Genomic DNA, 461,373 nt, shown 5'->3' on the forward strand with positions numbered 1-461,373 from the left:
AATAAAGAAGACTATAAAAAGATAAAAAGGTAGTCATAAATAACATATAGGAAGATGGACATAAAGAGAGGTTAGTATTATGGACTACAAATTAGCATATGAAAACTGGATAAATTGTTCTTACTTTGATGAAGAAACAAAAAATGAGTTAAGAGCAATAGAAAATGATGAAAAAGAAATAAAAGAAAGATTTTATAAAAATTTGGAATTTGGAACTGGTGGACTAAGAGGTATAATAGGTGCTGGTACAAATAGAATAAACATATATACAATAAGAAGAGCTACTCTAGGAGTTGCTAACTATATACTTAAAAATATGGGAGAAGAAGGCGCTAAAAAAGGAGTAGTAATAGCTCATGATAGTAGATTTATGTCTAGAGAATTTACACTAGAGGCAGCTAAAACTTTAGCAGCCTGTAATATAAAAACATATATATTTGATGAGTTAAGACCGACTCCAGAACTTTCTTTTGCAGTAAGGTATTTAAACTGTTCAATGGGAATAGTATTAACAGCTAGCCACAATCCTAAAGAATACAACGGTTATAAGGTGTATGGTCCAGATGGTGGACAAGTTTGTATAGACATGGCAAATGATATAATAGCTGAAGTTAACAAAATAGAAGACTATAGTACTATAAAAACTATGGATTTTGATAAAGCTGTAAATGAAAAATTAATAGTAGAACTAAATGGTGATGTAGATACTGCTTTTATAGATGCGGTTAAAAAGCAAGTTTTAAGACAAGACATAATAAATGAATATGGAAAAGATTTAAAAGTAATATTTACACCATTACACGGTACAGGAAACAAACCAGTAAGAAGAGCTTTAAAAGAAGTCGGTTTTGAAAATGTTAAAGTAGTAAAGGAACAAGAAAATCCAGATTCTAATTTCTCTACAGTAACATACCCAAATCCAGAAGAAAAATCAGTATTTAATATAGCAATAGAAATGGCTAAAAAAGATGGTGCTGATTTAATACTTGGAACAGACCCAGACTGCGATAGAGTTGGGGTAGTAGTTAAAGATGCTAATGGAGAGTATTTTGTATTAAATGGTAACCAAACAGGTTCATTATTAGTTAGGTATATAATTGAAAGTTTAGTTGACAAAAGCAAATTACCATCTAATCCAACAATAATAAAAACAATAGTAACATCAGAACTTGGAGCAAAAATAGCTAAGCATTACAATGTTGATTGTTTAAATACATTAACAGGATTCAAATTCATAGGAGAAAAAATGAGTGAATTTGAACAAACTAATGAAAAGACATTCATAATAGGATATGAAGAAAGTTATGGATATTTAATAGGAACTCATGCAAGAGATAAAGATGCGGTTGTAGCATCTCTTATGATATGTGAAATGGCAGCTTATTATAAGTCAAAGGAAATGAGTTTATATGAAGCTTTAATAGATACATATGAAAAGTTTGGATACTATAAAGAAGCTTTAAAATCCCTAACTTTAAAAGGCATAGAAGGTATAGAGAAAATAAAAGAGATAATGAACTATTTCAGAACTAGCAATATAAAAGAAATAGCTAATATAAAAATAGACAGAATTTTAGATTACAAAGAAGGCATAGATGATTTACCAAAAGCTGATGTACTTAAGTTTATATTAGAAGATAAAACATGGATAGCAGTAAGACCATCAGGAACAGAGCCTAAAATTAAGTTTTATATTGGGGTAAATTCAGATAGCCATAAAAAATCAGATAAGAAAATTGAAGACATAATAAGTGCTATAAGCACATTAGTGGAATCGATATAATTTAATAAAATAAAAACTTAAAATGTTAGGGATTAATCTCTAACATTTTAAGTGTATAAAAGGAGTGATAGAATTGATACCAAAGAAAATCCATTATGTTTGGATAGGTGGACCTAAAGGAAACATAGAGAATATATGTATAAATTCTTGGAGAGAAAAAATGCCAGACTATGAAATAGTAGAATGGAATGAGCATAATGTTGATATAGAAAAAGCCATAAAAGGGAAAAAATTCTTAGAAATATGTTATGAAAAGAAATTATGGGCTTTTATATCAGATTATTTAAGAATAAAGGCTCTTTATGAACAAGGAGGTCTTTATATGGATACTGATATGCAAGTATTAAAAGATATAACGCCTTTACTTGAAAAGAGTGATATATTACTTGGGTATGAGTGCGAAAAATATATAAATGGAGCAATAATAGGTTCTACAAAAGGACACAAGTTCTTAAAAGAATTGCTTGATTTCTATGAAGAAGATATTATGAATGTAGATTTTTATACAATTCCTAGAATAATAACTTACATATTAGAGAATAAATATGAAAAAATAGATAGAAATAAATTTAGTGATAATATAGCAGTATACAATGAAGAATTTTTCTATCCATTTAGTTATAAAGAAGATTTTTATTATGACTGTATAACAGAAAATACTTATAGTATACATTGGTGGGGAAAAAGTTGGGCTAAGAAAAGAAGTTACTTCTTAGAGAGTAAACACTTAAAAGGAGTAGACAAACTTGTTAAGTGTGCAAAAATATTTGCAAGTAATACTTTACTAAGTATTAAAAGGAGAAGATAATTATGCTTGAAAGATTAGAGAAATTTCATATAAAGGAGATATTATTTACTTTAGCTTTAATAGCTATAATATCTAGAAAATATATAATGACATTTGCAAATAGAGTAGTAAATACAGGTCCATTAGGTTCACTTTTATTTTATGGTTCTATGGCTATACTAGGGCTTATGTTTTTTATGGATTTTAAGAAAAATATAACAGAAATAATCTTAGTGCTAATATCATCAGTAATATATGTATTTAATGGAGAAGGAGCTATATTGGTGCTAGTGCTTCTAGCAATAGCTGGAAAGAAAATATGTGATAAATATATAGCTAAGAATTATTTAATTATATCGACTATATTATTGATAATTACTCTTATTGTATTTAATGCATTTCCATGGCTACAAACTAATAGTGAAGTTCACTATAAATATATAAAGTTTTTAAATATATTCATACCTAGATTAGATTTTGGTCTTGGAAATCCTAACTTCTTATACTTATTTATGGTTCCAATATACGTGGCATATATATTTTTAAGATTTAAAAATTATAATAATATTGATAGAATAATTATGTTTGGTTCTATACTTTTTATATACTCTATAACTTATAGTAGAACAGGATGCTACTCATTATTAGGAGGGCTAATATTTGTTGAGATAATGAAAAGAATTGATATACAAAACAATAAGATATTATCAAATCTTTTTAAGGTTACTCCAATTTTATTAACTATTATAAGTGTAGCAATAGGTACTATACTTACAGACAATGTTTTATTAAATAAATTATTATCAAGTAGACCAAAACTTTGGAATGTATATTTACATCAACAAGGTAATTTCTTAAGTTTATTTGGTAATAAATATAGCAAAACTACCATAGCATTAAATGCTCTAGATAGTTCATATGTGTATATATTATGTACACTTGGAGTTATAGGATGTGCATTTTTAATGTTTTTATTATATCATGGTATAGACAGTTTTATAAAAAAATCTAAAAAAGAGTACTTAGTAGTAGTATTTATATTCTTAATGTATGGATTTACAGAAAATATGCTTGTAAACTCAGCATTTAGTTTTGGGATAGTGCTTTTAGTAAAGGAACTTATATTAGAAGACAAATTTAGATTTATATTTGACAAAATAAGGAGATAGGAGAATTTAATATGTTAGTATCATTAATAATGCCAACTTTAAATAGATATGATGAAATATATTTATTAATGGATAGTTTAAAAAGACAAACTTATAAAAATTTTGAATTGATAGTAATAGACCAAAATAAAAATGATAAAGTTAAAGAAATAATAGATAACTATGTTAATGACATGGATATAAAATACGTAAAAAGTGATAAGCCAGGATTAAGCTTAAATAGAAATATAGGTATTGATATGGCTAAGGGTCAAGTAATAGGATTTCCAGATGATGACTGTGCCTATGAAGATGACACTTTAGAAACAGTAGTAAACTTTTTCAAAGAAAACGAAGACTATAGATTATTTAGTTGCAAAACTATGGACTTTAATAAAGTTGATTATTTTAAAAAGATGTATGATGGTGAGTGTGAAATAACAACTACTAATATAATGGATACATTAACATCTATAACATTTTTCATAAACTTTAAAAATGATAAGTATACTAAATTTGATGAAAAGCTAGGTGTAGGTGGGATATTTGGTTCAGGAGAAGAAATAGACTATGTACTAGATCTAATGAACAAAGGATATAAAGGAAGATATTTTGGTGAGAAGATAATATTCCACCCAGCAAAAAAGCATTCTAAATCTAAGGAAAAATACCAAAGAGACTTTAACTATGGTAGAGGATTTGGAGCACTTTGTAAAAAGGAAATAGTTTATAGAAAAAACTATAAATTTATAAAAGTAATGGGATATAAAATAATAAGAAATATTGGTGGTATCATATTAAATAAAGATAGAGACTATCATGATGCTACTATAAAGGGCAGAATAGAAGGATTTAGACAATACAAATTGTAAAAATACGATGAGGTAAATTTATGAACAAAATAAAGATACTAATGAACATGGTTGTGGCTGCAGCAATATACCCATTTAAAAAATCTAATTTCAAAGGAAAAAATATTTGGTTAATTGGTGGACATGCAGGTGATATATATGATGATAACTCAAAGTTTTTATATGAATATATACTAAAAAATCATAAAGAAATAGATATTTATTGGGTGATAGATGAAAGTAGTAAGGTAAAGAATAAAATACCAGGCAAAAAGCTTATAAAAGGAAGCGTAGAAAATTATTTATATTATTACAATGCACAAGCAATAATATTCTCGCATGCACCATCAGCAGATATAGCACCATATAATTTTGCAGTACCTGTGTTAAATAGATTCCACAAAAAAACATTTAAAGTGTTTTTAAATCATGGAGCTATAAGTTTTAAAAAGAGAAAACCTATGAATGCAAAGCTTAAAAAATTAATAGATGAATTAATGAAAAGCTACAATATGGCAACAGCAATATCTGATTTTGAAAGAAACATAATGGTAAATGAGTGGATGATGGATGATGAAGCTGTTTGTGTTTTAGGTAGCGCAAGACAGGACAACCTTCCACTAAATAAAGAAGCTAAAAGTAAAGACATATTGTATATGCCAACTTGGAGAGATTGGATAAAATTTGGTGAAGGTAAATTTACTGACACAGAATATTTTAAAAATATAATGATGTTTTTAAATGATGAAAGATTAAACAATGTGCTTGATGAAAAAAATGTAAATATTAAGTTTTATATGCACCATTTAATGCACGAATTTATAGATGATGTAAAATCCAATATAACAGGTAAAAGAATAGTATTTTTAGATAAAGATGTAACAGTAGCAGATGAAATAACATCTTCAATAGCTAATATAACAGATTATTCTGGAGTGGCGATGGACTTTTTATATATGAATAGACCGATACTTTTCTACCAATTTGATGTAGATAAGTATAAAAAAGAAGTAGATTCATATATAGACTTAGACAATGAAATGTTTGGATACCTAGCATACAATAAGAATCAAGCAGTTGATGAATTAATAAAATTAATAGAAAGTAATTTTGAAGTTAAAAAAGACCAAGAAGATGCTAGAAATAAATTCTTTGCATATAATGATAACCAAAATTGTGAAAGAATTTATAACTGTATAATAAAGAAATTAAACAAATAATATAAAAGTATGAGGAAGACGATATGAAAAAAAGTTTAGTATCTATAATTACTCCCATGTACAATTCAGGAAAGTTTATAAAATATACAATAGAATCTGTTTTAAATCAAACTTATGATTATTGGGAAATGCTAATAATAGATGATTGTTCGACTGACAATGGTCCAGAAATTGTAAAACAATATATGGAAAAAGACTCAAGAATAAAATATATAAGAGTAGAAACTAACCAAGGAGTTTCTAATGCAAGAAATATAGGATTAAGTCAAATGCAAGGACAATTTATAGCATTTTTAGATAGTGATGACATATGGGAAAAAAATAAATTAGAAAAGCAAATATCATTTATGAAGAAAAATAATTGTGTAATATCTTTTACATCTTACGAACTTATAAATGAAGAAAATCAAAAACTAGATAAGGTTGTTAGAGTACCGAAAAGTGTAGATTACAAAACCCTACTAAAAGGAAATATACTAGGTTGTTTGACAGTTGTAATAGACAGATCAAAATTAGATTTTAAGGTAAAAATGAGTGGTGCTAAACATGAAGATTATGTACTATGGTTATCTATACTTAAAAAAGGATATTTAGCTTACGGAATAGATGAAGTTTTAGCACAATACAGAAAATCAGCAACATCTCTTAGTGGAAATAAAGTAAAATCAGCAATGTGGACTTGGAACATATACAGAAATATAGAAAAAATACCACTACATAAATCTATATACTACTTTATAAACTACGGAATAAATGGGATAAAAAAAAGTTAGGAAGGACATAAGATAAATGTATAAATATAAATTTACTATTTTTACACCAACTTATAATAGAGGGTATATATTAGCTAACCTTTATGAAGACTTAAAAAAGCAAACATATAAAGACTTCGAATGGCTAATAGTAGATGATGGTAGTACAGACAACACTAAAGAATTAATTGAAGAATTTAAAAATGAAGGAATATTAAATATAAGATATATAAAGAAAGAAAACGGTGGAAAGCATACAGCTATAAATACAGGGGTAAGAGAAGCTAACGGAGAGTTTTTCTTTATAGTAGATAGTGATGATGGATTAATGCCTGATTCTATGGAATTAGTAGAAAAAGAATGGGAAAAGTTAGATAACAAGGAAGAGTTTTGTGGTGTAGTAGGTCTTTGCGCTAGAAAAGAAGACGGACAAACTCTAGGTACTGAGATTCCAAAAGAGCATAAAATAAGTCATTTTGCTCAGTTATATTATAAATTTGGAGTAAAGGGAGATAAAACTATAGTATTTGTAACTGATATATTAAAGAAGTATCCATTTCCTGAAAGAGAAGGAATTAAATTCCTGCCAGAAAGTGTTGTATGGTATGAAATTTCTAAATATTATAAGGTAACATGTATAAACAAACACATGATAATAAGAGAATATTTAGAAGATGGATTAACTAAAAATATCCTTAAAAAAAGCGCCTTAAAAGGAAGAGCTTTAGAGTATTTATATTTAACAAATCAAAATACTTATCCAATAAAAGATTTTCCATACATGTGGATTAAGAATTATATAAACTTAGCTAGATATTCATTATTATCAGATAGCAAGTATTTTAAAGAAATAAATAAAATAGGGGATAAAATAATGTATATACTATGCTTCCCTTTAGGTTATTACAAATATTTAAAGCAAAGAAAATTTGTAAAGGAGTAACTTATTAATAGCAAATAAGATTGCTACTAGATAAGGAGAGTATAAAATATGAACGAACCATTAGTATCGATAATAACTCCTGTATATAATGCAGAAAGATTTCTAGGTGATACAATAAAATCGATACAAAACCAAACATATAAGAATTGGGAACTTGTATTAGTTGATGATTGTTCAAAAGATAAATCTTCTGATATGATAAAAGAATTTCAAGCTAATGATGACAGAATAAGATATATAAAGCTTGAGAAAAACTCAGGAGCATCTGTATCTAGAAATACAGGAATAAAAAATGCAAAAGGAAGATTTATTGCATTTGTAGATAGTGATGATATATGGCAACCAGAAAAATTAAAAATACAAATAGAATATATGCTAGAAAATAAATTAGGGTTTACATTTACATCATATAGATATATGAAAGAAGACGGGAGATTAACAAAGAAGGTTGCAAAGGCACCTAAAAAAATAAACTACAAAGGACTATTAAAAAATACAATAATAGGATGTTCAACTGTAGTTATAGATAAAGAAATAGTTGGTGAGTTTAGTATGCCATTAGTAAGAAGAGGTCAAGATACGGCAACTTGGTTACAAATACTTAAAACACAAGATTATGCTTATGGTATAGAAAAAGATTTAGTAAACTATAGACTAGTGGGAGATTCTTTATCAAGTAATAAAATAAAAGCACTTAAAAGAACATGGAATACTTATAGAAATGTAGAAAAATTAAGTGTACTTAAAAGTTCTTATGTATTTTGTTTTTATGTAATTAATGCAATTAGGAAAAGATTATAAAATATACACAAATTATATTTATAAAGAAATTTGAAATTTTCCTCCCTTAAGCAAACTTAAGTGAAGGAAATTTTATATACATTTTGGAGGAGAAAGTCATGAAAATTGCAATAGCTGGAACAGGATATGTTGGTTTAGTGACAGGAGTATGTCTAGCTGAAGTAGGACATGAAAATGTAGTATGTGTTGATGTTGATGAAAAAAAGGTAAATCTTATGAAGTCAGGTATAGCACCAATATATGAAAAAGACTTAGAAGATTTAATGAAGAAAAATTATAAAGAAGGAAAAATAGATTATACTACTAACTACAAAGATGCATATAAAGATGCTGATGTAATAATGATAGCAGTTGGAACTCCAGAAAGAAGAGATGGCTCTGCAAACTTAGACTATATAAAAAAGGTATCTAAACAAATTGCAAACTCAATAAAAAAAGACACTTTAGTAGTTATAAAATCTACAGTTCCAATAGGGACTAATGAAAAAATAGAAAAGTTTATAAAAAATAACTTAAAAAACAATGTAAAGGTAGAAGTAGCATCAAATCCTGAGTTTTTAGCGCAAGGAACTGCTGTAAGAGATACTTTACATGCATCTAGAATAGTAATAGGTGTAGAAAGTGACTGGGCTAAAGACATATTAGAAAGTGTATATAGTCCATTTAACCAACCAATAGTAGTCACTAATAGAAATAGTGCAGAAATGATAAAATATGCATCTAATGACTTTTTAGCACTTAAAATATCTTTTATGAACGATATAGCAAACCTTTGTGAAATAGTAGGAGCAAATATAGAAGATGTAGCTAAAGGAATGAGCCTAGATGAAAGAATAGGAGATAAATTCTTAAAAGCTGGTATAGGATATGGTGGTTCTTGTTTTCCTAAAGATACAAAAGCACTTCACTGGCTGTCTACTCATAATGGATATGAGCTAAAAACTGTTAAAGCTGCAATAGAAGTAAATGAAGCTCAAAAACTTAGATTAGTAAAAAAATCAGCAGAGTTAATTGATAACTTTGAAAATTTAAAAGTAGCTGTATTAGGTCTTACATTTAAGCCAGGAACAGATGATTTAAGAGAAGCACCATCTATAGTAAATATTGAATATTTATTAGAAAGAGGTGCCAAAATAACAGCTTATGACCCTGTTGGTATAAATAATGCTAAGAAGATATTTAAAGATAATATATCTTATTCTACAAGTATAGATGAAGCAATAGAAGAAGCAGATGTTTGTTTTATAATGACTGAATGGAAAGATATTCTAAATTATGATATATGTAAATACAAAGAAAAAATGAATAAACCTTTAATACTTGATGGAAGAAATTGCTACAAAATGGAAGATATGAAAAGCTTAGGCATAGAATACTACTCTATAGGTCGTTAAGTAGAGATATTCAAATATTAGTATAAATCAAGAAAGGTAAATAATATGAAAACTATATGTTACTTAGCAGATGGGTCAAATCCACACACTATTAAATGGTGTGATTACTTTAAAACAAGAGGATATAATATACATGTTATATCCTTAAATGGTGGAAAAATAGATGGGGTTAAGGTGCATGACTTTAGCGCTAATGTAGAAGAATTAAGAAATGAAAGCATATTAAAAAAATCAGGCTATATAAAGTATATAGGTGAAATTAAAAAGCTTGTACATGAGATAAAGCCAGATATACTACATGCACAATATGCAAGTAGTTATGGATTTATAGGAAGCTTTTTAGGATATCATCCATACATAATCTCTGTATGGGGAACAGATATATATGATTTCCCTAACAATGGAATAATACAAAAGCAAATTATAAAGCATAATTTTAGAAAATGCGATTATATATTCTCAAATAGTAGAGATATGGCAAAGGAAGCAAATAAATATACAAACAAACATGTAGATGTAACTTTCTTTGGTGTAGACATGGATAGATTTAAGCCTATAGATGTTAAAAAAGATGACACATTTACAATAGGAATAATAAAAAGTCTTGAGAAAAAGTATGGAATAGAATATCTTATAAAAGCATTTAAAGAATTAAAAGATGAATATCCAAATAAAAAGATGGCTTTAAAAATAGGTGGTTCCGGAAAAAATAAAGAAAACCTAGTAAGCTTAACTAAAGAACTAAATTTAGAAAATGACGTAGAGTTTTTAGGAAGAATAGCACCTGATAATATTGCTAAGACTTTCTCATCTTTTGATGTTACAGTATTTCCATCATTAAGAGAAGGGTTTGGCGTTGCAGCTATAGAATCTCAAGCTTGTGAAGTTCCTGTAATAGTTACTAATGTGGGGGGACACCCTGAATCATTAGACAACAATAAAACAGGATTTATAGTTGAGCCTAAAAACCCTACACAAATAAAAGAAGCTATAATAAAGTTTATGAATGATGAAGATTTAAGAATAAAAATGGGAAAAGAAGGCCGTGAGTTTGTAAAAAACAACTATGAAATAAATTTAAACTTTGGAGATATAGCTAAGATATATGAGAATATATTAAATAAATCTAAATAAATTATACATTTTTTATTATTAATGATATAATAAGCATAGTTAGTGGCTTAGTCTTAAATAAACGCTGTTTATAGGGGGCTAAGCCTTATTTTGTAATTTCTTTGCAAAATTTGTAATATGGAGGGGATTTATTTGAGCAGTATGAATTTATCAAAAGATAATATGTCAAGAGTCTTAGTTATCGGTGGAGGACGTGCTGGTGAGATGGTAATACATGAGCTAGAAAGAAATCCACAATTAAACAAAAAGGCTATAGCAATAATAGATGATGATTTATCTAAAATAGGCAAAAAGATTAATAATATAGAAATAGTTGGAACAAGGGATGATATAGATAAAGTTATAGAAGAATACAATATAGAAGAAATTATATTTTCAATAGCAAATATATCAAAAAAAGAGAAAAAAGAAATAATAAACATCTGTAAAAATACAGAATGTAAAATAAAAACAATACCGGGGATTTATGAGATAATAGATGGAAAAGTTGATATAAAGCAAGTTAGAGATGTAGATATAACGGATTTACTAGGAAGAACACCTATAGAAGTCGATTTTAAGATAATGGGTCAATATATACAAGATAGTACTGTATTAGTTACAGGAGGGGGAGGTTCAATAGGTTCAGAGCTTTGTAGACAAATATCTCGTTTAAGACCTAAAGAACTTATAATAGTAGATATATACGAAAATAATCTATATAATATCCAACAAGAGCTATTAAGAGCTTATGGAGATACCTTAAAAGTAAAAGCAATAGTAGCATCTGTAAGAGAAGAAAAAAGAATGGAAAAAATATTTGAAAAGTACAGACCAAATGTAGTATTTCATGCAGCAGCACATAAGCATGTTCCTTTAATGGAATTTAGCAAAGGAGAAGCTATAAAAAATAATATATTTGGTACTTTAAATGTAGCTATGCTTGCTAGTAAATATAATGTTAAGAGATTCTTACTAATATCTACAGATAAAGCAGTAAACCCAACTAATATTATGGGTGCTACAAAAAGAGCTGCCGAGATGATAATACAAACTCTAGATGAAAAAAGTGATACAGAGTTTGTTGCAGTTAGATTTGGAAATGTGTTAGGAAGTAATGGAAGTGTTATACCATTATTCAAAAAACAAATAGAAGAAGGTGGACCAGTTACTGTAACTCATCCAGAAATAATAAGATATTTTATGACAATAGAAGAAGCAGTAGGACTTGTTATACAAGCAGGTGGTATGGCAAAAGGAGGAGAAATATTTGTACTTGATATGGGAGAACAAGTTAAAATATTAGACCTTGCTAAAAACTTAATAAAGCTTAGTGGACTAGAACCAGATGTAGATATTGAAATAAAGTTTACAGGATTAAGACCGGGTGAAAAGTTATATGAAGAACTTTTATTAGAAGAAGAAGGATTAAGTGATACAAGACATAAAAAAATATTTATAGGAAGTAGAATAGAATTTGATACAAGACAGCTATTTGAAGGATTAGATAAGCTTTATAATTTAGTTAAAGAAGAAGATGAAGATGGGTTAGAAGAGGCTATGAAAGAGCTAGTATCAACATATAAAAACCCAGAAGAAGTAAATGTATTATAAAAAAGTAACAAAATTGTTACCATATATTTGAAAAAAATGTAAAATAGTGATACAATTAATTTATAAAAAATAATGAGGGGTGAATTATGGGGATAAGAAAAGAGAAGAGAAATCTAATAACAAAAGCTACAAGTATGATGATACTTTCAGGTAGCTTACTTATAACTGCTAATAATCAAGAAGCTTATGCTGATACAGCATCAAGCCAATCATATATAAAAAGTACTATACAAAAAGGAACAGTATACAACTGTGGTTCATTAAATGTAAGAAAAGGACCAGGAACATCAAATTCTATTATAACAAAGGTATACTCAGGAAACACTGTTGAGATACAAGAGAAAAATAGCAATGGATGGTATAAAATAAAGACTCCAAATGGTCAAATAGGTTGGGTTAGTGGTGCTTATATAAGATTAGCATCAAATAATAACCAAGGTAGTAGTGTAGCTAGTAGCCAACCTACTCAAGCTATAAATAAAAATGGAGTAGTATATAACTGTGGTTCATTAAATGTAAGAACAGGACCAGGAGCATCAAATTCTATTATAACAAAGGTATACTCAGGAAATAGTGTTTATATACAAGAAAAACACAGCAATGGTTGGTACAAAGTAAAAACTTCAAACGGCCAAGTAGGTTGGGTAAGTGGATCTTATGTAAAAATACAAGAATCAAATAGCAACCAAAACAACCAAAATAATAATCAAAATAATCAAGTAACAAATAGCAATAAATCTAAGCAAATAGTAGATTTAGCGCATAAGCAATTAGGAAAGCCATATGTATGGGGTGCAGAAGGCCCAAGTAGCTTTGACTGTTCAGGATTAACATCATATGTATACAAAAATGCAGCAGGTGTAAAATTACCTAGAACATCTAAATCTCAAGGTACTGTTGGAAGATATGTTAGCAAAGCTAACTTAAAGCCAGGTGATTTAGTATTCTTTGCATCAAATGGAAAGACTATAAATCATGTTGGTATATATATAGGAAATTCGAAAATGATACATTCTCCTAAGCCAGGTCAGAATGTTAGAATAGATAGTATAAGTTCTGGATATTATGCGAAAAACTACTTTACAGCAAGAGCTGTATTATAGAGTATAATAAGCTTATATTAACTAAAGATAATATCAAAAAGTATTAGGGTATTTTATTAGAGCTAAAGCTCTGATAGAATACTCTTTTTTAGTAAAAATAAGCTATTAAAATAAATATAGTAAATAAATTTTAAAACAATAGAAATTTTTGAGATATAGTATATAAATTGACTGAGTAAATATGTTTCTATATACTATAAATTAAGTTTTAAAATTTGGATTTTATATAATAGGGGGAAAAAATGAAGAAACTAAAAGCATTTATAGTATCTTTTTTAATGATACTATCAGCATCAACTGTCAATGCATCAGCAAGTGATAAAGAGATGAGAGCAGCTTGGATATCAACAGTTTACAACATGGACTGGCCTAGTAGTAAAAACAACGAAACTGCTCAAAAAAGAGAGTACATAGAATTATTAGATAAGTTAAAATCTGTGGGAATAAACACAGTAGTAGTTCAAGTTAGACCAAAGGCAGATGCTATTTATAAATCAAGCATAAATCCTTGGTCAGAATACTTAACAGGTACTCAAGGAAAAGACCCAGGTTATGACCCATTACCATTTTTAATAGATGAGGCACATAAAAGAGGTATGGAGTTTCATGCATGGTTTAATCCATATAGAGTCACAACTACTGGAACAGACTTAAGTAAACTAGCAAGTAACAATCCAGCAAGGTTACATCCAGATTGGGTACTTAAGTGTAAAAATGGAAGCAATGAAGCGCTTATATACAATCCAGGGCTTCCTGAAGTTAGAAAGCATGTAGTGGATTCTGTTAATGAGGTTGTAAGAAATTACAATATAGATGGAGTTCACTTTGATGACTACTTCTATAGAAGTGGTATAGATGATAGTGACACTTATAATAAATATAAAAAGCCAGGACAAAGTATAGAGGACTGGAGAAGAGAAAATGTAAATACTTTATTAAAAGAAGTTAAAACTTCCATAAAAGAAATAAAGCCAAATGTAGAGTTTGGAGTAAGCCCAAAAGGTATATGGAGAAATAAAGATAGTGATCCAACAGGTTCAGATACAAGAGGAGCAGAGAGTTATTCAGATGACTTTGCAGATACTAGAACTTGGATAAGACAAGGCCTAGTAGATTATGTAGTTCCTCAGCTTTATTGGCCAATAGGATACTCTGCAGCTGATTATTCAAAATTAGTTAGCTGGTGGGCAAATGAAGTAAGAGGATACGATGTAGATTTATATATAGGACAAGGTGTATACAAAAATGGTACAGGAGATTACCCAGGTCAAGATGTAGCAGGAGAAATTAAAGAACAAATAAACTTAAATAGACAATACAGTGATATAAAAGGAAGTATGTATTTCTCAGCACGTGATATAGTAAAAAATTCTAAACTTCAAAGTGACATGAAAGACCTTTATGTAAATAATATAAAAATAACAGAGCTTAAAGGAGAAGATAGATACGAAACAGCGTGTAAAATAAGCAAAGAAGGATGGAAAGAAGGAGCAAAAACTGTAATACTTACAAATGGTAATTCAGTAGTAGATGGAGTAACAGCTACACCACTTGCATCAGTAAATGATGCTCCAATATTACTAGTTCAAAAAGACGGTATACCAGCTTCTACAAAAGATGAAATCAAAAGATTAAATCCAAGTAATATAATAGTTATAGGTGGAGAAGGTTCTGTAAATAATAAAATAATGGATGAATTAAAATCTATATTACCAAGTGTGTCATTAACTAGAATAGGTGGTATAGATAGATATGAAACATCTCTTCAAATAGCTAAAAAAATATCAGAAAAAGTTGATATAAATAAGGTATATTTAGCAGGTGGATATGGTGAAGTAGATGCACTATCTATAGCATCACAAGCTGGTATAGATAAACAACCTATAATATTATCTGGAAAAGATAGTTTAAGCGAAAATATATATAATTGGCTAAAGTCACAAGGTATACAAGAGGCTTATTTTGTAGGAGGAAAAACTGTATTATCTGATGAAGTTATAAAACAAGTAAATAAAATAACTTTAAATAATGTATTAAATAATAGAATATCTGGTGATGATAGACAAGAAACTAATGCAAAGATAATAGGAAAGTTTTATCCTCAAAATAAATACAACACATTACTAGTAACAAAAAGTAACCCACTAGTAGATGCACTAACAGCAGGACCATTAGCTGCAAAACTTAATTCTCCTATTATTATATTAGGAGATACTATTAGTGAAACTCAAAAGACTGTATTAGGTGTAAAAAATACACAAAGCATACACAAAATAGGTGGGGGAATAAATGATACTGCCTTTAATAATGTAGTAAATTTAGTTAAATAATAGTAAATTGTTAATAAAAAAGAGTTATTCTATTTAACTAGAATAACTCTTTTATTTATATAATTATAATAAAAACACCCTATAAAAGTTTATAGGGTGTTTTTAATTAAAAATCTATTTCATATTAGGATTATCTTTAGGCATTATATCCTTGAAGATAAAGTCATGTAGTATATCTAAACTATCTGGAGTAAATTCAAGTACCCATCCAGTTTGATGACTTATAATATGACCTGTACTGTGAACACCATCATCTATAGGGAATTCCATTTGCTTTAACTCTAAATTACCCATACTTAAAACTTTAGTACCTAATCCTATTATTTCAGTAGGACTCATGTTAGTTCTAACATAAGGAAGTATAGTATTTAATAACTCAGGGTATTTAGTTACAGGTAAATTCTTAACTCCGTTTATTAGACCTTGTATAACATTTCTTTGTCTTCTATCTCTTTCAAAAGCAGAGTCATTCTTTCTTATACGAGAGTAAGAAAGTAATTGGTATCCATTAAGTTTTTGGTTACCAGCATGTTCTATATACTTAATTTCACCTTTATTAGGGTCATTATCCCACTTATAAGTTTCTGGTATAAACTTATTCATTTCTTTTATTTCATTTTCTTTAACATCTACTTCAACGCCACCTAATGCATCAACTATATCCATAAATGAATAGAAGTTAACAGTAGCATAATCTTGAATATCCACTTCGAAGTTTTTCTCGATAGTTTCTATAAGTAAGCTTTCTTTTCCATATGCATAAGCATGTGTAAGTTTTTGTTTTCCATGTCCAGGAATATCAACATATGCGTCACGAGCTAGTGATGTAAGTTTTAAACTCTTATTCTTGTTATCAATAGTAAGTATCATCATCGTATCAGATCTTGATGTTTTTTCACCAGGTCTTTCATCAGTACCTATTAATAGTATATTAGTAATTCCTTTTTCATTTTTATATTGATTGTTGTTCAATATATCTGAGTTTACACTAGAATCATGAATACTATTTAGTTTAAAGTATAGATATCCAAAGGCTGCTAAAGGAAAAGCAACAACTAGTACAGCCAAGAATATAACGAACTTTGCCAAAGGTGAAAGCCTTTTTTTATTCTTCTTTCTCGACAAAATAATCCCTTCTTTCTTTATCATTTTCCAACAATATACTTATTATATTAAAGTATAGCAATATATTCAATAGTATATATGTAACAAAAAATATACAAATATAACTTTATATATAATATATATCAAAATAAAGAACCTATTCATATAAAGTAATAAAGGTAAAAATAAAGAGGTGGAAGTAAATGTTATATGTTGATAAAAACCAAATCAACGAAGTGCATAAAGGAATATCTTATAACTTGAACTATCCAATTATACAAACTGAAGGTATAAACCATAATAAAGTAAATAAACTTAACAAAGATATGTATGAAGATGTAGAAACATTTAAAGAAGTTATAGAATTACAAAATGAATTTGACTATATAAACATAAATAAAAACATAATGTCAGAGTATAGTGTACATTTAAATACTGAAGATATGATAAGTATAGTTATAGAGTTTTCTCAAATAGCTGGACTATATGGAATAAGTTATATAAATTCATATAACTATGATTTAAAAGAAGGTAAATATATAACATTAGATGATTTATTTAAAAAAGACAGCTACTATATAAAAAGGATAAATGAAAAGATAATAGATAATATAGACTCTATACTAGAGAGGTATTGTTATGATGAAGAAGATATTGAAGGTTTTTTAGGAATAACAAAAGACCAATCTTTTTATATAGAAGAAAATGCAGTGGTCATATGTTTTTCTAGTTATGAGTTTGATAAATTAATATCTACACCGATAGAATTTAAGATTAGTTTTTATGAATTTGAAGATTATTTAAGTGATTATGCAAAGAAAAAAATATGCAGAAAATAATTTTTAGGGGGATAATATGCTAAAAGAATATGATAGAGAAAAAGCAGTAGCTTATGCTAGAAAATGGGCACTAGATTATAATCCTACTTATGCAAACTATGAACTTTATGGAGGTGACTGCACAAATTATATATCGCAGTGCCTAAGGGCTGGGAATATTCCTTTTGATAATATTGGAGAACATGTACTTAAAAAATGGTATTGGTATAGTGAATATTCAAGAACTCCAACTTGGACAGCAGCAGAGCCTTTTTATAAATATGTAGTAGGTAATAATAGCATCTCAACTGAAAACTATGGAGTATATGCAAGAGATGCAGTATATAATGAATTAGAGCTAGGAGATATAGTGCAACTTGTATATGATAATGTAGCATATCATGCAATGATAGTTACAGACATAATATTAGAAGGTGAATATTTATTAGATTACCTTATATGTCAACATACTTATGATTTACTAGATTATCCCCTTAGTTTAAAAGAGGGAGAGAGAAGATATATAAAAATATTAGGATATTACCAATAATATGAAATATATTGTTGAAATAAAAGTGTTCTCTAGCTATAATATTACAGAGAACATTTTTATTTTAAAATATTAATTTATAAAAAGATTAAAATATATAAAAAGGGAATATAAATGATTAGAGAAAAAATAAGAAGTTTTACAGAAGATGTTTGTGATCATAATGGATACACAAACGAAGTAAAAGAGGAAATTGAGTATACATTAAGTATATTTTTATTTGAAATAACAAAAATATTTATTGTTATATTATTATTTTCTTTATTAGGTCTTTTTAAAGAGATATCTTTAGTAATGATTGTCATGGGACTTACAAAACCATTTACAGGTGGATATCATGAAAGTACACAAATTAAATGCCTAGTAGCAACAATTATTCTATCAGGGATTATTATTATTTTATCTATAAATAATAATTTAAATTTTATTAGTATTATACTATTAAATTTAATAAATATATTTAGTGTATATCATCAAGCACCAATAATTAATGAAGATATGCCACTTACTAGGGAAGATTTAATAAGAAAAAATAGAATTATTGCAACAATAAGTTGTATTATATTCTTTATAATAGCTTTAATATTAAGCTCAAAAGGAATTTATAGTAGTATTATAACATGGACATTAGTTATAGACTCATGTCTTATGTTTAATAAAAAATATAAAATCAAAATTAAGGGGGACTAGCAAAATGAAAAAAATAATAGGTGGGTTAATGTGTTTATTATCAATAGTTGTTATGAATACAGGAGCAGCTTCTATGTTATTAGTAGGAACTGAAAAAATGCCTGAATCAATGAAAAACAAGAGGTAGTATGTTAACTATAGCAGACATAACAAATTCTATAATACAGTCTATACTAACAAGTTTTTTTCCGTACTACTTTTTAAAAAAAGAAGGACTAATTAAAAATAAAGATGGGATTATTAAATTTATACTTACATCTATAGTTATATTTGCAAATGTAACTATAGTAACTAAATTAATTGGAGGAACATCTTTATCTATAATTATAATGAATATACTTAACATGATTATAATAGCATGTTCTTATTTTGATCATTATAATAAAGCAATAGTTTCATACTTTATAATGTATATTATAATGCAAATATCTGTGATAATAGTTGGGAATATACATTGGTCATACATACAAGAATTGTTAAATAATATTGAATTATCTACAGTATTAACTATGTATTTACCAATGTATGCAATAGAGTTGCTTATATTTATATTTAAAGATAAAATATACTCAATATACAAACTTTTAAATAGATATAAATATTGCTTTGAAGTTGGAGTATTTTTCGTACTTTCTTTTGACTATATACTTTCTTTATCATTAATCATACATGGAAATGATAGTGTTGTTTTTAAGAATTTAATAATAATTAGTTGTATTGTATTTTTAATATCACTATTTATGTATGTTTTAAGTATAAACAAAAAAATTAATGAAATAGAAAAGTTAAATATAGCATTAAGTAATAAAAATAATGAACTTAAAAAAATAAAGCATGACTATGGTTCACAAATCTCTTACATAAATGGACTATATATAATGGAACAATATGAAAGATTAGGTGATCTTCTAAAACATATAATAAATGGAAATAATCAAGTATCAGGTAATATAAAAATTATATCAAATGAAAATTCTATAATTACATGTATAGTTAATTCTTTCGATTTTAAAGATATAAACATAATAGTAGAAGAGGAAAGCGACATCCAAAACTTAAATATATCAGAGTATGATCTGCAAAAAATACTATCAAATATAATAAGTAATTCTATAACAGCATTAGGCAATAATGGTTTAATCATTATAAAAACATATAAAATATTTAATAATATATACATAAGTATTAAAAATAATGGACCTAAAATAGAAGATAAAATAATTGATAAAATTTTTGATGAAGGTTTTACAACGAAAACAGATATGAATAAAAAAGAAAATGGATTTGGATTAGCAATAGTAAAAGAATTAGTGGAAAAGAACAAAGGAAAGATTTATGTAGATAGCAATGTTGATTATACAGAATTTAAAATATTATTTTCAGTATAAAATATAGTTGTCATAAATTTTTACAGACGGTATTTTATCATCAGGGGTACTATAGCAAAACATAAAGGGAATATTTTAAATATATAAATAAATATTTAAGATAGTATAAAAGCTATGAACTGTATAGATTAAACTATACATTTCATAGCTTTTTTAATAATGTTTATTTTAAAGTATATTTCTATAGAGATTATAAGTATTTATACTTTGTAGATTATGTATATAAAGAATTTTATCAATATTATTTTCACTTAAGTACTTATCTATATCTACCTTATAATATCTAGGGTCAATAACATGTATCTTAGCATAATCATAAGCTAAAAATGGGATAAAGTTATGAGCATAAGAATCTTTAAATATTAAAATTTCACCATATCCACTACCATCTATAAGACATATACCAGGATCTCCATGAAGAAAGTATTGATATTTATTTTTTCCACTTAGCTTATCCTTATCATACAAAGTATTGTATTTTTTATTAAAATCAATAGCTATATTAAAATTGTTATATTTATCATAAGAGTATATATCATCACCATTTATCATAGGTAGCATTGCCTTTGAATAATAGGTACCATAAAAATTATTAGATACTTTATTATAATCTTTTAAAATATTATCTATATTAAGTGTATTATTCATATCATCATAAGCTATTTTTGCCCCAAGCTGAGTCCAATGGTGGTCTGTATTAAAGTATATTGGTAATTGTTTATATTTATTTAAAATATTATAAGGAGTATAAAAATTAATAAAACTATTACCATTAGATAGCTCTATGTCTTTAGAAATAGATTTTATATTATTATTTATATAATTTAGAGCATCATATTGATTATCAGTTATAGCCCAAGAAGGAAGCTCATCTTTATAAAAGGCTATAGAATTAGGTACTATCATTAAGGTAGAAGATATATTATATTTATCGTAAACATATTTTGACATATTTATGACCTGGGAAATATTTTTATCTATTATATCCTTATTAAATACAAACTTTTCCATAAGTCTATGTTTTTTTCCTAGATATATTTCTCTAAATTCTCTTTGCCCTACTAAATAGCTAAAAGAATTTTTTATTTCTAAAAAATTAGCTCTAAGCGGAAATTGATCAGAAGTATATTTATCAAAATCCTTAAAGAATCTTTTACTATAGATATCTTCTAGAGAAATTTGTGGAAACTGATTAAGTATTTTATTTTCTATTTCACTAATTTTTTTATCTTCAGTAAACAATGTACTTAAAGGTACTATAAATATAAAAGCAAAGAAAAAAATTAAAGTCATAAGTTTTAAAATATTATATTTCTTTTTCAAAGCTTACCTCCTAAAACCTAAAATATAGAAATGGATTAAAAGAGGAGTCTACTAAAAATGAAGTCGCCACTATAAATCCAACAATTAAAGTTATAAATCTTAAAATTTCATATTTATCTAGAATTATTTTTATAATAGGAGTAGATGCTATTATAGAAAAAACTATTAAAATTATATTAGGTATAAAATAATAATAAAAAGCACTATCTACAAAGGTATTATTAAAGTTAAACATAGAGCCTAGATAGATTAAAATACTATTAATATCTGTTATCTCAAATATAACAAATCCTATAATAACTAAAAACATAACATATATATGACTTAAAAACTTAGGTAGTTTTTTTAGAATTTCTAATAAGAATAATTTTTCAATTATTAGAATAATACCAAAGTAAAGTCCCCACAATATAAAGTTAAAGCTAGCCCCATGCCAAAGACCAGTTAAAAACCAAACTATAAAAATATTAAAAATCCATCTACTCTTACTACATCTATTACCACCAAGAGGAATATATAAATAATCTCTAAACCATATACCAAGGCTTATATGCCATCTTCTCCAAAATTCAGTTATAGATTTTGAAATGTAAGGAAAATTAAAATTCTCTAAAAGGTCAAAACCAAATATTTTACCAAGACCTATTGCCATATCAGAATAACCTGAAAAATCAAAGTATATCTGAAGAGTAAAGCAGATTATTCCAAGCCAAGCTGTTAAATTAGATAAACCATTAAAAGGTGTAGATTTAATGCTAAACCATATAGCCCCTAGATTATTTGCAATTATTACCTTCTTTAATATACCTATTATAAACCTATAAACGCCCTCATAAATTTTATCAAAACTAATACATCTATTAATAAGTTGATGTGATATATCGTGATATCTAACTATAGGTCCTGCAACTAGCTGTGGAAATAGTGTTATAAAAGTACCTAAGTTTATTATATTTTTTTGAACAGGAGAATCATTTCTATAAACATCTATACTATAAGACATAGTTTGAAATGTATAAAAACTAATACCAATAGGAAGACTAAGATTTAATAAAGGTATATTTAAATTGATTAAACTATTTAGTAGAGATATAAAAAAATCACTATACTTAAAAAAAACAAGTAAGCTTAAATTAATAATAATAGAAGAAATTAAAGCTAACTTAGATTTAAAAGTTCCTCTGTATTTATCAATTATTAGAGCATGTACATAGTCAACTATACAAGAAAACAACATTATAAAAATATATACAGGTTCTCCCCATGCATAAAATATCAAACTAAAAACCAAAAGTACTAAATTTTTTATTTTGTTAGGAGATATAAAATAAAAAAATAAAACTAATGGTAAAAAATAAAATAAAAATGTTATACTGCTAAAAACCAAATTAATAAACCTCCTAAAATTTATATAAAAATTCGCTTCACTCATATCGCCAACGACTTCGTCCGTTGCTTAAAGTGTCTTTTTACGCTTGCCAAACTTATTAGTATTATTAACTACAATAGTTATCAACATTTTTTGAATTATCATAACTTCCTTAAGCGTAAAAAGAGCTGTCACAATTTATTTTGAGACAGCTTTTATATTTTTATTTTTCTATTACTTTTAATATTTTAGATTCTACATCTGCTGCATTATTAGTAGCTATAAAGTAAACATAATTCCCTTTATTTTTTAATATTGAATTAGCTGCAGCAGTTATATTATTTTCCCCACCATAACCATCTGCAAACATTTTAAATGAATCACCATTTTTATATTCATCAATAGCACTTTTAATCTTTTCAACATTGTCAGTCTTAACCACAAAAACATCTTGAAGATTGACATTCATCATAGACTGTAATACAAAGCCTTCTTGTATATTATCTTTTACAGATTCAAATATATAGAAGTCTTTTGCATCCACATCAGCTACTGGTTGAACAGGTAAAGTGGCTTCATTATTTATAGCATCTTTTATATCATTTACAGGAACATCTTTAACTTCAGTTTTAGCTGAACATCCAACTAAGCCTAAAGAAAAAATAAGTGTAAATAGTGCTAAAAATTTTTTCATGCAAACCTCCCAAATATATCCATGTTAATATTAAATATAGTCTACTATATGTAATAGTTAAAATCAATTAATTTAATATTGAAATTATTGTTAAATATTATCATTTAAAAATAAAAAGATAAATAAAAAAATTTGGAAAATAATGAATATTAAATTTAATATATAAGGAGTAATTTTTGTTAAAATTGTAAATAATTCCAATAGAGAGGTGAAGCATATGAGAATACCAAAACATGTTGGGATAATACCGGATGGTAATAGAAGATGGGCACAAAATAAAGGAATGGGAAAAGATAAAGGATATGAAAATGGATTAGATCCTGGTATTGAAAGTTATAGACAGTTAAGAGATTTAGGTGTTGAAGAAGTAACTTTTTATGGATTTACTACAGATAATACAAGAAGACCTAGTTATCAGACAGAATCATTTACTAAAGCGTGTGTTGAGGCTGCTAATAGGCTTTTAGATGAAGGAGCATCTTTATTAGTAATAGGAAATTCCGACTCTAAAATGTTTCCCAAAGAACTTTTACCATATACTACAAGAACTAAAGAAAAGCCAGGTCAGATAAGAGCTAATTTATTAGTTAATTATGGTTGGTATTGGGATTTAAATACACTAGCTAATGCAAAAGGAGTAAATAAAAATAATATACATAACAATATACAATCTAATGATGTATCTAGGTTAGATTTAATTATTAGATGGGGTGGTAGAAGACGTTTAAGTGGATTTTTGCCAGTACAATCTATATATGCAGATTTTTATGTAGTAGATGATTATTGGCCTGACTTTAACAAAAATCATATAAATGAAGCATTAGCTTGGTATGATCAACAAGATATAACCCTTGGAGGATAAAATCATCAATTAAATAAGGACATTAAGTTGCAATTTAACCTTCTTAAATGTTAAAATACATTAGAGAAATTCAAAATGATTTCAGGAAGGGATAGCAATGTCAAAAAGAAGGAATATAAGAAAGCAAAGTGTGAGAAAAACTAAAACAAGAAGAATCAACAAGAAAAAGCTAATCTTTGTAATTTGTATATTCATAGCACTAATATTTGGGATAAGTAAAGTTGCTGCATCTACTTCTAAACTTATAGGGAATATAAAAGAAGCTAAATCACAAGAAATACAAAAACAAAAGGAAATAGAGGAAAATAAGCAATTTGATTTAGAGTCAGAATCTAGTACACCTCTAGAAGCAAAACATACTGTGGTAATAGACCCAGGTCACGGTGGAGATGACACAGGAAATGTTGGAATTAAGTCACCAGGAGACAATGAAGCAGTATATGAAAAAGATCTAGCTCTAGACATATCAAAGAAGGTAGCTGCTGTTTTATCAAATCAAAATGATATACAAGTAATACTAACAAGAACTGATGATAAAACTTTAAATACTTCAGATAGAGCAATACTTGCAAATTCTCAAAATGCAGATGCATTTATATCTATACAAATGAATGCAGAAACAGGTGGTAATACTGCAAATGGGGTAGAAACTTATTATAGACAAGATGCAGACCCTAGCGATAAATCTAAGCAATTAGCAGAAACTATACAAAACACTATGAAAGCATATGTAACTATGAAAGATAGAGGCGTAAAGCAACAGCATATACAAGTATTACAACAAACATATATGCCATCAGTAGTAGTGGAATGTGGATTTATAAGTAATAAAGAAGAGAGAGATAAACTTTTAGATAATACTTATCAAAATAGATTATCAGAGGGAATTGCTCAAGGAATACTATCATTTTTAGATAAAAATAGTAAAAAGTAGTTAACTATTAGTTAGCTACTTTTTTATTATAAGATACTATAATTAAGTTTCATAGCTATTTAGATAGGTATATGTCGATTTAGGTTGATTTGAGTTTAAAATTAATTTACAATATTATAGTAATGAATTAAAAAAATAGGGGAAAGTAGATGAAAATAAGAGGGAATTATAAAAGGTATATTTGTAGTAATATTATATTGTTTATATTGATTGCTTTACTAATTGGATTTTCTTGGATATTGCACTCAGAAAAAGGTATAGAAAACAGTATTAAAAAAGAATTGGCAATAGAAAAATTAGATGAAGCCGTTAGAGATAATAATCATATATTCTCTTTAAAAATAAATGATGTAGATGGAAATTATATAAAATATAGTTACTTAGATAAAAGTAATATTATAAAAATAGGAATAATAAGAATAATTATTTTTTTAATAATAATTTACATAATTATAATCATAAATAAGAAAATAAAAACATTTTTAGGTAAAAAATCTTATAAGAAAATGCATGAGTTCGTAAGATATAATGAAATTTTAATTGAAGGTAAAAAATATTTATCAGATAATAAAAATGAAAATCTAATAGCTATAAATTTTGATATAGATAAATTTAAAATAATAAATGATGTATATGGATATAAAGCCGGCGATGAAGTATTAAACTCCATTGCTATTAACATAGATAAATACTTCAAAGATAGAGGAATCTACGGTCGAATTACAGGAGATATATTTATAACAATTACTAAGATAAAATCAAAAGAAGATATAAAGGATATATTAGAACTAATAAAAACTAAAATTATAAATGTAAATCTTAAAGATTTTAATATAAGTGTAAATGTCTCTATTGGGTTATGTGAAGTAGAACAAGGTGAAGATGATATAGAAAAAATTATAAGTAATGCAGATATGGCTAGAATTAAATCTAAGGAGATAAATAATATAAGTCATGTAATCTTTGATGAAAAGTTAAAACAAGAAAAGAAAAAGTTGATAGAGTTAGAAAGGGATTTATTTAAATCTATAGATAATAATCAACTTAGATTATATTATCAGCCAAAGTTTAATATACACACAAAAGATATAGTAGGGGCAGAAGCTCTAATAAGATGGGAACACCCAACAAGAGGTATGATAAGTCCGATGGTATTTATACCTTTAGCAGAAAAAACTAGATTTATAAATAAAATAGGTCGTTGGGTATTAGAAGAAGCTTGTAAAATTATAAAGAAACAAGAAAATGAAGGATTAGATGTAGTTCCAATAGCAATAAATTTATCTAGGGTAGAGTTATACCAAAAGGATTTAGTAGATTTTATTGAAGAAATGTTAAAAAAATATAAAATAAATCCAAATTTAATAGAGATAGAAGTAACAGAAACTACAGCTTTAAAGGATTTAAAGTTTATAAACAAGAAATTAAGTGATATAAAGTCTTTAGGTATAAAGATAGCTATGGATGACTTTGGTACTGGAAATTCAAACTTAAGTGGCCTTAAAGATATATGTATAGATGTTTTAAAATTAGATAAATCACTTTTAAATGATATAGAAAAAGATTTAAAAACTCAAGTTATGGTAAAGTCTATATTAAATTTATCAAAGGATTTAGAATTAATGACTATATGCGAAGGTGTAGAAAATACAAGTCAAGTAGAGATATTAAAAAATATAAATGCAGAGGTCGTGCAAGGCTATGTATATTCAAAGCCATTAGAAGAAGAAAAGTTTAATAGGTTGATTAAAGATAAATCATTATATAAAGATAAATAGGATGGTACCATCCTATTTATTTTTGCATAATTTACATTAAAGTAAATTTTAATGGGGGAAAATATGAACAAATCTACTTTTAATATGCTTACATTTGATGGTGGTGGTCTTAGGGGATCTTTAAGTATAAGACTATTTGACAAAATACAAAAAGAGTACCCAAATATATTAAAAGAAACTAATTTATTAGGGGGAACTTCAACAGGTAGCTTAATAGCTCTAGGTCTTTCTTATGGATTAAGTTGTGAAAGTATAAAAAAACTATATTCATTAGAATATGCTAAATATATATTTAAAAATCCTCAACAAGAAATATTTAGACCAAAATATAATAATGATAATTTAAAAAAAGTACTACTTAGTATATTTCCAGAGGATTTAAGATTGAAGGACTTAAAAAAACTCGTTGTAATTCCTACTTTTTATATAGGGGATGACAATAATTCTTGGAGAGCTATATATTACAACAATCTACCAAATTCAGAAACAGAAAATGCAAGAGTTGTAGATGTTGCTATGTCAAGCTGTGCAGCTTTAATTTTTTTCCCAACCTATAAAAATCATATAGATGGCGGGATAATGGCAAATAACCCAAGTTTAGCTTGTTTGATATATGCAATGTCAAAAGAGATTGATAAAAGTATAAACGATATGAGGATACTATCAATAGGTACAGGATATAAATTTGATAAAATAATAGAAGATACTAGTGAATGGGGAGCACTAGATTGGATATTAAGCAATGAACCTGATTTTCCAATAATATCTGTAGTACTAGAAAGTAGTTTAAGTACTAGCAACGAGTTTTGCAAAAAGCTATTAGAAGATAATTATTTTAGAGTAAACCCTAAGACAGATATAGATATAGGCATGGATAATTATAATGCTCTAGATTATTTAAATAAAGTTTCTAAAGATTACGATGTAAAAGATATTATTAACTGGCTAAACACAAAATGGAAGTAAATAAATTATATGTGCTACAATAAAAAGGGGGATATTAAAATTTGGAGGGGAAGATGGAAAAACACACTAAGGGGGATAATTTTGTAGTATCTAAAAACTATGAAAATAGCTTAGATACATTAAAAAAACAAGAAAAGGGAATTTACTATACACCAAGAGAAATAGTAGATTATATACTTGAAAATACATTAAAAAAACATGATATAATAGATAACCCGTGTCCAAAGGTATTAGATATATCTTGTGGATGCGGTAATTTTTTGTTAAAAGCTTATGATGTACTATATGAATTAATAGAAAATAACATAGAAAAATTAAATGAACTATATGGAGATAAATTTATATTGGAAAATATTCATAGTCATATATTAAGTAATTGTATATATGGATACGATATAGATAAAGATGCAATAGATATACTAATAGAGTCTCTAAATAAAAAGAGCGATAGCATATTGGTTAAAAATTTAAATATATACTGTACTGATAGCTTAAAGCATAACTTTAATGAAAAATTTGATTACATAATAGGAAATCCTCCATATATAGGTCATAAAAAGTTAGATAAAGAATATAAAAAATTCCTACTTAAAGAATATAAAAATACATATAGAGATAAATCTGATTTATATTTTTGTTTTTATGAAAAGTGCATAAATTTACTAGAAAAAGGTGGAGTATGTAGCTTAATAACTCCTAGGTACTTTATAGAAAGCCCGTCAGGAAAACATTTAAGAAAATATATATCAAAAAATACATACATAAAAGAAATTATAGATTTTCTAGGAGTTTCTGTATTTAAAAATATAGGAATTTGTAGTTGTATACTAACTTTAGTTAAAGATTTAAATAAAAATAGCAAAATAGATATATTAAAACCAGTAAATGAAAATATGCAAATAGAAGATTTAAGATATCTACTAAAAAATAATAAATTCGAAAAATTTTACATAGACCAAGAAAACCTAGATGAAAATTGGATTATATTAAATGAAAATGATAAAAAACTATATAATAAAATACAAAGTAATTGTAATTATACTCTAGAAGATATAGTTACAAGCTTTCAAGGGATAATCACAGGATGTGACAAAGCTTTTGTACTAGATATAAAAGATGAAAAAATAAACAAGGTAGATAAAAAATTATTAAGAAACTGGATAAAAAATAAAAATATAAATAAATACACAATTTCAAGTAGCAACTATAAACTAATATATTCAGATGATATAAAAGACGAAAATGATTATAAGTTAGAAATAGGGGAAATAATAGGAAAATATAAAGATAAACTATGCAAAAGAAGAGAATGTGTAAACAACACAAGAAAGTGGTATAAACTTCAATGGGGAAGAGATAAAAATTTATTTGAACAAATAAAAATAATGTATCCTTATAAATCTTCTCAAAATAAATTTGCAATAGATTACAATAATAGTTTTTGTAGTGCAGATGTATACTCATTTTTTATAAAAGAAGAATATAAAAAGGAGTTTTCAGAAGAGTATATAGTTGGCATATTAAACTCAAATATATATGATAGATATTATAAAATAAATGCTAAAAAGATAAGTAAAAATATTTATGATTATTATCCAAATAAAGTAATGAAAATAAAAATATTTAAAGATGATAATTATCATAAAATAGAAAATTTATCAAAATTAATAATACATAATATAAATAACAATAAGGAGATAGATAGCTTACAACTAGAAATAGATAATCTTATAAAAGACTCATTAGACATAAAATCACTAATGTAGTTTGAAATTCATATAGTGTATAAAACTTAATTTTAAGGAGGGGACTATATGATAAAAGCTAATATAGATGAGACGAGGCAAATTGTTCATATAGAAGTTAGTGGGTATATAAGTAGCCGTGAAGCTAAAGATTTTTTAAATAATTATAAACAAATGACAAGAGAATTAAGGGGAAGTAAATATAGCTTAGTTGTTGAGCCATATATATTTGAATGTGAAGAAGATGATGATATAAAAAAAATATGTATGTCGTTTTTTAAGAGTGGTTATAAGAGAATATATTTAATAGATTCAAATAATTATATAATGGATAAAGTAAGTTTATCTAAAATAGAAGAGCGAATGTTTAACAAGCATGTAAAGACAATAGGTTCAATAAGTGAAGTAAGATAAAATATTTGAAAGATATATACTTTTCTATTATTTTTATGATAAAATGTAATTACTAAAAGTATATATCTTTCTTTATAAAATAGGTGATATAATGAAGGGTTTAATTTTAGAAGGTGGAGGTACCAAAGGTGCCTACCAAATAGGAGCTTACAAAGCTTTAATAGACTTAGGTATTGAATTTAATGGTGTAGCAGGTACATCAATAGGAGCTTTAAATGGAGCCTATATACTTCAAAATGACATAGAAGTAATGGAGGAAATTTGGTTGAAATACGACTATACTCATTTTATGAATATAGACGAAGAAACATATGAAAAATATAAAAATGTAGATTTTACAACCAAAAGTTTTAATACTGTAATTGAGCTTATGAATAAAGCTAGAAAAAATGAAGGTATTGATATAAGTCCACTTAAAAAACTACTCCAAGATACCTTAAACGAAGATGCAATTAGAAACTCTAAACGTGACTTTGGATTAGTTACAGTTACTTGGGATAAAAAAATAAATCCTCATCCTATGTACTTAGAACAAATACCAAAAGGTAGATTAGTAGACTACTTAATAGCAAGTGCAAGTTTACCTATATTTAAATTAGATAAAATAGATGATAAGCTTTATTTAGATGGTATGTTTTTTGATAATATGCCAATAAGCCTTTTAGTAGATAAAGGATATGAAGATTTAGTTGTAATAAGATTATTAGATGACTTTTTGGGTAAGAAAAACTTAAACAAGCATCAAGATATAAATATAAAAACCATAATACCATCAGAGTATTTAGGAGGCTCTTTAAATAAAGATAAGGATAGTGTAAAGAGAAATATAGATTTAGGATATTTAGACACTATGAAAGCCTACAATAGATATGAAGGTATTAAATACTATTTTAATGCAGATTATAAGTATGATGAAGAATATTGTTTTTATAAATTAAAACATATAGATAAAGAAACTATAGAAAACCTTTGTACAGTACTAGGTATAAAAAGAGAGGCAAGTACTAGATGCCTATTAGAAAGTGTTATACCTAGAGTTGGGGAGCTACTTAATTTAGAAAAAGAATTCTCATATCAAGATTTATTTTATGCTATATATGAAAAGAAACTTGAAGAAAATAATATAAGCAGAGTAAAATTATATGATTTTAATAAATTAGTAGAAACTGTTAATAAAAATATAACAGATAATAATAGCCATAAATTAAATGCAGAAACATTAGCTATAATTTCTTTACAAAAAAATAAATTGGCAAAAATAATTACCAATTATTTCTTGAAAGATTTTAAAACACAAGGTTAGTTAAATTTTCTCAGGGTGGGACATAAAAAGTACCATTGGACAAAATCGTTCCATTGTTGTAAAATAATAAAGTACCATTAAAGAGAATTTTTAATAAATATACTATTAATTAAAAAACTAAAAAGTCTTTATTAAAAATTTTAGTAGGTAGGCTTTTAGGGCATATAAAATAATTATATGCATAACAAATAATTATTAAGGATTATAGCAAAAATTAGCTATAAACAATATTTAAAGAAGAAATTTATTGGAGGTTTCACAATGGAAAAATTAGTAACTATAACAAATGCAAGTGGATTACACGCTAGACCAGCAGGAATGTTTGTAAAGAAAGCTGCTGAGTTCAAATCTACAGTAGAAGTTAACGCTAAAGGAAAGACAGTTAACGCTAAGTCAATAATGGGTATAATGAGTTTAGGATTAGCTCAAGGAGACGAGTTAACAATCGTTGCTAATGGTGAAGATCAAGAAGCTGCAGTAAATGCATTAGCTGAATTAATAGAAAGTGGATTTGGGGAGTAGTTAAATAAACCTCGGGAACTTGCCGAGGTTTTCTTTGGTATAGAAAATAAATAATATATAAATTTCAAAATGCATCGTTAGGAGGATTACCTATGTATAAAGGAACAGGAGCATCTCCTGGAATCGCTCTAGGAAAAGCACTAATAGTAGAACATAGTGAATTAGTTATAGAAAAAAAGTCGATAGATAATGTAGAAGAGGAAGTACTAAAGTTACAAAAGGCTGTAGAAATTTCAAAAGAGGAATTAACTAAGGTCAAGGAAAAGGCTTTTGAGGAATTAGGGGAGCATGAAGCCCAAATATTTGAATCTCATTTATTAGTTTTAGAAGATCCAGAATTAGTAGATTCTGCAGCTAATAAAATAAGAGATGAAAAAGTAAATGCTGATTTTGCATTAAATGAAATAAAAGAAATGTTTGTAGCTATGTTTGAATCTATGGACAATGAGTACATGAGAGAAAGAGCAGCAGACATAAAAGACGTTACAAATAGAGTACTTAGACATATATTAGGTGTAAAAGTAGTTGATTTAGCAGGTCTTGAAGAAGAAGTTATATTAATAGCTCACGATTTAACACCTTCAGATACTGCCACTATGAACAAAAAAATGGTATTAGGTTTTTTAACAGATATTGGAGGAAGAACTTCTCATACTGCTATAATGGCTAGAACATTAGAAATAGCAGCAGTTGTAGGACTTAATGATGCAACACAAACTATAAAAGATGGAGATTTTGTAGTATTTAATGGAGATACTGGTGAAGTTATAGTTAATCCAGATGAAGAAACTATAGAAAAATATACTAAACTTAAAAAAGAATTTGAAGATTATAAAAGAGAGTTACAACAATTAAAAGGAAAAGCATCTATAACTTTAGATGAAAGACATGTAGAGCTTGCTGGAAATATAGGAAGCCCTAAGGATGTTGAAGGTCTTATAAATAACGATGCTGAAGGTGTTGGACTATACAGAACAGAGTTCTTATATATGGACAAGGAAGATGCTTTCCCAACTGAAGAAGAGCAATACGAAGCTTATAAAGCAGTTTTAGAAGGAATGGATAATAAGCCTATAGTTATAAGAACATTAGATATAGGTGGAGATAAAGAACTTCCATACTTTAAAATGGATGAAGAAATGAATCCATTCTTAGGATATAGAGCTATAAGAATATGTTTAGATAAAACTGAAATATTTAAGACTCAATTAAGAGCATTATATAGAGCAAGTGTACACGGAAGATTAAGAATAATGTTCCCTATGATATCTTCATTAGGAGAATTATTATCAGCTAAAGAAATTATAAAAGAAGTACTAGCTGAATTAGATAAAGAAGGTATAGCTTATTCTAAAGATGTAGAAGTAGGTATGATGATAGAAATACCATCAGCTGCTGTTATATCTGATATATTAGCTAAGCATGTAGACTTCTTCTCAATAGGAACTAATGACCTTATACAATACACTTGTGCAGTAGATAGAATGAACCAAAAGATAAGTCACTTATACAACCAATTCAACCCAGCTGTACTTAGACTTATAAAAATGGTTATAGATAATGCACACAAAGAAGGAAAATGGGTTGGAATGTGCGGAGAATCTGCAGGAGATAAAAGAATGATACCAATACTTTTAGGTATGGGACTTGATGAATTCTCGATGAGTCCAATATCAATACTTCCTGCTAGAAAATTCATAACTTCAGTTAAATATGAAGATATGAAAAAATTTGCTGATGAAGTATTATCATTATCAACAGCAGAAGAAATAAAAAATCATGTAGATAAGACTTTTAATTTCTAATTTTAATATTAAAGCTAAAATTTAAAGGATATCTCAATTTAAGAGATATCTTTTTACATGTGAAAATAAAATGGATATACAAATGGTAGCTGTTCCTATAGTTTTAATTTGCTTTGCTATAATCATAGGTATTTTAGGATTAGTATTATACGCACTTATATTACTTATAAAATTATTAAAAATATATATAAAGAAAAATTCTTAAGCAACTCATATATGAGTTGTTTTTATTTACTTTAAAATTAATTACTAGAAAGAGGAATAAGTAATAAAATAATGTAAAAACTAAACTAAGAAAAAAGACAGCTTAGGAGGCAAATAATATGATGGAAATATTAATGGGTACTGGATTACTTTTAGTAGTCCTTGCACTATTTACTCTATTTAGCTACAAAGCACCATATGGTATGAAAGCCATGGGAGCATTAGCTAGTGCTGCTTGCGCAAGTTTCTTAGTTGAAGCATTCCACTTCTCATTTTTTGGAGAAGTATTAGGATTTAAGTTTTTAGAAAGTGTAGGATCTGCAAATGGTTCTATGGGAGGAGTAGCAGCTGCAATACTTGTTCCTCTAGCTTTAGGAGTATCACCAGTATATTCTGTACTTGTAGGTTTATCTGTATCAGGATTTGGTATACTTCCAGGGTTTATAGCAGGTTACTTAACATCTTTTGTGGTTAGATTCTTTGAGAAAAAAGTACCAGCAGGACTTGATTTAATAGTAATCATAGTTATAGGAGCGCCACTTTGTAGAGCTATAGCTATGGGAATGGACCCTATAGTAAATAATACTTTACTTCAAATAGGTCAAGTTTTAATAAAGGCAGCAGATACATCACCAATAATAATGGGTATTATACTTGGTGGACTTATAACAGTTGTTGCAACAGCACCACTTAGTTCTATGGCACTTACATCTATAATAGGTCTTACAGGACTTCCAATGGCCATAGGTGCATTAGCAGTATTTGGTTCTTCATTTATGAATTTTATTTTCTTCTCAAAGATGAAATTTGGTTCTAAAAAAGATACAATATCAGTAGCAATAGAGCCACTTACACAGTCAGATATAATATCTGCAAATCCAATACCAGTATATACGACAAACTTTATAGGAGGGGCAATGTCTGGTGTTATAGTAGCTTTAATGCAACTAGTAAATAATACTCCAGGTACAGCAACACCAATAGCTGGGTTTGCTATAATGTTTGCTTACAATCCACCAATACAAGTTTTAATAGCAGCAGCAGGATGTATAGTAGTGAGTATTTTAGGTGGATATATAGGATATGCTTTATTCAAAAACTACAAGATAGTAAGAGCTGACAAAATAAGAGGAGATGTCATAAATGATAATGATTAAATTAAGTTAATAATAAATTTATTAAATAAAGTATGAAACTTTTTACAATATTATCATAGTATATAATAAGAAATAATTTAAACTTTTGTGTTTATTAGTATATAAATTAGTATAAAAATATTAATTAAAAAAATCATTAATTTACATTTTATATTAGTTTTCTAATTAAATATAAGGTTAAATAAATAATTACTATAAAAATAAAGCTATTATTAATATAATACTTAAAAATAAAAAGTAGTAAAAAAATATATATAAAAAAAAGATTTGACAGAAAATTTATAATAATATATCATTAACAATAACATAACAAAGACTATGAAAGGAAGAGTAGATATAGTACGTAGTCAAAGCGAGTTGGTGGCGGTGAGAGTCCAACACGAAGGCTATATTGAAGAACATCCTGGAGTTGCTAACCGAAACAAAAGTAGGCTTAGACGGAACCAACCCGTTATCGAATTGGAATGTACTAAGATTATTCTTGCTACATTATTAAGGTGAGCTTATTATTAAGCTAATCAGGGTGGTACCGCGGAAGATATGCCTTTCGTCCCTATATTTTATATATAGTGGATGAAGGGCTTTTTTATATGCCGAATTTCATAGATTTGTATGTAGCCAAGGCCAGGCTATGGATAAAAATAACTAAACTTAAGTATAGTTAATTAAGTTTTAAAGTAAGTATGACGTCATACTCCTTAAATAAAAAAATAAAAGGAGATAATAAAAATGAGTTTAATAATACCAACACAATATAAAACAAAACTAAGTATAATACAAACGCAAGAAGCTATAAAAGATTTAAAGGACTTTTTTGAACATAGATTAGGTGAAGAGCTAAGGTTAACTAGAGTATCATCGCCATTATTTGTATTACCTGAAACTGGTACAAATGATAACTTAAATGGAATAGAAAAGGCTGTAAGCTTTGAGGTACCTGATATAGGTAAAAAGGCAGAAATAGTTCAATCATTAGCTAAATGGAAAAGAATGGCTCTTAAAAAGTATGGATTACCTACAGGAAGAGGAATCTATACAGATATGAATGCTATTAGAAAAGATGAAGAATTAGATAACATACATTCTATATATGTAGACCAATGGGATTGGGAACTTATAATAGATAAAAAACAAAGAAGTAGAGAAACATTAGAAGAAGTGGTTAAAAAGATTTACAAAGTATTTAAAGAAACTGAAGAACATGTACAAAGTATATATCCAGAAATACAAAAAATACTTCCTGAGGAGATAACATTTATAACATCTCAAGAATTATTAGATTTATATCCAGAGTTAACTCCAAAAGAAAGAGAAGATAAAATAGTAAAAGATAAAGGGGCAGTATTTTTAATGCAAATAGGAAAAGTACTTTCAAATGGTGAAAAACATGATGGAAGAAGTCCTGATTATGATGATTGGGAATTAAACGGAGATATATTATTCTATAACCCTGTATTAGGTAGAGCATTAGAATTATCGTCTATGGGAATAAGAGTAGATGAAGAAAGTTTAGATAGACAATTAAGAGAAAGTGGATGCGATGATAGAAGAAGCTTAGATTATCATCAAGCATTACTAAAAGGAGAACTACCATATACTATAGGTGGAGGAATTGGTCAATCTAGAATATGCATGTATTTCTTAAACAAAGCTCATATAGGAGAAGTACAAGTTGGAGTTTGGCCAAAAGAAATGATAGAAGAATGTTACGAAGCTGGAATAAGTTTACTATAGTACAAATTGAGTCTAATATATTTATATAAAATATCATATAAGTTATAATAATGCTAATATATAGATAATAAATATTTTTTATAACTTAGGAGTGATAATATTATGAATATTATAGATAAAATATTAAATTTTTTAAAGGTAACATTAGTAAGATTTAGAAAAGCTAAATTTGGTTTTATGTTTTTTATAAATATATTTAAACTACCAGATTTATTAAAAGATAGTAGAGTTAGTATAATGAGTAAAGCAAAGGTAATATTTGCATTAATAGTAGGACTACTTTACTTAATATTAGGTATAGATTTTATACCAGAGATTATACTTGGGTTATTTGGTTTTATTGATGATTTATTTATTTTAATATGGAGTTTGGGAATAATAAATGAAGAAATAGAAAAATATAAAGTTATAATCAAAACAGATAAGAATTCAAATATCATAGAAGATGTCAATTTTAATATAAAAGATTAAGAAACGGCTATTATGCCGTTTCTTTTAATTTATACAAAAACTTGTGAATATAGTATTATATATATTTTTGAATACAAGTTTCGACAAAAAAATATAAATGCAGATGATATAATAAAGTATCATAAGTCGAAAAAATATAAATTAACAAAACATATAGTTAATATATATAAATTAAAATTTTGGCAAAAGTAGGTGATAATCATGAGGAAGTGTAAATACCTAAGTTTCATTTTTATTACTATTTTGATATTGGGAATATATACAAAAGATATATATTCAGAAGGAAAAAGAAATATTTTATTTATTAGTTCAGGAAATCCTAACTTCTTAAATTTTGATGAATATATGAGTGGAATTGTAAGTGGGTTAGGCCATGATATTAATGTACAAACTGAGTATATGAATTCAGATTATAACTATGACCAAAAGCATGAATTAGAATTTTATGAATTACTAAGCCATAGACTAAGAAACTATAAAAATTTTGATGGAATTATTGTAGAAAGTGATGATGCATTAGAATTTGCTATAAAATATAGAGAAGATTTATTTAAGGATATTCCTATTGTATTCTTTGCAATAGAAAATGAAGAACTTATAAAAAATGCTTTGTCTTATGATATGGTTTCAGGGGTAAAGGAAGTATCATCAATAGATAAAAATATAGAGTTAATATCTAAATTTCACAAAGGTGTAAAAAATATTTACTTTATGTCTGGATATAAAAGTGAATTAACAAAAGAAGATATATCTTATTATGAAAATAAATATAAAAAAAATAATATTAATTTATATGAGGTAGTTACTCGCAATATAGATGTTAATGATTTTAAGAAAAAGTTAAAAAAACTAAAAAGTAGTGATGCAATTATAACTTTTTATCCAGGATATTTTGAAAATATTAATTTAGGACATGAAGATACAATTGAACTTATAAAATCATTAACTAAAGATGTTCCTATATATAGTTCATTTGAACATAGTATAGGGAAAGGTACTATAGGTGGTAAGGTTGTAAGTCCATATAATCAGGCTAAAAAAGCTGGGGAAATAGTAAATTCAATTTTATCTGGTAAAAGTGATAAAAAAATTTATATAGGTGATGACAATGCAAATAAGTACATATTTGATTATGAGGTAATGAAAGAATTTGGTATAAAAAAGCATGATTTACCAGACGGATCTGTAATAGTAAATGATCCAATAGAAATTTATAAAAAACATGAAAATTATATACTAGTAGTAATTTCTATTATTTTAGTTCTAGTAGCTATGGTAATAGCCTTAATATCTTATACTAACTATAAAATGAAATATGAAAAAGAACTTTTAAGATTAATTGATGAAGGCGAGGAATTAAGCAGATTAAAGGCACACTTTACATCTAATATTAGTCATGAACTAAGAACGCCAATTACTGTTATCTCATCAGTAATGCAGCTTTCAAAATCAAAATCTAAAAACAATGAATTCATAATAAGTAATAATAATTATGAAATTATAGAAAGTAATTGTAATAGATTGCTAAGGTTGATAAATAATTTAATTGATATTCAAAAATTTAAATGTGTAGATACAAAACCATATTTACAAAATGTAAATATAGTAGAGTTAATCGAAGATATAACTTTATCTGTAATACCATATACAAAATCTAAAAATTTAGATATTATATTTGATACTACTGACGAGGAAATTATAACAGCTGTTGATATTGATAAAATGGAAAGGGCAATACTTAATTTATTGTCAAATGCAATTAAATTTTCATACAATGGTGGAACTTTAAATGTCAATGTATCAACGTTAGAAGATAATGTTGAGATTGAAATAAAAGATAAAGGAATAGGTATGAATGAGGAAGAGTTAGAGCATATATTTGATATATTTTACCAAATAGATAATACCATGACTAGAAAGAATGAAGGAAGTGGGGTAGGATTATCTATTGTTAAGCTATTTGTAGAAGCACATGGAGGAAAAATTGATATAAAATCAAAATTAAATGAAGGCACAACCTTTAAAATAAAAATACCTATAATTAAAATAAGTGAAAATAGATGTGATAAATATATAATAGAAGATGAATTAAAAGAAAAGGTAAAATTAGAGTTATCAGATATATATATGTAGATATAAAATAAAAATTATTTAAAATTATAAAGAATAAGTGAAAAGAATAAAAAAGATAGTTTCTATTTTATGAAATTATCTTTTTTTATTATAAAAAATTTAAAAGTAAATTTAAAAAAATAATATTGAAATTAACACTATATAGAAAGAAAATTAAGAAAATTTCAATTATAAAGAAAAGCGATTTAATAAAAAAAGTATAAAAAGTTAGAAATAAAATAAAATAAAGAAAAAATCAAAAAAAACAAAAAAATATCTAGGAAAACGTTGACTAGAATAGAAAAATGTTTTATTATAAGTTTGCAAGGGGAAAAAAATGACAGGGGGAGAAAGATCGTATGAAAAAAATAGGATTAGTTCCTAAACTTATTATGGGTATCATAGCCGGTATATTAATCGGACAATTCGCACCAGAAGTTATAGTTAAAACTCTGGTAACTGCAAGTAGTTTATTCTCTGCATTCTTAAAATTCGTTATACCATTTATAATAATAGGATTTGTTACAGCAGGTATAGCAGATTTAGCAACAGGTGCAGGAAAATTATTAGGGATAACAACAGGAATAGCATATGGGTCTACAATAGTAGCCGGAACATTAGCATTTGCTGTAGCATCGTTAATATTCCCATCTTTTATAGATGCAAGTGTTGCTTCACAAATAGGTGATCCTGAAGCAGGTATGTTATCACCATTCTTTAGTATACCTTTATCACCAATGGTAGATGTAACTGCTGCAATAGTATTTGCATTTACAATGGGTCTAGGTATATCTGCTCTTAGAAACAATGGTAAAGGGCAAACTTTACATAATATATTCCAAGAGTTCCAAGAAATCGTAACGAAAGTATTATCAACAATAATAATACCTTTATTACCAATATATATAGCAGGAACATTTGCTAATATAACTTTTGCTGGACAAGTTTGGTCTATATTAGGAGTATTCTGGAGAGTTTACTTAATAGTAATACCTCTACATTTAATATACTTAACAATACAATTTACAGCAGCAGGAATAGTTACAGGGAAGAATCCTTTCAAAATGTTAAAAAACCAAATACCTGGTTACTTAACAGCAGTAGGAACTCAATCTTCAGCAGCTACTATACCAGTAAATGTAGAATGTGCTAAAAACAATGGAGTAAGCAAAGAAATAAGAGAATTCTGTGTACCTTTATGTGCAACAATTCACTTATCAGGAAGTATAATATCAGTTACATCATTTGCTGTTGCAGTACTTATGATGAACAATATGGATCATAGCTTTACTACTTTATTCCCATTCATATTAATGTTAGGAATAGCAATGGTTGCAGCACCAGGAGCACCAGGTGGAGCTATAATGAGTGCATTACCTTTCTTACCAATGATAGGTATACCATCAGATGGTGGACTTGCAAGTTTAATGATAGCTTTATACTTAACTCAAGATAGTTTCGGAACAGCTGCAAACGTATCTGGAGATAACGCTATAGCAGCAGTTGTTGATCATATAAACACTAAAATGTCTAAAAAAGCAAATAAAGTTGCTTAAGCAATTAAAAAAAATAGCTACCTCTTATGAGGTAGCCTTTTTTATTTAATAAAACATTTCACTTAAAAATCATAAAATATAAACCTAACAAATTAATATTGTATGAAAAGTCATAAATATTTTTATATTTAAACTAATTATATTATAAAAATAAACCTTATAATTAAAAATTCTTTAATTTACATATTGAAAATATTAAAAATCATCAATTTAAATATTTATTTGTTTAAAACAAGCTAAACTTAGCTTTTGCAATGTTAAACTTAAATTTAAATTTGAAAAATATTAAAAAAACTAAAAAAATTATTTGTCTATATTCTTATAATTAAAAATTATGAAATGCTTAACAAAAGAGACATTTGACAGAAGAAGACTACTTTGCTAGACTAAGTCCATTATCAAGGTATAGTCATAACATATTAAATTAATAACAAAGATATGAGAGCCTTATTATAGGTTATTTTTAATAACTTGTAATAGATGAAACTAGCGGATTGTGATTATGAAAGAAGGTAAATCAATTATGAAAAGCAAAAAAGTAAGTATAGCATCGTTATTAGTAGCATTAGGTATCGTATATGGAGATATAGGTACATCACCTTTATATGTTATGAATTCAATATTATCAACTAATAAAGGACAGGTTTCTACGGATTTAGTATTAGGAGGAATATCACTTGTTATTTGGACATTAACACTTCAAACAACTATAAAATATGTAATATTAACTCTTAAAGCGGATAATAACGGAGAAGGTGGAATATTTTCATTATATACTTTAGTAAGAAAAAGAGCTAAATGGGCAATTGTACCAGCGGTTATAGGCGGAGCATCACTTTTAGCAGATGGGATAATAACACCTCCAGTAACTGTTACATCATCTGTTGAAGGGTTACAAATGATATTTCCACTAAGTCTTAATATGATATTAATTATAGTAGTATCAATATTAATATTATTATTTTCTTTTCAAAACTGTGGAACTATGAAGATAGGAAAGCTTTTTGGTCCTATTATGTTTTTATGGTTTTCTATGTTAGCTATACTTGGTATATCTCAAATAATTAATAATCCACAAATAATAAAAGCTATAAATCCTTATTATGGAATAAAATTATTAATTGAAAATCCCAAAAGTACTTATATTTTAGGAGCAGTATTTCTTTGTACAACAGGTGCAGAAGCGTTATATTCTGATCTTGGACATTGTGGAAGAAAAAATATATACTATACATGGTTTTTTGTAAAGGTATGTTTAATACTTAATTACTTAGGACAAGGAGCATGGCTTATGTTAAGAGAAGGAGATGTAGTAATAAATAATCCATTTTTCTTAATAATGCCAAAGTGGTTTATTGTACCAGGTGTCATAATAGCGACAATAGCAGCAATTATCGCAAGTCAGGCACTTATTTCTGGGGCATTTTCATTAATATCAGAAGCAATTAAATTAAATCTTTTTCCTAGATTATTAATTAAATATCCAAATGAGCAAAAAGGTCAAATATATATACCAGTAATTAATTTTACATTAGGAATAGGCTGTATATTGTTAGTTTTATACTTTAAAAAATCTGAGAATATGGAAGCTGCATATGGACTTGCTATTACAGTTACTATGCTTATGACAACCTTATTATTATCTCAGTATGAAAAATATAATAATAAAAAAACTACAAGATCTGTATTAGTTTTAATTGTTTTTGGAATAATCGAATTAAGTTTTTTATATGCAAATTTATCTAAGTTTTTTAGAGGAGGATATATAACAGTATTAATAGGATTTATTATAATGTTTGTTATGTATTCATGGATATATGGATTAAAGATAAAGGAAAGATACAACCATTTTACTAAGCTATCTAAATATACAGATAAATTTAAATCTATAATAGAAGACAAAACATTGCCCCTATATTCAACACATCTAGTGTATCTAACTCAAACTAGTACAAGGGGATATATAGAAGACAATATATTATATTCTATATTTAATAAATCACCAAAACGTGCTAAATACTATTGGTTTGTTAACGTAAGAGTAACTGACGAGCCATATACTATGAGTTATAAGGTTCATACTATAATACCTAATCAAATATTTAAGATAGAATTTGAACTAGGATTTAAAGTAAATCAAACAGTAAATATATTTTTAAGAGAAGTAATAGAAGAATTAATATCTACAGAAGAATTAAAAATTACACTAAAGGAATATATGATAGATAACAATTTAGAGAAAAATGTTGGAGATTTTAAATTTGTATTGTTAGAAGAAAATTTATCTAATGAAAGTAACCTTTCAAAATGGGATAGTTTTATAATAGGTTTTAAGATACTTATAAAAAAAATAACAGTATCTCCAGCTAAGAGGTTTGGTATAGATACTAGTATTGTTGAAGTTGAGAAAGTTCCTATTATAATAGGAAAAAGGAAAAAGGTAAAATTAACTAGAATAAAATAAAATAAAAGTTATCTCTTACTTTGAGATAACTTTTATTTTTTTATTAAAATATATTATTTAAAGAATTTATTAAAAGTCTATTATCTTTAGGTTTTAAAATACAAACTCTAAAGAAATACTCGTTAAGTCCATCAAAAGAAGCACAATCTCTTATAATTATTTTATGTGGAATAAGCTTATCTCTTAATTCACTTGCAGTTAATTTTTTTGATTTTATTTCACATAATATAAAATTACCTTGGCTATCATAAACATTTAAATCATCTATATTTCTTAAATTATCAAATAAATAATCTCTTTCTTTAGTCATAACATTAATAGTATTTTCTATGAAGTGTGTATCTTTAAACATAACCTCACCCATTAATGTAGCAAATATATTTATATTCCATAAATCAAGATGAGATGATATACTATCTTTTACACTAGTATTAGATATAAGCCCATATCCTAGTCTAATACCAGGGGTTGAGAAGAACTTAGAAGTACCTCTTATAACAAATATATTATTATAATCATCAACTAAAGATGTTGAAGAAAAAGCTTTAGTATCTGTAAATTCTATGTAAGTTTCATCAATCATAAAGAAAGTATTAGTACTTTCAAGTAAAGTTTTTATCTCAGCTTTTGAGAAAGTAAAACCAGTTGGATTATTAGGGTTACAGATAATAATCAAATTATATTTATTACTATTTATGTGATTTATTAATTTATCAATATCAATCTTAAAGTCATTTTCATGTTTTGAGTAATATTTGTCTATATTACAGTTTATCTTTTTTAATTCTTTTTCATACTCAGAATAAGCAGGTGATAAAAGTAAAGCTTTAGTAGGATTTATAGTTTTTATAAATGAAGAAATAAGCTCTGTTGCACCACTTCCTAATACTATGTTTTCTTTATTACAATGACAATAAGAAGAAATAGAATTTTTTAAATTTGTGTAATCAGGGTCTGGATATATAGAAACCTGATCTATATTTTTAATCACAACGTCTTTAGCAGCATTAGATGCACCTAAAGGATTTATATTAGAACTAAAATCTAGAAATTCTTCTTTTGAAAATCCATATTTTTTTGATAAGTCATATAAATTAGCACCATGGTTTAAACTCAAGTAAAACACCTCCGTAGTTAATAGTTACAATTTAATTATAATATAAAAATCAATTATTAGTAGCTTTTATAAAAATATTAAACAATAATACCGAATGATAAAGCTATATATAGAAAAATATGTATAGCAAGAAATTTTAAGAAAATAATAAAAATATACTTAAAAATTTAAATAATAAAAAAATATTGAACAATTACTAAAAAAATTATAAAAATGTTCTAATATTTGTGCTTATATGGTATAATGTTTTTATTATAATATACGTAAACAACAGGAGGACTGAAATGTTCAAAATTACAGAAGTATTATTAACAGAAGAACAAATAGCTAAAAAAGTAGAAGAGATAGCAAAACAAATAGAAAAAGACTTCAAAGGTGAAGAATTATTAGTAGTAGGGATACTAAAGGGTGCTAGTGTGTTTGTTTCTGACTTAATAAGAAAAATAGACTTAGATGTTAATATAGATTTTATGAGTGTATCAAGTTATGGAAAATCAACTGAAAGTTCAGGTGTTGTAAAAATACTAAAGGACTTAGATGTTAATATAGAAGGAAAAAATGTATTAGTAGTAGAAGATATAATAGATTCAGGATTAACATTAAGCAAATTAGTTGATGTACTACAAACTAGAAATCCAAAAACATTAAAATTATGTACACTATTAGATAAGCCTGAAAGAAGAAAAGCTAATATACCAGTAGACTATGTAGGGTTTACTATAGAAGACAATTTTATAGTAGGATATGGAATAGACTGGGCAGAAAAATACAGAAACTTACCTTATATAGGAATAGTTGGAGAAGAATAATATAGAAGACTTAGCAATGTTGCTAAGTCTATTTTTGTGTAAAGGGTATAAATAAATAAGAAAGTTAGGTATAATTACATAAAAGATAAGTACTTAGGAGGGGGAAATAAAATGGATATTCAATTAAGTATACTACAATTTTTTCAGTCTTTAAGATCTGGCGTATTAGATACTTTATTTTTAATACTTACTATAAGTACAGAAATACCTGTAATAGTTTTATTAACAACAATAATGTATTGGTGTATAAATAAAAAGTATGGTCAAAAGATATTATTTTCATTAGTAGGAAACGTGGCCATAAATTCAGGAATAAAAGATGTAATAAAGGCTAAAAGGCCAATAGGAATAGAAGGGATAACGTCTCAAAGAGTATCAACAGCAACAGGATATTCATTTCCAAGTGGACATACTCAAACTGCAACTTCATTTTGGACAAGTATAATAATTATATTCAAAAATACATGGATTAGTATAATAGGAGCTATTATAATTTTAGGAGTAGGCATATCTAGACTATACCTAGGAGTTCATTGGCCTATAGATGTAATATTTGGATGGGGATTTGGGATAATATTTACTGTAATATTTAGTAAATTTTTTGATTATGTAGATAATGAAAAAAAATATCTAAGTCTTATTTTAATGTTAATACCATTTGCATTAGTTGCATTTTTAGTAAATAGTTCGTCTTATATAAAATCATTTGGATTATTAACTGGATTTGTACTAGGGTATATAGTAGAAGATAGATATATACAGTTTGAAACAGTATCAAAAAATAAAAATAAAATAAACTTTAGTAACAAAAAAGATAATAAAATAGCTAAAAATATATGTAGATTTTTACTTGGAATAATAACTTTAGGATTAGTTTACTTAGGCTTAAAATATACTATGCCAAGTAACAACTTATTTGATTATATAAGATATACAATAGTAGTATTTTATGGAGTTTGTGGAGTGCCATTTCTGTTTAAGATATTTAAGCTATAGTAAGTTTTATTATTTATTGAATAAGATTAATTAAAACATGCATATGAGTATATATTAATTAGATGCAAAGTAAGTTACTTAAAGCTATTAAAAAGTTAAGCTTACTTAAAATAGAAGAGGTGTAAATTTGAAAAAAGTAGTAGTAATAGGAGCTGGAGCAGCTGGTATGATGGCAGCGGCAACTGCAGCAGATAGAGGATTAGACGTAACATTAGTAGAGAAAAATCATAGAGTAGGGCGAAAAATATTAATAACAGGAAAAGGTAGATGTAATATAACTAATAACTGTGATATAGAAGAATTAATAGAAAATGTACCTACAAATGGTAAATTTTTATATAGTGCATTTTATACATTTACAAACGAAGATGTTATAAATATGTTTGAAAGTTTAGGTGTAAAAACTAAGACAGAAAGAGGAAATAGAGTATTTCCAGAAAGTGATAAGGCACATGATATAGCTAATGCACTTCATAAACAAGTAATAGATAAAAAAGTAAAATTGTTATTAAATACTAAAGTAGAAGAAATAATAGCAAAAGATAAAAAAATAGAAAAAGTAATATTAGACAACAAAAAAGAAATACAATGCGATGTTGTAATAGTTGCTACTGGAGGAGTTAGTTATCCTCTAACGGGTTCTACTGGAGATGGATATAAATTTGCTAAAAAATATGGACATACTATAATAGATCCTAAACCTTCTTTAATAGGGCTTGAAATATGTGAAAGTTTTGTAAGTGAATTAGAAAAATTATCTCTTAGAAATATAAAAATAGAGTTATATAACGGAAAAAATAAGAAAATATACGATGACTTTGGAGAATTAGAATTTACAAAGTATGGTATAGATGGACCGGTTGTAAAGTCAGCTAGTTGTATGATGAAAGATTTATCAAAAAATACTTATAAGATAGTTCTAGATTTAAAACCAGCACTAGATGAAGAAAAATTAGATAAAAGAATACAAAGAGATTTCCAAAAGTATACTAACAAGGCCTTTAAAAACTCTTTAGATGACTTATTGCCAAAAAAATTAATACCAGTAATAATAAAGTTAAGTGGCATAGATGAAAATACTGTAGTTCATCAAATATCTAGAGAACAAAGAAAAGCATTAGTACATTTATTAAAAAATATTAATTTAACAGTAAAAAGATATAGACCAATAGAAGAGGCTATAATAACTTCAGGTGGAGTTAAAGTTGGGGAGATAAATGCAAGTACAATGGAATCAAAGCTAATAGATGGATTATTTTTTGCAGGAGAAGTAATTGATGTTGATGCTTATACTGGAGGATTTAATCTTCAAATAGCATTTTCAACAGGTTATTTAGCCGGATATTATTGTTAGCAAGAATTTAGATATTGTTACAAATATTACCTAGAATTAAAAAACTATAAATTCATATAATACTACCAAGAAACAAAATCAAAAGAAAGAAGGTAGTCAACAATGTCAAACAACAACAATAACAACAAAACAGTAGTTCCAGGAGCTAAACAAGCATTAAATCAAATGAAATTAGAAATAGCTAATGAGCTTGGAATGACAAATTACCAACAAATGGACAAAGGAAATCTTACTGCAAGAGAAAATGGTTATGTAGGTGGATACATGACTAAAAAGTTAGTTGAAATGGCAGAACAACAAATGTCAGGACAACAACAACAACAATAATATATTATTTTAATATATTAAGGAGCATCTTTTAGATGCTCCTTTAGTTTTATATAAAATTAAAAAATACATGACTTATATATTGGATAAAAAATTTTTGAATGGATAAAATAACAATAAAATACATTACATAAGGAGAAATATAAATGTCGACTGTTAATTTTGAAGAAATAAAAACTAAATTTATAAATGCAGATTTAGATGAAAAAATACGTATTTATACAACAACAGAAGGTCTTACAGTAGAACAGTTTAGAGAGCTTCTTAGATATTATCCAATACAGCATTTATCTAAGCTAGAAAAAGCATTAGGATAAATAATAAAAAGTCTTCACTTAATATTTAGGTGAAGACTTTTTATTATTTAAAAAATATCAAAATAATTTATATATGATATTAGATTAATTTACTTTCTCTGGTTTATGTACATAATTATAAATTCTTTCATTACCTAAATCTATAATACCAGTGCTTATGAATTTTATTAAATTATCAACATCACAAGCATTTAGGTATTCTATAGGAATTGACAATGTATATTCACTAGAGCTTAGCAAATTCTTTAATTTTAGTTTTTGAGAAATACTTGGTTTTTCAGGGATAGATTTATTTTTATGTTTTTTGCCTTTTGATAAATTAGCATTTTGCATACTTATTAATTTATCTATATAGTCTATATAAGATAATTTGAAGGTTTCATCTGATAAAAGATTTTCATCTAAAATGTCATTAATAGATTCATTAGATAGTATATTTTCAGCAAACTTATCAGCTGTAAGCTTACCAGTTATAATACCTTTTTGATATTTTCTGAGGACTTTTTTTGTGTGGCTATAGATTTTACTACGTGTTTCTAAATCAAGATTAGCCATTTGCATTAAAACCACTCCTTTTAAAGTGTATATTAGTCTATATATTTTATTATTGACAAGTATAAAAAATATTATAATTGTAAAAATTACAAATATATGGATGAAATATAGATTATATAAAAATAAGTAACTTGATAAGGAGAATTTATATGATAAATGGAATAATAAAGCTATTTTATTCTGAAATAGTAAAAACTAAGATGAAATCTATGCCTTCATCAGACTATACTTACAGAGAAGAGTGTAGAGAAATAAGAAATATGACATTAAAGTTAGATAGTGTATTTTTAAAGATTACAAAGCTACTATTAGCAATAATTATTTTATATATATCTTTTAATATAGAGATTTTATTTGGAATGGGGATGTTGTTAGTAGAATTGACTTATTTAATATATAAGATAAAGTTAGAAGCTCAAGTGAGAGAAAGTATTGAAAATATAAAAAATAATATAGAAATGCCTAAAATACCAACTATAGATGAGAGAGGAAAATCAGGATTAAATGTGTTAGTTACTTTGCTTATAATTGGATTATTAACAGGGTTTAATGCCATTATAATAGCAACTTTTATAATAGTTTTTATATTTACTATAAATAACATATATAGTAATATAAAGTAGACTATATAAAATTAGGGGGTAAGTAGTGATATGCAAAATTTTAATACTGATAGCCATAGAATGAAAAACTTAGTAGACATATCAGCTATGGTAACTAGTTCAACAGATTTTTATTCTATAAAAGATAAGATAGTAGACAAGATGTTAGAAGTTGTTCATCCAACTAAGGCTTGTGTTAATTTATTTTATCGAAATGACTATAAATACGCATACTTGGTGTGTTCTCAGACTTTAGAGTATATACCACAAGTATTCCCTATGGATCATGTACCACCAGTAAAATCTATGAGTAATCCAATAGGTATTAAAATAGATTTTAATGAATATCCTAAATATGTTCATGAAGCTGTAGAAGAAAAGAAAATAATATATATAGAAAATGTCTTTGAAGAGGAAAGAGCAAAAGACGAAAGGGATTTAGCTATAAAAGAAGGTTATACGGGAAGAATAGTATTTCCTTTCATAATAAACGATAAAGTAGTTGGATTTATGACTTGCTTTTTATCAAAAAATGATAGTATCTGTGAACAAGATATAGACTTTATATCATCTGTTGCATCATTGCTTAGTTTATCAATAGAAATAACTACTAAAAACAATAATATGCAATTTTTAGTACATAAATTAAGAGGTGCTATAAATTCAATAAATGCTGCAACTAAAAAGCTTTATTCAAGTAATAATATAACAGTATTCTTAGAGCAATTAAGTAAACAAGCTTGTAATATGACAAACAGCAAAGAAGCTTTGATATTAGTAGATGATAATGATTATAAAGATAGAGCATTTAACTATTACAATGTTGAAGATAAAAATAAAATAAACTTATATCCAATGTTAGAAAGTATCCAAGCGAGAAAATCAATTGGGGAATATCACAATAATGTAAATATAAAATCTGAGTCAGAAGATACTATAAAAAGTTATATATATTATAAGTTAAGATATAGAAATAAAGTTATCGGATGTATAGTATGCGCTAATAGTCAAAACTATACAAAAGATGATTTGAATATATTAAGTATATTAGCAAAACAAGTATCAGTAGGTATGCAACTGTATAAATATAATTTAGAAGAAGTAAAGCATAAAGTACTTGATAATGAATTAAACCTTTTAAATAAACAGCAAAAGTTAATAATGGATGATGCTAAATTAGAATTAAGTAACAATAAAGAGTTAGATTACTATCATAGACCAGCAAGAGTAGTTGGAGGGGACTTCTACTATGCTATGAAGGTAGATGATGATAATACAGTTTATATTTTGGCAGATGTTATGGGTCATGGTATGATTTCAAACTATATGGTTGCTATGATAAAAGGTGCCTTTAAAGTGTTAGCAAATCATTATAAAACACCTGGAGAAATACTTACAAAGTTAAATAAAATGTTATATGATGAATTTGATAAAATGGACGTATTTGCTACATGTTTAGTAAGTGTTATAAATTCAAAAGAAAATAAAATAACAATATCCAACGCAGGACATTATAGTCCTATAATAATAAAGAATAATGGAGAAATAGAAGGAAATTTAAACTGTAAAAAAGGTATACCAATAGGGATAATGGATGAAGCTGAATATGCAAACAACTCTTTTGATATATCAAACTATTCACTATTATGCATGTACACAGATGGAATTTTAGAAATAAAAAATGAGTCAAAAGAAGAATATGGGGTATCTAGATTAGAGAAATTCCTTCAAGATAATTACCAAATAGGTCATGAAGTTTTACAAGGAAAGCTAGAAGAAGAGTTAATAGACTTTGCAGGTAAAGATAACTTTGATGATGATATATTAGTAGTTATGTTAAAGGATAAATAGTATTTATTATAACTAAAAGATAAAGGGGGATAATTAATGTTTAAAGAAATATTAATAATAAATGGAAGCCCAAGAAAAAATAAAAATTGTTTTTCGATATCTAAGGAAATAAGTTCTAAACTAGAAGAAAATAATATAACTTACGAAATATTTAACATATATGATATGAATATTGAGTATTGTACTGCTTGTGGATTTTGCGAAAAAACAGGTTATTGTAAATTTAATGATGATATGACTCCTATGTATAAAATGTTTGATAAAGCCAAAGGAGTTATAGTAATAAGCCCTGTACATTTTGATTGCGTATCTGCCAAATTAAAAACAGTAGTAGATAGAACTCAGGCTATATATGCAAGTAAGTATATTCTTAATAAGCCATCAATAGATAGAGATAAGACTCGTATAGGAATGTATATAGCTGTTGGAGGTTCAACACCATATGAAACTCAATTTATGGGTGGCCAAATAGTCATGGATTTTTTCTTTAAAAGTGTAAACAATAAATTAAAATATAATATTTACTTAAATAGTACAGATAAATTAGGGTATAGTGAAAATCAACACTTTAAAAATGAACTAGATAAGGCAATAAAAAATTATATATGTGATGTAAAGAAGCTTGATTAATCAAGCTTCTTTTGATTGTAAATATATTTAGAAAATCAAATAATAAAAATATAAAATTAGAAATCTAATTATATATATACCCAAAAAAGTTAGAATAAAACATAATATAAAAAAATATTTAAATTAGAGTATTTTACTTAAATAATATTATACAATATATATAATAAATGAAGTTTAACAAGGAGAATGATATGCTAAGGTATTTAACAAGTGGAGAATCTCATGGGCAAAGCTTAATATCTATACTAGATGGAGTACCAGCTAATATAGAACTTGATTTTGAAGAAATAAACAAGGAGCTTAAAAAAAGACAAGGTGGCTACGGTCGTGGCGGCAGAATGCAAATAGAAAGAGATAAAATAAATATATTAGGTGGAGTTAGAGGTAAAAAAACCCTAGGTGGACCTATATCTATAGAAATAAAAAATAAAGATTATGAAAATTGGACAAAGTACATGAATCCAATGGAGGCAGTTGATTTAGAGACTAGAAAAGTAAGTAATGTAAGACCAGGACATGCAGACCTGGTAGGTTGCTTAAAATACGACTTTGAAGATGCTAGAAATGTACTTGAAAGGTCTAGTGCCAGAGAAACTGCAAGTAGAGTAGCCGTAGGTGCTATATGCAAGCAAATACTTAAAAATTTTAATGTAGAATTTACATCTCATGTAGTAAATATTGGTGGTGTAGAAGATAAAAATTTATATGAATTTGATTATATAAAGGAAAATGTAGATACTAGTCAAATAAGATGTGTAAATAAAAACCTAGAAGAAAAAATCATAGAAAGAATAGATAAAGCGAAATCAGAAGGTGATACATTAGGTGGAGTTGTAGAAATAAGAGTAAAAAATATTATTCCTGGGCTAGGTTCATATACTCAGTTTGATAAGAAAATAGATGGACAACTTGCTATGCATTTAATGGCTACTCAAGCCATAAAAGGAGTAGAAATAGGAATTGGATTTGATGTTAGCTCTTTAGCAGGGTCTTGTGTTATGGATGAAATAAGCTATGACAAAAATGAAGGTATAAAAAGAGCTACAAATAGACTAGGTGGAATAGAAGGTGGAATGACTACAGGAGAAGAGATTATAATAAGATGTGCAATGAAGCCAATACCTACATTATATAAACCATTAAATTCTATAAATATAAATACACTGGAAAGTTATAGTGCAAGTATTGAACGTTCAGATAATTGTGCTGTTCCTGCTTGCAGTGTAGTTTGTGAAAATGTAGTAGCTTTTGTTATATGTAATCACTTCCTAGAAAAAATAGGTGGAGACAACTTAAATGACTTAAAATCAAATTATAATTCATACATAAAAAGGTTAGGTGAAAGAGGATGGAAAAGATAGAAACTGCTATTTGTAGTGTAGTAATAGATAAAGATTATAAATCCTTTAATGAAGCTGTAAAATTAGTAAACTCAAATGATATAAATAAAGGTTTAATAAAAGCTGATATAGATTTAAATGATATATACGACAAAGTACTTATAATAAGTGATGATAATGTATATAAACATATGATGAAAGAATTTACAAGTTCTATAAAAGCTAAGTACATATATGAATATATAGTGTCACCAGGAGAACAATCTAAATCTTTAGATGTTTATGAGGAAATAATGAACTACTGTATAAGAATAAATTTATCTAGAAAATCTTTAATATTAGCCTTAGGAGGTGGAGTAGTAGGAGACCTTGCAGGGTTTATAGCATCTACTTATATGAGAGGAATTGACATTATACAAGTTCCTACAAGTTTACTTGCTCAAGTCGACTCTTCTATAGGTGGAAAAACAGGTATAAATCTAGGCAATTTTAAAAATATAATGGGAAGTTTTTATCAACCAAAACTTACTTATATAAATGTGAATTCTTTAAAAAGTTTAAGTGAAGAAGAATTTATAAGTGGTATGGCAGAGGTTATAAAGTATAGTGCAATATATGATTATGAATTTCTAGATTATCTAATAGAAAATAGTGAAGCTATATTAAATAAGGAAGAGAAATACTTATACTATATAGTAAAAAAATGCGCAGGTATAAAGGTAGAAGTAGTATCTAATGATGAAAAAGAAGGTGGACTTAGAAAAATACTAAATTTTGGACATACCTTTGGACATGGAGTAGAAAAACTATTAAAAATTAGCCATGGTAAGGCTGTAAGTATAGGTATGGCTATGGCATTTAAACTTTCATTAGATGAAAAATTAATATCCAAAGAGTATTATGATAAATTTATAAGAGTTATAAATTTATACAAACTACCTTTAAAATATGATTTAAATGAAAATATGGATAAAGATCATATTGCAAAAGAGATACTATACATAATGAAGAGTGATAAGAAAAATAGCTTTGGTAAAATAAACTTAATACTTCCAACAGAACTAGGAAAAGTAAGTTTAATGGATAATATAGATGAAGAAAAAATACTTAATATAATAAGGGAGAGTCAGAATGCTTAGAGGAAGTTTTGAACTTATAGGGGATAAATCTATATCCCATAGAGCCATAATGTTTTCATCAATATCAAAAGGACATAATAAAATAAGCAACTTTTTAATGGGCCAAGACTGCTTAAGCACAATATCTTGCTTTAAGAAAATGGGAGTAGACATAGACATAAAAGGAAATGAAGTTTTTGTAAAAGGAAATGGTCTATATGGTCTAAAGCCACCTAAAGATTTACTAGACGTAGGAAACTCTGGAACTACAATAAGACTATTAAGTGGAATACTAGCAGGAAATAACTTTGATGCAACACTTATTGGAGATGAATCAATAGGAAAAAGACCTATGAAAAGAGTTACAGATCCTTTAAGAATGATGGGATGCAAAATAGAAGGAAAAGACGATGCAAACTATACTCCTATAAAAATATATGGAGGGAACTTAAAAGGAATAGATTATAATATGCCAGTAGCATCAGCACAAGTTAAATCAGCTTTGATACTGGCAAGCTTATATGCAGATTCAAAAAGTATAATAAGAGAAAAAGTTAAAAGTAGAAACCATACAGAAGTAATGCTTAAATCATTTGGAGCTGACATAGATGTAAATGATTTAGATATAACTATAAATCCAGTTAAAGAGTTATTTAATCAAGATATATATGTACCAGGAGATATATCTTCAGCAGCATTTATAATAGTAGGAGCTTTAATAACTAAAGGCTCAGAGGTTTTAATTAAAAATGTTGGACTAAACAAAACTAGAACTGGAATAATAGATGTTGTTAAAAATATGAATGGAAATATAGAAATAATAAATCAAAGATTCGTTGGAGGAGAGCTAGTTGGAGATTTATTAGTAAAGTACAGCAAAGATTTAAATGCTACAACAATAGATAAAACTATAATACCAAGGCTTATAGATGAAATACCAGTTATAGCAGTACTTGCAACGCAAGCAGAAGGAACAACTATAATAAAAGATGCAAAAGAATTAAAAGTAAAAGAGAGTAACAGAATAAAATCTGTAGTAGATAACTTAAAATTAATGGGTGCAGATATAGAAGAACTAGAAGATGGAATGGTTATAAAAGGAAAAACTAAGCTAAATGGAGCTAGTATAACTACTTTTAAAGACCATAGAATAGCCATGGCATTTTCAATAGCTAATTTAATCTGTGATACAGATATAGTATTAGATGACAAAGAGTGTATAGATATATCTTTCCCTGGTTACTTTGACTTATTAAAAAAACTATCAATATAAAATTTTTATATAAACTAATATTTAAAGTTAATATTAATATGGTTAAAATAAATAAAAAATTATAATAAGATAAGTAAAAGTTGAAATACTAATTATGAATGAAAATAAAAGGGTTTTCTAATATTTCAGTAGAAATAATATTAAGAAAATTATCAAATTTTGAGAAAAGAATTTGATTTAATTAAAAAATTTATGTATAATTGGATGTTGTATACAAAATTTATGTAGGAGGGTTTTTTATGAAATTACCAATAGCTTTATCAAACAGACACGTTCATTTAAGTCAAGCTGATATAGAAACATTATTCGGAGCAGGACATGAGTTAACTCATTTCAAGCCATTATCTCAGCCAGGACAATATGCATGTGAAGAAAAGGTTGATTTAGTAGGACCAAAAGGAACTATAAAAGGAGTTAGAGTTTTAGGACCAGCTAGACCTAGCACTCAAGTTGAAATATCTTTAGCAGATGGATTTGCTTTAGGTGTAAAAGCTCCAATAAAAGAATCTGGAGATATAGCAGGAACTCCTGGTGTTAAATTAGTAGGACCAGCTGGAGAAGTTGAATTACAAGAAGGTGTTATAGTAGCATCTAGACATATACATATGAGCTTAGAAGATGCTAAAAACTTCGGTGTAGAAGATAAGCAAATAGTAAAAGTTAGAACTTTCGGACCAAGAGCTGTTGTATTTGAAAATGTATTAGTAAGAGCTAATGCAAACTTCGCTTTAGAAATGCACGTAGACGTTGAAGAAGGAAACGCTGCAGCAGTTAGAAACGGAGATATGGTAGAATTAATAGCTGAATAATTTTAGTTTATATTATAAATAAAAGGTAATCTCAAAATTGAGATTACCTTTTTAGTTATATAGTTTATTATTTATGTATTTATTAAAAATCTACTTAGTAGCAGATATTTTCATAGCTTTTGAATATTCCACTCCATATTCGTACATCTGCTCAAGAAGGGGAAGTAATTTTTCTCCAAGATCTGTCAAACTATACTCGACTTTAGGAGGTATAACAGGATACACCTCTCTATGAACTAGTCCATCATCTTCTAAACTTCTAAGTTGGTTTGTAAGCATTTTTTGAGTAACATCAGGAAGCTTTCTTTTTATCTCACTAAATCTAAGGGGACCACTACTTAGATACCAAAGTATTAAAATTTTCCATTTACCGGAAACTAATTTATGAAATAAAGTCATAGGGCAAGTTTCAAATTTTGCACATCTATGACTCATGTGACATTGAGTATGAATCATATATACACCTCTTTCTATATAAATAGCATAGAAAAACTTCTAAAAAATATTAAAATATAGTCATATAGACTTATCATAAAGTATTTCTATGAAATATCTAACTTAAGACTTTTTATATCAAAATAAGAAATTACATTCATTTTAAATGGGGGAGATATAATTCCTATATATGATCTCTAAAAAGTATTCCTTCAAAATTTTAAAAATGAAGACCTATTTATTATATCATAAATAAATTATTGTAAAAACCTTACAGTATATTTTTTGATACCATATATATTTTTAGGTACTGTATATATTTTTTGAAACTATATATAAATAAAGTGCCTACTTGTTAAACAAAAACTATATAGATATGATTATATATGTGAGCTGGATACAAAATACAAATTGAAATTAAAGAGCTATGAATTTTAAATTGTTCTAAGGAAAAAATAAGTTTATATGATGCTCATAATATGCTAACATAATATGGAATAATATAAATATTTGTGTAGAAAAAAGGAGAATTTGAAATGAGTAAAATAGCAAAAATGATAGACCATACAGTATTAAAAGCTGTAACTACAAAAGAAGAAGTAATAAAGGTTTGTAATGAAGCAAAAGAATATGGATTCTTTTCAGTTTGTATAAATCCAACTAACATAGAGCTTGCTAAAAAAGAATTAGAAGGAAGCGATGTAAAAGTTTGTACAGTAATAGGTTTCCCTTTAGGAGCTAACACTAAAGAAGTTAAAGCGTTTGAAACAAGAGATGCTATAGCTAAAGGTGCAGACGAAGTAGATATGGTTATAAATATAGGTGCATTAAAAGATAAAAACTACGACTTAGTATATGAAGATATAAAAGCAGTAGTAGATGCAGCTAATAAAGAAGCTTTAGTTAAAGTAATAATAGAAACTTGTTACTTAACAGATGAAGAAAAAGTTAAAGCTTGTGAACTTGCAGTTAAAGCAGGAACTGACTATGTAAAAACTTCAACAGGATTTGGAACAGGTGGATCAACTCCAGCTGACATAAAACTTATGAGAGAAACTGTTGGAGAAAATATAGGAGTTAAAGCATCAGGTGGTGTTAGAACTGCTGAAGATGCAAAAGCTGTAATAGAAGCTGGGGCATCAAGAATAGGTGCAAGTGCATCAATAGCCATAGTTACTGGGGAAAATTCTATAAAAAGCGATTATTAGAAAAAATACAAATTTCTTGTTTAATCTACAAAATCGTGGGTATAAATGAAAGAGTAAAAGAAACTTATAATTAAACATATGGATATTATTTTAATAAACATATAGATTTTTCCTTTAAGCAAAATAAAGGAATTTTACAAAACATAAAGAATATTTTGTTTATTATGTAATATTTAGAATTATGTAATAATATAGTATTGGGAGGAAACAATGTGCAATGTTGTATAACCTTGTACATTGTTTCTACAATACAAAATACTTATAAAATGTAAGTACATAAGAGTAATATACGAGGAGGATACAATTATGGCTAAATTTATGAAAACAGTTGACGGAAATACAGCTGCTGCTCATGTTGCTTATGCATTCACTGATGTTGCTGCTATATATCCAATAACTCCGTCTTCAAACATGGCTGAAGTAGTTGACGAATGGTCGGCACAAGGCAGAAAGAATATGTTCGGACAAAAAGTAAGTGTTGTAGAAATGCAATCAGAAGCAGGAGCTGCTGGAGCATTCCACGGTTCATTACAAGCTGGTGCATTAACAACAACTTTCACTGCATCTCAAGGTTTATTATTAATGATACCTAATATGTATAAAGTTGCTGGGGAATTACTTCCAGGGGTATTCCACGTAAGTGCTCGTGCATTAGCAGCTCAAGCATTATCTATATTTGGGGATCATCAAGACGTTATGTCAGCTAGACAAACTGGATGTGTAATGTTAGCATCAGGTTCTGTTCAAGAAGTTGCTGATATAGCACCAGTTGCACACTTAGCTGCAATAGAAGGAAGATTACCTTTCATACATTTCTTCGATGGATTCAGAACATCTCACGAAATACAAAAAGTTGAGTTACTAGACACTGAAGATTATGAAAAATTAATAAACAAAGAGGCAGTAGAAGAGTTCAGAAACAGAGCTTTATCTCCAAATCATCCTGTTACTCGTGGTACTGCTCAAAACCCTGATATATACTTCCAAACAAGAGAAGCTTCAAATAAATATTACAACAACATAGTTGGAATAGTTGAAAAATACATGAAGCAAATGAGCGAATTAACTGGAAGAGAACATGGACTATTTGATTACTACGGAGCACAAGATGCTAAGTATGTATTAATAGCTATGGGATCTGCTACAGAGGCTATAGAAGAAACAATAGATTACTTAAATGCTCAAGGTGGGAAATACGGTTTAGTTAAGGTTCACTTATTCAGACCATTCTCTACTAAGCATTTATTAGAAAAAATACCAGCAACTGCTGAAAGAATATGTGTAATGGATAGAACTAAAGAGCCAGGTGCTATAGGAGAGCCATTATACTTAGACGTACGTAGTGCATTCTACGGAGCCGAAAATGCTCCAATGATAATAGGTGGAAGATACGGATTAGGATCAAAAGATGTTACTCCATCAGATATAAAAACTATATTTGATAACTTAACTTCTGAAAATCCTAAGAACAACTTCACTGTAGGTATAGTAGATGACGTTACTAATACTTCATTAGAGCCATCTGAACCTATCAAAATAGCTACACCAGGAACTATAAGATGTAAGTTCTGGGGATTAGGATCTGACGGTACAGTTGGGGCTAACAAACAAGCTATAAAAATAATAGGAGACAACACTGAAAAGTATGCTCAAGCTTACTTTGCTTATGACTCTAAGAAGTCTGGTGGTATAACAATGTCTCACTTAAGATTTGGAGATGCTCCAATAAGATCTACTTACTTAATAGATGAAGCTGACTACATAGCTTGTCATAACCAATCATATGTTAACCAATATGATTTATTAAAAGGACTTAAAAAAGGTGGAACATTCGTATTAAATACAATATGGTCACCAGAAGAGTTAGAAACTCATTTACCAGCAAAAATGAAGAGATTCATAGCTGAAAATGAAATAAACTTCTACACTGTAAATGCTACTAAGATAGCTCAAGAAATAGGTCTTGGAAATAGAATAAACATGATAATGCAATCAGCATTCTTCAAGTTAGCTGAGATAATACCTCAAGAAGAAGCTAGCCAATACCTAAAAGATTCTATAAAGAAAGCTTACGGTAAAAAAGGTGAAAAAGTCGTTAACATGAACTTTGAAGCTGTTGAAGCTGGTATGAATGCATTAGTTAAAATAGAAGTTCCAGCTGCTTGGAATCAAGCTGTTGAAAGTGCAGAAACAACAAACTGCGACGAACCAGAATTCATAAAAAATATAGTAAGACCAATGAATGCTCAAGAAGGTGATAGTTTACCAATAAGTGCATTTGATGGAATAGAAGATGGTACATTCCCATGTGGTACTGCAGCTTACGAAAAACGTGGAGTAGCAGTAAATGTTCCTGAGTGGGATGTAAACAACTGTATACAATGTAACCAATGTGCTTATGTATGTCCTCATGCATGTATAAGACCAGTATTAGTAACTGAAGAAGAAATGGCTAATGCTCCAGAAAACTTCAATACTAAAAAAGCAATTGGTAAAGGATTTGAAGGATTACAATACAGAATGCAAGTAAGTCCACTTGACTGTACAGGATGTGGAAACTGTGCTGACATATGTCCAGCTAAAGGTAAAGCATTATTCATGAAACCTCTTGATACTCAAGAAGTTGAAATAGAAAACTGGGCATTCGCTGTAGATACTACAAAGGTTGCTCCTAAAGATGATGTAATGGCTCCTAACACTGTTAAAGGAAGTCAATTCAGACAACCATTAATGGAATTCTCAGGTGCTTGTGCTGGATGTGGAGAAACTCCATACATCAAGTTAGTTACTCAATTATTCGGAGATAGAATGATGATAGCAAATGCTACTGGATGTTCATCAATCTGGGGAGGATCAGCTCCATCAACTCCATACACTGTTAACCATGAAGGTAAAGGTCCATCTTGGGCAAACTCATTATTCGAAGACAATGCTGAATTCGGATACGGAATGATGTTAGCAGTTAAACAAATGAGAAACAAAATAGCTGAAAACATGGAAACATTATTAACAATGGATATATGTGATGCAGCTAGAGAAGCATTTACTGCTTGGTTAGATGCTAAAGAAGATGGAGAAGCTTCAAAAGTAGCAAGCCAAAAAGTATTAGATGTATTAGCTAATGCTCACAATATAGAAAATGCTGAAATAAAAGCTTTAGTTAATGAAATAGAAGAAAGAAAAGATTACCTAGTTAAGAGATCTCAATGGATCCTTGGAGGAGACGGATGGGCTTATGACATCGGTTACGGTGGACTTGATCACGTACTTGCTTCAGGAGAAAATGTAAACGTACTAGTATTTGATACAGAAATATATTCAAATACAGGAGGTCAAGCTTCTAAATCTACTCCAATATCTGCAATGGCTAAGTTCGCTGCAGCTGGTAAGAGATCTAAGAAGAAAGACTTAGGTATGATGGCAATGAGTTACGGAAACGTATATGTTGCACAAGTTGGTATGGGTGCAGATAAGAACCAATTAATGAAGGCTGTAATAGAAGCAGAAGCTTATGATGGACCATCATTAATAATAGCTTACTCTCCATGTATATCTCATGGTATAAAAGAAGGTATGGGTAGAGCTCAAGCTAACATAGAAAAAGCTGTTAAAGCTGGTTACTGGCACTTATACAGATTCAACCCAACATTAAAAGCTCAAGGTAAGAATCCATTCACATTAGATTCTAAAGAGCCAACTGAAAGCTTCAGAGAGTTCTTAATGGGTCAAGTAAGATACGCTGCAATAGCTAAGCAATTCCCAGACGTAGCTGATGAATTATTTACTATGGCTGAAGAAAATGCTAATGAAAGATACAACAACTATAAGAGATTAGCTGAACAATGCTAATAAATATAGTTTAATATAAAGGATGTACTTTTAGAGTACATCCTTTTTTATATAATAGTGTTTTATTATACATAACTTAAGTGAATTTTTTAGTTTAAATATATATTTATAGCTTATTAAATACAAAAAAGCATAAAAACATAAAACATTCATAAAATATTCATAAAGTTAGGCTATAGTAAATGTAAATGAACATACTCCATAAAATAGATTGAAATATATAAAAAGATAGGATAAGTTTTGTTGAGAGCTTGTCCTATCTTTTTATTAAGCTTTACTAAATTAATACGTATATTAAAATATAGATTATAAATAAGATTTGCGATATAATGTATAAGCTAATAATTCAAGAAAGTGAGAGTTTAATGAAAAAGAAAATAATTATAGGAATGCTATTAATAATAGCTATAATAATATCAATAATTATAGCAAGTAAAAAAGATGAAAAAGACGGAGTTTATTTTACAGATAAAACTTACAATAAAGAGATTAACCCAATATCAAAGGAAACTGCTGTGAATATAATAAAAGCAGAATATGGAGATCTTGTAACTGTAAATAAAGATGATATAAAAAAAGTTGGAGACAAGTACAAGGTTGAACTTTTTATAACTATAAATGATGAAGAACACAGTCATAAAAAAAGTATAGGAGTTCATGAAATAGATATTTATACAGGAGATATGAAGATAGTTAATTAAGTATTTGACTTATTATGTGATAATAATAAACTTAAATAGTGTATACTAATTATAAATGTGATACAATAAATATATAATTATTTAAGTTTGGAGGATTAGAAGTTGAGACCATTAGAAAATGAGTTAAAATATTTAAAACTACTATCAAAACAATATCCAAGCATATCAAAAGCAAGTACTGAAATAATAAACCTAGAGGCAATACTTAACTTGCCTAAAGGAACGGAACACTTTATAACAGATATACATGGAGAATATGAGCCTTTTGTTCATGTTTTAAAAAATGGCTCTGGAGTCATAAAAAGAAAGATAGAAGAACTATTTTCAAATACTATGAGAGAAAATGAGAAAAAAGCATTAGCTACTTTAGTATACTATCCAGAGCAAAAACTAGATTTGATAATAAAGAAAGAAGAAAATCTAGAAGATTTTTATAGAATAAATATATATAGATTAGTTGAACTTTGTAAATATGCATCTAGTAAATACACTAGATCAAAAGTAAGGAAATTATTACCAGAAGATTTTAAGTATATAATAGAAGAATTACTTCATGAATCTATAGATATAAAGCATAAACAATGTTATTACCAAAGTATTGTAGATACAATAATAGAAACTGATAGAGCAAAAGAATTTATAATAGCTATATCTAAAGTTATACAAAAACTAGTAGTAGATAGACTTCATATATTAGGAGATATATACGATAGAGGACCAAGACCAGACGTAGTAATAGATACTTTAATGGATTATCATTCAGTGGATATACAATGGGGAAATCATGATATACTTTGGATGGGTGCTGCAAGTGGAGAAAAAACTTGTATAGCAAATGCTCTTAGGATATCAGCTAGATATGCAAATCTAGATATAATAGAAGATATATATGGAATAAATTTACTTCCTCTTGCTACTTTTGCTATGGAAACTTATAAGGATGACCCTTGCCATTGTTTTATTCCAAAAATTAGTGATCAAAATGTATCAACAAAAGAAAAATCATTAATAGCTAAAATGCACAAGGCAATAAGTATTATACAGTTTAAGTTAGAAGGAGAAGTTATAAATAGAAGGCCTGAGTTTGAGATGCAGCATAGACTTTTACTTAATAATATAAACTATGAAGAAAATACTATTAAATTAAAGGGTAAAGTATATAAATTAAAGGATTCTAATTTCCCAACTATAAACAAAAATAACCCATATGAGTTAAGCAAAGAAGAAAATGAAGTTATAGAAAAATTAGTATCATCTTTTAAAAATAGCGAAAAACTTCAAAAACATATTTCTTTTTTATTCTCAAAAGGAAGTATATACTTAACAGCAAACTCTAACTTACTAATACATGGATGTGTACCTTTAAATGAAGACAAGAGCTTTATGTCTATGAAAATACAAGGTAAAGAATATAAGGGTAAAGATTTAATGGATAAGATGGAAGCTATATCTAGAGAAGGATATTTCTTTAAAGAAAATACAACTCAAAAGCAATATGGAATGGACATGATGTGGTATCTTTGGACAGGAAAGTGTTCATCATTATTTGGTAAAGATGACATGACTACTTTTGAAAGATATTTTATAGCGGAGAAAGAAAGTCACAAGGAAAATAAAAATCCATATTTCAAATTAAGAGAAGATGAAAAGATGTGTGAAAAGATATTTGAAGAATTTAACTTAGATTTAACAGATAGTCATATTATAAATGGTCATGTTCCTGTAGAAAGTAAAAATGGTGAAAGTCCTATAAAGGCAAATGGAAAAATATTAGTTATAGATGGTGGCTTTTCAAGGGCATACCAAAATAAAACAGGACTTGCAGGTTATACTTTAATATATAATTCTCATAGTTTACAATTAGTTTCACATCAGCCTTTTACATCAGCAGAAGATGCAATAAAAAAAGAAAGTGATATATTATCAACTACAGAAGTAGTAGAACATAAAGCAAAACGTAAAACAGTAAGAGATACTGATGCAGGAAAAATATTAGAACAAGAAGTAAAAGACTTAAAGTTACTTTTATTAGCTTATAGAAAAGGATTAATTAAAGAAAAATAAATGTTTTCCTAAAATTCTTGACAGAATTAAATACCTATTATAAAATTATAATATAAATAAAACTTGAATAAAAATATACAAATATTTACTTATCAATATTTTGGATTGTTACTGATAGAGCAGGCAATACCTAAGTTGAGACTTTATTTTAGTGTCTTAATTTAGGTATTTTGTATTTATACATATATTTTGTTAAAAAATAATTAAGGTAAAATATATATAAAAAACAACTAAAATTTAAACGAAGTTTATTTAAAAATGATTGATCTAAAGAATAGAGGTGAGTATATATGCTAATTCAAAAAATATACAATAACAATGTAGTATTGGTTGTAGATGATGAAACTAATAAAGAACTAGTACTCACTGGATGTGGAATTGGATTTAAAAAAAAGGTTGGAGAAAAAGTAGACCAAGAAAAAATTGAAAAGAAATTTGTTATGGAAGATGAAAACTTGGCTAAAAAGATAACTAGGATAGCTACTGAAGTGGATGAAGATATATTTAATGTAACTTCTAAGATAATAGAATATGCAAAACAAAATTTAAATGCAGAACTAGACGATTATATATATGTAGCACTAGCAGACCATATATCATTTGCAATTAAAAGGTATAATCAAAATATAGAAATTAAAAATGATTTACTTTATGAAATAAAAAGGATTCATAAAAAAGAATTCCAAATAGGAATGTGGGCAATAGATTATATAAACAAAGAATTTAATGTAAATTTCACAAAGGATGAAGCAGCATTTATAGCTATGCATATTATAAATGCAAATTATAAAGAAAGCACTAAAGAATCATTTTTAATGACTAAGATAGTAAAAGAAATACTAAATATTATAAGATATTATTATTCAGTAGAATTTAAAGAAGATGATTTTAACTATGATAGGCTAGTAACTCATTTAAAATTCTTTGCAAAACGACTTATAAAAAAAGAACAAGTAGAAGATAATGACAATGAACTTTTAGAAATTATAAAAATTCAATATGAGAAACCATATAATTGTTCTTGTAAGATTAAAAAATATATAGAAGATAATCATGAGTATATAGTTACAGAAGATGAGCTTTTATATCTTACACTACATATAAATAGAGTAATAGCAGCTATAAAGTAAAATATTATAAGGTTAAACCTTTAATAATATATATTAAATAGAAAGTATAAACAATAAGATTGTTACTGGTTGAGCAGGCAAGACTTAAGTTTATAAAAGTAATAATAAGTTAAATTTATGTAATAATTACAATCAATATATACATAATAATATTGATTGGATTTGCAATAATTTATCTTTAAGTTATTTTTATAGATTTAAGTCTTTTTTATTTAATCAATGAAAATTAAAACTTTCTAAAATTAAAAATATAAAGGAGAGGTATTATGAAAAAGATATTTGGTGTCTTACAAAAAGTAGGGAAAGCTTTAATGCTACCAGTTGCATTACTTCCAGCAGCAGGTATATTACTAGGTGTAAGTAATGCATTAGCTAACCCGGCATTAGTTGAAAAAATGCCGTTTTTATCAACAGGAGCTTTTCCACTTATAATAAATATAATGGAAAGATCTGGAGGAATAATATTTGATAACTTACCTTTACTATTTGCCGTTGGGGTGGCAGTTGGATTAACTGAAGGTGAAGGTGTTGCAGGACTAGCTGCAATAGTTGGTTTCTTAATAATGAATACATCTATGGGTATAATGACTGGTGTAACACCAGATATGATGGGTAACCCAATGTATACAACAACTGTTGGTATACCAACTCTTCAAACAGGAGTTTTTGGTGGTATCATAATTGGTATAATTGCAGCAGGACTTTATAAGAAGTTCTACAAAATAGAATTACCTCAATACTTAGGATTCTTTGCAGGTAAGAGATTTGTTCCAATAGTTACAGCAGCATCAGCTATATTAATAGGTATAGCCTTATCATTTATATGGCCACCTATACAAAATGCATTATTAAACTTCTCAAGAACAGTAATAGAAGCTAACATAACATTAGCAGCATTTGTATTTGGTATAATAGAAAGAGCATTAATACCTTTTGGATTACATCATGTGTTCTATAATCCTTTCTGGTATCAATTTGGTGAATACATAGATAAAGCAGGAAACTTAGTAATGGGTGATCAAAGTATATTCTTTGCTCAACTTAAAGATGGTGTAGCATTTACAGCAGGTACATTTATGACAGGTAAGTTCCCATTTATGATGTTTGGACTTCCAGCAGCTGCACTTGCAATGATTCATACAGCTAAGCCAGAAAAGAGAAAGTATGTTGCAGGTATAATGGCATCAGCAGCACTTACATCTTTCTTAACAGGTATAACTGAACCATTAGAGTTTGCATTTTTATTCGTTGCACCAGGATTATTTGCAGTACACTGCTTATTTGCTGGTTTATCATTTGCCGTAATGCAAATACTAAATGTTAAAATAGGTATGACATTCTCAGGTGGGTTATTTGACTTCTTACTATTTGGAGTATTACCAAATAGAACGCCATGGTATTTAGTAATACTAGTTGGTGCAGTATTTGCAGTAGTTTACTATTTCGGATTTAGATTCTTAATAACTAAGTTTAATTTAAAGACTCCAGGTAGAGAAGATGAGAGTGAAGACAGCACAAATACAACATTAAACAACAGTGAATTAGCAGCAGGTATACTAGAAGCATTAGGAAACAAAGAAAACTTAAAAAGTTTAGATGCTTGTATAACAAGACTTAGAGTAGCTGTTGAAGATATAAATAAAGTAGACCAAGCAAGACTTAAAGAACTTGGAGCTGCAGGTGTTATGGTAGTTGGTAACAATGTACAAGCTATATTTGGACCAAAATCAGATACATTAAAATCAGAAATAAACGAAATAATATCTGGAAAAGTAAAAGTCAATTCACCTAAAAAAGGTGAAATCAAAAAGGCTGAAGTAAAAGAAGATAAGCCTAAGGCTAAAGATGAAGTAGAATTAACTTCTACAGGTGAAGAAATAATATCTTTAGTAAATGGTGAATTAATGGATATATCACAAGTTCCAGATGAAGTATTCTCAACTAGATTAATGGGAGATGGATTTGCTATAAAATCTAATGATGGAGAGATATATTCTCCAGTAAATGGTACAGTAGGAGTTGTATTCCCAACAAAACATGCAGTGATAATAGAATCAGAAAATGGAAGAGAAGTGCTTATACATTTAGGAATAGAAACTGTTAAATTAGAAGGTAAAGGCTTTGATGTATTTGTAGAAGTTGGACAAAAAGTTAAAGCTGGAGATAAAATAGTAAAAATGGATTTAGATTATATTGAAAAAAATGCAACATCAACAATAAGTCCAGTAGTATTTACTAACTTAGAACCAGACGAAAAGATATCTATAAAAGAAGGTCCTATAAAAGCTAAAGAAAAAAATAGAGTAAGTATAGTTAAATAGTTAATAAAAAAGCTAGTTATAAAAATTTATAACTAGCTTTTTATACTAAAATGATATTCTTAAATATTTAAGCTAGATTTGACAATATTAAGTAAAAAAATAAGTAAAACGACATTTGAAATAAAATTTAATATGGTATTTTTTGCAAATGGATTGAAGTAACTAGAATTTTGACATAATAATGTAAATCAAGTATAATTAATAAGATGAATTTAACTACAAATGAAATTCTTAAACGAGGTGGAAAGTGTGGATAATATAATAATACAACCAGTATTGGTTGGTGGTGATATAAATTGCTACTCAGTAGCAAGAGCATACCACGAAGCTTATGGAGTTAAGTCTATAGCTTTTGGTAGATATGCATTAGGGGCGACAAAAGATAGTAACATAATAGATTTTAGAATAGACGAAAGAATAACAGAAGAAAAAGAGTTTATAGATGTATTACTTAAAACTGCAGATGAATTAGCTGCACCTAATAAAAAGTTAATAATAATGGGATGTACTGATGAATATGCAGAATTAATAATAGATCATAGAGATATACTTAAAGAAAAGTACATAGTTCCATATATAGGCAAGGAATTAAAAGATAAGTTAATAGAAAAAGAATTATTCTATAAGATGTGTGAAGAAAAAGGATTAGACTATCCTAAGACTTTCATATATTCAAAAGGTGATGAAATAAAAGACTTTGGATTTAAGTATCCAGTTATAATAAAACCTTCTGACAGTGTATTATATTGGCAATTCCCATTTGAAGGAATGAAAAAAGCTTATATAGCACAAAATGAAACAGAGTTCAAAGAAATAACGAACTCAATATATGCTGGTAAGTATGACAAAAACTTAATAATACAAGACTTTATACCAGGTGATGATTCACATATGAGAGTTTTAACTTGTTACTCTGATCAACATGGTAAAGTTAAAATGATGTGCTTAGGACATGTATTATTAGAAGAGCATACTCCAAAAGGAATAGGAAATCATGCTGCTATAATAACAGAATATGATAAAGACTTAATGGAAAAGTTTAAAGCATTCCTAGAAGATATAAATTATACAGGATTCTCTAACTTTGATATAAAGTTTGATAGCAGAGATAATACTTACAAAGTATTTGAAATAAACCTAAGACAAGGTAGAAGTAACTACTATGTAACTAGTTCAGGAAACAACATAGCTAGATATGTTGTAGAAGACAGAGTATATAACAAAGAATTAGATTTAAAAATACAAAAAGACCCATTCTTCTGGCATGTTATACCAAAGAATGTAGTTTATAAATACGTTAAAGATCAAGCTTTAGTAAATAAAGCTAAATCATTAGTAGCACAAGGAAAAAGTGCAACTTCATTTGGATATGACAAAGACTTAAAAGGAAACTTTAAGAGAAGTTTATATATATTATTATATAACATAAACCAAATGAGAAAGTTCAAAAAATATTGTAAATAGATTGGTGAGATTATTATGAACAAGACAGTTGGAGTTATTGGTGGATTAGGACCTATGGCCACGGTTTACTTTTTTGACATGGTAGTGAGATTAACAGATGCAAAGTCTGATCAAGATCATGTTGATATGATAATAACTAACCGAGCTACTACTCCTGATAGAACCGCATACATAATAGGAGAAAGTGAAGATTCTCCAGTAGATGTTCTTATAAAAGACAGTAAAAGGTTAGAGGCATGTGGCTCAGATTTTATAGTGATAACTTGTAATACAGCACATTATTTCTATAAAGAAATTTCAGAAAGTGTAAATATACCTGTTGTAAATATAATAGAAGAGACTGTAAAACATGCTAAAGAAAATGGACACAAAAAATTAGGTATATTAGCTACAACTGGAAATATAAAAACTAAGTTATATCAGAATATGTGTGAAAAATATGAAATAGACTATTTAACACTAGATGAAGATAGACAAAGTGATGTAATGAGTATAATCTACAATGATATAAAAAGTGGAAAGTCTGCAAATATGAATAAATTCAATGCTATTATTGACTATCTAAAGTCAAATGATTGTGATGGAGTTATACTAGGATGTACAGAGCTTTCAATACTTAAAAATGACAACAATTTAGATGGTAAATTTTATATAGATTCGCTAGAAGTTTTAGCTAGAAAGTCTATAGAAAATAGTGGTAAAAAAGTTAAGGAAGCTTAAAATAAGCTTTATATATAATTTAAAGACTAAAAACAAAGAAAGCAGAGTGGTATATACTACTCTGCTTTTATAAAGATAATAAAAATTAGTATATTAAATCATTAAAGTCTTATAAAAGGTATAAAATTATATAAAAAGTTATATGTATAACAATAATTTTTTTTATCAAAAAACTCAATATTGTGCTATACTTACATAGATAAGAAGACTTATTAGGAGGGCTAAAGATGAAATTATTAGAAGTTATGAATGGGGTAGAATTTACCTCTCAAAAGCCTTGGAATGAAATAGAAAATACAGAAATAAAAGACATAGCATACAACTCTTCCAAATGTGAAGACGGATATATATTTGTAGCGATAAAGGGTGAGACTGTAGATGGTCACAAATATGCTAAAGATGCATATAAAAGAGGAACAAGAGTATTTATACTACAAGATGATGTAGAATTAGGAGAAGATGCTATAAAGCTATTTGTAAAAGATAGTAGGATAGCACTATCAAATATGTCATCAAATTACTTTGGTAATCCATCAAGAGAATTAAAAGTAATAGGTGTGACAGGAACTAAAGGAAAGACAACTATAACTAATTATATAAGTGAAGTATTAAATCAAGCTGGAATAAATACAGGGGTTATAGGAACTAATGGAACTTTCTACAATGGTAAGAGTGAAAAAACAGTTAATACAACTCCTGAAAGTTATGAATTACACAGAATATTTAGAACTATGCTAGATGAAGGTGTTAAATGTGTATCTATGGAAGTTTCTTCTGGTGGAATAATGATGAATAGAGTTGAAGATGTAAGTTTTGATATAGGAATATTCTCGAATTTATCTCCAGACCACATAGGGCCAAAAGAACATCCAACATTTGAACATTACTTAGAGTGTAAGGCTAAATTATTTACATTATGTGACCATGGAATAATAAATATAGATGATAAGCATGCTAAGGACATAATAAAACATGCAACTTGTCATATAGAAACTTTTGGGATAGAGAAAGATGCAGATTTAAAAGCTAAAAATATAAAGTATTCTAGAGAACTAGATTCATTAGGGACAAGCTTTGATGTAGAAACTAAAGATGATATATTTAATGCATATATATGTTCGCCAGGTACTTTTAGTATATACAATGCACTAGCAGTTATATCAGTTTGTAGATATTTAAAGATAGACCAAAGATTAATGTTAGATGCCCTTAAAAATGCTAAAGTAAAAGGTAGAGTTGAAGTACTACCAGTACTTGATTATGCAACAGTAATAATAGATTATGCTCATAATGGAGTTAGTTTAGAAAATATACTTCAAACTCTTAAAAAATATGATCACAATAGATTAATATGTTTATTTGGATCAGTTGGAGGAAGAACTAAGTTAAGAAGAAAAGAACTTGGAGATGTTGCATCTAGAGAATGTGACTTATGTATATTAACAGGAGATAACCCAGATTTTGAAGATCCAATGGATGTAATAAATGATATAGCTAAGTCATTTGAAGGTTCAAAATGTGAATATATAAAAGTGCCAGATAGAGAAGAAGCCATAATAAAAGCTATAGAGATAGCTAAAGAAGGAGATATGATAGTCTTTGCAGGAAAAGGACATGAGGAATATCAACTTATAAAAGGTGAAAGAGTACCTTTTAGTGAAACAGAAATAGCTAAAAAAGCAGCAGCTAAGTTAATGGAAAGCAGAAAAATTATGGTAGAATCCTTATAATTAAAGAGACTAAAAAGGGAAGTTTAATACTTCTCTTTTTAGTGTCTATACTAATATTAAAAAAATTTGGAGAAATTTCATGAATGAAGGGAAAATATTTTTATCATTACTAGAAAAATCAAGCTTAATAATAGTTTTATTTATAATGATAACTAAGATAAAGGGGTTTAAGTACATATTTCAAAAAGAAAAATACAAAGCTAAAGATCTAATGATAATATCTATTATATTTAGTTTATTAGCAATACTTGGTACTTACAATGGAATAAGTGTACAAGGTTCTCTTGCCAATACTCGAATAATAGCTATAGTATCTGGAGGTGTATTATTTGGACCTTTAGTTGGTATAGTATCGGGTGCAATATCAGGTGCTCATAGATATATAATAGATATACATGGCATAACCTCTTTTCCATGTTTTATATCTAGTATATTTGCAGGAATTATATCGGGATATTTTTACAAAAGAATAGATGATAAATATAGATGGATATATGGTATTTTATGTGGTGTAATATCAGAAAGTTTTACTATGTTATTAATATACTTGATTTCAAAGCCACATGATGTAGCAGTAAATATTATACATAAAATATATATACCAATGATAGTAGGTCAAATTGGTATAGGTTTTTTAGTATCTATTGTACAAGCTATAAAAAAAGAAAAGGATGAAGTAGCAGCATTTCAATCAAAGTTAGCGCTAGATATAGCAAATAAGACACTACCTTACTTTAGGTCTATAAACAAAGATTCCTTAAGAATTATATGTCAAATAATAAAAGATGAAATTAACTCAGATTCAGTAGCAATAACAGATAGAGAAAAAGTATTAGCCTATGTAGGAATAGGAGAAGAAATATTTAATAGATCTACAGGTCTTAGTGATATAACCAAAGAATCTATGGAAAAAAATAAAATATTAAATATAAAAGTAGAAAATGAAGGGTATTCTGTAAGTGAGAAAGTAAATTTAAAAACAGTCATGATAATACCTTTAACTGAATCCAATAAAGTAATAGGAAGTCTAAAAATATATTATACAGAGCAATATGATATGAGTCATTCAAAAAAAGCATTGGCAATAGGATTATCTCAAATGATATCTACATTAATGGAAGTATCAAAGATTGAAAAAATGAAAGAGGCTAAAAATAAAGCAGAAATAAAAGCTTTACAAACCCAAATAAATCCTCACTTTTTATTTAATGCATTAAATACTATAACATCCTTTATAAGAATTGATCCAGATAAAGCAAGAAAGCTTATTATAAATCTTTCTACTTATATGAGATATAATCTAGAAGTTACAGACAATCTTATTGATATAAATAAAGAATTAGAACAAGTAAAAGCTTATGTAGAAATAGAAAAAGCACGATTTGGAGATAAACTAAATGTTATTTATGATATAGATGATGATATACAAGTGAAGATACCAAGCCTTATAATACAACCTCTAGTAGAAAATGCAATTATACATGGAATAAGAAAAAATGGAGGACATGGCGTAGTAGTAATAGGAGTTAAAAAGAAAAAAGAAAAAGTTAACATATGGGTAGAAAATGACGGATTAACTATAGATCAAGAGATAATTAATAGAGTTTATAATAATAATATGCCAGAAAATAAGATAGGTCTTTATAATGTTCACTTAAGACTTAAGTTAATATATGGATATGGCTTAGACATAAAGAGGTTAAACCCAGGAACTAAGATAGAATTTAAAGTATAGAAAGGGGATGCTAGATGAAAGCTATAATAGTTGAAGATGAGTTTCCAGCAAGAGAAGAACTAAAATATTTTATAAATAATTTTAGCAATATAGAAGTGATAAATGAGTTTGATAATGGAGTAGATGTACTAAAATTTATACAAGAAAATAGCGTAGATGTAATATTTTTAGATATAAATATACCTATGCTAGATGGTATGCTACTGGCAAAAACAGTAAGACAATTTAAAAAAAGCCCCAAAATAGTTTTTATAACAGCTTACAAAGAACATGCAGTAGATGCATTTGAATTAGAAGCTTTTGATTATATATTAAAGCCATACTCAGATGATAGAATTATATCTATGTTAAAAAAACTTGAAAAGAGTGATACAGTAGATGAGAGTATTAATGCTTATGAGGAAGTAACAAATGAAAATAAGAAAAACTTATCTAGTGTTAGCTTATGGAAAAATGATAAGTTAATAGTAGTTAATATAGAAGATATATATTATTGTGAAGCAAGAGAAAGAGAGACTATAGTATTTACAAAAGATAATGAATACATAGTAAAGGGATGCATAAAAGAGTTTGAAAAAAATCTAGGAAAAGAAATATTCTTTAAGACACATAGATCTTTTATTGTAAATGTATATAAGATAAAAGAAATAATACCATGGTTTAATAGTACATATAAGTTAAAATTAAAAGATATAGATACAGAGATACCTGTTAGTAGAAGTAATATAAAAGAATTTAGAAAAATTATGCATATATAATTGTATTTTATGTTATTATTTATGCATTTCATGTAAAAATATATCTTTAAAATCTAAAAAAACGTTATTATATCCTTGGAATAATTAATACAAAAACTTAAAAAATAAAAGTTTTAAAAAGGAGAAAAGGTATGATAACATTTTTAGTATGCTTAGCAATACTTATAGTTGGATACTTCACTTACGGAACTTATGTAGACAAAATGGTTAAGTTAAGTGATGATAATCAAACTCCAGCAGTAAGATTACAAGATGGAATAGATTATATTCCGATGCCTTGGTACAAGGTATTTTTAATACAATTTTTAAATATAGCAGGAACAGGTCCTATATTTGGTGCTATAATGGGGGCATTATTTGGTCCAGTAGCATTTTTATGGATAACGTTTGGTACTATATTTGCAGGAGGAGTTCATGACTTCTTCTCAGGGGTTATATCAATGAAGCATGATGGTATGTCAGTTTCTGAAATAGTTGGTATATACTTAGGTGGAAAGATGAAAACAGTAATGAGAGTATTCTCAGTAATACTTCTTATATTAGTTGGTACAGTTTTCGTTACATCACCAGCAGGTCTTTTAAAATCTATGACAGGTGTAGATCAAATAGTATGGATAGTACTAATAATAATATACTATATAGCTGCAACTGTTTTACCAGTTGATAAGGTTATAGGTAAGGTATATCCATTATTTGGAGCAGCTTTATTATTTATGGCTATAGGATTAGCAGGAGCTATGATAATAGGTAACATAAACGGAACTATGGTAATGCCAGAGTTAACTTTACAAAATATGCATCCAGATGGATTATCTTTATTCCCATTCTTATTCGTAACAATAGCTTGTGGGGCAATATCAGGATTCCATGCGACTCAGTCACCTATGATGGCTAGATGTATAAACAATGAAAGAGAAAGTAAAAAAGTATTCTATGGAGCAATGGTTGTTGAAGGTATAGTTGCATTAGTATGGTGTGCAGTTTCAATAGCATTCTTTGGAGATAGTTTATCACTACAAGCAGCATTAACTGAATTTGGTGGTCAATCAGGAGTTGTTGGATTAATATCTAAGTCATTACTAGGTCAAGTAGGTTCAATACTTGCAGTACTTGGAGTTGTTGCTTGTCCTATAACAAGTGGAGATACAGCATTTAGAAGCGCAAGACTTACAATAGCTGACTCATTTAATATAAAGCAAGATACTTTTATGAGTAGATTTAAGATAGCTATACCATTATTCATAGTATGTATATTCTTAACTACAATAGACTTTAACATAATATGGAGATATTTTGCTTGGTCTAACCAAACATTAGCTACAATATTCTTATGGACAGCTACAGTGTATTTAATAAAGAACAATGTTAATTACTGGATAACTTTAGTACCAGCAACATTTATGACATCAGTATGTATGGCATATATACTACAAGCTCCAGAAGGATTTAGATTAAATGCTACATTATCAAATGGAGTAGGAGTAGTAGTTGCATTAGTATTATTTGGATTATTCTTAGTAAATAAACAAAAATTTGCTAATATGGATATAAAGAAAAGTGCTTAATTAAATATAAAAAAGAGTTACCTTAATTGGTAGCTCTTTTTATATTTTAAATTACTTGATTTACATATTTAATATTATTATCATTTTAATTTATAGATTATAATCAATTGCTAATCAAATATATTTTCTTAGTAATTAAAAAAGTATCTATAAATATAAAATTTATAGATACTTAAAATTATTTATTATACGTTAAATCTAAATAATATAACATCTCCATCTTTAACTACATAATCTTTACCTTCAAGTCTAACTAATCCTTTTTCTTTAGCTGCAGTCATAGTACCAACTTGAGCTAGATCTTCAAATGCTATAGTTTCTGCACGTATGAATCCTCTTTCTATATCAGAGTGTATCTTTCCACCAGCTTGAGGTGCTTTAGTACCAACTTTTATAGTCCAAGCTCTAACTTCTTGAGGACCAGCAGTTAAGTAAGAAACAAGTCCAAGTAAAGCATAAGAAGATTTTATTAATTTATCTAGGCCAGATTGCTCTAAACCTAAAGTTTCTAAGAATTCTTTCTTTTCTTCATCAGTATCAAGTTCAGATATTTCTGCTTCTATTTGAGCACAAACAACAACAACTTCAGCATTTTCAGTAGCAGCAAATTCTCTAACTTGATTTACGTATGGATTGTTTGCAGCTTCATCAGCTAAATCATCTTCACTTACGTTTGTAGCGTATATTACTGGCTTTGAAGTAAGTAAGTTTAATGAGTTAACAAAAGTTTGCTCATCTTCAGTGAAATCCATAGTTCTAACACACTTACCATCTTCTAAAGTTGCTTTTATAGCATTTAAAAACTCTAATTCAGAAACTAAAGACTTATCTGCCTTAGCAGCTTTTTGAGTTTTTTGTATTCTTCTATCTAATATCTCTATATCAGAGAATATTAATTCTAAGTTTATAGTTTCTATATCTCTAAGTGGATCAACGCTTCCATCAACGTGAACAACGTTAGGATCTTCAAAACATCTAACAACGTGAACTATAGCATCAACTTCTCTTATATGAGATAAAAATTTATTTCCAAGTCCTTCACCTTTAGAAGCTCCTCTAACAAGACCTGCTATATCGCAGAATTCTATTGCAGTAGGAACTATTTTTTTAGAATCATATAACTCTTTTAATTTATCTAATCTTTCATCTGGAACAGCCACAACACCAACATTTGGCTCTATTGTACAGAAAGGGTAGTTTGCAGATTCTGCACCTGCTTGAGTTATTGCGTTAAATAGTGTACTTTTACCAACATTTGGTAAACCAACTATACCTAATTTCATATTCATCGTCCTCTCTTTTATGATAATTTAAACAACCTGCATGTTGTAAATATCAGATTATTGAATTTATTATACTATTTTAACAAAGTCATATTATGGGTTATTAAGTTAGACTTTGTTATTTTAGACATACATATTAATTATACATCATATATATAACAGATGTAAACTAGGCATGTACATCAAAAACCACTTTTGGAGTTGATAGTATGTTAATTTTGATTACCTTATTTATAACCATAGGATTAAGTTTAATACTAAAAGGCTACATGGAAAATATATTTATAATTATAAGTGCCATAATATTTTATAGACAGATAATAATATATAAAGAATATAAAAATCTACCTTATGCTTTTTTAATTTCCTTTATAGTATTAAACTCATTTATTTTTTTTATTAAAGAAAGTGTAAACATAAAAGAAGTACAACCTATAGGTGAAAAAGAAGAAACTTTAGTGTTATTAGTATCTGAGGGTGAAGATAGAAATTATAATATAAGAGAAAGAACTACTCAAATATATTATGAAAATGGGTATAAATCATTTATAACGGGTATAAGTGATTTATATAAATATAAATCTTATTACACAGACTTAGGAGATAGCGATTTTAAAAGGAAGACAAAAGAAATCGAAGAAAAGTTAAAACTTCATTTAGGAGAAGGATATGAGGTAGTAAATACGTATATGTACTCAAAACCATATTTTGAAAAAAGTATAGAAAATATAGTAGAAAGTAGGTATAAAAAAATAATAGTATGTCCTTTGTTTATGACAGAAGGAAAAGACTACAAAATATTTAAAGAAAGATATGAAAAATTAACACTAGTTTATCATGATTTATTTAATGTAGAAATATTAGAACCACTTTATAAATCGAATAATTTAGCTATGGTTTATAAAAACGAAGTAATAAGAAAAATAAATGAAATAGATGATGATGCTGGAGTACTATTAATAGGATTTGAGGATAAAAACAATTTAGAACAAGATATATTATTTAGAGAAAAAATAAAAACATACATAGAATATGAAGATAAAGATGATAGAATTCAAATAAAAATGCCTCTTTTAGAAAATAATAAAGACGATATAATAAAAGATGGGGAAGAATTGTTAGAATATGGAATAAACACATTGTATGTTGTTTTTCCTACATGCGCAATAGATAGTATATACACAAGGTATTTAGTAGATAGTATACTTAAAAATCTTGATATGGGAAATACTAAATTTTACTATATAGACCCTGAAAAAAAGATAGATTCTATAGTTGATGAACTTTTTACAAGAATATCATTAATGAATACGTAGGAGGATAAGATGGAAAAAGACGTAAAAAAAATAAGCTTAGGTCAAAATATTAATTTAACATTAATACCTGCAAGTAAGTTTAAGTCTAATTTAGTTAGTATATATATACAAAGACTATTAGACAGAGAAGAAGTAACAAAAAATGCATTATTACCTGCTATAATAACTAGTGGATGCGAGAAATATCAAAGTTCAAGAGAAATATCACATAAGTTAGATGATTTATATGGTTCATCTGTTATGGGAGATGTATCTAAAAGAGGAGAACGTCAAGTAATAAGTTTTAAAATAATAAGTACTAATCAAAAATATTTAGATGAAAAGATATTTAAAGATGTAATTGAGTTTTTTAATGAAGTATTAAATAAACCTTTAGTAATAGATAATGGATTTAAAAAAGATTACGTAGATATAGAAAAAAGAAACTTAAAAGATAGAATACAAGCAAAAATCAATGATAAAGGTAGATATGCACTTGAAAGATGTTTTGAGGAAATGTGCAAAGATGAAAGATATAGTATAAGTGAATATGGATACGAAGAAGATTTAGAAAAAATAAACGAAAAAGACTTATACGAACATTACAAGAAAATAATAAAAACATCTCCAATAGACATAGTTGTAGAAGGAGATTTTGATGAGGAAGAAGTAAAAGAAACAATAACTAAAAACTTTACTTTTGAAAGAGATGAAATAATAGATATACCAAGAGCTACTTATGAAAAGAAAGTAGAAAAAGTAAAAACTATTGAAGAAAAAATGGATATAACTCAAGGTAAATTAGTAATGGGATATAGAGCAAATATAGACTATAGTGATGAAAATAAATACTATCCACTAATAGTTGGTTCTAATGTATTAGGTGGTGGACCACATTCTAAGATGTTTGTAAATATAAGAGAGAAAGAAAGCTTATGTTACTATATATATTCATCAGTTGAAAAATACAAATCTATATTATTTGTATCTTCTGGAATAGAATCTCAAAACTATGAAAAAACAGTGGAATTAGTAGGTAAGCAATTAGATAGTGTTAAAAAAGGAGAAATATCTAAAGAAGAAATTGAAAACAGTAAAAGTGCTTTAATAAACTCTATGAAATCATTAGGAGATAGCATAGGAGGAATGTCTGATTTTTATTTTGCACAGGGAATGAGTAAAACAAATTCTACAGTAGAAGAAATAATAAACAAAGTGGCAAGCGTAGAAATTGAAGATATAGTTAAAGCATTTGAAAATATAGAACTTGATACTATATATTTCTTAAGAAATTAGTGAGGTGATAGATATGGATAAAATAGTTAATGATATACTAAATGAAGAAATGTACTATGAAAAGTTAGAAAATGGACTTGATGTTTACTTTATGCCTAAAAAAGGATTTACTAAAAAATATGCAGTATTAGCTACAAACTATGGTTCTAATGAACTAGAATTTGTACCTATTGGAGAAAATGAAAAAATAAGGGTAAATGAAGGAATAGCACATTTTTTAGAACACAAAATGTTTGAACAACCAGATGGCGGAAATGCTTTTGATAAATTTTCTAAATGGGGAGCAAGTGCAAATGCATTTACTAACTTTACTATGACAGCATATTTATTCTCATGTACTGAAAATTTCTATGAAAGCTTAGAACACTTAATAGATTATGTACAAACTCCTTATTTTACAGATGAAAATGTGGAAAAGGAAAAGGGAATAATAGAACAAGAAATAAAAATGTATAATGACGATCCAGATTGGAATGTATACTTTAACTGTCTTAAAGCATTATATGTTAATTATCCAGTAAGAGTAGACATTGCAGGTACAGTTGATAGTATATATAAAATAACAAAAGAAGAATTATACAAATGCTATAATACTTTTTATAACCCAGGAAATATGGCACTATTTGTTGTTGGTGACTTAGAGGTAGATAAGGTTATGGATGTTGTTAAAAAATCTAATAACTACGATGTAGACAAGTTATCTCATAAAATAGAAAAATTTTATCCAAATGAACCTAAAGAAGTAAATCTAAAGGAAGTAGTTGCGAAGTTCCCTATATCTATGCCAATGTTTAATATAGCATTTAAGGATGATAATGTAGGTATAAAGGGAAATGAACTACTTAAAAAAGAAATAGCTACTGAAATATTGATAGATATAATATTTAAAAAAGGTAGCAGACTATATGAAGATTTATATATGAGTGGATTAATAAATGAAAACTTTGGAGCAGGATTCTCATCTCAAATCGATTATGCCTTTACAATAATAGGTGGAGATTCGAATAATCCAAGAGAAGTAAAGAATAAAATATTAGAATATGTAGAAAAATATAAAAAAGAAGGCTTAGATGAAAAAGAGTTTGAAAGAATAAAGAAAAAGAAAATAGGAAACTTTTTAAAATACTTTGACTCTGTAAACTTTATAGCTAATAACTTTATATCTTATAAATTTAAGGATATAAATTTACTAGACTATCTAGATGTACTAAAATCAATAGAATTTAGTGAAGTAGAAAAAAGATTGCACAGTCACTTAAAAGAAGAATATTGTGTAATATCTATAGTTGAACCAAGTGGAAAATAAAAAATAGCTAACTCATGAGAGTTAGCTATTTTTTATAGTGAAAAGTCAATAGAAAAATAAAAAAAATAAAAAAATTATAAATGAATACAAGTACTGGAATTTCAATGTATTTAAATTGTATAAATTAAGAGAAAACAGAGGTCTTTTGTTGACACAAGATACAACTTTACAATATAATGAAGTTGTAGGTTATAAAAACTTTTGATTAAGTCACCTAAATAAATGAAGAATTAGGGGGAATTAATTTGAACAGCATATACAACAAAAATAAAACGAATTATGTATTTTTATTATCGTTGATACTGTCAATATCAGTAGTCTTTTCTGGTATAGCATTTCCAGATAAATTCAAAGAAATATCTAATAACATGTTTAATGTCATAATACAAAATTTCAGTTGGGTTTACATAATAACCATGTTAATATTAGTAGGTTTTGCAATATTTTTAGTTTGCAGCAAATACGGAGATATAAAACTTGGTAAAGATAATGATAAACCAGAGTTTAGTAAACTATCTTGGTTCTCTATGCTATTTGGAGCAGGAATGGGAATAGGATTAATATTTTTCGGTACAATAGAACCAATGAAACATTTTATAGCACCAATAGGGGCTACACCTGCTTCTAACGAGGCAGTAACATTTGCAATGCAACAGTCTTATATACACTGGGGACTTCATCCATGGGCAGCATATTCTATAATGGGACTAGCGCTTGCATACTTCCAATTTAGAAAAGATTCACCAGGGCTTATAAGTAGCATATTCTTACCTATACTTGGAGAAGATGGAGTAAGAGGTCCAATAGGAAAAACAATAGATATACTAGCAGTATTTACAACAGTAACAGGTATAGCAACATCTTTAGGTATGGGAACTATGCAAATAGCAGGTGGACTTGAATATGTATTTAACATAGAAAACACTTTAAAGTTACAAATAATAATAATAGCTATAGCAACTGTTTTATATATGTTAAGTTCAACTAGTGGGCTTGATAAAGGAATAAAGATATTATCTAATGTAAACTTAAGTTTAGCAGTATTTATATTAGTTGGAGCAATAATAATAGGACCTAAATTAGAGATGATAGATAATCTTCGAAATGGAACACAAGCATACTTAACAGAGTTTATATCTCAAAGTATATACATGGATCCAAGCAAAGAATGGATAGGTCAGTGGAGAGTATTTTACTGGGCGCTATGGATAGCTTGGATACCATTTGTTGGGGTATTCATAGCAAGAATATCAAAAGGTAGAACAATAAGAGAATTTATCGTAGGTGTAACTTTAGCACCAGCCCTAGTTTGTATGGTATGGTTTACAGTGTTTGGGACATTAGGTATACACTTAGGCCCAGCGTTTGTACAAGGTGCAACAAAGGTCACGGAATTAGCCTTATTTGAAGTATTTTCTCAATATCAATTTGGAGGAATGCTATCAATAGTAGCTATGGTACTTTTATGTACATTCTTTATATCATCAGCAGATTCAGCAACATATGTATTAGGAATGTTTACATCAAATGGAGATTTAAATCCTAAAGGAAGTAAAAAGATAGCATGGGGATTAATACAAGCTCTTCTTGCAATAGCACTTTTACTTTCAGGAGGATTAGATACACTACAAATGGTGTCTATAGTATCAGCATTTCCATTCACTATAATAGTTTTATTAAGCATTGTATCTATTATTAAGGCTCTTAGAGAAGAAGTTAAACAAGAAAATATATATGTAGTAAGCAAAAAACCAAGCTTATATAAAGATAGAAAGTCAGCAAAATACAATATAGAAAAAATAAACAATTAATTTATATAATAAAAGCAGATTATCACAGGACATAATCTGCTTTTATTTGTGCTTAAACATCATTTTTAGTGTCATCCTCATATAAAAATGAAGGAACTGAATGGTGGATACTGCTATCCCCAACAACTAATAATATATCATTTTCCATAAATTCTATGTAGGGTCCAGGTGAAATCATAAGTTCTCCATTCCTTTTAACACCAACTATTGTAGCGCCAGTATGCTGCCAAAACTTAGTTTCTCCAGAAGTCATACCTATAACTCTACATTCTTTAGTTATCTCAAATTCAAAAGGAACTAAAGGGTTTATATTGGCTAGCCTACTAGAGTAGTCTATTATTTTATTTATATTATCAAGTATTTCATTTTCTAACTGAGCTTTTGATGCTAAAAGTTTATTTAAATTAGATTTGTATGATGATACATTTGTAATATTTTGGTTCTTATTTAGAAAAGAAAGTGCTTTATCCGATGATAAAACTAAAATACCTTTTCCTTTAACGCTAGAAACTACGCCTAAATCTTCTAGTATTTTCATAGCTCTTCTAATTGTCTCAGGAGAAACATTATAGGTAGCAGCAAGAGAAGATCTTCCCTTTAGTAAACTACCTTCTTTAATTTCTCCAAGGTGAATTTTATTAGCTATATCTAGAGCGATTTTATGATATATAGGCATTGAATATTTTTTTTCCATATCTTCACCTCAAGTATATACTTATCTATAATATTTTACTTCCAAGTAACTAATATGTCTATATAAATAAAATTAGCTAAATATTAAATATAATACTATTAACATTGAATAATTAGCATATATAAGATATATTAATATTATTAAAATATTACAGAGAAATTCATAATTTATACAAGTTTTATATTTACAATTAAATAAAAAACAAATTCAAGAGGTGAAAAATATGGACAGAGTAGCATTTAACATATTTGGGATAGATGTTATGTGGTATGGGATACTAATGGCTACAGGAATGATTTTAGGAACTATAATAGCTTTAAGGGAAGCTAAAAGAGTTGGAATTAAAGAAGATGATGTACTAGATTTAGCCATAGTTGCTATACCAACAGGTTTATTATGTGCAAGGTTGTATTATGTAATATTTAATTGGGAATATTATTCTCAATATCCTTCTCAAATACTAAACTTTAGAGGTGGAGGAATGGCTATACATGGAGCCTTAATAGGTGGAGTATTAGCTGGGTACATATTTACAAAAATAAGAAAAATAAATTTCTTAAAAATGGCAGATACAGTTATAATAGGTATGCCTTTAGCTCAATCTATAGGTAGATGGGGCAATTTTATAAATGGAGAAGCTCATGGAGGACCAACAACGCTACCTTGGGGCATAATGGTAGATGGTGTAAAGGTTCATCCAACATTTTTATATGAATCTATTTGGGATTTAGGTATATTTTTATTCCTATGGTTATTTAGAAAGAAAAAGAAATATGAAGGGCAAATAATAGTATATTATATTATATTATATTCAACAGGAAGATTCTTTATAGAAGGTCTTAGAACGGATAGTTTAATGCTAGGGCCTATAAGAATGGCACAAGCTATTAGTTTAATAGGAATTATAGGTGGTATTATTTGTCATATATACTTATCAAAAAAATCAAAAAAAGAAAACACAGAAGAATAAAGTTAGGTTAAGGAGAATATCAAAATGGAATTTCATCACGTATCAGTACTCTTAAATGAGTGTATAGATAATTTAAATATAAAACCAGATGGAGTGTATGTAGACTGTACAATGGGTGGTGCTGGACACTCAAAGGAAATAGTAAAAAGATTATCAGATAAAGGATTATTTATAGGATTTGACCAAGATAAAAATGCTATAGCTACAGCAAAAGAAAGATTAAGTGAATATAGCGATAGAGTAAGATTTGTTCATAGTAACTTTGAAAATATAAAAGAAGAATTAGAAAAAATCGGTGTAAATAAAATAGATGGAGTTTTAGCTGATTTAGGAGTATCATCTCATCAATTAGATGAAGCTGATAGAGGATTTTCATATATGCAAGATGCACCACTTGATATGAGAATGGACGTAAGATGTGATTTTTCTGCATATGATGTTGTAAATACATATAGTGAAGATGAATTACACAAAATAATAAAAGAATACGGAGAAGAAAATTGGTCAAAGCGTATTGCTAAGTTTATAGTTGAAGAAAGAAAAGAAAAACCTATAGAAACAACAGGTGAACTTGTAGAAGTAATAAAAAAGGCAATACCTAAAAAAGCTAGAATAGATGGACCACATCCAGCTAAAAGAACTTTCCAAGCTATAAGAATAGAAGTAAATAATGAATTAGGTGTAATAACTAAAATGATAGATGATGCAGTATCTATAATGAATAAAGGTGGAAGAGTTTGTATAATAACATTCCATTCATTAGAAGATAGAATAGTAAAAAATGAATTTAGAGACTTAGCATTAGATTGTGTATGTCCATCTCATATACCAATGTGTCAATGTGACAAAGAATCACTTGTAAAGGTAATAACAAGAAAACCAATATTACCAAGTGATGAAGAAATAGAAGTTAACCCAAGAAGTAGAAGTGCAAAACTAAGAGTATGTGAAAGAATATAATATAAAAAGAGTGTGTTGTGATTATAAAATCATAAAACACTCTTTTTTATTTTCATAAAGACAAAATTTTATTAAATAGATTATGTAAATTAATGTAATAAGAAAAAATTATTTTGTTATATATAATCATTTCCTAGTTTTTTTGTTTGTTATTGTATTTATTTTACGATGAAAGTTTAAAGGAAGGTAGTGCATAAACTTGAAATATATAAATAATTTACAAATTTAAATTTAGCAATAAGCTTATATAAAATAAATCAAAAGATAGAGTGAAGGTGGATTAATGGAAAAAAATAATAAAATCAAGGATATAAACGAATATAAAAAGAGAAAAAAGAATAAACATAAAATTATAAGAGTAAAAAAAATAAAAAAAATTATTTTTATTCTCTCATTATCAGTAGGAGTTTTTATGACGGTAATAATAAATATATGTGGTTATTCAGTAATAGGGGAACTTAAATATAGCATAGGTAATCTCAAAAAAGAATTGAGAAAAGAAGAAATAAGGCTAGAGGAAGCAAAAGCTAAGGCAGATACTAAAACATCAATACATGAAATAGAAAAAAGGGCTAGAGAAGAACTTAATATGGATTATCCTACAAAGGATCAAATAAGATACATACAGATTAAGTAGTAAGGGGGAAAATAATTGAGTAAAAAAGTAAAGAGAATAAGTAAAAAGAGATTAGTGCTTGTTCTTATGTTAGCATGTATACTTTTTTTAGGACTAACATTTAGAACAGGATATCTTCAACTCATAAAAGGGGAGTGGTTAAGTACCAAGGCAATTGAACAACAAACAAGAGAGATTCCTATAGAGCCTAAAAGAGGAACTATATATGATAGAAATATGAAAGAGTTAGCCGTAAGTGTTACAAAATACACTGTATGGTGTAAGCCTGTAGAAGTCAAAGACAAAAAAAGTGCATCAACACAAGTGGCTGAAATTTTAGACAAAGAATATGAAGATATATACAAGCTAGTAAACAAAAAAAACATGGCATTAGTTAAAATAGAAAGATGGATAGATGATGAAAAAGCAACAAAAATAAGAGAGGCTAAAATACCAGGTATCTGGGTAGCAGAAGATAATCAAAGATACTATCCATATGGAAACTTTGCTTCTTATGTATTAGGACATACATCAAGTGATTCCCAAGGTATAGCAGGTATTGAGATGCAATATGATAAGTATTTAAAAGGCCAGGCAGGAAAATTAATAGTAAGTACTGATGCATCAGGAAGAGAAATACCAAGAGGAATGGAACAATACTATGAACCTGTTCAAGGTAAGGGGTTAGTACTTACAATAGATGAAGTAATACAACATTATACTGAAAAAGCTGTTCAAAAGGCATATGAGATTAATAATGCTAAAAGGGTAACAGTTGTAGCAATGGACCCTAAAACAGGAGATATATTATCTCTAGCATCTAAGCCAGATTATGATCCAAATGACCCAAGAACTCCAATATATCCATACTATCAAGAAGAATTAGATAAATACAGCGAAAAAGATAAGATACAAGGATATTATAAAATGTGGAGAAATCCAGCTATAAGTGATACTTATGAACCAGGTTCAACATTTAAACTTATAACATCATCATCAGGATTAGAAGAAAATGTAATAAAAGAAAATGATAAGTTTACATGTACAGGTGGAGTAACTATCAAAGGTCAAAGAATAAAATGTTGGAGACATTATAGACCTCATGGAGAGCAAAGTTTTAAAGAAGGAGTTCAAAATTCTTGCAACCCTGTATTTATAGAAGTTGGTAATAGATTAGGAGTATCAAAGTTATATGATTACATAGAAGGGTTTGGATTTATGGATAAAACAAATATAGATCTTCCAGGAGAAGCAAAAGGTATACTATATAATGAAAAAAATGTTGGTCCAGTAGAGTTAGCTACTATATCTTTTGGTCAATCTATATCTGTAACTCCAATACAACTAATAACAGCAATATCATCTATAGCTAATGATGGTAATAGAATGGAGCCTAGATTTGTAAAAGCTTATACAGACAATCAAGGAAATGTAATTGAGGAAATAAAACCTACGAAAGTTAAACAAGTAATATCAGAAGAAACATCAAAGAAGATGATGGACATAGTAGAATCTGTTGTAAGTCAAGGATCAGGTAAAGCTGCATATATACCAGGGTATAGAATAGGTGGAAAAACAGGTACTGCTCAAAAAGTTATAGATGGAAGGTATGCACAAGGAAAATATATATGTTCATTTATAGGTATAGCTCCAACCGATGATCCACAAATAGTAGTACTTGCAATAGTTGATGAGCCAACAGGAGTAAGTGCTTTTGGTAGTACAACAGCAGGACCTATAGTAAAAGAAATAATGAATGATGCACTACCTTATTTAGGAGTAGAGCCAAAATATAGTGAAGAAGAAAAAGAAGAATTTGAAAAAAATAAAGTTACAGTTCCAGACGTAAGGGACTTAGCTATAGAAGATGCTGTTAAGGCATTAGAAGATGTTAACTTAATACCTAACTTAGACACAGATATAGAAATTCCTAAAGGGACTAAGGTTATTGATATGTTTCCAAAACCTGGTATAAAGGTAGATGAAGAATCTAGTATAGCACTTTATTTTAAATAATTAATAGATATAAAAGAACTATAATACTTCTGGAGGAAAATGTAAAAATCTGTAATCGAAAAGCAAAAGATTATTAACATCTGTTAGAAATACCTTCAAAAAAACAACAATATATTATATAATTATAAAGTTAAGAGTAGAAGGGGGGCAATGTATAACACATACATTGCCCTTTATTCAGAAAATTAAGTTAAATTTAATAACTTAAAGGAGGTTGAAAGATGAAAAGTCTAACAGTAGCTGATATAGTTATTGCAACGAAAGGTAAATTAATACTAGGCGATGAAAATTTCTGTATTGAAGATATAGTTATAGACAGTAGAAATGCAAATGGTAAAAATGCATTTGTTGCTATAGTAGGTGAAAACTTAGATGGACATAAGTTTATGTGCTCAGCATATGAAAATGGATGCAAAACTTTTATAAAAAATGAAAGTAGTAGCATAAAATTAGATAGTTCGGACATAAATTTAATAGAAGTCAAAGATACTGAGGTAGCACTTGGTGATATAGCAAAATATTATAAAGAGCAATTTGATATACCATATATAGGAATAACAGGTAGTGTTGGCAAAACAACTACAAGGGATATGGTATACTCAGCAGTATCATCAAAGTTTAATACTTTAAAAAACGAAGGTAATTTAAATAATCAATTAGGAGTTCCATTAACATTATTTAAACTAGATGACAGTCATGAATGTGCAGTTATAGAGATGGGGATGTCAGGTTTTAATGAAATAGAATACCTAGCTAATATAGTTAATCCAAAAATAGGAGTAATATCTAATATAGGGTTATCTCATATAGAAAATTTAGGATCTCAAGAAGGTATATTAAAAGCTAAACTTGAAATAGCCACAAATTTTGATTCTTCATGCACATTAATAGTTAATGGAGATGATAAGTTTTTATCAACCTTAAAAAACAAAGAACTTAGCTATAATCTAAAAACTTTTGGATTTACAAAAGACAATGATATATATTGTGAGAGCTATGAAATGAATGAAGATAGTATAACATTTACATGTATAATAAATGGTTCTAAAGAAGAAATATTTATACCTACAGTAGGAGAACACAATATATACAATGCAATGGCAGCAGTTTTAGTTGGAATGAGTTTAAATATTTCACTAGACAAGATAAAAGAAGGATTAAAAAACTTCAAAGCTACAAAAATGAGATTAGACATAATAAAAAATGAAAACCTAACAATCATAAATGATGCATATAATGCTAGTCCAGATTCTATGAAAGCAGCTCTAAAAATATTAGGAAGATATAATCAAAGAAGAGTAGCTATACTTGGAGACATGTTTGAAATGGGTGAACATGCAGAGTATGGACATAGATTAGTAGGAGAAGAAGCAGTTAAAAATACTGACTTATTAATAACTATAGGTAATGATTCAAAGTTTATAAAAGATGAGGCAGTAAAATTAGGATTTAATAGCCAAAATGCATATCACTTTGAAACTAAAGAAGAAGCTATAAGTAAAATAGATAGTTTAGTAAATAAAGAAGATGTAGTTTTAGTTAAAGCATCTAGAGGTATGAAGTTAGAAGAAATAGTAGAACATCTTAATAAGTAATTAACAAAAGAAATAGCCAGCAAGGGAGAGGAGATATATTATGTTAGGAATAACAGAACTTACGTATACATCATTGATTTCATTTCTAATAGTAATAATATTAGGACCAATTTTTATACCAATGTTAACAAAATTTAAGTTTGGGCAGACGGTTAGAGATGATGGTCCTCAAACACATTTAGCAAAAAATGGAACACCTACTATGGGTGGAATATTAATGATGGTAGCAATACTAATAACAGGGCTTACTAGAAGTCAAATTGGAAATGATTTAATAATAGGTCTTATATCAATAATAGGATTTGGTATGGTAGGATTTTTAGATGACTTTATAATAATAAAGAAAAGAAGATCTTTAGGTTTAAAGCCTTGGCAAAAAATAGTGCTTCAATTTGCACTTGCTATATATATATCATATTATCAATATAGTGCATCGCCAAGTGCAGCGCAGCTTATAATACCATTTACAGATGCATATATAAACTTAGGACCATTATACGTACCTATAATGACATTTATAATAATAGGTATAGTAAATGCAGTAAACTTAACTGATGGATTAGATGGGTTAGCATCAGGAATAACTTTAATAGTTTCAATATTCTTTATGTTACTTGCATCATACACTACAGTTGCAAATCCTGATGTTGCAGTATTAGCAGCAGCTACAGTAGGAGCATGTTTAGGATTTTTAGGATTTAACTCATACCCAGCTAGAATATTTATGGGTGATACTGGTTCTATGGCATTAGGTGGAGCAGTTGCGGCATTTGCAGTGTTAACTAATTCAATATTATTAATACCATTAGTTGGAGGAGTATACTTTGCAGAAGCATTATCAGTAATACTTCAAGTAGGATCTTTCAAACTAAGAGGAAAAAGAATATTCAAAATGGCACCTATACATCACCACTTTGAACAATGTGGATGGCCTGAAACTAGAGTGGTATTTACATTCTGGATAGTTACTGTAGTTTTAGCATGGATAGGAATAATAGCAATATTCTAATTGTGGGGGTAATAAAATGAACCTTAATGGAAAAAAAGTTCTATTAGTAGGGCTTGCAAAAACTGGTATATCAACAATAAAGCATTTAAATAAATTAGGTGCTAATATAATAGTAAATGATATAAAAGAAAAAGAAAAACTAGAAGATATATTAAATGAATTAAAAGACTTAGACAATATAGAATATATCTTAGGATATCATCCAGAAAATATAGATGATATAGAATTAGTAGTGGTATCTCCTGGAGTTCCTCTAGATTTACCATTTATACTAAAGATAAAAGAGAAAAATATAGAACTAATTGGAGAAGTAGAATTAGCTTATAGACTATCTACTAATAATCCAGTATTTATAGGTATAACAGGAACAAATGGAAAAACTACTACAACAAGTTTAGTAGGAGAAATATTTAAAGCTAATAGCAATGATACATATATCGTTGGAAATATAGGTAATCCTGTTATAGATACAGTGGAGGTTACTACTAAGGATTCTGTATTAGTAACAGAGCTAAGTAGCTTCCAATTAGAAAGTATAGACACTTTTAAACCACGTGTTAGTGCTATATTAAACTTTACAGAAGATCATTTAAATAGACACCATACGATGAAAAACTATATACAAGCAAAATCTAGAATATTTATGAATCAAGATGAAGAAGACTTTGCTATACTAAATTACGATGATGAAAATGTAAGAGCATTAGAAGATAAAGTTAAAGCTAAGAAAATATTCTTCTCAAGAACTACAGAATTAAAAGAAGGAATATTCTTAGATAAGAATAACAATATAGTTATAAGATTAGATAAAGAAATAGTACTTTTAAACAAAGATGAGCTAAGTTTACCAGGAAATCATAACTTAGAAAACTGTATGGCAGCAGCAATGATTGCATATGTTCTAAAAGTTGACATAGAAGTTATAAGAAAAGTACTAAAAACATTTAAAGCGGTAGAACATAGACAAGAATATGTTAAAACGCTAAATGGAGTAACATTTGTAAATGACTCTAAAGCTACTAATCCAGATTCATCTATAAAGGCAGTACAGTCTTACAAGGAGCCTATAATATTAATAGCAGGTGGTATGGATAAGAAAAGTACTTTTGATGAATTTTTAGAAGTAGCTAAAGAAAATGTAAAAGCATTAGTTCTTTTAGGGGAAACAGCAAATTTAATAAAAGAATGTGCAATTAAAAAAGGATTTAAAGAAATATATCTAGTAAAAGATATGGAAGAAGCAGTTAATACATCTTATAAAATAGCAAAAGAAAATGATGTAGTACTTCTTTCTCCTGCTTGTGCAAGCTGGGATATGTATAAGAGTTATGAAGTAAGGGGTAATGACTTCAAGGATAATGTAAACAAATTAAAGTAACCTCTTAGTCTTGGGAATGGAGGTAAGTCTTTAATGACTAAGGAAGCTTTAAAAAAACAAATTGAAAAAAATGTTAAAACAGAGTTTGATAGTGTGATATTTTACACTACAATGACTTTAGTATTTATAGGAATCATCATGGTGTTTAGTGCGAGCTTTGTTCAATCCTCCTTTAAGCATCATGATGCTTATTATTTTCTAAAGAGAAATGTAATTTATGCAATACTAGGATTTATTTGTATGATTACTATTTCAAATGTAGATTATAAGGTCTGGAAAAAGAATACAAAGCCTATAGGTATAGTATCTATAATACTACTTATATTAGTACTTACTCCACTTGGAATAAAAGCAAACGGAGCTAGAAGATGGTTAGGGGTAGGTGCATTTACAATACAACCTGCTGAAATAGCTAAATTTGCAACTATAATAATTACAGCTAAATTAATAGAGAAAAAATATGAAAATATAAAGTCTTTTAGAAAAGGGCTTATACCACTAATGTTAGTACCACTTTTATTTTTTACACTTATAATGGGTCAACCAAACATGTCAACAGCAGGAACTATAATATTAGTAACATTTGTTATGATATTTGTTGCAGGGATGAGTATGAAAATAGTTGGATTTATGTTTGGTAGTGGTATTGCATTATTCTTAGCACTTGGATTAACTTCAGAGTATAGATTAAAGCGTATATTATCATTTCTAGACCCTTTCCAAGACCCATTAGGTAATGGGTATCAAGTCATTCAAGGGCTTTATGCATTAGGCTCTGGAGGACTATTTGGCATGGGACTAGGAAAGAGCCAGCAAAAGTGGTTTTACATACCAGAGCCCCAAAATGACTTTATATTTGCTATAATAGGAGAAGAGCTAGGTCTTATAGGTTGTGCAGTAGTTATAATGTTATTTGTTATACTAGTGTATAGATGCGTAAGAATAGCATTAAAATGCGACAATATATTTGCTTGTATGGTAGTTATAGGAATTGGTGCACAAATAGGAATACAGGCAGCTTTAAATATTGCTGTAGCAACATCATCAATGCCAGTTACAGGAGTTGCATTACCATTTATAAGTTATGGGGGAACTTCCCTTGTAATATTTATGAGTGCTATAGGAATAGTCCTAAATATCTCAAAACATGTCAAAATTAATTAACAGGAGAGGATAAAATGAGAGTTTTATTATCAGGCGGTGGAACTGGGGGACACGTTTATCCAGCCATAGCCATAGCAAATAAAATAAAAGAGGAGCATCCAGAAGCAGAAATACTTTTTGTAGGAACTCAAAAGGGTATAGAATCAGAAATAGTACCTAAATATGGATATAGATTAGAAACAGTAACAGTACAAGGATTTAAAAGAAAAATAGATTTGGATAATGTAAAAAGAGTATTTAAGTTATTTAAAGGATTAGAGCAATCAAGAAGAGTTGTTAAAAAATTTAAGCCAGATGTTGTAATAGGAACTGGTGGATATGTAAGTGGTCCAGTTTTATTTAACTCAGCTATAAACAAAGTTCCAACAGTAGTACATGAACAAAACTCTTTCCCAGGCGTTACTAATAAAATACTTTCTAAGATGGTTACAAAAGTATTAACAAGCTTTGAAGATTCTCATCAAAGATTCCCTGAAGATAGTAGAGAAAAATTAACACTTACAGGAAATCCAGTAAGAAAAGAAATACTAAATGCTAGAAAAAATATAGCAAGAAGAAATTTAGGGATAACTGAAGATAAGAAAATGGTACTTTGCTACGGAGGTAGTGGAGGAAGTGAAGATATAAACAATGCAATGAGATTAGTCATAGATAATATGGTAAAAGAAGACGTAGCATTTATATTTGCTACAGGAAAGTATTACTATGAAGAATTCTCTCAGACTATAAGTCACTTAAATTTAAAGCCATACCAAAAAGTAGTACCATATTTAGAAGATATGGCTAATGCATTAGCAGCAAGTGATTTAGTTATAGGAAGCGCAGGGGCTATATCTTTAGCTGAAATAACAGCACTTGGAAAACCATCAATAATTATACCAAAAGCATATACAGCTGAAAATCATCAAGAGTATAATGCTAAAAGTATAGAAAATCAAGGTGCTGGAATAGCGATACTTGAAAAAGACTTAACTCCTGAAAAATTAAATGAAACAGTGTTTAGGCTTTTAGGAGATAAAGAAAAATTAATAGATATGGCAAATGCAAGTAAAGAAATAGGAAAGCCTGAGGCTATTGAAATAATATATGATGAAATACTAAAAATTTATAATGCTAATAACAAGCAAAAATCACCATCTAAAAAAGAAAATAAAAAGATAAAAACAAATAATCAAGCAGAAGAAGTACAAAATGCTTGTAATAAAGATACAGAACAAGAACAACCAAAAGTAATTGGAATAAAGAAAAAGTAACATATATCCCCTCTAGTACATAATATTTAAATTATAGACCTTATGATTTAACATACAGCACTAGGGGGGATAATTTTGTCTAAGTATATAATTAAAGGTGGCAACAAAATAGAAGGAAAGCTTAGTATAAGAGGAGCTAAAAATGCTATATTACCAATAATGGCAGCCACCATACTTAATGAAAGTGTGAGTATTATCCATAATGTACCTGATATATCAGATGTACATTTTATGATAAAAATATTAGAAAGCATTGGATGTAAAGTAAGTTATAGCGATGGTACACTTATTGTAGATAGCTCATTTGCTGATCAAGTGGAGATAGAGGAGTGCTACGTTAGAAAAATGAGATCTTCCATAATTATAATGGGAGCAATGATTGGTAGATTTGATTATACTAAAATAAGTTACCCAGGAGGATGTGCAATTGGTTCAAGACCAATAGATTTACACCTTAAGGCTTTAAAAAAATTAGGTATAAGGATAGAAGAGGACGAAGGTTTTATAAAGTGTTATAAGGATAGTTTAGAGGGAAATATAATAAACTTTGAGTTTCCAAGTGTTGGAGCTACCGAAAATGCAATTCTAGCTGCAGTTAAAGCAACAGGAATAACAAAAATATATAATGCAGCTAGAGAACCTGAAATAGAAGATTTACAAAATTTTTTAAATAAAATGGGTGCCAAGGTAAAGGGAGCCGGAACTAATTATATAGAAATTGAAGGTGTAAAAAAGCTTCGCAGAGTAGAACATGATGTCATACCAGATAGGATAGCAATAGGAACATATATGATAGCATCGGCATTAACTAATGGTAAACTTGAAGTAGATAATGTAGTAATATCACATATGGAGCCTATAAGTGATAAGCTAAGAAGTGCAGGGTGTGAAATAGAGTATAAAAATGGTGGGTTATTACTTAAACCACCAAGTAAAATAAAATCAATAGATTTAGTTAGGACTTCACCTCATCCAGGATTTCCAACAGATATGCAAGCTCAACTTATGACATTTATGACCCTTTCGGATGGGATAAGTGTATTTCATGAGACTATTTTTGAAAATAGGTTTATGCATTGTGCTGAATTAACTAGGTTAGGAGCTAATATTAAATATATAACAGAAAATATATGTATGATAAAGGGTGTAGAAAAGTTAAGAAGTGCAAAAGTTAAATCTCCAGACCTAAGAGGAGGGGCAGCTTTAGTATTAGCGGCATTGACTATTCCACAGGAAACAGAAATAAGTAATATATATCATATTGAGAGAGGTTATGAAAATATAGAAGATATCCTAACAAGATTAGGTGCAAATATATTAAAAATAGAGGAAATAGAAAAATAAAAGGCTTTTAAGCCTTTTTTTCATGAAGATTATATTGTATAAAGGATAAATTATATTATTAGTTGTATTAATATTATATACGATTTTTAAGGAGATATATTTTATGAAAAGATTAAAAAAGGGAGCTTTAATAAATATTCTAATATTAATACTAATAATTATAGTAATTTTATACACACTACTGAATAGCAAGATTTTCAATAGTAATCAAATAAGAATTGAAGGAAATGAGAAAATTTCAAAGGACTATATAGTTAGAATTCTAGATCTAAGAGAAGATAAAAATATATTTATGTACAACTTAAAAGATATGGAAAAAGAACTTGAGGAAAATAAGTACATAGAAGATGTAAGGGTAAAAAGGGAATTTCCAAATAAGCTACATATAATAATTATAGAAAAAGAAATATCAGGAATAATTCAAGATGATGGTTTAAAATGTTATATTGATAATAAAGGTAAGTTTATAGATAAAGTTAAGAAAGATGAAGAAATAGATAATTATCTTATGATAGATATTGGATATAAGCTAGATAAGAATAATAATATAAAGTTTAAAAAAGAAAGATATAAAAATAATTTATTGGAAGTATTAAAAAATATAAAAAGTTGCACTTTATACAAAAAAATAAATAAGGTTAAAATAGAAGAAGATTCTATAAGAATGTACACTCCAAAAGGTTTAGAAATTATATTTTTAAACAATAAAGAGATAGAAAAAAATATAAAAAAAACAGAAGCAATATTAATAGATTTACAAAGTAGTAAAATAAGTAAAGGAACAGTTGATTTTAGACAGGGTAAAAATCCAATTTACATGCCATAGGTATGAGTGATTTTACCAAAAATAATATAAAAAGGCATAGTGATTTTTAATATGCAATTAAAAGTTATGAATGAGGAAAATAATATAACAAAAAATTCCTACAAAAAATATAAATAAAAAGTATTAAAAAACTTGAAAAATATAAGTGTTTCAAAGTAAAATAAAGAGGGTAAGCATTTATGATATGGATATTAATAAGATTAGCCTTATGTATAGTAGATTGATATTATATAACGTTTACTTATCCTATAGATTATTTTTTATATATCTGTAGAAATACTTATAAGTAAGGATTTTATATTTGGTGCAATAAAGTCTTGGTTTTAAGGTAAATATGTCACTAAACTAGTGTTTAGGTCGAGATTATATGACAACTTATCAGTTATTAGAAGACATATTGTTACAAATTTAAGAAATAAAAAAAGAGGAAATTGAATATTTTTGTGGAATAACTTAGTTAATTATTAACAAAAACAAGAATTAAATGATATAATTAATACATACATTTACTTATAATCATAAAATAGGGAGGTTACGCGATGCTAAACTTTGACGTTGAAACAGATGGACTTGCACAAATCAAAGTAATAGGTGCAGGTGGCGGTGGAAACAATGCTGTTAATAGAATGGTTGAAGCACAGCTTCAAGGTGTTGAGTTTATAGCTGTTAATACTGATAAACAAGCTTTACTTACATCAAAAGCAGAATATAAAATTCAAATAGGTGAAAAATTAACAAGAGGGCTTGGAGCGGGAGCAAATCCTGAAGTAGGAAAAAGAGCCGCTGAAGAAAGTAAGGATGAAATAGTAAAGGTACTTCAAGGTGCTGATATGGTATTCGTTACAGCTGGTATGGGTGGAGGAACAGGAACAGGTGCTGCTCCAGTTATAGCTCAACTTGCTAAAGAAATGGGAATACTTACAGTAGGAGTAGTTACAAAGCCGTTCTTATTTGAAGGTAAAGTAAGAATGAAAAATGCAGAAAATGGGATAGCTGAATTAAAGTCAAAAGTTGATACATTAATAACTATACCTAATGATAGACTTTTACAAATAGTACAAAAGAATACATCTATGCTAGACGCATTCTCTATAGCAGATGACGTATTAAAGCAAGGTATACAATCTATATCTGATTTAATAGCTGTACCAGGACTTATAAACTTAGACTTTGCTGACGTTACTTCTGTAATGAAAGAACAAGGACTAGCTCATATGGGTCTAGGAAGTGCTTCAGGTGAAAATAGAGCTATAGAAGCAGCTAGACTAGCTATACAATCACCACTTCTTGAAACATCAATAAGAGGTGCTAGAGGAGTCTTACTTAACATAACAGGAGGACCTAACCTAGGATTACTTGAAATAAATGAAGCATCAACTCTAGTTAATGAGTCATGTGACCCAGAAGCAAACATAATATTCGGTGCATCTATAAGAGAAGACTTAGGTGAAGAAATAATGATTACTGTTATAGCGACTGGTTTTGATGAAAATAATCATGACTTAGGTTACAAGATAGCTGAAAAACCAAAGGCTACTTCAAGACCTACTTTAAATACACAACCAACACAACCAGCACCACAAATGCAAAAAACATCAATAATAGAAGAGAAAGAAGAGATCATAGCTCCAAAAGAAGAACCTAAAAGATCTAGCTTCATGGAAGAGGATGAAATGGAGATACCAACTTTCTTAAGAAGAAGAAGATAAAGAAGTCTAAATGACTTCTTTTTTTGTATATAAAAAATTTTTATTAAGCTTAAAATATTAAAAAATATATAGATAGCATATATAAATCTAAAAAATACTTGAGAAATTAGCAAATTAAGTAGAGATATGAATAAAGTAAAATTTTTATATAAAAAATTAGTTATTATAATTTTAAGAATAAAGATAGATAACTTTGAATAAATATTAGTATAGAGAATAACAAAGTTAATTAAATAAAAACAATATAACAATACTATATAAATATTAAATAGAAAAGAAAGCAGAATGCTTTCTTTTTTTGTGAATTTTTACACTAAAATAAATGGGTTTCGACCATTAAAAATGACATAAAATTATAAACTATCTAACTTATAATATACACAAAGGTTAAAGGAGGTTAGCTTAATGTATATAGAGTACTACATTATAGAAAACCTATTAATAAATTATATTATTATAAGTTGTACATCTATACTAACAAAAAAATATAATAACAATAAAAAAAAATGGATATGTGCATCTGTAGGTACATTGTATTCAATTGCGTACATTTTTCCACAACTAGATATATTATTTACGCTACCACTAAAGATTATTATCATAGGACTAATAACATTATTTTTATTTGATTATAAAAATAAAAAAGAATACTTTAGAGTATTGTTGGTATTTTTATTAGTTAATATATTTATTTCTGGAACTACATTTTTTATAATTTATTTCACAGGTATAAGTCATTTAAAGATATCATTTTTAATCATTTGTGCATATACAAGTTGTGAACTTTTAAAATATATCTATAATGATATAAGTTTAATGAGGCAAATAAAGGAGAGTACAAAAGAAATTGAAATAACATTGCTTAATAAGACATGTAGTTGCAAGGCATTATTAGATACTGGAAATTTATTAAAAGATCCTTTAAGTAATAATGACATAGTAATAGTAAAATCCAAAGCTTTGAGAAATATAATTCCAAGCTATCTATACGATTATGAATACGATGATATAGATATAGTTGAGATTGAAAGTATAATAGATAATTTAGAAAGTGATATTGCATCTAGGGTAAGAGTTATACCTTATAAGCATGGTGGAAGTAGCAAAAATAATATAATGCTTGGTATAAAAGCTGATTATATAGAAATTGATAAAACAAAAATAGGTAATATAGTGGTTGGAATATCAGATTTTGATGATGATAAATACAATGCTATACTAAATCCTAGTATATTATCGTAAATAAAACAAACAAAAGGGGGAGATTATTATGAAGTCATTAATTGCAAAGTTATCTATCAGAATTAAGAAAATACTAATTAAATTTAAAATCTTAAAACCAAAAGGTGTGTATTACATGGGGGGCGTAAATGTATTACCACCACCATTAAATTCAGATGAAGAAAGTGAGCTATTACAAAGGTTAGAAAAAGATGAAGAAGTAAAAACAATTTTAATAGAGAGAAATTTAAGATTAGTAGTATATATATCTAGAAAATTTGAAAACACTGGAATTGATATTGAGGATTTAATATCAATTGGCACGATAGGACTTATTAAAGCTGTAAATACATTTAAGTTAAATAAAAATATAAAATTAGCTACTTACGCATCAAGATGTATCGAAAATGAAATCCTAATGTATCTTAGAAAAAATAATAAAAAGAAGGTAGAAGTATCCTTTGATGAACCTTTAAATATAGATTTAGATGGAAATGAACTACTACTTTCAGATGTATTAGGAACAGAAAATGATGAAATCTATAAAATAATAGAAGAAGAGATAGATAAAGATTTATTGGTTATGGCTTTAGATAGATTATCAGATAGAGAAAAGCAAATTATGGAATTAAGGTTTGGGCTAATAAATAGGGGAAGGGAGAAAACTCAAAAAGAAGTAGCTAATATACTTGGAATATCTCAATCTTATATATCTAGATTAGAAAAAAAAATAATATCAAGATTAAAAAAAGAAATGAAAAAATTTATATAATTATCTCTTAAAAGTATAAAAAAATATGATGTGTAAATAATTTCATATAGATAAAACTTTTAAGAGAGGACTGAAATTTATGCAAATTAATAAAGTTGAAATCTGTGGTGTAAATACATCTGAACTTCCAGTACTTAAAAATAATCAGATGACCGAACTTCTTCACAAGATAAAAGATGGGGATGAAGAAGCAAGACAGCAATTTGTAAGAGGTAATTTAAGACTAGTTTTAAGTGTAATACAAAAATTCAACAATAGAGGGGAAAATATAGACGATTTATTTCAAATTGGATGTATAGGACTTATAAAGGCTATTGATAACTTCGACTTAAGTCAAAATGTAAGATTCTCAACTTATGCAGTCCCTATGATTATAGGTGAGATAAGAAGATATTTAAGAGATAACAATCCAATAAGAGTAAGTAGGTCATTAAAAGATATTGCATATAAGGCTTTACAAGTAAGAGAAAGACTTGTTAGATCAAATTCAAAGGAACCTACAGTATCTGAGATATCTAAGGAATTAGAATTACCTATTGAAGATGTTGTAATGGCATTAGATGCAATACAGGATCCTATATCATTATTTGATCCAGTTTATCAGGATAATGGAGATGCAATATTTGTTGTGGATCAAGTTCAAGATAAAAAAGATACAGATGAAAATTGGTTACAAGAAATTGCCTTAAAAGAGGCCATAAAAAAATTAAATAGCAGAGAAAGGTTAGTTTTAGATCTTAGGTTTTATAAAGGAAGAACTCAAATAGAAGTAGCTGATGAGATAGGTATATCGCAAGCGCAAGTATCGAGAATAGAAAAAAACGCATTGAAAAATATGAGAAAATATATATAATATATAGTATAAGAAAAATCGTTGGTATATAATGCCAACGATTTTTCTTAGAACTGAGAAAACATTTTTAAAAATTGAAAAATTTTTCTTAATATGTGATAAGAATAGGAGTTAGACCATGTTAACATCATCAATAGGATATATGATCTTGCGTACATTTCCAGAAAGTCTAGTAACTATATTTTGTGGGATGTTGCTTATGGGAATAAAATTAGATAATAAAGAAATATTAAAAAAAGGATTTTTATTAGGTGTGATAGTAATAGCGATAAGATCTTTACCTATAAATTTTGGAGTACATACAATATTATCTATGATAGCTTTAGGAATAATGTTATACAAAATGTCAAATGGTGATTTATTAAGAACAGTAATATCAACATGCTTATTTTTTATAGCACTTGCCATGAGTGAAGGGATATATATTTTTATAGCAACAAGTTTATTAAATATACCAATAGAAATTTTAACTAATCAAGACGGACCAATTTCAGCTATAAGAACGTTACCGTCACTTTTAATAGCTATAGGAATTGTATTTTTACTAAAAAAAATAGTTATGGAAAATGTGAACCAATATATTAAGAGGGGATAATTATGGGGATAATAGAGGAGTTATCGTTAAAAGCGTCGAATAAGTTAGGGAAGAAGCTTGATAAAAATGATGAAGAAATAGCAGTTATAAACTATGGGCTATTTACAATATTACATACTAGTTTAGCAATAGTTGTAACGATAATAGTAGGTTTATTAACTAAAACATTAATTGAAATTATGACAATATCTATAACATCCGCTATTTTAAAAAGGTATTCTGGAGGTGTGCATGCAACTAGCCCAGAGAGATGCACTTTAATAGGAGTTATATTAGCATATATACTATCTTATATATCAATAAGTATAATGGATATTGATATGAGTATTACTATATTAATGATAATATCTATAATAGGATTTTCTTATTATATTTTATATAAAAAATGTCCAGTACCATCAAAGAATAAACCTTTGAAAAAAGAAAGTACTAGAAAAAAATTAAGAAAAAAAGCCTTTAATCTAATTAATATATATGTAGTTTTAATTATAATATTACTTAGTATATATTCAATAAACAATGTTACAATTGCAAAAAGTATAGCCTTATCAATGGTACTAGGAATAGGACTTCAAGTGTTTGTATTAACTAGCCTAGGGGGCAGACTTATCAACTTGTTAGATAATTTTTTTAATATAAATAAGTTTTTATCTAAAAATATGTCTTAAATATATTTAGGGCAAAATAAAATGTAAGGGGGAAATAAGATGGATTTCTTATTAGGTTCAGTATCTGATTTATTAACTAAAGTTGCAGAAGGAGCATCAACATATTGTATGCTTATATTCTTTGAACCAGAAGTACCAAAGTCATTAAGAGAAGAATAATAAAAAATCATGAGGATTTACTCCTCATGATTTTAATTTAATAAAGACAGTTCTAGGTGAAATCTATGCAAAATTTTGATAAAAAAAGAAATAAAAAAGTTTTTGAGATAATAGTTATACTAAAGGTTATATACGTTATATCAAGTTTATTAGCTATAGCAAGTTTTGTAACTTTTGAAGAACAAGCAAAGGATGCAATAACTATTACAATATCAATAAGTATAATATTAACAATATTAATGGGTTACTTTTTATGGATATCTATTTATACTAAAAATAGAATAGATAAGTCTCCTAAATTTTTAGATTACTTAGAAACATCTATACTGATAGGAATGTTTATAATAGTAGTATTTTTCACAGGAAAAGCAGAAAGTGGATATAAATTACTTAGTATATTTATAGTTATAATATCCTCAATACAGTTTGGGAAAAATTATGGTGTAGCATCTTCTATTATTCAAATAGTAGCAATACTAGCTATTAGTATAATGTTTACAAGTGGAAATGAAGAAATGTTAAGGTTATATTTTGAAAGAGATTTAGTTCTTAGTGCAGCCTTATTTGTTATAGCTATTATACTAGGTATGTATGTTGATACAGAAAGAGAACATAGTAAGGAATTAAGAGAATTAGCAAATAAAGATGAATTAACTGGATTATACAATCATAGGTATTTTCAAGAATATCTTAATAATACACTAATAGAAGCAGATAAAAATGATAAAGAAGTTTCTTTATTATTTATGGATATAGATTACTTTAAAAATTATAATGATGTAAATGGGCATCAAGCTGGGGATTTATTACTTGAAAAGATTGGGAAAATATTAAATGAAAATATGAGAGAAAATGATATAGTTGCAAGGTATGGTGGAGAAGAATTTGCAGCAGTACTTCCTGACACAACAGAAGAGGATGCTATAAAAATTGGTGAAAATATAAGAAATGCAATACAACAGACTGAGTTTGAAGGTCAAGAAAATCAACCAAACAAAAATATTACTATATCAATAGGTGTATCATCTTATCCAAATAGTGCTATTAATAAACATCAGCTTATAAACACAGCAGATGATGCCTTATATAGAGCAAAATCTTTTAATAAAAATAGAGTAGAGTCATACCACAGTATATTATATGACTTATGCAGAGAAATAAATATACCAGAAGAAACAATAAAATCATTAAAAACATTTATAAATATGATAAATATAAAAGATAGATATACATATGGCCATACAGAGAGAGTGGTTATTTATTGTAAGTGGTTTGCACAGTCTATTGGATTAAGTGAACACGACCAAGCACAAATACAGATAGCAGCATATTTACATGATATTGGTAAGCTAGAAATTCCTGAAGAAGTTTTAAATAAAAAAGGTAGACTTACAGACGAAGAATTTAATATGCTTAGAAATCATCCTCAAGCAGGAGTTGACCTTATACACCATATAGTGCCACTAAAGGATTTTAGATCTATAATAAGACACCATCATGAAAGGTATGATGGGAAAGGTTATCCAGATAAACTTCAAAAAGAGGAGATTCCATATTTGGCAAGAATGATTACTATTGCAGATAGTTTTGACGCAATGACATCTAATAGACCATATAACACAAGGAAGAGCCATGAAGAAGGAATACAAGAATTGAGAGCTAATGCTGGTACTCAATTTGATCCATATTTAGTTGAGAAGTTTATAGAGATGTTAGAAAAATATAAAGATAATTTTTAAAAAATAGCCTATAAAGGTTATTTTTTTTTGTACAAGTACATATTTATTTTTGTAAGGGAGGGGATTATAATGTTAAGAGTATCTGATATAATGGAAAAGGAAATCATAAACATTAAAAATGGAAAAAGAATGGGATTTATAACTGATATAAATTTAGATATAAATGAGGGAAAAATAATGTCTTTTACAGTTAGTGGAGATGGAGGAAGAAGTCTATTTTCAAGAGGTGATGAAGGACAAGTTATATTTTTTAATGATATACTAAAGATAGGTTGTGATACTATAATAGTAAATATAGGTTCAGAACTAAATATAGACGATTTTAATATATAGCCAACAAAGGAGGATATAGATATGCAATGCCCTTACTGCAACTATAAAGAATCTAAAGTAGTAGATTCAAGACATACAGACAGAAAGTCTATAAGAAGAAGAAGAGAGTGTGAATCTTGTAAAAAAAGGTTTACTACTTATGAGAAAATAGAGATGACACCTGTAATGGTAGTTAAAAAAGATAATAACAGAGAATATTTTGATAGAGAAAAGTTAAAAAATGGAATACTAAAGTCTTGTGAAAAAAGACCTGTATCAGTAGAGCAAATAGATGACATAGTATACTATATAGAAAACGAAATAAATAAGCTTTATATATCTGAAATAGAAACTGGGGAAATCGGAGAAATGGTAATGGATAGGCTAAAAGAGGTTGACGAAGTAGCTTATGTTAGATTTGCATCTGTATATAGACAATTCAAGGATATAAATACTTTTGTAGCAGAGCTAAAAAATATATTAACAGAGAAAGGTAACTAGCATGGAAAAATTAATAAGAGTAAATGAAATAGAGAAAAATTTAGACTTTGTAAATTTAGCTGTAACTCTTAAAAATGTAGATGCAAAGTCAAAAGATGATATGTTAACTGTTTGTAAAGAAGGAAACTTTAATTTTAAAAACTTAACAAGTAATGTACAAATACATTCAGATATAGTTAATGTAGTTGAAAAGTTTGATATAGGATTAAAGAAGGATGGAGATGCACTTATAACAAACTTAACAAATACTCCACTATTAATATTTACAGCAGATTGTGTTCCAATAGCTTTAATAGACAAGAAAAATAAAGCTATTGGGCTTATCCATGCTGGATGGAGAGGGACTTATTCAAAAATAGTTAAAAATACTATAGATAAAATGATAGAAAAATATAACACTAATCCAAAAGATATAGTAAGTGTTATAGGACCATCTATAGGTAGATGTTGTTATGAAGTTTCAGAAGAGCTTATAGAAAAATTTAACACAATTCTTACAAACAAAGATGAAAAATTTTATATAATAAAAGAAGGGAAGTATCATTTAGATTTATGGAATGTTAATGAACAAATATTAAAAGAATGTAATGTTAAAAAAGAAAATATAATAAACTTAAATATTTGCACAAGTTGTGAAAGTGATAGATTCCATTCTTACAGAAAACATGATAAAACAAATGAAAGAATAGGTATGATACTAGAGATAAAATAAAGAGGTGAATTAATACCATGAAAGTAAAAGTACTTGTTATAGATGATGAAATGCATATAGTAGAGCTTTTAAAGTTCAATTTAGAAATGTCAAACTATGAAGTTGACTATGCATACGACGGAATAGATGGATATATAAAGGCAAGAGAATTAAAGCCTGATTTAATATTATTAGACTGGATGTTACCTAATATAAGTGGTATTGATGTACTTAGAAAGATAAGAAGTGACAAAGAATTAGCTAATACACCAGTTATAATGCTTACTGCTAAAAATATGGAAAATGATAAAGTAGAAGGGCTTGAATTTGGTGCTGATGATTATATGACAAAGCCATTTAGTATAAAAGAACTACTTGCTAGAATAGGTACTGTACTTAGGAGGTGTAATATAAAAGTAAAGACTAAAGAATCTACATTATCTATTGGAGACTTAAAAGTTGATTTAAGTAAACATGAGGTATATAAAGGAAGCGAAAAAATAGAACTTACTCTTAAGGAATTTGAATTATTAAAACTTTTACTAGAAAATAAAGGAAAGGTTCTTTCTAGAAATTATTTATTAGATAAAATATGGGGATATGAGTATTATGGTGAGACAAGAACAGTAGATGTTCATATAAGATATCTTAGAAAAAAAATTGAAAGTGAAAATGAATCGGACAAGTATATTCAGACAATTAGAGGTGTTGGATATAAAATTGATTAAAATATAACTTAGGAGATAACAACATGGAACAGTTAAGTACACTAGGGTATTCTATTTTATTAATATCTATAATAATCTCTATATTGTCAATACGATATACTTTAAGATTAAGAAAGTATTTAGAAGAATTTATATATGTTTCTAAAAAAATAAGTAATAAAGAATTTCATTCAAGAATAAGTAGTACAGCTAAAGGTGATTTAGGTGAACTAAGCAGAAACTTTAATGAAATGATAGAAATAATGGACAAAACCATAAGTGATTTGGACTATAGCAATTTACAAAAAACTTCTATACTAAAAAGTATATCTCATGGAATTTTGGCTATAGATATAGATGGAAATATAATGCTTATAAATGAAGAAGCTAAAAGAATGTTAAAATGTGATAATGGTATATTGGTAGAAGGAAAAAATATAAAAAATGTAATAAAAGAAGAAAAGTTATTAGAAGAAATAAATACGTTTAAAGGTTGGAAGCAAAATAAAACCGATGAACTAAAAATTAATGATGATTTAGTATATAAGGTTAGCATAGACCCAATATATCTTGAAAGTATAAAGCACATAATAATAGGTTCTATAATAAATATACAAGATATAACTGAAAAAGTTAAATTAGAACATATGAGAAGTGATTTTGTAGCAAATGTTAGCCATGAATTAAAAACACCTTTAACATCAATAAGTGGTTTTGTAGAGACCTTAAGGCTAAATGAAAATATTGATGTACAAACTAGAAATCGATTTTTAAGTATAATCGAAACTGAATCAGATAGATTAAAAAGATTGATTGATGATATATTATTACTTTCATTTATCGAAAATAATGAAAAGATAGTTTACGAAGGTGTATCCTTATATAATGTCTTTTTAGAAGTATATGAAATGACTAATTATATAGCGAAATCTAAAAATATAAACTTAACTTATGAGTTTGATGATAAATCGATTGTAGTATTTGCAAATAGAGATTATATAAAACAAGTATTTTTAAATCTAATAGATAATGCAATAAAGTATACTCCAGAAAATCAAGGTAAGACAGTAAAGGTAAGTGTAGGTACAAAACAAGATAAAATCATAATAAAAGTAAAAGATGAAGGTATAGGTATACCTAAAGAAGATATAAATCGTATATTTGAGAGATTTTATAGAGTTGATAAAGCAAGAAGTAAAGAAGTAGGCGGTACAGGTTTAGGTCTTGCTATAATAAAGCATATAGTTAAGTCTTTAGGTGGAACAATAGAAGTAAAAAGTGAATTAAGACATGGTAGTGAATTCATCGTTAATATACCTGAGAAAATTTCCTTTAAATAAAGGAAATTTTTTTTTGTTTTTGCACAAACTATTATCATGATATTTTAAATTAGGAACAATAGTTGTAAAAACAAAGGAGTTGATATGATGGAAGAGAGTGTATTAAGGGAAGGTGTTTTTAGACATTCGTTTATGGTAGCATCTATTCTAGGTATATTATGCAGAGCATTAGTTCTTAGGGTTGTAGATAAACAATATCCAAGAAGGCCTCAGGATTATCTAGAACAAATAATAACATCAGCACTAGCTGCATTTTTAGGAGCAATAGCCCTTCCGGCTCTTTTAGAAAATGAATTCTCTGCATTAACATTTTTTGCAATAGCAATACAACAATTTCAAGGCCTGGCAGAGCAAGAAAGAATAACCTTAAAAAATATTGACGAAGCAGAGATAGTGCCAAAAGGATCAGCTTATGTAGAAGAGATAGCTTCGACTTATGAATCTAGATGTTATATAAGTTTACTATCATCATTAATGGCATCAGGCTTATTTATACTATTTAATAACTATTTATTATATGGATTTTTAGTATCAACGATAGCAGCAGCTATAGGTGCTGGAATTATAGGGCTTATAATAAGAAGATATTTAAGAAGAGATAGTATAGCAGATGTAGCAGAAGTTAGAGAAGCTAAGATTCATTTTGATAAATCAGTTCTTAAAGTAAATGGAGTTTATATAGGGAACATAGGTTTAGAAGATACTAGAAATAGATATTTAAATGAAGGATTGGCAATAGAAATAATTCCTAAAAGCTTAGGTGATTTTGGTATAGTAAGTGATATAGGACAAAGACAAGCTATAATACATAATATATTTATTCATATGGGTGTAGATAAAGATGTAGATGAAAAAGACATATTAACTATATCAGAAACAGATTTTGATAAACGTTCAGTAGTAATACCTTTTATTCCAATAATGAAGGATATAGAAACTATGATTGAAATAGCAAGAAGTACTCCTATTATAGAAACAGCAAAAGGCAAAAATAGTGATTACAAAAAAACTATATAAAAATAAAGAGGTGGTATTATGGATACAGCATTTGTAGTGGCCTTATCAATAGGTGTGCTATCTAGGTTAATAATGTTAAATGTAGATAAAAAACAATACCCTACACAACCAAACGTGCTTTTAACACAACTTGTGTTAGCATTTGTAGCTTCAGCATTAGGAGCATTAGTTGTTCCTGCTTTACTAGAGAAGTCATATACATCAATTACATTTTTATCATTGGCAGCAGAACAGTTTAGAAAAGTAAGAGAAAGTAGAAGAAATACACTTCAAAACTTAGAAGATATTCAATTAGTTAAAAGAGGAAGTGCGTTTATAGAAGAAATAGCAAGAACATATGAAGTAAGAAATTATATGTGTATAGTAACATCTTTTTCAACTATATCTTTGTATCATTTTATGATAAAAGAATTTAATATATCTCAAAATAGTAGCTTACTTATAAGTGGGATATTTGGACTTATATTAGCTATAATACTTAAAAAATTATTAAAAAGAAAGTCTATTGAAGACATAGCAGATGTTCGACAAGTAGAAATAAAATTTGTTGATGAATCAATCCTTCAAGTAGGAGATTTAAAGGGAATAACAAATGTAGGTCTTGAAAGTGATAGACAAAGATATTTAGAAAATGGAATAGGTATAGAAATTATCCCAAAAGACAACAATTATATAAATGCAAGTGTATTATACGATGCGGGACAAAGGCAAGCTATAGTATATAATATATATTCAAGAGTAGGACTTTTTAGAGATGATAATGAACCGGCATTTGTACCTCTTCCAAGAAGACATCCTCAGAAACAAAGTATAATGATAGCTTATGTACCAATAGAGAGAGATGTAGAAAAAGTATTAGAGGCTGTTAGGTCTTGTCCGATATTATCTAGTTCAAAAGGTAGAAATCTATCTATTAATTATAAAATAGGCGAGAAAGGAAGTGTATAATATGGGAGAAAATATAGGTTTAACAGAATATACATTAGCAGTAATAACTACAGATAAAAATATGAAATTTGGTGGAGGATGTCCTATATTTTATGCAGAAGATGATAAAGATCTTCAACATAAAGCAATGCTTATGGCAAAGAGCGTTGGAGGAATGGTTCATGATATGACAAATGGAACATTAATCGTAGTTAAACATTAAAGGTACCTTTTAGGGTACCTTTTAACTTATTGCAAATATTGACTAATTTCAGCAAACCGTGGTATTATAAAACGATGTAATCATATGGAGAAAAGTGGTGAAAGTTCATGGAAGTAAATGTAAAGAAAATGAATAATGTAGTCAGCAAAGTTTATAATAATAGTATTGCAGAGGAACTAGGAATAGAGGTAGGAGACATACTTATTTCTATAAATGGCCAACCAATACAAGATATAATAGAATATAGATTTTTATTAAGTGATGAATACTTAGAAGTTGAGATACAAAAAATAAATGGTGAAATATATGTATATGAGATAGAAAAAGAATATGATGATGATTTAGGTATAGAATTTTCTAACCCTATAATAGACAAAGCTAAAAGTTGTAGAAATAAATGTGTATTTTGCTTTATAGACCAACTTCCAAAAGGAATGAGAGAAACTCTTTATTTTAAAGATGATGACTCAAGATTATCATTTTTACAAGGTAACTTTGTAACTCTTACAAATATGAGTGAAGAAGATATAGATAAAATAATAAGATACAGAATAAGTCCAATAAATATATCAGTTCATACTACAAACCCAGAACTTAGACAGAAGATGATAAAAAATAAGTTTGCAGGTAAATTATATGATATAATGAAAAGATTAGCAGATGCACAGATACAAATGAACTGTCAAATAGTTTTATGTCCTGGATATAATGATAAAGAAGAATTAGAAAGAACAGTATCTGATTTATCTAAATTATATCCATATGTAAATAGTGCAGCAGCAGTTCCAGTAGGTATAACTAAGCATAGGGATCATTTACCTAACTTAGAGATATTTAACGAGAAAACTGCAAGAGAGACTATAGAACAAGTTGAAAAATTACATGAAAAATATCTAAAGGAATTAGGAACAAGATTTATATTCTTATCAGATGAATTTTATGTAATGGCTAATAAAAAATTATTAGACTATGATGAATATGAAGGATTTATACAATTTGAAAATGGAGTAGGAATGATTAGTAAGCTTGAAAGAGAAATACAAGATCAACTAACTACTTTATCTGAAGAAAAGATAAATATAAAAAAGAAAGTTTCTATAGCAACAGGGCATTCTGCATATGAATTTATATGTAAAATGGCAAAAGAAATAATGGATAAGTGTCCTAATATGGAGATTAACGTTTATAAGATAATAAATAATTTCTTTGGAGAGACAATAACTGTTTCTGGACTTATAACAGCAACAGATATAATGGATCAATTAAAAGGTATAGATTTAGGAGAGACTCTTTATATACCAAGAAGTATGCTAAAAGCAGATGAAGATATATTCTTAGATAATATAACTTTAGAAGAATTAAACAATAAAATGGGAATTGAAGTAATACCTTGCTTAAATGAAGGTAAAGACTTTGTTGATAAAATATTAAAGTAGAGAAGGGAGATTATTATGAGCAATAGCAATAATAGACCGATAGTTGCAGTAGTAGGAAGACCTAATGTTGGTAAATCAACATTATTTAATAAACTAGCAGGAAAAAGAATATCTATAGTAGAAGATACTCCAGGAGTAACTAGAGATAGAATATTCACTGAAGTTGAGTGGTTAGACAGATACTTCACATTAATAGATACAGGTGGTATAGAGCCAGATAATGGAGATATAATACTATCTAAAATGAGAAATCAAGCAATGCTTGCTATGGACATGGCTCACGTTATAATGTTTGTAGTTGATGGAAAGGCAGGACTTACAGCAGCAGATAAAGAAGTTGCACAAATACTTAGAAAGACTAGTAAACCAGTTATATTAGTAGTTAACAAAATAGATAATATAAATCAATTTGATAACATATATGACTTTTATGAATTAGGATTAGGAACTCCATTTGCAATATCTAGTGCTAATGGAATGGGACTTGGAGACTTACTAGATGAAGTAATAGCATTTTTCCCTAAAGGATTAAATACAGAGTATGACGAAGATATAATAAAGATAGCTATAACAGGAAAGCCTAATGCAGGAAAGAGTTCTATAGTTAACAAGATGTTAGGAGAAGAAAGAGTTATAGTAAGTCCAATAGCTGGAACTACTAGAGATGCTGTAGATACTTATCTAGAAAGAGATGGACAACAGTTCATGCTTATAGATACGGCAGGTATAAGAAAGAAAAGTAAGATATATGAAACAGTAGAAAAATATAGTGTTATAAGATCTATGGCAGCAGTAGATAGAGCAGATGTTGTAATGATAGTAATAGATGCAGCAGAAGGTATAACTGAACAAGATACAAAAGTTGCAGGTATAGCACATGATGAAGGTAAAGGATGTATATTCGTTGTTAATAAGTGGGACTTAATAGAAAAAGACAACAAGACTTTAGGAAATTATACAAAAGAAATAAGAGAAAAGTTCCCATTTATGATGTATGCACCAGTGCTATTTGTTTCTGCTAAAACTAATCAAAGAATGAATAAAATATTAGAAACTGCAGAATTTGTAGCAAACGAAAATGCTAAGAGAGTATCAACATCAGCATTAAACGATGTAATAGGTGAAGCTGTAATGTTAAATCAACCACCATCAGACAAAGGAAAGAGATTAAAAATATACTATGGTTCTCAAACAGGAGTTAAGCCACCTAAGTTTACGTTATTTATAAATGACAAGCAGTTAACTCACTTCTCATATCAAAGATATCTTGAAAATAAGATAAGAGAGAACTTTGGATTTGAAGGAACTCCTATACACTTTGAATACAGAGAAAAAAGAAGGTAATAAAATTACTTAAGGGGGATTAGTATGCTTAACTATTTAATAATTTTTATAATTGCTTATCTTTTAGGAAATATATCAACATCATATATTATTGCTAGAAGATTAGCAGGAGTGGACATAAGAACTCAGGGATCGGGAAATGCAGGTTCTACTAATGTACTTAGAACTCTTGGAAAAAAGGCAGGTCTTATGACATTTGTAGGAGACTTATTAAAAGGAATAATAGCCGTATTATTAGCAGGGATAATTGCTAAATATATTGGACTAGACCCACTTACAGCTAAGTATATAGCTGTTGTAGGAGTTGTTAGTGGTCATAACTGGCCAGCATTTTTAGGATTTAAAGGTGGAAAAGGAGTTGCTACATCTTTAGGTTCTATGATAGCAGTTAATCCTATAATGGCCTTAAGTTGCTTTTTGGTATTTTTAATAATAGTTTATATAACTAAATACGTATCACTAGGATCAGTACTTAGTATATCACTTTCTCCAGTAATAATGATATTTAGTCAAAATACAAAAGGTGTACTAGTTACATTATTTTTAACTCTATCAGTTATATATACTCATAGAGAAAATATAAAAAGACTTATAAATAAAACAGAAAGAAAAATTGGAGAAAAAAAATAAAATAGTATCTAGGTGGTGTTTTTAATGGAAAAAGTATGTATTTTAGGAGCTGGAAGTTGGGGAAGTGCATTAGGTTTAGTACTAGCTAAAAAAGGCTATGAAGTAATCATATGGACTTTAAGTCAAGAACAAGCTGATAAAATAAATAAGACAAAAGAAAATATAGATTATTTACCAGGGGTTTTATTCCCAAATAACATAACACTTACAACATCTTTAGAAGAAGCAGTACTAGACAGTAAAATTATAGTATTAGCAGTACCTTCTCAAGCTATAAGAAGTGTTTCAAGTAGCCTAAAGCCATTTGTAAAAGATGAACAAATAGTAGTAGATGTTGCAAAAGGATTAGAAAGAGGAACTGGGCTTAGACTATCAGAGGTTGTAGCTGAGGAGCTTCCAAATAATCCTTATGTAACTTTATCAGGTCCATCTCATGCAGAAGAAGTTGCAAGAGATATACCTACTACAGTAGTAGCTGCATCAGAAAATTTAGAAGTGGCTCAAATAGTTCAAGATATGTTTATGACACCTAAATTTAGAGTGTATACTAACCCTGACATAGTAGGAGTTGAACTTGGTGGAGCTCTTAAAAATATAATTGCATTTGGTGCAGGTATATGTGATGGTTTAGGATATGGAGATAATGCAAAAGCTGCACTTATGACTAGAGGTATAAGAGAAATAGGAAGATTAGGAGTTAAAATGGGTGCTAATTTATCTACTTTCTCAGGACTATCAGGTATAGGTGATTTAATAGTTACTTGTACAAGTATGCATAGTAGAAATAGAAGAGCAGGAATTCTTATAGGGCAAGGAAAAAGTTTAGAAGAAACTCTTGCTGAAGTTAAAATGGTAGTAGAAGGTATAACTGCTACAGAAGTTGCTTATGATGTTTCTAAAAAGCTAGGTATAGATATGCCAATTACAAGTGCAATATATTCTGTACTTCACGAAGGTGCAAATCCAAATGAAGTAGTAGCAGATTTAATGATGAGAAACAAAACACATGAAATAGAAGAAGTAGTGGAAGATAAGCTAGGATTTTAATCCTAGCTTTTTTATTTTAAAAATTAAAAATGACAAGCATGATTTATATATAAATTTAGAAATTATTAGTAATAATAGGGGACAAATAAAAATATACTTTATTAAGAAACTATATGCAGGAGGGGAAAATTAATGAATAACATATATGAAGACATAGCTAAGAGGACTCAAGGAGATATATATATAGGTGTAGTAGGTCCTGTTAGAACGGGTAAATCTACATTTATAAGAAAGTTTATGGAAAAGTTAGTAATACCGAATATAGAAAATGAATTTAAAAAGGAAAGAACAAAGGATGAAATACCTCAAAGTGGTTCAGGTAAGACAATAATGACAGTAGAACCAAAATTTGTTCCAGCAGATGGAGTGGAGATAAAGGTTAGAGATACTGTAAATTTAAAAGTTAGAATGGTTGATTGTGTTGGGTACATAGTAGATGGAGCTTTAGGACATGAAGAAGATGGTAAACAAAGATTAGTATCAACGCCATGGTCACAAGAAGCTATGACATTTGAGCAAGCAGCAGAGATAGGAACTAAAAAAGTTATAAGAGATCATTCAACATTAGGTATAGTAGTTATAACAGATGGTTCAGTAACAGGTATAGATAGAAAGAGTTATTTACAAGCAGAAGAAAGAGTTATAAATGAGTTAAAGTCTTTAAATAAGCCTTTTGCTATTGTATTAAATACACTTGATCCATACAGTGAAGATATAGAATTATTAAGATCTGAATTAGAAGAAAAGTATGAAGCTCCTATAGTACCATTAAATGTATTAGCTATGGATGAAGAAGATATAGAGAGCGTTATGGAAACAGTACTTTATGATTTTCCATTAAATGAAATAAGAATAAATTTACCTCAATGGATAGAAGGATTAGAGAGAAATCATTGGATAAAAAATAATATAATATTCACATTAAAGCAAAGTATAGAAGAAATTGGAAAGATAAGAGATATAGATAGTATTGTAGCAGGATTTTCAGAGTTAGAATTCTTAGAAGATACATCAGTTGATAATGTTGAACTTGGAGAAGGTGTTATAAGTATAGATTTATCTGCTAAGCAAGATTTATTCTACAATGTATTAGAAGAAAAGAGTGGATTTAAAATAGATGGAGACCATCAACTGCTTAGCTTAGTAACTAAGTTATCTAGAGTTAAAAATGAATATGACAAGATAGAATCTGCTTTAATAGATGCAAAAACAAAAGGCTATGGAGTTGTAGCGCCATCTTTAGAAGAATTAAGCTTAGAGGAACCAGAAATAATAAAACAAGGAAAACAATATGGAGTAAAATTAAGAGCAAATGCACCGTCACTTCATATAATAAAAGCTGATATATCTACAGAGATAGCACCTATAGTTGGAAGCCAAAATCAAGGCGAAGAGATGATAAAATATATGCAAGAGGAATTTGAACAAAATCCTAATGAAATATGGTCATCAAATATGTTTGGAAAATCTTTACATGATTTAGTTAAGGAACAATTACAAAGTAAGCTATATACAATGCCTGAAGAAATAAGAGTTAAGATACAAAAAACTTTACAAAAGATAATAAATGAAGGAAGTAGTAATATAATAACTATATTATTATAAAATACACTGATAAAAATTAGATGGCTAATTAAGATAATATTTAAACGTAGGAAAGGTTAAAAACCTTTCCTATTCTTATATAAGCTTATAATAAAGTTAAAATGATTATATGATAATTTTCTAAATTATCAGAAAATACTTAAAATTTAAAGAACATATATCCAAAATTAATAATATAATCTATTAAATCAAAAAATTTATAGAATATATATTAAAAAAGGGGGTATGTTATGGAGCGTATTGTTTATGCAATAAATGATATTATTTGGAGTAACTGGTTAGTATTTTTATGTTTAGGTTCAGGTATTTATTTTTCTTTTAGAACCAAATTCTCTCAAATAAGACACCTTAAAGAAATGGTAGCCTTATTATTTAAAGGAGAAAAATCAGCTCAGGGTATTTCATCATTTCAAGCTCTATGTACAGCGCTAGCAGGGCGTATAGGTACCGGTAATATAGCAGGGGTAGCGACGGCTATAGCAATGGGAGGACCAGGAGCACTATTTTGGATGTGGGCAATAGCATTTTTAGGTGCAGGATCAGCATTTGCAGAATCTACATTAGCCCAAGTTTATAAAGAAGAACATGATGGATTATATCGTGGAGGACCAGCATACTATATTGAAAAGGGACTTGGAAATACTAAGTTTTCTAAATGGTACGGCATATTATTTGCATTAGCAACAGTATTAGCAACAGGATTATTACTACCTGGTGTTCAATCTAACTCTATAACAGTAGCAGTAAATAACGCTTTTAAGATAGACCCAATGATAATAACTGTAGTCCTAGTTATATTACTAGCACTTATAATATTTGGTGGAATAAAAAGAATAAGTTCTGCAGCAGAATTAATAGTTCCATTTATGGGAGGGATTTATATATTAATGTCTCTTGTAATAATAGCTGTTAATATAGAACAATTACCAAGTATTATAGAGTTAGTATTTAAGTCTGCATTTGGAGCAGAGCAAGCATTTGCAGGAATAATAGGTTCAACAATAGCTTGGGGAGTAAAACGTGGAGTTTATTCAAATGAAGCAGGTCAAGGAACTGGGCCACAAGCAGCAGCAGCTGAAGTAAGTCATCCAGCTAAGCAAGGTTTAGTTCAAGCATTTTCAGTATATGTAGATACTTTATTTGTATGTTCAGCAACAGGATTTATGATACTTATGACAGGAAGCTATAACGTTCATGGAGTAAATGGAGCTATGATTGTTGAGAATTTACCAGGAGTTGAGATAGGACCTATATATACTCAAACAGCAGTAGACTCGTTGATACCAGGATTTGGGTCAGCCTTTGTATCTATAGCATTATTCTTCTTTGCCTTTACGACTATAATGGCATACTACTATATAGCAGAAGTTAATATTATATATATAAGTAAGAGAATATTTAAAGGAAAAACAACTAAGTTATTTATAAATATACTTAGAGTTATATTATTAGGAGCAGTTGCATTTGGTTGTGTAAAGACAGCATCTCTTGCATGGACTATGGGGGATATAGGTGTTGGAAGTATGGCTTGGTTAAATATAATAGCTATACTTTTATTATCAAATGTAGCCATGAAGTGTTTCAAAGATTATGAAGAACAAATGAAAGCAGGAATACCAAGAGAAGAAAGAACATTTGATCCAATAAAACTTGGGATAAAGAATGCTGATTTCTGGGAAGAAAAAGTTAAAAAGGAATCTAATAAATAAAAAAAGTGTAGGCTATATAAATTAATAGCCTACACTTTTTTTTATTTATTAGATTGTAAGCAAAATTAAATATACAAGCAAATATTTAAGATTTAGAATCACCACAATAAAAGGAAATATAATATTATTTGAAGAATTAATAAAGTACCTAGATTTAAAGGGGGAAAAGTATGAAAAATAAGAAAATATCTAAAATACTAATACTAGGAATAGCTATATATTTTGTATTTCAAATTAGTATATTTTTAATAGGTGAAAATACCAGGACTATGGCCGTTGAATTAGAAGATATGGAGCTAAAAATTAATACAAAAGGGCTTGTAATAAAAGATGAGAGTGTAATTGTATCAAATGCAGATGGAACGTTTAAAAATCTACATGAAGAAGGTGAAAAAGTACAAAAATCAGAAAATATAGGATATATATATAAGGATATAGATATAGAAAAAATAAATTCAGATATAGAAAACTTAGACAAAGAAATAAATAAGTTAAAGGAACAAATAGATAGTCAAGATAATAGTACATTAAAACATATCACAGCTAATCAGTTAGAAAATAGTAAAAATAAAAAAGCAATTCTAGAAAAAAAGGCAAAAAGTTCTACATCTTATGTAAAAGCTGATATATCAGGAGTAATATCTTATAAAATAGATGAAAATGAAGGAAAGTATAATACAGATAGTATAGATTATTTAACCAAAGATGATATAGAGAATACTAATAATAACTATACAGATATAAATTCAAATGATAAAAAAATTAAAGAAAATGATCCAGTATTTAAAATAGTTAATCCAAATGATGTATATATAGCAGTATGTATAGAAGAAAAATATAGGAAATATTTTGAAGTAGGTAATAAGATTGAAATATATTTTAATGAAGAAATATTAGATGGTAAGGTCAATAAGGTTAAAAAAGATAATGATGATATCATAGTAATACTAAAAATAACTAGCCAAAATATAGGAATTTATGATACAAGAGTAGAAGAATTTGATATAATATATAAGCATATAGAAGGTTTTAAGATACCAAAGAAATCTATAAAATCAGTAGACAAGAAAAAAGGGGTATATATATTAAATCAGCAAACTAACAATATGGAATTTGTTGAATTAAGTGATGTTGCCTATGAAGCTGATGATTATATATTCGTAAAAAATGATAGTAGCGATAAAGAAAAAGTGATTGCATTGCATGATGAGGTTGTATTAAACCCCAATATTATAAATAAGAAAATAAAAATAAAGTAGGTGATAAAGTGTCAAGCGTAAAAGAAAATTTAGATATGGTAAGAGAAAAAATTAAAAATAGTTGTAATGTTTCTAATAGAAAAATTGATGAAGTAACTTTATTAGCAGTAACTAAGACTGTAGATGTAGATAAGGTTTTAGAAGCTATAGAAAATGGAGTTAAAGATGTTGGAGAAAATAAGCCACAAGAACTAGCTAGAAAGTATGAAGTTATAGGCGATAAAGTAAATTGGCATTTAATAGGAAGTTTACAAACTAATAAGGTAAAGTATATAATAGATAAGGTTTATATGATACACTCTTTAGATAGAATAGTTTTATGTGAAGAAATACAAAAAAGGGCAGAAAAAATAGATAAGACTATAAATTGTTTAGTACAAATAAATATATCAAAAGAAGAAAGCAAGCATGGTATATATAAAGAAGGTGCTATAGATTTTATAAAAGAAGTAGCAAATAATTATAATAATATAAAAATTAAAGGTCTTATGACTATGGCGCCTTTTACAGAAAATAAAGATGAAGTTAGAAAAGTATTTAGAGGATTAAAGGAATTAGCTGTAGAAATTGATAAGTTAAATATAAACAATGTTTCTATGGAATATTTATCTATGGGAATGAGCAATGATTATGAAATAGCAATAGAGGAAGGGTCTAATATAGTTAGAGTTGGAACCTCTATATTTGGAGCCAGAAATTACGATAAGTAGATTATATGAATTTAAAATTTGATTAATAAATAAGGAGGAAGTCAATAATGGGAGATAACATGATAACTAAGTTTAAAAATTGGTTTATAGAGGAAGATGAAGATTATATAGAAGAAGAAGAAATAATTGAAGATGAACTAGATATGGAACCAGAAATTGGAACAGCTATAAAAAATACTAACATAGTAAAGTTACATACTAACACTCAAATGAAGGTTGTAATAGTAGAACCTAAAAAATACGATGAAGTTACAACTATAGCGGATCATTTAAAGAGTAAGAGAACTGTAATAGTTAACTTAGAAAATTTAAAAGATCCAGTTGCTAAGAAGTCTATATTTGACTTTATGAATGGAGCTGTATATGTTTTAGAGGGAAGTATACAAAAAGTATCTAAAGCTATATTTATACTTGCACCAAATAATGTAGATATAGATGCAAATTTAAAAAAGGAATTAGAAAACAGCAAGACACTTTTCCCTTGGCAAAATAATAAATAAAATATAAAAGTAAAGGGGTTAAATAATGAGTACTATAGGATTGGCTTTATATTATCTATTTGATATATTATCTTGGATAATAATTATAAAGAGTTTAATGTCTTGGTTTCCTAATGGGATGGGAAGTAAGTTATACTATATATTAAATAATATAACAGAACCAATAGAAGGTCCTATAAGGTCTATAATGTATAAGTACAATAGTGGACCGGTAGATTTTTCACCAATGATAGCAATATTAGTATTAATGTTACTAAAGAGGGTGGCACTAATCGTGTTCTATTAAGAGGAGATAATAGTGGACAGGCTAAAACTAACTAATCATATTAAGGATATAGAATTAAAAAATAAAATGTTTAAGGTTATAGATAAAGCTAATGCCACAATGAAAAATTATGATGTAAGACAAACGGAATTTTTAAATCCTTATGAAATCAAAAATGCTATTGCTATTTTGAATTCTTATAGTGATTTAAAATACTCTGTTGATGGTGGACATAAAGAGGCTGAAAGAAGTAAAATATTTATATATCCATTTTATATGGAATATGAAGATATAGATGATAACCTTAAATTTATACAAGTAGAAGGTAATTTTAAGTTTAAAAGCATATCACATAAGGACTATTTAGGGTCTCTTATGGGTCTTGGTATAAAAAGAGAGATGATAGGAGATATTATTATACACGATAGCTTTTGCCAAATAATTGTAAGTTGTGATATATGTGATTTTATAATTATGAACTTACAAAAAGTTTCGACAAATAGTGTTTCAGTGTATGAAATATCAAGAGAAGATATAATAGAAAGCTCATTAAATTATAAAGATATATCATTTACAGTATCATCAAGTAGGCTAGATTGTATTATAAGTGGATTATATAATATATCAAGACAAGAAAGTTTAAAATACATAAATGCAGAAAGAGTTTTTGTTAATTATGAAAAGATAACATCTGCATCTAAAGAAATAGAAAATAATTCACTAATATCAGTTAGAGGTAAAGGTAGGGCGGTAATATCTAAAATAGGAGATATTACTAAAAAAGGCAGAATAAAAGTTTGTGCTAAGTTAATAATATAGGAGGGAGAAAAGCATGCTTACTCCAATAGAAATAGAAAATAAGGAATTTAAAAAAGGAATAAGAGGATACAGAGAAGAAGAGGTCGATGAATTTTTAGATGCAGTTAAGGAAGATTATGAACATCTATACAGAGAAAATTCAGATCTTAAAGAAAAAGTAAGATTATATCAAGATCAAATAAACAAATATGAAAATATAGAAGAAACATTAAAAGCTACACTTATAAGAGCTGAAAGTGTTGCAGAAGATACTTGTACTGCTGCAAATAAAAAAGCTAAGATAATAGTAGAAGAAGCTGATTTAAAAGCAAGACAAATAATTGAACAAGCTAATAATCAAGTAATAGAAATAAGAAAAGAATATAATGAAATGGTAAAAGAATTTAAAGTATTTAGAAATAAATTTAAATCTTTACTAGAAGATGAAATAAGAAGTATAGATGAAATATTCTATAATGTTGATGAAAATGATATGAGAGCTTTTGAGACAACATTATTTGATATGCCAATAGAAAAAGAGGCAGCAGCTACATTAGATTAATATAAAATAAAAAGTAATTGACTATTTTGACGATTTGTTATAAAATCTCATATTATAAACAAAAATATAAATAAAAGCTATGATGGAGACAGTAAGCTTTAGATAATTTTACAGAGAGTTGGGTTGCTGAGAGCCAATAAATTTATAAAGTGGAAAATCACTCCGAAGCTGCAGGCTGAAAAAGTATTTGATTAAGCTGTGCCGGTAAAGTGCCGTTATACTATTTAAGTGCTATACATAAGTAAAGTATATTTTATATATGTATAGAATTAGGGTGGTAACGCGATTAATACTCGTCCCTTGTTTTAGGGGGACGAGTTTTTTAATACAAAAAATTAAAATGTAAATTAGTTAGGTTTAAATATTCTAACAAAATTTAGATAACAATTAATATGAAAGGGTGATACTATGTCAAAGTTTAAGTCATTAGTTGACTCTTCTGTAAAGCAAGCAGAAGCAGAAGTTTCTAAGTATTGGAATGATATAAACATACTTGAGAAAACTTTAGAAAAAGGGAAAAATGATCCAAGTTTCGTATTCTATGAAGGTCCTCCAACAGCAAATGGAAACCCAGGAATACACCATGTTATAGCTAGAACATTAAAAGACTCTGTTTGTAGATACCAAACTATGAATGGAAAGCAAGTAAAAAGAAAAGCTGGTTGGGATACACATGGTCTACCTGTTGAAATACAAGTAGAAAAGGAATTAGGTTTATCTGATAAGCAAGAAATAGAAGCTTACGGAATAGATAAATTTAATCAAAAGTGTAGAGAGTCTGTTTTCACTTATGAAAAACAGTGGAGAGATATGACTGAGAGAATGGCATACGAAATAGACTTAGATAATCCATATATAACTTTAGATAACAACTATATAGAATCTGTATGGTGGATATTAAACAAGTTCAACAAAGAAGGATATGTATACGAAGGTCATAAGATACTTCCATATTGTCCAAGATGTGGAACTGGTCTTGCATCTCATGAGGTTGCACAAGGATATAAAGAAATAAAAAATAATACAGTAATAGCTAAGTTTAAAAGAAAAGGTGCTGATGAGTATTTCTTAGCATGGACAACTACACCTTGGACATTACCATCAAACGTTGCATTAACAGTAGGTCCTGAAATAGACTACATAAAAGTTAAGCAAAATGATGAAGTTTATTATGTAGCTAAGGCTTTAGCTAACAAGGTTTTAGGTGAAGACTACGAAGTATTAGAAGAAATGAAAGGTAAAGATTTAGAATACATAGAGTATGAACAATTAATGCCTTTTGTTGAAGCTGATAAAAAAGCATTCTTCTTAACTTGCGGAGACTACGTTACAACTGAAGATGGTACAGGTATAGTACATACTGCACCAGCATTTGGTGAAGATGACTACAACTTAGGTAGAAAGTATGATTTACCAGTACTTCAACCAGTATCTGAAGCAGGTAAATTTACAACTACTCCATGGGAAGGAAAATTCGTTATGGAAGATGGAGTAGATGTTGAAATAATAAAATGGTTACACGGTGAAAATAAATTATTTAGCAAAGAAAAAGTAGCTCATAATTATCCTCACTGCTGGAGATGTCAAACTCCACTTTTATACTATGCTAAGCCAAGCTGGTATATAGAAATGACAAAATTAAAAGACCAATTAATAGCTAACAATAAGACAGTTGAATGGTATCCAAACTTCGTTGGTGAAGGTAGATTTGGAAACTGGTTAGAAAACTTAAATGACTGGGCTATATCAAGAAGTAGATATTGGGGTACTCCACTTAATATATGGAAGTGTGAATGTGGACATAGAGATTCTGTAGGTTCAAGAGAAGAATTAGCTCAAAAAGCTATAGAAGAAGTAGATCCTAAAACAGTAGAACTTCACAGACCATATGTTGATAATATACATCTAAAATGTGAGTGCTGTGGTAAGCCTATGACAAGAGTAACAGATGTTATAGACTGTTGGTTTGACAGTGGTTCAATGCCATTTGCTCAACATCATTACCCATTTGAAAACAAGGAAAACTTTGAAGAATTATTCCCAGCAGATTTCATATGTGAAGGTATAGACCAAACTAGAGGATGGTTCTATTCATTACTTGCTATATCAACATTTGTTATGGGTAAAGCTCCATATAAGAGAGTTTTAGTTAATGACCTTGTTTTAGATAAAGAAGGTAAGAAGATGAGTAAGTCTAGAGGAAATACAGTAAATCCATTTGAGTTATTTGACCAATATGGAGCAGATGCCTTAAGATGGTACTTATTATACGTATCTCCACCATGGACTCCAACAAGATTTGATGTTGATGGATTAAAAGAAGTTCAAAGTAAGTTCTTAGGAACTATGAAAAATGTATATAACTTCTTTGCATTATATGCAAATACTGATAATATAAATCCAACTGACTTCTTTGTAGAATACAAAGATAGACCAGAATTAGATAGATGGATATTATCTAAGTTTAACAACTTAAAGAAAGAAGTAGAAGAAAACTTAGAGATATTTGAATTAAACAAAACAGTTAGAACTATTCAAGAATTTATAAACGAAGATTTATCTAACTGGTATATAAGACGTTCAAGAAGAAGATTCTGGGCGACTGAATTAACTGAAGATAAAAAATCAGTTTACAATACAACTTATGAAATATTAACAGAGCTTTGTAAGCTTATAGCTCCATTTACTCCATATATATCAGAAGAAATATACAGAAACTTAACTAATGAAGTTTCAGTACATTTAAGTACGTATCCAAAAGCTAATTTAGATTTAATAAACAATGAATTAGAAGAGAAGATGGACTTAGTTAAAAACCTAGTTACATTAGGTAGAGCATCAAGAGAAGCTACAAGAATAAAGGTACGTCAACCAATACAAAAAGTATTAGTAGATGGTAAGTTTGAAGCTACTATAAGTGATGTTGTAGACTTAATAAAAGAAGAACTTAACGTTAAAGAAGTTGTATTTGCAAAAGATTTATCTGAATATATGAACTTTAGCTTAAAACCAAACTTTAAAGTTTTAGGACCAATACTTGGTGCTAACATGAAGTTCTTTGCTGGTGCATTAAATAAATTAAATCCAAATGAAGTTGTTCCTAAATTAGAAAATGGTGAAAGTTTTGCTGTTGATATAAACGGAGAAAACTTTGAATTTAACAAAGACCATGTTTTAATAAACATATCAGCTAAAGAAGGATTTAATGTAACTATGGAAAACAACTTATTTGTTATATTAGATACAACATTAACAACACAGTTAATAGAAGAAGGATATGCAAGAGAATTTATATCTAAGATACAACAAATAAGAAAATCTAATAACTTTGATGTTTTAGATAACATAGTTATAGAATTTAATTCAGATGATGAAATAGCTAAAGCTGTAGAAAATTATGATGAATATATAAAATCAGAAACATTAGCTGTAGAAATAAATAGAGTAGAAGATGAAACTTTAGAAAGTCATAACTTAAATGACCATATGACTGGAATAAAAGTTATAAAGAAATAATTTAAAAAGTACCTCTTGATGAAGTATTTCATTAAGAGGTACTTTTTTACATACAAGAAAATTATTATATTAAGCATAAACCTATTGATAATTCATGAAAATAAGATATATCAATAGGTTTAAAAATATAAAAAATAATAATCTTAGCAACGGACAAAGTCGTTGGCAGCATAAGTGAAGCAAATTTTTTATATAAAAGTTAATTAAAAGCTTTTTAGAAATTAATTAGATTAAAAATATTATTAAATTTAGAATATAAAATTATATTGAAAATTCTAATAATATAAAAGAAATTGAAAATATTTAATAATATAAATATAAAGATAAGTATTAGTTAAGAAAAATTTAAAAAATATACAAAAAAACATTAAAAATGAAATTAAGTTAGAAAAAAACACTAAAAGCTGCTTTAAAAGTTAAAGTATAAATCATTAAAAAAATTTTAAAATAAAATGAAAATAAGAGAATAGATTAATAAATTAGAAGTTTCAGAAAAATTATGAAATCGTTGTCGTGATGTGTTAGAATAAGTTAAGTAATCATGGAATATAAAATAGGGAGGGAAAGTATGGATGTAAGTGTAAAATCGCAAAAGAAACAAAAACAAGGCTTCATGGACAAAATAGAGAAGCTTGGTAACAAATTACCACACCCAGTGCTAATGTTTATATACATAGCAGCATTTGTTTTAGTTTTATCAGCAATACTAGGAAGTTTAGGGGTAGTAGCTAAAACTCCTTTAGGTGATTTCCCAATAAACAATTTATTAGGGCAAAAACCAATAGAGGTGTTAAAAGTAGGGGCAACAGGAACAGAAGTAGCAGAAAGATATTCAAATGGTCTTTCTTATGTTATAGGAACTGCAATAGCTAATTTTATGAACATGTATGCAATAGGCACTATACTTATAATAATGTTAGCAATAGGACTTATGGAACAAAGTGGATACTTAACAATGGCAATGAAAAGTATAGTTCAAGCTACGCCTATGAAATTAGTTACTCCAGTTGTAATATTCTTAGGGGTTATGTCTAATATGGCATCAGATGCAGGGTATGTTGTATTAATACCACTTGCTGCATTAATGTATTATACATTAGGAAGAAATCCTATAGCAGGTCTTGCAGCAGGATTTGCAGGGGTTTCTGGAGGATTTAGTGCAAACTTATTTGTTAGTTCAACAGATGCATTATTATTACCATTTACTCAAGCAGCAGCTGAGACTGGTGATGCTATGGCAGGTACTCAATTAGCAGGAACTTTATCAGTTACAAGTAACTGGTTCTTCATGATGGCATCTACATTCTTAATAATATTAATAGGAACTATAGTTGTAGATAAGTATATTGAGCCAAGATTAGGAAAATATAATAAAGCAGAGGCTGAAGTTGAGCCAGAACATGAAATAACTCAAGCAGAAAAAAGTGCTTATAAATTTACAAATAAAATAATGTTATTATTATTTGCTTTAATAATATTAACAGCTTTACCAATAGATAAAAATAACACTATACCTTTAGTAGGTGACTTATCAACTACAGTAGAGTTATGGGGAAAAGATGCAGAAGGGAATGCAGCTTTAGTTGCAGCAGATGGCTTCTTAAACTCTATATTCTTTAAAGGTGATATGGTTATAATGATAATGTTCGTTATATTCGCTGTAAGTGGATTAGTATACGGATTTAAATCAGGTAAGTTTAAAAAAGCAGCGGATATAGTGCCAGCAATGGTTAGAGCGATGGCAGATATGGCTCCAATAATAGTTATATTATTCTTCGTTGCTCAATTTATTAATTACTTTAACGACTCTCACTTAGGAGTGTATGTTGCATCATTAGGAGCTAATTTAGTTTCTAAAATACCAGAAGGTAGTATGTTTATGAATATTGTGTTAATGGTTGCATTTATATTCTTAACTGCATTTGTTAACTTATTTATGGGAGGAGCTTCATCTAAGTGGGGACTTCTTGCTCCAATATTTGTTCCAATGTTAATGGTTGCGGGATTCACTCCAGCAGGTGTTCAGTTAATATACCGTATAGGTGACTCTTCAACAAATGTAATATCTCCATTAATGAGCTATTTAGGGGTTATAGTAGTATTTGGTCAAAAATATAAGAAAGAATTTGGTGTAGGTAACCTAATAAGTACAATGATGCCAATAGCTATAGCATTTTTAATAGGATGGACTATATTTGCTATAATATGGGCTTTAGCAGGAGCACCTATAGGACCAGGAACAGCAATCTTTATGTAAGGGGTTTAAAATTAACTACATATAATATTTTATATAAAGGGGTAAAATTAGGTTATGCTTAAATTTACCCCTTTCTTATATTTACTTAAAGTTTTTAGGTTGATTAATTATAAAAAATTATAAAATACTAAATATATAAATTAAAAATTGAATTAAAATAAATATTTTAATCGAATATAAAAGATAAAAACAATGTAAAAATATATAAAAAAAACTAAATAATAATAAAAAGATGTATAAAACTAAATTTTCTGAAAAATAATATTGTGTTTACGTTAAAAAAAATAGAATATATAATTAAACTGTAAGATAAGTTAAAAGAGGTACAGAAGTACCTATTCTATTATAAGGATACAAAACATTAGATATAAAAAATTAAATAACTGATAAAAATAAAGCCATGAAGGTTTAAATTACAAAGATTTATTTGATATATCTTTGTAAAAACTCATGGCTTTTTGTAATGTAATTAGTAAATTTATGTTAAATTAAACAATAGTGTTTATATAAAAAATATACTTAGGGGGAAAATAAAAATGATAAAAAGCAAAAGTTTAAAAAGATTTTTAGCAGTATTAATGGTAGCAGGAATAAGTTTAAGTGTAGTAGGATGTTCGTCAGATAAAAAAGAAACTAGTCAAACGCCAGAAACACAAGTAGCAGAAAGTAATTTCACACCAGTAGAATTTACATACTCAGATGGAGCGAAAGATTATAATGTCAAAGTAGAAAAACCAAGGCAAAAGGCAGTTACATTATCTCAATTTATGACAGAGATGTTACTTGCACTAGATTTAGGAGATAAAATGGTAGGAACAGCACTTTTAGATAACCCAATACTTCCAGAGTTTGAAGAAGCTTATAATAAAATACCAGAACTTAAAGTTGGAGAAGGACACTCTATATCTAAAGAAGGGTTTATAGCAACAGGTGCAGACTTTGTTAGTGGATGGGATTCATCTATAAATGAACAAACAACAGGATCACCAGATGAGTTAATAAAAAAAGATATAACTCCATTTATGGCAAAATCATATAATCCAGATGCAACAGTAGAAACTGTATATGAAGACTTTGAATTATTAGGAAAAATATTTGGAGTAGAAAATAAAGCAAATGAAGTAGTAAATAAAATGAAAAGTGATATAAAAGCTGTAACTGATAAAGTTGGAGATATAAAAGAAGAAGATAAAGTAAAAATGATGGTATATGATTCTGGTGAAAAGGATGCTATGGTAGTAGGAAGTGGTCTTGCAAATAACTTAATAGAATTAGCTGGTGGAAATAACATATTTGGAAAAGATGCAGATAAACCATACATAAATGTTTCTTGGGAAAGTATAGTGGCTAAAAACCCAGAAGTTATATTAGTAACTGATTTCTTAGCTGGTCAACCAGTTAAGGAAAAAATAGATTTCTTAAAGAATCATCCAGCACTTAAAGATGTACCTGCAATAAAGAATGATAAAATATATGTAGTAGGATTAGCTGACTTATCTCCAGGTGTTAGAAATCCTAAGCTTATAGAAGAAATGTATGGATATTTCTTTGAAGGAAACAAATAATGCAAGTTAGTATAGAAAACTCAAGAAACCTTTCAAAAAAGAGAGGTTTCTTATTTTGGACTATAGCTTTAATAATATTATTAGCAGGTACAATAGTCGGAGCAATAGCTATAGGAAGTACATATATAGAACCTGGAGAGGTATATAAAATTTTATTAAACAAATTATCAAATGGAATGTTATTTAGTGGAGTTGGAGAAGTCATGACCCATAATATAATATGGGAAATTAGATTTCCACGAGTTTTATTAGGAGCAATATGTGGAGCTGGTCTTGCAATATGTGGAGTATTAATGCAATGTGTAACTAAAAACCCTATAGCAGAACCGTATATATTAGGAATATCATCTGGTGCATCATGTGGAGCTGTTGCTGTTATTGTTTTAGGAGGGGTGTCATCTATTGGAATAAATAGTATAACATCTGGTGCATTTGTAGGTTCTATTATTTCAGGAGTGTTAGTGTTTGCAATAGGCACGCAGATGGGAAAAACAACATCAACAACAAGATTAGTACTTACTGGTATGGCAATATCTACAATATTTTCAGCGCTTACTAATTTACTTATATATTCAGCAGATAACTCAAACCAAGCTAAAAATGCACTTTTCTGGACTGTTGGAAGTTTAGGAGGAGCTAAATGGGATGTTTTATTAATTCCATTTGTAGCACTAGTAATAGTAATGATAGTAGCTTTTTTAATGTCTAAGTCTTTGGATATATTATTACTTGGAGATGATAGCGCTATAATACTTGGTATAAATGTAAAACTTGTAAAATCAATAATACTTATATTAGCAACGTTTTTAACATCTACCTTAGTTGCGATAACAGGAGCTATTGGGTTTATAGGACTTGTTGTTCCTCATGTATGTAGAACAATAGCTGGCAGTGATCATAAAAAGTTAATAGTACTTTCTGCATTAGTAGGTTCAATATTTTTAATAGCATCAGATATTGCCGCGAGGGGGCTTTTCCCACCAATAGAAATACCAATAGGTATAATAACTTCGTTAGTCGGAGGACCGTTCTTCTTGTATTTAATATCTAAGAAAAATTATTCATTTGGAGGAAAAGAATAATCATGAAGATACAGGTTAAAAATTTAAGGTTTAGTATAGATAAAAAAGAAATATTAAAAGATGTATCTTTTAATGTTCCTAAAGGTTCCTTTGTAGGGGTAATAGGCCCAAATGGTTCTGGAAAATCTACATTACTTAAAAATATATATAGGCTTTATAAGCCATCTAGTGGAGAGATACTATTAGATAACAAAGATTTATCTACTATGAAAGATAAAGAGTGTGCAAAAGAGATTGCAGTTCTTGCTCAAGAAAGTAGTTCACAGTTTGATTTTACAGTTGAGCAAATAGTGAAAATGGGTCGCTATCCATACAAATCTATATTTGAAGATTATTCGAAAGAAGATTTAAAAATGGTTGAAGATATGTTAAAAAAAGTTGGATTAGATAACTATAGTGAACGAAGTTTTTCTAATTTATCAGGTGGAGAAAAACAAAGGACTTTAATTGCGAGAGCATTAGTTCAAAATACTGATTTTTTAATATTAGATGAGCCTACAAACCACTTGGACATAGGGTATCAAATACAGCTTATGGACTTGGTGAAAAGCCTTAATATAACTACATTATCTGCAATACATGATATGAATATGGCATCTATGTATTGTGATTATTTAATCGTCATGAAAGATGGACAGATAACAAAATATGGGAAAGTGGAAGAAGTTATAACATCACAAATGTTAAAAGAAGTATTTGGTGTCAATGCATATGTAGGTATAAATCCTATAAATAATAAACTACAAGTATCATTTATGCATAGTCATGAACATGTAAACGGAGTAGGCCATGACCATGTTCACGAAGATGGATTTACAGGTAAGCATTCTCATTACCATAATCATTTAACAAATAAAATGGAGTTAGTTTAAGAAGAAGGTAAAAACCTTCTTTTTTTTACATTCAAGGAAAGATACATGAAGTGTTTTGCCGACAAGTCGCTTAGGTAAAGCTAACTTTTTGTTTAAGAATGTATTATATTAATTTAAAATCTGCTCATAACTTATTAATTAAAACTATATTAGGGAGTTTAGAAAAAGGTAAAAATGGGTATAATTATAAATTATATAAATAGGAGTAATGAACATGGGAAGATTATTAGAATTAGATATGGAATCTGATGCATTAGAACTTGCCAGAAATTATTGCAGACAAGAGGGGCTTATACTCATAACTGAAGATATAAAAGATGGAAGTTTGATTGTAATGGACAAAAATTTTAATACAGTTAAAATTTTTATAAAAGATGGTGAGTGGAGCTTATAAATATAATAAATTATGATTTATATTTATAGAGAAATCTACCTTATTTAGGTAGATTTTTTTATGACAAGGTGAGCGTATATTTATCAAGTTAAAATAATCACAGTATTCAGGTAATGTACTTTGCTGGCAAAGGTGTATTAACTCATCCAATTATCATTTTTGTAATAGCACCACTTATGGAAGATGATTTAAAAAAACTATAAAAATTAAAGATGAAAATGACTTAACTGTATAGTAATAATGCAAACTTATTATAATAAATTGAATAGAATAAATATATATTAGATAATAATATTAATATATTATACAGTTGACAAATTAAGTTTTAATGAATATCATAATTTATATATAAATATTTAAATCCATTGATAAGGATTAGTAATCAAAATATCTTTATAACAGAGAGTTAAGGATGCTGAGAACTTAGCATAAAGTTTTTGATGAATGGGCCTTTGAGGAGTAAGGTGAAATACAGTAGTAAACTAGCCGATATCGTGACTGCACGTTATAGCAGGTATAAGTGATATGCACTAGGTGTATATAATTTAGGTGGTACCGCGGAAAATATATCCGTCCTATTTATTCAGGACGGATTTTTTTATTGTAAATTTATAGAAAAACAACTTAGGAGGAAATGTAATGAACAGAATAGGTATAATAGGTGCAATGGATGAAGAAGTAGATATATTAGTAGAATTAATGGATGTAAAAGAAAAAGTTGAAAAAGCTAGCTTAGTATTCTACAAAGGAAACTTAGAAAATAAAGATGTAGTAGTAGTAAGATGTGGAATAGGTAAAGTAAATGCTGCTTTATGTGCACAAATATTAATAAGTGAATTTGGTGTAGATGCAATAGTAAATACAGGTGTTGCAGGAGCATTAAATGCAGATTTAGATGTATATGATATAGTTATATCAACTGATGCTATACAATATGATTTTGATACAACAGTATTTGGAGACAAAAAAGGTGTAATACCAAGAATGGAAAATTCAACATTTGTTGCAGATGAGAGACTTGTAAATGCGGCGTTTGAATCATCAAAAGAAGAAACTAAAACTCATAAAGTAGTTAAAGGAAGAGTAGTAACAGGAGATAGATTCATAAGCTCTAGAGAATTAAAAGAAGAATTAGTAAAAGAGTTTGAAGCATTCTGTGGAGAAATGGAAGGGGCAGCTATAGCTCATGTTTGTGAGCTAAATAAAGTTCCATTTGTAATAATAAGAGCAATGTCTGATAGAGCTGACGGAAGTGCAGATGTTGTATATGACGAATTTGTTAAGGATGCAGCTCATAACTCTAAAGATATAGTACTTAATATGTTAAGATCAATATAATGAGGGGGGCTATTAATGAGCGAAAAGAAAATAATATTTAGTGGTGCTCAGCCATCTGGGAAAATGACTTTAGGAAATTATCTAGGAGCTATACAAAACTGGACAAAACTTCAAGATGAGTATGATTGTTTTTATAGTGTAGTTGATTTACATGCTATAACAGTTCCACAAGAGGCTAAAAATTTAAGAGCTAATACTATGGAATTACTTGCACAGTACTTAGCTTGTGGATTAGATCCAGAGAAAAATACGATATTCATACAATCTCATGTAAGTGCACATACTGAACTTATGTGGATATTAAATACAATGACTTATATGGGAGAGTTAAGTAGAATGACTCAATTTAAAGATAAGTCACAAAAAAGTGAAGCTAACTTAAATGCAGGATTATTTACTTATCCAGTATTAATGGCAGCAGATATACTTTTATATCAAACAGATTTAGTTCCAGTTGGAGAGGATCAAAAGCAACACTTAGAACTAGCTAGAGATTTAGCAACTAGATTTAACAATAGATATTCACCAACATTTAAAGTACCTGATCCGTATATACCAAAAGAAGTTGGTAGAGTAATGAGTTTACAAGAACCAACTAAAAAAATGAGTAAGTCTGATGAAAATGAAAATGCATTTATACTATTAGCTGATGATGCAGATACAATAAGAAGAAAGATAAAAAGAAGTGTTACAGATTCAGTAGGGATTATAAAATATACTGATGAACAACCAGGAATAAAAAATTTACTTGAAATATATTCAAAATTAGACAATAAATCAATAGAAGAACTAGTAAGTATGTATGAAGGTAAAGGTTATGGTGATTTTAAAGGTGATGTAGCTGAAGTTATAGTTGAATCTTTAAGACCTATAAGAGAAAGATATCTTGATTTATTAAAGAACAAAGATTATTTAGAAAATGTTTATGCAATGGGTGCTGATAAAGCTGAAAGACATGCTAGAAAAACATTAAGAAAAGTATACAAAAAAGTAGGATTAATAGAAAGAAAATTCTTACCTAGATAATAATTTAAATTAAAGGATTATGTGTGAATTTAAATATATAAATTTATGCATAATCCTTTTCGTATTTTTAATCAAAAAAATCACATAATAAGTTTATATAAAAGTCATTCATAAAGGATGTGATGCACATTAAGTACAAAGAAGATAATGACCTTGATAAACAAAATCCTATAAATATGAAAGAGCTTGATAAAGCTATGAATGAACTTAATATATGTGAAAAAACTACAGAAGATCTAGGGACTATAAGGAGATACCTAGAAAGATTAACTCTTATAATAGAAAGAAGTAGAATAAGAGAATATATGATGCTAACAGATAGTAAGAGAAGATTGTTCACAATAAATTTTATAGCAGGTTTAGGAAAAGGATTTGGTCAAGCAATAGGTCTATCAATACTTGCTGCATTTGTTTTTTACCTATTAAGTAAATCAGTGGATTTACCTGTAATAGGGGAGTATATAGCAAGATTAATGGATATAGTAGATGAATATAGAAGGAGGTAGTATATGAATACCCAAAAGTACAAAGAAGAACTACTAAAAGAAAAAGAGAAGTTATCGAGCCTAATAAATGAAATGCAAGATAATACAGTATTTGGAGATACAAGTGAACACACTAGTGAAAAGTATACATCAGGAGAATTATCTAGTTATGATAATCATTTAGCGGATATAGGGACAGAAGTATATATGCAAGATATGCAAAATAGTTTAACGATTCATGAAAAAGGTAGATTATTTAATGTAGAAAATGCTTTAAATAAAATAGAGAATGGAACTTATGGAATATGTGATATATGCAAAAATAATATTGAGGCTGATAGATTAGATATACTACCAGAAACAAATTTATGTAGTAACTGTGCAAAACATCAACCAGATATGCATCTAACTAGTAGAGAAGAAGGTCAAAATTTAATAAATGAAGGTCCTACATTTTATGATGAAGTATTATTAAAATTATATGAAATGAACAAAATGCCAAAGGAAGAGTCTGATAAAGACTAATATATGATGAAAAAAATACTATATGTTATTTGTATATCTGCAATTTTTATATTTGGTATGTTTAAGCTAGAAAATATAAATACAATAGAAGCTAATAATTTAGTTAGTGATAATTTTAAAGAATATGAAGATATAATAATAAAAAAAGGAAGAGATGATAAAAAAGTAGTGGCTTTAACCTTTGATGATGGGCCAGATGAAGATTTCACTCCTCAAATACTAGATATACTTAAAAAACACAATGTAAAAGGAACTTTCTTCGTAATAGGAGAAAAGGTAGGGTATAATGGTGATATAGTGAAAAGAGCATTTAAAGAAGGGCATGAAATTGCTAACCATACATTTACTCATATAAACGTATCTAAAAAATCTTATGATGAAATAAATAAAGAGATTATAGATACTCAAAATATAATAAAAGAAGCTATAGGTGAGTATCCAACATCATTTAGACCTCCATACAGGGCCGTATCTAAAAATATGTGTGATATAATAAAAAACAATGATATGGATATAATACTATGGTCAAATATAGATCCTAGAGATTGGTCTAACCCAGGAGTAGATTATATAGTTAACACAATTACATCAAAGGTGGAAAATGGGAATATAATACTTTTACATGATTATAATAAAGTGAGAAATAAAACTTCACAAACTATACTGGCATTAGATATGTTTATTCCTAAACTAAAAGAAAAAGGATTTGAGTTTGTTACTATACATGAGCTCAAAGATAGTCTAGATAAAGATCGTGCAACGCAAAAACAACAATAGGCTTCCAATAAGGGAGCCTTTTTTTGTATAATATAATATATATATAATTTTGGGAGGAAAAAATATTGACGTATATATTAATGATAGCTGTATTGATAGGAATAGATCAACTTTCTAAATTATGGGTATTAGGACACCTAAAAGGAATAGGTAGTATACCCATAATAGAAAATGTGTTTCATCTAACTTATGTAGAAAATAGAGGGGCAGCATTTGGAATGTTGCAAAATAATCAAATCATATTTATAATAGTTGCATTAGCAGCATCTATATTTGGATTATACTATTTAAATACTAATAAGAATTTAAATTTATTAGGAAAATCAAGTATAATACTTATAATATCTGGAGCTATAGGCAATTTAATAGATAGAATAAGACTTGGATTTGTAGTAGACTATTTTGATTTTAGATTTATATGGGAATACGTATTTAATATTGCAGATGTGTTTGTAGTAGTAGGAACTATAATGCTATGCATATATATTTTATTTTTTGAGGAAGAAAAGCAGGTGAAGTAATGGACGAAATAAAAGAATTTTTAGTTCTTGATGAAGAAGAGGGAGATAGATTAGATGTATACCTATCTTCTCAATTAGGAGATATGTCAAGAAGTTACATACAAAAGATAATAAAAGATAAAAAAGTGAGTGTAAATGGTAAGGTTGAAAAAGCTAAATACTTAGTCAAAGAAGATGATAAAATAATCATACAAATACCAGCTCCAAAGTTATTAGAGGTATTACCACAAGATATACCTATTGATATAGTTTATGAAGATAGCGATGTAATGATAGTTAACAAACCTCAAAATATGGTAGTTCACCCAGCTCCAGGAAATTATGAAGGAACCTTAGTTAATGCAATACTATATCATTGTAAAGACAATTTATCATCTATAAATGGAGTAATAAGACCTGGTATAGTTCATAGAATAGATAAAGATACATCAGGGCTGTTAATGATAGCTAAAAATAACAATGCTCATAATTTTTTAGCAGAACAATTAAAAGACCATTCTATAACTAGAGAATATGAATTTATATGTCATGGAGTAGTAAAAGAAGATAAAATAACTGTAGATAAACCAATAGGAAGAAATCCTAAAGATAGACTTAAAATGGCAGTGGTTAAAGATGGAAAAAGAGCTGTTACTCATTTTGAAGTTGTTGCTAGATATGAAAACTTTACACATATGAGAGCGAGACTTGAAACAGGAAGAACTCATCAAATAAGAGTTCATGCTTTATCTATAAATCATCCACTTTTAGGAGACACTGTGTATGGTCCTAAAAATAATAAATTCAAAGTAGAAGGTCAAACATTACATGCAAAAAAGATTGGATTTATACACCCAACTACTAAAGAGTATATAGAATTTGATTCAGAATTACCTAAATATTTTAAGAATATAATTAATAAACTTAAATAGGTCTTGAAAAATATATGATATAGATATATAATAATAAAAAATAAAAGAAATACCTTTAAGTGATACAGAGATATCATAAGGCAAAAGCTATATAAACATATAATATATCAAATTATATTAGTTGGTTTAATTTATTAATCATACTTATATTTAATTAGAATATATAAGCTTCTTGTCTTGTGATAAGAAGCTTTTTTAAACAAAAAATCTTATATAATAGGAGGTCACCATGATAGAAAAGGCCCAATTAATGGATGAAAAAGCAATTGGTAGAGCTATAACAAGAATAAGCCATGAAATAATAGAAAGAAACAAAGGTATTGAAGATGTAGTTTTAGTAGGTATAAAAACTAGAGGAGTACCTATAGCTCATAGAATATCTAAAAAAATTGAACAGATAGAAGGAAAAAAAGTTAACACAGGAGAAATCGATATAACTTTATATAGAGATGATTTAAAAGAAGTAGATGTAGATCCTGTGATCAATGGTTCTAACATAGATTTTGATATAAATGATAAGAAAGTTATACTAGTTGACGATGTATTATACACTGGAAGAACTGTAAGAGGTGCGCTAGATGCACTAATGGATATTGGAAGACCAAAATCTATACAACTAGCAGTATTAGTTGATAGAGGACATAGAGAGTTACCTGTAAGAGCAGATTATGTAGGTAAAAATGTGCCAACATCAAATAAAGAAATAATATGCGTTAAGTTAGCAGAAACAGACAAAGAAGATTGTGTAACAATAAACGAATAATTAAATACACTATAATCAATATACAATAGTGCCTTTTAAATCAGTACAGAGAGACTGAAAAAGGGAGAAGTATTTCTCCCTAAAAAATTTATGGGAGGTTTTTTTATGAAAAAAACAGTAATGTCATTACAACATCTATTAGCAATGTTTGGAGCAACAGTGTTAGTTCCTATATTGACAGGATTTAATCCTGCAGTAGCAATATTTTGTGCAGGTGTAGGAACTTTAATATTTCATGCTTGTACAGGTGGAAAAGTACCAGTATTTTTAGGTTCAAGCTTTGCGTTTATACCAGTAATATTAGCAGCTAAAGAAGCTTATGGCGGAGACTTAGCTTATGCTCAAGGTGGTATAATGGTAGCGGGACTTATATATGTAATAATGTCTTTTGCAGTTAAAGCGGTAGGAATAGATAAGATAAAAAAATATTTTCCACCACAAGTAACAGGAGCTATGATAGGTGTAATAGGTCTTAACTTATTACCAACAGCATTTAATATGGCCTCATCAAACTTTTTAATAGCAATAATAACTTTAGGAATAGCATTTTGTATAAATAAGTTTGCAAAAGGATTTATAAAGCAATTAGGAATATTAATAGCAGTTATTTCAGGATATGTGATATGTTTAGCGATGGGATTAGTAGATGTATCTACAATAACACAAGCAAGTTTAGTTGAGATACCAAAGTTTACATTACCAAAGTTTAGCTTAGAAGCTATAGTAATAATAGCTCCAGTAGTTCTAGCAGTATTTATGGAACATATAGGAGATATGACTACAAATGGAGCAGTGGTTGGTAAGAATTTCATAGAAAATCCGGGATTAAATAAAACCTTGCTAGGAGATGGATTAGCAACTATGGTAGCTGGATTCTTAGGAGGTCCTGCAAATACTACGTATGGAGAAAATACAGCAGTTTTAGCTATAACTAAAAACTATGATCCTTCTTTATTAAGAAGAACAGCAGTATTTGCTATAATACTTTCTTGCATAGGTAAGTTTGGGGGATTCTTACAAAGTATACCTCAAGCAGTAATGGGTGGAATAAGTATATTATTATTCTCTATGATAACTTTTGTAGGGTTTAAAACTATAAAAGATGGAGAATGTACTCAAAATAAAAATAATATAATAATAATAGCTACGATAATGATAATAGGACTTGGAACAACTTATTTAGGAAATAAGGGTATAGTAATAGGTATACCTATTACTGAAGCTGTATCTATAACAGGGCTTAGTTTATCGGCTATAGTTGGAGTTATATTAAATAGGATATTAAATAATAGTGAATTTAAAGCAAAAGAAGATACTAAAAATGTATCTCCACAAGCTACAATAGTATAATATATAAATAAAAAGCTATAAAGTTTGAATAATCTCAAACTTTATAGCTTTTATTTTTTATAATAAATTTAAAATTTTTTATACTTAATAATAAATACTAAAAAATGAATGATATACAAATAATGATCGTATATATACGAAAAAAATTATAAAAAATAGAAAATAAAAGCAAAAGTATAGACAAATTATAATATGTATTGTAAAATAAAAACCTATTGTCGAACGAAAAATAAAAATTTAAGATTAAAGTTCAATAGCATTTAGGAGGAGTTTATGAAGTTTAAAAAGCTAATATCAATAGCAGCATCAGTAGTATTGTCAGCAACATTGCTAACTGGATGTTCATCAAAAAATGAAAAGGCAAATTCAAATCTTTCAGTAGGGATAGTGTTAGGGGAAGGAAGTATAACTGATCAATCATTTAACCAAGCTACGTGGGAAGGATTACAAAAAGCTAAAGAAGATTTTAATATAGATATAAAATACTTAGAATCACCACAAGAATCTGATTATATACAAAATATAGAGACATTAGTAGACCAAGAAACTGATTTAATAATAGGTGTTGGATACCAATTAAAAGATGCTATAAAAGAATCAGCAGAAAGTTATCCAGACCAAAAATTTGCATTAATGGATGAAACATATGACAAAATTCCAGAAAATGTTGTGCCTGTAATATTTAAAGAAGAAGAAGCAGCATACTTAACAGGAATAATAGCTGCTAAGATGACTAAGACTAATAATGTAGGATTTATAGGAGGAATGCCAACTCCAGCTATAAGTAAATATCAATATGGATACAAGTATGGAGTAGAGACTACTAACAAAGATGTAAAAGTAGCACAGCAATATGCAAACTCATTTAGTGATCAAGCAAAAGGTAAATCAATAGCTAAGCAAATGTATGCTTCAAATGTAGATACAATATTATCAGCAGCAGGGGATACAGGAACAGGTGCTATAGAAGCAGCTAGAGAAAATAATAAATATGCTATAGGTGTTGATAGAGATCAAAGTTATTTAGCTCCAGATAATGTAATAACATCTGCATTAAAGAAATTAAACGTAGCATCTTATGATTTAGCTAAATCATTAGTTGAAGGGAACTACAAAGGTGGAGAAGCTCAAGTTTATGGATTAAAAGAAGGTGCAGTAGGTATACCAGAAAATACTAACAAGCTTGTACCTCAAGAAATAATAGATTATGTAAATAAACAAGCTAAAAAAGTTATAGATGGAGAAATAAACGTTCCAAGAACAGAAAAAGAATATAATGATATGATGAAATAGATAAAAAAGCCTTATGGAAATCCATAAGGCTTTTAATATTATTAATAAAAAGTTTAGATTTAAATGTTTAAAGTTTGTTTTAATTTTCTTTTATTCTAAGCTTTGCAACAAGTTCATCTGTAGGAGTTACATACATTGTGTTGTTAGTTTCATATATTACCATACCAGGTTTTGCTCCATTAGGCTTTTTGACATTTTTCTTTTTTGTATAATCAACAGGAACTTGTGCAGACATTTTTGATTTACTAAAGTATGCAGCAAGCATAGCACCTTCATATAAAGTTGTTTCAGGTATATCTTTAGAATCAGATTTTATAATAACATGAGAACCTGGTATATTTTTAGTATGCATCCATATATCATCATTACTTGCAATCTTTAAAGTAAGATGATCGTTTTGTTTATTATTTTTACCTACCAATATTTTAAATCCATCACTACTTAAAAATTCATGAGGTTTAGTTGTAAGCTTAGTTTCTTTTTTATTTTTACTAGATGATTTTAAATAACCAACTCTACCTAGCTCTTCTCTTATATCAAGTAGCTCTGCTAGGTTTTCACAATTTTCTATACTAAGCATTATATTCTCTAAATATTCTATTTCATCTTTGGTTATATCTATTTGATGAGTTATTTCTATTTTAGCAGTTTTCATCTTAGTATATTTTTTAAAGTACTTCTGAGCATTCTCAGAAGGAGTTAGATTTTTATTAAGTTTTATTTTTATAGTTTTATATTCTGGGTCGTAGAAGTTTTGAACCTCAACACTTTCCATACCTTTTTCTATCATGTAGATATATGAAGTTATAAGTTCTCCATAAATCTTGTATATATCAGCATTCTCAGATGCTATAAGTTCTTCATTTTGTTTTTTTAGTTTATTGTAAAGTCTATCTAACTTTATAGAAATACTTTTTCTTAAATCAGAAGATCTTTGATGAATTCTGTCTTTTATATCCTTAGTTTTATAGTAATATTCAATTATATAAGACATACTATCATTTTTAACAAAAGATAAATCTTTAAACATTGTTAAATCTACGCAACTAAAATCTATGATTTTATCAACACTTTCATCTACTACAACACATGGAGAATAGATATTATTTTTCATATCTTTAAATAAACCTTTAAACTCTTTATATAAAGATCTTAAATCATCAAAAGAATACTCAGATGTACTTAAATTTTCATTTATGTTTGCTCTATGACAAATTTCCTTGGAAATAACAGGGCTTATTCCTAAAAATCTAGAGTAAATAGACTTGTATAAGTTACCATCAAAAGATTCTAATTCTTTCATAAATTCATCTTCAGATATATCATCTAAAGGATTTAATTTATCTTGAGCAGGAGGTAGATTGTAAGTCATACCTGGGAGTATCTGTCTAACCCTACTTATGCTAGGAGGTATTCTCTTTGCTGAGTCTATTATTTTATTATCATTTGAATGAGTAAGTATTATATTACTGTGTCTACCCATTATTTCTATATATATATCCTTTGTAGTTTTTTCCTTCAACTCATCAAGAGACTCTACACTTATTTTTACTATTCTTTCAAAACCTACCTGAGATATATTTACTATATTACCTCCTTGTATATGTTTTCTAAAAAGCATACAAAACATAGGGGCATTTATAGGATTTTCTTTTTTATAATCCTTAGCTAAATATACCCTTGGATTTGAGGCACTAGCACTTAATACTAATTTAAAGTTCTCTTTATTGTTTCTTATATGTAAAACAACTTCATCGTTTTCAGGTTGGTATACTTTATCTATCTTACCTCCTAAAATCTTTGATTGTAGCTCGTTTACTATAGAATGTATAACTAAACCATCTAAAGCCATAATAATCGCTCCTTTCTTAGATGAACAATATATAATAATTATTACATAATATAAGTATATTGTGAATATTTATCAAAATTAATTAAAGAAAGTATATAATTAATTATAAGGGGATAAAAACAAATTTTATATCTATATAATTTCCCTTTCTTATTAATATATTGTATAATATTAAGTTAGGGATTAAATTAGAGGGGGATAGTATGGAATTTTGGAAATTACATGGGATAGGGAATGATTTTATAGTTATAGACCAAAGGTTTAATCAATATGATGAATACGAAAAAATAGCAAAAAAAGTATGTAATAGAAAATTTTCAGTAGGTGCTGATGGGCTTTTAATTGTTAAGAAATCTAACATAGCAGATGTTAAAATGTTATATTATAATTCTGATGGGTCGATAGCATCTATGTGTGGAAATGGACTTAGATGTTTTGCTAAATATGTTTATGACAATGAGATAGTATTAAAAGAAAATTTTAAAATAGAAACTCTTGATGGAATAAAAGAAGTAAATATAAACAAAGAGGATAATATAACAAGTTTAGTAAAAGTTAATATGGGAAGTGGAAGCTTCTTGTGTAAAAACATATCTATGATTCATACTATGGAAACTTTCTTAGAGCAAAAGATAAAAGTAAAAGATAAAGAATTTATAGTAAGCTCTATGTTAATGGGAGTTCCTCATACTGTTGTTTTTGTAGATGATATAAACTTAAATGATGTACATAAATATGGAAGTGAAATAGAAAAAAATAAAATGTTTTTAAAAGGCACTAATGTAAACTTTGTAAAAATTGAAGATAATAATAATATAAAAGTAGCTACTTGGGAAAGAGGATGTGGTTATACTTTAGGATGTGGTACAGGAATGACAGCATCAGCAGTTATAGGAAACTTTTTAAGAAAATTAGATAAAAATGTATATGTAACATCACAAGGTGGATGTGTAAAAATAGATATAAATGAGGACTGTATATATATGACAGGGCCTGCAGTTAAAATATGTGAAGGTATTTTGGAGGTATAATATGGCAATAAGTATGACTGGCTTTGGTAGAGGAGAATATAAAGATGATAACTATTATTTTTTAATAGAGTGTAAGACTATAAATCATAAATATGCAGATATAAATATAAGATTACCAAGAAAGATATCATTTTTAGAAGAAAAGGCAAGAAACTTAATAAAAAATTATGTAAAAAGAGGTAGAGTTGATTTATACATAAAGCTTGACGTATTAGGTAGTGAAGATGTAAACTTAAAATTCGATGAAGTATTAGCTAGTCAATATGTAGGAATATTAAATCAAATAAAAAATAAGTTTGATTTAATAGATGATATAAGCGTTATGAATATAGCTAAGTTTCCTGACATAATAAAAGCTGAAGAAAAAGAAGAAGATGAAGAATTTTTATGGGAAATGCTTAAAAAATCTTTAGAAGAAGCTTTAAGTAATTTAAAAGAAATGAGAATAGAAGAAGGTAAAAAATTAGCAGAAGATGTTATAATGAGATGTGACCTTCTTAAAAATTATATTGAAGAAATTGAAAAGTATTCATATAATGTTGTTATTGATTATAAAGAAAAATTAAATACTAGAATATCTGAGATACTAGAAAATCCTAGCATAATAGATGAAAATAGATTGGCACAAGAAGTTGCAATATATGCAGATAAAAGCAGTATAACAGAGGAAATAGTAAGATTTAAAAGTCATATAGAGCAATTAAAAAAGACTATAGTAAAAGACGAATCAATAGGAAGAAAGATAGACTTCCTAATACAAGAAATGAACAGAGAAACAAATACAATAGGATCAAAATCATCAGACTTAAATATAACTAATTTAGTAGTAGAAGTTAAATCTGAATTAGAGAAAATAAGAGAGCAAATACAAAATATAGAATAAATAATAATAAAATATATAATAATGAAACTTGTATATCAGAAAGGAAGATAGTAATGCTTAAGAAAAAAGGGCTATTATTAGTTGTATCTGGTCCATCAGGAGCTGGTAAAGGTACAATATGCAAAGAGCTACTAAACAAAAATCACGATATAAAATTATCGGTATCAGCAACAACTAGAAAGCCAAGAAATGGCGAAGTTGATGGAGTTAATTACTTCTTTTTAGAAAAAGAAAAATTCCAAACGATGATAAATAATGGTGAATTTTTAGAGTATGCTCAAATTTATGACAATTTTTATGGTACACCAAAGGCTGCTATAATAGAATCTTTAGAAAATGGACAAGATGTCATATTAGAGATAGAAATGCAAGGAGCTAAGCAAATAAAAGATGTATATCCAGAGGGTGTATTTATATTTGTATTACCGCCATCTCTTGAAGAATTAAAAAATAGAATAGTTGGAAGAGGAACAGAAACAGAAGAAGAAATACACAAAAGATTTAGTTGTGCATTTGAAGAAATAAACAAAATATCTGATTACGACTATTTTGTAGTGAATAAAGATGTAAATACATCAGTAAAAGAATTAGAAAGTATAATATTAGCGGAAAAAAATAAAGTTAATAGATATAAAAATAATATAATAGCAAAATTCAAGGAGGAATTATAAAATGTTAAAACCATCAATAAATGAAGTATTAAACAAAATAGACAACAGATATTATTTAGTTGGAACAGTAGCAAAAAGAGCTAGAGAAATAATAGACGGTGCTGAGCCTATAACAACTACAAAAACTAGAGATAACAAACCTGTAACTATAGCGACTCAAGAAGTTGCTGATGGTAAAATAAGCTATAGATTATTAACTCAAGAAGAAATAGATTTAAATGAAGCTGAAAAGCACTTAGAACAAAAAATTACAGAAGAGGAGTAATTCTTATGTTAAAAGGTAAAACTGTTGTACTAGGAGTAAGTGGAGGAATAGCTGTATACAAATCATTAGATGTAGTAAGTAGACTTAGAAAATTAGGTGTAAATGTTCATGTTATAATGACTAAAGCTGCTACTGAATTTGTAACTCCATTATCATTTCAATCATTAAGCCAAAACTATGTAGTTTGTGATATGTTTGAAGAACCAAAAACTTGGGATGTAGAGCATGTATCACTAGCTAAAAAAGCAGATGTATTTTTAATAGCACCTGCAACTGCTAATTTCATAGGTAAAATGGCTAATGGCATAGCTGATGACATGCTTACAACAACAGTTATGGCTACTAAGGCAAAAGTATTAATAGCACCTGCTATGAATACTAATATGTATGAAAATCCTGTACTTCAAAGAAATATAAAAATATTAAAGGAACTAGGTTGTAATTTTGTAGATCCAGAAAGTGGAAGACTTGCTTGTGGAGATACTGGAAAAGGTAAGTTAGCATCACCAGAGGTAATAGTAAATGAAGTAGTTAATTTACTTACACAAAAGCAAGATTTAATTGGTAAAAATATAATAGTTACTGCTGGACCTACAGTAGAAAGCATAGATCCAATGAGATTTATAAGCAATAGATCTACAGGTAAGATGGGATATGCAATTGCAACTCAAGCAGCAAATAGAGGTGCTAATGTAACTTTAATATCAGGACAAACTAATCTAGAAGTTCCTAAAAATATAAAAAAGCTTATAAAAATAGAAAGTGCTGAGGATATGTATAATGCAGTTTTAGAAAACTTAGATGATAATCAAGTTGTAATAAAAAGTGCAGCAGTAGCAGATTATAAGCCTAAAAACTATTCTAATAAGAAAATAAAAAAATCTGATGATGATTTATCTATAGAATTAGAAAGAAATAAAGATATAGCTTATGAAATAGGCAAGATAAAAAAAGATAAAATACTAGTTGGATTTGCAGCAGAAACTAATGACCTTATAGAAAATGCTAAAGGTAAAATAAAGAAAAAGAATCTAGATTTTATTGTAGCTAATGATTTAACTAAAAAAGGCGCTGGATTTGGTGTAGATACTAATATAGTTAAGATTATAGATAAAGATGGAAATATTACAGAATATCCAAAAATGAAAAAAGAAGAAGTGGCAGATGTTATATTAGATAATGTCAATAAGTTACTACAAAGATAAGCATCTATTAATTTAGATGCTTTTATTTTTAGCAAGAGGTATAATTGAGTAAATAGCTATTAAAAAGGATATAATCTAGTTAATACGAGTAGGAGATAGATGTTTTATAATGGAAAAGTATGCGAAATTAGTAGTAAGAAGCAATACTATACATACAGACAATTTATTTACATACAAATTTTCAAATCTTTTAATAGATGATTTAAAAGTAGGTCATAGAGTTTTAGTTCCTTTTGGTAGAGGAAATAAACCTACAGAAGCCTTTGTCTTTGAGATAAATAATAAAGTAGAAGATAACATAAGGTTAAAAGAAATTATAGATGTATTAGATAAAGAGCCTATATTTTCAAAAGAAGATTTAGAATTGGTAAAATGGATGAAAAATAGATATCTGTGCACATATATAGATTGTATAAACTTAATATATCCAAAAGGATATAAGTTAAATAATTATAAAGTTGCAGTTTTAAATAGCGATATAAGAAATTTAGACCAATTAGAAATAAAAGGTGTAATTAGTTCATTAAATGAAGATGAGCAGATAGTAGTAAATTCTATACTAGATAACAAAGGAAAGATAAAAATAGATAAATTAAAGTCTATAAATAAGATAAATAATATACTTTACAGACTTAATAAAAAAAATATAATAGATATTTTATGGGAATATAAAGATCATAAAAATGAAAAGAAAATATGCTATGTATCATTAGCTATTGATAGTGATTATATAGATGAATATATAAAAAACAATAAGATAGCCCTAGGAAGTAAGCAAAAAGAAGTTATAAACTTTTTAAAGTACAATGATGATAGTGAAATAAATGATATAATGGAATTGTTAAATGCATCTAAAAAAAGCATAACATCATTATATGATAAGAATTTAATTAATTTAGAAATAAGAGATTATTATAGAAGGCCTAAAGATATATATAGCACGGACTATAAAGATATAAAATTAAATAAAGAGCAATTATATGCTGTTAATAAAATAACATCAGAGATGTTTGAAGAAAATAAAAAACCTTACATGATTCATGGTGTAACAGGTAGTGGTAAGACAGAAGTATATATGGAAGTTATAGATTATGCACTAAATCAAGGTTTAGATAGTATATTTTTAGTACCAGAGATATCTCTAACTCCACAAACTATAGATAGATTAAAAAATAGGTTTGGAGATATAGTAGGAGTATTTCATAGTCAATTATCAGAAGGTCAAAAACATGATGTGTATAAAGCTATAAAAGCAGGCAAAATAAGAATATTAATAGGTGCAAGATCTGCATTATTTGCTCCATTTAAAAACTTAGGTGTAATAATAATAGATGAATTTCATGAGTCTTCATATAAGTCAGAGAAAAACCCTAAATTTAGCACTATAGAAGTTGCTAGGTATATGTCGCACAAGGAAAATATATCGTTGATATTAGGTTCTGCAACTCCATCTGTTGAAGAATACTATAAAGCTTGCAATAAAGAGTATGAATTAATAGAAATAAAATCTAGAGCTAATAAAAGACCGCTTCCAAAAATTGAAGTTGTAGATATGAAATTAGAACTAAATAATGGAAATAAGAGTATATTTAGCATAAGACTACAACAAGAAATAGAAACTGCTATTAAAAATAATAATCAGGTAATATTATTTTTAAATAGAAGAGGTTATGCAAGTTTTGTATCATGTAGAAACTGTAGTTATGTATTTCAATGTGAAAATTGTGATATATCATTAACATATCACAAAAGAAATAACATAGGAAGGTGCCATTATTGTGGTTATGAAAAAGAAATACCTCATGAGTGCCCAGAATGTGGAAGCAACTATGTAAAACCTTTTGGAATAGGAACTCAAAAGATAGAGGAAGAGTTAAAAAATATATTCAAAGATGCAAAAATTCTTAGAATGGATAAAGATACTACCTCTAAAAAAGGTTCATTAGAAGAAATTATTAATAAATTTAAAAATAAAGAAGCAGACATATTAATAGGAACACAAATGTTGAGTAAGGGATTAGACTTTGACAATGTAACCTTAGTAGGAATATTATCAGCAGATATGATATTGAATTTTCCGGATTTTAAAAGTTTTGAAACTACATTTCAGCTAGTAACTCAAGTTTCAGGACGGGCAGGAAGATCTGATAAGGAAGGTAAGGTTATTCTTCAAACTTATGATACAGATCACTATGCTATAAGAAGAGCCATAAACTATGATTATGAAGGATTTTATGAAGATGAAATAAAAATCAGAAAAGCATTTGGATATGCTCCTTTTAACAATATGGTAAGTGTTGTAATAAGCGGTGAAAATGAACATATAGTAAAGCAAAATGCTAAGAATATGTATGATTCAATTATTTATCTTCTCAAATCTAGGGGTATAAATAATTTTGATTTCATATTAGGTCCAAACCCATGTTCAATATCAAAAATAAACCAAAATTATAGATGGCAGATATTATTTAAGGATGAGGATATTGAAATAAATCTATTAAAAGGTATAATAAAATATATATGTATAACAAAACGAGACGTAGTGTTTAATAAAGAGGTTAATGTATCCATAGATATTAATCCAAACAACATATTATAAAATATAGGAGGAGACAAAAATGGCGTTAAGAGAAATAGTTCAAATAGGAGACCCTATTTTAAGAAAAAAAGCAAAAAAGGTAGAAAAAATAGATGATAGATTAATACAATTATTAGATGATATGGCAGAAACAATGTATCATGCAGATGGTGTAGGTCTTGCTGCACCTCAAGTAGGAGTATTAAAGAGAGTTGCTGTTATAGATATCGGTGATGGTATAATAGAACTTATAAATCCAGAAATAATAGAAACTTCTGGAGAGCAATTAGGAGATGAAGGATGCTTAAGTGTTATAGGCGAATGTGGAGCTGTAAATAGACCATATTATGTAACAGTAAGAGCATTTAATAGACAAGGTCAATATGTTGAAATAAAGGCTGAAGAATTTTTAGCAAGAGCATTTTGCCATGAAATAGACCATTTAGATGGTGTATTATTTGTAGACAAAGTACAAAAGTAGTAGGAGATGATTAAATGAGGATAGTATTTATGGGTACACCTGAGATTGCTCTTGGGTGTTTACAAAAAATAATAGATGAAAAACATGAAGTAATAGGTGTGATAACTCAACCAGATAAACCTCAAAATAGAGGTAAAAAGCTTGGAATGCCTCCTGTTAAAGAGCTTGCACTTAAATATGATATACCAGTATATCAACCATTAAAGGCAAGAGATGAAGAGTTTGTAAATGTATTAAAGGAATTAAATCCAGATGTAATAGTAGTTGTAGCTTATGGACAAATACTTCCTAAATCTATATTAGATATTCCTAAGTTTGGTTGTATAAATGTCCATGTTTCTTTACTTCCAAAATATAGAGGAGCGGCACCTATAAACTGGGTAATAATAAATGGTGAAGAAAAAACAGGAGTTACTACTATGTATATGGATGAAGGTCTAGATACTGGAGATATGATACTACAAAAAGAGTTTGCATTAGATAATGAAATAACAGCAGGAGAGCTTCATGATAAGATGATGGTTGTTGGAGCAGAAACTCTAAAAGAAACTTTAGACTTAATTGAAAAAGGGTGTGCACCAAGAACTAAGCAAAATCATGATGAGTTTAGTTATGCACCTATGATGGATAAGTCTTTAGGAAATATAGATTTTAATAAAAGTGCAAAAGATATACATAACCTTGTAAGAGGGGTTAATCCATGGCCAAGTGCATATACAACTTATGATGGAAAGACTATGAAAGTATGGAAGACGAAAGTGCTAAATGAGGAAAGTCAAAAAGCACCTGGAACTATATTAAGCGTTGATAAAGATGGTATAAAAGTAAGCACTTTAGATAAAGTAATATTACTTGAAGAAATACAAATGCCAGGAAAGAAAAGAGTTTTAGTTTCTGAATATATAAAGGGAAACAGTATAGATACTTCAAAAATATTAGGCTAGGTAAATAAAATGGTAGAATCAAAAAAGTATATGACGGCCATAGGTATATTATTAGTAATTCTTTTGACTATAGGTTTACTTGTTAACTTTTTTATATCTACTTTAGCAGGTGTATTTGCTATAATAACAGATATACTAATATTATTAGCATCGATAGTAATAATATTTTCTATAGTAGTTACAAATAATATTATAAGGGATAAAGATGTAGACTCATCTTTAATGAAGGTTAACTTTAAAATCGTATCATTTTTATTTCCTATAATAACTATTATTGCAGAATTTGTTAATATACCCAAAAATGAAATAAGAAAGGTATATATAAAATTAAACAATAAATATATATATAGTAATAGTTATAACTTAAAGCCAGAAGAAATATTAATATTAATACCTCATTGTGTTCAAAGAAATAGCTGTAAGTTAAAAGTTACTAACAAAATAGAAAACTGTGCAACTTGTGGTTTGTGTAATATAGGAGATTTAGTAAAATTAAAAGAAAAAACAAATGTAAATATATTTGTAGCTACAGGGGGAACACTAGCCAGAAAAATAATAATGGATAACAGACCAAAAGCTGTTATAGCAGTAGCTTGTGAAAGGGACTTAACAGCTGGAGTACAAGATATGAGACATGTACCCGTTTTAGGTGTATTTAATAAAAGACCTAATGGACCTTGTGTAGATACTAATATAGATATAAATGAAGTTGAAGAAGCTATAAAATTTTTTACAGAGAGAATATATAGCTTATCTTTATAAGAATCTATATTAAATTAAGATAGGAGTGTTTTATATGTTTTATCCATATGGATATGGGTATGGTTTAGACCCTACAATTATGATATTAATTCCAGCGATACTTTTTACTATTTATGCTCAATTTAAAGTAAGTAGTACTACTAGTAAGTATCTAAGAGTGAATTCAAGTAAAGGTTATACTGGAGAACAAGTAGCAAGAACAATATTAAATTCTAATGGATTAAATAACGTATCTATAGAAATGGTTACAGGGCATTTAACTGACCATTATGATCCAAGAAGTAATACTGTTAGATTATCACAAGATATATATTATGGAACATCGATAACATCTATATCAGTTGCGGCACATGAATGTGGCCATGCAATACAGCATGCTAAAGGATATGTACCACTTAATTTTAGAAGTGCTTTAGTTCCTATAGTTAATTTTTCATCTAATATATCTTGGTTATTAATTGCTTTAGGATTTATAATGAGGGGACCATTTTTAGAAATAGGAATAATACTATTTGCAGCATCAGTCTTATTCCAAATAGTAACATTACCAGTTGAATTTAATGCATCAAGTAGAGCTATAGTTCAGCTTAATAATCTAGGAATAGTAGACAAAAGAGAATCTAATCAAAGTAGAAAGGTTCTTACAGCAGCAGCATTAACTTATGTAGCTGCAGCATTAACTTCAGTTTTACAACTACTTAGATTACTAGCAATAGCAAACAGAGATAATGATTAAAGGAGATTGTCCTAGGGTTTCTAGGACTTTTTCTGTTTAAATTAAGGAGAAATAGCATGAAGGCAAGAGAAATAGCATATAAGGTACTTTTAGATATTGAGGAGAATAATAATTATTCTAATACATCAATAAATAAACATTTTAAGAAAATTGAAATGACTAATCAAGATAGAGGTCTTGCTACAGAATTAATATATGGTGTAATAGAAAATCAATATTATTTAGATTATATAATAAATAAACTTTCTAAGATAAAGACACAAAAGATGTCAACTTGTGTTAAAATATTGCTAAGATTAGGTGTATATCAGATAGCATTTTTAGATAGTATATCTGATTATGCAGCTGTTAATGAGACCGTAAATTTAGTCAAAAAATATGATAAAAGATCATCAGGATTTGTAAATGCAATACTTAGAAATATAATAAGAAAAAAAGAAGAGATTTTAAAATTAGATATAGATGATAACATAATGTATTTATCTACTAAATACTCTTATAGTCCATGGATGATAAAAAATTGGATTAAAAACTTTGGAGAAGAATTCACAAAAGATTTATTAGATTCTAATAATGAAAAGCCAAATTTATACTTAAGAGTTAACACTTTAAAAATTAACAGAGATGAACTTATAGAAAAGCTAAATAATATAGGTGTAAAAGCTTATAAAGTAAACCTTATAGAAGAAGCTATAAGAGTGGAAAACTTTAAAAATATAGAAAATAATGAATTGTTTAAAGAAGGATTATTTACAGTTCAAGATATAAGTTCAATGTTAGTTGGAAAAGTAGTTAATCCTAAAAAAAATTCATTAGTACTTGATATGTGTAGTGCACCAGGTGGAAAAACTACTCATTTAGCGACTCTTATGAATAATACTGGAGAAGTTTTGGCCAGAGATATATTTGAACATAAATTAAAACTTATAACATCAACAGTAAATAGATTAGGTCTTAAAAATGTAGTTGTAGAAAAATTTGACTCATCTAAAGTAGATGAAAAAAGTATAAATAAATTTGACTATGTATTGGCAGATGTACCATGTTCAGGACTTGGAATAATAAAAAGAAAACCAGAAATAAAATATAAAACAAAGGCAGAACTAAAAGATTTACCTTTAATACAAAAAACTATATTAGAAAATGCATCTAAGTATGTTAAGAAAGATGGAATACTTGTATATAGTACTTGTACTATAGAAGATACTGAGAATATAAATATAATAAATGAGTTTATAAAGACTAACAATGATTTTGAATTAGTACCTATAGATGAAGTGAATGTAGATTTAGATAACCAAGATAAAGGATATTTAAAAATATATCCTAACATACATGGAATGGATGGTTTCTTTATAGCAAAATTAAGAAAAGTAAGGTAGTGATAAAATATGAATCAAGATAAAGTTGCATTAAAAAACTTTACAGAAGAAGAGCTAAAAGAGTTTATGAAAACTATAGGAGAAAAAGCTTTTAGAGGAAGTCAAGTTTACTCTTGGATATACAAGGGTGCTAAGACTTTTGATGATATGAATAATATTCCAAAAAGTTTAAGAGAAAAATTAGCTGAAGTATCCTATATAGGAAATATAGAAATCGAATTGAAATTAGAATCAAAGATTGATAAAACTAAAAAGTATTTATTTTTATTAAACGATGGTAATATAATAGAAACTGTAATGATGGATTACGATGATAGAGTTACAGTTTGTATATCAAATCAAGTAGGATGTAGAATGGGATGTAAGTTTTGTGCATCTACTATAGATGGGCTTTTAAGAAATTTAGAGCCTTGGGAAATCTTAGATCAAATACTAAAAATACAAGAAGATACAGGTAAAAGAGTATCAAATCTTGTTTTAATGGGAAGTGGTGAACCACTAGATAACTTTGAAAATACTAAGAAGTTTTTAGAAATAGTAAATGATAAAAATGGTTTAAATATAGGTTATAGACATATAACTTTATCAACTTGTGGTATAGCACCAAAAATGAGAGAACTTGCAGATTTAGAGATACCTATAAACCTTGCTTTATCACTTCACTCTCCATATGATGAAAAAAGAAAAGAAATTATGCCAATAGCAAATGCATATCCTATAAAGGAGATACTAGATGCTTGCAAGTATTATATAAAAAAGACAAATAGAAGGGTTACCCTAGAGTACTCTCTTATAAAAGGTGTAAATGATTCGCCAAATGAAGCAAATGAACTAATAAAGTTACTAAAGGGCATGTTATGTCATGTTAACTTAATACCTATAAACAATGTAGAAGAAAGAGACTTTAAACGTCCAGATAAGTCTCATATATACAAGTTTAAAGATATATTAGAAAAAAATAATATACCAGCTACAGTTAGAATATCTATGGGCTCTGATATTGGTGGAGCTTGTGGACAATTAAGAAGAAAGCATAAGTAGCTTTAGGGGGGAAGTCTAATGATTTATAGTTGTGACTCAGACATAGGCCTAGTTAGGAAAAATAACGAAGATTATTGTATGGGTGAAATTATAAAAACGGATTCTGCTGATATAGGCATATTTGCCCTAGCAGATGGAATGGGTGGACATAAAAAAGGAGAAGTTGCAAGTAAGCTAGCAGTAGATAATATAATGTTTTTCTTAAAGGAAAACTTATTACAAAATAATAACATCAAAATAGACTATATAGATGATATAATAAAACAAGCTTATAATGAAGTGAACTCCATAATATATAAAAAGTCTATAAGTGGTGAAGAATATTCAGGCATGGGGACTACTTTAACAACGGCTATACTATATAAAAATAAGTTATATGTAGCTAATGTTGGAGATAGTAGATGTTATTTATTAAGTAAAAATGAATTTAAAAAAGTTACAATGGATCATTCTGTAGTTGAAGAGCTAATAAAGGCAAACATCATAACAGAGGAAGAAGCTAAAAATCATCCTAGAAGAAATCATATAACAAGAGCTATGGGAAGTGAAGAAATAGTTATTGTCGATATATTTAAGCATGAAATAGATAGAGGAGATAAAATTCTTTTATGTAGTGATGGTTTAACAGGATTTGTTGATAATGAAAGTATTGAAGAGATTATGATGAAAGACATTGAAGTCAAAGAGATAAGTGATGAGTTAATAAATAAAGCAAACAGCATGTCTGGAAGGGACAATATATCTGTTATAGTAATAGAGGATAAATAGGATGGTGATAAAGTGGGAGAGACTGTTTTAGGTAATAGATATGAAATTATTAGAAAAATTGGCGATGGAGGAATGGCTTTTGTATATGAAGCTAAAGATAGACTTTTAAACAGAACTGTAGCTGTAAAAGTTTTAAGACCTGAATTTGTTGATGATGAGGAGTTCTTAGGAAAATTTAAAAGAGAAGCAGAAGCTGTAGCTAGTTTATCGCACCCTAATATAGTAAATGTATATGATGTAGGAGAAGATGGAAAAGTTCATTACATAGTAATGGAATTTATAGATGGGCAAAATTTAAAAGAAATAATAAAAAATGAAGGTGTTTTAGATGAATATACTGCACTTGATATAACTAAACAAATAGCTATGGCTCTTAGTGCAGCACATAGAAAAGGTATTATTCATAGAGATATAAAACCTCACAATATACTTATATCAAATGAAGGCAGAATAGTTAAAGTAGCAGACTTTGGTATAGCTAAGGCTGTATCTAATTCTACTATGACAAACATTGGAAGTATAATAGGTTCTGTACATTATTTTTCACCAGAACAAGCTAAAGGTAAATTTGTAACTAGTAATGCAGATCTTTATTCTTTAGGAATAGTATTATATGAAATGTTAATAGGTAAGGTACCATTTAGGGGAGATAGTCCTATATCAATAGCACTTCAGCATATAAATGATAATTTAGATTTCACTCAAGAGGAGAAAGTTAGAATTCCTCAAAGTGTAAGAACTATTATAAAAAAGCTAACAGAAAAATCTAGTGCTGATAGGTATCAAAGTGCAGAAGAATTGATAGAAGATATTGAGTACATAGAAAAGAATATAGATTTAGATTTTATAAAAGAATATGATAACTATGCTACTCAAAAGATAGAAGATAGGGAATTAAGAAACTCTATGGTTAATGTTGATGATAATCAAGAAGAAGCATATGATGATTATGAAGACGAAGACGAGTATGAAGACCCTAAGCAAAACAGAAATGAAAAAAAGAAATCTAAGAATTCAAATAGAAGAAAAAAAGAAGTAAAAGAAGATAGCCCTTTAATGAAAAAAATACTTGTAGTTGCAGCAGTAATATTGATAATAATATTAGGTGCTCAAGTTTATCTAGCAGGCAAATATTTATTAGGATCAAATAGCAATCAAACAGGAGTGGAGACAGTGATTACTCCTGATGTTAAAAATATGAGCTTAGATGAAGCTCAAAGAAAGCTAGATGATTTAGGCTTAAATGTAACAATAAAAGAAGAATATGATACAAATGTAGAAGCTAACCATGTAATATCTCAAATGCCGGAAGCTGGAAAACAAGTAAAAGAAGGAGATTCTGTAACTATCGTTTTAAGTAAAGGTAAAAAACAAGCTCAGGTTCCAAATGTAGTTGGACTTAGCTTAATAGAAGCAGAGAGTGTACTAAGAGAAAATAATTTAGTTTTAGGCAATGTTAAGCAAGAGTTTAGCGAAAGCTTTAAAGAAGGAAATATAATTAGACAGACACCTCAATCAGGTACATCTATTTCAGGGAATGGAGAAGCAGTTGATGTAGTGGTAAGTAAGGGACCTAAGCCAGTAGCACCACCTGAAGAAAATAAAAAAGAGGAAAGTGATAATACACAAACTCCTCCAGTAGTTACACCAGACGAAAATCAAAACACTAAACCAGAGACAGGTAATGGTTCAAATAATTCTGGAAATAGTCAAGGTAACTCAGGGGAATCAGGTAATACTACTCCAGAAAAACCAGGGGATAATGCTGGTGGTAATACTGGAGGAAACACAGGTGGAAATTCACCTAGTGGAGAAAATTCAAACAATGGAGGAAGTAATCCTTCTCAAGGTGGAGGAAATAACACTGGTACTGAAGGAAGTGGAAATACTACACAATCACAAGAATAAATTAGTTAAACAAAAAAGTCCAACTTAATAAGTTGGGCTTTTATTTTAATAAATATTAATGATATTTTAAGTAATAAAAAATAAATATAGGTTAATTGTTAACTTATTATGATATTATATAAAAATAGGAAAGAATAATTATGCTAGAAAAATTAGAGGAGGAAATAGATGTTAGATGGAAAAATTGTAAAAGGAATAGGGGGATTTTATTACATAGACACTGAAAATGGGATATATGAATGTAAAGCTAGAGGAATATTTAGAAAGCAAAAGATAACACCTTTAGTTGGGGATAGAGTAAAAATAAATATAGTAGATGAAGAGGATAAAAAGGGTGTAATAGAGGAAATAGACAAAAGAGATACAGAACTTATAAGACCACCTATAGCAAACGTAGACAAAGCACTTATAGTATTTGCTATAAAAAATCCTAAGCCTAATTTATCGTTATTAGATAGATTTATAGTATTGGCTGAAAAGGAAAACCTAGATATAGTCATAGTTTTAACTAAAGTAGATTTAGATGAAGATGGAGATTTAGTAGAAGAGCTAAAAAATATATATGAAATAAGTGGATATAAAGTAATACCAGTTAGCAATAAAACTAAATTAAATATAGATAAGATAAAAGAAGAATTAAATGGAAATGTAGTAGTATTCGCAGGTCCATCTGGGGTAGGTAAGTCAAGTCTATTAAATGAAATAGATAAAAACTTTGAGTTACAAACTGGTGAAGTAAGTGATAAAATAAAAAGAGGTAAGCATACAACAAGACATGCAGAACTTTTAAAACTAGAGTGTGGAGGAATGGTAGCAGATACACCTGGATTTAGTTCTCTAACTCTTGATGATATAGAAGAAAGTGAACTTAAAGAATATTTTATAGAATTTGATGAGTTTGATGACTGTAGATTTGGTTTTAGATGTATACATGAAAATGAACCAAGTTGTGCAGTTAAAGAAGCTGTTAGTGAAGGAAAAATATCTAAAAAAAGATATGATAGCTATATACAATTATTAAATGAAATAAGACAAGGGAAGAGGAGATATTAAAATGATTAAATTAGCACCGTCAATATTATCAGCAGATTTTGCAAGACTATTAGAAGATGTAAAAAAAGTAGAAAGTGCAGGATGTGAATACCTTCATATCGATGTTATGGATGGACATTTTGTTCCAAATATAACTTTAGGGCCAGGTCTTGTTAAGTCCCTTAGAAAAGATGTAAATATGGTATTTGATGCACATCTAATGATAGAAAATCCAGATAATTATATAAAGGATTTTGTAGATGCAGGTTGTGATTTAATAGTTGTTCATCAAGAAGCATGTAAACACTTACACAGAACTATACAAAATATAAAATCGTACAATGTAAAAGCTGGAGTTGCACTAAACCCAGCAACACCAATAGAAACTATAAAACATGTAATAGAAGATGTAGATATGGTACTTATAATGACTGTCAATCCAGGATTTGGTGGGCAATCATTTATAGAGGGTATGATACCTAAAATAGAAGAATTAAAAAAACTAATAGATGATAGAAATTTAAATATAGACATACAAGTTGATGGAGGAATAAAGCCTACCAATGTAGATAAAGTTGTTAAGGCTGGGGCTAATATAATAGTTGCGGGTTCTGCAATATTTAATAGTGATGATATAGTAAAAACAGTAAATTTATTTAGAGAAAATGCTAGTTTATAGGTATAAAAATTGAAAAAAGCTTGCATTATACTAAATGGAAAATCAGAGAACTACAATAATATTAAAGAAATATTAGCCAAAAATAAGTACGACTATATAATATGTGCAGATGGAGGAGCAAATCATATCTACAACATGGATATAGTTCCAGATTATATAATAGGGGATTTAGATTCTGTAGATAGTAGTATAGTCAATTATTATAAGAACCTAAATGTAAAGTTTGAAAGGTTTCCTTCGAAAAAAAATGAAACAGATACGGAGTTGTGTATTTATCTAGCTAAAAATCTTAAAGTAAAGGAAATTGATTTTTATTTTGCTTTGGGAGGAAGAATAGATCATACTATTGCAAATATAAACTTATTGTACTTTGTAAAAAGTATAGGAATGATACCTACTATAATAAGTGAAAAAGAGATAATACAGATAGCTATAAATGAAGAAATAGAAATTAAAGGAAATATAGGAGATACTGTATCAGTAATACCTTTAAGTGGTGATGCAAAAGGAGTTACCCTTACTAATTTTGAATATCCCTTAGAGGAATATGATATGAAGTTTTATTTGCCATTAGGAATATCTAATGTAATGTTAGAAAATAAATGTAGAGTAAAAGTAAATGAAGGTAGTTTAATTGCTATTAGAAATATATAAAAGATGACGAAAGTCATCTTTTTTGTGTAATAATACTAAATTAATATTATTTATGAGCTAAAAAATATAAATCTATATAAACTTAAAATATTTAAATTGTATAAAAGGATTATAAAACACATAAGTCAAATATAGTAATAATTATAATTTTGGAGGGGTTTTATGGATAATAAGGTAGCGGTTATATATAAATCTAAATATGGAAGTACTAAAAAATATTCTGGATGGATAGCAATGAGGCTAAATGCCGATTTATATGAAGTTAGTGATATTAGAAATAAGGATTTAAAAGAATATAACACTATAATATATGGTGGAGGAATATATGCAAGCAAAATAAATGGAATAAGTTTTATAGAGAAAAACTTTCATAATATAAAAGATAAAAGAGTAATAATATTTACTGTAGGTATGGAGTCAATTTCTGAAGAATTAAGAAAAAATCTAATAGATAAAAATTTTAGTGATGAAATAGCAAGTAATATAACTTTAGTTAATTTTAGAGGTTCAATATTCTATAATGAATTAAGTATAAAAGACAAAATCCTTATGAAGGGATTAAAGGTATATATAGATAAAAAAGATTTTAGAGATCTTACAGAAGATGATAAGTTGATTTTAGATAGTTTTAATAAACAAATAGATATGTGTGATAAAAAAAGTATAGATAAATTGATAGAACTTTTGTAAAAGATGTATTTTGAAATACGTCTTTTTATTTTGAAAAAATTTATTAATAAAAAGTGGGACAGGTCTAAATATGGACTATTTTGCATAAATTTAATATATACATAAGTTTAAATAGTAAAATAACTCAAGGAGGTGTTTTAATGAAAAATAGCTCTAAGGTGTTATTGGGAATGTTATGTTTGTCAACAGGAGGAGCAGTACTTTTATCTATGATGCTTCCGGGGTGGATTTGGACATTGCTTACAGCAGTTATTTTAATTGGATGTGGAGTTTTACTATTTTTTTATTGATACTTGAATATGCTTTATAAGTAAGCCAAATAAATAATATTATTGGGGGAATGTTAAATGAAAATGGTAACAATAAAAATGCCTAAATGGATAGCTGGAATTATATTAAAGTTTATGAAGGGAAGCAAGAAAAAGTAATTAATGTAATTACTATAATCATTAGATGAAATTATAAAAATACATATGAAATAAAAAAGCCTACTAATTAGTAGGCTTTAAAGAACAATTAAGCTCTTTCTATTTTTCCAGAACGTAAACATCTAGTACAAACTTTAACTCTCTTAGGAGTTCCATCTATTATAGCTCTAACGCTTCTTAAGTTAGCTGACCATGTTCTTCTGTTATGTCTATTTGAGTGTGATACTTGGTTTCCAGAAACCTTTCCTTTACCACATACGCTACATACCTTTGCCATTTACGTACACCTCCTTAAAATGATAACTATTTAAAGACTAAAAACATATTTATATTAACATAAATATTAAAAACGTGCAATAGAAATATATATTTGCTTAACAAATATTGAACAATGTCTTGTTATCATATAAAATTATATATATAATTTTGTATAAAGTAAATATTTAAAATAAAATATTTACTATTACAAAATAATTACGTAGGTTTAAATTATATCATATTTATAGTATTATAGGATATATAAATTTTTATAATAATATAAATAAAATATTTATTCCAAATAAAAATATGAACCTAAGGGGGTAAATCATGAGCGTAAAAGTAAGTAATCAATATGGAAATATAGAAATAGATAAACATGTTATAGCACAAATTGCATACAGAGCTGCTATGGAAAGTTATGGATTAGTAGGTTTAGCATATAAAACTAAGGGTATAGTAGAACTATTAAAAGGTGAGAACGTATTAAAAGGTGTTTTAGTACAAGAATTAGAAGATAACACTATAGCTATAGAATTATATGTTATACTACAATACGGAACTAATATATCTACTGTTGCAAATAACATAATAGATAGAGTAAAATATACAGTTGAGAACACAACGGCTATAAAAGTAAGTAAAATAGATATCAATGTTCAAGGAATTAGAGTTAAGTAATTAGGAGGAAGAAAATGATTCAATATATAGATGGTAAATTATTAAGAGATATGTTTGTGTCAGGTGCAAATAATCTTCAAAATAATAAAGATTTAGTTGATAAACTAAATGTTTTTCCAGTTCCAGATGGAGATACAGGAACAAACATGTCTCTTACTATATCTTATGCAATGAAAGAATTGTCTAAGGTAGAGGGGGATAATATAACTGAAATAGGTAAAGCTCTATCTAAAGGCTCTTTAATGGGAGCTAGAGGAAATTCAGGTGTTATACTATCTCAAATAATAAGAGGATTTGCAAAATCAATAGAAGGAAAAGAAAAGATATCTACATCAGATTTAGCAGATGCATTTAAGAATGGTTCAGATACAGCTTATAAGGCTGTTATAAAGCCTATAGAAGGGACTATACTTACAGTAGTAAGAGAGAGTGGAGAATATGCACTTTCAGCTTGTAAGAAAGAAAAAGATTTAGTAGCATTCTTAGAAATGGTTATAAAGGAAGCTAATAATTCATTAAATAGAACACCAGAATTATTAAAAGCACTAAAAGAAGCTGGAGTTGTAGACTCTGGAGGTAAAGGTCTAGTACTAATATATGAAGGAATGTTAGAAGCTCTAAAAGGAAATTCTATAGAGGCTTTAGAAAAATCATCTACTACTACGACACAATCATCAGCTCAAGCGCAAATGAATACGGATGATATAAAGTTTGCTTATTGCACTGAGTTTATATTAGAAAGTGATAAAGTAAGCGACTTACAAATAAGAGATATGATGATGAAGTATGGAGATAGTTTAGCAGTAGTTGGAGATGACGGTGTAATAAAAGTGCACGTTCATACTAATGATCCAGGACTAGTATTACAAGATGCTTTAAAATATGGACAATTAATAACTATAAAAATAGAAAACATGAAAGTACAACATGAAAACATATTGCTTGATACAAAAGATGAAACAGCATCAGCAGTAGAAGAAAAAGAATATGGATTCATAGCAACTTCTATGGGTGAAGGACTAGCTCAAATTTTTAAAGATTTTGGTGTTGATTACATAATAGAGGGTGGACAAACAATGAACCCTAGCACAGAAGACTTTATGAAAGCTATAGAAGAAATTCATGCTAAAAATATATTTATATTCCCAAATAATAGCAATATAATAATGGCTGCTAATCAAGCAAAAGAATTAAGTGAAAAAAATATAATAGTAATTCCTACTAAAAATACTCCTCAAGGATTTACAGCATTAGTAAACTTCAATGCAGACTTATCTGTAGAAGAAAATGAAGAAGCTATGATGGAGTCTTTAGGACTAGTTAAATCAGGTCAAGTTACATTTGCAGTTAGAGATACTGTTATGAATGATATAGAAGTTAAAGAAGGTAATATAATAGGTATAGCAGAAGGAAAATTACAATCTGCTGGAGATGGTGTTGATGAAATAACAACTAAGCTTATAGAAAATATAGTAGATGAAGATAGTGCTATAATAACTTTATTCTATGGTGAAGATGTAAAAGAAGAAGATGCAAACAAACTTCGTGACGAGTTAGAAGAAAAGTTTGAAGACATAGATGTAGAATTATATTACGGAGGTCAACCTCTTTATTACTACTTAATTTCAGTTGAATAATATTTAAAAAATCCTGTAAAATCCTACTTAGTAAGGATTGTACAGGATTTTTATCTAATAGGTGATAATATGGATTTAAATAAAGATATACAGTATGTAAAAGGGATAGGACCTAAAAGAGCTCAAAAACTCAATAAATTAAATATATTTACGCTAAAAGATCTATTATATTATTTTCCTAGACAATTTGAAGATAGAAATAATATAAAAAAGATTGCTCAACTAGAAAATGAAGATAGAGCTACTATAAAAGCTATTATAGTAGGAAGCCATACGTCATCTCCTAGAAAAGGTCTTAATATAACTAAGCTAGACGTAAGAGATGAAACAGGGTATGCAAAATTAGTATTTTTTAATCAAGAATATATAAAAAATGCATTTAAAGTTGGAGATACTATATTAGTATTTGGTAAAGTTAAAAAAGAATTTAAAAATGTAGAATTAACTTCTTGTGAAGTGGAGCACCTTAGCAACTCACCAAAATCTACATGTAAAATAATACCTGTATATCCTTTAACTTATGGAGTTACTAATAAAGAAGTAAGTAGCATAATAAAAGGAGTGCTTAATGATAAGGAAATAAACATAAAAGAGTATCTTCCAATTAATATATTAGAAAAATATAAGTTATGTAGCATAGATTACGCTGTTAGAAATATTCATAATCCAAGCAGTAAAGAAGCCTTAAAAATTGCTTTATATAGAATCGTATTTGAAGAATTTTTAATGCTACAGTTAGGATTATTTATGTTTAAAAATGGAGTAAGTGAAGTCGATGGTATAAAGTTTTTAGAAAATAAGAAACTAGAAGAAATAAGAAGTTCATTACCATTTAAATTAACGAAAGCTCAGGAGAGAGCATTAAATGAAATAATAGATGATATGAATTCAAATAGTGCTATGAATAGGCTAGTACAAGGTGATGTTGGATCAGGTAAAACAGTCGTAGCTCTTTTAGCATTATCACATTGTATTTTAAATGGATATCAAGGTGCATTAATGGCTCCTACTGAAATATTAGCTGAACAACATTATATTTCTCTTACAGAAACTTTAAAGCCTTTTGGAGTGAATGTAGAATTACTAGTTGGTAGTTTAACAAAGAAGAATAAAGAAAAAGTTTTAGAAAGAGTAAAAAATAAAGAAATAGATATATTAATAGGAACTCATGCACTAATTGAAGATAAAGTAGAATTTAATAATCTAGGGTTAGTAATAACAGATGAACAACATAGATTTGGAGTTAGGCAACGAAGCAAATTATCGGAAAAAGGAGAGAATCCAGATATATTAGTAATGACGGCAACTCCAATACCAAGAACATTAGCTCTTATACTTTATGGAGATTTGGATATATCTATAATAGATGAGCTTCCTCCAGGAAGGCAGCCAATTGAAACTATAGCAGTCGATAAAGGAAAAAGAGATAGAGCTTACAACTCATTAGTTAGAAAAGAAGTAGAAAAAGGAAGACAAGTTTATATAGTGTGCCCTCTAGTAGAAGAAAGTGAAGCTATAGAAGCTAAAGCAGCTACAGAACTAGTTGATGAGCTAAAGTCTGAATATTTTAGCGATCTTAGAGTAGGTCTTTTACATGGAAAGATGAAAGGCAGCGAAAAAGATTCTATAATGAAGAGTTTTAAAAATAAAGAAATAGATATATTAGTTTCAACAACAGTTATAGAGGTTGGAGTTAATGTTCCCAATGCAACACTTATGATAATAGAAAATGCAGAAAGATTTGGGTTAGCACAGCTTCATCAGTTAAGAGGTCGTGTAGGTAGAGGAAGTCATAAGTCTTATTGTATATTAATATACGCATCTAAATCAGAAGTTTGTAGACAACGAATGTCTATAATGGAAGAAACAAATGATGGATTTAAAATATCAGAAAAAGATTTAGAAATAAGAGGGCCTGGTGAATTTTTTGGAACAAGACAACATGGTTTACCAGAATTAAAGGTTGCAAATATATTTAAACACATGAAAATACTTAAACTTGCTCAACAAGAAGCTAGAATTATATTTTCTAAAGACTCTAAGTTAGATAATTATGAAAATAAAGGCTTAAAACGTGAAATTATGAATAAATTTGAGAATATAGTTAAAGAAATTTCGTTAAATTAATATAAAATTATGCTAAAATATACAATGAGGTGAAGGTACGTTGAGAGTAATATCAGGAAAAGTAAGAGGATTAAAGTTAAATACTCCTAAAAATGAAGATGTAAGACCAACAACAGATAGAGTTAAAGAATCATTATTTAATATGATAAATCCATATATGATGGAAAGTAACATATTAGACTTATTTGCTGGAACTGGTTCTTTAGGAATAGAGTGTTTATCTAGAGGTGCTTCAAAATGTACCTTTGTGGATGTAAGTAGAGAGAGTATAGCTTTGGTAAAATCCAATATAAAGAAAGCTAGATTTGAAAATGAAAGTGAAGTCTTAAACTTAGATTTCAAAGATGCTATAAGTAAGCTTAAAATAAAAAATAATAAATTTGATGTTATATTTATGGATCCTCCATATTATAAAGACATGTTTATTGATGCTCTTGAAAAAATAGACAATGCAAATATACTTAAAGAAGATGGTATAATTGTAGTCGAACATGATACTAAAGATAAATTCCCAGAAGAAATAGGCAGTTTAGAAAAAAGTAGAGACAAAAAGTATGGGAATACAACTTTAACATTTTATAAGTTAAAATAGAATATATAAAATCCTAATATCAATGTTAAAATGGAGGGCTAAGCAAAAAGATGAATAAAAAAATAAGAAAAGCTATATTTGCAGGAAGCTTTGATCCAATAACTAATGGACACTTAGATATAATATGTAGAGCTTCTAAAATATTTGATGAGTTGCAAATAGGGGTGCTTCATAATCCTAATAAAAAGGGAATGTTCACTTTTGAAGAAAGAGTAGAACTTATAGAAAAATGTACTAATCATCTTGATAATATAAAAATAGTAAGTTTTAATGGACTTTTAGTAAATTATTGTGAAGAACATGGTATAGATACTTTAGTAAGAGGAATTAGAAATGGTACTGATGTTGAGTATGAACTGCAAATGGCTCACATGAATAAAGAATTAAATCATAATATTGAAACTGTAATATTAGCAACTAATCCAAAGTATTCATTTATAAGCTCCTCGTTAATAAAGGAAGTATTAAACTTTGATGCAGATATAAAAAACTTAGTTCCAGAAGTTGTATTAGAAGAACTTAAAAGAAAAACTAATAGGGGGAAGTAACTATGTATGTAGATTTAGAAATAATTGAATTGTTAGATGAATTAGAAAGTATGATAAATAATGCATCTTCAATACCTTTTTCTCAAAAGTCTGGTATAGATAAAAATGAAGTATTAGGTGTTATAGGTGAAATAAAATCATTAGTTCCAGAAGAAGTAAAGCAAGCAACATGGATTAATAAAGAAAGACACAAAATAATAAATGATGCAAAAATAGAAGCACAAGAATTAGTGGAACAAGCTAAAAAGGAAGCACAAAGAATACAAGATGAGTACAATGAAAAAGTAGAAGAGTTAAAGAAAAATTCTGATGAAATTTTAAATGCTTACTTAGAATCAAGTGAACCTATTCAAAAAGCAGAATTACAAGCTAAAGAAATGATAGCAAGAGCAGAAAGAATAGCAGGTGAAATAAGACTTGGATCTATAGAGTATGCTGATAATGTACTTTTAAGTTTAGAACATAATATAAAGGATTTACTAGAAGAAATATCAAGAGATAGATTAGAGTTAAATCCAGAACAATAATATAAAGGCTATAAAAAAAGAAAGTGTTAGCTTTCTTTTTTTATAGCGATCTTTTCTAGCCTTGAAAGAAGATTTAAAATATAAACTATAAATATTACTAAAAGTACTGTATTGTAATTAGACAAATAAAAATTAGATACACCACCATGGTAGATATAATTATAAGTGTTAGAGAAATTGGAAACAAGTGAAATTGATTCTATTAAAGGATATAGTAAAAATGTAAGAATCCCTGATATAATCCCATGAAAAAATTTACTTAATATGTATATAGGTACGCTAATATCTGTTTTTGATATAAAGGTACAACATTGGGCAAGTATAGAAATACCACTAAACCCTATTAAGAAACTAGCTAGAGAGGCTTTTAAAGCTTCTGAAACATTAGATACAGATGATATTTTATTACAACCTATAGTTATTTCAAATAAGCCACTTATAAGACCGTAACAAAGTTCTTTTGTAAATCCTAAAAGAGATAGAGGAATATATAAGATAAAAGCAATGACATCAACTATTTTAAATAATGTAAGTACCTTAAAAATCACTGAAAATACTATTACAAAACCGCCAATCATAAGTAATGTATTAACACCACTATTTACAGCATTTCCAAATAGAACAAAAAAGCCTTGACCATTAGAGAAACGAGTATTTATTGTATTTTTAATATTAGCTTTTAGGGATATAGATGAACTAGAAATAATATCTTTACCGTAACCTCTAAAAAACAATCCTATAGATATAGACCCTAAGTAATGGCAAATAATCATTAAATAACCAAGATTGGGATGTTTAAACATACCAGTTGCTACAGCACCTATTATAAATAGTGGCCCAGATGTAGAGCAAAAAGAAATTAGCCTTTGCCCTTCATCCTTAGAAATTTGAGAATTAAGCCTAAGTTCTGAGGCAAGTTTTGCACCTACAGGATAGCCAGAAACTGTTGATATAAGAAAGACTAAGGCACTTTTCCCAGAAACATTAAAGATAAACTTAGTAAAAGGGTTAATTATAAACCCAATTATATCAACGATTTTTAAATCAACAATCAAGTTTGCACCTATAATAAATGGAAGTAAAGAAGGTATTAGTATTGTGGTCCAAATTTCTATGCCTTCCTTAGCAGCCTCTAAGGAATCATTAGGAAAAATAATTATTCCAAGTATAATTAATAAAACGATACATATAGGAACAAAAAAACATATAATTTTTCTTTTCTTCATAAGCATCACCTAATAAAATATATAGTATAAGACAAGTATATTTAAGGAAGAAGATATATATGAGAAAAAATATATAAATAATATAAATTTAAGGGGGATATCATGTTTGTTAATATTTCAAATAAGAAAGTTTATGAACTTGTAATAGAACAAATACAAGATAAAATCTTAAATGGGGAATTAAAAAAAGGAGATAAGCTCCCATCGGAAAGAGAATTATCAGAGCAGATGAGTGTAAGTAGAACATCTATTAGGGAAGCAATAAGGGTATTAGAGACTATGGGGGTGGTTGAAAGCAAACAAGGCGATGGAAACTTTATATGTACTAATATAGAAAAGTCACTAATAGAACCTCTATCTATGGTATTTAAATTAAATGAAGGTACATGGCAAAATGTATTGGAACTAAGAGAAGTATTAGAATTACAAACCGTAAAAATAGCAGCAATAAAAGCAACAAAAGAAGACTGTAAAGAATTAAAAAATATAATAGGTGCAATGGGAAAAGAAAATAGTATGAAAAAATACAATAGTAAGAAAATAATCCAACTTGATCAAAGATTTCACAATAAAATAGCATCTATAAGTAAAAATTATCTTATAGAAAGTGTATTTATAACATCATCTAAACTATTTGAAAGGTTTATAGAAGATGCAAGAGAAAAAATTATAGAAAATTATAGAGATGAAGAACTATTATTTGAAAATCATAGAAGGATATATGAAGGAATAAGCAAAAATGATCCGATATTAGCTTATGAAGAGATGAAAAGACATATGGAAAATATAAGAGAAAGCTATATAAAAACTATTGGTTGAAAATTGTTAATTTTCAATCAATTATTGCGGTTTATAAATATCTCTTATATTATATAAAATATAAGTGGTAATACCACTGACCATCATTCAAGTTACCGACATAAAATAAAATATATAGGAGGTACTTGATGAACGAGTATGTATTATTTTTAATAGCTATAATACCGATAATATGGTTAATTGTATCCTTAGGGATAATGAAACTACCAGCACATAAAACCTGCTTTGCAACAGTTATATTAACATTTATTATAGCTATGGTATTTTGGAAAATGCCATTTGTAGATGCTATTACGGCATCTATAGAAGGAGTATTAGTTGCATTATGGCCAATTCTTTTAGTTATAGTTGCAGCGCTATTTACTTATAATTTAGCAGTTGAAACTAAAACTATGGATACTATAAAAAAAATGTTATCTAGTATTACAACAGATGACAGAATACAAGTGCTTATACTAGCTTGGGGATTTGGAGGTTTTTTAGAAGCTGTTGCAGGATACGGCACAGCAGTTGCAATACCAGCAAGTATATTAGCATCTTTAGGATTTAATCCCATATTTGCAGCTATAATATGTCTTATAGCTAATACAGTACCAACAGCTTTTGGAGCAATAGGCATACCTGTAAGTACATTAGCATCAGTGACGGGACTAGACGTAATGAGATTAAGTTATTTAACAGCAATTCAATTAGCACCATTCATAATAGTAATACCTTTTGTATTAGTAATTTTAACAAAGAAAAGCCTTAAAGCATTAAAAGGAGTATTTTTAATAACTTTAGCATCAGGGGTAGCATTTGCATTACCTCAAATATTTGTAGCAAAGTATCTAGGAGCTGAATTACCTGCTCTTATAGGAAGTTTATGTAGTATGCTAATTACAATTCTTATGGCAAAAGCAATGAATAAAAGAAAAGATATGTCAGAAGAAGAAAATAGAATAAAAGGAAGTGTAGCATTAAAAGTCAGTGTAAGTACAAAAGAGGGTATATTAGCTTGGCTTCCATACATATTACTATGTGTTTTAATTTTAGCAGCAAGTCCATTGTTCACATCTATAAATGAATTTTTAGCTAGATTTGCAAGTCAATTTAAAATATACACAGGAGAAGGAGCCGCAACAACTGAATTCATATGGATAAATACACCAGGTATTGTAATAATAGTTGCTACATTTATAGGTGGATTAATACAAAGAGTAAAAGTATCTACTATGATAAATGTATTTATAAGAACTGTAAAACAATTATCTAAATCTTTTATAACTATAACATCTATAGTTGCTATATCAAAACTTATGTCTTACAGCACAATGACAGCATCAATATCTTTTGGACTAAGCGCAATAACTGGATCATTTTATCCTGTAATATCACCACTTTTAGGCTCAATAGGTACATTTGTAACAGGTAGTGACACATCAGCAAATATATTGTTTGGAGGTTTACAATCTCAATCAGCTACATCTCTAGGCATAGACCCATATTGGATAGCAGCAGCAAATACTGCAGGGGCAACAGCAGGAAAAATGATATCACCTCAAAGTATAGCTATAGCAACATCTGCTACTGGGTTAATAGGAAAAGAAGGTAAAATTTTAAACTCAACTCTTAAATTTTGTTTAGGATATGTAGTAATATTAGGAGTATTAGTTTATTTTGGAAGTTATATACAGATATAAAAATATAAGGGGGAAAATATGCCTACTTTAAAAGTTCCATATTCTAAAGAGGGAATGATTTTAAATATTCCAGATGAAAATTTCGTAATGACACTTCAATCTAAAGCACATACATATAAAGTCAATAGAACTCAAGAAGAAATAGTAGAAAATTCATTAGACAATCCAATAGGCTCTAAGAAATTAGAAGAATTAGCAAAAGATAAAAAAAGTATCGTCATAATAACTAGTGATCACACAAGACCTGTACCAAGCAAAATTACCATGACAATAATCTTAAAAAGAATAAGAAAAGTAAATAAAGATGCAAGTATAAAAATATTAATTGCTACAGGGTTTCACAGAGAAAGTACAAAAGAAGAATTGATTTATAAAATGGGTGAGGAAATAGTAGAAAATGAAGAAATAATAATGCATATATCAACAGATGATTCTCAAATGGAAAAAATGGGAGTATTGCCATCTGGTGGAGATTTATATCTAAATAAACTAGTTAAAGAAGCAGATTTATTAATAGCAGAAGGTTTTATAGAACCTCACTTTTTTGCAGGTTTTTCTGGAGGTAGAAAAAGTATATTACCAGGTATAGCATCAGCAAAAACTATAATGTATAACCACTGTAGTGACTTTATAGATAGTGAAAATGCCAGAACTGGAACACTACAAAATAATCCTATTCACGAGGATATGGTATATGCAGCTAAAGTATCAAATCTCGCTTTTATACTAAATGTTGTAATAGACCAAGATAAAAAAGTTATAGCATCTTTTGCTGGAGATGTAGAAAAAGCACATAAAAAAGGATGTGAATTTGTAACAGAGTTATCTAAAGTTAAATCTCATAAAGCTGATATAGTTGTTAGTACTAATGGAGGGTATCCTCTTGATCAAAATATATATCAGTCTGTAAAAGGAATGACTGCAGCAGAAGCTACTTGCAATGAAGGTGGAGTAATAATTATGATATCTGCCTGCAATGATGGTCATGGAGGTCAATCTTTTTACGATAATATAGCAAATGCTAAATCACCAAAAGAAGTTTTAGAAAAAGTAAGAAAGGTAAGTAGGGGAGATACTGTACCTGACCAATGGGAGTTTCAAATATTAGCTAGAATACTTGAAAATTACACTGTAATAATGGTTACAGATAAGTGTGATAAAGATATGATAGAGAATATGCATATGAAGCATGCATCAAACTTTGAAGATGCTTTAAATATGGCATTTCATATAAAGGGAAGGGATTCAAAGGTTGTAGTTATTCCTGATGGAGTATCTGTAATAGTTAAATAGTTAAGGGGGATAAAGTATGGAAATTTTAACATGTATTAAGCAAGTTCCAGGAACTTCTGAAGTTGAAGTAGATGAAAAAACAGGTGTGCTTAAAAGAGATGGTGTAGATTCTAAAATGAATCCATATGATTTATACGCATTAGAGACAGCACTTAAAATAAAAGAAAAAAAAGGTGCGACTTTAAAAGTATTGACAATGGGACCACCACAAGCAAAACAAATTGTAGAAGAAAGTTTTATGATGGGAGTAGATGAGGGAGCTATACTTAGTGATAGAAAATTCGCAGGTGCTGATGTACTTGCAACTTCTTATACACTATCTCAAGGTATAAAAAAAGTAGGAAATCCAGATTTAATAATATGTGGAAAGCAAACTACTGATGGAGATACAGCTCAAGTTGGACCAGAAATAGCTGAATTTTTAAATATACCACATATTACAAATGTAACTAAAATAATAGAAATTAAAGATAAAAGTATAGTAGTTGAGTGTGATATGCCAAATACATTAGAAGAATGTGAAATAAATTATCCATGTTTAATAACTGTTGAAAAGGGCATATATGAACCGAGATTACCTTCTTTTAAATTAAAGCTAGATACTAAAAATAGAGAAATACCTATGTATAGTTTAAGTGACTTTGAAGATCAAGATGAAAACAATTATGGACTTAATGGTTCGCCAACCCAAGTATTAAGAATATTCCCTCCAACTTCTAATAATGAAAAAGAAGTTTTAAGAGGAAGTAGTGAAGAAATAAGTGAAAAGTTAGCAAATAAACTTAAGGAGTTAAAGTTAATATAAGGGGGGATTTATATGGCTAAAGTAGTAATAAATCAAGAGAAAATAGATAATATAGATGAAGTTTTAAAATTGTGTCCATTTAATGCCATAGAATTAATTGACCAAAAAATAGAAATAAATTCAGCTTGTAAAATGTGTAAGATTTGTGTTAAAAAGGGACCAAAAGGAGCTTTTGAATTTGTAGAAAATCTAAAAAAAGAGATAAATAAGGATGAATGGAAAGGAATAGCTGTATATGTAGACCACCATGAAGGAGATATACATCCTGTAACTTATGAACTTATAGGTAAGGCTCGTGAAATGGCTAAGAAAGTAAATTATCCAGTATATTGTGTATTTGTAGGTAAAGATATAAAAGATAAATGTGATAAATTAATATCTTATGGAGTAGATGAAGTATTTGTTTATGATAATCCAGAATTTGAACATTTTAGAATAGAGCCATACTCTAGAGCAGTTGAAGATTTTATAAATAATATAAAACCTACGATAATGTTAGTAGGGGGAACTACACTTGGAAGATCTTTAGCACCAAGACTTGCGGCTAGATTTAAAACAGGGCTTACGGCAGATTGTACAATACTTGATATTCAAGAAAATACAGATTTAGATCAAATAAGACCAGCATTTGGAGGAAATATAATGGCTCATATTCATACTCCAAATAATAGACCACAGTTTGCTACAGTAAGATATAAAATATTCTCAGAACCAGAAGAAGTTGAAAGTCCAAATGGAAAGATAACATTATGTAGTATTAGTAAGGAAAAATTAGTATCAAATATAAATGTATTAGATAGTAAACCTAAAACGAAAGAGGTAGGTCTTGAAGAAGCAGAAGTTATAGTAGTTGCAAGTAGGGCTATTAAAAAGCAAGATGATATGGATATGATATATAAATTAGCAGATAGACTAGGAGCACAAGTTGCAGGAACAAGACCATTAATAGAAGCTGGATGGATAGACCCAAGAAGACAAATAGGTCTTAGTGGAAGAACTGTAAAACCTAAACTTATAATTACGTGTGGGGTATCTGGGGCTGTTCAGTTTGTAGCAGGTATGCAAGGTTCTGATTACATAGTAGCAATAAATAAAGATGAAAAAGCACCGATATTTGATGTTGCTCATTTAGCATTAGTAGGTGATATATATGAGATTGTTCCTAAATTAATAGAAAAAATAGAACAAAAGCAATTAGAAGTGGCATTATCCGTAGAAGAATAGGGGGAATAGCTATGTATAAAAAAATAGATAATGATGATATTAGATTTTTAATAGATATTTGTGGAGAAGAAGAAGTCTTTGCAGGCGAAGATATAAGTGAAGATTTTTCACATGATGAATTAGGAGGAGTGGAAAAATATCCAGAAGTACTTGTTAATGTATATAATACAGAACAAGTATCTAAAATAATGAAATATGCCTATAAAAATAATATACCTGTAACACCAAGAGGACAAGGAACAGGGCTTGTTGGTGCTTCTGTAGCAATTCATGGTGGTATAATGATTAATTTAAGCAAAATGAATAAAATATTAGAATTAGATGAAGAAAATTTAACATTAACAGTAGAGCCAGGAGTGCTTTTGATGACTATAGGACAATATGTTCAAGAAAGAGATTTATTTTATCCGCCAGATCCAGGTGAAAAAAGTGCCACAATAGGTGGAAATATAAACACTAATGCAGGGGGAATGAGAGCTGTTAAATATGGAGTTACAAGAGACTATGTAAGAGGACTTGAAGTTGTACTTCCTAATGGTGATATTGTTAATATAGGAGGAAAAGTAGTAAAAAATAGTTCTGGATATAGTATAAAAGATTTGATTGTAGGTTCAGAAGGTACATTAGGAATAGTAACAAAGGCAATACTTAAACTTTTACCTCTTCCTAAAAAAGATATAAGTTTATTAATTCCTTTTAAGGATTTACCAACAGCAATAGAAACTGTACCTAAAATAATAAAATCAAAGTCAATACCAACAGCGATAGAATTTATGGAAAGAGATGTAATACTTGCAGCAGAAGAATTTTTAGGAAAGTCTTTCCCTGATAATACTTCAGATGCGTATCTACTATTAAAATTTGATGGAAATAGTAAAGAAGATATAGAAAAAGAATATGAAAAAGTTGCCCACTTATGCTTAAAAAATGGGGCATATGATGTATTTATATCTGATACACAGGAAAGAAATGAATCTATATGGTCAGCAAGAGGAGCATTTTTAGAAGCTATAAAAGCATCTACAACAGAAATGGACGAATGTGATGTTGTAGTACCTAGAGATAAAGTTGCTGATTTTATAAGATATACTCATGATTTACAAAAAGAATTAAATGTAAGAATAAAGAGTTTTGGGCATGCAGGAGACGGTAATCTTCATGTTTATACATTAAGAGATGGTATGGATGATGAAACTTGGAAGTTAAAATTAAAAGAAAGCTTTGATTGTATGTATGAAAAATCAAGAGAACTTAGAGGGCAAGTCTCAGGAGAACATGGAATAGGCTATGCTAAAAAAGAATATTTACATGAATCTCAAAGTGAGTCTTATATGGATCTTATAAAAAGTATAAAAACTGCTTTTGATCATAAAAATATATTAAATCCAAGTAAAATATACTAATTTAAACTAAATAAAAAAGCGCAGAATAAACTGTGCTTTTTTATTTGTAAATAGATTTTAATTTTTATTATTTTTAATGTAAATAGGAGATATATAATAATCCATAGGACCCTTTAATAAATCAGGATTGTTTTTATAGTAAATTAAATTATATATGTTACTCGATCTTATATCATAATCAAGCAAAGTCTTAAATAATTTATCATTCATAGAAAATGACGCTTTAGATAATTTATTTACTATATTTACTTCAGAAGTTTTCTTAATAGCTTTTAATATTTCCCGACCTCTATCGTTAAAAGCTAGAACTCTTATATAAGGAACGGCATTTATATCTTTAACGTAACTTATATCTTCTTTAGTTATTCCAAGTAGTATATTATTAAGAGTTCTTTTTATTTTAGTTAATGTATATCTTTTGCTTTTTATAGATAAGTGAAGTTCATCAAGAGAATTAGACCTAAATATATTTTGGTATATTTTATTTTCTATTCCTTCGTTAACTTCAAAATATTTATCTAATATACTAATATCTCTAGCTACAATAGATTTTATAATATCAAAGTAAGCTTCATCAAACATAGGTAAAAAATTATTATTAATTTTTTCATTAAGTATATTATAAGTTTGGCTAGGAACTACATTACTTATAAGTGATAAATCATTGTAATCTTTTAAAGATTTTCTTATGGCAGTAGCAGAACAAATACTACTAGTTATATTTTCAGAGTTGTATGAAGCTTGTACTCTAGAAATCGTAAAAGGTTTTATATTACTATTTAATTTTAGTAGACATTTTATGTATTCTAGACCTAAAATGTTATTAGAGGAATTTAATACATTTAAAAGTTTATCTTTTGATATATCTATCAAATTATGTTTAGATATATAGTCAAATAAAGACATGCTACGTGCACTAGGATAAAGCATACCTTCATCTAAGTATTTCTTTAGATTTACTTTAAATTCATTTGGCTCATCAACTAGTATTTTAGCTATAGTATACAAAACATCAATACTTCCTTCTTCGCTACCAAAACAAATTGAATCTATACAATTTAATGAATTTAAAGTTGTTATTGCACCGTGGGCAAATATTTCAGCAGACTGACAAGCATATAAAGTAGGAAGTTCAAGAACTAAATCTACACCGTTTTCAACTGCGATAGAAGCTCTAGTATATTTATCAAATAAGGCTGGTTCACCTCTTTGTAAAAAATTTCCGCTCATAATAGCGACTGTGTGAGTAGCTTTTGTTAGCTGTCTAGATTTATTTAAATGGTGTAAATGTCCATTGTGAAATGGATTGTACTCAACTATTACTCCAAGTATATTCATAATGATTCTCCTTGTGTTAATATTATAATAGAGTAATTACAATATATGTAGAAATCTAACTATATTGTAAAAAATAATTTAAATAATATATTATAATATTATAACAAATAGAGAAAAATAATCTATGTTAAGCAAAAATATTTAAATGAAGTAAATATATAAATATAAAATATATTAAATAAAGTCAATATACTATTTATATATAATAAAACTTATGCTTTTAATTTATGAACCAAATTTAATAAATTTTCAAATAAATAGATAATGTACTGTACTTTTATAATAAAAAGTGATATATTAATTAGTGTTAAAGAATGTTTACTGTATACAAAAAGTAAATTGTAAATGTTAGCCTAAAAGGCTTTTTACATATTATTCATAAAATTTTAAGGAGGTATACTAATGAAAGTATTAGTATTAAACTGTGGTAGTTCTTCATTAAAATATCAATTAATAGATATGTCAAATGAAGAAGTTTTATGTATAGGATTAGTTGAAAGAATAGGTATAGAAGGTTCTATACTTAAGCAAGAAAAAGATGGTGTTGAAGGTAAATTAATAATAGAACAACCAATGAAAAACCATCAAGATGCTATAAAGTTAGTATTAGACGGTGTTGTTGATGCTAAATTCGGTGGAGTTAAAGAAATAAGCGAAGTTGAAGCTGTAGGACACAGAGTAGTTCACGGTGGAGAAAAGTTCGCTGGTTCAGTTAAGATAACTGACGAAGTTATGGTTGCATTAGAAGAGTGTGTAGAATTAGCACCACTTCACAACCCAGCTAACATAATGGGTATAAAAGCTTGTGAAGAAATACTTCCAGGTGTACCAATGGTAGGAGTATTTGATACTGCTTTCCACCAAACTATGCCTAAAAAATCTTACTTATACGGATTACCTCATGAATTATACACTAAGTACGGTGTAAGAAGATACGGATTCCACGGAACTTCTCACAAGTATGTATCTCAAAGAGCTGCTGCAATGCTTGGAAAGAACATAGAAGACGTTAAGATAATAACTTGTCACTTAGGAAATGGAGCTTCTATAGCTGCTGTTGATGGTGGTAAGTGTGTTGATACATCTATGGGATTCACTCCACTTGAAGGATTAATAATGGGAACTAGATGTGGAGATATAGATGCTGCTATATTACCATTCTTAATGGAAAAAGAAGGATTAGATGCTAAAGGATTATCTGATTTAATGAACAAAAAGTCAGGTGTATACGGAATGACTGGTATATCTAGTGACTTTAGAGATATAGAAGGAGCTGCTTCAAACGGTGATGAAAAAGCTCAAGTTGCTTTAGATGCATACGTTCAAAGAGTTCAAAAATACATAGGAGCTTATGCTGCAGAAATGAACGGAGTTGACGCTGTTGTATTTACTGCTGGTGTTGGTGAAAATGGTATAGAAATAAGAGAATCAATAGCTTCTAACATGGAATTCTTAGGAATGAACTTAGATAAAGAAGCTAACAAAGTTAGAGGAAAAGAAAGAGTAATATCTACAGAAGACTCTAGAGTTAAGATATTATTAATACCAACTAACGAAGAGTTAATGATAGCAAGAGATACTGTTGCATTAGTAAAATAATTGTAATAGGTTATAATATATTTAAGGTAGGTTAAAGCCTACCTTAAACTATGTCTTACAACATTTTCAAAATATCTATCAAGTAAAAATACTTGACAAACATCTACTAAATTTGTATAATAAATTGGTAGTGGATTGAGGTGAATACAATGCAAATCAGTCTAGATAAATTAATAAGAAGAGAAACTGACAAATTAGACTTGAATTTTTCTCAAAAAGTTGATACTATTAGTTATTGTGATAACAACTATAAGTTAGTTTCACCAATAAATTTAAATGGTAAAATATCATCTACTAAAAATGGATTATACCTAGATGTAGATGTAGATTTTACAATTCTTGACCAATGTTCAAGATGCTTAGAAGATGTCGAAGTACCAATAGAATACTCTATAAATGGTTTTTTAGTAAAAGAAGACTATGATGAAGATAGTTTTGAAGATGATGATGCATTCATCTATGATGGACAAGTTGTAGATATTATAGAACTTATACAACAAACATTAGACTTTAAAATACCACCAAGAGTTCTTTGTGATGAAGATTGTATGGGACTTTGTCAAGGATGCGGAGCAAATCTTAATAAAGAAAATTGTTCTTGCACTGAAACTGCGAACGACGAGGAGAATATTGATCCCCGTTTTGCTAAATTAAAAGATATATTTAAAAACGACTAAGGAGGTGGCGTAAATGGCAGTACCAAAGCGTAAAACATCTAAATCAAAAACTAAAATGAGAAGAGCAGCTAACTCTAAAATGGTAGCAACTGGATTTGTAAGTTGCCCACAATGTCATGAGCCAAAATTACCACATAGAGTATGTCCAGACTGTGGATATTATAAAGGTAAAGAAGTTGTATCTGAATAATAACTTCTAAAAACATGTAGATTACTCTACATGTTTTTTTTGTTTAAACAAAAAATAATAAAAAAGTATTGATAATTTTATTGTGATACTATATACTACTATTAGTAGCTGGTACTAATTACAGCTATAAAAACTTGGAGGTAATATGAAAAAGAAAAGTAAAGCCCAAAGACAAAAGGAATTAATAGAAATGTTACAGGCTGACCCTTTTTATACAGACGAAGAGTTAGCTAGCCTATTTGAAGTTAGTATTCAAACTATAAGGCTAGATAGAATGAGTCTGAATATACCTGAACTTAGGGAGAGAGTAAAAAATATTGCAGAAGCAGAAAGTTCAAAGGTAAAAACTCTTGGAATTAAGGAAATTACAGGAGAAATAATTGATTTATCAGTAGGGAAATTAGGAATATCTATGCTAGAAATTACAGAAGATATGCTCTATTCTAAAACTAATACTTTAAAGGATACATATATATTTTCTATGGCAGACTCATTAGCAATGGCTATAGTAGATGCACCAAAAGTAATAATGAGGTTTGCAAATGTTAAATGTTTGAAATTAATAGAACAAAAGGATAGACTTATAGCAAAGGCTGAAATCTACAAAAATGTAGGTACAAAGCATTATGTCAAAGTTGTCATTAATAATAAAGCACAAGAACAAATATTTAGAGGAAAATTTATATTTGAAGAATTAGATTAGGAGGAGAATGTATGAGAATAGTAATTGATGGTATGGGTGGAGATAATGCACCACAATCTAATGTAGAAGGTGCAGTTAATGCAATAAAAGAATATGGAATAAATATAGTAATAACTGGAGATAAAGAGATATTAGAAAAAGAATTTTCAAAATATGATTTTGATAAAGAAAAACTTGAAATAATTCATACAACAGAAATTATAGAAAATGAAGATAAGCCAGTAAAAGCGATAAGATCTAAAAAAGATTCATCAATGGTTGTTGCGCTTAGACTTGTAAAAGAAGGATATGCAGATGCAGTTATATCAGCGGGAAATACGGGAGCATTACTTGCTGGGGGATTATTTGTAGTAGGTAGAATTAAAGGTATAGATAGACCTTGTTTATGTCCAGCTATACCAAATGCTAAAAAAGGAATGACTCTTATAGCTGATGGTGGAGCTAATGCAGATTGCAAACCAAGAAACTTAGTAGAGTTTGCAGCTATGAGTAATATATATGCTAAAAAAGTTTTAGGTCTTTCTAATCCTAGGGTAGCCTTAGCTAATGTAGGAATAGAAGAAGGAAAAGGAAATGACTTAGTAAAAAAAGCTTATGAAGAATTAAAAAATATAGACTTAAACTTTATAGGAAATGTAGAAGCAAGAGATGTAATAAATGATTATACAGATATAATTGTTTGTGATGGATTTACAGGTAACATACTTCTAAAATCAGCAGAAGGTGTTGCAATATCTGTAATGGGACTTTTAAAAGAAACATTCTTATCAAGTACAAAAGGTAAATTAGGAGCAATGCTTTTAAAAGATGACCTAAGAAAATTAAAATCATTTATGGATTATGCTGAATATGGAGGAGCACCTTTATTAGGAGTTAATGGAGGAGTTATAAAAGCACACGGTAGTTCAGATTCAAGAGCTATAAAAAATGCCATAAATCAAGGAATAAAATTTGCTAAAGGAAACGTGCTACAAGATATAAAAGATTTTGTAGTAGTTAATAAAGAAAGCGAAGAATAAAATAAACTCGTATGGAGGGTTAATTTATATATGAACAAAAAAGCTGGTATATTGGGCGTAGGAAGTTATCTACCCAAAAAGGTACTAAATAATTCTTACTTTGAAAAAATATTAGATACAAGTGATGAATGGATAAAAACTAGAACAGGAATAAGTGAAAGAAAAATAGCTGATGCCAATGAATCAACATCAGATTTATCTGTAAAGGCAGCACTTAAAGCTATGGAATGTGCAAATTTACAAGCAAGTGAAATTGATCTTATAATAGTAGCAACTGCTACACCAGATATGGCGTTTCCATCAACTGCATGCTTAGTACAAGAAAAAATAGGTGCAGTTAATGCTTGTGCTTTTGATATATCAGCTGCATGTTCAGGTTTTGTATATGGATTAACTATCGCTAAACAATTTATAGAAACTAACTGTTATAGAAACATCTTGGTAATAGGAGCAGAAGTACTTTCAAGGGTTTTAGATTATACTGATAGAGGTACTTCTATCCTATTTGGAGATGGAGCAGGAGCAGTTATTATAGGTAAAGTAAATGATGGTGGAATACTATCTACTTACCTTGGTGCAGATGGAAGAGGTAAAGACTTCCTAAATATACCAGCTGGAGGATCTAGGCTTCCAGCTAGTAAAAGTACTGTAGAGGATAATCTTCACACTATAAAAATGGCAGGAAATGACGTATACAAATTTGCAGTTAGAATAATGGGAGATGCATCCATAAAGGCTATAGAAATGGCAGGTTTGGACACTAATGATATAGATTATCTTATACCACATCAAGCAAATATAAGAATAATAGAGGCATCGGCAAAAAGACTTAAGTTAAGTATGGATAAAGTTTATGTAAATTTACACAAATGCGGAAATATGTCTGCAGCATCAATCCCCGTTGCTATGGATGAAGCATACAGAAGCTCTAAAATCAAAAAGGGTGATAATATAGTCTTAGTTGGTTTTGGAGGAGGACTTACTTGGGGAGCTTCAGTTATTAAGTGGAGTATATAAGGAGGAAATGATGAATAAAATTTGTGAATTATTAAATATACAATATCCTATAATACAAGGCGGAATGGCATGGGTTGCTAATGCTAATTTAGCAAGTGCTGTTTCAAATGCAGGTGGATTAGGAATTATTGCAGGTGGTAATGCACCAAAGGAAATAATAAAAGAAGAAATAAGAAAATGCAAGGAGTTTACAGATAAGCCATTTGGTGTAAATGTAATGCTATTATCTCCATTTGCAGATGAAATAATAGATTTGGTAATAGAAGAAAATATACCTGTGATAACAACAGGAGCAGGTAACCCAGCAAAGTATATGGAAAAGCTTAAAAAAGCAAATGTAAAAGTTATACCAGTAGTTCCAACGATAGCATTAGCTCAAAGAATGGAAAAACTAGGGGCAGATGCAGTTATAGTTGAAGGAACAGAAGCTGGAGGGCACATAGGAGAATTAACTACTATGGTATTAACGCCGCAAGTTGCAGATGCAGTTAATATACCTGTTATAGCAGCAGGTGGTATAGCAGATGGAAGAGGCGTTGTTGCAGCACTTGCTTTAGGTGCTAAAGGAGTTCAAATAGGAACTAGATTTATATGTAGTGAAGAGTGTAGTGTTCATGAAAATTATAAGAATATGATTATAAAATCTAAGGATAGAGATGCTATAGTAACAGGAAGAAGTACAGGTCATCCTGTTAGGACTCTTAAAAATAAATTATCAAAAGAAGTCCTTAGTATGGAAAAAGAGGGAATAAATCCAGAAGAAATAGATAAAAAATGTGTAGGCTCTTTAAGAATGGCTACTATAGATGGGGACATTGAAAATGGATCGTTTATGGCTGGTCAAATAGCATCTATAGTAAAAGATATTAAGCCTTGTAAAAAAATTATAGGTGACATAGTCAACCAAGTTAAAGAGATAATGCCAAACATAGATTTATAAAGCAGGAGGTGGCTTATGGGTAAAATAGCATTAGTATTTCCAGGACAAGGAAGTCAGTATGTAGGTATGGCAAAAGATATATATGAAAATGATAATATAGCTAAAGAAGTTATAGATAAAGCTTGTGAAGCTTTAGACATGGATTTAAAACGTATAATGTTTGAAGGTGATGGTGAAACATTAGCTAAAACAGAAAATACTCAGCCAGCAATAGTTACTCATAGTATAGCTCTTTTAAAGTCATTAAATGAAAAAATAGACTTAAAATATGATGCATGTTTAGGATTATCATTAGGAGAGTATAGTGCATTAGTAGCTACAGATGCTATTGATTTTGATGATGCTGTTTCTTTAGTTAAAAAAAGAGGATCATTTATGCAAGAAGCTGTCCCAGTAGGCAAAGGAGCTATGGCTGCAATACTAGGGTTAGATAGAAATAAGCTAAAAAGCATAATAGATAATATAGATGATGGAGTTGTTGAAGTAGCAAACTATAATTCTCCAGGTCAAATAGTTATATCAGGAGAAAATAATAAGATAGATGAAGCTATAAGATTACTAAAAGAAAATGGAGCCAAAAGAGCTGTTAAGTTAAATGTTAGTGGTCCATTTCATTCATCAATGCTAAAAGAAGCAGGAATAAAATTATCTAAAGAGCTAAATAAAGTAAACATAAGAAAACCTAAGGTAAGTGTAGTATCAAATGTTAATGCAAAATACTATGAAGATGAAGGAAAGGATTTACTTATATCACAAGTTAGTTCTTCTGTACTTTGGGAAGATTCAATAGAAAAATTAATAAATGAAGGTTATGACACATTTATAGAAATAGGCCCAGGAAAAACCTTAAAAGGATTTATAAAGAAGATATCTTCAAATATAGATAAAAATGTAAATATTTATAATATAGAGAATATGGATTCTTTAGAAGAATTTGTAGAGATCTATAAGAATGGAGAGATAGTATGTTAAATCTGAAAAATAAAATAGCAGTAATAACAGGTGGGTCTAGAGGTATAGGAAAAGAGATTGCTAAAAAGCTTGCATATAATGGAGCTAATATAGTTATAAACTATACATCAAAAGAAGAAGAAGCATTAAAAACAAAAGAAGAGATAGAAAATTTAGGTGTAAAATGTATAGTTATAAAATGTGATGTATCAAAGTCTGAAGAAGTTAATGAAATGATAAATAAAACTATAAAAGAATTTGGTAGAGTTGATATACTAGTAAACAATGCAGGCATAACTAAAGATAACTTACTTATGAAAATGAAGGAAGAAGATTTTGACAAGGTAATAGATATAAATTTAAAAGGTGTATTTAATTGTACTAAGGCAGTTACTAGACCTATGATGAAAAATAAATATGGAAAAATAATAAATATATCATCTGTAGTAGGTGTAATAGGAAATGTAGGTCAAGCGAATTACTGTGCATCTAAGGCAGGAGTTATAGGATTTACAAAATCAACAGCAAGAGAACTTGCATCAAGAAATATAAATATAAATGCAGTAGCACCAGGATTTATAGATACTGATATGACAAAAGTATTAAGTGATGATATAAAAAATAGCATGTTAAGCACTATACCTAAAAAAGAATTTGGGAAACCAGAAGATGTAGCTAATGCAGTAGTATTTTTGGCAAGTGATATGTCTAGTTATATAACTGGTCAGGTTATAAACGTAGACGGTGGAATGGTAATGCAATAATAAAAACTTATAAATTTTGTTAATAAATTAAAAACTTTGTTATAAATCATTTGAAAATAGATTTAAATTAGTAGATAAGAAGTTATATGGTTAGTGATATTAGCAAAGTAAACTTTATGTATGTATAGTTGCAAAATAAAAAGATTGAAAATTTTGAAAAGTAAAAATTAGGAGGAAATAAAAATGTTTGAAAAAGTTGTAGAAATAATAAGAGAGCAATTAAGCGTAGAAGATAAGGAAATAACAATGGAGACTTCATTAATGAAGGACTTAGAAGTTGACTCATTAGATGCAGTAGAAATAATAATGGCTTTAGAAGATGAATTTGGAGTGGAAATACCAGATACAGGAGCAGAAAACTTCAAATCTATAGGAGACATAGTTAAATTTATAGAAGATAATAAATAGTGGAGGTATTTCTCTATGAAAAAGAGAGTTGTAATAACTGGTTTAGGATGTGTTACACCTATTGGAAATAATAAAGAAGACTTTTGGAAAAATATAAAAGCTGGTGTTTGCGGAATTGATACTGTAACTAGATTTGATGCTAGTACTTTCCAAACTCAAATAGCAGGAGAAGTAAAAGATTTTAATCCAGAGGAATATATAAATAAAAAAGAAATAAAAAGATTAGACAAATTTACTCAATATGCTATAGCTGCATCAAAAATGGCAGTAGAAGATGCAAAACTAAACTTAGATTCTATAAATAAAGATCGTATGGGTGTAATAATAGGAACAGGAATAGGTGGAGTTGAAACTATAGAACAACAACATAAAACTCTTTTAGAAAAAGGAAATAAAAGAGTAAGTCCATTTTTAGTTCCTATGATGATAGGAAATATGGCATCAGGTCAAGTATCTATATTTTTAGGTGTTAAGGGACCAAATACAAATGTATGTACAGCTTGTGCATCAGGAACACATTCAATAGGAGATGCTTTTAAGATAGTACAAAGAGGCGATGCAGATATTATGGTGGCAGGAGGAAGTGAAGCTCCTATAACTCCGCTTGCATTTGCAGGATTTTGTAATATGAAGGCTATGTCGACTAGAAATGATGATCCAAAAGCTGCATCAAGACCATTTGATAAAGATAGAGATGGATTTATAATGGGAGAAGGTTCAGGAGTTTTAATACTAGAAGAATTAGAACATGCTTTAAAAAGAAATGCTAATATATATGCTGAAATTGTAGGATATGGATTAACAGCAGATGCGTACCATATGACGACACCGGCTGAAAACGGTGAAGGAGCAGCTCGTTCTATGGAAATGGCTCTAAAGGACGGAGATGTTCCTATAGAAGAAGTTGACTATATAAATGCACATGGAACATCTACTTACTACAATGACAAGCTTGAAACGCAAGCTATAAAAACAGTATTTAGAGAAAATGCATATGACTTATGCGTGTCATCAACAAAATCTATGACAGGACATTTATTAGGAGCAGCAGGTGGGATAGAAGCTATAGTTTGTGCTATGAGTATAAAAGATAACTTTATACCACCTACAGTAAATGTTCAAAATGTAGATGAAGAACTTGACCTAGATTATGTATTAGATAAAGGAAGAAATAAAGAAGTCAGATATGCATTATCAAATTCACTAGGGTTTGGTGGGCATAACGCATCTATAGTATTAAAGAAATATTAGTAAAATAGACTTTCTACAAGCGTAGAAAGTCTATTTTTAATTATAAGGATTATTTACTTTACTTGTTTTTTGTAAACTATAAAAGTAAGTACTCAAAATCTTAATGTATCATAAATTAAATTAGTATAGAAAATATTTTGTATCTAAAGTTTTATATAAAAATATAAGGGTATAATTAGAGAAGCAAAAAAATTATGGAGATGACGGAATATGGAAAATTTTGTACCAAGATGTTATAAGAAAAATCTACTATTGATAGCTGGAATAGTATGGGTTTTAGCTGGAGGGATGGTTTTAAAACTTGGACTTGATGTATTTTTAAGTTTAAGAAGTAAAATAGTAATATCAATAATAGTATCTATAGTAGTATTTTATATATTTTTCAATTTTATATTTAAAAAATTAGTTAATAAACATAGAGATAGAATAGCTGATAAAGATAAAGAAAAACTATGTATATTTTCATTCTTTGACACTAAAAGCTATATAATAATGGCTGTTATGATGACATTAGGTATAACTATTAGAGAAAGTTCATTTGTAAAACCAATATACTGGTCGCCAGTATATATAGGTATAGGAAGTGCATTATTTTTAGCAGGTATTTTATTTATAGTACAATGGAAAAGATGGAAATAGAGAAGGAGTCTTATGACTTCTTTTTTTGTTGTCATAAATTTTATATTTATTTAATAGAATTTATATATACAAAGGAGGAGGATAGTTATGTATGAACTTAGCAATGAAGTTATAAATTCACTAGCTATTAACGTAAGAGACAAAATAAAAAACATATTAAAAGATAACATAAGTATAGAGGAGATAAGACTACGTTGTAATAAACCACTTATTATAAATTCAAATAACAAAGATTATTTTTATAACATAAATTTGAACAAGCTTGAAACTAGCTATGGTGATTCATACATAGTAACTAAAGATGATATAGAGCAAAGTTTCCAAATGATATGCAAATATTCAATACATTCTTTTATGGATGATATAAAAAAAGGATTTATAACATTAAGGGGAGGGCATAGAGTAGGTATTGTTGGAAAGGCAATAGTTGAAGATGGACAAGTTAAAAATATAAAGCATGTATCATCTTTAAATATAAGGGTATCAAAGGAAGTTATAGGGTGCTCTAATAAAATTTTAAATCATATCATAAAAGGAAGTAATTCAGTAAATAACACTCTAATAATATCTCCACCTCAGTGTGGGAAAACAACTTTAGTAAGAGATATAGTAAGAAATTTAAGTAATGGAAATAAAGATTATGGATTTAAAGGTATAAAGGTTGCTTTAATAGATGAACGTAATGAAATAGGAGGATCATATCTTGGAATACCTCAAATGGATGTTGGTATAAGAACTGACATAATAGAAACTTGTCCTAAAGATATAGGGATAATAATGTTACTTAGATCTATGTCACCTAATTTAATAGTAACAGACGAAATAGGTAGTAAAGATGAAATAGATGCCTTATATACGGCCTTAAATAGCGGTGTTAGCCTAATAACTACAGTACATGGTGATTCTATAGAAGACATAAAAAATAGAAAAGAATTAAATAGATTATTAGATAAAGAATTATTTAAAAAAGTAATTATACTCTCTGCCAAAAAGGGACCAGGAACAATCGATAAAATATATGATTTAGAAGAAAAGAGATGGTATTTTGCAAATTAAAATTATAATAATAGGTATTTTAGTAGCTTGCAGCTATTTAATAGGTGAATATATAAGTAAAGCTTATACAAATAGGCATAAACAAGTAAATGATCTCATAAAAATATTAGAGATAATGAGGATGGACCTGCACTTTGGAATGTATACTCTAGAGGAGATTTTTGAAAGGCTTTCAGCAAAGAAAGAATATTTTACACATAAGTTTTTTATGCAGTTAAAATATGGACTTACAAATAATACTGAAAAAATATTAGATGATATTTTAAATGACAATATAAGTATTTTAAAAAAAGAAACCTATTTACAAGATAAGGAGGTTGATGAAGTTAAAAAACTTATATTAGCTTTAGGCAAAAGTGATATAGAATCTCAAACTAGGATGATTGATTTATGTATAGAAAATTTAAAGGGCATAACTAATGAAACTAAAGAAGATATAAATAAAAAAGGTGCAGTTTATAAAAAATTATCTACAATTATAGGATTGGCTATAGGAATAATTTTGATATAGGAGGATTAGTATGGATATTTCACTAATATTTAAGTTAGGTATAGGAGCACTTTTAATAACAATAATTAATACTATATTAGATGCTTCAGGCAGAAAAGACTGGCAAATATATGTCACTGTAGTAGGAGTAGTTATGGCATTTACAATTGTATTAAAAGAGGTAAGTGTTTTATTTGATACAATAAAGACGATGTTCATGCTTTACTAAGTAGGGGGTGACACTTTGGAAATTATAAAACTTATTGGAGTCGCTATACTGGCAATGACTATTTGTTTAATTATAAGGCCTAAAAGACCAGAGATGGCAAATTTCATAGCAATAATTGCAGGGGTAACGATACTTTTATCTGTAATATTTAAGCTAAACTTTATAATTGAAAGCATACAGAACTTAGCTCAAAAAGCTAATATACCATCTGTATATATAACTTTAATAATAAAATTAATAGGGATAGCCTATCTTATGGAATTTGCAATACAACTTTGTAATGATTGTGGAGAAAAAAGTATAGCCTCTAAATTAGAATTTGGAGGAAAAGTAATAGTTATGACTATGTCTTTTCCAATACTCTTATCTATTGTAGAGATGATAATAAATATTATCCCGTAGGAGAATGATTACATATGAAAAAAAGCTTTTTAGCATCTATACTTACGATATTTATGATTATGGCATCTTTTTCTATAAGTTTTTCAAATGAAAATGATAAAGATGAAAACTATAATGAAACAAAGAAAAGTATAGATAATTATATAGATAGTCAATTAGAAAAAATAAACATAGGAGAAATAGAAAATTTTATACAGGATTCGGTAGTAGTAGAAGAGGTTGATTTAAAAGTATTTATAAAAGAGCTTATAAGTGGAGAAAAGAAAATAACAGATTTGTTTAATAAAGAATCTATAAAATATATGTTATTTGATGAATTTAAAGCAAGTCTAAAAGTAGCATCACTAATATTAGTACTAGCACTATTATCATCTTTACTTAAAAGTTTACAAAACTCTTTTTCATCGGGAGCAATAAGTCAGATAATTACTTATATAATATTTATAACAATAGTATCTCTTACGCTAGTCGGATTTAAAGATATACTATCAATATGTAATGATACTATAGATTCCACCGTAAATTTAATGAAAGTAATAATGCCTATACTTATAACATTATTGGTGCTTATAGGATTTCCTATTACATCAACAGTTTTAAACCCAATATTTATAGGTGGAGTTGCATTCATAAATATAATTTTTAAACAATTTTTATTCGTATCAATTTCTGTAGCATTTGCAATTCTAGTCGTAAATAATTTATCTCAAAGTATAAAACTAAAAAAACTATCATCTTTTATAAGACAAATAAATTTAGTTTCTATAGGAGCAATGTTTACCATATATTTAGGACTTGTATCTATGCAAGGCTTATATGTAAAAAATATAGATAATTTTACAGTTAAAACAGCTAAATTTGCCTTAGGAAACTTTATTCCAGTGGTAGGTAATTTTGTATCTGATTCAGTTGATATACTGCTCTCATCATCGCAGCTTATAAAAGGTGTATTTGGAGGAATTGGCCTTGTATTAATAGTTGGAATTTGTTTGGTTCCAGTTATAAAAATATTATCTGTAGTATTGGTTTATAAAATATCTGCTATAGTAGTAGAGCCTATAGGAGAAGAGAAAATATCAAGTTTTTTAAATGAAATAGCCAACTTAATGGTAGTAATGTTGGCTTGCATAATCGCAATTGCAATAATGTTTTTTGTTACAGTAGCAATAATAACTTCAATAAGTGTAGTAGCTCAAGGATAAGAGGTGGGTTATGTTAGAAGGTATAAAACAGTGGATTATAACTATACTAATAGGTGCTTTTATAGTAAATGTAGTTAATATGATTTTACCATCGTCTAAAATAAAACCATATATAAATTTAGTATTAAATTTCATATTTGTGTTTATAGTTTTAACTCCAATTATAAATATATTTTCATCTAATATTAGATTGGAGGACACTATTTTAAAGTCTATGGCTAAATATAATAAAGAATATGTAGATAGTATGAATAGTTTGGCAAATGAAACAGGTAAGGATAGCTTAAGTAAAGGATATGAAGATGGACTTAAAGAAGTCTTAAAGCTAAAGCTAGATGAGTATGGATATGAATTAGAAGACGTAGATATAAATGGATCTGATATAGAAAATATAAAAGTTAAAGAAAAAAGTAGTAATAAAAGTGGAAAAGAGGACATACAATCTAAAGAAAAAGAAAAAATAAAACAAGCTTTTAATGAAAGCGATGAAAGTCAAAAAGGAATAGATGAAGATAAACTAAAAGAGGACTTAATAGAGATACTAGATGTATCTATAGAAACTATAGAAATTGATTAATAGGAGTTGTGGGAATGTTTAAAAACCTAAATGAAAAAGATAAAAAAAAGATATACACATTATTATCTTTAGTAGTAGTTTGTGCAATAGCTCTTATCGCAATGCCAAGTTTATCACCAAAAGATAATAAAGAAAAAGAAGTAGTTAAAAAAAATGAACCAGAAACTACTAGCTCTTCAAATCAAGAAAAAAATTTAGAAAGTAAACTAAAGGAAATACTATCAAAAATAGAAGGAGCTGGGGAAGTAGATGTAATGATAACATTTGAGTCTAGTGAAGAAATTCAACCTGCATATAATTCAAACTCAACTACAGAAAAAACAGAAGAAAAAGATACTAAGGGAGGAGAAAGAACTATAACAACATCAAGTGATAATAAAACTATAATAACATCAGGTTCAAATGAACCAATAGTATTAAAAACTAATGAAGCAAGTATAAAAGGTGTAATAGTAGTATCAAGTGGGGCTAGTGACCCGACTGTTAAAGAAACACTTTATGATGCTGTACAAACTGCTCTTCAGGTAGCAGGGCATCAAGTAGAAGTATACACAAAGTAATAAATATTAAACTGGGGGGATAAAAATGAAGTTTGATTATAAGGGTAGAGGTTTTGTTGTAGTAAGTTTAGCAGCGATGTTAGTAGTAGTAGGAGCTGTGAATTATAAGTTAAGTGAAAAATCAGCTATAGAAACAGGTCAAGAGCTAAAAGCATATGAAGAAGCTCAAATAGAGAAAAACTCAGAAAAGAAATCTGAAAATAAAAAAGATAAAGAAGACGATGTAGAAGTCGTAGATAGTAAAAAAAGCGAAGTTAATGAAAAGGTAACTGAAACAAGTAAGGAGATAAAAAGTCAATTAACATCAGAAAAAAATATGAAAAAGTCTACATATATACTAGATATGAAAATGACTAGAGAAAAGCAAAGAAATGAATTAAGTGGACAATTAAACGAAATGATAAATAATCCATCTACTTCGGATAAAGCTAGAGAAGAAGCATCAAATATGAAGCTTAAATTAGTTAAAGACCAGGAAACTGAACTTAAAATAGAAAACTTATTAAGTACTAAAGGTTTTGAAAATGCACTAGTATATATAAGTGATGAAAGTGTAAATGTTGTAGTAAATGAGAAAAAATTTGAAAAGAAAGATGCAGCAAAAGTATTTGATTTAGTAGCAGAAGAAGCAAAAGTAGATTATGAAAATATAAAAATTATGAACAATGAAAATTAATATAAAACAAAAAATATACATATTAATATAAGGAAAACAATAACCTTAGAATTTAACTAAGGTTATTTCCTTGCAAAGTTTAATGGTATTTGGTATTATTATAGTTATAAAATAGTTCCTTATATAAGGGGGTAAGTTTATCATGGAAAATAATGATTTTGGACAAGTTAAAATATCTAATGATGTAATATCTACTATAGCAGGTCTTGCAGCATTAGAGATAGAAGGCGTTGAAACGAATACAACATTAACAGATAAATTATTTAAAAATAATGGTGTAAAAATACAAGTAGAAGAAGAGGAAGTTAGCTTAGATGTTATGGTTATGATAGAGTATGGTGTATCTATACCAGACATAGCTTTTAAAATTCAGGAAAATGTTAAAAACACTGTTGAGACAATGACAGGATTAAATGTTTCTCAAGTTAATATACATGTTCAAGGAATCAGCTTTAAGAAAGAAAAAGCTGAAAGAGAAGAAGCTAAGCAAGCTAAGAAAAGTTAATCAAACCCTCTGAAAATCAGAGGGTTTTTTATTGTGTAATATGTACATAATATCAATTAGAGGAGGATTAAGACTAATGAAGAATGATAAGGCGAGAAAAGTAACTACAAGAGAGTATATGATGAAATTAATATATCAAACTCAAATAACTAAAGAAGATATGGGTGATGTACTAGATAAATTTTTAAATGATCAATTAGAATACATAACAAATAGATATGAAGAGCTTAGATTACAATATTCAAATAACCCAGAGTTAAAATTAGAAAATTTAAAAGCTGATGATGTTATAGATAGAGAATATATGGCTCAAATGTGTAAATTATTAAGTGAAAAATCGGACGAAATAGATGCAATGATAAACAAATATGCTAAAAATTGGTCAGTTAATAGAATGGCAAAGGTAGACTTAGCAATATTAAGACTAGCTATATGTGAAATATTATTTGTAGAAGAGATACCAAATAAAGTTTCAATAAATGAAGCTATAGAAATGGCTAAATTATACTGTGATGACAAAACTCCTAAATTCATAAATGGAATATTAGGAAGTGTCGTTAGTGAAACAGAATCAAAATAATATAATAATCGGAATAGATACTAGCTGCTATACAACTTCTATAGCAGCTATATCTTTAGATAAAAAAGTAATATTTAATGAAAAAATATTACTTAAAGTAAAAAAAGATAGCAAGGGATTAAGGCAAAGTGAAGCTGTTTTTCAGCATATAAATAATTTAGGAGAAATAGACAGTAAAATAAAATCGATTATAAATAAATATAATATAGTTGGAATATGCGCATCTACAAAACCAAGACCAATTAAAAACTCTTATATGCCAGTATTTACTGTAGGATATAATTTTTCTAAGCTGTGTTCAACAATGATAGGTTGTGATTTATATGAAACTACTCATCAAGAAAATCATATAGAAGCAAGTCTTTTAGATAATAAATTAAATAAAGAAAAGTTCTTATCTGTTCATATGTCAGGAGGGACAACAGAAATACTGCTTTGCACTAAAAATAAAGAAAGCTATGACATAGAAATAGTAGGTGGAAGCAAGGATATAAGTTTTGGACAACTTATAGATAGAGTTGGAGTTAAGATGGGATATGATTTCCCTTGTGGTAAATATATAGATGAAAATGCACTAAATTGTGAGTCTGCAATAAAACAAGGTTTAAAAACTTCTGTAAAAGAAGGATATATGAATCTATCAGGTCTTGAAAATCAAATAGATAATATAATAGGTAATTGTGGCAAAGAGTACATAAGTAAATTAGTTTTAGATGCAGTAGTTAGAAATATGATAAAATCAATAGAGCATATAAGTAAAGAATACAATATAAAAGATATAGTATTTGCTGGAGGGGTATCTGCTAGTAAGTATATATCAAAAGAGTTAACAAATAGATTAAGAAAATATAAGATAAATGCATATTTTACTAAACCGGAGTACGCAACAGACAATGCTGTTGGTTGTGCTTTAATAGGAGTGAAAAAATTTGAAAATAAGAGCCTTAACTATAAGTGAAGCTAATTCATATATAAAAAGAATATTAAGCAATGACCCTATCTTATACAATTTAAAAGTAAAAGGAGAAATATCAAATTTTAAAATACATAGTAGTGGAAACGTATACTTATCTTTAAAAGATGAAAATTCAAAAATAAATTGTGTTATATTTAAAAATAATTATAATAAAGACTTAGCACTAACTAATGGGACTAAGATTATAGCTAATGGATATATATCTGTGTATGAAAGAGATGGTTCTTATCAGTTGTATATAAATTCTATAGAAACAGAAGGTATAGGAAATTTATATATAGAGTTTAATAAATTAAAAGAAAAGTTAGAAAAAGAAGGATTATTTGACAATAAATATAAAAAGCCTATTCCAAAAATACCAAATTCTATAGGTGTAGTAACATCACAAACAGGTGCAGTTATAAGAGATATAGTAAACGTAGTAAAAAGAAGATACCCAAAAGTTAATATAAAGTTATATTCTGTTAATGTCCAAGGTGAAAGTTCAAAGTATGATATATGTGATGGGATAAAATTTTTTAATATGATGGATAACGTAGATACAATTATAGTTGGTAGAGGTGGAGGTTCTATAGAAGAACTATGGTCATTTAATGAAGAAATGGTAGCTAGGGCAGTCTTTGAGTCTAATATACCTATAATATCTGCGGTAGGGCATGAAACAGATTTTACTATATGTGATTTTGTAAGTGATATGAGAGCACCTACACCATCGGCAGCAGCAGAAATAGCAACACCATCATTAGAAGAATTAAATTTTAAACTAGATAACATATTAAATAGAATGAATAAATCATTAACTAGTAATATAAATATAAGCGAGCATAGACTAAATCATACTATGGATAAGATAAATAGTTATATTAAGTCCTATATAATAAGAGATAAAATTATACAATTAGATAGGATATATGATAAAATAACACTTGAAGCAGAAAAGAAATTAAACACAGAAAAAGATCGACTTTCAAAAACTGGAGCAATACTTCATAATATGAGCCCTTTATCAACATTAGATAGAGGGTATAGTATATTATCAAAACATGGAGTTACAGTAAACAGTATAAAAGAGATAGATTTTAAAGATAACTTAGATATAGTTTTAAAAGATGGAAGTATTGAGTGTACTGTTGAAAAAATAAAATCAAAAGAGGTATAGACATGAATCTAACGTATGAACAAGCCTATAAAAAATTAGAGGAAATTCTAGAAAAATTAGAATCTAAAAATGCTAGTTTAGATGAGTCATTAAGTTTGTATGAACAAGGTATAAGTCTTTACAAATATTGTAATAAGCTTTTAGATGATGCGACATTTAAAATAAGTAAATTTAATAAATTAGGTGTAGAAGAAGAATTTGATATTAGGGAGGAATAAACGTGGAATTTAAAGCAGTGCTAAAAGAAAAAGCAAGCTATATAGAAAAATTATTAAAGGAGTATATGCCAAAAGAAGAAGGATATCAAAAAACTATAATGGAGGCTATGAATTATAGTTTAAGTGCAGGTGGAAAAAGGTTAAGACCGATACTTACATTAGAAGCATGTAAATCAGTAGGTGGAGATTATAAGGATGCGATACCATTTGCTATGGCAATAGAAATGATACATACATATTCTTTAATACATGATGATTTACCAGCACTTGATAATGATGATTTAAGAAGAGGTAGAAAAACAAATCATATAGTATTTGGTGAAGATATGGCTATACTTGCAGGAGATGCCCTTTTAAATTATGCTTTTGAAGTTATGCTTTTAGGTTCTATGAACAAAGAAAATCCAAACAAATATTTAAATGCTATGTATGAGATAGCATCAGCTGCAGGAATAAATGGTATGATAGGTGGACAAGTAGTAGATGTTCAAAGTGAAAATAAGAAAATATCTAAAGAAAAATTAGATTATATACATAACAATAAGACTGCAGCTATAATGATAGGATGTATGAGAGCGGGAGCTATAATAGGAAATGCAAATGATAATGAATTAGAAAATATAACTAAATATTCAAAAAATATAGGACTAGCCTTCCAAATAGTTGACGATATATTAGATATAGTTGGAGATGAGTCTAAGTTAGGAAAAAAAGTAGGAAGTGATATAGACAATAATAAATCTACTTACCCATCCTTAATAGGACTAGAAGAGTCAAAAGAAGAAGCGAATAGATTAATAAAAGAAGCTAAAGAAGCATTAACACAAATATCAAATGATACAGAATTTTTAAGCAGTTTAGCTGATTATATAGTGGACAGAGAGTATTAAGGAGGAACGATGGATTTTTTTTCACAAATTTTTAGCAACAAAGTTTTAGGGATAAGTATATTTGCTTGTTTCTTAGCACAATTTATAAAAATATTTACAGGAAAAGATAAGAGAATAGAAATTTCTAGATTATTTACATCAGGAGGTATGCCAAGTTCTCATAGCTCATTTGTAACTAGCTTATCAACACTAGTTGGCATAGAAAGGGGATTTCAATCAACTGATTTTGCTATAGTATGTGTATTCTCTTTAATAATAATGTATGATGCAACTGGAGTAAGACGTTCTGTAGGAAAACAAGCGGCAATACTAAATCAAATTATAGATGATGTACAACATAGAAAACCAATAAAGCATGAAAGATTAAAAGAGCTAGTAGGTCATACTCCTAAAGAAGTATTGTTTGGGGCTATACTAGGTATATTAGTAGCATTATACTTCGTGTAAATTGAAAAAATATACAATGTATGATATAATTCGTATTTGACAAAAGTATTAAAATTATATGTCTATAAGTAAAATTATAGATAGTTAAATTTTATATAGATTAAGATACTTGAAATAGTAAATATTTTAATACGGTTATAAAATGAATATAACTTAGTCAATACTAAGGTATATTCATTTTTTAGATGTTAGAATTTTATAAATAAAATTTGTATAAAGTAAACTATAGACTATTAATTGTATTAATAGCTGATAAATAAAGGTGAGGATTATATGTATAAATATTTAGATAAAGTAAACTCTCCAAGTGATATAAAGTTGATGAACGTTGAACAAATGGATGAACTATCAAAGGATATAAGAAAATTTTTAGTTAAATCTGTTTCTCAAACAGGAGGGCATTTAGCTTCCAATCTAGGGGTTGTAGAGCTTACACTAGCATTACATAAGGTATTTGAAAGTCCGAAAGATAAAATTGTATGGGATGTTGGGCATCAATCTTATGTACATAAGATGATAACTGGAAGAAAAGAAGAATTTAATACACTAAGACAATTAAATGGTTTAAGTGGATTTCCTAAAGAATGTGAAAGTCCACATGATATATTTGATACAGGGCATAGTAGCACATCAATTTCAGTAGCACATGGTATTGCATGTGCAAGAGATATAAAAGGTGAAGATAGTAATGTCATAGCTGTAATTGGAGATGGATCAATAACAGGCGGTATGGCACTAGAAGCATTAAACCATCTAGGGCATACAAAAACAGATATGATAGTTATATTAAATGACAACGAAATGTCTATAGATAAAAATGTTGGTGGAATGTCTAGGTATTTATCTAGTATAGTTAGAAACTCAGCCGCTAATAAAGTAAAAAATGAAGTTGAAAAGATATTAAATATAGCTCCTGGAGGAGAGTTAATATCTAAAACAGCAAATAAATTTAAAGATAGTATAATAAGTACATTTATTCCTCAAGAATGTGAGTTATTTGAGTCTTTAGGAATAAAATATTATGGCCCTATAGATGGGCACAATATTAAAGAATTAATAGAAATTTTAGAAAAATGCAAACAAAAAAAAGGGCCAAAGCTTCTTCATGTTATAACTAAAAAAGGTAAAGGATATAGATTTGCAGAAAATGAACCACATAAATATCATGGAGTGTCAAAATTTGATATAAGAGAAGGTATAAAATCATCTGGTACAAAATCTATATCTTCATTAGTTGGAGAGAAATTAGTATCTATGGGAGAAAAAGATGATAGAGTATGTGCAATAACTGCAGCTATGCCATCGGGTACAGGATTAAACTTATTTGAAAAAGTATACCCAAATAGATACTATGATGTTGGTATAGCAGAACAACATGCAACTACATTTGCTGCAGGACTTGCAAAAAATGGATTAAAACCTTATTTTGCTGTATACTCATCATTTTTACAAAGGGCATATGACCAAGTAATACATGATGTATGTATAACTAAAAAACCTGTAACATTCCTTATAGATCGAGCTGGTATAGTAGGTAATGATGGTGAAACTCATCATGGTATGTTTGATTTAAGCTATTTAAATGCAATACCAAATATAACGGTTATGGCTCCTAAGGATTGCAAAGAGTTAGAGTTAATGATGGATTTATCTCTAGAATTAAAAGAGCCTGTAGCTATTAGATATCCAAGAGGAGGTAGTTATTACTTAGAAAGTGGTAAGTATGAACCTATAAAAGTAGGAAGTTATGAAGTATTGTCAAAAGGAGAAGACATACTTATACTAGCAATAGGAAATATGGTTAAACATGCTCTTAAAGCTAAAGAATTATTAGAAAAAGAGGATATAAATCCAACAATAGTTAACGCAAGGTTCTTAAAGCCTATTGATAAAAATATTTTAGCAGATTTATTAAAAACTCATAAAAAGGTTATAACTATTGAAGATAATACAATAATAGGTGGATTTGGAAGTAGAATAAATAAATATATAACAGACAATAAAATTGATGTTAATATTATGAATTTAGGTCTTCCAGAAGCATTTGTACCTCATGGGAATGCAGATGAAATATATGATACAATAGGTCTATCTCCAGAGAAGATAGCAATGAGAGTAAAAGACTGTAAACTAGAAAGGTAATTTTATGAAAAAAAGAATAGATTTATTATTAGTAGAAAAAGGATACTTTGAAAGTAGAGAAAGAGCTAAAAAGGCAATAATGGCAGGTCTTGTATTTGTAAATAATCAAAGATGTGATAAAGCAGGTTCTGATGTTGATGAAGAAGCTAAGATAGAGGTAAAAGGAGATCCAATACCATATGTAAGTAGAGGTGGATTAAAGCTTGAAAAAGCCATGAATAACTTTGATTTAACATTAGAAGGAAAAGTGTGTATGGACATAGGTTCATCAACAGGAGGATTTACTGATTGTATGCTTCAAAATGGAGCATCAAAAGTATTTTCTATAGATGTTGGATATGGACAACTTGCATGGAAATTAAGACAAGATGAGAGAGTAGTTTGCATGGAGAGAACTAATATAAGACATGTTACTATAGAACAAACTAAAGAGTTTGCAGATTTTGCATCTATAGACGTATCTTTTATATCTTTAAAGCTAGTACTACCAAAATGCAAGGAATTAATACGTCCAGATGGTCAAATCGTAGCTTTAATAAAGCCACAATTTGAAGCTGGTAGGGAAAAAGTTGGTAAAAAAGGTGTGGTTAGAGAAAAATCAACACATATTGAAGTTATAGAAATGATATCTAATTTTGCTGTTGAAAATGGATTTGAAATATTAGGATTAGATTACTCACCGATAAAAGGTCCTGAAGGAAATATAGAGTATTTAATACACTTAAGAAATGGTAATGAAGGATATGAGTTTAATAAAGAACAACATACTAATAAGATAATAGAAGTTGTTGAAAATTCTCATAATCTAAATAAGTAAAACATTTATATGATTTATTAAAAGAGGGGGATTTAGAATTGATCCTTGAGTTATATATGAAAAATTGTGCTCTTGTTGAGGAGCTTCGTTTAAATATTGATAAAAATTTGAACATACTTACAGGAGAAACAGGTTCAGGAAAATCTATAATAATAGATGCATTAGGACTTTGTTTAGGAGAGAAATATGATAGATCTTTTTTAAGGAAAGGAACTGAAAAAGGTGTAGTAGAAGCTATATTTCACTCTAAAAATAAAGATTTAATAAAAGTACTTAATGATAATGATCTTGAACTAGATGATAATGATTTACTAGTTATAACTAGAATAATATATAGTGATGGAAAAAGTGTTGCTAGGGTTAATGGAAGAACTGTTAAGATGAATGTTTTAAAGCAAATAGCATCTAAGCTTATAGATGTTCACGGTCAACATCAAACACAAGCATTATTCAATAAAGATACTCATCTAGAATTTTTAGATTTATTTGGAGAACATGAATTAGAAGAATTCAAAATTTCATATAAAGAAATATATGATGAGTATAGTGATGTAAAAAAAGCTTTAAATATATTAACTGAAAATAAAGATGATATGCAAATTCAAAGAGAGATAGATTTATTAAAGTTTCAAATAAATGAAATAGAATCTGCCAATCTTAGCAAGGACGAATATGAAGACTTACTAAAACAAAGGGACGTCTATAGAAATGGTGAAAAAATCTTTAAAAATTTAAATATAAGTTATCAAAATTTATATGAAGGTCAGGTTAATGCAGTAGATTTAATAGGTAATGCAGTAAAAGAACTATCATCAATATGTGAATATGACAAAAGTTTAAGTGATTATAATAATGAGATAGAAAGAATAATGTATGAGCTTCAAGATATATCAAGAGAGATAAGAAATTATAAAGAAAATATAAATTTTGAACCATATGAGTTAGAACAAATAGAACTTAGAGTTGATGAAATAAATAACCTAAGGAGAAAATATGGAGAAACTATAGAAGAAATATTTGATTATCATCAAAATATAAAGAATAGATTAGATGAAATATTAAATAGAGATGAAAGAGTAGAAGAACTTAAACTTAAATTAAATAAGCTTGAAAGTAAACTTAAAGAAAGAGCTGAGACCTTAACTTCTCAAAGAAAGATAGTAGCTAAACAGTTAGAGAAAGTCCTATTAGAAGAGTTAAAAAGCTTGAATATGAAAAATGTTGCATTTAAAGTAAATTTTGAACAAGGAATATTCACACCTAGAGGAATGGATGATATAGAGTTTATGATATCATTTAACTTAGGTGAAGATATTAAACCTATATATAAAGTAGCTTCAGGTGGAGAAATGTCTAGATTTATGCTAGCATTTAAGACCATACTTGCGGATATAGACCAAATTGATACATTAGTATTTGATGAAATAGATACAGGTATAAGTGGAATAGCAGCACAAATAGTAGGAGAGAAACTTAGTAATATAGGAAAGAAAAAGCAAATTATTTGTATAACTCATTTACCACAGATTGCTGCTAATGCAGATACTCATTATTGTATAGAGAAGAGTACAGATAATGAAAGAACATTTACTACTATTAGAAAGTTAGACAAGGACCAAAAAAGAGATGAAATAGCTAGACTTATAGCTGGAAGTAATATAACAGAAAAAACTATTGAACACGCAAGTGAAATAATAGAACTAGCAAAAAGAAGCCTTTAGGGCTTCTTTTTTTGTATAAAAAAATCCAAAATAGGAACTATAAGTATATATATAAAAGAGGAGATATACTTATGAAAATTAAAAGAAATTCAGTATTTTTAACATTAACAATTATGGTAGCTATACTTTTAATATCTATAACTTATGATGGTATAAAAAATTACTATATAGAGGCTGTAAATAAGAGTAATAAGTATGTTTATCCATGCGGTAATCTAATTGGAATAAAAGCTAAAACAGATGGAGCATTAGTAATAGGTTATGAAGATGAATCATTAGAGTATATAGGAGGGATAAAAAAAGGGGATAACATAATAAAAATAAATGAAAAAAAAATCGAAAATGCTTATGATATATACGAATATATAAAAGATATTAAAGAAGATTTTGTATATTTAACAGTTGAGAGAGATAGTAAAGAACTAGTTATAAAGATAAAATTAAAAGTAGAAGACGAAGAAAAAAGGTTAGGCTTATGGGTTAGAGATAAAGTTTCGGGAGTTGGAACTATGACGTTTTATGATCCAGACAATGAAGAATTTAAAGCAATAGGACATCCTATAAAAGATTTTGATACAAGTAAAATATTAAAAATAAAAGAAGGTAGTGTATATTATCCAACAGAAGTAAATCTAGAAAAATCAACAGAGAGTGTTATTGGTAATTTTGATTGTAATTTGGATGAATACAACTTAATAGGAACATTTAGTAATAATGATAATGAAGGTATAGAGGGAAATATAATAAACAACATAAAACACAAATTACCTCTTATAAAAGTGGGAAACAAGAATGAAATAAAAAGGGGTAAAGCAAGTATTTTACTTGAAAATGAGGAAGGATATGTATATCCATATGACATAAATATAGAAAATATATATGAAAATAAAGGAGATAAAAACATAGTTATAGAAATTATTGATGAGAAATTAGTAAATTATACAGGCGGTATAGTACAAGGCATGAGTGGTGCCCCTATTATACAAAATAATAAGCTAGTTGGGGCATTAACACATGTTTTTGAAGATAATGCCAAAAAAGGATATGGTATTTTTATAGATGAGATGATAGAATTAGATAAGAGAAATTAAAATTTAATATATTTTTCAATAGATTTCAAATATATTGAAGGAATATAATTTTACTATGTCGAATATGCTTAAGTATAAAGGGTTTTAATTTTTATATAAAAGAGAAGATGTTTTATTAATGGGGGGAAGTTTAAGTGAGCGATAAAATAAAAATAGTTTTAGCAGATGATAACAAGGATTTTTGTCAGGTACTTAAGGAGTACTTATCTAATGAAAGTGATATAGAAATATTAGGAATCGCAAAAGATGGTATAGAAGCACTAGATTTAGTAAAAAGATTACAACCAGATTTATTAGTGCTAGATGTTATAATGCCACATTTAGATGGATTAGGTGTTATAGAGAAGTTAAATTCTATGGATATACCTAAAATGCCAAAAATAATAGTTCTATCAGCTGTAGGACAAGACAAAATAACACAAAGTGCAATAAATTTAGGAGCAGACTATTATATAGTTAAACCTTTTGATTTTGTAATATTTATAAATAGAATAAGAGAATTAGTTTCAAACAGACCTGCACATGCAGACATAAAGCCTAGGGCTCATGCTGATATACAAATGACAAGAAGTGACTTTGTCAAAAATGTAGGTAATATAGAAACAGAAATAACTAATATAATACATGAAATTGGTGTTCCAGCTCATATAAAGGGATATCTTTATTTAAGAGAAGCTATAAAGATGGTAATAGATAACGTAGAATTACTAGGAGCTGTAACTAAGGAATTATACCCAAGTATAGCTAAGAAATTTAATACTACTCCAAGTAGAGTTGAAAGAGCTATAAGACATGCTATAGAGGTAGCATGGAGTAGAGGTAAAGTTGATACAATAAATCAACTATTTGGTTATACAGTGCATAATACAAAAGGAAAACCAACAAATTCTGAATTTATAGCTATGATAGCAGATAAATTAAGATTAGAGCATAGTATGGTTAAATAAATATAGCATTATAAAAGCCTTCTTAATATTAAGAAGGCTTTTATAATGCTATATTCAAAGTGTAAACAAGTGAGTATAAAGTATTATATATTTTAAAATTTGGTTATCTTATAAATATATATAAATTAAGGAGATATGTGATGTATATAAATTTACCGAAATCAGTAAAATTTATAATAGAAAAAATAAAAGAACATGGTGAAGAAGCTTATATAGTAGGAGGATGTGTCAGAGATAGTATATTAGGTATTTTACCAAATGACTATGATATAACAACTAGTGCAAAACCTAATAAAATAATAGATATATTTAAAGGCTATAAAATAATAGAAAATGGAATAAAGCATGGAACAGTAGGTATTTTAATAGAAGATGAGGTTTATGAGATAACAACATATAGAGTTGAAGGTGAGTATGAAGATAATAGAAGGCCTAAAAATGTAGAATTTACATCAAAGTTAGTAGATGATTTAAAGAGAAGAGATTTTACAATAAATGCCATGGCTTATAATGAAGAAGATAAACTAATCGATTATTTTGATGGAGTTAAAGATTTACATGATAAAAAAATAAGAACAGTAGGTAATCCTGATGAAAGATTTATTGAAGATGGACTTAGGATAATAAGAGCTATAAGATTTAGCAGTAAACTAGGATTTGATATAGAAAAAGAAACATTTGAAAGTATAAAAAGAAATTCTAGTATATTAAAAAATATTAGCAGAGAAAGAGTAAGTGATGAAATAAAAAAAATCATACTTAGTGAAAACCCTCAAAAACTAGGATTATTATATAGTTTGAATATATTTAAGGAGTTAGAGATATACTCTCATGTAGAGAATTATGAAGATTTTTGTACAAAGTTAACAATATTAAAAGAGTGTAATATTAGTTTAGAGCAAAGACTATTGATGATAGAATTTTTGATTTTAGAAAATAACACAAAAAGACTAAATAAGACAAAGGAAAAAATAGAGTTTTACAATAAAAATATAAGAAAAAATAATATTGTAAGCAAACTGAAATATCCAAATAATGTAACAAAATACATAAATAATATGATTGACTATATGCTAATAGATAATATAGATTTAGATAAGATTGGTATTAAAAAAATTCTAAATAAAATAGGAATTGATAATTTAAAAGATATTTTAAAATTGAAGGAAATGTATTACAAAAAAGTAGGTGATTGTGAAGAGATTGAAGAATTAAGTATAAGAAAACATTCAATAGATAAATATACAGAATTTATAGAAGAAATAGCTAAAAATAATGAATGCTATAAAATAAATGATTTAGATATAAACGGGAACGATTTAAGGTTGATGGGGTATAGTGGAAAATCAATAGGAGAACAGTTAAATCTCCTTTTAGAAATAGTAATATGTAACCCTGAAAAAAACAGCAAAAGTGAGTTGATGAATTTATCAAGGTTAAATAAGATTGATTAAAATATACAAATATATTTAAAAAATCCTTATATAAAATTATAAACTGACTTTAAACATTTATTTTGTCGTTAAATAATGCTATAATGTAATGTGATTTTAAAAATGATATCGGAGGTTTAATTTATGAGAGTCGAAGGCCCTATTAAAGTAGATAGAAAAACAAAGAGGCTTGCAAAGAGACTTACGGGTGGAGAAATAGCTGTTATAAATCATATAGATATAGATGAAGTTGCAGCGAATTCTTTAGTAGAAGGTAAAGTAAAGCTAGTTATTAATGCATCACCTTCTATAAGTGGAAGATATCCTAATAAAGGACCTGGAATACTAACTGAAAAAAATATTCTTATAGTTGATAATATAGGTGAAGAATTATTTAATGAGTTGTCTGAAGGTCAAAATATTGAAATTATAGATGGTAAAATTTATAGAGACAATAAATTTTTAGGACAAGGTGAAGTATTAGGTAAAGAAGAAGTAGCAGTCAAATTAAAAAAAGCATACGAAAACTTAGCAGTTGAACTAGATAGGTTCATAGATAATACTATTGATTATGCAAAGAAAGAAAAAGGATTCATATTAGGAGAAGTCGAAATACCTAAAGTTAAAACTAATTACGCTAATAGGCATGTACTAATAGTTGTAAGAGGACAAGATTATAAGCAAGATTTAAGCACAATATTATCATACATAGAAGAAGTGAAGCCAATATTAGTTGGTGTTGATGGAGGAGCGGATGCGTTACTAGAGTTTGGTTATACTCCAGATGTTATAGTTGGAGATATGGATAGTGTTAGTGATGAAGCTCTTAAAAAAGCAGGTGAGATAATCGTACATGCTTATACAGATGGAAGGGCACCAGGTCTTAAAAGAGTTCAAGATTTAGGGCTAGATGCTATAGTATTTCCAGCACCTGGAACTAGTGAGGATATAGCTATGTTAATAGCTTACGAGTACAAAGCAGAGCTTATAGTGGCTCTTGGAACTCATTCTAATATGATAGATTTTCTAGAAAAAGGAAGAAAGGGTATGGCAAGTACTTTCTTAGTAAGATTAAAAATAGGATCAAAGCTTATAGATGCGAAAGGAGTTAACCTACTATATAGAAGTAAGTTAAAGATGAAGTATATATGGGCATTAATAGCTACTGCCTTATTCCCAATACTTATACTAGCCTCTTTCTCTCCAAGTGTTCAGCAGTTTATACATCTAATGCAGCTAAAATTAAAGCTATTACTACAAATGTAGATTTAGGAGGAAAAAAATGCATATAAACATGAAATATTATATAGTTACCATAGGAGCTATTTTTATAGCTTTAGGAATTGGTATGTTAGTAGGATTTAATCTAAATTATGATCAAGAACTTAGTAAACAACAAGCAAGTATGATCAAAGATTTAGATAGTAAGTTTGAAGTACTAAAAACAACAAATGATAACTTAGAAGAAAATTTAACTAATTTAAATAAAGATTATGATGAAGCAATAGCCATAATAAATCAAAATTCAGATAAGATAATAAAAGATAGTCTTGTAAATAAAAATATAGGAATAATATCTACAAATGAAAAAAATGATTATAGTAAAGAAATTGCAAGTATAATACAAAATGCTGGAGGAAATGTAGCATTTGATATAGTACTTACTAGCAATATAGAAAATAAAGATGCTTTAAAGAAAGCATCAGAAGAACTTTCAATTGAACTAAACAATGCAAAAGATGTTATAAATTATATAGCAGAATCTTTAAAAGAAGAAGGTAGTATATCTAAGTTAGAAAATCTTCAACGTTTAGAGTTAATTAAAGTAGAATCTATAGCAGAAAATTATATAGATTATGATTCTGTAGTTTTAACAGGTGGAAGTGAAGATAAAGCTCAAAAAGAAAACTTTGATAAGATAGATGAAGCTTTAATAACTAAATTAAAAGAACAAAATAAATATATAGTAGGAGTTCAAAAAAGTAATACTAAAAATTCTTATATAGACTTATATTCTAAAAACAAAATAGCAACTATAGATAATATTGAAGAAGGAATAGGTAAAGTTTCTTTAACTATATTATTAAATGAAAAAGGAGCTACAGGGGATTTTGGTAGATTAGAAAGTGCAAAACAATTATTCCCTTATAAGAAATAAGAAAAGGAGAAAAAATATGAGTTCTTACATAAGTATAATAATACCAGCTTACAATGAAGCAGATAAGATCAAGGACACATTAGAAAGCATTACTGATATAAATGAAATAGATGAAATTGTAGTTGTAGATGATGGTTCTAGCGATAATACTACAGAAATAGCATCTAGTGTTAAAAATGACAAAATAAAAGTGTTTAAATTAGATAAAAATAGAGGTAAAGGATACGCATTAAACTATGGGTTAAAAATAGCTATGGAAAATGCAGATATAATAGGATTTTTAGATGGAGATTTAGGAAGTTCAGCTAGTGAAGTTAAAAAACTTATCATGCCTATATTAAACAACGAAGCCGATGTTATTATAGCAAAATTCCCTCCTGCAAAGAAAAAGGGAGGGCTAGGATTTGTAAAAAGATTAGCTAAAGAATCTGTATTTGAGATGACAGGTGTAGAACTAGACTCTACTTTATCAGGACAAAGGATATTTAAAAAAGAAGTATTAGAAAAATTTGAAGAGATTCCATATGGTTATGGTGTAGAAGTAGGTATGACTATAGACATATTAAAATACGGTTACACAATCAAAGAAGTATTAGTAAATATGACTCATAGTGAAACAGGAAGAGATTTAAAAGGTTTTATTCATAGGGGAAAACAATACTACCATATAAAGAAAGTTTTAAAAGCAAAAAATAAAGAATGGAGGTAGTATATAGGTGAAATATTATATACTTTATACTGTTTTATTTATAACAGGATTGCTTGGAACCTATGTTGTTATCCCTTTATTTAAAAATTTATTAATAGATAGTAATGTATTAAGACCAAATTATAAAAAAGATATGATACCAGTTAGTATGGGTATAGTATTTTTACCTATGATAATAATAAATGGTATTATTATAGGATTTGTAACTAATGATGTTAATAAGCTACTATATTTATTTATGTTCATATTTGGAATAATAGCAATGTTCTTTGCAGGAATATTAGACGATATAATAGGAAATAGAGATGTTAGTGGGCTTAAAGGACATTTTAAGAGTTTGTTTAAAGGAAAGCTTACAACAGGTGGATTTAAGGCATTATTTGGAGGATTTATAGGTATATTAATATCTATAGCAATATCTAAAGATATATTAGATATAATTGTAAATACTCTTATAATAGCACTTTCTACAAATCTTATGAACTTATTAGATTTAAGGCCTGGAAGAGCTATAAAGGTATATTTAATAATAGGGTTAGTTTTACTTTTAACATTAGCAGGATTTGAAAAAAGTCTACTTCTTTTACTGCTTCCAAATGTATTAGCATATTTTAATTACGACTTAAAAGCTAAAGCTATGATGGGAGACACAGGATCAAATGTTTTAGGTATATCTATAGGAATACTTATATGTATGGGGTATTCATTTAATATTAGATTAGCTTGGTTAGCATTTTTAATATTTATACATATACTTACAGAGAAGTATTCTTTAACTAAGATAATAGAGAAAAATAAGTTCTTAAATTTCATAGATAAATTAGGAAGGTAAACTTATGATAAGTAAAAGAATAGGAATTGTAGATTCTATAAAAGATAAGAGTGAAAAATTAGAAGATATAAGAGTTAATATAAATGGAGAAATACAAAAAGCATACAACTACCCTAAGATGACAGGGAGTGTAAATGTAGGTGATGAGGTTGTATTAAATACAACAGCTGTTGAGTTAAGTTTAGGTACTGGAGGATATCATTTTGTAATAACTAATCTAAATAATATAGAATCAAGCTTTACAGAAGGCGGTCATATTATGAAATTAAGATATACGCCACTACAAGTTAAGGTAGATTCAGTTGAAGAACAAGAAAGTACTTATCATGATAAAATATCAAGCTTTAAAAGTTTAAATGATATGCCAGTTGTTGTTGGGACACTTCATAGTATGCTTACACCTTTTGTAGCATCATATAAAAGAAATAATAAAGATAAAAAAATAGTATATATAATGACAGATGGAGCTGCATTACCGATATACCTAAGTAAAAATGTAGAAACTTTAAAAAGTAAAGGATTAATAGACTATACTATAACTATAGGGAATGCATTCGGAGGGGATTATGAATGTATAAATATATATACAGCTTTAATAACTGCTAAAGAAGTATTAAATGCAGACTGTGTATTTGTTAGTATGGGACCTGGAATTGCAGGTACTGGAACTAAATATGGATTTACAGGAATAGAACAAGGACCTATATTAGATGCAGTAAAAAAACTTGGTGGAAATCCTATAGCTATACCTAGAATTAGTTTTGCAGATAAAAGAGAAAGACATAATGGAATATCTCACCATAGTATTACTATTTTTAAAGAAATTGTAAATGTTGATATAACAATACCAATATCAAATTATGAAAGTGATAAATTAAATAAAATAAGAGCACAAATAGAAGAAAATGATTTAAATAGACATAATATAGTATATATAGATAATAAAAATACTAAAGAAGACTTAGATTATTTTGGCCTGAAGGTAAGAACTATGGGAAGAAATTATGAACAAGATAAAGAGTTTTTCGAGGCTGCAAGTAGTGCTGCATATTATTTAATGGAGGTTTGTGATGGTGATAGAAGAAAAGACTATTAGTAGTGATAAAATATACACTGGAAAAACAATCAGCCTAAAAGTAGATACTGTAGAGACTATAAACCAAGGATATCAAAAAAGAGAAATAGTAGAACATCCTGGTGCAGTTGGTATATTAGCATTAAATGAAAATAATGAAATAGTATTAATTAAACAATTTAGAAAACCAATAGAAAAAGTTATATGGGAAATACCAGCAGGAAAGTTAGAACCTGGTGAAACACCAAAAGAATGTGCACAAAGAGAACTAAAAGAAGAAACGGGATACGATGCTTCAAATTTAAAACTAATACATAAGTTTTATACATCAGCAGGTTTTTCTAATCAAAAAATATACATATATCTAGCTACTGATATTACTGTAGGTGAAAGAAATTTAAATGATGATGAAGATATAGAAGTACATACTATAAGTTTAGAAGAAGCTTATAACATGGTTATTCAAAATGAAATAGAAGATGCAAAAACAGCAATTGGAATTTTAATAGCTAGAGAATTAATATAAAATGTCATAACCTCCTCTTTTTATACATACTATTTTGTAAGGTAAAAGGGGAGGTTATAAATTTGAGAAGAACATATAGAAAAAATAATTTTAAAGAACTTAACAGACAAATAGTACTTATTGGGTTAATATTTATTGTATTTGTAGCACTTGGATCTTATCTAAATAAAATATGGCCAAGTTATCAAGATGAAATAATAAAAGATATTAGTTTTATAAGTGAGTACTATAATTCAAGAGAAGGAATAAAAGAAGCTATATTATCAAATTTAAAAATAGATTTAAGCTTTATGGCTTGTGTCGCTTTTTTTTCAGTCTTAGTAATAACTTTTCCAGTAGTGCTTATAATATTTATGCTAAAAGGTTTATCAATAGGCTATACTATAAATAGTATGATATTAGCACTAAATTTTGAATCAATAAAAATGATATTTGTTTTATTTATGAAAAATTTAGCTATTATACCTGGTACAGTTATATTAACGTTAGTGGCATTTGATTATGTAAAAAAAATATTATTAGAAATTAAGCACAAAAGAAAAGAAAATATGATATTTTTAGTAAAAAGATTTATATTAAATGTTATAATTATAATAAGTATTACAGTTATATTACAAGTTGTACTAAATACTATAAGTATAGGTATGATTAAGTTCCTAGTCAGATAAGGAGTTTGCTATGGAGGTTGTAGAGGAATACATAAAATATCTAAATAGTAAGAATCTATCTAAAAATACTATATCATCTTACTATATAGATATAAAAAGATATGTTGATTATTTAAAAGAAAAGATGATAAGTTTAGATAATGTTGTAGAAAATGATATTATAGGATATATAATAAGATTAGAACAGGAAAATATATCTGTAGCAACAGTATCTAGAATGATATCATCAATAAAATCTTTTCATGATTATTTATTTTTTTATGGTATAAGTAAAAATAATCCTGCAAGAAATATAAAAAAGCCTAAAATAGAGAAAAATAGTTTAGATATTTTAACAGAGGAAGAAATAAAAAGGCTTTTAGATTTTAAAAATTTAAATACACCTAAAGAAATAAGAGATAAGGCAATATTTGAAATATTGTATGGTACAGGTATAAAAGTATCAGAGCTTATAGATATGGATATAGATTCTGTAGAATTAGATTTAGACTATATATGCTGTGATAAAGGAAAAAATCCAAGAATAATACCTTTATCCAATACATCTAAGGAGTATTTAGAAAAATATATAAATGAATCAAGAACTGAATTGGCAAATGAAGATGAAAAAGCTTTATTTGTAAGTTCCTTAGGACAAAGGTTTACAAGACAAGGCTTATGGAAACTTATTAAAAAATATGCTAATTTAGCTAATATAGATAAAAACATAAATCCAAGTATGCTTAGGCATTCTTTTGCTATTCATCTTTTAAATGAAGGTGCTAATGTTGCTGTAGTAAGCAAAATATTAGGAAATAGCAATTTATCTAGTTTGCAATCATATTTAAATCACATAAATAAGAATATGAGAAGAGAAATAAAAGAAAAACATCCTAGGAAATAAACTACAAAAAAAGGAGGACATAATATGAATAGGGTTGTATGGATTGTAATTGATAGTGTAGGAATAGGAGCACTTCCAGACTCAAAAAAATTTGGAGATGAAGGTGTTAATACTTTAGGAAATATAATAAAAACACATAAGGATATAAAGATACCTAACTTATTAAAATTAGGGATAGGAAATATAGACGAAGTAGATTTTGTAGAAGGAGTAGATTCTCCTATAGGTTGTTTTGGAAAATGTGAAGAAATTTCTCAAGGAAAAGATACTACAACAGGACATTGGGAGATGACAGGTGTTTTAGTTGAAACTCCATTTAAAACATTTGAAAATGGGTTCCCAAAAGAAATAATAGATGAATTTGAAAAAAGAACAGGAAGAAAAGTTGTAGGAAATAAGCCAGCATCAGGAACTGCTATATTAGATGAATATGGAGAACATCAAATGAAAACAGGAGATGTAATAGTATATACATCAGCAGATAGTGTATTCCAAATAGCAGCGCATGAAGAAATAATACCACTTGATGAATTATACAAAATGTGTGAAATAGCTAGGGAAATAATGATGGGAGACAATGCAGTAGCTAGAATTATAGCTAGACCATATATAGGAAAAGGAAAAGGTGAGTTCGTAAGAACTTCTAACAGAAGAGACTACTCATTAAATCCTTTTGAAAAAACGGTATTAGATAATATAAAAGAAGCTGGACTAGATGTAATTGGCGTTGGTAAAATAGAAGACATATTTAATGGACAAGGTATAACGGAAGCTATACACACTAAAGATAATATGGATGGAGTAGACCAAACTATAAATTACATTAATAAAGAAAATAAAGGATTAATATTTACTAATTTAGTTGATTTTGATTCAAAATATGGACATAGAAGAAATGTAAAAGGATATAAAGAAGCTATAGAGGAATTCGATGCTAGAATTCCAGAAATAATAGATGCTTTAAAGGAAGATGATATACTTATAATAAATGCTGATCATGGTAATGATCCAACTTACAAAGGTACGGATCATACTAGAGAGTATATACCTGTATTAATTTATGGAAAAAATATCAAGAGTGGTGTAAACTTAGGTATAAGAAAAAGTTTTGCAGATATAGGTGCTACAGTAGCAGATATATTAGATACAAAAATGACTAAAAATGGAACTAGTTTTAAATCACAAATACTTAAATAGTCAAGGAGGAGACATATGTTTAACAAAGTACAAGAAAGTGCAAAATTTATAAATGAAAAAATAAATATAACACCTAAGATAGGACTTATATTAGGTTCTGGATTAGGAGTATTAGCTGATGAAATTGAAAATCCAGTAAAGATAAAATATAATGAAATACCTAATTTCCCTGTATCTACTGTTGAAGGACATGCAGGATGCCTTGTAATAGGTAAATTAGAAGGCAAAGATGTAGTTGCTATGCAAGGGAGATTCCACTACTATGAAGGATATACTCAACAAGAAATAACATTCCCAGTTAGAGTTATGAAAGCTTTAGGAGTTGAAACTATAGTAGTTACAAATGCAGCTGGAGGAGCAAATGTAGACTTTAAACCAGGTGATTTAATGATAATAAAAGATCATATAAACTTAAGTGGAAGTACACCTTTAATGGGTAAAAATGATGAAAGATTTGGACCAAGATTCCCAGATATGTCTACAGCTTATTCACCAAAATATATAGAATTAGTTAGAGAGTGTGCTAAGAAGCTAGATATAAAAGTACAAGAAGGTGTATATGCATTCTTTAGTGGACCAACATATGAGACACCTGCAGAAGTTAAAATGGCAAGAATACTAGGAGCTGATGCTGTTGGTATGTCTACTGCACCAGAAGTAATAGTTGCTAGCCATTCATCTATGGATGTTATAGGAATATCTTGTATAACTAACATGGCAGCAGGAATACTTGATCAACCTCTTAACCATGAAGAAGTAATAGAAACTACTCAAAAAGTAAAAGCTGAATTCTTAAGTTTAGTTAAATTAGTAGTTAAAAGTATATAATAAATATATAAGCTTAATACTAAACTTAGTATTAAGCTTATATATTTAAATAATAGATTATATATAAAGTTTGTTAAGGAGAGATAAAATGAGAATATATGATATAATCAGAAAAAAAAGAGATGGGCATGAATTATCTAAAGAAGAAATAAACTTTTTCGTAGAAAAATATTCAAAAAATGAAATACCTGATTACCAAGCATCAGCTCTTTTAATGGCAATATATATAAACAAAATGAATAAACAAGAAACAGTATATCTTACAGAAGCTATGATGAATTCAGGAGATGTTATAGACCTATCAGCTATAAAAGGAATAAAAGTTGATAAGCATAGTACAGGAGGAGTAGGAGATAAAACTACAATAGCTTTAGCTCCATTAGTGGCATCATGTGGTGCTCCTGTAGCTAAAATGTCAGGAAGAGGATTAGGACACACTGGAGGGACTTTAGATAAGTTAGAAGCTATACCAGGATTTTCAATAGAAATGGATGCAGAGAAATTTATAAATTCTGTAAATGAAAAAAATATAGCAGTTTGTGGTCAAACAGCTACAATAGCAGTTGCTGATAAAAAAATGTATGCTCTAAGAGATGTAACTGCTACAGTTGATAATATATCTTTAATAGCTGCTAGTATAATGTGTAAAAAATTAGCATCAGGTTCAAATGCTATATTACTTGATGTTAAAACTGGTGATGGAGCATTTATGAAAACACTAGATGATTCATTTGAACTAGCAAAAGCTATGGTTGATATTGGTTGTGGAATGGGTAGAGAAACAATAGGTATGATAACTAATATGGATGAGCCTTTAGGATTTGCTGTAGGTAACTCATTAGAGGTAATAGAAGCTATAGAAACTTTAAAAGGAAATGGACCTAAGGATTTTGTAATGCTATGTGAAACATTAGGGGCATATATGTTAGTATTAGCAAAAGTTTGTGAAAGTTTCGAAGAAGGTAAGAAAATGATACAAGACGCTATATCTTCAGGACGTGCACTAGAAAAACTAAAAGAGTTTATAGAAAATCAAGGCGGAGATAAGAGGGTAGTTGACGATTATGATTTACTTCCTAAATCTAAAAATATAGTACCTATAAAATCACCAAAAAGTGGTTATATAAGTAAGATAGAAGCAGAAGAAATAGGGGTATCTGCTATGATTTTAGGTGCTGGTAGAGAAACTAAAGAAGATGAACTTGATTTATCAGCAGGTATAGTACTTCAAAAGAAAGTAGGAGACTATGTAAATGAAGGCGATGTATTAGCTTACATGCATTATAATAAAGAAGAAAAATTTGAACAAGCAAAAGAAAGATTTATAAATGCTTATGAAATAGTAGATGATAAAACACAACCTAAAAAGTTAATATATGGTGTTGTAACTAAAGATGAAATAAAAAAATTTTAATATTATGATTATAAAAAGCTTAACGTGTAAAAAATAACGTTAAGCTTTTTATAATTATAAAAAAATTTTGAAGCTATTAATTTTTATAATTAATTTGATAAATTACTAATAAATGAACGTTAGATAAGTCAAATATAAAAAAGCAATGAATTTAGAAAAGAAATTTATTCGACAATTTTATTGAAAATTTTTATTCTTAGATTTATAATATAAAAGATATAAATATATATAAGGAGTAGAAAATACTATGTACTTGAGAAATAATAAACTTAAGATAGCATTAATTTCCTTGGTAGTATTATTGGGATTAATAGGGAGTTTTGTGTTCATACAAATAGGACCATACAATAAAAAAAATAAAAAAGATATAGTAGTAGAAATACCTAAAGGTGCTACTATAAATACAATGACAGATATATTATACGAAAAAAAATTAATAAAGAATAAGACATTATTCAAAGTTGTAGCAAAAGTAAGTAATGAAATTCCAAACATAAAGTCTGGAAAATATTTGCTTAATCAAACCTATTCTAATAATGATATAATTGACATATTATCATCTGGAAAAACATATCAAGATGGTATAAAAGTAACTATACCAGAAGGATCAACTTCTAATGAAGTAATTGATAAATTAGTATCTAAAAAACTGGGCAATAAAGAAACGTATGAAAAACTAATCAAAAATCCAAAGGAATTTTATAGTGATTTTCCATATTTAAAAGAAAAAGATATAACTACACTAGAAGGTTTCTTATATCCTCAGACTTATTACTTTGAAGAAGGTACAAGTGAAAAAGAGGTTTTGGATAAAATGTTAGCTGAATTTGGTAAAATGTATACTGAAAAGTTACAAAAAAGACAAAAAGAGTTAAAAATGACTCTTCAAGAGGTCGTAAATCTGAGCTCTATTGTTGAAAAAGAAGCTGTTAGAGATGAAGATAGACCTATGATAGCAAGTGTATTTTACAATAGATTAGATATAGGTATGAGACTTCAGTCTGATGCAACTATACAGTATATATTCCCAGAAAGAAAAAAAATAGTAACATATAATGATTTAAAGATAGATTCTCCGTATAATAGTTATAAAAATGTGGGACTACCTCCGACACCAATAGCTAATCCTAGTATAAAATCTATAGAAGCAGTATTATATCCAAAAGATACAGATTATTTATACTTTGTAGCTACTATGGATGGAGGAAATAACTATAGCAAAACTTACGAAGAACATCTTAAGTTTGAGAAGGAATATAAAGAACAAAGGGATAAATTAAGCAAAGAAAAAGCAAGTGCAGAGAATAAATAAAATTTAAAATATGGGGATTATGCTTTGAGATATTCAAAGTGTAATCCTATATTAATGTTTCTGCTATTTAAGGAGTGAATTTAATGAGCAATATAGTAAATGAATTAGTACAAGATTACATAAGAAATACATTAAAAGATAAAGAAGGACTTTTAAAAGAACTAGAAGATTATGCACATGAAAATAATGTACCTATAATACACAAAGAAGTATCAGAACTTTTAAAAGTTTTACTAAAAATGAAAAAACCAAAGAGAATACTAGAAGTTGGTTGTGCTATAGGATACTCATCTATACTATTTGCATCTACTCTAGGTGAAGATGTGGAGATAATAACAGTAGAGAGAAATGAAAAAATGATAGAAAAGGCTAAAGAAAATATAAAATTAGCTGGATTTGAAAATAATATAACGATATTAGAAGGCGATGCAGAAGAAAAATTAAAAGAAGTTCAAGGAGAGTTTGACATAATATTTTTAGATGCAGCTAAAGGACAATATCAATTATTTTATGATATGGTTATAGATAAATTAAAAGTAGATGGACTTTTAATATCAGATAATATATTATATCAAGGAATGGTTGCACATGATAGTTTCGTTATAAGACGTAAAAAGACTATAGTAAAAAGAATGAGAAGTTACTTAGATTATATATCAAACTGTGACTATTTAACTACATCTTTAATACCTATAGCAGATGGAGTAGCACTTAGCTACAAACAAAGCGAGAGGGGTGATTTAAATGCATAATGTAGAATTATTGGCGCCAGCTAGAAGCTTAGAAGAATTAAAGTTAAATATAACAAATGGTGCAGATGCTATATATATAGGAAGTGAAGCTTTTGGTCTTAACTCTATAGATAAGGAGTTTTTAAAGGATGAATTAATAGAAGGTATAAACTTTGCACATAAACATAATAAAAAGGTTTATGCATCTGTTAATATAGTTCCTCATAGTAAGGACTTTTCAGATATAGAAACATACCTAAAAGAACTTGAATTTGTAGGAATAGATGCTATCATAATAGCAGAGCCTGGTATGCTTGTAGTAGCTAAAAAGGCTGTACCAAATATGGATATACATTTAGCAGAACAAGCTAATGTTACAAATTACGTAACAGCTAAATTTTGGCATGAGCAAGGTATAAAAAGAATAACATTATCAAGAGAATTATCTTGTGATGAGCTAGGTCAAATAAGGCTAAATACACCTATAGAATTGGATTTAGAAGCATATGTACATGGAGTAATGGCTATATCTTATTCAGGAAGGCCTCTTATAAGCAATTATATAAAAGGAAAAGATTCAGATAGTGAAGTAAATAAAAAAACATACAGTCTAGTTGAAGAGAAAAGACCAGGAGAATATTTCCCGGTTTATGAAGATGAGAGAGGAACATTCATATTTAATTCTAAAGATTTATGTATGATAAAAGATTTACCGGCTATGATAAAGTCAGGAATAAATAGTCTTAAAATAGAAGGTAAGATGAAAGACGCTAATTATATATCTAAAGTTGTTAAAGCTTATAGATTTGCTTTAGATAAGTTTTATGAAGACCCAAATAATTGGGAGTTTAATCCAAGTTGGATCGAAGAAATAAAGTTAAATAATAGAGAGTTTACATCTGGATTCTATTTAGAGAATCCAAATGATCAAGAATAAACGCTAATCTTTTTTGTAAGGAGAGTACTACATCATGAAAAAAACTAAGAGACCTTTAATAATAGGAATAACAGGAGGAACTGGTTCTGGTAAGAGTACAGTTTGTAAAGCTATAATGGATAATATACCAGATGAAAATATAGCTACATTAGAGCAAGATGCTTACTACAAAGACCAAACACATTTAAGTTTTGAAGATAGACTAAAAACTAATTATGACCATCCACTTGCTTTTGATAATAAGCTTTTAATACAACATATAGAAGAATTATGTAATGGAAAAAGCATAGAAAAGCCTATATATGACTATGAACTTCATACTAGAAAACATGACGAAACTGTTACAATAACTCCAAAGGATATAATAATAGTAGAAGGTATAATGATACTTGAAGATGAAGAGTTAAGAAATAAATTAGATATAAAAATATATGTTGATACTGAAGATGATATAAGAATACTTAGAAGAATACAAAGAGATATAAAAGAAAGAGGTAGAACTGTAGATTCTGTTATAGATCAGTATCTGACTACAGTAAAGCCAGCTCATGATCAATTTATAGAACCATATAAAAAGTATGCTGATATAATAATGCCAGAAGGTGGACAAAACGAAGTAGCTATAGATATAGTTATAAGTAAAATAAGAACACAATTAGATTAATTAGAATAAAGAGTATTAACCCCTTAGAAATTGTCAAAAATGACAAGTATCTAAGGGGTGATTTTATGTCAAGGAAAAAATATAATTTACCAAAAACTATGGTTGGTAGAGGAAAAACAACAGTTTTAATATTTGTATTAGTATATTTATTTTTAATATATAGACTAGCAGATATACAAATATTAAAATCTGATGAATATAAACAAAGACAAGAAAATCAAAGTACTGAAAAAATAGATTTAAATACTGGTAGAGGTGTAATCTATGATAGAAATAATCAACCTTTAACGGATAAGAAGAAAGAAACTGTATTAATAGTACAAAAAGAAAAATTTATAAATGATTCTAGCATAAGAAACTTAGTAAAAGAAGTAAGTAATTTAAGTGATAAAGAGATATATAAAGAAATAGAAGAGCAAACAGAGTCATCAATATTTGAAATACAAGTAAATAATATAAGTAAAAAAATGGAAGAAAAGTTACTAGAAAAAAATATAATAGTATCTAAAAGAAGTATAAGATATGACGAAGATAGCCTTTTATCCCACACTATAGGATATATAAATAAAAAAGATAAGATAGGACAATATGGAATAGAGAGAAGTATGGATGAAGTGCTTAATGCATCAAATGAAGAATATATATCTGTATTTAAAGTAGGTGAAGCAGGTAGAAAAGAAGGTTTAGATGTACTAAAAGGAAGTATAAAAACAGTAACAAAAGATGATAAAGATAAGCATATAAAATTAACAATAGATAAAAATATTCAAAAAATAGTTGAAAAAGTAGTAGATAAAGAAGCTAACCCTACAGCTGTTATAATATCAGATGTAGAAAGTGGTGAAATACTATCTATGAGTTCTAGGCCAAACTTTGATCAAAATGATATAGGTAAGTATATAAGTGATACAGACAAATCTAAGGGTGAACTTAGAAATAGGGTAATACAAAATACTTATGCACCAGGTTCTGTATTTAAAATAGTAACTTTATATGCAGCTCTTGATACTAAAATTATAGATGAGAACTATACATATAATTGCACAGGAAATACAAAAATAGGAAAAAATAAAGAAATATTAAATTGCCATAATAAAGAGGGACATGGTATACAAAGTTTAACCGAAGCTTTTGCTAATTCATGTAATACTGCATTTTTTGATATTGCAAATAAAGTAGGAAAAAGCAAAATAATAGAGTATGCTAAAAAACTCCATTTAGATGAAAAGTTAGATATAGGGTTAGAAGAGGAAGTAAATAGAGAAATACCAAAAGACATATCTATAAGAAATTTAGCTATAGGTCAAGGAAGTATGGAATTTACACCGATACAAATAAATCAAATGACACAAATAATTGCTAATAATGGAACATATAAGCCATTATATATATATGATAGCATTGTAGATAATAATAAGGGTATCTTAAAAAATTTTAATCAATCTAAAGAAGATGAAATAATATCACCATATACATTGACTATAGTAAAAGACATGATGAAAAAAGTATCTTTATCAGGCACGGGAGAAGCACTTAAAGACTTAGAAGGCGGGTGTGGCGTTAAAACAGGTACAGCCCAAACCAATATAGATGGTATTTCAGTAAATAATGGATGGATAACTGGATTTTATCCAAGTGACACACCAAAATATACTATAACAGTAATAGTAGAAGGAACTAAAGAAGAAAGCAAATCAGCATTACCAATCTTCAAGGAAATATGCACAAATTTAAAATATAAATAAAATAAAATATTATATAAAACAAGCAATTTAGACAGGCCAGATTCATATAATTTAAAATGAAGCATCTCAAAGAGGGGGTGGCCTGTTGACAACTTTTAAATCATTTGAAAAACCATTAACCCCTGAAGAAGAAGTTACTTATTTAACTAAATTTAAAAAAGACAAAGATGAACATGCAAAGGAAGTTTTAATAGAGAGAAACATGAGATTAGTAGCCCATATAGCAAAAAAGTACAATAATGCCAATGAAGAGCAAGATGACCTTATTTCTATAGGTACTATAGGACTTATAAAGGCTATAGAAACCTATAATGTTGACAAAGGAACTAGGCTAGCAACTTATGCATCTAAATGTATAGAAAATGAAATACTTATGAGCATAAGAACAAATAAAAAAAATAAGGTTCAAGTATCTCTTCAAGATCCTATAGGCACGGACAAAGAAGGCAATGAGATTAGTCTTATAGATGTTTTGGGAACTGATATAGATTATATATTAGACCAAGTAGAACTTAAGGTTCAAATAGGTAAGTTATATGAACAACTAGATAAGATATTGACTAAAAGAGAAAAAGAAATTGTTCTTTTAAGGTATGGGTTAACCACTTGTGGATATAAAACACAACGAGAAATTGCTCAAAAACTTGATATATCTAGATCTTATGTATCAAGAATAGAAAAAAGGGCACTAAAAAAACTTAGAAAAGAATTAAAATCAGAAAAAAGCCTTATATAGGCTTTTTTTGTTTTAAGAATATATATAATACTTAGAGTATTTATTACATAAAACTGTAATTTATAACAAATAATTTATAGTGAAATTGTTCAAAAACTGACAAAAAAACTATTTATAATATGTTAATATTACTTATATAGAAGATAGAAGAAGGATTATGAATGTACAAGTTGAAAACAAAAATATAAATGCATAATAGATAAAATTATAGTAAGGGGAATCAAAAAAAGGGGGATGGTGAAAATATGAAATCTTTATATATTTATAAAGAAGTTTTTGAAATTGTTAGTTTATCTATAGCTATTTCTATTCCTTTTATATTATTAGTACTTTACAAAATATTAAATTGTAAATCTTTAATGTATATATTATGTATATATTTATTAGAAATTTTGATGTTAGTAACTGGAAATTATTACTTTGGAGTTACTATGTTAAACTTAGGAAAAATAAGTATCATAATCAACAAAAAGACTAATCTAAGAATCAAAAATAGATATATATTAACTATGGTAGGGATATATCTATTTATTGTAATGAGTCTATGTATAAAGAATAAATTTTATATGTTAACATACACTTTGCTAAACTTATCAATTGTACAAGCACTACTTATTAGTAATATGGAAAATATAATGAAAATGCTTAAAGATTATAAATTGAAGGTTAAATATAATCAAAGTATGACACAATCTCTAATAGATAAAATAAATCTAGAATTTGAGACCCAAAAAAAAATTAAAGATAGTATGGCTGAAGTAAATACAGAATTAAATAAATCAATTGAAGAATCTCAAAATATAGTTTTTTTATTAAATAGAGATGGAGAATATCTCTATGGAAATGAAGAATTTGAGAAATTTATATGTAAAGATAAAAGTAATTTAAGTGATTTAGATATATTAGAAGAAATAAAATCAAAGTTTATAGATTTTCCAGAAGATTTAAATGAAATTGAAAATTTGGATACCATAATAAATGGATATGATGAAAAGATATATAGACTTGCATCTAAGAGAGAAATATTAAAAAATAAATATAGAAATATATGTATTCTAACTGATATAACAGAAAGCGTCCTAATAAGAAATAAATTAGAAGAGAGTGAACAAAGATTTAAAAAATTAATAGACATATTAAATGACGGAATAATAATACATAATTCTAGCAGTATAAAATATATAAATAATAAAGCTATAGAATTGTTTGATATAAAGGATTATGATGAATCTAGGGGAGTTTTACAAAATATACAAGAAAAGGTATTAAGTAAAAGTGTAAATAAATTTATAGAACAAGTAAACATGGTTCAGTCTGGAAAAAAAGACAAGGTAAGTATGAAGATAAAGACAAAAAATAAGAAAGTTATAGAAGTAATAACAACAAGTATTATATTAAGAGGAAATAAGAATTTGTTAACTATAGCCATAGATATAACTAACATAGAAAATACTATCTCGGAAATTGAGCAAAGAGAAAAAACTTATAAGGTATTGTTGCAAACACTTCCACAAGGTATAGCAATAATAGAAAAAAATGGACATAATCATATATATAGAAATAAGGTATTAATAGAAATATTAAAAGAAATAGGAACTGAAAACCTAAATAAGATAGTTAAAAGCTACTTAAATCAATTAGAATATGGTAAATTTAAAAGATTTCAAGTTCCTTCAAATAAAATTAAAGAGATAGAAATTGCTATAATTGATATTGGCAATAGTTATTTGATAATATTGAGAACTTTAGACAATGAATATAAAATAAAGAAAATGGAAGAAATATTAAGTGAAATAAATAATAAGTATAGATTTAACGTTGAGTTCTTAGCTAATGTATCTAAAGACATAAAAAAACCTGTAACAACTATATTTGAAACTAATAAACTTATATACAATTATGAAAAAGAAAATAATAAGGGAGATAATGGATGTACAAAACTTATAAAACAAAATTGTTATAGGCTAATGCGATTATTAGATAATATTTTAGAAATAGGACATTTTGAAAATGGAACCTATAAAATGGAATATAAGAAGTATGATATAGTAAACTTGCTTAAGGATATAGTTAATAAATCTAAGCTATATACAAGTGAAAATGGAGTAAATATAGAATTTAAATCTAATATAGATAGTAAATATATGATACTAGATAAGAAAAAAATAGAGAAAGCTGTATTAAATCTTATATCAAATTCTATAAAATATACTGCAAAAGGCGGAGAAATAGTAGTCAAGTTTAGGCAAGATGGAGATTTAGTATATATATCAGTCAAGGATACTGGAATAGGAATACCAAAAGATAAAATAGGTATTATATTTGAGAACTTCGAACAGGTAGATAGAACCCTTACAAGAGGTGCAGAGGGAACTGGTATAGGTTTATCATTAGTAAATAAATTAGTAAAAGCACATGGAGGAGACATTAAGGTAAACAGCGAGGTAAATGTGGGGAGTGAATTTACCATTATTTTAAAAGATAATATAAAAAATAGTGAAAATATAGATGTGGGAGTAAGTGTTAGTGATAACGAAAAAATCGATATAGAATTTTCAGATATATATTTTAATTGTAGTAGCTAAGTTAATTATATTAAAGGGGATTGAGAATGCATAAATATATTAATATACTTACAGTTTCAATACTTCTTGCAATGTTATATGTAGTATATTCTAAATATATTTTACATAAAAGCAAGAAAGATATTATTGTTTTAAGTATGATAGTTGTTATTATTATATCAAAAGCAAAAGATATATCACAGGGAAGCTTGAGCAACTTTTATATGATTGCTCAAGTACTAATCCTGATTAGCGTATGTGAAAATAATATCAACAAAAAAATAAATAATTTAATATTTATTAGTTTTATATTGTTACTTACAACACTGATAGACAATAAAATTGGTTTATATAATATTTTGGTAACTGGTTTTATAAGTACGATGATTTTTTATGAAATCATAAAATTAACAAGAAGAAAAAGTATTAGTAAGATAACTGTTATATTTATTACTTTTATATACTCAAGTATTTTGTTAAGCCTATTGGTTGAAAAAGAGAATGTATTACTATATAGGAGTATTATAGATATAATTGTATACTTGTACATGTTCAAAAATATAGTAAATTCATATATAATAATTGAACATAATAGAGTATGGAAAAAGAAAAAAATGTTTAAAAAAGGTAACAAAAATATTAGTTTATACAATAAAAAGTTAGAACAAAATAAATATATAACAGCTAAGTTAGAAAAGAATTTAGAGAATAAAAAAGAATTAATTAAAGAAATTGTAGGAGAAGAAGATAGGTGTATATTTATAATAGATTCTAATGGATGTATATTGAGTAAAGATGATAATTTCCTTAGAATTTGGAATAAATATAAAGTGCATAAAGAAAAATTAACGATAGATGAATTTTTAAGAGATAATATAAAAGATAAATTGAATTTTATAAATAGTATAGAAAAAACAAAAAAACATAGTACAGAAATTAAAAGTGATATAAAGAGCAAGGATGGAAGATTTTTTAAAGTTACATTTACACCAATTAAATTTAATAAAAATGAAAGTATCATATGTTTCTTTAAAGATATAACTTACAATAAGCAAAATGAGATAAAGACCGATGAAAACAATATAAAGTACGAAAAAATAATAGAAACTATACCATATAATATACTAATAACAGACAATAATAATATTTTATATAATAGTAAAGATAATGGTATAGATTTTAATGAAAAAGAAATAAAAAGGATAGTTCTAGAGGATTCTATAACAGGAGAAATATGTTATTCTTCTATGGGAAAAAATTCTTATATGAATATAGATAGAACAAGTTTTAAAGATGGAGATACACATAAAAATTTAGTTGTTATAAAAGATATAACAGAGTATAAGGAATCTATTGAAAAATTAAAATTGAGCAAAGAAAAGTATAAAACATTTGTTAATATAATACCAGAAGGTATATATTTAGCAGATTATAGACAGAAAAATATAATATATAAAAATGTAGCATTTACAGAAATATCCAGAAATCTAAATCTAGAAGAAGAAGATATACTACTAAATAATGATATATTAATATCTTCAAATAAAAACAACGAGGAGGTAGTTTTTAAAAGAAAAGATGTTTTAACTTGTAAGGGAGAAGAATTAAACTTAGAGGTTGGGAAAAAATTAATAGAAATTAATAATGAAATCAAAGAAATCGGAATAGTAAGAGATATAACAGAAAGTGTAAATATAGAAAATATTGAAAGAGAAATAGAAGCTAAAAAAATTGCTAATAAAATAAAAACTGAGTTTTTCGTTAATATGTCTCATGAGTTAAAGACACCTCTAAATGTAATATCATCATCGATTCAGCTAATAGAGTATATATATAAAGATAAAATAGAAAAAGAAATAAGTAAGGAGTTAAATAATTCTATAAGTATTATCAAAAAGAATTCTTATATGCTGATGAACTTAATTAACAATGTAATAGATTTAGCTAAGTTAGAATCTGAGTTTCATGAAACTAATGTGAATTGTTATAATATAGTTACGTTAATAGAAGAAACTTGTGAGGAGTTTAATAAATATTTATTAGAAAATGATATAAACATAGTATTTGATACTAGTGAGGAAGAGATTGTATCAAGAGTAGATGATGACGATATAGAGAGAGTTATATTAACTTTATTATCTATAGTTATAAGGTATTCTTGTTCAAATAGTACAATTTACGTTGATTTGGATAGGAAAGGTAATAAAACTAATATAAGTATTAGAAATAAAGATAAATATAATCATTATAAATATATAAATGATAAATATAAATCAGCTATAGATATAGGGTTTAAAGTTACAGAGAATATTTTAGAACTTTATAATGGTGACATAAGTGTAAATAGAAATAATCGAAATGGTATAGAAATCAATTTAAACATAGAAAGCGATTTAGATATATGTGAATATAAAGAAAGAGGAAGCAAAAAGTCAGAAAACTTTATATATACAGAGTACTTAAGAATGTGCAATTTTTAAATATAAATGTATAGTTTAATAGTTAAATGACAATAAAGTTAGATAGGAGATAATATTATGATAAATTCAACAACAAAATTAGTAGGTCTTTTAGGTCATCCAATTAAGCAAAGTTTTTCGCCTAGTATACACAATTATTTATTCAAAAAATATAATCAAAATAATATATATTGTTGTTTTGATGTAAAAGAAAGTGATTTAGAAGAAGCTGTAAGAAGTATTAAGACCTTAAATATGAGAGGTTGTAATGTAACTATTCCTCATAAGGTAAATGTAATGAAATTTTTAGAAAATATAGACAAAAATGCAAGACTTATAGGTGCTGTAAATACTATAAAAAATGATGAAGGTTTTTTAACAGGTTATAATACTGATGGGCTTGGATTTGTAAAGTCTATATTAGATAAAGGGTACGACCTTAATAATAAAAAGATAATGATCATAGGTGCTGGAGGGTCAAGTAGAAGCATAGCAGTTCAGCTAGCATCTAATAAAGTTAAATCTATAGAAATAAGAAATAGAAGTATTCAAAAAGCTATGGATATCAGTGAGATTATAAGAGATAATTTTAAAATTGCTTCTACATATTCAAACAAGACTATAGATAAAAATGATATAGAAGATATTGATATATTAATAAATACCACTCCAGTTGGTATGGAAAGCAATGAATGTCCTATTGATGAAAGTATTCGTGTAAAAGGAGATTTATTAGTATGTGATATCGTATATAAGCCACAAAATACTTCTTTTATAAAGTGGGCAAAGTCAAATAATTTAGATGTAGTATATGGAATTGATATGCTTATAAATCAAGGATTAGAGGCATTTTACATATGGACAGGCATAAAACCAAGTAAAGAGGATGAGTTATACCTAAAAGGACTTTACTATGATCAAGTAGATTAATGTAAAGGAGTAACTATTGATAAAAAAAAGAGAAGGATTTATTTTAGTTGAAAGTATAATTAGTATATCTATAATAGGTATAAGTATGTATATTATTGCTACAACCTTACAAAATAGTAATGGATTAGTTAGTTGTAGCAATAAAAAATTTGAAATGCTTGAGATAGCTAGAAAGAATATAGAATATACAAAACTTCATATAGAAAATGATGAAGAAATAGCATATGAAAATAATGAAAAAGGATATAAGATAAAAACAACAATAGAAGAAGAAAAAGATTATTATAATTGTTATAAAATAGAAGTAATAGTTCAAAGTGATTATGATAGTATAAACCTTATGTCTTATGTTACGAAAAAGTAAAGGATCTATACTAGTAACAACTGTAATAATCTTTTCTATTGTAATAATATTAGCCATGACTTCTATAGGAGTATCCTATAATAATTTAAGTATATTTAACTTAGATTATAAAGATGAAACATTAAAACAACATAGCTATGGTGCTATGGAAGTAGTACATAGTAATATACTAAGAGAAGTTAATTTAATAAAAGAATATGCTATAGATGAAGATGATTTTTACACTTCTTTTAGTGGATTAAGTTTTATAAATAATATAAAAGACATATCAAAATGTAAGATAAAAAATGTAATCGTATCTATTCCATCAAGGATATCGATAAATAGAGAGGAAAAATCTGTAGATTTTGAGATACTCATAACAATAAAGGATGGGAATTATATAAAAAAATTAAAATCAAAAGTTAAAATATTAAATCCATTTAATGAGGATTTATCTATAGATGATAAAACCGATATAGTAAAATTATATAATTACAAGGAGATTTAAAAATGAAAAGAGAAGGAATGTGACCTTGGTAGAACTTGTTGTATGCATAAGTATAATGATTTTAGTATCAACATTATATTTTTTTTATGATAATCTAGATAAATATTACATCAACTCATTTACGAAACAATTAGCAGTAGATATTAGATATGTAAGAAGAGTAAATATGCTCGGAGACCTAAGCACATACATATACTATGATCTAAATAACGAAAACAAATCTTATATATTAAAATCTAAAGGTGAAATAAAAAAAGAAGTGTCACTACCCAATGAAACGAAGATAGAATATGGGGAAAGTAAAATAATATTTAGAACCGATGGTTCTCCAGATCGTAGAGGTCAAACTATAAGAGTTTATAAAGGAAATATTAAAAAAGAGATAACAATAGTACCAATTAGCGGAAGAGTCTTATTGAAAGAAGGTAAGTATGAAACGTAAGAAAGGATATTTACTTTTAGAAAGCGTAATATCAATAACTTCTATAGTCATAATAATAAGTTTACTTTATTATATACTTATATTTTCAAATAATATAAAAATGAAAATAGAAGATAGTGTTGAATTACAACAACAAGGAAATGAAGTATCTAAATATATAAAAGAAGCAATACAAAACTCTAAATATATTATTAACTACGATAAAAACAATGAGCTGAAAAGTGTAACATCAATAAAATGTAAGTACAAAGAAAATGATAATAAATTAAAGGATAAAGAAATATTTCTAAATAAAAATTCAAATAAAATTTTTATAAGGACATTAGATGTATATGGAAACAGTGAAGGTGGAGGTTATGAAGTTGGAGATTATATAGATAATATGTATATATCAACAGACTATGATGGTAAAATAGCTAATATAAAACTAGAGTTGTCAAAAAATAATACTAACCTAGAAAAAGAATTTACTGTAAATATAATAAATTTTGAGGGAGATAATAAATGAGAGTTGTAATAATTGGTTTTATGGGTAGTGGGAAAAGCGTAGTAGGAAGAAAACTAGCTAAAGAGTTAAAAATGGAATATGTTGACATGGATACTAAAATAGAAGAAATAGAAAAAAGGTCTATAACTGACATATTTAAAGAAGATGGAGAAGTATATTTTAGAAATGTAGAAACGAAACTACTAAAAGATCTTACGACTGAGGATAACATAATAATTTCAACTGGTGGAGGTGTAGTAAGTAAGAATGAAAATATAGATATATTAAAAAATGAACAAAATGTAATTTTATTAGATGCAAGTGTAAGTACGATTAAAAAAAATGTATCAAATGAAATAAACAAAAGACCTTTATTAAAAGAAAGCAAAGATGTAGAAGAAACTATAAAAACATTACTTTCAGAAAGAATTGATAAGTATAATAAGGCATCTAATATAAAAATAAATGTAGATAGTAAAAATATAGATGAAGTGGTAAGCGAAATACTTGTTTATATTAGATAATATGTGATATTATTAATAGTAGAAAAGTTTGTAATCGTATAGTCGGGGGTATTTATGAAATTTTTAGTAATTAATGGTCCAAATTTGAATATGTTAGGTAAAAGAGAAAAAGGAATTTATGGTGAAAGAACAATAGATGACTTAAAAGATTATATAAAAAAGGAATGTAAGATTATAGATGAAAATATAGTTGTAGATTTCTTTCAGAGTAATCATGAGGGAGATATAATTGACAAAATACACGAAGCTAACACTTTGTATGATGGAATCGTTATAAATCCTGGCGCTTTTACTCATTATAGCTATGCTATTTATGATGCGATAATGTCTGTACAATTAGATGTAGTTGAAGTTCATATATCTAATGTTCATAAAAGAGAAGAGTTTAGACAAAAAAGTGTGACAGCAAAAGCATGTATAGGACAAATATCAGGTTTTGGATTTGATAGTTATATATTAGGCATAAATGCACTTATAAAAAACAAGGGCTAAAAGTAGTTATAAACTTAATTTTTTTAATATAACTTGACAAGATTGCAAGAGTATATATAATTGAAAAAGGTATGGTGATAATATATACATATATAGATAAATACAATAGAAGTATTTGCCTAAGATTAAAAATAAACTTTTGATTATAATATATAATAAAAAGTATCACCACAAAATAATAAATTTATTTTTATGGAGGGACCAAAATGGTATCAGCAAGTGATTTTAGAAAAGGTGTAACATTTGAAAAAGACGGACAACCATGTTTAATAGTTGACTTCCAACACGTTAAACCAGGTAAAGGTGCAGCTTTCGTAAGAACTAAATATAGAAACTTAAAAACAGGAGCTATAAGAGAAGAAGCTTTCAACCCAAGTGATAAATTCCCTAAAGCTCATATAGAAACAAGACCAATGCAATACTTATACAATGATGGAGAATTATACTACTTCATGGATCAAGAAACATTTGATCAAATACCTTTAGATTATGTACAAGTTGAAGAAGCTATAAAATTCTTAAAAGAAAATGAGGTTGCTACAATAAGATTCTACCAAGGACAAGCTTTCCAAGTTGAAGCTCCTAACTTTGCAGAATTAGAAGTAACTGAAACTGAACCAGGAATAAAAGGAGACACAGCTAGTAACGTAACTAAGTCAGCTACAGTTGAAACTGGAGCTGTTGTTCAAGTTCCATTATTTATAAATGAAGGTGACAAGATAAAGATAGATACTAGAACTGGTGAATATTTATCAAGAGTTTAATAATTTATGTATAAAAAGCTTGTATATCTTAATAATAAAGATATACGGGCTTTTAATTTTATACTTACAAAAGAAGGAGAGGGTTACATATGAAATACCTATTTGAAGAAGTTGCATACCTAAAAGGATTAGCTGAAGGGATGGACATAAGCTCTGAAAGTAAAGAAGGAAAAATAATACATAAGATAATAGACGTTTTAGATAGTTTTGCAGATGCAATAGTTGAATTAGATGAAGAGCAAGCAGATTTAACTGAGTATGTTGAATCTATAGATGAAGATTTATGTGATATAGAAGATGATATATATAGTGATTCAGAAATAGACGAAGATGAAGAAGGGGACCTTAGCTTTATAGAAATGGAATGTCCAAATTGTAAAGACTTAGTAGAAGTAGATGAAGAACTTCTATATGATGATGAGGTTGATATCGTTTGTCCAAACTGTCAAGGAATAATACTATCAGCAGACGATGAAGATTGTATGTGTATTAATTGTTGCGATGATATAGATGAAAATTAGTTAGATTAATATAAGATTGCCTATGAGTTATTAGAATATCTCATAGGCTTTTCTTTTTAAAATATATTATAAGGAAACTATAAATTTAAAAATAAGTGTGAATATTAAAGTAGACAAGTAAATTTTTTATTTTGCAATACTTGTTGAAAAATAGTACACTATAATCTAGAGATAATTAACTCGGAGGTAATAAAATGAAGTTAAAAAAAGATATATTAAAGAATATAGATGAGTTTGAAAATATAATAGAATATAAATTTAAAAATAAAGAGTATATATTAGAAGCTTTAACTCATAGTTCGTACTCAAATGAAAATAAGGAATATGATTTTAATGAAAGACTTGAGTTTTTAGGAGACTCTGTCCTAAGTATAGTAGTAAGTGAATATTTATTTAAAAAAGAAAGAAATTTACCAGAAGGAGAATTAACAAAGTTAAGAGCAAATATAGTTTGTGAAGAATCTTTAAGTGAAGCAGCAAATGAGATAAATCTAGGAATATATATGTTGCTAGGAAAAGGAGAAGAAGCTACTGGTGGTAGATATAGAATGTCTATATTAGCAGATGCTTTTGAGGCTGTAATAGCTGCAATATACTTAGATGGAGGATTAGAACCAGCTAGAGTATTTATACTAAAATACATGGAAGGAATAATCTGTGATTCAAGAAAAGGTAAAATATTTAGAGATTATAAGACTCACCTTCAAGAAGTTTTACAAGGAAAAGGTGAAAGTAATATATGGTATAGATTAGTAGATGAAAAAGGACCAGATCATAATAAAAGATTTATAATGGAAGTTGGAATAAATGAAAGAGTCTTAGGTGTTGGAGAAGGAAAAAGTAAAAAAGAAGCAGAGCAAATAGCAGCTAAAAAAGCTCTACAAGTAACAATATAAAGGATGATGAAATATGAAAAGAAGAATAATACCTATATTTGTTCCTCACAGAGGATGTCCTCATGATTGTATATTTTGCAATCAAAAAAAGATAACAGGTGTTAGTACAGATATAACTAGCTCTGACGTAAGAAATATCGTAGAGGAATATCTAGAAACAATTGATAAAGATGCAATTGTGGAGATTGCTTTCTTTGGAGGAAGTTTTACTGCTATAGATGTTGATATACAAAGAAATTTATTATCTGTAGCTAAAGAGTATGTAGACAAAGGTTTAGTACAGGATATAAGAATGTCAACAAGACCAGACTGCATAAGTCAAGAAATATTAGATATGTTAAAAGAGTATAGTGTAAGTATAATAGAACTTGGAGTACAGTCTTTAGATGAAGATGTATTAAGAGATAGCATAAGGGGCCATAATGCAGAACAGGTATTTAAAAGTTCTAAATTAATAAAAGAAAATGGTATAAACCTAGGACTTCAGATGATGGTAGGTCTACCTTCAGATACAGAGGAAAAATGTATAAATACAGCTAAAAAGTTTATAGAACTTGACCCATACTGCGTAAGAATTTATCCTACTCTAGTTGTTAAAGAGACAGGTTTAGAAGATTTATTAAATAGAAAGCAATATAATTCATTTTCTTTAGAAGAAAGTGTTGATATTGTTAAAAAGCTTTTAGCTTTATTTTATGTCAATAATATAAATGTAATAAGAGTTGGACTCCAAGCTACTGATGATATACAAATAGGAAAAGCTGTAGTTGATGGTCCATATCATCCAGCCTTTAGAGAATTAGTAGAAGGGGCTATGATAAAAGATTATTTAGAAAGTATTGTTATAGAAAATAAAGCTACAAGTAAAATAGTAGTAAATACTAATAAAAAGAACATATCAAAAATAATAGGTAACAAAAAGACAAATACTAATTATTTAAAAGAAAAATTAAACATAATATTAAAAACAAAAGAAGCTAATATTGATTTAGATAGCTTAGAAATAGTAATAGATGATGAAAAAGTAATTAAAACTAGTTTTAAAGATATATATATAAAATTATGTAATATTTATAACCTTTAGTTTTATTATTGAAGGGAGAGACGAAGTTGTATTTAAAGAGGTTAGAATTGAAGGGATTTAAATCCTTTCCAACTAAAACAGATATATTATTTAATCAAGGGATAACTGCCATAGTAGGTCCAAATGGAAGTGGTAAAAGTAATATATCGGATGCTGTTAGATGGGTACTTGGAGAACAGAGTATAAAAAGTCTAAGAGGAGACAAATTAGAAGATGTAATATTTGCAGGAACTGATACTAAAAAAGCAATGAACTACTGTGAAGTTTCGTTAACTATAGATAATTCTGAAAATAAATTAAATATAGATTTTAGTGAAATAACTATAAAAAGAAGAGCTTATAGAAGTGGAGAAAGTGAATTCTTTTTAAATAATAAACCTTGCAGACTTAAAGATATAAAAGAATTACTTTTAGACACGGGTATAGGAAAAGATGGATACTCAATAATAGAACAAGGTAAAGTAGATGAAATACTTAGCAATAATCCTGTAAATAGAAGAAAAGTATTTGATGAAGCCTGTGGAATATCAAAGTTTAGATATAAAAAACAAGAAGCTGAGAGAAATTTAAAAAATACTAAGGAAAATTTAGAGAGAATAGAAGATATCTATATAGAAATAGAAAATCAGCTAAAACCACTATTTTCTCAACAGGAAAAAGCTAAAAAGTATATAGAACTTAATGATAAATTAAAGACTATAGAAGTAAATAGCTATATAAAAGAAATAGATTTACTAGAAAAAGATTTAAATGAAACGCTAAAACACAGTAAACTCTTAGAAGAACAAGCTATAGAAACTAACAACCAAAAGGTAAAGTTAGAAAATAACTTAAATGAAACATCTAAAGAAGTTGAAGATATAAGTGAGAATATAAATAAATCGATAGATTATATAAACAGTATAAAAAGTGTTATATCTCAGAAAGATGCTCAATTAAATCTTATAAATGAAAAAATTAAAAATTTAAATGAAAGTATATTAAAAAGTGAAAATGAGTTAAGTGAAATAGGAAATAAAATATCTTCTAATGAAAATTTAATTAAGGATTTAGAGATAAATAAGATAGAAAAAGAGAATACAATAAAGTCTCTAACTGAAGATATAGATTTATTGGATAAAAATAATTTAAGTAAAAAAGAAAGTATAGAAAAGGTAAATAGTGAAATAGAAGGTTTAAAAGATGGTATAATAAACCTTTTAAATAAAAAACAAGAATCTAGTAATAGATTATCAACACTTAGTGCCAATATGGAGAATATAAATTCTCGTGATAAATCTATAGACTTAGAGATTAGTGAAGTAAAAAGTGATTTAAATGAAAAATTCACAGAACTAAATGATATTAAATTAAATGTTAGTCAAAAAAATGCTGAATTAGAAAAACTAAAGCTAAAGGAATTGGAAAATAAAAATATTTTAGAAGAGCTTATAAATCATAGTAAAAAATTAGAAAAGCAAATTCAAGATGGTAACTATAGTATAAACAATTATAATTCTAAGCTTAACATTTATATAGACATGGAAAATCATAATGAAGGATTTAATAAAGGTGTAAAAGAAGTATTAAAAAATAAATCTTTAAAAGGTATACATGGAGCTTTAGGACAAGTTATCACAACTAGTGAGAAATACGAAAAAGCAATAGAATCTGCACTTGGTGCATACTTACAAAATATAATCACTAGTGATGAAAATAGTGCCAAGATAGCTATAAACTATTTAAAGAAAAATAATCTAGGTAGAGTAACATTCTTACCTCTAAATATAATAAAAGCAAATAAGATAAACCCAAGTACTATAAAAAGTAATACTAAATTTATAGGCATAGCTAGTGATTTATTATCTTATGATGAAAAGTATAAAAATATAATAGAAAATATACTGGGAAGGACTATCATAATAGATAATATAGATGAAGGTATAAAGTTTGCAAGAGAAACAGGGCATAGATATAAAGTTGTTACTTTAGATGGAGAAATATTAAATCCAGGAGGGTCATTAACTGGAGGAAGTTTCAAAAATAATACAAGTATATTATCTAGAAAAAGACTTATAAATGAATATTCTCAAAAACTTGAAGATGCTAAAAAAGAAACAAAAGAATTTATTAAACAAAAACAAGAAAAAGATAATAATATATCAACAAAGAAAAATGATATTTTAAAAATAGAGGAAGAAGTAAAAGAGTTAGAAAAAAATATTATAATAGAAAGTTCTAAATTAAATAGAGTAGAAGAAGAAATAAAAAATATAAATATAAGTATTAACAAACTACAAAATGAAAAAGATGGACTTATTTCGAATTTAAAATATACTAAAGATAAATTAGATATAGTTAAAATTGAAATAGAAAAAATGGACAAAGAGCATGAGGAAAATAAAGAAACTATAGAAAAACTAAGCTTAGAATTAAAAAAATCAAATGATTACTATGAAAAAGATAGAGAAAAGCATGATAATCTAAATCTAAAATTAGTTAAGGATAAGCAAGTTTTAGAATCTATATATGCAGATATTAAAAGAATAAAGAATGAAAATGAAGAACTAAGGCTTAAAAAAGGCAATATAGAAAAATCTATAGAAAATCAAAATATAGAAATATCTAAGCTTAGGGAAGAGACAGTAATAGAAGAAACAGAAAAAGTTAGCTTAAATAAACAATTAAGCGACAACAGTAGAAATTTAGAAAATAGAAAATTAGCAAAAGAAGATCTAAAGCAAAAACTAGAAGAACATAATAAAAATCTTAAAATCATAGATAGACAGTATATAGATTTAAAAGAAAGTTTATTTAAAGTAGAATCTAAAATAGATAGAATAAAAGTTTCTAAAGAAGATTATATAAACAACTTATTTGAAAAGTACGAGTTGACTGTAGCTGATGCTATGAATATAAAAGATACTAGTCTTGAAATCGATAAAAAGAAATTAGAATCTTTAAAAAGAGAAATAAGGAATTTAGGTAATGTTAATATAGATGCCATAAAAGAATATGAAGAAGTTAAAGAAAGATATGACTTCTATAGTGAACAAAAACAAGACCTAGAGCAATCGATAGAAGCTATAGAAAATCTTATAGAAGAACTTGAGAGCAATATGAAAACTGAGTTTAAAGTCAAGTTTAATGAAATAAATGATAACTTTAAAATGGTTTACAAAAGACTATTTGGTGGAGGACGAGGAGAACTTATAATATTAGATGAAAAGGACATATTAGAAAGTGATATAGAAATAGTAGCACAACCACCAGGAAAGAAAATGAAAAACCTAAATCTATTATCAGGTGGAGAAAAGGCACTTACAGCTATAAGTATATTATTTTCTATATTACTTGCAAAACCTACGCCGTTTTGTATATTAGATGAGATAGAAGCCCCATTAGATGATGCTAATATATTTAGATTTGGTGAATTTTTAAAAGAACTATCTCAAGACACTCAATTTATATCAGTTACACATAGAAGAGGGACTATGGAGGCATCAGATTACATATATGGTGTTACTATGCAGGAAAAAGCAATATCTAAAGTTCTTAGCTTAAAGCTAAATGAAGCAGAAAAAATGACTGATATAATATAAAAGGATTAGTTAAAATAACATTTAGGAGGAAGATAAGTGTTTAAGAAGTTATTTAATTTTGGAAAGAAAAAAGAAGAAAATAAAGAAGTTGAAGAGTTAGTAAGTGAAGAAAATTTAATTGAAGAAGATTTAAAAGAAGTAGATCTTACAGAAGAAGCTAGTAAAGTAAATGAAAAAGTAGATACAGAAGAAACTGAAGTTATAGAAGAAACTATAAAAGAAGATGAAGAAGATATAGAGAAAGAGATTAAAGAAGATACAAAAGATTTAGAAGAAGAATTTATTAAAGAAAAAATAGAAATAGTAAATGAAAGTAAAGAAACTAAAGATGAAGTTAAAGATGAATCTATTGAAGAAATAGAGGTAGTAGAAGAAGTACAGGAACAACCAAAAGAAAAGAAAGTTAATCTATTTAATAGATTAAAAGAAGGTTTAACTAAGGCTAAAAAAGGTATAACTGATAGAATAGATGATGTATTAAAATCATATACAAAAGTAGATGAGGAGTTATTAGAAGAATTAGAAGAAATTTTAATAACTGCTGATGTTGGTGTTAATACTACAATGAATATAATAGACAGCCTTAGAGATAAGATAAAGTCTAAAGGTATAACTGATCCTATGGATGTAAGAAATGAACTAAAGATAGTAGTGGAAGAATTATTAGGAGAAGAAAATCAAAAATTAGATGTTACTCATTCACCTACTATAATACTGATGGTTGGAGTAAATGGTGTTGGTAAAACAACTACTATAGGTAAATTAGCTAATAGATATAAATCAGAAGGTAAAAAAGTTTTACTTGCAGCTGGTGATACATTTAGAGCCGCAGCTATAGAACAATTAGAAGTATGGGCAAACAGAAGCAATGTAGATATAATAAAGCATCAAGAAGGAGCAGATCCAGGTGCAGTAATATTTGATGCAGTTAAAGCTGCAAAGGCTAGAAAAGTAGATTTATTAATATGTGATACAGCAGGAAGACTTCACAACAAAGCTAACCTTATGAATGAGTTAGGAAAAGTATTTAAAATAGTTGATAGAGAATTCCCGGAAGCTAAAAAAGAAGTATTATTAGTAGTAGATGCAACGACAGGTCAAAATGCAGTAGCACAAGCTAAGACATTTAAAGAAGTTGCTGATATAACAGGAATAGTATTAACTAAACTAGATGGTACTGCTAAGGGTGGTGTTGTCCTTGCAGTTAAGAGTGAGGTAGATGTACCTGTAAAACTTATAGGTGTAGGAGAAAAGGTAGAAGACTTACAAGATTTCGATGCAAAAGCATTTTCAGATGCATTATTTGGGAACTAAATTAGCAAAAATAAAATGTCAATAATAAAGCAAAAAATAAGCTAATTCTATATTGACAATACTTTATATATGATATAAAATACAATGTGTAAAGTAATTAACCTTTACAGTAATTTACTGGGAAGTGTAAAGAGATGAATATAGAAAAAATGGTTGAGATTGGATTGTTGTTTGAACAATACAAAGAACTACTTACTGATAAGCAGCGAGAAATAGTTTCACTTTACTATGAAGAAGACTATTCTCTAGGTGAAATTAGTGAAAATCTGAATGTATCAAGACAAGGAGTATATGATACTCTTAAGCGTTCAGAAAAAATACTAAAAGACTACGAGAGTAAATTAAATTTAGTTCATAAACATAAAGAACAAGAAAATTTTATAAAAAATATACAAGATAAAATTGTTGACATTAAACAAAATTTATTGCAAAATAGAGATTGTGCTAATTTAATCCCTAAGCTAGAAAATATAGAAGATGTATGTAGGGAGATGTTAAAATGATATTTGAAGGATTATCAGATAAATTGCAAGGTGCACTTGATAAATTAAAATCTAAAGGTAAATTAACCGAAAAAGACGTAAAAGATGCTATGAGAGAAGTTAAACTTGCTCTTTTAGAGGCGGACGTTAACTTTAAGGTTGTAAAAGATTTTATAAAGAAGGTGCAAGAAAGATGTGTTGGGCAAGAAGTTATGCAGAGTTTAACTCCGGCACAACATGTAATAAAAATAGTAAATGAAGAGCTTACAAGCCTAATGGGTGATGTAGCTAGTAAAATAGTAATATCTCCAAAACCACCAACTATAATAATGATGGTAGGTCTTCAAGGTGCAGGTAAAACAACTACATCTGGAAAACTTGGAGGATATTTCAAAAAACAAGGTAAGAAACCTTTACTTGTTGCCTGTGACGTTTATAGACCAGCGGCTATAAAGCAGTTACAAGTTGTTGGAGAAAAGTTAGATATACCAGTATTCAATATGGGTGATAAGGAAAGTCCAGTAAACATAGCAAAAGCAGGATTAAGTCATGCAATAAAAAATAACAATGACTTAGTTATAATAGATACAGCAGGTAGACTTCATATAGATGAAGCCTTAATGGATGAATTAAAATCTATAAAATCTGAAGTTAAACCTCATGAAATACTATTAGTAGTAGACTCAATGACAGGACAAGATGCAGTCAATGTTGCAGAAAGCTTCAATGAAACTCTTGGTGTAGATGGAGTAATACTAACAAAACTAGATGGAGACACTAGAGGTGGTGCTGCACTTTCAATAAGAGCCGTAACACAAAAACCTATAAAATTCATAGGTATGGGTGAAAAATTAGATGATTTAGAACCTTTCCATCCAGATAGAATGGCCTCAAGAATATTAGGTATGGGTGATATACTTAGCTTAATAGAAAAGGCACAAGAAAATATTGATTTAGATAAAGCTAAGGAATTAGAAGAAAAGATTAAAAAACAAGAACTTGATTTTGAAGATTTCTTAGAACAAATGGAGCAAATCCAAAATATGGGTCCTCTTGATAAAATATTAGGTATGATTCCAGGTATAGGGAATATAAAAGACCAACTTGGAGATGTAGATTTAAATGGTAAAGAAATGAAAAGAACTAAAGCCATTGTTCAATCTATGACAAAAGAAGAAAGAAAAGACCCAAGTTTGCTAAATGCTTCTAGAAAAAGAAGAATAGCTAAAGGTAGTGGAACTACTGTTCAAGATGTAAACAGACTTTTAAAACAATTCAATGAGATGAAGAAGATGATGAAGATGTTTACAGGCTCTCAAAAAAGTATGAAGAAAAGGGGCGGTTTTGCCGGACTTCCTTTCTTTAAATAAATAAGCAAAATAAAAATTTTCGGAGGTGACTGTAATGGCAGTTAAAATAAGATTAAAAAGAATGGGATCAAATAAAAAACCTTTCTACAGAATAGTAGTAGCAGATTCTAGATCTCCAAGAGATGGAAAATTCATAGAGGAAATAGGATACTACAACCCAGTTTCTCAACCAAAGCAAGTTAAAATAAACGATGAGAAAGCTGTTAAGTGGTTATCAAATGGTGCTCAACCAACTGACACTGTAAAAACTTTATTAGTTAACAACGGTGTTATGGAAAAGTTCGAAGCTTCTAAAAAATAATAAGCTTTATTAGGAGATGAGTATATGAAAGAGCTAGTGTTAGAGATAGCTAAAGCTCTAGTTGACAATCCTGAAGCTGTAATAGTTGAAGAAGTCAGACACAATGAGGAAATAACATTAAAACTAAAAGTTTCTCAGGATGACATGGGAAAAGTTATCGGAAAGCAAGGTAGAATAGCTAAGTCTATAAGGACTGTTGTAAAAGCCGTTGCTAACAAAGAGAATGTTAAAGTTTCTCTTGATATAGTTTAAAAGGATTAGGTATATACCTAATCCTTTTAATGTATTAAGAACTTATAGACTATAGTTTTATAGTGCATAATATATAATAAAATTATAGAAAGAACATATAAAATATTATCTTTAAGGAGAATGATAATGACACAAGTAACACATTTTAAAATAGGAAAAATAGTCAATACACAAGGGTTAAAAGGTGAAGTTAGAGTTTATAGTTATACTGATGATATAAATAGATTTGATGATTTAGAAGAATTTTACATAGGAAAAGACAGAGAAAATCCTTTAGAAGTTGAAAGGGTAAGATATAAAGGAAATATGGTAATAATGAAAATAAAAGGTATCGATAGAATAGAAGATGCAGAAAAATTAAGGGATAAATTTATATATGTATCTAGAGAAAATTCTAGAGAACTTGATGAAGATGAATTCTTTGTAGCTGATATGATAGGAATAGATGTAGAAACTGTTGATGGGCAATATGTAGGAAAATTAGCAGAAGTTTTACAATATGCTGCTAATGATGTATATGTTGTAAAAGATGAAAATAACAAAGAATACTTAATCCCAGCTGTTATGCAATTTGTACCTACTATAGATATTAATGAGAAGAAAATGATAATAAATCCTATAAAAGGTATGTTAGACTAGGTGATAAAATGAGATTTCATATAATGACATTATTTCCTGATATATTTAACTCTTATATGAGTGAAAGTATAATGAAAAGGGCTATTGAAAAAGGAAAAATAGAAGTATTTATATATAATATTAGAGATTTTTCAAATAGTAAGCACAAAAAAGTAGATGATTACCCATTTGGAGGGGGAGCAGGTATGGTTATGACTCCTCAACCTATATATGATACATATAAGCATATTATAGATACTCATGGTATAAATAATCCTAGAGTAATATATTTAACACCTAAAGGTAAAGTGCATAGCCAGTCTATAGCACAAGAATTTTCTACAGAAGAAGATATAATATTACTTTGTGGACATTATGAAGGCATAGATCAAAGAATTATAGACTTAATAGTAACAGATGAAATATCTATTGGAGATTATGTATTAACAGGAGGAGAGTTACCAGCTCTTATATTGATAGATTCTATATCAAGGTTAATACCAGGAGTACTAAGCCAAAATGAATCTTTTGAAGAAGAATCTTTCAAAGATAATTTATTAGAGTACCCTCATTATACTAGACCTAGAGAATTTATGGGGTTAGAAGTGCCGGATGTTTTATTATCTGGAAACCACAAAAATGTTGATAATTGGAGACATGAACAGTCTATAAAAATAACTAAAGAAAGAAGACCAGACTTGTACAAAAAAGCTTGTAAATAAGTTTAAAGTATAGTATAATTTTAAATGTTGAAAAAAACGGGCATTCCTCTGTTACGTTGGTCAGTAATTAAGAATGTCTATGATATCAGGAGGAAAAAAATGAACGAAATATTAAGATCATTAGAGCAAGAGCAATTAAAGAAAGAAGTTCCTAACTTTGGACCTGGGGACACAGTAAGAGTACACGTTAGAATAGTTGAAGGTAAAAGAGAAAGAATACAAGTATTCGAAGGTGTAGTATTAAAGAGACAAGGTGGAGGAATAAAAGAAACTTTCACTGTTAGAAAAATATCTTTCAACGTTGGTGTAGAAAGAACTTTCCCAGTTCACACTCCAAGAATAGAAAAGATAGAAGTAACTAGAAAAGGTAAAGTAAGAAGAGCTAAGTTAAACTACTTAAGAGGTAGAGTAGGTAAAGCTGCTAAGATAAAAGAAGCTAGATAATTAAACTTTACTATAGATAAAAAGGACTGATTTACAGTCCTTTTTTTATATATAAAATCTTATTATACAAGGAACTATAGAAACATCTATAGATTTTTCACATGAAGTTTATGCTTATTATTAATCAAACATTAGGAAGTATGCAGAAATATAATATGCTAGTTTTTTCTCTATATATAAAGAGGTTTAAAAAATATACGTTATAGTTATAATAGAAGTAATGTAGCATCAAATATTAAACAAGCAAATAAAAAAATATTATGGTATAATAGATAAGTTGAAATAAAATGAGCGAATTAATATAAAAAGGAGTGATAATCATGGCAAGAGGAGATAAAATGAGAACCGATTATGATGAATATCTAAGAGATGATAATTTACATATAAACTGGTATCCAGGACACATGAAAAAGACTAAGGACTTAGTTAGAGATAATTTAAAATTAGTAGATGTTGTAGTAGAACTTTTAGATGCTAGAATACCATTTAGTAGTAAAAATCCAGATATAGACAAACTTGCAGGAAATAAACCAAGAGTTGTTATATTAAATAAAAGTGACTTAGCAGATAGAGCAAAGCTTGATAGATGGATAAAATACTATAAAGAAAAAGGTATAAAAGCTATACCAATAGATACTATTAAAGGTATGGGTCTTAATAAATTAATAGATGAGTGTAAAAATGTAACTAAAGATAAGATGGATGCATTAAAAGAAAAAGGTAGAAAAGAAAGACCTATAAGAATAATGATAGTTGGAGTACCAAACGTAGGTAAATCGTCTATAATAAATAAATTAACAGGTAGAAAAAGTACAGTAACAGGAGATAAGCCAGGTGTTACTAAAGGTAAACAGTGGGTAAGATTAAAAGGAAACCTAGAATTATTAGATACACCAGGTATACTTTGGCCTAAATTTGAAGATCAAGATGTAGCCCTTAATTTAGCGTTTTGTAGAGCAATAAAAGATGAAATACTAGATGTTGATACACTTGCTTTAAGACTTATAGGAAAGCTTATGGAGATAGAGCCAGAAAAATTAAAAGCTAGATATAAGCTGGGGGAACTAGGTAATAGTGATATAGAAACTATGGATATGATAGGACGTAAAAGAGGATTTGTAACAGGAAGAAAAGAGTTAGATTATACTCGTATAGCAACTACTGTATTAAATGAGTTTAGAGATGGTAAAATAGGAAAAATAACTTTAGAGGTTCCAGAAGATATAAAAAATTAAGGTTCTGTTAGAAAATTTTGTAATTAACATACTTAACTAAAACAAGGTAGAGCAAAAGCTCTACCTTTATTTTATGTCTAATATATTTTTAGAAACTATTATAGACATAGCTGTTTCTATTTCTTTTTCTGTCAAATCTACTTTAGGCTCATCTACTGATCCATTTTACTTGATGTAATTTTAAAACTCATTAAAAATTTCTTTTTAATTTCCATAAAATTATTCTCTATAAATTTAAATTATACAAAATGAGCGAAGTGAATTTTTATTAGGATAATATTGAATTATCTATTTTAATACTTCTAATAATTTAAAGTTTTGAAGTGATGATAATACCACTCCTACTGTATGTACACCATCATTGAGCACATCTGGGTTTATATTTGAATAAGTTTTATTTTTTACTATTATCTTACATGTTTCTTAATTTTTATACAATCAAATCTTAGTTTTAATTTTAATGAATTTTTAGTTACTGTTACTACCATATTTGTTTCTCACTTTAAGTTTTACTTATAAGCTGTTATTTATACTTATATAGTACTAGGGACGTTGTACATGTAATTATAAGGTATGTTTTAAAATTTTGTAGTAGGAATAGTTATTAATAAGTCTAAATAAATCATAGAAATGTCCGTATTATTAATCATAATATGGAAATTATATTATGATATTTAGCACAAAACAAAATCAACAAATCTTAAATGATTTAATGAGGGCAAATTTTAATATGGAAGGTTTGAGGTGAATAAATTATTTGGAATGAGTATATTTAAAATCTAATGATTTATAATGCAGGGTTATTTAATGAAAAGAATGTATGAAAATAAGTGTGATAAGAGGAGGAAGGCAATTAATGGAAACTAAATTATGGCATAAGATAAAAGGTAAAAGTAAAAGCAAAAGTATAAAAACTCAACTAACTTTGATAATAGTAAGTTTTTCAGTTATAAGTTGTTTACTTTTAGGTACTGTTACAAGTTACTTAAATTATAAGAGTGCTAATAGTGTATTATCAAAAACCATAGTAGAAACTACTAAGCAAGCAGCACAAACTGCAACTCAAAAAATTACAAATATAAAAAATGCAACGATTCAAACAGGTATTATTAAGGAAATTTCAGACCCAAAAGTAAGTAAGGAAGAAAAAGAAAGTATTATAGATAGACAAGAAAAATTATATGGAATGAAAGTGGGTCAAATAATAGATACAAATGGAAAAGATATTTTTAGTGGAAACGATTACTCTGACAGAGATTACTTTAAAGCTTCTATAAATGGTAAAGCATATTTAGGTAGTCCAGTTCTTAGTAAGGTAACAGGAGAGAATATACTAGTAGTTTCAGCACCTATTTGGGAAAATGGAGTAGAAAATAGTAAAGTTGTGGGAGTTGTAACTTTTGATTTAGATAAAGATTATTTAAATGATATAGTTAGAGGCATAGATATAAGTGAAAATAGTTATGCTTATCTTGTAGACAATCAAGGAACTACAATTGCTCATAGAGATGCAAGTTTAGTTAATGCAAAAAATACTATAAAAGAAGCAGAAAGTAATGAAAGTCTAAAACCTTTTGCACAAGCAGATGAAAAGCTTATCTCAGGAGAAACAGGATTTTCTGATGCAAATTTAAATGGTGAAGATTGGATTTTAGGATATGCCCCAGTAAAAAATAGTAATGGATGGGGTATGGGTATAATGGTAAACAAAAGTGATTTCCTTGGTGAGATGTATAAATCAATCATATATACAGGAATATTGACTGTAGTAGTTACAGTTTTAGCTATATTTGTGGCTATAAGATTCTCTAAAAAAATAGGAAATCCATTAAAAGAATGTAGTGAAAGATTAAATAAGTTAGCTCAAGGAGATCTAAATTCAGAGGTCCCAGTTATAGATGAAGACAATGAGATCGGTCTAGTAGCAGATGCTACATATAAAATAGTTAAAGATTTTAGAAGTATGATAAATGCTTTAACATATATATTAACAGAAGTTAGTGATGGCAATTTAGATATTCATGCAGATAGCGAAGAATACAAAAGTCTATTTGTAAAAGACTTTGAGCCTATATTAATAGCTTTAAATAAAATAGTATATGATTTAAATAACACTTTAATACAAATAAATGAAGCTGGCGAACAAGTAGCAGTTAGTTCTTATCAATTATCAGAAGGAGCACAAGTACTTTCTCAAGGTACTACAGAACAAGCAAGCTCAATTGAAGAACTTTCAGCAACTATAAATGAAGTTTCATCACAAATAAAAGAAACAGCAGAACATGCATTAAGAGCAAAAGATATATCTCTAGAAGCAAGTAAGGCAACAGATAAAAGTAAAGAACAAATGAAAGAAATGATTACTGCAATGGATGATATAAATACTACATCAAATGAAATAGGAAATATAATTAAAAATATTGATGATATAGCATTCCAAACAAATATATTAGCACTTAATGCAGCCGTAGAAGCAGCACGTGCTGGAGAAGCTGGTAAAGGATTTGCTGTAGTTGCAGATGAAGTTAGAAATCTTGCTGCTAAATCTGCACAAAGTGCAAAAGATACAGCAGAATTAATTGAAAAATCACTTAAAGCTATAGAAAAGGGGACTATAATAGTTTCAGATACTGCTAAATCTCTTGAAGCAGTAGTTGAAGGCGCTAAAAATTCAGCAAATGTTATACAGTATATAGCAGATGTAAGTAATGAACAAGCTAATCATATAAGTCAAGTAAATGTTGGTGTTGAACAAATATCTGTAGTTGTACAAACTAACTCAGCAACTGCTGAAGAAAGTGCTGCTGCAAGTGAGGAATTATCTGCACAAGCTCAAATGTTAAAGGAACTTATAGGTAAGTTTAATTTAAAAGATGAAGAAAATAAGTACTTTGACGGAAAAATATCATTTAGTGATGAACAATTTTAATCAACCAATAATAGGATATTAATATTTTATACAATATAAAATATAAGCGTAAAATATTTACGTATATAAAAAGTTGCTCCCTTAAATTTAAAGGAGCAACTTTTTATTTTAATTAGGCTATATTAAAGAATTTTGTGATAATTTAGCATAAAAATAACTATAAATAGCAGTATTTATAATTAATAGTTTATCTTAGTAATATATTTAAAATTCTTAATGTATTAACTAAGATATTTGATGAAGAACCTAATTGTTTTTAGACCAATCACTATTATTTATTTTTTGCGTTTTCTTGATAGTATCTATTTCTTTTATGAAAAATTCCATTAAGGTTATATATTTATTTTTACAGTTTTTGTTCACATGTATATATTGACATTTCGGGATTTGTATCCTTTAAAAAAACTACTTTCTATGAAATATAGTTGGTGTTTGTATTACAACATGTTTTGAGCTTAAGTGATTTAATTAAAGTTAAAAAATTATATAATAAAATAGTTGCAATAACAACTAAAATGAGATATACTAATATAGTTGTCTATGCAACTACTCTAAAATATGTGTTATATTTAGGTGGTGATTTTTTGGGTAAAAAACGAGAACATATAGGTAGATATATATCTCAAATATATAGAAAAGGTAATTCATTTATATCAAAGGGATTAAATGAATTAGGAATAGGTTCTGGGCAAGTTATGTTTTTATTAGAACTTTATAGACAGGATGGTAGAAATCAGGAAGAACTATCAGATGTGTTAAATATAGATAAAGGAACAACTGCAAGAGCGATAAAGAAGCTAGAAGAACAAGGATTTTTAATAAGAGAAAAGAACATAGATGATAAAAGAGCATATAAGGTATATTTAACAGATAAAAGCAAAGACTTAAAAAATGATATTTATACAATAATGTCTAGTTGGGAAGAAGTTATAACGTCTAATTTAGACAAAGAAGAATCAGAAAATATGATTATATTATTGAAAAAAATATGTAGTGCAATATAAAGGAGGGAAAATTATGAAAAATGAACAAATACTAGGAACAGAGTCCATTGGTAAATTATTACTAAAATATTCAGTTCCAGCTATTATAGGTATGATGGTAAATGCACTTTATAATGTAGTAGATAGAATATTTATAGGTAATATACCAGGTGTTGGACCATTAGCTATAACTGGTGTTGGAGTATGTCTTCCTATAATGACTATAATGTTAGCTTTTGCAATGTTGGTAGGTATAGGAGCTACTACTAATATATCTATAAAATTAGGTCAAGGAAAAAAAGAAGATGCAGAAAAGATTATAGGAAATAGCATAACTTTATCAATAATAATAGGGTTATTAATAAGTGTATTTGGTATAGTATTTGGAGATCAAATACTTAGAATATTTGGTGCAAGTAGTAGTACAATTGGTTATGCGAAATCATATATATATATAATTTTAGGTGGTACTATATTTAATGTACTAGCGTATACATTAAACAATACCATCAGAGGTGATGGAAATCCAAAACTTGCAGCATTAATAATGATAGTAGGATGTATGACAAATATAGTTTTAGACGCAGTATTAATATTTGGATTTAAATTAGGTATACAAGGAGCAGCTATTGCGACAGTAACATCTCAAATAGTAACTGCTTTATGGGGTCTTATGTATTATGCAAGAGGTAAATCTAATCTAAAGTTTCATAAGTCTAGTTTAAAGCTAGATAAACATTTAGTTGAAATAATATTTGCTATAGGGTCAGCACCTTTTGCCATGCAGCTTGCTACAAGTCTAGTTCAAGTTATATCAAATAATGCTTTAAAAATTTATGGGGGAGATTTAGCTATAGGTGCTATGGCTACAATATCGTCTATATCAATGATATTCTTAATGCCAATATTTGGTCTTAACCAAGGTGCCCAACCTATAATAGGATTTAATTTTGGTGCAAGAAAATATAAAAGAGCAAATAAAGCTTTCAAGATATCTGCATTAATATCTATAGTTATATTAACTGCAGGATGGATATTAATACAAACTATACCAGATGTTATAGTAGGAATGTTTAATAAAGATCCTAAGCTTATGGAAGTATCAATTAATGGAGCTAAAATATATCTATTAATGATACCTATAATAGGAATATCTATAACAGGATCAAACTATATACAATCTATAGGTAAGGCTAAAATAGCAATGTTCTTAAGTTTACTTAGACAATTTATATTACTTATGCCTATGATTATGATTCTTCCAAAATTCTTTGGATTAGATGGGGTTTGGTATGCTCAACCAGTAGCAGATTTTCTAGCAACTGCAATAACAGCATTTGTTTTATATAGAGAATTAAAAGCAGAAAAAGAAGATGAAAAAGTACACAAACAAGAAGCTGTAATTTAATGAAAAAGCATAGATAATTATCTATGCTTTTTTTACATTCTTTTAGATATTTTTATACAAAATAATAAAAAAATTTAGAAATATAAAATAACGCTCAAACTATTGAAAATAGTAAGAAAACGTTATTAAAATATAATTGTAAAAAATAGAATAGTTAGAAAAATAACAAAAATGAATTGACAGTATTAAACCATATATTGTAAAATTTAAATAAGATTAAAAAATATACTGAAAATATTGAAAAAGGTAATAAAAAATATGAAATAGGGAAAGATATTTGTAGAAAAATGATACAATATAAAGCGAAAATGAAAATATACAGAATATTTAAAAAAGTTAGTATATTTTTAATATTGTTGACGTTTTGAAAATAAAGATGTTATACTTAATTCGAAATATTAAATAATTTATTAATATAAAAATAATTTAATATTTAAACTTATCTATGTAAATTCGAAGGAATTTAAGGGGGCGTTAATATGAACAAAACAACTAAAGATGTAGTAGTTGTAGGATTTGCACTATTTGCCATGTTCTTTGGAGCAGGGAACCTAATATTTCCTCCATATTTAGGAGTAATATCAGGATCTAGTTGGCTAATAGGATTTGTAGCATTTATACTAGCCGATGTAGGACTTGCATTACTTGCAGTAACAGCATCAGCAAAGTGTAATGGAGAAGTAAGTAAAATTCTGGGAAGATCAGGAAAAACATTAGCAATAATTTTAGGTTCAGCTATAATGATATGTCTTGGACCATTATTAGCAATACCAAGAACAGCAGCAACAACTTTCGAAATGGGAGTTCACCCTTTATTTAATGGATTTAATCCGGTATTATTCTCAGTAATATTCTTTGCTATTACATTTGTACTAACTATAAAGCCATCAAAAGTTGTAGACATAATAGGCCAGTTTTTAACACCAGCATTATTAGTAGCTTTAGGTGTTTTAATAGTTAAAGGGATAATATCTCCATTAGGCGAAATAAATCCAAGTCCTATGATTGATGGAGTATTTGCCGAAGGAGTTAAGCAAGGATATCAAACAATGGATGCGTTAGGTGCAGTAGCACTTTCAACTGTTGTAATAAGATCTCTTGTAAATAAAGGATATACAGAAGAAAATCAAAAAGTTAAGTTAACATTAAAAGCAGGAATGGTTGCAGCTTTAGGTCTATGTTTAGTATATGGAGGACTAACATATCTTGGAGCTACAGTTTCTAAAATATATGGAGTAGATGTATCTCAAACATCTTTAATAGTAGAGATGACTGCATCTTTACTTGGACAACCAGGAAAAATAATACTAGCACTTATAGTAGGTTTAGCATGTTTAACGACAGCTATAGGTCTTACATCAGCTACTGCTCAATACTTTGAAAAAATAACTAATGGAAGATTAAAGTATGAAGTTATAGTTACAGTAGTTTGTATATTTAGTGCAATAGTTTCAAATTTTGGAGTAAGTACAATAATACAATTCTCAGCTCCAATATTAGATATGATATACCCAGCGACAGTTGTATTAGTTATAATGACAATATTCGGTAAAAGAATTAAAAATGATAATGCATTCAAAGGTGCCACATATGCTGCATTACTTATAAGTGTATTAACTGTTGCTAATTCAATGGGAATATCAATACCACTTGTAACAAAATTACCTTTTGCACCACTAGGATTTAACTGGATAGTTCCAGTATTAATAGGATCATTAGTAGGTAACTTTATACCAACATCTAAAGATTTATCAAGTGCTGATATTAATAGAGTTGGATAAAATAAAAAATCGTTGGTTTAATTACCAACGATTTTTTATTTTATAAATTTATAAGGTATAAATATATAAACAATGAACTATATTATAGTTTATCAAATATATGTTAATATATTAATAGAAGGAAATAAAAATATATATTTATATATAAATAGACAATATAAAGTAATCCAAGGAGAAATTTATGAAAGATAAAAGTGTAAAAGAAATTAAAGAAATAATAGAAAATATAAGTACTGATGAATATTTGAAATATATAGAAATTTTGAAAATAGATGAGAGAAAATCAGTTCAAAGTTTAGCTGTAAAAATGGCTAAAAAATTAGATGCTATAAGAAGAGAAGAAGAGAGATTAGAAAAGATAAACGAATTTGAAAATGAAGGTTATGAAAAAGGATATATATATATAGGTGGTATAGATGAAGCAGGACGTGGTCCATTAGCAGGGCCTGTGGTAGCTAGTGTTGTAGTATTTAAACAAGGAACTAAGATAGAAGGAATAAATGATTCTAAGAAGCTAAGTGAAGCTAAAAGAGAAGAACTATTTGATATAATAAAGGAAGAAGCCCTAGATTATGGTATAGGAATAGTAAATAATGAAGAAATAGATAAATTCAATATATTAAATGCAACTTATATGGCTATGAAAAAAGCCTTAAACTGCTTGAAGAAAAGTCCAGACTATCTATTAATAGATGCAGCTACTATACCAGGAGTAGATATTGTTCAAAATCCTATAATAAAAGGGGATTCAAAATCTATATCAATAGCTGCAGCAAGTATATTAGCAAAGGTTACAAGGGACAATTTAATGTATCAGTATGATGAGATGTATCCTGAATATGGATTTAAAGGCCATAAGGGATATGGAACTAAAGAACATTACGAAGCTATAGAAAAGCATGGTATAACTCCTATACATAGAAAGAGTTTCTTAAAAAATGTGCTATAATTAATACAAATATAAAAATACCATAAATTATAAAGCAAAACTATACAATTTAAGATGGGGGAAGTTAAGATGAATTTTAAAGAACTAGAAAAAAATGCTAGAGAAAAGTTTAATGGAAGCTGTAGGGTTTGTAAAGTTTGTAATGGTGTAGCCTGTGCAGGAGAAGTGCCTGGTATGGGAGGTAAAGGAAGTGGATCAGCTTTCACTGAGAACTATAAGAGTTTAGAAAAAGTTAAGATAAATATGAGGGTAGTACATAATGTATGTAATCCTGATACTAGTATAGAGTTATTTGGTCAAAAAATGGATGCTCCAATATTTGCTGCACCAATTACAGGAACAACTTTAAATATGGGTGGACAAATATCAGAAAGAGAATATATAGAACCTGTAGTTAAAGGATGTATTGATTCAGGGGTATATGCTATGGTAGGAGATACTGCTATAGATGAATTTTTAATAGAAAACTTAAAAGTACTTAAAGAAAATAATGGTAAAGGTATAGTGTTTATAAAGCCTTGGGAAAATCATGACATAATAAATAAAATAAAACTTGCAGAAGAAGCAGGGGCAATAGCAGTAGGTGTAGATGTTGATGCATGTGGCCTTGTAACACTTTCAATGCATGGTAAAAAGGTTGTACCTAAAGATGTAAATGCTATAAAAGAACTTAAAAAGTCTACAAATTTACCATTTATACTAAAAGGTATAATGACAGTTGAAGATGCTTTAATGGCAGTAGAGGCTGGAGTTGATGCAATAGTTGTATCTAATCATGGTGGTAGAGTTTTAGACTGCACTCCTGGGGCGGTAGATGTGCTTCCTAATATATCTAAGGCAGTAAAAGGTAAGATAACTATACTTGTAGATGGTGGAATTAGAAGTGGTGTAGATGTTCTTAAGATGATAGGACTAGGAGCTGATGCAGTGCTTATCGGAAGACCATTTGTAACAGCATCTTTTGGAGGTCAGACAGAAGGGGTTAAATCTTATGTAGAAAAACTTAAAAATGAATTAAGTTCAACAATGATATTAACAGGATGTCAAAATATAGATGATATAGATGAAAAGGTTATATATAAATAGATATAAAAATAAAAGTCTTTCCTAATAATTAGGAGAGACTTTTACTTTTGCTCAAAAATATTTTGCGGAACTTTAATTATATCTGAAGTTTTTATTTGAGATACTGTATTTTCATAAGAAAGTTTTAGTCTTTCCATAGGTAAATTGTTAATTTCAAGTAGTTGTTCTTTAGAGTATATTGGAATTATTTCATATACATCCTTGTTAAAGCCTTTATATTTATTAACCCAAGTTGGAATACAATTTACTGATGATATTAAGGTTTGATTTTTTGTATGATCTTTAGTAAGTTCGATAGATACTATAAGGCCATCTTCTGTGTAAGGTGTGTTTAAAAGTTCTTGTCTTTGATTTGATATGAAGTTTCCTAAAGAATATATAACTAAGGTATTGGTATAATTATCCTTAGAACGTATTATTTCTACAGGTTGTACAACATGAGGATGAGAACCTACTATTATATCTACTCCATAATCACATAGCTTCTGAGCTAACTCTTTTTGAAATTTACTGGGAGTCCTTTGATATTCATTACCCCAATGTAAAACAGCTATTTGTGTATCTGTATTTCTTATTTTATCTAGTTCTTTTTTTATAGTATTAAAAGCCTTGTTAACATCATGCATATCAAATATGTTCATATTATCTTTAGATCCATCTGATATTTTTATTCCATTTAAATATTTGTTATTATTTATTATTTCACCATAGCTAAATGCAATTATACCTAAAGATATATCATTTATTTCTTTTATAATGTGCCTATTTTCATTTTTATTAGAGGTGCCTATAGTTTCTATTTCTTTTTCTTTACAAATATCCAATGTTCTTTTAACACCTAAATCACCTTTGTCAAAAGAGTGATTATTAATGGTAGATAAAATATCAATACCTGCATATTTTAAACTATCTATAATATTATCAGGCGTATTAAAAGTAGGATAAGAAGAATAAGGTACTGAGGTACCAGCTAAAGTAGTTTCTAGGTTAGCTATTGATAAGTCGTCATTTTCTAAGATGTGTTTTACATGCTGAAAGTTATTGTCAAAATTGTATGTATTAGATGAATTATCGTACTGAGCTTTAAGTTGAGGCATATGGGTCATAATATCTCCTGCAGTGCTTAAGGTGAGAGTCGAAGTTTCTTTAGCTGAAGATAGAGCTTGTACAACTTTAGGATTACTTGATGTAGTATTATTATTTTTTTGATTATTACCATATGTAAATATTAAAAATGAAAAAGTTAGTATAAAAAGGAAAGAAGATAAAAAGATAATTCTATTTTTTAATAATCTTTTCTTTTTCTTTTTATAAATAAGTCTTTTAGACCTAGACATTAAAATCCCCCCCTCTACAAGTAATATTAGTAGCAACTTATAAAAAATTCAATCAAAAAAAGTAAAAAGTAGTATACATAAATATATAGGAGGATATAATTACAAAAAAGTTTTTGAATTAGGAGAAGCTATGAATAATAAAGAAAAAGGTAATTTAGGAGAAAAAATAGCTTGTGAATTTTTAATACAAAAAGGATTTAAGGTATTAGATACTAATTATAGAATAAAAAGTGGAGAAATAGATATAATAGCAAAATTTGAAGATGAATTAGTATTTGTAGAAGTTAAATCAAGAATGGATTTAAGATTTGGATATGGAAGAGATGCAATAAATAATAAAAAAATAAAAAAGATAACAAATACAGCAAAACATTATATATTTGCAAAAAAAATTTATGATAGTAAAATTCGATTTGATGTTATAGAAGTATATTTTATGGATAAAAAGATTAACCATATAGAAAATGCTTTTTAGAGGAGTTAAAATGCTAAGTATTATAAATTCAAGTAATTTAATAGGAATAGAATCTTTTATTGTTAAGGTGGAAGTTGATATACAAAATGGTATACCCTGTTTTAATATTGTAGGTCTTGCAGGAGTAGAAATAAAAGAATCAAGAGATAGGGTTAAATCAGCAATAATAAATAGTGGATATAAGTTTTTAAATTCTAGAATAGTAATAAATTTATCTCCTGCAGATATGAAAAAAGAAGGAGCTTATTTTGATTTGCCAATAGCCATTGGTATACTTAAAAATCTTATAAAAAAAGATGATGAGTATTTAAATAGTAGTTTGTTTATAGGTGAATTATCTTTAGATGGAAATATAAGAAAAGTTAAAGGAATACTTCCTATGGTAATAGGGGCTAAAGAAAACAAGATAAAAAGAGTATTTATACCTAAAGATAATATATTAGAAAGTTCTTTTATTGATGGTATAGATATAATACCTGTTAGCAGCTTAAAAGAATGTATAGACTATTTAAATGGTGATATAGATATAGATAAAGATGAAATTATAAAAACTAAAAAACAAGATAGAAAAGAAAATATAGGTTATGATGAAGACTTTAAAGATGTTTATGGTAATTATTTTGTAAAAAGAGCAGCAGAAATATCAGCAGCAGGAAATCATAACATGTTAATGATTGGTCCTCCAGGTTCGGGAAAAACTATGATAGCAAAAAGAATAAGAACGATTCTTCCGAAAATTCAAAAAGATGAAATGTTAGAAGTTACTAAAATTTATAGTGCATGTGGAATGACTTCTGATAATGAAGGTATTATTACAAAAAGACCTTTTAGATCACCACACCACACTTCAACTAAGCAAGCATTAATAGGAGGGGGTCAAAAAGCGACTCCAGGTGAAATTGTTTTATCTCATAGAGGTGTATTATTTCTAGATGAAATAGCTGAATTTGATAGAAAAATACTTGAAACATTAAGACAACCTATAGAAGATAAAGTTATTAATATATCTAGAGTGAAGCAAAATATAACCTATCCTTGTAATGTGCTTTTAGTAGGTGCTATGAACCCTTGTCCTTGTGGATATTTTATGTCCGATAAGGAGTGTAGATGTAAAAAAATTGACATAGATAGATATATAAATAAATTGTCAGGACCACTATTAGATAGATTTGATATATTTGTGGAAGTTAACTCAATACCATATGACGAGTTAATTAAGAGTGATAATTCACAAAATTCTGATGTTATAAGAGATAGAGTGGAGAAAGCAAGAATTATTCAAAATAAAAGATTTGAAAATGATTTAATTAAAACTAATGATGAGATAAAATCATCAAAGTTACTAGATTATTGTAAGCTAGAAAGTGATGGTTTAAGTACATTAAATCTAATATTAGGAAAATATAAATTAAGTAACAGAAGTTACACTAAACTATTAAAAGTATCGAGAACTATAGCAGACTTAGAAGAAAGTGAAAATATAAATTCAAGTCATATAATGGAAGCTTTTTCATTTAGAAAAGCTTATTACACATATTTTAAATAGGAGACTCATATGGATAAAAAAGATGCTTATTTATGGCTAAAATCAATAGATAAGATAAGTAATAACATAATAGATAAAATGCTAAAAAATGGATTAAAAGTAGAAGATATAATTCATTTAAGTGATAAAGAAATAAATGAAATGGAAAATATAAATTTAAATATTAAGAAAAATATAGTAAAATATAAAAGTCTTGCTTATTTAGATAATATAAAAGAAAAATTAAGAGAGAGAAATATAAAATATGTAAGTATAGAAGATAATCATTACCCAAGTAAGCTAAAAAATATATATAATGCACCAAAGTTATTATATTATAAAGGAAATATAAACCTTTTAAATGAAGGGCTATCAATTGCTATGGTTGGATCAAGAAAAGCAACTGCATATGGTAAACACTGTGCAACAACAATTAGTAGTAAATTATCAGAAATGAATATAAATGTGGTTAGCGGATTAGCTACTGGTATAGACTCATACTCGCATATGGGCTGTATAAAAGGTGGTGGAAAAACGGTTGCTGTAATAGGTTCATCTGTGGATAATATTTTACCAAGAAAAAATTTATATTTGAGTAAAGAAATACTAGAAAATGATGGACTTATAATATCTGAATATGGTATAGATTCTAAAGTCTATCCAAGTAATTATGTACAGCGAAATAGAATTATAAGTGGAATAAGTGATGGAGTTATAGTGGTTGAAGCTGCCATAAAAAGTGGAGCACTAATAACTGCAGATTTTGCATTAGAACAAGGAAGGGAAGTATTTTCTATACCAGGAAGTATACATTCTGCCATGAGTGAAGGATGCCATAAAATAATTAAAGAAGGTGCAAAGTTGGTATGCAGTATAGAAGATATTTTAGAAGAATATAAAATTATTAATAATAAAAATCAAGAAAATTTAAAAAAGTATGATAATATTAATTTAGATAAGAAATCTCGTATTATAATAGATACTATAAAAAATAAAGGAACCTTGCATATAGATGAAATTTGTGATAATACTAGAATGGATATAAAATATGTAAACATAATTTTAAATGAATTAGTATTAAGAGATATTTTAGTACAGATTAATAATAATAGATATATTTTAAATTCATAAATAACATAAAAAGTGGGGGTGTGTGGTTATGGCCAAAACATTAGTCATCGTTGAGTCGCCTGCTAAAGCTAAAACGATAGAGAAATTTTTAGGGAAGAGCCATTATACAGTAAAAGCTTCGGTCGGTCATGTAAGAGATTTACCTAAAAGTAAATTAGGTGTAGATATAGAAAATGACTTTGATCCTCAATATATAAATATAAGAGGAAAAGGCGACGTAATAAAGGAACTTAAAAAGGAAGCTAAAAAATCTAAGAAAGTATATTTAGCAACCGACCCTGATAGAGAGGGTGAAGCTATATCTTGGCATTTAGCTCATATATTAAATCTAGATGAAAATGAACAGTGTAGAATAGAATTTAATGAGATAACTAAAGATGCAATAAAAAAAGCTATAAAGAGTCCTAGAAATATTGACTTAAGTCTAGTAGATGCACAACAAGCTAGAAGGGTTTTAGATAGGCTTTTGGGTTATCAAATAAGCCCAATACTTTGGCAAAAAATAAGAAAAGGTCTTAGTGCAGGTAGAGTTCAATCAGTAACGACAAAATTAATATGCGACAGAGAAAAAGAAATAAATGCATTTATACCAAAAGAATATTGGACATTAGAGCTAAATGCAAAAACAGAAAAAAATGAAGATATTAATTTAAAATTTCATTCAAAGAAAAATGAGAAGATAGAAATTGAAAATGAAGAGATGATAAATAACATCTTAGATGATATAAAAGGTAAGAAATTGAATGTAGTATCAATAGAATCTAAGAGTAGAAGAAAATCAGCGCCAAAGCCATTTACTACTAGTATGCTTCAACAAGAAGCTGCAAATAAACTATCTTTTACAACTAAAAAAACTATGAGTATAGCACAAGAGTTGTATGAAGGTATAGATATAGAAAAAGAAACTGTCGGTCTTATATCATATATAAGAACAGATTCTAAGAGAATATCAGAAGAAGCTAAAGAAAAGGCTAAGGATTATATCCTAGGTGAAATAGGAGAAAACTACTATAAAAATGTAGAAGACAAGAAAGATAAAAAAGAAAGTAAAAAAGTTCAGGATGCACATGAAGCTATAAGACCTACATATGTAGAAAAGACTCCAAATAGTATAAAAGAATATCTTACTAAAGATCAATTTAAGTTATATAACTTAATATGGAGAAGATTTGTTGCAAGTCAAATGGAAGACTCTGTATTTGATATATTAAATGTAGAGTGTAAGATAGATGATTATATATTTAAAGCTACAGGATCAAAATTAAAATTTGATGGATATACAAAAATATATAATTTTACTGACAGAGAAGATAAAATATTACCAACTATAAATGAAGGTGACATATTAGATATAGAAGATATAATACCAACTCAACACTTTACTCAGCCACCTGCTAGATTTACAGAGGCAAGTTTAGTAAAGACTTTAGAAGAGTTAGGTATAGGTAGACCAAGTACATATGCGCCTACTATAGCAACTATACTAAATAGAGAATATGTTGAAAAACAAGGTACAAGTTTACATCCTACAGAATTAGGGATAATAGTCACAGATATACTAGAAAAAAACTTCCAAAAGTTTATAGATGCTGATTTTACTGCTCAAATGGAGAGTAAGCTAGATGAAATAGAAGAAGGTCATATGAAGTGGAAAGATGTAGTTAGAGAATCATATGAACCACTAAAAGAAGCTATAGAAATAGCTAAAGAAAGTATAGAAAAAATAAACATGGATGAGGAAACAGATGAAGTATGTGAAAACTGTGGAGAAAAGATGTTTATAAAATACGGTAGATTTGGAAAGTTTATAGCATGTAAAAACTATCCGGAATGTAAAACGACAAAACCACTAGTTAATAAAATAGGCGTAAAATGTCCTAAGTGTCATGAAGGAGATATCATTCTTAGAAAATCTAAAAGAGGGAAAGCATTTTATGGTTGTTCTAGGTATCCAGAGTGTGACTTTGTAGCATGGAATAAACCAACAGGAGAATTATGTTCAGAATGTGGGTCATATATGGTAGAAAAGGTCACAAAGGGTGAAACTAAAGTTGTATGTTCTAATAAAGATTGTAAGAATTTAAATAATAAAGAAAACGATAATATAAAACCAGTGAATGAAAATAGCGAAAATTAGAAAAATAAGGCCTATTATATTGAAAAAGGTTTGATTTTGTGATAATATTCTATTGCATAATGCGTATTAAGAATAAAAATTTAGATAGATGAATAGGGAAAAGCTGAAAAGGCTGATTTTCATGAGGAGATGAATTATAATGGCGAGTGAAGTATTACAAAAAACTAGAAGGATAAATAAAACGTTACAAACAAGTGGTGGCAGTAATGTTTCTTTTGACTTATTAGCTGGAGCATTAGGTGAGGTGTTAAGTGCAAATATATACATACTAAGCTCTAAAGGTAAAGTATTAGGCTTATTCCTAAATGATGAAAAAGATAGTTCGGTAGTAGAAGAAGAGGGGACAAGACAAAAAAAATTCCCAGAAGAGTATACTAAAAATATGCTAAAAGTATCTGATACATTAGAGAACTTAACAGGAGAAAAATTATTAGAGTTCTTCCCTCTAGAAGCAGAAAGAGCACAAAAATATAATACAATAGTTCCTATATTAGGAAGTGGACAAAGATTAGGTACACTACTTATATCGAGGTATGATAAAGAGTTTAATGATGATGATCTAGTTATAGCAGAGTATAGTGCAACAGTTGTAGGTCTTGAAATATTAAGAGCTATAGGTGAAGAATTAGAAGTTGAAATGAGAAAGAAAGCGGTAGTACAAATGGCTATAGGCACTTTATCTTATTCAGAACTTGAAGCTGTAGAGCATATATTTGAAGAATTAGATGGCAAAGAAGGTTTATTAGTAGCTAGTAAAATAGCTGATAGAGTTGGTATAACAAGATCAGTTATAGTAAATGCACTTAGAAAATTTGAAAGTGCTGGAGTAATAGAATCTAGATCGTTAGGTATGAAGGGGACACATATAAAAATACTTAATGACAAGCTTATAGAAGAATTAAAGAAATTAAAATCAAATTACTAATAATAAAAGGTATCTATAAATGTTTATAGGTACCTTTATTTAATACAAGTATATTAGGAGGTAATATGCAACCGTTAGCAGATAGATTTAGACCTCAAAGTATAGATGATATGGTGGGGCAATCTCACATAATAGGAAAAGGGAAAATATTAAATAAATTAATACAAAATAAAACTATACCAAATATGATTTTATATGGCCCTCCAGGAACAGGTAAAACTACCTTAGCAAACATAATAGCAAACGCAACAGGAAAAAAGTATATAAAACTAAATGCTGTAAACTGCGGTGTCAAAGAAATAAAAGAAGTAATAGAGGCCACTAAAAGAGACCTATTTTCTTATAATGGTATAATTTTAATGTTAGATGAGATACAAGCTCTAAATAAAAAACAACAACAATCATTACTAGAAGTTATAGAGGAAGGATCAGTAACTTTAATAGCAAGTACAGCAGATAACCCATACTTTGCTATATATAAAGCAATACTTAGTAGATGTTCAGTATTTGAGTTTAAACAAATAAATTCACAAGATATATTTATAGGCCTTATGAATTCAATAGAAAAATTAAGAAATCTCTATAAAAGCAAAACAATAAAAGTTGAAGAAAAGGCTATAAGATATATAGCAGAAACTTGCAATGGTGATATGAGAAGTGCTTTAAACAAATTAGAACTTGTATTTAATGTTAGCATTGATAGTAATTCTGATGAAATTAACATAACTCTAGATAATACAATAGAATGTTCTTCTGTTAAGATACTTAATTATGACAATAAAGGAGATGATAGCTACTCAATATTGTCTGCATTTCATAAGTCTATAAGAGGTTCTGATATAGATGCATCTATACATTATCTAGCAAGGCTTATAAAGGCAGGAGACTTAAATAGTATAACTAGGAGGCTTTTGTGTATTGCATGTGAAGATGTAGGACTAGCTGTACCCCAAGCTATAACTATAGTTGAGGCTTGTGTCAACGCAGCAAATCAACTAGGGTTTCCAGAAGCACAATTGCCTTTAGCACAAGCTACAATATATCTAGCAAATTGTCCTAAGTCTAATTCTACATACGCTGCTATACAATCAGCTATATATGATTTAGATAATATAGAAGTTGGAGATATACCAGTCCACTTAAAAGATGCACACTATAGTGGTGCTAAAAATCTAGGTAGAGGTATAGACTATAAATACCCTCATAATTATGAAAATAATTATGTAAGTCAGCAATACATGCCAGAACTTATAAAAGATAAAAAATATTACAATCCAGGTAAAAATAAAAATGAGATGGCTTTTAAAGCTTATTGGGAAAATTTAAAAAATAAAGGTTAATAAGAAGGAGATATATTAACAATTATAAAATTATCATAAAAACCACTATTGATAATAAAAATATTATAAGGGTAGTTTTCATATATAGATTGATTTTTATATCAGGGGGAAGTATATGATTTTGAAAATAGATGAAAAATATCATAAGAAGGTAGTTGATTATTTAAGCAAGGAACCTGAATTTAATTTATTTATAGTTGGGGATATTGAAAGATTTGGATATGATAATAGTTTTTTTAGTGTATGGGCAGATATAGATAGAAGTGGCAATATAGAAGGAGTATTAGTTAAATATTTAGATTTTTTAACATTTTATTCTCATTCTAAATTTAATGTAAAGAGATTTTCTAACTTTATAGACAAATTAGATTATACTGAAATAAGTGGTAAAACAGCATGTTTAGAAAAATTTGAAAATAATTTAAATATCAATAGAAAAAGAATAGTTAGTTTTTGTAAGTTACTTACAACCAAAAATTTAGAAAATACAATGAGAAGTTCAAATGTAAAAAAGATTAGATTTGGTAATATAGGTAAAGTGGTAAAATTATATGAAGTTATAGAAGAATTTGAAAACACTACAGTAGAAAACATAAAAAATCTTCTAAAAACTGGAAGGGGTTATTATATACCATGTGATAAACAAGTTGTTGCTATGGCAAAGAGTACATTAGAAAGCCAAAAATATGGACTTATAGTTGGTGTAGGGACTCATCCAAATTACAGAAATAAAGGTTATGCAACTGTATGTATAAGCAAGTTATGCAGAGAATTATTAGAAGAAGGAAAAATTCCGTGTTTATTTTATGATAATGAAGAAGCAGGAAAGATATATAGAAAATTAGGATTTAAAGAAATAGGAAAATGGAGTATTTATTATGCTTAGGGTGTCCTCTTATTGGGAGATACCCTATTTTATATTCAAACAATATAGACATGACTAAAGTTTAAGAAAAAACTTTATTATTTAGTGAGTATTATAGGATATATTTTTTGTAAAAATTGGACTTGTATAATTATATAATGTATAATCATTAAATATAAAAGAGGTGATACTACCATGAAAAAAATAATTTGCTTAGTATTAGTTATTTTAGCAATGGGAACTATGTATTATTTTTCAAGCCAAGAAGGTAATGTATCTAAAATACAATCAGATAAAGTTGTTAAAATAGTTGATGAAGTAAGACAAGAGGTTACTCTAAAAGATAGTAAGTTAATAAGTATAAAAGATAAAGTATTTAATGTTTTGAAAAGATATGGAAGCAAAAGTTATATAGTTAGAAAATTAGCTCATTTCAGTATATATGCATGTATTGGCATTTCTTTATGTTTAATGCTTTATGTATTTACTAAAAGAGTATTTATATCAGCTACACTAGCATTTATAATAAGTGCTTTATATGCTTATTACGATGAAATGAGACAACTATCAGTAGCTGGAAGAGTTGGAAGTATAAAGGATGTATTTATAGATTCAAGTGGAGCTATTACTGGAATAATAATACTGGTTGTAATAATAGTTATGTTTAATGGAATAAGAGGATTTTTTAATTTCCTATTCAAAAAAAGTAATTATAAAGAGACTGTTTAAATACGGTCTTTTTTACTTATAAAAAATATTTAGAAAAATTAAAAAAATAATATGTTTACGCTATAAAAAAGGTGGTATATATATAGTATAAATAAAGCATTTTAATTAGTGAATGTGAAAAAATAAAACCTAGTAAATTAGTATGAATTTAATGTTGACAAAATTACTAGGATATAATAAAATAATATTGAAGATAAAACCTAGTAAATTACTATGAATTGTAATTGAGTAAAGGGTGATAATATATGAAACTATCAACTAAAGGTAGATATGGGCTTAAAGCTATGTTTGAATTATCTCTAAATGAAGAGAATGGACCAGTTCCATTAAAATATATAGCTAAAAAACAAAATATATCAGAACAATATTTAGAGCAGATATTTTCATCACTTAAGAAATCTGGACTTGTTAAAAGTGTAAGAGGTGCACAAGGTGGATATTTGCTAGCTAAAAAACCTGAAGAAATAAAAGTAGGGGATATTTTAGTAGTGCTAGAAGGACCTATATCAATTTCAGATTGTGTTATAGATGAGGATATTTGTGAAAATTCAAATATATGCGTTACAAAAGTCGTTTGGGAAAAATTAAAGAAGGGAATAGAGGATGTAATAAATGCTATAAACCTTCAAGACATGATAGATGATTACAACAAAAACAAATTAGACTGTGATATAACAAATTTATTAAAGTAGATTGGAGCGAATACAAAATGGAAAAAAGAAGATTATATATGGATTATTCAGCTACAACACCTGTTAAAAAAGAAATACTAGATGAAATGATGCCTTATTTAACAGATTATTTTGGGAATGCATCTAGTTTTCATACATTCGGAAGAGAAGCAAAAGCTGCATTAGATAAAGCTAGAGGGCAAGTAGCAAACCTTATAAATGCAAAACCAAATGAAATATACTTTACAGCTGGTGGAACAGAAAGTGATAACTGGGCAATAGAAGGAGTTGCTTTCTCTAATAAACATAAAGGAAACCACATAATAACATCTAAAATAGAACACCATGGTATACTTCATGTATGCGAATACTTAGAAAAATATCATGGATTTGAAGTAACTTACCTAGATGTTGATGCTGAAGGTAGAGTTAAATTAGATGAATTAGAAAAAGCTATAAAAGACACTACAATATTAATAACTATAATGTTTGCAAATAACGAAATAGGAACTATACAACCTATAAAAGAAATAGGTGAAATAGCTAAAAAACATAATATAATATTCCACACAGATGCAGTTCAAGCAGCTGGAAATATTAATATAGATGTTAAAGAATTAAATATAGACTTAATGAGTATGTCTTCTCACAAGATATATGGACCTAAAGGAATAGGTGCTTTATACATCAAAACTGGAACAAAGTTACATTCATTTGTACACGGTGGAGCACAAGAAAGAAGAAGAAGAGCTGGTACTGAAAATATACCTGCAATAGTTGGATATGGAAAAGCAGCAGAAATGGCTAAAGAAAATATGGATAACCATATAGAAAGACTTACTGCATTAAGAAAAAGATTAATAGATGGAATACTTGAAAATATACCATACACAAGAGTTAACGGAAGTATGGAACATAGATTACCAGGAAATGTTAACTTCTCATTTGAATTTATAGAAGGAGAAGGAATACTATTAATGCTAGACATGTTAGGTATAGCTGCATCAAGTGGTTCTGCATGTACATCAGGTTCATTAGATCCATCACATGTTTTAATGGCTATAGGATTACCTCATGAAATAGCTCATGGTTCTTTAAGATTATCTATAGGAGACTTTACAACTGAAGAAGATATAGATTATATAATAGAACAATTACCAAAAGTTATAGAGAGACTAAGAAGTATGTCACCTCTATATGATAAATTTATAAAAGAAAACAAAGACAAATAATATCGGGAAGATTTAATATATAAAATTAAAGGAGGATAACATCATGCAATATAGTGAAAAAGTTATGGATCATTTCATGAATCCAAGAAATATAGGAGAAATAGAAAATGCTAGTGGAATAGGTGAAGTAGGAAACGCTAAATGTGGAGATATAATGAGAATATATCTTGATATAGATGAAGATACAAAAGTTATAAAAGACGTTAAATTTAAAACTTTTGGATGTGGATCTGCAATAGCTAGTTCATCAATGGCTACAGAAATGGTAAAAGGAAAAACTATACATGAAGCATTAGCAGTAACAAACAAAGCTGTTGCTGAAGCGCTAGATGGTTTACCACCAGTTAAAATGCACTGCTCAGTACTTGCTGAACAAGCTATAAAATCAGCTTTAATAGATTATTCTAAAAAGCACAATATACACATACCAGAATTAGATGGTGTTGTTATAGATGATGATCATGATCATCACCATGATATAGAAGAGGAAGAAATGTAATTTATTAAGTAATAGATGATATAATATCCCTTTTAAGTTAATACTTAAAAGGGATATTATATTTTATATATTGAAAAATTATGCTATTATCCTTTTAAAAAGTTATAAAAATATATATAATAAAGAGATAAATGTAATTAACAAAAGAAGGTGACGTTATGAAAAAAAGAGTTATGATCGGTATGAGTGGTGGAGTAGATAGCTCTGTTGCAGCATATCTTTTAAAAAAGCAAGGATATGATGTAATAGGTGTTACTATGAAACTATGGCAAGATGATGATGATGAACTTATAGAAAATGAAGGTGGATGTTGTTCATTAGCAGCTGTTGAAGATGCTAGAAAAGTTGCTGACAAGATAGGTATACCTTTTTATGTATTAAACTTTAGTGATGTATTTAAGGAAAAAGTTATAGAACCATTTATAGATGAATACTTAAATGGAAGAACTCCTAATCCTTGTATAGCTTGTAATAAGCACATAAAGTTTGATGACTTCTTTAGAAAAGCTCGTCAAATAGGGTGTGATTATGTAGCTACAGGACATTATGCGAAAATAGAAAAAGATGAAGAAAATGGAAGATTTTTACTTAAAAAATCAGTTACGGATAAAAAAGACCAAACTTATGCTTTATACAACCTAACTCAAGAACAGTTAGAACATACTTTACTTCCTATAGGAGATTATGAAAAGGATAGAGTTAGAGAAATAGCAAAAGAAATGGGCATGGATGTTCACAATAAGCCAGATAGTCAAGAAATATGCTTTGTTAAAGACAATGATTATGCTGGATATGTTAAAAAACATTCTAAAAAAAGAATTGAAGAAGGATTCTTTGTAGATACTAAAGGAAATGTATTAGGAAAACACAAAGGTATAATAAACTATACTATAGGTCAAAGAAAAGGTCTAGGAATAGCGCTTGGTAAGCCTATGTTTGTTGTTGATATAGACCCTGTTAGAAATACAGTTGTACTTGGAGATAATGAAGATATATTTAATAAAGTATTAATAGCTAAAGATGTAAACTTTATATCAATAGATGGTGTAAAAGAAGACGAACCTATAAGAGTTGAAGCTAAAATTAGATATTCAGCTAAGCCATCACCAGCTACTGTATACAAGCACGGAGAAGATGCTATAAAGATAGTATTTGATGAGCCACAAAGGGCTATAACTAAAGGTCAATCAGTTGTTATGTACAACGGTGATGTTGTAGTTGGCGGAGGAATCATAGACTTAGCTTTATAAAGCTATTTTATTAATAACTAAGATAAAATTACAAGTATTTGTGAAACAATATGAATATAAATTTATATGTGTAGCAAAATACTATTGATTATTTCAACATAATTTAGTAATATAATGTAATAAAACAAATATATTAAATGCAGTGAAAAGAAATAGTAAATTAATTGAAGCTTTACAGAGAGAGAATATTGGTGAGAGTTCTTATGATAGATTAATTGAAGCAGTCTTTGAGTATCGATTTTGAAATAATAGTATGAATCGACGGTAGTTCCGTTATAACTTAAGGTTTTCCGAAGATACTGAATATTCAGTAAGTAGGGTGGTACCGCGAGAATAAGCTCGCCCCTATACTATGTTATAGTGGCGAGCTTTTTTATATGCAAATTTGTAATACATAATTAAGGAGGATAAAATAATGCAATCAATGGGATTAAATGAAATAAGAAGTAAATTTTTAAACTTCTTTGAATCTAAAGGTCATTTAGTGCAACCAAGTTATTCACTAGTTCCACAAAATGACAAAAGTTTATTATTAATAAATGCAGGTATGGCACCGCTTAAAAACTACTTTACAGGTGCTGAAGTACCACCAAGCAAGAGAATGTCAACTTGTCAAAAATGTATAAGAACAGGTGATATAGAAAATGTAGGTGTTACAGCTAGACATGCTACATTATTTGAAATGCTAGGTAACTTCTCTTTCGGAGATTACTTTAAGCATGAAACATTAAAGTGGGGATGGGAATTTGTTACAGAACATTTAAACATACCTCAAGATAAAATATGGGTAAGTGTATACTTAGAAGATGATGAAGCTTACGAAATATGGGAAAAAGAAATAGGTATACCTAAAGAAAGAATAGTTAGACTTGGTAAAGAAGATAACTTCTGGGAAATAGGTACTGGTGCTTGTGGTCCTTGTTCAGAAATACATTTTGATAGAGGTCCTGAATATGGGTGTGACAATCCAGATTGTAAGCCAGGATGTGATTGTGATAGATACTTAGAATTCTGGAATCACGTATTCTCTCAATTTAACAAAGATGAAGATGGAAACTACAACCCACTTGAGCATAAAAACATAGATACAGGTATGGGTCTTGAAAGAATGGCTTGTATAATGCAAGGTGTTGACACTATATTTGAAGTCGATACTATAAAGCATATATTAAACTCTGTTGAAAAAATAACTAATACAACTTATGGAAAAGATGCTAAGAATGATAAATCTATAAGAATAATAACTGACCATATAAGAAGTGTTAGTTTCTTAGTATCAGATGGTGTACTTCCATCAAATGAAGGAAGAGGATACGTTCTTAGAAGATTACTTAGAAGAGCTGCTCGTAATGGAAAATTACTTGGAATGAAGGAATCATTCTTATATAAATTAGTTGACGAAGTTATAAAAGTAAGTGGAGAAGCTTACCCAGAGCTAGTTGAAAAGAGAGACTATGTACAAAAAGTTATAAGAATAGAAGAAGAAAAGTTTAATGAAACTATAGATAAAGGTATAGAAATATTAGCTTCTTATATGGAAGATTTAAGAAAAGAAGAAAAGACAGTATTAAGTGGAGAAAATGCATTCAAACTATACGATACTTATGGATTCCCTGTTGACTTAACTAGAGAAATATTAGAAGAAGAACATATGACTATAGATGAAGAAGGATTCCATGCTGAAATGGAAAAGCAAAGACAAGCAGCAAGAGATGCTAGAGGAAATATGGACTCTGTAGCTTGGGAAAAAGATGCAGTATCTCAATTAGATAAGTCTATATGCACATCATTTGAAGGATATAACAACTTAAATGAAGAAGCTACTGTTAAGGCAATAGTTAAGGATAATGAAATAGTTGAAAGTGTTGAAGCAGGTGATGAAGCTATAATAGTACTTGATAAAACTACTTTCTATCCAGAAGGTGGAGGTCAAGCAGGAGATAAAGGTACTTTAGTTAATAAAAATGAAGATATCGTAATAGATGTTGTTGATACTAAAAAAGGTCCAAACAATACTATAAAACACATAGTTGTTGTAAGAAGTGGTAAAATAAATGTAGGAGAAACTTTATTTGTTAAAGTAGATAAAGAAAGAAGAATGGCTTGTGCTAGAAACCATAGTGCTACTCACATACTTCATAAAGTATTAAAAGAAGTATTAGGAGAACATGTTAATCAAGCAGGTTCTTTAGTTACAGAAGATAGATTAAGATTTGACGTAACTCATTTTGAAGCTATAACTAAAGAGGAAATAAAAGTTATAGAAGAAAAAGTAAATGATATAATATTTGATGCTTTAGATATAACTTGTGAAAATATGAGTATAACAGATGCTAAAAATAAAGGTGCTATGGCTTTATTTGGAGAAAAATATGGTGATGAAGTAAGAGTTGTTTCTATGGGAGATTATTCTATAGAACTTTGTGGAGGAACTCACTTAACTAACACTTCTCAAATAGGAATGTTTAAGATATTATCTGAAGGTGGAGTAGCTGCAGGAGTTAGAAGAATAGAAGCTATAACAGGTAAGGCAGTTTACAACTACTTAAATGGAAAAGAAGATGTAATAGCTAATGTTTGTTCAAGCTTAAAAACTAAAGAAGATAGCTTAACTACAAGAGTAGTAGCTTTATTAGAAGAAAACAAAAACTTAGCTAAAGAATTACACGATGTTAAAACTAAGATGAGTTTACAATCAATAGAATCAGTACTTGATTCAAAGGTTGATGTAAATGGAGTTAACTTAGTTACTGCTAAATTCGAAGGAATGGATATGAATACTTTAAAAGAAGTAGCAGATAACTTAAGAGACAAATTACAAAGTGGAGTTGTTGTTTTAGCAAATGTAGCTGATGATAAGTTAAATCTTGTTGTAACTGCTACTAAGGATGCAGTAGATAAAGGAATACACTCTGGAAATATAGTTAAATCTATAGCAGCTATAGCTGGTGGAAAAGGTGGAGGAAGACCTAATATGGCTCAAGCTGGTGCACCAGATGTAGAAAAAGTAGAAGAAGTATTAAATGGAGCTAGTGAAGTTGTAAAATCTCAAATAAAATAATTTTAATAAGGGGGATTTAACATGAATAATAATTTTGATAGTACTGTGAAATTTGAAGGATTTGAATCTGAAAATATGAGTATTAGTGATACAATAAAATTTGTATATCAATCACTAGTTGAAAAGGGGTACAATCCTATAAACCAATTAATAGGATATATCTTATCAGGTGATTCTAGTTATATAACTAGTCATAACAATGCAAGGGCTGTTATAAAGAGATTTGAAAGGGATGAAATACTAGAGGAAGTAATAACACATTATCTAAATAGAAAGTAGGTCAATCTTATGAAAAAAAAGGTTGTATCAGTGTTGATAACATTAATGATACTCCTAGTTTCTATTCCAAAATATAGCTTTGCCGATGAACACGGCAAAGTTATATTTATTAATATGAATAGAACTAATTTAAATACTATGCTAAGTGTACCAACTCTTAAAAAAGAATTAAAAAATAGGGGATATGTTGCCCTTATGAATATAAGAGGCGATGGAGGTACTGATGATAGAAGATCTTATGCTAGTATGGGTGCAGGAGGAAGAGTTAATGTATCTGCACAAGAGTATATAGATTTTCAAGAGTTAACTAAAGAAAATGGAAAAGTTTTTAAATCCGTAACAGGTAAAGAACCAAAGGCAATAAACAATATAGATATAAATAAATCTATAAATGATAATATAGAATATGGCCAATATGGATCAATGCTAGGTGCCCTTGGACAAACATTATCTGAAAATAATTTAAAAACAGCAGTTCTTGGAAATAGTGACAAGATTGAAAATGGAGAGCTTGTAAAAAATAGAAATATAGGCTTAGTTGCAATGGATGAGTACGGAAGAATAGATGGTGGAAACATTGATAATATTAATGTAAAAGATGAATCTATGCCGTATGGAATAAGAACAGATTATAATAAACTTATAAAAGAAACTCAAAAATATTACAATGAAAGTGATGCTATATTTGTTGACTTAGGAGATACATATAGATTAGATCAATATAGATTATTCTTAAATGATAATACATACAAAAGTATGAAGGCAAATATAGTTAAAAATATAAATAAATACCTTAAAGAAGTATTTAATATGGTAGGAGAAAATGATGTTGTATATATAAGTAGTGCATTTCCAAATGATCTAGACTACAAAAACAGAAGAAGATTATCTCCTATAATAAAGTTTGAAGGAAATAAAAAAGGATTGTTATCATCAGCAACTACTAGAAGAGAAGGAATAGTTGCTAATATAGATGTTGGTGTTGATATCTTAAATGAATTTGGACTTAAAAATAAAAATATGGTAGGTAGAAGCTATGAATTAATTCAAAAGGATGATAACATAGGTTATATTCAACATGAATTTGTAAAAATGGTTTCAGTATCTGACATAAGAGCAAATGTAGTAAATACATTTGTTGGTATAGTGTCAGCTTCTTGGGTAATAGGAATGATTGCTATATTACTTAGAAAATATGTACCATACAAAGAACGAGTATTTAATGTATTAAAAGAGCTTATAAAATTAGGGATAATAATGCCACTAGCACTACTTCTGGCACCTGTATTTAATTTTAAGACACCTATGACTATAACAGCTGGGATAGTACTTACTACACTAATTCTTTATATATTAGGTAGAAAGCTATTTAAAGATGATATAAAGCAAATGGGATTCTTTGCTTTAGTAACTATAATTGTTATAGTTATTGACTCCGTATTTGGAACATATTTAATGAGAAACAATATAATGAGTTATGATGCTATAATAGGTGCAAGATACTACGGTATAGGTAATGAATATGAAGGAGTAACAATAGCAAGTGCTGTATTTGCTATGGCAGTGCTTCTAAATTACAAAAAAATACCTAAGTGGTTAGTAGCCCTAATGAGTATAGTAATACTAATAACAAGTGCATATCCTTCTATGGGAGCCAACGTTGGTGGTGCTATATCTGAATCAGTAGCATACTTATTATTTATACTACTTATATATGATGTAAAATTAGACTTTAAAAAGGTTATATTACTAGGAGTAGCAGCAGTAGCTGTAGTTGTAGCCTTTGCAGTATTAGACGTAGTATCAGGAAGTGAATCTCATTTATCTGTATTTGTAAATCAAATACTAGTAAATGGACCAGGAGCTATACTACAAACATTTGGTAGAAAGATACAAATGAATATGAAGTTAGCTCAAACTAGTGTATGGGTTAATATATTACTAGCAGGAATATTTATAATTGCTATGTTTATATTTAAGCCACCTAGACACTTTAGAGACATAGCTAAGAAATATCCTATATTATTTAAAGGATTTATTGCATCTATGGTAGGATGTATAGTTACACTTTTAGTTAATGACTCAGGAATAGTAGCAGCTTCAACTGCATCAATATACATACTTATACCAATAATAATTATAAGTATAAATATGATAATATTTAACAAAGAAGACAATAAAAATTAAACCATAAAGGTCAGGTTAAAACCTGACCTATCTTAAAATTTAAGGAGAAAAAAATGCTAGACGGAAGAATAATGGGACTTGATGTTGGTGATAAGACTATAGGAGTTGCAGTTAGTGACTTAATGGGTCTTACAGCACAAGGAGTTAAAACAGTAAAGAGAATAGGGAAGAAAAAAGACATAGAAGCATTAAAAGAAATAATAAAAGAAAGACAAGTAACTAAGATAGTTTCAGGGTTACCTAAGAATATGAATGGAACATTAGGTCCACAAGGTGAAAAAGTAATAAAGTTTTGTGAATTATTACAAGAAGAAACGGGAATAACAATAGAATACTGGGATGAAAGATTATCAACAGTAGCAGCAGAAAGAACACTTATACAAGGTAATGTTAGAAGAGAAAATAGAAAAAGTGTTATAGATATGGTAGCTGCTGTAATAATACTTCAAGGATACTTAGATAGACAAAGAAATTTTTAAAATATATATAAATTAACTAGTTTATGATATATAATATAGTTAATAAATAGAATTAGAGGTGGATAACATGCAAGAAAATATAATAAACTTAATCGATGAAAATGGCCAAGAAAGTGCTTTTGAAATAATATTAACACTAGAAGCAGAAGGAAAAGAATATGCTATATTAGTTCCTTTAGAAGAAGAAACAGAAGAAGCTTTAGTATTTAGAATTGACCAAGATGAAGAAGGCGAAATATTAGTTCCATTAGAAGATGACAAAGAATATGAAATAGTTGTTGATGTATACAACACATTAATGGAAGAAGAAGGATTAAACTTCGACGAAGACGAAGAATAATAAAAAGACTACCTAGCAATAGGTAGTTTTTTATATATTAAGGTATTATAAACTATTTAGTTTTAGGATAATTTATAGTAGTTTAATATATAAAATTTAAAATATTTTACTGATACTTAGTTTGAGAGATTGATGCAAACATAAGTTAGATAAGATATATAATTGGTAAAATGAAATATTTCGTCGATACGTCGCTTAAGCATAGTAAATTTTTTGAGTAAAAATATAATAGTGAGGCAAAATATTTACAAATAAGAATAAGGAGTAATGATAATGAAAAAATTTATATTATGTCTTTTTATAATACTTATTTGTATAACACAAAAGATTGACTCATTAGAAAATAGTAGTTTAGAAAATAGTAAAAATGATATTGAAAATATACTTCTAATTGGGACAGATAGTTCAAATACTAATAAACCATCAAGGTCTGATTGTATGATAATACTAACTATAGATACTAAAAATAAAGCTCTAAGGCTTACGTCCCTAGCCAGAGATACATTAGTTAATATACCTAATATAGGATATGAAAAATTAAATCATGCATATGCTTATGGTAAGGAAAAACTACTTTTAGAAACAATAAATAATAATTTTAATTTAGATATAAAGGATTATGCAGTAGTAGATTTTAAATCATTTATAGAAATAGTAGATACTATAGGAGGGGTAGAAGTAGACGTTAGTCAAAAAGAAATAGAATACCTTAATAAAACTATAGAAGTCTGTTATGATTTAAATTCTCAAAATGAGGGTAATATAAAGTATATAGACAAAGTAGGAAATAATAAATTAAATGGATACCAAGCTCTTGCTTATGCAAGAATAAGGAAGATGGATACCATTTATAAGCGAGATGAAAGACAAAGAAAAATATTAACTGATATAGCAAACAAATTAACTAATATACCTTTAAAAGATTATCCAAAGGTTATAAGTAGTGTAGTTAAACATATAGATGTAAATATATCTATTGATAAAATATTTAAATTAGCATTAATATCTCAAAAGTTAGCTAATTATGAGATAAAGCAATTGGAGTTTCCAGTAGAAAAGTATAGAGATGAAGGTATAAGCAATGAAAGTAAAAAGTATGTTATAAAGTGGGACAAAGAAGAAAATCTGAAAATTCTAAATGGTTTTATATATAACAAATAAAATGTCTATAAATTATTGACAAAATGGCCATTATCAAATAAAATAATTAATAAAGATTATCAATTGAAAACAAGGGTGATATTATATGAATACAATGGAGTTATTAAAAGATAAATTAAAAGAAACAGGATTTAAAATAACACCACAAAGAAGAGCAATAGTTGAAATACTTATAAAAAATACAGATAAACATTTAAGCAGTGAAGAAATATATGATTTAGTTAGAGTAGATTGTCCTGAAATCGGATTAGCAACAGTTTATAGAACTATGCAGTTATTAGATGATGTTGGGGTTATATCAAAGCTTAACTTAGACGATGGATGTATAAGATATGAAATATGCCTAGATAAAGAAGATAGCCATAATCACCATCATTTAATATGTAAAAACTGTTCAAAGATAATAGAGGTTAAAGAAGATTTACTAGACTCAATCGAAAGACAAATACAAGAAACATACAAATTTGAAATAATGGATCATGATTTAAAGTTTTACGGACTATGTGAAGATTGTTCTAAATAAAAATATAATTATATTTTTTACTAGATAAAAAGGCATCTATCAAAAGATAGATGCCTTTTTGATTATGGATATTTATTAAATGTGTTTACTTAATAATGTATAAAAGCTACATAAGCTATATAAATAAAAACATGTTAAATATATAAAAACATACTTAATATATGATGATAAAAGCCGATAATATAAATTATAAATATTAGAATAGTAAAGCTTTCTAAAGATACAAAAAATATAGAAGGGACATTGAATTATGACTGGTTTAATATCATTATTTTTAGGTTTTGGATTTTTATTACTAGGTTTCATGGGTGAAGGAGGGCATGCTAGTGCTCTTGTTTCTTGGACGCCTCTTGTAATAGTATTTGGAGGAACAATTGGTTCCTTAGGTACATCATTTACTCCTAAACAATTAAAAAATATAGGTAGAATTTTAAAAGTTGCTTTTACTAGAAAATCAGCAGACTTAGTAGAAGTAATAGCATATCTTAATCATGTATTAGACAAAGTAAAAAAAGAAGGTTTTTTAAGTATTGAAGCTGAAGTAGACGAAGAAGAAAAAATGGATCCTTTTATGAAAAAGGCACTTTTATCAGCTATTGATGGGGTTCACCCTGAAGAGCTTAGAAATATGTTAGAAATTGAAGCATCAATGAGTTTTAAAAGACATAAGGTTGGTGCAGCTATATTTGACTCTGCTGGAGGAACAGCACCAACTATGGGTATCGTTGGTACAGTTTTAGGTCTTATACACGTTCTTGGAGGACTAGCAAGTGCAGATATGAATGCACTAGGAGGTAGTATATCGGCTGCATTCTTAGCAACTCTTTATGGACTTGGAAGTGCCAACTTAATATTCCTTCCAATTGGAACTAGACTTAAAAATTTAGGAAAAAATGAACAATTAGAAAAAGAAATTATAATGGAAGGTATAACATTAATTCAACAAGAAGTAAGCTCAACAATATTTATAGAAACTCTTAAAGGTTTTTTAGATAAAAAGGATCAAGCTAAGTTAGAAGAAAGATATTTAGAACACGTTGAATTGGAGGGTTAATCATGCAAAAAAGAAATAGATTTGAAGAAGAAGAAGAGCATGAAAACCATGAACGTTGGTTGCTTTCCTATGCAGACTTTATAACATTATTAATGATATTTTTCATTATAATGTATGCAATGAGTAGTATAAATAAAGGGAAATATGAAAAACTTACAACTGCTTTAAATGAGGCTATGGGTGATGGAACAGCTATAGCAGATACTGGAAGCAATATGGGTGGAGAAACTGGAAATGGCCTAAGTGAAAATGAAAAGTTAGAGAAAGTAAAAGAAAAGTTAGATAAGTATCTAAAAGAAAATAATCTTTCAGGTAGTGTTAATACAACAATAGAAAAAAGAGGATTAGTTGTTAGCTTTAATGATTCATTATTCTTTAATAGTGGTAAAGCAGACGTAAAACCAGATCAAGTTAATAAACTTGTTAAAATAAGTGAGATTATAAATAAATCCTTAGTAAAGGATAGTTATATAAGAGTTGAAGGTTATACAGATAATGTGCCTATGCACAATGAAATATTTAAATCTAACTGGGATTTATCAGTAATGAGGGCTAGTAACGTAGCGCAGATTTTAATAAATAATGGTGGAATAAATCCTCAAAAAATATCAGCAATAGGTTATTCAGAATATAGACCAAAATCTGATAATAATACAGTAGAAGGTAAGGCTAAAAATAGAAGAGTAGATATATTAATATTAAATTCTAAATTTAATGAAGTTGAGAATAATAAAAAGTAAGGTATATGCTCTAATTAACAATTTACATAAGATTATTAGTTTAAATATGATTTAAATAAAAAAGATATTAACACAATTTGTGTTAATATCTTTTTTATTTAGCTAAGTTTTAATACTTTAAGTATTTTTTTATTAAATTATTAAAATAACTAAAAGGGCCATAACATTGATAAATTTAATAAATTAAATTTATTTATTATAGTGAAAACTACTAATGTAGTTAAAATCATAATAAATATTATTTCTATAGCGTTATTTAAAAAGCCACCTACTTTAAAAAATCCTAGAGAAAACTTTTTATCACTAATAGGATATAAAAGAGGAATACCTGATCTTGTAAATAAATCTCCTAAAAATATATGACTAGCATAACTTATAGTTCCAAAAAATGATAAATTTAATATATTAGTTATTAGCTCGATTTGTTTTAATAAAAAATATACTATAATTATTGCAAATATACTGTGAGAAAAACTTCTATGTTTTAGCCAAGGAAATGTGGCAAGCATAAAGCAAAATATAGAAAAGTATATTTTAATATTAACTAAATAAAGACAAAATCCGAGAAGTATAAATATTAATGATATAAATACTTTTCTTAAGAAAGTATGATTAAGCTTTGACTCTATTATAAAAATAGATATAAATGTTATTAATGAGCTTAAAAAAAAGTTATCATTTATTTTAAGTGATATAAAAAATATAAATACATTTATCAAATATATTGTGATTTTTAAAATAAACTTAGAAGTATTCTTTTTTAAAAACATTTCAGATACTATTGAATTTGATTCATCTAAATCTGGTAGAATAGAGAAAAATGCAGATAATATGATATTAAAAATAGATATTGGTATATTAAATAATAATGAGGCTTGAATAACACTTAAAACACCTATAGTACAATGAGTTTTACCCCTCATAAAACCTCCCATTATAATTTAGATAAATATAATGCATATTTATCGCTAAATTTTATTTAATCAATACCTAAATAAAATGCATATTTAAGTATATAATTACAACTTTACTTAATTTGAACAAAGGATATATCCTTGGCGAAATTAGCAAAGCGAATTTTTATTTTATAGTTTGAGAATATCAGAATAATTTGACTTTGTCAAAATAATACAATAAATGTATTTCAAATACTACTTAATTTATTGATGAAATTATGGTACAATGATAATAACTGGTAAAGAGTGCGTGAATCGATATTATTTAAAATTTTAGAACGTGTTGAAATTTTAATAAAAACTGAATAGACATAGAGGAGATGATGCAGTTGTTCAAAAAAAGCGCCAATAAGATAAAAGTAATGGCACTAGGCGGTCTTAACGAAGTCGGCAAAAACATGACAGTTATCGAATACAAAGATGAAATAATTGTTATAGATGCGGGGTTAAGTTTTCCAGATGATGATATGTTAGGGGTAGATATAGTTATACCAGATATAACTTATTTAATCAAAAACAGAGATAAAATAAAGGGTATATTCATCACACATGGACATGAAGACCACATAGGAGCGCTTCCTTATATACTTAAAAAAATTAATGTACCTGTGTACGGTTCTAAGTTAAGCATAGGTCTTATACAAGTTAAGTTAAAGGAACATAAGTTAAATAACGTTAAGTTAAACGTTACTACACCAAGACAAATAATAAAGTTAGATCATATGGATGTTGAATTCATAAGAAATAATCACAGTATACCGGATGCTTGTTCTATAGCTGTTCATACAGATCAAGGAATAATATATCATACAGGTGACTTTAAAATAGACTTAACACCTATTGATGGGGATGTAATGGATATGCATAGAATATGTGAGCTAAGTAAAAAAGGTATACTTTTAATGTTAGCTGATAGTACTAATGCTGAAAGACCAGGATCTACATTATCTGAAAAGACAGTAGGATTAGGATTATATGATTTATTTAGAAAAGCTGAAAATAATAGAATAATAGTTGCAACATTTGCATCTAATATACACAGATTGCAACAAATAATAAATGCAGCAGAAAGATTTGGAAGAAAAGTTGCAGTTTCAGGAAGATCTATGGTAAATGTAGTAGGCGTTGCTAGTGAATTAGGATATTTAGACGTACCTGAAAATATGCTAATAGATCTAAACGATCTTCACAGATATGAAGATAGTGAAGTAGTTATAATAACTACAGGTTCTCAAGGAGAGCCAATGTCAGCTCTTGCTAGAATGGCAAGTTCTGATCATAAGAAAGTGGAAATAAGAAATGGAGATTTTATAATAATATCAGCTCATCCAATACCAGGAAACGAGAAATTAATATCTAAAGTAATAAACTGCTTATTTGAAAAAGGGGCAGAAGTTGTCTATGATGAAGTAGACATACACGTATCAGGACACGCTAAGCAAGAAGAATTAAAGTTAATCCATAGATTAGCTAGACCTAAGTTTTTCATGCCAGCACATGGTGAGTATAGGATGCTTAAAAAGCATGCGGAACTAGCAGAAGAATTAGGTATGCCTAGTCAAAATATATTTGTAAATAAAACAGGAGATGTTTTAGAAATAGATAGAAATTCAGCTAAGGTAACAGGAACTATACAAACAGGAAATGTATTAGTTGATGGATTAGGTGTGGGAGATGTAGGAAACATTGTTTTAAGAGATAGAAAGCATTTATCAGAAGATGGACTTATGATAGTTGTAGTTACTATATCTAAAGAAGAAGGAAGAGTATTAGCAGGACCAGACATAATATCTAGAGGATTTGTATATGTAAGAGAATCTGAAGATTTAATGGATGGAGCTAAAAATGTTATAAAAGATGTATTAAGAGACTGCGAAGATAAAAATATTAAAGAGTGGGCTTATTTAAAAAATAGTATAAAAGAAAACTTAAAAGAATATTTATACCAAAGAACAAAGAGAAATCCTATGATACTTCCTATAATAATGGAGGTATAATTAGAAAAGATTGAATATAATTTATTATATTCAATCTTTTTTTATGGGGGGAAACTATGTCAGTAAAAGATAGCGCTATGAAATTAGCAAATGAAATAAGAAATAGTAAGGAATATAAAGACTTTAGAAAAAATATGAATGAAGTAAAAAAAGATAAATCTTGTGAAAAACTTTTAAAGGAATATCAAGATATTCAAATTAAAGCACAAGGATATGTACTAAGAAACCAAGAGGTAGATAAAAAAGTCATTATGAAATTAGAATCTGTAGGAAAAAAGGTATCTAATAATAAAAAATTATATAACTACTTAAATAGTGAGCAAAAATTTAAATCTATGATGGATGATATAAATAAAATACTTGCTAAAAGTGTTGAAAAGGATTATAAATAGAAATACTATTAATAAATTTCATAGACTCACTAAGGAGAAAATAATATATGAAGATACTAGTCTTAAAAATAAGTTTAAGAGCAAATTGGGTTCATTCCCTTAAGGAAAAAAGAATGATAGTAAAAAGTATAATAAAAAAACTACAAAATAATTTTAATGTATCTATTATAGAAGTAGATAATCAAGATGTTCATCAGATAATATCAATAGGAATATGTAGTATAAGTTTAGAATTTAGTATGTGTGATTCAATAAAAGAAAAAATAATAAACTTTATAGAAGATAATACTGATGCATTAATGTTTGAAATAGAAGAAGAAATAATAAATTACTAAAAAGGACTTAAAGTTAAGTCCTTTTTTTATTACAAAAAATAACAATCATAAATACCTTATATTAGTAAAAGATAAAAACATATAGAAATTTACTAATAGGAGGTAAAAATATGAGCAAGCAAAATGCAAAAAAAGCTCTAAAGCAACTAAAAATGGAAGTTGCAGCTGATTACGGGATGACTTATGATGATGCATTTGAAATAATAGAAAATGCACATGTAAATGAAGTTTTAGCTAATCATTTAAAAAGAGTAGAAGAACATAAGACTTATTTTTCTAACAAATTAAATAATCAAAATTAATATAACTTAAGCATAAGAGGTGTATAATATGAAAAAGCTAGCTAGTATATTAGTTGCATTTATAATGGCTATTATACCTATTAATACAAGTTTTGCAAATGATACGGGAAACATAAATGTATCCTCAAAATCCGCAGTACTTATGGATGTAGGTAGCGGAAAAGTTTTATATGAAAAACAAGCACATGAAAAGTTGCCACCAGCTAGTGTAACAAAAGTAATGACTATGCTTTTATGTATGGAAGCACTAGAAAGTGGTAAGCTAAAATTAACAGATGAAGTGCAAATAAGTGAAAATGCATCTAGTATGGGTGGAAGTCAGATATTTTTAGAAGCTGGAGAAGTACAAGATGTAGATACGTTAATAAAAGGTATAGCAGTAGCATCAGCAAATGATGCTTGTGTAGCTATGGGAGAACATATTGGAGGAAGTGTAGAAGGCTTTGTAGATATGATGAATAAAAAGGCTAAAGAATTAGGTATGAAGGATACTAACTTTGTAAACACTAATGGTCTTCCAGTTGATAATCACTACACTACTGCTTATGATATAGCTTTAATGTCTAGAGAGTTATTAAAGCATGAAGCTATAAGTAAGTACCTTACAACTTGGATGGACAAGGTTGTAGTAGGAAAGAAAAAGGTAGAAGTAGGACTTGCTAATACTAATAAGATGGTAAAACACTATCAAGGTACAACAGGTGTTAAAACAGGATTTACACAACAAGCAAAATATTGTTTATCTGCATCAGCTAAAAGAGGAAATACTCATTTAATAGCAGTAACATTAGGTGCAGAAACTTCACCAGAAAGATTTAAAGATTCTTCTAACTTACTAAACTATGGATTTGCAAATTATGAAAGTGTTAATCTTTGTACAAAAGATGATAAAATAGCAAACATAAAGATAGATAAAGCTGAAGATGAAAATATAGAATTAGTTGCAAAAGATGATTTAAGCCTTTTAATCAAAAAGGGTGGAAATAAAAACTTTGAAAGAAAAGTTAAGTTAAATGAAAACCTAAAACTTCCTATCAAAAAGGGAAGTGTACTTGGACAGATGGAAATATATCAAAATAAAAAGTCTATAGGGAAAGTGGACTTAGTAAATAATAAAGATATAAATAAAGCTGGATATATGAAAATGCTACAAAGGGTTATAGAAAACATGTTTTAAAAAATAGGTGCCTTAAACAACTTTTATAGTTAGAATAAGGCACCTATTTTTACTAATAACAAAAACATCTAGATTTAGATGTTATAAATTTCATAAAAATTTCTTCTGATTTACTAAATTTATGATTTTTTCTATAAGATATATAATAATTAAATTTAGTATCTAATTCTTTTACATCAACTTTTTTTAGAGTTTGATTTCTAAGTTCTTGTCTAATTGTAATTTTAGGAACAAAAGAAAGTCCTCTACCAGAAACTACAGATTGTTTTATTGCTTCAGGGGAATTAAATGAAAATATTATATTTAGTTTATCAACATCTAAACCATTTTTTCTAAGTATATTCTCTAAATTAAGCCTAGTAGCAGATGAATCTTCTCTCATTACTATTGGTATATTATAAATATCATCTATAGATATTTTATTATAAGTAGAATCTGGACTTGCAACTAAAACAAGTTCATCAGAAAGTATAGATACACATTCTAAGTCATTAGGAACAGATGATTCTTGAATTATTCCTAAGTTTAGGGTCATATCTTGTATTTTTTTTATAATTGAAAAAGTACTATCTATATGCATGGATATATTTATATCACTGTATATTTGTTTAAAAGTATATAAAGTACAAGGAAGGGCATAGTCCCCCATACTCCTACATGAACCTATATTTAAATCAGTATTTCTTTCTTCAAGTTTTTTTAAAGAAAGATGTATATTATCTTCAAGTGCTAATATAGCATCTGCATAATCATAAACTATCTTACCTTCTTCAGTAAGTTCAACGCCTCGACGTCCTCTATTTAATAGACATACTCCAAGAGTATTTTCAAGACTTTGGATTTGCATACTAAGACCAGGCTGACTTAAGTGAAGCATCTTAGCAGCTTTAGATATACTTTTAAATTTAACAGTATTGTAAAACGAACGTAAATGTATAAGATTCATAAACACTCTCCTAAAAGTTTTTCAAATAATGATAATTAATTCTTACAATAAATACATTATATAACAAAACGTTATCATATATAACAAATACTTATATAAAATGATATAAAAACTATGTTAATATTTAAATATAGGTTTGATATAAAATTAACGAGTAATTAATATTATAAAAAATATTTCAAAGAGGTGAAGAAATTGAGTAGGAAAATTTTAATAGTAGGTGGAGTTGCAGGTGGAGCTTCAGCTGCTGCTAGGCTTAGAAGACTTAATGAAAATGATAAAATAATAATGTTTGAAAAAGGGCCACATGTATCTTTCTCAAATTGCTGTTTACCATATCACTTAAGTGAAGTTATAGAGGATGCAGAGTCTTTAGTTCTTATGCAACCAGATAAGTTCTTTAATCAATATAGAATAGATGCAAGAATAAATAATGAAGTTATAGATATAGATAGAACAAATAAAAAAATTAAAGTTAAAGATTTAATAAATAATAAAGAGTATGAAGAAAGTTACGATAAGTTAATATTATCTCCTGGTGCAAATCCAATAGTACCTAATATACCTGGAATTGAAAATATAAATGTATTTACAGTTAGAAATGTTGTTGATATAGCAAAATTAAAATATTTTGCTAATAAGTCATATGAAAATAAAGTAACTGTAATAGGTGGAGGATTTATAGGAGTTGAAGTTACTGAAAATCTTAGAGAAGCTGGATATGATGTAACATTAATAGAAGCATCTAAGCAAATAATGAAGCCATTTGACTATGATATGGTACAAATACTTCATAAAGAGTTAGATGATAAAGGAGTTAACTTAATATTAGAAGATAAGGTAGTAGCATTTGAAGATGGACATACTGTTTTAAATTCAGGAAGAAAAATAAAGTCAGACGTAGTTATTATGGCTATAGGAGTTACTCCTGATACTAAGTTAGCTAAACAAGCAGGGTTAGATATAGGTGAAAATGGATCTATAAAGGTAGACCATAATTACTGTACAAATGATAAAGACATATATGCAGTAGGGGATGCAATAGAAGTATATAACGCTTTAACTCATAGAAAGACTAGATTGCCACTTGCAGGGCCTGCTCAAAAACAAGCAAGAGCTGTTGCAGATCATATAAACAATATTCAAGTTAGAAATACTGGATTTATAGGTTCTTCAGTTATAAAAGTATTTGATTTAAATGGAGCATCTACTGGTCTTAATGAAAATATGATAAAGGAATTAGACATTAATATAGACTATGAAGTTGCAAGGGTTATACCTTCAGATAAAGTTGGATTAATGCCAGGAGCAAGTCCAATGCACTTTAAATTAATATTTGAAGTACCAACAGGAAAAATACTAGGAGCACAAGCTATAGGTAAAGGAAGTGTAGACAAAAGAATAGATGTTATAGCAACTCTTATAAAATTTGGTGCAACTGTAGAAGATTTAAAAGATTTAGAGTTATGTTATGCACCAACATTTTCAACTGCAAAGGATGTAGTAAACCATGCTGGATATGTAGCATCTAATTTACTTAACAATACATTTAAGCAAGTACCTGTTACAAAGGTTAGAGAGCTAGTAGAAAATGGGGAATATATAATAGATGTTAGAGAAGAAAATGAATTTGAATTAGGTCATGTAGTAGGGGCTAAAAACATACCTTTAAGTCAATTAAGAGATAGATTAGATGAAATACCAAAGGATAAAACATTATATGTACACTGTAGAAGTGCACAAAGAAGTTATAATGCAGTATTAGCACTTAAGCAGTTAGGATTTGAAAATGTATATAATATAGCTGGAAGCTTTTTAGGTATATGCTTATATGAATATTTTAATGATAAGACTAAAAATAGAAAGCCTATAGTTACACAATATAATTTTAATTAGGGGACAATTTGGAGGAGTAATATGATATATAATTTCGATGAAATAATGGATCGTAGTAACAATTTTTCAGCAAAGTATGATGAGGCTAAAAATAAATTTGGGAGAGATGATATAATACCTCTTTGGATTGCTGATATGGATTTAAAAACAGCACAGCCTATAATAGATGCAATAATAGGAAGAGCTAATCAAGGGATGTTTGGATATGTATCAAGACCAGAAAGATACTTTGAATTAGTAAGAGAGTGGCAATTAAAGAGAAATAATTGGGATGTTGATACAAAGTATATGGCACATGCTACAGGAGTAATGCCAATGATGTGTCATTTTATGAGAGAGTTTTTAAATGAAGGTGATAAGGTTATAGTTCAACCACCAGTATATTCGGAATTCTTTACAGCTGTAAAAGATTGGGGAGGAGAATTAGTATACAATCCTTTAAAGCTAGTAGATGGAGATTATCAAATGGACTTTGAAGACTTAGAAAAGAAGCTTAAAGATGGGGCTAAGTTTTTAATAGTTTGTAATCCTCATAACCCAGTTGGGAGAGTTTGGAGTAGAGAAGAACTAACTAAACTTGGTAATTTATGTTTAGAAAACAATGTTATGGTTATATCTGATGAAATACATTCAGACTTAATATTATTTAATAACAAGCATATACCAATGGCATCTATAAATGAAAACTTTAAAAAGAATACTATAACTTGTATGTCAGCTACAAAGACTTTTAATTTAGCAGGTCTTCAAGTATCAACTACAGTATTTCCTAACTTAGAAATGAAAAAGATATATGAAGATGTACAAGGAAAGTTGGATTCTAAAAGAAACAATGCATTTAGTGTAGTGGCAAATATGGCAGCTTATGCTCATGGTGAAGAATGGTTAGAGCAATTATTAACTTACTTAGAAGGTAATGTTGAGTTTATAAATAACTTCTGTAAAGAACATATACCACAAATAAAGCCAAATACTCCAGACTGTACATATTTAATGTGGCTAGATTGTAAGGATTTAGGGCTAGAGGGAGATAAATTAGTTGATTTCTTTACAAATGAAGCTAGACTTGGATTAAATGATGGAAGAAGTTTTGGAATAGGTGGAGAAGGCTATATGAGATTAAATGTAGCTTGTTCTAGAAAGTTATTAGAAAAAGCTATGAATCAATTAAAAGAAGCAGTAGATAAGAAAAACTTATAGGGGAGTATAGGTTTTAAAATAAGGGATTATAGCTAGTTTAGTTATAATCTCTTGAAAATAAATTTATCTAAGAGTTAATGATTTATATAACTAATAATAATTTTGCTCAAAAGGAAAAGGGTTTTATACATTGTTTTAAATAAAATTTTATAATACGGGGGTTTATTATGGAAATTAAAGCACAGGCAAAGTCAAAAAAGAGCTTTCTTTTAAGATCTTTAGACACAGTTGAAAGAGTAGGTAATTCGCTACCTCATCCAGCGACAATATTTATAATATTAACAGCAGTTGTAATATTAGGATCAGCTATTGCAAGTAGTATGGGTCTTTCTGTAAGTTATGATGCTTATGACCAAGCAACTGGAGCTATAGTTGAAACTCAAGTTGTAGCAGAAAGTTTACTATCACCAGATGGTATTAGATATATGTTTACTTCTATAGTATCAAACTTTACTAGCTTTTTTGCACTAGGACCAGTATTTGTAATAATACTATGTGTTGGAGTTGCAGAAGGAACAGGATTTTTATCAGCAGCCTTAAGAAAAGTAGCAAAAGTTACACCAAAGAAGATGGTTACAGCTATGATAATATTCTTGGGAATAATGTCAAATGTAGCATCATCTACTGGATATGTTGTATTAGTTCCATTAGGAGCAATAATATTTATGAGTTTTAAAAGACATCCAATCGCAGGTATGGCAGCAGCATTTGCAGGAGTATCTGGAGGATGGAGTGCAAACTTACTTATAGGTACAAATGACCCAATGTTTGCAGGTATATCAACAGAAGCTGCAAATATGATAAATCCAGAATACTTTGTTCAACCAACAGCTAACTGGTACTTTATGATAGCATCAACTTTCTTAATAGTAGCAGTAGGAACATTTGTAACAGAAAAAATAGTAGAGCCAAGACTTGGAAAATATGTATCAGATGAAGACGCAGTAGTTGAAGATATAACAGACCTTGAAAAAAGAGGTATGAAGTGGGGAGTATTATCATTAATAGTTTATATAGCATTTATAGGATTATTAGTACTTCCTCAAAATGGAGTACTTAGAGACCCAGAAACTGGTTCAATATTAACTTCACCATTTATGAGTAGTATTATACCTATAATGGCATGTTTATTTTTGGTACCTGGAATATTCTATGGAATAGGAGCTAAGGTTATAAAAAATGATAAAGATGTTATAGAGTTAATGATAAAAGGTGTAACTAGTATAGCAGGATTTTTAGTTTTAGTATTCTTTGCAGGACAATTTATAAAGTTCTTTGACTATTCAAAGCTTGGAACTATAATGTCAGTTAATGGAGCACATTTCTTAGAAAATACAGGCTTTGTAGGATTACCACTTATAATATGCTTTATAGTTTTAACAGCTCTTTTAAATATAATAATAGCTGTTGACTCTGCTAAATGGGTTTTAATGGCTCCAATATTTGTTCCTATGTTTATGCAAATAGGATTATCACCAGAGCTTACTCAATTAGTATTTAGAATAGGAGATTCATGTACTAATGTTATAGCACCACTTATGCCATTCTTTGCACTTATAGTGGCCTTTTGTCAAAAGTATGAGAAAAAAGCTGGGGTTGGTACATTAATAACAACAATGTTACCATACTCAATAGCATTTTTAATAGGATGGACGTTATTATTTATAGTTTGGTATACATTTGGTTTACCAATAGGACCAGGATCACCATTATTTTATGGAGCATAATATAAATTAGGAGATAGTGAATATGAAACCTAAAGTTCAAAAGATAAAGAGATTATTAAGAGAAAATAATATTGATGGAGTTATAGTAAATTCTCCGGAAAATTTTACTTATATAACAGCTTATTCTTCACATCAACATACAGTATCTAGACAAGCACATTTTGCTGTAAGTGTATTAGATAACAAAGAAGAAAGTAGGGCTATAGCTATAGGAATGGATTTTGAAAGTGAAGCATTTTCTGATTATATGGACTGTATAGTTAAAAAATATAGTACATGGGTTGGGGGAAAAACTTTTGAAGAAGTTTTAGCTAATAAAGAAGTTGTATCTAATAAAACTTTTGTAACTTCATTAGATGTAGTAGTTGAAAGTATAAAAGAATTAAATCTTGAAGATAAAAAAGTAGGTATAGAACTTGATTTTATATCAGCAACATATTTTGATTCTTTAAAGAGAGCTCTTCCTAATGTGGATTTTGTAAATGTTTCTAATTTATTTATAGAAGCTAGAAGTGTTAAAGAAGATGATGAAATAGAATACTTTAGAAAGTTAGCTAGAGTAGCTGATGAGGCACTTTTACATACAAGTCAGTTTGTTAAAGAGGGAGTAAGTGAAAGAGAACTGTTTGATATATACTGTAAAAAGGTAATGGAATCAGGAATATGCTTCCCAAGTGGATGGTCATCATTTTGTGCAGGTGAAAATTCAGGAAGACTTTGTCGATCTACTGATAGGATAATAAAAAATGGAGATGTAGTAAAATTCGACGGGGGGGTAAATGGAGACACTAACTTTTATACAACAGATTTTTCTAGAAGTTGGATAGTTGGAGATGCTCACCCAGTACTTAGTGAGTTAAAGCAAAGATTAGTTGAAGCTCAAAGGCTTATGATAGATTCAGTTAAACCAGGACTTGGTTTTGATGAATTATTCTCAATAGGATTTAATTATGTAAAAGAAAAGTATAAGTTCTATGAAAGAGGTCATCTAGGACATAGTATAAGTATGGGACCTCAAACGGCAGAGTCACCATTTATATCATTAAGCGAAAAAAGAAAGCTAGAAGTTGGTATGATACTTTGTATAGAAACACCATGTTATATATCTGGATTTGGTGGATTTAATATAGAAGATATGATATTAGTTACAGAAGATGGTTGTGAAGTATTAACACCACTTACACCACATTATAAATAAAAATAGAAGGTAGTGTTAAAGTGCTTAACACTACCTTTTTATATACTGATGAAATTATAATATTTTAAAAGTTATGAAAAATTGTTGTATAGTAAGTTTATATATTTATTTTGAATTTATTAATAAGGTAGATATTAACATGATTACTTTTAAATATTAATACGCATAATATTATATGAAAATATATTGTAGGAGGTAATTGAATGAGAGCACTTTCAGAAATAGAAAATCTATCTTTAGCAGCAGTGTTAAAAATGGAATCTGATGGTTTAATTATGCAAAGAGCAATAGATTCTTTAATATCAGATGAAGACTTAAAGAGACAATCAGAGGCTAGTATATTAGCAACAGAAGGAAGAATTAAAGCAATACAACAATTTATAGTTGAGAATAAAATACCAGCTACTGAGGAGGAATAGATACTATGAGAAATATGCTAGGAAATTTAATAAAAGATAATGCAGATCTAAACGATGAAATAATAGCTTTAGGTATGCTTTCATCTGCAAAAGAAGCTGCAGACATGTATCTTAATTCTACATTAACAAGTAGTACACCAGAATTAAGAGCGCTATATTCAGCATCATTAACTCAAATGGTTGGAGGTCATACAGCACTTACTGAATTAAGTCTTAATAAGGGATGGATTAAGCCATATGATACTCCTATTCAACAATTAACATGTGCTTATAATGAATCAAAACATGTTATTAGCGAAAATAGATAGTTATATTTCAATTTTAAAGAACTTAAATTGTAACCTTTATTTTGTCATTCAACCGACAGGATAATAAAAAATGGAGCGTAGTTAAATTCGACGGGGGGGGGTAAATGGAGACACTAACTTTTATACAACAGATTTATCTAGAAGTTGGATAGTTGGAGATGCTCACCCAGTACTTAGTGAGTTAAAGCAAAGATTAGTTAAAGCTCAAAGGCTTATGATAGATTTAGTTAAGCCAGTACTTGGTTTTAATGAATTATTCTCAATAGGATTTAATTATGTAAAGGAAAAGTATAAGTTCTATGAAAGAGGTCATTTAGAACATAGTATAAGTATGGGACCTCAAACGGTGGAGACACCATTTATATCATTAATCGAAAAAAGAAAACTAGAAGCTAGTATGATACTTTGTATAGAAACACCATGTTATATATCTGGATTTGGTGGATTTAATATAAAAGATATGATATTAGTTACTGAAGATGGTTGTGAAGTATTAACACCACTTACACCACATTAAAAATAATATATAAATTAAAAAGGCAGCTATTAATAAATAATTAGTAGCTGCCTTTTAATGTAATAGATTAGTGGTTAACATATAAGTATCTGATTATACAAAAGTTTTGATTATGAATTAATTACTTGATATAATAAAATTAAAACTAAATATAGGAGATGAAAAAATGAATTTAGATTATATATTGTCAACGGTAGTTGCAATTGCTGTTGCTATAAGCGTTCATGAGTTTGGTCATGCGTATTCGGCACACTTACTGGGGGATGATACAGCTAAGATGTATGGAAGAATGACTATAAATCCAGCTAAGCATATAGACCCTATTGGGCTTTTAATGATGATTATATTTAAAATAGGTTGGGCAAAACCTGTTCCTGTTAATCCAAATAATTTTAAAAACTACAAGATAGGAAATGTGTTAGTTTCATTTTCAGGAGCTATAGCAAACATTATAACTGCTATAATATGTGTGCTTATAAATAAGTATATAAATATGTATGCTATTAATTTAATAGCTTCTATGACTATGATATATAATGTAGGTTTTGCTGCATTTAACTTACTTCCTCTACCTCCACTTGATGGATGGGGAATAGTATCAACATTTATACCATATAAATACAATGAATATGTTTATAGATATGAAAATATGAGTAGTATAATATTTTTAGTTTTAATATTTACAGGATTAGTTGGTATATTTGTAGAACCAATAAGAGATATAATAATTAACATAGTATTTTTATTTGCATAATTTAAGAGGTAATCCATGAAGTATAATATACATTTACAGGTTTATGATGGACCACTAGATTTATTATATGATATGATATCTAAGCAAAAGATAGATATAAAGGACATATCAATAATAGAAATAACAAAACAATACATAAATTATATAAAAATGCTAGAGAAAATGGACTTAGAGGTAACTAGTGAATTTATAACAATGGCATCTAAGTTACTTCAAATAAAATCTAAGTATTTATTATATAAACAAAAAGAAGATGAAGAAAGTGTTGACCCTAGACTTGAATTAGTAGAACAATTAGAAGAATATAAAAAGTTCAAGCTAGCAACAGATTCTATAAAAGATAACATAACTTATATAGATGAATTATTCTTTAGAAAAAAAGAAGAAATAATAACAGATGAAAAAGTAGAATTAGAAGATATATCTATAGAGGCTATAAAAAATATACTTCCTTTAATACTTAAAGTAAAATCTGTTGAAGATGAAAAAGTAGAAGATAAAAGATTAGACAAAATAGTAAGAGGTAGAATAATACCTGTTGAAGAAAAGATATCTTTTATAAGAAGTATAATAGAAGTAGAAAAAGAAGTAAGATTTACAAAGATAATAGAGTCTTGTGATAAAGATGAAGTTATAGCAACATTTTTATCTATATTAGAAATGATAAAAGGAAAAGAAGTAATAGTAGAACAAGACTTATTCTTTGATGACATAATAATAAAGAAAAGCTCGGAGTGATAAAATGAGACGTGAAGATATTAAAAATATTATAGAAGCTATAATGTTTGCTTACTCAGAACCTATAAGTATTGGTGAGCTAAATAGTATAATAAATGAAGAGCTATCAAGCAAAGAGATAGAGTTAATGTTAAACTCTTTAATAGAAGAGTATAAGGAAAACAATAGAGGTATACAAATAATAAAATTAGAAAATAAATACCAAATGACTACTAACAAAGAGTATGCAGGATTTATAAAAAAATTATTAGAACCAAAAAAAAAGAAAACACTAAGTCAGGCAACTCTTGAAACACTAACTATAATAGCCTACAAACAACCTATAACAAAGGTTGAAGTAGAAAATATAAGAGGAGTAAAATGTGATAGAGCAATATCTGTTTTACTTGAAAATGAACTTATAAAAGAAGCTGGAAGGTTAGAAAAAATAGGGAAACCTATAATATATAAAACTACTGATGAGTTTTTAAAATTACTAAGCATAGAAAGCTTAGATGATTTACCACCATTAAATGAAGAAAAAGAAATCCAATAGGTTTATCCTATTGGATTTTTTACATTCAAGATAATTATATTAAGTATAAAACTATTGATAACTCATAAAGGTAAGATATTTCAATAGCTTTGAAAATGTAAAAAATAATATTTTAAGCAACGGACAAAGTCGTTGGCGATATGAGCGAAGCGAATTTTTTTAATTATATTAATTTTAATAAAAAACTTACTTTTCTTTATACATCTTTAAAAGTATTTCTTCGCCTTTAGTAACTAATGATTTAGTCATAGCTCCTCCAACTAGCTCTCCAGCAAGAACATTCTTAGATATCCCTTCTAGTGTGTTTTGAGGGGCATTACTTTCAATTTTATCACTAACTTCATTGTAGTTAAATCCTTGTTCATTAGCAATTTCCATTTTAAGCATATTTAAAGCTTGTTTTGCATTTTGGTTAATTGGTTTATTCATAGAATACATCCTTTCATTTGTTGTATTTATAAAATAGGATATACGTAATTTAAAATATAATACAAGATATTAAAATTCTATATAAAAGTATATGAAATTACTGCTTATATAACTTTATATTTAAATTAATATCTGTATTTTTTTGTATATATATTCAATATTTAGAAATAATAAAACTATGAGATACAGTGTGTTATTAATTATTTGTATAGTAATAGTATTATTACTAATACTATTTAACTCAAAGTTACATATATTAATCATTTCTAAAGTAAAGAATGAACATATAAGGGTAGATTTAAGGATAAAGTATTTCTTTAATATAATAAATATAAATATACCACTTTATCCAACTAATAAAAAATGTACCAAAACTAAGAAGGGAGAAATTAAAAGAAATAGAAGCATATACAATTCAAATTTAAAAGAAATAAAAGTAGTATTTGGGTTACTAAAAAGAGTTAAGATAGAAGAAATATATATAGATATAAATTTCGGCAGTGAAAATATACCTTTTACAAGTTTTATATATGTACTTATAAATTTTATTTATTCTAGCATAATAAACATTATAAACTCTAATAAGGTATATTTAAATGTAAAACCAGATTTTACTAAAAACTTTATAAATTGTGATTCAAAGATAGAAATAAAACCGACAATAAAAGATATAATAATAATATCGATTGCTATATATAAAATTTACATTAAAATTAATAAAGGTAAAAGGAATGGTGGTAATATTGAAATCGACAAACTCAATAAAAAGTCTTATGGAGACAACATTTGAAACTATTAAAGGCTCAATAGATGCAAATACAGTAATAGGAGACCCTATAAAAACAGATACAACAGTTGTTGTACCTATATCAAAAATAACAATAGGATTTGGTATAGGTGGAGGAGATTACTCTAGAGGTCCACATAAAGAAAATAGAATTTCAAAAGTAGAATGGGACAATGAAACAAACTTTGCAGGAGGAAGTGCAGGAGCCATATCTATACAACCCGTAGCATTTGTAGTAGTTGAAGATGGTGAAACAAGACTTATGAGCTTAGATAACAATATAAATATGGTAGACAATATATTAGCAGTTACACCAAAGGTTATAGAAAAAATTCAAAAGTTATCTAAGAAGGATGATTTAAACAAAAAACAATGCTAATAGTAAGTAAATTAGGGCTATCTAGAGTTTAAAATAAATAAATTATAGATAGCTTTATTTTAGCAAATACTTTGAAAGCAAATAATTTAATTGGTAAATATTAAAATTGTGTAGTATAATAAAGTGTATAGTTAAAATACTAACTAATGTAGAGGGTATTATAGGGTGTATAGAGCAAAATTTCGAGGTGAAGAGCTATGAACAACAGAGAAATTTCTACATTAATGGTGGACAGTATGAATGACTTTGCTAACTTAGTAAAGCTTATAAGTGCGGAGAGGGTGCAACATGATAGTGTTTTAACAGAGAGGCAATTTGTTACATTAAGCAGAATAAATATGCATAAAAAAATCGAGCTTAAAAATTTAAGTAAAGATTTATATGTATCAACTTCTAGTTTATGTATATTATTAAACAAATTGGTGGAACAAGGATATGTGTACAGAGAAGAAGATCCAAAGGATAGAAGAAATACTTTCTACTGTATAACTGAAAAAGGGCATGTTTTAATCAAAGCTGAAGTAGACCATTTACTAGATGTAATAGGTCATAGAATAGAAAAGTTAGATGAAGATAAAAAAGAAAGGTTATACAACTGTATGGTTGAATCAAGCGTTATATTTAAGGAATTATTATAAAATAAAATAAAAAATCATACCAAATTATGTTATAATGAAAATAACCTAAGATTTTTATTTTCTTCTTACATTTATTATTAGGAAATAAAAGTATATTTGCTCGCTAAATTAGCGAGCATTTTTTTACATGTAATTAAATTATATTAAGCATAAATCTATTGATAACTCATGAAAATAATATATATTAATAGGTTTAAAAATTTACCTTTTAATATTAAAATTAAATTTATCAAATAAAAGTACTGGTATATATACTATATTAGTTGAAATTATAAATACAATGATATTTAAAATATTAAAATTGGAAAAATCACGATTAAAATTAAAGTTTGTAAAAATATTTAAGAAAAATAAAAATGAAAAATATATTATACAAGTAATTAAATTATCTTTAATAGCACTAGAGCTTACCTTAAATTTTCTAACTTCTATTAGATATACATTAGCATATACTAATATCATTTTAGAAAATATAAGTAAGAAATAAAGTATATTTGGAAACCTATAAGGAATACTTTTAAAAAATATTATCTCACCTATAGAACAAACCAAACTCCATGAAAAAAATACATTAAACAATTGATATCTTTTAAAATATAAAATTGCTATGCAAATATAAGAACAAAATCGACCTGGTCCAATAGGTAGTGAATTTAATGTATCATAGCCTCCCATAGATATTAATGAAACTTGTTCAGATACTATTTCTAATATAATAAGTGCACATATTACTTTCTCAACAATATAACTATAAGGTAATAAATTTTTAGTAAGCTTTGGACAAACATATAGAAATATTGAAAATAATAAAAGTATAGTTAGATGTTCTTTAGAAAAAATGAAATCTCCATTCATAAATAACTCTCCTAAGATAAATTTAATAAAATCAAGTATACGGCATATCCAAAAATTTTATATATACTAAAGTATATTTTGAGGCTACAAAAATAGAAGTAATAAAATTTGTATTAATTTGTGGTAGTGTAACAAAAAAAAATTAAAATAATAAATTGATAATATACTATTCAAGACATTAAAAAATAAACAATTTAAGGATGTGAATATATTGAAAAAGGGTAGTGGGAAAATATGTGCAGATGCTGGGAGCAAGTATTGCCCGTGTCATCTTGCGTACTCAGGGGATTGTATAAAATGTCCTCTTATAAGAGGAGAAAAATGCTCAAGTTGTTCATGGCAAGGAGTATGTATTTATAATGAACTTAAGCATAGTGAGAATTCAAAAATTAAACAAAGAGAAGAATATATCTGTGATATAAAAGATATAAAAGAAATTAAGGATAATGTATACCTTATAAAAATACAAGTTCCTAAAAATATCATAATAGATTTAAAAAGCCCAGGCGCTTACATGCTTATTAAGGGGATAGACAAGGATAGAGATATATTTAACACGCCTATATCTGTTATGGATGTGGATGATAAAGGAAACATACTAGAAATAATCATAAAGCCAGTAGGAGTAAAGACTAAAAATATAATAAACTTTAAAAAAATAAGAGTAAAAGGACCGTATTTTAATGGAATATTTGGGATTAAAGAAATAAAATCTACATCCGGAGAAAATGTAGTTGTAATAGGCAATGGATTATCTTTAGTAAACTCTATAAATGTAGTTAAAAGACTTATAGAGAATAATAACAAGGTAGAAGTGTTTATAAATAACCAAGCAGATATATTAGATGAAGTAGTAGATAAGTTAGAAAAATTAGGAATAAATGTATATATAACTGATATAAATGAAAATAAAGACTTCTTATTAGACTATATAAAAAGAAATGATATAAGCCTAGTGTATTCAGCTGGAGGCAATAGATTTAATAAATATATTATGGATATTGTAGATGAATACAGCAAAGATATAAAATTTGCTATATCAAACAATAACTTAATATGTTGCGGTGAAGGAATATGTGGTGCTTGCATAATCAATGTAAATGGAGAAAAAGTTAAATCTTGTAAGATGCAAATAAACAGTAGAGATTTTTTAAATTCTAACAATGTATAGGGGGAGTTGTAATGCCTAAAGTAGTTGTTATTGGTGGTGGATGGTCAGGATGTGCTGCTGCCATATCTGCTAAAAAAGCAGGTGCTGATGTTACCGTATTAGAAAAAACAGACTTATTAATAGGTCTAGGTAATGTTGGTGGAATAATGAGAAATAACGGAAGATATACAGCAGCAGAAGAAGCAATAGCACTAGGTGCTAGAGAGTTATTTGAAATCACTGATAAATATTGTACTCATAAAGATATAAATTTCCCAGGACATGATCATGCTACATTGTATAATGTAACAAAGGTAGAAAGACAAGTAAGAAATAAGTTAATAGAAATGGGAATAGACGTTAGATTATTTAGCAGAGTTGTAGATGCAGAGGTTGAAAACGGTAATATAAAAGCTGTAATTTTAGAAGATGGAGAAAAAGTATATGGTGAAGCATTTGTTGAAACAACAGGTTCAGCAGGTCCTATGGGTAACTGTACAAAGTATGGTAATGGGTGTGCAATGTGTGTACTAAGATGTCCATCTTTTGGAGGAAGAGTGAGTATAAGTGAAACTTGTGGATTAGAAGATATGATGGGAAGAAGAAATAATGGTGACTTTGGAGCATTTAGTGGTTCTATGAAACTATTAAAAGAATCTTTAAGTGAAGATATACAAAATGAATTAAATGAAAAAGGATGTGCAGTAGTAGCACTACCTGATGAGCTTAAAAATGCAGAAAAGTTAGACTTAAAGGTATGTCAACAATATGCTCTACCTGCATTTTCTGATAATATAGTTTTACTAGATACAGGTCATGCAAAGCTTATGAGTCCATTTTTTGCTATAGAAAAACTAAGAAAAGTTAAAGGATTTGAGAATGCTTGTATAGTGGACCCATATGCTGGTGGTAAGGGAAATTCTATTAGATATTTATCTGTTGCTAAAAGAGATAACTATATGAGAGCTAAGGGTATAAATAACTTATTTGTTGGAGGAGAAAAATCTGGATTTTATGTAGGTCATACAGAGGCAATATGTACAGGAAGCTTAGCAGGGCACAATGCAGCTAGAAGCTGTGTTGGAATGTATTTACTTCAACTTCCAACTAATTTATTAATAGGTGATTTTATAGCTTATTCTAATAATGAAATGCACAAAGAAGGTGGAGATAAGTTAAGATTTACATTTGCAGGAAGTATTTATTTTAATAGGATGAAAGAGTTGGGATTTTACACTATAGATAAAGATGTTATTAGGGATAGGGTTAGAAAGGCTAGTTTGGAAGGAATATATGATAAGAAGGTTATAGGTTAGGCATTTTGCCTAGCCTTTTTTATACCCTGCGTATAAAAAAACGACGTGGGGGTTAGGTTTTTAAAGCTTATAATTTTTTTATAGATTATGGTGTTTGATAAATTAGTGTATGGTATTTTAAGTTCTATAGGATGCTATAGTTCTTGGTTGGTAAGGTAGTAGATGCTTGGAACAAAACTATTGTTTTGTGCTATTCAAGTTAACATTATTAGATTATAAAGCAAATATTGAATATTAGTTAATATAAAAAGGTAAAACTGTTAAAAATAGATAAATTAGCAAAAAAATTGATCTTTTCAAATCCTCTTATTTATAGTATAATGATATAAATGCTTGTCCCAAAAGGAGGAAAAACTAATGATAAAGGTATGTGAATTGTTCGCTGGGGTTGGTGGATTTAGATTGGGATTAGAAAAAGCTTCAGGTGAATTTAATTTTGTATGGGCAAATCAATGGGAACCGGGAAAAAAAGTACAACATGCTTTTGATTGTTATGTAAGTCATTTTGGAGAAGAAAATCATGTAAATTCAGATATATCAAAAATAGACAAAAATGAAATACCCGACCATGATTTATTGGTGGGAGGATTCCCATGTCAAGATTATTCGGTAGCTAGTACAGGAGCAAAAGGAATACAAGGAAAAAAGGGTGTTTTATGGTGGGAAATAAGAGATATATTAGAAGCTAAGCAACCTAGATTTGTATTACTTGAAAATGTTGATAGATTATTAAAATCTCCAGCAAAGCAAAGAGGTCGTGATTTTGGAGTTATGCTTGCATGTTTTAATGAATTAGGTTATTCAGTGGAGTGGAGAATAATAAATGCAGCTGAATATGGATTTAGCCAAAGAAGAAGAAGAATATTTATATTTGCATTTAGAAATGATACGGAATATGCAAATAAAATAAATAGAAACAATTTAAGAGAGTGGATACATAAGACTGGTTTCTTCCAAGAAGAATTCCCTATTATGAATCAATCAACGAAAGCGGAAGATAAATTAGAAGTAGAGGAGACGGAATCTGAGCAGCTATCTATTATTGAATCAGATAATATAGAATTAAAGGAAATAGCTATTACTAAAGAAGATAAAATAGATGCAGAACAAGTTACGATGGAGTATGATGATATACTAGAAATATCAGAGAATTTTAAAATGGAATTTAAAAACACAGGTATAATGACAAATGGAGTTATATATACTGAAAAAACAATACCTAGATATAATGGAGAGTTTACTTTACTAAGAGATATATTAGAGAGAGATGTAGATGAAAAATATTATTTAGATGGTGATGCTGAAAAACTTGCTAAATGGGAATACCTAAAGGGTGCGAAAAAGATACCAAGAACTAGCAAGACTGGCCATAGCTATATATTTAGTGAAGGTCCATTAGCATTTCCAGATCCAATAGATAAGCCATCAAGAACAATGCTTACAAGTGAGTCATCTGTTAATAGAAGTACTCATGTGGTACGAGATCCACAAACAGATAGGTTGAGACTATTAACACCAATAGAGGCGGAAAGACTTAATGGGTTTGAGGATAATTGGACTAATAGTGGAATGACAGAAAAGTTTAGATATTTTTGTATGGGAAATGCTTTGGTTGTTGGTTTAGTAGAAAAAATGGGTAAATCTATTAATTCCATTGTTGAAAAAGAAAATACTAGAGAAATAAGTAATGATTATGTAGTAGATATGTATAAACAGCAGAAAGAAGATAAACAAATAATAATATACTGTCAAGAAATATTAGATACATTTGATAAAATAAGTGCTTTAACTAGTAAAAATGATTTTAATAAAATTATCGATGTAATTAAGTATTATCAAGCTAATATATTGAATTTATCAAAAGATTCTATTTTAGAAAAAATGTCTAAAGATATAGAATTAATTATAAAAAGTAAAGATGATAAAAATGACAGTATAAGTGATGAGGTAGCAATAACTAAATAAATATTAAAATAAGGATGTATAATTTTATGTTAATTATACATCCTTATTTTTAAATAAGTGGAATTTCAGATAAATTCAAAGTATTATTAGATTCATTATAACTGTATTTTATTAATTTTATTTTAGTCCACAGACCATTTTCATATGGTTTTCTAACTTTAATATAATTTCTTTTACATATATCTTTAGCATAAGTTACAACATCATCTGGAAAATCATATGCTACAACAAAAGCTTCAATCATATTATAATCACCATAAGCATATTCTTGGCTTATCCAGTCAACATATTTCATTACTTGATTAATAGTATCCTTATCTGCTAATTCCTTTTTTATTTCTATAGTTAGATATTTAGATATAGTATCAAATCCTGGAATATATTTATATCCGAATACATCCATTTTATCCATCCATATAATAGGTTTAAACGGAGATGCAACTACTTGGTGTGAGATATAGTCCCATTTTCCGAATATTGAATTAGGGTTATTGCATAAATCCGAAATAATAGCACCTTCTATGGCCATTTCACTACTAATTTTATTCTTATGCTTTTTTCTTTTATCTTGGCATTGTTTTAATATATCAGAAGCATCTAATTTGTAACTGATATCAACATTATTGTTTATTTCCTTATGTAAGTTATCATTAAATTCATAAACTTTGTCAAAGTTATTAGAGTTAATATATTCCTCATTTCTTTTAAGGATAATATCTTTTAAAGCTTTATTTTCTTGATCATCTATTTTTACAAAAGATAATTGTTGAAAAGCTCTTAACATTCTAAAACTATGTGGATTAGATGAAAGCACATCATCCATATCTACACCAGATTTAAAAAAATTAGGGTAAGGTACAAAGGTACATAAACATCTTTGGGTACAATTTACAATTTCTTTTTTTCCATTAGGGTCTTTTAATTTATCTTTAAATAGAGGAAGTATTTTATAATCTTTTATGGATTCTTCAGAATGATTTATTGGATAAAGAGCATCTGGGTAGTTTTTAAATTTACAATCAAAGTTTAAATTTTTTAACACTCCTATTCCATAAATATTTCTTTGAATGAAAAAGTAAACATTATCTCCTTCTTTCATAGAAAAATAATCTGCAAATGTTGCTTTTATAGTATCATGCCAATTAGATTTTGGGATAGAAAGTAGAGTAGAGTAAATACCATTTTCTATACAGTATTCTAATGATTCTATTCTATCTAAATTAAATATATATCCAGCCATGCTCAATCCTCCTTAAATATTACTAAGCTATATACAATATACATAGTTATTTGGTATAAGTATAATATAACAATTTTTTACAGTATTTTAAATATATAAAGTAATTGCTGATAGCAATTTTATACAGTTGGGAGAGTTAAAAATGAAATATGATGAGAAATCAGTAAATTCTATTTTACAATATGCAAATAAATTAGTAGGACAATCTTTTGCAGAGATAGACAAATATTCTAGACTAGAAGATAACAAAGGTAAAGGTAATTTAGGACAAGTAATTGAAGAAAGTTATTTTGGTTATGATGTTAACTCTAGAGCAGAAGCTGATTTTGCTCATGTTGGAATTGAGCTTAAAGTAACACCTTATAAAAAAAATAAGAATAATACTATATCTGCAAAAGAAAGATTAGTATTAAATATAATAAATTACATGGAAGAATATAAGAAGACATTTTATGAAAGTTCATTTTGGAAGAAAAATAAAGAACTTCTTCTTGTGTTTTATGAATGGCAAAAAGAGCTGGATAAAAAAGATTACATAATTAAAGATGTTATGTTACATAAATTTTCAGAAGAGGATTTAATAGTCATAAGAAATGATTGGGGAACTATAGTTAATAAAATAAAGGCGGGTAAAGCACATGAAATTTCAGAGGCAGATACCAACTATTTAGGAGCTTGCTCAAAGGGAGCAAATAAAAACTCAGTTAGACGGCAACCTTTTTCTGAGATGCTAGCAATGCAAAGGGCATTTTCATTGAAATCTTCATATATGACTCATTTAATAAGAAAGAGATTAGGGCATAAGGGAGAAAATACAGTAAGTATACTTAAAGGGACTAAAAAAGGTATAGAAGAATTATTACATGAAAAATTTACACCATACTATGGAAAAAGTATAGATGAAATATGTAATGAGCTTGATATCAATCTAATTAGCAAAAATGGAACGATACCTAAAAATTATGCTCAGATAATATCTAGTAAAATATTAGGAATAAAGGACAATAAGATAGATAATATAGAGGAATTTTCCAAAGCTAATATAAAGTTTAAAACTGTTAGAATTGAAAAAACCGGTAAAATCGAACAACATATGTCACTAGAAACGTTTAAATATACTGAAATTATAAAAGAAACATGGGAAGAGTCTGAATTAAGATCTATGTTTGCAGAACAAAAGTATTTATTTGTTGTGTTTAGATATGATGATAATGATATTTTAAGATTAGATAAAATTAAGTTATGGAATATGCCTTTGAGTGTTTTAGATACAAAATTAAGAGAAACATGGGAGGAAACGGTTAAAGTTATAAAAGAAGGTTTGGTTATAGAAGTTAAAGGAGGTAGAAAATTTGATAATATGCCAGCTTCTACTTTTAATAGAGTATGCCATACCAGACCACATGCTAAAAATAGCAAGGATACATATCTGCTACCAGATGGGAGAGAGCATGTTAAGAAGTGTTTTTGGTTGGATAGAGAGTATATATTATCAGTGATAGAAAAAAAATGATTGTTTTGTAATGAAATTTAATATACGAGATTATGATACACAATGAATTTACAAAGATGATTTTATGAAAAATTAAAGGTATTGAAATATCTTTTTAGCGAAGATATTAGATAGTAAAATATGGATTATGAAGTTGCAGTAACTAAATTATAAGTAATATAGGATAAAGTGTTTAGCGCAGTAAAGGTTAAACACTTTATTCTAGATTTATTAATTAAAGAAATTTATTAATGAAAATAAGAATATAAATGTATAAAATGTAAGTAAGAAGTAATAAATGTTACTAGTATAAACAAGATATAATAAAAATATAGAATGATATTAATACACAAATTACTTATATAAAATAAATAGGGGGTAAAGTATGGATGCAAAATTAAGGGGAGAAGAAATAAAGAAGATAACTGAAAATGAATCAAATGCATATATAACAGGTGTGAGGTTGAGGTATGAAGGTGAAATACAAACATTCAATGCATATAAAATTCCATTAAAATATCTAGTATATAATAAGTATAATGGAAGAATAGGTTCAGCAGTCAAATCATTTGAGGTTCAAAATCATTCACTAAATCCTGAAAAAAATGAAGATTGCAAGATAATAGAAAAGTTTCTATGGGAGTCTAAGGAGGATAGAAATAAAAAAACAGAAAATAGTTTAATAATTAATGGACAACAACAATGGGGAATAGTCACTGCAGATGGGGTTATAATCGATGGAAATAGAAGAGCAAGTTTGTTAAATAAGATATATGATAAGAGAGAATCAATTAAACATAATGTAGACCACTGTGAATATTTTATAGCTATAGTTTTACCTAATAATGCTACAAAAAAAGAAATAATGAAATTAGAAACAACATATCAAATGGGTCAAGATGAAAAACTAGATTATAATCCTATAGAAAAATATCTAAAATGTAGAGATTTAAAGTATGAGGGGTTTACTGAAGTTGAAATAGCAAGTATGATGACTGAAGAAAAATCAGATGTAGAAAATATGTTATATATATTAAATTTAATGGATGAATATTTAGATAAATATGGGTATAGCGGAATTTATACTATGCTTGATAAAAAAGAGGGACAGCTTAAAGATTTATCTAGTTATATAAAAAAATATATTAATAGAAAAACAGATACTAATTGGGCATATGAAGATACAGATATAAGTGATTTAAAAGAGATTTGTTTTGATTATATAAGAGCTCAATATGAAGGTAAAGAGTTTAGACTGATTGGCAATACAAATAAAGAGAGTATATTTTCTGATGAAAAAGTATGGAGAGGGTTTAAAGAAGAACATTTTAACAAGATAGACGTTATATCTGATGAGGAAGAGCCAGTTGAAAATATAAGGAAAGACAACCCGGATGTGGACTTATCTAAATTATTAAAATCTAGAGATCTTGATTGGCAATCAAAAGTAAAAGAGAAACTTAAAAATAATATAGATGATAGTTATGAAGAGATTATAAATATAAAAAGAGCTAATGAACCTCAAAAATTAATTTTAAAGGCTTTATCAACATTGAATAAGATAAATACTAATATAGAATCATTTTATAATGATGAAGAAGTATTAAATAATTTAGATAAAATAAGTGATTTAATAACTAACTATAAGTCACAGATAAATAGTAAGAGGTTAAATCATGATTAGTATAAATTTAAAAACTATTGAAAATAATTTTATTTTATATGATATATCTGATTTGAAAAAAGGTAACGAAAAGAGATTTATACGACATGTAAAAAGCTTTCTCAATGGAAAAGAAAATGGAAAAGAAATAATTATTTCGTTTGATTTGCAAAATAAGGATATAATTTTACAAAATATTATACAAAGCGGAAAAACATATAATATAGACATAAAATTATCTAGTGAAAGTATAAAACAACTACAAGATTTTATAAATAATGAAGAAGCTTTTAAGAAATTTACTAAAAATGCATATGAAATTAGGAATAATAATTGTGATAAAAATCAATTTAAAAAATTTTGCCAAGTACTTGAAGATAATTTAAGAGGTAGAATTTTACGACCGACACAATTATTAGCCTCATATCATTTAGCATTTTCTCAAAATGCATGCAATTTTTCAGTACCGGGGGCTGGAAAGACTAGTATTGTTTACGGAGCATATTGTTATTTAAAGAGCTTAACAAAAGATGAATTAAAGAATGTTGATAAATTACTTATAATAGGCCCATTGAGCTGCTTTGGGCCGTGGAAAAAAGAATATATAGAATGTTTTAATAAAGAACCATCAGTAAAGGTATTATCTGGAGGAGTAGCAAAAGATGATAAATTAAATTATTTATACTCTAAATCTCACTGTGAGGTAACATTAATATCATATCAAGCAGTGCCTGGAATAATTAATGATTTAATATATTTTCTTAAGACAAACAAGGTCATGATTGTGTTAGATGAAGCTCATAAAATAAAAAATACAAATGTAGATGCTGGGATTATAGCAAAATCTATTCTTAATCTAGCAAAATATGCAAAGTCTAGAGTTGTACTTACTGGAACTCCAGCTCCAAATGGATATGAAGATTTATATAATTTGTATAATTTTATATGGCCAAATAAGAAGATAATCAAATATCGTGTTAATCAACTAAAAAATATGTCTAAAAATATTAAAGATCCTAGAGTAGAAGACTTTATACAGAGCATAGAACCATTTTTTATAAGAATAAAAAAAGAAGATTTAGAAATTCCGGAGCCAATAAATAATCCACCTATTTTAGTAGACATGGATGATTTACAAAGAGAAATATATACATCTATAGAAAATAAGTATATAAAAGCCTTAAGAGAAGATGATAAAAATATTTTATGTCAATTTACTAAGGCAAGATTAATTAGGTTAATGCAAGTCGCAACAAATCCATCACTTTTAAATAAACCATTAGAGCAGTATTATAAAGATATAGGAATTGATAATACCTTATTTATTGATGATAATGAAATAATTAGCAAAATAAAAAGATATCAATCTCTAGTTCCAAATAAGTTTAAAGAAACATTAAAGCTTGTAAAAGATATCATAAATAAAGGTGAAAAAGTTATAATTTGGACTGTATATATAGGTAATTTAAGGTCTTTATATGAATATCTAGAAAGCAATGGTATAGAGTGTAAATGTTTATATGGTGAGACTCCAGTAGAAACAGATAGCCTTATTGAAGTTGATACTAGAGAATCTATAGTAGAGGAATTTCATAATCCGCAATCATCATTTAAAGTAATTATAGCAAATCCATTTGCTGTTTCTGAGTCAATTTCTTTACATAAAGCGTGTCATAATGCTATTTATCTAGAGCGCAATTTTAATGCAGCAAATTTTATACAGTCCAAGGACAGAATACATAGACTAGGATTAGATATTAATGATAAGGTAAATTATTATTACATACTATCAAAAAATACAATAGATGAAACTATTCATGAAAGATTAGAATTTAAGGAAAAAAGGCTTAAAGCTATCATAGAAAGTTCTAATATACCTCTTTTTGATAATTTGCAAGATGATTTTTCTGAATCTGATATTAAAAAGGTGATTGACGATTATGTTAGAAGAGCTAAGTAAAATAAGTAATTTTGGAAATATAAGATGCATTGAATATATTTGGAATAGCATAAATAGCCCTATAGATAGACAGAACCTTTTTATACATTGTATATGTAATAGAGAAAATTTATCTATACCAGTTGATAGTATAATAACGTTGCTTAAATACTTAGAATTAATTAATAAAGATGGAGATTTAATAAAGAAAATAAATATAGATAGAATAGATATGCCATTATCAAACATTATATCAAAAAGATTATTAATAAAAATAATAGAGGAAGGTTTTATAGATATAGTTGGGGTTGAAAATATTAGATTTGACGTAATTGATGAATCATTAACTTTAAAAAAAGTGTCTATACCAATCATATATAGCGGTTTAAGAAATATAATGATAGAGTTAGATATTTTAAAGGAACATAAAGACGTAAAAAGTTTACTTGTAGTAGATGAAAAATATGTATCATACTTTAAAAGTAAAATTAAAATAATACATAAAAAATTCACTTTAGAAGAATTAAAAAAGAAATTAGAATTAAATGATATTAATGGAGAAAGAGCTGAAGAGTATGTAGTTGAATATGAAAAAGTAAGATTAGAAAAAAATAAATATAATAATAAAATAAGACGTATATCAGATATAGACGTATGTGCAGGATATGACATAATATCATTTAATGATGAAGAGAGTAAATCCATAGATCGCTTTATAGAAGTAAAGAGCATAACTAAAGATTATGGATTTTATTGGAGTAATAATGAAGTTAGAGTTGCAAAAGAAAAAGGAAACAGCTATTATCTATATCTAGTGGAATTAGGGAAAATAAAAAATAAAAATTACATACCAATAATTATACAAAATCCATATGAAAATGTATTTTTAGAAGAAGAGTGGGTAAAAGAAGAATCTCAATGGTATGTAAGTAAATGAATATTACAGTACTAACTAAAGATGAAATATTTATTATATGTTAGTACTGTAAATTTATATTAAATCATGTTTTAATAAATTTTTATATACTTTGTAGTATATTGAAATGTTCACTATGATATCTTTTCCCCATAGACTATACTCACTTTCATAAATATCAATCAATTTAGCAGCAGATTTTTTGTTTAAATTGTTTTCAATTCTTCAATAAAAAAGTTTATCATAAAAATGAGATGATTCAGATAAGAATTTAGAGTATCCTTGCTACATAAAAAATATCTAGTATCATAGAGCGTTTATTCATAGAATCTAATTTAGGATAAAACTCACCACGTTCATAAAATTCAATCATACTATGCTGCATATCAACTTTATTACCAAGCTCATACTGAGATAATCTAATAGACAGTCTAAGTTTCTTTAACTTTTGTATAAAAATATATTCCGGCAAATCACTATAATCATACAATTCATGGATAAAATTTACATTTAGAAAGTACACACATAGGCAATCTGTACAAGAAGCCTGGTATTTTTGTTCATAGGGATTATATATGAATAATTATATAGTTGAGAAAGTTAAATTTCTGTATAGAATATATATTATAAAGTGGTGGAGGTGATGTATATGAAGAGACTAAATAATTATATAAATTTAAATAGATACTATTATTTTATAAGATAGGAGCATTTGCTTCTATTTTATTGTTATATATTACCTGTAACAATTGCTATAATTAAATAAAGGGGGGGGGGGAAGTTATATGTATGAGTATAAATTTATAAAAGTGCCATTAAAAAAAGGATGGAATATTAAAACTGGTGATACTTTTGAGGAATGTAAAAATACTATTCAAGAAGAAGTAAAAAATGGATGGAGATTAAAGCAAGTTATTGTTCCAGTAAATGAAAATACTGGTATAGCACCATATCAAGCATCATATTGTTATCAAATTATTTTTGAAAAAGAAATAAAATAATTATTTGAAACAATAAAAGGCAAGTGAATATTCTTATGACCTAATTGATATAAATTTACAATCATGGTATATTAAGTATTGTAAATTTTGGAAAATAGTTGAAGGGGAGTAAGATATGTATTCATTTGAACTGCGTGGATTATTTATTTTTGGATTACCAATATGGATAATTGCAAGAATAATAATCTTAATGAACAGAAAGAAAAAGGGGATTAAATTTAACATTGGGGATGAAATTTTAACTAATCTATTTGTTATATATTTATTTTTACTTATAGGAATAACTATTTTACCTATAACTATAGGTGAAATGTCTCCATATTTACAGGAATTAAGCTTTATAGAAAGGTGTAATATAAACATAGTTCCATTTATAGATTATTTTAAAGGTGCAAATTACCTTGGAAGTATAATAAGAAATATAGTTGGAAATTTAATTTTATTAATGCCATTTATACTGTATATATGTGCAAAAAGTGAAAAATCAAGAGATTTAAAATCCGCTACTAAGATAACTTTTTTAATATCATTATCAATAGAGTTAACTCAGTTAGTTATGAATATATTTGGACTTACATATACAAGAGTTGTTCATGTTGAAGATTTAATATTAAATACATTAGGTGGGATTATAGCGTGGGGCATATTTAAACTTATGTATAGAGGTAAAATAAAAATTATGATAGATAATACACATTCTCAGTTAATTGAAGAGGGTCAAATTTAATATACTAAAACTAATAGAGCATTAGAAATATTGCTCTTTTTTATTTAAAAAATTTTTATAAATATCTAAAATTAGGCATAAAAATAAATTGGTAAAAAGTATTACCAATATTATTTAATATGAAACATAGTGAGAATTTGTAGCAAAAAGTTGTTCATAGTGTTTTTTAACAGATTTATCTAAATTATTTACTTTGATATTAACATACCTAACAGGTATTTTTTCATGATTTGCTATTTTATAATTACAACCAGTAAAGTATTTCATAAAGACATCATCATCTAATAAAAACTCAGCTACAAAAGTATCAGCTTCCTTTTCAAGTTTTTCATAAAGAATCGGATCATATTTTTCAACCTCTAAAGTATTTATATCTGGATGAAGTAGTACATGTCCAAGTTCATGAGTATAAACTCTTTTTTTATCTTCATCAGAAAGATTAGGGTCTATAAGTACATACTTTGTATTACCAATCTTAAAATAACACCCCTCAGGTAAGTCAGTCCCCAAAATATCATCAAAACAAGAAGTAACAACTTTAAATTGATGAAGTAATTCTAATGCACTATATCCTGGATAATACTTCTTTAGAATTCTCACTTTTTCTTTTATATATTTTAAATTCAAAATTAATCTCCCCTTCATAAAAATCGCTTTGCTCATGTCGCCAACGACTTCGTCCGTTGCTCAAAAATCGCTTCGCTCAAAAAATTAAAAGTTATTACTATTTATTCTTTTCTTTGTCTATAGCTAAAAGCATCCCCATTTTAATAGCTTGTAAAACCCCATCTATGGCTTCTTTAGAAGCTGGCTTACCACAAAACATTAATCCATCTTGCTTTAACATTTCTTCAGCATTTTCTAATATGTTTTTAATATCTTTTTCACTTTTTTTAGTTATATCACATTCATCATAAGTTCTTTCATCAGTAAGGCCTAGTAAGTAGTCAGTAGACACTTCAAGTGCATCAGCAAGTCTTGAAAGTACGGCAGATTTTGGTTCTCTTAATCCATTTTCATATCTAGATAAACTAGCTTCTGTTATATTTGCTCTTTTTGCTAATTCTTTTTGATTTAAATTTAAATAACGTCTAGCTCTAGAAATTCTCTGTGCAATAGTCTCCAAATTCTTCACGCTCCTTTGGTTAAAATTAACATTATTTAGTTATATTTTAATAATATCACAGTGTTATTAAAAAGGAAATAAAAATGTACATACGGTAATAAAAATATACAAAATATACAAATTACTAAAAAAAATGATAATTTGTATAATAAAATTACCAAAAACTAATTGACACTTACAAAATATGGATGTAATATTTAGTTACAAAGGAGCAAAAAAATATTTATCATAAAAAAATAAAATAGAGATAGGGGAGTAAAATAATGGGACTTAGAATACTTAAATCAAAAAGGGCATTATTTGGATTAACACAAGTTAAAGTAGCAAATATGATGGGGATGAATACAAAAACTTATAATCTTAAAGAAAATGGAAGGGTAGATTTTTCATTAGAGGAAGTAGTAAAAATAAGTAAGGTATTAAATCTTAATATTAAAGAAGTAAATGAGATATTTTTAAATTTAGATATTGAGAATTAGTTATACAAAAATTTTTACTTATTATATTACCAAAAGGTAATAAAAATAGCTAAATTATAAAAAAATGATAATAAATATATACAAAGGGGATTTATATGAGAGATTTAAAGGTATTTTTTAATAAGGAATTTGGAGAAATAAATGTAATAGTAGTAAATAACAAGGAATATATAGAGGCTATAGGAATAGCTAAGATATTAGGATATGTAAATCCTAGAGATGCAATAATAAGACATTGTAAAAAAGAGGGGGTAATTTTTTCCGACGTGGGGGTAGTTACTGGTTTTAGAGATAATAAAAGTGAAATAATACAATTTGTTAGAAAGAAATTTATAGATGAAAGTAATGTGTATAGATTAATTATTAGGTCAAAACTACCTAGTGCAAAAAGATTTGAAAAGTGGATAATGGAAGAAGTAATACCTTCTATTAGAAAAAATGGAGCTTATATGAATGAAGATGTTATTGAAAAAGCTTTAGAAAATCCAGACTTTATAATACAAATGGTAACTAAGTTAAAGGAAGAAAGAAATCAAAGAATGTTAGTAGAGAAAAAGGCTAGAAAGCTTGAAAAAACTATAGAACTAGATAAGCCACTTGTAAATTTTGCAAAAACTATAGCTACAAGTGAAGATGCTATAACAATAGGACAGTTTGCTAAAATACTAAACAACAATAACATAAAAATAGGAAGAAATAGACTATTTAGTATGTTAAGAGATAATGGATATCTTATAAAAAGTGGTAAAGAAAAGAACATGCCAAAGCAAGTGTATATAGAAAGAGGGCTTTTTAAAGTATCTGAAAGCATTTTAAATACAAGTGAAGGTGAAATAATATCCACAACAACACTTATAACTGGAAAAGGTCAAAAATATTTTTTAGAAAAAACTTACAAATAGATAAAAAAATAATGGTTAAAATTAACCATATTAAGTATTAACAGTAAATAATAAAGATAAACCAATAATAAAAACAACTATATATCCTAGTATATCTATTTTTGTAAATGATTTAAAATCTTTAAAAAATTTATAAAGTACTCTAATTAATATAATTACAACAAATACGCTAATTAGAAAATTATAAGAACTAAAGTTGGTATTAGGTAAAAATATAGCATCAAATGTACTTAAACCTATGGCAAGTAATAAAAATATTATAAATTGCTGTTTATCAGTTAATTTCAAATAATCACCTCAGAAGTATTATATATTACTAGGAAAAAACTTACAAATAAATATAAAGGGGGATAAACTAATGAGAAAATTTTTAGAGGCTAATATAACTCATAATACAAAGAAAATGAGTAAATATGAGTGGTTAAAGGAAAGGGGAAAAGGTATAGGTGGAAGTGATGCATCTAGTGTAGTTGGGCTTAATCCATACAAAAGCTCTGTAAGTGTATATTTAGAAAAACTTAGCTATATAAAAAATAACATAAACAATACAGATGATAAAACTATAAATAGTATATTAAATAAAAATACACAACATATTGAAGATACTATTTATACAAATTACAAAATAGAGCTAGGTAATAAGTTAAAGGATTTTGTAGCTAAGGAATTTGCCTTAAAAACTAATAAGAAAGTCAGAAATATTAATGGGATACTTAAAAATGATAAATATCCATTTGCAATAGCAAATATTGATAGAGCTATTGTAGGAGAAAAAGCATTTTTAGAGTGCAAGGTAAGTGGAAGCTATTTTAAAGGAGAATGGAAAAATGGGGTGCCAATTAATTATAAAGTACAATGTTATCATTATATGGCAGTTACAGGAGCTACTCATTGTTATGTAGCAGCACTTATAGGTAATGAAGATTTGGTTATTCATAAGATTGATAGAGATGAAGAAATAATAGAAGATATTATGAAGTTAGAGAAAATGTTTTGGGAAAAGTGTGTACTAGGAGATAATATCCCAATACCAGATGGAAGTGATGATTATTCAAAGGTACTTAAAAACCTTTATAAAGAAAGCAAAGAAGAAGAGATAATACTATTTGAAAAGGAAAATTACTTAAATAGATATGATGATGTAGTAGGTCTTATAAAAGAGTTAGATAGTGAGAAAAAGGCTATAGAACAATATATACAAAGTCAAATGAAAGAGTATGAAATAGCTTACATTGGGGATAGAAAAATTAGTTGGAAAAAGCAAAGTAAAAATATATTAGATTCTAAAAGATTAAAAAAAGAACATCCTGATTTAGCTAAAAAGTACATGAAAACTACTACATCAAGAGTGTTTAGAATTTAAGGAAAAATTAATTATGGATTTAAAAGCTTAAAATTAGGGGGATTAATATGGCAGTTTATAGGCATATACACATAGATTATTGGCAAGATGGTTTTGTACTTGATTTAACACCAGAGGAGAAATATTTTTATATTTACCTTATGACAAATAGCAAGACTAGCCAATGTGGGATATATGAATTACCTAAAAGGATTATAGAAACAGAAACAGGATACAACAGAGAAACAGTAGAAAAGCTTCTTAAAAGATTTGAGGACTATGGAAAAATTATTTATAGTGAGGAAAGTAAGGAGATTTTTATTAAGAACTGGCTTAAGCACAACAAGGTGGTAAGTCCAAAGGTTAAAAAATGCGTAGAAAAAGAACTTTTAGATATTAAAAGCATTGACCTTATAAATTTATTTTTAAAAGAATGTCATAGGTATGGATACGCTATAGACATAAAAAATAAAAATATTACCACTATGGATAGTGTATCTATACCCATAACTAAAGTAGAAAATAACTTTGAGTATGGGTATGGGGAAAAAGAAAAACAAAAAGAAAAACAAAAAGAAAAAGAAAAATATAGAGATGGTGAGATAAATAGGGGTGGTAGTGATGGAAAGTATAAAAATGAGTCTAAAAAATTTAAATGTACCACAAAATATGAAAAAGAGGATGGAGTATTTTATAAAAAGCCAAGTGAAGAACAACTTAGAAAGTTCAGAGAAGAACTTAAAAGAATATAGATGTTATAAGTGTAGAGATATGACTTTTATTATAAATGATGGTGTAGCAGTTCCTTGTAGTTGTAGAAAAGTTAGAGAAGCTGAAGATATTTTAAAAAAGAGTGGAATAAGTGAAAAGTTTAGAAATAAAAGATTTGATAACTTTGACTACTCAGTAGATATGATTCTAATGGATGCTTATAAAAAGGCTAGTGATTATGTAAAGTTTTTTAATGAAATTGAAAATGATAGAGGAAATTCTATTATGTTTTTAGGACAAGTAGGATCTGGTAAGACTCACTTAAGTCTTGCTATTTGTAATGAGCTTATGGATAGTGGTGTTGGTGTTGTGTATATGGGTTATAGAGATGTTATAACTAGGCTTAAGCAAAATATTATGGATGAAGTTTATTATAACAATGTTATGAATAGGTATAAAAATGCTAGAGTTCTTTTGATTGATGATTTGTTTAAGGGAGGATAAGCCATAGTGATGTTAATATTATTTTTGAGATTGTAAATCATAGGTATTTTAATAATTTGCCTGTTATTGTAAGCTGTGAAAAGAGAGTTAGTGAGCTTATGGATATTGATGAGGCTATTGGCAGTAGGATTGTTGAGATGTGTGGTGATTATATTTGTGAGATTAGAGGAAAGAAGCTTAATTATAGAATTAGGGGATAGAGAAACTAAGTTTATATAATATGAAAATTGAGATATATTACAAAATTATGTAAAATAATAGTAATAAAAAATTATTAAATAAAAGGGGAGTTATATGAAAAAACTTATTATATGTCTTTGTTTTATATTATCAATATTTTCATTAGTTAGCTGTAATAAAGGAAAAGTATCTAATGATATTAAAATTGAAGTTAGTGAATCTACTAAATTTTCTAAAGAGGAAATAGATAATGCAATTAAATGTGTTAAAGATAATTTTAGTTTTGAAGGATCTACTTTAACAAAGATATGGTATGATGAAGAGAAATCTAATCATTGGGTTGATGCTTATTTAGAATATGGACGTGGTTTGGAAAATGGAGCTAAGGGAGAAAATGTTATTGTTTTACTATCAGATTTTGATGTTGATGGCTCTGGTGATAATCCTGTTTTAGAGCCAAATACCACATACACAGACTATCAATGGACATTGATAAGAGATAATAAAGCAGGCAATTGGAAAATTGATGGTTCGGGTTATTAGAATTTAATTTATTATAAATAGCAAAAATAAACAATTTAAGTAATAAAAAAGACAGGTTTCCGATGCCTGTCTTTTTTAATTAGTGAAAATTATATTAAATAAAAAGAATAAAAAATAATAATGGATTTATTTTAGTAGGATATTTAAAGTATGCCCTAAAATGGAATTAATATACAAAAAATTTATAAATAAATAATTAGAATAAAATATATTAGATGATTTAGACTTAATTATAAATCATAAAAAGTATGGATATACATTAGAATAATTGTAAATATTTTCATTTGCGATTCAGGTAAATATAAAATATGGTATAATATTACAGTTAAAAAATAAATATTGTTTATAAATTATAAAACATGAGGGATAAAATGAATATAGTAAACTTATTAGGAATAACGTACAAAGAAGATATAATAAGCAACTTAATAGTTGGATTAATAAATGAATCTAAAGTATTTAGAAACTCATTTATTAAAAATATTTTAAATATAGAAAATCCATCAGATTTTAAAGTTAAGGCTTATACAAGAATAGCAACATCAGCTGGTATTCCAGATATAATCGTAACATTAGAAAATGAAAAAGATTCAAGATTATTAATAGTGGAAAATAAGTTAAAGGCAGATGAAGGGTTTAATCAAACTTTAAGGTATTCAGATGAAAAATGTATAGAGGATTTAGTAGATAATAAGTTATTGGAATTAAAAAATAAAGATTTAACAACAGAGTTTATATTTTTAACTTTAATTCCTGAACAAATACCTACTGGGGATAAATTTAAAAACATAACATATAAAGATTTAATTGAAAATGTAGACGTAGATATTGAAGATGAAGTATTAAAAAGAGTATATTGTGATTTTGTATCAATATTAAAAGATTTCTATAAAGATTTAGATATTAATGAATATGATAAACTTATAGATAGTTGTTTTAATGAAGAAGATAAAACTAGGGCATTTATAAAGTTTAAAAATATAGTAAAAAATATAAACGGTAAAAGTGGACTAAGTGTTAGAGAAATTGGAAAGGCAGGTGGAAATGGTAGGTTAAGTTATTATGCAAAACTATCTAAAGATAGTTGGATAGGAAAAGAGGAAGCACGATTTATAAATAATACTTATAAAATAACAAAAGATTGTTATGATATACATCTAGAAGCATCTTTTGATATTTTTAATAAAAAGATGACATTACCTCTACATTATGAACCTAGACCATATATACCTAGAAAAAGATTAATAGAAAAAACAAATGAAGAAGATTATCAAAAATATATAACTAAAAGAGATTATGTAAAAGGTTTAGTACATAATGAAATTCATGAGCTTGGAGATAGTAATATAAAACCTTACAACGGGTCTAACACGATAGCATCTATTAATATACCAATAGATGAAAATATCACAATTAAAGAGTTTATAGAGTCAATTGAAAAGTATATGATTATAGTAGAAAACATAGTAGATAAGTGTTTAAAGTAGGCCATGAGTAAATAGAAGTTGATTTTATGATAACTTAATATAAACAACAAATGAGCTGTATTTTACAGCTCATTTATTTCATTCCTATTATATTTTTAGATAACTCATTAATACTATCAGATAGAACCTGAAGCTTTCCTTCAATCCTTACAAGCAAATACATACTAAGGGCTATAGGAAAGCCAACAGAAGCTATAAGATTTTGTAATTCAGAATTCATAAAAACACATCCTTTCAATAAATTAAAAGCTATGCTAAAAATAGCATAGCCTTATTAACTATAAAACCAAGTCGTACTCAGTAGTTCCAGTTTCAACAACTTTAGCCTCTACTAAAGATGCAAAGTTTTCTCCACCTGGTTTAAATATATTTTTAGAAAGTATAGTAGTCATAGCTGTTTTTATCTCTGATTCAGTTAAATTTTCTCTAGGGTCATCTACTGATATAGAAACTTTTTTTCCTGATGTTGTCATAAAGCTCATTAATAATTTCTTTGTAATTTCCATAATACACCTCCATATAATTTAATAACCTATTCTGATAATGTAGTGTTATCTATTATAGCTACTTCAAGTAACGTATTATTTTGAAGTGATGCTATAACAGATCCAACAGCATATACATCATCATCTGTTGCTTCTGGGTCAACATTAGAGTAAGTTTTACTTTTTACCTTTGTCTTTCCAGTTACATCATCCATACCACAGTCAAATCTTAACTTTAATCCTGATAGATTTTTAGTTGCTACTACTGCCATAATCATTCCCCCTTTTTTGTAGTTCTTGATAATAAGTATAGGTATTTTGAGTTTTAATAGAAATTAAAGTTTTTTATAAAAAAATTTAAATACCTATGTATGAAAACACGACGTAGGGTATTGTATTTTATAATTAAAAATAGAAGGAAGTATATTAAAAAATATTGAAAGTTAAGTATAATTTAAGTTAAAGGTGGAGGTGCTATTTTATGCTAGATTATTTGACTAAAGATGATTTACCAGAGTCTATTAAGGATTTAGCTGATGTTATTGGAATAGATTCCTTTAAAAAGCTTGTTAAGTTTGCTGGGGGAAGTAGCGTATACATTCCTAATGAAAGTAGTATTACTAAACCTGTTAGGAATAAAATTATGAAAAAAGATTTTAATGGTAATTACAAGGAACTGTCTAGAAAATTTGGCATAAGTGAAGTTCAAGTTAGAAATATTATAAATGACAAAATTGATAGAATTTAAAAAAATTAGGTTACAAAATTATTAAAAAATTAAATTATACATTATAATAAAAATATATTTATATATTTATTGATAACAAAAATACTAACTATATAAATATAGTATTTAAATATTAGAAAAATAACTAAACTTAAATAATTAAGGTTTTTTTATATAAAACTATTAAAAACTAAAAAAATAATACAAAAGATAAAAGTATAGATATATATCTATACTTTTTTGATATGCAAATTTTTACTAACTAAAAGAAAAATTATAAAAAACTTATATTTCTTATTTGAAATATGCTAAAAATAAAATATTTAAGTGTAAAATGATTTTAAAAATAATTTAAAAAAACCTTAAAAATACCTTAAAAAAACATAAAGTTACAAAAGTGTTATTGAATATATGTCGATAAAGTAATAAAATAGTTAGGTATTACGATTAAATTAGAGGAGAGAAATATGAAAAAAATAACTTATTTCATTGTGCCGGTATTAATAGGAGGATTATTTTTATTTGGGTTAGACAAATTCTTAGATCATGAAATAAAAGACCTATTAAATAAAAAAGACTTAATTCCTGTAATGAATTATCCTCTAAGCTCGGAAAAGGATAAGGGAATTATATTAAATAATCATCTTTTAAAGCAAAATGATATTATGATGATAGGATCATCAGAGTTAGGACTTGCTACAAAGCAACATCCTACTTACTATTTCAATACACATAGAAGTAAAAATGGAGTTTTTACAATAGGGAAGGCATATACTCAAAATTTACAAGATGCAACTATAATTGGGAGTACAGACCCTAATATAAAAGATAAAAAAGTTGTATTACTACTTTCTATGCAGTGGTTTATGGATAAAGAAGGTGTTACACCTCAACATTATCAAGGTAGATTTTCACCTGTTCAATTCTATGCCTTTTTACAAAATCCTGAAATATCAAAGGAAAATAAAGAGGAGTTTGCAAAAAGAACAATTGAGCTATTAGCTGGATCTGGAGAGTTTAAGCCAGAAGCTGTATATGCAAAGTTATATATTAGTGATTCATTCATTTCAAAAGTAGAAAAGACTATATTACACCCTTACTTTAAAGCAAGACAATTTGAAGTAGTGTTAAAAGACAAGGGAATGTTATTTAGAAAGTTATTAAGAGCTCCTGAGAAAAAAGAAGTTAAAAAAGGAGAGCCTATTAACTGGGAAAATGAAACAAAACAAGCAATTGAAGATGCTAAAAAAAGAGTTGGAAACAATGATTTATGTATAGACAAAATGTACTATGAGAAAAACTTTGGTAAAAACCTAGATAAAATGAAAGGTAGATACGATTATGTTAATCTATTAGAATCAAGAGAATTTGATGATTATGAGTTAACATTATCAGTATGTAAAGATTTAGGAATAAAGCCAGTAGTTGTTATGCTTCCAGCTATGGACAAGTTCTATAACTTAACAGGAATATCAAGAGAAGAAAGACATGCTTTTTATGATAAAGCAGAGAAAATGGCAAAACAAAAAGGTTTTGATGTTATAGATTTAAGAGACAAAGAAACTGAAAAGTATTACTTAAGGGATGTTATGCACCTTGGTACGAAAGGATGGGTAGATGTTTGTGAAAAATTATTTAAAAAATTTGATCAACAATAAATACTTAATGATAAGTATTACATTAACAATAGTTATAATAGCAGCTATATTAGTGATGACATTTACATCATTTAAAGAATTACCATTTATATATAATGAATTTTAATAAGGAGGATTACTAATGAAAATCATTGAAGGTATAAAAAAATACGCAAATACAGACAGGATAGCATTAAAATGTAATGATGAAAGTCTTTCTTATAAAGATTTAGATAAGTACTCAGAAGCAATAGCTTTATATTTAAAAGAGATACATGAAGATAACACACCAATAGTTATATATGGAAACAAGGAAAATATGATAATGGCATGTATGATAGGTGCCTTAAAATCAGGAAGAGCATATGTACCACTTGATATAAGTTTCCCACTAGATAGAGTATATGATGTAACTGGTGAAATTAAGCCAAAAGTTGTATTTAACTTTAGTGAAGTAAACTTAGATGGATTAAATGTAGTTAATGAAAATGAATTAAAAGAAATTATAAAAAAATATGAAAATAAAGAGATAGATAAATCTAACTGGGTAAAGGATGATGAAAATGCATACATCTTATTTACATCAGGAAGTACAGGAAAACCAAAGGGAGTTCAAATAAGTTCAAACAATTTAGATAGCTTTGTTGATTGGATTAGTCCATATTTAAACATAGATGGAAGTGAAAAAGTAATAATGAATCAAGCAGCATATTCATTTGACTTATCAGTTACATCTATATATCCAGGATTAGTTCATGGTGCTACTTTATTCTCTTTAACAAAGAAAGTATTAGCAGACTACAAGGAACTATTTAGACAATTTGGTGAATCTGATATGGCAGTATGGGTTTCAACACCATCATTTGCAGGTGTTTGTGTAACAGAAAAGAGCTTTAATAGTGAAATGTTACCAAAGCTTGAATCTATGATATTTATAGGTGAAGCACTTCCAAAGAGTTTAACAAAAGAACTTTTAGAAAGATTTGAAAATACTAGAGTTATAAATGGATACGGACCAACTGAAGCTACTGTTGGAGTAAGTGTAAATGATATGACTATGGAATTAGTAGAAGATGAAAAAAGCTTACCTGTAGGATTCCCTATGGAAAACTGTAAGATAAAAATTATAGATGAAGAGGGAAATGAACTAGGTGAAGGTGAAAAAGGTGAAATAGTAATAATAGGACCTTCAGTTTCAAAAGGATACTTCAACAATGAAGAAAAAACTAATGAAGTATTTTACTTTGATGAAATAGATGGAGTAAAACATAGAGCTTATAAAACAGGAGATATAGGATATCTTCTAGATGGAAGAATATACTACTACGGTAGAAAAGATTTCCAAATAAAATTAAACGGATTTAGGATAGAAATAGAAGATATAGAAAATAACTTAAGAAAAGTTGAAAATATAAAAAATGCAGTAGTTATACCAGTTTATAAGGATGAAAAAATAGCATACTTAACAGGTATAGTACAATTAAAGGAAAAGAACTCCCTAAGCAATCTTAAAAATGGGATGATAATCAAAAAAGAATTAGGAAAATATATACCATCATATATGATTCCTAGAAATATAAAGGTTATAGATGAATTCCCAACAAACATAAACGGAAAAATAGATAGAAAGAAACTTATGGAGGAAATTTAATGACTTTTTCACAATATGGAGATTATTTTTATCTTTATATATTATTATTAACGTCAATACCAGCTATAATATTAGGACTTTGTGAAAAAAAGATAAAGTACTATGGAATGATAGCAACTGCATTTATGATACTTTTAATAGTTGGAGTAAATGTACACCTAAAATTCTTAATAGCCTTTATGGTAATTGAAGTTATAGTAGTTAAAGGATATGAATATGTAAGAAAGAAAACGGACAGTAAGCTTGTATATAGATTATTTTTATTAGCATCAATGTCTCCAATAATAATTAATAAATTATCACCATATACATCAATGGGGACTATTGGTTTTATAGGAATATCTTATTTAAACTTTAGAACAATACAAATGGTTATAGAAATTTATGATGGGGCAATAAAAGAAGTAAAATTATTAGATATGATTTACTTTGTACTATTTTTCCCAACATTAAGTTCAGGACCAATAGATAGATCAAGAAGATTTGAAAAAGAATTAGAAAAAAATATATCAAGAAGTGAATATGTAAATGAATATTTAGCTCCAGGTATTAAAAAAATATTTATGGGGATTGGATATAAGTTTGTAATAGCATTTTTAATAAATGTTTATTGGATGTCAAAAATACCTACTGATATAACTTTTAAAAATGCACTAAGCTATATGTATGCTTATAGTTTATATTTATTCTTTGACTTTGGAGGAGATAGTTTATTTGCAGTAGGTACAAGTTATATATTTGGTATAAAAGCACCAGATAACTTTAACAAACCATTTATAAGTAAAGATATGAAAGAATTCTGGACAAGATGGCATATAAGTCTTTCTAGATGGTTTGGAGACTATATATTCTCAAGATATTTAATATCTTCTATGAGAAAGAAAAGATTTAAAAACAGAGCTACAGCAGGTCGTGTTGCTCAAATGATAACAATGTTAGTTATGGGATTTTGGCATGGTTTAACATGGTTTTATATAGTATATGGTATATATCAAGGTCTAGCATTAGTTCTTACAGATATATATCAGAAAAAATCCAAATTCTACAAAAAGCATAAAAAAGAGAAATGGTTTGAATATGTGCAAATATTTGTAACATTTAATATAGCATGTTTTGGACTATTAATATTCTCAGGATATTTTGCTTAATTTAAGGAGGACAACAAAATGCAAGAAACAGTTATAGAAATATTTGAAGATGTTTTAGGTAGTGATGAAATAAGAGATGATTTAGATTTTGATTTATTTGAAGCAGAGCTTTTAGACTCACTAGCTATAATACAAGTATTACTTGAAATAGAATCTAGATTAGGAATAGTACTTCAGCCAACAGACTTAGAAAGAAGTGATATGGCTACAGTTAATAACTTAGTTAAATTCTTAGAAAATAGAAAATAATATTTAAATTAGTTTATTAAATAATTAAAAAATAACACTCCATATAATATACATGGAGTGTTATTTTTTAATATAATTATTATTTTTTATTATTTTCTTCCATATATACTTTCCAGTCTCCATGTTTAACTGGAACTAATTTATCATCTTTATTGTATTCAGCTGGAGGATTATACTCATAATAATAAGCTTTTTCTGTAGTTCCATCCTCTAACTTAACATCTACTATTTCTCTATTATATTCATTTTCATTTTCTTTTCCTACTTCATAAGCTTCTAATTCATCTAGTTCTTTTAAAGTAGAATCAAAATCTTTAAATTCCATTAACTCCCCAATTACTTCACCATTTCCTGGTGTTACAGCAGGGTACCCCTTATTTTCTATATGGGATAAATCACCTTTTATAGTAGCTTTATCATTTTTCGTTACTTTTCCGTCTAAATATATATCGTAGTTAAACATATCACTTCTTAAACTACCATATACAAATACTTTTTTGATTTCCTCAGCTTCCGTTTTATTGCTTTCTTTTGCACTACAGCCAACCATTAACATCATACTAGATGCTACTAAGATACCAACTAATTTTTTCTTCAATTTACCTACCCCTTTTCTTGATATTAGTTAACATTAAGTTAATCTATACTAAAGTTGACTTTTAAAAATTATCACTTTATACAAATTTTGTCAATAACATTTTGAAATAAATATTTTTTAAATACAAATGTTTAAGATGAAAAATATATTGACAAAAATCTCCAAATATTTTATTCTTTAATTACGGACAACTTAATGACATGTCAAAAATAAAGCTTTAAATATTTTATGTAAAGTTTTTATTTTTGAAAATAGGCAAACGTATTCTTAAAAAGGGGAACTTTGTCTTAGTTAAATACTTATATTTTTTAGGGAGGAAATATGGAAAATAACAAAAGTCTTATGAAAGTTATGCTTGCAACTTTATTAATAGTTGTAGGGTGCGAATTTATTGGAGAGTATACAGTTAAGCTAGGTTCTGTAGCCTTAGTATTATTCCCAATGTTATACGCAGTAATTATAGGAATTATAATCACACCAGATTTATTAGGAAAGAAAATAAAAGTATTAAAAGAAATGGTTGGGGAAAAAGAAATAAATATAGCTGGAGATGTTGTTGGTATCGCACTTGTTTTACTTGGTATAAAGTATGGTTCAACAGTTGGTCCTAACCTTGCAAAAATAATACAAGCAGGTCCAGCATTTTTAGCTCAAGAATTTGGACATATATTAGCACCTATAGTAGCACTTCCTTTAGCGTTACTATTTGGTTTTAAAAGAGAAGCTGTGGGGGCTTGCTCTAGTATAAGTCGTGAAACTTCTTTAGGAGTTATATCTGAAAAATACGGAATAAATTCACCAGAAGGTAGTGGTGTTTTAGGTACATATTTAATGGGAACAGTAATAGGAACTATATACTTCTCTATACTAGGTTCTGTTTCAATATATACAGGTCTTCATCCATATGCACTTGGTATGGCAACAGGAGTTGGTAGTGGTAGTATGATGACTGCAGCTTCAGCAGCACTTACAAAAGTACCAGAAATAGCAGCTGATCCTGCTATGGTTGATACTATACTTTCATATGGGGCTACAAGTAATATGATGTCTAGTTTAACTGGACTAATATTCTTAGTATTTATAACTTTACCATTTACAAATAAGTTATATAAAGTTTTAGAGCCTAAAATAGGTAGAAAGTCTAAAGAAACATCAAAAAATAGTGTAGCTTAGTAAAGAGAGGGATAAAAAATGTTTGCTAATATAAATGTTAAAAAAAGTTTTAATCAACTTATAGTAATGCTAATGGTTGGGGCTATGATTTTAATAGGACAGTATATAAGTAAGGGAGTAGCAATAACTACAGCTCTTCCAGGAATGTTAATAATGATAGCAGCGGCTATGGCAGCAATGATATTAAAAGATATGTTTCCAAAATCAATATTTCCTGCATTTGGATTTGCAACAATAATAGGGTTAATACTTAGTATTCCAGGAAATCCAGTATCAGATGTATTTAATGAACAAGTTGCAAATATAAACTTTATGGCTATAACTACACCGCTACTAGCATTTGCTGGAATATCTGTAGGTAATAAAATAGAAGAATTAAAGAAAATGTCTTGGAAAATAGTAGTTATATCTTTAGTAGTTTTCACAACAATATTCTTTGCTTGTGCATCTATAGGACATATAGTACTAAAAATGCAAGGGGTTATATAGTTTAATATAATACAAATATTTATATATTTTGGGAGGAATTAATTATGAATAAAGCTAAATTAAAAGAATTAATTATAAAAACAATAGATGAAAATAGAGATAAAATAATAGAAGTAGGTCGTGGAATATATGAAAATCCAGAATACGGATATAAAGAATATAAAACTACTGAAGCTGTAGCAAATTTTTTAAGTGAAGAATTAGGATTAGAAGTAGAAAAAAATATAGCTGTTACAGGATGTATGGCTACTGCAAATAATGATAAAAAAGGACCACATATATCTATATTAGGGGAATTAGACGGAATATCTTGTAAAGAGCATAAACACTCTAATGAAATAGGTGCATCTCATACTTGTGGACATAATATACAAATAGCTGGTATGTTAGGTGCTGCAGTTGGATTAGTTAAAAGTGGTGTATTAGATAATCTTGATGGAAAAGTATCTTTTATGGCTACTCCAGCAGAAGAATTTATAGAATTAGAGTATAGACAATCATTAAAAAATAAAGGTGAAATAACTTACTTTGGTGGAAAGCAAGAACTTGTTAAGAGAGGATACTTTGATAATATAGATATGTCTATGATGTTCCATTCATTAGATATGGGAGAAAATAAGGCATTAGTAGGTCCAGAAAGTAATGGATTTATAGGAAAGAAAGTTCAATTTATAGGAAAAGAATCACATGCAGGTTCAGCACCACATGAAGGTATAAATGCTTTAAATGCAGCAATGCTTGCTATAAATAATGTAAATGCACTAAGAGAAACATTTAAAGAATCTGAAAGAGTTAGATTCCATCCAATTTTAACTAAAGCTGGAGATATAGTAAATGTTGTACCTGCTGATGTTCAAATGGAATCATATGTAAGAGCTAGAACTATAGATGGTATGATAGATGCTAGTGAGAGAATAAATAGAGCTTTAATAGCAGGTGGTAATGCAGTAGGAGCAGAGGTAGTATTAACTGAAATACCAGGATATTTACCAATACTTCGTTATAGAGATATGGATAAATTATTTAGTGATAACTTAGTTGATTTAGGAATAGAATCAGAAAAAATAGTTGACGGTGGAGATTTTACAGGTTCATTTGACTTTGGTGATATATCTCATCTAATGCCAACACTTCACCCAATGGTAGGTGGTATAAAGGGTGCACTTCATACTAGAGAGTATGAAATAGTAGATGAAGAATTAGCATATATAGTACCTGCAAAGTCTATGGCTATGACTGTTGTAGATTTATTATTTGATGGTGCAAAAGAAGCTAATGAAATATTAAATAACTTCACTCCTGTAATGACTAAAGAAGAGTACCTAAGCTTCTTAGAAAAATACGATAGAACTATATAATTAAGTAATAAAAAGGGCTTTTAATAAGCCCTTTTTTGTACTAAAATAAAAGTTCTACAAGGTTTTTAGGTCTACCGACTCCCTCACTAGTTCCCTTTGCACACACTCTTGCTAGTTCTTTTGAAACTAATTTATTTAAAATTCTTCGAGCACTTCTATCACTTATATTTAAGTGTGTAGCTAACTCTTTTGTATCATATATTTTACTTTGTCTAGTATTACTTATTGCTATAATTTTTGATATTGATTCACAACTTAGTCCTGATTTTTTAGAAATATCTATTGTATATTCATCAGAGGCTATAAGTGAATAGTTAATTTCACTATCTAACCCTAGAGGACCTTTTAAAAACTTATTTTCATCAATTAAATATATATCAAAATCAGAAGAATCTAAAGAACGCTTTAATGCTTTATATCCATTTGTTTCAGCTTGATATGAAGTATTTCCAATACCAATACCTACAGCAAGAGAAAATCCAATAGACTTTATTTTATTTTTTAAACTAAATAATTTATTGTAGTTTATATCATTTTCAATAGCACCTTTATGAGCAAATATTATGTATTCATCTCTACCAAAATTAAATACAGAACCTTGTATATCTCTAACATATTCAACTATAATTTTATCAAGGTCACATCTTTTAATCATGTTAGAGTAATACTTGTCCATACTTTCTTTATAATCTACTAAGCTAAGAATCTCTACACCTATTTGAGAGTGTTTAGCTTTATTTAATTCATATTTACTTTTTAGCTCATTATAACTTACTCTTATAAGAGGTCTAGTTGCTTCTAGTCTAAATACTGGATATCCTTTTGACTTTAAGCAATTATAAACATTTGCAAGTCCAGTTAGCATTACATCTGTTTTTTTACTTTCAAATAAATCAATATGCCACTTAGCATAATCCATTTCAGAAATATCATTAGAATAAGGCATAGAAAAGACATTATTAATATCAAAGTCAATTTCATATAAAGAATCACTTAAAATCTCATTATCAACTACATCTATACTAAACTTATTTAAATCTATATTACTTTTTTTTATTTGCCATAGAGCTTTAACAATACTTGCATTACCTCTTGATACAAAAACATTAGGCAAGTTTATTTTATGCTTAGCCCTAACAGATTCATAAACTCCACAACCTGTAAATATTATTCCATCACATTCATTTTCACAATCTATTATTACTTCTGGTGCATCTACTAACTTTTCTCTTATATATAATTTTATCTCTAAATTATTATCTATTTCATTTAAATATTCTTTTATTTTTTTACTAGAATCTAAAGGTCCTACAACTCCTATCTTCATAAATATCCTCCAAAACCACTAAATTAATTACATATTATGAATTTACTATAACATAGTATATATTATGATAGAAGGAATTTATAAAATATAGAAATACAAACAATTTATCGTTTAAAAAAGAGGTAAACAATAGAGTTTATCAAAATATTATAATAAATATATTTTTAGGGGTAGAGATATATGATAAATGATAAAGATTATAAATTACTAGAAATATATGCAAAGGCATATAAGAAAAGTTCATTAAAGGTAGATTTAGTAAGAATAGAAAAATTAGAAAAGAATATGAAAAATTTAAATGAAGAAATAACAGAATATATAAAAGAATTATGTGAATTAGATTTTGAATTTAAAAAAAATACAAGTCCTATTCCAGACCCTATAAAGTACTTTATAGAAAATGGAAAGGCAATAGAACAATGGGACTATATAAATAATACATTATGGGATGGATATTGGAAAAGATGTAGTGGAAGAGATTTAGAGTACTTTATGTCTTATTTAGAATATCCAATAATTTATCCAAATCATAAAAGCTATATTGAAAATAATAAAAATTTAGTAGAAGTGTTTAAAAAAGAAACTGGACTTAAAAAAGTTCCATATGGTGTAAAATGTGCAGAGGTACTTAATAAAAAATATTTCAAATAAAAATGTTTTAAAATATAAATTTCTCTATATTTCTAGAAAAAGTTACAAAAAAACTACAAAATTTTAGTTTTATTTGTCGGATAAGATTTACTAAAAAAATATACTGTCGTATAATTATACTAATCGTATATAATGTCAAATTTATCCACAAGGAGAGAATATAGATGAAAGAAAAGATAGCATTAGCAGCACTAGCAGCAGTGCCTATGACCGTAAGTAGTGTTTATGCTTCTGATTTAACAGGAATTGTTACAACAAGTTATTTAAATGTAAGAAGTGGACCTTCAACTAGTCATGCAGTAATATTTAGTGTTAAAAAGGATGAAAAAGTATCAATTGAAGAACAAACAGACGGATGGTACAAAATAAAAACTAATACAGGAAATACTGGATGGGCGTCATCTACATACATATCATTATCTAATAATGAATCAAATGATAATCCTTCTTCAGATAACCAAAGAAGAGTTACAATAGAAGGACTTAACATGAGAAATGGTGCAGGTACTAGTTATAGAGCTATAACTAAATTAAAAAATGGAACAATATTAGAATTAATATCAGAAAACAATGGATGGTCTAAAGTTAAATATGATGGAAGAATAGGCTATGTATATAGTGATTATTTAGAAAAAGTTTCAGATTCTAATATAAATACTAGAACGAATACTACAAAGGTAGTAAATTATGACTTCTTAAATGTAAGAAGTGGACCATCAACATCTCATTCTATAGTTGGAAAACTAAATAGAGGAGATAAGGTAGGGGTTATATCAGAAAGTAATGGATGGAGTAAAATAAATTACAATGGAAAAGTTTCTTATGTATCTAGTAGATATTTAAGTAATCCATCAAATACAAATCCTGAAAAGCCAGACTCAAATAATGAAAGCGTAAAAGAAACAAAAGTAGTAAACTATGAATTCTTAAATGTAAGAAGTGGACCATCAACATCTCACTCAAAAATAGGAACATTAAAAAAGGGAGATAAAGTAGGAGTAATATCTGAAAGCAATGGATGGAGTAAAATAAAATATAATGGAAAAGTAGCATACGTATCAAGTACATATTTAAGTAAAGAAAATACAACACCAGAAGTACCAAGTAACCCAGGTGAAAGTATAAAAGAAACAAAAGTAGTAAATTATGAATTTTTAAATGTAAGAAGTGGACCATCAACATCTCACTCAAAAATAGGAACACTAAAAAAAGGAGATAAAGTAGGAGTAATATCTGAAAGCAATGGATGGAGTAAAATAAAATACAATGGAAATGTAGCATATGTATCAAGTTCGTACTTAAGTAGTGAAAGTACAACACCAGAAGTGCCAAGTAATCCAGATAATCATACAGTAAAAGTAGTAAACTACGACTTCCTAAACGTAAGAAGTGGACCATCAACATCTCACTCTAAAATAGGTGTTTTAAGCAAGGGTGATGAAGTAAAAGTAAAAGAAGAAAGTAATGGATGGTCAAAAATAGATTACAGAGGAAGTAATGCATATGTTTCTAGTATGTATTTAAGTAACATAGGTTCTAGTGGAGGAAGTGAAACTCCAGATAATGGTGGAGGAACTGCCAATATAAATGGAGCAACTGTAAATCATATACAACTAGGATATACATTAGAAGATCATGTAGTAGTTCAATTAGAAAGAGCACGTGTAGGTGGAAATGTTATAGATTCATCTATAAAAAGAGGATTTGTTACTGCTAGTAGAGCAGACTTAGAATACTACTTAAACCCAAATAACTTTACAGGTAGTACAAAGGGAATGATGCAGTTTTTAAGAACAGATTCATATAAAGGTGGAGTTACTGCTAGTGAATTAAACTCATATTTAAACTCTTTAAGACCAGCATCTTCGGGAACTAATGTATTTTATAATCAAGGGCAAACTTTTATAAATGCAGCTAAAAGATATGATATAGATTTAGCTTATTTAGTATCTCATGCTATGTGGGAAACAGCTTATGGAAGATCAACTTTAGCACAAGGTCAAACTATAACATCATACAAAGGAAAACCACTACCATCACCAGTTAAGGTTTACAACTTCTTTGGTATAGGTGCAATAGACCATAGTGCAAACGTAAGTGGTGCTGAAGCTGCTTATTCAAATGGTTGGACAAGTGTAGAGGCAACAATTGATGGTTCAGCTAAATGGATAGCTCAAAATTACATAAAAAATACAAAATATAAGCAAAATAACATATTTAAAATGAAATTTAACTATGATTACTCATGGCATCAATATGCAACAGATGTAAACTGGGCAAATGGTATATCAGGAGTAATGGTAAAAATAGTTGGCATGTATGATAAAGGAAGCAATTTAGTATTTGATATTCCAAAATATAGCAGATAAATAAAAAAATACCCTCATCTAAGTTAAAAGATGAGGGTATTTTATATATTAAATTAAAAAATTAAAAAATAAGCAACTTTTTAGTGTACATAAGTCGTCTATATATATGTACAAGAAAGGAAGGTTTAAATTATTAATGAAACTGCTAAGCTTAAGCAAAGATTTAAAAGAAAAAAAATTAAAAGACTATATAGTTAAAAACAAAGAGTCATTTTACAAAATAGCTTATAGCTATGTTAAAAATGAATATGATGCCCTAGACATAGTTCATGATGCTATATGTAAAGCTCTTTCTAAAATAGATACATTAAAAGATATGGATAATATAAAGCCATGGTTTTATAAAATACTTATAAATACTACAACAGACTACATAAGGAAAAATAAAAAATACATAGTAGTAAGTGATGATGTTTTAGAAGATTCTAAAATAGATTATGATAAATATAGTGATATAGATCTACTAAGGGCAGTAGATAGCTTAGATGAAATTTATAAAACAGTTATAATACTTAGATACTTTGAAGATATGAAAATAGAGGATATAGCAAAGACATTAGACCAAAATATAAGCACAATAAAAACTAGAATTTATAAGGCTCTTAGTAAGCTTAAAATAAAAATAGACATCAAGAGAGAGGATGGTTAATAATGAAGGATAAAGATAGCTTGAAAATGTTAAAGAAAGATTATGATAATATTAAAATACCAAAAGAATTAGATGATGTAGTAAATGATGCACTAAATAGCAATATAAAATATAGAAAATATCAAAACAAAATGGTAATAGCAGCATCTCTTTTACTTGTTGTTTTAGGCATAAATATTAGCCCAGCATTTGCTCAAACTCTTTCTAAAATACCGATAATAGGAAATTTAGTAAAAATAATAACTATAAAAAATTACAGTATAGATGAAAATGGATATAAGGCATCAATAGATGTTCCAAAAATAAGCGGATTAACAGATAAAAAATTAGAGTACAAATTAAATAGTGAGTTTGAAAAAGAAGGAAAAAAATTATACGAAGATTTCTTAGAAGAAATGGAAATATTAAAATCAGATAAAGTACAAGGGCATAGCTTAGTAGAATCTTGGTATGAAGTATTAACAGATAACGAAGATTTGTTTTCAGTAGTAGTTTACACTCATTATGCACAAGGTTCATCAAATACAATAAGAAAATTTTATAATATAGATAAAAAAAATGAAACAGTATTGTCTTTAGAGGGGATGTTTAAAAATAATGACTATATAAATGTTATAAGTCAAAATATAAAAGAACAAATGAGAGACAATATGAAAAAAGATAAGAATAAACATTATTGGATAGATGATGAAATAAAAGAAATGAATTTTAAGTTTATTGATAAAAATCAAGATTTTTATATAAATAAAAATGGTGAACTTGTTATATGCTTTGATAAGTATGACGTAGCGCCAGGGTATATGGGATTAGTTGAATTTACTATACCTAATAATGTAATAAAACCATTACTTAATAAATAGGGGGAAATAGGGGAGAATGAATAAAAAGGTTATTGACATAATGTTTTGTACTGGATGTATAGGGCTTATAATATCTATGTACATAATAATGTCAAAATAATTAATATATTTTAATATTTAGGGAAAATGTCTCAAAATTATTATTTTGAGACATTTTTAATTTAAAAAATATAAGAGTATGTAAAGCTATGCAACTTTTTTTGTATATCGTAAAATAGTATCTATATTATGTTCTCTTACAACACTTTTAAGATTTCCAAAGTTATAAGTAGCAAGTGCATACTCTTTTACCTTGTTAAATATAAACTCTTCATGGCTATTTTTAATGTTTACCATAGATTTAGCATTATTCCAAGCTGTAACTTCTCGATTAATAAGATTTTTCTTTAAAGCAATAAGGTTTTTTTCTAAATCATCAGGAATATTTTCTTTATGGATATTGTTATTACTAACGTCTATATCGTATTCTATTATTTTATCTATTATTGAATATATTATAGCGCTGTATTGTTCCTTAGATTTATATATATTTTTATCTACAATATGACCAACCTCGTGAGATACAACAAACTTAGCAATTAGAGATATAGAATCTTCGCTAATTTCAACACAAACACCATTTGAGTTTACAAAGTTAAAAAAATTATAGCAAAAAGATAAAAAGCTATGTCTAGAAGCAAGTATTGATCTTAGTCTAGGTAAGGCACATATAGGAATATTTTTATATTTAAAATAAAATAAAAATACTCTTTTGTTTAGGTTTAGACTACTTAAAGAAGATTTAAATAATTTTTTTTCGCCTAATGTTTTATAATAAGTTGTTATTTTTCTATAATTATTTTCGTTAAAGGTAGCCATATTAACACCGCCTAATTATATAGTCTTTTAATATAATATTAAAATAGGTGCAATTTGTAGCTAATCCAAATTAAAATAGTATATATGGGTATAAATATAGATAACTCTAAAACTTAAAAACTGTGATATAATATATTACTAAGTTTTGAAGGGAGGATACTATGGAAACTGTTAGTGAATACTTAGATAAACTAGAAATAAACAATAATATATTAAAAAAACAACTAAAAGAAGTTTATATAAACAAAGTAACTTACTTTAAAGAAGACAAAATAGTATATTTTTATTTAAACTCAAAATCTATAATATCCTATGAAGTACTTGATATGTTAAAGGAAGACTTGCACAATAAGCTAGACTACTTTAAAGATATAAAAATAAAAATAAGATATACAGGGCTTGATAGAAAAGCTAATAAAGACATTATAAAAATGTACTGGGTAAATATATTATATATTTTAAAAAGACTTTGCCCATCTATAGCAGGATGGTATAGGCAAGTTGAGTATATGTGTATAGATGATTTACTAAAAATAAAAATTCCAAAAGGAATATTTTATGAAAGACTTATAAAACAAAATGTAGTATATGTATTAAAAAGTGTGTTAAGTGAGGAGTTAGGAATAGATATTAATATAGTCATGGAAAGGGCTATAGATGAAGATGTAAACATTGAAAGAATATTAAGAAAAAGCGATAAAATAATAGAAGATAAGATTAAAGATTTAGAAATACAAGCAACTAATGAACCTAAAGAAGATGAAGAAGAGGCTTATGTTATAAGACCTGAATTTGATGAACATCTAATATATGGTGAAAATGTACATGCTATGGTAGAAAAAATAGAATCTCTTAACCAAGAGTCAGGTACAGTAGCAGTAGTTGGTGATATATTTGATATAGAAATTAAAGAACTTAGAAATGGTAAAATATTATTTATAGCATCTATTACAGATTACACAAGTTCTGTAAGCTGTAAATTATTCTTAAACGATACTAATAAAGATAAAGTTATTGATAATGTTAAAAAAGGTTCACATGTAAAAATAAAAGGTGATGTTATGTATGACACTTACCAAAGAGAACTTACAATGACTATAAGTGGTATAAGAAAAGAAGAAAAAGAAGAGAAAAAAGATTTATCTGAAAATAAAAGAGTTGAACTTCATGCACATACTCAAATGTCATCAATGGATGCACTTTGTTCTACTAAAAAGCTTATAGAAAGAGCTGCAAAATGGGGACACAAAGCAATAGCAATAACTGACCATGGAGTGGTTCAAGCTTTCCCAGAGGCTATGGGTGCAGCTAAGGCTAATGATATAAAAGTATTATATGGTGTAGAAGGATATTTAGTAGAAGACTCAAAAGATATAATAGAAGATGCTAATGATAAAGAACTATCACAAAGCTTTGTGGTATTTGATATAGAAACAACAGGGTTTTCTAATACTAATGATAAAATAACTGAAATAGGTGCAGTTAAAATAGAAAACTTTGAAATAGTAGACAATTTTAGTGAACTTATAAACCCACAAAAAGATATATCATATAAAATCCAAGAACTAACAGGTATAACTAATGATATGGTAAAAGATAAACCAACAATAGAAGAAATACTACCTAAATTTATGGAGTTTATAGGAGATAGTGTGCTAGTTGCTCACAATGCAGAATTTGATATTGGATTTATAAGAGAAAAATGTAGACAACAAAATATAGAATTTAATAATAAAAGTATAGATACACTTACACTAGCTAGAATATTACTTCCAGATTTAAAAAGGCATAGATTAAATGTAGTAGCAAAAGCACTAGGTGTACCACTTTTAAATCACCATAGAGCTGTAGATGATGCAAGAGCTACTGCTTTAATATTTCAAAAGTTTTTAGATATGCTAGTAAAAAAAGGTGCAAATACCTTAAAAGAAGTAAATGAAATATTAGGTAAAGTTGATTATACAAAGCTAGGAACTAATCATATAACTTTACTTGCAAAAGACTACACAGGGCTTAAAAATCTATACAAAATAGTATCAGATGCCCATGTTAATCATTTTTACAGAGCACCAAGAATACTAAAAAGCTTCTTACAAGAACATAGAGAAGGACTTATAATAGGTTCTGCTTGTGAAAATGGACAGGTATATCAAGCAGTAAAGAAAAATGTTGATGATGAAGAAATGGCAAAAATTATAGAATTATATGATTATATAGAAATAATGCCAATAGATAATAATAAATTTATGATTCACAAAGGTGAAGTAGAAGATGAAGAAGAACTAAGAGATTTAAATAGAAAAATGGTAGAGGTAGCACATAAATTTGGAAAAATACCAGTAGCTACAGGAGATGTTCACTTCTTAGATGAACACGAAGCTGTTCTTAGAACAATACTTAAATACTCTCAAGGATTTAAAGTAGATGAAGAAGAAACATATCTTCATTTTAGAACAACAGATGAAATGCTAAGGGAGTTTAGTTACTTAGGAGAAGAGCTAGCTTATGAAGTTGTAGTTACTAATACCAATAAAATAGCTGATATGGTAGAAAATATACTACCAATACCTGATGGAACATATCCTCCAGAAATAGAAGGTTCAGATGTAGAACTTAGAGAAATGTGCTACAACAAGGCAAAAAGAATATATGGAGATCCACTTCCAGAAGTTGTTCAAAATAGACTTGATAGAGAGCTAAACTCTATAATAAAAAATGGATATGCCGTAATGTATATTATCGCCCAAAAGCTGGTTACAAAGTCATTAAGAGATGGATACTTAGTTGGTTCAAGAGGTTCAGTTGGTTCATCAGTAGCAGCGACAATGAGTGATATAACAGAAGTTAATCCACTTCCAGCTCACTATATATGTGAAAATGAAGATTGTAAATACTCATATTTCTATGAAATAGGTGAATGGGGTTCTGGAGTAGATTTACCAGACAAGGATTGCCCAAAGTGTGGAAGAAAGCTTAAAAAAGATGGACATGATATACCATTTGAAGTTTTCCTTGGATTTGAAGGGGATAAAGAACCAGATATAGACCTTAACTTCTCTGGAGAATACCAACCAGTAATACACAAATACACAGAAGAACTATTTGGTGAAGGATATGTTTATAGAGCAGGTACAATAGGTACAGTAGCTGAAAAAACAGCCTTTGGATATGCTAGAAAATATGTAGAAGAAAATAATATACAAGTACCAACAGCAGAGGTAGTAAGACTATCTAATGGGTGTACAGGAGTAAAAAGAACATCAGGACAGCATCCAGGTGGAGTTATGGTTGTACCACATTATAAGGATGTATATGATTTTACACCAATACAATATCCTGCCAATGATACAAGTTGTGGAGTAATAACAACACACTTTGACTACCACTCTATAAGTGGTAGAATACTAAAGCTAGATATACTTGGGCACGACGTTCCGACCATAATAAGAATGTTAGAAGATATAACAGGAATAGATGCAACAGAAATACCTTTAGATGACAAAGAAACAATGTCACTATTTACTTCAACAGATGCATTAGGAGTAACACCAGAGGAAATTAACTGTCCTATAGGTTCACTTGCAATACCTGAGTTTGGTACGAAGTTCGTTAGACAAATGTTACTTGATACAAAACCAACAACATTTGCAGAACTAGTACGTATATCAGGACTTTCTCATGGTACTGACGTTTGGCTAAACAATGCACAAGAGCTTGTTCAAAAGGAAATAGTTGGACTTAAAGATGTTATATCAACACGTGACGATATAATGAACTACCTTATATTTAAAGGACTTCCACCAAAGATGGCATTCACCATAATGGAAAATGTTAGAAAAGGTAGAGGATTAAAGCCTGAACATGTTGAGCTAATGGAAGCTAACAACGTACCAGAATGGTATATATGGTCATGTAAACAAATAAAGTACATGTTCCCTAAAGCACATGCCGTAGCATATGTTATGATGTCATTTAGACTAGCATACTGTAAGGTTCATTATCCAGAAGCTTTCTATGCAACTTACTTTACAACAAAGGCAGAAGACTTTGATGCTGATTTAATAGTTAAGGGACTACCTGCAATTAAAGCTAGAATAAATGAAATAGAAAGTTTAGGAAATGACGCAACAACTAAAGAAAAAAATATGCTTACAGTACTTGAAGTTGCACTTGAAATGTATGCAAGAGGTATAAAAATACTTCCAGTTGATATATATAAATCAGATGCAAGTAAATTCCAAGTTGCAGGAGAAAAGATGCTACTTCCTCCAATGATAGCCCTACAAGGGGTTGGGGAAAATGCAGCAATAAATATACAAAAAGAAAGAGAAAATGGAGAATTTATTTCTAAAGAAGACTTAAGAAAGAGAACCAAGATTTCTAAGACCGTTATAGAAACATTAACTAGTCACGGTTCACTTAATAATATGAGTGACGAAAATCAATTATCTTTATTTTAAAAAAAATAGTAATAAAATACATTAAAGCTTAGGTATAACCTAAGCTTTTTTATTTAAAAACTATTTATAATTTATAGTTTAAAAAAAGTACAAATTTAAATAATCCATTTTTTAACAATAAATGTTTTAGATAAAAAATAATAGGGTATATTAAACTCATAGACATTAAGTAACAATCATTGGAGGAATTTTTATGAATAGGAAAGAGTTAAAAGAACTTTCTAAAAGTCAACTAAAGGGTAATTGGAATGTGCCAGTATTAGCTATGTTAGCTTATTCAATAGTAATGTTTTTAGTATCATATCTAGATAATAGCGAGTCTTTATTTGTATCATTAATTGGAATAATACTTGCTTTAGTTATAGAATCATGGTTCTTTGTAGCATATCCGAAATTATCTCTAAACCTTATAGAAGATGAAAGCGTTGATTTTAGTGATTTATCAGTATCAAATAAAACTTTCTTTAAATCTTTAGGATTTTCTGTATTAGTAGGTATAATATTAATAATAGTATATATTGTATTAATGTTTAGTTTTGTAGGTGGATTTACAATAAGTGTATTAAATGCAAATGATTTATTTGAAGCTATAGCACCAATGGTAATTGTAGGTATTATATTATGGTTAATATCAATAGTAATTCAATTAGCAATTTCTATGGTACCATTTATACTTGCAGATAAAGAAGAAGTAGGAGTATTTAAATCAATATCTCTTAGTATAAAAATGATGAAAGGTCATAAATGGAGATTATTCGTTATATGGCTAAGCTTTATAGGATGGGCTATATTAAGTATATTAACTTTAGGAATAGGATTTTTATGGTTATCACCATACTTTACTTTAACTATGGCTAACTTCTATAAAGAACTAGATAAAGAATATAACGCTAAACATATAGATTAAAAGTAAAAGGAGCTTAATTTAAGCTCTTTTTTATTGTAATTTTTATAAATTTATATTGATAATTATGATGAAAAATTCTTGCAAATCGTTTAAAATAGTACATTTAAACAAGGTTAATTTAAGTTAAATAGAAAGCATTTAAAAGAAAATAAAATAAAAAGCTATCTATTATTAATAGCATGTGCTATAATAATACTTGTAGCGATACAAAATCGATACACAAATAAATTAAGAGAGACCTAGAAATAGGTTCACAGGAGTATTTTTTAATGATAAATGGAATAGTAAAATGGTTTAACAATGAAAAAGGATTTGGTTTTATATCAGTAGAAGGTGGAGATGATGTATTCGTACATTTTACAGCTATACAAACTGATGGGTTTAAATCATTAGAAGAAGGTCAAAAAGTAAACTTTAATATAGTTAAAGGTGCTAGAGGTCCTCAAGCGGAGAATGTAACTATATTATAATATATATATATGTTCGGAAAAAGACACATTATGTGTCTTTTTTTATTGTAATTAAATATTAGTAAAAACATATAAATAAATTTTTACACAGTTAGTTTATATAATATGTTAAAAAACATCTGTTTTAGTGGACATTTATAAAAATTACAAGTACTGTTATAAATAGATTAACAATAGTTATCTGATTTAAAGTATGTATTTAGTTTCATTAAGGGGGATAATTTATGAATTTAACTATAAAGAGAAATATATGTATTTTGATGGGTATTTTATTAGTTACTATTATCAAAATTGATATAATGATTCCGAATATTAATATTTTATTGGCAATAGGTTGTTTTTATAAAGCATATAAGGTTAATAAATTACTAAAAAATAAAGAGAACAAGTCTATTTAGGATAATTAATGTTAATATATTATTCTATTTTATATGTTTAGTGAAACATATTTTTTCGCGAACATATTTAATTTAGTTAATGATATATCTAAACGTATTTGTAATATACTTAAAATTGTACATGAAATTAAAATGACCTATTTATAGGTCATTTTTTATTATATTTTTTAAAATTTAGACTAGCAAATCTTAGAACTATTGGTCATACATTTGAATATATATATATTGTAAGTAAAAGTTTAAGGAGGGATGAGATTTTGACTAGAGTAGAATTAAAACAACTTTCTAAGAGTCAACTTAAAGGCAATTGGAAAACCCCAGTATTAGTCATGTTAGTATATACCATAGCAACCATGGCTCTTTCTTTTATGTCTGAATTTTCAAGTTCAATGGGTATATACTTAATTAGTACAATATTTTTAATTGGATTAGCAATATGGTTTTCTGTAGGATTTGCTAATTTCTTTTTAAGATTTAGCGAAACTGATGGAAAAGCTAAGTTTGATGACTTATTAGTATCTAAAAAATCAATATTAAAATCATTAGGATTATTTGCTTTAATGTTTGTTATAGGAATTGTATTAGGTATTATAATAGTTTTTGCCACATCATCTATGATAGTTTTTAGTGAAAGTGTATCTACTGGTATGATAGTAGGAGCATTAATAGTTGGAGTAGTATTATCTATACCTATTGTTATACTTGAATTAGCTTTAGCTATGACACCATATATCTTTGTTGATAAAGAAGAACTTGGTTTAATTGATTCAATAAGACTTAGTATAAAAATGATGAAAGGTAATAAATGGAACCTATTTGTTATAAACCTAAGTTTTATAGGATGGGCACTTTTATGTATTCTTACTTTAGGTATAGGATATTTATGGTTAGGGCCATATATACAATTAACTATTACCAACTTTTATATAGATTTAGATAATAATTTTAATAAAGTATCAATTTAAAAATAAAAAGGCTGACTTTAATCAGCCTTTTTATTTTATATAAAGTAAAAAACTATATTAAAATAATATAGTTAGATGTGTGATAAAATAAATTAATAATAAAGGAAAGTTTTGGAGGAGATTATTTTGATATTTACTATAGGACAAGTGGCTAAAATGTATAACATAAGTCATGACACACTAAGATATTACGATAAAATAGACCTATTAAAGCCAAGTTTAAAAAAAGATAATGGATACAGATATTACACAATAAGGGAAATAGAATTGCTTGAGATAATATTAGTAGCAAAACAACTAGAAATACCAATAAAAGATATAAAAGAAATTATAAAAAAGGAAGATGAAAGTAGTTACATAGAGTTATTTAAAAATCACAAAAAGTTGTTAGAAGAAAAAATAGAGTATTTGACAAAATTAAAAGATGAAGTACAACACTCTATAGATGTAACAACTCAAATGAAAAACTTTTCTAATAAGACAAAAGAAAAATTTGAAGAGGTATATATAGAAAAAGATATTATATATTTTAATCAAAATGATTATAACTACTTTGGTGAATTTTTAAATAAAAAAAATCTAATATTAAAAATTAAAAATATATTTTTTAATGAAAATATAATTGGGTTTGAACTAGATAATGAAGCCATTAGTAATGATGCAAAATACGAAAAAATTAAATATAGAGGAAATTATATTTTATTAACTCGAAAAGATACTGCATCTAACATAGAAAAGTTTATAGAAGAATGTATAGAAGAAATTTATAAAGATAAAAAAATAGAAAAAAATATAAATGTATTTATGGAATGTTTATTTACACTATTAAAAAAGAGTAAAAAAAATATATACTTCGTAAAAATATATATAGAAAATATTAGATAAAGTCTTGACTATTGAGTTGGTCAAGACTTTATTATTATACAAAGAAAGTAATTCATATATAGTTTATCTTGTATTAACAAATATAAAAATTGATAGATTAGGAGGGGATAATATGCAAGAGAATATATTAGGTAGTGAAAAAATACCTAGATTATTTATAAAATATTCTATACCAGCTATAATAGCTATGGTAATTACAGGCATGCAGGCAGTTGTAGATGGAATATTTGTAGGAAATGTACTAGGACCAAACGCAATGGCTAGTGTGAATATAGCAGCACCATTTATGCAAGTTATAATAGCTTTATCTATGATAATGAGTATAGGATCACAAAGTTATATGGGGCTTAGTTTAGGAGATGGTAATGTAGCTAAGACACAAAATATATTTAAGACAGCTATGATATTTATATTAGTTTTTGGATTTGGTATAACGGTAGTTGGATTTACAATGAACTCACAAATAGCATATATATTAGGTGCTAGTGATATATTATTAAAAGATGTTTCTTTATATATCAAGACACTTTCAGTATTTACAATACCAATGTCTTTAATGTTTTTATTTGGTTTTTCAGGAAGAATAATGGAAAAACCTCAACTTTACTTTTATGGTTCTATATTAAGTTTATTTGCAAATATAACATTAAACTATACATTAATATATAAGTTAAAACTTGGAATTGTAGGAGCGGCAACTGCCACAGGATTAGCATACTCTTTAGCATTTTTAGTTGTAGTGTGGCCTGCATTAAATAAAAAAAACATTATAAACGTATTTGTTGGAAAGTTTGATAAATCTGTAATATTTCCAGTAATATATAATGGTTCATCAGAAGGAATAAATTCAATAGCCACAGCCACTAGTGCATATTTATTCAACATGGCATTTATGAATATAGCAGGAGAGACAGGTGTAGCAGCTTTTACTGCTATAAATTATGTAGCTCAATTTGGCATACTTTCAATGTTTGGTATATCTGATGGTATAGGGCCTATAGTTAGCTACAATTATGGAAGTAAGAAATTTGATAGAGTAAAAGCTATAATGAAATTATCTGACAAAGTTATAATAACTATAGGAATAATAATATTTACTTCATTATTCTTCTTTGGAAGAAATTTAGTTAATATATTTGTAAATGGAAATGAAGAAATATTAAATATAGCATCTGTAGGAGCAAAGATATATGCATTTGCATTCTTTATAAATGGATTTAATATAGTTAATTCTGGATACTTTACAGCTATAGGATATGCTAAAGAATCAGTAATAGTAGCTTCATGTAGAGGTTTAATATTTATAATTACAGGTATATTTACATTACCTACTATATTTGGAATAAATGGTATATGGATGAGTGTACCTTTTGCAGAACTAATTACTTTGTTTATTGGAATTAAACTTATGAAAAAATCATATAAAGTTATGAACAAAAACTATGAGGTAAGTATTAACGGTGCTTAGAAAAATAAATAGAAAATATAAACCCTTGTAAATTACAAGGGCTTTTTTACGCTTAAAGAAATTATATTTAATACAAAAATTGTGTATAAATTATTAAATACAGGTATATCAATACACTAGGTTTTGAGCGTAAAAAAGATTTTTGAGCAATGGACGAAGTCGTTGGCGACATGAACGAAGTGAATTTTTTATTAGAAATAAACAAACTAAAGCTAAAAAGGTGGGGTAAGAAAAAACGACGTGGGGTATAACTCATTCATATAAATTCGATAGTATTTTGTAATTAGATTTTAACCATATATAGTAAAAATTAATATATTATAAATATAATAAGAACTTTAAAGATATTAAAATAAAATAATTATTTAGAGATATAAAAAGGGAATATATTTAACAACTATAATCTTTTATAATGATTAATAAAAATAGGGGGGATATGGTGGAAATAAAATATACAAATAATCGTGAAGATTATATTAAGGGGTATGAAAAAAGTAGAAAGTATGCTTTAAGAAAAGATGTATTCACACTTACATTAACTATGCTAACACTAATGGGAATTACTTTTTTCTTTATCAATGAAATGTCTAGCTTTTATAATATAGAAATTACATTATACATAGCTGTAATATCAATTCTAGCAACAATGACTATAATAACAACAATACTTCTGAACATAATGTCTAAAAAAAACATACAAAAATTAATTGATAAGCTAATAGAAGCAAGAAATAGTACAATAGGTCCTAAATTGATAGAAGTAAAGAATGATATTATTATACATAAAGGTGAAAAATCATATTGTGAATACAATATAAAAGCTATTGATAATATTTATGAAGAGGATAATGTATTAGTTATTTGTATACAAAAGATAAATCCTATAATACTACTACCTTTAAATTCCTTTGAAAGTGAGGAGATAAAAAATCAATTTATCAATCTTATAAAACAAAAAAGTGAATATTTAAGGTAGGTGAAATATGAAAAAGAGTATAAAGATTATAATAATTATAATATCAATAATCATTATAGCGTGTTTATTTAGAGTAGGTTATACAATATATAAAAAGCAAGAAATGGATAGCTTAATAGATGTTACAAATAACTTTTTTAATGAATATATAAAAAAAGGTGAAGCCTCATACGAAGAAAAAGGGATGAAAGCAGTTTACACAAACAAAGAAACAGTAATAGTAGCAGGGGATAAAAATGAGTTTATGGCAATGGTTTACTTTGATGTAGATGTGGATGTAAATGATGAAAAAGATTTTACATCATCACATCATAAAATGAGAATCAAAAAAGATAATAATGGAGATTACACATTGATTGATGAAGGCAATATGGTAGATAGCAATGGTTTAAAAGTGGTTAATTACTCAAATAAACAAAAACAAAAAGAGGGATTAAGTGAAATAAAAGAAGAAATAGATATAAATGAAACTAAAAAAATATTAGGAATATACTATCAAATGACTTCAAATGGTCTAAAATTAAGCTATGATAAAAAGAAAAATTGGGTGAGTGTACCAATACCTAATGAGTATTTGCTTTCGATTTTTGATTTTGATAATAATAAATTAAAAGAAAATACTTATTATATAAGTCATAAAAAAACAGCCTTTATATCAAATTTTAACTCGGATATATTAATTATTGTTACAGATGACAAGGGGAAAACTTGGAATGAAATCAAGTTAGAGGGTGCTTACCAAGATGGAGATTTATTTATAGGATTTAGCAGTCAAGACATAGGATATTGTGTCATAACTACTGATGTTGCTATGGGTAAGCAATATAGTTACATATACATAACTGATGATGGTGGTAAAACTTATAAGGAAATTGGAAATACAAATGAAGTTTATCCAAGGATAATTACAGGAGTAGGATTTTTAGATAAGAATATAGGTTTTGTTGGATTTAGGTATGAAAGTGATAACAATCCAACTGTATATAGAACTGAGGATTCAGGTAGTACTTGGGAAAAGCTCGATATAAAACTTCCTAATGATTATATAGATGACTATGCAACTCCTCTTAATCTTAAATTTGAAAATGATATTATAATGCTTCCTGTAAAACTTAGGGATAGTGATAAAGTAATCAATTTTTTATCTACAGATAAAGGTTTGACTTTTAAATATAGTGAAAATATACAAAGATAGTATTTAATAAGTTTAGGCTTTATTAAGCAATTGTGTGATAAACTAAGCATAAAAATAGCTGGATATTTAGTAATACCAATATATCCAGCTATTTTTTTATTAGCTAGTTTTATGTAATTTTATATATACTACTAAATCTTTTAGATTATTATTGCTTATCTCAAATTCTTCATCAATGTTTAAGCTACTAGTGTTCCTATTTTCTCCGCCGATACTATATAAAGCTATGGCAACTTCGTTGTCTAAATCAAAAGATTTGTTTTTATTTAAGATAGATAGAGCTATTCCTGTATTATAACCTTCTTTTAAAAAATCCAAATTATAACCTGTAGATTCAGTATCGTTAATTATTGATTTAAGATAATAAGAACCTATTTCATTCCCATCTATGACTCCTATTTTTAAGATATTATTTTTGCCATTATGTTCTATAGATGATTCATATAATTTATGTTCTTTTTTTAGAATACCATATTCATATTCCTTAGCACTAAATTCAACTTCATAATTTCCATTTTTCAAATTGTTTACAAAGTATTTTTTCCCCATTCCATTCATATTATCAGGACAATTACTTAGATATAAGCCGCTTGGATTTTTTGAGCTAGAGCAACCAGTAACAAGCATTGTTGACATCATTATTAATAATAGTATTGTTGCTATTTTTTTCATGCATACCCCTCCCTAAATAACCTAATGTTATAGTTCGTATTATATAGAAATTGTGAACTTTGATTATATTGTACATAATATTAAATTATTTTCCAATTGCAAAATAGTTTCATTAATTTGAAGTAAAATTCCTTATTTTAAGTTAGTTCAATAAATCTATTTTTAATTGTATTTCTAGTAATAAATGATGGGGTAAGAAAAAACGACGTGGGGGTATAACTTATGTAAATAAATTAGGAATTATTTTGTAATCAAATCTTTACCATATATAATTAAAATTAATATATCATATATATGACAAAGAGTATGGAGGGGTTATGTGGAGTATATATACAAATTTATAGAGTTTGCAGAAGAAAGTGGTATGATAAATTTAATATTTTGGGGAGCTATAATAGCATATCTAATACATATATATTATAAAAAAGAAGAAAATGAAAAATACCTAGCTTTAAAATTAGTAGGATTTTTTATACTTGGGGGATTTAGATTAGAATTTGCATTTAACTGGTATCCAATAATAATACCAGCAGGATTTTTATTATATTGGTTTTTATTAAAAAATAAAGAAAGACCAAATAGTATTATAAAGAAAAAAGCAACAATCCTTGGAGTTTCAATGCTATATTTAACCGTATTAAGTAATATCATATATGATTCTGTAGAGTATAGAGATATGAAATTTGATATAAAAAATATATCTATGGATACATTAAAAGAAGACTATGAAACAATAAAAAATGAATTAGGATTATCGTTAGATACGAATATAATAAATTTTGAAGTAAAATATGATAATAACAAAAAAATAAAATTACTAGATATGAATATAGAAGATAAAGAAAAAAATAAATTTGTAAGTATAGGAATATATAATGGTGATTATTCTGTAAAACAAAGCAAAATAAGTAGTAAAGGTCAGATTGTAGAGCATGAATTTGGTGAATTTAACACGACAACTGAAGAACTATTAGAAACTATAGATAATATAGAGTTAAAAAAATATGATAAAGCAGATATTTACACTATAAAATATGAAAATAACTTAAGTTATATAGAAAATGAAAAAACATATATAGTTAATTTAGCTGATTATTCAACGGATAAACTATATCCTAATAGTGAGATAATTAATGCTAGTTGTATTATGTATATTCCTATGGAAAAAGTAAGTGAAGGCTCATGGAGTGACATAGATTACAAATACTACCTAACAAACTATGAAATATCTTCTAGTGAAGAAAATTATGAAGATGTAGAAATAACTATAGAAAATATAAATAATAAAAAAAGTGTATTAATAGATGATATATATGAAAAATATGAGTTAATGGAAGAACTTAATTCTATAAATATAGCTAGATGGAATGGAGAAAATGATATAGATTTAGAGCCAGACTTATTTATAAAAGATAATGATGGAAATAGACTAGGATTATGTAGTAAAGATAAAGTCTTTGCCAGAAGGGATATAGGAGAAACTAGTGTATGGTACATAGTGCCTAGTGATTTATACGACAAAATAAATCTATATACAATGAAATAATAAAATACCTTAGGATAACTTTTATAGTTATTTTAAGGTATTTTTTAATTACAAGGAATTTGCATTGATTGAAAATATGTAGAGAGATTATGGTAATATCAATGCATCCAAAAAAGTAAAAAATTACAAAATATTATAGAAACGAGCGTACACGAAAACATCTGTTTTAATAGACACTTATCAAATAATACATTCTGCTATAATTAAATTAACAATTATTATAAAATTTGAAACAAATATTATTTATATTTGGCCAAGGGGGACAAATCAATGAAAAAGTTAATTACAGTTATTATGCTGTTTGTTTCTTGTATTTGTATAAGCGGATGTAGTAGGGCTAATCAGAAAACAATTTGGAATATGGATTATATTCAAGGTAAAGGTGGAGGAGTTATTTATTGTTCAAATAAAAATAAAGATATTTATCAAAATGCTACTATTAAAAATATTGTCTGTATTTTACAAGAATCTTCTATTACTATTACAGATAAAGATACAGGCGATGAATGGATTGGAAACTGTAAAATAATCGATGAAGACAGTAAATCAACACTTTATGAAGTAATATTTGATAACAATGAAACTGGTCATTTAGTAAAAAGTTTTACAAAATATGCAGATAACACACAGCATGATACATTGATTATTTCCTGTGGAGAATATTCATTAAATTTAACTGAAAATAAAGGTGAAACAAATTGATATTTGCAGAGAAAATGAGCGTAATATTTAGTTGATTTGTTTTTTAATGTGAAGTAAATTGTATAGTTTTTTTAACTGTTCAAAAAAACATATATTTTCGAATACAGTATTAATTAAGTTAATGATACATCTTAATATACTGATAATATAATTAAAACTGTGAATGAAATTAAAATAATGACTATAGTAGCATATTATGCTTATATATTTAATTCTTCTATTTTTAGTTAGTAAACAATTCAATAAGCTGTATAATATAATCAAAGTTAACAGTTATTATATATTATGAATATGAATTTTAATAAAAAGGAGGGGATTTAGTGGATTTATATGTAAATAGCCTAACTAATAAACAACTTAATAAAAATAAAATTTGTATTTCGTTTGATTTGGAAGTAAATGAATCACCATATTACGAGATGGCTTACAGTGAAAATGAAGAATTAAATTTTAGGCCAGAATATGTGGATTTGTGTGCTAAATCAGCACAAAATATATGGGATAAGTGTAATTTTTCAAATGATTTGATTGTTTTATTTGAAGATAAATATAATACTTATCATAAAGGAGAAAAGGAGTTTATAGAAAATTGCTTAAATTCACCAACTTGTTTTGTTTATTCTTTTGAATGGAACGATGAAGGTGAAAAATTTAAGGCAACACGATATATCTGGGTTACTAACAAAATAGATAGTAAATCACTCTTTAGGAAAATAATTCTTTCTGATATAGGTGAAGATACAGTTTTAGATGGTGCAGTATATATTATAGACAATAAAACTAAAAATGTATTCTTTTTATATGATGATAGAGGCGTTGATATTTATTCTAATGATGAAAAATTTATATATAAAATGAAGAATTATTATTTATAATGTAATATTGATTAGTGTAAAATTAATAACTCTATCTTAGTATATATTGAAATAACTATGATAGAGTTATTTTTATTTGATATTTATCATAAAGTTGGCTAACATAGCTGAAACAACCTTTTTCTGTATAATTTCTTTAATGACCTATTATAGGTCATTTTTTATTTTACAAATAAATTATTTGAATGTGACAAAGTCACAGAACTAAAAATTAAAAATTAATATAATACTTCTATAAGAAATATAGGAGGGAATAATTATGAAAATAAGAAAAAAGGCAATTATAGATACAAATCACTGTGTAGCTTGTGGAACTTGTATAAAAGAATGTCCACTAAACCTTATAAGCATAGAACAAGGTGTATTTGCAAAAATTAACCTAGAAAAATGTGTAGGATGTGGAAAATGTGCTAAAGCTTATTATAATTTTTAATTTTGTAAAGTTTTTCTACTTTGTGTATTTTTCAATACTTACAAGCCCTTAAATCACTCATTTTATCTTTTTTAGCAAATTAGACACTTATTTTTAATGTTTTATTAAATTTTACACATATTTTTTATATTTATTTTGAAACTCCTTTATCTATTTAATTGTATATAAATACCATTTGTAATTACATATATTACATTAAATCATTTTACTATAATTTTATTTTTTGTCTATTTTTATTGCATTTCTAATTACACCAACTACACCTAATAATATTATTATAATTTTGTTTTTCGTCTACTTTTTTATTTTTGGCTCTGTTAGATAATTTGTGATAAATAGTAAATAAAAATGCTAGAACTATTGATATTCTTATCAATTTCTAGCATTTTTATATTTTAAAATAATAATTAGTAGTATGTTACTAATTATTGATATTTTTAAATATGGCTATGTTTTAAGTCAATGTTGATATTAGGAACAATTTCAATAATAAAAAAGTAGGGGTATACCAATTGATAACTCCTACTTTTCGTTCGCATTATATTAATATTATTCTTTAATATCTTCTGTTGTAAATATGGCCCTTACATCTGGTCCTGCATATTGAAAGCCTGTAACTTTAATTATAGTTGCTCCAATTAATACGGATAACCCTATCATTATAATTACTTTTTTACCTTTTGGTTTCATTTGTTTATCCCCCTTACAAATTCCTATTTATATGTATTATCACAAGTGTACATATTTCGCATTATATAACAATTGCGTACTTGCTTTTATTATAGCATTATTTTTACCACTACATAAACTTTGGTGTTCTTAATTTAAAATCCTTTATCTTAGTATAAGAGTATGCCACATTACTTTGTACAATAAAATTCTTAGTTTTAATAGAATCTCTGTCAGTTTCAAATATGCTTAGCCATTTAAACCATTGCATATAGTTTGATTAAATATAGTATAATAAATATCGGATAATAAGTATAGCATGTTACTTTATATCTGATATTTTTTTACATATTATAATTATTAAAGGTATAAATTACAAATAGTATAATATGTACAATATGTTATATAATAAATTCAACATAAAAAACAATAAGGAGACAGATATGAAGGTTCAAGAAAAGGGAAACCTTATTTACAAGGTTGGGTAAGTCAGAGCATAAACAATTTTATTAGAGAAAATAATATTACAGATGAAAATGGTTCAGTATTTCATTATAAAAATCATGCATTACGCCATACTTTTGCAGTTAAAATGTTAAATGGTGGAGCTGATATACTTACAGTTCAAGAATTATTAGCTCATGCATCCCCTGAAATGACTATGAGATATGCAAAATTACTTGATGATACTAAGCGTAAAGTATTTGATAATGCTATAAAACAAGGTATATTTAGCTTTGATGAAAGTACTCAGTTGAAAGAAGAAAATAACAATGAAATATCTAATGATATACTTGATATGTTATGGATTAATCATAAGCTAAATGCTATGGATACACCTTATGGAACTTGTTTACAAACAGCTAATGAAAGTGGAGTTACTAAAGCTACGTTATACAATAATATTCAAATAAAAGAAAGAATAGAATTCCTCAGATTACAAGAGTCTAAGGTATCCACTCGAGCCCAAGTAAAAAGGGAAATGGATGATAACAACAAAGATGCAATAATAGAAAGTCTTAGAAGAAAGGAAAAAAAACTAGAAGAAGAAAATAAAAAATTAAAAGAACAACTTAAAGTTAATTATGCTGGTATGTATAAACAGTTATAATATAATTATATTATAACTGTTTACTTCGCAATTGTTATATAATGCGAACAAAAAGTAGGAGTATATCAATAGGTATCCTCCTACTTTTTTTATTAAAATTATTATTTATTTTTATATTATGTCAGTTTTTTATGATAAACTTCGTATTAACTAATATAAAAGCTTTTATGGGGAGGAAAATATTTTGACGGATAAATTTATAATTAAATATATAAAAAGATGCAATCCAAAGGGGATGGAGATGTTAATAGATACTTATAACGGATTATTAACATCAATAATTAGAAAACATATTAATCCAGTTTTAAATTATGAAGAGGAATGTATAAGTGATGTACTTTTTGCAATTTGGGAAAATATAGATGGATTTAATGATAAAGAAAGTTCTTTTAAAAATTGGATATGTGCAATTGCTAAGTATAAGGCGATTGATTACAAAAGAAAATATATATCTAAGATAAACGAAGAACTAAATCATAATCTTTCTTATATAGATGTAAATTTATATAAATTAGAAATACAAGAAGAAATTGATGAACTACTGAACTCATTAAATGATAAGGATAAAGAACTTTTTATGAGGTATTACTTAAATGGTGAAAAGCTAGAAAAAATAGCTATAGATAATAATACAAATGTATCGAATTTACATAGTCGACTATCTAGAGGTAGGAATAAAATTAGGGAAAGTATTTTAAAATAGGAGTAGTGAGAGTATAATGGATAACTTTAGAATTTTTAATAAAATTAAGGTAGATACAGAAAAATATGAACAAGTGGAAACTAATAATAATGAGAAACTAAAATTAAAAATGGAAGAAAAATTAAAGTCATCGCAGAGATATAAGAAAAAAAGAAAAATAAATAATAGATTAATAGAAAGTATAGCAGTTATAGGAATTATAGTAGTTGGAATTAGTGTGGCTAATCCTTCTTTAGCAGATAATTTAAAAATAAGATTACCAGAATTTGAAACTATGTTGGATAAAATAAAAGAAAATATTAATAGTGAAGATATCGTTGAGTATGACCCAAATATGTATCCACAATTAGAAAAAGAAAAGGCAGAGTATAAAAAGAATAAACTTATGGCAACACCTATAGATGTGTCTAGTAAAGCTGATGGCTTAAAAATTACTATAGATAAAGCAATGTATGATAAGAAGAAAATTTATCTAGATATGACTCTAAAAACAGATGAACCATTTAATAAAAGTAAATATAAAAAAGCAGTTGGTGATTCTCCTTATGGTGATGGTGTAAAGCAAATGTATATTGATGATTTAGAAATGTATATAAATGGAGTTAAGCAAGATGGCTATAGTTATTCGGCTGGAATTGTTGATTTTATTGATAAAAATACTATTAACCTTAGTTATTTAATAGAGCTTGATACAAATAATGATGTAGAGGATGCAAACTTTAAAATAAATTTTAAAATAGATGAATATGATTTATCAAAGGCAATTGGACAAAAACACTATTTTGATTTTAATATAAAGTCTATAGATGATAGTATAAAGAGTATAACTTTAGATGAAAAAGATGGGGACTATATTTTGAAAAAAGTTGATGTAACCTATACATATATTGAAGTTAAAATGGAACTTCCTTTCCAACCATCTCTAGGAAATACTCATGATAATTTTATAATAGTATATGATGATAAGGGCAGAGTACTAAATATGTCTACAGGAATTGAAGGTAAAAATAAAATATATACTCAAATAAATGAATTAGTAGATATTGGTCAAATACCTAAATATATTGATATTTTAGTTTGTAAAAATTATGGAGAAGAGTCTAATCCTTTATCCAGATTTAGGGTTAATTTAGAATAAATTGTATATAAGATATAGTAAATAATTTTAATATAATGCGAACTAAATCAAGAGTTGTATTTGATTATTCATATAACTCTTGATTTTTTATTATTCAAAATTTATCTAATTCTAACATTGTGTTAAAACATAGCCTAATAATTAAATGGATTTTTTTATTATAACATAATATACATATATAATATGTTACAACTAAGTTTTTTCAATATTTTTTTAGTTTACTCTTGATAATCAAACGATATGTTTACTTGCAACACCGTTAAATCTACCCATCCATTTCTTCAAATTACTGTGAAGGCTATTGATGTGTTGGATGTGGTAAATACCTTCTTTATGCTTACCTGTTTTTATACGTTTATGGTCTAAATTAAAGTCTGAAGCAAATTTATTGTATGACTTGTGACTGTCTGTACATAATATAGAACTTTCTCCTATATGTCCTTTATATAGCCTTTCAAGTTCTTTGTGTGTCATTCTGCCTTCACATAAAGGCTCTATGATTAAATTCCCTTGTCTATCTAAAGCTGTAGCGACACAAATCTGTTCCTTAGATATACCTCTCTTTTTAATCTCTTTACCTCTTTTACGAGACTTTCTTGGCATATTACAAGCTCTTGTGCCTTTGAAACCCTCAGCAAAAAATACTTCATCTGCTTCTATTACTCCATCAACGTGTCCAGTACCTAAAAAATCACTTATACAATCAAGTATTTTATGCCTCCAGAAAAAACTCGTTGCTATGTTAATGCCTACAATTTTAGCAGACTTTCTTATTGATAACCCCATAATCATACATTTGGCATATTTAAGCCATTTATCTAAAGATTTCTTACTTCTATATGTCGCAGAGTTTGTAAAATCAGTAAAAGTCTTTCTACAATCTTTACAGATATATCTTTGTTTACCATTATATTTACCGTTTCTTGATATCAATTCAGAATTACAATGAGGACACACTTTCCCCTTAGAAAATCTAAACTCTTTAACCTCTTCACATACTTGCCCTACTTGAGAACCTAATACAAGAAATTCTTCTAAATAGGATAGTAGTTCCTCTACTTGATTCAATGGTAATGTTTGTATATCTGTTAATATAGACTTCATACTTGGCATACTATAACCTCCGAAACATTGATATATCTATATTATAACCTATATGTCTGAAAATATCCATTTTCAACACTTATTTAAAACATAGCCTTAAATATTAATTTTAAAGATGTAATTATAAATATAATAACACCTATAAAAGAAAGTATTTTAACTAATATAAATGTTATATCTCCTAAATATGGTATCCCTATCAAGCTTGTAAGTCCTATAGCATTTTGAAATACAGTAGTCTGTAATAACACAAGCATTAAAGAACCTAAAGCCGTATAAATCAATTTAAAATCTATATCATTCATAAATACCCCTCCCTATACTTTGTAACATATAACAATTTTAAGCTTTGATTGTATTATACATAATATTCAATTATTTTCCAATTGCAAAATGCTTTCATTAAAGTAAAGTGGAATGACTTGTATTAAGTCAACTCCACATATCTATTCCTAATAGTATTTATAGTTATACAGGTTTCTTTAGTTGCTACATTCACCAACATGTCTTTGATTCTATCGCCCTTTTTGTTCTTCTTGCTTAATTGTAAGAATTTAAACCAAGCCAAATAGTTCGAGATATATTTACTAGACACTCCATTAAAGGACATTAGCCATCTCTTAAATCCACGGTGAAGAGCATTTACATGTTGAAGATGATAAACGCTATCTAACATAGATTTCCCTCTAGGAACTTGTTTTAATTCCACATTTAGGTCTTTCTTTATACCCATATAAGATTTGTGGCTATCAACTACAAAAGTAACATCCTCTCCTAATTTTCCATCAAAAAATCCAACTATTTCATTAGTTGTAATTCTGCCATTGCAGACTGCTCCCATAACTATATTTCCTTTGCGGTCAATTCCAGTTTCAATACATAATTGGTCGCTAGAAATTCCTCTTTTCTTCTTATCATTTTTACCTTTGCCTCTTTTTCTAGGCTCTCTAGGCATCTCAAAAGTAGTGCTTTTTGAATGATTTCCCTTGTACGAATGACGAATAAAAAATTCGTCTACTTCTACAATACCATCTACTGTATCATTTCTAAGTGACAAGTTAATAACATCCAAAATCCTATGACGCATATAAAAAGAGGTTTTAACTCCAACTGCTATTTCAGTAGCACACTCTCTTATAGAAAGTCCTAATATCATTAATTCGCAGTATTTGAGCCATTTATCTAGTCCTAATTTAGTACTTGAGAAAGGTGAAGAAGTGAACTCATCAAAGTTGCAACGACATCTTTTGCATAGATATCTTTGTCTACCATTAGATTTACCATTTTTATTAACATCCTTACATTGGCATTTAGGACATTCATATCCCTTGGAAAATCTACTTTCTTTAATGTTTTCTTTAATTTCATCAGAACTAAACAGAGAACTTAGAACTCCTTGTGCTATTGAAATTAAATTCTTTAATTCATCTTTATTTAAATCTTTAACTATGGCATTTATATCTACTTTTGGCATAATATTTAGGCATCCTTTCTATAAAAGTTCTTAAAGTATAGTGAATATCTATATTATAACCTATTTTGAGTATTACTAATCACGAAATTATCTAACAGAGCCTTATTTTTAAATGAATTATCTTCAATTTAATACATATAACAAAACCATATTTTAACATCTAATTTTTTTTATTATAATATTAATTTTTGTATAATTTAGTGTTATAATAATCTACATAATTCGACAAAGACTACATAGATATATAGAAGAAAGGAATTAGTATGATTTTAATAGAAGAAGCCGACACAAGACAAAATATTTATTATAAATATTTAGTAGATAAAGATTCTAGAGAAAAGACTCTTCTTAAAACTGTTGAAATCACATGTGAAACTTCAACACGCCAAAAAGTTGAATACTCTATTTTATATGATAGTAATATGAATCCAATAAAGGACGCTTTTAGATTTATAAATTATAATTTTTTAGATTGTTCCCCAAATACAAAATATCAAGCTATTACTGCTCTTAGAATATTATATAGTTTCTTAGAACTATTTGATTTAGATTTAAGGGAATTAACAGATGATAATATAAATCTTTTAAAATGCTTTCTAAGAGGCTACTCGCCTAGAGGAAACCTAGTAACTGTTAATTTAAATACAGATAGAAGTAACAGTACTATAAACACTTATTTAGCTATGTTTAGACGGTATACTGGATTTTTAAATATTGAAAATTGTAATTTGCATAAAATCTCCCCTATAACAACAAAAACATTCATGTACGGAGCTGATATCCTTGTTGAAAAGAACACTTATGTTCATAATGAACGTGTAAATGAAAGCAAGACAGTTCCAATGTATATATCTATTGATGAATATAAAAAAGTACTAGCTGTTATAGCAAAAGATTATACAATACGTGAAGAATGCATAGTAAAACTTATGTATGAGGGAGGATTAAGAATAGGAGAAGTTTTAGGTTTAACTATTGAAGATGTTCAATCTGGATTTTATAAAAATCAAGATACTAAAGAAACAAAAAAAATAGCCTTTGTTTACACTAGAAATAGAGTTACTGATAAAGATTACCAATTAGCAAAAAATCTTGAAAAGCCAAAAAATAGAAGAGCCTACATTACTAAAACATACAAGCAAGGAACCGGAAAGACATCTATAGATATTTCTTTATACGATAAAATAATGGAATATGTAGATATTTTTCATAATCCGAATAGTTATATTAAAAATAATGAAGACGAAGATGAATTTGAAGTTGAAGATAGTATTCTAGAATATGATTTTTTTAATGAGATTTTAAATCCTGAGATTAAAGAAGAATATAAAATCAAGAAAAAAAATGATAAATCTTTAGAGTTATTCAAGCAAAATTTAGGAAAATATGCAAAAACCGATATAGTAGATAAAAAAGCAAACACCGATAAAAATGGATTCCCTATTTTAGAAAATAACTCGTATATTTTTATCAATAAAGTAGGTAAACCACTAAATATAATTTCCTGGAATAAAATTATCAGAGAAATTTTAGAAAAAAGTGGTTTAGATGTAGACAAAAATAAAAGAGAACATAACTTAAATCATAGATTTAGACATGGACATGCCATGTTTCTTGTTAAAGTATTAAAATACACATCTCAACAAGTTGCAGACCGTCTAAGACAGAAATCATCAAAGTCAGCAGAAAAATACTTTAGACCTACTGATGATGATAGAGCTACCGCTCATGATGGATTTTCTAAATCATTAGAAGATGCTCTTAAAGAATTATAATATTTTAATGAATTATTCCATATAACAAATTTCACAAGGAGTTGAATTCAAAATGTACGAAAAATTTAACATTATAGATGATGACAAAATGAGGAATACCCTTTTAGATTTTTATAGTAAAGTAGAGTTAAACAGTGGTCAGCAAAAGTATTTAAATTCCTACATTTCAATGTATAAGAACGTAAAATTAGATACTTTAAACTGGGAAACTATTTGCGATATATCATCAAGTATAGATTCTGCACATCTAAGTACGTACTTCGGAATACTTAACTTAAACTTTGTTATATACTTAATCGAAAATAGTTTATACAAAGACCCATTTATAGATACAAATTCAGATATTATATTAAATCTACTTAATTCATCTAAGGAAAAAAGAAATCGTATCATGTATTTTGATAAGAATTTCAATTTAAAAAATCTTTTCATCTGCAACCATACGTATAAGAAAAAAGGTGTACGTAAAGCAGGCGAATTAATAATAGATACCAAGTTAGATAATCCATTTTTAGTTAAATTATTAGATGGATTTTATAGGTCTGATTTTACTAGTACTAGGAGCGGGAAAAGCGACTTTAACTTTTCCAGAAATTTTTATAAAAGTTATGATAAATTCTCTAGTTTTAAAGAAATTTCTAATTTCAACTTCAAAGTATTTGAAAAACAATTTGATTTTTATAAAAAAAATAAAAGACAATTAAAAGATTTAGTTAAGTTTTACATATATCTTCATTCAATATACGAAGATATATTTAAACCTAATGATCCTGTTGATATATTTTGGATAACAAAACATCCAAAATTTATAAACCAATTTAATGATGGTTTTAGATTGGTAGATTTAAACCCAACAGAACCATTTCCGACAGATGATAGATGGATAGTCAGACCTAACGGTCAAGAAGAATTTACCACTAGATTAAATTCAACTGACTATAAAACAGTTGATTTTACTAAAATAGAATATAATGAGTATAGACCATTTTTAAAAGATTTTTTTTGGAAATCTACTGTAACATTACCTGTCAGACTATCAGAATTCTATAATATTATCAAATTTTTAAACTTTATATATGAGTATAAAACTTTAAATATAAAAAACAATAGTAATTACAACGAAATAACTACAGTAGAAGCACTTTCATACTTAGGCCATATCTCAAATAAAGACAGTCTTAGGGTATATAATGACAAAGTACAATCTATTAGAAAATTTCTAAAAAATAAGTATTTCAATGTTGAATTAGCAGTATTTGATTACCTTGTTCACGCTGGTAATCCTACTCCACCAGGTAGTAAGAGTATACCAGAAGATGAAGTGAAAAAGTTAGATAAGCATTTATTAACTCTTGCATATGATAACGATACGAATTATGTTTACTATACAATTTTCAAACTCGCATTATTAACAAACTTTAGAATAAGTCATCTGTTATCAATAACTATCGATTCAATTAAAGAGTCTATGAAAAAAGAACAATATTATATCGAGGCTGTAACTAAAACATCTAATAAAGAAAAGGCTAAAGAACATATAAGTAAATATGATTACAGATACTTAGAAGAAGCAATAAAAATAACCGATCCTCTAAGAAGTAAAGCACCTAAAGAATATAAAAACTTTGTTTTTTTACATTATATACAATCCGCCAATATAAAAGGCGTTACGCCAATTACGGTTGCAACATTTAATTCTTTTTTAAAACGCCAATGTAAAAAAATAGGATTGCCTGAATATACAGCAGAAAACCTTAGAGATACAAGTATAACAAGAGCTATTGACTATGCAGTAGAGAATGGTCTAAGCCACCAAGAAACAGAAATTTTAATTAGAGGTAAGCGTTCTACAAAACTTAAACATTATTACGATAATCAAGAATCCAAATTATTTGTTGAAGCAACCTACGGTATTATTATAGGCAATATAGACCTTAAAGGTCAAATATTAGAAACTACTGATAGTTCCTCTTTTAGCAAAGATGAAACTATGGATGATGGTTGTGGTTTTTGTAAAGAAAATGAATGCCGTATTCATAAGGATATAGGATGCCCTATGTGTAAATTTTTTATAGTTACACTAGATAGAATACCATTTTACATTAAAAAATTAGAACGACTTGATATTTCAATAGAAAATGAAACTATCGAACATGAAAAAGAACACCTAAAAGCCATAAAAAAACTTTATGCCGCCTATTTATCAAAATTACTTGACCTTAATCAAAAATTAGAACTTAAGCAAAACCAAAACATTAAATAAAATCACATATAGGAGGTGATATTTGTGAAAGTTACAGCCAATCAATTAGTTAATTTTGTAGAATACACAGATGAAAAATTCATACCAAAGGAAATTGATAATGTTAGTGAATTTTTAAGAATTTGTAGAGATATCAAGGTTTTAAATAAAATCCCTTTAAAAAAATTAGATGTAACCTTTTCAGATGATGATTGGGATTTATCTCCTTTAACAAAAAATGATATTGAAGCAAAACAAACAGATACCTTTAAATTCGCTGATATTTCAAATAACTTTAAAGATGAATTGAAGTTTTATGTCTATTGGATGATAACACAAAAGAAGAAAAATAATAAAATAAACACTATACACACTGGATTTAAATGTGTAAGACAATTTTTAAGATATTTAGATAGTAAATACATCGTATCCTTAGATGCTATAGATTTAGGAATGATATCAGAATATATTAAATATTTAAAATTTGATAAAGATAATGGATACAATAGTATTCAGGCACATGTAAGAAATATACGAAAATTTATATCATTTTATAACTTTAATATGACTAATACTGATATGTCTAGTATATTAAAACAATTAGATAAAACATCAAGTAAATTATTAAGTTTAACCATAGATTGCGTAGAGGAAAATAAGTTTAACAATATACCTGATGAATACTTTGACAAACTTCTTAGGACGCTTATAGGTTTAATGAGAGATGAAAATTTAGATAGCAAAACAAGAGGCTACGCCGCTCTCATAATCTTAATGAGTCAAACTGGACTGAGAATAAGTCAGATGATGTCTTTAAAAGTGAATGCATTATCTAAAACTCATATTTCACATTTAGATAATGCCTCTTATTTTTTAGAATATACAATAGTAAAAAAAGATGTGTATGAATCAGGTTTTACAGTTATAAACCAATTAGGATATGAGGCTTACACTGTTTTAGAAGAAGTATTCAAAAACAATCGTAAAAAATTTAAAACAGATTATCTTTTCTGCCCTCCATATACAAGGAATGTACCTGTATGTACTAGTACTTTTGGTAGAAATATGTTAAGTCTAATTATTAAAGTTGGATATGATATAGGAGCGGTTAATACAAATGATGATTATCCAGAATTAAATACTATAAGTATCGGGGAATTTAAAGAAAAATATCGTATTTCTAAAGAAATATATAGTAGTTACTCTGATGATGATGTAATCTCATACCCTACAAGTCACCAATTTAGAGTTCATCTTTGTACTTTCCTTTACCATAAAAGTGTACCTTTAGCATTTATACAAAAGTATATGAACCATCTAACTGAAGAAATGACCGATTACTATGTAAGAGGCAAAGACTCATCTAAACAGGATAGTGAGTTTGCTGACAAAATGCTAGAAGTTATGATAGGAGAAGAAACAAAACCTCTCGGTTCTGGTAGTGATGACCTTATGTTTAAAATAAATCAATTTATTGAGAATGGTAAATTTAATGTGGTTGAAGACTTAGATAAGATTATTTCTATTTTAAAAGGTAAGATACCTATTAGACAAAAAACTGGTGGGATGTGTATTAAATCTGCCTCAGGCAGAGAATGTACTGTAGATGGGCAATCAGATGCAATCTACTGTGCATATGGAATTTGCCCTAACCATTTTCACCTATATATAATGGCTGACATCACTTATAATGAGTGTAAAAATCTAATAGGGATTATAGAGTACAATAAAGCCGAAGGCTATCTTAGACAGGCAAATAAGGAGTTAAATAAGTTACAATCTGCAATCAATAAGTCTTTAAAACCAGAAATAGAACAACTTGAAGACACAATTGCTAAAAAAGGTGTGGATTGGGTAAAAGAAAAACATGAAAATCTTATACCTATTATAGATAAACTAGATGAAATCAAGAAGGAGATGGATAAATGGATAAACCAGGAGCCGTTAACATTGAAGAACAACTAAAATCAATTTGTACTGAGTTGGGAATAGATTATGATAATCTTAAACCTAAGACCCAAAATCATCTTTTAAACATAGAAACGGCTATTACAAACCGAGAATCAAAGTATATCGAATTATTACACGAACTTAAAGAAAATAAAGTTACACTTAGCTCTGTTTCAGATGATACTAAAATAAGTAGACAGACATTATACAATAATAAGGAATTAAAGGCTTATATAAACTTTAGAACACTCCAAATCGATGAACTTAACCCTTATCACCGAATAGATGAATTAAAGGAGAAAATAAATAAACTTAATGAAAAATTAGAACTTATGATTAATAGAGATATCGATACTGAGATTTTAAGAAATGAAAATGAATTTTTATTAGAGCAAATCAAAAATAGAGATAATACTATCAATAGAATGAATGAACAAAATATGGAGATGGAACGTAAAATTATAGAATTAAGAAAAGGTACAGTTAATTCAAACTCAAATAAAAGCATCTCTAAATCAAAGGTAGTAACCTTACCTAAATAACCTAAATTATAAAATAAATTAATACACATATTTGTTGATATTTATACGCAAATATGTGTATTAATGCGATAAATAGATATAGGTGAAAATGATAAACAAATATGTTGATTAACAAAAGATAAGAAAAGAGGAATGAATGTGAAACCTAATGTATCTGAAAAACTTTCAAAAACCGATGGGTTAACAACTTATAATTATAAAATAATACTATATTTAGATGCTGTTAAAGAGGCCACTCAATCTAAAATGGCAGAAGAACTACTTCCAGCAAGATGTGAAAAAGCACGTAAACAAACGATTAATAGAGCATGCAAAGAATTAGAGTCGATGAATATAATAAGAATCAAACGTAAAGAAGGAAGGAATATCATTTGGGAATTAAACCCTAATCCTGATGTGCAAATTCAAGGTCAAACTAAAATAGAAGGTCTATAAAAAAAAGAATCATTGCTAACATAAGCGTAGCTTTGGTTCTTTTTCATGTCAACTTTTTTATGCATTATTTATATATCTATCCATTTATATAAATCTACTTTGTCTAATATTACTCCTATATTTTTTATTTCAACTATGTCTAATTTTATTACTTATATCTTGTATATTTTTATCTGTTCATTTATTCATACTTATTTTAACTATGTCTAATTATTACTATCTATTATTACTTAACTTCTGTTATTTTACTACTATTATCTATTCTTATTTTAAGTACACTAAATAATAATAGATATACTATATTTATATATATTATTTACATACTCAAAAGTTATAATAATAAAGCATGTCCTGCATCTGTTATAGAAATAAAAAGCATGGAGGAATGTATATAATGAAAAAGAAAACTTGGAAAGAGTATATGTGGATATTAAGTGCTCTATATTTATTCCTAGGGTTATTTAATATATTATTTGCATGGCTAGGATTACAATGCTTTACAATACCTTTAGTTATGGCAATATTAGGAAAAGGCAAAGCATACTGCAATACTTACTGTGGGAGAGGTCAACTATTAAATTTAATGGGAAATAAAATGAAACTATCAAAATACAATGATATTCCTAAGTTTCTAAAAAGTAAGTGGTTTAGATATGGATTTTTAATATTTTTTATGACAATGTTTATAAATATGTTGTTTATGACATACTTAGTATTTAACCAAACTAATAGCCTAAAAGAAGTTATAACAATACTTTGGACATTCAAAATGCCATGGAAAGTAGCTAATGTAAGTATGGTAAGCCCCTGGGTAGCACAATTTGCTTTTGGATTTTATAGTATGATGATTACATCTACATTACTAGGTGTAATTACAATGCTTTTATATAAGCCTCGTTCTTGGTGTGTTTATTGTCCAATGGGAACAATGACTCATATAATATCAAAGGCTAAATATAAATAAAATGGCTTAGAAACATAGTAATTTCAAAAAATTTGCAATTAAACCTTATATATGTTATTATAGTATATAAAATAATACATTTTGCAAACACTAAGAGTGAGACCAGAAGTTCTCACTCTTTTGTTTTAAATAAACTGACAACTGAATAGGAGGGAAAAATATGAAAAAGAGTATAGAAGCTACTATAGAAGAATTAGTATCAGAAATAACTGAACCACTTAATTTTGAAATAGTAGATGTAGAATATGTAAAAGAAGCTGGCGAGTATTACTTAAGAGTATACCTAGATAAAGAAGGCGGAATATCATTAAATGATTGTGAAGCTGTAAGTAGACAATTAAGCGAAGTTTTAGACGTTAAAGATCCTATAAAAGATAACTACTTCTTAGAAGTATCTTCACCAGGACTTGATAGACCGCTTAAAAAAGATAAAGACTTTGTAAGATACGCTGGAAGAGACGTTGAGATAAAATTATACAAACCACTAAATGGCTCAAAGCAATTTGAAGGTACATTAGTTGGATTAACAGATGAAAATACTATAAAAGTTATAATAAATGATGAAGAAGTTGAATTTAATAGAAAGGAAGTAGCTCTTGTAAGACTTGCAATAAAGTTTTAATAAGATAGCTTAGGGTAAAAATAAAATGAACCACGAATTTATAGAAGCATTAGATGAGTTAGAAAAAGACAGAGGAATAGATAAAGAAATACTTATAGACACTATAGAACAAGCTCTTTTAACAGCATACAAGAAAAACTTTGGTTCTGCTCAAAACGTAAGAGTTGAGTTTGATAGAGAAAGAGGAGACGTTAAAGTATTCTCTCAAAGAGTAGTAGTTGATGAATCAGATTTATACGATACATTCTTAGAAATAGAATTAGCAGACGCTAGAGAAATAAGTCCAAACTACGAATTAGGAGATATAATAGAAAATGAAGTAACTCCTATGGACTTTGGAAGAATAGCTGCTCAAACTGCTAAGCAAGTAGTTGTTCAAAGAATAAGAGAAGCAGAAAGAGAAATAGTATACAATGAATTTATGGATAAAGAAAATGAAATAGTTACAGGAGAAGTAGCTAGAGTAAACAAAAACATAGTTCATGTTAATCTTGGAAGAATAGAAGCAATAATGACTCCACAAGATCAAATACCTGGTGAAACATACAGAGCTGGTCAAAAAATAAAGGTATACATATTAGAGGTAAAGAAAACTAATAAAGGACCTCAAATAGTAGTATCAAGAAGTCATCCAGGATTAGTTAAGAGATTATTTGAATTTGAAGTTCCAGAAATATTTGAAGGTATAGTTCAAGTTAAATCTATATCAAGAGAAGCTGGTTCTAGAACTAAGATGGCAGTTAAGTCAATAGATGAAAAGATAGATCCAATCGGAGCTTGTGTAGGACCAAAAGGTTCAAGAGTTAAAAACATAGTTGATGAATTAGGTGACGAAAAGATAGATATAATAAAATACAGTGATGATCCAGCTGAATTTATATGTGCAGCACTTAGCCCATCAAAAGTTGTTAAGGTTGATATAAATGAAGAAGAAAAATCTGCTTTAGTAGTAGTACCTGATTACCAATTATCACTTGCAATAGGTAAAGAAGGACAAAATGCTAGACTTGCAGCTAAGCTTACTAACTGGAAAATAGATATAAAAAGTGAATCTCAAGCAGGGTTAGAGCCTCAAGAAACTAACATAGACGCTGAGTAATAAAGGAGGGGTACTCTTTGCAAAAACAAAAAAAGGTTCCTCAAAGAAAATGTATAGCATGTCAAGAAAGAGATGCAAAAAAAGGGCTAATAAGAATAGTTAAGACTAAGGAAGGTCAAATATTTTTAGACCCAACAGGAAAGGCAAACGGTAGAGGTGCATATATATGTAAGGATGTAGAATGTCTAAAAAAAGCTATAAAAAGTAAAGCTTTAAATAGAGCATTCAAAATGGAAGTTCCATCTGATGTATATGACAATCTACTTAAGGAGCTAGAAAGTTATGAAGACTAGTGAAGCAAAAATATATTCATTTTTAGGCCTTGCCACAAGAGCAGGGAAGATAGTGTCTGGAGAATCTACTTTAGCTGACCTTAAAAAAGGGAAGGTAAATCTAGTTATATTAGCAGATGACGCATCTGATAATACTAAAAAATTATATAAAGATAAATCATCATATAGAAGTATACCGTATGTATACTTCTCAACAAAGTTACAGCTAGGGCTAGCTATAGGAAAAGCTCCTAGAGCAGTCATAGGTATAAAGGACAAAAACTTTGCTGATAAAATCAGTGAGTTGATGGAAACACAAAAAATATAATAGGGGGTGGTCTTGTGTCAACAAGAGTATACCAAATCGCAGAAGAATTGAAAGTATCAAATGAAGAAATGATACAAAAGTTAAAAGAATTAGATATAGATGTAGAAAACGAAAATTCTGAAATAGCAGAAGATGAATTAGAGTTAGTTATAGACATATTAAAAGAAGAAATAGCAGCGGCTAAAGGAAATATATTAAAAATAGAAGGAAAATTAACTGTTCAAGAATTAGCTAATGCCCTTGATAAGTCAGCTTCAGAAATAATAATGAAGCTTATGAAAATGGGAACTATGGCTACAATAAACCAAGAATTAAACTTCGAAATAGCTTCACTTGTTGCTAAGGACTACGGATTTGAATTAGTAGTTGGAGGAGCAGATGAAGAAGAAGTTGAAGCGATAGATGCTTTAATGGAAATAGAAGAAGATAAAGAAGAAGACTTAAAGCCTAGACCTCCAGTTGTTACAGTTATGGGACACGTTGACCACGGTAAAACATCTTTACTTGATGCAATAAGATCAACAAACGTAACTTCAAGAGAAGCAGGTGGAATAACTCAACATATAGGTGCTTCTGAAGTAATGGTAAATGGACAAAAGATAGTATTTTTAGATACTCCAGGACATGAAGCCTTCACAGCAATGAGAGCTAGAGGAGCACAAGTAACTGATATAGCAATATTAGTTGTTGCAGCAGATGACGGTATAATGCCTCAAACTGTTGAAGCTATAAACCATGCTAAAGCTGCTGAAGTACCATTAATAGTAGCTATAAACAAAATAGATAAACCAGCAGCTAACCCTGATAGAGTTAAGCAAGAATTAGCTGATCAAGGATTATTAGTTGAAGACTGGGGTGGAGATGTTATAGCAGTTCCAGTTTCAGCACTTAAAGGTGAAGGAATAGATACTTTACTTGAAATGATATTATTAGTTGCAGAAGTTGAAGAATTCAAAGCTAACCCTGATAAAAGAGCTGTTGGTACTGTTGTAGAAGCAGAGCTTGATAAGGGAAGAGGACCAGTTGCTACTGTACTTGTTCAAGGTGGAACACTTAAAGTTGGAGACCCAATAGTATGTGGTACTGCAAGTGGTAAAGTAAGAGCAATGATAAACTCTAAAGGAAAAAGAGTTAAAACTGCTGGACCATCTACTGCTGTAGAAATATTAGGTTTATCAGAAGTTCCACAAGGTGGAGATCAATTTGTTGCTGTAGCTACTGAAAAGATAGCAAGAAGTGTAGCTGAAAAGAGAGCTCAAATGGCTAGAGAAGAAATGTTAAAATCTAACCAAAGAATGTCTCTTGATGATTTCTTCAGTCACATGAATGATGCTGATGTAAAAGAATTAAACATAGTTGTTAAAGCTGATGTTCAAGGTTCAGTTCAAGCTGTTAAGCAATCACTTGAAAAATTATCTACTGAAGAAGTAGCAGTTAGAGTTATACATGGTGGTGTTGGTGCTGTAACTGAGTCAGATGTTATGCTTGCTGCTGCATCTAATGCTATAATAATAGGATTTAACGTAAGACCTGGAGCTACTGCTGAAACTATAGCTAAAAAAGAATCTGTTGATATAAGATGTTACACAATAATATACAAAGCTATAGAAGATGTTCAAGCTGCAATGCTTGGAATGCTTGATCCAGAACTTAAAGATGAAGATACTGGTAAAGCTGAAGTTAGAGAAACATTCAAATTATCAGGTGTTGGAACAATAGCTGGATGTTATGTAACAAGTGGTAAGATATTTAGAGGTTCTAAGGTAAGAATAGTAAGAGATGGTATAGTAATCCATGATGGACAATTAGCAGCTCTTAAGAGATTCAAAGATGATGTTAAAGAAGTTAACCACGGATACGAATGTGGATTAAGCTTTGTTAACTACAACGATGTAAAAATCGGAGATATAATAGAAGCTTATATAACTAAAGAAGTAGAAAGAAAAAGTTTATAATAAGTTTTAGATAAATAGACAATAATAACAAAAAGATATTTTAAGTCATATAATAATATATTACAAAAACTTTTAAGGTTTAAAACTATGTAATATGTTGTAAATAATTATGGCTAATAAATTAATAGATAAAATCAAAGCACATTAAAGAAATTATATTTACTGCAAATATAATTTCTAATGTGCTATTCTAAAATAGAAGTAAAAGAGGTCGATATTTATGGCATCATATAGCAGAACAAAAAGAATAGCAGAAGAAATAAAAAAAGTTATAAGTACAATGCTTATAAGTGGAATAAAAGATCCTAGAATAAACTCTATGGTAAGTGTAACTGATGTTGAAGTTACAAGTGACTTAAGTTATGCATACGTATATATAAGTATACTAGGTGGAGATGAAGAATCTACATTAACAGGACTAAGAAGTGCAGTAAACTACATTAGAAGAGAAGTAAGTAGAAATGTTAAATTAAGACATACTCCTCAAATAATATTCAAAGTTGACGATTCTATAAAAAATGGAATGTATATGGATACATTAATAAAGAAAGTCAATGAAGGAAAAACTGCAAATGAAATAGACGAGGAAATGTTTGATGAAGAGTAATCTAGACAATATAATAGATTATATAAATGGAAGTGACAATTTTGTTGTCACTTCTCACATTAGTCCTGATGGTGATAATATAGGTTCAACTCTAGGAATGTATTATAGCTTAAAAAAGCTAGGTAAAAACGTTTACTATGTTTTAGATGATAATGCACCTAGAAATTTAGAATTTTTAGTTGAAGATATAAAGATACTTAAATCTAATGAATTTAATGAAAGCAACTATTCATTAATAGCTCTTGATTGCGGAGATAAAAAAAGAATATGTTTAGAAGAAGAAATAATAAATAATGCTAATAAAGTTATATGTATAGATCATCATGCAAGTAATGATAATTATGGAGATTTTAATTACATAGATATAAATGCATCATCTACTTGTGAGTTAGTATACAATTTATTAGTAAGATATAGTGAAACTCAAAACATAGACTTAATAGATGAAAAAATAGCAACAGCCTTATATACAGGCCTTGCAACAGATACTGGAAACTTCTCATATTCAAACACTCATCCAAGTAGTTTTGAAATGGCAAAAGAACTACTTATAAAAGGTGCTAAAAGAGATATGATAATCCAAAAAGTGTTTCAAAGTAATCCATACAACTATTATAAGTTATTAGGAGAAGCTTTAAATACTTTAGATATAGTTAATGAAAAAGTCGCTAGTATATGTATAACAAAAGAAATGTTAAAAAATAACATAATAAGCTTCAATGATGTAGACGGAATAACATCTTATACTAGAGATATAGAAGGAGTAGAAGTTGGAATACTTCTTAAAGAGAAAAAAGAAAATGAAGTAAAAGTAAGCTTAAGATCTAAAAATTATGTAGATGTAAGCCTTATAGCGCAAAGCTTTAATGGTGGAGGGCACGTAAGAGCAGCAGGATGCACTATATATGATAGTGTTGAAAATGCAAAAAAACAGGTATTAGAAGCTGTATTAAAAACAATCTAAGGTGATAAAGACATGAACAAAATAGTAAACATAATAAAACCTACAGGAATGACATCTCATGATGTTGTTAGTGTAGTAAGAAGAACCTTAAATATAAAGAAAGTTGGACATACAGGTACCCTTGACCCAGATGCGGCAGGGGTATTACCTATATGTATAGGAAAAGCAACCAAAGTAAGTGAACTTATACTAAATAAAGATAAGAGCTATATTTGTGAATTAACTCTTGGTATAACAACAGACACTTACGATTCTTCAGGAGAGATAATAGATAGAGTTGATAACTTTAGCTACTCTAAAGAAGAAATAGAAAAAGCTTTTGAAACTCAAAGAGGACATATAGATCAGTTACCTCCAATGTATTCTGCACTTAAGGTAAATGGAAAAAGAATGTGCGATTTAGTTAGAAGCGGAAGAGCAGATGAAATAAAGCTAAAGACTAGACCAGTGCATATTAAAAAATTAGAAATACTTAGCATAAATGATAATAAGATAATGTTTTATGTAATGTGTTCAAAGGGAACTTATGTCAGAAGTATATGTTATGATATAGGACAAGTTCTAGGTTGTGGAGGTCATATGTCTTTCTTACTTAGAACATCTTCAGGTAAATTTAATCTAGAAAATGCTATAACTTTAGAACAATTACAAGAATACAAGGAAAATAACACTTTAGAAGAACATTTATATGACATAGACTACGTATTATCAAACTTTAACAGTCTATCTATACACCCTAATGCAAGAAAGTATTATGTAAATGGTGGAATAATAGATGAAAGAAGATTTACACAAAAAGATTTCAATGAAAATGATGAAATTGTAAGAGTTTACTGTGAAGGTGAATTTTTAGGTAGTGGTAAATTAATTAAAAAAGGTAGCGAAATAAGTGTAAAGAGTGATAAACTATTTATAGTATAAAACTAAAAAAATACTATAATTCAGTGGGGACTCATTATGGATATTATAAAATCTATAGATAAAATACAAAACATAAATAAAAGTGTAGTTACAATTGGTAACTTTGATGGTCTTCATAAAGGTCATCAAGTCTTAGTAAAAAAGGCAGTAGAATATGGATTTAAAAACAATATAAAAAGTGTAGTATTTACCTTTGACAACCATCCAGCAAATTATTTTATAAAAAACTCAATAAAAAATATTATAAGTAATAAAGAAAAAGAACAAAGAATAAAAGATATGGGTATAGATTTAATAATAAGTATACCTTTTGATGAATATATGACTAAAATATCTCCAAGAGAGTTTGTAAAAGACATCTTAATAGATAAGTTAGGCGTTAAGAAAATAATAGTTGGATATGATTTTACATTTGCAAAAAATAAAGAAGGAAATGTAAATTTATTAAAAGAACTATGTAGTGAGTATAACTTTGAACTAGAGATAGTAAATCCTATAAAAATAGATAATATAAGAGTTAGCAGTACTTATATAAGAAATCTTATAAAAGATGGACAAGTATCTAAAGTAAAAAAATATTTAGGACATAACTATGAAATAAAAGGAGAAGTTATACACGCTAAAAAACTTGGAAGAACTATAGGTTTTCCAACAGCTAATATTCAAGGCGATAAAAATATGATAATACCTAAAAATGGTATATATGCAACAAAAGTATATATTGATGGTAATACTTACTATGGCGCAACAAATATAGGCTTTAATCCTACTGTAAATGGGGATAAGCTATCAATAGAAACTAATATATTAGATTTTAATGAAGATATATATGGCAAGATTATAAAAGTTGAGTTTTTAGAAAGAATTAGAGATGAGCGTAAGTTTTCATCCTTAGAAGAACTAAAACAACAATTGAAAAAAGATACCAACTATGTAAGAGAAAACTATGTTTGCAATATTAGTGAATGTATGGTAAAATAGTTGGAGTAAACCATTACTCGGCATAGAATTACTCCAATTCGTGCTTAGTAATAGGCGATTTTTAAATATTATGGAGGTATTCAAATGAACAAATTAGAAATAATAAAAGAATTCGGAAGAAGTGAAGGAGATACTGGTTCTCCAGAAGTACAAATAGCTTTATTAACAGCTAGAATAAACGAATTAAACGACCACTTAAAAATCCACAAAAAAGATCACCACTCAAGAAGAGGTCTTTTAAAGATGGTTGGTAGAAGAAGAAACTTATTAGCTTACTTAAAAGACAGAGACTTAGAAGGATACAGAGCGTTAATAGCTAAGTTAGGATTAAGAAAATAATAATTTTTCTATATATAAAAAGTTATCTCGTAAGAGATAACTTTTTTGCATTTAAGAAAATTATTATACTTAAAAAACTGTGGTTAACTACTGTAGTTAAGAATTATATAAAAAGCCTCTTATTAAAGATTTAATAAGAGGCTTTTATATGTTGATAATTATGCAAAACTTATATTCTAATGATGGTTGCATCCATCATGAGAGCATGTGTGATTACTTGGGAATTCATTTAATTTGTTTTCATTGAATAAATCTATATTTTCTTTTAAAGTAGCTCCTAAAGCCTTATACACTTTTATTCCCATAGAATTTAATTTAACTATAGCACCTTGACCTATACCACCAACTATAACTGCATCTACAACATTTCCTGATAAAGCTTTTATAGGTTGGCATTTTCCATGTTCATGCCCTAAATCTCCATTATCTAAAGCAGACACTTCCTTAGTTTCTGAGTCGTAAACTAAAAACATTGGAGCTGAACCAAAGTGTCCAAATGGCTTACTTAAAAGACCTTCATTTACTTCTACTGGCATACAAATTTTCATAATTAAACATCCCTTCTTTTACAACATTTTTTTATAGATTTGCAGTTAGTACTGCAGTCTGTACTTATAAGATTAATGTTTGATAAATCTAATAAGTTTTCATTAATATTTCCTAGAGAATTAAAAAATGATATACATTCATTAAAAACATTTTCATTAATATGATAAAAAACGTAGTATCCTTCTTTATATCCTCTTATTATCTCAGCTTCCTTTAAAACCTTTATGTGCTGAGATACTGATGAATCAGTTATACCTAAGTACCTAGAGATTCCTTTTTGGCAAATATCTCTTTTTGAAACTAACAAAAGAACTTTAAGTCTTGTTTCATCACTTAGTGCCTTAAATACTTTAGCTAAATTATTCATGTTCACTCCTTTTAGTTAAGTGATTACTTAATTAGATTATAGTACTCTTAATTAAATATTTCAAGTATACTTAAAAATTTATATAAAATATATTTCTAAAATGTGATTTTTATAGAAAATTATACCTATGTTTTATTATAATTATTTAGGGTATGTATCAAATGTAAATGATAAGGAGGGATAAGTTTTGATAAACTTTAGAGACATTGGAGGATGTAAGTCGTCAGATGGAAGAACTGTAAAAAAAGGATTATTTTTCAGATCTGGAAATTTAGCTAATTTAAGTAGTGATGATATACAGACATTAAGAGATTTAAACATAAAGTTAGTATTTGATTATAGAAGCGAAGAAGAAAGTAAAGAAAATCCAACAGAAGAAATAGAAAATATAGAGTACATAAGAGTATCTGCTATGAATATGGATGATATGAGCGCGGCTAAGTTTGGATCTGTCAAAGAAATGTTATTAAATATGTTTGAAAATGAAAATGCTTTTAATATGTTAAAAGAAAGATATTATGATTTACCAGTAAATAACAAATCATATAAAAGATTAGTTGAACTTATTAGAGATGAAAATAACCTACCAATTTTAACTCACTGTACAGCAGGAAAAGATAGAACTGGAGTAGGATGTGCTATAATTTTAATGATATTAGGTGTAAGTAGAGAAGATATAATAAAAGATTATTTAAAAAGCAATCAATCAGCACAAGATGCCATAGAAGAGATAATGAAAGTACAACCTGAGTTAAAAAATGTTCCTGAGGAAAAATTAAAATATTTATTTGGTGTAAATGAAGATTATATAAACGAAGCATTTAGAAGAATAGATGAAGATTATAAAATTACAGAAGAATATTTATACAATGAATTTGGATTAACAGTAGAAGATCTAAAAGAATTAAGAGATAGATATTTATATTAATATAAAGAGTCTGTATTTGACTTAAAGTATTTTAAGTTAAACACAGACTTTTTATTTAAAAAGAATATATTAATTGATTAAAACATATATGACTAAATTTATATCAATAAGTAAATAATAAATTAATAATAGGTTATTTAAACAAAGCTATCCCAAATATAGTAAATTACTTTTATGTTGTTAATTTATACTATTTTTGATAATATAATACATAGGATGATAAACGTGTTTTTTAAAGAGGAGGCAAGCAATTAATGTTTGAACATAAAATATTTAAAATGGATTTAGCAGGGAGAGAACTTTCTGTTGAAATAGGAAAAATAGCAGAACTTGCTAGTGGTAGTGCTATACTTAGATACGGAGATACGATGGTAATGGTTAACGTATCTAAGTCTTCTGCACCAAGAGATGGAATAGATTTCTTCCCACTAAGTGTAGATTATGAAGAAAAGTTATACTCAGTAGGTAAAATACCAGGAGGATTCTTAAAAAGAGAAGGAAAGCCGTCGGAAAAAGCTATACTTACATCAAGACTTATAGATAGACCTATAAGACCTTTATTCCCTAAAGGATTTAGAAATGATGTACAAGTAGTTGCAACAGTTTTATCAGTAGACCAAGACTGTACTCCTGACATAGTAGCAATGATAGGTTCTTCAGTAGCATTATCTATATCTGATATACCATTTAATGGACCAACAGGTTCTGTTTTAATAGGACTTGTTGACGGGGCGTTTGTTGTTAACCCAACAGCAGAGGAAAGAGAAAAGAGTTCTATGCACCTTGTAGTATCAGGAACTAAAGATGCTATAATGATGGTTGAAGCAGGGGCTGAAGAAATACCAGATGAAATAATGCTTGAAGCTATATTATTTGCTCATGAAGAAATCAAAAAGATAGTTGAATTTATAGAACAAATAGTAGCTGAAGTTGGAAAAGAAAAAATGGAAGTTGTACTTCATCAAGTAGATGAAGATATAGAAAAAGCTGTTCGTGAATTTGCAAGCGAAAAAATGGCTAAAGCTATAAAAACATTTGAAAAGTTAGAAAGAATGGAAAAGATGGATGCTGTTAAAGCTGAAACTTTTGAACATTTTGCAGAAATAGCTGAAGAATTTGAACAAGACATAGAAGAAACTCTTCATGCTATAATAAAAGAAGAAGTTAGAAAATTAATAGTACATGAAAATGTAAGACCAGATAACAGAAAGCTAGATGAAATAAGACCTATATGGTGTGATAATGGATTTATACCAAGAACTCATGGTTCTGGATTATTTACAAGAGGTCAAACTCAAGTAATGTCTATAGCTACACTTGGAGCTTTAGGAGATGTTCAAATACTTGACGGACTTGATGAAGAAGAAAGTAAAAGATATATGCATCACTACAACTTCCCAGCATACAGTGTTGGTGAAGCTAGACCATCAAGAGGTCCAGGGAGAAGAGAAATAGGTCACGGAGCTTTAGCTGAAAGAGCTTTACTTCCAGTATTACCATCTAAAGAAGAATTCCCATATGCAATAAGAGTTGTATCTGAGGTACTTAGCTCAAATGGTTCAACTTCTCAAGGTAGTGTTTGTGGTTCAACATTATCACTACTTGACGCTGGTGTTCCTATAAAAGATATGGTAGCAGGAATTGCAATGGGTCTTATAAAGCATGACAATAAAGTAGCAGTACTTTCAGATATACAAGGTATGGAAGACCACTTAGGAGATATGGACTTTAAAGTTGCAGGTACTGAAAAAGGTATAACAGCTATACAAATGGATATAAAAATAGCTGGTATAGATGAGCAAGTACTAAGAGATGCATTAACTCAAGCTAAAGCTGGTAGAATACACATACTTAATGAAATGAGAAAGACAATAAGTGAGCCAAAACCTGAATTATCTAAGTATGCACCTAAGATAGTAACAATGAATATAAACCCAGATAAGATAAGAGACGTTATAGGACCTGGTGGAAAGGTTATAACTAAGATAATAGATGAAACTGGAGTTAAAATAGATATAGAACAAACAGGAGAAGTATTCATAGCAGGAATAGATGCTGATATGATAAAACTTGCTCAAAAGCTTATAAATGATATAGTTGCTGAAGCTGAAGTTGGAAAAACTTATACTGGTAAAGTAACTAGAATAATGAACTTTGGAGCATTTGTTGAAATACTTCCAGGAAAAGAAGGATTACTTCATATATCTCATATAGCACACGAAAGAGTAGCTAAAGTTGAAGATGTACTAAACATAGGAGATGAAGTAGAAGTTAAAGTAACTGAAATAGATGAAAAAGGAAGAGTAAACTTATCTAGAAAAGTACTTTTACCAAAGCCTGAGAAAAAAGAAGAAAAATAATATATTAATACAAAAAGACTGTAGAACTAATTTTCTACAGTCTTTTAGTTTGATTAAAAGTAATATACAATACAAAAATAATCTCAAAGAAATAGAGTCATAAATATTAATACAACCTAATAAAATATATAAGAAGTTGTACATAATTAAGGCTTGATTAGGGGGAAAACTATTATGATGATAGTAATCAATAAGAAAAAATTAAAAAAAGTCATTATAGGATTAATAGCAGTTATATTAATTGTAATTTCTGGGTTATACTTTATGAAAATAGAGACAAAACCAACCTTAAACTTAGATGTAGCAAATCAGCCATACTACCAAGGAACAAAAGTTAAAAGTGGATACGTTGCATTAACTTGCAACGTAGACCTAGGATGGGAAAGTGAATATGTAGAGGGAATACTAGAGGCACTAAAAAAAGAAGATGTAAAAATAACCTTTAATGTAACTGGTAGATGGGCAGAAAACAATGAAGAATTACTTCTAAAAATTAAGGAAGAAGGACATGAAATAGGAAACCATGGACATAAACATTTAGACTATGCAAATTTATCTTATGAAGAAAATTTAGAGCAAATAAAAACATCTAAGAAAATAATAGAAGATATAATACAGGAGGAAACTAAATTTTTTCAAGCCCCATCAGGTTCATTTGGGGACAACACTGTAAAAGCAGCAAAAGAAATGGGATATACATCTATAAAATGGGACATAGACACAATAGACTGGAAAAATAGAGAAGAGCCAGATGTTATAATTGAAAGAATTAAGAAAAAAGACATAGTAGATAATAGTATAGTTTTAATGCATCCAACAAATGCAACAGTCCAATGTATAGATGATATTATAAATATAATTAGGGACAAAGGGTTAAAACCAGGGAAGTTAAGTGATATATTTTAGGATAGTAATAGTTGAATAAATAAAAATAGTAACTTATAATTTAATACATGTAGTTTAATAAAAGCTACTAATATTTAGATTTTTTATATTAGGGTATAGATATTTACTACATAGCTCATGTAAAGCACTAAGTAAAAATAAAAACTTTATAAATATATTAAATTATAAAAATGACATTATAAATGGAGGGAAGTATGTATAAAACACACATATTAGATAATGGACTAACAATAATAGGGGAAGAGATACCTTATTTAAAGTCTATTGCACTAGGGGTATGGATAAATGCAGGTTCAAGAATAGAGGATGAGAAAATAAGTGGTATATCTCACTTTATAGAACATATGCTATTTAAAGGCACTAAAAATAGAACTTCAAAAGATATTGCAAATGAGATAGATAATTTAGGTGGACAAATAAATGCTTTTACAAGCAAAGAATGTACATGTTATTACGTTAAATTATTAGATTCTCATATAAATAAAGGAATAGACATATTAAGTGATATGATGTTAAATCCTCTATTTAATCAAACTGATATAGATAAAGAAAGATTAGTAATACTTGAAGAATTAAAGATGTATGAAGATTCTCCAGAAGATTTAGCTTATGACTTATTAAGTGAAGGAATATATAAAGGAGATTCTTTAGGATATAACATAATAGGAACAGAAAAATCTCTTTTTGATATAAATAAAAAAGAAATAGAAGAGTATTTTAATAGTTATTATGTACCTAATAATTCAGTAATATCTATATGTGGAAACTTTAATTTTGAAGAAATAGTAAAAGAAATAGAAGATAAGTTTAAATCATGGAATAAAAAAGAAGTAGATATAAACTTTACTAAGGCAGACTTTAAAAATACTTATATAACAAAAAATAAAGATACTGAACAAGTTAATCTAGCAATTGGTTTAGAAGCTATAGCATCTGAAGAAACAGAAGAAGCCTATGCATTAGCTATAATAAACACTATATTTGGAGGAAGTATTAGTTCTAGGCTATTCCAAAAGATAAGAGAAGAAGAGGGATTAGTTTATTCAATATATTCATCTCAAAGTTTATATAGACAATGTGGAGAGTTGGGAATATTTGCTAGTATGAGTAACGAAAATCTAGAAGAAGTATATAATTTAGTTATAGAGGAAATAAAAGATCTTAAAAACAATTACCTAAGTGATGAAGAGATAAGATTAACTAAAGAACAATTAAAGGGAAGTTATATGCTAGGTCTAGAAAGTACAAGTAGCAGAATGATGGCAATAGGTAAGGCAATGCTACTAAATAAAAAGGTAAGAAATAGTGATGAAATATTAAAATCTATAGATAATATAGATAGAGAAACTATAAAAAAGGTAATAGATAAAGTATTTAATTTAGATAAAATAGGAGTATGTATAGTTGGTAGAGATGTAGAAAACATAAAGCTATAATACTTTAAACAATAAAATAAACGAATGAAGAATATCTCAAAGTTGATTAAAATTAATATAAAAATTAAGGTAAATATAATCATATAAAAGTGAACTAATATTTAACTTACTTTTATATTACAAAATGCTTTGAGATATTTTACTATAAAAGAAAAAATGGGGGGATAAACATGAATTTATCTGAAATAGCAGGTAAAGAAATAGTAAATCTAGTTACAGGAGAAAGATTAGGTGTAATTGGAGAGTGTGACATGATAATAGATGAAACTACAGGAGAGATACTAGCATTATTAATACCAAGGGAAAAAGGATTCTTTGGTATTAGAAAGGATAAATCAGTACTTGAAGTACCTTGGAGAAATGTTAGAAAAATAGGAAATGATATGATAATAATTGAATATGACGGAATATACTAGGGGGGCATTATGGAAATCTTAGTTCAAAAATTTGGTGGTACATCAGTTGGATCTTACGAAAAAATGAATGAGGTATGCAAAATAATAAAAGCATATAAAGAAACTTATAAGGATTTAAAGCTAGTTATAGTAGTATCAGCTATGGGAAGAAAGGGTTCACCATATGCAACAGATACATTAATTTCTTTATTAAGTGAAATAAACGATCAACCAAACAAAAGAGAACTAGATATGATAATGAGCTGTGGCGAAATAATATCAGGAACTGTACTTACAAATATGTTACAGGTTAGAAATATAAAGTCTACTTTCTTGACAGGATATCAAGCTGGAATAATAACAACTAATAATTTTTCAGATGCAAAAATATTAGATATAAATACAGAAAGAATATTAAAAGAGTTAAATGATAACAATGTAGTAGTAATAGCTGGATTCCAAGGTAAAACAGAAGATGGAGAAATAACAACACTAGGAAGAGGGGGTAGTGATACATCAGCTGTTGCAATAGGAAAAGCATTAAACTGTTCTAGGGTTGAGATATATACAGATGTAGATGGAATAATGACAGCAGACCCAAGAATAGAACCTGATGCTAAGGTATTAGATTGTATAGATTATGAAGAAGTATTTCAAATGGCAGAAAAAGGAGCTAAAGTTATACACCCAAGAGCAGTATCTCTTGCAAGGAGTGCAAATATAACACTTTCAATAAAAAATACATTAAATCCAGAGTTTGCAGGAACTAGAATATGTACAGAGTGCCAAAGGGAATATATGGAGTATGAAGTAAAAAATAGCCTAATGACAGCTGTAGCTCACAAGGATAAAGTAGCACAAGTTAAAATAAAAGCAAGTGAAGATGACTTTACAAATATATTAAATGATATAGAAAAAGAAAACATAAGTATAGATATGATAAACTTTTTTATAGAAGAAAAAGCATTTGTAGTAGAAGAAGAGTATATAGAGCAACTTGAAAATATACTTAAAAAATCAAACATAGAATATTCCATAAGAAAAAATTGCGCAAAAGTAACTTTAATAGGTGCTAAGATAAATGGCATACCAGGAGTTATGTCAAGATTAGTAAAAGCTTTATCAAAAGAAAATATACCATTACTTCAAACATCTGATTCTAGTATGACAATATCTTGTTTAGTAGATAGTAATGATATATCAAAGTCAGTGCATGCAATTCATAATGAATTTCACTTAAACTAATCAAGTAAAAATACCTAATATACAATAAAAAATGACTAAATACAAAAATTATATTAAAATTAATAAATGTAATACTTTAAAACTAAATGCTTAAAGAATTTTTTGCATATATTTGGACAAAATAACATGAAAGCAGAGTTTGAGAGGAGTATTACATACATGAGATATTATGAAGATAACATTAACTACAATAATCATATAGAATTTAGCCGTGATAGAGGTAGAGAAAAAAGTACATTACAAATAAAAAATGAAAATGAAGAAAATCCAGTAAATGAAACTAAAGATATACAAAATATAAAACAAATGGGTGTGCCTGATATGCCACCACAGCCTAAAAAAGATATACAATGTATAACTATAATAGGAGAGATAGAAGGTCACTACGTAGGAAATCCTCAAAAAAAATCAACTAAATATGAACATATAATACCAATGCTTTATTCAGTAGAAGAAAATGCAGATACTAAAGGCATACTTGTCATATTAAATACAGTAGGAGGAGATGTAGAAGCAGGTCTTGCTATAGCAGAACTTTTAAATAGCATTTCTAAAAAAGTAGTAACATTAGTACTTGGAGGAAGTCATAGTATAGGAGTTCCTCTTGCAACTGCAGGAGACTATTCATTTATAGCACCAACTGCTACCATGATAGTTCATCCTATAAGAACTAACGGACTTGTAATAGGAGTAAATGAAACTTTTGAATACTTTAAAAAAATGCAAGAAAGAATAAGTAATTTCATAACTAGAACTTCTAATATAGATAGAGATGAATTAGACAGGATAATGCACTCAAAAGACGAACTTGTAAATGACGTTGGAAGTGTATTAATAGGAAAAGAAGCTGTAGATGTTGGGCTTATAAATGAAGTTGGAGGATTAAAAGAAGCATTAAGTAAGTTAAAAGAACTTATAAAAGAAGATGAAAAGAATCAAGATAAATAAAAATTGTTATAAATATATGTTGTATGATATAATTAAATGATAAAATAAAAGTGTTAGTGTTAAGGCATTAACACTTTTTGCTATGATATACTTAAAGTAAGATAAGAGGTGAGATGAGTGGCTAAAAAGAAAAAAAGCAAGAAAAAAGAAAAGAAATTAAGCTTTAATCAGGAATATCATAATTTGGTAACTATATTTATAGGTATATTTTTATTATATAGTTTAAATTCAAGTTCAATGGGATTTATAGGATCTATGATGCAATCTTTATTTAAAGGATTATTTGGTTCTCTTTCTGTAATAATACCATTTATAGTAATTATTATAGGGATACTTGGATTCTTTGAAGGCAACGAATATATATATAGATTAAAAAATACTAAAACATACTATGTAGTAATATTATTTATGTTTATATTCTATGGATTATTAAATGCAAAAAGTTTGCCTGTAGATTCTCCTTTAAGCTCAGACATGATTAAAGGCGTTATGGATATGGGGGTAAGTGGAGAAGGAAGTGGACTTGTATCTACCACTATAACTTACTATATCGTTAAAATGTTTGGATTAACTGGTGGATGGATGATAAGTATATTTGCACTTGTAATGACTATATTATTTATCTTTAACATATCAGTTAAAGATTTAATATTAAACATAAAAGCAAAATCATCAAGTGCTAAAAATGGAAACCTAAACTTAAAAGAAAAAGTATCTAATATGAAAAAATCAGCAATAGATATGATGACAGAAGAAGTAGATGAAGAAACTATGGTTGATAAAAAAGGTCTATTTAAAGGCTTTATGTCTAAAAACTCTAAAGAAGAGGAAGAATATGTAATAGACCAAGACGAAGATGATATAGGAGATAAAACTATAAAAATAGTTGGGTTTAATAAGGCAGAAGATGAATACCTAGAAATATTAGAAGGTACTCAAAATATGCCAGAATTAGATACAATAAAGGAATTACAAAGCTTTAAAACAGGAGTTGTAGAAGATGTAAAGGAACAACCTATAAAAACATCTAAAACATTCAATTCCGATATGGAGAAAACTCAAGATATAAATGTAGCTTCAAATATGAGTTATGAAAACTATAAAATGCCAAGCTTTAACCTTTTAAACAAAATAGATAAAAAAAGTGATGACGGAGGAAGAAAAAAAGTACTTAAAAATGCATCTCTTTTAGAAAAGACTTTATCTGATTTTGGAGTTGAAGCAAAGGTTAATCAAGTTACAGTAGGACCTACTATAACTAGATATGAAATACAGCCAAGCCCAGGAGTTAAGGTTAGTAAAATAGTAAATCTAACAGATGATATAGCACTAAGCTTAGCTGCTAAAAGTATAAGAATGGAAGCTCCAATACCAGGTAAAAGTGCAATAGGTATAGAAGTGCCAAATGAAAATGCACAAATGGTAGGAATTCGTGAAGTATTAGAAAGTGAAGAATTTAGAAACTTTGAATCTCCACTTGCTATGGCACTAGGTAAAGATATAGCAGGAAAAACTGTAATAGCAGATATAGGAAAAATGCCTCATATGTTAATAGCAGGATCAACAGGTTCAGGAAAAAGTGTATGTGTAAATACACTAATAAGTAGTATACTTTATAAAGCAAAGCCTGATGAAGTAAAGTTATTACTTATAGACCCTAAAGTAGTTGAACTTGCAAACTATAATGGGATACCACACCTACTTATACCAGTAGTTACAGATCCTAAAAAAGCTGCTAATGCACTTAACTGGGCAGTAACAGAAATGAATAGAAGATACAAGTTATTTGCAGGAGCACAAGTAAAAGATATAACAAGTTACAATCAAAAGGCAGAAGAAAAACTCCCTAAGATAGTAATAATAATAGACGAACTTGCAGACTTAATGATGGTAAGTTCAAATGATGTTGAAGATTATATATGTAGATTAGCACAGATGGCAAGAGCAGCTGGAATGCACTTAATAGTAGCAACACAAAGACCATCTGTTGACGTTATAACAGGAGTTATAAAAGCTAACATACCATCTAGAATAGCATTTGCTGTTTCATCACAAACAGACTCAAGAACAATTCTTGATATGGGTGGAGCTGAAAAACTATTAGGTAAAGGTGATATGTTATTCTATCCATTAGGAGCAGCAAAACCTGTTAGACTTCAAGGTGCGTTTATATCAGAAGGTGAATCTGAAAGAGTTATAGACTTTGTAAAATCACAAGTTAGTGGCAATGAAATAAAGTATGAAGAAGATATAATGGAGACTATATCAAAAGCTAATATAGCAAAATCAAGTGATGAAGATGAGCTATTAAGTGAAGCTATAGAATTTATAGTTGAAAGTGGCCAAGGGTCATCATCTATGTTACAAAGAAAGTTTAAAATAGGATTTAATAGAGCAGCAAGACTTATAGATTCTATGGAAGAAAGAGGTATAGTTGGACCAAGTGAAGGAAGCAAACCAAGAAAAGTATTAATAAGCAAACAAGACTTACAAAATTTAGAAGGTGAGTAAAATTGAAGACAATAAAAATAGAAGACGCACTTAAGTTGGAAAATGTAGTTTTTATAGATGTAAGAACTGAATCAGAGCATGAAGAAGATAATATATTAGATGCATTTAGCATGCCATTATTTAAAGACAATGAACATAATGAAGTAGGTACTATATATAAAATGCAAGGAAAACATGAAGCTATAAAAATAGGATTTGATTATGTTGGATATAAATTAAAAGATATATATCTTAATGTATTAGAAGCTGCAAAAAATCATGACAATGTAGTAGTTTATTGTGCTAGAGGAGGAATGAGAAGTGGATCGGTAGTTAACTTAGTTTCTTCTCTAGGCATAAATGTATACCAATTAGAAGGTGGATATAAATCTTATAGAAATTATGTATTAGATTATCTAAGAAATATAATGAATACAAAAGAATTTATAGTAGTTCATGGACTTACGGGAGTCGGAAAAACCGACTTACTTAAAATGTTAGAAGAAAATAACATAGACAATATAGATCTAGAAGGAATAGCTAAAAATAGTGGTTCTACATTTGGATTTATAACATTTGACCAAAAACCACCAAGTCAAAAGAAATTCGAAACCAAAATATTTGAAGAATTATTTTACTCAAACTCAGATTATATATTTATAGAAAGTGAAAGTAAAAGAGTAGGTCATGTTTGTGTACCTAATGAAATATATGATGCTATTATAAGAGATGGTCATCATATATTATTAGAATGTAGTACTGAAAATAGAGTTAAAAGATTATGTAGAGATTATATACATAATCAAAAAAATAAAGAAGAAAACATACAAACTTTAAAAGATTGTATAAATAAATTTAGAAAAAGATTAGGTCATAAGAGAGTAGATGAATATATTAATCTATTAGATGAAGGAAAATACGAGGAATTAGTAGAAAGATATTTAGTAGAGTATTATGACCCTTTATATATGCATTCGGTTGATAAGTATAAATATAATCAAGTTATAAACTTTGATGATATGACTAAAGGACTAAATGAAAGCATAAAATATCACGAGAAGGCAAAAAAGGAGCAATAAAGATGTTAAAGATAGCACTAGAATCACTAGGATGTTCGAAAAACTTAGTAGATGCAGAAATAATGATGGGAATACTAAATAGAAAAGGTTATAAGTTAGTAGGTGATTTTTCTGAGGCTGATATAATACTTGTAAATACATGTGGATTTATAGAATCAGCAAAGCAAGAATCAATAGATACTATTCTTGACTTAGCACAATACAAAGTAGATGGAAATCTAAAGATACTTATAGTAACAGGATGTTTAGCACAAAGATATTCAGAAGAATTAAAAGCAGAAATACCTGAAATAGATGCAATAGTAGGTACAGGAAGTTATCAACAAATAGACGAAATAATAAAAGACTTAGAAAAAGAAAAGCAAGTTGTTAGCTTAAATGATATAGAATTTGCTTTCAACGAAAAATTACCAAGATATGTTACAACTCCAAATCATATGGCATACCTAAAAATAGGTGAAGGTTGTGACAACCATTGTACTTACTGTATAATACCAAAATTAAGAGGTAAATATAGAAGTAGAAAAATGGAAGATATAGTTAAAGAGGCTAAAGATTTAGCAGCTAGAGGTGTTAAAGAATTAGTAGTTATAGCACAAGATACAACTAAGTATGGATTTGATTTATACAACAAAGAAATGTTACCAACTTTACTAGAAGAATTAGCTAAAGTAGAAGGCATAAAGTGGATAAGAGTAATGTATTCTTACCCAGAATCAATAAGCGAAGAATTAGTTATGGTAATGAAAAAATATGATAATATATGTAACTACTTTGATATGCCTATACAACATGCAAGTAACAGAATACTAAAGCTAATGAATAGAAAAACAACTAAAGAAGATATATTATCTAAAATAGAAATGATAAGAAAGCATATACCAGATGCTACAATAAGAACAACTATAATAGTAGGATTCCCAGGTGAAACTGAAGAAGATTTTAATGAAGTTGTAGAATTTGCAAAAGAAGTTAAATTTGATAGATTAGGTGCATTTGCATATTCAAGAGAAGAAGATACGCCAGCAGATAAATTACCTAATCACATAGAACAAGAAATAAAAGAACAAAGAAGAGATAAATTAATGCTAGAACAACAAAAAATATCTCAAGAATTAAATGAAGCTAAAGTAGGAAACACTTACGAAGTTTTAATAGAAGAACAAATAGAAGATAAAGTATATATAGGTAGAACTCAAGGCGATGCAGAAGAAATAGATAGTATAGTTTACGTAAAATCTGAAGATCAACTTAATGTAGGGGATTTTGTAAAAGTAAGAATAGATAAAGCTTTAGAATATGATTTAATGGGAGATGTATTATAAATGAATTTACCAAATAAATTAACTTTATTTAGGATATTCTTAATACCAGTATTTATAATAGTAATGTTACTTAACATACCTAACAAATATTTAATAGCTTGTATAATATTTGTAGTAGCATCAATAACAGATGCTATGGATGGACACATAGCAAGAAAGCATAATCTAGTTACAGACTTTGGGAAATTTATGGATCCACTTGCAGATAAGTTATTAGTTTTATCAGCATTAATATGTATGATAGAAAGTGGCTTAGTAGCAAGTTGGATGGTAATAATAATAGTAGCGAGAGAGCTAACAGTAAGTATACTAAGAGCAATAGCAGCAGCTGATGGAAAAGTAATAGCAGCTAGTGGAGGAGGAAAGTTAAAGACTATAAGCCAAATGGTAGCTATAATAGTATTATTATTAGGAGCAAACTTTAACAATTCACTATTAATTATGATAGGAGATATATCTATATTAATAGCAACACTTCTAACACTTTACTCAGGATGGGAATACTTATATAAAAATAAAGAATTATTCATGAATAGTAAATAATAAAAAGTGGGCATAAACTGCCCGCTTTTTACTTTATACAAAATACAGTTTTAAATATAAGCTAAAGTGTAAATATTAATTTACACAGATACAAGTTATACTAAAACATAAGTTTTATATAAAATGTATAAAAATGTAAATAAAGGTTTATAAATAAAATTAGTATGGTAAAATTTTAATATAGGAAAATAATATAAATGTAAAAACAAATTTTTATTAATTGACTGTAATTAAAAATTAGTATATAATCTATATTACAGAACAAATGTTTGTAAAAAGCGAAAGAAAGGGATGGATATAAATGAGTATAGAACAAGATAAATTAAAAGCACTTAACCAAGCGTTAGGTCAAATAGAAAAAGACTTTGGGAAAGGGTCAGTAATGAAATTAGGAGAAGCTACATCTATGAATATAGATGTTATACCAACAGGTTCAATAGGGCTAGATATTGCAGTTGGTATAGGTGGATTACCAAAGGGAAGAATAATAGAAGTATATGGACCGGAATCTTCAGGTAAGACAACAGTTGCACTTCACACAGTAGCAGAAGCTCAAAAACAAGGTGGAATAGCAGCATTTATAGATGCAGAACATGCACTTGACCCAGTATATGCAAAAGCATTAGGAGTTGACATAGATAACTTAATAATATCTCAACCAGATACAGGGGAACAAGCACTAGAAATAGCAGAAGCACTTATAAGAAGTGGAGCTATAGATATAATAGTAGTCGATTCAGTTGCAGCACTTGTTCCAAGAGCTGAAATAGAAGGGGACATGGGAGACTCTCACGTTGGTCTTCAAGCTAGACTTATGTCTCAAGCGCTTAGAAAATTAACAGGTTCAATAAAAAAATCTAATTGTGTTGCAATATTTATAAACCAATTAAGAGAAAAAGTTGGTATAATGTTTGGAAATCCAGAAACAACAACAGGTGGGCGTGCGCTTAAATTCTACTCATCTGTAAGACTTGATGTTAGAAGAGTAGATAGTATAAAACAAGGCGATAAAGTAATCGGAAGTAGAACAAGAGTAAAAGTAGTTAAAAATAAAGTTGCACCACCATTTAAGCAAACAGAGTTTGACATAATGTATGGTGAAGGTATATCTAAGGTTGGAGATTTATTAGATATAGCAGCAGATATAGATGTAGTTAAAAAGTCAGGAGCTTGGTATAGCTATAATGATATAAAATTAGGACAAGGTAGAGAAAATGTTAAGAAATTCTTATCAGATAATCCTGATTTAATAGCAGAAATAGATGAGAAGGTAAGAGCACACTACAAATTAGATGAAAATAAAGAAAATGCACCATTAGAAGATGAAATAGATAAGCAATAATAACTTAAACATACACCTCCTATTAACTTGACATGAGTTAGAAAAAATTATAAAATTAAAGAGAAATAAAATATCTAAATTTAGTTCTATATATAAATATTCTTAGATAAATATAAATAAAGGTATTTTGTTGTTATTACAACATAGATTATGAAAATACTTATAGTTTATAAACGTATATCATAGTTATGATTGTACTTTAACGATTAAAATCTTAGAAGTGACATTTTGGGATATTAACTAAAGGAGGTGGATGTCATAGAGACTGTAGTAATGCTTTTGATAGGGGCAGCAATAGGTATTATAGCTGGATATTTTGTAAGAAAAAATATATCTGAGACTAAAATTGGACAAGCAGAAAGCTTAGCCAAAGAAATTATAGATAAAGCAAATAGAGACTCAGAAACTATTAAAAAAGAAAAGCAACTAGAAGCTAAGGAAGAAATCCACAAGTGGAGAACTGAAGCTGAAAGAGAAAACAAAGAAAGAAGAAATGACTTACAAAAATACGAAAGAAGAATAATACAAAAAGAAGAAGTTCTAGATAAGAAATTATATAACCTAGAATCAAAAGAAAATAGTTTAAGTGATAAGCTTAAAAATGTAGCAAAAAAAGAAGAAGAAGTAGAAGAAATAAAAGTAAAGCAACTTGAAAAATTAGAAAACATATCAGGTATAACTTCTGATAAGGCAAAAGAGATAATATTAACTAATGCTGAGAGAGAAGTAAGACGTGAAATGTCTATAATGATAAAAGAGATAGAATCTCAAGCTAAGGAAGAAGCTGAAAAAAAATCAAGAGAAATAATAGGTTATGCTATACAAAAATGTGCAGCAGACCATGTTGCAGAAACAACTGTTACAGTAGTTAATTTACCAAATGATGAAATGAAGGGTAGAATAATAGGTAGAGAAGGAAGAAATATAAGAACTCTAGAAACTTTAACAGGAATTGATTTAATAATAGACGATACTCCAGAAGCTGTAATTTTATCAGGATTTGATCCTATAAGAAGAGAAGTTGCAAGAATAGCTTTAGAAAAGCTAATAGCAGATGGAAGAATACATCCAGCTAGAATAGAAGAAATGGTAGAAAAAGCTAGAAAAGAAGTAGATAATATAATTAAGGAATATGGGGAACAAGCAGCATTTGAAACAGGAGTGCACGGACTTCATCCAGAGTTAATTAGACTATTAGGTAGACTTAACTACAGAACTAGTTATGGACAAAATGTACTTAAACATTCTATTGAAGTTGCACATATAGCAGGTATAATGGCAGCTGAAATAGGAGCTGATATAAAATTAGCTAAAAGAGCTGGTTTACTTCATGATATAGGTAAATCTGTTGACCATGAAATGGAAGGTACACATGTAGAAATAGGTATGGACTTATTAAGAAGATATAAAGAATCTAAAGAAGTTATACATGCTATGAGTACTCACCATGGAGACTATGAACCTCAAACAATAGAAGCTGTTTTAGTAACTGCGGCAGATGCTATATCAGCAGCAAGACCAGGTGCTAGAAGAGAAACATTAGAGGCGTATATAAAGAGACTTGAAAAGCTAGAAGAGATCGCAAACTCTTATGATGGTGTAGAAAAATCGTTTGCTATACAAGCAGGTAGAGAAGTTAGAATAATGGTTAAACCTGAAAATGTAAGCGATGAAGATATACATTTATTAGCTCGTGATATGACTAAGAAAATCGAAGATGAATTAGAATATCCAGGTCAAATAAAAGTTAGTATAATAAGAGAAACAAGAGCAATTGAATATGCTAAATAAAAGAGAGAGGAATTTCCCCTCTCTTTTTTATTGCTTAAAAATTAGTATTAGAGCCCTTTATTAATATTTAAATTTTCTAATCATATATAAATTTATAAAAAATATAAAAATTTGCAACTTTTTAGTATTTATGTCAGTCTAATTGTTGTATACATTTTGTGTCATGGCACATTGAAAAAAAGGAGGAACATATGGGAAATGTATTAACATTACCTTGGCAAGGAAGAAAAAAAGGAGAGTCTAATATAAAGCTAGCTAAAAAAGCTATAAAAGGGGACTCAAAAGCATTTACAGAATTGATGAAAGTTCATAAAGCATCTCTTTACAAAATTGCATATAGTTACGTAAAAGATGAGCAAAAAGCTTTAGATATATTACAAGAGACTACTTACAAGGGATTATTAAATATAAATAAATTGAGTGAACCAAAATTTTTTAAAACTTGGATAACAAAAGTGCTAATAAATGTAGCTATAGATTATTCAAAGAAGGAAGACAAGATAGTTTACATAGAAGAAGAAGCAAATATAGTTGAAAAAGCAAAGGAAATTTCAATAGAAGAAAAATTAGATTTATATGATGCGATAGATAGTTTAAGAGAGCAATACAAAATGGTTATTATTTTAAAGTACTTTAATGACATGACTATTGAAGAGATTTCTCAAAATATGGATATACCAATAAATACAGTTAAAAGCCATATGAGAAGAGCAAAGAAGCAATTAAAGGAAATATTAATGGAGGGCGAGATAAATGAGCAATAAGAGATATGATAATATAAATATACCTTTAGATATAGATGAAGCTATAGAAAAGGGAGTATCAAAGGCATTAAAAGAGAACAATAAAAATCATAAAAGAAATAATTTGCCTAAAATAGCTGCTGCAAGCTTAGTTGGAATACTTACACTAGGAGCTTTAAACCCAGCGTTAGCATCTAAAATACCTTTTGTAGGTAATGTTTTTGAAGCAATAGAAAAAAATATTTACTTCCCAGGAAATTATTCTCAATATTCTACAGCTATTAATGAAACAGCATATTCAAATGGGATAGGGGTTACACTTTCAGAAGTTGTATGCGATGGGCAATCATTATATATAACTTATGTAGTTGAAAATGAAAAGCCATTTAAACATACTTCGTGGGGAAATGGGAAAAAATTAGATATGGATCAATTAATAATAGAAGAAGCTTATAATAAAGTTAGTTTTAGTGATGATGAGCTTGACTCAACAGGATTTGCAGGATTAGAAGGAAAATTTATTGATGAATATACATTTGTTGGAGTACAAAAATATAAAATGAATGAAATAAAAGAAGAGATACCAGATGAATTTACATTTAAGACTAAATTAAAAGTTATAGAAAATTATGCTATAAATGAAGATGATAAAGATGATGTAACTTGGGGAACATGGGCTTTTAACATTCCAGTAAAAGTAAATAAAGAATTAAGAAATATTATAAATTTAGAAAATGTTGAAAATGATTTTGTAAAAGTTAATTCAATTTCTATAACACCTTTTGATATGATAATCAAAAATTCTTACAAAAAAGGTACGTGGGATGAATATAGAATGACAGTATTTGATGACAAAGGAAAAAAACTAGAACAATCAGAGTCTACAGCAGATAATGATAATAAAGGTGATAAAACTTATTTACAATCACCAAAAGATAGCAAAAACATTAGAGTAGTGATAGAAAAACCTAAATATAAAGAGTTAAAATCACAACCAGGAACATACGAAGAAATAGGTAGTGATGTAGTACTTGATGAAGTCATAAACTTAAAAAAATAATATAGCTTTAAAAAGAGTGCATACTTAAAATTTTATAAGTATGCATTTTTTTATATAAAGAAACAAAAATACAATATAGTACAATACTTATGTATATAAAGATTAAATATAAGCAAGAAAATTGGAAATACTAAATATGTGTAAGTTTATTATAAATAAAAGGAGTGCTAGTATGCTAAAACAATTATCAAAAAATCAGTATGTAAAAATGACTAAAGTTAATGATAAAGAAAAAGAAGTTGAATATGGAGTAGTTCTTAATAAAAATGAAGATAATTATGAAATAATGACAATAGGATTTATAAATAAAAATGGCAACTTTTTAGAATACCCTATAGAATCATACAATCTAGTAGATACTTATAATATAGATGATGCTTATTTTGATGAAGTAAAAGAAAATGAAGTAAGAAGAAAAATGAATATTTGGATGGAAGAACATTATAGACATTAAAAATTTTAAGGGGAGTTATAAACTTCCCTATTTTTGTAAAAACTATAATATAATGATACAATTTATATAATTAAATTAATATAAATTAAGAAGTTTATAGAATACATAGTAAATATAGTAAATTATAAGTTTAAATGCTATAATTATTAGTAAGCGAGGGGGAATATCAGGTGAAAAATTACATAAATATTGACTCTGAACTAGATGCTTTAAAAATAAAAGAAGTAGAAAAAGTATTCTATGAAAATATAGAAAGAGATGTAAAAATAATACCTAAAGTAACACCATTTAAAGGGATCAATACAGATATGTTATATATAAAAGACAATAAAGCGCTATTTATAAAATTTATGGATACAACAGAAGATATATTCTATATCCTAGAAGAAGACCTATTAGAGGTTATGAGTGAAGAAAATGACCTGTTAAGTTTAAAAATGAAGCAGTCTCATAGTGATATAAAATATAATTATGTTTTTGTTATGCCATATGTAGATATAGAAGAAGATTATGGATTTAGCGAATTTATATATAAACATATAATAGACAAAAGTAAACTTGAAGAAATAATGAATGATAAAAAATTACTAGATAATTACCTAGAAGAATCAAATAATGAAGTAACATTAAATTTATTTATGATGGACGTATGCCCTGAGTATTATTTACTTAATAGTAAATATCACTTAAATAAAAATTTTAAAAAGATATCTTTTTATAGTGATGACTATGAGTATAGTGCGACTATGCTAAATCAAAGTCAGCTTATTAAAAGTATATCTATAAAATATGGTGATATACTCTTAAAAGGAGCACCAGGTACTGGTAAAACAGCAATAATGTTATCTAGAGCTATAAAATTAGCTAGAATATATCCACATCATAAATTTTTAATAATAACACCATCAAAACAAGGATGTAATGAGCTTAGAGAAAAGGTTAAATTATTATATAAAAATAATAACAATTTAGAAATACATACATATAGTTCTTTTATATTTAAGCTAGCTAAAAAATACAATTTAGTAATAAACTATAGTTTATTAAAAAAGGACTATGAAAAAGCTTTTGAAAACCTTATAAAGCAAGCTAAAAATATAATAAAAAATAAGAAGATGTTTAAAGGAATATTTGTAGATAAAGGCGAACAGTATTCAAGTGAGGAAATATATTTCTTAAAAGAATTCTTATATAAAACTAAACACATATTCAATGTGTATTCATGTGAGAGTTCAAATATAAGTAATGATTTAAACATATTCAAACCCAATGTAAACAATCTAGCGTTTGATGAAATAATAGAATTAAAAGATAATTATAAACAAACTAAAAGATTAGTGGAATTTGTAAATAATTTCTCTGAAAATGCAAATAATTATATACATTCTTTAAGAGAAAATAAAACTTATAATGAATTTTATAAAAGTATATCTAAAAGAGAAGAAGGTAAATCTGTAGATATAATAAAAGTTAGTGATTTAGATGAACAAATAAGCTCTGTAATATGGGAGATAGAGCATTTAGTAGAAGATAAAGGATTAAATTATAGTGATATAGGAATAGTATATCCATACAATAAAAAGAAATTAAAAAGTGGAAAAATGATATACTTCCAATATATGCTAAGAAAGGCATTAGATGAAGCAGAAATACCTTATATATGTGCAGATGAAGACTTAACTAATATGAGTGAAAAGTTTGGAATAACCATTTCTAATATTTATAATATGAGTAATTTAGAATACAAAGCTTTAATATTATGTGAGTTAGAAATGTTATACAATCATAAAATAATAGATAGAAGTCAGGATTATCAAATAAACGATTTTGTAGGAGATTTAAATAAAGTATATTCGGCTATAAATAGAGCTTGTGATGATTTGACTATAATAACTGCATTTAATGAAGAATCTAGTGATATAATAAAACTTCTTATAGAATCAAATATATAAGTTTGAAACTATAAGAAAAACATAAGTATTTTCTTATAGTAAATAAAACATTATAAACATTATAAGAGTATTATCAGGTTTAATATGCATTATAAAAGTCTTCATTTAGATAATCAAATGAAGACTTTTATATTTATATAAAATTTATAAAGATACTATTTTATAAGGTAAAAATAAGCTAAAACTATTATACCTAGGACTATTCTATAGTATCCAAATACTTTAAAGTCGTGCTTTTTGATATAATCCATTAAAAACTTTATAACAAATACTGAAACTACAAAAGCCACTATAGAACCAGTTAGAAGTACAACCCACTCAAGTCCACTAAATGCTAAACCAGCTTTAGCAAGTTTTAGTGCACTAGCCCCAAGCATAGTAGGTATAGCTAAGAAAAATGAAAATTCTGCAGCTACATATCTAGATGTACCAAGAAGTATTGCACCTATTATAGTAGATCCAGATCTAGATGTTCCAGGTATTAAAGCTAAACACTGGAATAAACCTATACCGATAGCTAACTTATAAGTTACTTGAGAGAAATCATTATACTTAGGTTTTTTATTTCTATTCTCAAGTAGTATCATGATTATACCGTATACTATAAGTGCAATAGCAACTGTTGTAGCATTAAAGAAAGCTGCTTCTATTTTATCATCATACAAAAATCCTAATATTGCAGATGGAAAAACAGCTACTATAACTTTAAGCCATAAGCTTATTGTTTCATTCTTTTGAATAGAAGTTTTTGAACTATCAAAAGGATTTAGTTTTTTAAAGAATATGATAATGACTGCTAGTATTGCACCAAGTTGTATTACAACTAAAAATGTATTTACAAAAGTATCCGAAAAATTAAGGTGCATAAATTCATCTACTAGTATCATATGGCCAGTACTACTTACAGGTAACCATTCAGTTATACCTTCGACAATACCAAGTATTACGGCTTTGAAAATTTCTATTAAATTTGCCATTAAAAAGTTCCTCCAACATAAAATTTTAATATACTAAATTAACGTCAACTTAGAGTATACCAATAAAAATTATAAGGTGTCAACTAAATATAATATATGAAATGAAAGGATAAATATATGAATAAAATTATAGAATTAGATGATTATGAATATGAGATTTTTAAAAACTTTTCAAAAAAACTTAACCCAGCAACTAGGCATGATTACTTATCAAAAATAATAGCATTTAAAGAGTTTATAGATGATAAAGAACTCTTATATGTAGATAAAGAAGATTGTCAAAAATTTATCGATAATGTAAAAGAAAACTATGCAAAGTCAACATCAGAAAAGATATATAGTTATTTACATAGTTTCTATAATTTTTTAATGAAAGAAGAATATATAGAAGTAAACCCATTTAGATATGTAGAAAAGCCTGAAGTAACTAGAATAAAAACTAAAGATGATGTGTTAAGTATTCAAGAAATAAATCAACTAGTAGATTCCATATATAAGTTAACTATAAGAGATAGAGCTATAATAGTATTTTTAGTAACAACAGGATGTTTATTAAATGAAGTAGTTAGTTTAAAATGGAAAGATCTTATGGTAGATGAAAAAGATAACCACTATGTAAGACTTGGCAAAAAAAGAAAAGAAAGGATAGTAAAATTACATCCATATTGTTTTAAGCTATTAGAGGATTACAGAAATTATTCTGGATTATCAGAGGTTATAATGCCTACAGAAGATTTTGTATTTACAACTCAAAAAAGTAATTCTATAACCGATAGAAATGTCAGATTAATAGTTAGAAAAGCGTTAGATAATGCTGGGCTTTGCCAATATTCTGCAAAAGATTTTAGACACTCTTATGCTGCTATAGCACTAAGACTAGGTGCTAATGAATCTGATATAAAGAAGCAATTAGGTTGGAGTGATAAATACTATGCTATAAGGTATAAATATGTATTAAATTTTGTTGATAGTGAAAGTATAGATTATATGATGCAAAAAGAAAATCTTACGTTAAATAACAAATAAAATGAACATAAATAAAAAAAAACTTGTTATGGTTCGTAATATTTTATATAATTATTATATAACAACTTAAGGAAGGTGCGAAAAATTATGATAGATAAAAAATATAGTACATACCAAAACCCTTTAATAGATAGATATTGTAGCAAGGATATGAGCTATATATTCTCTCCACAATTTAAATTCTCAACTTGGAGAAAGTTATGGGTGGCACTTGCAGAAGGTGAAAAGGAATTAGGAATAAATATAACTGATGAACAAATAGAAGAATTAAAAGCTAACATATATAATATAAATTTTGATGAAGCTAGAAAGATAGAAAAAGAAGTAAGACATGATGTAATGAGTCATGTAAAGGCATATGGACTTCAATGTGATAGCGCTAAAGGTATAATACATTTAGGTGCTACTTCAGCTTATGTTGGAGATAATACAGATGTTATACAAATGGATGAGGCTTTAAAACTTATAAGAATAAAGCTTGTAAACTTAATAAACAACTTAAGAGAGTTTGCATTAAAGTATAAAGACGTTCCAACACTTGGATTTACACATTTCCAAGCAGCACAGCTTACAACAGTAGGTAAAAGAGCTACATTATGGGCTCAAGATTTAATACTAGATTTAGAAGATATAAACTACAGAATAGATAATATGAAGCTAAGAGGAGTTAAAGGTACAACTGGAACTCAAGCAAGTTTCTTAAGTCTATTTGAAGGCGATCATGAAAAAGTAAAAGAACTTAATAAGTTAGTTTGTGAAAAGATGGGATATAAATCTTCTTATGCAGTAAGTGGACAAACATATACTAGAAAATTAGATTATCAAGTGTTAAGTGTATTATCTGGTATAGCACAAAGTATGCATAAAATGACTAATGATATAAGATTACTACAAAGTTTAAAAGAAATAGAAGAACCATTTGAAAAGAATCAAATAGGATCATCTGCTATGGCATATAAGAGAAACCCAATGAGAAGTGAAAGAATAGCATCACTTTCTAAATATATAATAGCAGAATCATTAAGTCCTGCATTAGTACAAGCTACTCAATGGTTAGAAAGAAGCTTAGATGATTCAGCAAACAAGAGATTATCTATACCACAAGCATTTATGGCAGCAGATGCTATAATAGAAATAGGTATAAATGTAACTAATGGATTAGTAGTTTACGAAAACATGATAAATAAACATATAAATGAAGAACTTCCATTTATGGCTACAGAAAATATACTTATGGAAGCTGTAAAAAGAGGTGGAGATAGACAAGAACTTCACGAAATAATAAGAGAGTACTCTATGCAAGCAGCTTATAGAGTAAAGCAAGAAGGTAAAGATAATAACTTAATAGAGCTTATAATAAATGATGATTCTTTCAAAATGTCTAGAGACGAAATACTATCTGTAATGGATCCTAAAAACTTCATAGGTAGAGCTCCAGAACAAGTTGTAGAATTTGTAAAAGAGTATTTAGATCCTGCAATAGAAGAGTTTAAAGAGCAAATAGGAATGACAATAGACTTACACGTATAAATTTTTAAAAGTACCATATTATATGGTACTTTTTTAATACAAAATAATACAAAATAAAAATATATAATAAAATTATTTTAAAATAAAATAAAAAGTATTGTCTTAATTAGATTTATAATGTAAACTAATAGTTAGAAAAAGAAATATATATAAACATCTAAGGAGGCAAAATGAACCACGTAGTATCAGATACAATCGCGTTTTTATCAAGAACATTTCCAAAAATATATTCAAGTTTATATTTAGAATATTTAAAAGAATATTCTTCTATAAAAAATGTTAATAAAACGCAATTAAGAGCTTTGATGTTTATCAAAAACTATGGGGATATAAGTATGACCGATCTATGTTCAAAGTTAAACATAGAAAAGGGGAGTTTAACTAGCATGGTTGATGATTTAACAGAAAAAGGATATGTAATAAGAACTAGAGATTTATCAGACAGAAGAAAGTATTTAATAAGTATAACAGACAAGGGAATGAATCTTGCATCAGATTTTATGGAAAAGTTAAGCCAAAAACTAGAAGATAAATTAAGTAAATTAAATGATGAAGATATAAAAAGATATAGGGACGCTATAAATACTTTAGAAGATATACTAAATCAAGAAAACTTCAGATAAATATATAAGAAAAATTTTATATTATGAAAATAAATAAAAAAGAGGTAAAAATTATACCTCTTTTTTTACATACAAGGAAATTATATTAAGCATCAGCAGATGATAATTGAGATTTTTTTAGTTCTACGTATTTTTCAAGTCCTTCTTTTAATATAGAAGCAGCTTTTAATAAGTCATCTTCATTTAATATATATGCAAGCCTAATCTCATCACGACCTAAGCCTTCTGTTGAGTAGAATCCTTCAGCAGGACAAACCATAACTGTTTCATTATCTTTATTAAAATCTTTTAGCATCCATATAACGAAATCTTCAGCATTTTCAACAGGAAGCTTAGCAACTATATAAAATGCACCAGTAGGCTTTTTACAAACTACACCATCAACCTTCATTAATTCATTATATAAAACATCTCTTCTTCTTCTATATTCCTCATTAACTTCTTTAAAGTATGAAGTTGGAGTCTTATATAGCTCAACTGAGCCTATTTGTTCTAATGTAGGTACACAAAGTCTTCCTTGGCAAAGTTTTAATATTTGTGCTATAAGCCCTTTATTTTTAGATGCTATAGAACCAATTCTTGCTCCACAAGCACTGTATCTTTTAGATACACTGTCTATTATAACAACTCTATCTTCTATTTCTTTTACATTACCGAAACTTGTATATGAAAGACCATCGTATACAAATTCTCTATAAACTTCATCTGCTATTATCCATAAGTTGTTTTCTATAGCTATTTTACCTATCATATCTATTTCTTCTTTCGTATAAACTGTTCCTGTTGGATTACCTGGGTTGGAAAGTAATATACCCTTAGTTTTCGAATTGATTCTTGATGTGATTTCTTCTTTAGATGGTAAGTGGAATCCTCTTTCAGCTTTAGTTGTTATAGGATTTACTTCTACATTTATACACTGACTAAAGCCATTGTAGTTAGTATAAAAAGGTTCTGGTACTATTATATTATCTCCTGGATCACATATTGCCATAAGAGTGAAAAGTATTGCTTCACTACCTCCATTAGTAATTAGTATTTCATCTTTATCAAAATGCATATCATATGTAGTATAATAATCTTGAAGTGATTTTATTAATTCTGGAATACCATTAGATACAGCATATTCTAATACATTACTATCAAAGTTTTTTACTGCTTCAAAAAATCCTTTTGGAGTCTTTATATCTGGTTGGCCTATATTTAAATGATAAACTTTAATTCCTCTAGATTTTGCATCAAGTGCATAAGGAACTAACTTTCTTATTGGAGAAGACTGCATAGCAGATACTCTCTGTGAATATTTCATTTAAACTACCTCCTATATAATTAAAATAACCAGACAATTTTATAGCCCATAGGAAATAATATTATGACGATAAAGCTTTATAGTAGATTTTCCATAGATAGCTTTAAAAAGTCAATTTATAATTTCAAGATTATAGTAGCATATATGGCGTGAAAAATCTTGTATACATAAATATAAGAATATACACAAATAGTTAAAGATATTAAAAAAGTAGCAAAAAAATGGATATATAATGTAAAATCAATAGTATAAGGCTTTTATAATAAAGAATGTATTTCTAAGAGGTGTTATAAATGAGTAACTTAATAATAGATAACATGAATAATGATAAAATAATAGTAGCAAAGGATAGGTCAAAAAGACCTATGGATAAAACTAAAGATTCTGAAGAAGTAGAAGTATACAATGAGTATGAAAAAACATGTCCATTTTGTAGAGGGAATGAAGAATTTATAGAGGATGAAAAATATAAGGTATGTGATAAAAATGGATGGCTTGTAAAATCTGTAAATAATAAATTTCCTATAATAAATGATGAAAAAGAAGACATATATGGCATTCACGAAGTAATGATAGATACCTATAGGCACAATGGTAATTTTTATAACATGACTAAAGAAGAGTTTATTCATATGTTTGAGATGTATAAAAATAGATATAAAAATTTAATAAATGATAAAGGGATAGAGTATGTTAGTATTTTTAAAAACTTTTTAAGAAAATCAGGTGCATCATTAGATCATCCTCATACTCAAATCATATCTCTATCAATTGTACCACCAGAAATATACAATGAAATAAATATAGCAAAGGATTATTATAATCAAAATAAATCATCTTTATATGAATATACAATAAATAAAGAAATTAAAGAATTTAAAAGAATTATATACAATGGTAAATACTTTTTAGCTTTAGTTCCTTATGCCACTAGATATAGCGGTGAGATAAGAATTATATCAAAAGACAAAATTAGATTTGAAAACATGGAAGACAAACATATAGATGAATTATCTAAAATATTTGAAAAATTATTTAAAAAACTATATAAGGTAAGAGGATATAGTCCTTTTAATCTATATATACATACACATCCAAATAAAATAAAATGTGATGAGTATTATAATTTTCATATGCATATAATACCTAGGAAATATAGTTTTGGAGGATTTGAATTAAGTACAGGGCTATATGTATCATCAATTAATCCTTCAGAATTTGCAAATAAATTAAGGTTTAATAATATAGATTGATAATAATTAAAACTGGGTAATATAAAAATACAATAATAAACTTAGGAGGAATAAATGAAATTAATATCTTGGAATGTAAATGGAATAAGGGCGTGTGTAACAAAAGGATTTTTAGACTACTTTAATGAAGTAGATGCAGATATATTTTGTTTACAAGAAACAAAGCTTCAAGAAGGTCAAATAGACCTTGATTTAAAAGGATATCACCAATATTGGAATTATGCAGAAAAAAAGGGATATTCAGGAACTGCTATATTTTCTAAAATAGAACCTTTAAGTGTATCTTATGGGTTAAATATAGAAGAACATGATAAAGAGGGAAGAGTAATAACTTTAGAATTTGAGGACTTTTACTTTATAACAGTATATACACCAAACTCTCAAAGTGAATTAAAAAGACTAGAATACAGAATGAAATGGGAAGATGATTTTAGAAATTATTTATTAGAATTAAATACTAAAAAGCCTGTTGTAGTATGTGGAGATTTAAATGTTGCTCATAAAGAGATTGATTTAAAAAATCCTAAAACTAATAGAAAAAATGCAGGATTTACAGATGAAGAAAGAAATAAATTTACAGAACTTTTAGATTCTGGATTTATAGATACATATAGATATTTTAATGTAGATAAAGAAGGCGTATATTCTTGGTGGTCTTATAGATTTAATGCAAGAAAAAATAATTCTGGATGGAGAATTGATTACTTTGTAGTAAGTGATGATATGAAAGATAGATTAGTTAGTGCTGATATACATACACAAATATTAGGATCTGATCATTGTCCTATAGAATTAGTCATAAAATAATTATTAATAAATTTTATATCACCTTAATATAATGTATAGTAGCATGATTATATTAAATCATAAGAAAAATTTATATTAAGGGGGACAAAATGAAATTATTAGAGCTTAAGCATAAATTAGAAAAAGGAGAATCTTTAGGCGGAGAGGTTATTTATATAAAAGAAGATAATATACTATATGGAATAGAGTGTTTATATGAAGATAGAGAGAATGAATATATAACCTTGCTAAAGTCAAAAGAAGAATCTGTTAAGGTATGTGACTTTTTAAATATATTAAATGAACTATATGCCAATATAGGTGATAAAGATGTATTTATAGGAGAAAAAGAGCTAAATAGAAGTGAAAGTAAAGAAATAAAAAGTGTAGAATTTGCTCAGTATGAGCTTATGAAGATGCTATTTATAAATATTTAAATAAAAAAAGATAGAGTATATACTCTATCTTTTTTTATATTTAGGTTCACCACTTAAAAATTGGCCAGTTTTCCCCATCTTATATGCTAAATCAATAATTTTTTTATCTTCACGAGTTAATGGTCTTTCAAGAAGTTTTTCAAATTCTTTGAATAGTTTATCATAATCTAATTGCTTTTTTTGACTTCTTTTAGAAGAACAAGGTGCTTTAACTGTAGTATACATATATACATCAGGAACTATACTTGGATTATATATTTTAATAAACACTTGAGAAGTATAATATGCATCATTTAAAGCATTATGATATGATTTGTCTTGATTTAATCCTAATATATTAATAGCATTTTGAAGACCAATACTTTTTCCAGCGGGATTATTAAAGTAATTTGAAGCGTGATGTTGTATATTTATATATGATTTAGGCAAAGTTTTAGAAGGTAGACTATAGTAATTTATATTTCTATATAGCTCTTTTAAATCACCAGTTCCCCATACACAAAGCACAGGATTTTTAGTAGAAATAAATTTTTTAAAATCCTTATAAACTTGTGGAAAGGTAGGTGCATCTAAAACATCATCTATAGTGATATTAGTCATTTTACCAACAAAAGGATGAATTTTTTTGTATAGTTGAGGTTTTACATAGCTATTAAAGGTATCTATTAGATTAAAATTGCTATCTAATTTAATTGCACCTATTTGAATTATCTCAAAAGGACATTTTTCATTAGATACTGTCTTATTAATTTTTTTGTCAAAGCCTTGATTAAATTCTAAGTCAAAAACTATATATTCCATAATACTTCTCTCCTAATAATCTTATCTTGTGATAAAATGTATAATTAAATTATAAAATTACTTGTATTAATATATAAAAATACATCTTACTTTAGTATACCCTATATTGATAAAAATGTTAAATAAATGTATAAAAAACAGTAATAAGTAATATCGTGAATATGTTTAAAATATAAATTAATAAAAATATTGCGAACTTTAAAAGCTTAATATATAATAAGTATAAATTAAAATATGAACAAAACGATTTATAAAAATTAAAATATAAAAGTTTTAGGTATCGTGTATATTTTTCAGTACAAAATACATATCTTATAGAGGAGTGTGCTTAAATGCAAAAACTATTATATACAATAGAAAGAGATAATCATAATGAAAAAAATCTTAGAGATATATTAAGTAAAAACAAGCATATAAAGTTTGTATCATTAATGGGTGTTGACTTAGGTGGAAATGCAACTGATGAAAAAATACCTATGGAATTGTTTTTAGATGATATAGATAATTTCTTAGAATCGGCAGTTCAAACTGATGGTTCAAGTGTTGAGCTTTATAATATTGCTACATTAAACAATGCTAAGGTAGATTTAATGCCAGATACAGAGTGTACATGGTTTATAGATTATAATTTTGAGCATATAGATGAAGAAACTAATTTGCCTGTAGGTACCCTTAGAATACCTGCATTTTTAATACATGAAAATAAAAAAGTTTGTTCAAGGGGAATACTTAAAAAATCAGAAAAATATTTTAAAAACTCTATAATAGAGTTATTTAGGGAATATCCACATCTTATAAATAATATAGGAATAGAAAAAGCAGATGATATAGAAGATATAATACTAACAGCTGCAACTGAATTAGAGTTTTGGGTAAATACTCCAGAAGATAAAGCTGACTTAGAGAAATTATCGGTATCTCAAAGCTTAAAAGAACAGTACTGGAAAAGAACACATGGAATAATAAGAACGTGCCTAGAAAAGTCAATAATAGTACTTCAAAAAATGGGAATAAATCCAGAAATGGCACATAAAGAAGTAGGGGGAATAAATAGTTCTATAAGTATAGATGGTAAAACTAACCACGCGATGGAGCAATTAGAAATATCATGGAAATTTTCTAGCCCTATACAAACAGCGGACAATGAGTTATTAGTAAGGGAGATAATAGAAGACGTATTTACGTCTCATGGACTTGAAGTAACATTTAAAGCAAAACCTATACATGGAGTTGCAGGTAGTGGAGGACACACTCACGTAGGAGTTAGTGCAAAATTAAAGGATGGAAGTATAAAAAATTTATTTGCGCCAAGAGATATGAATAAAGATTATGTAAGTGAAATTGGTTATGGAGCACTTATGGGTATCCTTAAAAACTATGAAGTATTAAATCCTATAGTAACGGCAACTAATGATGGATTTAATAGACTGGTTCCAGGGTTTGAAGCACCTGTTTGTATAGTTACATCTCTAGGTCATAGCTATAAACTACCATCAAGAAATAGATCTGTATTAGTAGGGTTAGTAAGAGATATTAAAAACCCTAAAACAGTAAGATTTGAACTAAGATCTCCAAATCCACTTTCAAATACATACTTAGTTATAGCTGGATGTTACCAAACTATGTTAGATGGAATAAAAGCAGTAGCTAAAAGTAAATTAACAACTAAGGAACTTGAAAAAGAAATATCTAAAGATATAGGAGAAGAAAGTTTTTATTTAGAAAAAAATAGATCATACAGAGATGAAAATGATGTATTTGAGTATTATACAATTGAAGAGAGAAATGAAAGATTCTCAGTACCACCAGCAACTGTTTATGAAAATATGAGAAATCTAGAAATAGATAAATCTAAGGTAGACGTGTTAAAAATGGGAGATGTATTCACAGAAGCTATAATAGATTCATTTAAGACAGGTGCTATAGACAAGTGGACAAAGGAATTAAATAATAGAATAATACAAAATGATAGAGAAATAATAAGAAATTGTGTAAAATTACATAATAATGAAAATATGGACGCTTTAGATGAAGTTACATGGAATAAAATATGTGATATAAAGTTTAAAGTTATGAAAGATACATTAACTAAAAAATCACTATTTACAGAAATAAAAGAAGCTATAGAATTTAATGATTTTGAAAAAGTATCAAAGTTACAATTAGAATTAAATGGATATATAGAAGATATTCAAGCACTATATGCAGATTACAAAAAAAATATTTACTAAAGTAAAGGAGCTATCTCAAATAGAGAATAGCTCTTTTTTATATACAAAAAATTATATTTTAAGCAAGTGACAAAGTCGTTGACGGCATAAAGTATTTTATCTACATGTCGCTTAGGTGAAGTAAATTTTTATAATAAAAAATTAGGAAAGTTTACTTTATTACTTAACAATAATTCTTAAATTGAATAAAAAATGTAATAAAAATGTAAAAAATAGTTAATACTGATAAATAGTTTTAAAAGGAGTGAAAAAATGAGAAAAAATATATTTACTTATATGTTAATTTTATTAGTATGTATTTTGCCATACAATAATGTACATGCATCAACAGAATTACAAATTGATAGACTAATAGAAAATGAGCAAAAGCAAAAGGAAATATCTAAAAAAATAAATGAACTAGACTTAGAATTAAAAAAAGAAGAAAGTGAATCTATAGAAGTTATAAGTATAAGCTTTTTAGAAGAAGATATGGATCTAGTAGAAGAAAAAGAATATTCATTACAAGAAAACAAAAAAGCATTAGAAAAAGAATTAGAAAATATAATGATAGATAGTATACAAATCCAAAAGAGCATAGAGAAAGAGAAGAAAGAGTATTTAGATAAAAATAATTTAAGTTTTATACCTGGCATATGGCCTTTAAAATCATATTATGAAATAAGCTCTGCATATGGACAAAGAATACATCCAATAACTAAAAAAGCAAATTTTCATAGAGGGATAGATATACCTGCTCCTAAGTCTACTGAAATATTAGCTAGTGATGATGGAATAGTAGAGTTTTCTGGTAGTCAAAATGGGTATGGTAATGTTGTGAAGGTAAAACATTTTGATGGAAAGACAACAGTATATGCACATAACTCATATAATAGAGTTAATAAAGGTGATATAGTAAAAAAAGGACAAGCTATAGCGGAAGTTGGAAGTACAGGAAATTCAACTGGTAATCATGTCCACTTTGAGATTTTATTAAATGGAGAAACTACAAATCCTATTGATGGAGTAATAAAATAATTTAAATATATTAAAAAGGAGGGTAATATACCCTTCTTTTTAGCATAAAATAAATTATAATAAAGTAATCAAAAAACATAAGCCTAATCTATAAGTTAAAAATTTAGAAAATTTAGAAAATTTAAAAAGGGATGATGCCATGAAAAAAGATTTTCTATTAGATATGCTTTGTTATATACTTTTACCTTTGGGATTTTGTTATATAAGTGAATGGAAAAGTCTAGAGTATATAGCTATATTATTAATAGTGCCAGGAATACTTTATTCACTTTATACATTTAAAAGCCAACATAGATTAAACATTACAGCAATAATATTTTCTTGCATATATATAATAATACATTTAGTAAAAAAAGATATGGATTCAAGCTTTGAAAAATATGCATATGATATATATATCCTAATAGGAATATTAGTAGCTATAATTATTAGTAATTTATTAAAAAAAGATATAGCAAGTGCTTTATACACAGATATACTAAGAGCTAATGGTCATAGTAAGTATATTATAAAAAATAATATAAGAAAGTATAATCTTTGTAATGAATTTAATAGAATTTCAAATATAATAAATATTCATATTTTAGCTATAATATTTATTAAGTATTACACTATAATAAATTATAGCAACGAAAGTTACAAAATAACATTAACATTAGAGATGTTAGTAAATATATTATTTCTTATAGGAGAAATATATATAACATATAATATATTTAATCATGCTAGTAAAAAGTTAAGAAATAAAAATACAAAGGTATTAGAAAGCAAAAAAGACAATATAATATATTTAGATAAATGTAAAAAATCTAATAAATAACAAGTGTATTACTTGTTATTTATTAGATTTAAAATACTGTCTCCAATACTTTCATTTTCTATAGTGTTTTTAAAAGATTTCATATTGCACTTCATAAAATTAAATATAGAATCAAATTTATTTGAAGCTATACTATTAAAAATATCTTTTAAATCTTCATCATTTGTATATACTAATCCAATTCCTTTATCTATTATGAATCGGGCATTTTCTATTTCTTGTCCTACCTTAGGAAGCTTAACGACAACTGGTGTTTGAGAAAGAATTCCCTCAAAAAGTGTTGCCCCTCCAGGTTTAGTTATCATTAAATCATACTCTCTTAGCAGATTGTGCATATCAGTAACAAATCCTAAAACTTTAATATTGTTTAAAGGTTTTTTTTCTTTTAATATATCATAAAGCTTCTTATTTTTACCAGTAACAATAGCTATTTCTATGTTATTACAGCTATTTTCTATAAATTCATCAATCCAATACATGAAATCTTCATCTATATCAAATAAACCTCTACCACCACCAAGTAATAAAATTTTATACTTATTAGATTCTTTTGTCTTATTCTCAATACAAAATTTTTTGTTTATAGGTACACCAGTTACTTTTATAGATTCTGGATTAATACCTTTTTGAACATATCTATTTTTTATTTCTAATGATGGTACAAAATACATGCTTGTATCTGGATATATCCATTCGAGGCTATCAACTACATCTGTGACAACTGTTAGTGTGGGAATATTAATACTAGGGTATTTAATTTTAAAATTATACACACAAGCAGCAGCAAGAGGAAACGTTGATATAATAACATCAGGATTTACATCTAATATAAATTCGATAAGCTTAGGAGTATATAATTTATGAGCTATATCATGTTTTGAATCAAAGGACTTTTTTAAATAATAATAGTAGTTATATAGTCCAGGAACATATTTAGTATTGTTTTCATAAAGTTTTACCATTGGTTTATTCATCCTAGGTATACTAGCTGTTATAAAATTTTCTATTATTACATTAACAGAAGAATCCTTTTCTAAAATATAGTCTTTTATGGCATTTGCTGCACTTATATGTCCTGCACCAAATTGAGCAGTAAGAATTAGTACAGTCTTTTTATTATCTATATCCATTAAATATTCACCTCTAAAAAATTACCTTAATAAGTATAATTTATTATAACCATATAAGGAAAAATAAGCAATAATAGAAGTTGATGTTAGCTTCTAAATGTATATAAATAATTTGTAATTTAAAATTTTATAGAGGAAATATCAAATAAGAATTGAAAATAATAAATGAGGTGGTGATATGGAAAATATTAATAAAATTAATGTAAAAGATGATTATAATAGAGAATATTTTATAAAATTATCAAAATCTATAGTATACACAGCAATTGGAATAATTATATTTTTTATACCTATTAAATTAAATGGACAAGTATTGAATTTAATATATCATATATCATATAAGCTTCAAAGTAATATGAAACATTTCATAGAAGTGTGTATTGTATTTTATTTAATTATAGGAATGTTTAAAGAAATATTAAAATGTAACTTGAAAAATAAAAATATTCTTATTATTAGTAGAATTGTAGCATTAATTTTCTTAGTAAATATATTTTTTGGAAGTAAAAACGGACTTTTAGGAAATGATAATGTATATCTTCTTATAGAAGAAGTAGTCTTAAATACAATAATTGTATTTACTATAGGTGTTTTATTTATGCCATTTTTAGAATATGGATTGTTAGAATTAACAAGTGCTTATCTAAATAAATATACAAAATTGTTATTTAGAATAGATGGTATAAGCTTTTTAAATATATTGGTATATATTTTTACAAATCCATTTTGTGGAATGTTTATGACTAATAAATTATATAGAGAAGGTAAATTAAAGGAATATGAAGCTTGTAATATAATATTAAATTTTTCAATACTTTCATACCCAATAGTTATTTATATATGTGGATATCTAAATATAAATCTAGCTTATGCCATTACGGTGTCAACTACTGTATTAATATTAATAAATATGGTATTAAGTAGAATATATCCAATATCTAAGAAGAAAAAATCATATTATTTAAAAAGTAATAAAAAAAATAGTTACCCTAAAAAGGATAAATTAAAAAAAATAATAAAATATTATTTATCTAATAGTGATAGTAAAGGTCTATTTAAAGCAATTATAGATAATTTAGAAGAAAGCATAAGTATATCTATAAATCTTATACCAAATATAGTTATATTTCTATATATAGGGCAGATAATATTAAATAGTGAGATAATAATAGAAATAATAAAGATTTTGATTAATCCAGTATTAGATGTTTTGCAAGTTAAAAATATAAATGAGTTAGTAGGATTTATAATAGATGTATTTTATAACACTATAATAGGAATAAATAATGTAGATAAAAGTATAAGTATACAAACCAAAATTTTAATTTGTATAATAGGAATTTTAAGTTGTACATCTATTAGCACAAATATTATATATATAGCTAATAATAAAATGGCATTAAAAATAAATATAAAAGAGTTTATAATATCTTATTTACTTAGAATAAATTTAATTATAATAATATACATATTTATATCTTACTTGTATAGTGGATATTTAATCTAATGTAGGGAGCTATTTAAGCTTAAAATAGCTCCTTTTTCAAAATTATCAACTTAAAGGATAATTTTAATATTAACTTATTATAAATTACTATTGTGCAAAACAAAGTACTGTGCTATTATATAATCACTATTGTAATAAAACAATGTAGTGTGTTATACACAGTAGACTGCTTAATGAGAGGAGGAGTTTTGTGAATACTCAGTTTAGAAAAGGAGTACTTGAAATATGTGTACTAGCTCTTATTTCTAAAAAAGACATGTACGGATATGAGATAGTGCAAAATATATCTAAAGTTATAGAAGTTAATGAAGGAACTATATACCCTATTCTTAGAAGACTTACAAAAGAGGGATATTTTGACACATATATATTAGAATCGAGTGAGGGACCTGCTAGGAAGTATTATAAATTAACAGATCTGGGAAAAGAAAACTTAAATAAGTTAATTGTAGAGTGGAAAGATTTCGTAAAGGCTGTAAATATTTTAATAGAGTAAAAGGAGTGATAATATTGAATAGAGCTGAATTTTTAGATATATTAAGAGATTATCTTAAAGGTAGTTTTTCAGAAGAAGAAATAGGAGATATATTAAGAGACTATGAAGAATACTTTTTAGATGGAACAATAGAGGGAAAAAGCGATATAGAAATAATAAAATCTCTTGGTTCACCTAAAACTATAGCTAGTGAACTTATAGCAGAGACTAAAAATAAAGAAGAAGATAATAATATAAGACTAAAAATAAATATAATAAAGTCAAATTTTAAAAGACAATATATAAACTTAAAAGATAGAGTTAGTGAAAAATTAACTTTAGATATTGAAAATAATGACCAAAATAAAAGAAAAATAATACAATTAGGTCTTAGTATACTATCTTTAATAGTATTCATTCCAAGATTTTTAATAGTATTATTTTTATCTGTAGTTGGTATTATATTAGTTTCATTAATTGGTTTATATGTAGCTACAATGCCTATAATAATGAATTTTATATCTCAAACACATGAGGTGATGGGACTTTATGTATTTATGTCTATTGCATTTGTAGGTGGTCAGATATTAGCATGGCAAATATATATATTTATAATATCTATATATAAAACAAGCGTAAATAGATATAAAAGTTGGATGAAAACAAGAAAACTATATATAAATGCTAGTAAGAAAAAAGAAGCTAATAATAAAGAAGAGAATAGTTTTAAGGAAGGAGAGGAAGATGATGAATAAAAAGGTAACCATATTTTCAATAATATTAATAGTAATTGGTATAGTTGGTACTATATACTTTTCTATATCATCTGTCCCTTATTTTACTCAAACTATATCTAATATAGAAAAAAGCTTAGATAAAGAACAAGTAATTTACAATAAAAATATAAGTATAGAAAATTTAGATGTAAAGACTAAAGTGAGTAATATAATAATAGAAAAATATGAAGGACATGAAGTTAAAGTAGTGAAAAAAGGTATAAGTAACTATAATATTAAAGAAGATGTCAATAAATTGAGTATAGTTGAAAATGAAAAGGAATATAATTATAAAATAAGCAACAATTTAGAAGAATTTATAGAAAATGTGATTAATGCATTTTACTATAATAATAGTCAAAGTTTAATTATATATGTTCCAAATAATATAAATGTAAATGCATCTACTGATTATGCAAGATTAAGTATAGAAAATAATCTATTACTAGATAGTGTATATTATAAGACTATAAATGGGTATATATCACTGCCTAAAGGGATGAAAACACTTAAAAACCTAGATATAAAATCTAATGGACATATATATTTATCTACAGAGGAATTAATAGGAATAGATAACGTTAATATAGAAAGTGGTGGAATTGAAATATATTCAGCTCAAAATGAAATATTTGTAGATGATATTGAAAAATTTATACCAAAAACTATAAATATAACTCAAAATAGTAATAGTAGTTCAAATATTAATATAGATACAAATATACCAATAGCTAAAGAATTAAATATAAATGCATACAATTCAAGCGTTTATATAAACATACCAAGTAAAAATTATAATTTTAGTGTAGATATGAAGTCTATATCAGGTATAAATGTAAGTAATATGCTTATTGATGAGCATTATAGAAATGATGAAAATTTAAAAGAGTTAAAGGGAACTTTAAACAAAGAAAATTTAAATAATGAAGAGAAATATATTATAAATGTAAAAGCGAATAATATAAATTTACATTAAATAAATGAAATTATAGCCAAAAAATATAGAATAATCAATTAACTCCAATAAAAAATGCTAAAAATATAAAGTATACTATGTTATAATATTTATAAATATAAAAAGAAGAGGTATACTTATGAATAAATTAGCATTAAGTTTTATAACAGCTTTTACTTCATTTTTAGTTATAGGATGTAGTGATAAAAGCGTAAATGATGATAATAAAGTAGAAGTTAAACCATCTTCTGCAGTAGAAAGTGAAATATCTCAAAGTGAAGCAACACTAAAGGAATCGGATAAAATTAAGCAAAATTCAGATAGCATTAACATACCTATACATATACTTAAAGATGATCCTAAAGAGGTTAAGTATATAGAAGTTAAAAAAGATAGTACACTTCAAGAAAAGATAGAAAGTATTATAAATGTATTATCTAAAGAGTGCTTTAATAGTTTACCAATGAAAGTTACTGTTTTTATTAAGAATAGTACTGCAAGGATTGAATTGATAGAACCAAAGACTGATTCAGAGAGTAGAGTATCTTGGAAGAAAGATTATCTAAATGAAACAACAAAAGAGTACACAATAAATACAATTGTAAAAAATATAATTCAAGAAGATTATAAAGGCGATTGGATAAAAAAGGTACAATTATATTATGATGGTAAGTTAATATCATTAGATTAAAAGTCAGTATTAGAAGTATTTCTAATACTGACTTTTTTATGTTTTTATGATTATTTTGTTTTTAATTTACTTATAATTTCTATATGTATTTCAAAGAAATATAAGTAAAAACAATTATCATATAAATTAGATATCATCTATTGTATATATATCATCATCAAGATTTGATATATAGTTAGCTATAGATAATACACCTATACCAGCGAGAAGCTTCATTTGTTGCTTGCAAGTTGCTTTAACTGTTGAAGTTGTTATTTTTCTAATTGAAGGACTAATTACACTCAAAGCAGCTAATGTAGCAGAACCTATTAAAATACCTTTTAATAATTGATTATCTTTATCCATGGTGTCACTCCCATCAAGATATAATTTATAATATTAAAAATTAATTAAAATTTAATATATAAATAGGATGTGTAAATGATAAAAAAATATAATCTAAAACTAATATTTTAAAAATATTTATGATTTTAGGATTATTTACTTTAATAATATTATTAAAAGAACTAGTAACCAGATTTTAAGATTTTCATATAATTATATTAGACAGCATAAGTTTATTATGCGAGTTGAATATTACAGCAAAAGGGGTTTTGACGTATTATGAAGAAAAAGAAAAGCCAAGGGTGTGGATGTCAACCTAAGTGTGACAATTTCAATGTATGCAATGACAAAGTAAAATCATGTAAACCATGTAACTCACACAAATCAAATGTTTGTTGCAAAAAACCTTCAAAAAAATATATAGATTGTGATCATGAGAGTAAATGTGATTTTATGGACGATTGCAAATGTGATGAGCATTTTGAGATTACATGTGTAGATAAGTGCTTAGAACTAGCACAAAAAGCAGAAGATTTATTTGATGAAGCATCACGCTGTGAATGTAAAGCTAAGGAGTTAATGGAAAAAGCTAGAGAGTGTGAAAAATCATCAAATGTATTAGCAGCAAAAGCTAATGATTTAAGAGAAAAAGCACAATGCAACGAGAATGAATCTAGAGCAGCAGAATGTAAAGCCAAAGAATTAATGGAAAAAGCTAGAGAACTTTGTGAAAAGGCTAAATGCTTGCATAAAGAAGCTGAAGAAATAGAGAATGAAGCTAGATGTAAGTGTGAAAAAGCAAATGATTTAAGAGACAGAGCACAGGAATTCAGTGAAAAAGCTAAGTGTTTATATGCTAAAGCTTTAAAATTTGATGAAAAAGCATTAGAATGTTACAAATCTGCAGAAGATAAAATAAAAGAATATGGACATAAATCTAAAAAATGTGAAGAAATGATAAAAAAATGTAGTAGCAAGTTAGATAAGTGTGAAATGGATATGAAAAAATATATAGATTGTGATCACAAAAAATATTGTACATGCGATACTAAAGAAAGCAAATCACATTACAAAAAAAATAAAGAGAAGTATTGTGATATAGGTCTAAAGCCAGAATATTGTAAGCCACATTGCAAAGAAGATGTGTATATGGATTGTGATTGTGCAACTTATGTAAGCCCTATGTATGATATGTGTAATATGCACTATATAGGGGATATGGCAGATGAATATCCAATGGTCGGAATGCCTTATATGAATGCTTGCTCTAATCATTGTCAAGACGCAAATGATATGTGGATGCACTATTATATGAATATGAAAAATATGATGAAAAATATGGGATGGCCAAGATATTAAAATACTAAGAATAAATAAAGAATGCCTGCAGGCATTCTTTATTTATTCTTAAAGAAAATTATACTTATTTTAATAATTCTTTTTCTATAGACTTATATACTTTTTCCATGAGATTATTAAAATCTCTAGTAGATTTCATATAGCTAGAAACTAGAGGTAAATTAAAAAATTCTTGATATTCTTTGTTAAGTTCTGCTAATTTACTTGATGCATCTTCTATTCTATTATTAGAGTAAAGCTTATTTTTTTTATCTATATAATTATCAAGTTGTCTTTTTAAATTTTTATTTTTATCAAGTTGGGATTTAGATTTCTTCATAAGTTTAAATTCATCACTAGATTTAATTGAATTAGCAAGTTCAAGTGCTTTTTTATTTATATCCATATATACCTCCATTTATAAAAAATACTATATTACATTTTATAATTTAAGAAGGTAATATATACTACATATTTAAAAGGAATATAATTTACATTATAAGCGAGTTAATTCATTTAAAAAGTATTCAAACATAATACCATCATTTCTATCAGTGTCAAATTTGGATGTATAGTTTACTACTTTATGAACAAAATAACTAGATTTGTTAATAGCAAATTCTAAATCATGACCATTTGCTATTAAGCCACATATAATAGATGTGAATATATCACCAGTGCCACTATAAGATAAATTATTATATTCAAATGAAGTAATAAAACAATTATCACTGATTTTATCATATCCAATATTTAGTATATAACCATCCTGAACTACTCCAGTTATAATTACATTTTCAGGGCCTAATTCAGAAATTTCTTTGGCCATATTAATAATATCTTTTTTAGTCAAATCACCAATATCAGAAATACTTCTATTGGTTAATAGACATGCTTCAGTTATATTTGGAGTCGTAAGATTAGATATCTTTACTAAATTTTTAATTTTTTTACACATATCGTTATCAAATATAGAATACATATTTCCATTGTCTCCCATTACAGGATCCACTATTACAAAAGAATTATTATTTTTCTTTATAAAGTCAATCACTATATCTACTTGGTCTTTAGAACCTAAAAAACCACTATAGATATAATCAAAATTAATATTAAGCTCAGACCAAACATTAGAGTATTCTCTCATGTGATCAGTAAAATCTAAAAAACTATATTTAGGATAGCCTGTTTGACTAGATAAAATTGCTGTAGGAAAAGGACAACATTGAGTTTTTAATGCAGATAATATAGGTATTGCAGCAGTTAAAGAACATCTACCTATACCTGATAAATCATGAATAGCAGCTATTTTCTTCAAAATAGCACCTCCCTATAAAAATATTTATATAAATATATTACTACTAAAAAATTCAAAAACAAATATATAATTACAAAAAATAAAATGTATGGTTACAATTTATTTAAATATATATTACAAAGATTTGAGAGAGTAAAAGCTTTAAATAAATTAAAATTATTTTTAATATGTTTGGATATAATAATATAAATCAAGAGAATACATAAATTGCTTTTAGGAGGTCTGACATTGATAAAACTTAATATTAAAAATAAGTATGCTAAAATTATAATTATATCATTATCATTAACGATAGCTATTGGATTATATTCATATATAAAAGAAGGTGAATTAATAATAAAATCAAACTCTACCGAAGTAAGTAAAATAGAAGATGGCGAAAATAATAAATACAAGCTTCTTCTTGAAGAACTATTTGATCATAGAAATAAAGCAATACTTGATAAAAATGAAGAAGGGCTAAAAGAATTATATGAGGTAGATAAAAAGTTTGGTTTATGGGCATGGGAACATGAAGTAAAAAAGATGAAATACCTAGAAAATTGGTCTAGTAAACAAGGAGTTAAGTTTAATGATATAAAAGCAAAAGTGAAAATCAAAAAAGTAAAAGAAAAGGAAGAAGGTTTATACGGCATTATATGTACAGTTTCAACAGAGTATAAGTATTCATATGATAAAGAACCAGATATTATAAATATGTGTAGAATAGGAACTTATCATTATATAAATGTCAAAATAATAGATGATCAATATATAATAACTAAAGAATGGTATACAGATCCATTTGCTGATTCTTTAAACTTAGATAATATAAAATCTGAAGACATAAAAAATTATATAAGTATGCAAAAGCCTACAATATTAGATTTAAAGCAAGAGCAAATAAAAGCCATAGAATATGCACATAAATATTGTGGAGCAGCTGCTGATGAAGAAAATGGTTTAAAATTCAACTCAAATTACAGAGATTATAATCCAGAAGGTGGAGACTGCGCAAACTTTGCATCTCAAATAATGTTTGAAAGTGGGAGATTCAAAAAAAATGATACATGGAATTACGCAGATGGTGCAGGAACTAAGGCATGGGTAAATGCACAAGCTTTTAAAAATTATATAGTATATAGTGGTAGAGGAAGTTTAATAGCAAAAGGAAGTTATGAAGATATTTATAAAGAAGCCTATAATTTAAGACCTGGGGATTTTGTGGCATATGAAAAAGGAGGCAGAATAACTCACGTATCAACTGTAACAGGACTTGACTCAAAAGGATATCCTTTAGTAACTTGTCACAATACAGATAGATTACTAGTACCATGGGATTTAGGGTGGAGTGATAAGGCTATAAGATTTCATTTAATTAAGGTACATTACTAGAAACTAGAATCTATAAGTTGATGTGTATAAACTTAATAACATTTGACAATGATATGTATATATGTTAAAGTAATAATAAAGTTGCAAACATTTGTAGCTAAATAATTTTTGTGTGTTTTTAGGAGGATCTATTAAATGAAAACTGGTGTAGTTAAATGGTTTAATAATGAAAAAGGATTTGGATTCATATCTGTAGAAGGTGAAGGAGATGTTTTCGTACATTTCTCAGCTATAGCTGCTGATGGATACAAGTCTTTAGAAGAAGGACAAAACGTTCAATTCGAAATAGTTGAAGGTGCTAAAGGTCCTCAAGCTGCTAACGTAGTTAAATTATAATTAATTTCATATATATATTAGTAAGTCTAGTAGTATGTGAAACACCCGCCGCAATTAAGCGGCGTTTTTAATTTCACTATTAACTTATTCTTTTACAAGTCCAACTCCATTTATAAATTTAAATCCTTTTTCATTAATCAAAGCATCAAATAAATCTAAAGAATTGTATTTACAGAAATTATCTAAACAATAAAGAGTATCATCTTCTAATTTATCAAATTCATTGTACATATGAAAAGGAGTACTAAACTTAATCATTTCATCTCTTAATTTGTCCATATCAATTAAAAATTCAGCATAAGATAAATCAAGACTTCCATTTAATATTAGGGATTTCACTATATCTAATATTTCATTCTTATCTTCAAATTTTATAACTATCTTTTCTTTATCTCTACGAGATTTAATATAGTCATTTATTTTATCAACAATGCTTAATAAATTATTATCTATAAAATAAATAAAATCAGCTTGATTAAATTTACTTTCAATATCTTCTATAAGTAATTCATTCATATGAGATTCCCAAAGTTGTACACCATATCTATTGTAATTAGTATTTTTTATAGGCTCTCCTTTATAGTCATAAATTCTAGGAACAGAGTAGTTGTGATAGTTAGCTATTTCACATCTAAAGTAGTATCCATCTTTATCTTTAGGAATTAAATTTACTATAAATTCATGCATATCGCTTCCTAAATATATTTTTGTGTTTTTTAATAAATCAAATCTATCTTTTAAAACTTTAGCATCTATATTGTATAAATTATTTTCATATGCTATTTCATATACCTTGTGTTCATATATTTTATTTAAAAAACTATTAACTTCTATATTATAATCAAATTTCATTGTTATACCTCCAAATTTAAAACATAAATAATTTTTATTTAATATATACCCATAAAAGATAATTTAAATAAAAAAAATAATTTTAACATATTTTAAATTAAAATATATATAAAAATATGTTAAAATTATAGTTGAGAGAAAGAAGAATATAATACTTTTGTATATAAATTAATTAATGTTTACTTATTGGAGGTGCAGTATAGTGAATATATTATTTTTTCTAACACCTAAGAGTGAAGTTGCATATATATATGAAAACTACACTATGAGGCAAACTCTAGAGAAGATGGAATATCATAGATATTCATCTATTCCCATAATTAATGATGAGGGGAAGTATGTTGGGACTATAACAGAAGGAGATTTATTGTGGACATTAAAAAATAAATTTTCGCTAGATTTAAAGGGAGTAGAGGATATTCCTATCAAAGAAGTAAATAGAAGAAAAGACAATTCTCCTGTTGATGTTAACGCTAATATAGAAGATTTAATTTCAAAATCTATGAATCAGAACTTTGTTCCTGTTATAGACGATCAAGAAATTTTTATTGGTATAATAAAAAGAAAAGACATTATAGAGTATTGTTACAATAAATTAAAAGAATAAGATAAGACCTAGTATATACTAGGTCTTATTTTTAGTCATTTAACTTGATCATATTTCCATATTTAGATCTAAGGTCATTTAATTTTTTAGAATAAACTTCTGTTTGCTTTTGATACATTAAAGTTCTTTCTATTTCATTTTTAACTTCTTCATATTCAGATTCTCCACCTTTATTTAAATCTTCTAATTTTATTAAGTGGTATCCAAATTGAGTTTTAACAGGTCCTGCTACTTCACCTTTTTCCATATTGAATACTGCTTCTTCAAATTCTGGAACCATTTGTCCTCTAGGGAATGATCCTAAGTTTCCACCAGCTTCTTTAGAAGGGCAAGTAGAATGTTCTGATGCTGCATCTTCAAAAGATACTTCATTAGCTTTTATTTTATTTAATAAATCATTAGCTTGTTCTTCAGTTTCAACTAATATGTGCTTAGCAGTAGCTGTTTCTGGCTTATTGAATTTATCTTTATTAGCATCAAAGAAAGCCTTCTTTTCTTCTTCAGTTAAAGATATACTAGTTAATACTTTGTTTATAGCATATTGCTTTAACATATTTTCTTGAACTCTTTGTAATTCTTTTTTAAACTCTTCATCGTTATGTAATTCATTTTCTTTAGCTTCCATATAGAATAATTCTTGGTTAACTAAATCATCTAATAATTGCTTTTTACCTTGCTCACTATTAAAGTGCATAGCTTGATATGGTTCTAAGCTTTGTAGAGCACTCTCAACATCGTAGTTAGTGATTTCTTTTTCTCCAATTGTTGCTAAAACTTTTCTTTCCATAATTGTTACTCCTTTATGTAAGTTTATAATTAATATTACTTTCAATTTAAATGATATCAGAAAAAAACTTATATGTCTAACATTTCCAAATTTTATACTAAATATGTATTAATATGAAAAAGTAATAGTTATAAGTAAAAGTGATGATAGCATTCCAACGACACCTTCATTTTCATTGTATTTAAAATTTTTTATGCAAGAAACATAAAAGTATATAAATAAAAATATTAGTTTAAAAATAAGTAATATTCTGTTTTTAGAGAATAATAAATAGCTACATAAAAATAGTATAAATGCTAAGATTGTAGTTATTCTATATAATACATCTATATCTTCTATTTTATTAATAGATTTTAGAATCATTATTATATAAACTATAGATGCTGTTAAAAATAATAGAAACATAAATATTTCAATCCTCATAGCAGCAATAGAAACATAGTCGTACCAAACTATAGGCCAAAAAAATAAGAATAAAAATTTAAAATATTTATCAAGAAATTCTTTTGAAATAATAAACACATCCTTTCAAATTCAATCTATAAATAAATTAAAGCATACAAATTAATCAAATACTACCATTATTATATCTATATAAAAAAAATATATGAAATATTTATTGTTTAATTAGTATATATATTAATTAAGAAATTAATTTATAAAATATATTAAGGTGGGATAAGTATGTATAGATATTATACTAAAGGTGTATGTTCAAAGTCTATATTAATGGATATTGAAGGGAATATATTAAAAGACGTAGTTTTCGAGGGTGGATGTAGTGGAAATACTATAGGAATAAAGCATCTAGTTGAAGGTAAAGATATTGATGATATAATAAAAAATCTTGAAGATATACCATGTAAGAATAGAGGAACATCTTGCCCTGATCAATTAGCTAAAGCACTTAAAATATATAAGAAATATATTTATAATAAATAAAAAAGTCTTCTAACGAAGACTTTTTTATTACTTAGTTACAACTATAGCTATTTTAGCATCAGGATTGTAACTAACTTGAACTAATTGATTTTTCTTAAGTCCAGCAAGGTCTTCTCCACCATAGTTTATTTCTAATTTTACTGGCATTTTACCTTGTTTTATTATAGCTACGTACTCATTTTTACCTTTTTTCTCTAGACTGATTAAGTTACCAACATAAGGCTTGAAGTTTTGATATTTTTCCCCAGCTTTTTTTATGTAGAAGTAAGTCCCAAGAGCAACTAATAAGTTAACTGCAAGTATAGCCCAACCATTTATCTTAGCAACCATACCAACTATCATAATGATAACCATTAAAACAATAGGAATTATAGCTTTTTTCATAAGTAGTTTGCCCATTATTTCATTAGCTCTTTTTTCAGGGCCAGTCATTGTTTTTGATCTAGCAAATGATTCTGCGAATTTGTCTTTTAAGCCCATATTAATCCTCCTAATTTAATTAATATTAGATATAATAACGATGTCATGCTTGAAACTTAAAGGTCATTACATTTATATTATGTACAAGTTTGTTATTAAAATTTATATTCAAGCAAAGCAAAATATATTAATTATTTTATCATATAATTAAAAAAAAGGAAATAAATGAGTTATAAAAACTTGATAAATATATATAGTAGTATAAATTAACATAATCTCATTCTTTAATAATATAATTTAGCTATTTTGTTTATTGTGGTAATATATATGTATATATTCATTAATAAAGTAAGGAGATTAATATGGAAAAGAAATATATAATATCTCTAGATCAAGGCACAACAAGTTCAAGAGCTATATTGTTTGATGAAAATGGAGAAATAGTAAGTAAATCGCAAAAAGAATTTACTCAAATATATAAACAATCTGGATGGGTAGAACATGATCCTATGGAAATATGGGGAACTCAAAGTGGGGTAATGAGAGAAGTAATAGAAACTAAGGGTATAAGACCGGAAGAAATTGCTGCAATAGGAATAACTAATCAAAGAGAAACTACTATAGTATGGGATAAAAATACAGGAAAACCTATATATAATGCAATAGTTTGGCAGTGTAGAAGAACATCAGATATATGTAAAGAATTAAAAGACAAAGGATTAGAAGAAATAATAAAAGATAAAACAGGTCTTTTAATAGATGCTTATTTTTCAGCTACTAAAGTAAAATGGATATTAGACAATGTAGAAGGCGCGAGAAAAAAAGCAAATAATGGTGAATTACTATTTGGAACTGTTGACACTTGGCTTATATGGAATTTAACTAGGGGAAAAGTTCATGCTACAGATTACTCTAATGCATCGAGAACTATGATGTATAATATAAAAGAGCTAAAGTGGGATGAAGATATATTAAAAGAGCTTGATATACCAAAATCAATGCTCCCAAATGTATATCCATCTAGTTATGTATATGGACATACTGATTCTATGATGATGGCAGGTGCAGAAATTCCAATATCAGGATGTGCAGGGGATCAACAAGCTGCATTGTTTGGACAAACATGTTTTGAAAAGGGAAGTGCAAAAAATACTTATGGTACAGGTTGTTTTTTACTTATGAACATAGGTGAAGAAATAGTTAAATCTAGAAATGGTTTAATAACAACTATAGCTTGGGGGATAGACAATAAAATTACTTATGCATTAGAGGGAAGTATATTTATGGGAGGTGCCTCTATTCAGTGGCTTAGAGATGAATTAAGAATGATAAAAGAAGCTAAGGATAGTGAAAGTTATGCATCAAAGGTTGATGATACCAATGGAGTATATGTTGTTCCGGCATTTACAGGTCTTGGAGCACCTTACTGGGATATGTATGCTAGAGGAACCATTGTAGGTTTAAGTAGAGGAGCTAAAAAAGAACATATAATAAGAGCTACTTTAGAATCTATAGCATATCAAACTAAAGATGTATTAAATGCTATGGAACAAGATTCAAATATAAATCTTAAGTTTTTAAAGGTAGATGGAGGAGCAAGTAGCAATAATTTTTTAATGCAATTTCAATCAGATATATTAGATGTAAATATAGATAGACCAAAGGTTATAGAAACAACAGCACTAGGAGCTGCTTATCTGGCAGGACTTTCGGTAGGATTTTATAAAAGTAAGAATGATATAAAGGTTAAGTGGGGAGTTGATAAAGAGTTTACTCCTAAAATGGATAAATGCAAAAAGGAGAAATTATATAAAACCTGGAAAAAAGCTGTAAAAAGAGCTATGGAGTGGGAAGAAGAAGAGGAATAAAAAAGATGGTATTAAACCATCTTTTTTATTTATGTTATATTACTCCTTTATAGCAGCTACAACACTCATCTCAACAAGAAGACATTCTCTAGCCATCTTAGCTTCAACACATGCTCTAGCTGGAGCAAATCCTTCTTCAATCCAAGCATCCCAAACAGAGTTCATATCAGCAAAATCTTTCATATCTTTTATATATATAGTAACTGATAACATATGATTTTTATCTGAACCATACTTGTTTAATAAATCTTCTATTTTCTCTAATACTTTAGCTGTTTGCTCCTTTATATCACCTTCAGCATGAACTTGACCACATAAGTAAAGAGTATTATTGTGAACAACAGCTTTACTCATTCTTTCAGTTGTTTCAAATCTTTTTATTTCCATAATTTTACCTCCAAGTTAAAAATATTCCAATAAATCACATTACATATAAAAATATATCATATAAAGTAAAATTATTAAACAATTAAGTGAAATAAATTCCAATTCTAATATAGATAAACATAAGATGTATATGATGATAAGTTAAATAATAAATGGAGAGTTTTTATTTATTGAAATTGGTCAAATATATTATATAAATAATAATTTAAAACTATATAAATATGTTATAATCATATACAAGTAAAGATTTTTAAAGGAGGATAAATATGTCTGACGATAGAGTGATAGATTTTAACAATTTAAAAAACAAGGCTAAAGATTCTGATGTAGATAAGTTTGAACAGTATATATATAATTTATATTTTTCAGTAATGGATGGAAGTATGACAATGGCTGAATTTTCTAAGAAGATATTTGATTATATGAAGGATAATAATATATCTTATGAGAAGTTTATGAATATACAAAAAAAATTTATGGAAAGATATGGTATGAATCCTCAAGAAGTAGAAGATCAACTTAAAAATTTTGGAATAGATCCAGCAAATTTAGACATGTCTAATATTAGTGAAGAGAGTATAAATTCTATAAAGAATACAACATCATTTTATGAAAAATATGCTAATAAAATACAAACTAAAGGTTGTGTAACTACTTATATAAAAAATGATACAAATGATATAGAAGTTATAATAGATAAAGAAAAAGTTACATTATGTAGTAGTAAGAAAATAAATTTAGTTGATGCTGAGTTAAATGAATTTTTACTAGGATATAAAAATGTATTTAATAATAAAATAAAAGTAGTACTTTGTGAAAATTGTACAGAGTATGACTATTAATAAAAAATTCGCTTCATCTCATAATAAAAAAAGTGTATGATTAATTTTACTTAATCATACACTTTTTTATTAATAATTTATAGTTTTTACAACTTCTATTCCATTTTGTAGCATACTATTTAAAAATACTATGTTTAGAAGATTTGCAGGATGAACTTCGCTATCATATGTATCTACTAAATCAATAGGAACTATAATATTTTTACTTATATTATTTTGATTAAAGTATGACTTTAACGTTATTGCAAATTGATATACACATATATCTGTACAATCCCCTACAACTATTATATTTTTAGTATTTGAAAAATTTATATCTTTTAATGTGAAAAAGGCATTAGTAGAGTTTTTCGGAATAACTTTGATGTTTTCTATAGACTTAAGTTCATCTATTATATCACTTTCAAAACTATCTACCATACAGTGAGGAGGATAACTTAAAAGTTCTATAGAATCAGTAGTATGACAATCTGTAAAGGCAGTTATATTAGACACTTTATTAGATAAATATTTTGTAAAATTATAAATAGGATTTATCAAAGCATTTATCCTAGGTGAATAAAGGGAACCACCTTTTGCAAATCCATTATTCATGTCAACTATAAATAACTCAGTTTCATTTAGATTTAAATCATTAATATTTTTAGATTTAATGTTATCAATATTGTTTTTAATAGATTTTAATTCATTTAATAGATTTTCCATAATACACCCCTTATATATAAACTAATTATAGTTATTTTACATATATATAATACAGGTGTCAAGACATAAAAGAGCTATCTTCAAAGTTGAAGATAGCTCTTTAGAGGAATTAGTTATCTGCTAAAAGGTCAAATACATTCCTCTTAATATATATTATGCACTTTATATATAAATTGATACTAATTTAGAATAATAGATTAGCTATTAAAGTTATAATTGGTAGTGCTATAGCTGTACGTATTAAGAAGATAATAAATAAATCTTTTAGGTTTAATGGTATATCTGATTTTAATATTACAGCTCCAGTTTCAGTTAAAAATATTAATTGACTTATAGATAAAGCACCTATTATAAATTGAGTTATTTGGCTAACTCCATCTCCAGATACCATAATAGATGGTAAAAACATATCTGTAAATCCGACTAATACAGCAGGAGCTGCTATATGAGCATCAGGTATTTGTAATAAGTTTAAGACATAAACTATAGGTAAAGATATTATATTAAATACTGGTGTAAACTCTGCAGCTATAAGTGCTAATGTCCCCCAAGCCATAACTAAAGGAAGTAATCCTAAGTACATGTCTATAACAGTTTTTATTCCTTGTATTATAATAGTATTAAAAGAAGGTGCATTTTCTGCTCTATATAAAGCTTTTTCAAAAGCAAATTCAAAAACATTTTTACCACTAGGAACTAATTCTTCCTTTAAATGAGCCACTCCGTTATAAGTAGAATCACTAAACTTATTTAATGGATATATACGAGGCATTATAAGTGCACAAGCTAGTGATGCAATACAAACTGTTCCATAAAATGGTACAAACATTGACATAAGCCCAAGTTGATCTGCTATAACTGTAGAAAATGGCAGTGACACTAAAGAGAAACAAACAGATATTATAACAGCTTCTTTAGTAGTGTAATAACCTTGTTTATACTGAGTGCTAGTAATCATAACTCCTAAAGTACCATCTCCTAGCCAAGAAGAAACAGCATCTACAGCAGCACGACCAGGAACTTTAAATAATTTATACATAAATTTAGATATTAAAGTTCCAAGTAAATCCATAAGACCAAAGTCAACCACTAAAGGTAAGAAGAAACCTGATACTAAAAATATTGCAAGAAGACTTGGTAAAAGTCCTATTATTGTTTGACCAGTAACATCAGATATTATAACTTTAGGACCTACATTAAATAAAGTCATAGTTATAAATATAGAACCAAGTATTCTACATAATAGCCAAAATGGAGAGACATTTAAAACACTATTTAAAAACTCATTTTTTATATTTATAAATTTACTCAATATAGATAAAATAGCAGAAGTAATAATAACAACTAAGGCTATGTTTAACATATAATCAGCAAAAACTATTTTTATAAGCTCAGCAATAAATCCTATCCCAATATTTATAGAAGATAATCCTTCTAAAGGAATCATACTACCATAAGGTAGTGGAATAACAAATAATAATAAACCAAATAATGACGGTATTAAAAATTTAAAAAAACTACTTTTCGATGTAGAACCTACTAAATTTCCTTGCATAAATCAAACCTCCTAAATTAAATTTAAATATTAAAAAAGTCCCTTGGTCAAAAGACCAAGAGACGAAAATTCCGCGTTACCACTCTTATTAATAATATATGCGCATATATTACTCACTTAAGTCTCGTAAGGTGAGATATCCCGATTACCATACTTAGTTTCAGATAATCTTCTCCAAAGCTCTCTTCGATTAAACTTCAATGCCAAGCTTCCACCATCCTCGGCTCTCTATAAAATTCATTTAATGTACTCTCTTTTTCATTGAATTTATATTATTTATTTTCTATAATCTTAAAATAAATAATTTTAAATGTCAACAATTTTATTTCGTAAAATTAAAATATTTAGAAAATTTTTATTAATAATTAGTTTTTGCTATTTTCTATTTCTTCGGCTAGATTATTTAAATATTCCCATCTCTCATATTTAAATTCTAGTTCTTTTTCAAGATTAGCTTTTTCATCAAGAACTTCTTGAAGTTTAACAAAGTCAGTTGCATATTTAGTAGAATCACTTTCTAATTGTTCGATTTTTTGTTCTAATTTTTCTATATCAGAATCTATAGTTTCGAACTCTCTTTGTTCGTTATATGAGAACTTAAGTTTTTTGGCTGATTTAGGTTTTTCTTTCTTAGGAGTAGAGTTTTCTTTTATAATTTTTTCATCTTCAAATTCTATACCTTGTACTTCCTTATAAACCTGATAATCACTATAGTTACCAGTATATATATGAATATTTCCCATACCTTCATATGCAAATATTTTATTACATATTCTATCTAAGAAGTATCTATCATGAGATACTGTTATAACAACACCTCTAAATTCATCTAAATAATCTTCTAGTCTATTTAGTGTTTCTATATCTAAATCGTTCGTAGGTTCGTCTAATAATAGTACGTTAGGTGCAGTCATTAGGGTTCTAAGTAGATGAAGTCTACGTCTTTCTCCACCAGATAATTTATTTATTAAACTATACTGAAGTGTTGAGTTAAATAAAAATCTTTCACACATTTGAGAGGCTGATATTTTACTTCCATCAGAAGTTTCTATATAATCACTTCCTTCTTTAACATAATCTATAGCTCTCATATCAGGATGCATGTGAGAGTCATCTTGTGAGAAACATCCAATTTTAACAGTTTCACCAACTTCTATATGACCGCTATCGGGTCTTAATTTACCATTTAATATATTAATTAATGTTGATTTACCCATACCATTTTTACCAACAATACCTATTCTATCAGTACGAGCTAGAGTATAGTCTAAGTTATTTATAAGGCATTTACCATCAAAAGACTTAGATATATTGTGTATTTCTATTATTTTATTACCAAGTCTAGTAGAACCAACAGATATATCCATTTGCTCATCTGGTTTTATAATGTCTTGATTAACTAAGTCGTCAAAACGTTGAAGTCTAGCTTTTTGCTTAGTAGTACGAGCTTTAGCACCACGTCTAACCCATGCAAGTTCCTTTCTCATTAAATTTTGACGCTTTTCTTCCATACTAGCTTCAAGTGCAAGTCTTTCCATCTTTTTTTCTAAGAATAAAGAGTAGTTACCATCATAACTAAATAATCTACCTTTATCTAATTCAATTATTCTATTAGAAACTCTATCTAAGAAATATCTATCGTGAGTTATCATTACTAGTGACCCACGTCTAGAATTTAGATATTCTTCTAAATAATCGATAGTTTCATTATCTAAGTGGTTAGTAGGTTCATCAAGTATTAATAAATCACAAGGAGTTATAAGTGCTGAAGCTAGTGATATTCTTTTTCTTTGACCACCAGATAGCTCTTTTACCTTTTGACTAAAATTAGTTATGCCAAGTTTTGTTAAAATCATCTTAGCTTCACTTTCTAAATCCCAAAGACCAAGCGTATCTATTTTTTCTTGTAGAGATATTAGCTTATTGTTTATATCTTCATTGTAAGCTTTATTAAGTTTATCAAGAGTTTCTTGATATTCTAATAAAAGTTTCATTTCGCTAGATGTACCTTTAAATACTTGCTGCAATACAGTGAACTCTTCATTGTAGTCAGGATTTTGAGGTAGATATTCAACTCTAACTCTATTAGCTTTAGTAACAGTACCACTATCTGGAACTTCAACTCCTGCTATTATTTTGAGTAATGTAGATTTACCAGTACCATTAACACCTATAATACCTATTTTTTCTCCTTCATTAATACCAAAGGATATATTTTCTAGCAATGTTTTTTCCGAATAACTTTTACATATATTTTCTAAAGTCATTAAATTCATAAAATCACCTAAATTCATATTAATTTTGATAATAGATTTTTTATTTAAATAAATCTATATAAGAGATTATATTTATGCATGTTTAATAAACTATTAAATATAGACATTAAAACCAAAAATAATCTATATAAATTACATGATGAGGTAAATAGTTATTAACTAAATTAATTTTACATGTAAAAATAATAGAGTATAATCTATATAAAGAAGTGAAACTTAAAATGCATATAATATAATTTGAGAAAAACATAATTATATTATATCTTATAAGTGTTAAATATACTAAGGTATTTTAAATAGAAAATGGGGGATAAGCGATGGATATATATATATCACAATTAGACGAAACACAAAAGATACTTAAAATTATTAAAAAATACAATGTGGGATTAGAAGTTGTTCAATTTGCAAGTCCTTATATACTTGATGATAAAGACATGTATTTACAAACATATAAAGATGAAATAAAAGATATATATGGAAAAACTAATATATCAATACATGGACCTTATGCAGATTTATCTGTAGGAAGCAGAGATAGAGATATAGTAAAAGTAACTAAAAAAAGATTAAATGAAGGGTATAGTATAGCTAAAGAACTAGGTGCTAAAAAAATAGTATATCATAATGGATATACACCAAATACATACACTAAGGAAGAATGGCTTAATAATGCAATAACCTTTTGGAATGATTTTTTAGCAGATAAAGATGACAATATAGACATACATATCGAAAACACTATGGAAGAAGATTATCTTTTTATAAAAGAGTTAGTTGATAATGTAAATCATAAAAATTTTTCAGTATGCTTAGATATAGGTCATGTAAATGTATTTTCTAATATAAGTGTTAATGAATGGTTAGAAGGATTGGGAGATAGAATTAAGCACTTTCATATACACAATAATTATGGGTCAAAAGATAGCCACAGTAGTATAGAAAGTGGTAATATAAATATAATAGAACTTATAAAATACATAAACAAAAATTTAAAAAATTCAAGTATATCTTTAGAAATAGTTGATACAAATGAACTAATAAATTCTTTAGAAATACTTAAAAAAAATGGATTATTATAGTATTAATAAAACAAAACTGGTCAGGGTGATGAAGATGAAAGCTGAAATAATAACAGTAGGAACAGAAATACTTCTTGGGGATATAATAAATACTAATTCTCAATATTTAGCAAAAGAATTAGCAAGTATAGGAGTAGATGTATACTACCAAAGTAGTGTAGGAGACAATGAAGAAAGACTTTTAAAATCATTTGAGGAAAGTTTAGGTAGAAGTGATATTGTTATAACTACAGGAGGACTTGGTCCAACTAGCGATGATATAACTAAAGAGGTGGCTTGTAAATTTTTTAATCAAACACCAGTACTTCATAAGCCATCACTTCAAAATATAGAAAAATATTTTAAAAAGATGAATATAGAGATAAGTGATAGTAATAAAAAACAAGCTTATTTCCCAGAAAATGCTATGGTACTAGAGAATAAAAATGGTACAGCACCAGGTGCAATACTAAAAAATAATAATAAAATTATAATAATACTTCCAGGACCGCCTAAGGAAATGAAGCCTATGTTTGAGGAATTTGTTAAGCCATATCTACAAGATAAAACTAAAAGTGTATTAATGTCAAAGAATATAAAAATACTTGGTATGGGAGAGTCTTTGGTAGAAAAAAATTTAATAGATATCATAAAAGAACAAAATAATCCAACAATAGCGCCATATGTAAAAGAAGGAGAAGTTAGTCTTAGAATAACAGCAAAAGCTAAAACTAAAAATGAAGCAAGTAGTTTAATAGAACCTTTTGTAGATAAAATCAAAGAAAGGCTTGGAAATTGCATATATGCAGTAGGAGACATAAATTTAGAAGATGTTATAGCTAATATGTTAATAGATAAAAATATGACCATATCAGTAGCAGAATCTTGTACTGGTGGTATGGTAAGTTCAACTCTTATAAATTACCCAGGAATATCTAAAGTTTTCGTTGAAGGATGTGTTACATACTCAAATGAAGCTAAGAGAGAAAGGTTAGGTGTTAAAAAAGAAACTTTAGATAAATATGGAGCAGTAAGTGAAGAGACAGCAAAAGAGATGGCTTATGGCATAGCAAGTAAATTTAATACTAATATCGGAATATCAACAACAGGTATTGCAGGTCCTGATGGAGGAAGTGAAAAAAAACCGGTAGGACTTGTATATATGGGTATATATATAAATGGTAAAACATATGCTATAGGTCAAATTTTTAATGGTGATAGACAAATGATAAGGTTAAGGGCTACTAAAACTATACTCAATGAATTAAGACTAAAATTATTAGAGCTATCTTAGGAGGACATATGATAAAGTATATATTTTGTGATTTAGATGGAACTTTATATAATGGACATATAGATGATAGAGATATTTATGAGATAAATAAAGTTCAGAAGGAAGATGTAGTATTTAACATAGCAACAGGTAGAATATTTCCACATGCATTAAATATTATAGATAATCAGATTGAAATAAAAGGTTACTATATATGCGAAAATGGATCTTATATTTATAATAAAGATAAAGCATTAGTATTTAAGGGTACTATAGATGATGAGATAGTTAGAAAAGTTATAGCTAGATTTGAGTCAAATGATGCAAAATTATATTTTAAGTATAATCAAACTGTAATACTATGCGAAGAATGTAATGTATTTAGTAAGTATACTAATAATTATATCCTTGATAAAGAATTTATCCATAGAAAAAGTTTTGATAATCTAATAGGAAATATAGGTGTAGTATCAGAAAATATAGAAGAGCTAAGCAAAATAGAAATAGACTTAAAAGCAGAGTTTAATGAAGTATTAGATATATATTTTTCATCAGAAAATACGTTAAATATTACTCCTAAAAACGTATCTAAGAGAAAGGGTATAGAGTATATATGTAAATCTTTAGGGATAAAAGAAGATGAAATATCTACTATAGGTGATTCTCCTAATGACATAAATATGTTAAGTGGAGTAAAATATAGCTTTGCAATGAAAAATTCTAGAGATAGCGTAAAAGAACATGCAAACTATATTGTAGATAGTGTAGCTGAAGCTATAAAAATAATAAATGACATAAATTGCAAATAAGAAGGAGGATTACATAATGAAAAAGGTATTAGTTATGTTAGCAGATGGATTTGAAGAAATAGAGGCAATATCAGTGGTAGATGTATTAAGAAGAGCAAATGTTGTATGTGATATGTGCTCAATAAAAAAAGAATACGTAAGAGGAACTCATGATATAGTTTTAAAATCAGATTGTAGTATAGATGATATAAATGTTAATGAGTATGATGCCATAGTGCTTCCAGGTGGTTTACCAGGTGCTACAAATTTAAAAGACGAAAGAGTTAAAGATTTTGTACAAAAGTTACATAAATCAGGTAAAATAGTAGCAGCAATATGTGCAGCACCAGAAACATTAGAAGAATTTGAAGTATTAAAAAACAGAAAGTGTACATCTTATCCAGGATTTATAAAGGATAAATCTAGTGTATCTTATGTAGAAGAAATAGTAGTAAGAGATGAAAATATAATAACTAGTAGAGGACCAGCAACAGCTATTGAGTTTTCTTTAGAACTACTTAAAGCATTAGGGTATGAAGAAAAAGCGAAAGAAATAAGAGAGGAAATGTTAGTTAATTTTTATAATAAAAATGCTTAACAAAAATATTTAAAAAAGGATATGTAAACTTGCTTTAGCAAGTTTACATATCCTTTTTTTAGTAAATAAATATCTACAATTTTATTTATTATTAAATTTAATACCTTGATAAGAGTCACGTCTTTTTAGCTCTGCATCTATATCATTTAGTACTTCCCATTTTTTTAAACTCCATAAAGGCCCGACAAGTTCATCTCTTTTACCGTCACCTGTTAATCTATGAACTATCATAGTATCAGGAAGTATTTCTAGTTGATCACATACAAGTTTTATATATTCATCTTTATCCATTAGATTAAGCATGCCATTTTGAAGCATTTTTTCCATAGGAGTATCTTTTATTACATGAAGAAGGTGTATTTTTATACCATCAACACCCATATTTGCAACTGCTTTAGCAGTTTCCATCATCATATCATAATCTTCTCCAGGAAGTCCATTTATTATATGAACGACAACTTTTATATTTCTAGCTTTTAACTTTTCAACACCTTTTAAAAATTCTTCATAATCATGACCTCTATTTATAAGTTTAGATGTTTTATCATGAATAGTTTGAAGCCCTAACTCAACCCAAAGATTAGTCTTTTGATTTAACTCATCTAAATAATCAACAACATCATCAGGAAGACAATCAGGTCTCGTAGATATAGAAAGACCTATGACATCATCAAGTTCTAATATTGTTTCATATTTTTCTTTTAAAACCTCTAAAGGAGCATAAGTATTAGTATATGCTTGGAAGTATCCTATATATTTAGCTGATGGCCATTTTTTATGCATCATTTCTTTTATATCATTAAACTGTTTTATAAGATTATCCTTTGGATTTCCAGCGAAATCTCCAGAACCTTCTTTACTACAATAAGTACATCCACCATAAGAAACCTTACCATCTATATTAGGACAAGTAAAACCTGCATTTATAGAAACTTTGAAAACTTTCTCGCCAAATGTATTTCTAAGATAATAATTCCATGTATGGTATCTTTTGTTATCAAAAGCATATTTAAACTTCGTCAAATTTATCACCTTTTCTAATCAATATAATTTATATCTATCTATATTACCATAAAAAAAGTATATGTACAAACTAGAATAACTAGTCTAAAAATAAGAATTACAATACTGTTACATAAAATTTAGAATACAAATAACATCTCTTTAATAATATTTATTAACAAAGTATTAGGGGGGCAAAAATGAGTAGTAATAAAGAAGAAAAATCATATAAAGAGATAATAAAAGAATGCTTAAATACTATAAAAAGCAAAATAAATGGTATAACTAAAAAACAATGTATAATAATCATAGTTTTTTTTGTTATATCATTATGTGTGTGCATAAATATAGTTGTAGCTAAGTATGACAAAAGAGTTTACCCAGGAGTTAGTATATACCAAGAAGACATATCTGGAATGAATTATAATGAACTAAGAGAAAAGTTAGAGGTATTAAAAAAAGAAATAAATGAAAAAGAGGTGAAAATAAAAATAAAAAAAAATACATATGTACTTAGTATGAATGACATTGTATCAAATTATAATACAGATAAATTATATGAAGATATAGTTAATGAAAATAAAAATAAAAATATATTAGAAAAATTTATGACTATAATAAAAAACAAAGAAAAAAATTATAAGTTTAACATAGATATAAATGAAGATAAGATAGTAAGATGTGGATATATTATAGATAAAGAAAATTCTAAAAAGCCACTAGAACCTAAAGTAATTATAGACAATGAAGTTGTAACATTGAAAGAAGGTAAAACTGGTAAAAGATTAGATTTAAATAGACTTGTAAAAAATATTTTATATAACATTAATAATGAAAATATATACAGAGAGGACATGGTTATAAACTGTAAAGAAATAAATGAACTGCCTACAATAAAAATAAATAGTTTAAAGAATATTAATCATAAGATATCATCATACTCAACTTCATATGCATCAGGTGGAGGAAGAGGAGATAATATAGAAGTTGCAGCAAAAAAAATAGATGATTTATTACTTATGCCAGGAGAAGAATTTTCATATGAAAAAGCTTTGGGACAAATAGATAGAGAAAATGGATATAAAAATGCACCTGTAATAATAAATGGAGATTTAAAAGATGGAATTGGTGGTGGTGTATGTCAAGTTTCATCAACGTTATATAATACTCAATTAAAGTCTGGAATACTACCTACAGAGAGAAGAAACCATTCAAAGCCAGTTAGCTATGTGCCAAGAGGATTAGATGCTACATTAGCTACAGGGAGTATAGATTATAAGTTTAAAAATACTTTAGAATATCCAATAGTTATAAATACTAAAACAAGTAATAACTTATTAACTATAGAATTTTGGTCAAATGAAAAAGCTTTAGATGGAATAGAGTATGAAGCTGTAGGGTATTCTAGTGGAAAAGTAGCTAATACGTATTTGTATGGATATAATGAGAAAGGGAAAAAAGTATATGAAAAACATATAGATACTAGTGTATATAGATAAAAAGAGGAGAATGTCTCCTCTTTTTAATTATAAAATTTAATCAACTTTATTTATAATATAATCACATTAAATTTTTATAATATGTCAATATTTTTTAATTTATTACCTACTGATAATATACTAAAACCTATAAGTATCAATATTACTGATAATATAGAAACTATAAATCTAGATAAGAAAAATGGTGAAAATATTAATATAAATCCAAATATGACTTTAATTAAATTAAAAGTACCGAATCTATAGTAAGGGTTATTTTTATTTCTAATTAAGTTTATTATTTGAGAATATATTATATATATTCCAAATATTGAGGAGATAAAAATTTGAATTTTAGTAGGAAATACTATCAATAATATGGCAGAAATCAAAAGTATACATTGTATACCAATAAAAGGTTTAATTTCCTCTTTAGGAGCATATCTTCTAAGTTCATTTATATTCTTTAAATTTAAGTATGCAAAAAATAAAAGTAATAAAGAAAAAGCAAAAGAAAGTAGTTTAATTCCGATTCCTTTATTTATAAAAGATAAAACACCAAAGCCTATCAGTAATACTCCTATAATCATAAACTTAGCCGAGTTTTCTTTTTTATACATGTTACTAAAGTTTATATTAAACATTTGAAACATAGCTTGTCACCTCTAACATTATTTTATATAAATTTAAAGTAATTATAACAAAAAATAGATATTTATTAAATAGTGAAAAATAAATTGTAAGTAAGCATTAATAGACAAGCTATATCATAGATTAAATAGAGAACATTTAAAGGAGGGATATAGTGGGCAATTTAGGGGCGGTTTTATTTGCTATATTAGCAGGAGTTTCTACAGCAATAGAAGCATTTGTAAATGGAGAACTTGGAAAAAATACAACTGCATTAATAGCTACATTTATAAGTTTAGTAGTAGGAGCATTATTTTTTTTGATAAGTATATTATTAGCTGGAGATTTTAAGGATTTAGCTAATATAAATAGTATAAATCCTAAACTATTAATAGGTGGTATACTTGGTGGGTTAATTATATATTTTACAGTAAAATCAGTTCCAAGTTTAGGTGTATCTAATACATTAACACTTATAGTGGTATCTCAGATGCTAATAGGGTTTTTTATAGATGCTACTCTTTTAAAAGAAAGTATACATCTTTATAAATACATAGGAGCAATACTTCTTGTTACTGGTACTTTTTTTATATTAAGTTAATCTAAATATAAATTTAAAAACAAAAACTTAATTAAGAATAATAAAGCTATAAGTATATAAAATTATATATTTATAGCTTTATTAATTTTTAGATAGATTTATTATTTAAAATAATAAGGTATTATATATCTATTGTTCTTTTTCCCAAGCTATAATAACAAAATCTTTTTTAGTTATATTTTTTAATTCTTCCTCTATTTTTTTTATTGCTTTTTCTTCATCCTTAGATACATTTGCTATTTTATAGTTTGTATTGAAAGATTGATTATTCATAAATACCTCCATAAAAATTTATTCAAATATAGTATTTACAAATAAAAAGGATATATTTTAATGACTTATTTACATCTTTGGATAAATTTTTATATATGTTATTTACTTAATCCAAATAGGTGATGTTACAGATGTTTTTTCATTGTCTTGAATAATTTTTACATAATAAAAACTATTTTTATTAGACTTCATTGAAAATTCTAATCTAGCTATATTAGAATCGAAATTTTTACTCTTTACTACTTTACCTTTATTACTTATAACTTGTATCTCTTTTATCTTATCATTTTTGTCATTATCAACAGCACTTATATAAAAGTTTAGCCTTGAACATTTAGTTATTTTGCTTCCCATAGGAAGATTATTTATAGTGTAATCTACTTTTAAATTTTTATCTTCAGATGCATATAACCTCATATTTTTTAAAGCGTCGTATAAAGAATCCTTAGTAAGTTCGCTACATAATACTACTGTTCTAAATTCATTTGCTATACCAAAATTAACTCTATGATTATCTTGATTGCATGTAGGCGCGACATGCCATCCTTTATCTAATGCTAACTGATACATATCATAAGATTTAATATTTTTACTATCATCAGAATTATATCCATTCCTTACTTCTAGTAATGAGATAATAGCATCTCCTTTAGATGAATACTCAAAATTATTGAAATTTCCAAATTTCTCACCAGGATGATTAAATTGACCTATTAAATTTTCTTGGTTATATATAAAATTATAAAAATTATCTAAATTCATCATATCACCATGTTTTTCAGTTATAAATCCCTTAGAATTAAATATGTTAATATGTCCTATAGGATTATCTACATTATAAGGATAGGTCATTTCAAAGCCATATAGACCTAAAAAATTTTTTTCACATGTAAATTTATCACTAACTTTTACAAGTTCAGACCATTTATTGCTTTTAGAAGCATTATTTATATCGCAATTTGAGTTATTATCTAGCATATTAGAATGCTCCGTTATGAAGAAAAAATCTAAATTAGCTTTATCACGAGCTAAATAATAAGCATCACTATAACTACCATGACCATCGCTTGCACTAGTATGAGAATGTAAAAGTCCTCTATAATGCTTATAAACGGGTGTTCCAACTGTAAAATACCACTCAATATTAGACTTATTTTTATTTGGAGATAAATCTTTTATTTCAAGACTTACTACTTGGTTTCCTCTTTTAAATTTTTTATCTGGTGTATAAGTTATACTAGAATCTGAAATAGTGGCTTTATTAGTTACATCTTCATAATTGACGAGTAATCTAATTGAAGATTTATCTATTTTACTTTCATCAAAGTATTTAATTTTTATAGTAGGTTTTGACACTATATATTCAGAACATTTACCAGGAGATATAGATTTTATAGTAGGAGGAGTATTATCAAAAGAACCAACATGTACAGAATCATTATTTAAATAATTAACATGTAATATATTTCTATTAAAGCCTAAAATAGAAAATGTAAAAGATATAAATAAAATTAAAATTGTTAATAGAAGGTTTAATCTCATAAATAATCAATTCCTTTACCTTATATTGTGTTATTTATCATATGTATTTTTTATATATACATACATGAAAATATAGGTAGTATTAATATAATTTATTAATATCAAATACTATAGGAGGATAGTATGAGAATAGAGGCAATGGAAGTTAATACAAATAAAAAAGATATACTCAAATATATATTAAAAAAGATGCCTTTAATGAGCAGAGTTTTACAATTTAATATGTTAATAAAAGATATACATTTAGAATATGTAGAAATTAAAGTTCTTAGCTATGAAATAATAAGTAAAGAAAGAAGTATTGGCATATTTAGAAACAAAATAAGTACATATAAAATAACTATGTTAGTTAATACCTATAATGGATACTCAGAGTCTGTTAATATTATACCAAGTACAATAAGTAAGTATGTAGATAAGAGTTATATAAAAAGATCAAAAATATCGGAAGAGTATATGGTTGAAAATGTTAAATGTGAGATAATGGGATTTTTAAAAAATAAAAAAAGTAAACTTGAAATAGAAAAAGTTAACCTTCAAGATATTAATATAAAAGAAGTTAAGAGTATTTATAAACCTTATTGGGTAGCAAATTTTAGGGGAAAAAATATACTAATAGATGCTTAAAGTAAAGGATACAGAGATATCTGTATCCTTATAAACTATTTATTTTTAACTAGATAATCAAGTGTTTCTAACTTATATCCCTCTTCCTTCCAATGAGTTATAACTTCATCTAATATTTGAGTATTAGTAGTAGAGTTTGGATGAAGTAAAACTATAGCACCAGGGTGAGTTCTTGAGTAGATTTTTTCCTTTGCATATTCAGGCGTAGGTTGATTATCATTATACCAATCTACATAAGCAAAGCTCCAAAATATAGAACTATATCCTAAGTCTTGTGTGTATTTTAATGATTGCTCACTAAATTTTCCCATAGGTGGTCTGAAAAACTTAGGCATATCTTTACCAGTAACATCTTTATAAGCATCCTCTACACTTGTTATTTCATCTTTGAATTTTTCAAAATCTGTTATTTTAGCCATTGAAGGATGATTTTTAGAATGATTGCAAACTAAATGACCTTCTTTTTCCATCCTTTTTATAAGCGCTGGGTTATTTCTTATATAACTTTCTACAACGAAAAAGTGGGCTTTTACATTATGTTTTTTCAATGTATTTAGTATACTTTCAGTTGTTCCATTTTCATATCCTGCATCAAATGTTAAGTATATTATTTTTTTATCCTTATCACCGACATAATATGAATTATACTTTTTAAAGAAATTAGCTTCTTTAATAGGTTCTGGTTGTTTTCCATCGTTTCTTGGATTGAAGTACCAGTTATATTCTGTATTTATAGGATTTAATATTTGAGTTTTAGATTTATTTACTATATTAAAATTTGTAGTAAATATTAATGTAAATATAAGTAAGAAAAATCCTATTAGTAGATAGTTTGTTGTATTTTTTTTATTCATAAAGTCACCTCTAGTAGTGTAGTAAATTTATATATAGTTTTAATAATTAAGTTAAAAATATACTAATAAAAGTAAATGGAAATTATATTTTTACTTTTTGGATAAACTTATCATATAATTATGTATACAAGACAATGAAATAAATATGTTTAAGCACAGACATATTTGATGGAAGGTAAATGAAATGGAGAAATTTATACATCAATTAACTAGTAAGTTATATAGTGTTTTAGATAATATAACTTATTTAGATATAGAAGCTAGCAAAAATTCAAATAAAATTAAGTTAATAGGAGTGAAGTTTTTTAATAATCAAGTATACATTTTTGAGGAAACAATAAATAATGATGATAAAAATTATAATGTAAATAGTTTAAATGATTTTATAGGAGATAGCTATATAGCAATGTTTGATTTATCATCTAATAAAAAGTTTATAGAGAGATATATAAACGAGAAGATATTAGATGTAAAAGAGTTAGTGCATGTAATTAAACCTTATTATAGTGATTATAATATTAAGTATTTAAATGATATATTAACAAATGATAGGTATATAAGTGATTTAATAAGTATTGTAAACATTGTAAACAATATAATAATAAGTATAAAAAAAGAAGATAAATTAACATTAGAGCCTTTAACATTTAAGATAAATTCTTACTTAAATAAATTTTCACTATCTAATTGGGAGTGGAGTGAGTTAATAGATAGTGTAGATGATATTAAAGAATTAGAAAATTTAGAAAAAAAATCAGAAGAAAAATTAAAAGATAATAAAAAAGAAAAACTAGTAATAAGAAAACTAAATGAAAATGAAAGAAATTATGAAGAATTATTAAAAGATGAAAGTATATGGGCTAAAAAAGAAGGATTTATATATGAATACAGGCCAGGGCAGTATGAACTAAGTAAAACTATAAGAGAAACTATAAGTAGTGCTACTACTTATAAAATAGCATGTATAGAGGCACCAACAGGAATAGGTAAAAGTGTAGGATATTTACTTCCAGCTATATTAGAAGCAAGGTTAAACAAAAAGAGAATGATAATATCTACAGACACTAAAGAGCTTCAAATACAATTGATCAATAAAGATATACCTAATGTATTAAACTCATTAGGTCTTATGGGAAAGATAAAGTATGGATACATAAAAGGAAAAAACAACTATATATGTGTAGAAAAATTAGAACAGTATAAACATGAATATACCTCTAAAAAACCAACTAAAAAAGAAATACTAGGGATACTACTACTAGAACAAATAGTTAAGGAAGGAAAACACGGTGATATAGAGGAGATAAGTCCTTCTATATTAAATGAATTTAATGTAATAGGTGATCATATAAAACATGTTAGTTGTGATCCGAATTTATGTAGACCTAAAAAGTGTAATAAAGAATGTCTATACAAAAATAGGGTAGAAGAATTAAAAGAAGAAGATATAACTGTTATAAATCACTCTTTATTAGCAAAGTGGCCTTATAAAGAAGAGAAACCACTAGAAAATATTATAGTGGATGAGGGTCATAATTTAGCTGAAAAGGGATATGATTTTTTCTCAAGTATTATAGAATACAAAGCACTAAAATATTTTTTAAAAGAAATATATCCATATGAATATATAGGAAATAGTCCTTTTATATATGAAAAGTATAAAACATCTAGAAAGATAAAGTATTTTGATAAGTTTTATCATCATGTTCACTTTGGAAGAGATATAAAAGAAAAAATAAGTAGGAATATAAATTTAATTTTAGAGGAACTTAACTCTGTTCTAAGATTTGGCATGGAATCAGATTATAATTATTTAAGTAAATATAACTTAAGGTGGGAATTTAATCTACAACAAAGTGAAGTGCTAGGAAAGGTAAAAAAAGAAGATGAATATATAGAATTAACATATTTAAGTTATAGTAATAAGATTAGAGATAGTTTTGATAAAATACTAAGAAATTTAATAGCTATATTAGTTATAATTGATAGAAATATAGATGATGATAGTATAGATAAGGAATCTGATATATATAAATTTGGTAAAGCAAGAATAAAAGAACTAGAAGATATAAGGACTACATTTGAACTATTTATGGAATTTACTGAAGAAGACGATTTTGCAAGAATTATTGAAATAGATAAAAATTATACTAACTTTGAGGCTAAAGTTGTTCCTTTAAAACTAGCTAAATTGTTTGAAGAAAATATATTAAGTCAAGTGGAAAGTGGTATATTTATATCTGCTACTTTGAGTGTAGAAAACAATATGAATTATTTTAAAAATACTCTCGGTATAAATAGGGTTGAAAATATCGAAAAAGTGATAGAGCCTTTATATAATTATAAAAACAAAGTATTAACATTAGGGCTAAGCGATTTATCAAATTATAATAATAAAAACTTTACAACAGACATATCAAATACTATATACAAAATATGTGAGGTAACACATGGACACTTATTATCATTATTTAATAGTACAGATAGATTGGATAAAACATACGAAGATCTAACTCATATATTAAATGGAAAAAACATAGATATATACAAAAACAAAAAAGGAATTAGAAATTTAAAGAATATGAATCAAAATTGTGTGGTATTAGGGTCGAAAGGATGCTTTGAAGGTGTAGATGTTCCAGGGGATGGACTTGTGTGTGTAACATTAGATAAAATTCCTAATCTAAATCCGAAAGATCCTTTATACTCAACTATTATGAAAAAATATGGCTTGACCTATCAATCTATAAACTACCCTCAGATGGCTATTAAAGTAAAACAAGCTATGGGAAGGATCTTAAGAAGCAAATATGATTATGGATGTTTTATAATCTTTGACATAGGAACTAATGGGCATACTTTAAAAAAATTAGAGAGAGATCTTCATGGTTGTAAAATAAATATAGTTAGCAAAAATAATATACAATACTATACTAATAATCATCTAAATATATGTAGAAAGCAGGTTATGAGAGAGGTATTAGTAGATGTTAGGAACTTACTAACAATTACAGATATAGATGACATAAAAGATATAGAACAGTTTGTAGTTGAGCAAATGAATCAAAGATATATAAAGTGCAGAGTTACTTCAAATAATCATGATAAATTAAATATAAAGTATTTTAATCATAGATACACTATACCAAAAGAAAAAATCAAATTAAAATCTAAGGTATGAGATTATAAAAAGACTTTACCTATATTTTAATTATTGAATAAGATTAGATATTTAAGAAAAAATAAATCTTATAAAGTAGTTAAAAGAAAGGATGTAAATATGAGTTATATATTACTTATAATAGGTTTTTTAATTCTTATAAAAGGAGCAGATGTATTTGTAGTTGGCTCATCATCTATAGCAAAAACATTAAAGGTCCCAACACTTATAATTGGGCTTACTATAGTTGCTTTTGGTACTAGTGCACCAGAAGCTGCAGTAAGTATAACAGCAGCATTAAAAGGAAGTAATGATATGGCTATAGCCAATGTAGTAGGGTCTAATATATTTAACTTTTTATGTGTTTTGGGAGTCGTAGCAATAATAAATCCTATAAAGGTACAAAAGAGCACTATAATTAAAGAATTTCCATTTGCAGTACTTGCAACTATAGTACTATCTATATTATCTCACGATATAAAGTTTCAAGGGTATACTCAAAATGCTTTAACAAGAGCAGATGGGCTGATGCTACTAACTTTATTTGGTATATTTATGTATTATTTAGTAGAGATGGCCATAACATCTAAAGAGGAAATGGAAATAGATCAAGCTGATGAGAGCATACCTATGAGTAAAAGTATACTAATGAGTATCCTTGGTATAATTGGAATAATAGTAGGTGGTCAGTTTGTTGTAGATAGCGCAAGTAATATTGCTTTAGCTTGGGGGATGAGTGAAAATCTAGTAGGCTTAACTATAGTATCTATAGGAACATCTCTTCCGGAGTTCGTAACGAGTATAGTTGCGGCTAGAAAAGGTGAAAGTGATATAGCTATAGGTAATGTAGTTGGTTCGAATCTGTTTAATATATTATTTGTTTTAGGTATATCCTCATTTATAAGCAATATACAAGTTCATAGTATAGTGTTTGTTGATATGATGATTATGATAATAATAACAATATTAACATATATATTTGCAGGAACTAAGCAACGTATAAATAAAAAAGAAGGTATATTATTAGTTATAATGTATATATTATATATGACATTTATAATAATAAGAAAATAAAAAAGAGTCTTTAAAGACTCTTTTTTATTTTAAGCTATTCCGTTTTCAAATTCTTCTATTAAATCTTCATCAGAAAGTTTTTCTATTGTTAATCCTGTTAATCCATAGAATAATGATATTAAAGGACAAATTAAGTTAAAGAATGCATATGGTAAAAATACGAAAGATCCAATTCCAAGTGTTGCTGACATATATGCTCCACAAGTATTCCAAGGAATAAGTGGAGACGTTATAGTGGCACTATCTTCTAAAGCACGAGAAAGATTCTTAGGAGATAAACCTTGTCTTATAAATGCATCCTTATACATACTTCCTGGTATAACTATGGCTAAATATTGGTCTGCAACTGCTAAGTTAGTACCGATACAAGTAAATATTGTAGCAGCTATAAGTCCAAAAGTACCTTTTGCAAATTTTAGTATAGACTGTGCTATAACTTGTAACATACCAGTTTTTTCTAATACCCCACCTACAGTTAAAGCACAAAGTATTAATGATACTGTCCCTAACATACTGTCAAGTCCACCTCTAGTAAGAAGATCATCAACAAACTTCATTCCAGTAGATGAAACATAACCAGACTTAGCAACTACAAGTATATCAGCTATAGATGCACCTTGAAATACTACTGCACAAACGCCACCTAATATAACACCACCTATAAGTGCTGGTATTGTAGGGACTTTAAATATAACCATTGCTATAACAGCACAAGGAACTAAAAGTAAAAATGGAGATAATGTATTGTAATTACTTAATAAAGCATTTTGAATTTGATTTATTTGAGATATATCCATTTCAGAACCTGCATATTTCATTCCTATTATACCGTATAATACAAGTGATATTAAAAGAGCAGGACCAGCTGTATATACCATATGTTTTATATGATCAAATAAAGTAGAACCAGCCATAGCAGGAGCTAAGTTTGTTGTATCAGATAAAGGAGACATCTTATCCCCGAAATAAGCACCAGATATTATAGCACCTGCAACTATTTTACCAGGTATACCTAAGGCACTACCAATACCTAAAAGAGCTATACCTACAGTACCAGCTGTTGTCCAAGATGAACCAGTAGAAATAGATACTATAGCGCAGATTAAAGTAGTTGCCACTAAGAATATTCCAGGTGATAATATTTTAAGACCCCAATATATCATAGCAGGAACTATACCACCAGCTATCCAAGTACCTATTATCATACCAACTACTAAAAGTATAAGTATTGATTGCATTGTCGTATTTATAGTAGATAGTATACCTTCTTCTAATTCCTTCCAAGTAAAACCTAATCTAAAAACTGCAACACCACTTGCAAATGTAGCTCCTATTATAAGTGGTATATGAGCAGATATTTCATACTTTCTTAAAAACACTAAACATGTCACTAAAACTGCAACTAAAACAGAAACACACAGTAATGCATCAAATAAAGTTGCTTGTTTTTTAACCTTTTTTGTCATAAAAGTCCTCCTAAAATTTATACCGAATATAACGTTAAGGAGAAAAGAGATAATAAAAAAAGTCTAGGTGTAAAGATATTATCCTAGACTTAAGCATTCAACCGTACAATTAAAAATACGCTTAATCTAAAGATAGCACTCCACATATAAATGTGACAGTGTTATACATATTTTGCATAACCCCAATATATAAGTTTAAAGCTTCCCTTATATATTTCGGCATAGTTACCTTTTATTTTGCTTCTTCGTGCTTACCTCCACAAAACTACTATTTAACAATGCGACCTCTACCAATAGTTATATTCGATTTATTTGATAATAAAGATTATACCATAAATTAAAAAAAAATAAAGCATGAAATATTTAGGAATAAAAAATTTAAGAAAATTTTCACAATAATATGTAAAATAATAAGTCTTTAAAAACTACTTATTTTACTATAGAATAATTATTAAATGTATGATTTAGAAAAATATAAATTTTATATAAATAGTTATACGAAAGGAAGTGAAAAATTTGGCTAAGGTTAAGTTTTATGCAGTAAGAAAAGGAAGAAACAATGGTATATATAATACATGGAATGAATGTAAGGAACAAATAAATGGTTTTTCAGGCGCTGAGTATAAAAGTTTTACTACGATAGAGGAAGCAAAATCATATATATATGGTGAAAGTGGTGTAAAAATACAAGAGGGAAAAGAACTTGTAAAAGCTTATGTTGATGGTAGTTATGAACATTCAATAAGAGAATATGGTTCAGGGGTAGTTATAATAAAAAATGAAGAAGTTATAAAAACTTATAGCAAAAAAGGAAATGATAAAGATTTAGTTGGAATGAGAAATGTCGCAGGTGAAATAGAAGCTGCAAAGATTGCGATGAATTATTGTATAGATAATAACATAAATAATTTGATTTTACATTTTGATTATGAAGGAATAGAGAAATGGTGCTTAGGATTATGGAAAACTAATAAAGAAGGAACTACTAAATATAAGAAATTTTATGATAATATAAAAGATAAGTTAAATGTTGAGTTTGTAAAAGTAAAAGCACATAGTGGTAATAAATATAACGATGAAGCTGATAAATTAGCAAAGAAAGCTATAGGAATATAAAAGTCTTGCAAAGTATTTTGCAAGACTTTATTTTTAACTTAATCCAAAATCCTCTAATTCAGCTAAAACAAAAGAAGGTCTATTTATACCATCATACATAGCTTTTGCCAAAATATTTGCCTGGTCATATGTCGATGTCCAAGAAAAAATACCACCAAGACAATTATCTAATACATATAGAGCTTTTATATAAATAGAAAGGGTATCCTCATAAGACATTGAGAACTCTCCATCTTTTACTAGATAAGGTACTTTAGCATCTCTATCAAACATTACTGTATGACCATTTTTATTTATATAATCCCTTCTAAGTTGATCATATGATCTTGTAATTGCAGCTCCAAGTCTACCATAAAAAGGAACCCCAAGTAGTATTTTTTCACGAGGCATACCGGCATTTATTAAATTTTGTACCATAGAATCTACACTATATCCTCTTAAAGATAAATTAGAAGGATATAAATTAGCATGATGTTTCTTAGCATTCTCACCTGTTTCTCCAGCTGTAAAATCATAACTCATTAGATTAAAATAGTTTATTAAAGGAGCTATTTTAGATATTTCAGCACTTCTATTTATATAACCAATATCTCCAGTACCAGCAACACTTAACCACTTATTATCTCCTATAACATCTCTTAGAGCGGTTAGTAAAAGTGTAAAATTTTCTTTATCTTCAGGTCTAGATTTTATACCCGCACCACTACTTCCAGGATATTCCCAGTCAATATCAATACCATCTAAATTATATTGCTTTATAAGCTTATTTGCTTCTCTAGCAAATGCATATCTAGATGCAGGAGTTAAAGCAGCATCAGAAAAACCTTCAACTCCCCATCCACCAATGGCAGCAATAACTTTTAAAGTAGGCTTAATATTTTTAAGACTTATAAGTTGATTTAAATAATTAGGGGTAGGAACTCGTAATGTTCCATTTTCATTAATTTCTACGAATGCATAGATTACAGCATCAAGTAGATTAGGATCTACGTTTCCAGGATTACCAAATACATACTCCATGACTATTGGACTAACATCAGGACAACTTATAGCAGGCTGTTTATCTGGGTCTGTTATTTCAGGTCTTTGGCACTTTTTAGTATTTTTAGATTTTATAAATACATCTTTATTATGTTTTACATTAATAGTTGGTCTATCCTTATCAGGCATAAAGCAAAGATACCAGTCCATATACGCATATTCTTTCTCACAGTTTTTAATTTTATTTTTTAACTCTTTATAAGTTTTAGGAGATGGTGTTATGACTGGCATACCAGGAAACCAGTTAGCAGGAGTTACTACTTTATCTTTATCACTAGTTTGAAGTGCTTCTATAATTCTTAAAATCTCAGGAATATTTCTACCAGTTGTGAGAGGATAGTAAAGTATAGTTCTGAGTATTTGTTTATCATCTATTATAAAAACAGATCGTACTGTAGAAGTATTACTCATTTGTTCTGAAATCATACCGTATAGCTTAGCTACATATTTATCATTATCATCTATAACTGGAAAAGGAATATCAATACCTGTCATAGTAAATATATTATACATCCAAGCTAGATGAGACGCATTACTGTCAACACTTAGGCCTATTAATTCTGTGTTTCTTTTTTTAAATTCATTATGGTATTTAGCAAAGCATAGAAATTCTGTAGTGCATACTGGAGTAAAATCTCCAGGATGAGAAAATAAAACTACCCATTTACCATTATAATCAGATAATTTTATAGGCCCAAATGTTGTGTTAGCCTTAAAATCAGGAGCTTTCGATCCTAAACTTGGAAGGCATGGCATATATATCACCCCTTAATTAATAAAATTATAACCTAATTATATTTTATTAATTAAGGGGTGATATTGTTACGAAGAAAATATAATTGTAAATACTTTTAGAAAAATAACTAATAAGAATTGCTATTTATGTGCATATTTGATATATTTAAAGATAGATAAATGTAAAGATTTGTTATTATACGGGGTGAGAATGTTGAAATCTATCCTAAGAAAGATAGAAAGTATATTTAAGGTTTTAGTTCTATCATCTATTATATCTTTTGTTATAACATTTGGACTTATACTGTTAAATGCTATTATGGGAGTGTTTATAGGGTTAGAATATTACTTTATGTTATTTACAGGATTAACTTTATGTTTAACAGTTATGTTAGTAGTTGTAGACTACAATAGAATATTTAAAAATAAAAAACATATACAAAAGACTAAAGTTAGCAAGAGTAAAAATATTAAAAGAGGAAATACAAAAGAAGTTGTTAAAGCAAAAAGAAAAATATCTTAATATTAAAATGATTTAAAAAGGCACAATAAAATAAACTATGGTGTCTTTTTTGCTTATTAATTATTATATCTATTTATAAATTATGCATAATTATTGAACTTATAGTAATAGGTTAAAAAGTAATGATACTACTTTACACGGTAGCAAAAAAGAACTTTTCGGTAATAGATAAAGTCACTTAAATAAAGTTAAAATTTTACTTAAGAAAATAAAATTTTAGTTATAAATATATAAAACCTATAATAAAAGATAATTAAGAACAATTATAGGAGAGGTTGCTTATGGAATACAATATATTTTCAGAAATGGTAACTGGTTATAAAAATATATTAAAAAAATCGAAATCTCAAGATTATTTAGATTTCGATTTTTTTGATAAAGGAATAGTTTTTGCTGTGTCTGATGGCCATAGTAATGATTTTTTCAAATATAGTGATAGAGGAGCTAAAATAGCTTGTAATATTGCAGTAGGCATGCTTAAAGATTTGGCAGATTTAGATACAAAAGATTTAGTTAATATGCTAGAAGAAAAAAAAATACAAATGGAAATTCAATCAAAATGGATGGATTTAGTTAAGTTAGATTTTGAAAGATTTCATCCATTAGTTTTTAAAACAGAATATATAAAATATTCTACAACATTAATAGCAGTGTTGGTAACTAATAGATTTAGGCTATATTTAAAAATAGGAGATGGAAATATTATAATAAAAGATGATACTGAGTTTAAAGAAGTATTAGAAACTAGAAAAAGTGATACAGTTGATTCTTTAGGAAGAATAGATTCATATAAAAATATTATGTATTATATAGATGATGAAATAAATAAATACAAAGAAAATATTATTATATTTACAGATGGATATGAGCAGTCTTTTGACAATAAAAATGAATTGTACAAAAGCCTTAATGATACAATATATATGTACAATAAGAGTGTATTTTCTAGGGAAGTTCTAAAAAGAACTTACAAACAGCGACTAAGTAAGTTAAGCAAGCAAAAAAGTCAGGATGATATAAGCATTGTATTTTTAATATAAATAAAAAAATAAGTCAATATTATGTATTTAAAAAGTTTTATAGACATTATATTGACTTATTTTTATTTATAAACAATTAAAATACATATATTTACTAATAATATAAAATATGGTTAAAGATATACATATATGATATAATAAATAATGATATTTACATAAAAACTAAATAGGAAAGGAAACGATAATGAATTTTAAAGAATTATTTTATAAATGTGTAGATTTTATAGATATATATAAAAAAAATATAATCACAATTTCATTATCAGTATTAGGTGTAATAGTATTAGTTATAGTATTTTTCATAAGTAGTGATGAATTAAGCGTACAAAAAGAGGTTGATACATTATTGGAAAATATAGAAAATCGTAGATACAATATAGCTATTGACAATTACTCTAACTACGAAAAGAAATTTTCTGATTCTAAAATGAAAAGAATTGATAAAACATTATCTAAAAAGATAAATAAATTACTTCTTGAAAGTGGAGATAAATACGTAAATAAAGAAATTACAAAGGAACAATATGTAGGTATGATAAATACCATAAATGCAATAGAAAATATTGAGGTAGATGTAGGTCGTATAATAGAACAATCTCAAAGAGTATCTGATATGTATAAGGAAGAAAATACAGATTATGATACAGCTTTATCTTATATAAGTATGGCATCTACTCTAAATGGAATTTCAAATGAATTAGATGGATATAAAAGTAATATAGAACAAATACATGAATCTAGATTGGTGTATGAAAAAGCAAATGAAAACAAAGAAAACCACATGTATTATGAAGCAATACAAGATTATGATAAAGTACTAGACAAAGATGATAAATATTATAAAAAAGCACAAAAAGAAAAAGATGAATGTATAGACCTTATGTATGATGATTATATAGAAAAGGCTGATGAAAGTAACAAAGATGGAGACTATGAAAGTGCATTAAGATACATAGAGTATGTAAAAAAATATTATCCAGATGATGAAAATATACTAAATTTAGAGAAAAAGTATAAGGAAAAATTATCAATATACACATTATCAGCAGATGATATTATTAATTTAATATCTAAAAAAGGAAACATATCTAAAAATAGCCTATCTATAAATTCTTACTACCAAATGATAGATGGTGAAAAATATTATTGTGTTGAAGTGTTAGAGTATGGAATGTTAACCGATGAAATACTAGTAAATGCGAAGACAAAGGAAATATATTCATATAAGGATAGTAATAAAGATTACAAAAACACTTACTGTAATGGGTATTTTAGATATGATAATTCAGGAAAAGTACAATTTGCAATAAGTGAAGAAAAAGCTAAATTTATACTTCAAAATAAATTAGAAAAAAATGACGAAAAGTACAAAGAAATATATGAAGTATCTAAAAATAAAGCTGACAGATATGTAGAAGATGAAAAAGGATTAGAAAATATATTAAAGGGAAATGAAGGCTTATATTACTATGAAATTGTAAATAAAGGATTCTTTAGACCTAAAGAAGCTTTTATGATAAATATGTATAGTGAAAAAGTTTATATAATTTCTCAAAAAGAGATTAAAGAATATTAAAAGTGTGTTTTTTAACACACTTTTTTTAAAATATTGAAATATAAAAGAGGATATATAAACCTTATAGCTAAGTAATAATATGTGAGAAAAATGGGAGATTGAGGAGAGTAAGACATGAAAGATGTAAAAAAATATGTATACGCTGCAGCGGGTGTAATATTATTGGGGATAATTGTTTTTATAGGTTTTATAAGTTTTCAAATAAACGGAAATAAAATACTTAAAAACACATATGTTAACAGCATATCAATAGGAAATATGACAAGAGAAGAAGCTAAAGATGTACTAAATAAAAAATATGACATAAAACAAATATACATTTCATATTCAGATAAGTTATGGAAAATAAATAGTAAAGATATAGATTTAAAATATAGTTTAGACGAGACTATTAATGAGGCACTATCTATAAATAGAGAAGATTCTATGATAGATAATATTAAAAAAACTATAAAAGCAAATTTCGGAGCAAAAAATAACCTTGAGCTTAAAATAGACTATAATAAAGAGAAATTAATAAAATGCGTTAAAGATATATCTAAGGATATAAATATTGATATGGAAGATGCAAAATTAGATATAAATAACTCGAAAGTAGAGGTATTATCAGGACATAAAGGACAAGAAGTTGATGTAAATAAGAGTGTAGAAAATATAATTAGTCAACTTAAAAAAGGCAATAAAAAAGAAGATTTAGCAGTAAAAGTTACTAATCAGAATGTAAAAAAAGAGGATATACAACATATAGATACATTATTAGCTAGCTATTCTACCAAATTTGATTCATCAGTAGCTGGTAGAACAACTAATATAAAATTAGCAGCAAGTAGAACTAGTGATAAATTGCTAATGCCTGGTGAGACATTTTCATACAATGAAAATACTTTAATGAGAACTGTATCAAATGGTTATAAAAATGCACCAGTTATAGTACAAGGAGTAGTACAAGAAGGTGTAGGAGGTGGAGTTTGTCAGGTATCATCTACACTATATAATACGGTGTTATATTCAGGATTAGAAATTGTAGAACTTAAAAATCATTCTATACCATCTACATATGTAGCAAAAGGGAGAGATGCAACTGTAACTGATGGAGGAATAGACTTTGTATTTAAAAATAACTTAAAGCAGCCTATATATTTAAAAAATTATGTATCAGGAAATAGAGTTATATGTCAAATCTATGGTAGTAAATCAGATAAGCAAAATGTAGATATATTAACTAACATAGATGGAGTATCTCAAGCTCCTATAAAAAGAGTCGATGATCCAACTCTTCCAAAAGGGAAAGAAAAACAATTAGAAAAAGCAAGAAATGCATATACAGTATCAACTTACAGAGTATATAAGAACAGTAATGGAGAAGTGCTAAAAAAAGAAAAAGTATATACATCATATTATCCTAAAAAGCAAGGTGTTATCGCTGTTGGAACTATGGAGGTTAAAACACCAGAACAAAAACCTGTAAGACCAGAAAAACCAAATCAACAAGAACAAAAACCTGTACAACCAGAAGCTTTAACACCACCACCAGAACAAAATCCTAATCCAGACACACCAAGTGTATCTTAAGAAAGATTATAATATTAGTTAAAAAAAGATAGCCTATAACGTAGGTTATCTTTTTTTATAATAATTTGCCTAAAAATATGAAAATATGTATATCTTTGACTTGTAGTGTTAAATGTGTTATCTTAGAATATATATTTAAATTAGGAGGAGAATATGATTTTAGGTAAAATTATCAAAAAAGATATAAAGCAAATGCCTAGAAAAATTTTAGATATATCTTTAGTTGAAGATAACAAAAGTGATTTGACATTTTTTAATATAGATGAAGAAGAAACGAATGAGACATTAAAGGCATTAAAGCAAAGTTATGTAACTAATAACTATAAAGAAGAAACAATATTAAACTTACAAAATACACTAAAGAGTAATTCAGAAGATACTTCAAAAGAATTAAAGTTAGAATCATATAAAAGGTATAATAATGCACTTGATTTATCTTTAAAGGGATATTTAACTAGTGCTTATGAATTAATAGAAAAAGCTATAGAGATAAATCCAAAAGATGTAGATATACTTAATTTAAAAGGATTACTTACTCTATTAAAATGTGATTTTGCTAAGGCTTTTGAAAGTTTTTACACTGCTATGTGTTATGGTAACAATGAACTATCTAGAAAGTATGTAGATATGTTATCATCTGATGAATTTAAAGTATTCTTAGGTAGATATAATCACTCTATAAGATTTATTAATGAGGAGATGAATCAAGAATCAATACATATACTTGAAAATATGATAGATGATGACCCAGATTTAATAGAGCCATATATAATACTTTCTTTAATATATGATAAGATAGGTAACGTTAAAAAGAGAGAACATTATCTAAGTAGATTAAGAGAAGTAGATAAAGATAATCCTTTGTTTGAAAATAAGAAGGAAGATAAAGAAGAGAAAAAAGAAGATATTAAGCCTAAGAAAAAGTCTAAGAATAGTAAGCCATTTTTAATATTTGGAGTATGTTTACTTTTGGCATTAGGTGCATATCATATGTATAGCAAAAATAAAATTGATAAATTAAATGAGAAATTAAGTAATCACGAGCAAGAACTAGATAAAGCTGATAAAAAACTAAATGAAAAAGAACAAGAAATAAAAGAGAAAGAAAAAGAATTAGATAATGCAAAAAGCGAAAATAAAAAAGAAGATACACAAGTTATAGTTTCTGATGAGGAAACTTTATATAATAAAGCAGTTGATGAGTCTAAGGATAAAAATTATAAAGAGGCTATAAAAAACTTCGAATATATTGTATCTCAAGGAAAAAGTAAGAAATATATATCAGAAGCTGTATACCAGTTAGCATTATTAAATGAAAAGATAGGTAATGATGATGAAGCTGTAAAATATTATAAAAAATATATAAATACTTATACAAAGAATGATCAATATTATGATGATGCATTTTACCAATTAGGAATGCTTTATTATAAAATGGGTGACTTAAAAGATGCAAAAAACACATTCTATGGGCTAAAAAATGAAGTACCAGATAGTATGTATAACAATTCAAAAGTTAATGATATATTAAAAGAAAAATAAAACTACCAATAGGTAGTTTTATTTTTTATTATCTTACAAATCACAATCATATATAATACTACCTTTAAATAAACTTATAGAAGGGGATATTAAGTTTTAGCGAGGAGGATAAGTATGGATAATAAAGAGCTTTTTCTCCCGATACTTAGGGATGGAAAATATGGATTTGTAGATAAAGAAGGCAATGTTATTGTAAGGCCTAAATTCAAGTATGTATCAGAGCGACTAAAAGATGGATATAGTGTCATTACATATATAAAAAAAATAAGAGGAATCAATAGGTGGATATTTGGGTATATAGATAAATTAGGAAATACTAAAGTCTATTTACACATAGATAGTATATCTGATTTTAATGAAGGATTATCTAGAGCCAAAGCCTACAATAAATATGGATATTTAGATAAAAATTTAGATTTAGCCATAGATTTTAAATATGAATGTGCGGGTGATTTTAGTGAAGGTTTAGCTAATATAAAAATAAATAAGAGGTGGGGGTATATAAACTCTAATGGAGAAGTGATTATAGCTCCAAAATATACTTATGCAAATCAATTTAAAGATAATACTTCATTAGTAGAATATAAAAATAAGTATGGCTATATAAATAGAAAAGGGGAGTTTATAATAAAACCTACATATGAAATAGCAACAGACTTTAGTGAAGGATTAGCAGCTGTTAGAAATAATAATAAATGGGGATATATAGATAAATATGGGAAATTAAAGATTGATTTTAAGTTTGATAAAGCAAAGCCATTTAGCGAAGGATTAGCAGCTGTATGTATAAATGAAAAATGGGGATATATAAACAAAAATGGTGATGTAGTTATAGATGCTATATTTGACTATGCTTGTAGCTTTAAAGAAGGGTTAGGTAGGTTTAATATAGATACTAACTCACTCATAAGAGGAATAAATAATAATAAATGTGGGAAATGGGGATTTATAAATAAAAGTGGTGATATAGAGATACTTCCAATATATGAATCTCTATCTGATTTTAAAGATGGATACTCTGAAATAATAAATGGAAAAAATAACAATTATATAGATAAGTATGGAAAATTACTATTATAAATTTGAAAATATCTAAAAATATGATAAAGTATTATACGGGGGGAGTATTGTAACTCCCTTTACAATTTCATTAAAGATTTAGTCAGAATTAAAGGAGGCAAAAATGAAATTATTTAATCAATTAGTATTAATACTAGGTGTATGGGCTTTAGGTGAGTACATAAGCTCATTCATACAAAATATAGTAATTGTACCGGGTAGTATAGTTGGTATGATATTACTATTTATACTTTTAAAAGCCAATATAATAAAAGTGGACAAGCTTGAAGATATAGGTAATCTATTGCTAGATAATATGGCTTTATTTTTCATACCGGCAGGGGTTTCACTTATAAGATCGTTAGGTCTTATTGAAAAAAATGTATTTGTATTACTAATAACTATATTTTTTAGTACTATTTTAGTTATGTACATAACTGGAATAGTAGTAGAAAAGATGATTAAAAACAAAGTTAAGGAGAATTAGTCATGTATAATGTTTTAAACACACCTATATTTGGGATAGTAATAACTATAATATTTTTTAACATAGGACTTTATATACAAAGGAAAACTAAAAGTGCTTTAATGAATCCACTTTTAATTGCAATAGTTGGAATTATATTATTTTTAAATATAACTAAGATACCATATGAAAGTTATAAAAAAGGTGCAGATAGTATAAATTACTTTTTAGGGCCTGTAACGGTTATATTAGCAGTACCATTATATAAGCAATTTGACTTATTTAAAAAACATATACTAGAAATATTAGTAGGTATAACTACAGGTGTAGTAGTATCATTTATTTCTATAAAGATAATAGCTGGTTTTACAGATGCAGATATTAGTATAATAAATTCTTTAATACCTAAATCTATAACGACACCTATGGGATTATCTCTTACTAATACTATAAATGGTATAGAGTCTATAACTGTAGTGGCAATAATATTTACAGGTATACTTGGTGCTATAATGGCAGAGCTTGTATTTAAGCTTGGAAGAATAAAACATCCTGTAGCAAAAGGAATAGCACTTGGAACATCAGCACATGCACTTGGAACATCAAAGGCTTTAGAATTAGGAGAAATAGAAGGTGCTATGAGTGGACTATCTATAGGTATATCTGGGATAATTACAGTCATATTAATACCTATAATAATCAATATGATATAAAAAGTTTTTTCTTATAAATGAAAATATATATACTAAAATATCAAAAAATGAAGGCTGAAATAAAATATTTTCAAATTAAAAAGTATATAATACACAATAAAAGGCAAGGAACAAAATAAGTTTCTTGCCTTTTATTGTGTATTAAATTGTTCAGTATTTATATATTATGCAAGAAATTATTCGTTTAAATCTTTTATTGCTAAATAATTTGATAATTATTCAAAAGTTAAAAAAAAGTAAAATAGGTAAAAAAAATTAACTAGACATATTAAAAAAAAATAATATAATATATCATGTGCAATGAATAAAGAGAAGCATAATTTAAATTACCTATTGATTTATTAGGTAATTTGTTTAGGTCGAATTGAAGGGAGAACAAAATGAGCAAAGTTAACACCACTTTAGAAGATAATGCTTTTTTTAGATATTTAGTGGTAATAGGTGGAATGATTATAGCATGTATAGGTGTCAATGGTTTTTTAAGACCAGCACATCTATTAAGTGGGGGAGTACCAGGTGCCTCTACAGCTATAAATTACTTAACTGGAATAAATATAGGTCTTTTAACATTTTTAATAAATATACCTATATTTATATTAGGGTTTATATACTTAGAAAAAGAATTTTGTATATCTAGTTTAATAAACATGATGATATTTTCTTTTTTACTAGGTATAACTCAAGATATAGCTCAATATATACCTATAAATGATATATTACTTCAAAGTGTTTATGGAGGGATATTATCAGGAATTGGAAGTGGTATTGTATTTAGAACAAAATCATCACAAGGTGGTACAGATATATTAGCTGCAATATTAAAATTTAAGAAAAATATTCCTATGAAAGATACAACATTATCTATAAATATACTAATTGTATCTATAGGCGGAGTATTATTTGGTATGGATTTAGCATTATACACATTAATAGGTATGTTTATAAGTGCATACTGTATGAACTTTGTGAAAGATGCTATGAATTATCAAAAGTCAGTTATGGTTGTATCTAGAGAAAGCAATAGTATAGCAAGAGAGATAATGAGTGAACTTCATAGAGGTGTAACCTTCTTAGAAGCTGAAGGTGCATATACTCATGAGAAGAAAAAGCTTATATACTGTATAGTATCATCAAATGAGATACCTAAGATAAAGGAAATTGCTTTAAAATATGATAAAAAATCATTTATATCTGTAAATGATGTAAGTGAGGTTAAGGGTAGAGGATTTAAAGAAAAGTACTTATAAAGTTAAAATAAATATGAGTAAAAAAATATATATGAGAATGATTAAATATACTTAACTCTATAGTTAAATATATAAAAGTATTTGGATTTGTCAAATTATAGGTAGATTAAAATGGTTTTGATCACTAGGATTATACAAATTGGTTATAAAAAGGGTATATCAAATAGATATACCCTTTTTTAGCAATATAAATTTATTAACATATCTTATTTTATGTAAATCTATTATATTTAAAAATATATAGAAAAGTATATAATTTATAATATATAATAAGTTTAGACTATAATAAATTTAGATTTGATAGGAGAAGCATAATATGAGTTTATCTAATGAATATTTTGATATATATAATCAGTATGTAAAGTTTATAAATAATATAAAAAGAGAAGTAAAATTTATACAAAAGCTAAAGACAAAGAAAAAAGAAGTTGCTACTGAAGAAGAAGTTAAAGCGATAGAAGAAGAGAATACAATTGAAAGTGATATAAAACCAAGAAGACCAGTTAGTAAAGTATACAATTTTTCAAATGGAGATGTATATATAGGAACAGTTATAGATGGAAAGATGAACGGAAAAGGAATATATACATTTTTAGAAGGAATAGAATATAGTGGTGAGTTTAAAGATAATATGAAAGATGGAAATGGAGAATGCATATTTACAAATGGAAATATGTATATAGGTGAGTTTAAAGAAGATTTAATGAGCGGAATAGGAAAAATGGTATATAGTAATGGTAATGAATATATAGGTGAGTGGTGTAGTGGGAAAAGACATGGTGTAGGAGTATATACATGGAGTGATGGATGTATATATTTTGGAGAGTTTAAATACAATAAAATGGAGGGTATTGGCGAGTGCTATGATCATGAAAAAGAACTTATATATAAAGGAGAATGGAAAAATAATTTAGCTCATGGTAAAGGAACCTATATATGGCCAAATGGAAAAAGATATGAAGGTGAATTTGCACATGGGAAAAAGCATGGTGTTGGAATATTTTATATAGATGATGAATTGGTATATGAAGGCACTTGGAAATTTGATAAACCATCAATATGTAATAGAACACTGGATGAAATATTTTCTTATATAAAATAACCTGCGTTATTTAACGCTAGGTTATTTTTTTATTAAAATTATCACATATAGTATATATTATGTATGATAATTTTAAAGATGTCTATCATCCTAATATAAACTGTATGGGAGAGTGATACATTGAAAAGTATATTATTAATAGGAGGAGTAATAACAAGCTTATTACTTTTTAATTTAAATATAGATAATAGCAAAAAAGAGATAGATGCAAATAATAATGTTAATAATAAGTCTATAAATATTAGTAATACAAAAGACATTTATAATATAAAAATTGGAGAGCGTAAAGAAAAATTATTATCGTTATTTGGTCAACCAGATAGAATAGATGAAAGTGAATATGGATTTAATTGGTATATATATAATAATGATTATAATAATTTTTTTATGGTAGGTATTGAAGATGAAGTTGTCAAAGGAATATATAGTAATTCATTAAATTCATGTGAAACAGAAAATATAAATATAGGTGATAAAAGAGATGATGTAAGGAAGTTGTATACACCTATAGAATATAAGAAAAAAGGAAATATTAAATATATTATTAGTTCGGAAGGTCAATATGACATAATAGAGATAAATAATAAATATATAACATTCTTTTATGATATACATGATGAATATAAAATATGTTCATATCAAGTTATAGATTCTAAAAATGAAAGTGATATGAAATCTATATATGCAAGCCCAAGCGAAAAATTAAAAAAGAGTTTTGAAATGCAAGTTATAGATTTAACTAATAGCGTGAGAGCAAAAAATGGATTAAATAAGTTAAAATACAGTGAAATGGCTACTACAAGTTCAAAAAAACATAGCTTAGATATGGTAGATAAAAACTACTTTGATCATATTAATAAAGAAAATGAAACACCTTTTGATAGGATGAATGAAGAAGGTATTAAATATATAAGTGCAGGAGAAAATATTGCAGCAGGTCAAACTAGTGCAATATATGCTCATGAAGCATTAATGAATTCTAAAGGACATAGAAAAAATATTTTAGGTAATTATAATAGTATAGGAGTAGGAGTTGAATTTGGAGGAGATTATAATATTTATTACACTCAAAACTTTTATAGATAATATAATCTGAAAGGAAGACATAATATGAAGCATAGCATAATAAAAGTTATGACAATAGCAATAAGTATAATGCTAATTGCTAGTTTAAAAAATCCAGTAAGTTGTAATGATAAAGTATTTATAAAAAATGGTTCAAGAGATAAAAAATTAATAGCGCTTACTTTTGATGACGGTCCACATCCAAAAGAAACCAATGAAGTGTTAGATGTATTAAAAAAATATAATGTTAAAGCAACATTCTTTGTAGCAGGAAAACATGTTAATTGGTATCCAAAGCCTATTATTAGAGCTAAAGAAGAAGGACATGAGATTGGAAATCATACATTTAATCATCCAGATATAAGTAATTTAAGTCAACAACAATTAGAAGATGAAATAGTAAAATGTGAAAAAATAATTAAAGAGGTTGTAGGGGTAAAGCCTACTTTATTTAGGCCACCATACGGAAGTTATAATCAAAAAACTTTAGGTCAAATAGCAAGTAAATATAAATATAAAATAGTACTTTGGACAACTGTTGATGCAAGAGATTGGCAAAATCCTAAAGCATATAAAATAGCAGATACAATAATAAACAATGTAAAAAATGGAGATATAGTATTACTACATGATTACGCAACTAATAACACTGTAGAAGCTCTAGATATACTAATACCTAAGATGATAGAAAAAGGATATAAATTTGTAACTGTATCAGAAATGATAGAAAGTAGCTAATATATATGAAATAATAATATATAGCAATAATTTATAATATATACACTTTACTATTAAGATATATCTAAAAAATAATTTAAAAATAATGTAAAAATAATAAAAAAACGAAACAATTGACTAAAGAGATAATATACATATATTAAAGACTATCTTGAAAAGGATTGATTTAATATATGTATAATAAAATATATGAAAAAAAAGGTTTTATAATATTTCAAGTAAAAGAAGGATATGTTGTATATAATACTAAAAAGGATTTTCAAGAAGGTCATACACATTTGAAACATTTTGAAGCAGCAAAAACGGCAATAGATTTGGTTATAAATAAAAAAATACCTAAAAGCACAGATGTATATTATTTATCTAGTCTTGTTAGAATTTCAGATGACGATGATTATATAAATCATATTAAAGAATTAATAGAGGCTAGAAAACAAAAAGGTAAAAAAGAAAAATATTATAATAGTGGATATAAAGTAGTAAAGAGAAGTTTATAGCTTCTCTTTTTTTATATAAATAAATATAAAAAATTAGACCAAAGATGACTATATTGACATAGATTTCTATAAAAATATATAATTAATATTGTATATAGGAGATACTTAAAGAGAATAAACATAATAAAAAGTAGTATTTAGGGGAGGGCAATAGATATGATTCTTATGATTGATAATTATGATTCTTTTGTATATAACTTAGTACAATATATAGGTGAACTAGGTGAAGAAATCATAATTAAAAGAAATGATGAAGTAACGATAGAAGAAATAGAAAGAATAAATCCAGAGATTATAGTTTTATCACCAGGACCATGTTCACCAAATGAAGCAGGAGTATGTATTGATGTTGTAAATTATTTTAAAGGTAAAAAGCCAATACTAGGTATTTGTTTAGGTCATCAAACTATAGGATATGCATTTGGTGCTAATGTTATAAAAGCTATAAAGCCAGTACATGGAAAAGTACATAGCATAAACCACGCAAATAAAGGAGTATTTAAAGGTCTTAATAATCCTTTAAATGTAACTAGATATCATTCTTTAGTAGTTGATACAAAAAATCTTCCAGAAGAACTAGAAGTAACTGCAATCACAAATGAAAATGAGATAATGGGAATTAGACATAAAAAATATCTAATAGAAGGGGTACAGTTTCACCCAGAAGCTATTTTATCAGAACAAGGGCATGACATACTTAAGAACTTTATAAACGAAGCTAGATTAGGGGGACAAGCATAATGATAAAATTAATAGATACTAAATTAAACTCATTTGAAATATTTACTATATTTAAAGATGATAGTAATAGTTTTATATTAGATAGTGCAATGGACCCTAATAAACTAGGTAGATATTCATTTATAAGTAGTAACCCATTTAAGATTATTAAATACAAAAATACAGAGAATAACCCACTAGATAATCTACAAGAAGAATTAAATAAATATAAAGTTGAAAATAATACACACCTTCCTTTTATTGGCGGAGCAGTTGGATATTTATCTTATGATTTAGGAAATTATATGGAAAAATTGCCTAGGACTGCAAAAGATGATACAAATGTTTATGATTTATATTTTGGCTTATACAATTGGGTTATAGTCATAGATCACTTAGAAGAAAAGACATATATAGCCACACCAAATTTAAATGAAAAGGAAGAGGGAAAAATAGCCCTTGATATAGAAAAAAGAATTGGTGAAGCTACTAAAAAGGGAATAGACACTATATGTTATGAAAAAATAGAAGTTAATCCTATAAAACTTAAATCAAACTTTACTAAAGAAGAATTTATGAATTCAGTTAGAAAAGTACAAGATTACATAAAACAAGGTGATATATACCAAGCAAATCTTACTCAAAGGTTTGAAGGAGAAACTACACTTTCTAGTTATGAACTTTACAGAGATTTAAGAAATATAAGTCCAGCACCATTTGGAGCTTTTTTAAACTTTGAAGATACTAATGTATTATCTAACTCTCCAGAAAGATTTATAAAATGTATAGATAAAAAAGTTGAAACTAGACCTATAAAGGGAACTAGACCAAGAGGAACAACA

Annotated in this window: 446 protein-coding genes, 4 pseudogenes, 1 riboswitch and 5 other annotated features (2 of these 456 running past the window's edge); of the genes and pseudogenes, 390 read left to right on the plus strand and 60 right to left on the minus strand. The window is 27.5% G+C overall.

Translation table 11 applies throughout. The features are described 5' to 3' along the window. The 14 genes from murJ to I1959_RS03870 form a co-directional block, all read left to right on the plus strand. Positions 1 to 25, plus strand: the 3' portion of a protein-coding gene (gene murJ / locus I1959_RS03805; RefSeq protein WP_195237165.1) for a murein biosynthesis integral membrane protein MurJ. Its footprint begins 1,514 nt before the window's first position; only the last 25 of its 1,539 coding nucleotides appear in the window; the start codon falls outside the window, past its left edge; it ends in the stop codon at positions 23 to 25. 54 nt (positions 26 to 79) lie between these two features. Continuing rightward, positions 80 to 1,783: a phospho-sugar mutase gene (locus tag I1959_RS03810; RefSeq protein ID WP_195237166.1), complete on the plus strand. Its 1,704-nt coding sequence runs from the start codon at positions 80 to 82 to the stop codon at positions 1,781 to 1,783. A 64-nt stretch (positions 1,784 to 1,847) separates the two neighbouring features. Further along, complete coding sequence (locus tag I1959_RS03815; protein ID WP_242871295.1) at positions 1,848 to 2,591, plus strand: glycosyltransferase; 744 nt, start codon at positions 1,848 to 1,850, stop codon at positions 2,589 to 2,591. 2 nt (positions 2,592 to 2,593) lie between these two features. After that, positions 2,594 to 3,739, plus strand: a complete 1,146-nt coding sequence (locus I1959_RS03820; RefSeq protein ID WP_092923945.1) for a polysaccharide polymerase — start codon at positions 2,594 to 2,596, stop codon at positions 3,737 to 3,739. 11 nt (positions 3,740 to 3,750) lie between these two features. Continuing rightward, positions 3,751 to 4,590: a glycosyltransferase family 2 protein gene (locus tag I1959_RS03825; protein WP_092923948.1), complete on the plus strand. Its 840-nt coding sequence runs from the start codon at positions 3,751 to 3,753 to the stop codon at positions 4,588 to 4,590. Between the two features lie 20 nt (positions 4,591 to 4,610). Further along, positions 4,611 to 5,789: a CDP-glycerol glycerophosphotransferase family protein gene (locus tag I1959_RS03830; protein WP_195237167.1), complete on the plus strand. Its 1,179-nt coding sequence runs from the start codon at positions 4,611 to 4,613 to the stop codon at positions 5,787 to 5,789. Positions 5,790 to 5,812: 23 nt separating this feature from the next. After that, on the plus strand, positions 5,813 to 6,562 hold the full coding sequence (locus I1959_RS03835) for a glycosyltransferase family 2 protein (protein ID WP_195237168.1): 750 nt from the start codon (positions 5,813 to 5,815) through the stop codon (positions 6,560 to 6,562). A 16-nt stretch (positions 6,563 to 6,578) separates the two neighbouring features. Further along, on the plus strand, positions 6,579 to 7,484 hold the full coding sequence (locus I1959_RS03840) for a glycosyltransferase family 2 protein (protein WP_195237169.1): 906 nt from the start codon (positions 6,579 to 6,581) through the stop codon (positions 7,482 to 7,484). 48 nt (positions 7,485 to 7,532) lie between these two features. Further along, positions 7,533 to 8,285, plus strand: coding sequence for a glycosyltransferase family 2 protein (locus I1959_RS03845; protein ID WP_092923960.1), 753 nt, complete (start codon positions 7,533 to 7,535; stop codon positions 8,283 to 8,285). Between the two features lie 98 nt (positions 8,286 to 8,383). Beyond that, positions 8,384 to 9,679 carry a UDP-glucose dehydrogenase family protein gene (locus I1959_RS03850; RefSeq protein WP_195237170.1) on the plus strand — a complete coding sequence of 432 codons (1,296 nt, stop codon included), beginning with the start codon at positions 8,384 to 8,386 and terminating at the stop codon, positions 9,677 to 9,679. Between the two features lie 45 nt (positions 9,680 to 9,724). Continuing rightward, positions 9,725 to 10,813, plus strand: a complete 1,089-nt coding sequence (locus I1959_RS03855) for a glycosyltransferase family 4 protein (protein WP_195237171.1) — start codon at positions 9,725 to 9,727, stop codon at positions 10,811 to 10,813. Between the two features lie 141 nt (positions 10,814 to 10,954). After that, positions 10,955 to 12,406 (plus strand): polysaccharide biosynthesis protein, encoded by a 1,452-nt coding sequence (locus I1959_RS03860; protein ID WP_330615171.1) that lies wholly within the window; start codon positions 10,955 to 10,957, stop codon positions 12,404 to 12,406. An 86-nt stretch (positions 12,407 to 12,492) separates the two neighbouring features. Then, on the plus strand, positions 12,493 to 13,509 hold the full coding sequence (locus tag I1959_RS03865) for a C40 family peptidase (protein WP_195237173.1): 1,017 nt from the start codon (positions 12,493 to 12,495) through the stop codon (positions 13,507 to 13,509). A 242-nt stretch (positions 13,510 to 13,751) separates the two neighbouring features. Next, positions 13,752 to 15,839, plus strand: coding sequence for a family 10 glycosylhydrolase (locus I1959_RS03870; protein ID WP_195237174.1), 2,088 nt, complete (start codon positions 13,752 to 13,754; stop codon positions 15,837 to 15,839). Positions 15,840 to 15,953: 114 nt separating this feature from the next. Here the strand turns inward: I1959_RS03870 and I1959_RS03875 are convergent, their stop codons facing one another. Beyond that, positions 15,954 to 16,964 (minus strand): LCP family protein, encoded by a 1,011-nt coding sequence (locus I1959_RS03875; RefSeq protein WP_240275591.1) that lies wholly within the window; start codon positions 16,962 to 16,964, stop codon positions 15,954 to 15,956. 182 nt (positions 16,965 to 17,146) lie between these two features. Here I1959_RS03875 and I1959_RS03880 point away from each other — a divergent pair, with 182 nt between their 5' ends. The 5 genes from I1959_RS03880 (at position 17,147) to I1959_RS03900 (ending at position 20,389) form a co-directional block, all read left to right on the plus strand. Next, the gene (locus I1959_RS03880) at positions 17,147 to 17,782 is read left to right on the plus strand and encodes an RsiV family protein (RefSeq protein WP_092923981.1); all 636 of its coding nucleotides are present in this window, start codon (positions 17,147 to 17,149) and stop codon (positions 17,780 to 17,782) included. Between the two features lie 16 nt (positions 17,783 to 17,798). After that, positions 17,799 to 18,311, plus strand: coding sequence for an amidase domain-containing protein (locus tag I1959_RS03885; RefSeq protein WP_195237175.1), 513 nt, complete (start codon positions 17,799 to 17,801; stop codon positions 18,309 to 18,311). Between the two features lie 114 nt (positions 18,312 to 18,425). Then, the gene (locus I1959_RS03890; protein WP_166505934.1) at positions 18,426 to 19,001 is read left to right on the plus strand and encodes an accessory gene regulator B family protein; all 576 of its coding nucleotides are present in this window, start codon (positions 18,426 to 18,428) and stop codon (positions 18,999 to 19,001) included. Between the two features lie 4 nt (positions 19,002 to 19,005). After that, entirely contained in the window at positions 19,006 to 19,128 is a 123-nt protein-coding gene (locus tag I1959_RS03895; RefSeq protein ID WP_195237176.1) for a cyclic lactone autoinducer peptide, read from the plus strand. A 1-nt stretch (position 19,129) separates the two neighbouring features. Beyond that, positions 19,130 to 20,389 (plus strand): sensor histidine kinase, encoded by a 1,260-nt coding sequence (locus I1959_RS03900; RefSeq protein ID WP_195237177.1) that lies wholly within the window; start codon positions 19,130 to 19,132, stop codon positions 20,387 to 20,389. Between the two features lie 168 nt (positions 20,390 to 20,557). Here I1959_RS03900 and I1959_RS03905 read toward each other — a convergent pair whose 3' ends face one another. The 3 genes from I1959_RS03905 to I1959_RS03915 form a co-directional block, all read right to left on the minus strand. After that, a complete protein-coding gene (locus I1959_RS03905) occupies positions 20,558 to 21,712 on the minus strand; it encodes a DHHW family protein (protein ID WP_166505932.1) in 1,155 nt (384 codons plus the stop codon). A 10-nt stretch (positions 21,713 to 21,722) separates the two neighbouring features. After that, positions 21,723 to 22,949: an MBOAT family O-acyltransferase gene (locus I1959_RS03910; protein WP_330615162.1), complete on the minus strand. Its 1,227-nt coding sequence runs from the start codon at positions 22,947 to 22,949 to the stop codon at positions 21,723 to 21,725. A gap of 355 nt (positions 22,950 to 23,304) precedes the next feature. Further along, positions 23,305 to 23,775, minus strand: coding sequence for a DUF4358 domain-containing protein (locus tag I1959_RS03915; RefSeq protein ID WP_195237179.1), 471 nt, complete (start codon positions 23,773 to 23,775; stop codon positions 23,305 to 23,307). Positions 23,776 to 23,992: 217 nt separating this feature from the next. Between I1959_RS03915 and I1959_RS03920 the strand changes: the two genes are divergently transcribed. The 16 genes from I1959_RS03920 to I1959_RS03990 all read left to right on the plus strand — a co-directional run bounded on the left by I1959_RS03920 (position 23,993) and on the right by I1959_RS03990 (position 43,802). Next, entirely contained in the window at positions 23,993 to 24,637 is a 645-nt protein-coding gene (locus tag I1959_RS03920) for an undecaprenyl diphosphate synthase family protein (RefSeq protein WP_195237180.1), read from the plus strand. 97 nt (positions 24,638 to 24,734) lie between these two features. Continuing rightward, positions 24,735 to 25,571, plus strand: a complete 837-nt coding sequence (locus I1959_RS03925; protein ID WP_092924008.1) for an N-acetylmuramoyl-L-alanine amidase family protein — start codon at positions 24,735 to 24,737, stop codon at positions 25,569 to 25,571. A gap of 149 nt (positions 25,572 to 25,720) precedes the next feature. Beyond that, on the plus strand, positions 25,721 to 27,349 hold the full coding sequence (locus I1959_RS03930; RefSeq protein ID WP_195237181.1) for a putative bifunctional diguanylate cyclase/phosphodiesterase: 1,629 nt from the start codon (positions 25,721 to 25,723) through the stop codon (positions 27,347 to 27,349). 63 nt (positions 27,350 to 27,412) lie between these two features. After that, positions 27,413 to 28,315, plus strand: a complete 903-nt coding sequence (locus I1959_RS03935; RefSeq protein ID WP_195237182.1) for a patatin-like phospholipase family protein — start codon at positions 27,413 to 27,415, stop codon at positions 28,313 to 28,315. A gap of 41 nt (positions 28,316 to 28,356) precedes the next feature. Beyond that, the gene (locus tag I1959_RS03940) at positions 28,357 to 30,081 is read left to right on the plus strand and encodes an Eco57I restriction-modification methylase domain-containing protein (RefSeq protein WP_243239994.1); all 1,725 of its coding nucleotides are present in this window, start codon (positions 28,357 to 28,359) and stop codon (positions 30,079 to 30,081) included. Positions 30,082 to 30,129: 48 nt separating this feature from the next. After that, on the plus strand, positions 30,130 to 30,474 hold the full coding sequence (locus I1959_RS03945; protein WP_166505927.1) for a hypothetical protein: 345 nt from the start codon (positions 30,130 to 30,132) through the stop codon (positions 30,472 to 30,474). A gap of 91 nt (positions 30,475 to 30,565) precedes the next feature. Then, positions 30,566 to 31,777 (plus strand): patatin-like phospholipase family protein, encoded by a 1,212-nt coding sequence (locus tag I1959_RS03950; protein WP_092924022.1) that lies wholly within the window; start codon positions 30,566 to 30,568, stop codon positions 31,775 to 31,777. A gap of 261 nt (positions 31,778 to 32,038) precedes the next feature. Next, positions 32,039 to 32,299 carry an HPr family phosphocarrier protein gene (locus I1959_RS03955; protein WP_092924026.1) on the plus strand — a complete coding sequence of 87 codons (261 nt, stop codon included), beginning with the start codon at positions 32,039 to 32,041 and terminating at the stop codon, positions 32,297 to 32,299. Between the two features lie 92 nt (positions 32,300 to 32,391). Then, complete coding sequence (gene ptsP / locus I1959_RS03960; RefSeq protein WP_092924029.1) at positions 32,392 to 34,104, plus strand: phosphoenolpyruvate--protein phosphotransferase; 1,713 nt, start codon at positions 32,392 to 32,394, stop codon at positions 34,102 to 34,104. Between the two features lie 70 nt (positions 34,105 to 34,174). Then, positions 34,175 to 34,309, plus strand: a complete 135-nt coding sequence (locus I1959_RS15630) for a hypothetical protein (RefSeq protein ID WP_271892550.1) — start codon at positions 34,175 to 34,177, stop codon at positions 34,307 to 34,309. 118 nt (positions 34,310 to 34,427) lie between these two features. Next, positions 34,428 to 35,465, plus strand: coding sequence for a PTS sugar transporter subunit IIC (locus I1959_RS03965; protein ID WP_330615163.1), 1,038 nt, complete (start codon positions 34,428 to 34,430; stop codon positions 35,463 to 35,465). A gap of 309 nt (positions 35,466 to 35,774) precedes the next feature. Further along, positions 35,775 to 36,023, plus strand: a binding site (T-box leader). A 171-nt stretch (positions 36,024 to 36,194) separates the two neighbouring features. Continuing rightward, entirely contained in the window at positions 36,195 to 37,199 is a 1,005-nt protein-coding gene (gene asnA, locus I1959_RS03970; protein ID WP_166505926.1) for an aspartate--ammonia ligase, read from the plus strand. A 102-nt stretch (positions 37,200 to 37,301) separates the two neighbouring features. Further along, a complete protein-coding gene (locus I1959_RS03975; protein ID WP_195237183.1) occupies positions 37,302 to 37,670 on the plus strand; it encodes a YkvA family protein in 369 nt (122 codons plus the stop codon). Positions 37,671 to 37,913: 243 nt separating this feature from the next. Next, positions 37,914 to 39,803, plus strand: coding sequence for a sensor histidine kinase (locus I1959_RS03980; protein ID WP_195237184.1), 1,890 nt, complete (start codon positions 37,914 to 37,916; stop codon positions 39,801 to 39,803). Between the two features lie 338 nt (positions 39,804 to 40,141). Continuing rightward, the gene (locus I1959_RS03985; protein WP_092924044.1) at positions 40,142 to 41,338 is read left to right on the plus strand and encodes a dicarboxylate/amino acid:cation symporter; all 1,197 of its coding nucleotides are present in this window, start codon (positions 40,142 to 40,144) and stop codon (positions 41,336 to 41,338) included. 502 nt (positions 41,339 to 41,840) lie between these two features. Next, positions 41,841 to 43,802 carry a KUP/HAK/KT family potassium transporter gene (locus tag I1959_RS03990; protein WP_195237185.1) on the plus strand — a complete coding sequence of 654 codons (1,962 nt, stop codon included), beginning with the start codon at positions 41,841 to 41,843 and terminating at the stop codon, positions 43,800 to 43,802. A 43-nt stretch (positions 43,803 to 43,845) separates the two neighbouring features. Here the strand turns inward: I1959_RS03990 and I1959_RS03995 are convergent, their stop codons facing one another. Continuing rightward, positions 43,846 to 44,919, minus strand: coding sequence for a pyridoxal phosphate-dependent aminotransferase (locus tag I1959_RS03995; protein ID WP_195237186.1), 1,074 nt, complete (start codon positions 44,917 to 44,919; stop codon positions 43,846 to 43,848). 284 nt (positions 44,920 to 45,203) lie between these two features. On the opposite strand from I1959_RS03995, the gene hpt reads away from it, so the two are divergent. The 5 genes from hpt to I1959_RS04020 all read left to right on the plus strand — a co-directional run bounded on the left by hpt (position 45,204) and on the right by I1959_RS04020 (position 48,722). Further along, a complete protein-coding gene (gene hpt, locus I1959_RS04000; protein WP_166505921.1) occupies positions 45,204 to 45,728 on the plus strand; it encodes a hypoxanthine phosphoribosyltransferase in 525 nt (174 codons plus the stop codon). Positions 45,729 to 45,839: 111 nt separating this feature from the next. Further along, a complete protein-coding gene (locus I1959_RS04005; RefSeq protein WP_092924056.1) occupies positions 45,840 to 46,724 on the plus strand; it encodes a phosphatase PAP2 family protein in 885 nt (294 codons plus the stop codon). Positions 46,725 to 46,851: 127 nt separating this feature from the next. Continuing rightward, a complete protein-coding gene (locus I1959_RS04010) occupies positions 46,852 to 48,078 on the plus strand; it encodes an NAD(P)/FAD-dependent oxidoreductase (protein ID WP_092924059.1) in 1,227 nt (408 codons plus the stop codon). Positions 48,079 to 48,180: 102 nt separating this feature from the next. Then, the gene (locus I1959_RS04015; RefSeq protein ID WP_092924062.1) at positions 48,181 to 48,405 is read left to right on the plus strand and encodes an alpha/beta-type small acid-soluble spore protein; all 225 of its coding nucleotides are present in this window, start codon (positions 48,181 to 48,183) and stop codon (positions 48,403 to 48,405) included. 146 nt (positions 48,406 to 48,551) lie between these two features. Further along, positions 48,552 to 48,722 carry a hypothetical protein gene (locus I1959_RS04020; protein ID WP_092924065.1) on the plus strand — a complete coding sequence of 57 codons (171 nt, stop codon included), beginning with the start codon at positions 48,552 to 48,554 and terminating at the stop codon, positions 48,720 to 48,722. Between the two features lie 84 nt (positions 48,723 to 48,806). Here the strand turns inward: I1959_RS04020 and I1959_RS04025 are convergent, their stop codons facing one another. Continuing rightward, positions 48,807 to 49,283, minus strand: coding sequence for a hypothetical protein (locus I1959_RS04025; protein ID WP_092924068.1), 477 nt, complete (start codon positions 49,281 to 49,283; stop codon positions 48,807 to 48,809). A 143-nt stretch (positions 49,284 to 49,426) separates the two neighbouring features. Between I1959_RS04025 and I1959_RS04030 the strand changes: the two genes are divergently transcribed. The 7 genes from I1959_RS04030 to pduL all read left to right on the plus strand — a co-directional run bounded on the left by I1959_RS04030 (position 49,427) and on the right by pduL (position 56,900). Continuing rightward, on the plus strand, positions 49,427 to 49,900 hold the full coding sequence (locus I1959_RS04030; protein ID WP_092924071.1) for a hypothetical protein: 474 nt from the start codon (positions 49,427 to 49,429) through the stop codon (positions 49,898 to 49,900). 30 nt (positions 49,901 to 49,930) lie between these two features. Beyond that, the gene (locus I1959_RS04035; protein WP_092924074.1) at positions 49,931 to 51,730 is read left to right on the plus strand and encodes a GAF domain-containing SpoIIE family protein phosphatase; all 1,800 of its coding nucleotides are present in this window, start codon (positions 49,931 to 49,933) and stop codon (positions 51,728 to 51,730) included. A 36-nt stretch (positions 51,731 to 51,766) separates the two neighbouring features. Beyond that, a complete protein-coding gene (locus I1959_RS04040) occupies positions 51,767 to 52,360 on the plus strand; it encodes a flavodoxin family protein (RefSeq protein WP_092924077.1) in 594 nt (197 codons plus the stop codon). Positions 52,361 to 52,551: 191 nt separating this feature from the next. Then, the gene (gene aroC, locus I1959_RS04045; protein WP_092924079.1) at positions 52,552 to 53,721 is read left to right on the plus strand and encodes a chorismate synthase; all 1,170 of its coding nucleotides are present in this window, start codon (positions 52,552 to 52,554) and stop codon (positions 53,719 to 53,721) included. Beyond that, positions 53,709 to 54,839, plus strand: a complete 1,131-nt coding sequence (gene aroB / locus I1959_RS04050) for a 3-dehydroquinate synthase (protein ID WP_166505918.1) — start codon at positions 53,709 to 53,711, stop codon at positions 54,837 to 54,839. Before aroC ends, aroB begins: the two co-directional genes overlap by 13 nt. Further along, positions 54,832 to 56,091, plus strand: coding sequence for a 3-phosphoshikimate 1-carboxyvinyltransferase (gene aroA, locus I1959_RS04055; RefSeq protein WP_195237187.1), 1,260 nt, complete (start codon positions 54,832 to 54,834; stop codon positions 56,089 to 56,091). The genes aroB and aroA overlap by 8 nt, the downstream gene beginning before the upstream one ends. Before the next feature lie 239 nt (positions 56,092 to 56,330). Beyond that, the gene (gene pduL, locus I1959_RS04060; protein ID WP_092924088.1) at positions 56,331 to 56,900 is read left to right on the plus strand and encodes a phosphate propanoyltransferase; all 570 of its coding nucleotides are present in this window, start codon (positions 56,331 to 56,333) and stop codon (positions 56,898 to 56,900) included. Between the two features lie 90 nt (positions 56,901 to 56,990). On the opposite strand, the gene I1959_RS04065 is transcribed toward pduL, so the two are convergent. Further along, positions 56,991 to 57,356 (minus strand): winged helix-turn-helix transcriptional regulator, encoded by a 366-nt coding sequence (locus I1959_RS04065; RefSeq protein WP_330405527.1) that lies wholly within the window; start codon positions 57,354 to 57,356, stop codon positions 56,991 to 56,993. Positions 57,357 to 57,871: 515 nt separating this feature from the next. On the opposite strand from I1959_RS04065, the gene deoC reads away from it, so the two are divergent. The 12 genes from deoC to I1959_RS04125 all read left to right on the plus strand — a co-directional run bounded on the left by deoC (position 57,872) and on the right by I1959_RS04125 (position 76,580). Continuing rightward, on the plus strand, positions 57,872 to 58,543 hold the full coding sequence (deoC, locus tag I1959_RS04070) for a deoxyribose-phosphate aldolase (RefSeq protein WP_195237188.1): 672 nt from the start codon (positions 57,872 to 57,874) through the stop codon (positions 58,541 to 58,543). A gap of 306 nt (positions 58,544 to 58,849) precedes the next feature. Then, positions 58,850 to 62,392: a pyruvate:ferredoxin (flavodoxin) oxidoreductase gene (gene nifJ, locus I1959_RS04075; RefSeq protein WP_092924094.1), complete on the plus strand. Its 3,543-nt coding sequence runs from the start codon at positions 58,850 to 58,852 to the stop codon at positions 62,390 to 62,392. 365 nt (positions 62,393 to 62,757) lie between these two features. Next, on the plus strand, positions 62,758 to 63,093 hold the full coding sequence (locus tag I1959_RS04080; RefSeq protein ID WP_195237189.1) for a hypothetical protein: 336 nt from the start codon (positions 62,758 to 62,760) through the stop codon (positions 63,091 to 63,093). A 102-nt stretch (positions 63,094 to 63,195) separates the two neighbouring features. Further along, positions 63,196 to 65,157, plus strand: coding sequence for a fructose-1,6-bisphosphatase (locus tag I1959_RS04085; RefSeq protein WP_195237190.1), 1,962 nt, complete (start codon positions 63,196 to 63,198; stop codon positions 65,155 to 65,157). Positions 65,158 to 65,447: 290 nt separating this feature from the next. Continuing rightward, the gene (gene licT / locus I1959_RS04090; RefSeq protein WP_195237199.1) at positions 65,448 to 66,287 is read left to right on the plus strand and encodes a BglG family transcription antiterminator LicT; all 840 of its coding nucleotides are present in this window, start codon (positions 65,448 to 65,450) and stop codon (positions 66,285 to 66,287) included. Positions 66,288 to 66,553: 266 nt separating this feature from the next. Next, on the plus strand, positions 66,554 to 68,608 hold the full coding sequence (gene ptsG / locus I1959_RS04095; protein ID WP_207733526.1) for a glucose-specific PTS transporter subunit IIBC: 2,055 nt from the start codon (positions 66,554 to 66,556) through the stop codon (positions 68,606 to 68,608). A gap of 249 nt (positions 68,609 to 68,857) precedes the next feature. Beyond that, positions 68,858 to 70,072, plus strand: coding sequence for a carboxylate--amine ligase (locus tag I1959_RS04100; RefSeq protein WP_092924108.1), 1,215 nt, complete (start codon positions 68,858 to 68,860; stop codon positions 70,070 to 70,072). A 15-nt stretch (positions 70,073 to 70,087) separates the two neighbouring features. Next, positions 70,088 to 70,792, plus strand: coding sequence for an aspartate/glutamate racemase family protein (locus tag I1959_RS04105; RefSeq protein ID WP_195237201.1), 705 nt, complete (start codon positions 70,088 to 70,090; stop codon positions 70,790 to 70,792). A 227-nt stretch (positions 70,793 to 71,019) separates the two neighbouring features. Next, positions 71,020 to 72,522, plus strand: a complete 1,503-nt coding sequence (locus I1959_RS04110) for a UDP-N-acetylmuramoyl-L-alanyl-D-glutamate--2,6-diaminopimelate ligase (RefSeq protein WP_195237203.1) — start codon at positions 71,020 to 71,022, stop codon at positions 72,520 to 72,522. A gap of 79 nt (positions 72,523 to 72,601) precedes the next feature. Then, on the plus strand, positions 72,602 to 74,257 hold the full coding sequence (locus tag I1959_RS04115) for a LytS/YhcK type 5TM receptor domain-containing protein (RefSeq protein WP_195237205.1): 1,656 nt from the start codon (positions 72,602 to 72,604) through the stop codon (positions 74,255 to 74,257). Positions 74,258 to 74,271: 14 nt separating this feature from the next. Then, positions 74,272 to 75,015: a LytR/AlgR family response regulator transcription factor gene (locus I1959_RS04120; RefSeq protein ID WP_195237207.1), complete on the plus strand. Its 744-nt coding sequence runs from the start codon at positions 74,272 to 74,274 to the stop codon at positions 75,013 to 75,015. 131 nt (positions 75,016 to 75,146) lie between these two features. Beyond that, a complete protein-coding gene (locus I1959_RS04125) occupies positions 75,147 to 76,580 on the plus strand; it encodes a carbon starvation CstA family protein (RefSeq protein WP_195237209.1) in 1,434 nt (477 codons plus the stop codon). A gap of 185 nt (positions 76,581 to 76,765) precedes the next feature. Here I1959_RS04125 and ychF read toward each other — a convergent pair whose 3' ends face one another. Then, positions 76,766 to 77,863 carry a redox-regulated ATPase YchF gene (gene ychF, locus I1959_RS04130; protein WP_166505909.1) on the minus strand — a complete coding sequence of 366 codons (1,098 nt, stop codon included), beginning with the start codon at positions 77,861 to 77,863 and terminating at the stop codon, positions 76,766 to 76,768. Positions 77,864 to 78,081: 218 nt separating this feature from the next. On the opposite strand from ychF, the gene I1959_RS04135 reads away from it, so the two are divergent. The 4 genes from I1959_RS04135 to I1959_RS04150 all read left to right on the plus strand — a co-directional run bounded on the left by I1959_RS04135 (position 78,082) and on the right by I1959_RS04150 (position 83,571). Further along, complete coding sequence (locus tag I1959_RS04135; protein WP_207733528.1) at positions 78,082 to 79,179, plus strand: hypothetical protein; 1,098 nt, start codon at positions 78,082 to 78,084, stop codon at positions 79,177 to 79,179. A 9-nt stretch (positions 79,180 to 79,188) separates the two neighbouring features. Next, positions 79,189 to 80,454, plus strand: coding sequence for an EF-P 5-aminopentanol modification-associated protein YfmF (gene yfmF / locus I1959_RS04140; RefSeq protein WP_092924132.1), 1,266 nt, complete (start codon positions 79,189 to 79,191; stop codon positions 80,452 to 80,454). A gap of 13 nt (positions 80,455 to 80,467) precedes the next feature. Then, entirely contained in the window at positions 80,468 to 81,760 is a 1,293-nt protein-coding gene (gene yfmH / locus I1959_RS04145) for an EF-P 5-aminopentanol modification-associated protein YfmH (RefSeq protein WP_092924135.1), read from the plus strand. A gap of 245 nt (positions 81,761 to 82,005) precedes the next feature. Continuing rightward, positions 82,006 to 83,571, plus strand: coding sequence for a BCCT family transporter (locus I1959_RS04150; RefSeq protein ID WP_207733529.1), 1,566 nt, complete (start codon positions 82,006 to 82,008; stop codon positions 83,569 to 83,571). A gap of 52 nt (positions 83,572 to 83,623) precedes the next feature. Here the strand turns inward: I1959_RS04150 and I1959_RS04155 are convergent, their stop codons facing one another. After that, positions 83,624 to 84,265 carry a TrkA C-terminal domain-containing protein gene (locus I1959_RS04155; protein ID WP_195237213.1) on the minus strand — a complete coding sequence of 214 codons (642 nt, stop codon included), beginning with the start codon at positions 84,263 to 84,265 and terminating at the stop codon, positions 83,624 to 83,626. A gap of 205 nt (positions 84,266 to 84,470) precedes the next feature. Here I1959_RS04155 and lgt point away from each other — a divergent pair, with 205 nt between their 5' ends. From lgt to I1959_RS04430, 55 genes are all read left to right on the plus strand, one after another. After that, complete coding sequence (lgt, locus tag I1959_RS04160) at positions 84,471 to 85,235, plus strand: prolipoprotein diacylglyceryl transferase (RefSeq protein ID WP_271892706.1); 765 nt, start codon at positions 84,471 to 84,473, stop codon at positions 85,233 to 85,235. Positions 85,236 to 85,259: 24 nt separating this feature from the next. Further along, positions 85,260 to 86,195 carry a 16S rRNA (cytosine(1402)-N(4))-methyltransferase RsmH gene (gene rsmH, locus I1959_RS04165; RefSeq protein ID WP_092924144.1) on the plus strand — a complete coding sequence of 312 codons (936 nt, stop codon included), beginning with the start codon at positions 85,260 to 85,262 and terminating at the stop codon, positions 86,193 to 86,195. A 412-nt stretch (positions 86,196 to 86,607) separates the two neighbouring features. Then, positions 86,608 to 86,832 carry a hypothetical protein gene (locus tag I1959_RS15450; RefSeq protein WP_243239995.1) on the plus strand — a complete coding sequence of 75 codons (225 nt, stop codon included), beginning with the start codon at positions 86,608 to 86,610 and terminating at the stop codon, positions 86,830 to 86,832. 15 nt (positions 86,833 to 86,847) lie between these two features. Continuing rightward, a complete protein-coding gene (locus I1959_RS04175; protein ID WP_243239996.1) occupies positions 86,848 to 88,827 on the plus strand; it encodes a stage V sporulation protein D in 1,980 nt (659 codons plus the stop codon). 221 nt (positions 88,828 to 89,048) lie between these two features. Beyond that, positions 89,049 to 90,422: a UDP-N-acetylmuramoyl-tripeptide--D-alanyl-D-alanine ligase gene (locus I1959_RS04180; protein WP_195237217.1), complete on the plus strand. Its 1,374-nt coding sequence runs from the start codon at positions 89,049 to 89,051 to the stop codon at positions 90,420 to 90,422. Between the two features lie 37 nt (positions 90,423 to 90,459). Beyond that, positions 90,460 to 91,431, plus strand: coding sequence for a phospho-N-acetylmuramoyl-pentapeptide-transferase (gene mraY / locus I1959_RS04185; RefSeq protein WP_092924153.1), 972 nt, complete (start codon positions 90,460 to 90,462; stop codon positions 91,429 to 91,431). A gap of 16 nt (positions 91,432 to 91,447) precedes the next feature. Then, positions 91,448 to 92,809 (plus strand): UDP-N-acetylmuramoyl-L-alanine--D-glutamate ligase, encoded by a 1,362-nt coding sequence (gene murD / locus I1959_RS04190; protein WP_092924155.1) that lies wholly within the window; start codon positions 91,448 to 91,450, stop codon positions 92,807 to 92,809. A 33-nt stretch (positions 92,810 to 92,842) separates the two neighbouring features. Next, positions 92,843 to 93,973 (plus strand): stage V sporulation protein E, encoded by a 1,131-nt coding sequence (gene spoVE, locus I1959_RS04195; RefSeq protein ID WP_092924157.1) that lies wholly within the window; start codon positions 92,843 to 92,845, stop codon positions 93,971 to 93,973. 14 nt (positions 93,974 to 93,987) lie between these two features. Then, positions 93,988 to 95,226: an undecaprenyldiphospho-muramoylpentapeptide beta-N-acetylglucosaminyltransferase gene (murG, locus tag I1959_RS04200; RefSeq protein ID WP_092924160.1), complete on the plus strand. Its 1,239-nt coding sequence runs from the start codon at positions 93,988 to 93,990 to the stop codon at positions 95,224 to 95,226. A gap of 75 nt (positions 95,227 to 95,301) precedes the next feature. Next, on the plus strand, positions 95,302 to 96,570 hold the full coding sequence (gene murA, locus I1959_RS04205) for a UDP-N-acetylglucosamine 1-carboxyvinyltransferase (RefSeq protein ID WP_166505899.1): 1,269 nt from the start codon (positions 95,302 to 95,304) through the stop codon (positions 96,568 to 96,570). Between the two features lie 103 nt (positions 96,571 to 96,673). Next, positions 96,674 to 97,396, plus strand: a complete 723-nt coding sequence (locus I1959_RS04210) for a cell division protein FtsQ/DivIB (protein ID WP_092924166.1) — start codon at positions 96,674 to 96,676, stop codon at positions 97,394 to 97,396. A gap of 539 nt (positions 97,397 to 97,935) precedes the next feature. Continuing rightward, positions 97,936 to 99,105: a cell division protein FtsZ gene (ftsZ, locus tag I1959_RS04215; RefSeq protein ID WP_092924169.1), complete on the plus strand. Its 1,170-nt coding sequence runs from the start codon at positions 97,936 to 97,938 to the stop codon at positions 99,103 to 99,105. Between the two features lie 405 nt (positions 99,106 to 99,510). Beyond that, positions 99,511 to 100,347 carry a sigma-E processing peptidase SpoIIGA gene (locus I1959_RS04220; protein ID WP_092924172.1) on the plus strand — a complete coding sequence of 279 codons (837 nt, stop codon included), beginning with the start codon at positions 99,511 to 99,513 and terminating at the stop codon, positions 100,345 to 100,347. Positions 100,348 to 100,375: 28 nt separating this feature from the next. Beyond that, complete coding sequence (sigE, locus tag I1959_RS04225) at positions 100,376 to 101,098, plus strand: RNA polymerase sporulation sigma factor SigE (protein ID WP_092924175.1); 723 nt, start codon at positions 100,376 to 100,378, stop codon at positions 101,096 to 101,098. Between the two features lie 79 nt (positions 101,099 to 101,177). Beyond that, positions 101,178 to 101,951, plus strand: a complete 774-nt coding sequence (gene sigG / locus I1959_RS04230; RefSeq protein WP_092924178.1) for an RNA polymerase sporulation sigma factor SigG — start codon at positions 101,178 to 101,180, stop codon at positions 101,949 to 101,951. Positions 101,952 to 102,069: 118 nt separating this feature from the next. Further along, positions 102,070 to 102,546, plus strand: coding sequence for a hypothetical protein (locus tag I1959_RS04235; RefSeq protein WP_092924181.1), 477 nt, complete (start codon positions 102,070 to 102,072; stop codon positions 102,544 to 102,546). A gap of 2 nt (positions 102,547 to 102,548) precedes the next feature. Next, positions 102,549 to 103,214, plus strand: coding sequence for an accessory gene regulator ArgB-like protein (locus I1959_RS04240; protein ID WP_092924184.1), 666 nt, complete (start codon positions 102,549 to 102,551; stop codon positions 103,212 to 103,214). A 39-nt stretch (positions 103,215 to 103,253) separates the two neighbouring features. Next, positions 103,254 to 103,373, plus strand: a complete 120-nt coding sequence (locus I1959_RS04245; protein ID WP_092924187.1) for a cyclic lactone autoinducer peptide — start codon at positions 103,254 to 103,256, stop codon at positions 103,371 to 103,373. 65 nt (positions 103,374 to 103,438) lie between these two features. After that, positions 103,439 to 105,112 carry a bifunctional diguanylate cyclase/phosphohydrolase gene (locus tag I1959_RS04250; RefSeq protein WP_195237220.1) on the plus strand — a complete coding sequence of 558 codons (1,674 nt, stop codon included), beginning with the start codon at positions 103,439 to 103,441 and terminating at the stop codon, positions 105,110 to 105,112. A 69-nt stretch (positions 105,113 to 105,181) separates the two neighbouring features. Next, entirely contained in the window at positions 105,182 to 105,445 is a 264-nt protein-coding gene (locus I1959_RS04255; RefSeq protein WP_092924192.1) for a YlmC/YmxH family sporulation protein, read from the plus strand. Positions 105,446 to 105,466: 21 nt separating this feature from the next. Further along, positions 105,467 to 105,925 carry a transcriptional regulator NrdR gene (nrdR, locus tag I1959_RS04260; RefSeq protein WP_092924195.1) on the plus strand — a complete coding sequence of 153 codons (459 nt, stop codon included), beginning with the start codon at positions 105,467 to 105,469 and terminating at the stop codon, positions 105,923 to 105,925. A 1-nt stretch (position 105,926) separates the two neighbouring features. Then, positions 105,927 to 106,637, plus strand: a complete 711-nt coding sequence (pgeF, locus tag I1959_RS04265) for a peptidoglycan editing factor PgeF (protein WP_195237222.1) — start codon at positions 105,927 to 105,929, stop codon at positions 106,635 to 106,637. A 17-nt stretch (positions 106,638 to 106,654) separates the two neighbouring features. Next, complete coding sequence (locus tag I1959_RS04270) at positions 106,655 to 107,344, plus strand: winged helix-turn-helix domain-containing protein (protein ID WP_195237224.1); 690 nt, start codon at positions 106,655 to 106,657, stop codon at positions 107,342 to 107,344. 23 nt (positions 107,345 to 107,367) lie between these two features. Then, positions 107,368 to 108,663, plus strand: coding sequence for a HAMP domain-containing sensor histidine kinase (locus tag I1959_RS04275; protein ID WP_092924204.1), 1,296 nt, complete (start codon positions 107,368 to 107,370; stop codon positions 108,661 to 108,663). 87 nt (positions 108,664 to 108,750) lie between these two features. After that, positions 108,751 to 109,680, plus strand: a complete 930-nt coding sequence (locus I1959_RS04280; RefSeq protein WP_092924207.1) for a YIEGIA domain-containing protein — start codon at positions 108,751 to 108,753, stop codon at positions 109,678 to 109,680. An 18-nt stretch (positions 109,681 to 109,698) separates the two neighbouring features. Beyond that, the gene (locus I1959_RS04285) at positions 109,699 to 110,628 is read left to right on the plus strand and encodes a YIEGIA family protein (RefSeq protein WP_195237225.1); all 930 of its coding nucleotides are present in this window, start codon (positions 109,699 to 109,701) and stop codon (positions 110,626 to 110,628) included. A gap of 1 nt (position 110,629) precedes the next feature. Then, on the plus strand, positions 110,630 to 110,830 hold the full coding sequence (locus tag I1959_RS04290) for a capping complex subunit for YIEGIA (protein WP_195237227.1): 201 nt from the start codon (positions 110,630 to 110,632) through the stop codon (positions 110,828 to 110,830). Between the two features lie 107 nt (positions 110,831 to 110,937). Next, complete coding sequence (locus tag I1959_RS04295; protein ID WP_092924216.1) at positions 110,938 to 112,266, plus strand: DUF512 domain-containing protein; 1,329 nt, start codon at positions 110,938 to 110,940, stop codon at positions 112,264 to 112,266. 15 nt (positions 112,267 to 112,281) lie between these two features. Continuing rightward, the gene (gene der / locus I1959_RS04300) at positions 112,282 to 113,610 is read left to right on the plus strand and encodes a ribosome biogenesis GTPase Der (protein WP_092924219.1); all 1,329 of its coding nucleotides are present in this window, start codon (positions 112,282 to 112,284) and stop codon (positions 113,608 to 113,610) included. Between the two features lie 24 nt (positions 113,611 to 113,634). After that, entirely contained in the window at positions 113,635 to 114,240 is a 606-nt protein-coding gene (gene plsY / locus I1959_RS04305) for a glycerol-3-phosphate 1-O-acyltransferase PlsY (protein WP_166505897.1), read from the plus strand. Positions 114,241 to 114,264: 24 nt separating this feature from the next. Beyond that, the gene (locus I1959_RS04310) at positions 114,265 to 115,287 is read left to right on the plus strand and encodes an NAD(P)H-dependent glycerol-3-phosphate dehydrogenase (RefSeq protein WP_195237229.1); all 1,023 of its coding nucleotides are present in this window, start codon (positions 114,265 to 114,267) and stop codon (positions 115,285 to 115,287) included. Positions 115,288 to 115,419: 132 nt separating this feature from the next. Then, positions 115,420 to 116,892 carry a stage IV sporulation protein A gene (gene spoIVA / locus I1959_RS04315; protein ID WP_092924228.1) on the plus strand — a complete coding sequence of 491 codons (1,473 nt, stop codon included), beginning with the start codon at positions 115,420 to 115,422 and terminating at the stop codon, positions 116,890 to 116,892. A 230-nt stretch (positions 116,893 to 117,122) separates the two neighbouring features. Next, complete coding sequence (locus I1959_RS04320; protein ID WP_195237231.1) at positions 117,123 to 118,601, plus strand: alanine/glycine:cation symporter family protein; 1,479 nt, start codon at positions 117,123 to 117,125, stop codon at positions 118,599 to 118,601. A gap of 170 nt (positions 118,602 to 118,771) precedes the next feature. After that, positions 118,772 to 119,860 (plus strand): HlyD family efflux transporter periplasmic adaptor subunit, encoded by a 1,089-nt coding sequence (locus tag I1959_RS04325; RefSeq protein ID WP_195237232.1) that lies wholly within the window; start codon positions 118,772 to 118,774, stop codon positions 119,858 to 119,860. An 8-nt stretch (positions 119,861 to 119,868) separates the two neighbouring features. Then, positions 119,869 to 120,570, plus strand: a complete 702-nt coding sequence (locus I1959_RS04330; RefSeq protein WP_195237233.1) for a YggS family pyridoxal phosphate-dependent enzyme — start codon at positions 119,869 to 119,871, stop codon at positions 120,568 to 120,570. Positions 120,571 to 120,617: 47 nt separating this feature from the next. Next, positions 120,618 to 121,070 (plus strand): cell division protein SepF, encoded by a 453-nt coding sequence (locus tag I1959_RS04335; RefSeq protein WP_092924241.1) that lies wholly within the window; start codon positions 120,618 to 120,620, stop codon positions 121,068 to 121,070. A gap of 25 nt (positions 121,071 to 121,095) precedes the next feature. Next, positions 121,096 to 121,356, plus strand: coding sequence for a YggT family protein (locus I1959_RS04340; RefSeq protein ID WP_166505893.1), 261 nt, complete (start codon positions 121,096 to 121,098; stop codon positions 121,354 to 121,356). A gap of 12 nt (positions 121,357 to 121,368) precedes the next feature. After that, positions 121,369 to 122,154: a YlmH family RNA-binding protein gene (locus I1959_RS04345; protein ID WP_166505892.1), complete on the plus strand. Its 786-nt coding sequence runs from the start codon at positions 121,369 to 121,371 to the stop codon at positions 122,152 to 122,154. Between the two features lie 13 nt (positions 122,155 to 122,167). Next, positions 122,168 to 122,695, plus strand: a complete 528-nt coding sequence (locus I1959_RS04350; protein WP_195237234.1) for a DivIVA domain-containing protein — start codon at positions 122,168 to 122,170, stop codon at positions 122,693 to 122,695. A gap of 70 nt (positions 122,696 to 122,765) precedes the next feature. Beyond that, positions 122,766 to 122,999: a binding site (T-box leader), on the plus strand. A gap of 104 nt (positions 123,000 to 123,103) precedes the next feature. Continuing rightward, complete coding sequence (gene ileS / locus I1959_RS04355) at positions 123,104 to 126,211, plus strand: isoleucine--tRNA ligase (protein ID WP_195237235.1); 3,108 nt, start codon at positions 123,104 to 123,106, stop codon at positions 126,209 to 126,211. A 568-nt stretch (positions 126,212 to 126,779) separates the two neighbouring features. Further along, a complete protein-coding gene (locus I1959_RS04360) occupies positions 126,780 to 128,468 on the plus strand; it encodes an AbgT family transporter (protein WP_166505889.1) in 1,689 nt (562 codons plus the stop codon). Between the two features lie 536 nt (positions 128,469 to 129,004). Beyond that, a complete protein-coding gene (locus tag I1959_RS04365) occupies positions 129,005 to 130,033 on the plus strand; it encodes an ABC transporter substrate-binding protein (protein ID WP_166505887.1) in 1,029 nt (342 codons plus the stop codon). After that, entirely contained in the window at positions 130,033 to 131,115 is a 1,083-nt protein-coding gene (locus tag I1959_RS04370) for a FecCD family ABC transporter permease (protein WP_092924262.1), read from the plus strand. Before I1959_RS04365 ends, I1959_RS04370 begins: the two co-directional genes overlap by 1 nt. 2 nt (positions 131,116 to 131,117) lie before the next feature. After that, complete coding sequence (locus tag I1959_RS04375) at positions 131,118 to 131,987, plus strand: ABC transporter ATP-binding protein (protein WP_207733530.1); 870 nt, start codon at positions 131,118 to 131,120, stop codon at positions 131,985 to 131,987. A 214-nt stretch (positions 131,988 to 132,201) separates the two neighbouring features. After that, the gene (locus tag I1959_RS04380; RefSeq protein ID WP_092924268.1) at positions 132,202 to 132,381 is read left to right on the plus strand and encodes a hypothetical protein; all 180 of its coding nucleotides are present in this window, start codon (positions 132,202 to 132,204) and stop codon (positions 132,379 to 132,381) included. A gap of 356 nt (positions 132,382 to 132,737) precedes the next feature. Next, positions 132,738 to 132,962 (plus strand) — a binding site (T-box leader). Positions 132,963 to 133,020: 58 nt separating this feature from the next. Then, positions 133,021 to 133,719, plus strand: coding sequence for a 5'-methylthioadenosine/adenosylhomocysteine nucleosidase (locus tag I1959_RS04385; protein ID WP_166505886.1), 699 nt, complete (start codon positions 133,021 to 133,023; stop codon positions 133,717 to 133,719). A gap of 15 nt (positions 133,720 to 133,734) precedes the next feature. Beyond that, positions 133,735 to 134,745, plus strand: coding sequence for a tryptophan--tRNA ligase (gene trpS, locus I1959_RS04390; protein ID WP_166505885.1), 1,011 nt, complete (start codon positions 133,735 to 133,737; stop codon positions 134,743 to 134,745). Between the two features lie 122 nt (positions 134,746 to 134,867). After that, on the plus strand, positions 134,868 to 135,251 hold the full coding sequence (locus tag I1959_RS04395) for a DUF5665 domain-containing protein (protein WP_195237236.1): 384 nt from the start codon (positions 134,868 to 134,870) through the stop codon (positions 135,249 to 135,251). 3 nt (positions 135,252 to 135,254) lie between these two features. Continuing rightward, complete coding sequence (locus tag I1959_RS04400) at positions 135,255 to 135,755, plus strand: TraR/DksA family transcriptional regulator (RefSeq protein WP_166505883.1); 501 nt, start codon at positions 135,255 to 135,257, stop codon at positions 135,753 to 135,755. A gap of 6 nt (positions 135,756 to 135,761) precedes the next feature. Then, positions 135,762 to 136,532 carry a polysaccharide deacetylase family protein gene (locus I1959_RS04405; RefSeq protein ID WP_166505882.1) on the plus strand — a complete coding sequence of 257 codons (771 nt, stop codon included), beginning with the start codon at positions 135,762 to 135,764 and terminating at the stop codon, positions 136,530 to 136,532. A 65-nt stretch (positions 136,533 to 136,597) separates the two neighbouring features. Continuing rightward, positions 136,598 to 137,053, plus strand: coding sequence for a signal peptidase II (gene lspA, locus I1959_RS04410; protein WP_166505881.1), 456 nt, complete (start codon positions 136,598 to 136,600; stop codon positions 137,051 to 137,053). Beyond that, a complete protein-coding gene (locus I1959_RS04415; RefSeq protein ID WP_166505880.1) occupies positions 137,053 to 137,964 on the plus strand; it encodes an RluA family pseudouridine synthase in 912 nt (303 codons plus the stop codon). The genes lspA and I1959_RS04415 overlap by 1 nt, the downstream gene beginning before the upstream one ends. A gap of 229 nt (positions 137,965 to 138,193) precedes the next feature. Further along, positions 138,194 to 138,727, plus strand: a complete 534-nt coding sequence (pyrR, locus tag I1959_RS04420) for a bifunctional pyr operon transcriptional regulator/uracil phosphoribosyltransferase PyrR (RefSeq protein ID WP_092924293.1) — start codon at positions 138,194 to 138,196, stop codon at positions 138,725 to 138,727. Positions 138,728 to 138,832: 105 nt separating this feature from the next. Then, entirely contained in the window at positions 138,833 to 140,077 is a 1,245-nt protein-coding gene (locus I1959_RS04425) for a uracil-xanthine permease family protein (protein ID WP_092924295.1), read from the plus strand. Between the two features lie 273 nt (positions 140,078 to 140,350). Then, positions 140,351 to 141,370: a BMP family lipoprotein gene (locus I1959_RS04430; protein ID WP_166505879.1), complete on the plus strand. Its 1,020-nt coding sequence runs from the start codon at positions 140,351 to 140,353 to the stop codon at positions 141,368 to 141,370. Between the two features lie 79 nt (positions 141,371 to 141,449). Here the strand turns inward: I1959_RS04430 and I1959_RS04435 are convergent, their stop codons facing one another. Continuing rightward, positions 141,450 to 143,222, minus strand: coding sequence for an Rqc2 family fibronectin-binding protein (locus I1959_RS04435; RefSeq protein WP_195237237.1), 1,773 nt, complete (start codon positions 143,220 to 143,222; stop codon positions 141,450 to 141,452). 203 nt (positions 143,223 to 143,425) lie between these two features. On the opposite strand from I1959_RS04435, the gene dapF reads away from it, so the two are divergent. The 19 genes from dapF (at position 143,426) to I1959_RS04530 (ending at position 161,222) form a co-directional block, all read left to right on the plus strand. After that, the gene (gene dapF, locus I1959_RS04440) at positions 143,426 to 144,253 is read left to right on the plus strand and encodes a diaminopimelate epimerase (protein ID WP_166505877.1); all 828 of its coding nucleotides are present in this window, start codon (positions 143,426 to 143,428) and stop codon (positions 144,251 to 144,253) included. A 1-nt stretch (position 144,254) separates the two neighbouring features. Further along, the gene (locus I1959_RS04445) at positions 144,255 to 145,136 is read left to right on the plus strand and encodes a YicC/YloC family endoribonuclease (protein ID WP_092924306.1); all 882 of its coding nucleotides are present in this window, start codon (positions 144,255 to 144,257) and stop codon (positions 145,134 to 145,136) included. 53 nt (positions 145,137 to 145,189) lie between these two features. Continuing rightward, positions 145,190 to 145,807 (plus strand): guanylate kinase, encoded by a 618-nt coding sequence (gene gmk, locus I1959_RS04450; RefSeq protein ID WP_092924309.1) that lies wholly within the window; start codon positions 145,190 to 145,192, stop codon positions 145,805 to 145,807. Between the two features lies 1 nt (position 145,808). After that, positions 145,809 to 146,072 carry a DNA-directed RNA polymerase subunit omega gene (rpoZ, locus tag I1959_RS04455; protein WP_166505876.1) on the plus strand — a complete coding sequence of 88 codons (264 nt, stop codon included), beginning with the start codon at positions 145,809 to 145,811 and terminating at the stop codon, positions 146,070 to 146,072. Between the two features lie 5 nt (positions 146,073 to 146,077). Next, on the plus strand, positions 146,078 to 147,277 hold the full coding sequence (coaBC, locus tag I1959_RS04460; protein ID WP_166505875.1) for a bifunctional phosphopantothenoylcysteine decarboxylase/phosphopantothenate--cysteine ligase CoaBC: 1,200 nt from the start codon (positions 146,078 to 146,080) through the stop codon (positions 147,275 to 147,277). 109 nt (positions 147,278 to 147,386) lie between these two features. Beyond that, positions 147,387 to 149,876 (plus strand): primosomal protein N', encoded by a 2,490-nt coding sequence (gene priA / locus I1959_RS04465; RefSeq protein WP_195237238.1) that lies wholly within the window; start codon positions 147,387 to 147,389, stop codon positions 149,874 to 149,876. Between the two features lie 19 nt (positions 149,877 to 149,895). Next, entirely contained in the window at positions 149,896 to 150,336 is a 441-nt protein-coding gene (gene def / locus I1959_RS04470; protein WP_092924321.1) for a peptide deformylase, read from the plus strand. 14 nt (positions 150,337 to 150,350) lie between these two features. After that, positions 150,351 to 151,280 carry a methionyl-tRNA formyltransferase gene (gene fmt, locus I1959_RS04475; RefSeq protein ID WP_195237240.1) on the plus strand — a complete coding sequence of 310 codons (930 nt, stop codon included), beginning with the start codon at positions 150,351 to 150,353 and terminating at the stop codon, positions 151,278 to 151,280. 9 nt (positions 151,281 to 151,289) lie between these two features. Continuing rightward, positions 151,290 to 152,042: a DUF116 domain-containing protein gene (locus tag I1959_RS04480; protein WP_166505872.1), complete on the plus strand. Its 753-nt coding sequence runs from the start codon at positions 151,290 to 151,292 to the stop codon at positions 152,040 to 152,042. A gap of 34 nt (positions 152,043 to 152,076) precedes the next feature. Beyond that, positions 152,077 to 152,778 carry a zinc metallopeptidase gene (locus tag I1959_RS04485; protein WP_092924331.1) on the plus strand — a complete coding sequence of 234 codons (702 nt, stop codon included), beginning with the start codon at positions 152,077 to 152,079 and terminating at the stop codon, positions 152,776 to 152,778. A 56-nt stretch (positions 152,779 to 152,834) separates the two neighbouring features. Continuing rightward, positions 152,835 to 154,160, plus strand: coding sequence for a 16S rRNA (cytosine(967)-C(5))-methyltransferase RsmB (rsmB, locus tag I1959_RS04490; protein ID WP_195237242.1), 1,326 nt, complete (start codon positions 152,835 to 152,837; stop codon positions 154,158 to 154,160). A gap of 9 nt (positions 154,161 to 154,169) precedes the next feature. Then, a complete protein-coding gene (rlmN, locus tag I1959_RS04495) occupies positions 154,170 to 155,201 on the plus strand; it encodes a 23S rRNA (adenine(2503)-C(2))-methyltransferase RlmN (RefSeq protein ID WP_092924337.1) in 1,032 nt (343 codons plus the stop codon). Positions 155,202 to 155,219: 18 nt separating this feature from the next. After that, the gene (locus I1959_RS04500; protein WP_195237244.1) at positions 155,220 to 155,969 is read left to right on the plus strand and encodes a Stp1/IreP family PP2C-type Ser/Thr phosphatase; all 750 of its coding nucleotides are present in this window, start codon (positions 155,220 to 155,222) and stop codon (positions 155,967 to 155,969) included. Positions 155,970 to 155,981: 12 nt separating this feature from the next. Next, positions 155,982 to 157,877, plus strand: a complete 1,896-nt coding sequence (pknB, locus tag I1959_RS04505) for a Stk1 family PASTA domain-containing Ser/Thr kinase (RefSeq protein ID WP_195237246.1) — start codon at positions 155,982 to 155,984, stop codon at positions 157,875 to 157,877. 168 nt (positions 157,878 to 158,045) lie between these two features. Then, a complete protein-coding gene (gene rsgA / locus I1959_RS04510; protein WP_092924346.1) occupies positions 158,046 to 158,930 on the plus strand; it encodes a ribosome small subunit-dependent GTPase A in 885 nt (294 codons plus the stop codon). 1 nt (position 158,931) lies between these two features. After that, positions 158,932 to 159,588 carry a ribulose-phosphate 3-epimerase gene (gene rpe, locus I1959_RS04515; RefSeq protein WP_166505868.1) on the plus strand — a complete coding sequence of 219 codons (657 nt, stop codon included), beginning with the start codon at positions 158,932 to 158,934 and terminating at the stop codon, positions 159,586 to 159,588. 9 nt (positions 159,589 to 159,597) lie between these two features. Further along, positions 159,598 to 160,242 carry a thiamine diphosphokinase gene (locus tag I1959_RS04520; RefSeq protein ID WP_166505867.1) on the plus strand — a complete coding sequence of 215 codons (645 nt, stop codon included), beginning with the start codon at positions 159,598 to 159,600 and terminating at the stop codon, positions 160,240 to 160,242. Between the two features lie 162 nt (positions 160,243 to 160,404). Further along, positions 160,405 to 160,932 carry a flavodoxin domain-containing protein gene (locus I1959_RS04525; protein WP_166505866.1) on the plus strand — a complete coding sequence of 176 codons (528 nt, stop codon included), beginning with the start codon at positions 160,405 to 160,407 and terminating at the stop codon, positions 160,930 to 160,932. Positions 160,933 to 161,072: 140 nt separating this feature from the next. Then, positions 161,073 to 161,222, plus strand: coding sequence for a 2-oxoglutarate translocator (locus I1959_RS04530; RefSeq protein ID WP_092924358.1), 150 nt, complete (start codon positions 161,073 to 161,075; stop codon positions 161,220 to 161,222). Between the two features lie 226 nt (positions 161,223 to 161,448). On the opposite strand, the gene rpmB is transcribed toward I1959_RS04530, so the two are convergent. After that, on the minus strand, positions 161,449 to 161,637 hold the full coding sequence (rpmB, locus tag I1959_RS04535) for a 50S ribosomal protein L28 (RefSeq protein ID WP_092924361.1): 189 nt from the start codon (positions 161,635 to 161,637) through the stop codon (positions 161,449 to 161,451). Between the two features lie 311 nt (positions 161,638 to 161,948). Here rpmB and I1959_RS04540 point away from each other — a divergent pair, with 311 nt between their 5' ends. The 6 genes from I1959_RS04540 (at position 161,949) to I1959_RS04565 (ending at position 167,730) form a co-directional block, all read left to right on the plus strand. Beyond that, a complete protein-coding gene (locus I1959_RS04540; RefSeq protein WP_092924364.1) occupies positions 161,949 to 162,299 on the plus strand; it encodes an Asp23/Gls24 family envelope stress response protein in 351 nt (116 codons plus the stop codon). A 14-nt stretch (positions 162,300 to 162,313) separates the two neighbouring features. Further along, complete coding sequence (locus I1959_RS04545) at positions 162,314 to 163,936, plus strand: DAK2 domain-containing protein (RefSeq protein WP_195237248.1); 1,623 nt, start codon at positions 162,314 to 162,316, stop codon at positions 163,934 to 163,936. A 69-nt stretch (positions 163,937 to 164,005) separates the two neighbouring features. Next, the gene (recG, locus tag I1959_RS04550; RefSeq protein ID WP_166505865.1) at positions 164,006 to 166,063 is read left to right on the plus strand and encodes an ATP-dependent DNA helicase RecG; all 2,058 of its coding nucleotides are present in this window, start codon (positions 164,006 to 164,008) and stop codon (positions 166,061 to 166,063) included. Positions 166,064 to 166,103: 40 nt separating this feature from the next. Continuing rightward, entirely contained in the window at positions 166,104 to 166,655 is a 552-nt protein-coding gene (gene rsmD, locus I1959_RS04555; protein WP_092924373.1) for a 16S rRNA (guanine(966)-N(2))-methyltransferase RsmD, read from the plus strand. Positions 166,656 to 166,705: 50 nt separating this feature from the next. After that, positions 166,706 to 167,203 carry a pantetheine-phosphate adenylyltransferase gene (gene coaD, locus I1959_RS04560; protein WP_195237250.1) on the plus strand — a complete coding sequence of 166 codons (498 nt, stop codon included), beginning with the start codon at positions 166,706 to 166,708 and terminating at the stop codon, positions 167,201 to 167,203. A gap of 2 nt (positions 167,204 to 167,205) precedes the next feature. Further along, on the plus strand, positions 167,206 to 167,730 hold the full coding sequence (locus I1959_RS04565) for a hypothetical protein (protein WP_092924379.1): 525 nt from the start codon (positions 167,206 to 167,208) through the stop codon (positions 167,728 to 167,730). A 26-nt stretch (positions 167,731 to 167,756) separates the two neighbouring features. Here the strand turns inward: I1959_RS04565 and I1959_RS04570 are convergent, their stop codons facing one another. After that, complete coding sequence (locus I1959_RS04570; protein ID WP_166505863.1) at positions 167,757 to 168,956, minus strand: sporulation integral membrane protein YlbJ; 1,200 nt, start codon at positions 168,954 to 168,956, stop codon at positions 167,757 to 167,759. Between the two features lie 102 nt (positions 168,957 to 169,058). Here I1959_RS04570 and I1959_RS04575 point away from each other — a divergent pair, with 102 nt between their 5' ends. From I1959_RS04575 to I1959_RS04600, 6 genes are all read left to right on the plus strand, one after another. After that, entirely contained in the window at positions 169,059 to 169,775 is a 717-nt protein-coding gene (locus I1959_RS04575; protein WP_092924385.1) for a FadR/GntR family transcriptional regulator, read from the plus strand. Positions 169,776 to 169,903: 128 nt separating this feature from the next. Next, positions 169,904 to 171,457 (plus strand): L-lactate permease, encoded by a 1,554-nt coding sequence (locus I1959_RS04580; RefSeq protein ID WP_195237258.1) that lies wholly within the window; start codon positions 169,904 to 169,906, stop codon positions 171,455 to 171,457. An 18-nt stretch (positions 171,458 to 171,475) separates the two neighbouring features. Then, positions 171,476 to 172,750 carry a nickel-dependent lactate racemase gene (larA, locus tag I1959_RS04585; protein WP_195237260.1) on the plus strand — a complete coding sequence of 425 codons (1,275 nt, stop codon included), beginning with the start codon at positions 171,476 to 171,478 and terminating at the stop codon, positions 172,748 to 172,750. A 16-nt stretch (positions 172,751 to 172,766) separates the two neighbouring features. Next, positions 172,767 to 173,555 (plus strand): electron transfer flavoprotein subunit beta/FixA family protein, encoded by a 789-nt coding sequence (locus I1959_RS04590; RefSeq protein ID WP_092924391.1) that lies wholly within the window; start codon positions 172,767 to 172,769, stop codon positions 173,553 to 173,555. Positions 173,556 to 173,567: 12 nt separating this feature from the next. Beyond that, the gene (locus I1959_RS04595) at positions 173,568 to 174,779 is read left to right on the plus strand and encodes an electron transfer flavoprotein subunit alpha/FixB family protein (protein ID WP_195237262.1); all 1,212 of its coding nucleotides are present in this window, start codon (positions 173,568 to 173,570) and stop codon (positions 174,777 to 174,779) included. A gap of 11 nt (positions 174,780 to 174,790) precedes the next feature. Next, positions 174,791 to 176,182 (plus strand): FAD-binding oxidoreductase, encoded by a 1,392-nt coding sequence (locus I1959_RS04600; protein WP_092924396.1) that lies wholly within the window; start codon positions 174,791 to 174,793, stop codon positions 176,180 to 176,182. 57 nt (positions 176,183 to 176,239) lie between these two features. Here the strand turns inward: I1959_RS04600 and I1959_RS04605 are convergent, their stop codons facing one another. After that, entirely contained in the window at positions 176,240 to 177,520 is a 1,281-nt protein-coding gene (locus I1959_RS04605) for a nucleotidyltransferase (RefSeq protein WP_092924398.1), read from the minus strand. Between the two features lie 402 nt (positions 177,521 to 177,922). Here I1959_RS04605 and I1959_RS04610 point away from each other — a divergent pair, with 402 nt between their 5' ends. From I1959_RS04610 to ylqF, 73 genes are all read left to right on the plus strand, one after another. Next, a complete protein-coding gene (locus I1959_RS04610; RefSeq protein WP_092924400.1) occupies positions 177,923 to 179,119 on the plus strand; it encodes an acetate/propionate family kinase in 1,197 nt (398 codons plus the stop codon). 149 nt (positions 179,120 to 179,268) lie between these two features. After that, a complete protein-coding gene (locus I1959_RS04615; RefSeq protein ID WP_092924402.1) occupies positions 179,269 to 179,796 on the plus strand; it encodes a YceD family protein in 528 nt (175 codons plus the stop codon). Positions 179,797 to 179,809: 13 nt separating this feature from the next. Then, complete coding sequence (gene rpmF / locus I1959_RS04620; protein ID WP_071119670.1) at positions 179,810 to 179,986, plus strand: 50S ribosomal protein L32; 177 nt, start codon at positions 179,810 to 179,812, stop codon at positions 179,984 to 179,986. Positions 179,987 to 180,131: 145 nt separating this feature from the next. Continuing rightward, positions 180,132 to 180,689, plus strand: coding sequence for a transcription factor FapR (gene fapR / locus I1959_RS04625; protein WP_092924404.1), 558 nt, complete (start codon positions 180,132 to 180,134; stop codon positions 180,687 to 180,689). Between the two features lie 11 nt (positions 180,690 to 180,700). Continuing rightward, positions 180,701 to 181,708, plus strand: a complete 1,008-nt coding sequence (plsX, locus tag I1959_RS04630; protein WP_166505859.1) for a phosphate acyltransferase PlsX — start codon at positions 180,701 to 180,703, stop codon at positions 181,706 to 181,708. A gap of 30 nt (positions 181,709 to 181,738) precedes the next feature. After that, a complete protein-coding gene (locus I1959_RS04635) occupies positions 181,739 to 182,725 on the plus strand; it encodes a beta-ketoacyl-ACP synthase III (RefSeq protein ID WP_195237263.1) in 987 nt (328 codons plus the stop codon). 10 nt (positions 182,726 to 182,735) lie between these two features. Further along, a complete protein-coding gene (gene fabK / locus I1959_RS04640) occupies positions 182,736 to 183,665 on the plus strand; it encodes an enoyl-[acyl-carrier-protein] reductase FabK (protein WP_166505857.1) in 930 nt (309 codons plus the stop codon). A gap of 15 nt (positions 183,666 to 183,680) precedes the next feature. Next, entirely contained in the window at positions 183,681 to 184,637 is a 957-nt protein-coding gene (fabD, locus tag I1959_RS04645) for an ACP S-malonyltransferase (RefSeq protein WP_166505856.1), read from the plus strand. Continuing rightward, positions 184,631 to 185,380 (plus strand): 3-oxoacyl-[acyl-carrier-protein] reductase, encoded by a 750-nt coding sequence (fabG, locus tag I1959_RS04650; protein WP_166505855.1) that lies wholly within the window; start codon positions 184,631 to 184,633, stop codon positions 185,378 to 185,380. Before fabD ends, fabG begins: the two co-directional genes overlap by 7 nt. 183 nt (positions 185,381 to 185,563) lie before the next feature. Then, the gene (gene acpP, locus I1959_RS04655; RefSeq protein WP_195237264.1) at positions 185,564 to 185,788 is read left to right on the plus strand and encodes an acyl carrier protein; all 225 of its coding nucleotides are present in this window, start codon (positions 185,564 to 185,566) and stop codon (positions 185,786 to 185,788) included. Between the two features lie 15 nt (positions 185,789 to 185,803). Beyond that, on the plus strand, positions 185,804 to 187,039 hold the full coding sequence (gene fabF / locus I1959_RS04660; RefSeq protein ID WP_195237265.1) for a beta-ketoacyl-ACP synthase II: 1,236 nt from the start codon (positions 185,804 to 185,806) through the stop codon (positions 187,037 to 187,039). A gap of 210 nt (positions 187,040 to 187,249) precedes the next feature. Further along, positions 187,250 to 187,678: a hypothetical protein gene (locus I1959_RS04665; RefSeq protein WP_195237266.1), complete on the plus strand. Its 429-nt coding sequence runs from the start codon at positions 187,250 to 187,252 to the stop codon at positions 187,676 to 187,678. 87 nt (positions 187,679 to 187,765) lie between these two features. Continuing rightward, complete coding sequence (gene spoIIIAA / locus I1959_RS04670; protein ID WP_195237267.1) at positions 187,766 to 188,734, plus strand: stage III sporulation protein AA; 969 nt, start codon at positions 187,766 to 187,768, stop codon at positions 188,732 to 188,734. Then, positions 188,724 to 189,245, plus strand: coding sequence for a stage III sporulation protein AB (locus I1959_RS04675; RefSeq protein ID WP_195237268.1), 522 nt, complete (start codon positions 188,724 to 188,726; stop codon positions 189,243 to 189,245). Before spoIIIAA ends, I1959_RS04675 begins: the two co-directional genes overlap by 11 nt. A 10-nt stretch (positions 189,246 to 189,255) precedes the next feature. Beyond that, entirely contained in the window at positions 189,256 to 189,453 is a 198-nt protein-coding gene (locus I1959_RS04680) for a SpoIIIAC/SpoIIIAD family protein (protein ID WP_092924426.1), read from the plus strand. A 15-nt stretch (positions 189,454 to 189,468) separates the two neighbouring features. Next, positions 189,469 to 189,855 carry a stage III sporulation protein AD gene (gene spoIIIAD, locus I1959_RS04685; RefSeq protein WP_166505851.1) on the plus strand — a complete coding sequence of 129 codons (387 nt, stop codon included), beginning with the start codon at positions 189,469 to 189,471 and terminating at the stop codon, positions 189,853 to 189,855. Between the two features lie 14 nt (positions 189,856 to 189,869). After that, positions 189,870 to 191,057 (plus strand): stage III sporulation protein AE, encoded by a 1,188-nt coding sequence (gene spoIIIAE, locus I1959_RS04690; RefSeq protein WP_166505850.1) that lies wholly within the window; start codon positions 189,870 to 189,872, stop codon positions 191,055 to 191,057. 10 nt (positions 191,058 to 191,067) lie between these two features. Continuing rightward, a complete protein-coding gene (locus tag I1959_RS04695; protein WP_092924432.1) occupies positions 191,068 to 191,634 on the plus strand; it encodes a stage III sporulation protein AF in 567 nt (188 codons plus the stop codon). 14 nt (positions 191,635 to 191,648) lie between these two features. Beyond that, a complete protein-coding gene (locus I1959_RS04700) occupies positions 191,649 to 192,194 on the plus strand; it encodes a stage III sporulation protein AG (protein ID WP_092924434.1) in 546 nt (181 codons plus the stop codon). A gap of 25 nt (positions 192,195 to 192,219) precedes the next feature. Beyond that, positions 192,220 to 192,870: a SpoIIIAH-like family protein gene (locus I1959_RS04705; RefSeq protein ID WP_092924436.1), complete on the plus strand. Its 651-nt coding sequence runs from the start codon at positions 192,220 to 192,222 to the stop codon at positions 192,868 to 192,870. Positions 192,871 to 193,012: 142 nt separating this feature from the next. Continuing rightward, the gene (locus I1959_RS04710) at positions 193,013 to 193,375 is read left to right on the plus strand and encodes an Asp23/Gls24 family envelope stress response protein (RefSeq protein ID WP_092924438.1); all 363 of its coding nucleotides are present in this window, start codon (positions 193,013 to 193,015) and stop codon (positions 193,373 to 193,375) included. A 76-nt stretch (positions 193,376 to 193,451) separates the two neighbouring features. Further along, positions 193,452 to 193,955: a transcription antitermination factor NusB gene (nusB, locus tag I1959_RS04715; protein WP_092924440.1), complete on the plus strand. Its 504-nt coding sequence runs from the start codon at positions 193,452 to 193,454 to the stop codon at positions 193,953 to 193,955. Next, a complete protein-coding gene (locus I1959_RS04720) occupies positions 193,936 to 194,913 on the plus strand; it encodes a Kae1-like domain-containing protein (protein ID WP_166505849.1) in 978 nt (325 codons plus the stop codon). The genes nusB and I1959_RS04720 overlap by 20 nt, the downstream gene beginning before the upstream one ends. Further along, positions 194,885 to 196,090, plus strand: a complete 1,206-nt coding sequence (gene xseA / locus I1959_RS04725; protein WP_166505848.1) for an exodeoxyribonuclease VII large subunit — start codon at positions 194,885 to 194,887, stop codon at positions 196,088 to 196,090. Before I1959_RS04720 ends, xseA begins: the two co-directional genes overlap by 29 nt. A gap of 2 nt (positions 196,091 to 196,092) precedes the next feature. Next, positions 196,093 to 196,308, plus strand: coding sequence for an exodeoxyribonuclease VII small subunit (xseB, locus tag I1959_RS04730; RefSeq protein ID WP_166505847.1), 216 nt, complete (start codon positions 196,093 to 196,095; stop codon positions 196,306 to 196,308). A 2-nt stretch (positions 196,309 to 196,310) separates the two neighbouring features. Continuing rightward, on the plus strand, positions 196,311 to 197,198 hold the full coding sequence (locus I1959_RS04735; protein ID WP_166505846.1) for a polyprenyl synthetase family protein: 888 nt from the start codon (positions 196,311 to 196,313) through the stop codon (positions 197,196 to 197,198). A 9-nt stretch (positions 197,199 to 197,207) separates the two neighbouring features. Next, on the plus strand, positions 197,208 to 197,645 hold the full coding sequence (locus I1959_RS04740; protein ID WP_092924450.1) for a divergent PAP2 family protein: 438 nt from the start codon (positions 197,208 to 197,210) through the stop codon (positions 197,643 to 197,645). 273 nt (positions 197,646 to 197,918) lie between these two features. Then, entirely contained in the window at positions 197,919 to 199,787 is a 1,869-nt protein-coding gene (dxs, locus tag I1959_RS04745) for a 1-deoxy-D-xylulose-5-phosphate synthase (protein ID WP_195237270.1), read from the plus strand. 4 nt (positions 199,788 to 199,791) lie between these two features. Continuing rightward, positions 199,792 to 200,604: a TlyA family RNA methyltransferase gene (locus tag I1959_RS04750; RefSeq protein WP_092924454.1), complete on the plus strand. Its 813-nt coding sequence runs from the start codon at positions 199,792 to 199,794 to the stop codon at positions 200,602 to 200,604. A 38-nt stretch (positions 200,605 to 200,642) separates the two neighbouring features. Next, complete coding sequence (gene recN / locus I1959_RS04755) at positions 200,643 to 202,325, plus strand: DNA repair protein RecN (protein WP_195237272.1); 1,683 nt, start codon at positions 200,643 to 200,645, stop codon at positions 202,323 to 202,325. Between the two features lie 71 nt (positions 202,326 to 202,396). Beyond that, complete coding sequence (locus I1959_RS04760) at positions 202,397 to 203,416, plus strand: SpoIVB peptidase S55 domain-containing protein (RefSeq protein WP_092924458.1); 1,020 nt, start codon at positions 202,397 to 202,399, stop codon at positions 203,414 to 203,416. Between the two features lie 134 nt (positions 203,417 to 203,550). Continuing rightward, positions 203,551 to 204,363 (plus strand): sporulation transcription factor Spo0A, encoded by an 813-nt coding sequence (gene spo0A, locus I1959_RS04765; RefSeq protein ID WP_092924460.1) that lies wholly within the window; start codon positions 203,551 to 203,553, stop codon positions 204,361 to 204,363. Positions 204,364 to 204,503: 140 nt separating this feature from the next. Next, entirely contained in the window at positions 204,504 to 205,817 is a 1,314-nt protein-coding gene (locus I1959_RS04770) for a CCA tRNA nucleotidyltransferase (RefSeq protein ID WP_195237274.1), read from the plus strand. Between the two features lie 123 nt (positions 205,818 to 205,940). After that, complete coding sequence (gene steA, locus I1959_RS04775) at positions 205,941 to 207,062, plus strand: putative cytokinetic ring protein SteA (protein ID WP_092924464.1); 1,122 nt, start codon at positions 205,941 to 205,943, stop codon at positions 207,060 to 207,062. A gap of 16 nt (positions 207,063 to 207,078) precedes the next feature. Further along, on the plus strand, positions 207,079 to 207,954 hold the full coding sequence (locus I1959_RS04780; RefSeq protein ID WP_195237275.1) for a copper transporter: 876 nt from the start codon (positions 207,079 to 207,081) through the stop codon (positions 207,952 to 207,954). A 16-nt stretch (positions 207,955 to 207,970) separates the two neighbouring features. Continuing rightward, complete coding sequence (locus I1959_RS04785; protein ID WP_166505841.1) at positions 207,971 to 208,663, plus strand: glycosyltransferase family 2 protein; 693 nt, start codon at positions 207,971 to 207,973, stop codon at positions 208,661 to 208,663. Between the two features lie 7 nt (positions 208,664 to 208,670). Further along, entirely contained in the window at positions 208,671 to 209,495 is an 825-nt protein-coding gene (locus I1959_RS04790) for a glycosyl transferase (RefSeq protein WP_092924470.1), read from the plus strand. Positions 209,496 to 209,499: 4 nt separating this feature from the next. Then, complete coding sequence (locus I1959_RS04795; protein ID WP_166505840.1) at positions 209,500 to 210,591, plus strand: DUF3866 family protein; 1,092 nt, start codon at positions 209,500 to 209,502, stop codon at positions 210,589 to 210,591. After that, a complete protein-coding gene (locus I1959_RS04800) occupies positions 210,566 to 211,096 on the plus strand; it encodes an NUDIX hydrolase (protein WP_092924473.1) in 531 nt (176 codons plus the stop codon). The genes I1959_RS04795 and I1959_RS04800 overlap by 26 nt, the downstream gene beginning before the upstream one ends. 62 nt (positions 211,097 to 211,158) lie before the next feature. Further along, positions 211,159 to 211,764: a hypothetical protein gene (locus I1959_RS04805; RefSeq protein WP_166505839.1), complete on the plus strand. Its 606-nt coding sequence runs from the start codon at positions 211,159 to 211,161 to the stop codon at positions 211,762 to 211,764. 10 nt (positions 211,765 to 211,774) lie between these two features. Next, the gene (locus I1959_RS04810; RefSeq protein ID WP_092924476.1) at positions 211,775 to 212,647 is read left to right on the plus strand and encodes a tyrosine-type recombinase/integrase; all 873 of its coding nucleotides are present in this window, start codon (positions 211,775 to 211,777) and stop codon (positions 212,645 to 212,647) included. Between the two features lie 24 nt (positions 212,648 to 212,671). Then, complete coding sequence (locus I1959_RS04815; RefSeq protein ID WP_092924478.1) at positions 212,672 to 213,844, plus strand: phosphopentomutase; 1,173 nt, start codon at positions 212,672 to 212,674, stop codon at positions 213,842 to 213,844. A 15-nt stretch (positions 213,845 to 213,859) separates the two neighbouring features. Then, positions 213,860 to 214,672, plus strand: a complete 813-nt coding sequence (locus I1959_RS04820) for a purine-nucleoside phosphorylase (protein WP_092924480.1) — start codon at positions 213,860 to 213,862, stop codon at positions 214,670 to 214,672. A gap of 88 nt (positions 214,673 to 214,760) precedes the next feature. Next, positions 214,761 to 216,086 carry a pyrimidine-nucleoside phosphorylase gene (locus tag I1959_RS04825; protein WP_195237276.1) on the plus strand — a complete coding sequence of 442 codons (1,326 nt, stop codon included), beginning with the start codon at positions 214,761 to 214,763 and terminating at the stop codon, positions 216,084 to 216,086. Positions 216,087 to 216,333: 247 nt separating this feature from the next. Next, complete coding sequence (gene mltG, locus I1959_RS04830; RefSeq protein ID WP_092924484.1) at positions 216,334 to 217,398, plus strand: endolytic transglycosylase MltG; 1,065 nt, start codon at positions 216,334 to 216,336, stop codon at positions 217,396 to 217,398. A gap of 83 nt (positions 217,399 to 217,481) precedes the next feature. Then, on the plus strand, positions 217,482 to 218,150 hold the full coding sequence (locus tag I1959_RS04835) for an O-methyltransferase (RefSeq protein WP_092924486.1): 669 nt from the start codon (positions 217,482 to 217,484) through the stop codon (positions 218,148 to 218,150). Continuing rightward, a complete protein-coding gene (locus I1959_RS04840; RefSeq protein WP_092924488.1) occupies positions 218,143 to 219,066 on the plus strand; it encodes a peptidase U32 family protein in 924 nt (307 codons plus the stop codon). Before I1959_RS04835 ends, I1959_RS04840 begins: the two co-directional genes overlap by 8 nt. 34 nt (positions 219,067 to 219,100) lie before the next feature. Next, a complete protein-coding gene (gene udk, locus I1959_RS04845; RefSeq protein ID WP_092924490.1) occupies positions 219,101 to 219,730 on the plus strand; it encodes a uridine kinase in 630 nt (209 codons plus the stop codon). Between the two features lie 65 nt (positions 219,731 to 219,795). Beyond that, positions 219,796 to 221,475: a peptidoglycan D,D-transpeptidase FtsI family protein gene (locus I1959_RS04850; protein ID WP_195237277.1), complete on the plus strand. Its 1,680-nt coding sequence runs from the start codon at positions 219,796 to 219,798 to the stop codon at positions 221,473 to 221,475. 85 nt (positions 221,476 to 221,560) lie between these two features. Further along, positions 221,561 to 222,211 carry an RNA polymerase sporulation sigma factor SigK gene (gene sigK, locus I1959_RS04855; protein WP_092924494.1) on the plus strand — a complete coding sequence of 217 codons (651 nt, stop codon included), beginning with the start codon at positions 221,561 to 221,563 and terminating at the stop codon, positions 222,209 to 222,211. A 245-nt stretch (positions 222,212 to 222,456) separates the two neighbouring features. Continuing rightward, positions 222,457 to 224,796 carry a PAS domain-containing sensor histidine kinase gene (locus tag I1959_RS04860; RefSeq protein WP_195237278.1) on the plus strand — a complete coding sequence of 780 codons (2,340 nt, stop codon included), beginning with the start codon at positions 222,457 to 222,459 and terminating at the stop codon, positions 224,794 to 224,796. Positions 224,797 to 224,822: 26 nt separating this feature from the next. Continuing rightward, positions 224,823 to 227,255 carry a sensor histidine kinase gene (locus tag I1959_RS04865; protein ID WP_195237279.1) on the plus strand — a complete coding sequence of 811 codons (2,433 nt, stop codon included), beginning with the start codon at positions 224,823 to 224,825 and terminating at the stop codon, positions 227,253 to 227,255. Between the two features lie 57 nt (positions 227,256 to 227,312). Then, a complete protein-coding gene (gene aroE / locus I1959_RS04870; RefSeq protein WP_207733531.1) occupies positions 227,313 to 228,164 on the plus strand; it encodes a shikimate dehydrogenase in 852 nt (283 codons plus the stop codon). 16 nt (positions 228,165 to 228,180) lie between these two features. Then, a complete protein-coding gene (locus tag I1959_RS04875; protein WP_166505834.1) occupies positions 228,181 to 228,528 on the plus strand; it encodes a hypothetical protein in 348 nt (115 codons plus the stop codon). Continuing rightward, positions 228,512 to 229,018: a hypothetical protein gene (locus I1959_RS04880; RefSeq protein WP_166505833.1), complete on the plus strand. Its 507-nt coding sequence runs from the start codon at positions 228,512 to 228,514 to the stop codon at positions 229,016 to 229,018. The genes I1959_RS04875 and I1959_RS04880 overlap by 17 nt, the downstream gene beginning before the upstream one ends. 19 nt (positions 229,019 to 229,037) lie before the next feature. Then, a complete protein-coding gene (locus tag I1959_RS04885; RefSeq protein ID WP_166505832.1) occupies positions 229,038 to 229,460 on the plus strand; it encodes a hypothetical protein in 423 nt (140 codons plus the stop codon). After that, complete coding sequence (locus tag I1959_RS04890; protein WP_166505831.1) at positions 229,450 to 229,968, plus strand: hypothetical protein; 519 nt, start codon at positions 229,450 to 229,452, stop codon at positions 229,966 to 229,968. Before I1959_RS04885 ends, I1959_RS04890 begins: the two co-directional genes overlap by 11 nt. Continuing rightward, positions 229,965 to 230,471, plus strand: a complete 507-nt coding sequence (locus I1959_RS04895) for a shikimate kinase (protein ID WP_195237280.1) — start codon at positions 229,965 to 229,967, stop codon at positions 230,469 to 230,471. Before I1959_RS04890 ends, I1959_RS04895 begins: the two co-directional genes overlap by 4 nt. A gap of 54 nt (positions 230,472 to 230,525) precedes the next feature. Further along, entirely contained in the window at positions 230,526 to 230,963 is a 438-nt protein-coding gene (gene aroQ / locus I1959_RS04900; protein ID WP_092924512.1) for a type II 3-dehydroquinate dehydratase, read from the plus strand. 206 nt (positions 230,964 to 231,169) lie between these two features. Continuing rightward, on the plus strand, positions 231,170 to 231,727 hold the full coding sequence (gene efp, locus I1959_RS04905) for an elongation factor P (RefSeq protein ID WP_092924514.1): 558 nt from the start codon (positions 231,170 to 231,172) through the stop codon (positions 231,725 to 231,727). A gap of 89 nt (positions 231,728 to 231,816) precedes the next feature. Beyond that, entirely contained in the window at positions 231,817 to 232,248 is a 432-nt protein-coding gene (locus I1959_RS04910; RefSeq protein ID WP_092924516.1) for a CD1247 N-terminal domain-containing protein, read from the plus strand. Between the two features lie 194 nt (positions 232,249 to 232,442). Continuing rightward, on the plus strand, positions 232,443 to 233,144 hold the full coding sequence (rnc, locus tag I1959_RS04915; protein ID WP_092924518.1) for a ribonuclease III: 702 nt from the start codon (positions 232,443 to 232,445) through the stop codon (positions 233,142 to 233,144). 13 nt (positions 233,145 to 233,157) lie between these two features. Continuing rightward, a complete protein-coding gene (locus I1959_RS04920; RefSeq protein WP_092924520.1) occupies positions 233,158 to 234,228 on the plus strand; it encodes an elongator complex protein 3 in 1,071 nt (356 codons plus the stop codon). 26 nt (positions 234,229 to 234,254) lie between these two features. Next, entirely contained in the window at positions 234,255 to 237,809 is a 3,555-nt protein-coding gene (smc, locus tag I1959_RS04925; RefSeq protein ID WP_195237282.1) for a chromosome segregation protein SMC, read from the plus strand. A gap of 36 nt (positions 237,810 to 237,845) precedes the next feature. Then, a complete protein-coding gene (gene ftsY / locus I1959_RS04930; RefSeq protein WP_195237284.1) occupies positions 237,846 to 239,123 on the plus strand; it encodes a signal recognition particle-docking protein FtsY in 1,278 nt (425 codons plus the stop codon). A 134-nt stretch (positions 239,124 to 239,257) separates the two neighbouring features. Then, positions 239,258 to 239,626 (plus strand): YlxM family DNA-binding protein, encoded by a 369-nt coding sequence (gene ylxM, locus I1959_RS04935; protein ID WP_166505828.1) that lies wholly within the window; start codon positions 239,258 to 239,260, stop codon positions 239,624 to 239,626. Then, positions 239,623 to 240,975 carry a signal recognition particle protein gene (ffh, locus tag I1959_RS04940; protein WP_166505827.1) on the plus strand — a complete coding sequence of 451 codons (1,353 nt, stop codon included), beginning with the start codon at positions 239,623 to 239,625 and terminating at the stop codon, positions 240,973 to 240,975. The genes ylxM and ffh overlap by 4 nt, the downstream gene beginning before the upstream one ends. A 34-nt stretch (positions 240,976 to 241,009) precedes the next feature. Continuing rightward, entirely contained in the window at positions 241,010 to 241,276 is a 267-nt protein-coding gene (gene rpsP, locus I1959_RS04945; protein WP_071119726.1) for a 30S ribosomal protein S16, read from the plus strand. Between the two features lie 24 nt (positions 241,277 to 241,300). Then, complete coding sequence (locus I1959_RS04950; protein WP_092924529.1) at positions 241,301 to 241,528, plus strand: KH domain-containing protein; 228 nt, start codon at positions 241,301 to 241,303, stop codon at positions 241,526 to 241,528. Positions 241,529 to 241,654: 126 nt separating this feature from the next. Continuing rightward, positions 241,655 to 242,167 (plus strand): ribosome maturation factor RimM, encoded by a 513-nt coding sequence (rimM, locus tag I1959_RS04955; RefSeq protein WP_330615164.1) that lies wholly within the window; start codon positions 241,655 to 241,657, stop codon positions 242,165 to 242,167. An 8-nt stretch (positions 242,168 to 242,175) separates the two neighbouring features. Continuing rightward, positions 242,176 to 242,868 (plus strand): tRNA (guanosine(37)-N1)-methyltransferase TrmD, encoded by a 693-nt coding sequence (gene trmD / locus I1959_RS04960; protein WP_092924531.1) that lies wholly within the window; start codon positions 242,176 to 242,178, stop codon positions 242,866 to 242,868. A gap of 99 nt (positions 242,869 to 242,967) precedes the next feature. After that, entirely contained in the window at positions 242,968 to 243,312 is a 345-nt protein-coding gene (gene rplS / locus I1959_RS04965; RefSeq protein WP_092924533.1) for a 50S ribosomal protein L19, read from the plus strand. 338 nt (positions 243,313 to 243,650) lie between these two features. Beyond that, positions 243,651 to 244,547 carry a ribosome biogenesis GTPase YlqF gene (gene ylqF / locus I1959_RS04970; RefSeq protein ID WP_195237533.1) on the plus strand — a complete coding sequence of 299 codons (897 nt, stop codon included), beginning with the start codon at positions 243,651 to 243,653 and terminating at the stop codon, positions 244,545 to 244,547. A 66-nt stretch (positions 244,548 to 244,613) separates the two neighbouring features. On the opposite strand, the pseudogene I1959_RS15860 reads toward ylqF, so the two are convergent. Together I1959_RS15860 and I1959_RS15865 are read right to left on the minus strand one after the other, a co-directional pair. Beyond that, positions 244,614 to 244,694 (minus strand): annotated as a pseudogene (locus I1959_RS15860) (hypothetical protein); the annotation flags it as partial. A 141-nt stretch (positions 244,695 to 244,835) separates the two neighbouring features. Further along, positions 244,836 to 244,958, minus strand: coding sequence for a DUF1659 domain-containing protein (locus I1959_RS15865; RefSeq protein ID WP_166506279.1), 123 nt, complete (start codon positions 244,956 to 244,958; stop codon positions 244,836 to 244,838). Positions 244,959 to 245,403: 445 nt separating this feature from the next. Between I1959_RS15865 and I1959_RS04985 the strand changes: the two genes are divergently transcribed. From I1959_RS04985 to I1959_RS05010, 6 genes are all read left to right on the plus strand, one after another. Continuing rightward, entirely contained in the window at positions 245,404 to 247,476 is a 2,073-nt protein-coding gene (locus I1959_RS04985; RefSeq protein WP_166505826.1) for a methyl-accepting chemotaxis protein, read from the plus strand. A 584-nt stretch (positions 247,477 to 248,060) separates the two neighbouring features. Further along, on the plus strand, positions 248,061 to 248,480 hold the full coding sequence (locus I1959_RS04990; protein ID WP_243239998.1) for a MarR family winged helix-turn-helix transcriptional regulator: 420 nt from the start codon (positions 248,061 to 248,063) through the stop codon (positions 248,478 to 248,480). Positions 248,481 to 248,493: 13 nt separating this feature from the next. Then, the gene (locus I1959_RS04995; protein ID WP_092924537.1) at positions 248,494 to 249,867 is read left to right on the plus strand and encodes an MATE family efflux transporter; all 1,374 of its coding nucleotides are present in this window, start codon (positions 248,494 to 248,496) and stop codon (positions 249,865 to 249,867) included. 479 nt (positions 249,868 to 250,346) lie between these two features. Further along, entirely contained in the window at positions 250,347 to 251,648 is a 1,302-nt protein-coding gene (gene brnQ / locus I1959_RS05000) for a branched-chain amino acid transport system II carrier protein (protein ID WP_166505825.1), read from the plus strand. Between the two features lie 181 nt (positions 251,649 to 251,829). Next, positions 251,830 to 252,597, plus strand: a complete 768-nt coding sequence (locus tag I1959_RS05005) for a ribonuclease HII (protein ID WP_092924541.1) — start codon at positions 251,830 to 251,832, stop codon at positions 252,595 to 252,597. A gap of 69 nt (positions 252,598 to 252,666) precedes the next feature. Next, the gene (locus tag I1959_RS05010; RefSeq protein WP_092924543.1) at positions 252,667 to 253,683 is read left to right on the plus strand and encodes an alpha-hydroxy-acid oxidizing protein; all 1,017 of its coding nucleotides are present in this window, start codon (positions 252,667 to 252,669) and stop codon (positions 253,681 to 253,683) included. Between the two features lie 41 nt (positions 253,684 to 253,724). Here the strand turns inward: I1959_RS05010 and I1959_RS05015 are convergent, their stop codons facing one another. Next, complete coding sequence (locus I1959_RS05015; RefSeq protein ID WP_166505824.1) at positions 253,725 to 255,020, minus strand: CapA family protein; 1,296 nt, start codon at positions 255,018 to 255,020, stop codon at positions 253,725 to 253,727. Between the two features lie 130 nt (positions 255,021 to 255,150). Between I1959_RS05015 and I1959_RS05020 the strand changes: the two genes are divergently transcribed. The 21 genes from I1959_RS05020 (at position 255,151) to I1959_RS05120 (ending at position 277,623) form a co-directional block, all read left to right on the plus strand. Continuing rightward, positions 255,151 to 255,495 (plus strand): YraN family protein, encoded by a 345-nt coding sequence (locus tag I1959_RS05020; protein WP_166505823.1) that lies wholly within the window; start codon positions 255,151 to 255,153, stop codon positions 255,493 to 255,495. Positions 255,496 to 255,505: 10 nt separating this feature from the next. Then, a complete protein-coding gene (locus I1959_RS05025; RefSeq protein WP_195237286.1) occupies positions 255,506 to 257,041 on the plus strand; it encodes a YifB family Mg chelatase-like AAA ATPase in 1,536 nt (511 codons plus the stop codon). Between the two features lie 9 nt (positions 257,042 to 257,050). Next, the gene (dprA, locus tag I1959_RS05030) at positions 257,051 to 258,151 is read left to right on the plus strand and encodes a DNA-processing protein DprA (RefSeq protein ID WP_166505821.1); all 1,101 of its coding nucleotides are present in this window, start codon (positions 257,051 to 257,053) and stop codon (positions 258,149 to 258,151) included. Between the two features lie 28 nt (positions 258,152 to 258,179). Further along, complete coding sequence (gene topA / locus I1959_RS05035) at positions 258,180 to 260,288, plus strand: type I DNA topoisomerase (protein ID WP_092924553.1); 2,109 nt, start codon at positions 258,180 to 258,182, stop codon at positions 260,286 to 260,288. A 139-nt stretch (positions 260,289 to 260,427) separates the two neighbouring features. After that, the gene (codY, locus tag I1959_RS05040) at positions 260,428 to 261,213 is read left to right on the plus strand and encodes a GTP-sensing pleiotropic transcriptional regulator CodY (protein WP_092924586.1); all 786 of its coding nucleotides are present in this window, start codon (positions 260,428 to 260,430) and stop codon (positions 261,211 to 261,213) included. Positions 261,214 to 261,278: 65 nt separating this feature from the next. Next, positions 261,279 to 262,553 carry a replication-associated recombination protein A gene (locus tag I1959_RS05045; protein WP_092924588.1) on the plus strand — a complete coding sequence of 425 codons (1,275 nt, stop codon included), beginning with the start codon at positions 261,279 to 261,281 and terminating at the stop codon, positions 262,551 to 262,553. Between the two features lie 115 nt (positions 262,554 to 262,668). Continuing rightward, positions 262,669 to 263,439: a GNAT family N-acetyltransferase gene (locus I1959_RS05050; RefSeq protein WP_166505820.1), complete on the plus strand. Its 771-nt coding sequence runs from the start codon at positions 262,669 to 262,671 to the stop codon at positions 263,437 to 263,439. 174 nt (positions 263,440 to 263,613) lie between these two features. Then, positions 263,614 to 264,147, plus strand: coding sequence for a VanZ family protein (locus tag I1959_RS05055; RefSeq protein ID WP_166505819.1), 534 nt, complete (start codon positions 263,614 to 263,616; stop codon positions 264,145 to 264,147). A 245-nt stretch (positions 264,148 to 264,392) separates the two neighbouring features. Further along, positions 264,393 to 264,839 (plus strand): RrF2 family transcriptional regulator, encoded by a 447-nt coding sequence (locus I1959_RS05060; RefSeq protein ID WP_092924594.1) that lies wholly within the window; start codon positions 264,393 to 264,395, stop codon positions 264,837 to 264,839. A gap of 17 nt (positions 264,840 to 264,856) precedes the next feature. Then, on the plus strand, positions 264,857 to 266,050 hold the full coding sequence (gene nifS / locus I1959_RS05065; protein ID WP_195237288.1) for a cysteine desulfurase NifS: 1,194 nt from the start codon (positions 264,857 to 264,859) through the stop codon (positions 266,048 to 266,050). Between the two features lie 43 nt (positions 266,051 to 266,093). Then, positions 266,094 to 266,549, plus strand: a complete 456-nt coding sequence (gene nifU / locus I1959_RS05070; protein WP_092924598.1) for a Fe-S cluster assembly scaffold protein NifU — start codon at positions 266,094 to 266,096, stop codon at positions 266,547 to 266,549. A gap of 158 nt (positions 266,550 to 266,707) precedes the next feature. Next, positions 266,708 to 267,799: a tRNA 2-thiouridine(34) synthase MnmA gene (gene mnmA, locus I1959_RS05075; RefSeq protein ID WP_092924600.1), complete on the plus strand. Its 1,092-nt coding sequence runs from the start codon at positions 266,708 to 266,710 to the stop codon at positions 267,797 to 267,799. A 133-nt stretch (positions 267,800 to 267,932) separates the two neighbouring features. Beyond that, positions 267,933 to 268,149 (plus strand) — a binding site (T-box leader). A 65-nt stretch (positions 268,150 to 268,214) separates the two neighbouring features. Next, positions 268,215 to 270,860 carry an alanine--tRNA ligase gene (gene alaS, locus I1959_RS05080; RefSeq protein ID WP_166505818.1) on the plus strand — a complete coding sequence of 882 codons (2,646 nt, stop codon included), beginning with the start codon at positions 268,215 to 268,217 and terminating at the stop codon, positions 270,858 to 270,860. A 21-nt stretch (positions 270,861 to 270,881) separates the two neighbouring features. Then, positions 270,882 to 271,139 (plus strand): IreB family regulatory phosphoprotein, encoded by a 258-nt coding sequence (locus I1959_RS05085; protein WP_092924604.1) that lies wholly within the window; start codon positions 270,882 to 270,884, stop codon positions 271,137 to 271,139. Between the two features lie 9 nt (positions 271,140 to 271,148). Continuing rightward, complete coding sequence (locus I1959_RS05090; RefSeq protein WP_092924606.1) at positions 271,149 to 273,326, plus strand: hypothetical protein; 2,178 nt, start codon at positions 271,149 to 271,151, stop codon at positions 273,324 to 273,326. 53 nt (positions 273,327 to 273,379) lie between these two features. Then, a complete protein-coding gene (gene ruvX, locus I1959_RS05095; RefSeq protein WP_092924608.1) occupies positions 273,380 to 273,805 on the plus strand; it encodes a Holliday junction resolvase RuvX in 426 nt (141 codons plus the stop codon). A gap of 67 nt (positions 273,806 to 273,872) precedes the next feature. Beyond that, on the plus strand, positions 273,873 to 274,145 hold the full coding sequence (locus I1959_RS05100; RefSeq protein ID WP_092924610.1) for a DUF1292 domain-containing protein: 273 nt from the start codon (positions 273,873 to 273,875) through the stop codon (positions 274,143 to 274,145). Positions 274,146 to 274,418: 273 nt separating this feature from the next. Then, a complete protein-coding gene (locus tag I1959_RS05105; protein ID WP_166505817.1) occupies positions 274,419 to 275,306 on the plus strand; it encodes an LCP family protein in 888 nt (295 codons plus the stop codon). Between the two features lie 85 nt (positions 275,307 to 275,391). After that, a complete protein-coding gene (locus tag I1959_RS05110) occupies positions 275,392 to 275,829 on the plus strand; it encodes a Fur family transcriptional regulator (RefSeq protein ID WP_092924614.1) in 438 nt (145 codons plus the stop codon). Positions 275,830 to 276,079: 250 nt separating this feature from the next. Next, a complete protein-coding gene (locus I1959_RS05115; RefSeq protein ID WP_166505816.1) occupies positions 276,080 to 276,883 on the plus strand; it encodes a motility protein A in 804 nt (267 codons plus the stop codon). Between the two features lie 2 nt (positions 276,884 to 276,885). Continuing rightward, positions 276,886 to 277,623, plus strand: coding sequence for a flagellar motor protein MotB (locus I1959_RS05120; protein ID WP_092924619.1), 738 nt, complete (start codon positions 276,886 to 276,888; stop codon positions 277,621 to 277,623). A gap of 149 nt (positions 277,624 to 277,772) precedes the next feature. Here I1959_RS05120 and I1959_RS05125 read toward each other — a convergent pair whose 3' ends face one another. Beyond that, entirely contained in the window at positions 277,773 to 278,546 is a 774-nt protein-coding gene (locus I1959_RS05125) for a metal-dependent hydrolase (RefSeq protein ID WP_092924621.1), read from the minus strand. 356 nt (positions 278,547 to 278,902) lie between these two features. Here I1959_RS05125 and I1959_RS05130 point away from each other — a divergent pair, with 356 nt between their 5' ends. The 5 genes from I1959_RS05130 to I1959_RS05150 all read left to right on the plus strand — a co-directional run bounded on the left by I1959_RS05130 (position 278,903) and on the right by I1959_RS05150 (position 282,782). Further along, positions 278,903 to 280,576 carry a ribonuclease J gene (locus I1959_RS05130; RefSeq protein WP_092924623.1) on the plus strand — a complete coding sequence of 558 codons (1,674 nt, stop codon included), beginning with the start codon at positions 278,903 to 278,905 and terminating at the stop codon, positions 280,574 to 280,576. A 56-nt stretch (positions 280,577 to 280,632) separates the two neighbouring features. Further along, on the plus strand, positions 280,633 to 280,968 hold the full coding sequence (locus I1959_RS05135) for a YlbF family regulator (protein WP_092924625.1): 336 nt from the start codon (positions 280,633 to 280,635) through the stop codon (positions 280,966 to 280,968). Between the two features lie 47 nt (positions 280,969 to 281,015). Next, positions 281,016 to 281,303 (plus strand): DUF503 domain-containing protein, encoded by a 288-nt coding sequence (locus I1959_RS05140; RefSeq protein WP_195237290.1) that lies wholly within the window; start codon positions 281,016 to 281,018, stop codon positions 281,301 to 281,303. 110 nt (positions 281,304 to 281,413) lie between these two features. Next, positions 281,414 to 281,605, plus strand: a complete 192-nt coding sequence (locus I1959_RS05145) for a CD1290 family small acid-soluble spore protein (RefSeq protein ID WP_092924629.1) — start codon at positions 281,414 to 281,416, stop codon at positions 281,603 to 281,605. Positions 281,606 to 281,633: 28 nt separating this feature from the next. Then, positions 281,634 to 282,782 carry a D-alanyl-D-alanine carboxypeptidase family protein gene (locus I1959_RS05150; RefSeq protein ID WP_092924631.1) on the plus strand — a complete coding sequence of 383 codons (1,149 nt, stop codon included), beginning with the start codon at positions 281,634 to 281,636 and terminating at the stop codon, positions 282,780 to 282,782. Between the two features lie 52 nt (positions 282,783 to 282,834). Here I1959_RS05150 and I1959_RS05155 read toward each other — a convergent pair whose 3' ends face one another. Beyond that, positions 282,835 to 283,728 carry a LysR family transcriptional regulator gene (locus I1959_RS05155; protein ID WP_166505812.1) on the minus strand — a complete coding sequence of 298 codons (894 nt, stop codon included), beginning with the start codon at positions 283,726 to 283,728 and terminating at the stop codon, positions 282,835 to 282,837. A 195-nt stretch (positions 283,729 to 283,923) separates the two neighbouring features. Here I1959_RS05155 and I1959_RS05160 point away from each other — a divergent pair, with 195 nt between their 5' ends. The 10 genes from I1959_RS05160 (at position 283,924) to scpB (ending at position 293,020) form a co-directional block, all read left to right on the plus strand. Continuing rightward, positions 283,924 to 285,624, plus strand: coding sequence for an FAD-dependent oxidoreductase (locus I1959_RS05160; protein ID WP_195237292.1), 1,701 nt, complete (start codon positions 283,924 to 283,926; stop codon positions 285,622 to 285,624). A gap of 21 nt (positions 285,625 to 285,645) precedes the next feature. Next, positions 285,646 to 286,824 (plus strand): MalY/PatB family protein, encoded by a 1,179-nt coding sequence (locus I1959_RS05165; RefSeq protein ID WP_166505810.1) that lies wholly within the window; start codon positions 285,646 to 285,648, stop codon positions 286,822 to 286,824. 167 nt (positions 286,825 to 286,991) lie between these two features. After that, positions 286,992 to 288,551: an AbgT family transporter gene (locus I1959_RS05170; protein ID WP_092924639.1), complete on the plus strand. Its 1,560-nt coding sequence runs from the start codon at positions 286,992 to 286,994 to the stop codon at positions 288,549 to 288,551. Positions 288,552 to 288,573: 22 nt separating this feature from the next. Continuing rightward, positions 288,574 to 289,749 (plus strand): M24 family metallopeptidase, encoded by a 1,176-nt coding sequence (locus I1959_RS05175; RefSeq protein ID WP_195237294.1) that lies wholly within the window; start codon positions 288,574 to 288,576, stop codon positions 289,747 to 289,749. Between the two features lie 203 nt (positions 289,750 to 289,952). Continuing rightward, a complete protein-coding gene (locus I1959_RS05180; protein WP_092924643.1) occupies positions 289,953 to 290,168 on the plus strand; it encodes a hypothetical protein in 216 nt (71 codons plus the stop codon). 5 nt (positions 290,169 to 290,173) lie between these two features. Beyond that, entirely contained in the window at positions 290,174 to 290,476 is a 303-nt protein-coding gene (locus I1959_RS05185; RefSeq protein ID WP_166505808.1) for a spore coat protein, read from the plus strand. A gap of 85 nt (positions 290,477 to 290,561) precedes the next feature. Beyond that, positions 290,562 to 290,993, plus strand: a complete 432-nt coding sequence (locus I1959_RS05190) for a M24 family metallopeptidase (RefSeq protein WP_195237539.1) — start codon at positions 290,562 to 290,564, stop codon at positions 290,991 to 290,993. A gap of 166 nt (positions 290,994 to 291,159) precedes the next feature. Continuing rightward, complete coding sequence (locus I1959_RS05195) at positions 291,160 to 291,747, plus strand: site-2 protease family protein (RefSeq protein ID WP_092924649.1); 588 nt, start codon at positions 291,160 to 291,162, stop codon at positions 291,745 to 291,747. A gap of 15 nt (positions 291,748 to 291,762) precedes the next feature. Beyond that, positions 291,763 to 292,485, plus strand: coding sequence for a segregation and condensation protein A (locus I1959_RS05200; RefSeq protein ID WP_092924651.1), 723 nt, complete (start codon positions 291,763 to 291,765; stop codon positions 292,483 to 292,485). A 4-nt stretch (positions 292,486 to 292,489) separates the two neighbouring features. Beyond that, complete coding sequence (gene scpB, locus I1959_RS05205; RefSeq protein ID WP_092924653.1) at positions 292,490 to 293,020, plus strand: SMC-Scp complex subunit ScpB; 531 nt, start codon at positions 292,490 to 292,492, stop codon at positions 293,018 to 293,020. A 186-nt stretch (positions 293,021 to 293,206) separates the two neighbouring features. Here scpB and I1959_RS05210 read toward each other — a convergent pair whose 3' ends face one another. Then, the gene (locus I1959_RS05210) at positions 293,207 to 293,449 is read right to left on the minus strand and encodes a small, acid-soluble spore protein, alpha/beta type (RefSeq protein ID WP_240275646.1); all 243 of its coding nucleotides are present in this window, start codon (positions 293,447 to 293,449) and stop codon (positions 293,207 to 293,209) included. Positions 293,450 to 293,639: 190 nt separating this feature from the next. Here I1959_RS05210 and I1959_RS05215 point away from each other — a divergent pair, with 190 nt between their 5' ends. The 3 genes from I1959_RS05215 (at position 293,640) to I1959_RS05225 (ending at position 295,253) form a co-directional block, all read left to right on the plus strand. Then, the gene (locus I1959_RS05215; RefSeq protein ID WP_195237298.1) at positions 293,640 to 294,239 is read left to right on the plus strand and encodes a DUF2953 domain-containing protein; all 600 of its coding nucleotides are present in this window, start codon (positions 293,640 to 293,642) and stop codon (positions 294,237 to 294,239) included. Beyond that, positions 294,223 to 294,615, plus strand: coding sequence for a spore germination protein GerW family protein (locus I1959_RS05220; protein ID WP_242977251.1), 393 nt, complete (start codon positions 294,223 to 294,225; stop codon positions 294,613 to 294,615). Before I1959_RS05215 ends, I1959_RS05220 begins: the two co-directional genes overlap by 17 nt. Before the next feature lie 197 nt (positions 294,616 to 294,812). After that, a complete protein-coding gene (locus I1959_RS05225) occupies positions 294,813 to 295,253 on the plus strand; it encodes a MarR family winged helix-turn-helix transcriptional regulator (protein ID WP_092924659.1) in 441 nt (146 codons plus the stop codon). A gap of 201 nt (positions 295,254 to 295,454) precedes the next feature. Here the strand turns inward: I1959_RS05225 and I1959_RS05230 are convergent, their stop codons facing one another. Beyond that, positions 295,455 to 296,108: a TMEM164 family acyltransferase gene (locus I1959_RS05230; protein ID WP_092924661.1), complete on the minus strand. Its 654-nt coding sequence runs from the start codon at positions 296,106 to 296,108 to the stop codon at positions 295,455 to 295,457. 211 nt (positions 296,109 to 296,319) lie between these two features. Between I1959_RS05230 and I1959_RS05235 the strand changes: the two genes are divergently transcribed. The 3 genes from I1959_RS05235 to dcm all read left to right on the plus strand — a co-directional run bounded on the left by I1959_RS05235 (position 296,320) and on the right by dcm (position 300,539). Further along, positions 296,320 to 297,279: a hypothetical protein gene (locus tag I1959_RS05235; protein ID WP_207733533.1), complete on the plus strand. Its 960-nt coding sequence runs from the start codon at positions 296,320 to 296,322 to the stop codon at positions 297,277 to 297,279. 11 nt (positions 297,280 to 297,290) lie between these two features. After that, positions 297,291 to 298,574 (plus strand): FAD-dependent oxidoreductase, encoded by a 1,284-nt coding sequence (locus I1959_RS05240; protein WP_195237302.1) that lies wholly within the window; start codon positions 297,291 to 297,293, stop codon positions 298,572 to 298,574. A 357-nt stretch (positions 298,575 to 298,931) separates the two neighbouring features. Next, a complete protein-coding gene (gene dcm, locus I1959_RS05245) occupies positions 298,932 to 300,539 on the plus strand; it encodes a DNA (cytosine-5-)-methyltransferase (protein WP_195237304.1) in 1,608 nt (535 codons plus the stop codon). A gap of 49 nt (positions 300,540 to 300,588) precedes the next feature. Here the strand turns inward: dcm and I1959_RS15455 are convergent, their stop codons facing one another. After that, positions 300,589 to 301,779: a hypothetical protein gene (locus I1959_RS15455; protein ID WP_195237306.1), complete on the minus strand. Its 1,191-nt coding sequence runs from the start codon at positions 301,777 to 301,779 to the stop codon at positions 300,589 to 300,591. A gap of 142 nt (positions 301,780 to 301,921) precedes the next feature. Between I1959_RS15455 and I1959_RS05255 the strand changes: the two genes are divergently transcribed. The 6 genes from I1959_RS05255 (at position 301,922) to I1959_RS05280 (ending at position 309,517) form a co-directional block, all read left to right on the plus strand. Next, a complete protein-coding gene (locus I1959_RS05255; protein WP_195237307.1) occupies positions 301,922 to 303,292 on the plus strand; it encodes a Sau3AI family type II restriction endonuclease in 1,371 nt (456 codons plus the stop codon). A 364-nt stretch (positions 303,293 to 303,656) separates the two neighbouring features. Then, on the plus strand, positions 303,657 to 304,955 hold the full coding sequence (locus I1959_RS05260; protein WP_195237308.1) for a hypothetical protein: 1,299 nt from the start codon (positions 303,657 to 303,659) through the stop codon (positions 304,953 to 304,955). After that, positions 304,948 to 306,894 (plus strand): DEAD/DEAH box helicase, encoded by a 1,947-nt coding sequence (locus I1959_RS05265; RefSeq protein ID WP_195237309.1) that lies wholly within the window; start codon positions 304,948 to 304,950, stop codon positions 306,892 to 306,894. Before I1959_RS05260 ends, I1959_RS05265 begins: the two co-directional genes overlap by 8 nt. After that, positions 306,875 to 307,810, plus strand: a complete 936-nt coding sequence (locus I1959_RS05270; RefSeq protein ID WP_195237310.1) for a DUF3883 domain-containing protein — start codon at positions 306,875 to 306,877, stop codon at positions 307,808 to 307,810. Before I1959_RS05265 ends, I1959_RS05270 begins: the two co-directional genes overlap by 20 nt. 764 nt (positions 307,811 to 308,574) lie before the next feature. Beyond that, positions 308,575 to 308,790, plus strand: coding sequence for a DUF4177 domain-containing protein (locus tag I1959_RS05275; RefSeq protein WP_166505801.1), 216 nt, complete (start codon positions 308,575 to 308,577; stop codon positions 308,788 to 308,790). A 115-nt stretch (positions 308,791 to 308,905) separates the two neighbouring features. After that, complete coding sequence (locus I1959_RS05280) at positions 308,906 to 309,517, plus strand: VanZ family protein (RefSeq protein WP_166505800.1); 612 nt, start codon at positions 308,906 to 308,908, stop codon at positions 309,515 to 309,517. Between the two features lie 114 nt (positions 309,518 to 309,631). On the opposite strand, the gene I1959_RS05285 is transcribed toward I1959_RS05280, so the two are convergent. After that, positions 309,632 to 310,144, minus strand: coding sequence for an ImmA/IrrE family metallo-endopeptidase (locus I1959_RS05285; RefSeq protein ID WP_166505799.1), 513 nt, complete (start codon positions 310,142 to 310,144; stop codon positions 309,632 to 309,634). A 97-nt stretch (positions 310,145 to 310,241) separates the two neighbouring features. Further along, positions 310,242 to 310,643: a helix-turn-helix domain-containing protein gene (locus tag I1959_RS05290; protein ID WP_092924675.1), complete on the minus strand. Its 402-nt coding sequence runs from the start codon at positions 310,641 to 310,643 to the stop codon at positions 310,242 to 310,244. Between the two features lie 263 nt (positions 310,644 to 310,906). On the opposite strand from I1959_RS05290, the gene I1959_RS05295 reads away from it, so the two are divergent. Next, the gene (locus tag I1959_RS05295; protein WP_092924677.1) at positions 310,907 to 311,122 is read left to right on the plus strand and encodes a helix-turn-helix transcriptional regulator; all 216 of its coding nucleotides are present in this window, start codon (positions 310,907 to 310,909) and stop codon (positions 311,120 to 311,122) included. 95 nt (positions 311,123 to 311,217) lie between these two features. Continuing rightward, entirely contained in the window at positions 311,218 to 312,024 is an 807-nt protein-coding gene (locus I1959_RS05300; protein WP_092924679.1) for a phage antirepressor KilAC domain-containing protein, read from the plus strand. Positions 312,025 to 312,054: 30 nt separating this feature from the next. Here the strand turns inward: I1959_RS05300 and I1959_RS05305 are convergent, their stop codons facing one another. Continuing rightward, a complete protein-coding gene (locus tag I1959_RS05305; RefSeq protein WP_092924681.1) occupies positions 312,055 to 312,312 on the minus strand; it encodes a hypothetical protein in 258 nt (85 codons plus the stop codon). A gap of 70 nt (positions 312,313 to 312,382) precedes the next feature. On the opposite strand from I1959_RS05305, the gene I1959_RS05310 reads away from it, so the two are divergent. The 5 genes from I1959_RS05310 (at position 312,383) to I1959_RS05330 (ending at position 316,791) form a co-directional block, all read left to right on the plus strand. Beyond that, positions 312,383 to 313,387 (plus strand): YqaJ viral recombinase family nuclease, encoded by a 1,005-nt coding sequence (locus tag I1959_RS05310; protein ID WP_195237311.1) that lies wholly within the window; start codon positions 312,383 to 312,385, stop codon positions 313,385 to 313,387. A 47-nt stretch (positions 313,388 to 313,434) separates the two neighbouring features. Continuing rightward, complete coding sequence (locus I1959_RS05315) at positions 313,435 to 314,118, plus strand: replication protein (protein WP_195237312.1); 684 nt, start codon at positions 313,435 to 313,437, stop codon at positions 314,116 to 314,118. Further along, positions 314,072 to 314,581 carry an ATP-binding protein gene (locus I1959_RS15460; RefSeq protein ID WP_330615166.1) on the plus strand — a complete coding sequence of 170 codons (510 nt, stop codon included), beginning with the start codon at positions 314,072 to 314,074 and terminating at the stop codon, positions 314,579 to 314,581. The genes I1959_RS05315 and I1959_RS15460 overlap by 47 nt, the downstream gene beginning before the upstream one ends. 294 nt (positions 314,582 to 314,875) lie before the next feature. After that, entirely contained in the window at positions 314,876 to 315,304 is a 429-nt protein-coding gene (locus tag I1959_RS05325; RefSeq protein ID WP_092924687.1) for a DUF4829 domain-containing protein, read from the plus strand. 371 nt (positions 315,305 to 315,675) lie between these two features. Beyond that, positions 315,676 to 316,791, plus strand: coding sequence for a hypothetical protein (locus tag I1959_RS05330; protein WP_195237313.1), 1,116 nt, complete (start codon positions 315,676 to 315,678; stop codon positions 316,789 to 316,791). 73 nt (positions 316,792 to 316,864) lie between these two features. Here the strand turns inward: I1959_RS05330 and I1959_RS05335 are convergent, their stop codons facing one another. From I1959_RS05335 to I1959_RS05345, 3 genes are read right to left on the minus strand one after another with little or no spacing between them, the layout of a single operon-like run. After that, positions 316,865 to 317,011: a YvrJ family protein gene (locus tag I1959_RS05335; RefSeq protein ID WP_092924691.1), complete on the minus strand. Its 147-nt coding sequence runs from the start codon at positions 317,009 to 317,011 to the stop codon at positions 316,865 to 316,867. 58 nt (positions 317,012 to 317,069) lie between these two features. Beyond that, complete coding sequence (locus I1959_RS05340; RefSeq protein WP_092924693.1) at positions 317,070 to 317,297, minus strand: DUF2922 domain-containing protein; 228 nt, start codon at positions 317,295 to 317,297, stop codon at positions 317,070 to 317,072. Between the two features lie 26 nt (positions 317,298 to 317,323). Beyond that, entirely contained in the window at positions 317,324 to 317,548 is a 225-nt protein-coding gene (locus tag I1959_RS05345; protein WP_195237315.1) for a DUF1659 domain-containing protein, read from the minus strand. A 209-nt stretch (positions 317,549 to 317,757) separates the two neighbouring features. On the opposite strand from I1959_RS05345, the gene I1959_RS05350 reads away from it, so the two are divergent. The 5 genes from I1959_RS05350 to dltC all read left to right on the plus strand — a co-directional run bounded on the left by I1959_RS05350 (position 317,758) and on the right by dltC (position 322,688). Next, a complete protein-coding gene (locus I1959_RS05350) occupies positions 317,758 to 318,024 on the plus strand; it encodes a Mor transcription activator family protein (protein WP_195237317.1) in 267 nt (88 codons plus the stop codon). A 446-nt stretch (positions 318,025 to 318,470) separates the two neighbouring features. Next, positions 318,471 to 319,661: a D-alanyl-lipoteichoic acid biosynthesis protein DltD gene (gene dltD / locus I1959_RS05355; protein ID WP_195237319.1), complete on the plus strand. Its 1,191-nt coding sequence runs from the start codon at positions 318,471 to 318,473 to the stop codon at positions 319,659 to 319,661. A 121-nt stretch (positions 319,662 to 319,782) separates the two neighbouring features. Next, positions 319,783 to 321,291 (plus strand): D-alanine--poly(phosphoribitol) ligase subunit DltA, encoded by a 1,509-nt coding sequence (dltA, locus tag I1959_RS05360; RefSeq protein ID WP_195237321.1) that lies wholly within the window; start codon positions 319,783 to 319,785, stop codon positions 321,289 to 321,291. Further along, the gene (gene dltB / locus I1959_RS05365) at positions 321,291 to 322,439 is read left to right on the plus strand and encodes a D-alanyl-lipoteichoic acid biosynthesis protein DltB (RefSeq protein WP_195237323.1); all 1,149 of its coding nucleotides are present in this window, start codon (positions 321,291 to 321,293) and stop codon (positions 322,437 to 322,439) included. Before dltA ends, dltB begins: the two co-directional genes overlap by 1 nt. Positions 322,440 to 322,457: 18 nt before the next feature. Then, a complete protein-coding gene (gene dltC / locus I1959_RS05370) occupies positions 322,458 to 322,688 on the plus strand; it encodes a D-alanine--poly(phosphoribitol) ligase subunit DltC (protein ID WP_092924705.1) in 231 nt (76 codons plus the stop codon). 79 nt (positions 322,689 to 322,767) lie between these two features. Here dltC and I1959_RS05375 read toward each other — a convergent pair whose 3' ends face one another. Further along, entirely contained in the window at positions 322,768 to 323,286 is a 519-nt protein-coding gene (locus I1959_RS05375; protein ID WP_195237324.1) for a gamma-glutamylcyclotransferase family protein, read from the minus strand. Between the two features lie 321 nt (positions 323,287 to 323,607). Between I1959_RS05375 and I1959_RS05380 the strand changes: the two genes are divergently transcribed. From I1959_RS05380 to I1959_RS05390, 3 genes are read left to right on the plus strand one after another with little or no spacing between them, the layout of a single operon-like run. Next, on the plus strand, positions 323,608 to 324,459 hold the full coding sequence (locus I1959_RS05380; protein WP_092924707.1) for a DUF3100 domain-containing protein: 852 nt from the start codon (positions 323,608 to 323,610) through the stop codon (positions 324,457 to 324,459). Between the two features lie 18 nt (positions 324,460 to 324,477). Further along, complete coding sequence (locus I1959_RS05385) at positions 324,478 to 324,948, plus strand: hypothetical protein (RefSeq protein ID WP_166505789.1); 471 nt, start codon at positions 324,478 to 324,480, stop codon at positions 324,946 to 324,948. 44 nt (positions 324,949 to 324,992) lie between these two features. Then, complete coding sequence (locus tag I1959_RS05390; protein WP_195237325.1) at positions 324,993 to 326,306, plus strand: M20 family metallopeptidase; 1,314 nt, start codon at positions 324,993 to 324,995, stop codon at positions 326,304 to 326,306. 40 nt (positions 326,307 to 326,346) lie between these two features. Here I1959_RS05390 and I1959_RS05395 read toward each other — a convergent pair whose 3' ends face one another. Beyond that, positions 326,347 to 327,633 (minus strand): transcriptional regulator, encoded by a 1,287-nt coding sequence (locus I1959_RS05395; RefSeq protein ID WP_195237326.1) that lies wholly within the window; start codon positions 327,631 to 327,633, stop codon positions 326,347 to 326,349. A 180-nt stretch (positions 327,634 to 327,813) separates the two neighbouring features. Here I1959_RS05395 and I1959_RS05400 point away from each other — a divergent pair, with 180 nt between their 5' ends. The 4 genes from I1959_RS05400 to I1959_RS05415 all read left to right on the plus strand — a co-directional run bounded on the left by I1959_RS05400 (position 327,814) and on the right by I1959_RS05415 (position 332,162). After that, positions 327,814 to 328,284, plus strand: coding sequence for a hypothetical protein (locus I1959_RS05400; RefSeq protein ID WP_092924715.1), 471 nt, complete (start codon positions 327,814 to 327,816; stop codon positions 328,282 to 328,284). A 164-nt stretch (positions 328,285 to 328,448) separates the two neighbouring features. Next, positions 328,449 to 330,653, plus strand: a complete 2,205-nt coding sequence (locus tag I1959_RS05405; protein ID WP_195237327.1) for an SH3 domain-containing protein — start codon at positions 328,449 to 328,451, stop codon at positions 330,651 to 330,653. Between the two features lie 136 nt (positions 330,654 to 330,789). After that, positions 330,790 to 331,302: an RNA polymerase sigma factor gene (locus I1959_RS05410; protein ID WP_195237328.1), complete on the plus strand. Its 513-nt coding sequence runs from the start codon at positions 330,790 to 330,792 to the stop codon at positions 331,300 to 331,302. A 2-nt stretch (positions 331,303 to 331,304) separates the two neighbouring features. Then, a complete protein-coding gene (locus tag I1959_RS05415) occupies positions 331,305 to 332,162 on the plus strand; it encodes an anti-sigma-V factor rsiV (RefSeq protein ID WP_166505787.1) in 858 nt (285 codons plus the stop codon). 186 nt (positions 332,163 to 332,348) lie between these two features. On the opposite strand, the gene I1959_RS05420 is transcribed toward I1959_RS05415, so the two are convergent. After that, on the minus strand, positions 332,349 to 333,020 hold the full coding sequence (locus I1959_RS05420; protein ID WP_195237329.1) for a hypothetical protein: 672 nt from the start codon (positions 333,018 to 333,020) through the stop codon (positions 332,349 to 332,351). A 161-nt stretch (positions 333,021 to 333,181) separates the two neighbouring features. Here I1959_RS05420 and I1959_RS05425 point away from each other — a divergent pair, with 161 nt between their 5' ends. The 9 genes from I1959_RS05425 to I1959_RS05465 all read left to right on the plus strand — a co-directional run bounded on the left by I1959_RS05425 (position 333,182) and on the right by I1959_RS05465 (position 344,744). After that, a complete protein-coding gene (locus tag I1959_RS05425) occupies positions 333,182 to 337,480 on the plus strand; it encodes a PolC-type DNA polymerase III (protein WP_166505785.1) in 4,299 nt (1,432 codons plus the stop codon). Between the two features lie 193 nt (positions 337,481 to 337,673). Then, positions 337,674 to 338,387 carry a DUF975 family protein gene (locus tag I1959_RS05430; protein ID WP_166505784.1) on the plus strand — a complete coding sequence of 238 codons (714 nt, stop codon included), beginning with the start codon at positions 337,674 to 337,676 and terminating at the stop codon, positions 338,385 to 338,387. A 269-nt stretch (positions 338,388 to 338,656) separates the two neighbouring features. Further along, a complete protein-coding gene (locus tag I1959_RS05435; RefSeq protein WP_092924729.1) occupies positions 338,657 to 338,857 on the plus strand; it encodes a cold-shock protein in 201 nt (66 codons plus the stop codon). 224 nt (positions 338,858 to 339,081) lie between these two features. Beyond that, entirely contained in the window at positions 339,082 to 339,255 is a 174-nt protein-coding gene (locus I1959_RS05440; protein ID WP_166505783.1) for a hypothetical protein, read from the plus strand. A 257-nt stretch (positions 339,256 to 339,512) separates the two neighbouring features. Further along, positions 339,513 to 340,220: a DUF975 family protein gene (locus I1959_RS05445; protein WP_195237330.1), complete on the plus strand. Its 708-nt coding sequence runs from the start codon at positions 339,513 to 339,515 to the stop codon at positions 340,218 to 340,220. Between the two features lie 126 nt (positions 340,221 to 340,346). Beyond that, on the plus strand, positions 340,347 to 341,105 hold the full coding sequence (locus tag I1959_RS05450) for a MerR family transcriptional regulator (protein ID WP_195237331.1): 759 nt from the start codon (positions 340,347 to 340,349) through the stop codon (positions 341,103 to 341,105). A gap of 112 nt (positions 341,106 to 341,217) precedes the next feature. Further along, positions 341,218 to 342,573 (plus strand): MATE family efflux transporter, encoded by a 1,356-nt coding sequence (locus tag I1959_RS05455; protein ID WP_195237332.1) that lies wholly within the window; start codon positions 341,218 to 341,220, stop codon positions 342,571 to 342,573. Between the two features lie 439 nt (positions 342,574 to 343,012). Continuing rightward, on the plus strand, positions 343,013 to 343,549 hold the full coding sequence (locus tag I1959_RS05460) for a hypothetical protein (RefSeq protein ID WP_195237333.1): 537 nt from the start codon (positions 343,013 to 343,015) through the stop codon (positions 343,547 to 343,549). Positions 343,550 to 343,556: 7 nt separating this feature from the next. Next, positions 343,557 to 344,744: a WD40/YVTN/BNR-like repeat-containing protein gene (locus tag I1959_RS05465; protein WP_195237334.1), complete on the plus strand. Its 1,188-nt coding sequence runs from the start codon at positions 343,557 to 343,559 to the stop codon at positions 344,742 to 344,744. A 99-nt stretch (positions 344,745 to 344,843) separates the two neighbouring features. On the opposite strand, the gene I1959_RS05470 is transcribed toward I1959_RS05465, so the two are convergent. Continuing rightward, positions 344,844 to 345,416, minus strand: coding sequence for a hypothetical protein (locus I1959_RS05470; RefSeq protein ID WP_195237335.1), 573 nt, complete (start codon positions 345,414 to 345,416; stop codon positions 344,844 to 344,846). Between the two features lie 319 nt (positions 345,417 to 345,735). On the opposite strand from I1959_RS05470, the gene I1959_RS05475 reads away from it, so the two are divergent. The 4 genes from I1959_RS05475 to I1959_RS05490 all read left to right on the plus strand — a co-directional run bounded on the left by I1959_RS05475 (position 345,736) and on the right by I1959_RS05490 (position 348,972). Next, positions 345,736 to 346,962: a hypothetical protein gene (locus I1959_RS05475; RefSeq protein WP_195237337.1), complete on the plus strand. Its 1,227-nt coding sequence runs from the start codon at positions 345,736 to 345,738 to the stop codon at positions 346,960 to 346,962. A gap of 270 nt (positions 346,963 to 347,232) precedes the next feature. Continuing rightward, positions 347,233 to 347,664 (plus strand): hypothetical protein, encoded by a 432-nt coding sequence (locus I1959_RS05480; RefSeq protein WP_195237339.1) that lies wholly within the window; start codon positions 347,233 to 347,235, stop codon positions 347,662 to 347,664. A gap of 320 nt (positions 347,665 to 347,984) precedes the next feature. Then, positions 347,985 to 348,539: a DUF3885 domain-containing protein gene (locus I1959_RS05485; RefSeq protein WP_195237341.1), complete on the plus strand. Its 555-nt coding sequence runs from the start codon at positions 347,985 to 347,987 to the stop codon at positions 348,537 to 348,539. Between the two features lie 259 nt (positions 348,540 to 348,798). Then, positions 348,799 to 348,972 carry a DUF362 domain-containing protein gene (locus I1959_RS05490; protein ID WP_195237343.1) on the plus strand — a complete coding sequence of 58 codons (174 nt, stop codon included), beginning with the start codon at positions 348,799 to 348,801 and terminating at the stop codon, positions 348,970 to 348,972. A gap of 549 nt (positions 348,973 to 349,521) precedes the next feature. Here the strand turns inward: I1959_RS05490 and I1959_RS05495 are convergent. Together I1959_RS05495 and I1959_RS05500 are read right to left on the minus strand one after the other, a co-directional pair. Beyond that, complete coding sequence (locus I1959_RS05495) at positions 349,522 to 349,662, minus strand: hypothetical protein (protein ID WP_195237345.1); 141 nt, start codon at positions 349,660 to 349,662, stop codon at positions 349,522 to 349,524. A 109-nt stretch (positions 349,663 to 349,771) separates the two neighbouring features. Then, positions 349,772 to 349,921 (minus strand): annotated as a pseudogene (locus tag I1959_RS05500) (IS1595 family transposase); the annotation flags it as partial. Positions 349,922 to 350,110: 189 nt separating this feature from the next. Here I1959_RS05500 and I1959_RS15870 point away from each other — a divergent pair. From I1959_RS15870 to I1959_RS05515, 3 genes and pseudogenes are all read left to right on the plus strand, one after another. Then, positions 350,111 to 350,752: pseudogene (locus I1959_RS15870) on the plus strand (tyrosine-type recombinase/integrase); the annotation flags it as partial. Positions 350,753 to 350,936: 184 nt separating this feature from the next. Beyond that, on the plus strand, positions 350,937 to 351,455 hold the full coding sequence (locus tag I1959_RS05510) for a sigma-70 family RNA polymerase sigma factor (RefSeq protein WP_195237346.1): 519 nt from the start codon (positions 350,937 to 350,939) through the stop codon (positions 351,453 to 351,455). A 16-nt stretch (positions 351,456 to 351,471) separates the two neighbouring features. Then, a complete protein-coding gene (locus tag I1959_RS05515) occupies positions 351,472 to 352,593 on the plus strand; it encodes a DUF4179 domain-containing protein (protein WP_195237347.1) in 1,122 nt (373 codons plus the stop codon). Between the two features lie 237 nt (positions 352,594 to 352,830). On the opposite strand, the pseudogene I1959_RS05520 reads toward I1959_RS05515, so the two are convergent. The 3 genes and pseudogenes from I1959_RS05520 to I1959_RS05530 form a co-directional block, all read right to left on the minus strand. Further along, positions 352,831 to 353,706, minus strand: a pseudogene (locus I1959_RS05520) (IS1595 family transposase); the annotation flags it as partial. A gap of 74 nt (positions 353,707 to 353,780) precedes the next feature. Then, positions 353,781 to 354,002: a hypothetical protein gene (locus tag I1959_RS05525; RefSeq protein ID WP_195237348.1), complete on the minus strand. Its 222-nt coding sequence runs from the start codon at positions 354,000 to 354,002 to the stop codon at positions 353,781 to 353,783. Between the two features lie 122 nt (positions 354,003 to 354,124). Continuing rightward, on the minus strand, positions 354,125 to 355,171 hold the full coding sequence (locus I1959_RS05530; protein WP_195237349.1) for an IS1595 family transposase: 1,047 nt from the start codon (positions 355,169 to 355,171) through the stop codon (positions 354,125 to 354,127). A gap of 263 nt (positions 355,172 to 355,434) precedes the next feature. Here I1959_RS05530 and I1959_RS05535 point away from each other — a divergent pair, with 263 nt between their 5' ends. The 16 genes from I1959_RS05535 (at position 355,435) to rpsO (ending at position 371,167) form a co-directional block, all read left to right on the plus strand. After that, positions 355,435 to 356,946 carry a tyrosine-type recombinase/integrase gene (locus I1959_RS05535; protein ID WP_195237355.1) on the plus strand — a complete coding sequence of 504 codons (1,512 nt, stop codon included), beginning with the start codon at positions 355,435 to 355,437 and terminating at the stop codon, positions 356,944 to 356,946. Between the two features lie 52 nt (positions 356,947 to 356,998). Then, entirely contained in the window at positions 356,999 to 359,209 is a 2,211-nt protein-coding gene (locus tag I1959_RS05540) for a tyrosine-type recombinase/integrase (RefSeq protein ID WP_195237357.1), read from the plus strand. Between the two features lie 24 nt (positions 359,210 to 359,233). Further along, on the plus strand, positions 359,234 to 361,153 hold the full coding sequence (locus I1959_RS15765; protein ID WP_195237359.1) for a tyrosine-type recombinase/integrase: 1,920 nt from the start codon (positions 359,234 to 359,236) through the stop codon (positions 361,151 to 361,153). Next, complete coding sequence (locus I1959_RS05550; RefSeq protein WP_195237361.1) at positions 361,114 to 361,680, plus strand: hypothetical protein; 567 nt, start codon at positions 361,114 to 361,116, stop codon at positions 361,678 to 361,680. Before I1959_RS15765 ends, I1959_RS05550 begins: the two co-directional genes overlap by 40 nt. Before the next feature lie 138 nt (positions 361,681 to 361,818). Further along, on the plus strand, positions 361,819 to 362,115 hold the full coding sequence (locus I1959_RS05555; RefSeq protein ID WP_195237362.1) for a hypothetical protein: 297 nt from the start codon (positions 361,819 to 361,821) through the stop codon (positions 362,113 to 362,115). 394 nt (positions 362,116 to 362,509) lie between these two features. Continuing rightward, positions 362,510 to 363,079 (plus strand): 4Fe-4S binding protein, encoded by a 570-nt coding sequence (locus I1959_RS05560; protein ID WP_195237364.1) that lies wholly within the window; start codon positions 362,510 to 362,512, stop codon positions 363,077 to 363,079. Between the two features lie 160 nt (positions 363,080 to 363,239). Continuing rightward, on the plus strand, positions 363,240 to 363,701 hold the full coding sequence (rimP, locus tag I1959_RS05565; protein WP_195237366.1) for a ribosome maturation factor RimP: 462 nt from the start codon (positions 363,240 to 363,242) through the stop codon (positions 363,699 to 363,701). A gap of 25 nt (positions 363,702 to 363,726) precedes the next feature. Continuing rightward, positions 363,727 to 364,800 (plus strand): transcription termination factor NusA, encoded by a 1,074-nt coding sequence (gene nusA, locus I1959_RS05570; protein WP_195237368.1) that lies wholly within the window; start codon positions 363,727 to 363,729, stop codon positions 364,798 to 364,800. 17 nt (positions 364,801 to 364,817) lie between these two features. Next, complete coding sequence (gene rnpM, locus I1959_RS05575; RefSeq protein ID WP_092924758.1) at positions 364,818 to 365,093, plus strand: RNase P modulator RnpM; 276 nt, start codon at positions 364,818 to 364,820, stop codon at positions 365,091 to 365,093. Next, positions 365,083 to 365,400, plus strand: a complete 318-nt coding sequence (locus I1959_RS05580; RefSeq protein WP_166505775.1) for a L7Ae/L30e/S12e/Gadd45 family ribosomal protein — start codon at positions 365,083 to 365,085, stop codon at positions 365,398 to 365,400. The genes rnpM and I1959_RS05580 overlap by 11 nt, the downstream gene beginning before the upstream one ends. 14 nt (positions 365,401 to 365,414) lie before the next feature. Continuing rightward, positions 365,415 to 367,355, plus strand: coding sequence for a translation initiation factor IF-2 (gene infB, locus I1959_RS05585; RefSeq protein WP_195237369.1), 1,941 nt, complete (start codon positions 365,415 to 365,417; stop codon positions 367,353 to 367,355). 220 nt (positions 367,356 to 367,575) lie between these two features. After that, positions 367,576 to 367,962 (plus strand): 30S ribosome-binding factor RbfA, encoded by a 387-nt coding sequence (gene rbfA / locus I1959_RS05590; RefSeq protein ID WP_092924764.1) that lies wholly within the window; start codon positions 367,576 to 367,578, stop codon positions 367,960 to 367,962. Next, the gene (locus I1959_RS05595) at positions 367,952 to 368,926 is read left to right on the plus strand and encodes a DHH family phosphoesterase (protein WP_195237371.1); all 975 of its coding nucleotides are present in this window, start codon (positions 367,952 to 367,954) and stop codon (positions 368,924 to 368,926) included. The genes rbfA and I1959_RS05595 overlap by 11 nt, the downstream gene beginning before the upstream one ends. Positions 368,927 to 368,938: 12 nt before the next feature. Further along, complete coding sequence (truB, locus tag I1959_RS05600; protein ID WP_195237373.1) at positions 368,939 to 369,847, plus strand: tRNA pseudouridine(55) synthase TruB; 909 nt, start codon at positions 368,939 to 368,941, stop codon at positions 369,845 to 369,847. 36 nt (positions 369,848 to 369,883) lie between these two features. Continuing rightward, positions 369,884 to 370,828 carry a bifunctional riboflavin kinase/FAD synthetase gene (locus I1959_RS05605; RefSeq protein ID WP_195237374.1) on the plus strand — a complete coding sequence of 315 codons (945 nt, stop codon included), beginning with the start codon at positions 369,884 to 369,886 and terminating at the stop codon, positions 370,826 to 370,828. Between the two features lie 84 nt (positions 370,829 to 370,912). Then, complete coding sequence (gene rpsO, locus I1959_RS05610) at positions 370,913 to 371,167, plus strand: 30S ribosomal protein S15 (RefSeq protein WP_092924772.1); 255 nt, start codon at positions 370,913 to 370,915, stop codon at positions 371,165 to 371,167. Between the two features lie 176 nt (positions 371,168 to 371,343). Here the strand turns inward: rpsO and I1959_RS05615 are convergent, their stop codons facing one another. After that, entirely contained in the window at positions 371,344 to 371,715 is a 372-nt protein-coding gene (locus tag I1959_RS05615) for a NifB/NifX family molybdenum-iron cluster-binding protein (RefSeq protein ID WP_166505770.1), read from the minus strand. Positions 371,716 to 371,717: 2 nt separating this feature from the next. Continuing rightward, positions 371,718 to 372,083 (minus strand): ArsR/SmtB family transcription factor, encoded by a 366-nt coding sequence (locus tag I1959_RS05620; RefSeq protein ID WP_166505769.1) that lies wholly within the window; start codon positions 372,081 to 372,083, stop codon positions 371,718 to 371,720. 187 nt (positions 372,084 to 372,270) lie between these two features. Between I1959_RS05620 and I1959_RS05625 the strand changes: the two genes are divergently transcribed. The 17 genes from I1959_RS05625 (at position 372,271) to I1959_RS05705 (ending at position 393,080) form a co-directional block, all read left to right on the plus strand. Next, the gene (locus tag I1959_RS05625; protein WP_195237375.1) at positions 372,271 to 373,011 is read left to right on the plus strand and encodes a tyrosine-protein phosphatase; all 741 of its coding nucleotides are present in this window, start codon (positions 372,271 to 372,273) and stop codon (positions 373,009 to 373,011) included. A gap of 254 nt (positions 373,012 to 373,265) precedes the next feature. Continuing rightward, positions 373,266 to 375,371: a polyribonucleotide nucleotidyltransferase gene (gene pnp / locus I1959_RS05630; RefSeq protein ID WP_195237376.1), complete on the plus strand. Its 2,106-nt coding sequence runs from the start codon at positions 373,266 to 373,268 to the stop codon at positions 375,369 to 375,371. Positions 375,372 to 375,545: 174 nt separating this feature from the next. Then, positions 375,546 to 376,277: a polysaccharide deacetylase family protein gene (locus tag I1959_RS05635; RefSeq protein ID WP_207733534.1), complete on the plus strand. Its 732-nt coding sequence runs from the start codon at positions 375,546 to 375,548 to the stop codon at positions 376,275 to 376,277. Positions 376,278 to 376,471: 194 nt separating this feature from the next. After that, positions 376,472 to 377,713 carry a M16 family metallopeptidase gene (locus I1959_RS05640; protein ID WP_195237377.1) on the plus strand — a complete coding sequence of 414 codons (1,242 nt, stop codon included), beginning with the start codon at positions 376,472 to 376,474 and terminating at the stop codon, positions 377,711 to 377,713. A gap of 170 nt (positions 377,714 to 377,883) precedes the next feature. Further along, positions 377,884 to 378,129, plus strand: coding sequence for a YlmC/YmxH family sporulation protein (locus tag I1959_RS05645; RefSeq protein ID WP_092924784.1), 246 nt, complete (start codon positions 377,884 to 377,886; stop codon positions 378,127 to 378,129). Positions 378,130 to 378,138: 9 nt separating this feature from the next. Beyond that, positions 378,139 to 379,353 carry an aspartate kinase gene (gene dapG / locus I1959_RS05650; protein WP_195237378.1) on the plus strand — a complete coding sequence of 405 codons (1,215 nt, stop codon included), beginning with the start codon at positions 378,139 to 378,141 and terminating at the stop codon, positions 379,351 to 379,353. A 159-nt stretch (positions 379,354 to 379,512) separates the two neighbouring features. Continuing rightward, positions 379,513 to 380,301 carry a ClpP family protease gene (locus I1959_RS05655; protein ID WP_176579613.1) on the plus strand — a complete coding sequence of 263 codons (789 nt, stop codon included), beginning with the start codon at positions 379,513 to 379,515 and terminating at the stop codon, positions 380,299 to 380,301. A gap of 117 nt (positions 380,302 to 380,418) precedes the next feature. Further along, positions 380,419 to 382,812: a DNA translocase FtsK gene (locus I1959_RS05660; protein WP_330615167.1), complete on the plus strand. Its 2,394-nt coding sequence runs from the start codon at positions 380,419 to 380,421 to the stop codon at positions 382,810 to 382,812. A 2-nt stretch (positions 382,813 to 382,814) separates the two neighbouring features. Next, positions 382,815 to 383,870: a tRNA 2-selenouridine(34) synthase MnmH gene (gene mnmH, locus I1959_RS05665; RefSeq protein ID WP_166505765.1), complete on the plus strand. Its 1,056-nt coding sequence runs from the start codon at positions 382,815 to 382,817 to the stop codon at positions 383,868 to 383,870. Between the two features lie 2 nt (positions 383,871 to 383,872). Next, the gene (gene rimO, locus I1959_RS05670) at positions 383,873 to 385,195 is read left to right on the plus strand and encodes a 30S ribosomal protein S12 methylthiotransferase RimO (protein ID WP_195237382.1); all 1,323 of its coding nucleotides are present in this window, start codon (positions 383,873 to 383,875) and stop codon (positions 385,193 to 385,195) included. Then, a complete protein-coding gene (gene pgsA / locus I1959_RS05675; protein WP_092924794.1) occupies positions 385,196 to 385,738 on the plus strand; it encodes a CDP-diacylglycerol--glycerol-3-phosphate 3-phosphatidyltransferase in 543 nt (180 codons plus the stop codon). Positions 385,739 to 386,039: 301 nt separating this feature from the next. After that, positions 386,040 to 387,080, plus strand: coding sequence for a recombinase RecA (recA, locus tag I1959_RS05680; protein ID WP_092924796.1), 1,041 nt, complete (start codon positions 386,040 to 386,042; stop codon positions 387,078 to 387,080). A gap of 249 nt (positions 387,081 to 387,329) precedes the next feature. Then, a complete protein-coding gene (gene rny, locus I1959_RS05685; protein ID WP_092924798.1) occupies positions 387,330 to 388,871 on the plus strand; it encodes a ribonuclease Y in 1,542 nt (513 codons plus the stop codon). Positions 388,872 to 389,062: 191 nt separating this feature from the next. Next, positions 389,063 to 389,635, plus strand: a complete 573-nt coding sequence (locus tag I1959_RS05690) for a sigma-70 family RNA polymerase sigma factor (protein WP_092924800.1) — start codon at positions 389,063 to 389,065, stop codon at positions 389,633 to 389,635. Continuing rightward, complete coding sequence (locus tag I1959_RS05695; RefSeq protein WP_195237383.1) at positions 389,625 to 390,674, plus strand: DUF4179 domain-containing protein; 1,050 nt, start codon at positions 389,625 to 389,627, stop codon at positions 390,672 to 390,674. Before I1959_RS05690 ends, I1959_RS05695 begins: the two co-directional genes overlap by 11 nt. Before the next feature lie 172 nt (positions 390,675 to 390,846). Then, the gene (locus I1959_RS05700; RefSeq protein ID WP_092924804.1) at positions 390,847 to 391,128 is read left to right on the plus strand and encodes a hypothetical protein; all 282 of its coding nucleotides are present in this window, start codon (positions 390,847 to 390,849) and stop codon (positions 391,126 to 391,128) included. 170 nt (positions 391,129 to 391,298) lie between these two features. Beyond that, a complete protein-coding gene (locus I1959_RS05705) occupies positions 391,299 to 393,080 on the plus strand; it encodes a UvrD-helicase domain-containing protein (RefSeq protein ID WP_166505762.1) in 1,782 nt (593 codons plus the stop codon). A gap of 155 nt (positions 393,081 to 393,235) precedes the next feature. On the opposite strand, the gene I1959_RS05710 is transcribed toward I1959_RS05705, so the two are convergent. Then, positions 393,236 to 394,057: an undecaprenyl-diphosphate phosphatase gene (locus tag I1959_RS05710; protein ID WP_166505761.1), complete on the minus strand. Its 822-nt coding sequence runs from the start codon at positions 394,055 to 394,057 to the stop codon at positions 393,236 to 393,238. Positions 394,058 to 394,174: 117 nt separating this feature from the next. Between I1959_RS05710 and I1959_RS05715 the strand changes: the two genes are divergently transcribed. From I1959_RS05715 to I1959_RS05725, 3 genes are all read left to right on the plus strand, one after another. Then, positions 394,175 to 395,083 (plus strand): tyrosine-type recombinase/integrase, encoded by a 909-nt coding sequence (locus I1959_RS05715; RefSeq protein WP_166505760.1) that lies wholly within the window; start codon positions 394,175 to 394,177, stop codon positions 395,081 to 395,083. Positions 395,084 to 395,170: 87 nt separating this feature from the next. After that, positions 395,171 to 396,613, plus strand: a complete 1,443-nt coding sequence (purB, locus tag I1959_RS05720; protein ID WP_195237384.1) for an adenylosuccinate lyase — start codon at positions 395,171 to 395,173, stop codon at positions 396,611 to 396,613. Between the two features lie 170 nt (positions 396,614 to 396,783). Beyond that, entirely contained in the window at positions 396,784 to 397,236 is a 453-nt protein-coding gene (locus tag I1959_RS05725) for a MarR family winged helix-turn-helix transcriptional regulator (protein WP_092924814.1), read from the plus strand. A gap of 85 nt (positions 397,237 to 397,321) precedes the next feature. Here the strand turns inward: I1959_RS05725 and I1959_RS05730 are convergent, their stop codons facing one another. Then, positions 397,322 to 398,542: a pyridoxal phosphate-dependent aminotransferase gene (locus I1959_RS05730; RefSeq protein WP_092924816.1), complete on the minus strand. Its 1,221-nt coding sequence runs from the start codon at positions 398,540 to 398,542 to the stop codon at positions 397,322 to 397,324. A gap of 293 nt (positions 398,543 to 398,835) precedes the next feature. Between I1959_RS05730 and I1959_RS05735 the strand changes: the two genes are divergently transcribed. The 3 genes from I1959_RS05735 to I1959_RS05745 all read left to right on the plus strand — a co-directional run bounded on the left by I1959_RS05735 (position 398,836) and on the right by I1959_RS05745 (position 401,018). Then, a complete protein-coding gene (locus I1959_RS05735; protein ID WP_195237385.1) occupies positions 398,836 to 399,795 on the plus strand; it encodes a galactose-1-phosphate uridylyltransferase in 960 nt (319 codons plus the stop codon). Positions 399,796 to 399,849: 54 nt separating this feature from the next. Next, positions 399,850 to 400,602 carry an exodeoxyribonuclease III gene (locus I1959_RS05740; RefSeq protein WP_195237386.1) on the plus strand — a complete coding sequence of 251 codons (753 nt, stop codon included), beginning with the start codon at positions 399,850 to 399,852 and terminating at the stop codon, positions 400,600 to 400,602. Positions 400,603 to 400,691: 89 nt separating this feature from the next. Next, entirely contained in the window at positions 400,692 to 401,018 is a 327-nt protein-coding gene (locus I1959_RS05745; protein WP_092924822.1) for a hypothetical protein, read from the plus strand. A 24-nt stretch (positions 401,019 to 401,042) separates the two neighbouring features. Here I1959_RS05745 and I1959_RS05750 read toward each other — a convergent pair whose 3' ends face one another. Beyond that, the gene (locus I1959_RS05750; protein WP_092924824.1) at positions 401,043 to 401,819 is read right to left on the minus strand and encodes a 3'-5' exonuclease; all 777 of its coding nucleotides are present in this window, start codon (positions 401,817 to 401,819) and stop codon (positions 401,043 to 401,045) included. A gap of 332 nt (positions 401,820 to 402,151) precedes the next feature. On the opposite strand from I1959_RS05750, the gene I1959_RS05755 reads away from it, so the two are divergent. From I1959_RS05755 to I1959_RS05765, 3 genes are all read left to right on the plus strand, one after another. Further along, on the plus strand, positions 402,152 to 404,050 hold the full coding sequence (locus tag I1959_RS05755; protein ID WP_092924826.1) for a glutamine synthetase: 1,899 nt from the start codon (positions 402,152 to 402,154) through the stop codon (positions 404,048 to 404,050). Positions 404,051 to 404,302: 252 nt separating this feature from the next. Continuing rightward, positions 404,303 to 405,067 (plus strand): M23 family metallopeptidase, encoded by a 765-nt coding sequence (locus I1959_RS05760; protein ID WP_092924828.1) that lies wholly within the window; start codon positions 404,303 to 404,305, stop codon positions 405,065 to 405,067. A 139-nt stretch (positions 405,068 to 405,206) separates the two neighbouring features. Next, positions 405,207 to 405,887, plus strand: a complete 681-nt coding sequence (locus tag I1959_RS05765; RefSeq protein WP_195237388.1) for a hypothetical protein — start codon at positions 405,207 to 405,209, stop codon at positions 405,885 to 405,887. Between the two features lie 8 nt (positions 405,888 to 405,895). On the opposite strand, the gene I1959_RS05770 is transcribed toward I1959_RS05765, so the two are convergent. Next, entirely contained in the window at positions 405,896 to 407,017 is a 1,122-nt protein-coding gene (locus tag I1959_RS05770) for an MGDG synthase family glycosyltransferase (protein WP_166505755.1), read from the minus strand. A 178-nt stretch (positions 407,018 to 407,195) separates the two neighbouring features. On the opposite strand from I1959_RS05770, the gene I1959_RS05775 reads away from it, so the two are divergent. From I1959_RS05775 to I1959_RS05795, 5 genes are all read left to right on the plus strand, one after another. Continuing rightward, a complete protein-coding gene (locus tag I1959_RS05775) occupies positions 407,196 to 408,524 on the plus strand; it encodes a hypothetical protein (RefSeq protein WP_092924832.1) in 1,329 nt (442 codons plus the stop codon). A gap of 190 nt (positions 408,525 to 408,714) precedes the next feature. Further along, the gene (locus tag I1959_RS05780; RefSeq protein ID WP_092924834.1) at positions 408,715 to 409,020 is read left to right on the plus strand and encodes a PadR family transcriptional regulator; all 306 of its coding nucleotides are present in this window, start codon (positions 408,715 to 408,717) and stop codon (positions 409,018 to 409,020) included. A gap of 14 nt (positions 409,021 to 409,034) precedes the next feature. Beyond that, on the plus strand, positions 409,035 to 409,754 hold the full coding sequence (locus I1959_RS05785) for a DUF1700 domain-containing protein (protein ID WP_176698658.1): 720 nt from the start codon (positions 409,035 to 409,037) through the stop codon (positions 409,752 to 409,754). Continuing rightward, positions 409,744 to 410,751 carry a hypothetical protein gene (locus tag I1959_RS05790; protein ID WP_195237390.1) on the plus strand — a complete coding sequence of 336 codons (1,008 nt, stop codon included), beginning with the start codon at positions 409,744 to 409,746 and terminating at the stop codon, positions 410,749 to 410,751. Before I1959_RS05785 ends, I1959_RS05790 begins: the two co-directional genes overlap by 11 nt. 118 nt (positions 410,752 to 410,869) lie before the next feature. Further along, complete coding sequence (locus tag I1959_RS05795; protein ID WP_195237392.1) at positions 410,870 to 411,421, plus strand: hypothetical protein; 552 nt, start codon at positions 410,870 to 410,872, stop codon at positions 411,419 to 411,421. A gap of 126 nt (positions 411,422 to 411,547) precedes the next feature. Here the strand turns inward: I1959_RS05795 and I1959_RS05800 are convergent, their stop codons facing one another. Next, positions 411,548 to 411,766: a hypothetical protein gene (locus tag I1959_RS05800; RefSeq protein ID WP_195237394.1), complete on the minus strand. Its 219-nt coding sequence runs from the start codon at positions 411,764 to 411,766 to the stop codon at positions 411,548 to 411,550. 258 nt (positions 411,767 to 412,024) lie between these two features. On the opposite strand from I1959_RS05800, the gene I1959_RS05805 reads away from it, so the two are divergent. After that, a complete protein-coding gene (locus I1959_RS05805) occupies positions 412,025 to 413,104 on the plus strand; it encodes a hypothetical protein (protein ID WP_195237396.1) in 1,080 nt (359 codons plus the stop codon). A gap of 64 nt (positions 413,105 to 413,168) precedes the next feature. On the opposite strand, the gene I1959_RS05810 is transcribed toward I1959_RS05805, so the two are convergent. Together I1959_RS05810 and I1959_RS05815 are read right to left on the minus strand one after the other, a co-directional pair. Continuing rightward, a complete protein-coding gene (locus I1959_RS05810) occupies positions 413,169 to 413,489 on the minus strand; it encodes a YlbF family regulator (RefSeq protein WP_195237397.1) in 321 nt (106 codons plus the stop codon). Positions 413,490 to 413,579: 90 nt separating this feature from the next. Next, positions 413,580 to 414,401 (minus strand): pyridoxamine kinase, encoded by an 822-nt coding sequence (locus I1959_RS05815; protein ID WP_207733536.1) that lies wholly within the window; start codon positions 414,399 to 414,401, stop codon positions 413,580 to 413,582. 228 nt (positions 414,402 to 414,629) lie between these two features. Between I1959_RS05815 and I1959_RS05820 the strand changes: the two genes are divergently transcribed. Together I1959_RS05820 and I1959_RS05825 are read left to right on the plus strand one after the other, a co-directional pair. Then, positions 414,630 to 415,775, plus strand: a complete 1,146-nt coding sequence (locus tag I1959_RS05820) for an amidase domain-containing protein (protein ID WP_092924848.1) — start codon at positions 414,630 to 414,632, stop codon at positions 415,773 to 415,775. A gap of 135 nt (positions 415,776 to 415,910) precedes the next feature. Further along, positions 415,911 to 416,111, plus strand: a complete 201-nt coding sequence (locus tag I1959_RS05825; protein ID WP_092924850.1) for a cold-shock protein — start codon at positions 415,911 to 415,913, stop codon at positions 416,109 to 416,111. Positions 416,112 to 416,195: 84 nt separating this feature from the next. On the opposite strand, the gene I1959_RS05830 is transcribed toward I1959_RS05825, so the two are convergent. After that, a complete protein-coding gene (locus tag I1959_RS05830; RefSeq protein WP_092924852.1) occupies positions 416,196 to 416,963 on the minus strand; it encodes a hypothetical protein in 768 nt (255 codons plus the stop codon). Positions 416,964 to 417,165: 202 nt separating this feature from the next. On the opposite strand from I1959_RS05830, the gene I1959_RS05835 reads away from it, so the two are divergent. Next, positions 417,166 to 417,570, plus strand: a complete 405-nt coding sequence (locus I1959_RS05835; protein ID WP_092924854.1) for a CBS domain-containing protein — start codon at positions 417,166 to 417,168, stop codon at positions 417,568 to 417,570. Between the two features lie 31 nt (positions 417,571 to 417,601). On the opposite strand, the gene I1959_RS05840 is transcribed toward I1959_RS05835, so the two are convergent. Together I1959_RS05840 and I1959_RS05845 are read right to left on the minus strand one after the other, a co-directional pair. Then, a complete protein-coding gene (locus I1959_RS05840) occupies positions 417,602 to 418,357 on the minus strand; it encodes a peptidylprolyl isomerase (RefSeq protein WP_092924856.1) in 756 nt (251 codons plus the stop codon). A 108-nt stretch (positions 418,358 to 418,465) separates the two neighbouring features. Then, positions 418,466 to 418,762, minus strand: coding sequence for a hypothetical protein (locus I1959_RS05845; protein WP_092924858.1), 297 nt, complete (start codon positions 418,760 to 418,762; stop codon positions 418,466 to 418,468). Positions 418,763 to 419,041: 279 nt separating this feature from the next. On the opposite strand from I1959_RS05845, the gene I1959_RS05850 reads away from it, so the two are divergent. Continuing rightward, positions 419,042 to 419,299: a TIGR03905 family TSCPD domain-containing protein gene (locus I1959_RS05850; RefSeq protein ID WP_195237398.1), complete on the plus strand. Its 258-nt coding sequence runs from the start codon at positions 419,042 to 419,044 to the stop codon at positions 419,297 to 419,299. A 27-nt stretch (positions 419,300 to 419,326) separates the two neighbouring features. Here the strand turns inward: I1959_RS05850 and I1959_RS05855 are convergent, their stop codons facing one another. Then, positions 419,327 to 419,779 (minus strand): hypothetical protein, encoded by a 453-nt coding sequence (locus tag I1959_RS05855; RefSeq protein ID WP_092924862.1) that lies wholly within the window; start codon positions 419,777 to 419,779, stop codon positions 419,327 to 419,329. 302 nt (positions 419,780 to 420,081) lie between these two features. On the opposite strand from I1959_RS05855, the gene glpK reads away from it, so the two are divergent. Then, positions 420,082 to 421,587, plus strand: a complete 1,506-nt coding sequence (gene glpK / locus I1959_RS05860) for a glycerol kinase GlpK (RefSeq protein WP_092924864.1) — start codon at positions 420,082 to 420,084, stop codon at positions 421,585 to 421,587. A 39-nt stretch (positions 421,588 to 421,626) separates the two neighbouring features. On the opposite strand, the gene I1959_RS05865 is transcribed toward glpK, so the two are convergent. Next, positions 421,627 to 421,974 (minus strand): RidA family protein, encoded by a 348-nt coding sequence (locus I1959_RS05865; protein WP_092924866.1) that lies wholly within the window; start codon positions 421,972 to 421,974, stop codon positions 421,627 to 421,629. Between the two features lie 266 nt (positions 421,975 to 422,240). Between I1959_RS05865 and I1959_RS05870 the strand changes: the two genes are divergently transcribed. Further along, positions 422,241 to 422,816, plus strand: coding sequence for a DUF3867 domain-containing protein (locus tag I1959_RS05870; protein WP_092924868.1), 576 nt, complete (start codon positions 422,241 to 422,243; stop codon positions 422,814 to 422,816). 69 nt (positions 422,817 to 422,885) lie between these two features. Here the strand turns inward: I1959_RS05870 and I1959_RS05875 are convergent, their stop codons facing one another. From I1959_RS05875 to I1959_RS05885, 3 genes are all read right to left on the minus strand, one after another. After that, the gene (locus I1959_RS05875; RefSeq protein ID WP_195237399.1) at positions 422,886 to 423,521 is read right to left on the minus strand and encodes an isochorismatase family cysteine hydrolase; all 636 of its coding nucleotides are present in this window, start codon (positions 423,519 to 423,521) and stop codon (positions 422,886 to 422,888) included. A gap of 184 nt (positions 423,522 to 423,705) precedes the next feature. Then, positions 423,706 to 425,076, minus strand: coding sequence for a YjiH family protein (locus I1959_RS05880; protein WP_243239999.1), 1,371 nt, complete (start codon positions 425,074 to 425,076; stop codon positions 423,706 to 423,708). 55 nt (positions 425,077 to 425,131) lie between these two features. Then, positions 425,132 to 425,347 (minus strand) — a binding site (T-box leader). A 94-nt stretch (positions 425,348 to 425,441) separates the two neighbouring features. Continuing rightward, a complete protein-coding gene (locus tag I1959_RS05885) occupies positions 425,442 to 427,352 on the minus strand; it encodes an ABC-F family ATP-binding cassette domain-containing protein (RefSeq protein ID WP_195237400.1) in 1,911 nt (636 codons plus the stop codon). A 317-nt stretch (positions 427,353 to 427,669) separates the two neighbouring features. Here I1959_RS05885 and I1959_RS05890 point away from each other — a divergent pair, with 317 nt between their 5' ends. Genes I1959_RS05890 through I1959_RS05905 form a run of 4 tightly spaced genes read left to right on the plus strand, consistent with a single transcriptional unit; the run spans position 427,670 to position 431,072 of the window. Further along, positions 427,670 to 428,434: a sugar phosphate isomerase/epimerase family protein gene (locus I1959_RS05890; RefSeq protein ID WP_195237401.1), complete on the plus strand. Its 765-nt coding sequence runs from the start codon at positions 427,670 to 427,672 to the stop codon at positions 428,432 to 428,434. Between the two features lie 34 nt (positions 428,435 to 428,468). Further along, positions 428,469 to 429,707 carry a competence/damage-inducible protein A gene (locus tag I1959_RS05895; RefSeq protein ID WP_166505747.1) on the plus strand — a complete coding sequence of 413 codons (1,239 nt, stop codon included), beginning with the start codon at positions 428,469 to 428,471 and terminating at the stop codon, positions 429,705 to 429,707. Between the two features lie 8 nt (positions 429,708 to 429,715). Beyond that, a complete protein-coding gene (locus I1959_RS05900; protein WP_195237402.1) occupies positions 429,716 to 430,495 on the plus strand; it encodes an HAD family hydrolase in 780 nt (259 codons plus the stop codon). 16 nt (positions 430,496 to 430,511) lie between these two features. Further along, entirely contained in the window at positions 430,512 to 431,072 is a 561-nt protein-coding gene (locus I1959_RS05905) for a DJ-1 family glyoxalase III (protein ID WP_092924879.1), read from the plus strand. Between the two features lie 81 nt (positions 431,073 to 431,153). Here the strand turns inward: I1959_RS05905 and I1959_RS05910 are convergent, their stop codons facing one another. Then, positions 431,154 to 432,095: a TIGR01212 family radical SAM protein gene (locus I1959_RS05910; protein WP_092924880.1), complete on the minus strand. Its 942-nt coding sequence runs from the start codon at positions 432,093 to 432,095 to the stop codon at positions 431,154 to 431,156. A 179-nt stretch (positions 432,096 to 432,274) separates the two neighbouring features. Between I1959_RS05910 and I1959_RS05915 the strand changes: the two genes are divergently transcribed. Next, a complete protein-coding gene (locus I1959_RS05915) occupies positions 432,275 to 433,573 on the plus strand; it encodes a VanW family protein (RefSeq protein ID WP_195237407.1) in 1,299 nt (432 codons plus the stop codon). Between the two features lie 74 nt (positions 433,574 to 433,647). Here the strand turns inward: I1959_RS05915 and I1959_RS05920 are convergent, their stop codons facing one another. Then, entirely contained in the window at positions 433,648 to 434,205 is a 558-nt protein-coding gene (locus I1959_RS05920) for a DUF308 domain-containing protein (protein ID WP_195237409.1), read from the minus strand. A gap of 152 nt (positions 434,206 to 434,357) precedes the next feature. Here I1959_RS05920 and I1959_RS05925 point away from each other — a divergent pair, with 152 nt between their 5' ends. Further along, complete coding sequence (locus I1959_RS05925; protein WP_195237410.1) at positions 434,358 to 434,783, plus strand: DMT family transporter; 426 nt, start codon at positions 434,358 to 434,360, stop codon at positions 434,781 to 434,783. Positions 434,784 to 434,912: 129 nt separating this feature from the next. Here I1959_RS05925 and I1959_RS05930 read toward each other — a convergent pair whose 3' ends face one another. Both I1959_RS05930 and I1959_RS05935 read right to left on the minus strand, forming a co-directional pair. Beyond that, positions 434,913 to 435,056 carry a hypothetical protein gene (locus tag I1959_RS05930; RefSeq protein WP_195237411.1) on the minus strand — a complete coding sequence of 48 codons (144 nt, stop codon included), beginning with the start codon at positions 435,054 to 435,056 and terminating at the stop codon, positions 434,913 to 434,915. A 102-nt stretch (positions 435,057 to 435,158) separates the two neighbouring features. Next, positions 435,159 to 436,598 carry a CehA/McbA family metallohydrolase gene (locus tag I1959_RS05935; protein ID WP_195237414.1) on the minus strand — a complete coding sequence of 480 codons (1,440 nt, stop codon included), beginning with the start codon at positions 436,596 to 436,598 and terminating at the stop codon, positions 435,159 to 435,161. A 123-nt stretch (positions 436,599 to 436,721) separates the two neighbouring features. On the opposite strand from I1959_RS05935, the gene I1959_RS05940 reads away from it, so the two are divergent. Beyond that, the gene (locus tag I1959_RS05940; protein ID WP_166505740.1) at positions 436,722 to 437,225 is read left to right on the plus strand and encodes a hypothetical protein; all 504 of its coding nucleotides are present in this window, start codon (positions 436,722 to 436,724) and stop codon (positions 437,223 to 437,225) included. A 35-nt stretch (positions 437,226 to 437,260) separates the two neighbouring features. On the opposite strand, the gene pdaA is transcribed toward I1959_RS05940, so the two are convergent. Continuing rightward, positions 437,261 to 438,079, minus strand: a complete 819-nt coding sequence (pdaA, locus tag I1959_RS05945) for a delta-lactam-biosynthetic de-N-acetylase (protein WP_195237421.1) — start codon at positions 438,077 to 438,079, stop codon at positions 437,261 to 437,263. Between the two features lie 184 nt (positions 438,080 to 438,263). Between pdaA and I1959_RS05950 the strand changes: the two genes are divergently transcribed. Together I1959_RS05950 and I1959_RS05955 are read left to right on the plus strand one after the other, a co-directional pair. Continuing rightward, a complete protein-coding gene (locus I1959_RS05950; protein ID WP_195237422.1) occupies positions 438,264 to 441,260 on the plus strand; it encodes an ATP-dependent DNA helicase in 2,997 nt (998 codons plus the stop codon). Positions 441,261 to 441,359: 99 nt separating this feature from the next. Next, positions 441,360 to 442,313, plus strand: coding sequence for a calcium/sodium antiporter (locus I1959_RS05955; RefSeq protein ID WP_092924896.1), 954 nt, complete (start codon positions 441,360 to 441,362; stop codon positions 442,311 to 442,313). Positions 442,314 to 442,342: 29 nt separating this feature from the next. Here the strand turns inward: I1959_RS05955 and nhaC are convergent, their stop codons facing one another. Beyond that, complete coding sequence (nhaC, locus tag I1959_RS05960) at positions 442,343 to 443,779, minus strand: Na+/H+ antiporter NhaC (protein WP_195237423.1); 1,437 nt, start codon at positions 443,777 to 443,779, stop codon at positions 442,343 to 442,345. A 125-nt stretch (positions 443,780 to 443,904) separates the two neighbouring features. Next, positions 443,905 to 444,077: riboswitch (Lysine riboswitch) on the minus strand. 209 nt (positions 444,078 to 444,286) lie between these two features. Between nhaC and I1959_RS05965 the strand changes: the two genes are divergently transcribed. Then, positions 444,287 to 444,895: a ribonuclease H family protein gene (locus tag I1959_RS05965; RefSeq protein ID WP_334298505.1), complete on the plus strand. Its 609-nt coding sequence runs from the start codon at positions 444,287 to 444,289 to the stop codon at positions 444,893 to 444,895. A 33-nt stretch (positions 444,896 to 444,928) separates the two neighbouring features. On the opposite strand, the gene I1959_RS05970 is transcribed toward I1959_RS05965, so the two are convergent. Then, entirely contained in the window at positions 444,929 to 446,692 is a 1,764-nt protein-coding gene (locus I1959_RS05970) for a peroxiredoxin (protein ID WP_092924903.1), read from the minus strand. 190 nt (positions 446,693 to 446,882) lie between these two features. Here I1959_RS05970 and I1959_RS05975 point away from each other — a divergent pair, with 190 nt between their 5' ends. From I1959_RS05975 to pabB, 15 genes are all read left to right on the plus strand, one after another. Next, positions 446,883 to 447,194, plus strand: a complete 312-nt coding sequence (locus I1959_RS05975) for a hypothetical protein (RefSeq protein ID WP_141664380.1) — start codon at positions 446,883 to 446,885, stop codon at positions 447,192 to 447,194. Between the two features lie 281 nt (positions 447,195 to 447,475). Next, a complete protein-coding gene (locus I1959_RS05980) occupies positions 447,476 to 448,234 on the plus strand; it encodes a protein phosphatase 2C domain-containing protein (protein ID WP_092924907.1) in 759 nt (252 codons plus the stop codon). Between the two features lie 184 nt (positions 448,235 to 448,418). Further along, positions 448,419 to 449,810: a UbiD family decarboxylase gene (locus tag I1959_RS05985; protein WP_166505733.1), complete on the plus strand. Its 1,392-nt coding sequence runs from the start codon at positions 448,419 to 448,421 to the stop codon at positions 449,808 to 449,810. A gap of 114 nt (positions 449,811 to 449,924) precedes the next feature. Beyond that, positions 449,925 to 451,382 carry a VanW family protein gene (locus I1959_RS05990; RefSeq protein WP_195237427.1) on the plus strand — a complete coding sequence of 486 codons (1,458 nt, stop codon included), beginning with the start codon at positions 449,925 to 449,927 and terminating at the stop codon, positions 451,380 to 451,382. Between the two features lie 153 nt (positions 451,383 to 451,535). Beyond that, positions 451,536 to 452,924, plus strand: coding sequence for a tetratricopeptide repeat protein (locus tag I1959_RS05995; protein ID WP_243240000.1), 1,389 nt, complete (start codon positions 451,536 to 451,538; stop codon positions 452,922 to 452,924). Between the two features lie 114 nt (positions 452,925 to 453,038). After that, positions 453,039 to 454,004 (plus strand): WG repeat-containing protein, encoded by a 966-nt coding sequence (locus tag I1959_RS06000; RefSeq protein WP_092924912.1) that lies wholly within the window; start codon positions 453,039 to 453,041, stop codon positions 454,002 to 454,004. A 103-nt stretch (positions 454,005 to 454,107) separates the two neighbouring features. After that, complete coding sequence (locus tag I1959_RS06005) at positions 454,108 to 454,470, plus strand: CidA/LrgA family protein (RefSeq protein WP_092924914.1); 363 nt, start codon at positions 454,108 to 454,110, stop codon at positions 454,468 to 454,470. A 2-nt stretch (positions 454,471 to 454,472) separates the two neighbouring features. Further along, on the plus strand, positions 454,473 to 455,162 hold the full coding sequence (locus tag I1959_RS06010) for an LrgB family protein (protein ID WP_092924916.1): 690 nt from the start codon (positions 454,473 to 454,475) through the stop codon (positions 455,160 to 455,162). Positions 455,163 to 455,542: 380 nt separating this feature from the next. Further along, a complete protein-coding gene (locus I1959_RS06015; protein WP_195237428.1) occupies positions 455,543 to 456,409 on the plus strand; it encodes a YitT family protein in 867 nt (288 codons plus the stop codon). Positions 456,410 to 456,725: 316 nt separating this feature from the next. Beyond that, positions 456,726 to 457,511 carry an MORN repeat-containing protein gene (locus tag I1959_RS06020; protein ID WP_195237429.1) on the plus strand — a complete coding sequence of 262 codons (786 nt, stop codon included), beginning with the start codon at positions 456,726 to 456,728 and terminating at the stop codon, positions 457,509 to 457,511. Between the two features lie 120 nt (positions 457,512 to 457,631). After that, positions 457,632 to 458,597 (plus strand): CAP-associated domain-containing protein, encoded by a 966-nt coding sequence (locus I1959_RS06025; RefSeq protein ID WP_166505731.1) that lies wholly within the window; start codon positions 457,632 to 457,634, stop codon positions 458,595 to 458,597. Positions 458,598 to 458,621: 24 nt separating this feature from the next. Continuing rightward, positions 458,622 to 459,314 carry a polysaccharide deacetylase family protein gene (locus I1959_RS06030; RefSeq protein WP_195237430.1) on the plus strand — a complete coding sequence of 231 codons (693 nt, stop codon included), beginning with the start codon at positions 458,622 to 458,624 and terminating at the stop codon, positions 459,312 to 459,314. Between the two features lie 173 nt (positions 459,315 to 459,487). Next, a complete protein-coding gene (locus I1959_RS06035) occupies positions 459,488 to 459,811 on the plus strand; it encodes a hypothetical protein (protein ID WP_092924926.1) in 324 nt (107 codons plus the stop codon). 156 nt (positions 459,812 to 459,967) lie between these two features. Then, a complete protein-coding gene (locus tag I1959_RS06040; RefSeq protein ID WP_092924928.1) occupies positions 459,968 to 460,552 on the plus strand; it encodes an anthranilate synthase component II in 585 nt (194 codons plus the stop codon). Further along, on the plus strand, positions 460,552 to 461,373 hold the 5' portion of the coding sequence (gene pabB, locus I1959_RS06045; RefSeq protein ID WP_092924930.1) for an aminodeoxychorismate synthase component I. It continues 528 nt past the right edge of the window; only the first 822 of its 1,350 coding nucleotides appear in the window; it begins with the start codon at positions 460,552 to 460,554; its stop codon lies beyond the right edge, outside the window. Before I1959_RS06040 ends, pabB begins: the two co-directional genes overlap by 1 nt.

The organism is Romboutsia sp. 1001285H_161024_C4, assembly GCF_015550185.1.
Lineage (GTDB): Bacteria > Bacillota > Clostridia > Peptostreptococcales > Peptostreptococcaceae > Romboutsia_C > Romboutsia_C hominis.

What these genes read in the sequence shown, in the direction of transcription:
- I1959_RS03810 (WP_195237166.1), top strand. Translation starts at nt 80, where the DNA reads ATGGACTACAAATTAGCATATGAAAACTGGATAAATTGTTCTTACTTT.
- I1959_RS03820 (WP_092923945.1), top strand. Translation starts at nt 2,594, where the DNA reads ATGCTTGAAAGATTAGAGAAATTTCATATAAAGGAGATATTATTTACT.
- I1959_RS03825 (WP_092923948.1), top strand. Translation starts at nt 3,751, where the DNA reads ATGTTAGTATCATTAATAATGCCAACTTTAAATAGATATGATGAAATA.
- I1959_RS03830 (WP_195237167.1), top strand. Translation starts at nt 4,611, where the DNA reads ATGAACAAAATAAAGATACTAATGAACATGGTTGTGGCTGCAGCAATA.
- I1959_RS03835 (WP_195237168.1), top strand. Translation starts at nt 5,813, where the DNA reads ATGAAAAAAAGTTTAGTATCTATAATTACTCCCATGTACAATTCAGGA.
- I1959_RS03840 (WP_195237169.1), top strand. Translation starts at nt 6,579, where the DNA reads ATGTATAAATATAAATTTACTATTTTTACACCAACTTATAATAGAGGG.
- I1959_RS03845 (WP_092923960.1), top strand. Translation starts at nt 7,533, where the DNA reads ATGAACGAACCATTAGTATCGATAATAACTCCTGTATATAATGCAGAA.
- I1959_RS03850 (WP_195237170.1), top strand. Translation starts at nt 8,384, where the DNA reads ATGAAAATTGCAATAGCTGGAACAGGATATGTTGGTTTAGTGACAGGA.
- I1959_RS03855 (WP_195237171.1), top strand. Translation starts at nt 9,725, where the DNA reads ATGAAAACTATATGTTACTTAGCAGATGGGTCAAATCCACACACTATT.
- I1959_RS03860 (WP_330615171.1), top strand. Translation starts at nt 10,955, where the DNA reads ATGAATTTATCAAAAGATAATATGTCAAGAGTCTTAGTTATCGGTGGA.
- I1959_RS03865 (WP_195237173.1), top strand. Translation starts at nt 12,493, where the DNA reads ATGGGGATAAGAAAAGAGAAGAGAAATCTAATAACAAAAGCTACAAGT.
- I1959_RS03870 (WP_195237174.1), top strand. Translation starts at nt 13,752, where the DNA reads ATGAAGAAACTAAAAGCATTTATAGTATCTTTTTTAATGATACTATCA.
- I1959_RS03880 (WP_092923981.1), top strand. Translation starts at nt 17,147, where the DNA reads ATGTTATATGTTGATAAAAACCAAATCAACGAAGTGCATAAAGGAATA.
- I1959_RS03885 (WP_195237175.1), top strand. Translation starts at nt 17,799, where the DNA reads ATGCTAAAAGAATATGATAGAGAAAAAGCAGTAGCTTATGCTAGAAAA.
- I1959_RS03890 (WP_166505934.1), top strand. Translation starts at nt 18,426, where the DNA reads ATGATTAGAGAAAAAATAAGAAGTTTTACAGAAGATGTTTGTGATCAT.
- I1959_RS03895 (WP_195237176.1), top strand. Translation starts at nt 19,006, where the DNA reads ATGAAAAAAATAATAGGTGGGTTAATGTGTTTATTATCAATAGTTGTT.
- I1959_RS03900 (WP_195237177.1), top strand. Translation starts at nt 19,130, where the DNA reads ATGTTAACTATAGCAGACATAACAAATTCTATAATACAGTCTATACTA.
- I1959_RS03910 (WP_330615162.1), bottom strand. Translation starts at nt 22,949, where the DNA reads ATGTTGTTTTCTTGTATAGTTGACTATGTACATGCTCTAATAATTGAT.
- I1959_RS03915 (WP_195237179.1), bottom strand. Translation starts at nt 23,775, where the DNA reads ATGAAAAAATTTTTAGCACTATTTACACTTATTTTTTCTTTAGGCTTA.
- I1959_RS03920 (WP_195237180.1), top strand. Translation starts at nt 23,993, where the DNA reads ATGAGAATACCAAAACATGTTGGGATAATACCGGATGGTAATAGAAGA.
- I1959_RS03925 (WP_092924008.1), top strand. Translation starts at nt 24,735, where the DNA reads ATGTCAAAAAGAAGGAATATAAGAAAGCAAAGTGTGAGAAAAACTAAA.
- I1959_RS03930 (WP_195237181.1), top strand. Translation starts at nt 25,721, where the DNA reads ATGAAAATAAGAGGGAATTATAAAAGGTATATTTGTAGTAATATTATA.
- I1959_RS03935 (WP_195237182.1), top strand. Translation starts at nt 27,413, where the DNA reads ATGAACAAATCTACTTTTAATATGCTTACATTTGATGGTGGTGGTCTT.
- I1959_RS03945 (WP_166505927.1), top strand. Translation starts at nt 30,130, where the DNA reads ATGATAAAAGCTAATATAGATGAGACGAGGCAAATTGTTCATATAGAA.
- I1959_RS03950 (WP_092924022.1), top strand. Translation starts at nt 30,566, where the DNA reads ATGAAGGGTTTAATTTTAGAAGGTGGAGGTACCAAAGGTGCCTACCAA.
- I1959_RS03955 (WP_092924026.1), top strand. Translation starts at nt 32,039, where the DNA reads ATGGAAAAATTAGTAACTATAACAAATGCAAGTGGATTACACGCTAGA.
- ptsP (WP_092924029.1), top strand. Translation starts at nt 32,392, where the DNA reads ATGTATAAAGGAACAGGAGCATCTCCTGGAATCGCTCTAGGAAAAGCA.
- I1959_RS15630 (WP_271892550.1), top strand. Translation starts at nt 34,175, where the DNA reads ATGGATATACAAATGGTAGCTGTTCCTATAGTTTTAATTTGCTTTGCT.
- I1959_RS03965 (WP_330615163.1), top strand. Translation starts at nt 34,428, where the DNA reads ATGATGGAAATATTAATGGGTACTGGATTACTTTTAGTAGTCCTTGCA.
- asnA (WP_166505926.1), top strand. Translation starts at nt 36,195, where the DNA reads ATGAGTTTAATAATACCAACACAATATAAAACAAAACTAAGTATAATA.
- I1959_RS03975 (WP_195237183.1), top strand. Translation starts at nt 37,302, where the DNA reads ATGAATATTATAGATAAAATATTAAATTTTTTAAAGGTAACATTAGTA.
- I1959_RS03985 (WP_092924044.1), top strand. Translation starts at nt 40,142, where the DNA reads ATGAAAAAAATAGGATTAGTTCCTAAACTTATTATGGGTATCATAGCC.
- I1959_RS03990 (WP_195237185.1), top strand. Translation starts at nt 41,841, where the DNA reads ATGAAAGAAGGTAAATCAATTATGAAAAGCAAAAAAGTAAGTATAGCA.
- hpt (WP_166505921.1), top strand. Translation starts at nt 45,204, where the DNA reads ATGTTCAAAATTACAGAAGTATTATTAACAGAAGAACAAATAGCTAAA.
- I1959_RS04005 (WP_092924056.1), top strand. Translation starts at nt 45,840, where the DNA reads ATGGATATTCAATTAAGTATACTACAATTTTTTCAGTCTTTAAGATCT.
- I1959_RS04015 (WP_092924062.1), top strand. Translation starts at nt 48,181, where the DNA reads ATGTCAAACAACAACAATAACAACAAAACAGTAGTTCCAGGAGCTAAA.
- I1959_RS04020 (WP_092924065.1), top strand. Translation starts at nt 48,552, where the DNA reads ATGTCGACTGTTAATTTTGAAGAAATAAAAACTAAATTTATAAATGCA.
- I1959_RS04025 (WP_092924068.1), bottom strand. Translation starts at nt 49,283, where the DNA reads ATGCAAATGGCTAATCTTGATTTAGAAACACGTAGTAAAATCTATAGC.
- I1959_RS04030 (WP_092924071.1), top strand. Translation starts at nt 49,427, where the DNA reads ATGATAAATGGAATAATAAAGCTATTTTATTCTGAAATAGTAAAAACT.
- I1959_RS04035 (WP_092924074.1), top strand. Translation starts at nt 49,931, where the DNA reads ATGCAAAATTTTAATACTGATAGCCATAGAATGAAAAACTTAGTAGAC.
- I1959_RS04040 (WP_092924077.1), top strand. Translation starts at nt 51,767, where the DNA reads ATGTTTAAAGAAATATTAATAATAAATGGAAGCCCAAGAAAAAATAAA.
- aroC (WP_092924079.1), top strand. Translation starts at nt 52,552, where the DNA reads ATGCTAAGGTATTTAACAAGTGGAGAATCTCATGGGCAAAGCTTAATA.
- aroB (WP_166505918.1), top strand. Translation starts at nt 53,709, where the DNA reads ATGGAAAAGATAGAAACTGCTATTTGTAGTGTAGTAATAGATAAAGAT.
- aroA (WP_195237187.1), top strand. Translation starts at nt 54,832, where the DNA reads ATGCTTAGAGGAAGTTTTGAACTTATAGGGGATAAATCTATATCCCAT.
- pduL (WP_092924088.1), top strand. Translation starts at nt 56,331, where the DNA reads ATGAAATTACCAATAGCTTTATCAAACAGACACGTTCATTTAAGTCAA.
- I1959_RS04065 (WP_330405527.1), bottom strand. Translation starts at nt 57,356, where the DNA reads ATGATTCATACTCAATGTCACATGAGTCATAGATGTGCAAAATTTGAA.
- deoC (WP_195237188.1), top strand. Translation starts at nt 57,872, where the DNA reads ATGAGTAAAATAGCAAAAATGATAGACCATACAGTATTAAAAGCTGTA.
- nifJ (WP_092924094.1), top strand. Translation starts at nt 58,850, where the DNA reads ATGGCTAAATTTATGAAAACAGTTGACGGAAATACAGCTGCTGCTCAT.
- I1959_RS04080 (WP_195237189.1), top strand. Translation starts at nt 62,758, where the DNA reads ATGAAAAAGAAAATAATTATAGGAATGCTATTAATAATAGCTATAATA.
- licT (WP_195237199.1), top strand. Translation starts at nt 65,448, where the DNA reads ATGCTAATTCAAAAAATATACAATAACAATGTAGTATTGGTTGTAGAT.
- ptsG (WP_207733526.1), top strand. Translation starts at nt 66,554, where the DNA reads ATGAAAAAGATATTTGGTGTCTTACAAAAAGTAGGGAAAGCTTTAATG.
- I1959_RS04105 (WP_195237201.1), top strand. Translation starts at nt 70,088, where the DNA reads ATGAACAAGACAGTTGGAGTTATTGGTGGATTAGGACCTATGGCCACG.
- I1959_RS04110 (WP_195237203.1), top strand. Translation starts at nt 71,020, where the DNA reads ATGAAATTATTAGAAGTTATGAATGGGGTAGAATTTACCTCTCAAAAG.
- I1959_RS04115 (WP_195237205.1), top strand. Translation starts at nt 72,602, where the DNA reads ATGAATGAAGGGAAAATATTTTTATCATTACTAGAAAAATCAAGCTTA.
- I1959_RS04120 (WP_195237207.1), top strand. Translation starts at nt 74,272, where the DNA reads ATGAAAGCTATAATAGTTGAAGATGAGTTTCCAGCAAGAGAAGAACTA.
- I1959_RS04125 (WP_195237209.1), top strand. Translation starts at nt 75,147, where the DNA reads ATGATAACATTTTTAGTATGCTTAGCAATACTTATAGTTGGATACTTC.
- ychF (WP_166505909.1), bottom strand. Translation starts at nt 77,863, where the DNA reads ATGAAATTAGGTATAGTTGGTTTACCAAATGTTGGTAAAAGTACACTA.
- yfmF (WP_092924132.1), top strand. Translation starts at nt 79,189, where the DNA reads ATGGAAAAAGACGTAAAAAAAATAAGCTTAGGTCAAAATATTAATTTA.
- yfmH (WP_092924135.1), top strand. Translation starts at nt 80,468, where the DNA reads ATGGATAAAATAGTTAATGATATACTAAATGAAGAAATGTACTATGAA.
- I1959_RS04155 (WP_195237213.1), bottom strand. Translation starts at nt 84,265, where the DNA reads ATGGAAAAAAAATATTCAATGCCTATATATCATAAAATCGCTCTAGAT.
- rsmH (WP_092924144.1), top strand. Translation starts at nt 85,260, where the DNA reads ATGGAATTTCATCACGTATCAGTACTCTTAAATGAGTGTATAGATAAT.
- I1959_RS15450 (WP_243239995.1), top strand. Translation starts at nt 86,608, where the DNA reads ATGACGGTAATAATAAATATATGTGGTTATTCAGTAATAGGGGAACTT.
- I1959_RS04180 (WP_195237217.1), top strand. Translation starts at nt 89,049, where the DNA reads ATGAAAAGTCTAACAGTAGCTGATATAGTTATTGCAACGAAAGGTAAA.
- murD (WP_092924155.1), top strand. Translation starts at nt 91,448, where the DNA reads ATGAACCTTAATGGAAAAAAAGTTCTATTAGTAGGGCTTGCAAAAACT.
- spoVE (WP_092924157.1), top strand. Translation starts at nt 92,843, where the DNA reads ATGACTAAGGAAGCTTTAAAAAAACAAATTGAAAAAAATGTTAAAACA.
- murG (WP_092924160.1), top strand. Translation starts at nt 93,988, where the DNA reads ATGAGAGTTTTATTATCAGGCGGTGGAACTGGGGGACACGTTTATCCA.
- I1959_RS04210 (WP_092924166.1), top strand. Translation starts at nt 96,674, where the DNA reads ATGAAAAGATTAAAAAAGGGAGCTTTAATAAATATTCTAATATTAATA.
- ftsZ (WP_092924169.1), top strand. Translation starts at nt 97,936, where the DNA reads ATGCTAAACTTTGACGTTGAAACAGATGGACTTGCACAAATCAAAGTA.
- I1959_RS04220 (WP_092924172.1), top strand. Translation starts at nt 99,511, where the DNA reads ATGTATATAGAGTACTACATTATAGAAAACCTATTAATAAATTATATT.
- sigE (WP_092924175.1), top strand. Translation starts at nt 100,376, where the DNA reads ATGAAGTCATTAATTGCAAAGTTATCTATCAGAATTAAGAAAATACTA.
- sigG (WP_092924178.1), top strand. Translation starts at nt 101,178, where the DNA reads ATGCAAATTAATAAAGTTGAAATCTGTGGTGTAAATACATCTGAACTT.
- I1959_RS04235 (WP_092924181.1), top strand. Translation starts at nt 102,070, where the DNA reads ATGTTAACATCATCAATAGGATATATGATCTTGCGTACATTTCCAGAA.
- I1959_RS04240 (WP_092924184.1), top strand. Translation starts at nt 102,549, where the DNA reads ATGGGGATAATAGAGGAGTTATCGTTAAAAGCGTCGAATAAGTTAGGG.
- I1959_RS04245 (WP_092924187.1), top strand. Translation starts at nt 103,254, where the DNA reads ATGGATTTCTTATTAGGTTCAGTATCTGATTTATTAACTAAAGTTGCA.
- I1959_RS04250 (WP_195237220.1), top strand. Translation starts at nt 103,439, where the DNA reads ATGCAAAATTTTGATAAAAAAAGAAATAAAAAAGTTTTTGAGATAATA.
- I1959_RS04255 (WP_092924192.1), top strand. Translation starts at nt 105,182, where the DNA reads ATGTTAAGAGTATCTGATATAATGGAAAAGGAAATCATAAACATTAAA.
- nrdR (WP_092924195.1), top strand. Translation starts at nt 105,467, where the DNA reads ATGCAATGCCCTTACTGCAACTATAAAGAATCTAAAGTAGTAGATTCA.
- pgeF (WP_195237222.1), top strand. Translation starts at nt 105,927, where the DNA reads ATGGAAAAATTAATAAGAGTAAATGAAATAGAGAAAAATTTAGACTTT.
- I1959_RS04270 (WP_195237224.1), top strand. Translation starts at nt 106,655, where the DNA reads ATGAAAGTAAAAGTACTTGTTATAGATGATGAAATGCATATAGTAGAG.
- I1959_RS04275 (WP_092924204.1), top strand. Translation starts at nt 107,368, where the DNA reads ATGGAACAGTTAAGTACACTAGGGTATTCTATTTTATTAATATCTATA.
- I1959_RS04280 (WP_092924207.1), top strand. Translation starts at nt 108,751, where the DNA reads ATGGAAGAGAGTGTATTAAGGGAAGGTGTTTTTAGACATTCGTTTATG.
- I1959_RS04285 (WP_195237225.1), top strand. Translation starts at nt 109,699, where the DNA reads ATGGATACAGCATTTGTAGTGGCCTTATCAATAGGTGTGCTATCTAGG.
- I1959_RS04290 (WP_195237227.1), top strand. Translation starts at nt 110,630, where the DNA reads ATGGGAGAAAATATAGGTTTAACAGAATATACATTAGCAGTAATAACT.
- I1959_RS04295 (WP_092924216.1), top strand. Translation starts at nt 110,938, where the DNA reads ATGGAAGTAAATGTAAAGAAAATGAATAATGTAGTCAGCAAAGTTTAT.
- der (WP_092924219.1), top strand. Translation starts at nt 112,282, where the DNA reads ATGAGCAATAGCAATAATAGACCGATAGTTGCAGTAGTAGGAAGACCT.
- plsY (WP_166505897.1), top strand. Translation starts at nt 113,635, where the DNA reads ATGCTTAACTATTTAATAATTTTTATAATTGCTTATCTTTTAGGAAAT.
- I1959_RS04310 (WP_195237229.1), top strand. Translation starts at nt 114,265, where the DNA reads ATGGAAAAAGTATGTATTTTAGGAGCTGGAAGTTGGGGAAGTGCATTA.
- spoIVA (WP_092924228.1), top strand. Translation starts at nt 115,420, where the DNA reads ATGAATAACATATATGAAGACATAGCTAAGAGGACTCAAGGAGATATA.
- I1959_RS04320 (WP_195237231.1), top strand. Translation starts at nt 117,123, where the DNA reads ATGGAGCGTATTGTTTATGCAATAAATGATATTATTTGGAGTAACTGG.
- I1959_RS04325 (WP_195237232.1), top strand. Translation starts at nt 118,772, where the DNA reads ATGAAAAATAAGAAAATATCTAAAATACTAATACTAGGAATAGCTATA.
- I1959_RS04335 (WP_092924241.1), top strand. Translation starts at nt 120,618, where the DNA reads ATGGGAGATAACATGATAACTAAGTTTAAAAATTGGTTTATAGAGGAA.
- I1959_RS04340 (WP_166505893.1), top strand. Translation starts at nt 121,096, where the DNA reads ATGAGTACTATAGGATTGGCTTTATATTATCTATTTGATATATTATCT.
- I1959_RS04350 (WP_195237234.1), top strand. Translation starts at nt 122,168, where the DNA reads ATGCTTACTCCAATAGAAATAGAAAATAAGGAATTTAAAAAAGGAATA.
- ileS (WP_195237235.1), top strand. Translation starts at nt 123,104, where the DNA reads ATGTCAAAGTTTAAGTCATTAGTTGACTCTTCTGTAAAGCAAGCAGAA.
- I1959_RS04360 (WP_166505889.1), top strand. Translation starts at nt 126,780, where the DNA reads ATGGATGTAAGTGTAAAATCGCAAAAGAAACAAAAACAAGGCTTCATG.
- I1959_RS04365 (WP_166505887.1), top strand. Translation starts at nt 129,005, where the DNA reads ATGATAAAAAGCAAAAGTTTAAAAAGATTTTTAGCAGTATTAATGGTA.
- I1959_RS04370 (WP_092924262.1), top strand. Translation starts at nt 130,033, where the DNA reads ATGCAAGTTAGTATAGAAAACTCAAGAAACCTTTCAAAAAAGAGAGGT.
- I1959_RS04375 (WP_207733530.1), top strand. Translation starts at nt 131,118, where the DNA reads ATGAAGATACAGGTTAAAAATTTAAGGTTTAGTATAGATAAAAAAGAA.
- I1959_RS04380 (WP_092924268.1), top strand. Translation starts at nt 132,202, where the DNA reads ATGGGAAGATTATTAGAATTAGATATGGAATCTGATGCATTAGAACTT.
- I1959_RS04385 (WP_166505886.1), top strand. Translation starts at nt 133,021, where the DNA reads ATGAACAGAATAGGTATAATAGGTGCAATGGATGAAGAAGTAGATATA.
- trpS (WP_166505885.1), top strand. Translation starts at nt 133,735, where the DNA reads ATGAGCGAAAAGAAAATAATATTTAGTGGTGCTCAGCCATCTGGGAAA.
- I1959_RS04395 (WP_195237236.1), top strand. Translation starts at nt 134,868, where the DNA reads ATGCACATTAAGTACAAAGAAGATAATGACCTTGATAAACAAAATCCT.
- I1959_RS04400 (WP_166505883.1), top strand. Translation starts at nt 135,255, where the DNA reads ATGAATACCCAAAAGTACAAAGAAGAACTACTAAAAGAAAAAGAGAAG.
- I1959_RS04405 (WP_166505882.1), top strand. Translation starts at nt 135,762, where the DNA reads ATGAAAAAAATACTATATGTTATTTGTATATCTGCAATTTTTATATTT.
- I1959_RS04415 (WP_166505880.1), top strand. Translation starts at nt 137,053, where the DNA reads ATGGACGAAATAAAAGAATTTTTAGTTCTTGATGAAGAAGAGGGAGAT.
- pyrR (WP_092924293.1), top strand. Translation starts at nt 138,194, where the DNA reads ATGATAGAAAAGGCCCAATTAATGGATGAAAAAGCAATTGGTAGAGCT.
- I1959_RS04425 (WP_092924295.1), top strand. Translation starts at nt 138,833, where the DNA reads ATGAAAAAAACAGTAATGTCATTACAACATCTATTAGCAATGTTTGGA.
- I1959_RS04430 (WP_166505879.1), top strand. Translation starts at nt 140,351, where the DNA reads ATGAAGTTTAAAAAGCTAATATCAATAGCAGCATCAGTAGTATTGTCA.
- I1959_RS04435 (WP_195237237.1), bottom strand. Translation starts at nt 143,222, where the DNA reads ATGGCTTTAGATGGTTTAGTTATACATTCTATAGTAAACGAGCTACAA.
- dapF (WP_166505877.1), top strand. Translation starts at nt 143,426, where the DNA reads ATGGAATTTTGGAAATTACATGGGATAGGGAATGATTTTATAGTTATA.
- I1959_RS04445 (WP_092924306.1), top strand. Translation starts at nt 144,255, where the DNA reads ATGGCAATAAGTATGACTGGCTTTGGTAGAGGAGAATATAAAGATGAT.
- gmk (WP_092924309.1), top strand. Translation starts at nt 145,190, where the DNA reads ATGCTTAAGAAAAAAGGGCTATTATTAGTTGTATCTGGTCCATCAGGA.
- rpoZ (WP_166505876.1), top strand. Translation starts at nt 145,809, where the DNA reads ATGTTAAAACCATCAATAAATGAAGTATTAAACAAAATAGACAACAGA.
- coaBC (WP_166505875.1), top strand. Translation starts at nt 146,078, where the DNA reads ATGTTAAAAGGTAAAACTGTTGTACTAGGAGTAAGTGGAGGAATAGCT.
- priA (WP_195237238.1), top strand. Translation starts at nt 147,387, where the DNA reads ATGGAAAAGTATGCGAAATTAGTAGTAAGAAGCAATACTATACATACA.
- def (WP_092924321.1), top strand. Translation starts at nt 149,896, where the DNA reads ATGGCGTTAAGAGAAATAGTTCAAATAGGAGACCCTATTTTAAGAAAA.
- fmt (WP_195237240.1), top strand. Translation starts at nt 150,351, where the DNA reads ATGAGGATAGTATTTATGGGTACACCTGAGATTGCTCTTGGGTGTTTA.
- I1959_RS04480 (WP_166505872.1), top strand. Translation starts at nt 151,290, where the DNA reads ATGGTAGAATCAAAAAAGTATATGACGGCCATAGGTATATTATTAGTA.
- I1959_RS04485 (WP_092924331.1), top strand. Translation starts at nt 152,077, where the DNA reads ATGTTTTATCCATATGGATATGGGTATGGTTTAGACCCTACAATTATG.
- rsmB (WP_195237242.1), top strand. Translation starts at nt 152,835, where the DNA reads ATGAAGGCAAGAGAAATAGCATATAAGGTACTTTTAGATATTGAGGAG.
- rlmN (WP_092924337.1), top strand. Translation starts at nt 154,170, where the DNA reads ATGAATCAAGATAAAGTTGCATTAAAAAACTTTACAGAAGAAGAGCTA.
- I1959_RS04500 (WP_195237244.1), top strand. Translation starts at nt 155,220, where the DNA reads ATGATTTATAGTTGTGACTCAGACATAGGCCTAGTTAGGAAAAATAAC.
- rsgA (WP_092924346.1), top strand. Translation starts at nt 158,046, where the DNA reads ATGTTAGATGGAAAAATTGTAAAAGGAATAGGGGGATTTTATTACATA.
- rpe (WP_166505868.1), top strand. Translation starts at nt 158,932, where the DNA reads ATGATTAAATTAGCACCGTCAATATTATCAGCAGATTTTGCAAGACTA.
- I1959_RS04525 (WP_166505866.1), top strand. Translation starts at nt 160,405, where the DNA reads ATGGATAATAAGGTAGCGGTTATATATAAATCTAAATATGGAAGTACT.
- I1959_RS04530 (WP_092924358.1), top strand. Translation starts at nt 161,073, where the DNA reads ATGAAAAATAGCTCTAAGGTGTTATTGGGAATGTTATGTTTGTCAACA.
- rpmB (WP_092924361.1), bottom strand. Translation starts at nt 161,637, where the DNA reads ATGGCAAAGGTATGTAGCGTATGTGGTAAAGGAAAGGTTTCTGGAAAC.
- I1959_RS04540 (WP_092924364.1), top strand. Translation starts at nt 161,949, where the DNA reads ATGAGCGTAAAAGTAAGTAATCAATATGGAAATATAGAAATAGATAAA.
- I1959_RS04545 (WP_195237248.1), top strand. Translation starts at nt 162,314, where the DNA reads ATGATTCAATATATAGATGGTAAATTATTAAGAGATATGTTTGTGTCA.
- recG (WP_166505865.1), top strand. Translation starts at nt 164,006, where the DNA reads ATGGATTTAAATAAAGATATACAGTATGTAAAAGGGATAGGACCTAAA.
- coaD (WP_195237250.1), top strand. Translation starts at nt 166,706, where the DNA reads ATGAATAAAAAAATAAGAAAAGCTATATTTGCAGGAAGCTTTGATCCA.
- I1959_RS04565 (WP_092924379.1), top strand. Translation starts at nt 167,206, where the DNA reads ATGTATGTAGATTTAGAAATAATTGAATTGTTAGATGAATTAGAAAGT.
- I1959_RS04570 (WP_166505863.1), bottom strand. Translation starts at nt 168,956, where the DNA reads ATGAAGAAAAGAAAAATTATATGTTTTTTTGTTCCTATATGTATCGTT.
- I1959_RS04575 (WP_092924385.1), top strand. Translation starts at nt 169,059, where the DNA reads ATGTTTGTTAATATTTCAAATAAGAAAGTTTATGAACTTGTAATAGAA.
- I1959_RS04580 (WP_195237258.1), top strand. Translation starts at nt 169,904, where the DNA reads ATGAACGAGTATGTATTATTTTTAATAGCTATAATACCGATAATATGG.
- larA (WP_195237260.1), top strand. Translation starts at nt 171,476, where the DNA reads ATGCCTACTTTAAAAGTTCCATATTCTAAAGAGGGAATGATTTTAAAT.
- I1959_RS04590 (WP_092924391.1), top strand. Translation starts at nt 172,767, where the DNA reads ATGGAAATTTTAACATGTATTAAGCAAGTTCCAGGAACTTCTGAAGTT.
- I1959_RS04595 (WP_195237262.1), top strand. Translation starts at nt 173,568, where the DNA reads ATGGCTAAAGTAGTAATAAATCAAGAGAAAATAGATAATATAGATGAA.
- I1959_RS04600 (WP_092924396.1), top strand. Translation starts at nt 174,791, where the DNA reads ATGTATAAAAAAATAGATAATGATGATATTAGATTTTTAATAGATATT.
- I1959_RS04605 (WP_092924398.1), bottom strand. Translation starts at nt 177,520, where the DNA reads ATGAATATACTTGGAGTAATAGTTGAGTACAATCCATTTCACAATGGA.
- I1959_RS04610 (WP_092924400.1), top strand. Translation starts at nt 177,923, where the DNA reads ATGAAAGTATTAGTATTAAACTGTGGTAGTTCTTCATTAAAATATCAA.
- I1959_RS04615 (WP_092924402.1), top strand. Translation starts at nt 179,269, where the DNA reads ATGCAAATCAGTCTAGATAAATTAATAAGAAGAGAAACTGACAAATTA.
- rpmF (WP_071119670.1), top strand. Translation starts at nt 179,810, where the DNA reads ATGGCAGTACCAAAGCGTAAAACATCTAAATCAAAAACTAAAATGAGA.
- fapR (WP_092924404.1), top strand. Translation starts at nt 180,132, where the DNA reads ATGAAAAAGAAAAGTAAAGCCCAAAGACAAAAGGAATTAATAGAAATG.
- plsX (WP_166505859.1), top strand. Translation starts at nt 180,701, where the DNA reads ATGAGAATAGTAATTGATGGTATGGGTGGAGATAATGCACCACAATCT.
- I1959_RS04635 (WP_195237263.1), top strand. Translation starts at nt 181,739, where the DNA reads ATGAACAAAAAAGCTGGTATATTGGGCGTAGGAAGTTATCTACCCAAA.
- fabK (WP_166505857.1), top strand. Translation starts at nt 182,736, where the DNA reads ATGAATAAAATTTGTGAATTATTAAATATACAATATCCTATAATACAA.
- fabD (WP_166505856.1), top strand. Translation starts at nt 183,681, where the DNA reads ATGGGTAAAATAGCATTAGTATTTCCAGGACAAGGAAGTCAGTATGTA.
- fabG (WP_166505855.1), top strand. Translation starts at nt 184,631, where the DNA reads ATGTTAAATCTGAAAAATAAAATAGCAGTAATAACAGGTGGGTCTAGA.
- acpP (WP_195237264.1), top strand. Translation starts at nt 185,564, where the DNA reads ATGTTTGAAAAAGTTGTAGAAATAATAAGAGAGCAATTAAGCGTAGAA.
- fabF (WP_195237265.1), top strand. Translation starts at nt 185,804, where the DNA reads ATGAAAAAGAGAGTTGTAATAACTGGTTTAGGATGTGTTACACCTATT.
- I1959_RS04665 (WP_195237266.1), top strand. Translation starts at nt 187,250, where the DNA reads ATGGAAAATTTTGTACCAAGATGTTATAAGAAAAATCTACTATTGATA.
- spoIIIAA (WP_195237267.1), top strand. Translation starts at nt 187,766, where the DNA reads ATGTATGAACTTAGCAATGAAGTTATAAATTCACTAGCTATTAACGTA.
- I1959_RS04680 (WP_092924426.1), top strand. Translation starts at nt 189,256, where the DNA reads ATGGATATTTCACTAATATTTAAGTTAGGTATAGGAGCACTTTTAATA.
- spoIIIAE (WP_166505850.1), top strand. Translation starts at nt 189,870, where the DNA reads ATGAAAAAAAGCTTTTTAGCATCTATACTTACGATATTTATGATTATG.
- I1959_RS04695 (WP_092924432.1), top strand. Translation starts at nt 191,068, where the DNA reads ATGTTAGAAGGTATAAAACAGTGGATTATAACTATACTAATAGGTGCT.
- I1959_RS04700 (WP_092924434.1), top strand. Translation starts at nt 191,649, where the DNA reads ATGTTTAAAAACCTAAATGAAAAAGATAAAAAAAAGATATACACATTA.
- I1959_RS04705 (WP_092924436.1), top strand. Translation starts at nt 192,220, where the DNA reads ATGAAGTTTGATTATAAGGGTAGAGGTTTTGTTGTAGTAAGTTTAGCA.
- I1959_RS04710 (WP_092924438.1), top strand. Translation starts at nt 193,013, where the DNA reads ATGGAAAATAATGATTTTGGACAAGTTAAAATATCTAATGATGTAATA.
- nusB (WP_092924440.1), top strand. Translation starts at nt 193,452, where the DNA reads ATGAAGAATGATAAGGCGAGAAAAGTAACTACAAGAGAGTATATGATG.
- xseB (WP_166505847.1), top strand. Translation starts at nt 196,093, where the DNA reads ATGAATCTAACGTATGAACAAGCCTATAAAAAATTAGAGGAAATTCTA.
- I1959_RS04740 (WP_092924450.1), top strand. Translation starts at nt 197,208, where the DNA reads ATGGATTTTTTTTCACAAATTTTTAGCAACAAAGTTTTAGGGATAAGT.
- dxs (WP_195237270.1), top strand. Translation starts at nt 197,919, where the DNA reads ATGTATAAATATTTAGATAAAGTAAACTCTCCAAGTGATATAAAGTTG.
- I1959_RS04750 (WP_092924454.1), top strand. Translation starts at nt 199,792, where the DNA reads ATGAAAAAAAGAATAGATTTATTATTAGTAGAAAAAGGATACTTTGAA.
- I1959_RS04760 (WP_092924458.1), top strand. Translation starts at nt 202,397, where the DNA reads ATGAAAATTAAAAGAAATTCAGTATTTTTAACATTAACAATTATGGTA.
- I1959_RS04770 (WP_195237274.1), top strand. Translation starts at nt 204,504, where the DNA reads ATGTATATAAATTTACCGAAATCAGTAAAATTTATAATAGAAAAAATA.
- steA (WP_092924464.1), top strand. Translation starts at nt 205,941, where the DNA reads ATGAGAGTCGAAGGCCCTATTAAAGTAGATAGAAAAACAAAGAGGCTT.
- I1959_RS04780 (WP_195237275.1), top strand. Translation starts at nt 207,079, where the DNA reads ATGCATATAAACATGAAATATTATATAGTTACCATAGGAGCTATTTTT.
- I1959_RS04785 (WP_166505841.1), top strand. Translation starts at nt 207,971, where the DNA reads ATGAGTTCTTACATAAGTATAATAATACCAGCTTACAATGAAGCAGAT.
- I1959_RS04795 (WP_166505840.1), top strand. Translation starts at nt 209,500, where the DNA reads ATGATAAGTAAAAGAATAGGAATTGTAGATTCTATAAAAGATAAGAGT.
- I1959_RS04800 (WP_092924473.1), top strand. Translation starts at nt 210,566, where the DNA reads ATGGTGATAGAAGAAAAGACTATTAGTAGTGATAAAATATACACTGGA.
- I1959_RS04810 (WP_092924476.1), top strand. Translation starts at nt 211,775, where the DNA reads ATGGAGGTTGTAGAGGAATACATAAAATATCTAAATAGTAAGAATCTA.
- I1959_RS04815 (WP_092924478.1), top strand. Translation starts at nt 212,672, where the DNA reads ATGAATAGGGTTGTATGGATTGTAATTGATAGTGTAGGAATAGGAGCA.
- I1959_RS04820 (WP_092924480.1), top strand. Translation starts at nt 213,860, where the DNA reads ATGTTTAACAAAGTACAAGAAAGTGCAAAATTTATAAATGAAAAAATA.
- I1959_RS04825 (WP_195237276.1), top strand. Translation starts at nt 214,761, where the DNA reads ATGAGAATATATGATATAATCAGAAAAAAAAGAGATGGGCATGAATTA.
- mltG (WP_092924484.1), top strand. Translation starts at nt 216,334, where the DNA reads ATGTACTTGAGAAATAATAAACTTAAGATAGCATTAATTTCCTTGGTA.
- I1959_RS04835 (WP_092924486.1), top strand. Translation starts at nt 217,482, where the DNA reads ATGAGCAATATAGTAAATGAATTAGTACAAGATTACATAAGAAATACA.
- I1959_RS04840 (WP_092924488.1), top strand. Translation starts at nt 218,143, where the DNA reads ATGCATAATGTAGAATTATTGGCGCCAGCTAGAAGCTTAGAAGAATTA.
- udk (WP_092924490.1), top strand. Translation starts at nt 219,101, where the DNA reads ATGAAAAAAACTAAGAGACCTTTAATAATAGGAATAACAGGAGGAACT.
- I1959_RS04850 (WP_195237277.1), top strand. Translation starts at nt 219,796, where the DNA reads ATGTCAAGGAAAAAATATAATTTACCAAAAACTATGGTTGGTAGAGGA.
- I1959_RS04860 (WP_195237278.1), top strand. Translation starts at nt 222,457, where the DNA reads ATGAAATCTTTATATATTTATAAAGAAGTTTTTGAAATTGTTAGTTTA.
- I1959_RS04865 (WP_195237279.1), top strand. Translation starts at nt 224,823, where the DNA reads ATGCATAAATATATTAATATACTTACAGTTTCAATACTTCTTGCAATG.
- aroE (WP_207733531.1), top strand. Translation starts at nt 227,313, where the DNA reads ATGATAAATTCAACAACAAAATTAGTAGGTCTTTTAGGTCATCCAATT.
- I1959_RS04880 (WP_166505833.1), top strand. Translation starts at nt 228,512, where the DNA reads ATGTTACGAAAAAGTAAAGGATCTATACTAGTAACAACTGTAATAATC.
- I1959_RS04890 (WP_166505831.1), top strand. Translation starts at nt 229,450, where the DNA reads ATGAAACGTAAGAAAGGATATTTACTTTTAGAAAGCGTAATATCAATA.
- I1959_RS04895 (WP_195237280.1), top strand. Translation starts at nt 229,965, where the DNA reads ATGAGAGTTGTAATAATTGGTTTTATGGGTAGTGGGAAAAGCGTAGTA.
- aroQ (WP_092924512.1), top strand. Translation starts at nt 230,526, where the DNA reads ATGAAATTTTTAGTAATTAATGGTCCAAATTTGAATATGTTAGGTAAA.
- efp (WP_092924514.1), top strand. Translation starts at nt 231,170, where the DNA reads ATGGTATCAGCAAGTGATTTTAGAAAAGGTGTAACATTTGAAAAAGAC.
- I1959_RS04910 (WP_092924516.1), top strand. Translation starts at nt 231,817, where the DNA reads ATGAAATACCTATTTGAAGAAGTTGCATACCTAAAAGGATTAGCTGAA.
- rnc (WP_092924518.1), top strand. Translation starts at nt 232,443, where the DNA reads ATGAAGTTAAAAAAAGATATATTAAAGAATATAGATGAGTTTGAAAAT.
- I1959_RS04920 (WP_092924520.1), top strand. Translation starts at nt 233,158, where the DNA reads ATGAAAAGAAGAATAATACCTATATTTGTTCCTCACAGAGGATGTCCT.
- ylxM (WP_166505828.1), top strand. Translation starts at nt 239,258, where the DNA reads ATGAATATAGAAAAAATGGTTGAGATTGGATTGTTGTTTGAACAATAC.
- ffh (WP_166505827.1), top strand. Translation starts at nt 239,623, where the DNA reads ATGATATTTGAAGGATTATCAGATAAATTGCAAGGTGCACTTGATAAA.
- rpsP (WP_071119726.1), top strand. Translation starts at nt 241,010, where the DNA reads ATGGCAGTTAAAATAAGATTAAAAAGAATGGGATCAAATAAAAAACCT.
- I1959_RS04950 (WP_092924529.1), top strand. Translation starts at nt 241,301, where the DNA reads ATGAAAGAGCTAGTGTTAGAGATAGCTAAAGCTCTAGTTGACAATCCT.
- rimM (WP_330615164.1), top strand. Translation starts at nt 241,655, where the DNA reads ATGACACAAGTAACACATTTTAAAATAGGAAAAATAGTCAATACACAA.
- trmD (WP_092924531.1), top strand. Translation starts at nt 242,176, where the DNA reads ATGAGATTTCATATAATGACATTATTTCCTGATATATTTAACTCTTAT.
- rplS (WP_092924533.1), top strand. Translation starts at nt 242,968, where the DNA reads ATGAACGAAATATTAAGATCATTAGAGCAAGAGCAATTAAAGAAAGAA.
- ylqF (WP_195237533.1), top strand. Translation starts at nt 243,651, where the DNA reads ATGAGAACCGATTATGATGAATATCTAAGAGATGATAATTTACATATA.
- I1959_RS04985 (WP_166505826.1), top strand. Translation starts at nt 245,404, where the DNA reads ATGGAAACTAAATTATGGCATAAGATAAAAGGTAAAAGTAAAAGCAAA.
- I1959_RS04995 (WP_092924537.1), top strand. Translation starts at nt 248,494, where the DNA reads ATGAAAAATGAACAAATACTAGGAACAGAGTCCATTGGTAAATTATTA.
- brnQ (WP_166505825.1), top strand. Translation starts at nt 250,347, where the DNA reads ATGAACAAAACAACTAAAGATGTAGTAGTTGTAGGATTTGCACTATTT.
- I1959_RS05005 (WP_092924541.1), top strand. Translation starts at nt 251,830, where the DNA reads ATGAAAGATAAAAGTGTAAAAGAAATTAAAGAAATAATAGAAAATATA.
- I1959_RS05010 (WP_092924543.1), top strand. Translation starts at nt 252,667, where the DNA reads ATGAATTTTAAAGAACTAGAAAAAAATGCTAGAGAAAAGTTTAATGGA.
- I1959_RS05015 (WP_166505824.1), bottom strand. Translation starts at nt 255,020, where the DNA reads ATGTCTAGGTCTAAAAGACTTATTTATAAAAAGAAAAAGAAAAGATTA.
- I1959_RS05020 (WP_166505823.1), top strand. Translation starts at nt 255,151, where the DNA reads ATGAATAATAAAGAAAAAGGTAATTTAGGAGAAAAAATAGCTTGTGAA.
- I1959_RS05025 (WP_195237286.1), top strand. Translation starts at nt 255,506, where the DNA reads ATGCTAAGTATTATAAATTCAAGTAATTTAATAGGAATAGAATCTTTT.
- dprA (WP_166505821.1), top strand. Translation starts at nt 257,051, where the DNA reads ATGGATAAAAAAGATGCTTATTTATGGCTAAAATCAATAGATAAGATA.
- topA (WP_092924553.1), top strand. Translation starts at nt 258,180, where the DNA reads ATGGCCAAAACATTAGTCATCGTTGAGTCGCCTGCTAAAGCTAAAACG.
- codY (WP_092924586.1), top strand. Translation starts at nt 260,428, where the DNA reads ATGGCGAGTGAAGTATTACAAAAAACTAGAAGGATAAATAAAACGTTA.
- I1959_RS05045 (WP_092924588.1), top strand. Translation starts at nt 261,279, where the DNA reads ATGCAACCGTTAGCAGATAGATTTAGACCTCAAAGTATAGATGATATG.
- I1959_RS05050 (WP_166505820.1), top strand. Translation starts at nt 262,669, where the DNA reads ATGATTTTGAAAATAGATGAAAAATATCATAAGAAGGTAGTTGATTAT.
- I1959_RS05055 (WP_166505819.1), top strand. Translation starts at nt 263,614, where the DNA reads ATGAAAAAAATAATTTGCTTAGTATTAGTTATTTTAGCAATGGGAACT.
- I1959_RS05060 (WP_092924594.1), top strand. Translation starts at nt 264,393, where the DNA reads ATGAAACTATCAACTAAAGGTAGATATGGGCTTAAAGCTATGTTTGAA.
- nifS (WP_195237288.1), top strand. Translation starts at nt 264,857, where the DNA reads ATGGAAAAAAGAAGATTATATATGGATTATTCAGCTACAACACCTGTT.
- nifU (WP_092924598.1), top strand. Translation starts at nt 266,094, where the DNA reads ATGCAATATAGTGAAAAAGTTATGGATCATTTCATGAATCCAAGAAAT.
- mnmA (WP_092924600.1), top strand. Translation starts at nt 266,708, where the DNA reads ATGAAAAAAAGAGTTATGATCGGTATGAGTGGTGGAGTAGATAGCTCT.
- alaS (WP_166505818.1), top strand. Translation starts at nt 268,215, where the DNA reads ATGCAATCAATGGGATTAAATGAAATAAGAAGTAAATTTTTAAACTTC.
- I1959_RS05085 (WP_092924604.1), top strand. Translation starts at nt 270,882, where the DNA reads ATGAATAATAATTTTGATAGTACTGTGAAATTTGAAGGATTTGAATCT.
- I1959_RS05090 (WP_092924606.1), top strand. Translation starts at nt 271,149, where the DNA reads ATGAAAAAAAAGGTTGTATCAGTGTTGATAACATTAATGATACTCCTA.
- ruvX (WP_092924608.1), top strand. Translation starts at nt 273,380, where the DNA reads ATGCTAGACGGAAGAATAATGGGACTTGATGTTGGTGATAAGACTATA.
- I1959_RS05100 (WP_092924610.1), top strand. Translation starts at nt 273,873, where the DNA reads ATGCAAGAAAATATAATAAACTTAATCGATGAAAATGGCCAAGAAAGT.
- I1959_RS05105 (WP_166505817.1), top strand. Translation starts at nt 274,419, where the DNA reads ATGAAAAAATTTATATTATGTCTTTTTATAATACTTATTTGTATAACA.
- I1959_RS05110 (WP_092924614.1), top strand. Translation starts at nt 275,392, where the DNA reads ATGAATACAATGGAGTTATTAAAAGATAAATTAAAAGAAACAGGATTT.
- I1959_RS05115 (WP_166505816.1), top strand. Translation starts at nt 276,080, where the DNA reads ATGACTGGTTTAATATCATTATTTTTAGGTTTTGGATTTTTATTACTA.
- I1959_RS05120 (WP_092924619.1), top strand. Translation starts at nt 276,886, where the DNA reads ATGCAAAAAAGAAATAGATTTGAAGAAGAAGAAGAGCATGAAAACCAT.
- I1959_RS05125 (WP_092924621.1), bottom strand. Translation starts at nt 278,546, where the DNA reads ATGAGGGGTAAAACTCATTGTACTATAGGTGTTTTAAGTGTTATTCAA.
- I1959_RS05130 (WP_092924623.1), top strand. Translation starts at nt 278,903, where the DNA reads ATGCAGTTGTTCAAAAAAAGCGCCAATAAGATAAAAGTAATGGCACTA.
- I1959_RS05135 (WP_092924625.1), top strand. Translation starts at nt 280,633, where the DNA reads ATGTCAGTAAAAGATAGCGCTATGAAATTAGCAAATGAAATAAGAAAT.
- I1959_RS05140 (WP_195237290.1), top strand. Translation starts at nt 281,016, where the DNA reads ATGAAGATACTAGTCTTAAAAATAAGTTTAAGAGCAAATTGGGTTCAT.
- I1959_RS05145 (WP_092924629.1), top strand. Translation starts at nt 281,414, where the DNA reads ATGAGCAAGCAAAATGCAAAAAAAGCTCTAAAGCAACTAAAAATGGAA.
- I1959_RS05150 (WP_092924631.1), top strand. Translation starts at nt 281,634, where the DNA reads ATGAAAAAGCTAGCTAGTATATTAGTTGCATTTATAATGGCTATTATA.
- I1959_RS05155 (WP_166505812.1), bottom strand. Translation starts at nt 283,728, where the DNA reads ATGAATCTTATACATTTACGTTCGTTTTACAATACTGTTAAATTTAAA.
- I1959_RS05165 (WP_166505810.1), top strand. Translation starts at nt 285,646, where the DNA reads ATGATATATAATTTCGATGAAATAATGGATCGTAGTAACAATTTTTCA.
- I1959_RS05170 (WP_092924639.1), top strand. Translation starts at nt 286,992, where the DNA reads ATGGAAATTAAAGCACAGGCAAAGTCAAAAAAGAGCTTTCTTTTAAGA.
- I1959_RS05175 (WP_195237294.1), top strand. Translation starts at nt 288,574, where the DNA reads ATGAAACCTAAAGTTCAAAAGATAAAGAGATTATTAAGAGAAAATAAT.
- I1959_RS05180 (WP_092924643.1), top strand. Translation starts at nt 289,953, where the DNA reads ATGAGAGCACTTTCAGAAATAGAAAATCTATCTTTAGCAGCAGTGTTA.
- I1959_RS05185 (WP_166505808.1), top strand. Translation starts at nt 290,174, where the DNA reads ATGAGAAATATGCTAGGAAATTTAATAAAAGATAATGCAGATCTAAAC.
- I1959_RS05195 (WP_092924649.1), top strand. Translation starts at nt 291,160, where the DNA reads ATGAATTTAGATTATATATTGTCAACGGTAGTTGCAATTGCTGTTGCT.
- I1959_RS05200 (WP_092924651.1), top strand. Translation starts at nt 291,763, where the DNA reads ATGAAGTATAATATACATTTACAGGTTTATGATGGACCACTAGATTTA.
- scpB (WP_092924653.1), top strand. Translation starts at nt 292,490, where the DNA reads ATGAGACGTGAAGATATTAAAAATATTATAGAAGCTATAATGTTTGCT.
- I1959_RS05210 (WP_240275646.1), bottom strand. Translation starts at nt 293,449, where the DNA reads ATGAATAAACCAATTAACCAAAATGCAAAACAAGCTTTAAATATGCTT.
- I1959_RS05220 (WP_242977251.1), top strand. Translation starts at nt 294,223, where the DNA reads ATGGAGACAACATTTGAAACTATTAAAGGCTCAATAGATGCAAATACA.
- I1959_RS05225 (WP_092924659.1), top strand. Translation starts at nt 294,813, where the DNA reads ATGAACAACAGAGAAATTTCTACATTAATGGTGGACAGTATGAATGAC.
- I1959_RS05230 (WP_092924661.1), bottom strand. Translation starts at nt 296,108, where the DNA reads ATGAATGGAGATTTCATTTTTTCTAAAGAACATCTAACTATACTTTTA.
- I1959_RS05240 (WP_195237302.1), top strand. Translation starts at nt 297,291, where the DNA reads ATGCCTAAAGTAGTTGTTATTGGTGGTGGATGGTCAGGATGTGCTGCT.
- dcm (WP_195237304.1), top strand. Translation starts at nt 298,932, where the DNA reads ATGATAAAGGTATGTGAATTGTTCGCTGGGGTTGGTGGATTTAGATTG.
- I1959_RS15455 (WP_195237306.1), bottom strand. Translation starts at nt 301,779, where the DNA reads ATGGCTGGATATATATTTAATTTAGATAGAATAGAATCATTAGAATAC.
- I1959_RS05255 (WP_195237307.1), top strand. Translation starts at nt 301,922, where the DNA reads ATGAAATATGATGAGAAATCAGTAAATTCTATTTTACAATATGCAAAT.
- I1959_RS05260 (WP_195237308.1), top strand. Translation starts at nt 303,657, where the DNA reads ATGGATGCAAAATTAAGGGGAGAAGAAATAAAGAAGATAACTGAAAAT.
- I1959_RS05265 (WP_195237309.1), top strand. Translation starts at nt 304,948, where the DNA reads ATGATTAGTATAAATTTAAAAACTATTGAAAATAATTTTATTTTATAT.
- I1959_RS05270 (WP_195237310.1), top strand. Translation starts at nt 306,875, where the DNA reads ATGTTAGAAGAGCTAAGTAAAATAAGTAATTTTGGAAATATAAGATGC.
- I1959_RS05275 (WP_166505801.1), top strand. Translation starts at nt 308,575, where the DNA reads ATGTATGAGTATAAATTTATAAAAGTGCCATTAAAAAAAGGATGGAAT.
- I1959_RS05280 (WP_166505800.1), top strand. Translation starts at nt 308,906, where the DNA reads ATGTATTCATTTGAACTGCGTGGATTATTTATTTTTGGATTACCAATA.
- I1959_RS05295 (WP_092924677.1), top strand. Translation starts at nt 310,907, where the DNA reads ATGGGACTTAGAATACTTAAATCAAAAAGGGCATTATTTGGATTAACA.
- I1959_RS05300 (WP_092924679.1), top strand. Translation starts at nt 311,218, where the DNA reads ATGAGAGATTTAAAGGTATTTTTTAATAAGGAATTTGGAGAAATAAAT.
- I1959_RS05310 (WP_195237311.1), top strand. Translation starts at nt 312,383, where the DNA reads ATGAGAAAATTTTTAGAGGCTAATATAACTCATAATACAAAGAAAATG.
- I1959_RS05315 (WP_195237312.1), top strand. Translation starts at nt 313,435, where the DNA reads ATGGCAGTTTATAGGCATATACACATAGATTATTGGCAAGATGGTTTT.
- I1959_RS05325 (WP_092924687.1), top strand. Translation starts at nt 314,876, where the DNA reads ATGAAAAAACTTATTATATGTCTTTGTTTTATATTATCAATATTTTCA.
- I1959_RS05330 (WP_195237313.1), top strand. Translation starts at nt 315,676, where the DNA reads ATGAATATAGTAAACTTATTAGGAATAACGTACAAAGAAGATATAATA.
- I1959_RS05335 (WP_092924691.1), bottom strand. Translation starts at nt 317,011, where the DNA reads ATGAATTCTGAATTACAAAATCTTATAGCTTCTGTTGGCTTTCCTATA.
- I1959_RS05340 (WP_092924693.1), bottom strand. Translation starts at nt 317,297, where the DNA reads ATGGAAATTACAAAGAAATTATTAATGAGCTTTATGACAACATCAGGA.
- I1959_RS05345 (WP_195237315.1), bottom strand. Translation starts at nt 317,548, where the DNA reads ATGGCAGTAGTAGCAACTAAAAATCTATCAGGATTAAAGTTAAGATTT.
- I1959_RS05350 (WP_195237317.1), top strand. Translation starts at nt 317,758, where the DNA reads ATGCTAGATTATTTGACTAAAGATGATTTACCAGAGTCTATTAAGGAT.
- dltD (WP_195237319.1), top strand. Translation starts at nt 318,471, where the DNA reads ATGAAAAAAATAACTTATTTCATTGTGCCGGTATTAATAGGAGGATTA.
- dltA (WP_195237321.1), top strand. Translation starts at nt 319,783, where the DNA reads ATGAAAATCATTGAAGGTATAAAAAAATACGCAAATACAGACAGGATA.
- dltB (WP_195237323.1), top strand. Translation starts at nt 321,291, where the DNA reads ATGACTTTTTCACAATATGGAGATTATTTTTATCTTTATATATTATTA.
- dltC (WP_092924705.1), top strand. Translation starts at nt 322,458, where the DNA reads ATGCAAGAAACAGTTATAGAAATATTTGAAGATGTTTTAGGTAGTGAT.
- I1959_RS05380 (WP_092924707.1), top strand. Translation starts at nt 323,608, where the DNA reads ATGGAAAATAACAAAAGTCTTATGAAAGTTATGCTTGCAACTTTATTA.
- I1959_RS05385 (WP_166505789.1), top strand. Translation starts at nt 324,478, where the DNA reads ATGTTTGCTAATATAAATGTTAAAAAAAGTTTTAATCAACTTATAGTA.
- I1959_RS05390 (WP_195237325.1), top strand. Translation starts at nt 324,993, where the DNA reads ATGAATAAAGCTAAATTAAAAGAATTAATTATAAAAACAATAGATGAA.
- I1959_RS05395 (WP_195237326.1), bottom strand. Translation starts at nt 327,633, where the DNA reads ATGAAGATAGGAGTTGTAGGACCTTTAGATTCTAGTAAAAAAATAAAA.
- I1959_RS05400 (WP_092924715.1), top strand. Translation starts at nt 327,814, where the DNA reads ATGATAAATGATAAAGATTATAAATTACTAGAAATATATGCAAAGGCA.
- I1959_RS05405 (WP_195237327.1), top strand. Translation starts at nt 328,449, where the DNA reads ATGAAAGAAAAGATAGCATTAGCAGCACTAGCAGCAGTGCCTATGACC.
- I1959_RS05410 (WP_195237328.1), top strand. Translation starts at nt 330,790, where the DNA reads ATGAAACTGCTAAGCTTAAGCAAAGATTTAAAAGAAAAAAAATTAAAA.
- I1959_RS05415 (WP_166505787.1), top strand. Translation starts at nt 331,305, where the DNA reads ATGAAGGATAAAGATAGCTTGAAAATGTTAAAGAAAGATTATGATAAT.
- I1959_RS05420 (WP_195237329.1), bottom strand. Translation starts at nt 333,020, where the DNA reads ATGGCTACCTTTAACGAAAATAATTATAGAAAAATAACAACTTATTAT.
- I1959_RS05425 (WP_166505785.1), top strand. Translation starts at nt 333,182, where the DNA reads ATGGAAACTGTTAGTGAATACTTAGATAAACTAGAAATAAACAATAAT.
- I1959_RS05430 (WP_166505784.1), top strand. Translation starts at nt 337,674, where the DNA reads ATGAATAGGAAAGAGTTAAAAGAACTTTCTAAAAGTCAACTAAAGGGT.
- I1959_RS05435 (WP_092924729.1), top strand. Translation starts at nt 338,657, where the DNA reads ATGATAAATGGAATAGTAAAATGGTTTAACAATGAAAAAGGATTTGGT.
- I1959_RS05440 (WP_166505783.1), top strand. Translation starts at nt 339,082, where the DNA reads ATGAATTTAACTATAAAGAGAAATATATGTATTTTGATGGGTATTTTA.
- I1959_RS05455 (WP_195237332.1), top strand. Translation starts at nt 341,218, where the DNA reads ATGCAAGAGAATATATTAGGTAGTGAAAAAATACCTAGATTATTTATA.
- I1959_RS05465 (WP_195237334.1), top strand. Translation starts at nt 343,557, where the DNA reads ATGAAAAAGAGTATAAAGATTATAATAATTATAATATCAATAATCATT.
- I1959_RS05470 (WP_195237335.1), bottom strand. Translation starts at nt 345,416, where the DNA reads ATGAAAAAAATAGCAACAATACTATTATTAATAATGATGTCAACAATG.
- I1959_RS05480 (WP_195237339.1), top strand. Translation starts at nt 347,233, where the DNA reads ATGAAAAAGTTAATTACAGTTATTATGCTGTTTGTTTCTTGTATTTGT.
- I1959_RS05490 (WP_195237343.1), top strand. Translation starts at nt 348,799, where the DNA reads ATGAAAATAAGAAAAAAGGCAATTATAGATACAAATCACTGTGTAGCT.
- I1959_RS05495 (WP_195237345.1), bottom strand. Translation starts at nt 349,662, where the DNA reads ATGAAACCAAAAGGTAAAAAAGTAATTATAATGATAGGGTTATCCGTA.
- I1959_RS05515 (WP_195237347.1), top strand. Translation starts at nt 351,472, where the DNA reads ATGGATAACTTTAGAATTTTTAATAAAATTAAGGTAGATACAGAAAAA.
- I1959_RS05525 (WP_195237348.1), bottom strand. Translation starts at nt 354,002, where the DNA reads ATGAATGATATAGATTTTAAATTGATTTATACGGCTTTAGGTTCTTTA.
- I1959_RS05530 (WP_195237349.1), bottom strand. Translation starts at nt 355,171, where the DNA reads ATGCCAAAAGTAGATATAAATGCCATAGTTAAAGATTTAAATAAAGAT.
- I1959_RS05535 (WP_195237355.1), top strand. Translation starts at nt 355,435, where the DNA reads ATGATTTTAATAGAAGAAGCCGACACAAGACAAAATATTTATTATAAA.
- I1959_RS05540 (WP_195237357.1), top strand. Translation starts at nt 356,999, where the DNA reads ATGTACGAAAAATTTAACATTATAGATGATGACAAAATGAGGAATACC.
- I1959_RS05550 (WP_195237361.1), top strand. Translation starts at nt 361,114, where the DNA reads ATGGATAAACCAGGAGCCGTTAACATTGAAGAACAACTAAAATCAATT.
- I1959_RS05560 (WP_195237364.1), top strand. Translation starts at nt 362,510, where the DNA reads ATGAAAAAGAAAACTTGGAAAGAGTATATGTGGATATTAAGTGCTCTA.
- rimP (WP_195237366.1), top strand. Translation starts at nt 363,240, where the DNA reads ATGAAAAAGAGTATAGAAGCTACTATAGAAGAATTAGTATCAGAAATA.
- nusA (WP_195237368.1), top strand. Translation starts at nt 363,727, where the DNA reads ATGAACCACGAATTTATAGAAGCATTAGATGAGTTAGAAAAAGACAGA.
- I1959_RS05580 (WP_166505775.1), top strand. Translation starts at nt 365,083, where the DNA reads ATGAAGACTAGTGAAGCAAAAATATATTCATTTTTAGGCCTTGCCACA.
- rbfA (WP_092924764.1), top strand. Translation starts at nt 367,576, where the DNA reads ATGGCATCATATAGCAGAACAAAAAGAATAGCAGAAGAAATAAAAAAA.
- I1959_RS05595 (WP_195237371.1), top strand. Translation starts at nt 367,952, where the DNA reads ATGAAGAGTAATCTAGACAATATAATAGATTATATAAATGGAAGTGAC.
- truB (WP_195237373.1), top strand. Translation starts at nt 368,939, where the DNA reads ATGAACAAAATAGTAAACATAATAAAACCTACAGGAATGACATCTCAT.
- I1959_RS05605 (WP_195237374.1), top strand. Translation starts at nt 369,884, where the DNA reads ATGGATATTATAAAATCTATAGATAAAATACAAAACATAAATAAAAGT.
- rpsO (WP_092924772.1), top strand. Translation starts at nt 370,913, where the DNA reads ATGAACAAATTAGAAATAATAAAAGAATTCGGAAGAAGTGAAGGAGAT.
- I1959_RS05615 (WP_166505770.1), bottom strand. Translation starts at nt 371,715, where the DNA reads ATGAAAATTTGTATGCCAGTAGAAGTAAATGAAGGTCTTTTAAGTAAG.
- I1959_RS05620 (WP_166505769.1), bottom strand. Translation starts at nt 372,083, where the DNA reads ATGAATAATTTAGCTAAAGTATTTAAGGCACTAAGTGATGAAACAAGA.
- pnp (WP_195237376.1), top strand. Translation starts at nt 373,266, where the DNA reads ATGTTTGAACATAAAATATTTAAAATGGATTTAGCAGGGAGAGAACTT.
- I1959_RS05635 (WP_207733534.1), top strand. Translation starts at nt 375,546, where the DNA reads ATGATGATAGTAATCAATAAGAAAAAATTAAAAAAAGTCATTATAGGA.
- I1959_RS05640 (WP_195237377.1), top strand. Translation starts at nt 376,472, where the DNA reads ATGTATAAAACACACATATTAGATAATGGACTAACAATAATAGGGGAA.
- I1959_RS05645 (WP_092924784.1), top strand. Translation starts at nt 377,884, where the DNA reads ATGAATTTATCTGAAATAGCAGGTAAAGAAATAGTAAATCTAGTTACA.
- dapG (WP_195237378.1), top strand. Translation starts at nt 378,139, where the DNA reads ATGGAAATCTTAGTTCAAAAATTTGGTGGTACATCAGTTGGATCTTAC.
- I1959_RS05655 (WP_176579613.1), top strand. Translation starts at nt 379,513, where the DNA reads ATGAGATATTATGAAGATAACATTAACTACAATAATCATATAGAATTT.
- rimO (WP_195237382.1), top strand. Translation starts at nt 383,873, where the DNA reads ATGTTAAAGATAGCACTAGAATCACTAGGATGTTCGAAAAACTTAGTA.
- pgsA (WP_092924794.1), top strand. Translation starts at nt 385,196, where the DNA reads ATGAATTTACCAAATAAATTAACTTTATTTAGGATATTCTTAATACCA.
- recA (WP_092924796.1), top strand. Translation starts at nt 386,040, where the DNA reads ATGAGTATAGAACAAGATAAATTAAAAGCACTTAACCAAGCGTTAGGT.
- I1959_RS05690 (WP_092924800.1), top strand. Translation starts at nt 389,063, where the DNA reads ATGGGAAATGTATTAACATTACCTTGGCAAGGAAGAAAAAAAGGAGAG.
- I1959_RS05695 (WP_195237383.1), top strand. Translation starts at nt 389,625, where the DNA reads ATGAGCAATAAGAGATATGATAATATAAATATACCTTTAGATATAGAT.
- I1959_RS05700 (WP_092924804.1), top strand. Translation starts at nt 390,847, where the DNA reads ATGCTAAAACAATTATCAAAAAATCAGTATGTAAAAATGACTAAAGTT.
- I1959_RS05710 (WP_166505761.1), bottom strand. Translation starts at nt 394,057, where the DNA reads ATGGCAAATTTAATAGAAATTTTCAAAGCCGTAATACTTGGTATTGTC.
- I1959_RS05715 (WP_166505760.1), top strand. Translation starts at nt 394,175, where the DNA reads ATGAATAAAATTATAGAATTAGATGATTATGAATATGAGATTTTTAAA.
- purB (WP_195237384.1), top strand. Translation starts at nt 395,171, where the DNA reads ATGATAGATAAAAAATATAGTACATACCAAAACCCTTTAATAGATAGA.
- I1959_RS05725 (WP_092924814.1), top strand. Translation starts at nt 396,784, where the DNA reads ATGAACCACGTAGTATCAGATACAATCGCGTTTTTATCAAGAACATTT.
- I1959_RS05730 (WP_092924816.1), bottom strand. Translation starts at nt 398,542, where the DNA reads ATGAAATATTCACAGAGAGTATCTGCTATGCAGTCTTCTCCAATAAGA.
- I1959_RS05735 (WP_195237385.1), top strand. Translation starts at nt 398,836, where the DNA reads ATGAGTAACTTAATAATAGATAACATGAATAATGATAAAATAATAGTA.
- I1959_RS05740 (WP_195237386.1), top strand. Translation starts at nt 399,850, where the DNA reads ATGAAATTAATATCTTGGAATGTAAATGGAATAAGGGCGTGTGTAACA.
- I1959_RS05745 (WP_092924822.1), top strand. Translation starts at nt 400,692, where the DNA reads ATGAAATTATTAGAGCTTAAGCATAAATTAGAAAAAGGAGAATCTTTA.
- I1959_RS05750 (WP_092924824.1), bottom strand. Translation starts at nt 401,819, where the DNA reads ATGGAATATATAGTTTTTGACTTAGAATTTAATCAAGGCTTTGACAAA.
- I1959_RS05755 (WP_092924826.1), top strand. Translation starts at nt 402,152, where the DNA reads ATGCAAAAACTATTATATACAATAGAAAGAGATAATCATAATGAAAAA.
- I1959_RS05760 (WP_092924828.1), top strand. Translation starts at nt 404,303, where the DNA reads ATGAGAAAAAATATATTTACTTATATGTTAATTTTATTAGTATGTATT.
- I1959_RS05765 (WP_195237388.1), top strand. Translation starts at nt 405,207, where the DNA reads ATGAAAAAAGATTTTCTATTAGATATGCTTTGTTATATACTTTTACCT.
- I1959_RS05770 (WP_166505755.1), bottom strand. Translation starts at nt 407,017, where the DNA reads ATGGATATAGATAATAAAAAGACTGTACTAATTCTTACTGCTCAATTT.
- I1959_RS05775 (WP_092924832.1), top strand. Translation starts at nt 407,196, where the DNA reads ATGGAAAATATTAATAAAATTAATGTAAAAGATGATTATAATAGAGAA.
- I1959_RS05790 (WP_195237390.1), top strand. Translation starts at nt 409,744, where the DNA reads ATGATGAATAAAAAGGTAACCATATTTTCAATAATATTAATAGTAATT.
- I1959_RS05795 (WP_195237392.1), top strand. Translation starts at nt 410,870, where the DNA reads ATGAATAAATTAGCATTAAGTTTTATAACAGCTTTTACTTCATTTTTA.
- I1959_RS05800 (WP_195237394.1), bottom strand. Translation starts at nt 411,766, where the DNA reads ATGGATAAAGATAATCAATTATTAAAAGGTATTTTAATAGGTTCTGCT.
- I1959_RS05805 (WP_195237396.1), top strand. Translation starts at nt 412,025, where the DNA reads ATGAAGAAAAAGAAAAGCCAAGGGTGTGGATGTCAACCTAAGTGTGAC.
- I1959_RS05810 (WP_195237397.1), bottom strand. Translation starts at nt 413,489, where the DNA reads ATGGATATAAATAAAAAAGCACTTGAACTTGCTAATTCAATTAAATCT.
- I1959_RS05825 (WP_092924850.1), top strand. Translation starts at nt 415,911, where the DNA reads ATGAAAACTGGTGTAGTTAAATGGTTTAATAATGAAAAAGGATTTGGA.
- I1959_RS05830 (WP_092924852.1), bottom strand. Translation starts at nt 416,963, where the DNA reads ATGAAATTTGATTATAATATAGAAGTTAATAGTTTTTTAAATAAAATA.
- I1959_RS05840 (WP_092924856.1), bottom strand. Translation starts at nt 418,357, where the DNA reads ATGGAAAGAAAAGTTTTAGCAACAATTGGAGAAAAAGAAATCACTAAC.
- I1959_RS05845 (WP_092924858.1), bottom strand. Translation starts at nt 418,762, where the DNA reads ATGTTTCTATTATTTTTAACAGCATCTATAGTTTATATAATAATGATT.
- I1959_RS05850 (WP_195237398.1), top strand. Translation starts at nt 419,042, where the DNA reads ATGTATAGATATTATACTAAAGGTGTATGTTCAAAGTCTATATTAATG.
- I1959_RS05855 (WP_092924862.1), bottom strand. Translation starts at nt 419,779, where the DNA reads ATGGGCTTAAAAGACAAATTCGCAGAATCATTTGCTAGATCAAAAACA.
- glpK (WP_092924864.1), top strand. Translation starts at nt 420,082, where the DNA reads ATGGAAAAGAAATATATAATATCTCTAGATCAAGGCACAACAAGTTCA.
- I1959_RS05865 (WP_092924866.1), bottom strand. Translation starts at nt 421,974, where the DNA reads ATGGAAATAAAAAGATTTGAAACAACTGAAAGAATGAGTAAAGCTGTT.
- I1959_RS05870 (WP_092924868.1), top strand. Translation starts at nt 422,241, where the DNA reads ATGTCTGACGATAGAGTGATAGATTTTAACAATTTAAAAAACAAGGCT.
- I1959_RS05875 (WP_195237399.1), bottom strand. Translation starts at nt 423,521, where the DNA reads ATGGAAAATCTATTAAATGAATTAAAATCTATTAAAAACAATATTGAT.
- I1959_RS05880 (WP_243239999.1), bottom strand. Translation starts at nt 425,076, where the DNA reads ATGCAAGGAAATTTAGTAGGTTCTACATCGAAAAGTAGTTTTTTTAAA.
- I1959_RS05885 (WP_195237400.1), bottom strand. Translation starts at nt 427,352, where the DNA reads ATGAATTTAATGACTTTAGAAAATATATGTAAAAGTTATTCGGAAAAA.
- I1959_RS05890 (WP_195237401.1), top strand. Translation starts at nt 427,670, where the DNA reads ATGGATATATATATATCACAATTAGACGAAACACAAAAGATACTTAAA.
- I1959_RS05895 (WP_166505747.1), top strand. Translation starts at nt 428,469, where the DNA reads ATGAAAGCTGAAATAATAACAGTAGGAACAGAAATACTTCTTGGGGAT.
- I1959_RS05900 (WP_195237402.1), top strand. Translation starts at nt 429,716, where the DNA reads ATGATAAAGTATATATTTTGTGATTTAGATGGAACTTTATATAATGGA.
- I1959_RS05905 (WP_092924879.1), top strand. Translation starts at nt 430,512, where the DNA reads ATGAAAAAGGTATTAGTTATGTTAGCAGATGGATTTGAAGAAATAGAG.
- I1959_RS05915 (WP_195237407.1), top strand. Translation starts at nt 432,275, where the DNA reads ATGAGTAGTAATAAAGAAGAAAAATCATATAAAGAGATAATAAAAGAA.
- I1959_RS05920 (WP_195237409.1), bottom strand. Translation starts at nt 434,205, where the DNA reads ATGTTTCAAATGTTTAATATAAACTTTAGTAACATGTATAAAAAAGAA.
- I1959_RS05930 (WP_195237411.1), bottom strand. Translation starts at nt 435,056, where the DNA reads ATGAATAATCAATCTTTCAATACAAACTATAAAATAGCAAATGTATCT.
- I1959_RS05935 (WP_195237414.1), bottom strand. Translation starts at nt 436,598, where the DNA reads ATGAGATTAAACCTTCTATTAACAATTTTAATTTTATTTATATCTTTT.
- I1959_RS05940 (WP_166505740.1), top strand. Translation starts at nt 436,722, where the DNA reads ATGAGAATAGAGGCAATGGAAGTTAATACAAATAAAAAAGATATACTC.
- pdaA (WP_195237421.1), bottom strand. Translation starts at nt 438,079, where the DNA reads ATGAATAAAAAAAATACAACAAACTATCTACTAATAGGATTTTTCTTA.
- I1959_RS05950 (WP_195237422.1), top strand. Translation starts at nt 438,264, where the DNA reads ATGGAGAAATTTATACATCAATTAACTAGTAAGTTATATAGTGTTTTA.
- I1959_RS05955 (WP_092924896.1), top strand. Translation starts at nt 441,360, where the DNA reads ATGAGTTATATATTACTTATAATAGGTTTTTTAATTCTTATAAAAGGA.
- nhaC (WP_195237423.1), bottom strand. Translation starts at nt 443,779, where the DNA reads ATGACAAAAAAGGTTAAAAAACAAGCAACTTTATTTGATGCATTACTG.
- I1959_RS05970 (WP_092924903.1), bottom strand. Translation starts at nt 446,692, where the DNA reads ATGCCATGCCTTCCAAGTTTAGGATCGAAAGCTCCTGATTTTAAGGCT.
- I1959_RS05975 (WP_141664380.1), top strand. Translation starts at nt 446,883, where the DNA reads ATGTTGAAATCTATCCTAAGAAAGATAGAAAGTATATTTAAGGTTTTA.
- I1959_RS05980 (WP_092924907.1), top strand. Translation starts at nt 447,476, where the DNA reads ATGGAATACAATATATTTTCAGAAATGGTAACTGGTTATAAAAATATA.
- I1959_RS05985 (WP_166505733.1), top strand. Translation starts at nt 448,419, where the DNA reads ATGAATTTTAAAGAATTATTTTATAAATGTGTAGATTTTATAGATATA.
- I1959_RS05990 (WP_195237427.1), top strand. Translation starts at nt 449,925, where the DNA reads ATGAAAGATGTAAAAAAATATGTATACGCTGCAGCGGGTGTAATATTA.
- I1959_RS05995 (WP_243240000.1), top strand. Translation starts at nt 451,536, where the DNA reads ATGATTTTAGGTAAAATTATCAAAAAAGATATAAAGCAAATGCCTAGA.
- I1959_RS06000 (WP_092924912.1), top strand. Translation starts at nt 453,039, where the DNA reads ATGGATAATAAAGAGCTTTTTCTCCCGATACTTAGGGATGGAAAATAT.
- I1959_RS06005 (WP_092924914.1), top strand. Translation starts at nt 454,108, where the DNA reads ATGAAATTATTTAATCAATTAGTATTAATACTAGGTGTATGGGCTTTA.
- I1959_RS06010 (WP_092924916.1), top strand. Translation starts at nt 454,473, where the DNA reads ATGTATAATGTTTTAAACACACCTATATTTGGGATAGTAATAACTATA.
- I1959_RS06015 (WP_195237428.1), top strand. Translation starts at nt 455,543, where the DNA reads ATGAGCAAAGTTAACACCACTTTAGAAGATAATGCTTTTTTTAGATAT.
- I1959_RS06020 (WP_195237429.1), top strand. Translation starts at nt 456,726, where the DNA reads ATGAGTTTATCTAATGAATATTTTGATATATATAATCAGTATGTAAAG.
- I1959_RS06030 (WP_195237430.1), top strand. Translation starts at nt 458,622, where the DNA reads ATGAAGCATAGCATAATAAAAGTTATGACAATAGCAATAAGTATAATG.
- I1959_RS06035 (WP_092924926.1), top strand. Translation starts at nt 459,488, where the DNA reads ATGTATAATAAAATATATGAAAAAAAAGGTTTTATAATATTTCAAGTA.
- I1959_RS06040 (WP_092924928.1), top strand. Translation starts at nt 459,968, where the DNA reads ATGATTCTTATGATTGATAATTATGATTCTTTTGTATATAACTTAGTA.